The organism is Microbulbifer sp. ABF4_107 (genome assembly GCF_056312215.1).
In genome coordinates, this window is the sequence record NZ_CM149983.1 from 3,225,074 (window position 1) to 3,686,446 (window position 461,373).

General features: G+C 57.6%; 358 protein-coding genes, 4 tRNA genes and 5 pseudogenes (2 of these 367 only partly in view). 127 read left to right on the forward strand and 240 right to left on the reverse strand.

The features are described from left to right. Positions 1-77: the start of an anti-sigma factor family protein gene (locus tag ACYX4K_RS13265; protein ID WP_475091648.1), read on the reverse strand. It extends 934 nt beyond the left edge of the window; only the first 77 of its 1,011 coding nucleotides appear in the window; it begins with the start codon at positions 75-77; its stop codon lies beyond the left edge, outside the window. A gap of 39 nt (positions 78-116) precedes the next feature. Then, the gene (locus tag ACYX4K_RS13270; protein ID WP_475091647.1) at positions 117-665 is read right to left on the reverse strand and encodes an RNA polymerase sigma factor; all 549 of its coding nucleotides are present in this window, start codon (positions 663-665) and stop codon (positions 117-119) included. A 331-nt stretch (positions 666-996) separates the two neighbouring features. Between ACYX4K_RS13270 and ACYX4K_RS13275 the strand changes: the two genes are divergently transcribed. Next, entirely contained in the window at positions 997-1,437 is a 441-nt protein-coding gene (locus ACYX4K_RS13275) for a DUF4168 domain-containing protein (protein ID WP_475091646.1), read from the forward strand. 381 nt (positions 1,438-1,818) lie between these two features. Beyond that, positions 1,819-5,274, forward strand: a complete 3,456-nt coding sequence (gene pulA / locus ACYX4K_RS13280) for a pullulanase-type alpha-1,6-glucosidase (protein WP_475091645.1) — start codon at positions 1,819-1,821, stop codon at positions 5,272-5,274. Between the two features lie 73 nt (positions 5,275-5,347). Here pulA and galE read toward each other — a convergent pair whose 3' ends face one another. Beyond that, positions 5,348-6,373: a UDP-glucose 4-epimerase GalE gene (galE, locus tag ACYX4K_RS13285; protein WP_475091644.1), complete on the reverse strand. Its 1,026-nt coding sequence runs from the start codon at positions 6,371-6,373 to the stop codon at positions 5,348-5,350. Between the two features lie 395 nt (positions 6,374-6,768). On the opposite strand from galE, the gene ACYX4K_RS13290 reads away from it, so the two are divergent. From ACYX4K_RS13290 to ACYX4K_RS13300, 3 genes and pseudogenes are all read left to right on the forward strand, one after another. Next, complete coding sequence (locus ACYX4K_RS13290; RefSeq protein WP_475091643.1) at positions 6,769-8,691, forward strand: PrkA family serine protein kinase; 1,923 nt, start codon at positions 6,769-6,771, stop codon at positions 8,689-8,691. A gap of 105 nt (positions 8,692-8,796) precedes the next feature. Continuing rightward, positions 8,797-10,078: pseudogene (locus tag ACYX4K_RS13295) on the forward strand (YeaH/YhbH family protein). Continuing rightward, entirely contained in the window at positions 10,078-11,640 is a 1,563-nt protein-coding gene (locus tag ACYX4K_RS13300; protein ID WP_475091642.1) for a SpoVR family protein, read from the forward strand. Before ACYX4K_RS13295 ends, ACYX4K_RS13300 begins: the two are co-directional and overlap by 1 nt. A gap of 39 nt (positions 11,641-11,679) precedes the next feature. Here the strand turns inward: ACYX4K_RS13300 and ACYX4K_RS13305 are convergent, their stop codons facing one another. Continuing rightward, complete coding sequence (locus ACYX4K_RS13305; RefSeq protein ID WP_475091641.1) at positions 11,680-12,243, reverse strand: response regulator; 564 nt, start codon at positions 12,241-12,243, stop codon at positions 11,680-11,682. A gap of 532 nt (positions 12,244-12,775) precedes the next feature. Between ACYX4K_RS13305 and ACYX4K_RS13310 the strand changes: the two genes are divergently transcribed. From ACYX4K_RS13310 to ACYX4K_RS13340, 7 genes are all read left to right on the forward strand, one after another. After that, the gene (locus ACYX4K_RS13310; protein ID WP_475093919.1) at positions 12,776-14,005 is read left to right on the forward strand and encodes a multifunctional CCA addition/repair protein; all 1,230 of its coding nucleotides are present in this window, start codon (positions 12,776-12,778) and stop codon (positions 14,003-14,005) included. Between the two features lie 38 nt (positions 14,006-14,043). Next, the gene (locus tag ACYX4K_RS13315; protein ID WP_475091640.1) at positions 14,044-14,769 is read left to right on the forward strand and encodes a pteridine reductase; all 726 of its coding nucleotides are present in this window, start codon (positions 14,044-14,046) and stop codon (positions 14,767-14,769) included. A 33-nt stretch (positions 14,770-14,802) separates the two neighbouring features. Further along, entirely contained in the window at positions 14,803-15,384 is a 582-nt protein-coding gene (locus tag ACYX4K_RS13320; protein WP_475091639.1) for a phosphoribosyltransferase, read from the forward strand. A 135-nt stretch (positions 15,385-15,519) separates the two neighbouring features. Next, the gene (locus tag ACYX4K_RS13325; RefSeq protein WP_475091638.1) at positions 15,520-16,632 is read left to right on the forward strand and encodes an NADH:flavin oxidoreductase; all 1,113 of its coding nucleotides are present in this window, start codon (positions 15,520-15,522) and stop codon (positions 16,630-16,632) included. Between the two features lie 103 nt (positions 16,633-16,735). After that, on the forward strand, positions 16,736-17,425 hold the full coding sequence (locus tag ACYX4K_RS13330) for a response regulator transcription factor (RefSeq protein WP_475091637.1): 690 nt from the start codon (positions 16,736-16,738) through the stop codon (positions 17,423-17,425). Beyond that, a complete protein-coding gene (locus ACYX4K_RS13335; protein WP_476178706.1) occupies positions 17,415-18,677 on the forward strand; it encodes a sensor histidine kinase in 1,263 nt (420 codons plus the stop codon). Before ACYX4K_RS13330 ends, ACYX4K_RS13335 begins: the two co-directional genes overlap by 11 nt. A gap of 95 nt (positions 18,678-18,772) precedes the next feature. Next, entirely contained in the window at positions 18,773-19,870 is a 1,098-nt protein-coding gene (locus ACYX4K_RS13340; protein WP_475091635.1) for a type 1 glutamine amidotransferase domain-containing protein, read from the forward strand. 19 nt (positions 19,871-19,889) lie between these two features. On the opposite strand, the gene folK is transcribed toward ACYX4K_RS13340, so the two are convergent. The 3 genes from folK to tsaD all read right to left on the reverse strand — a co-directional run bounded on the left by folK (position 19,890) and on the right by tsaD (position 21,959). Next, positions 19,890-20,381 carry a 2-amino-4-hydroxy-6-hydroxymethyldihydropteridine diphosphokinase gene (gene folK, locus ACYX4K_RS13345; protein ID WP_475091634.1) on the reverse strand — a complete coding sequence of 164 codons (492 nt, stop codon included), beginning with the start codon at positions 20,379-20,381 and terminating at the stop codon, positions 19,890-19,892. A gap of 3 nt (positions 20,382-20,384) precedes the next feature. Beyond that, positions 20,385-20,780 carry a dihydroneopterin aldolase gene (gene folB / locus ACYX4K_RS13350; protein WP_475091633.1) on the reverse strand — a complete coding sequence of 132 codons (396 nt, stop codon included), beginning with the start codon at positions 20,778-20,780 and terminating at the stop codon, positions 20,385-20,387. A 159-nt stretch (positions 20,781-20,939) separates the two neighbouring features. Then, a complete protein-coding gene (gene tsaD / locus ACYX4K_RS13355) occupies positions 20,940-21,959 on the reverse strand; it encodes a tRNA (adenosine(37)-N6)-threonylcarbamoyltransferase complex transferase subunit TsaD (protein WP_475093918.1) in 1,020 nt (339 codons plus the stop codon). A 428-nt stretch (positions 21,960-22,387) separates the two neighbouring features. Here tsaD and rpsU point away from each other — a divergent pair, with 428 nt between their 5' ends. From rpsU to ACYX4K_RS13395, 8 genes are all read left to right on the forward strand, one after another. After that, positions 22,388-22,603, forward strand: coding sequence for a 30S ribosomal protein S21 (gene rpsU / locus ACYX4K_RS13360; protein WP_043319591.1), 216 nt, complete (start codon positions 22,388-22,390; stop codon positions 22,601-22,603). 224 nt (positions 22,604-22,827) lie between these two features. Further along, positions 22,828-23,271, forward strand: coding sequence for a GatB/YqeY domain-containing protein (locus ACYX4K_RS13365; protein ID WP_475091632.1), 444 nt, complete (start codon positions 22,828-22,830; stop codon positions 23,269-23,271). 10 nt (positions 23,272-23,281) lie between these two features. After that, on the forward strand, positions 23,282-25,321 hold the full coding sequence (gene dnaG / locus ACYX4K_RS13370) for a DNA primase (protein WP_475091631.1): 2,040 nt from the start codon (positions 23,282-23,284) through the stop codon (positions 25,319-25,321). Positions 25,322-25,690: 369 nt separating this feature from the next. Then, on the forward strand, positions 25,691-27,568 hold the full coding sequence (rpoD, locus tag ACYX4K_RS13375; protein ID WP_475091630.1) for an RNA polymerase sigma factor RpoD: 1,878 nt from the start codon (positions 25,691-25,693) through the stop codon (positions 27,566-27,568). A gap of 146 nt (positions 27,569-27,714) precedes the next feature. Next, entirely contained in the window at positions 27,715-28,104 is a 390-nt protein-coding gene (locus ACYX4K_RS13380; RefSeq protein ID WP_475091629.1) for a diacylglycerol kinase, read from the forward strand. 216 nt (positions 28,105-28,320) lie between these two features. Beyond that, complete coding sequence (locus tag ACYX4K_RS13385) at positions 28,321-30,237, forward strand: autotransporter family protein (protein WP_475091628.1); 1,917 nt, start codon at positions 28,321-28,323, stop codon at positions 30,235-30,237. 100 nt (positions 30,238-30,337) lie between these two features. Then, positions 30,338-30,414 (forward strand) — tRNA-Ile (locus ACYX4K_RS13390). Between the two features lie 211 nt (positions 30,415-30,625). After that, on the forward strand, positions 30,626-30,976 hold the full coding sequence (locus tag ACYX4K_RS13395; RefSeq protein ID WP_475091627.1) for a DUF2200 domain-containing protein: 351 nt from the start codon (positions 30,626-30,628) through the stop codon (positions 30,974-30,976). A gap of 48 nt (positions 30,977-31,024) precedes the next feature. On the opposite strand, the gene ACYX4K_RS13400 is transcribed toward ACYX4K_RS13395, so the two are convergent. The 3 genes from ACYX4K_RS13400 to ACYX4K_RS13410 form a co-directional block, all read right to left on the reverse strand. Beyond that, positions 31,025-33,049, reverse strand: coding sequence for a metallophosphoesterase family protein (locus ACYX4K_RS13400; RefSeq protein WP_475091626.1), 2,025 nt, complete (start codon positions 33,047-33,049; stop codon positions 31,025-31,027). Between the two features lie 187 nt (positions 33,050-33,236). Then, a complete protein-coding gene (locus tag ACYX4K_RS13405) occupies positions 33,237-34,466 on the reverse strand; it encodes an MFS transporter (protein WP_475091625.1) in 1,230 nt (409 codons plus the stop codon). A gap of 51 nt (positions 34,467-34,517) precedes the next feature. Next, complete coding sequence (locus tag ACYX4K_RS13410) at positions 34,518-35,309, reverse strand: RsiV family protein (RefSeq protein ID WP_475091624.1); 792 nt, start codon at positions 35,307-35,309, stop codon at positions 34,518-34,520. A 142-nt stretch (positions 35,310-35,451) separates the two neighbouring features. Here ACYX4K_RS13410 and ACYX4K_RS13415 point away from each other — a divergent pair, with 142 nt between their 5' ends. Beyond that, entirely contained in the window at positions 35,452-38,661 is a 3,210-nt protein-coding gene (locus ACYX4K_RS13415) for a DEAD/DEAH box helicase (protein ID WP_475091623.1), read from the forward strand. Positions 38,662-38,699: 38 nt separating this feature from the next. Here ACYX4K_RS13415 and ACYX4K_RS13420 read toward each other — a convergent pair whose 3' ends face one another. The 3 genes from ACYX4K_RS13420 to ACYX4K_RS13430 all read right to left on the reverse strand — a co-directional run bounded on the left by ACYX4K_RS13420 (position 38,700) and on the right by ACYX4K_RS13430 (position 42,520). Further along, entirely contained in the window at positions 38,700-39,653 is a 954-nt protein-coding gene (locus ACYX4K_RS13420; protein ID WP_475091622.1) for a lipid A deacylase LpxR family protein, read from the reverse strand. A 148-nt stretch (positions 39,654-39,801) separates the two neighbouring features. Beyond that, entirely contained in the window at positions 39,802-40,296 is a 495-nt protein-coding gene (gene rrtA, locus ACYX4K_RS13425) for a rhombosortase (protein WP_475091621.1), read from the reverse strand. Positions 40,297-40,513: 217 nt separating this feature from the next. Beyond that, positions 40,514-42,520 (reverse strand): bifunctional 2',3'-cyclic-nucleotide 2'-phosphodiesterase/3'-nucleotidase, encoded by a 2,007-nt coding sequence (locus ACYX4K_RS13430; RefSeq protein ID WP_476178707.1) that lies wholly within the window; start codon positions 42,518-42,520, stop codon positions 40,514-40,516. A 256-nt stretch (positions 42,521-42,776) separates the two neighbouring features. Here ACYX4K_RS13430 and ACYX4K_RS13435 point away from each other — a divergent pair, with 256 nt between their 5' ends. Genes ACYX4K_RS13435 through ACYX4K_RS13445 form a run of 3 tightly spaced genes read left to right on the forward strand, consistent with a single transcriptional unit; the run spans position 42,777 to position 44,793 of the window. After that, positions 42,777-44,270 carry a DUF1254 domain-containing protein gene (locus ACYX4K_RS13435; RefSeq protein ID WP_475091619.1) on the forward strand — a complete coding sequence of 498 codons (1,494 nt, stop codon included), beginning with the start codon at positions 42,777-42,779 and terminating at the stop codon, positions 44,268-44,270. 33 nt (positions 44,271-44,303) lie between these two features. Next, positions 44,304-44,648 carry a hypothetical protein gene (locus tag ACYX4K_RS13440; RefSeq protein ID WP_475091618.1) on the forward strand — a complete coding sequence of 115 codons (345 nt, stop codon included), beginning with the start codon at positions 44,304-44,306 and terminating at the stop codon, positions 44,646-44,648. Next, a complete protein-coding gene (locus ACYX4K_RS13445) occupies positions 44,632-44,793 on the forward strand; it encodes a DUF1214 domain-containing protein (protein WP_476178826.1) in 162 nt (53 codons plus the stop codon). Before ACYX4K_RS13440 ends, ACYX4K_RS13445 begins: the two co-directional genes overlap by 17 nt. Positions 44,794-45,107: 314 nt before the next feature. Here the strand turns inward: ACYX4K_RS13445 and ACYX4K_RS13450 are convergent, their stop codons facing one another. The 3 genes from ACYX4K_RS13450 to ACYX4K_RS13460 all read right to left on the reverse strand — a co-directional run bounded on the left by ACYX4K_RS13450 (position 45,108) and on the right by ACYX4K_RS13460 (position 48,261). Continuing rightward, positions 45,108-46,547, reverse strand: coding sequence for a hypothetical protein (locus ACYX4K_RS13450; RefSeq protein ID WP_476178708.1), 1,440 nt, complete (start codon positions 46,545-46,547; stop codon positions 45,108-45,110). Then, on the reverse strand, positions 46,526-46,993 hold the full coding sequence (locus ACYX4K_RS13455) for a hypothetical protein (RefSeq protein WP_475091616.1): 468 nt from the start codon (positions 46,991-46,993) through the stop codon (positions 46,526-46,528). Before ACYX4K_RS13455 ends, ACYX4K_RS13450 begins: the two co-directional genes overlap by 22 nt. A 182-nt stretch (positions 46,994-47,175) precedes the next feature. After that, complete coding sequence (locus tag ACYX4K_RS13460; protein WP_475091615.1) at positions 47,176-48,261, reverse strand: hypothetical protein; 1,086 nt, start codon at positions 48,259-48,261, stop codon at positions 47,176-47,178. Positions 48,262-48,605: 344 nt separating this feature from the next. Between ACYX4K_RS13460 and tal the strand changes: the two genes are divergently transcribed. From tal to xylA, 3 genes are read left to right on the forward strand one after another with little or no spacing between them, the layout of a single operon-like run. Then, entirely contained in the window at positions 48,606-49,580 is a 975-nt protein-coding gene (gene tal, locus ACYX4K_RS13465; protein WP_475091614.1) for a transaldolase, read from the forward strand. Continuing rightward, positions 49,580-51,073: a xylulokinase gene (xylB, locus tag ACYX4K_RS13470; RefSeq protein ID WP_475091613.1), complete on the forward strand. Its 1,494-nt coding sequence runs from the start codon at positions 49,580-49,582 to the stop codon at positions 51,071-51,073. The genes tal and xylB overlap by 1 nt, the downstream gene beginning before the upstream one ends. Before the next feature lie 38 nt (positions 51,074-51,111). Next, positions 51,112-52,446, forward strand: coding sequence for a xylose isomerase (gene xylA, locus ACYX4K_RS13475; protein WP_475091612.1), 1,335 nt, complete (start codon positions 51,112-51,114; stop codon positions 52,444-52,446). A 381-nt stretch (positions 52,447-52,827) separates the two neighbouring features. Here the strand turns inward: xylA and ACYX4K_RS13480 are convergent, their stop codons facing one another. From ACYX4K_RS13480 to ACYX4K_RS13495, 4 genes are read right to left on the reverse strand one after another with little or no spacing between them, the layout of a single operon-like run. Beyond that, positions 52,828-54,081, reverse strand: coding sequence for a glycoside hydrolase family 26 protein (locus ACYX4K_RS13480; RefSeq protein ID WP_475091611.1), 1,254 nt, complete (start codon positions 54,079-54,081; stop codon positions 52,828-52,830). A 43-nt stretch (positions 54,082-54,124) separates the two neighbouring features. Further along, positions 54,125-55,564 (reverse strand): glycoside-pentoside-hexuronide (GPH):cation symporter, encoded by a 1,440-nt coding sequence (locus ACYX4K_RS13485; protein WP_475091610.1) that lies wholly within the window; start codon positions 55,562-55,564, stop codon positions 54,125-54,127. 32 nt (positions 55,565-55,596) lie between these two features. Further along, entirely contained in the window at positions 55,597-57,021 is a 1,425-nt protein-coding gene (locus ACYX4K_RS13490; protein ID WP_475091609.1) for a GH1 family beta-glucosidase, read from the reverse strand. Positions 57,022-57,023: 2 nt separating this feature from the next. Next, on the reverse strand, positions 57,024-57,866 hold the full coding sequence (locus tag ACYX4K_RS13495; RefSeq protein WP_475091608.1) for a helix-turn-helix transcriptional regulator: 843 nt from the start codon (positions 57,864-57,866) through the stop codon (positions 57,024-57,026). Positions 57,867-58,024: 158 nt separating this feature from the next. On the opposite strand from ACYX4K_RS13495, the gene ACYX4K_RS13500 reads away from it, so the two are divergent. Genes ACYX4K_RS13500 through ACYX4K_RS13510 form a run of 3 tightly spaced genes read left to right on the forward strand, consistent with a single transcriptional unit; the run spans position 58,025 to position 61,834 of the window. Further along, a complete protein-coding gene (locus ACYX4K_RS13500) occupies positions 58,025-59,722 on the forward strand; it encodes a glycoside hydrolase family 43 protein (RefSeq protein ID WP_475091607.1) in 1,698 nt (565 codons plus the stop codon). Next, positions 59,719-61,077, forward strand: a complete 1,359-nt coding sequence (locus ACYX4K_RS13505) for a glycoside hydrolase family 26 protein (protein WP_475091606.1) — start codon at positions 59,719-59,721, stop codon at positions 61,075-61,077. The genes ACYX4K_RS13500 and ACYX4K_RS13505 overlap by 4 nt, the downstream gene beginning before the upstream one ends. 43 nt (positions 61,078-61,120) lie before the next feature. Beyond that, complete coding sequence (locus ACYX4K_RS13510) at positions 61,121-61,834, forward strand: phytanoyl-CoA dioxygenase family protein (protein ID WP_475091605.1); 714 nt, start codon at positions 61,121-61,123, stop codon at positions 61,832-61,834. Between the two features lie 48 nt (positions 61,835-61,882). Here the strand turns inward: ACYX4K_RS13510 and ACYX4K_RS13515 are convergent, their stop codons facing one another. The 8 genes from ACYX4K_RS13515 to ACYX4K_RS13550 all read right to left on the reverse strand — a co-directional run bounded on the left by ACYX4K_RS13515 (position 61,883) and on the right by ACYX4K_RS13550 (position 79,593). After that, entirely contained in the window at positions 61,883-62,776 is an 894-nt protein-coding gene (locus ACYX4K_RS13515; RefSeq protein ID WP_475091604.1) for a prolyl hydroxylase family protein, read from the reverse strand. A gap of 122 nt (positions 62,777-62,898) precedes the next feature. Next, positions 62,899-64,884, reverse strand: coding sequence for a hypothetical protein (locus ACYX4K_RS13520; protein ID WP_476178709.1), 1,986 nt, complete (start codon positions 64,882-64,884; stop codon positions 62,899-62,901). Between the two features lie 93 nt (positions 64,885-64,977). After that, complete coding sequence (locus ACYX4K_RS13525; RefSeq protein ID WP_475091602.1) at positions 64,978-68,661, reverse strand: di-heme oxidoredictase family protein; 3,684 nt, start codon at positions 68,659-68,661, stop codon at positions 64,978-64,980. 466 nt (positions 68,662-69,127) lie between these two features. Continuing rightward, positions 69,128-70,357, reverse strand: coding sequence for a helix-turn-helix domain-containing protein (locus ACYX4K_RS13530; protein WP_475091601.1), 1,230 nt, complete (start codon positions 70,355-70,357; stop codon positions 69,128-69,130). A gap of 71 nt (positions 70,358-70,428) precedes the next feature. Next, the gene (locus tag ACYX4K_RS13535) at positions 70,429-71,388 is read right to left on the reverse strand and encodes a Gfo/Idh/MocA family protein (RefSeq protein WP_475091600.1); all 960 of its coding nucleotides are present in this window, start codon (positions 71,386-71,388) and stop codon (positions 70,429-70,431) included. A 48-nt stretch (positions 71,389-71,436) separates the two neighbouring features. Continuing rightward, positions 71,437-73,059, reverse strand: a complete 1,623-nt coding sequence (locus ACYX4K_RS13540) for a sugar porter family MFS transporter (RefSeq protein ID WP_475091599.1) — start codon at positions 73,057-73,059, stop codon at positions 71,437-71,439. A 154-nt stretch (positions 73,060-73,213) separates the two neighbouring features. Continuing rightward, on the reverse strand, positions 73,214-76,144 hold the full coding sequence (locus ACYX4K_RS13545; protein ID WP_475091598.1) for a TonB-dependent receptor: 2,931 nt from the start codon (positions 76,142-76,144) through the stop codon (positions 73,214-73,216). 719 nt (positions 76,145-76,863) lie between these two features. After that, positions 76,864-79,593 carry a di-heme oxidoredictase family protein gene (locus ACYX4K_RS13550; RefSeq protein ID WP_476178710.1) on the reverse strand — a complete coding sequence of 910 codons (2,730 nt, stop codon included), beginning with the start codon at positions 79,591-79,593 and terminating at the stop codon, positions 76,864-76,866. 700 nt (positions 79,594-80,293) lie between these two features. On the opposite strand from ACYX4K_RS13550, the pseudogene ACYX4K_RS13555 reads away from it, so the two are divergent. The 3 genes and pseudogenes from ACYX4K_RS13555 (at position 80,294) to ACYX4K_RS13565 (ending at position 82,397) form a co-directional block, all read left to right on the forward strand. Next, positions 80,294-81,309 (forward strand): annotated as a pseudogene (locus ACYX4K_RS13555) (LacI family DNA-binding transcriptional regulator). 239 nt (positions 81,310-81,548) lie between these two features. After that, positions 81,549-81,728 carry a hypothetical protein gene (locus tag ACYX4K_RS13560; protein ID WP_476178711.1) on the forward strand — a complete coding sequence of 60 codons (180 nt, stop codon included), beginning with the start codon at positions 81,549-81,551 and terminating at the stop codon, positions 81,726-81,728. 96 nt (positions 81,729-81,824) lie between these two features. After that, positions 81,825-82,397, forward strand: coding sequence for an NADPH-dependent FMN reductase (locus tag ACYX4K_RS13565; RefSeq protein WP_475091596.1), 573 nt, complete (start codon positions 81,825-81,827; stop codon positions 82,395-82,397). A gap of 68 nt (positions 82,398-82,465) precedes the next feature. Here the strand turns inward: ACYX4K_RS13565 and ACYX4K_RS13570 are convergent, their stop codons facing one another. From ACYX4K_RS13570 to ACYX4K_RS13615, 10 genes are all read right to left on the reverse strand, one after another. After that, positions 82,466-82,690: a DUF2061 domain-containing protein gene (locus ACYX4K_RS13570; protein ID WP_475091595.1), complete on the reverse strand. Its 225-nt coding sequence runs from the start codon at positions 82,688-82,690 to the stop codon at positions 82,466-82,468. Positions 82,691-82,881: 191 nt separating this feature from the next. After that, a complete protein-coding gene (locus tag ACYX4K_RS13575) occupies positions 82,882-83,658 on the reverse strand; it encodes a rhamnogalacturonan acetylesterase (protein ID WP_475091594.1) in 777 nt (258 codons plus the stop codon). 51 nt (positions 83,659-83,709) lie between these two features. Continuing rightward, positions 83,710-84,957 carry a pectate lyase gene (gene pelA / locus ACYX4K_RS13580; RefSeq protein ID WP_475091593.1) on the reverse strand — a complete coding sequence of 416 codons (1,248 nt, stop codon included), beginning with the start codon at positions 84,955-84,957 and terminating at the stop codon, positions 83,710-83,712. Between the two features lie 100 nt (positions 84,958-85,057). Further along, positions 85,058-88,075 carry a TonB-dependent receptor gene (locus ACYX4K_RS13585; protein WP_475091592.1) on the reverse strand — a complete coding sequence of 1,006 codons (3,018 nt, stop codon included), beginning with the start codon at positions 88,073-88,075 and terminating at the stop codon, positions 85,058-85,060. A 111-nt stretch (positions 88,076-88,186) separates the two neighbouring features. Beyond that, complete coding sequence (locus ACYX4K_RS13590; RefSeq protein ID WP_475091591.1) at positions 88,187-90,727, reverse strand: fibronectin type III domain-containing protein; 2,541 nt, start codon at positions 90,725-90,727, stop codon at positions 88,187-88,189. Between the two features lie 471 nt (positions 90,728-91,198). Further along, entirely contained in the window at positions 91,199-95,185 is a 3,987-nt protein-coding gene (locus tag ACYX4K_RS13595; RefSeq protein ID WP_476178712.1) for a pectate lyase family protein, read from the reverse strand. Positions 95,186-95,623: 438 nt separating this feature from the next. After that, positions 95,624-96,925, reverse strand: coding sequence for a TRAP transporter large permease (locus ACYX4K_RS13600; RefSeq protein ID WP_475091589.1), 1,302 nt, complete (start codon positions 96,923-96,925; stop codon positions 95,624-95,626). Between the two features lie 15 nt (positions 96,926-96,940). Further along, the gene (locus tag ACYX4K_RS13605) at positions 96,941-97,522 is read right to left on the reverse strand and encodes a TRAP transporter small permease (protein WP_475093916.1); all 582 of its coding nucleotides are present in this window, start codon (positions 97,520-97,522) and stop codon (positions 96,941-96,943) included. Positions 97,523-97,570: 48 nt separating this feature from the next. Beyond that, positions 97,571-98,557 (reverse strand): TRAP transporter substrate-binding protein, encoded by a 987-nt coding sequence (locus ACYX4K_RS13610; RefSeq protein ID WP_475093915.1) that lies wholly within the window; start codon positions 98,555-98,557, stop codon positions 97,571-97,573. A gap of 319 nt (positions 98,558-98,876) precedes the next feature. Then, positions 98,877-99,851, reverse strand: coding sequence for a sugar kinase (locus ACYX4K_RS13615; protein WP_475091588.1), 975 nt, complete (start codon positions 99,849-99,851; stop codon positions 98,877-98,879). Between the two features lie 490 nt (positions 99,852-100,341). On the opposite strand from ACYX4K_RS13615, the gene uxaC reads away from it, so the two are divergent. Next, positions 100,342-101,757, forward strand: coding sequence for a glucuronate isomerase (uxaC, locus tag ACYX4K_RS13620; RefSeq protein WP_475091587.1), 1,416 nt, complete (start codon positions 100,342-100,344; stop codon positions 101,755-101,757). A gap of 13 nt (positions 101,758-101,770) precedes the next feature. Continuing rightward, positions 101,771-103,261, forward strand: coding sequence for a mannitol dehydrogenase family protein (locus ACYX4K_RS13625; protein WP_475091586.1), 1,491 nt, complete (start codon positions 101,771-101,773; stop codon positions 103,259-103,261). Between the two features lie 149 nt (positions 103,262-103,410). Here the strand turns inward: ACYX4K_RS13625 and ACYX4K_RS13630 are convergent, their stop codons facing one another. From ACYX4K_RS13630 to ACYX4K_RS13685, 12 genes are all read right to left on the reverse strand, one after another. After that, positions 103,411-104,100 (reverse strand): cytochrome c3 family protein, encoded by a 690-nt coding sequence (locus ACYX4K_RS13630; RefSeq protein WP_475091585.1) that lies wholly within the window; start codon positions 104,098-104,100, stop codon positions 103,411-103,413. A 19-nt stretch (positions 104,101-104,119) separates the two neighbouring features. Further along, positions 104,120-104,608, reverse strand: a complete 489-nt coding sequence (locus tag ACYX4K_RS13635; RefSeq protein ID WP_475091584.1) for a nitrate reductase cytochrome c-type subunit — start codon at positions 104,606-104,608, stop codon at positions 104,120-104,122. A gap of 42 nt (positions 104,609-104,650) precedes the next feature. Further along, positions 104,651-107,152, reverse strand: a complete 2,502-nt coding sequence (gene napA / locus ACYX4K_RS13640) for a nitrate reductase catalytic subunit NapA (protein ID WP_475091583.1) — start codon at positions 107,150-107,152, stop codon at positions 104,651-104,653. Between the two features lies 1 nt (position 107,153). Then, complete coding sequence (locus ACYX4K_RS13645; RefSeq protein ID WP_475091582.1) at positions 107,154-107,540, reverse strand: chaperone NapD; 387 nt, start codon at positions 107,538-107,540, stop codon at positions 107,154-107,156. Between the two features lie 86 nt (positions 107,541-107,626). Continuing rightward, entirely contained in the window at positions 107,627-107,800 is a 174-nt protein-coding gene (locus ACYX4K_RS13650; RefSeq protein ID WP_475091581.1) for a periplasmic nitrate reductase, NapE protein, read from the reverse strand. A gap of 251 nt (positions 107,801-108,051) precedes the next feature. Further along, positions 108,052-109,581 (reverse strand): TonB-dependent receptor plug domain-containing protein, encoded by a 1,530-nt coding sequence (locus ACYX4K_RS13655; protein ID WP_475091580.1) that lies wholly within the window; start codon positions 109,579-109,581, stop codon positions 108,052-108,054. A 685-nt stretch (positions 109,582-110,266) separates the two neighbouring features. Then, positions 110,267-111,058 carry a gluconate 5-dehydrogenase gene (locus tag ACYX4K_RS13660; protein WP_475091579.1) on the reverse strand — a complete coding sequence of 264 codons (792 nt, stop codon included), beginning with the start codon at positions 111,056-111,058 and terminating at the stop codon, positions 110,267-110,269. A gap of 148 nt (positions 111,059-111,206) precedes the next feature. Then, positions 111,207-112,049 carry a 5-dehydro-4-deoxy-D-glucuronate isomerase gene (gene kduI, locus ACYX4K_RS13665; RefSeq protein ID WP_475091578.1) on the reverse strand — a complete coding sequence of 281 codons (843 nt, stop codon included), beginning with the start codon at positions 112,047-112,049 and terminating at the stop codon, positions 111,207-111,209. A gap of 210 nt (positions 112,050-112,259) precedes the next feature. Then, positions 112,260-114,764: a DUF4861 family protein gene (locus tag ACYX4K_RS13670; RefSeq protein WP_475091577.1), complete on the reverse strand. Its 2,505-nt coding sequence runs from the start codon at positions 114,762-114,764 to the stop codon at positions 112,260-112,262. Between the two features lie 191 nt (positions 114,765-114,955). Continuing rightward, complete coding sequence (locus ACYX4K_RS13675; RefSeq protein ID WP_475091576.1) at positions 114,956-117,598, reverse strand: TonB-dependent receptor; 2,643 nt, start codon at positions 117,596-117,598, stop codon at positions 114,956-114,958. A 249-nt stretch (positions 117,599-117,847) separates the two neighbouring features. Further along, positions 117,848-119,287 carry a glycoside hydrolase family 28 protein gene (locus tag ACYX4K_RS13680; protein ID WP_475091575.1) on the reverse strand — a complete coding sequence of 480 codons (1,440 nt, stop codon included), beginning with the start codon at positions 119,285-119,287 and terminating at the stop codon, positions 117,848-117,850. A gap of 264 nt (positions 119,288-119,551) precedes the next feature. Continuing rightward, positions 119,552-120,289 (reverse strand): FadR/GntR family transcriptional regulator, encoded by a 738-nt coding sequence (locus ACYX4K_RS13685; RefSeq protein WP_475091574.1) that lies wholly within the window; start codon positions 120,287-120,289, stop codon positions 119,552-119,554. 452 nt (positions 120,290-120,741) lie between these two features. Between ACYX4K_RS13685 and ACYX4K_RS13690 the strand changes: the two genes are divergently transcribed. Then, the gene (locus ACYX4K_RS13690; protein ID WP_475091573.1) at positions 120,742-122,265 is read left to right on the forward strand and encodes a UxaA family hydrolase; all 1,524 of its coding nucleotides are present in this window, start codon (positions 120,742-120,744) and stop codon (positions 122,263-122,265) included. 79 nt (positions 122,266-122,344) lie between these two features. Here ACYX4K_RS13690 and ACYX4K_RS13695 read toward each other — a convergent pair whose 3' ends face one another. The 3 genes from ACYX4K_RS13695 to pepB form a co-directional block, all read right to left on the reverse strand. Next, entirely contained in the window at positions 122,345-124,036 is a 1,692-nt protein-coding gene (locus tag ACYX4K_RS13695) for an enoyl-CoA hydratase-related protein (RefSeq protein ID WP_475091572.1), read from the reverse strand. Between the two features lie 450 nt (positions 124,037-124,486). Continuing rightward, positions 124,487-124,678 (reverse strand): antitermination protein NusB, encoded by a 192-nt coding sequence (locus tag ACYX4K_RS13700; RefSeq protein WP_475091571.1) that lies wholly within the window; start codon positions 124,676-124,678, stop codon positions 124,487-124,489. 52 nt (positions 124,679-124,730) lie between these two features. After that, positions 124,731-126,020, reverse strand: coding sequence for an aminopeptidase PepB (gene pepB / locus ACYX4K_RS13705; protein WP_475091570.1), 1,290 nt, complete (start codon positions 126,018-126,020; stop codon positions 124,731-124,733). A 143-nt stretch (positions 126,021-126,163) separates the two neighbouring features. On the opposite strand from pepB, the gene ACYX4K_RS13710 reads away from it, so the two are divergent. Then, positions 126,164-127,597, forward strand: coding sequence for a hypothetical protein (locus ACYX4K_RS13710; RefSeq protein ID WP_475091569.1), 1,434 nt, complete (start codon positions 126,164-126,166; stop codon positions 127,595-127,597). A gap of 38 nt (positions 127,598-127,635) precedes the next feature. On the opposite strand, the gene ACYX4K_RS13715 is transcribed toward ACYX4K_RS13710, so the two are convergent. The 6 genes from ACYX4K_RS13715 to ACYX4K_RS13740 all read right to left on the reverse strand — a co-directional run bounded on the left by ACYX4K_RS13715 (position 127,636) and on the right by ACYX4K_RS13740 (position 137,887). Continuing rightward, positions 127,636-129,042, reverse strand: coding sequence for a rhomboid family intramembrane serine protease (locus ACYX4K_RS13715; RefSeq protein ID WP_475091568.1), 1,407 nt, complete (start codon positions 129,040-129,042; stop codon positions 127,636-127,638). A gap of 144 nt (positions 129,043-129,186) precedes the next feature. Beyond that, entirely contained in the window at positions 129,187-131,505 is a 2,319-nt protein-coding gene (locus ACYX4K_RS13720) for a mechanosensitive ion channel family protein (protein ID WP_475091567.1), read from the reverse strand. A gap of 111 nt (positions 131,506-131,616) precedes the next feature. Further along, positions 131,617-132,474 (reverse strand): DUF6515 family protein, encoded by an 858-nt coding sequence (locus ACYX4K_RS13725; protein WP_475091566.1) that lies wholly within the window; start codon positions 132,472-132,474, stop codon positions 131,617-131,619. A gap of 264 nt (positions 132,475-132,738) precedes the next feature. Beyond that, positions 132,739-134,700, reverse strand: coding sequence for a DUF4382 domain-containing protein (locus ACYX4K_RS13730; RefSeq protein ID WP_475091565.1), 1,962 nt, complete (start codon positions 134,698-134,700; stop codon positions 132,739-132,741). A gap of 213 nt (positions 134,701-134,913) precedes the next feature. Beyond that, on the reverse strand, positions 134,914-136,227 hold the full coding sequence (aptA, locus tag ACYX4K_RS13735; RefSeq protein WP_475091564.1) for an omega-aminotransferase AptA: 1,314 nt from the start codon (positions 136,225-136,227) through the stop codon (positions 134,914-134,916). A gap of 214 nt (positions 136,228-136,441) precedes the next feature. Beyond that, positions 136,442-137,887, reverse strand: a complete 1,446-nt coding sequence (locus ACYX4K_RS13740; RefSeq protein ID WP_475091563.1) for an NAD-dependent succinate-semialdehyde dehydrogenase — start codon at positions 137,885-137,887, stop codon at positions 136,442-136,444. Between the two features lie 151 nt (positions 137,888-138,038). Between ACYX4K_RS13740 and ACYX4K_RS13745 the strand changes: the two genes are divergently transcribed. From ACYX4K_RS13745 to gloA2, 4 genes are read left to right on the forward strand one after another with little or no spacing between them, the layout of a single operon-like run. Then, positions 138,039-138,998 (forward strand): LysR family transcriptional regulator, encoded by a 960-nt coding sequence (locus ACYX4K_RS13745; protein WP_475091562.1) that lies wholly within the window; start codon positions 138,039-138,041, stop codon positions 138,996-138,998. A gap of 21 nt (positions 138,999-139,019) precedes the next feature. After that, the gene (locus ACYX4K_RS13750; protein WP_475091561.1) at positions 139,020-139,316 is read left to right on the forward strand and encodes a hypothetical protein; all 297 of its coding nucleotides are present in this window, start codon (positions 139,020-139,022) and stop codon (positions 139,314-139,316) included. An 8-nt stretch (positions 139,317-139,324) separates the two neighbouring features. Next, positions 139,325-139,924, forward strand: coding sequence for an FMN-binding negative transcriptional regulator (locus tag ACYX4K_RS13755; RefSeq protein WP_475091560.1), 600 nt, complete (start codon positions 139,325-139,327; stop codon positions 139,922-139,924). Next, positions 139,918-140,301: an SMU1112c/YaeR family gloxylase I-like metalloprotein gene (gene gloA2, locus ACYX4K_RS13760; protein WP_475091559.1), complete on the forward strand. Its 384-nt coding sequence runs from the start codon at positions 139,918-139,920 to the stop codon at positions 140,299-140,301. The genes ACYX4K_RS13755 and gloA2 overlap by 7 nt, the downstream gene beginning before the upstream one ends. Here the strand turns inward: gloA2 and ACYX4K_RS13765 are convergent. Together ACYX4K_RS13765 and ACYX4K_RS13770 are read right to left on the reverse strand one after the other, a co-directional pair. Further along, positions 140,289-141,269 (reverse strand): glycosyltransferase family 2 protein, encoded by a 981-nt coding sequence (locus tag ACYX4K_RS13765; RefSeq protein WP_475091558.1) that lies wholly within the window; start codon positions 141,267-141,269, stop codon positions 140,289-140,291. The two genes, gloA2 and ACYX4K_RS13765, sit on opposite strands and share 13 nt — an antisense overlap. Before the next feature lie 146 nt (positions 141,270-141,415). Further along, on the reverse strand, positions 141,416-142,996 hold the full coding sequence (locus ACYX4K_RS13770) for a hypothetical protein (protein WP_475091557.1): 1,581 nt from the start codon (positions 142,994-142,996) through the stop codon (positions 141,416-141,418). A 415-nt stretch (positions 142,997-143,411) separates the two neighbouring features. Between ACYX4K_RS13770 and ACYX4K_RS13775 the strand changes: the two genes are divergently transcribed. Together ACYX4K_RS13775 and ACYX4K_RS13780 are read left to right on the forward strand one after the other, a co-directional pair. Then, the gene (locus ACYX4K_RS13775) at positions 143,412-144,971 is read left to right on the forward strand and encodes an alpha/beta fold hydrolase (RefSeq protein ID WP_475091556.1); all 1,560 of its coding nucleotides are present in this window, start codon (positions 143,412-143,414) and stop codon (positions 144,969-144,971) included. Between the two features lie 297 nt (positions 144,972-145,268). Continuing rightward, positions 145,269-148,034, forward strand: coding sequence for a M1 family metallopeptidase (locus ACYX4K_RS13780; RefSeq protein WP_475091555.1), 2,766 nt, complete (start codon positions 145,269-145,271; stop codon positions 148,032-148,034). A gap of 71 nt (positions 148,035-148,105) precedes the next feature. On the opposite strand, the gene ACYX4K_RS13785 is transcribed toward ACYX4K_RS13780, so the two are convergent. The 3 genes from ACYX4K_RS13785 to ACYX4K_RS13795 form a co-directional block, all read right to left on the reverse strand. Beyond that, positions 148,106-149,581, reverse strand: a complete 1,476-nt coding sequence (locus ACYX4K_RS13785; protein ID WP_475091554.1) for a tetratricopeptide repeat-containing sulfotransferase family protein — start codon at positions 149,579-149,581, stop codon at positions 148,106-148,108. 81 nt (positions 149,582-149,662) lie between these two features. Then, positions 149,663-152,041, reverse strand: coding sequence for a TonB-dependent receptor (locus tag ACYX4K_RS13790; RefSeq protein ID WP_475091553.1), 2,379 nt, complete (start codon positions 152,039-152,041; stop codon positions 149,663-149,665). Positions 152,042-152,237: 196 nt separating this feature from the next. Further along, positions 152,238-153,092 (reverse strand): carbon-nitrogen hydrolase family protein, encoded by an 855-nt coding sequence (locus ACYX4K_RS13795; RefSeq protein ID WP_475091552.1) that lies wholly within the window; start codon positions 153,090-153,092, stop codon positions 152,238-152,240. Positions 153,093-153,423: 331 nt separating this feature from the next. Between ACYX4K_RS13795 and ACYX4K_RS13800 the strand changes: the two genes are divergently transcribed. Further along, the gene (locus tag ACYX4K_RS13800; RefSeq protein WP_475091551.1) at positions 153,424-154,671 is read left to right on the forward strand and encodes an MFS transporter; all 1,248 of its coding nucleotides are present in this window, start codon (positions 153,424-153,426) and stop codon (positions 154,669-154,671) included. Positions 154,672-154,683: 12 nt separating this feature from the next. Here ACYX4K_RS13800 and ACYX4K_RS13805 read toward each other — a convergent pair whose 3' ends face one another. The 6 genes from ACYX4K_RS13805 to ACYX4K_RS13830 form a co-directional block, all read right to left on the reverse strand. After that, the gene (locus ACYX4K_RS13805; protein ID WP_475091550.1) at positions 154,684-156,483 is read right to left on the reverse strand and encodes an aminotransferase-like domain-containing protein; all 1,800 of its coding nucleotides are present in this window, start codon (positions 156,481-156,483) and stop codon (positions 154,684-154,686) included. A gap of 166 nt (positions 156,484-156,649) precedes the next feature. Then, the gene (locus tag ACYX4K_RS13810; RefSeq protein ID WP_475091549.1) at positions 156,650-157,252 is read right to left on the reverse strand and encodes an HdeD family acid-resistance protein; all 603 of its coding nucleotides are present in this window, start codon (positions 157,250-157,252) and stop codon (positions 156,650-156,652) included. A 163-nt stretch (positions 157,253-157,415) separates the two neighbouring features. Further along, positions 157,416-158,585, reverse strand: a complete 1,170-nt coding sequence (locus tag ACYX4K_RS13815; RefSeq protein WP_475091548.1) for an efflux RND transporter periplasmic adaptor subunit — start codon at positions 158,583-158,585, stop codon at positions 157,416-157,418. Then, on the reverse strand, positions 158,582-161,689 hold the full coding sequence (locus ACYX4K_RS13820; protein ID WP_475091547.1) for an efflux RND transporter permease subunit: 3,108 nt from the start codon (positions 161,687-161,689) through the stop codon (positions 158,582-158,584). The genes ACYX4K_RS13815 and ACYX4K_RS13820 overlap by 4 nt, the downstream gene beginning before the upstream one ends. A gap of 310 nt (positions 161,690-161,999) precedes the next feature. After that, positions 162,000-162,812, reverse strand: a complete 813-nt coding sequence (locus ACYX4K_RS13825) for a LytR/AlgR family response regulator transcription factor (RefSeq protein WP_475091546.1) — start codon at positions 162,810-162,812, stop codon at positions 162,000-162,002. 45 nt (positions 162,813-162,857) lie between these two features. Next, a complete protein-coding gene (locus ACYX4K_RS13830; protein WP_475091545.1) occupies positions 162,858-163,946 on the reverse strand; it encodes a sensor histidine kinase in 1,089 nt (362 codons plus the stop codon). Between the two features lie 147 nt (positions 163,947-164,093). On the opposite strand from ACYX4K_RS13830, the gene ACYX4K_RS13835 reads away from it, so the two are divergent. Next, positions 164,094-164,552: an EVE domain-containing protein gene (locus tag ACYX4K_RS13835; RefSeq protein ID WP_475091544.1), complete on the forward strand. Its 459-nt coding sequence runs from the start codon at positions 164,094-164,096 to the stop codon at positions 164,550-164,552. A 13-nt stretch (positions 164,553-164,565) separates the two neighbouring features. On the opposite strand, the gene ACYX4K_RS13840 is transcribed toward ACYX4K_RS13835, so the two are convergent. From ACYX4K_RS13840 to bioD, 4 genes are all read right to left on the reverse strand, one after another. Continuing rightward, on the reverse strand, positions 164,566-165,234 hold the full coding sequence (locus ACYX4K_RS13840; RefSeq protein WP_475093914.1) for a nitroreductase family protein: 669 nt from the start codon (positions 165,232-165,234) through the stop codon (positions 164,566-164,568). A 33-nt stretch (positions 165,235-165,267) separates the two neighbouring features. Continuing rightward, on the reverse strand, positions 165,268-165,492 hold the full coding sequence (locus ACYX4K_RS13845; RefSeq protein ID WP_475091543.1) for a DUF3094 family protein: 225 nt from the start codon (positions 165,490-165,492) through the stop codon (positions 165,268-165,270). A gap of 216 nt (positions 165,493-165,708) precedes the next feature. Next, positions 165,709-167,484, reverse strand: coding sequence for an acyl-CoA dehydrogenase C-terminal domain-containing protein (locus tag ACYX4K_RS13850; RefSeq protein ID WP_475091542.1), 1,776 nt, complete (start codon positions 167,482-167,484; stop codon positions 165,709-165,711). 210 nt (positions 167,485-167,694) lie between these two features. Further along, the gene (gene bioD / locus ACYX4K_RS13855; protein WP_475091541.1) at positions 167,695-168,396 is read right to left on the reverse strand and encodes a dethiobiotin synthase; all 702 of its coding nucleotides are present in this window, start codon (positions 168,394-168,396) and stop codon (positions 167,695-167,697) included. A gap of 373 nt (positions 168,397-168,769) precedes the next feature. Between bioD and ACYX4K_RS13860 the strand changes: the two genes are divergently transcribed. Both ACYX4K_RS13860 and ACYX4K_RS13865 read left to right on the forward strand, forming a co-directional pair. After that, positions 168,770-169,261: a L,D-transpeptidase family protein gene (locus ACYX4K_RS13860; RefSeq protein WP_475091540.1), complete on the forward strand. Its 492-nt coding sequence runs from the start codon at positions 168,770-168,772 to the stop codon at positions 169,259-169,261. Positions 169,262-169,395: 134 nt separating this feature from the next. Then, positions 169,396-169,578, forward strand: a complete 183-nt coding sequence (locus ACYX4K_RS13865; protein ID WP_475091539.1) for a hypothetical protein — start codon at positions 169,396-169,398, stop codon at positions 169,576-169,578. A 23-nt stretch (positions 169,579-169,601) separates the two neighbouring features. Here ACYX4K_RS13865 and dnaB read toward each other — a convergent pair whose 3' ends face one another. The 9 genes from dnaB to ACYX4K_RS13910 form a co-directional block, all read right to left on the reverse strand. Further along, positions 169,602-171,047, reverse strand: a complete 1,446-nt coding sequence (gene dnaB, locus ACYX4K_RS13870) for a replicative DNA helicase (RefSeq protein ID WP_475091538.1) — start codon at positions 171,045-171,047, stop codon at positions 169,602-169,604. A 206-nt stretch (positions 171,048-171,253) separates the two neighbouring features. Further along, positions 171,254-171,700 (reverse strand): 50S ribosomal protein L9, encoded by a 447-nt coding sequence (gene rplI / locus ACYX4K_RS13875; protein WP_475091537.1) that lies wholly within the window; start codon positions 171,698-171,700, stop codon positions 171,254-171,256. Positions 171,701-171,734: 34 nt separating this feature from the next. Next, positions 171,735-172,583 (reverse strand): YybS family protein, encoded by an 849-nt coding sequence (locus tag ACYX4K_RS13880; RefSeq protein ID WP_476178713.1) that lies wholly within the window; start codon positions 172,581-172,583, stop codon positions 171,735-171,737. Between the two features lie 46 nt (positions 172,584-172,629). After that, positions 172,630-172,860, reverse strand: coding sequence for a 30S ribosomal protein S18 (gene rpsR / locus ACYX4K_RS13885; RefSeq protein WP_066960629.1), 231 nt, complete (start codon positions 172,858-172,860; stop codon positions 172,630-172,632). A 12-nt stretch (positions 172,861-172,872) separates the two neighbouring features. Next, complete coding sequence (rpsF, locus tag ACYX4K_RS13890; protein WP_475091535.1) at positions 172,873-173,322, reverse strand: 30S ribosomal protein S6; 450 nt, start codon at positions 173,320-173,322, stop codon at positions 172,873-172,875. A 449-nt stretch (positions 173,323-173,771) separates the two neighbouring features. Beyond that, entirely contained in the window at positions 173,772-175,100 is a 1,329-nt protein-coding gene (locus ACYX4K_RS13895; protein WP_475091534.1) for a tetratricopeptide repeat protein, read from the reverse strand. Positions 175,101-175,207: 107 nt separating this feature from the next. Then, positions 175,208-175,888, reverse strand: a complete 681-nt coding sequence (locus ACYX4K_RS13900) for a hypothetical protein (protein WP_475091532.1) — start codon at positions 175,886-175,888, stop codon at positions 175,208-175,210. A gap of 54 nt (positions 175,889-175,942) precedes the next feature. Next, positions 175,943-176,530 (reverse strand): hypothetical protein, encoded by a 588-nt coding sequence (locus tag ACYX4K_RS13905; RefSeq protein ID WP_475091531.1) that lies wholly within the window; start codon positions 176,528-176,530, stop codon positions 175,943-175,945. Positions 176,531-176,553: 23 nt separating this feature from the next. Then, on the reverse strand, positions 176,554-177,165 hold the full coding sequence (locus ACYX4K_RS13910; protein ID WP_475091530.1) for an RNA polymerase sigma factor: 612 nt from the start codon (positions 177,163-177,165) through the stop codon (positions 176,554-176,556). 47 nt (positions 177,166-177,212) lie between these two features. Between ACYX4K_RS13910 and ACYX4K_RS13915 the strand changes: the two genes are divergently transcribed. Continuing rightward, positions 177,213-177,518 carry a hypothetical protein gene (locus ACYX4K_RS13915; RefSeq protein WP_476178714.1) on the forward strand — a complete coding sequence of 102 codons (306 nt, stop codon included), beginning with the start codon at positions 177,213-177,215 and terminating at the stop codon, positions 177,516-177,518. On the opposite strand, the gene rlmB is transcribed toward ACYX4K_RS13915, so the two are convergent. Beyond that, positions 177,503-178,258: a 23S rRNA (guanosine(2251)-2'-O)-methyltransferase RlmB gene (gene rlmB, locus ACYX4K_RS13920; protein ID WP_475091529.1), complete on the reverse strand. Its 756-nt coding sequence runs from the start codon at positions 178,256-178,258 to the stop codon at positions 177,503-177,505. The genes ACYX4K_RS13915 and rlmB overlap by 16 nt on opposite strands. 3 nt (positions 178,259-178,261) lie before the next feature. Next, on the reverse strand, positions 178,262-181,186 hold the full coding sequence (gene rnr, locus ACYX4K_RS13925) for a ribonuclease R (protein ID WP_475091528.1): 2,925 nt from the start codon (positions 181,184-181,186) through the stop codon (positions 178,262-178,264). A 363-nt stretch (positions 181,187-181,549) separates the two neighbouring features. On the opposite strand from rnr, the gene ACYX4K_RS13930 reads away from it, so the two are divergent. Further along, positions 181,550-181,636, forward strand: a tRNA-Leu gene (locus tag ACYX4K_RS13930). A 257-nt stretch (positions 181,637-181,893) separates the two neighbouring features. Here the strand turns inward: ACYX4K_RS13930 and ppc are convergent. After that, positions 181,894-184,551: a phosphoenolpyruvate carboxylase gene (gene ppc / locus ACYX4K_RS13935; protein ID WP_475091526.1), complete on the reverse strand. Its 2,658-nt coding sequence runs from the start codon at positions 184,549-184,551 to the stop codon at positions 181,894-181,896. Between the two features lie 250 nt (positions 184,552-184,801). On the opposite strand from ppc, the gene ACYX4K_RS13940 reads away from it, so the two are divergent. Continuing rightward, positions 184,802-184,888 (forward strand) — tRNA-Leu (locus ACYX4K_RS13940). A 134-nt stretch (positions 184,889-185,022) separates the two neighbouring features. Here the strand turns inward: ACYX4K_RS13940 and ACYX4K_RS13945 are convergent. From ACYX4K_RS13945 to ACYX4K_RS13960, 4 genes and pseudogenes are all read right to left on the reverse strand, one after another. Then, positions 185,023-194,646, reverse strand: a complete 9,624-nt coding sequence (locus tag ACYX4K_RS13945) for a beta strand repeat-containing protein (protein WP_475093967.1) — start codon at positions 194,644-194,646, stop codon at positions 185,023-185,025. A 1,242-nt stretch (positions 194,647-195,888) separates the two neighbouring features. Further along, positions 195,889-196,338, reverse strand: a pseudogene (locus tag ACYX4K_RS13950) (two-partner secretion domain-containing protein); the annotation flags it as partial. Positions 196,339-196,404: 66 nt separating this feature from the next. Continuing rightward, positions 196,405-198,375: a ShlB/FhaC/HecB family hemolysin secretion/activation protein gene (locus ACYX4K_RS13955; RefSeq protein WP_475091525.1), complete on the reverse strand. Its 1,971-nt coding sequence runs from the start codon at positions 198,373-198,375 to the stop codon at positions 196,405-196,407. A gap of 168 nt (positions 198,376-198,543) precedes the next feature. Continuing rightward, the gene (locus tag ACYX4K_RS13960; RefSeq protein ID WP_475091524.1) at positions 198,544-201,147 is read right to left on the reverse strand and encodes a bifunctional serine/threonine-protein kinase/formylglycine-generating enzyme family protein; all 2,604 of its coding nucleotides are present in this window, start codon (positions 201,145-201,147) and stop codon (positions 198,544-198,546) included. A gap of 647 nt (positions 201,148-201,794) precedes the next feature. Here ACYX4K_RS13960 and ACYX4K_RS13965 point away from each other — a divergent pair. The 4 genes from ACYX4K_RS13965 (at position 201,795) to ACYX4K_RS13980 (ending at position 205,320) form a co-directional block, all read left to right on the forward strand. After that, positions 201,795-202,283: an Hcp family type VI secretion system effector gene (locus tag ACYX4K_RS13965; RefSeq protein WP_043319667.1), complete on the forward strand. Its 489-nt coding sequence runs from the start codon at positions 201,795-201,797 to the stop codon at positions 202,281-202,283. Positions 202,284-202,495: 212 nt separating this feature from the next. After that, positions 202,496-204,400 carry a type VI secretion system Vgr family protein gene (locus ACYX4K_RS13970; RefSeq protein WP_475091523.1) on the forward strand — a complete coding sequence of 635 codons (1,905 nt, stop codon included), beginning with the start codon at positions 202,496-202,498 and terminating at the stop codon, positions 204,398-204,400. A gap of 11 nt (positions 204,401-204,411) precedes the next feature. Further along, the gene (locus ACYX4K_RS13975; RefSeq protein WP_475091522.1) at positions 204,412-204,987 is read left to right on the forward strand and encodes a DUF6931 family protein; all 576 of its coding nucleotides are present in this window, start codon (positions 204,412-204,414) and stop codon (positions 204,985-204,987) included. Between the two features lie 39 nt (positions 204,988-205,026). Further along, entirely contained in the window at positions 205,027-205,320 is a 294-nt protein-coding gene (locus ACYX4K_RS13980) for a PAAR domain-containing protein (protein ID WP_476178715.1), read from the forward strand. Positions 205,321-205,393: 73 nt separating this feature from the next. On the opposite strand, the gene tssH is transcribed toward ACYX4K_RS13980, so the two are convergent. The 17 genes from tssH to ACYX4K_RS14065 all read right to left on the reverse strand — a co-directional run bounded on the left by tssH (position 205,394) and on the right by ACYX4K_RS14065 (position 229,531). Next, positions 205,394-208,045: a type VI secretion system ATPase TssH gene (gene tssH, locus ACYX4K_RS13985; protein WP_475091520.1), complete on the reverse strand. Its 2,652-nt coding sequence runs from the start codon at positions 208,043-208,045 to the stop codon at positions 205,394-205,396. Positions 208,046-208,199: 154 nt separating this feature from the next. Beyond that, the gene (gene tssG / locus ACYX4K_RS13990) at positions 208,200-209,333 is read right to left on the reverse strand and encodes a type VI secretion system baseplate subunit TssG (RefSeq protein WP_475091519.1); all 1,134 of its coding nucleotides are present in this window, start codon (positions 209,331-209,333) and stop codon (positions 208,200-208,202) included. Beyond that, positions 209,297-211,126, reverse strand: coding sequence for a type VI secretion system baseplate subunit TssF (gene tssF / locus ACYX4K_RS13995; RefSeq protein WP_475091518.1), 1,830 nt, complete (start codon positions 211,124-211,126; stop codon positions 209,297-209,299). The genes tssG and tssF overlap by 37 nt, the downstream gene beginning before the upstream one ends. Beyond that, entirely contained in the window at positions 211,126-211,599 is a 474-nt protein-coding gene (gene tssE / locus ACYX4K_RS14000; protein WP_475091517.1) for a type VI secretion system baseplate subunit TssE, read from the reverse strand. The genes tssF and tssE overlap by 1 nt, the downstream gene beginning before the upstream one ends. Beyond that, entirely contained in the window at positions 211,599-213,113 is a 1,515-nt protein-coding gene (tssC, locus tag ACYX4K_RS14005; RefSeq protein ID WP_475091516.1) for a type VI secretion system contractile sheath large subunit, read from the reverse strand. The genes tssE and tssC (ACYX4K_RS14005) overlap by 1 nt, the downstream gene beginning before the upstream one ends. Before the next feature lie 95 nt (positions 213,114-213,208). After that, positions 213,209-214,696 (reverse strand): type VI secretion system contractile sheath large subunit, encoded by a 1,488-nt coding sequence (gene tssC / locus ACYX4K_RS14010; RefSeq protein ID WP_475091515.1) that lies wholly within the window; start codon positions 214,694-214,696, stop codon positions 213,209-213,211. After that, positions 214,696-215,226, reverse strand: a complete 531-nt coding sequence (gene tssB, locus ACYX4K_RS14015) for a type VI secretion system contractile sheath small subunit (RefSeq protein WP_475091514.1) — start codon at positions 215,224-215,226, stop codon at positions 214,696-214,698. The genes tssC (ACYX4K_RS14010) and tssB overlap by 1 nt, the downstream gene beginning before the upstream one ends. Before the next feature lie 45 nt (positions 215,227-215,271). After that, positions 215,272-216,567: a type VI secretion system protein TssA gene (tssA, locus tag ACYX4K_RS14020; protein WP_475091513.1), complete on the reverse strand. Its 1,296-nt coding sequence runs from the start codon at positions 216,565-216,567 to the stop codon at positions 215,272-215,274. 90 nt (positions 216,568-216,657) lie between these two features. Then, the gene (locus ACYX4K_RS14025) at positions 216,658-217,608 is read right to left on the reverse strand and encodes a hypothetical protein (protein ID WP_475091512.1); all 951 of its coding nucleotides are present in this window, start codon (positions 217,606-217,608) and stop codon (positions 216,658-216,660) included. A gap of 312 nt (positions 217,609-217,920) precedes the next feature. Then, the gene (gene tagF, locus ACYX4K_RS14030) at positions 217,921-218,598 is read right to left on the reverse strand and encodes a type VI secretion system-associated protein TagF (protein ID WP_475091511.1); all 678 of its coding nucleotides are present in this window, start codon (positions 218,596-218,598) and stop codon (positions 217,921-217,923) included. A gap of 16 nt (positions 218,599-218,614) precedes the next feature. Then, positions 218,615-222,157: a type VI secretion system membrane subunit TssM gene (gene tssM, locus ACYX4K_RS14035; protein WP_475091510.1), complete on the reverse strand. Its 3,543-nt coding sequence runs from the start codon at positions 222,155-222,157 to the stop codon at positions 218,615-218,617. Positions 222,158-222,175: 18 nt separating this feature from the next. After that, entirely contained in the window at positions 222,176-223,048 is an 873-nt protein-coding gene (gene icmH, locus ACYX4K_RS14040; protein ID WP_475091509.1) for a type IVB secretion system protein IcmH/DotU, read from the reverse strand. 1 nt (position 223,049) lies between these two features. Next, positions 223,050-224,387 carry a type VI secretion system baseplate subunit TssK gene (gene tssK / locus ACYX4K_RS14045; protein WP_475091508.1) on the reverse strand — a complete coding sequence of 446 codons (1,338 nt, stop codon included), beginning with the start codon at positions 224,385-224,387 and terminating at the stop codon, positions 223,050-223,052. Positions 224,388-224,453: 66 nt separating this feature from the next. Next, complete coding sequence (tssJ, locus tag ACYX4K_RS14050) at positions 224,454-225,068, reverse strand: type VI secretion system lipoprotein TssJ (RefSeq protein WP_475091507.1); 615 nt, start codon at positions 225,066-225,068, stop codon at positions 224,454-224,456. A 143-nt stretch (positions 225,069-225,211) separates the two neighbouring features. Continuing rightward, entirely contained in the window at positions 225,212-227,095 is a 1,884-nt protein-coding gene (gene tagH / locus ACYX4K_RS14055; protein ID WP_475091506.1) for a type VI secretion system-associated FHA domain protein TagH, read from the reverse strand. A gap of 73 nt (positions 227,096-227,168) precedes the next feature. After that, positions 227,169-228,698: a type VI secretion system contractile sheath domain-containing protein gene (locus ACYX4K_RS14060; protein WP_475091505.1), complete on the reverse strand. Its 1,530-nt coding sequence runs from the start codon at positions 228,696-228,698 to the stop codon at positions 227,169-227,171. Beyond that, the gene (locus ACYX4K_RS14065; RefSeq protein ID WP_475091504.1) at positions 228,695-229,531 is read right to left on the reverse strand and encodes a transposase; all 837 of its coding nucleotides are present in this window, start codon (positions 229,529-229,531) and stop codon (positions 228,695-228,697) included. The genes ACYX4K_RS14060 and ACYX4K_RS14065 overlap by 4 nt, the downstream gene beginning before the upstream one ends. Before the next feature lie 221 nt (positions 229,532-229,752). Here ACYX4K_RS14065 and ACYX4K_RS14070 point away from each other — a divergent pair, with 221 nt between their 5' ends. From ACYX4K_RS14070 to ACYX4K_RS14080, 3 genes are all read left to right on the forward strand, one after another. After that, entirely contained in the window at positions 229,753-230,619 is an 867-nt protein-coding gene (locus tag ACYX4K_RS14070; protein ID WP_475091503.1) for a Stp1/IreP family PP2C-type Ser/Thr phosphatase, read from the forward strand. Positions 230,620-230,717: 98 nt separating this feature from the next. Further along, positions 230,718-234,245, forward strand: a complete 3,528-nt coding sequence (locus tag ACYX4K_RS14075) for a DUF6531 domain-containing protein (protein WP_475091502.1) — start codon at positions 230,718-230,720, stop codon at positions 234,243-234,245. Between the two features lie 251 nt (positions 234,246-234,496). Continuing rightward, positions 234,497-235,702, forward strand: a complete 1,206-nt coding sequence (locus ACYX4K_RS14080) for a lytic polysaccharide monooxygenase (RefSeq protein WP_475091501.1) — start codon at positions 234,497-234,499, stop codon at positions 235,700-235,702. Positions 235,703-235,764: 62 nt separating this feature from the next. On the opposite strand, the gene ACYX4K_RS14085 is transcribed toward ACYX4K_RS14080, so the two are convergent. After that, positions 235,765-236,961, reverse strand: a complete 1,197-nt coding sequence (locus ACYX4K_RS14085; protein ID WP_475091500.1) for a multidrug effflux MFS transporter — start codon at positions 236,959-236,961, stop codon at positions 235,765-235,767. Positions 236,962-237,136: 175 nt separating this feature from the next. Here ACYX4K_RS14085 and ACYX4K_RS14090 point away from each other — a divergent pair, with 175 nt between their 5' ends. After that, complete coding sequence (locus tag ACYX4K_RS14090) at positions 237,137-238,165, forward strand: succinylglutamate desuccinylase/aspartoacylase family protein (protein WP_475091499.1); 1,029 nt, start codon at positions 237,137-237,139, stop codon at positions 238,163-238,165. Between the two features lie 194 nt (positions 238,166-238,359). Here ACYX4K_RS14090 and ACYX4K_RS14095 read toward each other — a convergent pair whose 3' ends face one another. The 14 genes from ACYX4K_RS14095 to ACYX4K_RS14160 all read right to left on the reverse strand — a co-directional run bounded on the left by ACYX4K_RS14095 (position 238,360) and on the right by ACYX4K_RS14160 (position 254,674). Then, complete coding sequence (locus ACYX4K_RS14095; protein ID WP_475091498.1) at positions 238,360-239,586, reverse strand: lytic murein transglycosylase; 1,227 nt, start codon at positions 239,584-239,586, stop codon at positions 238,360-238,362. A gap of 168 nt (positions 239,587-239,754) precedes the next feature. Further along, positions 239,755-240,423: a PAQR family membrane homeostasis protein TrhA gene (trhA, locus tag ACYX4K_RS14100; RefSeq protein ID WP_475091497.1), complete on the reverse strand. Its 669-nt coding sequence runs from the start codon at positions 240,421-240,423 to the stop codon at positions 239,755-239,757. A 173-nt stretch (positions 240,424-240,596) separates the two neighbouring features. Next, positions 240,597-241,919 (reverse strand): adenylosuccinate synthase, encoded by a 1,323-nt coding sequence (locus ACYX4K_RS14105; protein WP_475091496.1) that lies wholly within the window; start codon positions 241,917-241,919, stop codon positions 240,597-240,599. Positions 241,920-242,059: 140 nt separating this feature from the next. Further along, the gene (locus tag ACYX4K_RS14110) at positions 242,060-243,250 is read right to left on the reverse strand and encodes an ATP phosphoribosyltransferase regulatory subunit (RefSeq protein ID WP_475091495.1); all 1,191 of its coding nucleotides are present in this window, start codon (positions 243,248-243,250) and stop codon (positions 242,060-242,062) included. A gap of 64 nt (positions 243,251-243,314) precedes the next feature. Continuing rightward, positions 243,315-243,500 (reverse strand): DUF2065 domain-containing protein, encoded by a 186-nt coding sequence (locus ACYX4K_RS14115; RefSeq protein ID WP_475091494.1) that lies wholly within the window; start codon positions 243,498-243,500, stop codon positions 243,315-243,317. A gap of 303 nt (positions 243,501-243,803) precedes the next feature. Continuing rightward, the gene (gene hflC / locus ACYX4K_RS14120) at positions 243,804-244,679 is read right to left on the reverse strand and encodes a protease modulator HflC (protein ID WP_475091493.1); all 876 of its coding nucleotides are present in this window, start codon (positions 244,677-244,679) and stop codon (positions 243,804-243,806) included. Between the two features lie 11 nt (positions 244,680-244,690). Next, entirely contained in the window at positions 244,691-245,842 is a 1,152-nt protein-coding gene (gene hflK, locus ACYX4K_RS14125; protein ID WP_475091492.1) for an FtsH protease activity modulator HflK, read from the reverse strand. Between the two features lie 90 nt (positions 245,843-245,932). Then, positions 245,933-247,270 carry a ribosome rescue GTPase HflX gene (gene hflX, locus ACYX4K_RS14130; RefSeq protein WP_475091491.1) on the reverse strand — a complete coding sequence of 446 codons (1,338 nt, stop codon included), beginning with the start codon at positions 247,268-247,270 and terminating at the stop codon, positions 245,933-245,935. Between the two features lie 190 nt (positions 247,271-247,460). Beyond that, positions 247,461-247,748, reverse strand: a complete 288-nt coding sequence (hfq, locus tag ACYX4K_RS14135; RefSeq protein WP_010132407.1) for an RNA chaperone Hfq — start codon at positions 247,746-247,748, stop codon at positions 247,461-247,463. A 181-nt stretch (positions 247,749-247,929) separates the two neighbouring features. Beyond that, the gene (gene miaA / locus ACYX4K_RS14140; RefSeq protein WP_475093913.1) at positions 247,930-248,853 is read right to left on the reverse strand and encodes a tRNA (adenosine(37)-N6)-dimethylallyltransferase MiaA; all 924 of its coding nucleotides are present in this window, start codon (positions 248,851-248,853) and stop codon (positions 247,930-247,932) included. A 43-nt stretch (positions 248,854-248,896) separates the two neighbouring features. Beyond that, on the reverse strand, positions 248,897-250,792 hold the full coding sequence (gene mutL / locus ACYX4K_RS14145; protein WP_475091490.1) for a DNA mismatch repair endonuclease MutL: 1,896 nt from the start codon (positions 250,790-250,792) through the stop codon (positions 248,897-248,899). Positions 250,793-251,207: 415 nt separating this feature from the next. Beyond that, positions 251,208-252,545: an N-acetylmuramoyl-L-alanine amidase gene (locus ACYX4K_RS14150; RefSeq protein ID WP_475091489.1), complete on the reverse strand. Its 1,338-nt coding sequence runs from the start codon at positions 252,543-252,545 to the stop codon at positions 251,208-251,210. A gap of 62 nt (positions 252,546-252,607) precedes the next feature. Then, positions 252,608-253,081, reverse strand: a complete 474-nt coding sequence (tsaE, locus tag ACYX4K_RS14155; RefSeq protein ID WP_475093912.1) for a tRNA (adenosine(37)-N6)-threonylcarbamoyltransferase complex ATPase subunit type 1 TsaE — start codon at positions 253,079-253,081, stop codon at positions 252,608-252,610. 48 nt (positions 253,082-253,129) lie between these two features. Further along, the gene (locus ACYX4K_RS14160) at positions 253,130-254,674 is read right to left on the reverse strand and encodes an NAD(P)H-hydrate dehydratase (RefSeq protein ID WP_475091488.1); all 1,545 of its coding nucleotides are present in this window, start codon (positions 254,672-254,674) and stop codon (positions 253,130-253,132) included. A 135-nt stretch (positions 254,675-254,809) separates the two neighbouring features. Between ACYX4K_RS14160 and queG the strand changes: the two genes are divergently transcribed. Further along, entirely contained in the window at positions 254,810-255,946 is a 1,137-nt protein-coding gene (queG, locus tag ACYX4K_RS14165) for a tRNA epoxyqueuosine(34) reductase QueG (protein WP_475091487.1), read from the forward strand. 386 nt (positions 255,947-256,332) lie between these two features. On the opposite strand, the gene orn is transcribed toward queG, so the two are convergent. After that, the gene (gene orn / locus ACYX4K_RS14170; RefSeq protein ID WP_475091486.1) at positions 256,333-256,875 is read right to left on the reverse strand and encodes an oligoribonuclease; all 543 of its coding nucleotides are present in this window, start codon (positions 256,873-256,875) and stop codon (positions 256,333-256,335) included. Positions 256,876-256,999: 124 nt separating this feature from the next. Here orn and rsgA point away from each other — a divergent pair, with 124 nt between their 5' ends. The 4 genes from rsgA (at position 257,000) to ACYX4K_RS14190 (ending at position 261,416) form a co-directional block, all read left to right on the forward strand. After that, positions 257,000-258,031, forward strand: a complete 1,032-nt coding sequence (gene rsgA / locus ACYX4K_RS14175) for a small ribosomal subunit biogenesis GTPase RsgA (protein ID WP_475091485.1) — start codon at positions 257,000-257,002, stop codon at positions 258,029-258,031. Between the two features lie 63 nt (positions 258,032-258,094). Next, on the forward strand, positions 258,095-258,901 hold the full coding sequence (locus ACYX4K_RS14180; RefSeq protein WP_475091484.1) for a sulfurtransferase: 807 nt from the start codon (positions 258,095-258,097) through the stop codon (positions 258,899-258,901). A 233-nt stretch (positions 258,902-259,134) separates the two neighbouring features. After that, on the forward strand, positions 259,135-259,986 hold the full coding sequence (asd, locus tag ACYX4K_RS14185; RefSeq protein ID WP_475091483.1) for an archaetidylserine decarboxylase: 852 nt from the start codon (positions 259,135-259,137) through the stop codon (positions 259,984-259,986). 215 nt (positions 259,987-260,201) lie between these two features. Next, positions 260,202-261,416, forward strand: a complete 1,215-nt coding sequence (locus tag ACYX4K_RS14190) for an MFS transporter (protein ID WP_475091482.1) — start codon at positions 260,202-260,204, stop codon at positions 261,414-261,416. A 5-nt stretch (positions 261,417-261,421) separates the two neighbouring features. Here ACYX4K_RS14190 and ACYX4K_RS14195 read toward each other — a convergent pair whose 3' ends face one another. From ACYX4K_RS14195 to ACYX4K_RS14245, 11 genes are all read right to left on the reverse strand, one after another. Next, positions 261,422-262,807, reverse strand: coding sequence for an HD-GYP domain-containing protein (locus ACYX4K_RS14195; protein ID WP_475091481.1), 1,386 nt, complete (start codon positions 262,805-262,807; stop codon positions 261,422-261,424). A gap of 310 nt (positions 262,808-263,117) precedes the next feature. Next, entirely contained in the window at positions 263,118-264,200 is a 1,083-nt protein-coding gene (hemE, locus tag ACYX4K_RS14200) for a uroporphyrinogen decarboxylase (protein ID WP_475091480.1), read from the reverse strand. 487 nt (positions 264,201-264,687) lie between these two features. Next, positions 264,688-266,106 carry an FAD-dependent oxidoreductase gene (locus ACYX4K_RS14205; RefSeq protein ID WP_475091479.1) on the reverse strand — a complete coding sequence of 473 codons (1,419 nt, stop codon included), beginning with the start codon at positions 266,104-266,106 and terminating at the stop codon, positions 264,688-264,690. A 15-nt stretch (positions 266,107-266,121) separates the two neighbouring features. After that, a complete protein-coding gene (gene gltB, locus ACYX4K_RS14210; RefSeq protein ID WP_475091478.1) occupies positions 266,122-270,573 on the reverse strand; it encodes a glutamate synthase large subunit in 4,452 nt (1,483 codons plus the stop codon). Between the two features lie 398 nt (positions 270,574-270,971). Further along, positions 270,972-272,057 carry a 3-dehydroquinate synthase gene (aroB, locus tag ACYX4K_RS14215; RefSeq protein WP_475091477.1) on the reverse strand — a complete coding sequence of 362 codons (1,086 nt, stop codon included), beginning with the start codon at positions 272,055-272,057 and terminating at the stop codon, positions 270,972-270,974. A 66-nt stretch (positions 272,058-272,123) separates the two neighbouring features. Next, positions 272,124-272,648, reverse strand: a complete 525-nt coding sequence (gene aroK, locus ACYX4K_RS14220; protein ID WP_475091476.1) for a shikimate kinase AroK — start codon at positions 272,646-272,648, stop codon at positions 272,124-272,126. After that, positions 272,645-274,879, reverse strand: a complete 2,235-nt coding sequence (locus ACYX4K_RS14225; protein WP_475091475.1) for a type IV pilus secretin PilQ — start codon at positions 274,877-274,879, stop codon at positions 272,645-272,647. Before ACYX4K_RS14225 ends, aroK begins: the two co-directional genes overlap by 4 nt. A 2-nt stretch (positions 274,880-274,881) precedes the next feature. Further along, a complete protein-coding gene (locus ACYX4K_RS14230) occupies positions 274,882-275,409 on the reverse strand; it encodes a pilus assembly protein PilP (protein WP_475091474.1) in 528 nt (175 codons plus the stop codon). Beyond that, positions 275,406-276,026, reverse strand: a complete 621-nt coding sequence (locus ACYX4K_RS14235) for a type IV pilus inner membrane component PilO (protein ID WP_475091473.1) — start codon at positions 276,024-276,026, stop codon at positions 275,406-275,408. Before ACYX4K_RS14235 ends, ACYX4K_RS14230 begins: the two co-directional genes overlap by 4 nt. Before the next feature lie 2 nt (positions 276,027-276,028). Next, the gene (locus ACYX4K_RS14240) at positions 276,029-276,610 is read right to left on the reverse strand and encodes a PilN domain-containing protein (RefSeq protein ID WP_475091472.1); all 582 of its coding nucleotides are present in this window, start codon (positions 276,608-276,610) and stop codon (positions 276,029-276,031) included. Between the two features lie 3 nt (positions 276,611-276,613). Continuing rightward, on the reverse strand, positions 276,614-277,690 hold the full coding sequence (locus tag ACYX4K_RS14245) for a pilus assembly protein PilM (RefSeq protein WP_476178716.1): 1,077 nt from the start codon (positions 277,688-277,690) through the stop codon (positions 276,614-276,616). A gap of 155 nt (positions 277,691-277,845) precedes the next feature. Here ACYX4K_RS14245 and ACYX4K_RS14250 point away from each other — a divergent pair, with 155 nt between their 5' ends. Then, positions 277,846-280,530, forward strand: coding sequence for a penicillin-binding protein 1A (locus ACYX4K_RS14250; protein WP_475091470.1), 2,685 nt, complete (start codon positions 277,846-277,848; stop codon positions 280,528-280,530). 78 nt (positions 280,531-280,608) lie between these two features. Here ACYX4K_RS14250 and ACYX4K_RS14255 read toward each other — a convergent pair whose 3' ends face one another. From ACYX4K_RS14255 to pilG, 6 genes are all read right to left on the reverse strand, one after another. Then, positions 280,609-281,100 carry a chemotaxis protein CheW gene (locus tag ACYX4K_RS14255; RefSeq protein WP_475091469.1) on the reverse strand — a complete coding sequence of 164 codons (492 nt, stop codon included), beginning with the start codon at positions 281,098-281,100 and terminating at the stop codon, positions 280,609-280,611. A 55-nt stretch (positions 281,101-281,155) separates the two neighbouring features. Continuing rightward, positions 281,156-287,620 carry a hybrid sensor histidine kinase/response regulator gene (locus ACYX4K_RS14260; RefSeq protein ID WP_475091468.1) on the reverse strand — a complete coding sequence of 2,155 codons (6,465 nt, stop codon included), beginning with the start codon at positions 287,618-287,620 and terminating at the stop codon, positions 281,156-281,158. Positions 287,621-287,777: 157 nt separating this feature from the next. Further along, entirely contained in the window at positions 287,778-289,955 is a 2,178-nt protein-coding gene (locus ACYX4K_RS14265; protein ID WP_475091467.1) for a methyl-accepting chemotaxis protein, read from the reverse strand. 275 nt (positions 289,956-290,230) lie between these two features. Beyond that, the gene (locus ACYX4K_RS14270; protein WP_475091466.1) at positions 290,231-290,773 is read right to left on the reverse strand and encodes a chemotaxis protein CheW; all 543 of its coding nucleotides are present in this window, start codon (positions 290,771-290,773) and stop codon (positions 290,231-290,233) included. Positions 290,774-290,791: 18 nt separating this feature from the next. Beyond that, on the reverse strand, positions 290,792-291,154 hold the full coding sequence (pilH, locus tag ACYX4K_RS14275) for a twitching motility response regulator PilH (protein ID WP_043320499.1): 363 nt from the start codon (positions 291,152-291,154) through the stop codon (positions 290,792-290,794). A gap of 254 nt (positions 291,155-291,408) precedes the next feature. Next, on the reverse strand, positions 291,409-291,804 hold the full coding sequence (gene pilG, locus ACYX4K_RS14280) for a twitching motility response regulator PilG (protein WP_010132439.1): 396 nt from the start codon (positions 291,802-291,804) through the stop codon (positions 291,409-291,411). 391 nt (positions 291,805-292,195) lie between these two features. On the opposite strand from pilG, the gene gshB reads away from it, so the two are divergent. The 8 genes from gshB to ACYX4K_RS14320 all read left to right on the forward strand — a co-directional run bounded on the left by gshB (position 292,196) and on the right by ACYX4K_RS14320 (position 300,141). After that, positions 292,196-293,152: a glutathione synthase gene (gshB, locus tag ACYX4K_RS14285; protein ID WP_475091465.1), complete on the forward strand. Its 957-nt coding sequence runs from the start codon at positions 292,196-292,198 to the stop codon at positions 293,150-293,152. Positions 293,153-293,273: 121 nt separating this feature from the next. Then, a complete protein-coding gene (locus tag ACYX4K_RS14290) occupies positions 293,274-294,215 on the forward strand; it encodes an energy transducer TonB (RefSeq protein WP_475091464.1) in 942 nt (313 codons plus the stop codon). Positions 294,216-294,234: 19 nt separating this feature from the next. After that, positions 294,235-294,828, forward strand: a complete 594-nt coding sequence (locus ACYX4K_RS14295) for a YqgE/AlgH family protein (RefSeq protein WP_475091463.1) — start codon at positions 294,235-294,237, stop codon at positions 294,826-294,828. Continuing rightward, complete coding sequence (ruvX, locus tag ACYX4K_RS14300) at positions 294,828-295,253, forward strand: Holliday junction resolvase RuvX (RefSeq protein WP_475091462.1); 426 nt, start codon at positions 294,828-294,830, stop codon at positions 295,251-295,253. The genes ACYX4K_RS14295 and ruvX overlap by 1 nt, the downstream gene beginning before the upstream one ends. An 86-nt stretch (positions 295,254-295,339) precedes the next feature. Then, the gene (gene hemC, locus ACYX4K_RS14305) at positions 295,340-296,293 is read left to right on the forward strand and encodes a hydroxymethylbilane synthase (protein ID WP_475091461.1); all 954 of its coding nucleotides are present in this window, start codon (positions 295,340-295,342) and stop codon (positions 296,291-296,293) included. Positions 296,294-296,341: 48 nt separating this feature from the next. Next, a complete protein-coding gene (locus ACYX4K_RS14310) occupies positions 296,342-297,148 on the forward strand; it encodes a uroporphyrinogen-III synthase (RefSeq protein ID WP_475091460.1) in 807 nt (268 codons plus the stop codon). Positions 297,149-297,322: 174 nt separating this feature from the next. Then, positions 297,323-298,891 carry a uroporphyrinogen-III C-methyltransferase gene (locus ACYX4K_RS14315; RefSeq protein ID WP_475091459.1) on the forward strand — a complete coding sequence of 523 codons (1,569 nt, stop codon included), beginning with the start codon at positions 297,323-297,325 and terminating at the stop codon, positions 298,889-298,891. After that, entirely contained in the window at positions 298,888-300,141 is a 1,254-nt protein-coding gene (locus ACYX4K_RS14320) for a heme biosynthesis HemY N-terminal domain-containing protein (protein ID WP_475091458.1), read from the forward strand. Before ACYX4K_RS14315 ends, ACYX4K_RS14320 begins: the two co-directional genes overlap by 4 nt. A 58-nt stretch (positions 300,142-300,199) precedes the next feature. Here ACYX4K_RS14320 and ACYX4K_RS14325 read toward each other — a convergent pair whose 3' ends face one another. Further along, entirely contained in the window at positions 300,200-300,376 is a 177-nt protein-coding gene (locus tag ACYX4K_RS14325; protein ID WP_475091457.1) for a PLDc N-terminal domain-containing protein, read from the reverse strand. Positions 300,377-300,766: 390 nt separating this feature from the next. On the opposite strand from ACYX4K_RS14325, the gene ACYX4K_RS14330 reads away from it, so the two are divergent. Further along, positions 300,767-301,828 (forward strand): hypothetical protein, encoded by a 1,062-nt coding sequence (locus ACYX4K_RS14330; RefSeq protein ID WP_475091456.1) that lies wholly within the window; start codon positions 300,767-300,769, stop codon positions 301,826-301,828. 63 nt (positions 301,829-301,891) lie between these two features. Here ACYX4K_RS14330 and ACYX4K_RS14335 read toward each other — a convergent pair whose 3' ends face one another. The 5 genes from ACYX4K_RS14335 to ACYX4K_RS14355 all read right to left on the reverse strand — a co-directional run bounded on the left by ACYX4K_RS14335 (position 301,892) and on the right by ACYX4K_RS14355 (position 305,343). Then, positions 301,892-302,404, reverse strand: a complete 513-nt coding sequence (locus ACYX4K_RS14335; protein ID WP_475091455.1) for a YybH family protein — start codon at positions 302,402-302,404, stop codon at positions 301,892-301,894. A gap of 220 nt (positions 302,405-302,624) precedes the next feature. Then, positions 302,625-303,431, reverse strand: a complete 807-nt coding sequence (locus ACYX4K_RS14340) for a hypothetical protein (protein ID WP_475091454.1) — start codon at positions 303,429-303,431, stop codon at positions 302,625-302,627. Between the two features lie 94 nt (positions 303,432-303,525). After that, positions 303,526-303,969 carry a hypothetical protein gene (locus tag ACYX4K_RS14345; protein WP_475091453.1) on the reverse strand — a complete coding sequence of 148 codons (444 nt, stop codon included), beginning with the start codon at positions 303,967-303,969 and terminating at the stop codon, positions 303,526-303,528. Positions 303,970-304,093: 124 nt separating this feature from the next. Next, the gene (locus ACYX4K_RS14350; RefSeq protein ID WP_475091452.1) at positions 304,094-304,555 is read right to left on the reverse strand and encodes a hypothetical protein; all 462 of its coding nucleotides are present in this window, start codon (positions 304,553-304,555) and stop codon (positions 304,094-304,096) included. Between the two features lie 170 nt (positions 304,556-304,725). Beyond that, positions 304,726-305,343 carry a DUF6630 family protein gene (locus ACYX4K_RS14355; RefSeq protein WP_475091451.1) on the reverse strand — a complete coding sequence of 206 codons (618 nt, stop codon included), beginning with the start codon at positions 305,341-305,343 and terminating at the stop codon, positions 304,726-304,728. Positions 305,344-305,426: 83 nt separating this feature from the next. Here ACYX4K_RS14355 and ACYX4K_RS14360 point away from each other — a divergent pair, with 83 nt between their 5' ends. Beyond that, a complete protein-coding gene (locus ACYX4K_RS14360; protein WP_475091450.1) occupies positions 305,427-305,735 on the forward strand; it encodes a transposase in 309 nt (102 codons plus the stop codon). Continuing rightward, entirely contained in the window at positions 305,732-306,589 is an 858-nt protein-coding gene (locus ACYX4K_RS14365; protein ID WP_475091449.1) for an IS3 family transposase, read from the forward strand. The genes ACYX4K_RS14360 and ACYX4K_RS14365 overlap by 4 nt, the downstream gene beginning before the upstream one ends. A gap of 172 nt (positions 306,590-306,761) precedes the next feature. Here ACYX4K_RS14365 and ACYX4K_RS14370 read toward each other — a convergent pair whose 3' ends face one another. The 24 genes from ACYX4K_RS14370 to ACYX4K_RS14485 all read right to left on the reverse strand — a co-directional run bounded on the left by ACYX4K_RS14370 (position 306,762) and on the right by ACYX4K_RS14485 (position 326,350). After that, a complete protein-coding gene (locus ACYX4K_RS14370) occupies positions 306,762-307,199 on the reverse strand; it encodes a hypothetical protein (RefSeq protein WP_475091448.1) in 438 nt (145 codons plus the stop codon). A 172-nt stretch (positions 307,200-307,371) separates the two neighbouring features. Further along, positions 307,372-308,001, reverse strand: a complete 630-nt coding sequence (locus ACYX4K_RS14375; RefSeq protein ID WP_475091447.1) for a hypothetical protein — start codon at positions 307,999-308,001, stop codon at positions 307,372-307,374. Between the two features lie 137 nt (positions 308,002-308,138). Then, the gene (locus ACYX4K_RS14380) at positions 308,139-308,300 is read right to left on the reverse strand and encodes a hypothetical protein (protein WP_475091446.1); all 162 of its coding nucleotides are present in this window, start codon (positions 308,298-308,300) and stop codon (positions 308,139-308,141) included. Then, positions 308,297-308,830, reverse strand: coding sequence for a hypothetical protein (locus tag ACYX4K_RS14385; protein WP_475091445.1), 534 nt, complete (start codon positions 308,828-308,830; stop codon positions 308,297-308,299). The genes ACYX4K_RS14380 and ACYX4K_RS14385 overlap by 4 nt, the downstream gene beginning before the upstream one ends. Positions 308,831-309,002: 172 nt before the next feature. Next, entirely contained in the window at positions 309,003-309,392 is a 390-nt protein-coding gene (locus tag ACYX4K_RS14390; protein ID WP_475091444.1) for a hypothetical protein, read from the reverse strand. Positions 309,393-309,519: 127 nt separating this feature from the next. Beyond that, a complete protein-coding gene (locus tag ACYX4K_RS14395) occupies positions 309,520-310,098 on the reverse strand; it encodes a hypothetical protein (RefSeq protein WP_475091443.1) in 579 nt (192 codons plus the stop codon). Positions 310,099-310,219: 121 nt separating this feature from the next. Next, positions 310,220-310,654: a hypothetical protein gene (locus tag ACYX4K_RS14400; protein ID WP_475091442.1), complete on the reverse strand. Its 435-nt coding sequence runs from the start codon at positions 310,652-310,654 to the stop codon at positions 310,220-310,222. Positions 310,655-310,822: 168 nt separating this feature from the next. Beyond that, positions 310,823-311,329 carry a hypothetical protein gene (locus ACYX4K_RS14405; RefSeq protein WP_476178717.1) on the reverse strand — a complete coding sequence of 169 codons (507 nt, stop codon included), beginning with the start codon at positions 311,327-311,329 and terminating at the stop codon, positions 310,823-310,825. A 74-nt stretch (positions 311,330-311,403) separates the two neighbouring features. Further along, complete coding sequence (locus ACYX4K_RS14410; protein ID WP_475091440.1) at positions 311,404-311,847, reverse strand: hypothetical protein; 444 nt, start codon at positions 311,845-311,847, stop codon at positions 311,404-311,406. A 128-nt stretch (positions 311,848-311,975) separates the two neighbouring features. Beyond that, complete coding sequence (locus ACYX4K_RS14415; protein WP_475091439.1) at positions 311,976-312,470, reverse strand: hypothetical protein; 495 nt, start codon at positions 312,468-312,470, stop codon at positions 311,976-311,978. Positions 312,471-312,605: 135 nt separating this feature from the next. After that, positions 312,606-313,001, reverse strand: a complete 396-nt coding sequence (locus ACYX4K_RS14420; RefSeq protein ID WP_475091438.1) for a hypothetical protein — start codon at positions 312,999-313,001, stop codon at positions 312,606-312,608. Between the two features lie 32 nt (positions 313,002-313,033). Next, positions 313,034-314,497 (reverse strand): 4-hydroxy-3-polyprenylbenzoate decarboxylase, encoded by a 1,464-nt coding sequence (gene ubiD, locus ACYX4K_RS14425; protein ID WP_475091437.1) that lies wholly within the window; start codon positions 314,495-314,497, stop codon positions 313,034-313,036. Positions 314,498-314,650: 153 nt separating this feature from the next. Continuing rightward, positions 314,651-314,920 (reverse strand): RNA recognition motif domain-containing protein, encoded by a 270-nt coding sequence (locus tag ACYX4K_RS14430; RefSeq protein WP_010133764.1) that lies wholly within the window; start codon positions 314,918-314,920, stop codon positions 314,651-314,653. A gap of 296 nt (positions 314,921-315,216) precedes the next feature. Beyond that, positions 315,217-316,476 (reverse strand): transcription termination factor Rho, encoded by a 1,260-nt coding sequence (gene rho / locus ACYX4K_RS14435; RefSeq protein ID WP_043319751.1) that lies wholly within the window; start codon positions 316,474-316,476, stop codon positions 315,217-315,219. Positions 316,477-316,906: 430 nt separating this feature from the next. Further along, positions 316,907-317,233 (reverse strand): thioredoxin TrxA, encoded by a 327-nt coding sequence (trxA, locus tag ACYX4K_RS14440; protein ID WP_475091436.1) that lies wholly within the window; start codon positions 317,231-317,233, stop codon positions 316,907-316,909. Between the two features lie 245 nt (positions 317,234-317,478). Further along, entirely contained in the window at positions 317,479-318,714 is a 1,236-nt protein-coding gene (hemW, locus tag ACYX4K_RS14445) for a radical SAM family heme chaperone HemW (protein WP_475091435.1), read from the reverse strand. Positions 318,715-318,767: 53 nt separating this feature from the next. After that, positions 318,768-319,406, reverse strand: coding sequence for an RdgB/HAM1 family non-canonical purine NTP pyrophosphatase (rdgB, locus tag ACYX4K_RS14450; protein ID WP_475091434.1), 639 nt, complete (start codon positions 319,404-319,406; stop codon positions 318,768-318,770). 48 nt (positions 319,407-319,454) lie between these two features. Next, positions 319,455-319,904: a DUF4426 domain-containing protein gene (locus ACYX4K_RS14455; protein WP_475091433.1), complete on the reverse strand. Its 450-nt coding sequence runs from the start codon at positions 319,902-319,904 to the stop codon at positions 319,455-319,457. Positions 319,905-319,972: 68 nt separating this feature from the next. Beyond that, complete coding sequence (gene metW / locus ACYX4K_RS14460; RefSeq protein ID WP_475093911.1) at positions 319,973-320,563, reverse strand: methionine biosynthesis protein MetW; 591 nt, start codon at positions 320,561-320,563, stop codon at positions 319,973-319,975. Beyond that, positions 320,563-321,786, reverse strand: a complete 1,224-nt coding sequence (gene metX / locus ACYX4K_RS14465; RefSeq protein WP_475091432.1) for a homoserine O-succinyltransferase MetX — start codon at positions 321,784-321,786, stop codon at positions 320,563-320,565. Before metX ends, metW begins: the two co-directional genes overlap by 1 nt. Positions 321,787-321,865: 79 nt before the next feature. Then, entirely contained in the window at positions 321,866-323,833 is a 1,968-nt protein-coding gene (locus ACYX4K_RS14470) for a dynamin family protein (RefSeq protein WP_475091431.1), read from the reverse strand. A gap of 332 nt (positions 323,834-324,165) precedes the next feature. Next, positions 324,166-324,771, reverse strand: coding sequence for a YggT family protein (locus ACYX4K_RS14475; RefSeq protein ID WP_475091430.1), 606 nt, complete (start codon positions 324,769-324,771; stop codon positions 324,166-324,168). A 24-nt stretch (positions 324,772-324,795) separates the two neighbouring features. Further along, positions 324,796-325,641, reverse strand: coding sequence for a pyrroline-5-carboxylate reductase (gene proC, locus ACYX4K_RS14480; RefSeq protein ID WP_475091429.1), 846 nt, complete (start codon positions 325,639-325,641; stop codon positions 324,796-324,798). A gap of 13 nt (positions 325,642-325,654) precedes the next feature. Continuing rightward, positions 325,655-326,350 carry a YggS family pyridoxal phosphate-dependent enzyme gene (locus tag ACYX4K_RS14485; RefSeq protein ID WP_475091428.1) on the reverse strand — a complete coding sequence of 232 codons (696 nt, stop codon included), beginning with the start codon at positions 326,348-326,350 and terminating at the stop codon, positions 325,655-325,657. 114 nt (positions 326,351-326,464) lie between these two features. Between ACYX4K_RS14485 and ACYX4K_RS14490 the strand changes: the two genes are divergently transcribed. From ACYX4K_RS14490 to ACYX4K_RS14500, 3 genes are all read left to right on the forward strand, one after another. Continuing rightward, positions 326,465-327,499: a type IV pilus twitching motility protein PilT gene (locus tag ACYX4K_RS14490; RefSeq protein WP_043319757.1), complete on the forward strand. Its 1,035-nt coding sequence runs from the start codon at positions 326,465-326,467 to the stop codon at positions 327,497-327,499. Between the two features lie 134 nt (positions 327,500-327,633). After that, on the forward strand, positions 327,634-328,782 hold the full coding sequence (locus ACYX4K_RS14495) for a PilT/PilU family type 4a pilus ATPase (RefSeq protein WP_475091427.1): 1,149 nt from the start codon (positions 327,634-327,636) through the stop codon (positions 328,780-328,782). A 33-nt stretch (positions 328,783-328,815) separates the two neighbouring features. After that, positions 328,816-329,424 (forward strand): LysE family translocator, encoded by a 609-nt coding sequence (locus tag ACYX4K_RS14500; RefSeq protein ID WP_475093910.1) that lies wholly within the window; start codon positions 328,816-328,818, stop codon positions 329,422-329,424. Positions 329,425-329,450: 26 nt separating this feature from the next. Here the strand turns inward: ACYX4K_RS14500 and ACYX4K_RS14505 are convergent, their stop codons facing one another. Together ACYX4K_RS14505 and ACYX4K_RS14510 are read right to left on the reverse strand one after the other, a co-directional pair. Further along, entirely contained in the window at positions 329,451-330,209 is a 759-nt protein-coding gene (locus ACYX4K_RS14505; RefSeq protein ID WP_475091426.1) for a LytR/AlgR family response regulator transcription factor, read from the reverse strand. After that, positions 330,206-331,480, reverse strand: coding sequence for a sensor histidine kinase (locus ACYX4K_RS14510; RefSeq protein ID WP_475091425.1), 1,275 nt, complete (start codon positions 331,478-331,480; stop codon positions 330,206-330,208). Before ACYX4K_RS14510 ends, ACYX4K_RS14505 begins: the two co-directional genes overlap by 4 nt. A 111-nt stretch (positions 331,481-331,591) precedes the next feature. Between ACYX4K_RS14510 and argH the strand changes: the two genes are divergently transcribed. After that, positions 331,592-333,013 carry an argininosuccinate lyase gene (argH, locus tag ACYX4K_RS14515; protein ID WP_475091424.1) on the forward strand — a complete coding sequence of 474 codons (1,422 nt, stop codon included), beginning with the start codon at positions 331,592-331,594 and terminating at the stop codon, positions 333,011-333,013. Between the two features lie 266 nt (positions 333,014-333,279). After that, positions 333,280-334,266 carry a glycerophosphodiester phosphodiesterase family protein gene (locus tag ACYX4K_RS14520; RefSeq protein WP_475091423.1) on the forward strand — a complete coding sequence of 329 codons (987 nt, stop codon included), beginning with the start codon at positions 333,280-333,282 and terminating at the stop codon, positions 334,264-334,266. A gap of 116 nt (positions 334,267-334,382) precedes the next feature. On the opposite strand, the gene cyaY is transcribed toward ACYX4K_RS14520, so the two are convergent. Next, entirely contained in the window at positions 334,383-334,715 is a 333-nt protein-coding gene (gene cyaY, locus ACYX4K_RS14525; RefSeq protein ID WP_475091422.1) for an iron donor protein CyaY, read from the reverse strand. A gap of 122 nt (positions 334,716-334,837) precedes the next feature. Here cyaY and lptM point away from each other — a divergent pair, with 122 nt between their 5' ends. The 4 genes from lptM to ACYX4K_RS14545 all read left to right on the forward strand — a co-directional run bounded on the left by lptM (position 334,838) and on the right by ACYX4K_RS14545 (position 338,138). Beyond that, on the forward strand, positions 334,838-335,092 hold the full coding sequence (gene lptM, locus ACYX4K_RS14530; RefSeq protein ID WP_475091421.1) for an LPS translocon maturation chaperone LptM: 255 nt from the start codon (positions 334,838-334,840) through the stop codon (positions 335,090-335,092). Next, a complete protein-coding gene (lysA, locus tag ACYX4K_RS14535) occupies positions 335,089-336,342 on the forward strand; it encodes a diaminopimelate decarboxylase (protein WP_475091420.1) in 1,254 nt (417 codons plus the stop codon). The genes lptM and lysA overlap by 4 nt, the downstream gene beginning before the upstream one ends. 142 nt (positions 336,343-336,484) lie before the next feature. Beyond that, positions 336,485-337,315 carry a diaminopimelate epimerase gene (dapF, locus tag ACYX4K_RS14540; protein WP_475091419.1) on the forward strand — a complete coding sequence of 277 codons (831 nt, stop codon included), beginning with the start codon at positions 336,485-336,487 and terminating at the stop codon, positions 337,313-337,315. 61 nt (positions 337,316-337,376) lie between these two features. Beyond that, on the forward strand, positions 337,377-338,138 hold the full coding sequence (locus tag ACYX4K_RS14545) for a DUF484 family protein (RefSeq protein ID WP_475091418.1): 762 nt from the start codon (positions 337,377-337,379) through the stop codon (positions 338,136-338,138). Between the two features lie 203 nt (positions 338,139-338,341). Here the strand turns inward: ACYX4K_RS14545 and ACYX4K_RS14550 are convergent, their stop codons facing one another. From ACYX4K_RS14550 to ACYX4K_RS14570, 5 genes are all read right to left on the reverse strand, one after another. Further along, on the reverse strand, positions 338,342-338,554 hold the full coding sequence (locus tag ACYX4K_RS14550) for a hypothetical protein (protein WP_475091417.1): 213 nt from the start codon (positions 338,552-338,554) through the stop codon (positions 338,342-338,344). A gap of 426 nt (positions 338,555-338,980) precedes the next feature. After that, on the reverse strand, positions 338,981-339,319 hold the full coding sequence (locus tag ACYX4K_RS14555; protein ID WP_043319767.1) for a P-II family nitrogen regulator: 339 nt from the start codon (positions 339,317-339,319) through the stop codon (positions 338,981-338,983). Between the two features lie 113 nt (positions 339,320-339,432). After that, positions 339,433-340,692, reverse strand: coding sequence for an ammonium transporter (locus tag ACYX4K_RS14560; RefSeq protein WP_475091416.1), 1,260 nt, complete (start codon positions 340,690-340,692; stop codon positions 339,433-339,435). Positions 340,693-340,783: 91 nt separating this feature from the next. Beyond that, positions 340,784-341,122: a P-II family nitrogen regulator gene (locus ACYX4K_RS14565; RefSeq protein WP_043319769.1), complete on the reverse strand. Its 339-nt coding sequence runs from the start codon at positions 341,120-341,122 to the stop codon at positions 340,784-340,786. Between the two features lie 55 nt (positions 341,123-341,177). Continuing rightward, a complete protein-coding gene (locus ACYX4K_RS14570; RefSeq protein ID WP_475091415.1) occupies positions 341,178-341,906 on the reverse strand; it encodes a TorF family putative porin in 729 nt (242 codons plus the stop codon). A 437-nt stretch (positions 341,907-342,343) separates the two neighbouring features. Here ACYX4K_RS14570 and ACYX4K_RS14575 point away from each other — a divergent pair, with 437 nt between their 5' ends. Both ACYX4K_RS14575 and ACYX4K_RS14580 read left to right on the forward strand, forming a co-directional pair. Continuing rightward, positions 342,344-342,565 carry an accessory factor UbiK family protein gene (locus ACYX4K_RS14575; protein WP_475091414.1) on the forward strand — a complete coding sequence of 74 codons (222 nt, stop codon included), beginning with the start codon at positions 342,344-342,346 and terminating at the stop codon, positions 342,563-342,565. A 64-nt stretch (positions 342,566-342,629) separates the two neighbouring features. Further along, a complete protein-coding gene (locus tag ACYX4K_RS14580; protein ID WP_475091413.1) occupies positions 342,630-344,120 on the forward strand; it encodes a YifB family Mg chelatase-like AAA ATPase in 1,491 nt (496 codons plus the stop codon). On the opposite strand, the gene ACYX4K_RS14585 is transcribed toward ACYX4K_RS14580, so the two are convergent. From ACYX4K_RS14585 to ACYX4K_RS14600, 4 genes are read right to left on the reverse strand one after another with little or no spacing between them, the layout of a single operon-like run. After that, entirely contained in the window at positions 344,107-344,670 is a 564-nt protein-coding gene (locus tag ACYX4K_RS14585; RefSeq protein WP_475091412.1) for a GNAT family N-acetyltransferase, read from the reverse strand. The two genes, ACYX4K_RS14580 and ACYX4K_RS14585, sit on opposite strands and share 14 nt — an antisense overlap. A 9-nt stretch (positions 344,671-344,679) precedes the next feature. Next, positions 344,680-345,174: a GNAT family N-acetyltransferase gene (locus ACYX4K_RS14590; protein WP_475091411.1), complete on the reverse strand. Its 495-nt coding sequence runs from the start codon at positions 345,172-345,174 to the stop codon at positions 344,680-344,682. A gap of 17 nt (positions 345,175-345,191) precedes the next feature. Further along, a complete protein-coding gene (locus ACYX4K_RS14595; RefSeq protein ID WP_231758836.1) occupies positions 345,192-345,647 on the reverse strand; it encodes a YaiI/YqxD family protein in 456 nt (151 codons plus the stop codon). Continuing rightward, a complete protein-coding gene (locus tag ACYX4K_RS14600) occupies positions 345,647-345,880 on the reverse strand; it encodes a DUF3565 domain-containing protein (RefSeq protein WP_255874874.1) in 234 nt (77 codons plus the stop codon). Before ACYX4K_RS14600 ends, ACYX4K_RS14595 begins: the two co-directional genes overlap by 1 nt. Positions 345,881-346,019: 139 nt before the next feature. On the opposite strand from ACYX4K_RS14600, the gene rep reads away from it, so the two are divergent. Further along, a complete protein-coding gene (gene rep, locus ACYX4K_RS14605) occupies positions 346,020-348,053 on the forward strand; it encodes a DNA helicase Rep (protein WP_475091410.1) in 2,034 nt (677 codons plus the stop codon). A gap of 291 nt (positions 348,054-348,344) precedes the next feature. Here rep and ACYX4K_RS14610 read toward each other — a convergent pair whose 3' ends face one another. Next, positions 348,345-348,767, reverse strand: a complete 423-nt coding sequence (locus ACYX4K_RS14610) for a c-type cytochrome (RefSeq protein ID WP_475091409.1) — start codon at positions 348,765-348,767, stop codon at positions 348,345-348,347. A 239-nt stretch (positions 348,768-349,006) separates the two neighbouring features. Between ACYX4K_RS14610 and ACYX4K_RS14615 the strand changes: the two genes are divergently transcribed. Next, a tRNA-Arg gene (locus ACYX4K_RS14615) sits at positions 349,007-349,083 on the forward strand. 387 nt (positions 349,084-349,470) lie between these two features. Here the strand turns inward: ACYX4K_RS14615 and ACYX4K_RS14620 are convergent. Next, on the reverse strand, positions 349,471-349,824 hold the full coding sequence (locus ACYX4K_RS14620) for a DUF488 domain-containing protein (protein WP_475091408.1): 354 nt from the start codon (positions 349,822-349,824) through the stop codon (positions 349,471-349,473). Between the two features lie 423 nt (positions 349,825-350,247). Between ACYX4K_RS14620 and ACYX4K_RS14625 the strand changes: the two genes are divergently transcribed. After that, a complete protein-coding gene (locus ACYX4K_RS14625) occupies positions 350,248-352,500 on the forward strand; it encodes a TonB-dependent receptor (RefSeq protein WP_475091407.1) in 2,253 nt (750 codons plus the stop codon). A 100-nt stretch (positions 352,501-352,600) separates the two neighbouring features. Here ACYX4K_RS14625 and ACYX4K_RS14630 read toward each other — a convergent pair whose 3' ends face one another. Together ACYX4K_RS14630 and ACYX4K_RS14635 are read right to left on the reverse strand one after the other, a co-directional pair. Next, positions 352,601-354,289: an alkaline phosphatase D family protein gene (locus ACYX4K_RS14630; RefSeq protein ID WP_475091406.1), complete on the reverse strand. Its 1,689-nt coding sequence runs from the start codon at positions 354,287-354,289 to the stop codon at positions 352,601-352,603. 99 nt (positions 354,290-354,388) lie between these two features. Beyond that, a complete protein-coding gene (locus ACYX4K_RS14635) occupies positions 354,389-355,438 on the reverse strand; it encodes a zinc-binding dehydrogenase (protein ID WP_475091405.1) in 1,050 nt (349 codons plus the stop codon). Here ACYX4K_RS14635 and ACYX4K_RS14640 point away from each other — a divergent pair. Genes ACYX4K_RS14640 through ACYX4K_RS14650 form a run of 3 tightly spaced genes read left to right on the forward strand, consistent with a single transcriptional unit; the run spans position 355,437 to position 360,517 of the window. Further along, entirely contained in the window at positions 355,437-357,266 is a 1,830-nt protein-coding gene (locus ACYX4K_RS14640; RefSeq protein WP_475091404.1) for a VRR-NUC domain-containing protein, read from the forward strand. The two genes, ACYX4K_RS14635 and ACYX4K_RS14640, sit on opposite strands and share 2 nt — an antisense overlap. Next, positions 357,263-359,722 carry an ATP-dependent DNA helicase gene (locus ACYX4K_RS14645; RefSeq protein WP_476178718.1) on the forward strand — a complete coding sequence of 820 codons (2,460 nt, stop codon included), beginning with the start codon at positions 357,263-357,265 and terminating at the stop codon, positions 359,720-359,722. The genes ACYX4K_RS14640 and ACYX4K_RS14645 overlap by 4 nt, the downstream gene beginning before the upstream one ends. Positions 359,723-359,728: 6 nt before the next feature. Then, positions 359,729-360,517 carry a CLCA_X family protein gene (locus ACYX4K_RS14650; RefSeq protein ID WP_475091402.1) on the forward strand — a complete coding sequence of 263 codons (789 nt, stop codon included), beginning with the start codon at positions 359,729-359,731 and terminating at the stop codon, positions 360,515-360,517. 38 nt (positions 360,518-360,555) lie between these two features. On the opposite strand, the gene ACYX4K_RS14655 is transcribed toward ACYX4K_RS14650, so the two are convergent. The 4 genes from ACYX4K_RS14655 to ACYX4K_RS14670 all read right to left on the reverse strand — a co-directional run bounded on the left by ACYX4K_RS14655 (position 360,556) and on the right by ACYX4K_RS14670 (position 365,130). Next, complete coding sequence (locus tag ACYX4K_RS14655) at positions 360,556-361,467, reverse strand: NAD(P)/FAD-dependent oxidoreductase (protein ID WP_475093909.1); 912 nt, start codon at positions 361,465-361,467, stop codon at positions 360,556-360,558. Next, positions 361,454-361,927, reverse strand: coding sequence for an Rrf2 family transcriptional regulator (locus tag ACYX4K_RS14660; protein ID WP_475091401.1), 474 nt, complete (start codon positions 361,925-361,927; stop codon positions 361,454-361,456). Before ACYX4K_RS14660 ends, ACYX4K_RS14655 begins: the two co-directional genes overlap by 14 nt. Positions 361,928-362,126: 199 nt before the next feature. Next, positions 362,127-363,917, reverse strand: coding sequence for a DUF885 domain-containing protein (locus tag ACYX4K_RS14665; protein ID WP_475091400.1), 1,791 nt, complete (start codon positions 363,915-363,917; stop codon positions 362,127-362,129). Positions 363,918-364,047: 130 nt separating this feature from the next. Further along, a complete protein-coding gene (locus ACYX4K_RS14670) occupies positions 364,048-365,130 on the reverse strand; it encodes a transporter substrate-binding domain-containing protein (RefSeq protein ID WP_476178719.1) in 1,083 nt (360 codons plus the stop codon). A 150-nt stretch (positions 365,131-365,280) separates the two neighbouring features. Between ACYX4K_RS14670 and ACYX4K_RS14675 the strand changes: the two genes are divergently transcribed. Both ACYX4K_RS14675 and ACYX4K_RS14680 read left to right on the forward strand, forming a co-directional pair. Further along, positions 365,281-366,129 (forward strand): carbon-nitrogen hydrolase family protein, encoded by an 849-nt coding sequence (locus tag ACYX4K_RS14675; RefSeq protein ID WP_475091398.1) that lies wholly within the window; start codon positions 365,281-365,283, stop codon positions 366,127-366,129. A 73-nt stretch (positions 366,130-366,202) separates the two neighbouring features. After that, the gene (locus ACYX4K_RS14680) at positions 366,203-366,847 is read left to right on the forward strand and encodes a DsbA family oxidoreductase (protein ID WP_475091397.1); all 645 of its coding nucleotides are present in this window, start codon (positions 366,203-366,205) and stop codon (positions 366,845-366,847) included. Positions 366,848-366,955: 108 nt separating this feature from the next. Here the strand turns inward: ACYX4K_RS14680 and ACYX4K_RS14685 are convergent, their stop codons facing one another. The 6 genes from ACYX4K_RS14685 to ACYX4K_RS14710 all read right to left on the reverse strand — a co-directional run bounded on the left by ACYX4K_RS14685 (position 366,956) and on the right by ACYX4K_RS14710 (position 373,542). Next, positions 366,956-367,963 carry a fumarylacetoacetate hydrolase family protein gene (locus ACYX4K_RS14685; protein ID WP_475091396.1) on the reverse strand — a complete coding sequence of 336 codons (1,008 nt, stop codon included), beginning with the start codon at positions 367,961-367,963 and terminating at the stop codon, positions 366,956-366,958. A gap of 27 nt (positions 367,964-367,990) precedes the next feature. Then, positions 367,991-368,539, reverse strand: coding sequence for a VOC family protein (locus ACYX4K_RS14690; protein ID WP_475091395.1), 549 nt, complete (start codon positions 368,537-368,539; stop codon positions 367,991-367,993). A gap of 29 nt (positions 368,540-368,568) precedes the next feature. Then, the gene (gene hppD / locus ACYX4K_RS14695) at positions 368,569-369,666 is read right to left on the reverse strand and encodes a 4-hydroxyphenylpyruvate dioxygenase (RefSeq protein WP_475091394.1); all 1,098 of its coding nucleotides are present in this window, start codon (positions 369,664-369,666) and stop codon (positions 368,569-368,571) included. Between the two features lie 330 nt (positions 369,667-369,996). Continuing rightward, entirely contained in the window at positions 369,997-371,694 is a 1,698-nt protein-coding gene (locus ACYX4K_RS14700) for a flotillin family protein (RefSeq protein ID WP_475091393.1), read from the reverse strand. 69 nt (positions 371,695-371,763) lie between these two features. Then, positions 371,764-372,420: a YqiJ family protein gene (locus ACYX4K_RS14705; RefSeq protein WP_475091392.1), complete on the reverse strand. Its 657-nt coding sequence runs from the start codon at positions 372,418-372,420 to the stop codon at positions 371,764-371,766. Positions 372,421-372,765: 345 nt separating this feature from the next. Then, the gene (locus ACYX4K_RS14710; protein ID WP_475091391.1) at positions 372,766-373,542 is read right to left on the reverse strand and encodes a ferredoxin--NADP reductase; all 777 of its coding nucleotides are present in this window, start codon (positions 373,540-373,542) and stop codon (positions 372,766-372,768) included. 113 nt (positions 373,543-373,655) lie between these two features. Between ACYX4K_RS14710 and ACYX4K_RS14715 the strand changes: the two genes are divergently transcribed. Continuing rightward, positions 373,656-374,537 (forward strand): LysR family transcriptional regulator, encoded by an 882-nt coding sequence (locus ACYX4K_RS14715; RefSeq protein WP_475091390.1) that lies wholly within the window; start codon positions 373,656-373,658, stop codon positions 374,535-374,537. Between the two features lie 182 nt (positions 374,538-374,719). On the opposite strand, the gene ACYX4K_RS14720 is transcribed toward ACYX4K_RS14715, so the two are convergent. Continuing rightward, positions 374,720-376,186, reverse strand: coding sequence for a RimK family protein (locus ACYX4K_RS14720; protein ID WP_475091389.1), 1,467 nt, complete (start codon positions 376,184-376,186; stop codon positions 374,720-374,722). A gap of 343 nt (positions 376,187-376,529) precedes the next feature. Between ACYX4K_RS14720 and ACYX4K_RS14725 the strand changes: the two genes are divergently transcribed. Next, positions 376,530-377,306 (forward strand): FadR/GntR family transcriptional regulator, encoded by a 777-nt coding sequence (locus tag ACYX4K_RS14725; protein WP_475091388.1) that lies wholly within the window; start codon positions 376,530-376,532, stop codon positions 377,304-377,306. Between the two features lie 285 nt (positions 377,307-377,591). Here ACYX4K_RS14725 and ACYX4K_RS14730 read toward each other — a convergent pair whose 3' ends face one another. After that, positions 377,592-380,615, reverse strand: a complete 3,024-nt coding sequence (locus ACYX4K_RS14730) for a TonB-dependent receptor (RefSeq protein ID WP_475091387.1) — start codon at positions 380,613-380,615, stop codon at positions 377,592-377,594. A 489-nt stretch (positions 380,616-381,104) separates the two neighbouring features. Between ACYX4K_RS14730 and ACYX4K_RS14735 the strand changes: the two genes are divergently transcribed. The 8 genes from ACYX4K_RS14735 (at position 381,105) to ACYX4K_RS14770 (ending at position 392,340) form a co-directional block, all read left to right on the forward strand. Continuing rightward, on the forward strand, positions 381,105-383,375 hold the full coding sequence (locus tag ACYX4K_RS14735; RefSeq protein ID WP_475091386.1) for a chondroitinase-B domain-containing protein: 2,271 nt from the start codon (positions 381,105-381,107) through the stop codon (positions 383,373-383,375). 20 nt (positions 383,376-383,395) lie between these two features. Next, positions 383,396-385,639 (forward strand): heparinase II/III domain-containing protein, encoded by a 2,244-nt coding sequence (locus ACYX4K_RS14740; RefSeq protein WP_475091385.1) that lies wholly within the window; start codon positions 383,396-383,398, stop codon positions 385,637-385,639. 17 nt (positions 385,640-385,656) lie between these two features. Further along, on the forward strand, positions 385,657-386,010 hold the full coding sequence (locus ACYX4K_RS14745; RefSeq protein ID WP_475091384.1) for a cupin domain-containing protein: 354 nt from the start codon (positions 385,657-385,659) through the stop codon (positions 386,008-386,010). A 2-nt stretch (positions 386,011-386,012) separates the two neighbouring features. After that, positions 386,013-387,308: an MFS transporter gene (locus ACYX4K_RS14750; RefSeq protein WP_475091383.1), complete on the forward strand. Its 1,296-nt coding sequence runs from the start codon at positions 386,013-386,015 to the stop codon at positions 387,306-387,308. A gap of 61 nt (positions 387,309-387,369) precedes the next feature. Then, positions 387,370-388,119, forward strand: coding sequence for an SDR family NAD(P)-dependent oxidoreductase (locus tag ACYX4K_RS14755; protein WP_475091382.1), 750 nt, complete (start codon positions 387,370-387,372; stop codon positions 388,117-388,119). 37 nt (positions 388,120-388,156) lie between these two features. Beyond that, the gene (locus ACYX4K_RS14760; RefSeq protein WP_475091381.1) at positions 388,157-389,113 is read left to right on the forward strand and encodes a sugar kinase; all 957 of its coding nucleotides are present in this window, start codon (positions 388,157-388,159) and stop codon (positions 389,111-389,113) included. 74 nt (positions 389,114-389,187) lie between these two features. Then, positions 389,188-389,322 (forward strand): hypothetical protein, encoded by a 135-nt coding sequence (locus ACYX4K_RS14765; RefSeq protein ID WP_475091380.1) that lies wholly within the window; start codon positions 389,188-389,190, stop codon positions 389,320-389,322. 147 nt (positions 389,323-389,469) lie between these two features. Then, entirely contained in the window at positions 389,470-392,340 is a 2,871-nt protein-coding gene (locus tag ACYX4K_RS14770) for a TonB-dependent receptor (protein WP_475091379.1), read from the forward strand. Here ACYX4K_RS14770 and ACYX4K_RS14775 read toward each other — a convergent pair. Next, complete coding sequence (locus ACYX4K_RS14775) at positions 392,337-392,498, reverse strand: hypothetical protein (RefSeq protein ID WP_475091378.1); 162 nt, start codon at positions 392,496-392,498, stop codon at positions 392,337-392,339. The genes ACYX4K_RS14770 and ACYX4K_RS14775 overlap by 4 nt on opposite strands. A gap of 35 nt (positions 392,499-392,533) precedes the next feature. Between ACYX4K_RS14775 and ACYX4K_RS14780 the strand changes: the two genes are divergently transcribed. Further along, entirely contained in the window at positions 392,534-394,417 is a 1,884-nt protein-coding gene (locus ACYX4K_RS14780; RefSeq protein WP_475091377.1) for a polysaccharide lyase family 7 protein, read from the forward strand. A 244-nt stretch (positions 394,418-394,661) separates the two neighbouring features. Continuing rightward, positions 394,662-395,777 (forward strand): peptidase C39 family protein, encoded by a 1,116-nt coding sequence (locus ACYX4K_RS14785; RefSeq protein WP_475091376.1) that lies wholly within the window; start codon positions 394,662-394,664, stop codon positions 395,775-395,777. A gap of 85 nt (positions 395,778-395,862) precedes the next feature. Here the strand turns inward: ACYX4K_RS14785 and ACYX4K_RS14790 are convergent, their stop codons facing one another. The 8 genes from ACYX4K_RS14790 to ACYX4K_RS14825 form a co-directional block, all read right to left on the reverse strand. Then, entirely contained in the window at positions 395,863-397,617 is a 1,755-nt protein-coding gene (locus tag ACYX4K_RS14790) for a M28 family metallopeptidase (protein ID WP_475091375.1), read from the reverse strand. A 98-nt stretch (positions 397,618-397,715) separates the two neighbouring features. Next, the gene (locus tag ACYX4K_RS14795; protein WP_475091374.1) at positions 397,716-398,462 is read right to left on the reverse strand and encodes a hypothetical protein; all 747 of its coding nucleotides are present in this window, start codon (positions 398,460-398,462) and stop codon (positions 397,716-397,718) included. Positions 398,463-398,533: 71 nt separating this feature from the next. Continuing rightward, the gene (locus ACYX4K_RS14800; RefSeq protein WP_475091373.1) at positions 398,534-398,944 is read right to left on the reverse strand and encodes an ACT domain-containing protein; all 411 of its coding nucleotides are present in this window, start codon (positions 398,942-398,944) and stop codon (positions 398,534-398,536) included. Further along, a complete protein-coding gene (locus ACYX4K_RS14805; RefSeq protein ID WP_475091372.1) occupies positions 398,941-399,786 on the reverse strand; it encodes a hypothetical protein in 846 nt (281 codons plus the stop codon). Before ACYX4K_RS14805 ends, ACYX4K_RS14800 begins: the two co-directional genes overlap by 4 nt. A 165-nt stretch (positions 399,787-399,951) precedes the next feature. After that, positions 399,952-400,497 (reverse strand): hypothetical protein, encoded by a 546-nt coding sequence (locus ACYX4K_RS14810; RefSeq protein ID WP_475091371.1) that lies wholly within the window; start codon positions 400,495-400,497, stop codon positions 399,952-399,954. 134 nt (positions 400,498-400,631) lie between these two features. Next, positions 400,632-401,792, reverse strand: a complete 1,161-nt coding sequence (locus ACYX4K_RS14815) for a hypothetical protein (RefSeq protein WP_475091370.1) — start codon at positions 401,790-401,792, stop codon at positions 400,632-400,634. 225 nt (positions 401,793-402,017) lie between these two features. Continuing rightward, entirely contained in the window at positions 402,018-402,695 is a 678-nt protein-coding gene (locus tag ACYX4K_RS14820) for a thiol:disulfide interchange protein DsbA/DsbL (protein ID WP_475091369.1), read from the reverse strand. Positions 402,696-402,897: 202 nt separating this feature from the next. Further along, the gene (locus tag ACYX4K_RS14825) at positions 402,898-403,548 is read right to left on the reverse strand and encodes a c-type cytochrome (protein ID WP_475091368.1); all 651 of its coding nucleotides are present in this window, start codon (positions 403,546-403,548) and stop codon (positions 402,898-402,900) included. 153 nt (positions 403,549-403,701) lie between these two features. Here ACYX4K_RS14825 and yihA point away from each other — a divergent pair, with 153 nt between their 5' ends. Beyond that, entirely contained in the window at positions 403,702-404,367 is a 666-nt protein-coding gene (gene yihA / locus ACYX4K_RS14830; protein ID WP_475091367.1) for a ribosome biogenesis GTP-binding protein YihA/YsxC, read from the forward strand. Positions 404,368-404,383: 16 nt separating this feature from the next. On the opposite strand, the gene ACYX4K_RS14835 is transcribed toward yihA, so the two are convergent. The 3 genes from ACYX4K_RS14835 to polA form a co-directional block, all read right to left on the reverse strand. After that, the gene (locus ACYX4K_RS14835; RefSeq protein ID WP_475091366.1) at positions 404,384-404,563 is read right to left on the reverse strand and encodes a hypothetical protein; all 180 of its coding nucleotides are present in this window, start codon (positions 404,561-404,563) and stop codon (positions 404,384-404,386) included. An 11-nt stretch (positions 404,564-404,574) separates the two neighbouring features. Beyond that, a complete protein-coding gene (locus ACYX4K_RS14840; protein ID WP_475091365.1) occupies positions 404,575-405,054 on the reverse strand; it encodes a hypothetical protein in 480 nt (159 codons plus the stop codon). 1,037 nt (positions 405,055-406,091) lie between these two features. Then, a complete protein-coding gene (gene polA, locus ACYX4K_RS14845) occupies positions 406,092-408,836 on the reverse strand; it encodes a DNA polymerase I (RefSeq protein WP_475091364.1) in 2,745 nt (914 codons plus the stop codon). A 209-nt stretch (positions 408,837-409,045) separates the two neighbouring features. Here polA and ACYX4K_RS14850 point away from each other — a divergent pair, with 209 nt between their 5' ends. Further along, positions 409,046-409,594 (forward strand): hypothetical protein, encoded by a 549-nt coding sequence (locus ACYX4K_RS14850; RefSeq protein ID WP_475091363.1) that lies wholly within the window; start codon positions 409,046-409,048, stop codon positions 409,592-409,594. A gap of 32 nt (positions 409,595-409,626) precedes the next feature. Here the strand turns inward: ACYX4K_RS14850 and ACYX4K_RS14855 are convergent, their stop codons facing one another. Beyond that, on the reverse strand, positions 409,627-410,547 hold the full coding sequence (locus tag ACYX4K_RS14855) for a metal ABC transporter solute-binding protein, Zn/Mn family (protein ID WP_475091362.1): 921 nt from the start codon (positions 410,545-410,547) through the stop codon (positions 409,627-409,629). 199 nt (positions 410,548-410,746) lie between these two features. Here ACYX4K_RS14855 and znuC point away from each other — a divergent pair, with 199 nt between their 5' ends. Further along, positions 410,747-411,532, forward strand: coding sequence for a zinc ABC transporter ATP-binding protein ZnuC (znuC, locus tag ACYX4K_RS14860; RefSeq protein ID WP_475093908.1), 786 nt, complete (start codon positions 410,747-410,749; stop codon positions 411,530-411,532). Continuing rightward, complete coding sequence (gene znuB, locus ACYX4K_RS14865) at positions 411,532-412,341, forward strand: zinc ABC transporter permease subunit ZnuB (RefSeq protein ID WP_475091361.1); 810 nt, start codon at positions 411,532-411,534, stop codon at positions 412,339-412,341. The genes znuC and znuB overlap by 1 nt, the downstream gene beginning before the upstream one ends. A gap of 19 nt (positions 412,342-412,360) precedes the next feature. Here the strand turns inward: znuB and ACYX4K_RS14870 are convergent, their stop codons facing one another. The 6 genes from ACYX4K_RS14870 to ACYX4K_RS14895 all read right to left on the reverse strand — a co-directional run bounded on the left by ACYX4K_RS14870 (position 412,361) and on the right by ACYX4K_RS14895 (position 417,730). Beyond that, the gene (locus tag ACYX4K_RS14870) at positions 412,361-413,149 is read right to left on the reverse strand and encodes a lysostaphin resistance A-like protein (RefSeq protein WP_475091360.1); all 789 of its coding nucleotides are present in this window, start codon (positions 413,147-413,149) and stop codon (positions 412,361-412,363) included. Positions 413,150-413,266: 117 nt separating this feature from the next. Next, positions 413,267-413,935 (reverse strand): SCO family protein, encoded by a 669-nt coding sequence (locus ACYX4K_RS14875; protein WP_475091359.1) that lies wholly within the window; start codon positions 413,933-413,935, stop codon positions 413,267-413,269. A 1-nt stretch (position 413,936) separates the two neighbouring features. Continuing rightward, on the reverse strand, positions 413,937-414,845 hold the full coding sequence (cyoE, locus tag ACYX4K_RS14880; protein ID WP_475091358.1) for a heme o synthase: 909 nt from the start codon (positions 414,843-414,845) through the stop codon (positions 413,937-413,939). Positions 414,846-415,085: 240 nt separating this feature from the next. Then, the gene (locus ACYX4K_RS14885; RefSeq protein WP_475091357.1) at positions 415,086-416,138 is read right to left on the reverse strand and encodes a COX15/CtaA family protein; all 1,053 of its coding nucleotides are present in this window, start codon (positions 416,136-416,138) and stop codon (positions 415,086-415,088) included. 23 nt (positions 416,139-416,161) lie between these two features. Continuing rightward, a complete protein-coding gene (locus ACYX4K_RS14890; protein ID WP_475119525.1) occupies positions 416,162-416,812 on the reverse strand; it encodes an SCO family protein in 651 nt (216 codons plus the stop codon). Between the two features lie 84 nt (positions 416,813-416,896). Then, positions 416,897-417,730, reverse strand: coding sequence for an SURF1 family protein (locus ACYX4K_RS14895; protein ID WP_475091355.1), 834 nt, complete (start codon positions 417,728-417,730; stop codon positions 416,897-416,899). Positions 417,731-417,763: 33 nt separating this feature from the next. Here ACYX4K_RS14895 and ACYX4K_RS14900 point away from each other — a divergent pair, with 33 nt between their 5' ends. After that, entirely contained in the window at positions 417,764-417,988 is a 225-nt protein-coding gene (locus tag ACYX4K_RS14900) for a DUF2909 domain-containing protein (RefSeq protein ID WP_475091354.1), read from the forward strand. Between the two features lie 50 nt (positions 417,989-418,038). On the opposite strand, the gene ACYX4K_RS14905 is transcribed toward ACYX4K_RS14900, so the two are convergent. Genes ACYX4K_RS14905 through coxB form a run of 4 tightly spaced genes read right to left on the reverse strand, consistent with a single transcriptional unit; the run spans position 418,039 to position 422,265 of the window. Beyond that, entirely contained in the window at positions 418,039-418,929 is an 891-nt protein-coding gene (locus ACYX4K_RS14905; protein WP_475091353.1) for a cytochrome c oxidase subunit 3, read from the reverse strand. Positions 418,930-418,935: 6 nt separating this feature from the next. Next, a complete protein-coding gene (locus tag ACYX4K_RS14910; RefSeq protein ID WP_475091352.1) occupies positions 418,936-419,508 on the reverse strand; it encodes a cytochrome c oxidase assembly protein in 573 nt (190 codons plus the stop codon). 21 nt (positions 419,509-419,529) lie between these two features. Then, positions 419,530-421,080, reverse strand: a complete 1,551-nt coding sequence (gene ctaD / locus ACYX4K_RS14915) for a cytochrome c oxidase subunit I (RefSeq protein ID WP_475091351.1) — start codon at positions 421,078-421,080, stop codon at positions 419,530-419,532. A 24-nt stretch (positions 421,081-421,104) separates the two neighbouring features. Continuing rightward, entirely contained in the window at positions 421,105-422,265 is a 1,161-nt protein-coding gene (gene coxB, locus ACYX4K_RS14920) for a cytochrome c oxidase subunit II (RefSeq protein ID WP_475091350.1), read from the reverse strand. Positions 422,266-422,683: 418 nt separating this feature from the next. Here coxB and ACYX4K_RS14925 point away from each other — a divergent pair, with 418 nt between their 5' ends. Together ACYX4K_RS14925 and ACYX4K_RS14930 are read left to right on the forward strand one after the other, a co-directional pair. Continuing rightward, positions 422,684-424,042: an MATE family efflux transporter gene (locus tag ACYX4K_RS14925; protein ID WP_475091349.1), complete on the forward strand. Its 1,359-nt coding sequence runs from the start codon at positions 422,684-422,686 to the stop codon at positions 424,040-424,042. Between the two features lie 138 nt (positions 424,043-424,180). Next, positions 424,181-424,840 (forward strand): hypothetical protein, encoded by a 660-nt coding sequence (locus tag ACYX4K_RS14930; RefSeq protein WP_475004270.1) that lies wholly within the window; start codon positions 424,181-424,183, stop codon positions 424,838-424,840. Positions 424,841-424,888: 48 nt separating this feature from the next. Here ACYX4K_RS14930 and ACYX4K_RS14935 read toward each other — a convergent pair whose 3' ends face one another. The 3 genes from ACYX4K_RS14935 to ACYX4K_RS14945 are packed head-to-tail and all read right to left on the reverse strand — an operon-like array spanning position 424,889 to position 428,059. After that, the gene (locus tag ACYX4K_RS14935) at positions 424,889-425,695 is read right to left on the reverse strand and encodes a hypothetical protein (protein ID WP_475091348.1); all 807 of its coding nucleotides are present in this window, start codon (positions 425,693-425,695) and stop codon (positions 424,889-424,891) included. Positions 425,696-425,726: 31 nt separating this feature from the next. Further along, positions 425,727-425,987 carry a YheV family putative zinc ribbon protein gene (locus ACYX4K_RS14940; protein WP_475004272.1) on the reverse strand — a complete coding sequence of 87 codons (261 nt, stop codon included), beginning with the start codon at positions 425,985-425,987 and terminating at the stop codon, positions 425,727-425,729. A gap of 23 nt (positions 425,988-426,010) precedes the next feature. After that, the gene (locus ACYX4K_RS14945; RefSeq protein ID WP_475091347.1) at positions 426,011-428,059 is read right to left on the reverse strand and encodes a M3 family metallopeptidase; all 2,049 of its coding nucleotides are present in this window, start codon (positions 428,057-428,059) and stop codon (positions 426,011-426,013) included. 149 nt (positions 428,060-428,208) lie between these two features. Between ACYX4K_RS14945 and ACYX4K_RS14950 the strand changes: the two genes are divergently transcribed. The 3 genes from ACYX4K_RS14950 (at position 428,209) to ACYX4K_RS14960 (ending at position 431,338) form a co-directional block, all read left to right on the forward strand. Continuing rightward, complete coding sequence (locus ACYX4K_RS14950; protein ID WP_475091346.1) at positions 428,209-428,763, forward strand: gamma carbonic anhydrase family protein; 555 nt, start codon at positions 428,209-428,211, stop codon at positions 428,761-428,763. A gap of 182 nt (positions 428,764-428,945) precedes the next feature. Next, positions 428,946-430,202, forward strand: coding sequence for a Zn-dependent hydrolase (locus tag ACYX4K_RS14955; RefSeq protein WP_475091345.1), 1,257 nt, complete (start codon positions 428,946-428,948; stop codon positions 430,200-430,202). A 224-nt stretch (positions 430,203-430,426) separates the two neighbouring features. Next, complete coding sequence (locus ACYX4K_RS14960) at positions 430,427-431,338, forward strand: dimethylarginine dimethylaminohydrolase family protein (RefSeq protein ID WP_475091344.1); 912 nt, start codon at positions 430,427-430,429, stop codon at positions 431,336-431,338. A 91-nt stretch (positions 431,339-431,429) separates the two neighbouring features. Here the strand turns inward: ACYX4K_RS14960 and ACYX4K_RS14965 are convergent, their stop codons facing one another. The 11 genes and pseudogenes from ACYX4K_RS14965 to ACYX4K_RS15015 form a co-directional block, all read right to left on the reverse strand. After that, on the reverse strand, positions 431,430-431,819 hold the full coding sequence (locus tag ACYX4K_RS14965) for a c-type cytochrome (RefSeq protein ID WP_475091343.1): 390 nt from the start codon (positions 431,817-431,819) through the stop codon (positions 431,430-431,432). Positions 431,820-431,852: 33 nt separating this feature from the next. Beyond that, a complete protein-coding gene (locus ACYX4K_RS14970) occupies positions 431,853-432,254 on the reverse strand; it encodes a hypothetical protein (protein WP_231758916.1) in 402 nt (133 codons plus the stop codon). Between the two features lie 104 nt (positions 432,255-432,358). Then, a complete protein-coding gene (locus ACYX4K_RS14975) occupies positions 432,359-433,489 on the reverse strand; it encodes a 5-(carboxyamino)imidazole ribonucleotide synthase (protein ID WP_475091342.1) in 1,131 nt (376 codons plus the stop codon). A 55-nt stretch (positions 433,490-433,544) separates the two neighbouring features. Continuing rightward, positions 433,545-434,036 carry a 5-(carboxyamino)imidazole ribonucleotide mutase gene (gene purE / locus ACYX4K_RS14980; RefSeq protein ID WP_475091341.1) on the reverse strand — a complete coding sequence of 164 codons (492 nt, stop codon included), beginning with the start codon at positions 434,034-434,036 and terminating at the stop codon, positions 433,545-433,547. A 297-nt stretch (positions 434,037-434,333) separates the two neighbouring features. Further along, positions 434,334-435,173, reverse strand: a complete 840-nt coding sequence (aroE, locus tag ACYX4K_RS14985; RefSeq protein ID WP_475091340.1) for a shikimate dehydrogenase — start codon at positions 435,171-435,173, stop codon at positions 434,334-434,336. A 42-nt stretch (positions 435,174-435,215) separates the two neighbouring features. Next, positions 435,216-435,644 carry a hypothetical protein gene (locus ACYX4K_RS14990; RefSeq protein WP_475091339.1) on the reverse strand — a complete coding sequence of 143 codons (429 nt, stop codon included), beginning with the start codon at positions 435,642-435,644 and terminating at the stop codon, positions 435,216-435,218. 210 nt (positions 435,645-435,854) lie between these two features. Further along, a complete protein-coding gene (gene hemF, locus ACYX4K_RS14995; protein ID WP_475091338.1) occupies positions 435,855-436,760 on the reverse strand; it encodes an oxygen-dependent coproporphyrinogen oxidase in 906 nt (301 codons plus the stop codon). A gap of 31 nt (positions 436,761-436,791) precedes the next feature. Then, positions 436,792-437,412 (reverse strand): L-threonylcarbamoyladenylate synthase, encoded by a 621-nt coding sequence (locus ACYX4K_RS15000; protein ID WP_475091337.1) that lies wholly within the window; start codon positions 437,410-437,412, stop codon positions 436,792-436,794. A gap of 206 nt (positions 437,413-437,618) precedes the next feature. Further along, a complete protein-coding gene (locus ACYX4K_RS15005; RefSeq protein ID WP_475091336.1) occupies positions 437,619-438,764 on the reverse strand; it encodes a PQQ-dependent sugar dehydrogenase in 1,146 nt (381 codons plus the stop codon). Positions 438,765-438,839: 75 nt separating this feature from the next. Beyond that, on the reverse strand, positions 438,840-439,994 hold the full coding sequence (gene dprA / locus ACYX4K_RS15010) for a DNA-processing protein DprA (RefSeq protein WP_475091335.1): 1,155 nt from the start codon (positions 439,992-439,994) through the stop codon (positions 438,840-438,842). Between the two features lie 50 nt (positions 439,995-440,044). Beyond that, a pseudogene (locus tag ACYX4K_RS15015) lies at positions 440,045-441,113 on the reverse strand (LysM peptidoglycan-binding domain-containing protein). A gap of 280 nt (positions 441,114-441,393) precedes the next feature. On the opposite strand from ACYX4K_RS15015, the gene def reads away from it, so the two are divergent. From def to ACYX4K_RS15040, 5 genes are all read left to right on the forward strand, one after another. Continuing rightward, positions 441,394-441,900 carry a peptide deformylase gene (gene def, locus ACYX4K_RS15020; RefSeq protein ID WP_475091333.1) on the forward strand — a complete coding sequence of 169 codons (507 nt, stop codon included), beginning with the start codon at positions 441,394-441,396 and terminating at the stop codon, positions 441,898-441,900. A gap of 200 nt (positions 441,901-442,100) precedes the next feature. After that, positions 442,101-443,069: a methionyl-tRNA formyltransferase gene (gene fmt, locus ACYX4K_RS15025; RefSeq protein ID WP_475091332.1), complete on the forward strand. Its 969-nt coding sequence runs from the start codon at positions 442,101-442,103 to the stop codon at positions 443,067-443,069. Next, a complete protein-coding gene (rsmB, locus tag ACYX4K_RS15030) occupies positions 443,062-444,387 on the forward strand; it encodes a 16S rRNA (cytosine(967)-C(5))-methyltransferase RsmB (RefSeq protein ID WP_475091331.1) in 1,326 nt (441 codons plus the stop codon). Before fmt ends, rsmB begins: the two co-directional genes overlap by 8 nt. Positions 444,388-444,666: 279 nt before the next feature. Next, entirely contained in the window at positions 444,667-446,052 is a 1,386-nt protein-coding gene (gene trkA, locus ACYX4K_RS15035) for a Trk system potassium transporter TrkA (protein ID WP_475091330.1), read from the forward strand. 17 nt (positions 446,053-446,069) lie between these two features. After that, the gene (locus ACYX4K_RS15040; protein ID WP_475091329.1) at positions 446,070-447,521 is read left to right on the forward strand and encodes a TrkH family potassium uptake protein; all 1,452 of its coding nucleotides are present in this window, start codon (positions 446,070-446,072) and stop codon (positions 447,519-447,521) included. Between the two features lie 21 nt (positions 447,522-447,542). Here the strand turns inward: ACYX4K_RS15040 and ACYX4K_RS15045 are convergent, their stop codons facing one another. The 3 genes from ACYX4K_RS15045 to ACYX4K_RS15055 all read right to left on the reverse strand — a co-directional run bounded on the left by ACYX4K_RS15045 (position 447,543) and on the right by ACYX4K_RS15055 (position 450,018). Further along, entirely contained in the window at positions 447,543-448,184 is a 642-nt protein-coding gene (locus ACYX4K_RS15045) for a CDP-alcohol phosphatidyltransferase family protein (RefSeq protein ID WP_475091328.1), read from the reverse strand. Between the two features lie 116 nt (positions 448,185-448,300). Further along, positions 448,301-448,876: a DUF2239 family protein gene (locus tag ACYX4K_RS15050; RefSeq protein ID WP_475093907.1), complete on the reverse strand. Its 576-nt coding sequence runs from the start codon at positions 448,874-448,876 to the stop codon at positions 448,301-448,303. Between the two features lie 254 nt (positions 448,877-449,130). Further along, positions 449,131-450,018, reverse strand: coding sequence for a lysophospholipid acyltransferase family protein (locus ACYX4K_RS15055; RefSeq protein ID WP_475091327.1), 888 nt, complete (start codon positions 450,016-450,018; stop codon positions 449,131-449,133). Positions 450,019-450,184: 166 nt separating this feature from the next. On the opposite strand from ACYX4K_RS15055, the gene glyQ reads away from it, so the two are divergent. The 6 genes and pseudogenes from glyQ (at position 450,185) to ACYX4K_RS15085 (ending at position 459,093) form a co-directional block, all read left to right on the forward strand. After that, complete coding sequence (gene glyQ, locus ACYX4K_RS15060) at positions 450,185-451,165, forward strand: glycine--tRNA ligase subunit alpha (protein WP_475091326.1); 981 nt, start codon at positions 450,185-450,187, stop codon at positions 451,163-451,165. Then, positions 451,165-453,246, forward strand: coding sequence for a glycine--tRNA ligase subunit beta (gene glyS / locus ACYX4K_RS15065; protein ID WP_475091325.1), 2,082 nt, complete (start codon positions 451,165-451,167; stop codon positions 453,244-453,246). The genes glyQ and glyS overlap by 1 nt, the downstream gene beginning before the upstream one ends. Before the next feature lie 10 nt (positions 453,247-453,256). Continuing rightward, positions 453,257-453,805, forward strand: a complete 549-nt coding sequence (gene gmhB, locus ACYX4K_RS15070) for a D-glycero-beta-D-manno-heptose 1,7-bisphosphate 7-phosphatase (RefSeq protein WP_475091324.1) — start codon at positions 453,257-453,259, stop codon at positions 453,803-453,805. A gap of 708 nt (positions 453,806-454,513) precedes the next feature. After that, positions 454,514-454,906: pseudogene (locus tag ACYX4K_RS15075) on the forward strand (protease inhibitor I9 family protein); the annotation flags it as partial. A gap of 54 nt (positions 454,907-454,960) precedes the next feature. Beyond that, positions 454,961-457,540, forward strand: a complete 2,580-nt coding sequence (locus ACYX4K_RS15080; protein WP_475093906.1) for a S8 family serine peptidase — start codon at positions 454,961-454,963, stop codon at positions 457,538-457,540. A gap of 365 nt (positions 457,541-457,905) precedes the next feature. Further along, entirely contained in the window at positions 457,906-459,093 is a 1,188-nt protein-coding gene (locus ACYX4K_RS15085; protein ID WP_475091323.1) for a class I SAM-dependent rRNA methyltransferase, read from the forward strand. 67 nt (positions 459,094-459,160) lie between these two features. On the opposite strand, the gene ACYX4K_RS15090 is transcribed toward ACYX4K_RS15085, so the two are convergent. Both ACYX4K_RS15090 and ACYX4K_RS15095 read right to left on the reverse strand, forming a co-directional pair. Next, positions 459,161-459,598: a DUF2239 family protein gene (locus ACYX4K_RS15090; protein ID WP_475091322.1), complete on the reverse strand. Its 438-nt coding sequence runs from the start codon at positions 459,596-459,598 to the stop codon at positions 459,161-459,163. A gap of 194 nt (positions 459,599-459,792) precedes the next feature. Continuing rightward, a protein-coding gene (locus ACYX4K_RS15095) for a TonB-dependent receptor family protein (protein ID WP_475091321.1) crosses the window boundary here: on the reverse strand, positions 459,793-461,373 show its 3' portion. The gene runs 606 nt beyond the window's last position; the window shows 1,581 of its 2,187 coding nt (coding positions 607-2,187); the start codon falls outside the window, past its right edge; it ends in the stop codon at positions 459,793-459,795.

The following is a 461,373-nucleotide window of genomic DNA, read 5'->3' on the forward strand; positions in this document are numbered from 1 at the left end:
AGTGCGCCGTCGGCAAAAGCAGAGATTTCCTCCTCAGAAATACTGTTCGACCGGTAGTCTTTGTTGTTCTGCGACATAACCAAATCTCCACACTTTCGATGCAGCCTACTGCAACACTACTTTACCCGCTGTAACACGGTTCCGCCTGCGGTGACCCGCGCGCAAGATGCAGGTTTTTTTCCGTTTGAAACGCTTTCTGCGCAGGTGTTGCGGACAAACTCTCGGGCCCGGGAGACCCGGCTGCGCAGAGTGCCGGCATTCACACCGAGAATATCTGCAGCCTCCCTATAACTGGGGTTTTCCAATACCATCAACAGTAATGCGGAACGCTGCTCATCCGGCAACTGTTGTATCGCAGACATAGCATCTCGACACTGCAATGCAGCCTCATGACCAGATGGTATTGCCACATCCACTCCTGCATTTTCCATCAGAGACTCTTTGCGCACCCGCGCCGAGCTGCGATGATTCAGATAAATCCGATACAGCATCCGGAACAGCCACGGCTTCAGTGTACTGGCCGGACGCCACAGGTGTCGCTTGCGCAGCGCGCGCTCCATGCAGTCTTGCACCAGGTCATCCGCCTGAGATCTCTCGCCGCAAAGCGCTATGGCGTAACGCGTCAATCCGGGGATATGCTCACACACCTTCTGCTCGAACTTCATAGGCTGTTTTTCTCCGCTAGTCGCGGCCGCGTACTCTCCACCTTACCGATACATGAACACCGTTAAGATGATACGAATTATTTCTACGGGCCTTTACTAGTGAACAAGCCAACATCGGGTTTAGTTCCAAAGTAATGCCGCGGATCCCCGCGATCGAGAATTCGTTCACGTTTCCAGAATTTACTGGCAACGGCGGAGTCTTTTCAGGTGTTCTATTTCCCGAGCGGCCAGCACAGGAGTACTTCACTGGGAAGACTCCAAAATGAGAAGTACGACTCGTTGCTGGTCAATTTGTAACAGCGCTCTATTCATCAAAGAGGAAACTCGCAACATGAAAATGCAAACTCCGGAAAAGAATCGCCTCATCGCCAATCTGTCCATCGCGACTGCCGGCACACTTCTCGCTCTCGGCCTGAGTTCGGGCGCTGCCTGGGCTGACCAGGATACGCAACAGCAGACCGACAACAGCCCCGCCTATTCGGCAAGCCCGCAAATGCCGGCGCAATCAATGACAGCGGAACACCTTCCGGACGAGAAACTGGAAGCCTTTGCCAAAGCGCAGGAAAACGTGGACGAAACCCGTATGGAAATGACCACAAAACTTCAAAACACCCAGGATCCTCAGGAGGCAATGGCGTTGCGGGAACAGGCCAACCAGGAAATGCTGGCAGCAGTGGAAAGTGCGGGACTTACCCGTGAGGAATACAACAGCATTGCCCGGGCAGTAGCGATGGATCCAGAAGTTGCAAAGAAAATTGATGGCTACCGATAAACATAAAATACCATCGCCCCTCAATCTGAGGCAGATTACGCGCTCGTCCGTGTGGCGAGCGCAAGCGCAACTCCTACCCCACAAGCCTTGAACCAAGCCTATTCGCGGCCGGCCCCGGCCGCTTTTTTCCGTGGACGACCCACGCACCTCTCCCCGGTGGCGGGTACTCCCCCCATCACCCCTGGTTACTTCTTCCTCCGCCCCCTGCGGGTGGGATGCTGTTTGCCGCCGGCTGACCTCTAATCGAGCTTCCGTTTTTGTACATGTATTCCGCCCCGTCGGTTTGAGGGGAGCCGTGTACCGATGGTGACACAGCCCCGATGCGCGCGAAGCGCCGGAGCTGGCAGAGAATCGATAATAGAAACAATAAGGTCAAAGAGCATGCAAGCATCCTCACACACTCGGGGGAGTGTCCGTGGCGCGCACCTGCGCGCGCTACTGGCGCTGGCGATTGCCGCCGCAACCCACAGTACCGCTCAGGCAAGTGCCAATTCTGAACTGGCCATGGTCAATATTCCCGGCAGCATCCAGACCGCCATCGGCTGCGCGGAAGACTGGCAGCCCGCCTGCGAAGCCTCACAACTCACCTACGACGAAGCCAACGACCTCTGGCACGGCACCTACCCCCTCCCCGCCGGCGACTACGAGTACAAGGTTGCCATCGATGGCGGCTGGGATGAAAACTATGGCGCCTTCGCCGATGCGAACGGCGGCAATATTCCGCTGAGCCTCAGTGCGGAGACCGAAGTCAAGTTTATCTACGATCACGAAACCAACTGGATTGCGGACAATGTTCGCCACTCCATTGCCACAGCGGTGGGCAGCTTCCAGAGCGCCCTCGGCTGCCCCGGTGACTGGCAACCCGCGTGCCTGCAGACCCTGCTGCAGGACGTGGACGGCGATGGTGTCTACACCCTGATTACCGATGCCATTCCCGCCGGCGACTACGAAATGAAAGTCGCCCTAAATGAAAGCTGGGATGAAAGCTACGGCGCGAACGGCGGCAACATCGCGTTCACCGTGGAAGATGGCAAGGACGTCTACTTCGCCTTCGATCGCAATTCAAAAAGTGTGGTGGTCAGCACCGACGGCGTACCCCGCGGTGACCTGACCACAGACAAGGCCCACTGGGTCGACGCCACGACGATTCTGTGGCCGGTGACCCTGCCGGAAGGCGGCAGTGCAAAGCTCGTGGCCAGCGAAAGTGCAGCGCTCACTCTTGGCCCCGACGGTGTCAGCGGCGATGAGGAAATCGCACTCACACCCAATGCCAGCGCCACCGATGCAACACTGGCCAAATTCCCACACCTGGCCAACGCCACCGCCTTTACCGTACCGGAGACTGCGGACATTGCCGCACTGGTGAAAGGCCAGTTGGCCGTGGCGATTTACGACGGGGAAGGCAAGGTAGTGGACGCCACCGGCATCCAGATGCCGGGTCTGCTGGATGCCGCCTTTGCATTTGACGGCACCCTCGGCGCAACCGTGGGCGAGGAAGCGATCGAGTTCGCTCTGTGGGCGCCAACGGCAAAATCCGTAAAAGTGCACCTGTTCGACACCGGCGACCAGTACGAAGCCAGCACCTTTGTGGAGATGACCGAAAGCAACGGCGTGTGGACCGCATCTACCAGTATCGACTGGGATCGCAAGTTTTATATGTACGAGGTAGAGGTCTACTCCTACGCGACACGGGAAATCGAAACTAACTGGGTGTCCGACCCCTACTCCCTGAGCCTGTCCACCAACTCCCACAAGAGCCAGATCGTCAACTTGAACGATGACGATCTGAAACCGGAAGGCTGGGATGGCATTGCAAAACCCTCTCTCGCGGCACCGGAAGACATCACCGTTTACGAACTGCACGTGCGCGACTTCAGTATTGCGGACGATATGGTGAGCGAGCCCGCGCGCGGCACCTTCGCGGCATTTAGTGAGGATGGTCGCGGCAGCCTGCACCTGGCGGAACTCGCCGCCGCGGGACTGACCCACGTGCACCTGCTGCCCGCGTTCGACTTCGCCACGGTGAACGAAGATCGTGCGCAGCTGAAAACCACCGAAGACCTCAGCGTCTACGCCCCGGACAGCACCGAGCAACAGGCCGCGGTGAATGCCATCCGAGACGAAGATGGTTTCAACTGGGGTTACGACCCACTGCACTTCACCGTGCCCGAGGGCAGCTATTCCACCGACCCGAACGGCGTGCAGCGGATTATCGAATTTCGCGAGATGGTGCAGTCCCTAAGCGACATGGGCCTGCGCGTGGTAATGGACGTGGTGTACAACCACACCAGCTCCTTTGCCCAGTACGATAACTCCATTCTCGACAAGATCGTTCCCGGCTATTACCACCGCCGCAATGGCGAGGGCTTTGTGGAAATGAGCAGCTGCTGCGCCAACACCGCCAGCGAGCACACCATGATGGAAAAGCTGATGCGCGATTCCATGAAAACCTGGGCCACCGCCTACAAGGTCGATGGCTTCCGCTTTGACCTGATGGGACACCACACCAAACAGAATATCCTGAATGTGGCGGCGGACCTGGAAGCACTCACTACCGAGACCGACGGCGTCGACGGTTCCTCCATGTACCTTTACGGCGAAGGCTGGAACTTTGGCGAAGTGGTGGACGATGCGCGCTTTGTACAGGCACGCCAGGGCAATATGGCGGGCACTGGCGTGGGCACCTTCAACGATCGCGTGCGCGATTCCGTACGCGGCGGCAACCCGTTTGGCGGTTTTGAGGAACAGGGCTTTGGCACCGGGCTGTTTACCGACAGCAACGGCAAGTTCGGCGGCGACGACGAACGCGCAACCCTGCTGACCCTGGCCGACAAAGTGCGTATCACCCTCGCCGGCAACCTGGCGGACTATGTACTGGAAACCTCGGACGGCACCGAACTGACCGGCGCCGAGCTGGTGTACAACGGCCAGCCCACCGGCTATACCGGCGACCCGCAGGAATCCATCAACTACGTGGCCGCCCACGATAACGAGACCCTGTTCGACGGTATCCAGATCAAGGCCAACAGCACCACCAGTGTGGCCGACCGCGTACGCCTGCAGAACTTCAGCACCTCGCTGGTGATGTTTGCCCAGGGTGTGCCGTTTATCCACGCTGGCCAGGAAATCCTGCGCTCCAAATCCATGGACCGGGACAGCTACAACTCCGGAGACTGGTTCAATGCCATCGACTTCTCTCTCGCCACCGACAACTGGGGTGCGGGTCTGCCGATTGCGGACAAGAACGAGGACAACTGGGGGCTGATGGCACCGCTGCTGGCCAATCCGGATATCGCGCCGCAGCAATCCGATCGCGAGTTCGCCCTGGCGGTATTCAAGGAGTGGCTGCAGATCCGTCGCAGTAGCGGCCTGTTCCGTTTGCCCAGCAAAGAGGCGGTTCAATCGGTGGTGTCCTTCGCCAATACCGGACCGGAACAGATTCCAGGCCTGATCGCCATGCACCTGAACGATCCGGCGGGCGACTTCGACGAGGAGACGTCGCAGATTCTGGTGCTGTTCAATGGTGGCTCAGAGGCTCAGGAGTTCACTCTGGAGTCTGCCGCAGAGCTGCCGTTCACCCTGCACCCGGTACAGCAGGAATCGGCCGATGCGGCACTGATGGAAGCGACTGCGGAAGCAGGTGTATTCAACGTACCGGCGCGCACCACCGCGGTGTTCACACTCGCGCGTGCGGACGACACCTCGATTCCCGTTGAGGAGGAAGAGGAAGAAATCGAACAGCCGGAAAATCCAGGCAGTGGTTCCAGTGGTGGCGCCACCGGTTTTGCCCTGCTGGCGCTGCTCGCAGCAGCCCTGTTGCGTCGTCGCCGCACCTAAACCACCAGTCACATTCCCACAAATAAAAAAACCGGCATTTTTGCCGGTTTTTTTATTTCATGCTCGCTCGCGACTACTTCGAATAGCCCTGCGGATTCTGCGACTGCCAGCGCCAGGTGTCTTCCACCATGCGCTTCAAATCAAACTCCGCTTTCCAACCCAGTTCGCTTTCCGCGTAGGCCGGATCCGCGTAGCACTCGGCAATATCGCCGGGGCGACGGGGCACGATCTGGTAGGGAATTTCCTTGTCTGCGGCATCAGCAAAGGCGCGCACGATTTCCAGTACCGAGCTGCCGCGGCCGGTACCCAGGTTATAGGTGTAGCAACCGGTATCGGTGCCCGCCTTGTTCAGCTTGTTCAGCGCCGCCAGGTGGCCGCGTGCCAGGTCGACCACGTGGATATAGTCGCGCACGCCGGTGCCGTCCGGGGTGGCGTAGTCGTCGCCAAAAACCTGTAAATGGGGCAGGCGGCCAACGGCCACCTGGGCCACATAGGGCAGCAGGTTATTGGGGGTACCCGCCGGATCTTCTCCAATGGTGCCGCTCTCATGGGCGCCAATGGGATTGAAGTAGCGCAGCAGGCTGATCTTCCACTGGTTATTCGGCGCCTTGCACAGGTCGCGCAGGATATCTTCCACCATCAGTTTGCTGGCACCGTAGGGGTTGGTGGCACCGGTGGGGAAGTTTTCCTGAATAGGAACGGTTTCCGGGTCACCGTAGACGGTCGCAGAGGAACTGAAGATCAACTGCTGTACGCCGGCCTGCTCCATCACCTCACACAGGGTGAGAGTGCCGGCAACATTATTCTGGTAATAGCGCAAAGGTTGGGAAACGGATTCGCCCACGGCCTTGAGGCCGGCAAAATGAATCACCGCCTGCACGTCGTACGCGCGGAAAACCTCGCGCAGGGCTTCGGCATCGGTGATATCCACATTGTGAAAAGGTACAGAGCGCCCGGTAATGGCCTCTACACGGCGCAGAGCCTCTTCACTGCTGTTACACAGATTGTCGACCACAACGGGCTCAAAACCGGCCTCAATCAGCTCTACGCAGGTGTGGCTGCCAATGTAGCCGGCGCCCCCGGTAACCAAAATCTTCATAGACTTCCTTAATTCACGCTATTCAGGCCGGTATCGCACCTTCGACACGGCCGGCTCCGCAGGGCTAAAAGACTAACCCGTGTATATGAGCGCTATTTTACGCCCTTAACCCGCTTGGCAAAACTGACACCAAATTCTACCTATCTTGGCCCTATCCGCCTTTCAAGGCCACAGCGCTGACTATCCTGAAAGTGCGGGACCTGCTAGCAGGACCCCTGTTGCGACAGCTGCATCGTCGCGCAATCAATAGGTAATAAAGATAGCGTTCTCGCGCGTCAGCGCTCTTAAGCATTCGTTGCGAGATGTATTCGCGGTCATCACACGCTGCAGCGCAGTTGGCACTCCACGGCAGGAGGCCGGTTACTGACGCGGTACGCTACAGGGAGTCGTAAACCATGTCGATATTCAATCACTACCTGGAACGCTACGAGTCGGTTCAGGAGGAAGAACTCACCATCCAGGAATATCTGGAGCTGTGCAAAAACGACCGCAGCGCCTATGCCTCGCCCGCAGAGCGCATGCTGATGGCCATCGGCGAGGCCGAGCTGGTGGACACCTCCCGCGACCCGCGACTCTCGCGCATCTTTTCCAACAAGGTGATCAAGCGCTACAAGGCGTTCAGTGAATTCTATGGAATGGAGGAAGCCATCGAGCAGATCGTTTCCTTCTTCCGCCACGCGGCCCAGGGCCTGGAAGAGAAAAAGCAAATTCTGTACCTGCTGGGCCCGGTGGGCGGCGGCAAGTCCTCCCTGGCGGAGCGCCTGAAGGCACTGATGGAGCAGATCCCCGTCTACGCCATCAAGGGTTCGCCGGTATTTGAATCGCCGCTGGCACTTTTCTCCCCGTCCGAGGACGGCCAGATCCTGGAAGAGGATTACGGTATTCCGCGCCGCTATGTGAACACCATCATGTCCCCCTGGGCGGTCAAGCGCCTGCACGAGTACAAGGGTGACATCAGCAAGTTCAAGGTGGTGAAGATCCGTCCGTCGATTCTGGATCAGATCAGCATCGCCAAAACCGAACCTGGCGATGAAAACAACCAGGATATTTCCGCGCTGGTGGGCAAGGTAGATATCCGCAAGCTGGAAGATTTCCCACAGAACGACCCAGACGCGTACAGCTTCTCCGGCAGCCTGTGCCGTGCCAACCAGGGCATGATGGAATTTGTGGAAATGTTCAAGGCGCCGATCAAGGTGCTGCACCCGCTGCTGACTGCCACCCAGGAAGGTAACTACAACAGTACCGAAGGCCTGGGCGCGATTCCGTTCAACGGTGTGATTCTGGCCCACTCCAACGAATCCGAGTGGCAGTCCTTCCGCAACAACCGCAACAATGAGGCGTTCCTCGACCGTATTTATATCGTCAAGGTGCCCTACTGCCTGCGTGTGCAGGAAGAGATCAAAATTTACGACAAGCTGCTGGAACACAGCTCCCTGTCGAAAGCCCCCTGCGCACCGGACACCCTGCGTATGCTGGCGCAATTCTCCGTACTGTCACGGGTGAAAAACCCGGAGAACTCCAGCCTCTTCTCGAAGATGCGGGTCTACGACGGCGAGAACCTGAAAGATACCGATCCGAAAGCGAAGACCATTCAGGAATATCGCGACAACGCCGGAGTGGATGAGGGCATGAATGGCCTGTCTACCCGCTTCGCGTTCAAGATCCTGTCCAAGGTGTTCAACTTCGATGCCACCGAAGTGGCGGCCAACCCGGTGCACCTGCTCTACGTACTGGAGCAGCAGATCGAACAGGAGCAGTTCCCGCCGGAGGTTCAGGAAAATTACCTGGGCTTTATCAAGGAATACCTGGCACCGCGCTATGTGGACTTTATCGGCAAGGAAATCCAGACCGCGTACCTGGAATCCTATGCGGAATACGGCCAGAACCTGTTCGACCGCTATGTGACCTATGCGGACTTCTGGATTCAGGATCAAGAATACCGCGATCCGGAAACCGGCGAGATTCTCGACCGCGCAGCCCTGAACGAAGAGCTGGAAAAAACCGAGAAGCCCGCGGGCATTTCCAACCCGAAAGATTTCCGCAACGAGATCGTGAATTTTGTGCTGCGCGCTCGCGCCGGCAACCAGGGCAAGAATCCGGACTGGCGATCCTACGAGAAGCTGAAGGCGGTGATCGAGAAGAAAATGTTCTCCAATACCGAGGATCTGCTGCCGGTTATTTCCTTCAACACCAAGGCCTCTGGTGACGACCAGAAAAAACACGCGGACTTCGTCGCGCGCATGGTTGAGCGCGGCTATACCGAGAAACAGGTCCGCCTGCTTTCCGAGTGGTATCTGCGAGTACGCAAGTCTCAGTAACTGCTGACGGGTTTGTGTCTTGATATTCCGCGGTGGCGATCCTGCCATCGCTGGAATTCAAGACACGCCACGGACCCTCCCCTGAAAGCAATATAAGGCAGTACTATGAGTTACATCATCGACCGTCGCCTGAATGGCAAAAAGAAAAGCACCGTCAATCGCCAACGCTTTTTGCGGCGCTACAAATCCCATATCAAGAAAGCCGTCGGCGAAGCCATGAACAGCCGCTCCATTACCGATATGGGCGCCGGCGAGAAGATCAGCATTCCCACCCGCGATCTCAACGAACCGATTTTTTCCAATGGTCGCGGCGGCCATATGGAACAGGTGCTGCCGGGCAACAAGGAATTTGTCACCGGCGACCGCATCCCTCGCCCCGGCCAGGGCCAGGGACAAGGCAGCGGCGGCAGTGGCGCCAGCGATAGCGGCGAAGGCATGGACGAGTTCGCCTTCCAGATCTCGCAGGACGAGTTCCTCGAATTTATGTTCGAAGGTCTTGAGCTGCCAAATATGGTCAAACGCAAGCTCGCCGGCAACGACACCTTCCATATGGTGCGCGCGGGCATCTGCAACGAGGGCTCGCCGGGCCGGCTGAATGTGGTGCGCTCCATGCGCTCGGCCAATGCGCGGCGCATTGCGCTCAGCGGCGGCAAGCGGCGCAACCTGAAACTGCTGGAACAGGAACTGGAACTTGAGGAAAACAAGGATCCGGCACTGCGGGACCAGCGCAAGGTCAGATGAGCTGCGCCTCAAGATCGAAGATCTGCGCAGTCGCGTCAGTCGCATTCCATTTCTCGATGACTTCGACCTGAAATACAACCTGCTGGTGAAGCAGCCGCGCCCAAGCTCAAAGGCGGTGATGTTCTGCCTGATGGATGTGTCTGGCTCCATGAACCAGGCCACCAAGGATATGGCCAAGCGGTTTTTCCTGCTGCTGTATCTGTTCCTGCAACGCAGCTATGAATACACCGAGGTGGTGTTTATTCGCCATCACACCAGCGCCAAGGAAGTGGATGAACAGGAGTTCTTCTACTCCCGCGAGACCGGCGGCACCATCGTGTCCAGCGCACTGAAAATGATGCGCGACATCATGCGCGACCGCTACCCCGCCAGCGAGTGGAATATTTACGGTGCCCAGGCGTCCGATGGCGACAACTGGAACGACGACTCCAGCACCTGCCACAAAATCCTCATCGACGACATCATGCCCCACGTGCAGTACTACTCCTACGTGGAAATCACTCCGCGGGACCACCAGGCGCTGTGGGATGAATACCAAAGCGTGGCCCATGTGTTCCCGGACCACTTTGCCATGGAGCAGATTATTGATGTCGGGGATATCTATCCGGTATTCCGCCAGTTATTCACCCAGAAGGTTGCCGCCTGATGCTCGATACAGCACTCGATAACAAGCAGCCCATCTCCACCACTTCCGAGTGGACCTTCGAACTCATTCAGGAGTACGACCGGGAAATTGCGCTGCTGGCCAAGGAATTTGGCCTCGACACCTATCCCAACCAGATAGAAGTCATCAGTTCCGAACAGATGATGGATGCCTACTCGTCCGTGGGTATGCCGGTGGGTTACAACCACTGGTCCTTCGGCAAGCAGTTCATCAGTGTGGAAAACAATTACCAGCGCGGGCGCATGGGGCTGGCCTACGAGATTGTGATCAATTCCAATCCGTGTATCGCCTACCTGATGGAAGAGAACACCATGACCATGCAGGCGCTGGTGATTGCCCACGCCAGCTACGGTCACAACTCTTTCTTCAAAGGGAATTACCTGTTCCGCACCTGGACCGATGCCAGCAGTATTATCGATTATCTGCTGTTTGCGAAAAACTATATCGCCCGCTGCGAAGAACGCTACGGAGTGGACGAAGTGGAGTCGCTGCTGGACAGCTGCCACGCGCTGATGAATTACGGTGTGGATCGCTACAAGCGCCCCTATCCGATTTCTGCCCACGAGGAAGAGCGCCGCCAGAAAGAGCGCGAGGAATACCGTCAGCGCCAGCTGAACGACCTGTGGCGCACCATTCCCAATCTCGGTGCCGGTGAAGAGGCGGCGCCGGTACGGCGCTTCCCCGATGAGCCACAGGAAAACATTCTGTACTTCATCGAAAAAAATGCACCGCTACTGGAAAACTGGCAGCGCGAGCTGGTGCGCATCGTGCGCAAAATGGCGCAGTACTTTTATCCACAGCGTCAGACTCAGGTGATGAACGAGGGGTGGGCCACCTTCTGGCACTACACCCTGCTGAATGAGCTGCATGCCCGCGGCAAAGTCACCGACGGCTTTATGATGGAGTTTCTCACCAGTCACACCAGCGTGATTTACCAGCCGTCTTACGACAGTCCCTACTACAACGGCATCAATCCCTACGCTCTGGGCTTCAGCATTTTTACCGACCTGCGTCGCATCTGTGAAAACCCCACCGATGAAGACCGGGCCTGGTTCCCGGATATCGCCGGCAGTAACTGGAAAGAAACCCTGCAGTTCGCCATGCGCGACTTCAAGGACGAGAGTTTTATCCTGCAGTTCCTGTCACCGAAGGTGATGCGGGATATGAAACTGTTCTGTATTTCCGATGACGATCGGGAAAAAGAAATCGAGGTGGGCGCCATCCACAACGAGGATGGCTATCGTGAGTTGCGTGCAAAACTCGCGGGCCAGTACAACCTGGGCAACCGCGAGCCGAATATTCAGGTGTTTTCCGTGGATACGCGAGGGGATAGATCCATCACCCTGCACCATACCCAGCACCAGCGCCGGCCGCTGGGCAAGGACACCGGCGAAGTCCTGAAGCATCTGCACCGTCTATGGGGGTTTGACGTGCACCTGCACAGCCTCAACGGCGACGAGGTCACCGCGAGTTTTCACTGCCCGGAAATTGGCAGAGACCGTTCGGAAGAAGAAGAATCCATGCTGGTACCCAAGCCGATCTAATTCGGCTTGGGTTCGGCGCGAATAAAAAGCGCTCTTCTATCAGGCTTCCAGCAAAAGATTGATTCGCCCTACCAGCTCGTTGCGGTCACAACTGGCCGCAACCACCGCATCCGCACCAGCATCCAGCCAGCGCTGCTGATTGGCTTCCCCTTCCGGAGCAATCAACAGAACATTCAGAGACGAAAATTCACTGCGCGAGCGCAGCATATCCAGTACCTGAAAGCCGTTTACCCCTTCGAGGTTGCTATCCAGCACCAGCATCGCCGGCTTGCCCGTGGCGAGCATGGCACCAGCACTGAAAGAATCACTCGCCAGGTCCACCTCGCAGCCCGCTTGCTGCAACTGTTGGCGGCCGGCAATCATCTCCGGCGAATCAGACACCAGCAGCACTTTGCGAGTGGCGCTACCCAGCTCCGCGGGCACCGGCATGGCGTTGTCGCGCAGGAAGCCAACAAAGTCTTCCACACAGATACGGTGGTCACCGCGCCCCGGGAGCTTGTAAGCCTTCAGCTGGCCCCGCTCGATCCATCGGATAACGGTGCGAAAATTTACTCCGCAATACCGGGCCGCTTCCCCGGTAGTTAGAACATGCACTTCGCTCATTTTATTACTATCCCCCACGAATCGCGCATTTAGTTATTAATTATGCTGAATTAAACCAAATAAACAGGCGTTAATTCTATGCCTATATATATTTAACGAACCAACCGACATATCCCTCAATAAAAGTTTGATTGCCACGGTTGACAGTTATGACAGGTTAAATAGAATGGACAGCATGTTGTCGCAGGTCATTTAATCGGCGACAACAGGCGCCATCTACCTCGATCCTGTAGCCTTTTGTCACGAAGTGTCGGGCTACTCCGTTAAATCGAGATCTTGCGGCGCAAACGAGCTTGTTGGGATTCTCTCTTCACGAATACCCTAAGACCCTGGGCCCCCTTGTATTTTCGGGGCCTTTTTTTTATCTTCCCGCCCTTCCAATTTCCTAGTATTTACCTGTGTAACAGCCTTTTTTGGCGCGTTTTATCTCAGGTTTAGCGGCATATATGGCACTTTTCGCCTTTTCTCGTCCTTTCCCGCTCTCTGTGCCACGCACTGATGTATGCAGGCTCCAATCTCCGAGATTCCGGCGATGAAGGTGTACCTGGTCGGCGGTGCGGTCCGTGACAGACTCCTTCAGCGCCCGATTCACGAGCGCGACTGGGTCGTGGTCGGCGCCACCGAGACCGAAATGCGCGAGCGCGGTTTTCGCCCGGTAGGGAAGGACTTCCCGGTTTTCCTGCACCCGGACACCGATGAGGAATATGCCCTCGCCCGCACCGAGCGCAAAAGTGGCCACGGTTACGGCGGTTTTACCGTCTACGCCAGCCCCGAGGTAACCCTGGAGCAGGACCTGCAGCGCCGCGACCTCACCGTCAACGCCATGGCAGAGACCGAAGACGGCGAAATCATCGACCCCTACAAAGGCCGCGCGGATATCGAAGCGCGCAAGTTGCGCCATGTATCCGAAGCCTTCAGCGAAGATCCCCTGCGAATCCTGCGCGTAGCCCGCTTTGCCGCCCGCTATGCACCACTGGGCTTTACCATTGCCGATGAAACCATGACGCTGATGCAGGCCATGGTAGATGCAGGGGAGGTGGAACACTTGGTGCCGGAGCGGGTATGGAAGGAAGTGAGCCGCGCCCTCACCGAGCCCCGCCCGGATATTTTCATTAGCACCCTGCGCGACTGCGGCGCGTTAAATGTCCTGCTGCCGGAAGTCGACTGCCTGTTCGGTGTGCCCCAGCCAGCACTGCACCACCCGGAAATCGATACCGGAGACCACGTTCTGCGCGCCCTGCGCCAGGCACCGGCGGACCTACCGGTGCGCTTTGCGGTGCTGGTACATGACCTGGGCAAGGGCGTTACCCCGCAAGACATACTGCCAAGCCACCGCGGCCATGAAGCCGCCGGATTGCCGCTGGTAAAAGATGTCTGCAAGCGGTTGCGCGTGCCAAATCCCGTTACCGCCCTCGCCCTGGGTGTGTGTGAGTACCATCTGCACTGTCACAAGGCGTTTGAGCTGCGCCCGCAGACTCTGCTCAAATTACTGCGCGCGCTCGATGCCCTGCGCAAGCCGGACCGGTTCGAACAGTTCCTGGAATGTTGTGAGGCAGACGCCCGCGGTCGGCTCGGACTGGAAGACCGGGAGTATCCGCAAGTGGACTACCTGCGCGCCGCCCGTGACGCCGCCGCCAACGTGGACCCGCAGGCACTGATCGCCCAGGGATTTGAAGGCGCCGAGCTCGGCAAAGCGCTGGATCGCGCGCGCCTGCAAGCGCTTACTCACCTGAAGAGCAGCTACGGCGCCCCCCAGGGTTAATCGCCTCTCTATCTAATTTCTGCCCACGGAATATTCATATGGCTACAGCCTTGATCACCGGCGCCGCCGCCCGCCTCGGCCGCGCCATAGCGGAAGAATTGCACCGGGACCACCAGATCATCGTCCACTATCGCCACTCCGCGCAGGCGGCACTGGAGTTTGTAGACACCCTGAATCAGCGCCGCGCGGGATCCGCTGTCGCCATTCAAAGCAACCTTTCCGGCGCAGAAGATTGCCAGCAACTGGCCGACGCCGCGCAGGCCTGCTTCGGCGAAGTCTCGGCACTGGTCAATAACGCCTCCGCCTTCTACCCCACCCCCATTGGCGGCGCCAATGAGCGGCAGTGGGAAGAGCTGATGGGCAGCAATCTGAAAGCCCCGTTTTTTTTAAGCCAGTCACTGGCACCACTGCTGGCAGAGCATAATGGCTGCATCGTCAATCTGGCGGATATCCACGCAGACAAGCCCATGCCCGGCCACACCATCTACAGCGCGGCAAAAGCCGGCCTGGTGATGATGACCAAAAGTCTGGCGCGGGAGCTGGCACCGCAGGTGCGCGTAAATGCGGTGGCACCGGGTGCAATTCTGTGGCCGGAACAGGAGAGCGAAGGCTATAACAAGGAACAGATACTGGCGCGTATCCCGATGCAGCGCAGCGGTGACCCGTCGGACATTGCCCGCACCGTGCGTTTTCTCGCCGCCGACGCCCCGTATATCACCGGCCAGGTGATCGCCGTGGATGGCGGCCGCAGCCTGAACATATGATTTATTTGGACCTTTAGAGCTCGAGGTACTGCAGTGAGCGAAAAACAGTTTATTACCGCCCAGTCCCTGCTGGACGACTCCTACTCCCTGGCCCTGAAAGTGGTCGAGAGCGGCTTTCGCCCCGACTATATCGTCGGCGTCTGGCGCGGTGGCGCGCCCATTGGCATTGCGGTACAGGAGATGTTCGACTTCCTCGGTTTCCACGCCGACCACATCGCCATTCGCACTTCTTCCTATTACGGCGTCAATCAGCGCCAAAAAGATGTGAAAGTGCACGGGCTTACTTATCTGATCAAACAGGTAGAGTCCCATGAAAAAATGCTGATTGTGGACGATGTTTACGATACGGGCCTGAGTATTCAGCAGGCCGTCAAAGATATGCAAAAGGCCTGTAAAAAGAACACGCCGGAAATCCGTATCGCCTGCCCCTACTTCAAACCCAGCCGCAATCAGACGGACATGGAACCGCATTACTACCTGCACGAGACCGACCAGTGGCTGGTGTTCCCCCACGAGCTGCAGGGTTTGAGCGAGGAAGAAATCCTCGAAAACAAACCGGAACTGCGCAAGCACGAGGCGCTGTTGCGCAAGCTGAAAAACGGCAACCAAGCGTGATTGTTTCCTGCCTGCTCGGAACCCCGAGCGGGCAGGAGGCCGAAAATATCAACGCTCTTTACGCCTAAGATAATCCCCTGACTTTCCAGTACGCGTTACAGTGCTCCGCTTGCAATGCATCAACCGGAGCCATCCATGAGCCATTCCCTCGACCGTCTGCTGCGCCCCTTCGAGCACAAATCTCTTACCCTGCGCAACCGCGTCGCCATGGCCCCCATGACACGCACCGCCTCCCCGGGCTACGTACCCAATGACCAGGTAGCCGGCTACTACCGCCGACGCGCCGAGGGCGAGGTGGGCCTGATCATTACCGAAGGCACTTTTGTCGGCCACCCCGCCGCAAACGGCTACGAAAATGTGCCGGCCATTTATGGCGAAGAGGCCATGGCCGGCTGGAAAAAAGTCGTGGATGAAGTCCACGCAGCGGGCGGCCAGATTATTCCGCAACTGTGGCATGTGGGCTCCGTGCGCAAGGAAGGCACTGGGCCGGATAAATCCCACCCCGCGCACTCCCCCTCCGGCCTGTTCAAGCCGGGCAAGCCCAACGGACAGGCGATGACCAGGCAGGACATCCAAAGCACCGTCAAAGCCTTCGCCGACTCCGCCCTTGCCGCCAAGCAGGCTGGCTTCGATGGCGTCGAGATTCACGGTGCCCACGGCTACCTGGTGGATCAGTTCTTCTGGGAAGGCACCAACCAACGGGAGGACGAATACGGCGGCTCACTGGAAAACCGCACCCGCTTCGCGGTGGAAATCGTGGAAGCCGTGCGCGATGCCGTGGGCGAGGACTTCGCCATCGTGCTGCGCTACTCCCAGTGGAAACAGCAGGATTACGAAGCGCGCCTGGCACAGACGCCGCAGGAGCTGGAGCGTTTCCTGAAGCCGCTGGTAAATGCCGGTGTGGACATTTTCCACGCGTCGACAAGACGCTTCTGGGTACCGGAATTTGAAGGTTCCGATATGAACCTGGCGGGCTGGACCAAGGAACTCACCGGCAAGCCGGTCATCTCCGTGGGCAGTGTCGGCCTGGATGACGACTTTATCGGTGGCAACAACCAGGGCATGGGCGGCACCGCCAACCCCACCGGCCTGGATGAGCTGGTACGCCGTATGGAGAATAACGAGTTCGACATGATCGCCGTGGGCCGCGCGTTGCTGCAGGATCCGAACTGGTTGCAGAAGGTGAAGGAAGGGCGAGAGGAAGAGATAGTGCCGTTTACCAAAGAGGCGCTGACGAACCTGAGCTGATCCGCTTCGCGACCGGATTCCGGTCGCCGCGAAATTTCACTTCAATTTCACCGGCAGATTGTCACAATGTCCGCATGCACGAATATTCGGACAGGCATCTCCGGTGAACAACCTCAAGATTCTTCTGGTTGAAGACAACCCGACACTCGCCCGCCAGACCGGTGAATTTCTAGAAGGGCACGGCTGGCATGTGGATTTCGCCAGCAATGGACAGCTCGGCCTGCAACTGGCGTTACAGCAGATCTACGACCTGATTTTACTGGATCTCAATTTGCCCGATATGGACGGCCTCGAAGTCTGCCGCGCGCTGCGTCAGCAAGCCCCGGTTGCCACGCCGATCCTGATGCTCACCGCCCGAGACGCCTTCGCCGACAAAGCGCAGGGCTTTCACTCAGGTGCGGACGACTACCTCTGTAAACCCTTCGACCCGCGAGAGCTCGCCTTGCGTTGCAATGCTCTGGCGCGGCGACGCGAGCTGCACCGGAATGACGAGATTACGATTGGCCCCCTGCGTATATCCGCACGCCGACGCGAAGCCACAAGGAACGGGCAGCCGCTAAAACTCACCACGATTACATTCAGTATTTTGTGGGAACTGGCCTGCGCTTACCCTGAGCCAGTCAGCCGTAGTGAAATCAGTCATCGGATCTGGGGCGATGCCCCACCGGATAGCGACGCATTGAAGTCCCATATTTACAGCCTGCGAAGGCAGCTCGATCGGCCATTCCCAAAAACCATGTTGAAAACCATCAGTAGTATCGGTTTCAAACTTGAGCAGCCAAGTGAAAATTGAAAACCCACAGGGAAATCTGAAGCGCAAAGTATTCGCTTTGTTTGGCGGTTTCACACTGCTGCTTTGCCTGATTTATTCGGGAATTGGCCTGATGACTGCCTATGTTGTCGAAGACCAGCTGATCGACAACCTGATTGATGACGAAATTGCTTACCTGGAGCAATCCTTCAACCTGTACGGTGAACTGCCGCCCCCCAGGCTTCCACAATTCACACTTTATACCTCACCGGAAAATACCCCGCAGGAATTCAGCGCAGCGCTGGCGGGTGAGCGGCGCAAAGCCGAATACTTTGCCAGAGGCAATCCTCACTACCACCTGCGCAAACTCTCGCCGGATATCGGTGCCATTCTCTCCGCGGAGGTTGGCGACCTGATCACCGTTACCAGACAATCGGAACGGCTGATCTGGATGGTACTTTTTGCGTTTATCGGTACGACTGCACTTGCACTCTGGCTTGCACACCGCCTGATCAGCGCCACTATCCGGCCGGTACTTTCCCTTGCTCAGGAAGTGGAAGCACAGGCAACGGGCGCACCTGCTCTAGAACTGAGTACCGGCACGCGCAATGACGAGATCGGCTTTCTCGCTCGCACCCTGGAGCGCAATGTGCGAGAGCTGCAGTGTGCCCGCGAAAGGGAGGCCGAATTTACCCGGGATGTCAGCCACGAGCTCCGCACCAATCTTGCGGTAGTCTCTAATGCACTGACACTTTCAGGGGACCGCGGCCTCGACGCAACGGAGACACGAGAGCTGCGCGGCATACTGGCAAATATGAACCGGACGGTAAGCACGCTGCTGGCACTGGCCAGATCTGAATCGTTCGAGCGCGAAATGTTTGACCTGCGCGCCCTGCTGGAAAACCGGCTTCTGGCCCGCCCAGAAATATCAACTGAGGATGACTTTGACCTTCACTTGGCATTGCCAGATAAGCTTTCAGCTTTTGGCAACCCGTCACTGACCGGGATACTTCTGGATATTCTTCTGGACAATGCGATACGACACGCATCGCGGCCACACCTGAGCATTTATCAGATTGACGATTGTCTGGTACTCGAGAACGCCGTGGGAAGGGTATTGCCGACCGAGGCAATATTTGACGCTGGTACTCGCGGAGAGAATAGTACCGGGATAGGGCAAGGCCTTTACCTCGCAGGCCGGATATTGACTGCGCAAAACTGGAGTTATGCGGTTCACTGCTCTGAACACACCTTTTCTATACACATCACCATTTCACCCGCCGACGGTCAATAAGCTCTTTCCTTCCCCCAAAACGGCCGGCAGATTTTCACCCGAGCTTCACCTCGCTGATTTCAGAATACCGCTCTAATCAGAAAGAGAGATTGCTCATGCTCAAGAAAATATTTGTCACCATCCTGTGCACCACAGGAACGCTGTTTGGTATCGGCTTCTGGCTAAAAAGCCTGATCCCTCCTGCACCGGACCATCAGGCACTGGCTCGTACTCAAGCAGCCGATATCCCCTACCTGCAACAGATCGCCGAAACAGAGGCGCGCGGAAAAATCCTGCTTGTGGTGACCAGTGTTTCCAGACTGGGGAACACAGAAAAGGACACGGGCTATGAATTCACCGAGCTCGTGCGCCCGTACTATGTCTTTAAGGCAAATGGCTTCCACGTGGACATCGCAAGTCCTCTGGGTGGAGAGCCGCCGGCGGTGATGGACAAGGATGATATGGGACCTTTCGAGTACGCGTTTCTCAACGATACGGAAGCAATGGGGATGCTTCGAAATAGCGTACCCTTGAGGCAGGTTAATGCAGGCGACTATCGCGGTATTTTCTTTGTTGGCGGCAAGGGCGCAATGTTTGACTTCCCGGGCAACCCGGCGATACAAGATCTTGTTGTTGCGATACATAACAACGGCGGCGTTATCGGCGCCGTCTGCCATGGGCCGGCGGCTCTGGCTGACATCGCGCTGGAGTCTGGCGAACAATTTATTCAAGGACGTCGTATCAGCAGTTTCACCAATGCGGAAGAACTCTTCCTGATACCCGACGCAGAACAAATTTTCCCCTTCTTGCTAGAAGACCGCCTGCGTAGCAATGGCGCCAATTTCGAAGAGGGCCCGCTTTACCTGAATCAGGTCAGCGTCGACAGCCGAATCATCACCGGGCAAAACCCCTGGTCGTCCTGGAACGTCACAGAATCCATGGTCAAAGCCCTGGGTTACGTACCCTCAGAACGCAAGGTAACAGGAACCGAAAGAACCGTGGAAGTCCTGCTCGCGCTGGATAAGGGGGGCCTCGCAGAGGCGATGGAGGCATTGCTGCAATTTATGCGCAAGCCAGAAGCTGGAAAAGAAGTGATCGACCGCCGTCTATTGGCCATGCACGGTATTGTCGCAGTGATGCAGGGAGAACTCTGGAAAGCAGTGAATATCGTTAGACTGCTGGCAACCGCCAAATCCGGTTCTGCGCGGGCGTAAAGCCCGCATCCAACCGGCGTTAGGGCCAATCGAAGGGTACCGGCCACAGATTTTGCGAAGCCTGATCGTAGGTATCCCACAATTGCTGAAAGGTTTTGCCCTCAACCGGGTGCTCGGTATCCGGAGCCAGTTCGGATAAAGGCAACAACACAAACGCATTCTTGAGAATCTCGCCCCGCGGCAGCTTGACGCCATCCACTTCGCCGGTGAGATTATCAAAAGTCAGGATATCGATATCCAGTGTACGCGCGCTGAACTTTGGGCCGCTGCGCACACGGCCATTGGCATCCTCGATATCGCGCAGCTTCAGGGAAAGCTCGCCGACAGAAAGGTCGGTTTCGATGGCGGCGACCAGGTTGTAGAAGTTGTCGCCGTCGAAGCCTACCGCTTCACTTTCGTACACCTGCGACATTTTCAGATCACCAAACGCTTGCACCAGTGCGTCGAGACCGGCGCTCAGGTGTTTTTCACGATCGATATTACTGCCGAGACTCAGGTAGACGGTCGCCATGGTTCAGGCCTCCGCACTTTGTTTGCTACCGCGCTCACTGGATCCCCGGCGCTCGCCGCGCTCTATTACCACGCCCACATCGCGGGCGCCGCGCACGGCGCCGGGCTTGGACAGGCGCAGTCGCAACCAGCTTACCTTGAACTCTTTACGCACAATGTCCGCGGCCTGTTCGGCCATGGTTTCCACCAGCAGAAATTCGCTACCCTCGATAAACGCAATCAGGCGTTTGGCCACGGCCTTGTAGTTGAGAGTGTGCTCGATATTGTCGGTGCGGGCTGCCTCGCGAATATCGAAGGCCATTTCCAGGTCCAGGCTGACGGTCTGGCGAACTTCCCGTTCCCAGTCGTAAATGCCGATAATGGTGTCGACCTTGAGATCGCGGATATAAACGATGTCCATCAAACTTTTCTTCCAGTCCTAATCAGAGTACGGGGCTTTGAGAAGCGTAGCGAGCGCCGGCAGTTTGGTTGCCGCCGGAGCACAGCAACCGGAGCGTACTTACAGTACGTGAGGACGGCGAGCACCGCCGGCGGCCGAAATGCCAAGCGCAGTAGCTTCTCAGAGTTCCGTCAGTGGCCAGCGGGGGCGCACATCTATATCGAGGCCGGTGCGCTGGCCGGCGTTTAATCGCAGCCAACCGGCGTAGGCAATCATGGCACCATTGTCGGTGCAGAATTCCTGACGCGGGTAGTACACGCTGCAACCGTCTTCCGCCAAACGCGCTTCCAGGCGCTGGCGCAGTAACTTATTCGCGGATACGCCACCGGCGATTACCAGAGTTTTGCGCCCGGATTGCTTTAGTGCGCGACGGCACTTGATAACCAGGGTGTCCACCACCGCTTCCTGAAATGCCGCGGCAATATCCGCGCAGGTCTGCTCGTCCGGCAGGCCATCTTCCAGTGCGTGCTGCTGCACAGTGGTGAGGGTGTAGGTTTTCAGGCCGGAAAAGCTGAAGTCGAGCCCGGGGCGATCGGTCATGGGGCGCGGGAAAGTAAACCGCAGCGGGTCACCCTTTTCCGCCAGTGCCGCAAGGCGCGGGCCACCGGGGTAATCGAGGTCCAGCATCTTGGCGGCCTTGTCGAAGGCTTCGCCGGCCGCATCATCCAGAGATTCGCCCAGCAATTCGTACTGGCCCAGCCCCTGCACATCCACCAGCTGAGTGTGGCCACCGGAGACCAGCAGAGCCACGAAGGGAAATTCCGGCGGATTTTCTTCCAGCATGGGCGCGAGCAGGTGACCTTCCATATGGTGAACGCCGATGGCCGGTACATCCCAGCCGTAGGCAATCGCGCGACCGGCACAGGCGCCTACCATCAGGGCACCGATCAGGCCGGGGCCGGCGGTATAGGCGACGCCATCGATCTGTTCCGGCTTGGTGTTGCTTTGCGCCATTACCTCGCGCACCAGCGGCAGCAGTTTGCGCACATGGTCGCGACTGGCCAGTTCCGGCACCACACCGCCGTAATCGGCGTGCAGTTTCACCTGACTATAAAGAGTGTGACCGAGCAGCCCCTGTTCACTGTCGTACAGGGCGACGCCGGTTTCATCACAGGATGTTTCTATGCCGAGTACTCGCACGGTGCCGGATACTTCCTCAAAAATTGCCTCAAAAACTGCCAATTAACCGGGTTGACCACAAAAACGGTCACATTGCCGATTCGGGCCCGGTCGCGGGGGCGCTATCATACTCTCAGACGGACCAGAAATCCGCCGCACGGCCAGGCTGGCGGGGGAAATCAGGACTATATTTACCTGCCTTTCCACCGACCCCGCTGCCCTGTGGCCCGCATATTACTCACGTGATCTTCGGGGTCACAGTTGATTGACGGGTTTAGGTCCGCAAGGCTTGCGAAGGCCAAATCATCTGTATAGAATTTGCGCCCTCGCTGTGAACCGGCCTCCGGCCTGATCTGCGAGATCAACGTTAGCCGGATAGGCCCCGCCAGTTCCACACGAGCCATGCTCAATGGATTCTGGCCGAGAGAAACAATTTTACAGGTAATCTAATGCCATCAGTACGCATCAAAGACAACGAGCCATTTGACATCGCTCTGCGCCGCTTCAAGCGCTCCTGCGAGAAAGCCGGTGTACTCTCCGAAGTACGTCGTCGTGAGTTTTACGAGAAGCCCACTTCCGTTCGCAAGCGCAAGGCTGCTGCCGCTGTTAAGCGTCACGCCAAAAAACTGCAGCGCGAAAACCGCAAGTTCCAGCGTCTCTACTGAGTTTTACCGGGCTTAAGTCCGGTCTCTCGCTCACAGCACGCTGACGCGAACGCGGTTCGCAATCTGAAACGGCGCCCGAGGCTACCTCGCGCGCCGTTTTCTATTTCTGGGACCCTTTCAGCAACTCTCAGAAATTCTGCCACTTCAGCAGCACCCCTGCAGGCGCTATGCTTAGCCGCCTGAAACCGAATTCTTACTTCCGCAACCAGAACGGACGACACCCGATGAGCACACTCAAGGAAACCCTCTCCGCCGCCACCAAAGACGCCATGAAGAACCGCGACAAAGCGCGCCTGGCGACTCTGCGACTGATCAATGCGGAGGTTAAGCGGGTAGAGGTGGACGAGCGTATCGAGCTGGACGATGCGCGCATCCTGGCCCTGCTGGACAAGATGACCAAGCAGCGCCGCGACTCCATCACCCAGTACGAAAAGGCGGGCCGTCCGGAGCTGGCGGAAGTGGAGCAGCAGGAAATTGACGTGATTCAGGATTTCCTGCCGGAGCAGTTGTCCGAAGCCGAGATTCAGGAAATCGTCACCGCCGCGGTCAAAGAGACCGGCGCCAGCAGTATGGCGGATATGGGCAAGGTAATGGCACTGGTTAAACCCCAGGTTCAGGGCCGTGCCGATATGGGCGCGGTCAGCAAGTTTGTAAAAGCTTCTTTCTAACCGAGCTTTTATGGCAGGCAAGATCCCGCAGTATTTTATCGACGACCTGTTGGCCCGCGCCGACATAGTTCCGGTCGTCGATAGCCGGGTCAAACTGCGCAAAACAGGGAAAAACTATTCCGCCTGCTGCCCATTTCACGACGAAAAAACCCCCTCTTTCACCGTAAGCCCGGACAAGCAGTTCTATTACTGCTTCGGCTGCGGTGCCAGCGGCAATGCGGTCGGCTTCCTCATGGAATACGACCGCCTGCCCTTCCCGGAAGCGGTCGAAAAACTCGCCGCCAGCCTCAGCCTGGAAGTCCCGCGGGAAAAACTCGACGCAGGCCAGGTCAAGCGCCAGCAGGAGAGCCAGTCGCTCTACCAGCTGACCGAAAAGGCCGCCAACTTTTACCGGGAAAAACTCAGGGACCACAAGGTCTCCACCCCGGCCATCACCTACCTGAAAAACCGCGGCCTGTCCGGCGCCGTGTGCAAGGAATTTGGCATTGGCCTTGCCCCTCCCGGCTGGGACAACCTGCTTAACCAGCTGGGCACCAGCTCGGAAAAGGCAGAACAACTGGAGCTGGCAGGTCTCGCCATCCGCCGCCAGGACAGCGACGGCTCCGTCAATCAGAGAGAGGGGGGAAAGGTCGAACCGGGCAAGCGCCACCACTACGACCGCTTCCGCAACCGCATCATGTTCCCGATCCGCGATCAGCGCGGGCGCACCATCGCGTTCGGCGGCCGGGTGCTGGGGGACGACAAGCCCAAATATCTGAACTCCCCGGAAACCCCGATCTTCCACAAGGGCCGTGAGCTCTATGGACTGTGGGAAGCGCGCCAGGCCAACCGCGAGCTGAAACGGCTGATCGTGGTAGAAGGCTATATGGACGTGGTGGCCCTGGCCCAGTTCGATATCCGCTGCGCTGTGGCCACTCTAGGCACCGCCTGTGGCGAAGACCACATCCAGCTGGCCTTCCGCCACACCCAGGAACTGGTGTTCTGCTTCGACGGCGACAAGGCCGGCCGCACCGCCGCCCGCCGCGCCCTCGAGGCGGCACTGCCGCATATGCAGGACGGCCGCAGCCTGCGTTTCCTGCTACTGCCGGAAGGGGAAGATCCGGACACCCTGGTGCGCCAGATTGGCGGCGAGCGCTTCGACAAACTGATCGACGAACAGGGCCGCCCGCTGGAGGACTTCCTGTTCGACCTGCTGGGCGAGGGCATCAATATCCAGACCATGGACGGCCGTGCGCGCCTGTCCAAGGCCGCCGCCCCGCTGCTCGACCTGCTGCCCAAAGGCGTCTACCGCCAGCTAATGTTCCAGCAACTGGCGCGGCGTACCGGTCTCGAGCAGGACATGCTGGAAGAAATCATCGCCGCGGAAAAAGCCCGCAGTGCCGAACTCGCCCGCCAGGCCCAGCCAGCGCCAAAACCGGCGCAGAAGCAGGCCCCCAAGCCGGCCGCTGCAACCGCACCAACTGGCGAATTGCCTCCGCCCCTTTTCGGCGACGAAGCGCCCCCCGCGGAAGCCTACGACGGCCCACCGCTCGATTACGAATACGACCAGGGCCCACCCGATTACCCGGACGATACGACCGCGAGCACGCTGCCGCGCCGCCGCAGCGGCCAGTACCGCCTGCCCGCCGAGCGCATGCTGATCGCCCTACTGCTCCACCACCCCCAGCTTGCGGAGTTGATCGACGACAGCAGCCGCTTCGGCGACAGCCACGACGCCGATCTGCAATTGTTCGGCGAGATCCTGCAGGTCCTGCACAAAAACCCCGGCCTCAATAGCAATCAGCTATTCGGCCGTCTAATGAACCTGGAAAGCAAGGAAGCCAGAGAGCTGCTGCCCCGCCTCGCCATGAGCCACCCGATCATCGGCGGCCAGGGCCAGGTGCTGGAATACGACCCGCACACCGAATTCAGCGACTGCCTGCGTACCCTCGATATCGCGGCGGAACGCCAGCGCAAGCGCGGCCTGCTGGACCAGCTCAAGACCAACGGCAACCAGCTGAGCGCCGAGCAACTGGCACTGCTGGCGCAGTTTCGCCCGAAGAAAGACTAAAGCCGAAGCGAAGGTGCCGATACCGGGTATACCTTTGTGAGACCTTCACCGCCATGGATGGCGGTGCAGAGCCCCCAGGGACGGGTTCACGGCGTGTCTCACAAAGGTATACCCGGCAGCGGCTCCGCCTCAAAAGCAATTCAAAACTACCCCTTGAATTCCTAGGCGTCATCACCATATACACTGACCCGCCGCCCAAAGCGGCTGGAAGCCAAAGACAAGCGCGCCCGGACGCCCTGAACCACGCCTTCTGCCTTGACAGTCACAGTGGTTATTGCTATCGCAAATACGCTATAATCCCGCGTCTTTGTCCGACGAAAAGCCCAGACAAAAGTCCCGATTATCAATCCCCAGAATTCAGGGTTGTGCATGACCGACAAAACCCAGCAGCAAAAGACCACCTCCCGCATTCGCGAACTGATTGCCCGCGGCAAAGAGCAGGGCTATCTCACCTATGCGGAAGTGAATGACCACCTGCCGGAGGACATCTCCGATCCCGATCAGGTGGAAGACATCATCGGCATGATCAACGACATGGGCATCAAGGTGTTTGAACAAGCACCGGATGCCGAAGAACTGTTGATGGCCGAAGGCGACAGCTCCGCCGACGAAATCGCCGCCGCCGAAGCCGCCGCCGCGCTTGCCGCCGTAGAATCCGATGTAGGCCGCACCACCGACCCCGTGCGCATGTATATGCGCGAAATGGGTACCGTGGAACTGCTTACCCGCGAGGGCGAGATCGCCATCGCCAAGCGTATCGAAGAAGGCCTGCGTGAATTGATGGCCGCCCTCGCCTACTGGCCGGGCGCGGTTCAGCAGATCATCGACGAATACGCACTGATCGAAAAAGAAGAGCGCCGTATCCCCGACGTGATCGCCGGCTGGCTCGACCCTGCCGACGAAGTGCCCCCGGGTGCCCAGGCCGGCCAGGCGGCCGAAGCCAAGAAAGCCGAAGAAAAAAAGGACAGTGACGAAGAGTCCGACGGCGACGATGACGATGACGACGATTCCTCTGAGGAAGAGGAAAACGTCGGCGGTATCGATCCGGAAGAACTGGCCGAGCGCATGAATGCACTGATCGCCGCGCAGAAGAAAGCCGATGCCGCGGTGAAGAAGCACGGCCGCGACTCCAAAGAGGCCGGCGAGGCCATGGAAGCCGTGGGCGACGTATTCCGCTTCTTCAAACTGGCTCCGCGCCAGTTCGATCCGCTGTACAACGCCGTTCGCAGCATCCTCGACGACGTGCGCGCGCAAGAACGCCTGGTGATGAACCTGTGCATCAAGCGTGCCCGTATGCCGCGCAAGACCTTCATCAAGGAGTTCCCCGGCAACGAAACCAATCTTGACTGGATCCCCGCGATCATCAAGAAAAAGCGCGATTACTCCGACGCCCTGCGCCAGGTCGTCGACGAGATCCAGCGCGCCCAGCGCAAACTGCAGCAGGCTCAGGACAAAGCCCAGTTGGACGTCGGCCAGATCAAAGAGATCAACCGCCGCATGTCCATCGGTGAGGCCCGCTCCCGTCGCGCCAAGAAAGAAATGGTCGAGGCCAACCTGCGTCTGGTTATTTCCATCGCCAAGAAGTACACCAACCGCGGCCTGCAGTTCCTGGACCTGATTCAGGAAGGCAACATCGGCCTGATGAAAGCGGTGGACAAGTTCGAATACCGTCGCGGTTACAAGTTCTCCACCTACGCCACCTGGTGGATTCGCCAGGCGATCACCCGCTCCATCGCAGACCAGGCGCGTACCATCCGTATTCCGGTGCATATGATTGAGACCATCAACAAGCTCAATCGGATCAGCCGCCAGATGCTGCAGGAAATGGGCCGCGAGCCGACCCCGGAAGAGTTGGGCGAGCGCATGGAGATGCCGGAAGACAAGGTACGGAAAGTCCTGAAGATCGCCAAAGAGCCGATCTCCATGGAAACCCCGATCGGTGACGATGAAGACTCCCACCTGGGCGACTTTATCGAAGACCAGAACCAGTCTTCGCCGATCGACACCGCGACGTCCACCGGCCTGCACGATGCTACCCGCTCCGTGCTGTCCGGACTGACCGCACGGGAAGCCAAGGTACTGCGCATGCGTTTCGGTATCGACATGAACACCGACCACACCCTCGAGGAAGTGGGCAAACAGTTCGACGTTACCCGTGAGCGTATCCGTCAGATCGAAGCCAAGGCGTTACGCAAGCTGCGTCACCCCTCGCGCTCCGAACACCTGCGTAGCTTCCTCGACGAGTAAGCCTTGTTACTCGGTCTATAATGAAAAAGCCCGGCTCGCCGGGCTTTTTTGTGGATGTCGGAATTATTACAAACCGATGAAGCCACTTGAATCAACGCGCGCCTCACGCAAAACTCATGTAAACATTGGGAGATTTTCAGAGAGCAATGGAAGAGCAGTTTGTGAATAAGCCCGGCAAAACCGGTATTTCCCGCCTGATCGATGCCACCGAATATTCCCGCCAGGGTCTGATCGCCACCTGGCGTAACGAGGCCGCCTTCCGCCAGGAAGTCTCCCTCGCCATTTTCCTGATTCCCGCCGCCATCTGGCTCGGCGAAACTGGTGTCGAGCGCGCATTGCTGATTGGTGTCACCATGCTGGTGATGATTGTCGAGCTGTTGAACAGTGCCGTGGAAGCGGTGGTGGACCGCGTCGGCCCGGAAAAACATCCCCTGTCCAAAATCGCCAAAGATACCGGCTCCGCCGCGGTATCCATTTCCCTGCTGCTGTGGATAAGTACCTGGGCCTGTATTCTGCTTCCCCGCTGGCTCACCTGAATCCATCGCTGAGAATGAACAGATGCCTGTAACCACCACGTGGGTTACAGGCGGGTGACGAGGCAGGAATGCCCGTCAATATTCGCGGCCAATTGCCGCGGCCCGCGGCAGACACTCCCCCTCCGGCCTAGACTTCTGGTACCCGAGTACCACCCGGTACATCCCCAATAGAGCGCAACGGATCTGCGCTTAGCAATAATATTCAGGGACGGAAGCATGTCGACTCTTCGACTGGCCCGCGGCGTCTTCGCCCGCGCCAAAACCCCATTGATTACCCCGTTGGCCCTCTTCAGTGCGCTCTTGTCACCTTTGCTCCACGGGCAGGTAGTGCTGGGGAGCGGTGACGATTCCTACACCCTTACCAGCAGCCACAACGCCAGCCGCATCGCCGGCGCGCTGATCGACGGCGGACAAGGGTTCGACACCCTGACGCTTCACAACGTCACCCTCGAAAACCCCTCGCGCCTGCAGCACTGGGAGTCGATACAGCTGCAAAGTAGTGCGCAACTGACACTGGACACCCCACTGGTGCTCGGTGACAGCGGCGGCCATCCGGGCCACCTGCAGGTTGACAGCAGCAGTACCCTGCGGCTCCCCTACTTCAGTGGCACTCTCGCACCGTACGATTCACAGTCGGTAACCCTGACCAACCACGGGTTTATCGACATGCGCGGCAACACCGCCAATCGCCTGACAATCCATGGGGACTACCGGGGTAGCGGCACCATCCATATGGATATGGTGGCGGAAGGAGATGACAGCCTCGCCGATCGACTGGTACTGCACGGCGGCCACGCCAGTGGACACACCCGGCTGATATTCAATCGTCTCGCCGGCCACGGCGCCGAAACCCAGGACGGCATCCTTGTGGTAGAAGCCCTGAGCGGTGCCACCACCAGCCATAACGCATTTTTCATGAACGGCTCGGTGTCCGCCGGCCCCTTTGAATACTTCCTGTTCCGCGGCGCCAGCTCTCCGGAAGACGCTGACAACTGGTACCTGCGCTCCACCATACTCCCCGGCGATAACAACGCCGCCCCTCAAGGCATCGAAGAGTCCTACGACGTATTGGCCTTCACCAGTGCCGACCGTATTTCCAGGGGCAGTGCGAGCCCGGCGCCAGCTTCCCAGGTCAGTGCCATCAACACGCTAGCGGCACAGCCGGGCGATGCACCGGTGCGTATCTACCGCCCGGAAATCCCGCTTTATGCTCAGGCAAAATCCCTGGCGCGCCTCACTTCCCTGCAGGAAATCGGCAGCTACCACAAACGACGCGGTGAGCAGCGCAGCTGGTTTGACGGGATCAACGACGACTGGATTCGCGTGCATCATATGCGCGCCGACTACCACTGGCGCGGCGATATCGACAACCGCTTTGACGGCGACATCAGCGGCTTCCAGCTCGGCACCAACCTCTGGTCCGCCCCTACCTGCACCGGCGGCGCCCGGGAAATGGGTGTGTTTGCGGGCTCCACCCGCGCCAGTGGTGACGTAACCGGCTTCGCCCGCGGATTCAACGATTACAGCGCCGGCCACAACCAGCTCACCAGCCACCATCTCGGCTACTACTTCAACGACTACCGCCCGGACATGGGCTACTTCGATTTCACCGCCAAAGTGGCCTACCTCAAGCTCGACAGCGAATCGTCCCGCGGCGTTGGCGATACCATTACCGGTCCACAGCTCACCCTGTCCGCGGAAAAAGGCTTCACCTGGCAGGCCACCGACGCCTTCAATCTTGAGCCGCAATTACAGGTTGTGGTCAATTACAGCAACCTGAGCGCCTTCGACGACGGTATCTCCCTGGTAGAGCCGGATATGACCCCGGAGGCCAACTTCCGCGCCGGTATTCGCGGTTACAACGTGGACAGCCAGTGGCTGGATGGCAACCTGCGCTTCTACCTGTTCGGCAACGTCTGGCACACCCTCGGTGGCAATGACCAACTGCTTTTTGATCTGGAGATACAGACCAACCTGGACCGGCAGGCCACCTGGGGAGAAATTGGCGGGGGCGTGGTGTTAATGGAGAGCGAGTACGGCAGCGCCTTCCTGAATGTGGGCTACCAGCGCTCCCTGGACGACCTGAACTGGTCCGGCAGCAACGCCAACCTGGGCTTCAACTGGGCCTGGTGAAGAATCTGGCGCAACGCAGGAGACACGCCAGAGCGTTGATTTCACGGAAAAAATCGAGTACTTTGCCATCCCGCTCGCAGGTCCCTGCGAGCACCTGTGGGGGCCTTTAGCTCAGTTGGTTAGAGCATCCGACTCATAATCGGCAGGTCCTGGGTTCAAGTCCCGGAAGGCCCACCATATTTACCCCAAGCTTTTCACTTCGAATCCGTCGGATGCCGACTCATCTCTCTACCCGAAAACCGGGCAGGCCCTGGGTTCAAGTCCCGGAAGGCCCACCATTTTTTCTTACTTTCCCCCTTCTCTCCTGCGCCCTTACCATCTATCTCGCTCACGCAAATTGAGATTACTATCTCTCGAAAGTATTCAAAGACACAGCGGGGCCAGCCCAATGACCGAGCATAAAATCTTTTCCATGCCCTTCGCCAAGGTCTACCCCATGTATATCCAGAAAGCCGAACGGAAAGGGCACACAAAAGCCGAGGTGGATGAGATTATCTGCTGGCTGACCGGTTACGACGCCGCTGGCTTGCAGCAACAGGTCGATCAGGAAAAGGACTTCAAAACCTTCTTCGCCGAGGCACCTGCAATGCATCCGAATATTGCGCTGATCAAGGGCGTGGTATGCGGCGTTCGGGTAGAGGAGGTGGAGGATCCACTGATGCGAAAAATCCGCTATCTGGACAAGCTGATTGATGAGCTCGCCAAGGGCAAGGCGATGGAAAAAATCCTGCGCCGCTAGGTCGGCACAGGATTTACAGATCACTCGCTTACCGCTGCAGCAAGCGGTTTACAGGGGGCGTGCAACCAGCGCCAGTTCGGCATCCTGCTGCAGTACCGCCCACCACTGGTTTGGCGCGGCCGGGTCAATACCGACCAGCGGTTGCTCTTCACAACCCGCGACACGCTCCGGTGCGCTGTCGAGGAAGCTGTGCTGCCAGGAAGCCTCCACCACACACATGGGCTCGGCCAGGGGCAACCATTCGGTGCCAGCGCGCATGGACAGGATCAGACTTTCATCCGCGCTCTCCGGACCGGTAAAGTCCAGTACATAGCGGTCGGAGACTGCAGTGCTCAAATCCCACGACTGGCTGGCGGTTTCCGGCAGGGTGACCGGTGGCTTCTCGCCGCCATCCGGGCGGCTCATGGGCAGTCCGCTGTCTGCCTGAATATCTTTCAATACGCCGTAGTCGTCCTGATAAACGCCGGTCTGATTCTGTGTGCCACTGACGATCAGGATGTCCGATGCGGTTTCATCCGTGGCGGCAAGCCAGCTCAGGGTGACATGCTCCTTCAGGTCAATGGTGGTTTCCGGAATGATCAGCTCGTCATTGTCGTAGTCCGGCGCGGCACGCAACGGGCTGTTCAGGTTTGGCGTCCAGTTTTCGTGATACTGGTACAACCACTGATACGCTAGGCGCATCAGGTCGTTCAGGGTTTCAGCGCGGGACAGACCCGGGGTAAAGCCCATATCACGGGTGCGGGTGTCGGTGCGGTTGAAGGTCTGGTTGCGACCGCCCATCAATTTTGCATAGCCACCCTGGGGTGCCAGACATTCGTTGGTGCGGTACTCCGGCTGCAACACCAGCGCGGAGCGGGTGCCTTCGGGAATCGCATCCGGATAGATCACCGTCTCACAGCGATTGGTAGTGCGGGAGAAATGGTCTCCCAGTTTCCAGTCTGCGTCGAAGGCATAGGACGCATCATTACTTTTGGCCGTGTGTGGGGCAAAGTAGGATACGTAATCCACCCGCGGGCCCTCAAAAGTGAGGATGGACGAGTTTACGTCGTAGGCCTCGGAACCACTGGAGTAGGTGGCGTTTTTCTGGGACACGATCATCTGCACCAGGTCGCGCTCGCCGTAGCGGAACTCATAACCTTTATAGGATGCATTGCCCGCGATAATTTGGGTGTACACGTCCATACGGTAATTGCCACCGGCGGGGGTAGAACTGGAAGGCAGGGTGTTGAGTGCGGTCTTGGCGGAGATGATGGAGCGCTGGTACTGGTGCTCGTGGCCCTGCACATAAATCACATCGTGGTCGGCAAAGAACTCGCGAATCTGCGGCTGCACCTGGTAAACCCAGTTATCGTCCTTGGTACCTTCAACGATCTGCTCGCGGGTCTGACCATACTTGGCGCCGATCAGTCCATCGTGGCTTGCGACCACAATGTGGTCCACGTTTTCCTGTTGTTCATAGACCACCTGTTTGATCCATTCAAACGCAATCGGCAGGTTGTAATAGGCGAGGCCGATCACCAGAACATTCTCACGCACCACGTAATAGTTGACCCACTCGTAGCCCGGCATATGCACCGCGTCCGCGGGGATGAAGTCCCGCATATTCTCGATCCACTCGACGGTATAGGCATAACTGGTTTCGTGATTGCCCATCACCGGCAGGAACTCAATGCCTTTTTCTGCATAGGCATCGGCGATGGAGCGCCACTCCGCGAACTCGACTTCAGAACCGTGATCGGTGAGGTCACCGAGCGCGAGCACCATATCCACATCGTTCGCTTGCTGGTGCTTCAGCAATTCTCCCATCGGGTGCAGTGATACGTGTGCCTGGCCTTCACTATCGGTTCCGCCCTGGGTGTCCGGCAACAGACCTATACGAAATACCGGTGCGGGAGGTGTGCTTTCCGCGGCCGCCTCCTCCTCATCGGTCTCGGGTTCAGTCTCCGGTTGCTCGTTGACCTCTTCCGGGGTAGTTGGCGTATTGGAACTTCCGCTGCCGGAATCACAGCCGGACATCAGGTTCGTAAATACCACCAGCAGAAGAGCTGGCAGGATGAAATTTGATTTAAACAAGTGACCCCCACTTACATTCGCTTCAATTTATTGGATTTTCAAAAACCACAGGCTTTCGAGAAGATCGCGCCGTATTGAAGCGAGAGAAGGTGAAGGTTTAGCTTCTGTTAGATGAACTTTTTACATTACGAATTGGACAAATTCCTACAATTCAACCGTGAAAATTATGCTAGGGAAAGCCACGGAATTAACCTGCCGGACGCTCGCGCAGACGCAGAATGGCAAGCGTAATCAGCGTGAAGGCAAGTACAGGAAATGAAGTCCACAACACGGTATTCCAGCCAAAGGCACTCAGAATTCCTCCCGAGGCAAAGGACCCCACGGCCATTAGCCCGAAAACCATAAAATCGTTCGCCGACTGGACACGTGTTTTCTCCTCTTCATCGTGACACTGAAGCACCAGTGCCGAAGCACCGAGAAAACCGAAGTTCCAGCCGAGCCCGAGCAAGATCAATGTCCACCAGAAATGGGACACATCCATCCCGAAAAGCCCGACCGCCGCAGAAATTCCGATCAGTAACAGACCAACCATCATCACCTGCTCCGCACCGAAGCGCGCGATCAGTTTTCCAGTAAAAAAACTCGGCGCGAACATCGCAATAACATGCCACTGCAGGCCGAGATTTGACGACTCGGTGGAGTGCCCATGCATATGCATGGCCAGGGGGGCTGCGGTCATCAGAAAATTCATCAAGGTGTAGGAGATAGCACCACAGGCAACGGCCGCGATAAATTTCGGCTGTTTCAGAATGATTCGCAGCGGGCGCCCACCACTGCGCACCTGGCCGCTGGGTCGCGGCAGTTGCACCCCGAGAAGAATGACCGCGCAAAGGGCCGCGACGCCCGCTTGTGCGTAAAACGTTGCGACGAACATGGGCTCTGGCAATAGATGCATGGTCCAGTTGACCAGCTGCGGCCCCACCACTCCAGCCGCCACACCGCCGGCCATTACCAGTGAAAGCGCCTGTGCCTTGCGCGCAGGCGCCACACCGTCGGCCGCGGCAAACCGAAAAGAAAGAACAACCGCCGCATAGGCGCCGCCCAACAGGGTGGAAAGGCAGTACAGCCAGAATCCGGTCACCTCACCGATCATGACCGCAATCACCGCAACCAGGCCCGCCAGGACGCCGGCGCCGGAACCAATCAAAAATGCCGCACGCCGCCCATAGCGACCGGCAATGACACCGGCCGGCAGGGTACACAGCGTCATCCCCACCACAAAAAGGGTCAGCGGAAGAGTGGCGAGAATTGGCAGCGGTGCCAGCGTATGACCAACAATGCCGCCTACCGCGTAGGGCACAATCGAGTTGGCCCCAGCCAGGGCCTGGGCGATGGCTAGCCGCCAGGTATTGCTGCGTTGAACGCGCGCACTTAAGAGCGGTGACGATTCGTACGGGGTGGAACTGGCAGCTTGCATTTTTAGGTACTCAATATACGTGCGGCAGGCGGCGTGGAAAATCGCTTCAGGTTACTGGAAGCGCTCGCGCACAACCCCTTTCAGTTTCGCCGCGGGGATGGTCAATTCAATCTCACCCATGGAATAGGGCCCCAGGGTATACACCCCATAGAGCAAAACCAGGCCATCTTCCGTCAGCCGAAAGTCTTCGGTACGGCTAAACGGCCAGTTCTGCAGAAAGTCTTCGTTGACCTGTTGGGTTTCCAGCCATTGCCCGTGTGCAACTTCTGCCAGTTTCCAGAAGGCGCTCTCCTGGCCAGACGCGAGTACATCGTTCAGCGTCAATTGCGAGTCATTCGCAAGGTCCCAGTTCAGCCAGCGGCTGACCGGTATACCGTGTGCACCGCCGCTATACAGATAGCTGTCAATTTCAATGGTCACTACATCGCCGCGGCGCGCCAGCTGCTTTGCGTTCCCGGTCAACTGCCACTGGGCGGCCGATGCAATGGTCACGGCGGCGGCATCATTGAGAAACTTCTGCGCCACCTTTTCCAGGGACTCAAGGGGGGCATCGGGCGATTCACCGGTGCCCTGCAACTGGGTGAGCATCTGCCGATAGATCGCATCGTTCATTGACGCCTGACCGGAAAACGCTTCCCACTGAATTGCCACAGATGCACATTTATCCGGTGATGTGCAGTCGGGCTCGAGCATCTCCAGCGATCTCACCTGGGATTCCAGCTTGGCGGGTACCGCAGACTGCTCTTGCCCGCGCTCACAGGCACTCAGGCCGAACGCAAGGATGAGAGCCAATACCACTGAGCCACTGACGCGCAATCTATGTGGCGGGAATTCAAACAACATACATTCTCCGTACTGGTTTGATATAGGAAAAGTGCACAGAGCATATGTAGCCACGATCTCTCTCGCAAGCGACTTTATCGTGTTAAAGTGAGCGGTTCGATTGGCGCGACCCGGCAAAACACAGAACCTCCGGAGCTTTGGCTTGATCACTTTTACCCACAAGAACATCCAGCAGATGGCCGACGGAGGCAGCTTTGCCCGCGGCGAAGACTACTTCGCACGGGGGCGGGTACTTGAGGCCTATTACGACCCAGAAACCGAAACATTTCACGGGCGGGTCAAAGGGTCGGCCCGCTACGTTTACCGGGTGGAGCTGGATGTCGATCGCGGCCGACTTGTGGGCCTCTGCTCCTGTCCGGTCGGCCTGAATTGCAAACACGCGGTCGCCACAGCACTGGCACTTCTGGAAGAGGACGCGGCTCAGGAATCCGCACCGCTACCGCCGAAATCTCCCGGGCAGCCGCTTCTCCCGGCGTGGCAACAGTGGCTTGAACAGTTGCCAGCGGCTCCGCGCACCGAAGTTCTGCCTCTGCAGCACGGGCAGCATTACTTGCTCTATGTGCTTGAACGGAACACCCAGGGAAAACTGCAGCTTTCCACAAAAAAGGGCTATCTGAAAAAAGATGGCAGCTGGAGCCAACTGCGCTACTTTAATCAGGAGAGTACCCGCCTCGGCTGGAATCGTCCCAGCCACCTGCTGGACGAAGATGTCACCATCCTGCAGCTTCTCCCGCGCATCAACGCCAGTGGCCGCTTGGGGTTAGTGGGTGAGGAGGGACGACGCGCGCTGAGCTACCTGCTCGACAGCAACCGATTTTATTTTGAAGATGAACTGATCCGCCGCGCCCCCGCGCGGGAACTCAGCTGGCACTGGCGCGAAAATGACGATGGCAGCCGACAGCTGCAGGCGCAACTCGACGGTGCGGGTGACGCAGATAACTGGCAACTGTTGCCGGTCAGTCCCCCCTGCTATCTCGACACGGAAAATTCGGCACTTGGGGATATTGCCTCACCATTGCCCACCGGCCAGCTGATTCACTTACTAAACATGCCGGCCGTCTCCGCCGATGACGTTGGCCTGATGTCTGTTGAGCTCCGCCAGCGAATCCCACAGCCACAGCTTCCACTTCCCGTCGAGCCAAAGCTCACTCGTATCGACAGTTTTACTCCGCACATTACACTGGTGGGCTGTGACTTTGATCACTACAAACTCCCTGCGCTTAAACTGCACTTCGACTACGGTGGCTTTGCTCTCGCCGCCCCCTACAGTATTGACTATACAGGGCAGGAGATTACCCGGGAGCAGGGTGGCGATTATTTTCATATCGTCCGCGACAGCGAGCGTGAAAATCAATGTTGCGATCAGATCTATGATCAAGGCCTGTATTTAATCCCCGAGCAACTCGGTGGCCAGGAAGAAATCTGGGTACTGGATGCCACCAAGCCAGAAAAGATATTTGAGCACTGGAGTGCACTGCTGCGCGATCAGATTCCTGAATGGCGAGCACAGGGCTGGGCGATCGAAACAGATCCCAGCTACCGCTTTGATATTTCCCGCGCGGAAATTTCGGTAGAACTGACCGATACCAACAGTAACTGGTTTGAGCTCGGCCTGGATCTGACACTACCCAATGGCCAACAGTGGCCGATTGTCGATCTTATTGAACAGTGGCTTGAACAGGATGCGCCGGAGCAACTCAGCATTATTGCCGATGGCGACTGGATCAGTGTCGACACGACGCCACTGCAGAGCATTCGCGGACTGCTTCTGGACCTGCTAAAAGAGAAAAAGCTCGGCAAGCCCGTACGCCTGCCTGCATTCCAGGCGGCACAGTTTTCAGAGATCGAAGATCTCAATCAGCGTCACGCTCCCATCACCCAAAAGCTGATGGAAGACTTACAGGATTTCTCTGGCCTGCAGGCTGTGCCGGTACCCAAACACCTCAACGCCACCCTGCGACCCTATCAGCAGGACGGTCTCAACTGGCTGGGGTTTCTGCAGCGATACGGCTTTGGCGGAATTCTGGCGGACGATATGGGCCTGGGGAAAACCCTGCAGACACTGGCGCTTGTTCAGCATATGAAAGAAACCGGGGCACTGACTAAGCCCGCCCTGGTAGTGATGCCCACCAGCCTCACTGGCAACTGGATACACGAAGCGGCACAATTCACCCCGCAGCTGAAAACTACCCTGATTCACGGCCCGGAACGGGATCGGGCATTCGATCAGATCAAAAACTGCGACCTCGTCATCACCACATACCCCCTGCTGGCGAGGGACCAGGCGCGCTATCGCAACCGGAAATTCAGCCTGTTGGTACTGGATGAAGCGCAGGCCATCAAAAATCCCACCACCAAGATTGCCGAGTGTGTACGTCAGATCAATAGCGACACCCGACTGTGCCTGTCTGGCACACCACTGGAAAATCATTTGGGAGAGCTGTGGTCATTGATGGATTTCGTCCTGCCGGGATTGCTTGGCGGGCGCAAGACCTTCCAGCAGACTTATCGTACCCCGATCGAATCTCACGGTAATCACGATCGGCAACAGGATCTCGCGCGCAAAGTACGTCCGTTTATGATGCGACGTACGAAATCGGAAGTGGTTGCCGAACTGCCGCCGAAAACAGAAGCCATTCAGTATGTGGAGCTGGGAAGTAAACAGCGCGCATTGTATGAAAGTGTGCGCATCAGTATGGAGAGACGCATCCGCGACCTGGTGGAACGCCAGGGTATGGGCAAAAGCCATATCGAGTTTCTCGACGCACTGCTGAAACTCCGCCAGACCTGTATCGACCCGCGCCTGGTCAAACTGGAGAAAGCCGCAGGGATCATGGAAAGCGCCAAACTCAACTGGCTCGAAGAGAACCTGCCGCAATTGCTGGAAGAAGGCCGCAGTATCCTCATCTTTTCCCAGTTCACCCAGGTACTGAAGCTGATCGAGGAACAACTCTGCGCGCAGAAAATCGATTACACCAAACTCACCGGCCAGACCCGCAAGCGCCAGCAGGCCATCGACAGCTTTCAGAATGGCGAAGTGCGGGTTTTTCTGATCAGCCTCAAGGCCGGCGGTGCCGGCCTAAACCTGACTGCTGCCGATGTAGTGATCCACGTTGACCCCTGGTGGAACCCCGCCGTCGAAAACCAGGCCACCGACCGCGCCCACCGCATCGGCCAGGAGAAGCCGGTGTTTGTGTACAAACTGGTGGCGGAAAATACCGTGGAGGAGCGCATTCACCAGATGCAGCAACAGAAGCAGGCACTGGCGGATGCGTTGTTTGATGCAACAGGCAATAGCGGGTTACCAACTGACAAGGAAGAGCTGCTCGCGTTGTTATCCGCAGACCATTGATCTGCATCAATGGCCGTCTGGAGAGAGGACGCGAATCATTAAAATGAAGCGCTCAAACCAATACCAAAAAAGTCCACACCCGCATATTGCTCTACAAACTCGCGCGAGCGCCGCGCATAGTACGCACTCCAGCGATATCGGCCGGTAGGCACCATCAATCCTAGCTGCCACTCACCCAAATAGGATTCTTTCTCCACACTGTGGCTGTCCTTAAAGGTGTTTCCATCGAGGAAAATATCCCGCTGCACCAGCCGGAAATGCACATCAGAATACAAATACCAGCCACCAGTGGCACGCATGCCACTTTCCGGGCCAGAGGTCACCGGAGCCAACGCACTCACACCGAGACTGGATAACAGATCCCGTCCGACGCGCACCCCGGCACCGGACACCAGCGAGGTATTCACATTGCCGAGGTTGCCCCCGAGAGTGCCCGACAATTCAAGTTGCAAACCGCCGTCACCGAAGGGCCGAACATGCGCCCACTTGCGCGCATAACTCAATTGCAGGGTCGGCTCGTCGCGCAGCTGGTTGTCCCAGCCGCTGATATCGTAGGTGCGTAATAGCTCGTGGGTGGAACGCTGCGCCTGCTCGGCACCGGACGATGGGCCGACAATACCGGCAGAAATTTCGAAACGCTCCGCCACGCTAAACGGTGCCCCCGGATTCAGGTCCACGGATTGCAGTGCGCCACCGAGATACAGCCACCCTGCATAAGGACGGTCGTATTCCAGTAGCTCTGTTTCGAAAATTTCGAAGGGGGTAAAGATCGCCTGGCCGATAAAAAACTGCGAACTCAATTCGCGGTTTTGATAGTGGTCCGGCAACAGGGATTGAATCCACCCGGCGGGATTGTCGGCGGTATAAGAAAGCCTCAACCCCTGGGTGTAATCGGCGTCGTTTGTGCGACCAAATGAGTCATTTTCCAGCTGCAGGGAAACACTACCTGCAGTGGCCGTGGCGCCAGCGGAAGCAAGAATTAACGCACCCATCCATTGGGCACAATTTTGCCACCATAACGAAGTTCCATTTCGCGTTATCTTTTTCACGAATGGATTTTAGGAGAGCGGTGGCGAAGCTCCAGAAATTCGGGTAGAGAGATGCGCCGGTCAATAAACCGGTCAGGTGGCTGCGATCACCTCACTGGCGCGCTTTCCAAAGCCAGGCCAGCGCGCCAATGAGCGAACCGAAAATTGTTCCCAATAAATGGCTGGATACCGCCACTTCTGCACCAATCATCTCCGCGGTGGCAGCACTGGGACCCGCGGTCAATTCCCACGCCACTTTCGCCCAGCAGCCAATCAACAACAGCGCGCCGGACCAGCGGCGCTGATACAGATCACTCAGTGCGCCAAAACAGAAGAGTCCGTGCAGAACCCCGGAAAGGCCGTAATAGATCTCCACACCCGGATAGCAGATCCACAGCCCAAGGCTGATCAATACGGCCAACAGTGCCGTCAAACCCAGGTACGCGGCGACCGGGCGCCGCCCAAGCAAAGCGCTCTGCCCAAACACAAACCACAGCGCCACCACGGCGGCGCCATTGAGCATCAGGTGCGCGAGGTTGGTATGCACCAGATGCCCGGACAGCAGACGCCACCACTGGCCGGAAGCCAGCAGGGCGCGGTCATACATAAACCAGTCGGGATGCAGGAACTGCAGATACTGCAGCAGAGCGCAGAGTATCAGTATCAGTACAGGGCCGCCGATACTGCCGGCCAGGGTTGCTCGGTCTATCTCAGGTCTCTCCCTTGTGCGCAGACGTTACTCGCGTGGTGTTACAGGTCTGAGCGCACTATGGGTGAAAAGCCATTACTTGGCAATTCCCCCGCCGACAGGCAAATGAGACCGATTATTCCTCTCCGGAAGCGGCGCTGAGATCCATCCGATACACCGCTTCCCCGCGCGGGTTTACGTCCAGCAGTCGCGCTTTCGGCAACTGTGCAGCGATGAATTGCGCTACGCGCTCGGTATCCGGAGCGCGGAATACGATCTCAAGATTCCCGCTGTCCTCCACCGGCACAAAGGACCAATTGCCATCCGCGGCCGGGGTAACCGGGCTGTTCGCGCGGATATAGTTGGCCAGCACCTGGCGGTTGGTGTCTGGAGACTCGATCACAATGTGCTCCTCCCCGGTACCGGCAAACATGCCACCGCCCGCGCGGTAATTATTGGTGGCAACCAGAAATTGATCCTCAGCCGATACATCCCGCCCCTGGTAGTGCAGGTTGACGATGCGCTCACCATCACTCACCTGAACACAGCTACGGCTGTAACGGGCCGGCTGCGTCACGTCGATCTGGTAGGTTACCCCATCAATGACATCGAAGTTGAAGCTGGGGAACCCGGTAAAATTCACCAGCTCCTGCCGCGCGCTGGAACCAGTGTCGATCTGATTGAATTGCGATGCCGCACACTCGAGCCACTGGGCAAGCTCTGCCCCCGATACTTTGACCGCCACCAGCGTATTCGGATAAACGTAGAGGTCGGCGGCATTCTTTACTTTCACCGTCCCTTTCGGAACCACCGTAAAGCTGCCCTCCTCCGCACAGATACCATCGCGGTCACACACCTTGAATGGCGCCGCAGCGGAGAGCACCGGCAAATGCTGTAGATTTACGTCACCGCGGATCAGATTTTCCACATACCATGTTTGTGCATCGTTCACGATCTGAATGGTTGGGTCATCCTTTACCAGCGCCAGGAAACTGAAGATATTGGCAGTGGATTCACCGATTGCCTGGTTCATATAATCGATAGTGGACTGATGATCATCCGTCACCAGAGCTTCGAGACTCGCATCTGCTTTCACCGCCGGCGCGCCGTCAGGAAAAATTGCCGGGGTGGATGCTTTACTATCGGCGACGGACCAGATTTCGGAGCCGGTATCGTAATCCAGCACCAGGTCTATCACCCCCAGATGGCTACCCCAGTAACCGGGCATTACCGCCGGTACACCTTTTATGGTGCCCGTCTCGATGTCGACTTCAGCAACCCCGGCAAACTGTTCGGAGGGAAACAGAAGATGGCTGTGGCCGAACATGATCGCGTCGATCCCCTCGACTTCCGCCAGGTGCCAGCTGCTGTTCGCCTCAAGGTTCGCCTCATCGTAGACCCGGGTACTGATTCCGGAATGGGGAATGGCCACCACAATATCCGCACCCTGCGCTCGCATTTCCGGCACGAAGCGCTCGGCCATAGCGCGAATATCCCGGGTTTTTACTCTACCCTCCAGCTTGTTTTTATCCCACTGCATGATTTGTGGCGGCACGAAACCAATAAAGCCAATGGTGATACCGTGTGGTTTGCCCGCGCGGTCCAGCAGCGTTTTTTCAATCAGTTTGTACGGCTCAAAATACAACCGGTCATTGGTGTCATCGCTATCGCCGTCATCGACAAAGATATTGGCGCTGATATAGGGAAAGTCTGCATCGTTGACACTTTCCGCCAGAAATTCCAGCCCATAATTGAATTCGTGATTACCGTAATTGGCCACGTCATACCGCAGGGCGTTCATCACCTTGAAGATCGGGTGTACCTCACCCGCAGAGATACCTCCGGACTGGCGCCAGTCACCCATGGGGCTGCCCTGGATCAAATCCCCGTTATCCACCAGCGCACTGTTCTGGGGGTATTCCAGTTCCGCTCGCGCATTTTTTATCAGGGTAGCCGTGCGCACCAACCCCACCTTGGGGTCCTCGGTGTCGCGGTAATAGTTGTACCCCATTACATGGGCGTGGATATCGGTGGTTTCCATCAGGCGCAGGTCCACCTGAACCGCTCCGTTATCCTCAACACTCGCGAACGACGCCGTGGAGCGGTGATTGTCTTCACTGCAGCCGAGCGCAAGTGTCGTCAAGAGGGCTAGTACAGCGGGGGCTAACGGGTATCGAGCGGTGAAGTTCATCTTTTGCCATTCTTGCAGGACGCGTAGTCCACAGTCTGCCGGATGGAAAAGAATTCTTGACGAAGATTTGATAACGATTCCATTACAGTCGTTTATCCGCCATTGGCGCTATTCTGTTCTACGCTTACCGGGGACCTCCCCTGCGCGATACGGTCCCCCAATTCTGCGGTAACAACCGAAAATCCCCAGTCAGATTCGAGGTTTGAGCATGACTGTAAAGCTACCCTCTCCTGTCATGGTCATAGCCATGACACTGCTCATCTCGCCGAGCTTCGCCGACGAAATCCCCATGGACAAGGCAACTCTGAAAGGCGATGAAACCATTGAGACCCCGATTGGCGATATCGAGCTGCAAGACAGCTACTTCGATGACGACGCCTCCAAGCGACTGTTCGACGAAATGGACTACCAGCGGGCATCCCAGGCGTATATCTGGAGCACCCCCATGGTGAGCTTTATGACCTGGCGGGAAAACCAGAAGAAAAGCTATGGGGCGACGCAGCCCAGTGACTTTGTCGTTTACCGGTCCCTAAAGGAAAAGCGCGGCATTGTCACCGCCAACCTGACCACTCCCTACATCTTCAATTTCTCCAACCTGAAAAATGGCCCCATACAGATCGACTACCCGGCCGGGCAGACTGCGGGAGGGGTGCTGGATTTCTGGCAGCGCCCGGTATTCGATCTCGGGCTGACTGGTCCGGATCAGGGTAAAGGTGCGACCTACATTGTTGTTGGGCCGGACGAGGCCCCGGAAAAGTACAAGAAAGATGGCGTGCACGTTTTCCAGAGTGCTACCAACAATATCTTTGTCGGTATTCGCGTTCTCGACCCGGATCCTGGCTACTTCAAGAAATTTACCGCGGACTACAAGATGGGGCCCGTCGGTAAAGCGACGCAGACTGCGCGCTTCATTCAGGACAAAAATATCGAGTGGAGTGCCACCGCACCTCGCGGCATGGCCTACTGGCAACATCTCGCCGACTTCGTCAACGAAGAGCCAGTGCGCGAAATTGATAAAACCTGGATGGCGATGCTGAAGCCGCTGGGGATCGAAAAAGGCAAACCCTTCAAGCCAGATGCGCGTCAGACACAAGCGCTGTTAAGAGGTGCCGCCATGGGTGAGCTGATGACCCGTAATCTGCAGGTAAATCCGCGCTATACAGAGCCCTACTGGAAGGGCACCCAGTGGTACAAGAGCTTTGACTTCCACACCGAACAGGAAACCGCCGACCGCCAGGAACTGGACGAGCGCGCGACCTGGTTCTACGAGGCAGTGGGCAGCAGCGAAGGCATGGTCAACCCCACTCCCGGCAAAGGCCAGGTGTATATGACCACCAAGCGGGATAGCAAAGGCCGCATGCTACGCGCGGAAAAGAACTACAAGCTACACGTTCCGAAGGATGTGCCCGTAGGCCAGTTCTGGTCCGTTACCCTGTACAGCGAAAATACCCGGCGCCCCTACGACAATGGCGGCGCGGACATCTCCGATGTCAGCCTGGGGAGCAGAACCGAGGGGCTGAAGCGCAACAGCGATGGCAGTATTGATCTGTACATTGGCCCGGACGCACCAAAAGGGATGGAAAGCAATCACCTGAAAACCGTCGGTGACGACGGCTGGTTTGTGTACTTCCGCCTCTACGCTCCGGAAAAACCGTTTTTCGATAAGAGTTTTAAACTAAGTGATTTCGAGCGTCTCGACTGACCCAATGACCTTAGCTGGCACGAGGAGATAGCAATGTACAAGTCCCACTTCTTGCCACTAATGGCAATACTGATCGGCGCACTATTGACCGCAGCTGGTGTCACCAAACCTGCGGTTGCGCAAGACAAACCCGATGCCAAACAGGCCGCACAGATTGCCGAAGACGCCTATGTGCTTGCCTATCCACTGGTGATGAACTACCGCACCATGTACAAGCAGGCCATTGAGGGAGATCGTGCCTTCGGGAAATGGCTGCACCTCGGGGTGTCTTCACCCAAAGATAAAGATATTGTACCCCCAATAACGACACGTCCTACTCCTACGCCTGGCTCGATCGAAGAACCCGGACGGCTCACTTACCCTGTATTTCTCCCATGAGCCTCCAGGGAAAGACAAAGAGGGGAATTGGCTGCCGACACCCGATGGGCCTTTCTGGACGGTACTGCGTAACTACGGCCCGGATCAGTCGATGATTGAAGACCGCCACGAACTGCCCCCGATGAAAGCGGAGCCGAAACAGTAAGGCTCAAACAAGACAGCACCGGATTATTTCCGGTGCTGTCCACAACTCAGTACGTCACCACGGCTTCCCGCTGCCGCCCTTTCTCCTCAAGGGCCCTCAGTACCAGAGTCGTCACCAGTGAAGTTACGACTTTTTCAGCACACATACCTGATCACCGTAGTAATTGTCGCTGTAGTTGCATTCGGCGTTGTAATCGGCTTTCTGTAGTGCGCGCCTGATTTGGACAGTCATGATTTTCTCCCTGATTGTTGGTTGAATCAGGGGCAGAATAAAGTGAGCGGGCGAATAGATAAAATCAAATAAAACTCTCACAGCTATTGAGAGAGGCTATTCAATTGCTCGCCGAGATACCCGAGCAGAGGGTGGGCCGCTGGCAGGAATACGCGGGAATACACATCTTCCAGATCCAGCGGATAAAACTGTTCGTGCACCAGAAAGCGCGCTTCGCCACGCAGATGGAACAGGTGCAGCATTTTGAACTGAACTACCTCGGCGATGCTGTTCGCGGTGCCGGGGCAGTCCAGCACACCCTCTGTGACGGCGCGGTCGCGGAGAATGGTGGCCACCTTTGTATCCTCCCTCATCAGATCGTCGAGTATCTGCAGGGCCAGCAGGTCGTGCAGGTCGCCGCGCCCCATACTCCAGTTTGGTTGCGGTGACTCCAGGTCGTGTAGCGTTGCCAGTGATAAGGCCTCGCTGGTATCGACACCCAGTTTTATAAGAAGTTGGTCCATCGCCCGATCAGCAGTCGCGCTCTGTGGCAGACCGAGGGCCCGGGTCTTTTCCGGACCCCAGGGCACATGGCCCTTGCGAGCATAATAGGTGTACAACAGGGCCTTGCGCTGTTGCTGGTATTGCGAGGGCTCGCCGTTGCGCAAGCGCAGAAAGGCACCGCGGGCCGTGGCGCTACCCATGGCGATATTGGAAAGTATCAGCTCCGCACCAAACGCATGCCGGGCAATACGCCGTTTGCCGCCCCGATGCAGCGGTTCGTCCCGCCACTGTAAAAAATCGAAGCGGGGGGATTTTCCGTCGCCGCGAATTATTGCGCGCATCTGTTCAAGGTGCCGGCTGTCCAGCGCCTCCCCCTGGGGGCCGCGGGCGACGTTATCGCCGAATACCCCGGGCCATTCCATATTGGAGCCCCACACCGGCCGGCTGTTCTCGGTGCCGTGGCACTCGGCACAGCTTGTATCATTGCGTTGCAATTGGGGTTTGTCGCCGGAAAAATCGAATACGGAAAATTCCCAATGGCCACTGGGCTCGTGCAGCTCGGCGACATCGAGTAAGTGGTACTTCGGGTCGTCCGGCTTTGTGCCCACGTTCAACAGGAATCGTCCGTCCGCGCCAAATAGAACGATGCGTGGGTATTGCAGGTTGGACTGCCCGGTAGCCCGGGTGTGCTCCACCAGAGAAAAATTGGTGCGGTAATGCTCGGGAAAGTAATTTAACAGCGCATCAATGGAGCGAATATTTTCCCGCTCGATAAACTGCTGGATCCCGTCGATCGACATTTCCAACGCTTTCTCGCTGGCTCCCGGTGCGGCGCTGACAGACACAATGGTATCCAGTGGCGTCCTTGGACAAAGGGTGCGGCCAACCTGCTCACCGCCGGAAGCCTGCAATGGCAGTGCGCTATTAGCACTGGCATCGATCCCCTGCCCGCACACGATGGATAAAAAAAGAATCCGTATTCCATTGCGGCAGTAAACATAATAACGTTTAAAACCCGTCACATTATTTTCTCCGGACACGAGGGTGCTCCTGCCACCAGCAACTGCTTCAGGCTTGCGGAAAGCCCAGGGTTTTCCGCAAGTTTTTTCAGCTGGTATTCAGAAGTCGCGGCATCGAATACACATTGGTAATGAAAGATGCTCGCGGTATTTTTCCGCAACACCATCAGTGCGCCTTTCGCCTGGTACTCGAGGTAATAGGCAGAGAGCGGGCACCCCTGAAGTGCACCAGACTGCGCAAGCATACTGCGCTGCGGATAATAAATGGGGCGATCAGACACCAGGTATTCCCGGGACGGGAACCCGGCGGTAGACACCTCCACACAATAATTGCCGAGATGGTCCTGCGCTACAGCACTCTGTTTCCGCGCAATAAACTGGTCCGCGACAACCCCATCCGCAACAAATCCGTCCGTAAGAATGGAATGACTTGACGCAGGGGGAACCACAGGCGGTAAAGCTTCCATCGCTGTATCGGCAGACTGGTATGGGGAAAGCAGTGCGGAGTCAGGGGAAGGATCGGGTGGCGAGCTGGACACTGAAATTGCAGTCGCCGGCCACGGAAGTAACACAGGGTTTGAGGACAGCAGCCACCAGACAATCGAGGCCGCCGCCAAAGCGGCGCCCCCGATCATCCACAGTGACAGGATCAGAGTGCGCACTGCGCCGAAGCGGCCTGGGCTTCATCGACAAAGCACTGGCCACAGGCCTCGGAGTACAGCGGATGGGAGGCCGGGCAATGATTGCTGGGCTCGGGTTCCGGCTCTGGCTGCGGTTCTGGCTGCGGTTCTGGCTGCGGCTGTGGCTCTGGTTCAGGCTGGGGTTGCGACCCACTGCCATCACAACCACCGCGGTACTCGCAATCCTGCGCCGATACGCCGGGCTGCCAGCTGCGCGTAAACTCCAGCATGGAGGCCTTCACAGACTCATCCAGGTCTCCAGCGTATTTGTCGATCGCACCGTCGCCCATGTAAAGCCCCACGTACGCCATGATGTCGTCGGTGGACAGTCCGCAGCCAAAATCTGTATTCAGCAGCTGCCGTGGGTCCGATCCCTTTGCCATGCTCGCTTCATTGCGAGTGACAATGCCATCGCCATTGGTATTCAGCAGATCCACCAGCTCGTTACCTTTTTGCGGGCCAATTAGCGCGCTGAAATAGGTTTTCGCATCCGCCACCGTCATCGTCGGGTTGATCGAGGGAACCGGCCCCTGGTAACCCGCCAGCGCCTGGAACTCATCATCGATTTCAATACCGAGGTTGTACTCGATATCGATGATCGCTTCACGGGCATTGGCCGGGTCGCTACAAATACTGGCATTGCTCACGAAGGTGCCTTCGGCGTTCAGGCAGCCAGTATCGTTGCCCACGTAAGTAACGCAGACGGTATCACACCACGACTGGGTAAATTCCGTGCGGCGGCCAGAAACCACATGAGAGGGGTTTTCATCGCTGTGACAGGTTTGTGCCGAGCCACCACTGCTGCCACCACTACTGCTACCACCACTTGAAGTACCGCCACTTGAGCTGCTGGAACTGCTGCTGGACGAACCGCCAGAGCTTCCACCGTCCACCGTACAGCCCCCGGAAGCCGCCTGAGCTGCATCCGTATAGCAGGCGCCGCCACAGGCCAGTGGGTGGCTGGCGGGGCAGGACTGGGCCTGCGCTTTCATGCCAACCAGAAGGAACAGAGCCGCGGCGAGCAGAGCCCCGCGCGGCAGTTTGTGAATAGTCATCGCTTTTCCCTTTCCATTTTTATTGTTACGAGCGACGCAGGCTACGGCAGCGCCCCCCGGCTTGATAGGAAGGTATTGCGGAAAAATATTGAGAAGCCGGCAACGGCGAAAAAATGCGGGGAAATCCTCCTGTACCGAATAGCGCCAGACTATTGCCCCAAAGGCAGCCATAAAAGCAGGCCCAGATGTAAACGTTAACAAAATTGGCGGAATGGCTAAAAACTTACCTTCCCAGCTCTGGTAATCCAATTCTGACTAGGGCAGACTAAGCACAAAATGAAAACGTTTACATTTGCTGTAAGGCCCTCGCCTCACCAAAGTGACAGATGAGAAGTGATAAGAAAATGGACAAACTCAGTCAGTTGCGGGAAATGACCGCCGTCGTTGCCGACACCGGCGACATCAATGCCATCCGCCAGTTCACTCCGCTGGATGCCACCACCAACCCTTCGCTGCTGCTGAAAGCCGCGCAGCAGGCGGAATACCAACCGCTGATTGACGATGCCATCACCTGGGCGTCCAGACAGAACGGCAGCAGTGATGAGCAGATTGCCCTGTGTGGCGATCGCCTGGCCACCAAAATTGGCTACGAAATTCTGCAGATCGTGCCCGGCCGCATTTCCACCGAAGTGGATGCGCGCCTGTCGTTTGATACCCAGGGCACCCTGGCCCGCGCGCGCCGCATCATGGACCTGTACGCGCAGATGGGCGTGGCGCCGGAGCGGGTGCTGATCAAGGTCGCCTCCACCTGGGAGGGCATCAAGGCTGCAGAAATTCTCGAGCGCGAAGGTGTGCACTGCAATCTGACCCTGCTGTTCAGCTTTGCCCAGGCCCGCGCCTGTGCTGATGCCGGCGTTACCCTGATCTCGCCTTTTGTAGGCCGCATTCTCGACTGGTACCTGCAGAATACCGATGCCACCGGCTTTGCGCCCGAAGAAGATCCCGGCGTGCAATCCGTGCGCCGCATTTATCAGTTCTACAAAGAGCACGGTTTTGACACCACCGTCATGGGCGCGAGCTTCCGCAACACCGGGCAGATCGAGGCCCTGGCGGGTTGCGACAGCCTGACCATCAGCCCCAACCTGCTGGCGGAACTGGCCGATGACCAAGGTGCACTGCCCCGCGCACTCACGCCAGCGGCCAACGGTGGCCAGTCCTCCGCGCCGATTGGCGAAGGCGACTTCCGCTTCCAGCACAACGACGATGCCATGGCCCACGACAAACTCGGTGAAGGTATCCGTAAGTTTGTGGTGGATCAGATTGCACTGGAAGAGCAGCTCAAGGCCCGTGCCGCTCAGGCGCAGGGAGCACCTGCGTAATGAGCACCACCACGCAAAACGTTTTTCTCGGTATTGATGCCGGCACCCAGAGCCTGAAACTGCTCGCTTACGACGCGGATAAAAAAGAAATTCTGCACGTGAGTGCCGCACCACTGGAACTCATCAGCCGCGAAGACGGCAGCCGCGAGCAGATCGCCGAATGGTGGCTGGATGCCCTGCGCCAGTGTATGAACGAACTGCCAGCCCAGATCAAAGGCCGGGTGCGCGGTATCGGCGTGTCCGGTCAGCAACACGGCTTTGTTCCGGTCAACAGCGCGGGGGAAGTGATTGCGCCGGTAAAGCTGTGGTGTGATACCAGCACCATTGCCGAGTGCGATGAAATCACCGAACGTTTTGGCGGCGTTGATCGTTGCATCGACACGGTGGGCAATCCGATCCTGCCCGGCTACACGGCCCCCAAAATTCTATGGCTAAAAAAGAATAATCCGGAGGCCTACGCAGCCCTGGCGCATATTCTTCTGCCCCACGACTACCTGAATTTTTTCCTGACCGGAAAAATCTTCACCGAGTACGGCGATGCCTCCGGCACCGGCTATCTGAATATTCTGCGCCGGGAATACGATCGCGACATGCTTGCGGCGATAGACCCGGATCGCGATCTGCTGCCGCTGCTTCCACCACTGGTAGAAGCCCACAACACCATCGCGCTGGCCGATGACATTGCGCAGGAATTCGATCTGCCCGCCGACGTACAGGTATCCAGCGGCGGCGGCGACAATATGATGGCGGCCTTCGGTACCGGCTCCGTGACCCCTGGTGTACTGACCATGAGTCTTGGCACCTCCGGCACGCTATTCGCGTACAGCGACAAACCGGCCATCGACCCCAACGGTGAACTGGCCGCCTTCTGCTCCTCCAGCGGTGGCTGGCTGCCCCTGCAGTGCACCATGAACTGCACCGTGGCCACAGAGCGCACCCGCAAGGCCCTGGGCAAATCGATTCCGGAGTGTGAGCAGTTGCTGGCGGATTCAAATCCCGGCGCCGACGGCCTGTTGAGCCTGCCGTTCTACAACGGCGAGCGTACCCCCAACCTGCCACATGCTCGCGCCAGCCTGCACGGCATGGATGACAGCAATACCACCGCGGCCAATCTTTACCGCGCGGCCATGGAAGGAGCGACCTTCACCCTGCGTCGCGGCCTGGATGCGTTCAATCGCGCCGGCCAGAAATTTACCGCCATTCGCCTTACCGGCGGCGGAGCAAAAAGCCCCCACTGGCGGCAAATGGCTGCCGATGTATTCAACCTGCCGGTAGAAGTGCCGGCACAACAGGAAGGCGCGGCATTTGGCGCGGCCATGCAGGCGCTGTGGGCCTGCGGCGATGCCGGTGATCTCAACGCACTGATTGCGCAGCACCTTGCGGTGGACGAGTCCCTCGGCTGCACACCGGACAAGGAAACCGCGGCAACCTATCAAACCCACTATCAAAACTACCTGGATCTGCTCAGCCAGCAGCATCCCGAACTTCCATAAAATTGATCGCACAAGTTAGCGAATACTGGAGAGAAAACATGAGCAGAAACCTGTTTATCGGCGATAAAGAATACTTCCCTGGAATTGGTCAGATCTCGTTTGAGGGGCGTGATTCCGATAATCCACTGGCATTCAAATTTTACGATGCAAAAAAAATCGTCGGTGGGAAGACAATGGAAGAGCACCTACGTATTGCAGTGTGTTACTGGCACACGTTCTGCGGAAAGGGCTCCGATCCATTTGGTCGAGACACTCAGACCTTCGCTTGGGATGATGCCCCAAATGCCATGGCCGCCGCGCAGCAGCGTATGGATGCAATGTTCGAATTCAGCACCAAAATTGGCGCTCCGTATTACTGCTTCCATGATGTGGATATGGCCCCGGAAGGCGAGACGATCGTACAGAGTGAGAAGAATCTCTCGAGAATGGTTGAGCTGGCCGCCGAGCGCCAGCAAGCCACCGGCATGAAACTCTTATGGGGCACAGCTAACCTGGTCAGCAACCCGCGCTACATGAACGGTGCTGCGACGAACCCGGATTTTAATGTGGTGACCTATGCGGCGTCCCAGGTCAAAGCCGCGCTGGATGCCACTGTCGCACTGGGTGGTGAGAACTACGTATTCTGGGGCGGGCGCGAAGGTTATATTTGCCTGCAGAATGCCAACACCAAAAAGGAGCAGGAAAATTTCGCACGGTTCCTAACCATGGCGCGAGACTACGGCCGTTCGATCGGCTTTAAGGGCGATTTCCTGATCGAACCCAAACCCATGGAACCGAGCAAACACCAGTACGATTTCGACGCACAGACAGTGATCGGCTTTCTGCGTCATCATGGCCTCGATCAAGATTTCAAACTCAATATCGAAGCCAATCATGCCACCCTGGCCGGCCACACCTTTGCGCACGAACTGCAGATGTGTGCCGACGCCGATATGCTCGGCTCCATCGACGCCAACCGTGGCGATTACCAGAACGGCTGGGATACCGATCAGTTCCCCACCGACATCTACGATGCGGTACATGGCATGATGGTGGTTCTGGAAAATGGTGGCTTCAAGAACGGCGGCCTCAATTTCGATGCCAAGGTACGCCGCGAATCCATCGACATGGAAGACATCTTCCTCGGCCATATCGGAGGCATGGACACCTTTGCCCGCGGCCTGGAAATCGCCCACAAAATTCTCACCGAGTCCCCCTACAAAAACTGGAAGGCCGATCGCTACGCCAGCTTTAGTGAAGGGAACGGCAAGGCGTTTACCGAAGGTAAACTGAGCCTGACAGACCTGCGCAACCTGGCCGTAGAAAACGGCGAGCCTAGCCCCACCAGCGGCAAGCAGGAGCTGTATGAGAATCTAATCAATCAATATATCTAAATATCAACATAAAACTACTGCGCGGGCGCCTGGCGGCGTCCGGCAGTGCTCGGGATGCTCATGTACTAAAGTATACTCCGCTCCCTGTGCGCTGGCGGCCACCACCAACCACCCGCTCGCTACGTTTTCTGCCAATATTTAGTGATGATTGATGTCACCTCAACGTCAGATGACTCTCGCTTCAGGCCCGCATTTGCGGGCCTTTTTTATTGCTCGCAAAAGCCAGAAACCGCGTCATCCCGGCGAAGGCCGGGATCCAGAATTGCAGAGGGTGGGAAAGAGGATTCACAGGCAGCCAGCAACATATTCTGACTGCAGCAGGAAAGACAAAGGCCGCTGGTGACTGGATTCCGCCCTTCGGCGGATTGACGGGCGGAGGGGTTACTTTTTTAGCTTGGTGTAAAGATCTGGTTCGGTATTCAGATACAGCGGATCCGATACGGTCTCACCCCAGAACTTCGCCACCTCCAGATTGTCATTCAAGCGCGCATTGGATTCCGCAAAATACCCCGGGCAGTTGTGATCCAGTTGCTGGCTCCACATGGGAGAGTATTCGCTGTCGTTCCAGCGGGCGTTGATATAGGAAATCGCGCGCACCACATCGCGGTTTTCCCGCACATGCTGATCGAAGGTTTCGATCCAGGCCTTGGCTACCTGCGGCGCCTGCACCAGATCAATTTGCGCCGCGCAGTCACCGGTGTGGGGAGTTACTTCGGCAATAAATACCTTGTGCCCTCGCTCGCGGGCAAAGCGCAGTTCCTGCTTGCCAACCTTTGCATTGGTATTGGTAAAGTAGGAATAGCCGATCCAGTCCACATAAGCACCCTTCGCGTCCGCTTCGGGATAAAAATCCTGCATGGTCTGGTAGCTGGCATAGCCGAAGGACTGCATCACATAGGCCACATTGCCCACACCGGCACCTTCCAGGTAGCGGCGGATATACTTGAATGCATCCTTGTACTGCGCGGCATCGTAACCGTTCCAGGAGCCATCGAATTCGTAACCGATACGCAACAGAATCGGCCGCTCGCCCTGGGTTTTGGCCCAGTCGGCAAAGTCTTTCAGCAGGTGATCAAATTCACCCCGGGCGATACGGGCAGTATTGCAGTGCGCCTTACCGGTACACACTTCACCCTTTTCCCCCAGGGGGCCGGCTATATACATACCGATGGCGACCACCGCCTGCTCAAAACCCGGTTCCTGCAACAGGCAATCCGTGCACTGCTCACCGCCACCCCAATTGGTGGCCTTCAGCAACCCGTCATTGCCCTGATAACTCTGTGGATAATCCGGCGCAAACGCCGGGTACTCGTTGCCAACCTGATAGGAGATATAGTCAGTAAAGCCCGCAGGCCGCGGCACAATATTTTTTTCGGATAATTCGTAGTAGGCGCGGGTAGCGGCGAGGTTCTGTCCGGCCACCACCAGCACCCTGCCGTCTTTCGGCTCGTAGCGGGAAAACGGCACCGCGCTCGAGGGCACAGCATGCTGACTCTTTGTATCGGGTTCACCCATCCACGCCCAGACGCCGGAACTCAGGCCGACACTCGCGGTAATACCCACCGCCATTGCCACACCCGCGGCAAGTGCCGCTTTCCCGATCCGTTTTTTATTGTTCATTTCCGATTTATCCATTGCTCTGACTCCTGGCCGCCTCTCACACGAGGGATTCGCTCCATCAAACCGATGGTGCCGGGTTTACACCGGATGACGGATGCCCGCCTTCGTTCTGGCTGCCGGTTTCCATATCAGCTGCACGCGCGTGGATAGCGCGCATTTCCGCACTGGTAAGCCGGTAGAATTTCATGATGATCGCGTTGGCTACCGCGCACACCGCGGGCATCAGAGCCACCAGTACCACGATGCCGCCGAGTGCGCGGGCACTCTGCTCGGTATTGGCCTGATAGTCATAGAATGCGAGCAGCCAGCCGGTCAGCGCACCACCCACGGCCAGGCCGAGCTTGATCACCAGCAAGTGTGCGGAAAAAGCCATCGCCATACTTTTGCTCCCAGACTGCTGCGCACCGTAGTCCACCGTATCCGGCACCATGGAGAACATCAGCGGAACCACAATCATCTGGAAGAAATTCGCCAGCATAAACACCGCGAAGGCCAGTACCAGTTGCTCGCCGGGCACGAAATACAGCAGCAAGTGGAATACGATCACGCCGAGATTGGCCAACTGGAACAGCCGCACTTTGCACATATAGCGCGTGAGCACATTGGTCAGCAGCGCGCCGGCCACTGCCGCCAGCATGCCCGCGGTAATAAACTGGCTCACCAGATCTTCGCGGCCGAGAAAATATTTCACGTAGTAGGGAGTAACCGCACTGCGCACCGCCACCAGCACCAGCAGGAAAAACGCTACACCGGCAATCAATAGCCACTGGCGATTACCCAGCAGCTGTAGAAGATCCGCGAGGATCGATTTTTTCTCTTTAGTCGGCGCTTCCACCACCCGCTCGCGGGTAGTCCAGAAACACACCATAAAACACAGTACCGCGACCACAGACAGCACACCCAGGGTCATCTGATAACCAAACGCAAGGTCGCCATTCAGACCACCGGCAAAATAGTGCACCAACGGCATGGTCAACGCGGTCACAATCGCGCCGCCCACCATGGCCATGGCAAAGCGGTAGGACTGCACCGAGGCGCGCTCTCGCGGATCACTGGTGAGCACGCCGCCGAGGGCGGAGTACGGGATATTGATAATGGTGTACACGGTCATCAGTGCCGCGTAGGTCACGTAGGCATACACCAGCTTGCCATTACCCGAGAGATCCGGCGTGGTAAAAGCGAGTACCGCAAGCGCCCCGTAGGGAATGGCAGAGAACAGCAGCCATGGACGGTATCGCCCCCAGCGGCTGCGGGTGCGGTCCGCCAGCCCCCCCATTACCGGGTCGGTCACGGCGTCAAACAGGCGCACCGCGAGCATCAGGGTGCCCACCGCAGCGGCGGAAATACCAAACACATCCGTGTAAAAGATCATCATAAAATTGACGACCACCTGAAACACGATATTACTGGCAGTATCACCGAGCCCGTACCCCAGCTTTTCTTTCAGGGTCAGGGGTTGTGATTGTCCGCCGAGGGGCAGGCTGCTGTTTCCACTCATTGCACCACTTCTCCGGTTTATTGTTATTTTCGTTAATCCGCCTGAGCGCTGCTGTCAGGTCGCCGGCTCAGTAATTTCTTCAGTGCGAGCGCACTGGCCTTGGGTGTGCGCTGCTGGGTTTCGTAGTCCACGTAAAAGAGACCGAAGCGCTTGTTGTACCCCTCCGCCCACTCGAAGTTGTCCAGCAGGCTCCAGGCAAAATAGCCGCGCAGATTGACACCGCGCTCTATGGCGACTTCCGCGGCCTTCAGGTGCGAGCGAAGGTAATTTACCCGTACCGTGTCATTCACCACAGGCTCACCCTGCCCATTTGCTTCAAGCTGATCCGGTGCGGCCATACCATTTTCGGTGACGTAGAGTGGGGGCGTACGCGGGTGACTGGCCAGATGTTCCAGGGTGCGCGTAAGACCTTCGGGATAAATTTCCCACCCCATATCGGTTGCATCTTCACCGGCGTAAGGTGGCGCGTCATAGCCAGCCGCATTGTCCGCGGCACACACCCGATTGCGGGTGTAATAATTCAGCCCCATAAAATCCAGCTCGGCACTGATCAGCGCCATATCGCCGGGTAAAACCAGCGGCGCGGCTTGCGGGTGGCGATTGAGTACGGGCTCTGGGTAGCTTCCTTCCAACAGAGACTGCAGGAAGAAATCCCGGTTTTCCATATCCGCCAGTAGGCAGGCATTGCGATCTGCCAGGGTGTTTTCCACCGGGTCACTGGGAGAGATGTTCAGCACAATACCGACTTCCGAAGCCGGCGCGTTCGCGCGAATTTTTGGTACCGCAAGGCCGTGGGCCAACAACAGGTGATGAGCCGCCTGATAGGCCTGCTTGCGGTCCCGCACACCGGGCGCATGAATACCGTGCAGATAACCGAGGAAGGCACTGCACCAGGGTTCATTGAGCGTGCTATAGGAAAATACCTGTTCACCAAACGCCTTGCTGACCACATCCGCATAGTGCGCGAACGCGTAAGCGGTTTCCCGGTTCAACCAACCACCGCGATCCTGCAGGTATTGAGGAAGATCCCAGTGGTACAACGTGATGAAGGGTTTGATTCCGCGCTCGGTCAAAAAATCCAGCTGCCGGCGGTAGTGATCAAGGGCCGACGGATTGACGGGACCGTGACTATCCGTAATGACCCGCGGCCAGGCGATGGACAAACGATAGGCATCCACACCCAGGTCTTCCACCAGCGACAAATCCTCTTCCCAGCGGCGATAGCTGTCGCAGGCACGGTGCCCGTCATCCCCGTTCGCCACCCGCCCGGGTTCCGCACAAAAGGTATCCCAGATACAGGGCACCCGACCATCGGCGGTATTCGAGCCTTCAATCTGAAAGGCGGCAGTGGCGGCGCCGAAAATAAAATCTTCGCGCAACAGTGGTGAGCCAGGGCTTATCCCGAGGCCATCTGCACTGGTCGGGGTATCGGAATGGGTTTGTGCATCAGTGTCCATGTTTACAGACTTTCCACTGTCGTTTTACGAAAGGCCTGGGGTGTAACCCCGAAGACACGTTTGAATTTGCTGCAGAAGTGGGCGCTGTCGCTGAACTCGCACTGGAAGGCGATATCTGCGATGCGCAATTTCGAGGTAGACAGCAGCTGGACCGCGTGCTGCAACTTGCGCTTCAACAGAAAATCCTGATAGCGCAGGTTCAGGGTGGCGTGGAACAGGCGGGAGAAGTGGCTGCGGGAAATACCGCATAGATCGGCGGCCTGATCCAGTGTGAGCGAGAGCTTGCTGCTGTCCTGAAAATATTTGAGCACCGGCTCCAGGCGCCCGAGGCCAGTGGAGCGGGATACATCCGCGGCATCTTCCTGAATCACCACTTTTTCAATCTGGATCAACAGTAATTGCAGCACCCGGTTGCGCAGCAAAATCTGCTCCGGATCTGCATTCACCTCGCAACACCAGTGCAGCATCATGGTCAGGCGCTGTAGCATTTTGTCTTCCAGGCGGCACACGGCACTGGGCATATCTTGCGCGGTATAGCCCATAGACAGTTCATCCATCACCTGTGGCTCAAACTGCAACAGAAAAAATTCCTGTTCGCCGTACTCCATTACCATTTCGTGTACTGACAGGGAGGGGAGATAGAGTAGAGTTCCGTCCTGGATCGGGAACTCGGTCCCATCCAGAAAAATTTTTCCCGCCCCCTTCACGAACAACATCACCTCGAACATCATGTGGAAATGCGGGGCAATATCGCACCGATCTTCGGGCGAAAACTGATAATAGGCAGACTTTACCGTCTGCCCCTGGGGCAGTTCGATATTTTCGTACAAGAGGGCACTGTTCACAGCAGCTTTCCTCGCTCTCAATCGCTTTTGATAGCGCTCTTGCGTAAACAAACCACAAGATCGCAATATTTTTATATTTATTGGTAATTTAATTACATATATACGCAATTCATATCAATATCATACTGCAAACAACGATAAAGTCTACGGAGAGCGCGGTGCAGCAGTTTATTCACAACCCCATCCTTCCCGGATTTAATCCGGACCCAAGCGTCATTCGGGTGGGGGACGATTTCTATATCGCCACCTCCACATTTGAATGGTTCCCGGGCATTCGCCTGCACCACTCAAAAGACCTGATGCACTGGCGACTGGTGGGCCACGCACTGACCCGGCGCGACCAACTCGACATGCGCGGTTTCAATAATTCCGATGGTGTCTATGCACCGGCACTCAGTCACGCAGACGGTAAATTCTGGCTGACATTTTCCTGCACCCATAACAGTCGCGGCGGCGCTTGGATGAGCACACCCTGCTATGTGGTAAGCGCGGAAAATATTGAAGGTCCCTGGAGTGACCCGGTCGCCATTGGTGGTGGCGGCTTCGACCCCTCGCTGTTTCACGACGACGACGGTCGCAAGTGGGTGGTCAACATGACCTGGGATGGTCGCTCGGGTCACGACAAGTTCGGCGATATCACCATCCAGGAATTTGATGCGGCCGAAGGCAAGCTGAAAGGCAAGCGGATTCCGATTTTCTCCGGTACCGAGTTGGGCTGCACAGAGGGCCCGCAGATTCTCAAAAAAGACGGCTACTACTATCTGATTACCGCCGAAGGCGGCACCGAGTGGAATCACGCGGTCACTATCTGCCGGTCCCGAAATTTGCAGGGGCCCTACGAATTGCACCCGCAAAAATATGTTCTCACTTCCCGCTTTCAGGAAGAGAACCCGTTGCAGCGTGCAGGTCACGGATTTTTTGTGGATACCCCCAACGGCGAGTGGTACCTCACCCATTTGTGCGGCCGCCCGGTGTACGATCCAGATGCCTACGGTTTCGGCCCGAAATACGCCACCGGTTTTTCCATTCTCGGCCGCGAGACCGCGATTCAGAAAATTGAATGGCGCGATGACTGGCCGTGGCTCGCCTGCGGCGGCAATGCCCCGCAATTGAAGGTGCCGGCTCCAGCACTGGCGGAGCACTCCTGGCCGCAACCGGAAGCGGTGGACAACTTCAATCAGCCGACACTCTCCTCCCAATGGCAGACGCTGCGCGAGCCCGCCGAAGAATCCTGGTGCTCACTCAGCCAACGCGCCGGTCACCTGCGCCTCAAAGGGCGGCACTACCTCGCCTCGCGTTTTGATCAGAGCCTGGTGGCACGCCGCATTGAACACCATCGCATGCGTGCGGAAACCCGCATCGACTATCACCCGGAGTCCCCCATGGAGATGGCGGGTCTGGTGGTCTACTACGACAACACCAATTATTACTTCCTCAAGATTACCCGCGACGATAATGGCAGCAAGATCGTACAACTATGCGCATCCATTGCCGGCGAATACAGCGAGCCCGGCGGCGAGGGCCAGAAAGGCGAGAAGGCGGTCATAGAGAATGACGATCCCCTGTACCTGCGTGTGACCCTGGATACCCAGTGGTACCAGTTCAGCTACTCCACCGACGGCCGCCACTGGGCAAGTATCGGCCCGCGTCTGAACAGCACGCCGCTGTCCGATGAATACGGCAACCTGATCTTCAAGTTCACCGGCACCATGGTGGGGATATTTGCCTGCGATGTGCATGAGCAGGGTAAACATGCGGATTTCAGCCACTTCTCCTATCGGCAACTGTCCGCCGATGTGCCGTCTGAAGAGACCACAAGCGCGCCGGAAACGCCGGTACTGGAAGTGGTGTCATGACCGCATCCGCCATACACCGCCTTGTCATCTTCCCGCTTTTTGCGGGAAACCTGCTGCTAGCCGCTGGCTGCAGTGACGATATCCGTATAAGCCCTGATTCTGCAAAAGTTGCCGAAGCGGCCTCGACAGAAAACGCCGCCGCATCATTACCCCAGCGCAAATTGTCCGCGCCCTTTGTACCGGAAAACACACAGCAGCTGCTGTTTATCGGTCAGGATCGCAAGTCCATCGATGGCTATGTGAATAGTGGGATTTTCCCCGCACCCGGCGGGGTGACCGCCTATATCGTGCCCATTTATGAACTGCGCAATCCCGACAAATATTTTGGCGGTATGGGGCTCGACAATGATCTGCAACCTACCGACCGCGCCGCAGACTGGGGTGGCGGCCCGGCCAATGCCTGGAAGCTGGCGAAGGATTTCCCGGATTCCGCGCTGGCGATCGGGCTCGATATCAACGAGTCATTCCGTGAAAACGGCCTGGCGGAGATAGCGGCGGGAAAATTCGACCCGGAGATCGACAAGCTCGCAGAGTTTATTCGCCTGGTCGAATCACCGGTGTTTCTGCGCATCGGCTATGAATTTGACGGTGTGTGGAATCAGGGGTACGAGAAAGCCGACGAATATGTGGCAGCGTGGCGACATATCGTCGAGCGCATTCGCAATCCAGATGAGCGCGTACACCCGGCTGAAAATACCGGTCCGCACAACGTCGCTTTTGTCTGGCAAGGATCGGCCTCCCCGGCAGACGATGCCATCGAAGGTAAGTTTGAGGGGGATATTGGCATCTGGTATCCCGGCGACAGCTACGTGGACTGGATCGGCCTCTCCTGGTTTTTGCTGATCGATGAATCCGGCATTCACGCGGATATCCCCCGCGAACAGATGGCGACCCAACGCCAGCTGGCCGATCAGATTCTGAATTTTGCCCGCGCTCACAGCAAGCCGGTTTTCCTGGCCGAAGCGGCGCCGCAGGGTTATGACCTCAAACGCGAGTTCAACGCGAATATCAATGTGATGATCGACGGCCCACCGGCGCAGGACCAGGTAGCTGTTAGTGGTGAACTAATCTGGCAACAGTGGTTTTCCCCCTTCTTCGACTATATCCAGAGCAACCGGGACATCATCCGTGCCGTGGCCTATATCAACTGCAATTGGGACGAGCAGCCCATGTGGGGCCAGCCTTACGACAACGGTTTCTGGGGCGACACGCGGGTAGAGACCAATGAAGCCATTCGCCGGCATTGGCTTGCGGAAATCCGCAAACCCCACTGGGCCCACGCGGGTGCCCTGGTGAAAACGCCAGTCGTAGATGTACAGAAAGCACAGGCAAAGGATCAGCAGGCCGCGCGATAGCGCCAGCGGCAATCAGTACAGCAATAATTCGAGGTTAGCCGAGATGGATACAAAAGCATTGGCGGAACAATTCTGGGAACAGGGATACCTGGTTCTTGAGAATTTTTTTTCGCCGGAATTGATGGACCGCTACCAGGGTTTGATTCTGAATCATTTTGGAGAGAACCCGGAGTTCGTCCACAACGATGAATTCCTGGAAAAGTCTGCCACCCAGGTCATCCCCTGGTTCCCGCAGCGGGAAGGCTGTAACGCCTTTGATATCGCGGAACACGACCAGCGCCTGCGTGAAATTACCGAAGAGATTCTGGGATCCGGCTGGTACTCCCAGTACAGCATGGTGATGTTTTCCCGTAAGGGCACCAAGGGGCAGGCGTGGCACCAGGACTGTCGCACCGACGACCCGACGCTGTTCAATGTCAATCGCCTGATCTACACCGCCGATATTACCGACGAGATCGGTGGCCAGACACTGGTGGTGCCCGGTTCGCACAAACGCGGCACCATTTCTGTTGGACCGGTAGACGAGGACTTTGCCGATCAGGTAGTGCTGAAACCCACCAAAGGTACACTGGTATTGCTACACGGCCATACCTGGCACCGGGTGTTGCCGGTTGCTGGAAAGTATCGCGTTTCCACCAATTATCGCTGTGCATCCCAGGGCACACCGGAAGATATTACCGATATCTGCGTTTACCGGAATATGCGTTATCAGTTTTCCACCAGCGAGGTCATTGAGGACCGCGCGGTAGCCAGCTGACCATCTACCCAATAGCCAACCATACAGTCAGCCAGCAACTTGAATCATTCATCTCCCCGGAGAAACCACTCCGGGGAATTGCTCCCCTTCCCCACGGGCGCGAAACCACTTGGTGATGATCACTTTTTCTCCCCGGGTCACCGGCATACCCCAGTGAATACTCTCGCCATTCGGCCTGCCGTTTTTATCCAGACTGTTCCAGATGACGGCGCGGCCGGCTCCCGGTGAAAAATTCTTTTCCAGCCGGGTAAAGCGGGTCTCGCCACCTTCACAGTCACCATTTAGGTAAATCATAAAGGTCCAGGTGCGCTGGCCCCGATCGCCGGCGAAGCGTCGATACTCTTCACTGCCCGGTTCAAAGTAGTCCGTGTGCGGTTTGAATTCCTGACCGGGTAGATACCACTGGGCCTGGATCGATTCTGAATAGGTGGGATTGATGCCGAGCGTATCGCAGATGCGCTGATCGATGGTTCGCGCCAGCGCGCTGCCCATCAACCCGAGATCACAGGTGCGACTGGTACGAAAAGCGCGATACTGATCGGCGGCATTGGTGGTCGTGGAGGGGCGAAGATGTGGCCGCACCTGCTCGATAATCTCATGACACTCCTGCGCACTAAGAAAGTGGTCCAGCTGGAAAAGTTGCAGGCGTCCACCGGTCTCCACAGGCGTCGCCCTCTTTGGGTTCGCCTGCGCGGCTTCAATTTCCGCACTCGTCGGCACAGGTGCGCGCTCGTGCATTTTTTTGGCAGACTCACTGTGCGGGCTTGGGGAGTGGTCCTGCGGGCCCGGGTTTACCGGCCAGTAATTGAGTGTCCGGGACACCAGAGAGGGGCAGAAATTGTGGCCGACTAGAATTTGATACAGCTCACCCGTGTCACAGCCGCGAGACCGGTTGATCTGAATCCACTTGCGCCAGCTGGCATCCAGCTCGGTGATTGCCATCGCTACCTCTGTGTTTATTGTTATGGTAATTCCCCGGCCCTTTTTACAAGACCCTTTTTAGAAGACCCTTTTTAAAAAAAGGGCCGGGGTGCGATTACCCGGAGCGGAACTCCGGGCTCCGCTTACTCAGACAGGATAAACCCGTTCTCTTCGGTGACCAGCGACTTGAAGTGCTCTTTGACATTGGAGTCCATTTGCACCCGGGTATCGGAGTACTTGAAGTAGTTCTGTCCGGCCTGATCCTGGGCATTGGCCCACTGGGGCTGATTGCTCCAGTCGGCGTTGATGTAATGCCAGGCCTTGGTGGAAGTACGGTTGATCTCTGCATTTTTGTTGTTAAACCACTGCAGATCGTTATGCAGCGTCACACTGCCATCGGGACTGCTGCCGGTGCTGTTGAACGGAAGCTTGAAGTCGTACTGATGGAAGAGCGCACCGTGGGGTGTGGCCTCGGCAATAAAATGTGGCAACCCTTCTGACTCGGCAATGGCGGCCTCTTCACCGGCATCGGAGTCAAACTGGGAGGAACCCACCCAATCCACATACTGCTTGCCGGGCCAGTAACCCTGCTCGGTGTTGCCAAGCGTGGCGGTGGTACGACCGGTGCCGTGGTAGGAATCCGACTGCCACACGTGCGCCACGTTATCCACACCGCGGCCATCCATAAAGGTGCGCACGTATTTGAAGGTCTCGCGGAAGTTCACATCGGACCAGCCTCCGGCATCACCGTTAAACTCATAACAGGTGCGCAGGAAGAAACGGGTATCGCCGTGCTCGTTGAAGAAGTCCGCCAGCTCTGCGAGCAGATCGTCATAGGCGCCGCCGTTGTACAGCGACGGCATCCGATCATTGCTCGGACACCACAAACCAATGGCGACAATTTCCGGGCTGTAGGTATCGATCAGCCAATCGATATTCATCTCGCCGGAACCCCAGTGGTTCTGACGGTGACCATTGTCGAAACAGCCACTGGCGGAATTACTGCTGTAGTCACCGACGCTCTTCAGACCATCCAGCCCCTTGAAGCAGTAGCTGCCGTCGTAGCTAGGCTCACCGCGAGACAGAGTGGTGTACATGGTAAAGCCACTGGGACGGGGCAGGTCTGGCTCCGCCATATAGCCTTCAATGGAGGCTTTGTCCTGCCCCACGATAAAGTAACGCTGGCCGTCTGCGGGAATGACGGGCTTACCGGCACTGGGTGTCGGCGTGGGCGTAGGAGTGGGAGTGGGAGTTGGAGTGGGAGTTGGCGTCGGTGCAGCAGTGCTGCTATTGAACGCTACGTAATCCACGTTCATCGCCGCATCACCGGCCTCGAATACCAGTGCGACCGTCGCCCCTTCGGGAATGGCCACTTCATGGGTCACGGATTGATAGTTTCCTGTCCAGGCGCCATTGCCGGAGAAATCGATATCACCCGCATCGTTGCCGTTGATTTTCAGTGAAATCTTGCCGCTGTTTTGCGACGCGAAATGGATGCTAAGAGATTCCGCGGCAGGCACATTTTCGAAACTGAAACCGGCACCATCCTGATAGATATAAGCCACACCGGCACCACCGGACGCGGCGCCATCGTTATAGATTTCCGCAACCCCAGACAGGCTGCCACCTTCCGCTTCCAGCTTGGTTACCGCCGGAGTCGGTGACGGGCTCGGTGATGGGCTCGGTGTGGGCGTAGGTGTAGGTGTGGGCGTCGGAGTTGGAGTGGGTGTCGGAGTTGGCGTCGGCGTCGGCGTCGGCGTCGGCGCACCACTACAGGATTGCGGTGTCACCGCCGGGTGCATATCCCCGTATTGCGCCGGTGAATAGTAGCCATCCACACCCGGCCCTTCGAGGCGGAATTCCACCTGGCCGCCACTGTAATCCATATTGCTGGTGCACTGTCCCGGCACGCAGCTGCTTTCGGAGTTCCACATCCACTGGCCGTTGTTGTACCCGGCAACCCACACGGTGCCGGCGGCGGTAATATTGCTGTCGTTGAATACCAGTTTGCCATTGTCGCTACACACGGATGCGGCCTGCGCATTCTCACTGGCGAGGCCGGAACCGCAACCGACCAGCGCGCAGGCGATGGCCGTTGCCAATAGTTTCGGTTGATTATTTTTTTGCATCATCGCTATGCCTTGATTTCTATTGTTATTGAAAGTGGAAAGTGCAGTGCCGAACGAGAACATCTCGTCCGGCACTGCGTTTGGGGGGAAGGTTTACAGTGAGCGCAGGAAGCGCGCTATGTTCGCTTTCTCTTCAGCGCTGAGCGCCGGAACACTGCCGTTGCCGTGGGCATCGATGGCGGCTTCCAGGGAAGTCGCGCGACCATCGTGCATAAACAGTGTAGCCTTGCCGTTGCGCTCCAGCAGTTCGACGTTCTGGCCGATCGCCCAGAGCGCCGGGGTGCGGAAGTCACCACCGGTACCCACATCCCACAACTTCATATCCGTGTACGGACGGATACTCAGATCCCGCGCCCACACCGGCGCATCGCTGCGGGTTTTCTGGGTGGGCTGGTGACAACCAGCACAACCGGCTTCCATAAACGCCACCTCGCCTTCGGCCACTTGCGGGTCCACATAGGTGTCGTAGTCGCGCACCGGTACGTGCAGGGTCTCGGTGTATTTCACCACCTGGTCGAAGGTGTTTTCACCGATGTCGGCGGGCGTCAGCCCCAGGTCGGCGGCCAGTGCGTTTTCCGATTGCTCGCGCACGGTGGCTACGGAACCGTCCCAGGTCAGGCCCACTTCGGCACCCTCGATCCACTGCAGCAGACCAACACCGAAAGTGGGCGGTGCCACAAGTGGTCCCTTCGCGGTCTGCACCACAAAGTTGGAACGACCATCGCGGAAGTGACAGTCGCCACAGGAGCCTTCGCCAGCGTCTTTGATCACAGTGCCGTTCACATCGACGATGGCTACACCACCGTCAAACCCTTCCTGGTTGGGACGGCCGCCCGGTACCTGCGGCAGGCCGTGGAAGGCGTGGTGACCCCAGATAAAGTCGTCCACATCTTTGGCAGTCTGCACCGTGGTCAGCTGCTGGGTGAAACGCGCGTTGCGCTCTTCGTCTTCCACCGGGTTACAGCCATTGGAGTGCACCATACGCACACCGGCGGGGCCGGCGAGGTTCAGGCGCGGGTCACCGGTTGCGGTGGTAAAGCCCTGCCCCAGGGTGGTGTTCTGCATGGTGTTGTACACCTGAGAACTGATGGAGGTACCGCCGGGGAAGTTATTTTGCGCCGATGGGAATGTGGCCTCCCAGCTGATGATCTGCCCGTAGTCGAAAGCATTCGCCGGCAGCGGGTAGCTGTTGACGATGTACTGCGGGCCCTGACAGTTGCCGGCACCCCATTCGAATGCCTCGATCCGCAGCGGACCGGTATTCGCATTGGGCTGGATCGCAAACTCCCCTTCACCGTCGATAAAGGTGGTGGTGTAGCGTTCCAGACCGGAGGTCAGTGAGGTGTTGTAGGGGGTCGCATCGAAGGAAACAAATTCCTCCGGACGGTCCCGGGAGTGCGGGTGCCCGTGACGCTGCCAGTTGGCGCTGGTGTAGGTCCTGGTCGGGCGATCGCGCGGATCGATGCGGTCTTCCGGGTTGTTCTCGTCGTACTCGAACAGCGCGGTGTACACCCAGTTATCTTCCGGCTCGGCATTCACGGTGCCGTAAATGCGATAGCGCAGGAAGTAGTAAAACTTGCCGTAACAGGCTCCGGGAATTTCCGCACTGTAGGGGCCCGCCAGGGTTCCCGGCAGCTCTGCCTTGTGGAACTGAATCTGGTTGTTGGAACACCACAACTGCAGGTTCGGATCCTTGGCGGAGCGCGGATAACCGTCGCCACCCCAGGGGGAGAACTGGGCGATCAGGCCTCCGCTCATGTCCGGGGTGTGGCCCGGGCGCCAGGTGAGGGTGCGGCCTTCGATATCGATGGCCATACCCATTATCCGGGGCTGCAGTCCATTGATCGGGGTTTTCAGCGCAGGTGCCGGGTGCTTCACCAGAGGCAGTTGCGGAATCAGCTGCGCATCCGCCAGCTCCCAGGTACTGAACTGGGTGCCGTTGGTGTCCTCGGCACTGTCGTCACCGGCGTAGAAGTACAGCGGCTGGCTATTGTAAGTGACGTGGTAATCGGTCACTTCCACCGCATTGCCGCAATCATCTTCGCTGGTGTAGGTGCGCTCGATGGTGCCGAAGTTTCCGGTCACACCGCCCGCCCCCACAAGATCATCGGGGCTGGCCACGATGACTTTTGGCCAGTTGTCTTCACAGCCACCAAAGCAGTTGCTGACGTTGTCGCTGTCGTTCAGGAAGGTGTACAGGGCGTAGCCTTCCCACGGTGTGGCTTCGCCGCCGATCAAACGCGCGAGGCCCGCCTCACCATTGGTCACCACCATGCCCACGGTGGGCTTGAGTGCGGGGGGGGCCACGGGGGCGTCACCGCTACCGGCGTTGTAGCAGACCGCATCGGTAACCCCTTCACCGGGCTTGACCGTGATCTGGGATATACACTGGCCGCCACCAAATTCATCGCCCTGCAAACGCATTTCCAGGGTGTAGGTGGTTTCCGGATCTATGGCACCGAGATCGGTCTCGTAGCGGTAATAGGAATCACCAGAGGCGGTGGAGTGGAGCACCTGAGCGCCCGCCAGATTGGGCGCGCTGCCCTGCAGGCCCCAGATGGCAAAGCCGCGGCTCGCACCGGCCTGCTCAGAGTGGTAGGCGATACCGCCGGTGGTGAGGCCCGCTTCAAAACCATCGCCAAAGTCTGCGGCCGGGTCACCTTCCGGGGCGTCGCAGCTCGGAGTGGGTGTTGGCGTCGGAGTCGGAGTCGGAGTCGGAGTCGGAGTCGGAGTCGGAGTCGGAGTCGGAGTCGGAGTCGGAGTCGGAGTCGGAGTCGGAGTCGGAGTCGGAGTCGGAGTCGGAGTCGGAGTCGGAGTCGGAGTCGGAGTCGGAGTCGGAGTCGGAGTCGGAGTCGGAGTCGGAGTCGGAGTCGGAGTCGGAGTCGGAGTCGGGCCAGTGTCTTCGGTGAACTCCACGAAGTCCACATTCATCGCCGCATCGCCGTTCTCAAACAGCACTTCGACGGTGTCGCCTTCGGCAATGGCAACGCTCAGATCTGCGGTGTTGTAGCTACCGACCCAGGTGCCGGTTGCGGCAAAATTCAGATCGCCCGCATCAACGCCGTTAACACGCACGCTCAAGGTACCTGTGTTTTCCGAGGCGTAGTGCACGCGAATACCACCCGCCGCCGGCGCGCCACTGACACGGAAGCCGGAGCCATCGGTATAGATATAGGCAACGCCCTGACCACCGGAAGCCGCACCGTCATCGTAGACCTCGGCGTCGCCCATCAGTATCGCCGCTTCCGCTTCCACCAGGGAACCGGCCGGCGTTGGTGTGGGTGTGGGTGTTGGAGCTGGTGTTGGCGTCGGTGTGGGCGTCGGTGTGGGCGCCGGAGTCGGGCTTGGCGCAGAGGAGCCATCGCAGGCCTCCGGCACCATCGCCGGATGCATGCTGCTCTGCGGGTATGGGGAGTAATAGCCCTCAACACCCGGCCCTTCAAGACGGAATTCCACGGCACCGCCGCTGTAATCGATGTTACTGGCACACTGACCGCTGCTGCAGCTCAGTTCGGATGTCCACATCCAGCTGCCGTTGTTATAGCCACCTACCCAGACGCTGCCATTGGCGGTAATGGCGTCGTCCTGGAACACCAGTTTGCCGTCATCACTACACACAGAGGCAGCAAAGGCCGGCATTGCGCCCATGGACGCGAGCCCGGCTGCGGCAATAGCCAGCTTCATTGGCGACGGATTGCGCCGGGTTGGTGGCGGCGTAGAGGCTGCGCTGGTGGTCGCCGTGGAATTACGGCTACCGCGCAAAGATTTTCTGTTCATGGGACACCCTGTTTTTTTCGCTATTGGTTTCGGGCGTGCACTCGGTGCATCGCTTCTCATCAGCGAATCCGGGCGGCGAACAGGTTGACCGTTGCATCGGTCAATTCATAAAAATGTGGCTGTCATAAAACGCTCACAGGTGCGCTTTAAAATGGTTCAGCCGTGGCGTCTGCCGCACAGATCCAGTGCCTAGAAAACCACACTGGCGAGGGGCTTCAATAGCAAACCGCGCCACAAATTCCGCGTTCGTATCCCCCCTGCCTCAGCGCCCCGAAATACCGGGTTCGAACTTCTGCAGCCTTAAACCCGAACCGCTAAGCCCAGTTGTTACGGGCCATGCAGCGGTGCCGTCTGTACCAGTCATTCAACGTTCGACAAAGCCCCACTCGACGGTTCGAATCATTTTTTTATCGAAAAAAGTGCACCCGAACCCGCACTCGGCCACCCGCCCGCCGGAATCCGAGATTTACGACTGCGCCGCTGGAATCTGACCTCTTTTGGGGCCAAATTCACGGCGATATTCTGAGGGTGTCATTCCCATGCGTTTTTTAAAAATCGTATTAAAAGAGGATTTGCTGCGAAAACCGGCGGTCTCGTAGATCTTCTGAATGGAAACCTTGTCGGGGTCTTCGCGGCGCAGGCGCTGCTTGATTTCCTCAATCCGATAATGATTTACAAATTCATAGAAATTTTTTTCAAAATGTCGGTTGATGGCCTGGGACACCATCCGCACAGGATGCCCCGCTGCCTCTGCAAACTGCTCCACCGTCGCATCGGTCCGCCGATACCAGTGCTCGGATTCCATCAATTCTGTCAGCCTGCCCAGAAGCGCATCACTAAACGGCACTTCTTGCTCTGGCTCATCATCTACTTTCGGTCGGACAGCAGTGATCCCCACAATGCGCATTCCCTGGGAAAGTCCGAATACAATCGCGGCGGTCAAAAGGAACATCTCCAGCACGCTGGGGAAGTGAATAATGGTATGCCTGAGTACCGGCCAGCCAGTGAGAGGGAGAAATGGCGGCACCAGCGCCATTGCCCAGATCAGCGCAAAGCCACTGGTCACCACCATCAGCCAGCGGGGATTCACCGCATCGAGATCCCCGTAGTAGTGCTGAATCTGTTGCCGGTAGTGGTACAAATGCCAGAGGGTGAGCAATGCAAACAGGGTATTCAGGCCAAAGGCCACCGTTGCGATAAAAATATGCGGTCGCCAGAACAGAGGTTGCAGCCCCTGGCCGAATAACCCGAGCGGCTCGACCAATACCGACAAAATGAAGGCCGTCGGAGGAAGCAATAACAACGTATCGCGAGTAGAGCCCCGGTAGATCAGTGACTTTACGTAATGAAACAGCAACGCACCGGGGAAGAAGAAAATCAACGCGAGGGCACTGAAGGCCCAGCTGCCCATTTGAGCTTCAATCCAGCGGGACAGCACCGGGTTATAGGTAAGCAGAAACACCAGCTCAGTCAGCCCCACCAACAGCACAAAGCCGGCAAGGACCCGTGCGCTATGCTGGCGCAACCGGATCTGGGCCTGCGACTCGCCACGCGCCTCCGCATGGAGCGGAATCAGTGCGCGGCTGTGTAGCAGGTAAAATAACGCGAATAAAATGGATTCGACAAAAAGAATCCATATCAATACGTCATAGCCATTGAATACCGGCTGGCTGAGCGCCGTGTAGAAGTCTCGCATTGGATATTGCCCAATAATTTATTATTTTACGGCTATCCACGATCTCGCCTAACTGTACAACGACCTGAAACTCAAAACTGGCTGCGTATCTCGGCCATCACGCGCTGGAATGCCAGGGACATTTCATGGGGCACCAGTTCTGACTGGGCTTTACCGGCCAGAATATCGGCGCTGGCCGCCTCGATTTCAAACTCAAAACCCTGCCCTTCCCGCGTATCAAAAAACTGATCAATCTGTCTGTCCAGGCGGAACAGGCTGCATTGATCTGCTCGCCAGAAATTGGGAATGGCGATATAGCCCTCCTCGCCAATGATGTAGGCCCAGTTCTGAAGCTTACAGCGGAACGAGGTCGCGAGCGTGGCCATGGCACCCTGACCGTACTCAGCCAGGATTACCACATCGTCCTCCACACCATTAGGCGCGAGATGCGCGCGCACGGCAATGTTCTCTGGCTCGGCATCAAGAAAATACTGCGCGATCGCTACCGGGTAAATGCCCATTTCCAGCAGGCAGCCACCGGCGAGACGATTGTCATACTCTCGGCGATCATTGGAGTAGGGAATGGGGTAGCCAAAGTCCGCTTTCACATGACGCACCTTGCCAATACGCCCCTCGTCGACCCATTGCCGGGCCTTGCGCAGTGCAGGGAGGAACCAGGTCCACATGCCTTCCATAAGGTAGCGGTTTTCCCGCTGAGCAAATTCGGTCAGCTCCCGGCATTCCTCCGGGTTGATAACCATCGGCTTTTCACACAGCACCGCCTTGCCGGCACTCATGGCAGCAACAGATTGCTCCAGATGGAAATTGTGCGGTGTCGCGATATACACAGCATCGACTTCCGCAGATTCGAACAGGTCCTGATAGCCACCAAAGGTGTGCGCTATGCCGTATTGCCCGGCAAACTGATCGGCGTTTACCTTGTTGCGCGCACCTACAGCAACCAGCTCCGCGTTGGCGGCAAAGCGAATATCGCTGGCGAACTGATGGGCAATGCGCCCTGCACCGACGATACCCCAACGTACTTTACTCATCACATCTCCAGAATAATCTTGAAATTTCTACTCTGACTAAGGGGAATGTCATACCGCACAGCGGCCGGCCTTGGGACCTGAATTGCTATCAACATCTGTTGAACCTGCCCCCTGTTTTACCCCTTTTTTTACCCCCAGGGTTTTCTCCAGATCCTCCAGGGTTTTGCCCCGCGTCTCCGGCAGCAGCCAGGCAACCAGCACGAAGCCCAGAAGGGCAAAGCCACCGTAAATGAAAAAAGTACTCACAATTCCGAGGTGTGCCAGCTCCCAGGGAAACGCCAACTGCACCACATAGCTCACCGCACTGTTGGCCACGCCGATACAGGAAATAGCCACACCGCGAATGGTATTGGGGAAAATTTCCGAGAGCAGCACCCACATAACCGGACCGAGAGAAAACGCAAATGAGGCAACAAAGCCGAGGATGCCGATCAGGACCAGCCTGGCATTCACATCGATGGCCTGCTGCATGAGGGCACTCTGGTGGGTGAGATATTCCTCCTGGGACAACACCGATTTCAATGCATTCTTGAAAGACACATCGTCGTCATAGCGGACACCGATTAGCGGCGCAAGCGCGTCGCTTTCGGTCAGGGCGATAATCTCACTGGCGTTTTCTCTTGGCAGCTCATAGCTGGCGCGACTGAAGCTGCCGGCACAGATCGCCATACTGATGACCACACCGGCCAGCCCCATCAGCATCAGCGGCTTGCGGCCCAGGCGGTCGATCAACGCCATCGCCAGCAGGGTAAACACGATATTGATGATGCCTACCCATACCGCCTGTGCAAATGCTGCATCAGTGCCCACACCACTCTGTTCAAAAATGGTGGGCGCATAGAAGTAAACCGCGTTAATACCGGTTATCTGTTGGGCAATGCCGACAATCAATCCCAGTACCAGTACCAGGCGCAACGGGCGGCTGAACAACTTGCGGACCGCCTGCCAGAGTGCATCACGCCCGCCGGCCACCGACTCCCGGATACAGCTAATCTGTGTCTCCATTTCCGCGCCGGACATCAGGCGGGAAAATATCGACCGCGCCTCCTGCTCGCGCCCATTCAGCAGTAACCAGCGCGGGCTTTCGGGGATAGTGTGCAGCAATACCAGATACATCAGCGCCGGGACAATTTCGATACCCAGCATCCAGCGCCAGGTATGCATATCCAGCCCCAGCGATGTCACCCAGGCCGCACTGCCCGTACTCAGCTGCAGAATAAGGTAGTTGGCAAAATAGGCAGCGGAAAAACCGAGCATGATATTCAGCTGGTTGATCGACACCATGCGCCCGCGGGACCTGGCCGGTGAGACTTCGGCAATATACATGGGCGCAATATGCAGCGAGGCAAAGGCCAGGCCGCCAATAAAGCGGGCAAGCACCAGTAGAAAATAGGTGGTCGCCAGTGCAGAGCAGATTGCGGACACCACATACAGCGCGGCGATCAACTTGAGTACAGTGCGTCGGCCAAAGCGATCTGCCATCGGGCCGGCGAGAAAAGACGCGATGATGGCGCCGAGGGTTGGCGCACTCACCACCATGCCCTGCTGGAATTCATTCAGACCAAATTCGATGGCCGTGAAGCCGACTACGCCGGAAATTACCGAGGCGTCGAAGCCGAATACAAAACCGCCCAGTGAAACAATCAATGCGTAACGCAATGCCTGCGACATAACAGCCTCGTTCTGGTTTTTATTATTCAAAAAAAAGCGGCTGCCCATTTCTGGGCCGCCGCAAATATCAAGCTAAAGAAATAACACGTAATACAACATTTGACTGAATACAGGCACCCGAAGAGAGGGGCGGGCGCCCGCATCATTGCCGATATTAGAAGCTAGCGCGCAGGCCCAGTGCATAACGTGCTCCGAACTCCTGAGCACTGTACAGCTGATTGACGAAGCGTCCATGCTGACGGAAATCTTCGCCGGTCACATTCAGACCTTCGAGGAAAACGGTCATGGTGTCGCTAATATCGTAGCTGGCACTCAGGTCCCACTGGCCATAGGCTTCCGTGAAAATGGGCTCGTCTGGTGCACGCAACTGATCGGTAGATGCCAGGAAGTCATCGCGCCAGTTGTACGCCAAACGCGCCTGGAAGCCATTTTTATCGTAAAAACCTACCAGGTTATACGAATCGCTCAGGCCATTTAGAGCCAGCTGCTCTTCAGTTTCAAACAGGTCGTACTCGAGGTCACCATCGACAAGGGTGGCATTCGCCTGTACACCAAAGCCGCTCTCACCCAGCATATGCTGGAACGCCACTTCGATGCCTTTCACCTGTGAATCACCTTTATTGACCGGCGTAGTGATCAGCCAGTTAATATCCGGAGAATTCGGAACCACGGTTCCGTCACAGGCAGCAACATCTTCGCCGGTATCACTACAACCACTGCCGAGGTCACCCTTGCTGGGATCGGTGTAGGCAACACCATCGGCGTTGTACAGCTTGCCAGAGGTAGTGTCGTTGGAAACATAGTTATCCACGAACTTCTGGAAGTGCCCGATGGAGACATAGCTACCCTCGGCGTAATACCACTCCAGCGACAGGTCGAGATTGTCTGCAAGATACGGCTTCAAATCCGCATTGCCCTGATACGCAAGATAGGGACCACTCGGGCGGCTGTTGGCGATGTTCACCGCCGGGCGCAAAGCCGTAAGGTCCGTGCGGGTCAGACTGCGACCAACAGAGGCGCGCGCCACCAACTCTTCGGTAATATCCAGACGCACATCCAGGCTCGGCAGGAAGTAGGCATAGTCACCATCCAGCTGGGTGACGCCATACTCCGCATCATCACTATACTGCGGGCGCAATTCGGTCAGGCTTTCATAGCGGAGGGCGTAAGGTGTAACCTGGCGGGTTTCACCGGTCACATCCGTCGCCTCATAGCGCAGCCCCGCTACCGCGGTTACCGGCATGTCTGCAATTTCAGTTTCAAAATTGAACTGGGAATATGCGGACGTCGTTTTTTCGCTTACGGTGTTATACACCTCGGGGTTGAAGGTAAAGCCGTATTCTTCCTCGATTTGACCGTACATCGATTTTACGTCGAACTTGAGGAATTGCGGGAAGAGCGCTTCATTACCACTAAACGCACTGCCGGTACCGGCGCTGCTGATGAAAGAAATCTGATCGAGCGAAGGATTCCAGGCACGCCCCAGGGTGGTCATATTCATGCGCCAGGTGGTGTCGTACTCAAAGTCCACATAGCCAATACCGAACTGGGCGGCAGTCAGCACACTGTCATTGCTGTTCACCCAGTTAAAATCAAATTTCGCCTGATCAATGGTGTTCAGCACTTCGTTACCACGACCGATCACCAGGTTGCCGCCAACACTGGCGAGGTCGTACTGCTCACCCTTGGTGGCACCGTCATAGAGGTAGTGCACATCGCCATCAAAACCGTTTGCGGCCATGGAATCAGGGTCATTGAGAATCGGCAGATCGGTGCCCTGCCCGTAGTCCACAGTGAACTGGCCCGCATAACACTGCTCATACGTCTGACAGTAGAAATCCGCGTTGCTAAGTAGGATGGACTTCTCAGACAGGTTGCCTTCCGGCTGCGCATGAGAAGTGGAGTGGTGAATATCGAAGCTGGCAGTAAGGTTGTCGCTCAGATCCCACTCCAGGTTGAAACCTATGGATTCGTTTTCGGTTTCCAGCTCATCAATGTAACCGATAAAGTCGGTACCTCCGCCGCCATTGACGATCTGGGCAATGGAGCCATTTTCATCGGTAGCACCGGTTACCCAGTTACCGAACCAGTGTGCCGTCTGGTAGCGCTCGATGTCGTCCTGATATTTGGAGTAGAAGTAATCGACACTGGCAACCGCGGTGTCGCTGATTGCGTACTGAACCACAACCTGGGCATTGTCACGCACGCGCTCGTGGTGGCTCTGGTCCATATTGTAGTTTTGCGGCATCCAGATGGTGCCATCGGGGTTTTTGCTGCGATCGATCGCCGAGTCGTCAATCGCGCCGCCGCCACAGGCGTCGGTGGAAGTGCTGAAACCGAGCTCACAATTGCCGGCGGTCTGACGCAGCCAACCATCGCTCGCGATGATTTCCTGTGAACTGTCGCGCTGGGAGTGAGACAGCGCCGCAAGGACACCCAGCTTGCCGTCAAACAACTGGGTAGAGAACATGCCGGACACTTCCGGGGTGAAATCATCACCCTGTACATTGGTCGTATCGCTATTGGCCTTTACGCTGAAAGCAGATTTGTAGCCGTCGTAATCGAAGGGCTTGGCAGTGCGCACATCAACAGTGGCACCGATACCGCCGGACGCCTGCTCGGCACGTGCGGTCTTGTAGACATTCACACCCACCACAGACTCTGGTGCAATCTGCTCGAAGTTGAAGCTGCGGTTCTGGGTACCGCCGGCACCTTCCTGCTTGGGCGAGTCGGCAAACGGCATATTGCGGCCGTTCAGGGTAACAAGGTTAAAGCTGGGACCAAAACCACGCACGGTGATCTGGTTACCCTCACCGTTTTTACGGTCAATGGAAACACCGCTGATACGCTGCAGGGATTCTGCCAGGTTGGTATCAGGGAACTTGCCGATATCTTCCGCGGAGATCGCGTCCACAACACCATTGGCATCACGCTTGATGTCCGCCGCCTTTTCCAGTGATCCGCGAATGCCAGTCACCACAACCTCTTCCAGAGCCTCGGTTGCGTCCTGTGCCAGAACAGCACCAGAGTTCACCATCGCAATTGAGATCACCAGGGGTTTCAGGCCCAAAGTTGTCTTCTTCATCGTTATTATGCCTCCCGAATAGGCTTTATTGTTTAGAGAGTACCACCCTTTGGAAAGGGCGTTATTCTGCGCCAAAATGAAATCGTTTACATTTTGTGGGCGACCGATTCCCGGGAACCCGTTCGGTACAGCCAATGACCGGCACACCGGGGGTGAGATCGCTAATTCAAGACCCAGATTGGGAGAGAAACTCGTTGCGAGAAATCAGAGGTGATATTGCGCATCATCTTCTCCCACCTGGTCAGTTGCCAGAGCTCTTATTGTTTTTGTTGCGCCCTAGAAGAGCGACAGATTCAGATTACCCAACAATGTAAACGTTTACAATACGCTGTTTGAGAGTCCGCCCGGGCGCGGAGTGCCGCTCCACCAGGAAACATAAAGATATTGCTGCGCATTGGCGTGGGTGCAAACTTCACATAATACTTTTGCCGTTTCGCGCGGCAAATGCTCAGGAAAAATCCTTGGAAATATTTTTCGTGAAAATTTTCCTATCGAACTACACCGACTAATTATTGGGTCAAATACAATGCAGAAGTACATGTATAACCGCTCCGCGATACCCCTGTTTCCCAGGGGTTTACCGGTGGAGGCAGCCTTAAAACAAGAGCGCCCCGGACTTCCATCCAGGGCACTCAGGGGCAGCAAGGTTTCCAGGCAATTTCTGTAAATTAACAACAAATACCCATCGAATCCCTCGCGTGCTTTTCCAGTGTGATCACCTATAGCGTTTCGATAAATGCCCGCACCGCTGACTGCTGCGAAGCGCTCAGGCTGTTATAGGCACTGCGCGCGCTGGCGGCATCACCACCGTGGCGCTGAATTGCGTCCCCTATGCTGGTCGAGGCACCGTCATGCATATACAGCAGCGCACGGCCATTCTTTTCCAGCATACGGATATTGTGCCCCAGTCCCCACAGCGCCGGCGTGCGGAAATCGCCCTCACCGAGATCCCAGACTTTCATATCCGTATAAGGCCGCAAGGTGAGGTCACGCAGATGCGTTGGCGCATCGCTGCGGGTCTTTTGTACCGGGGTGTGACAGCCGGCGCATCCGATATCGTTAAACAGCACATCCCCTTCAGCAACGCCCGGGAGGTCATAGCTGCCGGGGTTCCGCGCGGGCACAGTGAGCACCTCTGTGTAGGTAGTGAGCAATTCCAGTACCCGGCCCGGAAGCGCATCCGGGTCAACACCGTGGTCGGCCACCAGGGCATTGCGCACCTGTGCGGCGACGGTATTGGCGGAACCATCCCAGCCGAACCCAGCTTCGCGGCCTTCGATCATTTCCAACAGTTTTACACCATAAGTGGGCGGCGGCAGGCGTGGGCCTTTTGCAGTCTGGATAACTTCAGAACCGCGACCATCGCGGAAGTGGCAACCACCGCAAGTGTGAGTGCCGATTTTCACCTCGTCGAAGTCCGTAGAGCCCTGCTTGTTCGGGTCAATACCATGGAACAGGTGGTGCCCCAGCAGGAAGTCATCGACTATGTCTTCCGAGTGCAGCGTGGTCACCGGTTGGGTGAAAATCGCGTTGTACTCCAGGTGCGAATAGGTGCCGTTGTCGGACAGCACCATGGAGGTACTAGCCTTGCCCGCGGGATTCAGTCGGGGATCGCCATAGTTTCCCCACCCGAGGCCCACGGTGTAATAGGAGAAGTCATTGTAGGTTTGGGCACCAGTGTTGCCCGCCACCGCAGAAATCTCGAATTGAATTACTTGTCCGTAGGAGTAGACACCGCCGAAGCCCGGGTTCTGGGTCAGCGCGAAGAACTGCTGCCCGTTGGGTCCGCCCGCGGTGTTGCGCATGGACTCGTTGCGGATAACGTTGCCATCCACATCAAAACCCACCTGCACATTGCCCGGTGCATCATCGATCCAGATGTTGTAGCGGTCGAGATTTCGCAGCAGGTCGTTATTGTGCTGTGCATCCAGGATTGCGGCGGTGGTGCCGTCGTGGGATACCGGGTGACGGAAGCGCATCCAGTTGGCGGATCCATCGGTAAATGACGGGTAGTTGTGCGGGTCTACACGACTGCCTTCGGTGGTGAACAGCCCGGTCCAGATCCACTGGTGCGCCGGGTTGTTGTTGAGTGAATGGCTGGGGTGCAGATAGCGGAAGAAGTAGTTGTAATCTCCACTACAGGGTATCGCTGCGGAACCACCAGTAACGGCAACCTTGCTAAAGGTCATGTTGCCATCTTCGGAGCAGTGCATTTCCAGACCGGAATCCCCATTGCCTTTTACAATCTGCGGGCCCCAGCGCCAGGTGAGCTGACCGCCACTGATATCGAAGGCAAAGCCATGGGAAGTGGGCGCGGCACCATTGATCGGGGTGCGCAGTGCCGCGGGCGGATTAGCGCGCGGGGGCGGGCCAACCTTGTGATTGGTCAGCGAGTTACTGGTCCAGTCGAGGTGGGCAAAATCCGGATCCGTGGGTTCGTCCGGGTTATCAGGATCGTCGGGATCACCCGGATCTCCAGCGCCGCTACCATCCCACTCAAAGGTATAACGGGGAAAGTCGTCCGCCGACATACCCGGCACCTTCAGTTGCGCGGTGTAGCTCTGCCCCGCCACCAGGTCGGTGTGCTCCCGCTCCCAGCGCCCACTGGAAAGGCTCGCCGAGTAGCAGCCATTTTCCAGGTCTTTACAGTTGTAGAAGGTGCCGCCGGTCGGCCAGCCAGGCTGCGCCTTGAAGGAGTAAATCGCGGAATTTGCACCGGTCGCAATCACCGCAAAGTCGTCACCGACCGGCTCATCTGGCGCTGCGGCGACTTCGATAAAGCGGCTGTCCTGCGCAGTGTCATTGTCGTCGTCGGTGGCGACCACGCGCAGGCCATAGCTGCCCTCCGCGAGGTCGTTCAGTGTCCAGGTGTACGGGGTATTGCTGACCATGCCCGCGGAGGTTTCACTGCCCGCACCAGGCGCAGAGTAAAACAGTTCCAGGTAGCTGACGTTGCCATCGCTATCACTGGCGGTCGCAGACACGGTCATGCTTTCGCCGGCCACCAGCTGACCCTGGGGCTCGGCCAGAGCAACGCTCGGCGGTAGATTGCCCCCGGAGCCAGAACTGGAACTGCTGGAGCCGGGACCGCTTCCGGAGCCGCCGGAACTGGATGAGCTTGAGGAACTGGATGAGCTTGAGGAACTGGACGAACTGGAGGAGCTCGACGAGCTGGACCCGGCCGTGGAGAACACCACGGTTTCCATCGGTGATATGTACTGGCCCGTCGCATTATCCTGCACTTTCAGCTGAATCTGGTACTGATTGCCATCCACCAGGCCGCTCACCGGTCGCTGCCACTGGCCATCTTCGAGTGTGCCGGGCACACAGTTACCGCCAAGACACACGTAGTTCCAACTGCCGGTCCAGCCCTGGTCGTCGAAGTAGATAATGCCATCGCTGCTGCCCGTGGCCTGAATACCGGAGGCGGCATTGGCAACCAGCGGCATACCGCACAGTAGTGCCGCGGCCAGGGCACCCTGCCGGATCCCACGAGCCAGATTGGGGGCACATGATTGTGTTGAGGCGCGCACGGACGTACGCGCAGCCGGGCTTCGAGCCCGGGAAAAGGCTGTAATCATTTTCTCTCACCTGCCGTAATATTTATTGTTTTACTGCTTGTATTGGCCGGCAATCGCAAAAAAGTCGGCACCCGGGACTGGCCCGGATACCGCAATCGACGAAAAACCATCCTGAGAGAATGAAGCACCACGCTTTCAGAGACTTCGGGCAACTCGCACAGGCATTTGCGTGTCGCCGGCATAGTTAAGCTACCCGCAAATGTAAACGTTTACAACAGCGGGGCGTAAAAGTCATCGAAACCGGGGAATCGCAATAATCTCCATAAAAATTTCCACACAAACACTTCAAATAGCGCATTCTGCATAACCCTGTTGCGGTGCTTCTTTCCGCTAAATACAGCGGACTTCTCCGCGCCGAGCTTGCGGGCCTGCAACACGCTTCAAGTATTCGCTCCTCTAATCCCACGGCCGGCTGCGCCACCTAAACACCCTCTACCTGAGCAGGTGCCCTGTCGATACCAATATGGAGATGAAAACGTTACCATTCAGACCTTGTGCGAATTCGGGAGGACACACGTTGAACCCCTGATTGACACAGCCCTTATTTAACACAGCATCAGGTAATCCGGTGTCCATAAAGAAAGTCGCCAAACTCGCCGGTGTTTCCACCGCTACCGTCTCCCGCTACCTCAACAGCCCGGAACAGGTAAAGGAAAAAACCCGCAACAAGGTGCAGTCAGCTATCAACGAAACCGGCTATGCCCCAAATTCTCTTGCACGTAATTTCCGCCGAGGCAAGACCAGCCTGATCGTGGTGGTACTACCAGCAATCGGCGACCCTTTCCTCGACAGGGTGATGCGTGGAATCTGGCGGGTAGCAGATGAACAGGGTTACAGCATTCTTATTCGCGATACCCAGGCCAATTCCCACGACTTTGATGAATACACCGATATAGTGTTCTCCAAGCAGGCCGACGGCATCCTGCTACTGGCCAGTATCTCTCCGTTTCGTGAGGCCACTGCCAACCAAGGCGACAGGCGTGCGCACCCACCACTGGTACTGGGGCTCGAAAGTGTTAACGAAGAATTAAGTCAATTTCCGAGTGTACGGGTAGACAATGTGGCCGCCGCTGCCGACGGTACCGAGTATCTGATCCAGTTGGGCCACCAGCGCATCGCATTTATCAGTGGCAAACGCGATTCCCTGCTCACCAAAGACCGCGAGAAGGGCTTCCGCAAGGCCATGCGCAAGGCAAAGCTAACGATATCCGGAGACTGGTTTGTGGAAGGAGAACAATCCATCGATGGCGCCCGCCGTGCTACCCGCCGGTTGCTCGACCTCGAGCAGCGCCCCACCGCCATCTTCTGTGCCAACGACGAAATGGCGCTGGGCGCCATCCATGAGATCAAGAGCGCCGGGCTGAAAGTCCCCAGGGACATTTCCGTCATAGGGTTTGACGATATTCGCTACGCTGAAATCGCTGACCCCCCCTGACAACGATTGCGCAGCCGGCGGAGGAAATTGGTGAGCGCAGCATGCGCCGCCTGTGCCAGGCCATTGATGGGAGCGATGGGGACAGCACACCCGAGATGGTTCCGCACAGTCTGATCGTCCGCAAATCCACAGGAAAAGTACCAGCGTGACTCTACCTCCCCCCCCAATAGTCACGAGCATTTTGCACTGTGTCTCAATCAGGCTGTTTTTTACGCGCTATTCCCACACATCACGGCTAATTCAACGATTTTTACACTACAGTTAAAAACAAGTAGCCCAATTGCACTTGGTATTGAAGCCATCTCGCCATGGGGCAGTCACAGGTGCTATCCGCCAAAGCCGCACAACAAGCAGCAGCGTAAGCGTATAAGTAGTAGAGGTCGTCACCATGAATACGCATTTGCCGGTCAAACCCGAGAGCTCTCTCAAGCCCGCCATGCTCACCACGCAGCACAAGCCCGAGCAAGACCGAGTGGACTCAAACACCAAGATAGGCAAGAGCGCCAGCAACCTGAGTCTGCGTTACCCGAAAGATTTGGAACGCTGCTTCGTCCTTGGGAACAACTAGAGCCCCGGGGACAACTGAAGCACCGCACGGCGATAACCAGCGCTCGCGAATGCTGCGTTGAAGATACTTCCACCTTCTGAAGTTCGAGAAGCAGCCATGGCCGCAAGCCCTCTGAGAATCCTCGCCATTTCCGGCAGCCTGCGCAAAAGCTCGTTCAACAGCGCCGCATTGGAAACCGCCGCCGAGATTGCCGGCGACCAGGCCGAGTTCACCTTTGCCAACCTCGCTGGCATCCCCCTTTATGATCAGGACCTGCGCGACCTGGGTGTACCGGAGGCGGTACAGACCCTGAGCGATCAGGTACTGGCGGCCGATGCGATTCTGTTCTCTACCCCGGAATACAACTACTCGGTGTCCGGTGTGCTGAAAAATGCCATCGACTGGCTCTCCCGCGTAGACCCACAACCCTTTGCTGACAAACCCGTGGCAGTGATGAGTGCCAGTATGAGCGCCTTCGGCGGTGCACGGGCACAGTACGACCTGCGCCGGATCCTGATTTATCTGGATGCGCACTTTGTGAATAAACCGGAAGTGATGATCAGCTTTGCCCACAAGAAGTTTGATGAGAGCGGCAAGCTGACAGATGACGATACCAGGAAGTTTATCGGTGACCTGGTTGCTGCACTGGGAACCTGGCAGCACCGCCTGCGGGCTGGAAAAGCCACCTGAGGCGCACCAGGCAAAGGAATAGATACTCGGTACCGGTCACAATTTTTGGCCGGCACCGGTATGACTGATCAGGCAGGTACGCGCTGTGCCTCTTCCTCCGCTTGCTTGCCTCCGTCGCGGCGGTTCCACCATTTCTCGTGGAAGTAGAACGCTACGGTATTACAGGCGGGCTCGATCAGGGCCAGGGCACTACCCACCCAGATATCACCGGTCAACGCCCAACCCACCGTGAATGCAACGGCCATATGCACCGCGGCAAAACTACAGGTCTTGGTCATGGCTTGCTGTTTCATAGGGAGTACCTCGAATACCGTGCGCTTGTGAAGATTACACGCCTGATCAAAAAACAACCAGGCCACTATGCACATTATCGAGAATGATTCCTATTTTTAAAAGGCAACCAAATCAACACTACTGATTAAAACGACCAATTAGTCGAAAAACTGCTGCGGCAACGCGCCGTTGTTGGCGGAGCGAACGAGCATCAGTCGTAACGGAAGGTCAGGTGTTTGGGCGTCGCTTCGCGCACCCTGTCCACAAGTGGATGCTGTATATTTTTCATTTCCCGAAGAACCAGTTGCGCCACTTCCCGCGCCCCCAATTGATTCAGGTGGGTGTCGTCACGAACGCCGTTGGGGTAGTTTGGATGGGTATCTGGTTCTATATGCAGAAATCGCAGCCTGGAATTTTCATCGCCTTGCTGCTGAAAATAGTCTCGAGTGATTGCATCCATATCAATGAAGTCCACCTTTTCCTGTTCGGCCACTTCCCGGCTCAGGGGTGCATACGGGTGGGTATGCTGGATGGACCCGTCCTTGTCAAAGTAGCGCCGCGTGATGGGACTCATCAACAAGGGATGTGCGCCTTTTGCGCGGACCTCACGAATAAAGCGCGCCAGATTGGCCTTGTATTTTTCCGGCGTGGTATAGCGGTCTTTTTTCTGCTCTGACTCGTCGTTATGCCCGAACTGGATAATGACAAAATCACCTGCCTGCAATGCCTTCCCGATCTTGTCCCAGCGCCCCTCTTCAATAAACGTTCGTGTACTTCGGCCATTCATCGCGTGATTTTCTACGCTAAGACTTTCATCAAAAAACAGCGCAAAAGGCATTCCCCAACCAGTCTCTGGAAAGTCCGCACTAGACTTTACCGACATGGTGGAATCCCCAGCCATATACAGGGTCTGGGCGCTGGCGGCAAAAGGCAGCATCAGCGCAAGAAAAAAAATGGCACCTTTCATAGTATTTACCTCTACTGTCAAAGCGTATCAGGCCGGTAGCAGGCGGATAGGCTCTCGCTTCACAAACTGTATTTAGTGATAATTCACATTGTCGGCGTAGTCGATCAACTCACTACCGTAGTTACCGCCCCACTCATAACCGTAACGGCGCTCGGGGTCGATGGCCATAATGTCGTATTCCTTGATACCGGAACGGTCGGCGAAGAAGCCCACATCCTGCCCCAGGTCGTAGAAGCGATACCACATGGTACTGCCGCTTTTGCTCTGGATGGGGTTGTGCGTATCGTCGCTACTGCCGCTGGAACGTTTTACGTAAGCGGTATCCGCCTCCTGCACCACGGGGCTGCGGTACCAGGCGAGTGCTGCGCGCACGGCCGCTTCCACCGCTTCCGTCTGCGGCTGTGACATCAGGAAGGCCGTCACCAGCATGGACTCCTTGCCGCTCTTGGAGGGCAATTCGTAATCCCGTGCACCGCGGGGCTCAAAGGTCACCGGGTCGTGCTGGGCGCACCACACGGTTTTTGTATCCGCCTGTACGATCTGTGCCTTCAGAATAAAGTCGACACCCTTAGCAACAGCCGCTTGCATGCGCTCGCGCTGCTCATCCGTGAACAGGTCACCGCCCAGTGGGGCTTCCTGGCGAATAGCGTGATCGAGCAGGATCAGCACCCGCGCCATAGCGCCATCGTTAAAGGTCACGTGATTGGAATAGGTGGTGCCGGTACGTGCGGGATATACCTGCGGCCAACCGCCACTCTCGTATTGCATGGTGAGCAGGAATTCCAGTGCATCCCGAGCGGCATCGCGATACTTGCTGTCGTTGTTGCGCTGGTACACATCCGCGAGGAACATCAGTTCGGTCACGGTGGCATCGTTATCGATGGTACCCAGTTCCACACCGCCGGCGCCGGTCCAGCCGGAGCGCGCGCTGCTACCGTTCCAGAGGGCATCGTAAGTGGATTCAGAATTCTTGTAGAAACCACCGTGGTCCATTTGCCAGGTGATCATATTGTCTGCGCGGGCCTGATCCGCGGAAAGGCTGCTGCCCAGCCAGGATTTGTAATTATCCAGCTCACCGTAAATCGGATTGCCGGATTGCGACAGCATTGGCGCTTCGCCGCCAGAGGAAGACGAGCTGGCCCCCCCCGAGGAAGAAGAACTACTTGATGAACTGGAGGAAGAACTGGAGCTCGACGAAGAACTGCTGGAATTATCAAACACCGGAGGGCTAGCATCGGACCCACTGCTACCGCCACCACAGGCAGTCAACATCACAGAAACCGCTACAGCGGCTATGGCTGGAAACAATTTGAATTGCATGGAAACACCTGTAAAGCCGACGGGCGACTGAATTTTTCAATACCCACAGCAAAAAAAGCCCCGCAAGCGGGGCAAAAATGGCAAATTCAATAGAAGCTTTTTAGAACTGTACGTTTACGCCCAGCTGGTAAGTGGGGCCGTAAGTCTCACTCAGGAACATCATGTGTCCGTTGGAGTACTCATTACCCTCGAAGTACTGGATGTTGCTCTCGTCGGTAATGTTCACCGCGTCGAGATACAGTTTCACGTTGTCGTTAACGTTGTAGGTCGCCTTGATGTCGTACGTTACACCGGCATCCTGATAAACGTCAGACCAGGCCGCACAGTTCTGGGAATAACCCAGGGCTGCGTCGGCAGCGATATCCGCGTCGGTACAGGAACCGATACGCTTGAGGATTTCGCTGCGGTAGTTGGTGATGAAACGCACGGAGAAATCGTTGTTCTCCCAACCCAGCGTGGTGTTGACGGTAACGTCCGCCTGCTCCGGCATACGAATGCTCTCGGCACGTACAGAGTCACCCACGTCTGCCTCGGAGTGCAGCAGGGTGAAGTTGGACTGGATAAAGAAGTTCGCCAGCAGACCTTCAACGAAGTACTGGTTGTAGGTTACTTCCAGACCATAAACCTCTGCTCTGTCACCATTCAGGTAAGTCTGGGCATTGGTCAGCTGCAGGTCGGTTGGAATATTGAACATGGTGACCTGATCCACCGGCAGGGTGTACGGCAGGTCCGCCAGGTTCAGGTTCGCACCGGCAACTTCAACGATGAAATCATCGATCTGCTTGTAGAACGCCGCACCCTGGATAAACAGGTTTTCGCTGGCGTACCAGCCCAGAGACACATCGAAGTTGGTCGCGGTCATGGCGTCCAGTTTCGGGTTGCCGATTTCCAGTACGTTGTCCGCAGACATGGTCATGTTCTGGGATTTGTACGCATCGGTGAAATCCGCATCAGCGATTTCGCCCTGCAGATCCGCCGGGCGGTCGGAACAGTTGTCGTCACCCAGGTTGGCGGCCGCATCGTAGTTGCAGAAAATCACGCGGTCACGAACCTGCGCGTATGCACGCGCTTCGTCGAAGGACGGACGAGTGAACGAGGTCCAGATAGAGGCACGCAGCAGCAGGTCTTCACGCAGCTCATCGCGGTAGTGCAGGCTGGGGAAGAAGCCGTCGTAGGAGTTGGAGGTATCATCCAGCGGTACGGCGATATCGAAAGATTCCAGCTGATCGGCACTCTCTTCGCGGTCGTTGCGGATAGAGAGGTAACCGGTGGAGTTGAAATCGGTTTTCTCATAACGCACACCGGCAATCAGGGCACCGGTGTCGGTAACCTGGAACTCACCCATGATGTAGGCGGCTGCGGTATCTTCGGTAATGTCGTAGTCGTTACGGGTACTTTCCAGCTCGCGCTGTTCCGGGTCGTAGCTGTCGGCAATCTGGCGAGTGGCGGCGATCAGACGCTCCGCTTCCGCTTCGGTAATGAACTCGTGGTCGAACAGGGGGTTGTCCGGCATAAAGGTTTCGAAGTCACCCAGACGCGCACCAGCGTTTTCAAGGCAAGTGGCAGTCTGAGCCATATCATCACTAGCACAGCCCGCCACACGCTTGTCGTTCGGTACGATACTTACGCGGTTTTTATCGCGGTTACGCTCGCGGTTTTTGATACGGAAACCGGTCTTGATGTAGTTCACCGGGCCCATGTCAAAGTCTTTGCGCAGGTTAGCCATGGCCTGGTCGATGGTGTCCTCGCGGAAGCTGTCTTCCATAAAGAGGTTGTCGTACAGCATGTAAGGCTGCACGGTTTCACCATACTGGTAGCCAGACGGGCCGAAACCACCTACGTCCGGCACTTCCGCACCACCTGCGAGATCACTCAGCTGGTCCGGGTGTACGATCTGGCCGTTCAGGTAATCTTCACCGGTAGTACCGAGGGCACTGAGTTTACGCGCGCGGAACTGCACGCGGCGGCCATCGGGAGAATCCTGGGTAGCATTGGAGTGGGACAGCTCGTAGTCCAGTGTCCAGTTGTTACCAAACAGATTTTCACCACCGAGGGAGAACACTTTGGTGTCGCTCTCCGACTCCTGAATAAAGAACTGCTGCTGCAGATCTATGCCACCGGCACCAAATACGTTGTTGGCTCGATCGAGGTAAATAACCTCGTTATCACTTGCCTGCCCCCAACGGTAATACTCCCGCAGTGCGGTATCTTCGTCGGTGTAAACGGTATTACTGAAGCGTGCGTAGTACTTACTGTTGTCGGTGGGGCGATATTCCAGATCGAAAATGCCGGCAATACGCTCACGCTCGGCGTTTTCCTGACGGTTCTGCAGTTCAAACGGCGTCAGCATCGGGCCGTCTACGCCATCCACGGTGATGTAGCGTGGCAGGCTGCTATCGTGCGCGCGGGATTCATACCCCTCGGTCACACGGTTCTCGTAAGACAGGGAGTAGCTGAAGCCGATGGTCTCGTCGGCAAAGATATTGGTGCCCTGCAGGGTCAGCTTGGGTGAGGACTCACCACTCTGCTCCTGGAAAGCGCCCTGGGCGCGCAGCTTGATGGTGTCTTCGCCGCGGTCCAGTGCAGAAATGGTGGTGACGTTCACGCTACCGCCGATGGAGTTCAGGTCCATATCCGGGGTAAGGCTTTTCAGTACCTCAATGGAGGAAAGAACGTCGGCTGGCAGCGCATCCAGAGAGAAGCCACGGCTCTCGCTGTCCGCTGCACCGCCACCACTGTTGGCCATTTCGGAGCCGTTCATCTGTACGGATACGAAGCCCGGGCCGAGACCACGCAGGTTGATGAATTTACCTTCACCCTCGGAGCTCTGCAGGGTAATACCCGGCAGGCGCTGCAGAGATTCCGCCACGTTCTGGTCGGCGAAGTTACCGGAATCATCCTGGGTAATTACGGAACTGAATACGTTCTTGTCGCGCTCTGCCTGACGGGCATTGAGTTCCGCGCTTTTAACGCCTTCTACATAGACTTCTTCAATCGAAAAATCCGAGGACTCTTCTGCTTTCTTATCTTCCGCTTGCTGATTTGCTTCTTGAGCCATCAGGCTGGTGGAAGCTGCCATGGCGATGGCCACGGCGAGAATCTGTTTTTTATAAGTCATTTTGACTCTCCCATCGGTTTTATGCGGCCTGCTGATTATTACATTCAGGCCGTTCGATGTTTTTTATCGCGGGCCGCATCAAACCTGCGACCCGCGAGTTCCCCTGTTGGATTATTGGTAGCTCACCTTGAAGTTATCGATGACAACAGCTTTGTCTTCCGTGCCGCTGTCGCAGCGAATTTGCAGGAAGGAGTTGGCTGTACCGATATGTGCATCCGGATCACTGGTAATGGTGACGGTGCCGATAGGTTGTTCGCCGTCGGCCATTACCGCCGCGTAGGCTTCAAATACCTTGGAGTCACCACCGTGCATGGACTTGCCGGAGCTGGAGGTGTTGTTGTCTACATACACCTGACACTTACCGCTATCCAGTGACACGTTGGGGTTTTCCACTACGTCGAAGCTGATTACGTAAGGCTTGCTCAGATCCAGATCACCGCGGCCTGCGGTATCGGTGTCCGCAGTATCGGTACCGTGCAGGGCATCACCAATGGAGAAGCGTGCGTTGTGCAGCGCGAGGGTGCCGCCGGCAACAGTGATCCGAGAGCTGCCACTGGTTACGTTGAACATCGGCTTGCTGGCGTCGCCAGACTGGGCTCGATAGGCCGCGTCGAAAAAGTTGGTGTCCTCGGTATCGGAGTCTTCAATCAGGCCGACACCGTTGAAGTTCTCTTCGAATGCAGCGGAAGCATCGGCACCGGCGTACACATCCAGCTCACCGATTCCGCCAGGCAGTTCGCCGACCAGCTGATCCGCCGCGACTGCCGCCGCCGCATTGTCACTCCAAACCAGCCAGTCGAGGTTGGCATGGAAGGCACTACCGGATCCTTCACCGATACGGAACAGGCTTGCAGAGCCACCAGAGCGGCCCGGGCCAATGAAGTTGCCTACTTCAACACCGTCGCGATAGACAACCGCATTGATATTGTCAGCAGCTCCAGCCGGATCATTGACCGTGAAGCTGATCTGGTAGGTGTGGTAGCCGTCAGTGAAATCCAGATCTTCAACTTCTGCGGTTTCTTCACCGGCCAGGAATTTCTCGATCTGAATTTTTCCAGAGTCCGGACGCAGAATCGCCTTCATGCGACGGTCGTCGATATGCGTCTCGATTTCGAAACCGCGTGCGCCCTGGCTTTCTGCCTTGGCATTATCGATGCGCGCAATCCAGGTAAAGTGCTTCGGATAGGCGCCATCGGCGACGATGCCATCCAGGTCACCCACCGGCTTGGTATCGCCGTCGCCATCGAGGGTATCCAGCTCCATGATTCCCTGCGGGCTCACCTCGAACCATTCCAGTTCATTATCGCCGAAGGAGAAATTGGTCTGCTCGCTGCCGTTGATTACAACCGCGCCAAGGTCACCCGGGTGAGTACAACCGTCGTAAACACTCCAGATAATGGCATTTGTTGCGGAAGGATCAACAGAGGTGGTCGGGGTACAGTTGTCGCCAACCGGTGCTTCCGGAGTTCCGGTCGCAGAGGCACTCCATTCGCTCGGGCCAACGTTGTTTACACCGCGCACCCACACGTAGTAGGTGGTACCGTTTTCCAGCTCGGTCAGAGTGGTCGAGGTCTCTGTCAGGCCAGACATTACTTCTGCCGCTGACACATCATCGGTGGTGCCATAAGCCAGATCATAGCTTGCCGCACCCAGTACAGAACCCCAGCTCACGGCCATCTGCGCGTCGGTGGCGAAGGTGGTCGGTGCTTCCGGCGCATCTGGAGCCACGGCGGGCTCAAATACGGTACAGGCCGGCAGATCAGCCTGACCGTCTTCGGTCTGCTTCTCGATCAGCAGGTCATCGATAATTGCGGTACCGCCGCTGGATACACGCAGCTGCAGGAAAGAATTCTGGGTACCGATTACCGCATCCTTGATGTCGACCACGTCGCCACCGGCTTGCAGGTAAGTTTCGCCTGGAATATTGATCACCACACGCTCACCGGCAACCAGAGAGCCGGTTTCAACATCAAACAAGCGGGAGCCAAGGGAGCCACCACCGTGAATGGAGTTGGCTTCACCGGAGGTATTGTTGTCCACGTAGATCTGGGTTTTTGAACCAGCACCACTGGCAGATGCCACACAGAAAGAAATGCGGTAGGGCTCGGAGAGATCCAGCTCCCCCCAGCCGGAGCCGCCGTCGCTGCCCGGAGTAGAGTCTTTCTTAGCATCTACTGCCGCGGTGTCGGCGAGGTCTGATTGGGTCTGGCCAATACTGAAGCGCGCGTTGCTTATCAGTAGGGAGGCGTCGCCGGCATCGCTGACAATGCCCAGGCGCTCTTTGTTATCGACCGTGATCTCCATGTTGGGATCGTCCTGGTCGAAGAAACAGCAGGTGGGATAGTAGAGAGCGGGGCGCGCATCTTCGTATTCACTGCTGTCAGCAGTGGCCAACGCCTTGTAGTTGGGGCTGAAGAAATCGATGGTGTCGCTCTGATCAAACCCGGTGTATTCACCAAAGTTTTCCACAAGCGGAAGCGGCGTGTTACTGATTCCGCTCTCTTCCGGCGGTACAACAACCACGGGTGGTGGTTCAGGCAGGTCGGCGATATCGCCCTCCCCTGCAGAACTGCTACCACCGCCGCCACAGGCGGTCAGTGTCCCCATAATGCACAGCGCGAGTGCGGACTTTGCCCAAGGTAAAGGTTTCATGCTCACCCCTTCTCTCTCATTGTCAGTCGTTATTCTTATGAGTCCGGATACTTCAGTCGGATGCCGCGCCGTTAGAATTGTTGTGCGCGGTAGCCACCCAGACTCAGCCAGATACTTATTGGTTAGACAATGAAAGCAGATTGGTTAGGCATATACAACCATTTGTACCAACTAAGTGCTGCAGTTATTGACATACCTGCCTGACCGGAATAATTTGGCGCTATGGCGCATGTTTTTTGAGCAAATCTGGCGGATTAACGGGTATGGAAGTTTTCACACTTACCGCAAATTGGGAGGTCAATAGGCGCAATGGCGACCTGGAACCTGAGAATTGGCTTGTCCAACAAGGTAGCCTTTTGCCATTCTTTGGTTGATTGAAGCTGACTTCTCTGTACCGCTAAACAGAAAAACCCACCCGCCCTGAAGAGCGGATGGGTTTGGGTTCTGTGTGATCGAGTTACATCAGCGCCGTCACTGACAACTTGCGCCACCGAGACCAATCACATAATTCTGATCATTGGCCAGCGGAGAGTTGAACGGAATATGTCCGTCTTTACCTGCAGTGGCAATAATGTAATCCGCCTGCGCCTGGCCCGCCGGGCGACCTTGTGCAGCGATCACATTGCGAGAGGCCTGTGAGTAGTTCTGCGAAAGGTCCGATACGGAACCGGAGCTATCGCTGATGGTGTACACCAGAGACGAATCCAGGTTGCACGCGGCATCGGAGAACCACACCTTGCTGCCTTCGCTGCGGAAGTTACCGCCGTCCACATCGCGGGCCAGCTGCTCGCCACGCTCATTCAACGCCTGCACCACGTCATCCTTTTCCTGGAAGTCGCGGTTCATCATGAAGGTGTTGTCTTCCCACAGTACGGTCGCACCTACACGCACACTCAGGATGTCCTTGCGATAGTTCATAAAGAAGTTATCGAACATGTGCGAGGTGCCACGACGGATCAGCGGGATACGACGCAGGGTGTTACCCAGGCTGTCGTAGTGATCGTCGGTGGTGATAAACGCGTTGTGGTGCATGGTGGTGGTGATCTGCTCGTTGATGGTCCGAGAGTCACTGGAACCGTGCAGGGATGCGCGCTTCACATTGATCAGTTTGTTGAAGGAAATGGTGATGTCGTAGGCACCCACTTTCACATCAAACGCCGCGTCACCGGTGGTGTCGAAGGTGTTTTTGTGAATCCAGATGTCGTGAGACGCACCGGTGTTGCGGATCATATCCGGATCGAGGCCGTGGTCCTCAACATGACCGGCACCGCGGAAGTCCAGGTGAGTCAGGATCACGCTCTGCTCGGTTTCCACCGGCTGGCCGCTGCTGTCGGAACCGATGGCAAAACCGTTGAAGCGGAAGTAACCGTTACTGAAACGTCCGTCGAGGGTTTTGTGGGAACCGATCTTGGCGTTGCGGATCGGCAGATCCTTGTCGTCCAGGCGATCGTTGAAGAACTCTGACAGACAGGAATCCCCGGACAGGCCGTTGCTGGAACACCAGCCGCGGAAATCGCGACACTGGGCTTCGCTACCGTTGATGGCGGACTGCACGGAAGAGTCGCTACAGAAGTTGCGGTGCATGGAGATTTCGGTTTCCTCTCCACTATTAACGGAGAAATCGAATTTGTCGAACACGATCCAGTTGTGTTCGTCGCCGGTGATGGCGTCGAGGATCTGCTGCTCAACCGGCACGCTGCTGTTTTTGGTGATCACAGTCAGCTTGCTGTTGCCATTGGGATCGTAACCGCCCATGGCATTTTCACCGTAACCCACCGGACGGCCAAGAGTTTCATACAAACACTGTACGATCTTCTGGTCGGTATCCAGCACAGAGGAATCGCGCCAGTTTACGTTCGGGTCGGTCGCCAGTTGCTCACAGGCAACCGGGTCGCCACCGGAGGAAGAACCACCGGAACCTGAGCCGGAACCACTGCCGGAGCTGCTACTGGAACTGCTGGAGGAAGAGCTGCTACCACCGGAAGAGCCGGAGCCGGAACCACCGGAGGAAGAGCTCGAAGAAGAACTGCTGGAGCTACTGCCACCGGAGGAGGAACCACCGCCGCCATTACAGTCGCCAGCACTCGGCGCAACCCCGGTAATGGACAGGCTGTCGATATTGGCGAGACCGCTACCGCCAGTCGCTTCAAGGCGGATTTCGTTGTAGCCCGCATTCAGCCACACGGTCACGGAACCGCTATCGGCATAGTTACCCCAGGCACCGGTGCCCGGCAGGCTGACGTTAGTCTGCGCACCATTGTTCACCAGTACAGATCCGGGGCGGTCGCTACTGCCATTGGCGTAACGCCACTGCAGGGTGTAGTTACCTGCGGCCGGCACCACCACGGACCAGTCCACACCCATTCCGCTTTCGTTGTCGGTGTTGGCATAGCCGCTACCGGTATAACCGCTGTGCTCGGATTCCAGCGCACCGTCTACGGAACAGTAGCCCGCTTCGGATTCCTGCAGCACCAGTGTGCTCGGTGCAGTGCTGATTACTGCATCGTCACCATTGGAGTTGTACACCACAAGGTTCTGGTCAGTGACCTTGATCCAGTAGTAGTAGGTACCGTCCGCGAGGCCTGTGTCGGTATAGCTGTTGCCCAGAACGCTGGTGGCAATGCGCAGACGGCCTGCAGGGTCCGGATCGGTATCCCGATAAATTTCCTGCGTGCGAACGTCAATGCCGTCGGTATTCCAGAGGAGTTGTGCATCGGTACCGGAGGTCGCCACGTTCAAGGTCACAGAGCCACCGCCGGAAGAACTGGACGAGGAACTGGAGGAGCCACCGGAAGATCCGCCAGACGAGCCACCCGAAGAGGACGAGCTGGAGGACGAAGACGAGCTGCTGCCGCCGGAAGAAGAGCCGCTACCGGTTGCACTGTAGATCTCAAACTCGGCAATCTGCGGTGCACTGGAGGCGGAGTCGATCATCAGATTGATCTTGTCCATGCTGACATCACCGAGATACACCTGCATGGCCGAGCCAATGCCGGAACCCGAAGCAAGTTCATCGCCGTTGTCGTTGTTGACGAGACGCCAGGCCTGCACATTGCTGCCAATTTCACGAATGATCACGGTGTTGAAAGAGCCACCGAAGTTTTTCGCGGAAATACGTTCATCGCTGGAAGAGCCCGGCTGCCAGTAGCTGCTGGTATCGCCATCGATGGCATTACCGTAGCTGCTGCCACCGCCTTTACTGGAGCCATCCGCTCCACCGGAAAGCGCCAGGTTCGGCCCCAGATCGCCGCCGCCCCCGCTGGAGCCGCTGCCGCTGCCGCCGGACGAAGAGGAACTGCTGCTGGATGATGACGAGCTGCCACCGGAACTCGAGCCGGAGCCACTGCCACCGGAAGAGCTGGAGCTGCTGGAACTGGACGAACTGACCGTACAGCTGCTGTCCGCTACCAGGTTGCCCTTGTTCGCACCTGCGGTAGAAGCAACCACCTGCGGAACCAGGTTGCCGTTACACAACTGGTAGCTGTAGGGAATACTGATAGACGTGGTGGACGTCGGGTTGGGGCCAGCGGGGTGATTGTCATCGTCATCCGCTGTCCAGGTAATGTTGGACCAGATGTTGCCGCTTACTTCCCAATACCCCATGTCGTTGGTGTAGAAGGTACCCAGCGGATCCTTCGAGTTTTCGAAGTAATTGTTTTCCGCCTTCATGCGTCCGCCAATACGCGGGTTCATACCGGATTTATTGATGCCCGTGTAATGGTTGTTGAACGCATGCGCCGTAGCACCGCGCAACAGCGGGGTGCGGGAATCAATATTCTGATAGAGATTGTGGTGGAAAGTGACCGGGCCATTGTTGGTGTCGCCATCGCTCGAACCAACGAGACCACCGCGGCCGGAGTTGCGCAGAATGCTGTAGGAAAGGGTTACGTATTTGGTGTCCGCCTTCATATCGAACAGCGCATCGTAACCGTCGTTTTCACCACCGGAAGCTTCCAGGGTGAGGTGGTCCGCCCACACATTGTAAACGCCACTTTCCATACCGATGGCATCACCACCATTGGAGGTGGGAGAACCGGATTTTTTCACATTCCGCACATGCAGATTTTGCAGAATGATGTTGGATGCATTGCGCAGGTGAATCCCCAGCTCATCGAACAGCGCGCCGTTGCCGACACCGATGATGGAGATATTACTGACGTCCTTGATTTCAATCTTGTCGTCGGCGGTGTTACAGCTGTCACCAGACACCTTGCTGGTGTTGCCGTGATTGATGGTACCTTCGACGTGGATGATGACGGGGGTGTCGTCGGATGCCCGGTTACAAAGGGCTTCGTGAATCTGGGTACCGGTGGTGGCGTACACCACATTGCCCCCGGCCCCGCCGGTGGTACCGCCGTTTTGTGTGGCAAACCCCGTGGCCTGCGCGGAAACTTCCGCGGCCGCAAAGGTGCCCAGCAATGCACTCAGCATCGCTGTTCTCTTCAGCTTGATTTGCATGTGACCTTCCGTTGTTATTTTTACTGTTGATCAAGACGATCGGTCACAGAGTGAACCCCGGGGATACTGCGAGCAGGGAGGGATGGACCAATCATCATCGCTGTGGGCGGCAGATACTGCGGGGTCCGCCCGATATTTGGCCAAATCGGCTTGTTTAGCCAAAGCTCTATATTCTTATAAATTGGCAATACCAAATATCAACACGAGGTTACCACGCAATTCCACCCTGTAAAGCCTATTCGTGGATTTGTTAGACCAATTTGCAAGAAATGTGCACTGCAGCAAGTCGTCAGCGGGGACATCGGGTATCGGCAGGCAAAAAAAAGCCGGGCTGAAAAGCCCGGCAATACCATCCTGATGATGATGCGAGGAAATCAATGAAACAAAATGCCGCCTACTTCAATTGAGTAATAGGTGAGGAGAACCGCACCAATGAAGTTACTCGATCAATCCCAGCGTGCGCGGCAGGAACTCGCTGATTGCCGGCACCAGAGTAACCAGCGCCAGTACCAGGAACATCATCAGGTACATGGGCAACAGCGGGCGTATCAACGCTGTGATTGAAGTTTTGGAAATACTAGCCCCGACAAACAGCACACTGCCCACCGGCGGTGTACACAGGCCGATACACAGGTTCAGGATCATCACGATACCGAACTGCAGCGGGGACATACCCAGCTCCATCACTACCGGCAGGAAAATGGGGGTAAAGATCAGTACCGCCGGGGTCATATCCATAAAGGCACCCACAGCGAGAAGAATCAGGTTGATGGTCAGCAGGATCAGCAGCGGGTTGTCACTCAGGGTGATCAGCGCCTGGCTGATGGTCTGCGGAATATTCTGGTAAGACATGATCCAGGACATGGCCGAAGACGCGGCGATCAGGAACATCACTATCGCAGTGGTCTCAACGGACTTGGTCAGCAATGCCGGCAGCTGATCCAGCTTCACCTCCTTGTACACCACACAGGACAGCAGCAGGGAGTAAAGCACCGCAATGGCACTGGCTTCGGTCGCGGTGAAGAAGCCGCTGATGATGCCGCCGATCACGATAAAGATCAGGAACAGGCTGGGCACTGCATCCACGGTTTTCTGGAAAGCTTCTTTCATGGTGGGCTTTTCGCCCACCGGGTAGCCCTTCGCTTTCGCCCACAGGCCACACACCATCATCAGGCCCAGCGCCAGCAACAGGCCCGGCAGGTAACCGGCAATAAACAGCGCGGCGATGGAAACACCACCGGATGCCAGGGAGAAGACGATGAGAATATTGCTCGGCGGAATCAACAGGCCGGTGGTGGAAGAAGCCACGGTCACCGCAGTGTTGAAGTTCTTGTCGTATCCGGCCTTGGTCATGGAGGGAATCATGAAACCGCCGATAGCAGACGTCGCCGCTACAGCAGAACCGGAAATGGAACCGAACAGGGTACAGCTGATGATGTTCACAAAGGCCAGGCCGCCGGGCAGCATGCCTACCAGTACCTTTGCGAAGTCGATAATGCGCCGGGCGATACCGCCGCTACCCATCAACATACCGGAGAAAATAAAGAACGGAATGGCGAGCAGCGCGAAACTGTCGATGCCGCTGGCCATACGCTGGGCCATGGTAATCATGGCCGGGTCAAAATCGATGGTGCACAGCATGGTGAGCACAGTGGCCGCACCAATACTGATGGAAATGGGCACATTCAGCGCGAGAAGGATCAGAAAACTGACCAGCAATACCAGAACTGCAACTTCCACGATGACTCTCCTCGCTTAGGCTTCGACGGCAGCTTCGGGCTGCTTTTGTTTTTGTTTGGTTTCTGCATCGGCCGAAGAGGCTTCTGCGTCATCGGTATAGGGATGCACTTCGGAATCGAAGTCGCTGGGCAGCTCTTCTTTCGCCGTCACCAGTTCAATCAGATGATCGATGGAGAAAAGACAGATCAGCAGACCGGAAAGCGGCAGTACGCTGTACACGTAACCCATGGGCAGGTTCAGTGCCGCGGAGTACTGCTCCAGCTCGAAGGTGAGCAGCATCAGCTTGGCACCGCCGTAAACCATCGCCAGCGCGGCGAAGGCAAAACACACCAGCACCACAAAAATCTGCAGCGCGCGGCGCTTGGCACCGTGCAGGGCGTTACTCAGCAGGTCGATTCCCAGGTGGGATCTTTTGCGATAGGCGTAGGCACCGCCCAGCAGACCAATCCACACCAGCAGGTAGCGCGCGACTTCTTCGGTATAGGAGCTTGGCTGCATGGGCAGGAAGCGGGTGAGGATCTGCCAGGTCACGTCCAGCACCATCAGTGCCAGTAGCGCGCCGAGCACAAAGCCCAGGGCCTTTTCAATTTTCTGCATCATCTTTGCCTTCCACTGTTATTTTTCTAGTGGGCTTTTCTTCAGGAATTAATTAACGGCTTTTATCTGATCCAGCAGATCGCCAACATCGGTGCCCTTGTAGCTATCGTGCAGCGGCTTCACCGCGTCGATGAAGGGCTGCTTGTCCGGGTAGATCACTTCCACACCGGCGGCCTTCACTGCAGCCAGGGATTCCTCGGTGGATTCCTGCCACAACTTGCGCTGGTAGGCCACGGCTTCATCGACCGCCTTGTTCAGCCATTCCTGCTGCTGCGGCTCCAACTTGTTCCACACCTCGGTGCTGATCAGCAGCAGGTCGGGCACGTAGGTGTGCTCGTCCAGGGTGTAGTACTTGGACACTTCGTAGTGCTTGGAGAGATAAAAGCTCGGCGGGTTGTTCTCGGCACCGTTGACCACACCCTGCTGCAGCGCGGTGTACAGCTCGCCCCAGCTCACCGGGGTAGCGGCGCCGCCCAGGGTGTTGACCATCTTGATTGCGGTCTGGCTGTTCTGAACACGGATCTTCTGGCCGTTCAGATCTGTCGGAGACTGCACAGCGATGTCGTTCATATAGAAAGAGCGGCTGCCCGCATCCAGGTAACCCAGGCCGCGCAGGCGCGCGCGCTCACAGGCCACCAGCAGATCTTTGCCAATCGGGCTCTGCAGCACATTCCAGAAATGTTCGGAATCGCGGAATACGTAGGGAAGGTTGAAGACCTTCATCTCCGGCACGAAGCCCTCCATGGGGCTGGCGGAGACCTTGGTCATGGCCAGGCTGCCGATCTGCAGCAGTTCGATCAGCTCGCGCTCGCTACCCAGCTGGCCGCCGGAATAGATATCGATCCGCATGGTATCGCCAGACAGCTCACGCAGGCGCTCATCCATAAATACCATGGCACGGTGTACGGAATGCTGCTGGTCCAGGGTGTGAGCCAGCTTCAGGGCCACCTGGTCGTCCTGGAAGCCGCAGCTGGCCAGAAACAGGGTGGTGCCGACCAGGGCCGCAGTGCGCATCTGCCGCCAGAATCTTCTCATTATCATCGTTGTGACCTGTGATCTATTTCTTATCGGGTACAGGTTTTCCGGTGTGCCTATTTAGAGGGCAAGCTCGTTGCGGACAAAGCTCGCAACGGAGCCCGGAATCCATCGGCAGACCAGATTGGTCATACCATCGTAACAACAACTGGTCTGCGGGTGCAATCTTCTTGCTCCCGCGCACCCGGTGCCGCCGGGTGCCTGTGCTGAAAGTTGTGCCAGGCAGAGCAGGCGCAACCAAATAGGCGTCGAATAATACGCCATAATGACGCTTTTTTGACCGTTAATTCGGGCCGCACGCGGATTTCCGCATGACCAATCAGCAGAGCTCGGCAACCGGCGTGCTTCTCTCGGCGTCCGCTGCCAGGTATTCGGTGCGCGGGATAATAGCGCCGCGGTGACCGATCACCCTGGCCGCACAGCGGTTGCCCGCCGCAATCGAAGCCTCGGGGCTGGCACCCTGCAGGCGCGCGGCCAGGTATCCGGCATTGAATGAGTCACCGGCACCGGTGGTATCCACCACGCTGCTGACCGGCGGCACATCGATGGCGGTAAGCTCTCCCTCGTACTGCAGCAGCACCGGCTCGGCACCGCGCTTGATCACCAGCTCGGATACACCGAAGCCGCAATTGCGTTTGGCGCACTGCCCGGCGCGCTTGTCGCCCCACAGGGCCTGCTCATCCTCAAAGGTCAGCAGGGCCATATCGGTCTGCTGCAGGAACTCCGCCACCACTTCCCGTGCCGCCTCGGCGGAATCCCACAGGCGCGGGCGGTAGTTGCTGTCGAAAGCCACACGGCCGCCGGCGGCGCGATACTCCTTGAGGAATGCCAGCAGCTCGGCGCGCGCATCCGCACTCATGATGGCGAGGGTGATACCGGACAGGTACAGGCAATCCATGGTGCGCAGATGGGCCTTCAGGGCCTCGCGGCGGTCGGCATCCGCAAACAGCTCCCGCGCCGGTGCCTGGCCGCGCCAGTAGGTGAAGTAGCGCTCACCATCCGGGGTGTTCTGAATCATGTAGAGGCCCGGACAGCGGCCCGGCAGGCGTGCGATAGCACTGGCATCGATGGACTCACCCGCCAGGCGTGTGAGCACTTCCTCACTGTAGGGATCATCCCCCAGCAGGGTCACGTAGCTGACGCTGACACCACCGCGGGCGATGTACACCGCGGTGTTGTAGGTGTCGCCGGCATACGATTGCGCCAGCAGTGGCTTGCTGCCACCGGATTGCTCCTGAACCGACGCCTGCGGCGCCAGTTCCACCATTACTTCTCCCAGTGCTGCCAGCTTCACTTCACTCTCCCATACGCCCTGCGGCGCGATATTCGTTTTATTGCCATGTATTTATCGTTAGCTTACATGGACGATTTGGCAGGCAATCACGGCCTCCCCAGTGGGTATATTCTCGCCGAAATCAAAATGCCTTACCAGAATGGTTGACTGGTATAACCAATTTTTGGCACCATGGCAACAATCGCTGCTCACCACAGACTCGCAATCACGAGGTGTAGCGAGCATCGAGGTTTTCTCCATCGCCTGGCGCACCGGGCACAAGGGGCTGGTTTGGACCCCTTCTGCCTTTGATTCGCGCATACCGCCCGCTCCCGCCGCAGCCATTGCTGTGCGGTGAGCCGGGCTCTTTTCTTTTTGGGGCCCGATCCGGCCCAGATGAATTCCCGGCGCTGGCAAAACCACACAACAATAAACGGACCCGGCCTCAGCCCATTCAATACACACGAGCCGCCGGTTCCCAATGGCAAACCCGAAATCTGGAAGCATCCACATGACACGCCCTCTGATCCTGCATCCCGACCGTCTGTTTCCGGCCGACCAAGTAAGCCGGGATATCGCGCGCAATCTTTACCAGAGCGTGAAAGATCTGCCGATCATCAGTCCGCACGGTCACACCGATCCGTCCTGGTTCGCCGAGAACCAGCCCTTCGGCAACCCGGCCAACCTGCTGATCCGCCCGGATCACTATGTGTTCCGTATGCTCTACTCCCAGGGCGTTCCCCTGGAGAGCCTCGGCATCCGCACCCAGGACGGCACCCCGGTAGAACAGGACCCGCGCAAGATCTGGCAACTGCTGGCGGACAATTACCACCTGTTCCGCGGCACCCCGTCGCGCACCTGGCTGGATACCGTGTTCCACGATGTGTTCGGGCTGGACGTTCAGCTGAACAGTGAAACCGCAGAGCTTTACTACGAGCGTATCGACAGCGAACTGAAAAAGCCGGAGTTTCTGCCGCGCGCGCTGTTCGAGCGCTTCAATATCGAAGTAATTGCGACCACCGAATCCCCGCTGGACGATCTGCGTCATCACCAGAAGATTCTGGACAGCGGCTGGAAAGGCCGTGTGATCACCGCCTTCCGCCCGGACCCGGTGCTGGATCCGGATTTCGAGGGCTTTACCGATAACCTGGCGCAGCTGGCCGAGATCACCGGCGAAGATACTTCCACCTGGTCCGGTTATCTGGCGGCCCTGCGCAACCGTCGCGAATTCTTCAAACAGATGGGCGCGACCTCCACCGACCACGGTCACCCCACCGCGACTACCGCGAACCTGTCTGCGGCGGAAGCCGAGGCGCTGTTCCTGAAAGTCAGCACCGGCAAAGGCTATGCGCAGGATGCGGAACTGTTCCGCGGCCAGATGCTGACCGAGATGGCGCGCATGAGCATCGAGGACGGTCTGGTGATGCAGATCCACCCGGGCTCTTTCCGCAACCACAACAAGGTGGTGTTCGAGCGCTTCGGCCGCGACAAGGGCTGCGATATTCCTTCCCAGACCGATTACGTACACGCGCTGCAGCCGCTGCTGGAAGCGGTGGGCAACGAGCCGAACCTGAGCATTATTCTGTTCACCCTGGACGAGACCAGCTACAGCCGCGAACTGGCACCGCTGGCGGGTCACTACCCGGCGCTGAAGCTGGGCCCGAGCTGGTGGTTCCACGATAGTCCGGAAGGCATGCGTCGTTTCCGCGAGCAGGTGACCGAGACTGCCGGTTTCTACAATACCGTTGGCTTTAACGATGACACCCGCGCGTTCCTGTCCATCCCCGCCCGTCACGATGTGGCGCGCCGCATGGATTGTGTGTGGCTGGCGCAACTGGTCAGCGACCACCGCCTGCAGGAAGACGAGGCCTTCGAACTGGCTGCAGACCTCGCCTACAACCTGGCGAAAAAAGCCTACAAGCTTTGATTGGTAGAAAGAAATGAGCCAAGAAAGACTCAGCAACAAACTTCTGGAAGACCTCCCCGCCGAGGTGATCAAGCCGGCCTACGACCGCAACGAAGTCACTACCGGCATCGTGCACCTGGGCATCGGTGCATTCCACCGCGCACACCAGGCGTGGTACACGGAAAACCGCATTGCCGGCGGTGAAAAGGACTGGGGCATTGTGGGCGCGAGCCTGCGCTCCGCCGGTGTGCGCGATCAGCTGGTGCCGCAGAACGGTCTCTATTCCGTGGTGGAGAAATCCAACGCGGGCACCAAGGTGCAGATCGTCGGTGCAGTGAGCGATGTACTGGTCGGCCCGGAAAGCCCGCAGCAACTTATTGAACTGCTGGCCCAAAAAAGCGTGCGTATCGTTTCCCTGACCATCACCGAGAAAGGCTATTGCCACGATCCGGCGAGCGGCGATCTGAACCCGCAGCACCCGGATGTGATTCACGATCTGGCAAACCCGCAGGCTCCGAAGTCTGCGCTGGGTTACATCGTCGGCGCACTGGCGCTGCGCAAGGAGCGCGGCCTGCCGGGCTTTACCGTGCTGACCTGCGACAACCTGCCGTCCAACGGCAAGCTGCTGGGCAATGTGCTGGGGCAGTTCGCGGAGAAGGTCGACAGCGAGCTGGCTGCGTGGATTGCGGACAACACCACCACCCCATCCACCATGGTGGACCGCATTGTGCCGGCGACGACCGACGCGGACCGCGAAGAGCTGGAAGCGCTGATCGGCTGTCGCGATGAGGCGGCGGTCATGGCGGAGCCCTTCGCTCAGTGGGTTGTGGAAGACAATTTCCTGCGCGGCCGCCCGGAGTGGGACAAGGCCGGTGCGACCTTTGTGGACGATGTGGAAGTCTACGAGCTGATCAAGCTTCGCCTGCTGAACGGCAGCCACTCCATGCTGGCCTACAGCGGCTATCTGGCGGGCTGTGAGACAGTGGCGGACGTGATGGCGGTACCGGCGTTTAACAGGCTGGCGCTGCATTTCATGAAGTCAGAGGCGACTACCTCTATCGAAGTGCCCGCTGAGTTTGATATTGCCGCTTACCAGGCAGAACTGATCGAGCGCTTCGAGAACCGTGCCCTGCGCCACCGCACCTGGCAGATCGCCATGGACGGTTCGCAGAAGATCCCGCAGCGCTGGCTGGGCACCCTGCGCCACCAGCTGGCGAACAACGGCCCCATCGCGGTACTGAGTTTTGCACTCGCCAACTGGATCCGTTACGTATCCGCGGTGGACGAGAAAGGTAATGCCATCGAGGTTTCCGATCCGCTGGCGGCGGAACTGAAAGCCATCTGCGATCAGTACAAGCCGCAAGGAAATGAAGCGCTGGCCGCGAACTTCCTCGCGTTTACCCCGGTGTTCGGTGACGACCTGAAGCAGAGCGCACCGCTGCAGGAGGCCGTGGTGAACTGGCTGAACAAGCTGGATGCACAGGGCACACTGGCCTGTGTGGAAGAGGCGTTTGCAAGTTTGTAATTTTGTAGATCTGTACGTTTTTTGCGATCTATCTGCCGGCGGCTGTTCGCTTTCCAGCTTCAGTAATGCCGGCCTTTCCTTCGGGAATCAAAAGTTTGTCAATTTCAATCCCGCAGCCTGTGCTGCGGAATTTTTTTATGCCTCAAACATTAATGCACTTTCGGCTTTGGCTTCTGATCGCCCGATTCCTTGTCCTGCCCCAGCGGGTTGTCTTCGCCGAAGCGGCTGGCATCATGGGCGGGATTATCCGGCCCCCAGGCATCTTCGTTTTGCATATTCGGCAGATGGTGCGCGATACCGCGGTGGCAATCGATACACGTCGCTTTGCCGGTTGCCAGCTCGGTGGAATGCATCTTGCGCGCACGGGCGCTCTGCACACTGAAATCCATATACTCAAAGTCGTGGCAGTTGCGGCACTCCAACGAGTCGTTGGCCTTCAGCCGCGCCCACTCGTGCTGCGCCAGCTCCAGGCGTTTGTCGAGAAACTTCTCTCGCGTATTAATGGTACCGAAAATCTTGCCCCACACCTCTTTTGAGGCCTGCATTTTACGGGCGATCTTGTGGGTCCACTCATGGGGTACATGGCAGTCCGGACAGGTGGCGCGCACACCGGAACGGTTGGTCCAGTGAATGGTACCTTTCAGCTCTTCGTACACGTTGTCCTGCATCTCGTGGCAACTGATACAGAATTTTTCCGTATTCGATACTTCCAGCGCAGTATTGAATCCGCCCCAGAAAATAATCCCGGCGATAAAACCACTCAACAGCAGAAAGCCGAGGCTGAAAGCCGTGGCCGGGTGGCTGAGGGTATGCCAATAGCCTTTAATCCAGTTAATCATCGCTCAGGTCCCGGATCAGTTACTGGGAAGGTTGCTGTTTCTGATTGCGCATCAGAATATCCACATCCTTGAAGGTGTTACCGACGGATGATTTGGCTTTGGTTTGCGGAACATGACACTGCAGACAGAAGTATCGACGCGGCGCCACATCCGCCAGCACCTGAAAATCGCGATCCATAAAGTGGGTGATACTGATCATCGGCGCGCCGCTCACACCGGTCTGGATACGGTTGTGGCATTCCAGGCAGCGGTTTACATTCTTGTTGATTTGATAGTCCCGAATGGTATGGGGAATGGTGGGCGGTTGCTCCGGGTATGCGCGCACTCGCCTACCGTCGGCATTCACCGGATCCGCCAGCTGCGGGGCCGGATTTTCTTCAAACAGGGTGCCGCCCTTCCGAATACCGTCCGGCCCCGGCGTTGCCGGAAACTGCTCCGCGATGGTTGCCAGGCCACATACAAAAACGACAAGGGCGACGGCGATGGAAAATACCTGCTTTCTGCTCATGATCGCTACTCAGTTCTAAGTTTGCTTCTCGGGCTGGCCCACTCAGGCCAGTGAAACCAGTTCCAGTTTCACGGCGCACTTTTTGAAATCCGTCTGTTTGGAAATCGGGTCCGTCGCATCCAGAGTCACTTTGTTGATCAGCCGCTGGGCATCAAAGAACGGCACATACACCAGCCCCTTGGGTGGCCGCGCGCGGCCACGGGTTTCCACCCGCCCAATCATTTCGCCGCGCCGGCTGATGACCTTGATATCACTGCCGCGACGGAACCCCTTGGCCTGGGCGTCGTCCGGGTGCATATACACCACCGCGTAGGGCACAGCACTGAACAGCTCGGGCACCCGCTGGGTCATGGAGCCGGTATGCCAGTGCTCCAGTACGCGGCCGGTACACAGCCAGAAGGGATATTCCTGATCCGGAGATTCCGCCGGTGGCTCGTAGGGCAGTGCGAAAATACGTGCGCGACCGTCTTTGTTACCGTAAAACTGCACGCCCGCACCTTTTTTCACATAGGGGTCGTAGCCTTCGCGGAAACGCCACCGGGTTTCCTTGCCGTTCACCACCGGCCAGCGCAAACCGCGCACATTGTGGTAAACATCAAATGGCGCGAGATCGTGCGCGTGTCCGCGGCCAAATTCCGCGTACTCTTCGAACAGGCCTTTCTGGATATAAAACCCGAAGGCATCGGCCTCGTCGTTGGCAAAACTCTTGTCCCGCTGCTCGTTGGGGAAACGGTTGGCATGGCCGTTGGCAAACAGCACGTCGTACAGGGTCTTGCCCTTGTAGCCGCGCACTTTGCTTAATTCTTCCGGCCAGACTTCATCAGTAGTGAAGCGCTTGGAGAATTCCACCAATTGCCACAGGTCCGACTTACTTTCGCCCGGCGCTTTTACCTGCTGATGCCAGAACTGTGTGCGCCGCTCCGCGTTGCCGTAGGCACCCTCTTTTTCTACCCACATGGCCGTGGGGAGAATCAGGTCCGCGGCCTGCGCGGATGTCGTTGGGTAGACGTCGGAAACAATCACGAAGGTATCGGGGTTGCGCCAACCGGGCAGTAACTCCTGCATCAGGTTGGGGCCGGCCTGGGCGTTGTTGGAAGCCTGGGTCCAGTAAACTTTTAGCTTGCCGTCTTTCAGTGCGCGGCTCTGGGCAACTGCGTGGAAACCCGGCTTCGGCGGAATGGTGCCCTTGGGCAGACGCCAGATTTTTTCTGCGGTCTCCCGGTGCTTGGGATTGGTCACCACCAGGTCTGCAGGCAGGCGGTGCGCAAAGGTACCAACTTCCCTCGCGGTACCGCAGGCAGAAGGCTGACCCGTGAGTGAGAAGGGGCTGTTACCAGGGCTGGAAATTTTGCCGGTAAGCAGGTGAATGTTGTAGACCATATTGTTGGCCCAGACACCGCGGGTGTGCTGGTTGAAGCCCATGGTCCAGAAAGACATCACTTTGGTTTTCGGGTCGGCGTAAAGCTCAGCCAGTGCGGTGAGGCGTTCTTTGGAAACACCGGTTTCCTGGGCCGTTTTCTCTAGCGTGTAGGGCTTCAGAAAATCCGCATACTCCTCGAAGGTCATATCCTCCCACGCATTCGCCTTGTCGCGCCCGGTGGCCTTTTTCTCACGCGGATCATCATCCCGCAGGCCATAGCCGATATTGGTTTCACCGCGCACAAAACGCGTATGCTTTTTGACAAACTCCTGATTGACCTTGCCATTTTCAATAATGTAATTGGCAATGAAATTCAGGATATGCAGATCGGAATGCGGATTGAATACGATGGGGATATCCGCCAGCTCGAAACTGCGATGTTCATAGGTGGAAAGTACTGCGACTTTGCAGCCGGGGTGGGACAATCGGCGATCGGTCACCCGCGACCAGAGGATCGGGTGCATCTCCGCCATATTGGAGCCCCACAATACAAAGGCGTCAGCGGCCTCCATATCGTCATAGCATCCCATGGGCTCGTCGATACCGAAAGTGCGCATAAACCCGGCAACGGCAGAGGCCATACAGTGGCGCGCGTTGGGGTCGATATTGTTGGTGCGGAAGCCGGCTTTCATCAGCTTGCTGGCTGCGTAGCCTTCCCACACGGTCCACTGGCCGGAACCGAACATGCCCACAGACTCTGGCCCGTGATTCTTGATCGCCTCTTTGTATTTCTGCTCCATGATGTCGAAGGCCTGATCCCAGGACACCTCGGCAAAATCCCCGGTCTTGTCGTACTTGCCATTTTTCATGCGCAGCAGTGGCTTCATCAGGCGGTCACTGCCGTACATGATTTTCGACAGGAAGTAGCCTTTCACGCAGTTGAGGCCGCGATTCACTTCCGCCTTGATATCCCCGTGGGTAGCGACAACCCGGTTGTCTTTGGTGGCCACCATCACACTGCAACCTGTGCCGCAAAAGCGACAGGGTGCCTTGTTCCAGCTCAACTCATTGGCGCCGCCCTTGCTCACCAGGTTCTGGGTTTTTGCCGGTACTGCCAAACCTGCAGCCGTTGCTGCGGCCACCACGGCACTGGCTTTGGTAAATTCACGTCGGGTGATGGCCATGTCACATTTCTCCCACAATTTTTACCGGTTGCGCGGCGTCACGTTCGTTCATTACCGATGCTTCTGTCGATGCGTCCTCGGCCAGCTCGTCGTCGATATCCGCCAGCGACAACTCCTCGTGATACACCATCACCACATTCAGTACGCCTTGCTGGTCTTTGATGGTTTCGATCAGAGGATTGATCTGGTGGTGGTCGCGGGTTTCCACAATCACCACCAGCTTGCCGGCCTCGTCAGCCAGGTGGATTTCCAGTTCGGCTTGCGAGTCAAACCACTGACTGACTGATTCCACAAACTGCGGTCGCACATGTACCAGCAGGCTGACGATATGCACGCTTTCCACAGGGTTTTGACCGTCATGGCAATGACTCGATTTGACGTCTGTCATCCGTTTTCTCTCGTATTCATTTTCCGGTTCACACTGGATGCGACCCGGGTTTTCAAGCGGCAATTCGGTTGATTGAGGAAAGGCGGTCAGGTCGGCGGTCCGGGCGGACCGAAAATCATCTGCAGTATCCACACCGTAAAACCATAACCACCGACAATGGCCACAGCGAGGATGGGAAACAGGAACACAAGGATAAACAGCACCAAACGCCCTTCACGCTTGCGCTGCTCGCTGGTGGTTACCGATTTTTGCTCTGCCAAGGGGTCACCCTGTTCATTACGAAATGAATATGGACTGGCACCGGATATAAACAATGGCTGTTTGCAGCACTGTTCATATTCCTTTAGGAACAGAGACCTCGGCGCCAGTTTGCGCATCCTTTTTTGAGTCTAGAAAGGGCTGGTCATCCCATAAGAAGAATGAAAAGAAAAATGCGGGAAAGCCTTCGGAAAGGAAAAAAAGAGGCCGGGCAAAGCCCGGCCTTAAAGATATGCGGAAATGAGAATTACAACTAACTGCATTCAATGGCGGCACTCTCATTTATGCGCGCCATGGCGCGGTTGAAATCCGCCACCAGCCAGCTGGTGGGGGATCCACCCGGCGCGCTGATGCCATCGCCATAGCCGTCGATCACATCCGCCAGGTTTGCGGTAAGTTCTGCGGTCACCGAGCCCGGCTGGGTAATGGTGCCCTCGGTGGGATTCCAGAACTGGGAATCCACTTCGCGGCTGTTCCAGATCAGACCGGTTTTGATATTGGAATTGTCGTCTTCAATGGTGAAGTCCGCACGGAAGGTGTCGTTTTCACGACGCACTTCCTCGTGACGCAGGGTCGGGCCAGACCATACGTAGTTGGATGGATCGAGCATATCGAAGCCATAGGACATCTCGGCGATATCACCATCTTCCTCGAAGGAGTAGGTAAAGCGGTGGCCCTCGGCGGCGGTGATATTGTAGCGATACTGCTCTTCAACGTGATCGGAAACCGCATTGCCGTACATCAGGTTCAGGCGCATGTTGTCGGCGAGATCGAATTTACCGGTCAGCACCGTCTGGGTGAAATCCGATTCGCTGAACTGGCCGCGGCTCTCGGAGCGCGGAGTCACGTTATCGAAGGTACCGGCAACGATATAGCGGCCGCTGTCATCCAGGGTTACTTCCACCGGGGAGATACTGCCGAAGGTGTTGCGGAACTGCGCGAAGTAGTTGTACGACGTCACATCCGCCTTCAGGTTGGAATTCAATACATCCAGGGAGAATTCCATAGTGTCGGTGGGGCGGAACTGCACGGAGCCGGTCAGGCCCAGGCGCTCCTGATCGCGGTTGAAGGAATCCATACGCGGCAGACGCGGCACCCACATGTAATCAAGTTGTTGCGCCTGATCAATGGCTTCACCCGGGTAGTTTGCGCCGGGGTTCGGGGTACCGTTAATGATGGTCTCCGCATCGGTATTCGCCCAGCTGCGACCGCCATTACTGGCGGCACCGGTCCAGCGCACGGAACCAAAACCTTCCTGACGCACATTGCGCTCGGAATAGGCTGTACTGAACAGAACACCCACTTTATCGTCCATATAGGTGTTGCTGTACATACCGGTAAAACGCAGATCGGATTCTCCGGAGAAATTGTCTGCGGTCAGCTGGCCGCCGAAGGAAACGTTCTGTCCGGGCTTTTCGAAGGCGCGCGGTGTAGACAGCTCGACCGTCGACGCCAGGCCGCCCTCTTCCACAGATGCCACTGGTGACTTGTGGATAGTGATGCGATTGAACAGCTCGGACGCAAACACGTTAAAGTCGAAATCCCGCCCGCGGTTTTCACCGCCGGAAGAATCCAGACCACCGGTGCTCGCCGGTACTTCCATACCGTTCAGGGTAGTGCGGGAAAAGCCCGGGCCGAAACCGCGCACGGTGATATTGCGGCCTTCACCGCCTTCGCGGGAAATCGCCACGCCAGGAACCCGCTGCAGGAATTCCGCCAGGTTCAGGTCGGGCATTTTGCCGATATCTTCGGCGATAATGCTGTCGGTGTTGTTGGCGCTCATACGTTTGGTATCCAGCGCGCTCCAAGGACTGGCGGAAGCCGGTTACGGCGATCTCTTACAGTACCTGGTTGTCCAGTTGTGTGTCTTTGTCGGCTACTTCCTGGGCATACGCAGGGGAAGCAATGGCCATGGCCAGAACAAGTGGTTTTATTGTGTAGTTACTCATCTCTAGTCCCTTCTCTCATAAAACCGGCGGATTAGCGTTATTGCTTTTGCCGGGTTTTGTTTCTACGTCAAAATTTTTCCCGGCACCCTCGACCGTGCAACGACTCAACCACTTCACTGCAAATGCCAGACACCGGAAAACCTCCGAACACAGACGCACCTCCGCAGACGGAAGAATGCCGTTCAGGTACCTACAAACACTGAAAAAACTTTACGCAACTGACGGGCCCGCATACCCGATAACCAAAACAAAACCACGGGCTCGCCCCGGAACCCTGAGTACCGATCAAGAAAACGCTACGCACATACCGCTTTCACAGGGCAAATACAGAAAGGGGTTGCCCCTCTCCGCCCTCTCTCTCGTTCGAAAACGAAAGCTGAAAGCAACAAACAATCGGCTGAGGTACAGCCTTGGAAAGACATTGGTAACCCGGTAGGGCTACGGAAAGCACAAATCTAAGATTGGATACAGCGGCACCGGAGAATTCGCCGTGTGCCGCGGTATCCAGATATCACTCAATTACTCATTGCTGGGCTTGCCGATGGTGGCGAGGATACCCCCATCCACGTAAACCACCTGGCCGTTGACGAAATTGCTCGCGTCACTGGACAGGAACACCGCGGCGCCCTGCAGGTCTTCCGGGTTGCCCCAGCGGCCCGCCGGTGTACGGCCAATAATGAAATCGTTGAACGGGTGGCCGTCGACACGTATCGGCGCGGTCTGGCTGGTGGCGAAGTAGCCTGGGCCAATACCGTTCACCTGGATATTGTGACGCGCCCACTCCGTCGCCATATTCTGGGTCAGCATTTTCAGGCCGCCCTTGGAGGCTGCGTAAGCGGACACGCTGTCGCGACCCAGCTCACTCATCATCGAGCAAATGTTGATGATCTTGCCCGCGCCGCGCTCGATCATACGGCGCACCACCGGGCGGCTCATTACCATCACGCCGGTCAGGTTGGTTTCCAGAACCTTGTTCCACTCGGACAGCTCCATTTCCAGCAGCGGTACGCGGCGGATAATACCGGCGTTGTTGACCAGCACATCAATCGGGCCCTGCTCCTGCTCGATCACCGGCACCATTTCGTTCACTTCGTCTTCATTGGTGACGTTGAACAGGTAGCCGTGGGCGTCGTAGCCTTTTTCACGCAGTTGCGCGACAGCGCCATCGAGTTTCTCCTGGGAGGAGTGGCCGGTGATGACCAGCTTGGCACCGGCGTTGCCGAGGCCTTCCGCCATGGCCATGCCGAGGCCGTGGGTGGCGCCGGTGACCAGGGCGAGTTTTCCGGTTAAGTCAAACAGTGACTTGGACATTGTTAACTCCAATTCTTTTGGTAGATCCGCTGCGTTTATCTACCCTACGGATGTTCGGTAATTTCTGGATACCGGCCTTCGCCGGTATGACGCCGAAAAGAATTCTTCGTCATCCCGGACTTGATCCGGGATCCAGTTGGGAAATGGATCAACGCAACTCGTGGGGCTGCACAAAATCCATATCATCGTAATCCAGGTTTTCACCCGCCATCCCCCAGATAAAGGTGTAGTTGGCGGTACCTACGCCGGAGTGCAGTGACCAGGTAGGAGAGATCACCGCCTGCTCATTGTGCATCCAGATGGTACGGGTCTGCTGGGGCGGGCCCATAAAATGGCATACCGCTTGATCTTCGGGCACATTGAAATACATGTAGGCTTCCATGCGGCGGCTGTGGGTATGGGCCGGCATGGTATTCCAGACACTGCCCGGCGCCAGCTCGGTCATCCCCATCTGCAATTGGCAGGTCTCGATAACACCGTGTACCAGCAGCTGGTTGATTACCCGCTGGTTGCAGGTTTCACTGGCGCCCCGCTCCATAACATTCGCGTCGGCCTTGCTGACTTTCACCGTTGGATAGGCACGGTGTGCCGGCGCGGAGTTCAGGTAGAACTTGGCCGGATTGGATTTGTCCGCACTATTCAGTTTCACTTCGACGGAACCACGCCCCACGTAGAGCGCTTCCTTGTGACCGATCTCGTGTACCGTGCCATCGACCTCCACGGTCCCGGCGCCACCAATATTGATGAATCCAATCTCGCGGCGCTCTAGGAAATACTCGGAGCGCAGTTCCTCGACGGTTTCCAGTTGTACAGTTTTCTCCACCGGCATGATGCCGCCAACGATCATGCGATCTACATGGGTGTAGGTAAGGCGAACCGTATCCGCCTCGAAAAGTTTCGGTACCAGAAACTCTTTGCGCAGGCGGTCGGTATCGTACTTCACATAGTCACTCGGGTGACTGGCGTAGCGCTCTTCAAATAGAGTTGTCATGTTCATTCCCAGTAGTACTTCAACGATCCCATTGGTCACAGGAGTCAAATGCGAAGGCGCTGATGGCCGGGCCCCTTTCGCGAGACCTTCTAAAACAGGGACGTTTTAGAAGAGCCCCCAGGGATGGGTTCACGGCGTGTCTCGCGAAAGGGGACCGGACAGCAGTGCCGCCACGGTGCCATTTAATAGCACCCAATCGTTATGCGTTAATTAAGATTCAGATTCCAACAGCTTGTACATCTCGACGCCGGAAGTGATAAACGGCGCGGTGCCTTTGGGGTCGTCGTCATAAATTGGCTCGCTCATGTAGTACTCGTAGCTGCCGTCGCGGCCAAAGCCGAGGCCGGCCACCTGGCACATATCGGTGATGCTGATGGTGCCGTCGGCGTGTACCTGTACGAACTCATCCAGCAGGCCCTGGTAAGCTTTTTTCGCGGTGGCTAGGTACTTCTCTTTCGGCAGGTAACCCTGGTTCAGCGCTTTGGCGTAGAAGTAGGTGAACATGGTGCTGGCGGTGGATTCCAGGTAGTTCCCACGCTTGCCCGGCTTGTCGATGATCTGCCACCAGGTACCGGTTTCCGCGTTCTGGTATTTTTCGATCACCGGTGCAATTTCGGCGATCATGCTCAGCAGGTACTGACGCTCTTCGGTGTTCTCTTCGGGAATAAAGTCCAGTACATCCACCAGCGCCATGGCCAGCCAGCCCATACCGCGGGCCCAGTGGTAGCCGGAGAGACCGGTTTCCTTGTCTGCCCAGACCTGCTGCCGCTTTTCGTCCCAGGCGTGGTAGAAGAGGCCGGTTTCCGGGTCTTTCAGGATTTCGTTCACCAGTTTGAACTCGGCCAGCACTTCTTCCACGTTGGGTTCTTCGTGCATCAGCTGCTCGTAGTGCGCCAGGAACGGAATGCCCATGTAGACGCCGTCCAGCCAAACCTGGTGTGGATAGATTTTTTTGTGCCAGAAGGCACCGGCGCTGGTGCGCGGGTGGTGTTCCAGTTGCTCAAACAGGGTATCCACGGCTTTCTTGTAGACCGGGCTCTGATTGCGCTCGTACATGCGCAGCAGCATGGTGCCGGCGCGTACACTGTCGATATTGTATTTTTCCTGCACATAACCGTTGATGCTGCCATCTTCGCTGACGAAGGAACCCATCACGGTTTCCACGGCGTCCGCGTAGCGGGTTTCCGGCGCAACTGCGTTGAGCTCGTCGTAGGCCTGCATCACCATACCGGTGGTGTACTCGAAGTAGGACGGACGCTTGCGGATGTGGTCGTAACCACCAAAGCGGTAATCCAGGGTTTTGCGCTCAAGCTCGGAGTCCGCCAGTTTTTTGCTCCACTCCAACGCAACATCCGCGGTCAGCGGCTGGTCCGTTTCGGCAACGCTGGCGGCAGTGGTCAGACGCTGCCGCAGCGGCATGGTGAGCTTTTCCGCTTCCTGCTTCAGGTAGGTTTCAAACTCGGCCTTGGTGGTGATGGGGCCGTGTTCGCTTTTTGCTTCATTGGCCCAGGCAGCGAGGAAGTAGTACTGCACTTCATTGCCCGCGGGTTTCAGGATCGCCACCTGGTTGTGCTCGTCGGTGGTGGCTTCCTTGATCACCTTGTTCTTGGCAATCACCGCCATACCCAGGTTGGCGCCATCCAGGCTCTGCGGGCCGTAGGTGCCAATATAGGTGTAGGCGTGGCCGGTAATATCGGTGTCACCCACGATCAACTCGGTGCCTTCGTGATTCACGATACCGGCTACCAGGTTGTCCAGTTCTTCACTGGTTTTTGCATTCACTTCCACCAGACGGCTGCCGGCGTGCATGGACAGCACCGCGGTCAGATCGGTCTGCAGGTCGGCAGTGGGTTTCCAGCCCTGGTACTGCACTTTGAAGGAGGAGTAGAGCTCACCGTTTTCGGCGATGTCTACTTGCCAGTCCTGCACGTCGCTCACGCGAATGACTTTTTCACCGTCCCAGTAGCCGTAGCCGCCGACGCCCACGGAGCTGCCCACTTTCAGCACGTCCATGCCCCAGTCAGCCGGTTCGTGGTAGGAATCAAATCCGTCCTGGCCTACGCCCTGCAGTACCGGGGTCTGCACTTTTTTGCCGAAAATATCGAAGCCGTTACGCCAGTCGAGGTACACGCGGTAACCCACCAGGTCGGATTCAATACCGGGGCCTTCGTAACGGATAAAGTAGGAGTGGTCGGTGTGCTCTTCAGGCACGGAGAGGGAGCTTACATTCTGGAAGCTGCCACCCTTGTATTCACGCTCAACCCATTCGCCACCCACCTTGTGGGAGATTTCGGCCTGGGTGCGTTTCTCGCCTTCTACCGGCGCATCGGCTTCGGCGATACGCAGTTTAAGGGTTTCATCAACGGCAACATCTACAGTGAATAGGATGCCGTCTTTACTGCCATCGGCATCTTTGTCGATGGTCTGTACGGGAATCTGTTCCGCCTGGTTCCACACTGCGATCGGGGAGGCAAAACCGGCTTTCAGTCCGAGTTCGTAGAAGCTGAGGTAAACCGCTTCGTCCAGGCGCGGGAAATCTGAAGGGTTGGAAAGTTCCAGGTTAGCGATGGCGCTGGGCTTTTCTGCAACCGGTGCCGCTGCTTCTTGCGGGGACTGCGCGGCTTTGTCGCCACAGGCAGTCAGGGTCGCCGCGGTGAGCGCGAATGCAAGGGCATTCAGACCCAGCTTGCTTTTGGACTGATCAAACAGTTTCACAGACATCTCCACAAATTCGGGTTTTATTCTGTTATTTGCCATTCAAAAAAGAACGGCGGTAAATCGAAAAACGGCCGGGTGCGACTTCGAATCCTTACGCCGGTGTTTCCACCGGCAGAATCCCTGCACCCGGCCGCTCTATTCAGTACTACATCGAGCTCTTAATCGTTAATTTTAATTAAAAGATCGGATTAGAACTTGTACTGAGCGCCTACGTAGTACTGACGACCGTAAGTGTGGTCTACCACGATGCGGCCAGCGCTGTCGATCATCTGACGGTTAGGCTCGTCGGTCAGGTTGATCGCTTCCAGGCTCAGCTTCCAGTTGTCACCCAGGTTGTAGCCGGCAACGAAGTCCACATTGCTGGTGCCTTCGGTGTACTCGAAGTCGTTACCGTTACGACCCTGGCCCATGGCCTTGGTGTTGTAGTCAGTACGCGCCGCGTAGGAGATACGCGCGCTCCAATCTTCGTTCTCGTAGTACACGGTGGCGTTATAGGAGTTTTTAGACTGGTTTAGCAGCGGGCCGTAGTTGGGCGCCTCTTCGGTACCGTAGTTCATCTCTGAATCCACGTAGGTGTAGTTCAGGATCAGGCCGTAGTTATCAAAAAACGCCTGCTGGTACTGCAGCTCAACACCGGAGACGTCGCCACCCTCGCCGTTGAAGTTTCGGGTGATATCCCAGTTGTCGCCTTCATCGTAGGAGCCTTCGTCGCTCAGCACAGACGCGTCGAAACCGGTCTCAGACCAAGGGCGCTGGGAGAAGGTGTCTTTCTTGATGAAAGACTCGATGTCTTTGTAGAAGTAGGCCGCCGCGAATACTGCATCGTCGGAGAAGTACCACTCGTAGGAAACGTCATAGGCGCGCGCGCGGAACGGCTCCAGCAGCGGGTTGCCATAACTCACGGAGCCATTGAACTGGTCAATCTTACCACCAGGAGTCAGGTCACCCAGAGCCGGGCGGGACATGACATCGGACGCAGAGAAACGTACAACCATGTCGTCGTTCAGGTCCAGCGCCAGGTTCAGAGACGGCAGGGTGTCGGTGTACTCGTTGTTGGCAATCACCTGTACGATTTCACCGTTCAGGTCGGTCATGCCGGTGGACTCCACTTCGGTGGTCACACGGCGCACGCCGAGGTTACCGCGTAGCGGTAGGCCTGCCACTTCGGTGTTCCAGCCCAGCTGAATGTAGTAACCGGAATCGTCTTCCTGCACATTGCGGATGTCACCGGTGCGCGGTGCCATGCTGGCAGCGACGTCAGCAGCGTAAGTATCCAGTGTGGAGTGCACGTCCGGAGAGAACCAGCTGATGCCGTTCAGGCTGGTGGTAGAACCCTGCAGAGTAGAGGCGTTGATACCGGAGAATTTCGGCCCAGCGCGGTTTTCCGCCACGTCGAACTCGAAGCTCTTCTGGGAAACACCACCTTTCACGCTCAGTTCGTCGGTCAGGTCGAATTCCAGGTTGAAGGCAACAGTTTCAAAAGTGTTGTCTACGTGGTTCGGACGGTGACGCAGCTCAACAAACTCGTAGTTGTTCGCATTGGCAGTGTCGAAGTCGGCAAAGTCGATGGTGCCGCCGGCAGTGGTCGCGTTGTACGAGAAGCTGTTCTGTACGTCGATGGCGTCCACGATGGCAGTGGTCTGCATCGGATTGCTGTAGTTGGACTCGGACGCGCCCCACACCATGTCACCGCGCAGGCGATCGCTGAAGTCGTGAGAAGCGCGAATAGAGAACTGGTCGAACTTGGTTTCCAGCTCGTCGAAGCGGTGCTCTACACGCAGGTCGTAGTTGTTGACGGTCATGGCGGTGATGGTGCCATTTGCGTCCATGGTGTAGTCGGTGACGTCGAACTCGGGGAAGTTGCCCTTGTCTTTCAGGCTGACGGAAACAAACTCTTCCTGACGGGTCGCGTCGTAGCGCGAGGTCAGATAATCAACCAGGATCTCGGTGCTGTCGGTCGGGCGGAATTGCAAAGTACCGGTAAAGCCCTGGCGATCCTGTTCGTGCGTGAACTTGCCGTAGCGGGGAATACGCGGGAAGAAACCTTCGTTCAGCGCAGCCAGTTCAGCGTCATCAGCACAGGCGGAACAGTTCGCAATTTCTTCACTTGCGGTCCAACGCACGCTGGAGAAACCTTCTTCCAGCACGTTGCGCTTGGATTGAGAGTAAGTGGCCAACCAACCGATGGTGCCCGCTTCGTTCTGGCCGGCAACCAGGAAAGAGGTGCGCGGGTCGGCTTCACCAGAAGCGCTGTTGTAACCCATCTGCGCATTGGCAGCGAAGGTGAAGCTGTCATCCATATCCAGCGGCTTGCCGGTGTTCAGGTCGACAGTGGCCCCCAGGGAGCCTTCGTCCAGATCGGCAGAAGAAGTCTTGTGCACGGTCAGGTTGGAGAACAGCTCGGAAGCAAAGGTATTGAAGTCGAAAGAGCGGGCGCGGTTGGCGCCGCCGGAGGAGTCGGCACCACCAGTGGTCGACACGGCTTCCAGACCGTTGATGCGCACACGGGTGAACTGAGCACCCAGACCACGCACGGAAATGTTACGACCTTCACCGGCGTCACGGGTAATAGCTACACCGGGAATACGCTGTAGGGATTCTGCCAGGTTGAGGTCGGGGAAATCGGCAATGTCTTCCGCCAGGATGGCGTCTTTGGAGCCGACAGCATCGCGCTTCTGGTCGAGGGCCTTGGACAGACTGTCGCGGTAACTACCAGTTACCGTGATCTCTTCCAGGGCTGCATCGCCAGAGGTGTTTGCTTCCTGTGCAAAGGCCGGTACCGCAATCATGGCCATCGCAAGAGTGAGTGGTTTCAGCTCGAAGGTCTTCATGACTCTCATCTCCGCTTATCGTCGTTATTTTGGTAAAACCTTTTTTGGTAATACCGCTTATTATCAATGCAGGTCGATAGTCTCATACGGATTACCAACTATCAACTTTTGGCAGACCAATTTTTATCTTATTTCGCTCGCTATTTGATCGACAAGTAGAATAGCGCGCCATATTCGATAGATCCAGCGCGGAAGGGGCCGCGCTGGACGTCTTAGGAAGGGAAAATCTGGACGGGCCAGAGGGGCAAATTAGCTGGGCTGGAATGGCTGACCATTGATCGATACGTTATTCACGGTCAGGCCAGTCACCTCTTCGATCACACCAAGTGAGTCGGCGTGGTCAATACGGCTGTTGGAAATTCGCAGATCGCGGATCGGTGCCCGCTCAAAACCTCGAACCTGAAAGGCGCGCTTGGCTTCCTTGCACACCAGGTTTTCCACCTGGATGTTGTAAACAGCGGGATCGAAATCACCTTTATCACCCTCTTCGTAATAGAAGTTGATAACGATAACGTCCTTGACCTCTCCGATGGTCAGGTTGCGCACGTAGATGTCATGGATCTCGCCGCCACGCACCGAGTTGGTCTTGATACGCAGGCCGCGCTCCAGGTGCGGGCTGCTCATCACACAGTCTTCCAGGAAGACATTGCGCACACCGCCGGAGATCTCGCTACCCAGCACCAGGCCGCCGTGCCCATCGCGCATCTGACAGTTCCGCACAATCACATTCTCGGTCGGCACATTGACCCGACGTCCATCCGCATTGCGGCCCGATTTGATCGCAATACAGTCATCGCCGTTATCAAACAGGCACTCTTCAATCAAAACGTTGCGGCAGGATTCCGGGTCGCAGCCGTCGGAATTGGGACCGTGGCTTCTTGTGGTCACGCCGCGCACGGTAAGACCGTTGCAGAGTACCGGGTGAATCACCCAGAACGGCGAGTTCTCCAGGGTGACGCCCTCGATCAGCACGCTGTCGCACTCGTAGAACTGCACCAGAGGCGGACGCAGGAAGGAACCTTCAGCATATATGCGCTCGGCCACCGGCACACCGGCCTCGACATCTTTCATCAATGCATCACGGGGGCCGTGCTGGGTGTCCCCTTCATTGGTGCTGTTGTCGCACTTGGTGTTTTTCCCCTTCCAGGGCCACCAGGTGTTGCAGTCGGCACCGCCGTCGATCAGGCCTTTGCCGGTAAGGGCAATGTTTTCGCACTTGTGGGCGTAGATCAGAGGTGAATACCCCATCATCTCCATGCCCTCCCAGCGGGTTTTTACTGCAGGCAGATAGCGCTCAGGCTCGGGAATGAAATGGATTTCCGCCCCCTCCTGCAGGTGCAGTTCGGTATTGGAAACCAGGTGGATGGGGCCGGTGCGGTATTTGCCCGCGGGTACCACAATGCGTCCACCACCCGCCTTACGACTCGCCTCCACCGCGGCAGCAAAGATTTCACTGGCATCCTCACCCTCCCCCTTGGCACCGAGCTCCCGCAGATTGAACTCCCGCGTGGGGATTGCCGGCAATTTGATGTCTGACAGGATTTTCGGCACGCGCGCCCAGGGTCCGGAATACTCGGCTCGCGGTGGCCGGCTCATGGCAACAGCCTGGGGCAACAGCCCGGGGACGGCAGGCAGCGTTGCGGCGGCTGCCAGTGATTGCAGGAAGACTCGACGATTGAGTCCGGTCATAAATACCTCCCGGGCTTTATTGTTTTGCTGACGCGAAAAGGGAATTCATCGCAGGTCGGTCTCGCGAAATGGCAAGACCATTATCAAAATTGGATCAATACTGTCATACCAATTTTGCCAGGGCAATAACCAGGCGGTCACGCCAGCGATCCGAGATTGGCCCCAGAAAGCCAACAGACAAATGACCACGATCATGTGGGTGGCATTTAACGGGCACAAACAAGCCGGCTCACGGCCGGCTTGTTGGCAGCATCTGGATGCTATTCAGGGCAGCGCGAATCGCTGGCGGGCAGCACTCATTTCGCGACGGGCCTGCTCCAGCGCCTCAGCTTCAGTGGCGTCCAGCAACTGCTGAACAACGCGCTGGAGGTGATCGCGCATGGCATTGCGCGCGCCGTCCGGGTCGCGACTCTTGATCGCTTCGAGGATGCGGCGGTGCTCCTCGATTCGAGGCTTGGAGCCCGCCTGGCGGACTTTCTCGAGAATGCGCGCTGATACAGAGGAGTTGTTGCGCAATTTCCACAGGTGCTCACAAACCGACACCACGGCGTCATTGTGGGTACACTGAGCGATATGCAGGTGGAATTTCTCGTCGGCAACTTCGGCGCTGGATTCGGTCGCATTTTCCGCGACCATTTCTTCGAGAATGGACTCCAGCTGCTGCACTTCTTCATCGGTCATTTCACGGGCGGCCAGGCCGGCGGCCTCACCCTCAAACATCATCCGCGCCTGCAGGATCTCAAACGCACCGATATCGCTCTCGCCGGCGGTAAACCCACTGGCTTCAGTGTCGGTCACATAAACACCGGAACCGCCTTTTACCTCTACGCATCCTGCCAGTTCCAGTGCAATGATCGCCTCGCGCACCGTAGGGCGGCTGACCTCAAAACGCTCGGCTAGTTTGCGCTCTGCGGGCAGGCGGGTACCGGCCGGGTAGTCACCGGCGGCAATGGCAGCGGCCAGTTTTTCGGCCACCTGTTGATAAAGTCTGGCACCCTGCATTGAACTACTCTCCTGCAATTTTTTGCTGCATCTGTTTTTGTTGGTGTTGCGCTCCGGGCGCACAAAATTCGGTGCACCGCCGGCGCGGCCCATGCCGCACTCCGCTCGCGCGGCCGCCAGCAGACTCCCAACCGCTATGTAATGGTAATCCCGATTGGGCCACTTTCAGACAAACCTGCCTGACCCATCCGAACCCGCCAATCACATCGGTTTAACCCTATCGAGACCACATACGTCCGGGTTTCTGCCCGATCCGGTGCTTATATATAAGTTGCGGAAATATTGCACGGATTCTAGCAGATGGGGTTTAACCACCACAATACGGGAATTGCCACTACAGTCTTACCAAATCGGTCTACCCTACTGATTGCGGCCTTACCAATATAGTGTTAGATTGCAACCAATCATAACGACAACTGACCGCAAGTCCTTTTCAGCGGAGTCAGGACAAGATGGATCTCATTCACATACATACCGACGATAACGTCGCCGTCAGCAAGGCCCCGTTGCCCGCCGGCACACTGGTGAACTGGAACGGCAGCATGATGCCGTTGGTTACCGACGTGCCCGCCATGCACAAGGTCTGCGTACGTCCGATCACGGCCGGTCAGCCAGTGATCAAGTACGGCCAGGTTATCGGCTTTGCGCGGGAGGATATTGCTCCCGGCACACACGTGCACGAATTCAATATGGAAGCGGGCAACCACCAGGTGGTGCACGACTTCTGTAGCGACTATGTGCCTACAGAATTTGTCGCACCGGAGGAGCGCGCCACTTTCATGGGTTATCGCCGCCCCAATGGCAAGACCGGCACCCGCAATTATTTCGCCGTTGTTTCCACCGTAAACTGTTCGGTGACTGTTTCCCGGGCGATCGCCGCGCATTTCCGCGATAGTGGCAAGTTACGCGATTTCCCCAATGTTGACGGCGTTGTTGCACTTGGCCACGACAGTGGCTGTGGCATGTCCACTTCCGGCGAAGGCTACCAGACCTTGTTGCGAACCCTCCACGGCTATATCGCGCACCCGAACTTTGCCGGTGTTTTGCTGGTTGGATTGGGCTGTGAAGCGATGCAGATCTCCAGTCTGATGCGGGAAACCGGTCTTCGGGAAGGCGACAACTTCCAGGTGATGACGATCCAGCAACAGGGGGGTACTCGCGCGGCGATCGAGTCTGGCATCGAGCGCCTGACTGGAATGCTGCCGGCAGCCAATGCCTGCGAGCGCGAGGCGATCCCGGCATCCGAACTGACCCTGGCGGTTCAGTGTGGCGGCAGTGATGCCTACTCGGGAATTACCGCCAACGCCGGCCTCGGCGCTGCAGCGGACATTTTGGTGCGCCAGGGTGGCACGGTCATTTACTCGGAAACACCGGAAATATACGGCGCCGAGCACTTGTTGACCCGCAGAGCCTGCTCACCGGAAGTGGCGCAAAAGCTGGTTGATCGTATTCAGTGGTGGGAACACTACACCGAGATTAACGGCGTTGAGCTGAACAATAACCCGTCCCCGGGCAATAAAGCCGGCGGCCTGACGACCATTGCCGAGAAATCTCTCGGCGCCCAGGCAAAGGGTGGCACGACCGCGCTGCAGGATGTTTACCTCTATGCCGAGCAGGTGCGCAAGAAAGGGCTGGTGTTTATGGACAGCCCCGGGTTTGATCCGGTTTCGGTAACCGGTCAGGTGGCGAGCGGCGCAAACGTGGTCTGCTTCACTACCGGGCGCGGATCTGCTTTTGGTGGCAAGCCGGTACCCAGTATCAAACTGGCCAGCAACTCGAACCTGTTCGAGCGTATGCGCGAAGATATGGACATCGACTGCGGCGGTGTACTGGACAAACGCTACACCGTTGCCGAATGTGGCGAGATGATTTTCCAGCACATTCTGGCAATCGCTTCTGGGGAACAGAGCGCAAGTGAAAAACTGGACTATGGAGACAACGAGTTTGCCCCCTGGCATATCGGCGCAGTCGTTTGATTGCGAGCGCGCAGAAGGCAAGCAAGTAACAAAAAACCGGCAATTATGCCGGTTTTTTGTTACTTATGGGGCAGCGAAATCAGGCGGTTTCCAGCTCGGCCTCACTGCTTGCCAGTGACCGCTGCAAGTAGTCGGGTGTGCACTTGGGGCACTGCTTGTAGACGAACGCTTTCCGTGCCCGATGGTACTCTGCTTCCGCATCGAAAAATGTTCGGTGCATTATTTCAAGCTCTTCACGACGATACTCTTCCAGCGGTTTTGCGCGCTCGTCCTGCTCCCGTCGCTCGCGTTTTTCCGCCAATAGCAGACTGACGCTTTCCGGCTCTGTGAGCGCTTCACAGTATGCCTGCAACTGACAATTGAACTCTGCCGAATCCTCTTTAAACAGCACATCCGCATAACCATCACGCAGCGCTTCCATGGCGAGTACCGGCATGCACGATCTGGTATAGCGCTGCGCCGCCTCTTTGCCAATCCGCCGTGGCAGCAGGTAAGTCCAGTACTCGGACCCATACAGTCCCATGGTCTGGTAGTGCGGGTTGATGACGACACCGTCGCGCACGATCACCAGGTCAGCTGCCAGCGCCATCATGGCTCCGCCCGCCCCCGCATTTGAGCGCACGGCGGAGACCGTCACCTTGTCCTGTGTGTGGATAACCTCAGCAACAAAATCGTCGATCGCGTTGATGTTCTCCCAGGATTCCTGAGCGGGATCCTCCGCGGCCTCGATGGTGTTCAGGTGAATCCCGTTACTCCAGAATTCGTCCCCTCCCATAAGGACAATCACCTTGACGTCGGACGCGGCCAACTCGCGGTACTGTGCCAGCAGCGCTTTGCACTGTGCCGTGGACATGGCGCCACCGTGGAATGACCAGTAGAGGTAGGCCACACCGTCTGTGTACTCAACCCAGATATCCTGGACGGCCACCGGAGTGTCCTGTAGCTGGTCCACCGGATATTCCAGCAACGGCGGAATGATGTCCGCAGCCGGCAATTTGAACTCACCCGCAACTTTTGCGTGAGATATCCACACGGCGCCATCCACCGTCGCCCGGCAGACACGGCCGCCGGCACTGACCAAAAACTTTCCCGGGTCACCGACATATTCGCTAGCCGCCACCGCGCCAAACAGGTTGACGGTCTTGCCGCCAATTTCCTCGCGCACACCGGGCAGGCTGTCCGCGGCACGCATTTTCTTAATCACCAACGCCGTCGGGTCCCGCTGCCAGTCGATGGCACGATCGCTCTGGGTCATCATCGGCAGCAGGCAACCGGGAGCACTGGATTCATCCAGTGGCCGCGGCACAAAATCGTTTTCCATAAACGACTGAATCGCCTGCTTGACCAGAGACACCGCTGTCGCGGTCACTTCGCGCCGGTATAGACTGGATTTGGAAGCGCCGGGTCGCACCGGGAAATTCTGCGTCCCCCAGATATCCCCGGCATCCATGGAATCGTTTGCCTGCAGCAGCGTGACGCCCCAGCTCGGCTTGTCGTGGTAGATGGCCCAGTCCAGGGAGGACGGGCCCCGGTCTCCCTCGATCCCGGGATGCACGACAAGGCAGGGCAGCCGCTGCCAGATGGCATCGGGAATTTTATGTTTCAAAAATGGACAGATGACCAAGTTCGGCTGGAAATGCTCGACCGCGGCTTCCATTTCGGTGTCACTGGTTGCCAACTGCACCAATAACTCGCACCCGGACAGGGATAGCTCGCGATGCACCCGCTGACTCAACCCATTGAAAGCACTGCACAATAGCAGAACACGCATTTATACCTCCATGTATACGAATATTTATTATTAAAGCTTCCCTTTCGGGAAATTTTCACCAGTGGATGTCCGGATAATAATTAAATTTCCCCCGGAATCACCAGCAAATTTTGATTCTCACGCCACAGTGAGAACTGGGTCTACCTATTCCCCTGCAGTAATCCCGCCAATTCCAGCTCAGTACCAGCCATCATCAAAAAATCATGCGCTGTCATTGACCGAAAAGACTCGATTACAAAATAAAAAAGGCACGACAAGTCGTACCTTTTTTTGGACTTCAAATTTTATGCTGCACTTTTTCGCATATTGTTTTCCGAGTATTCACTCAGTTTTTCTCACTATCTCGAATGCATTGTATGAGATCCGCGCATTGGTTTGGTGCAGCAAACAACACACGCCAACGCCACCTGAATCTATTCATTCAGGTGGGCTATGGCCGCGGCATACCGTCTAACTGCGCTCGGGCGCCCGGCTTAGCAGTACGATAATCAATGTTGCCAGCGGACCGCACAGTAAACTGATGATCCACCAGAAAAGCCCGCTGCGATTTTTTCCCTGCGCGAGACCCGCATTGATGAGGGATAGGGTTCCCCAACCCACCAGCCACTCTCGGGACTGGATCATCACTTGATACTCTTCCATGCAACCAACCTGTGCGACGTGTGAAAACGAAATTGTTCCTGTTATGAAAATATCAGGCGTCCATCAGAAACCGAGCAATCGTTCGGAACCCATGCCCTTTGGCTCCTTGGGCCCACTGATCGTTCGCGCCCGGGAGATAGGAACCGGAAAGATCCATGTGCACCCAGCCCCGGCCGTCATCGCGCACAAATTTCGCCAGGAACGCGGCGGCGGTTGATGCACCCGGGGTGCCATCCATACCCACATTGGCGATTTCCGCAAAACCCGAGGGAATCTGCTCCAGGTGGAATTTCTCCAGTGGCAGGCGCCAGGCTTTTTCATTTTCCGCCTTTGCCGCGCTCAATACCTTTTCTGCCATTGTATCCTCCAGGCTCAGTACCGAGTTGTAGTCACGGCCCACTGCCATTTTCGCGGCACCGGTTAAGGTCGCCGCATCGAGAATGTACTGCGGATCCTGGTCACTGGCCTCCAGCAGGCCGTCCGCCAGTACCAGGCGACCTTCCGCATCGGTATTCAGAATCTCTGCGGTCACACCATTCTTGTAGGTAATCACATCACCCAGTTTAAAGGCGTGCCCGGAAATCAGGTTTTCGGCACAACACAGGTACAGTTTCACACGCTTGTTCAGGCCCCGGGCGATGGCCAGCGCCAGGCCCCCGGTCACCATGGCTGCGCCGCCCATGTCAGATTTCATGTGCGCCATACCGGCGGAGGGCTTGATACTGTAACCACCGGAATCAAAGGTGATGCCCTTGCCCACCAGGCAGATATCCACTTTGGCATCGTCCTGCCCTGTGGGGTTATAGTCCAGCTGTAACATGGCGCCGCCACGCACACTGCCGCGGCCCACGTTGTAGATCCCCATAAAGCCTTCATCGAGCAGCGCATCGCCGTCGACAATGCGGTAACTCACCGCGTCCGGAGCGAGCTTTTGCAACATATCCGCAGCACTTTCTGCCAGCGCGCGGGGAAAAATGTTCTCCGGGGAGCCGTTGGTAATCTCACGTACCCACAGACCCGCTGCCTTACGCGCATCCAGCTCCTTGCGCTCATCGCCTTCCTCCAGTCCCCAATCCAGAGTACTTTTGCGGTTGGGGTTGTAATACCCCGCCCAGAATGCCCAGCGGCTCTCGAGGTCCCAGTTATCACCGGCGAGTGTGATTTCGGTAATGCCCATGCCGTCGAGGCGCCGGGCAGCGCGCTGTACCGCCACCAGAGTGCCTCCGGTGGCATCGGTGGCATGAATGCGCGCTTCCGACTCAGCAAAGCTCAACAGGGCATTCTTGCCCCAGTGGTCCGCTGCCGCCGTTGTTTCCAGCTTTACCTGCATCGCCGTTGTCATCTGTACACCTTTATAGAATTCTGAAAAGTAGAAGACCTTTACTATTGGGGCAGTCTAGCAGCCTGCAAGGGCCAAAGGTTTGCGCGCCCGGGGAGACTGCCGATACACTTCAGGGGTTAAAAATAACGACAAGGATGTGAACTATGGCTGATACCTGCCACTACCACTCCGGTGCAGATGCCGTATGGCACTGTACCGGTTGCAGTAAGGATTACTGTGGTGACTGCGTTCCCGGGGCGGTGGATAACTATTACCAATCCACCCCCAAATGTGTCCTGTGCAACAACCGGCTCGACAATGTGGGGGCGAGTAACAAGGCCAAGCCATTCTGGCAGATGGCCCCCTTCTATTTTCGCTATGCCATTACACCCGGGCCACTGACGGTATCCGCAATCTGCGCAATCGCAGCACTGGCAATTACCGGGCTTGGCTGGCTGTCTATCTTCGTGCTGGTCGCCATGCTGGCGGTAGTGATCCGCTACAACCTGATGGTGATCGAAAAACTGGCCAGTGGCGATCTGCAGGCACCCACTTTCGGCGATGCTCAGGACGGGCGCAGTGCAGCGGTATTTGCGCGGGTAATCGGGATGATTCTCGTGGCTGGCGGTGGCGGTGCACTGGTTATGTCGACCTTTGGCGAGGGCGCGACCCAGGTGTATTCCATCGCGCTTTCCCTGCTCGGGCCGGCAGCAATGATTGTACTGGCCCTGGAACACAGCCTGCGCGCGGCGGTAAACCCGCTGAAGCTACTGCACTTCACCCTGATTATTGGCTGGCCCTACTGGCTGTTGTGGCTCTCCACCAGTGCGGTGTCCGCAGCGCCGGCGGTGCTGCTTCCCGTGGTGGCGGACAAACTGCCGGCGTGGATGCTGCTGCCGCTGCTGGCATTCGTCACCAGTTACTTCTCTGTAGTGACCAGCGCGATGATGGGTTACATCTGCCTGACCCGGCAGAAAAAGCTTGGCGTCACCTCCCAGGTGGACGACCAGGACTATCTCGAGGAGCGGGAGTTTGACCGGCGCAAGGGACTTGCAGATGCAAATATCTTCCTGCGCGAAGGGCGACATGAAGAAGCGCGCAAAACGCTGGTGACGGTATTGCGTCAGCAGCCCAATGATATTGCCCTGAACGAACGCTACTATCGCCTGCTACTGGCCACCGATGACAAGAAAGCATTGCGAGAGCTGGGGCCACATCTGCTGGAGCGGTTCGTTACCCTGAACCAGCCCCACAAGGCCGCCGAGTTGTATATGGCCACGTTGCAGTCCCACGGTGCTCCGGCCATCGACAAGTCCCTGTTGCGCCACCAGATCGCCGAGGCGCTCTACCGCCAGCGTCACTTCAAACCGGCACTGGCGCTGGTTAACAACCTGCACAAGGAAGACCCACACTACACCCGCCTGGATAGCGCATACCTGCTGCTGGCAAAGATCTACATGGATGGATTCAACCGCACGGACAACAGCCGCAAGCTGCTGGCGTTTGTGCGCGGCAAGTTTCCGAAAAGTGCGGTGCTTGGAGAGGTGAAACAGCTGGAGGCGATTCTCGCCGCGGAAGAAAGCGCACAGCCTGCCTAGTACCTAGCGGTGCCGCCACCCAAGTTTATTCAAACCACCTAAACCGCCGCAGGCTGTAAGGTACGCGCAAAATCCAGCGCCTTGCGCGCCCGCTCTTCATCGCCGCAACGGCGGTAATGCTCCACCAGGCCATTGGCCAGGCGCGCCATCAGCGGGTGGCGCTGCTGCTTTTGCTGCAAGCGTTGCAACAACACCTCTACCAGTCCCCAGTTTTTTTCCCGCGCGGCACGCTGGGCAAGTACCAGGCACACACGCGGGTTTAGTGCATGAGGTTCTGTGGTTTTTGAAAGGTAGGCTTCCAGGCCTTCTGCCACCGGTGCGAAGTCCTGCTCGGGGAGCCTGGCCAGGGCAAACAGACCAAGCCATGCACGGTGATGCGCCTCACTCTCAGGCGCCAGCGCCGTGAGCTCTATGGATTTGTGGATAAGTGCGAGGGAATCCGGGTGCTGTTTCACGGCACTGGCCGCCGCCTGTCCGGCCTCCAGTAACTTGCCATTGTTGTGCAGCGATTCGATGCGGGCCAGAGCCAGTTGCTCTGGAGTCGGTGGCAGATCTTCTTCCACATGTATCTCGCGACTGGGACGCACGCGGATCAGCGCCATGGTGCACACAAAGCCCGCCATCAGACCACCGAAATGCGCCCAGTACGCAATATTCTCGCTGCCAAAGAAATATCCAAATACTTCCTTGCCAAGCCAGAGCGGCAATACCATCAGTGCCGGAGCGGTAAATTCGCCAAAGGCGAAACCGAGGGTATAAAAGAAGCGCAGACGACGGATGCCGTAGACAGCAACAAACATCCCCATAATTGCAGAGACGGCCCCGGAGGCGCCGATCATTGGCATCATGCTGCCCACTTCCACCCCCATATGCAGCCCGGCTGCGGCGAGGCCGCCCAGCAGGTAGAGGCCAATAAACCAGGTCGCCCCCAGAGCCAACTCCACCGACAGGCCAAACAGTAGCAGGAAGATCATGTTCCCCAGCAGGTGGTCCCAACCGCCGTGCAGAAACATGTGACCGAACAGGCCCTTGAGAGTCGGCTCTGCTGGGGTAAGGCCAAAAGCGAAGCTGGACAGGCGATCGCGCAACTCCCCGTACTGCTGTCGCTGCATCAGCCACTGCCCGGCCCCTTCCTGCTCCAGGCGGGGCAGCAGCCAGTTGTGGAACTCGCGACTCCACAGAAGCTGCTGGTAAATAAACTCTTCGCCAGCGCCCTGGGCCTGGGTGCGCCACTCGGGCTTTTCTGCATCCACATATTCGTAGAAGCGCCCCTCGTCCAGCGCGGGGAGCTCGCTGGAGAAGTAGAACTCTTCCGCCACCCGCCAGCGCGCCTCATCACCGCCCTGATAGAGTACGAACACCAGCAGATTGGCGAGAATCAGTGCAAAACATACCAGTGGTGGCCGGCGCCAGTCGGGTTTGTTCTGGATGGGGATAATCAGCAAGGGCGGGCCTGCGACAGGTTGGGCAATGGGCCGTTGTGGCTATGGACCACCAGAATACAGGGGATGCTGAATAAGATCAGCCCCGGATGCCGCAGCCGCGAGCGAAACAAGGCTTTTTGCGCCAGTCGTGTGGCGGGCGCCCTCTCAGTGACTCGACGAAGTGCCGCCGCCACTCCCGCCATCGCCACCATCACCGGACTCTCCTCCGTCGGCGCTATCATCGCCAGTCGAGTCCGGCCAGTCCTCGGCCCCCGCGGAACCGCGGCGCTCCACAGGCTGTATCGGTTCGCGCGGGTGACCGCCTGTCGTATCGTCGTCGGCCGGTGCCGCCAGCGGCGTCCCCTCACCCCAGCTGCGCACATGCAGATCCCGCTGCGGGAAAGGAATCTCGATACCGCGCTCATTGAACTCGCGCAGCAGCTCGATGTTGTAGAGGGCGTTCAGATCCCCGAGAGAAGAAACCGCATTGCTGTTGACCCAGACCACCAGCTTGAAGTCCAGTGCGCTGTCACCGAAACCAGTGAGCCATACCTCGGTTTTCCGCTGCCAGTTGCTAAAGGTCACCGGAACCCGCTCCGCCGCGGCCATGGCCGCCTCGCGCACTTCTTCCGGGTCGGTGCCATACGCAACACCGAACATCACGTGAATCCGCCGCACCGGGTCTTCCAGAGTGTGGTTGGTTACCCGACCGGTGACGAATTCGGAATTGGGTACCAGAATATCCACATTGTCGCGCGTGGTGATACGGGTAGAGCGCACATTGATATCGCGGATACGCCCGAACACGCCGGATTCCAGCTCAACCAGATCCCCGACCCGCAGCGGCTGTTCAAACAGCAGAATCACACCGGAAATAAAGTTGGAAAAGATCGCCTGCATACCGAAGCCGATGCCCACCGAAAGCGCGCCGGCGATCAGGGTAAGCTTCGAGGTATCCAGCCCCACCATGGTGAGGATAATGATGAACGTAATCAGGACGATGCAGTAATTCAGAATCCGCCACAGGGTATAAGCTGACTGCTCGGTGGTGCGGCTCTTGTGCACCATGCGCCGCAAGATGATATTGAGCAGACGCGAACAGGCCCAGGCTCCGACAATCACCAGCACCATCTGCGCGATGTCTTTCAGGGTGATCGGTTGCTCGCTGATGGCGAACAACTTGTAGTTGGCAAGGTTGCGCCAACCGGTGCGCACTTCCTGCAACTGATGCACGAAGCGTTCACCCAGTGTTTTCCACCACCCCTGCTGGCGCTGATACACAAACAGTTGTGCGGTCTCGTAGCGTTTTACATCGTCGATCAGATCATGAGTGCGCCCGAGTGCACTGTCGATTTTTTCAAACTGCCGCCACCATTTCTTCATCCCCTCGGCATCTTCCCCCACCCAGGCAACAATCTGGCGCTGGCGTACATTGAGCTGGCGGGCGAGATTGGCCTGAGCTTTCTCCGCGTTGCTCACCAGGTCCTTGCTGATTGAAAGCTCTCCCTCCTCGCCGCCCGGTGCGAGCACGCTGTTGATCGCCTGCAACAATTGCTGCTTGCGGATCTGCAGGCGGTTTTCCAGCGCCCCCACACTGAATATCAGCATCTTGACCTGCTGTTCAACAGTGTCCGCGGCGTCAGAGCTTTCAAAGATAAGATGCTGAGCATCGCTCCGCTCTCGCGCCAGCTCCTGCAGATTCGTTTTTTCTTCGGTGCGCGCGGCGGACAGCTTTTTCTCTGCTTCCTCACTGTACTGCAGTTGCTTGAGCATGCGCTCCAGCTCGGTGCGGGCGAACGCCAGCTCCTCCCCCCATGCCACCAGCTGATCATTCAGCAACCGCTGCTCTTCGAGCACCTGGAGATGGGTAATCTGGGCAAGGAATACATTCAGGGTGGCACTCAGATACTTGGGGTCGTTGCGGTTAATATCCCGCAGCGCCACTACCCGCTCCCGCAGTCGGCTGAGAGACAGTGCAACACCGTCATCCAGCTGCTTTTTTTCAAGCTGCAGGCCGAGATAGCGCTGCTGGCCACGCGCGACCGCCGCATCCGATTCCGCCCATTGCAATACCGTGGGATCCGCAGGGAACTGCACATCCGGCAGTATTTGCACAGACTTCAGGTTTTCGCTTTTCTCCCAGGTTTTGCGGATACCGGCCAGGCGCTGATTGACCTGTTTGACGCGCTTATCCAGCTGCGCTTCCTCTGGCAGATTTTTATTCCACTCCTGCCAGGCACCTTCTATATCGGTAAGCCACTGCTGTTTTTGCTCCTGGGTCGCCTCCGGCCACTGGGTCCACCAGTCGGCGGCGAGCGCATTGAAGTCGGGAACAACCGGTGAGAACTCTTTGGGTTTGGTGGAGGGGAGCTGGGCGCTGGCCGGCGGGGGAATCAGCAGCGCGAGAAAACACAGGCACAGCAGCGACAGCCGCCAGAAACCTGTCAGTGGAGATTGTTTACTATGGGCGTCACTGGCGACCATGCCGGAACTTCCCTGTACCGCTTGAAACCACAACCGCGGGCACACAGCAGGACACCGTATACCGCGCAACTGTTTCAGTGTAGATGAGCCGCGCCGCGGGACTGGCGCCGGCTAGCGCTGACGATCGTAGCGCTGAATACAGTCGCGGTATTCCCGCTGGTAAATACGCAGTCGCTGGCTGTCGAGGCTGCTGCCGCGGCGCGCGGCACTGGTGGCATCCTGGCGACACAGTGACTCCGCCAGAGCGCGGTTGTCGTAGCGCTCGCCATTGGCATCGTAGGGAGGGCGCACATTGGCGTAGGGTCGGGAATCACTGCGACGCGGGTCGCGGTAGCCTTCCGCTTCAGACAGAGGAATGCCTTCACCGCCGAGCCCATCGGGACGGGCAGCGCGCGGCGGATAGGCGCGCGGAATACCGGAGCGGTCGCGCAAGTCTTCCAGGTCGGCGTCGGGATAACCATAGAGGCGGTCCTCGTATGCGCCCACCAGATCACCGTTATAGTACCTTCTCCACTCATAGGGAGGCGTGGTCACCACATAACTGCGACGGCGCGGTTCATACCGGTAAAAGGTCCCTGTTCCGCTCAGAAAAAACTGGCGGCCATCAATTTCGAATCCCTGACTGCCATACGGCAGGAAGGTCAGTTCTGCACCCAGTGGCGGCTCCACGCGCAGGTAGCCGTCATCTTCCTGGCGGTAAAAATAGCCGCCCTGATAGAAATAGATGTTTCCGCTCAGGGTGAGCCGCACCGCATCCGCGGGCAGCTGCTTCTGACGATTCGGGTCCCGCGCATAATCTTCGGCAGACTCACCACTGGATTGACCTGCAGGAGGTAGCTGCTCGCCGCTCTGTGCCTGCGCGCCCTGAAGCATAAAAAAACTGATTGCGACAAACAGGGCGATCACCGGCTGGCGCGGTTGCCACCTGGAAATCGCAAGAACGGAATGAATCGGCTTTGGGATACTCACCAGCAACTACCTCGCGGGGAACCTACAACTGCCACACACCACTACTACCGCGGCAAACAGCAGCACACGGCCTCCGCCACCGCGAAAAAATCGGCGGCGGAAGACCGTGCGCGCATTGTAGCCGGAGGCGCCGCCCTCCCTGGGAGAGCGGCGATCGCAACAGGGTGCATAAGCGATGAAACCTTGCACTTGCTGTCACTCGGCCGACCACTTATTCAGTGTAGTTCCACCGGTGCAGAACCCCCATGACGGGGTAAAGGCTGCCTAGTCAGCGGTGGCGGGGGCGGGGGCGGTGGAGGAGGCGTGCAACACTACGCTCAGTTGGGTGGCACCAAAACGGTTCTCGCCATCATCAAAGTGGCCGCCGGCGTGAAGCAATTTGACCCTGGCCCCCGCTGCCAGGCGACGATCGAGTTCTGCCGCGAAGCTGCCGAAATCCGAGAAGAACACCAGGTCACCATCTTCGGCCCCGCGCTGGGCAATGGTGTAGATACCGCGACCGGAGAACACCGCGTCTTGTGGCTCGAGCCGCGGCAGCGCAGAGAGGTTCAACAGGTCCGTGCGGTGCGCACCTCGGCGGATATGGTGCATTGCGCCGAAATTACCATCGCCGGAAACCTGCAGGCTCGTGGCATCCACTCCGACAAAGGCCTGGGATTCTCCGTCGCCCTCCCAGCTCAGCAACAGGCGCGCGCGTGCATCGCCGTAGTCAACCACGGTGTGCGCGTGAAAGTCCGCCGGCGCGCGGCCAAATGGCGCCACGTAACCGCGAATCTGCAAAGGTGAGCCACTCACAGTATCTGGGCTCAGGCCATTCACCATGACTTCATAGGCCCCTGGGTCCGCATCCAGCGCCGCGCTACTTCCGGTACCGGTGAAATCGAACAGGGACACATCGCGGCCGCCAAAGGCGAGGGTGTTGACGCTTAGACCATCCTCGGAACTTTCAAGACCGGTTGCGGAAACACGGGTCAGCAGCAGGTGCGCGCGGCCGTCTCGCGCGTCAAATACCGCCTCTTCGGCATCCCAGTTCCCCAGCAGGCGAACGCGCTGCCCTACGGAAATATGCTCGATGGACAACACTTCCAGCGGACGGCGGGGTTTTCGCACCAAGGTAGTATCCGCCAGCGTCACCACGAGTTGCGGATTGAAGTGCACCGCACCGTCAGCGCGAATCAGACTGGCGCCACGCACCGTCAACTGATTCCCTCTGCGCGCCACCACGTGACCTTCCACCGCATCCAGCGTTGCTCCGGGTACACTGGTACCCACCAGAACCACCTCGGCGGTAAAGGTTTTTGACCCCCGGTCAAACACGCCCATGGCGAGAGTGGCGGTTCCCGCGTCCATTTGCGCAAGCTGGTCAAGTCCGGCGGCACCGATAAATGGCTCGCCATCAATCTCCCAGCTGGTTTGGCTATCGGTCTCGATATCAATACCGCCGAAGCGCCCCTGGCTGCGCTGGAAAGGGCGTACCGCAATGCGGTAGTCGCTGTCACTTTCCGGCACGGCGACCAGAGGACCGCGAAGGCGGAAGTCTTTCTGGTTCTCGGCGTTGACCTCAGCCACCAGCACCGGATACAACTCCACCACCGGCTCGGCACCGGTAATATCCACGGTGTGCGAAGCTGCGAGATCAAAATCCGCTGTCAGCATGGCGGGCACCCCAGGGGCGATCACCAGGCGATTGCGACTGTCAATAGTGAGCGCCAGTGACACCTGCTCCACCACCTGGCCGTTTTCATCCACCACCGTTGCCGGCTGAGCCTGCCCCGCCACTTCCACGCGAATATTGGCGTTGCGATAGTCGAGAGTGATTTCCCCGCGCACATAGGTGCCGGCGGGCACCGTCGCGGCGGTGACCAGCTCCGTCACATCAACGTACTGGGCAAAGTCCACCGTATTGGCACTGGGCAGCACATCCACTGTGGCACCGTTGGCGCGCTCCAGAGTGAGCGACACCACATCCACCTCGTACTGCAAAAAATCACCATCCGCATCGGTCAGCCCCAGCAGCAGAGTGCCGCACTGATCCGAATCGCTTCCGGAATCGGAGGTTTCACATTGGGCGCTGCTCGGGGGCGGCGGCGCGGTATTCTCTTCTTCCGGTGCTAAAGCACTGCCACCACTGCCGCCACCACAGGCGGAAAGTGCGGCGCTGAGCAGAAGCGCTGAAAGCAGGTGGACAGGGGTTTTCAGGCCCACAGGCTGGGAAGTTGTCCTCATCCTTGGTTCCTCGTTATCGGTTATCAGATTGAATTTACGACCGGGTCGAAGATAACAACGGGGGCGGGACAAAAACGTTGACAGGGGTTAGTCGAAAATATACGACGTGTTTTGATGTGCACAGAACGGAAACACAAACGGGCACGAACCGTAAAGATTCGCGCCCGCTGTGGATAAACGTTGAGGATTTAGTTCTGTTCAGATCGCGCGCGATCAGGCCAGACCGGAAATCACCTCGCGCAGCTTGCCGACAATATCGTCGATCTCATGGGCCTCGATAATCAGCGGCGGAGACATGCACAGCGCATCGCCAATGCCCCGCGCCATCACACCGGCGTCCCAGGCCAGCGCCGACGCCTTGGCCCCGAATTTGCCTTTCAGGTTTTCCGGCGCACGCAGTTCGATGGCGCCGACAAGGCCGTAATTGCGCACATCGATTACATTGTCCAGGTCCGCCAGGCTGTGCAGGGCATTTTCCCAGTGCTTGCCGATATCCCCGGCCGCACGGGTCAGCAGGCCCTCGCGCTCGTAAATATCCAGGGTCGCCATACCGGCCGCGCAGGCCACCGGGTGCGCGGAATAGGTGTAACCGTGGAACAGCTCCACCATGCCTTCCGCCGCCGCATCCATCACCGTGTTGTAAATCTTGTCACTCACAAACACCGCACCCAGTGGTACCGCGGCGTTGGTAATACCCTTCGCGGACGTGATCATATCCGGGGTCACGCCAAACTCTTCCGAGGCAAACGGAGACCCCAGACGGCCCCAGCCGGAAATCACCTCGTCAAAAATCAGCAGCAGATCGTGCTTGTCACAGATCTCGCGCAAGCGCTGCAGATACCCCTTGGGCGGCAGGATCACACCACCGGCACCCGAGAACGGCTCCACAATCACCGCCGCAATCTGGTCCGCACCGTGGAATGCCACCAGACGCTCCAGATCCTCCGCCAGCTCCACACCGTGCTCGGGCAGCCCCTTGCTGAACGCATTGCGTTCAATATCCAGCGTGTGGCGCATATGGTTCGCCTTCACCGGCTGACCAAAGCTCTGATAGTTCGGCGCAATACCACCCACAGAAATGCCACCAAAGTTCACCCCGTGATAACCCTTCTCACGGCCGATAAACATCGTGCGCGAACCCTTGCCCCGTGCGCGCTGATACTGCAGCGCAATCTTCAACGCCGACTCCACCGCCTCGGAACCGGAGTTGCCGAAGAACACATGGTTCAGCGGATCTGGCGTGTGCTGTACCAGGCGCTCCGCATACTCAAAACTCAGCTCGTGGCCGAAATTGAAAATAGAGCTGTAATCCAGCTTCATCGCCTGCTGATGAATCGCCTCGGCAATCTCACTGCGGCAGTGACCCGCATTGGAGCACCACAGGCCCGCGGTCGCGTCGATGATCTTGCGACCAGACTTCTCAAACAGGTAAATCCCCTCCGCGCGCTCCACAATACGCGGCGCCGCCTTGAAGGTGCGATTGGGAGTAAACGGCATCCAGAATGCGTTGGTATTCAGTTCGGACATGATGTTCTCCGAGTCTTAAGAGTTAGAGTCTTTCTAACGTAGTAAAAAAATCCGATGCGAAGGCAAAGTGCCGGGTATTCGTTTTCGAAAGCGTGAGCGACAGGGACGTCGCTCACGCAGCGTACATGGATGTATTCACAGCGGTTTCGAAAACGAATACCCGGTGCTTTGCCGCCACAAAGCCAATAAGAAGGTTCCTCACAAGCTACGGAGCTCAAACCCCGTAGCAGCAGTACTTGGTCTCATAAAATTCGGCCATTCCTTCGACACCGCCCTCGCGGCCAATACCGGACTCCTTGCAGCCGCCAAACGGCGCAACCGTGGTCGAGAAGACACCCGCGTTGCAGGCCACCATCCCGTACTCCAGCGCCTCAACCACCCGGTTCGCGCGACGCATGTTTTCACTCATCACATAGGCCGCCAACCCGAACGGCGTATCATTGGCACGGTGCACAACGTCGTCTTCATCACGGAACTTCTGCACCACCGCCAGCGGCCCAAAAATCTCCTCGCGGGCGATGCGCATCTCGTCGTGCACCTCCGTCAACAGCGTGGGCGCATAATAGTTCTCCCCGTTTGGCAGGAAATCCCCGCCCAACAAAAGGCGCGCGCCATTCGCCACCGCCTCTTCAACTAGGCCGTGCACCCGATCCACCGCCCGGCGGAAAATCAGCGGCCCGAACGTCGTGCCCGCATCCAGACCGTGGCCCACCTGCAGCTTCTCCATCTGCCCGCGCAACTTATCCACAAACTCATCGTGCACCGACTCGTGTACATAAATCCGATTGGTAGACACACAGGTCTGGCCCGCATTGCGCATCTTCGTCGCCATACAGGCGCTCACCGCCACATCGATATCCGCATCGTCAAACACGATAAACGGCGCATTGCCGCCCAGTTCCATGGACATCTTCTTGATGGTGCTCGCACACTGGGCCATCAGCAGCTTGCCCACCGGGGTAGAGCCGGTGAAAGTAAACTTCGCTACCCTCGGGTCCTGGGTCAGCACCTTGCCAATCGCCGCAGAATCGGTGCCCACCACCACATTCAGGGTGCCCGCCGGCAACCCGGCCTGCTCCGCCAGTGCACACAGGGCCAGGGCCGACAGTGGCGTTTCCGACGCCGGCTTGATCACCACCGTACAGCCAGCCGCCAGCGCCGGCGCCGCCTTGCGGGTAATCATCGCATTGGGGAAATTCCACGGGGTAATGCAGCTCACCACACCCACCGGCTGACGGATGGTGTGCAGGCGCATGGCCGGGTTGTGGGTGGGGATGGTCTGACCGTAGGCGCGACGACACTCCTCCGCGTACCACTCGATATAGGAAGCGCCGTAGTCGATCTCACCCATGGCCTCCGCCAGCGGCTTGCCCTGCTCCAGGGTCAGCAGGCGGGCCAGGTCCTCGCGGTTTTCTGCGATCAGCTGGTACCAGCGCTTCAGTACCGCAGCGCGTTCGGCGGCGGTTCTGCGGCTCCATTCCGGGAAGGCCTCGTGGGCCGCAGCCACCGCGCGCTCGGCGTCGGCGGCACTGCCATCGGCAATCTCTGCCAGCAGATCTCCGGTCGCCGGGTCAGTAACCGCCAACTCACCGGTGCCCTCGCACCACTGGCCATTGATGTAGTTCTGGGTCTTCAATAGCTGGCTATTATTCAATTTCATCGAATACTCCCTGATCAGCCGGTATATATGCTTTTCATGGATTCTGGCCCGGTACTTCGACGGCGAATAGTAAGATCTTTGCAACTAAAGTTTAAATCTATCAAACTTTGTGAAATTCCCGATTGTAGGAACCTGCCCTGCAGGCGAGCCCATGCCAGATTCGACTCCGAAACCCGCAACAAAAACCAAGCCAACCAGCAGCAAGCATGCCCTTTCCGGCCGCCTCAGTGATATGGACCTGCGGCTGCTTCGGGTCTTTCGCGAAGTGGTGCAGGCCGGCGGCCTGGCGCCTGCGGAGGTCGCGCTCAACGTCAACCGCTCCACCATCAGTGTGCACCTGTCGGACCTGGAGACTCGCCTCGGGATGCAGTTGTGTATCCGCTCCCGCGGGCGCGCGGACTTCAAGCTCACCCCCGAGGGCGAGTCCCTGTACCAGGCCATCCTCGAACTGGACGGGCACCTGGCCACCTTCAAGAGTCAGGTCAACGCCATCCAGTCACAGCTCACCGGCAAATTGCGGGTGATCTTGCCGGACGATGCCCTGGCCATGCCCCAGCTGGATCTGCCCGCCACCATCGCGCGCCTGCGCGAGCGGGCGCCGCAATTGCAACTGGATATCCAGCTGGCAGCCCCCCACGAGCTGGAACTGGAAATCCTCGCTGGTCGCGCCGATGTGGGCATTAACCCACTGCACTCGCGCCGCCCCGGTCTCAGCTATCAGCCCCTTTTCAGTCACCAGTCCCTGCTCTACGCAGCCGCCGGTCATCCGTGCACAGTCGCCGATACCGATGAAGAGCGGATTACCCAACAGGAACTCGCCGCCCCGGACCACGCGGTGCTGTCCGGTGCCGCGCACCTGTACCGCCTGTTCCCCAACAAAAGCATCGCCAACCATATGGCCGCGCGCCTGGCGATGATCCTGTCGGGGAAATTTATCGGCTTCCTGCCCACCTATCTGGCGGAGGAATATGTTAGAAATGGGCAGCTGGCCGCACTGAGGCCAGAGCGCTTCTGCTACCAAATCCAGAATGCGATTACCTGTAAAAGCAGCGCGGCGGAACAGCCGGCGGTGCAGTTGTTCACTACGGCACTGGAACTTCACAATGTTTAAAAAAAGGGAGCGTATATCATTATGAAAGAGGAATTTATTCAGGAAGTCTCCCGCCGCCTTAACAGGCTTTTTTCGAATTCCAAACTCGGCATGCGGATACCATCCGTCGAGCGGCACAGGCTGGAAGGCTTTATGCAAGCAGGCGTATTTTTCGGTTTCAGCAGTAAGAACGAATTAGCCCAGATTATGGAGAACATTCATATTGATGTGTTTGGCAAAACCATTGCAGAACGTAAAGCAGAAGTACCCGCCTCATGTGTATTTGAAGAAATCGATTACAGCCAATATGAAACGCCTACATATGAGCGAAGTCGGTAGCACAGAAAATGTATATTCCTAAACACTTTGCAGTTTCAGAGCGTGATGAACTTCATCACTTTATCCACAGCAACGCATTCGGCCAGTTGATCTCAAATCTCAACCACCGTCCCGAAGCCTCCCACCTGCCTTTTCTCTTATCGGAGGATAGTGAGCGACTGACCTGCCACCTGGCCCGCCAGAACCCACAACTGGAGAAATTAGACGGCCAGCAGGTACTTGTGATTTTTAACGGCCCCCATGCCTACATTTCGCCGCGCTGGTACCAGTCTGCCGGGGTACCGACCTGGAACTATCAGTCCGTGCATGTCTACGGAACAGCGCGCACATTTAATGATGCGGAGCGGCTGATGACACTGGTTGATCAGCTTTCTCAAAAGTATGAGTCCGGAGCAGAAAAGCCGTGGCAACCGGAGTACTCACCCAAACTACTGCGCGCGATTAGCGGTGTGGATATCGAAATTTCCGAGATTCAGGGCAAGTACAAACTAAGCCAGAACCGCCCACTAGAAGACAGGCAAAGTGTCGCTCGGGAATTGCGTGCAGAGGGCGAGATCGCCATGGCCGATGCCATCGCGCAGTGGGGAGCCCCAGCCAAGCCATGCTGAACGCCATCCATCACGCCGCAATAATCTGCTCGGATTATCCACGATCGAAACACTTTTACACGGAAGTTCTCGGGCTGGAAATCATTGCGGAAAACTACCGCGCACAGCGCGATTCATGGAAGCTGGATCTGCGCCTCGCAAACGGCGGCCAGATTGAACTGTTTTCGTTTCCCGATGCACCAGCACGGCCAAGTTTCCCGGAGGCCCGGGGATTGCGCCACCTGGCTTTTGTGGTCCAATCTGTAGACGATGTAAAGGCTCGGCTGGAGTTGCGCGGTGTAGAGGTAGAGCCGGTACGGGTGGACGAGCACACCGGCAAGCGTTTCACATTTTTCAGTGACCCGGATGGACTACCGCTCGAACTTTACGAACAGTGATTTTCCGCATGTTTATTCTCAGCCACCCTTTCAGGCTTGGTTCCGTTGCTGATGCTCTCGATCACAAACACCGGCCGCCGTTTTGACTCCATATAAATCCGCCCAATGTATTCGCCGATCACGCCAATACCTATCAGCTGGATACCGCCGAGAAACAGCACCACTACAATCGTGGATGCGTAACCGGGGGTATCCACACCCCATAGCAGGGTGCGCGCAATAATCCAGGCGCCGTAGATAAATGACACGGACGAGACCAGCACGCCGATGTAGGTCCAGATGCGCAGGGGTACTGTGCTGAAGCTGGTGATGCCCTCCCAGGCCAGGTTCCAAAGTTTCCAGCCACTGAAACTGCTCTCGCCGGCAACCCGCTCCGGGCGTTCGTAATCCACATACGCGGTGGGGAATCCGCACCAGGCAAACAGGCCTTTCATAAAGCGCTGGGACTCGGGGAGATTATTGAGCACGGTCACTACGCGACGGGAAATCAGGCGAAAGTCACCAACATTCTCCGGTATCTGTACTTTGGAGAGCCGCTTGAGCAGGCGGTAGAACATACCGGCGGTCCAGCGCTTGGCAAGGGAGTCGGACCTGCGGGAAACCCGCCGCGCCAGAACCACGTCAAAACCCTCCCGGTATTTTTCGAGCATTTGCGCAATCAGTTCAGGCGGGTCCTGCAGATCCGCATCAATGGGAATGACCACGTCGCCCTGCGCCACACTGAGTCCCGCTGACAAGGCGCACTCTTTGCCGAAATTGCGCGAAAGGTTAACCACTTTTAGCGCATCCAGGTCCGCGGCCTTTTGCTGCAGACGGTCGAGGGTGTCGTCGCTACTGCCGTCATTAACGCAGATCAGTTCATACGGGCACCCGAGGGCATCCAGATGCCGGATGATTTCCTGAAAATAGTGTTCCAGTCCGGCGCTCTCGTTGTACATCGGGCAGACGACAGATATCAAAAGGCTCAAAGCGTTCCCCTGCAAATTATTCTTATAGTTCCGCCGCCAGCCGCGACAGAGTGGTCAAACGAAAAAACCGGGACCGATAGTAGCGGCAATTGCACGACGCTTCTATCGGGTACCCGGTTAAGGACGTTTGCCAGAGAGCAATCAGATCACGGTGTCGCCTTGGTGGCACCACCTGCACCGGTAGTTGTTTTGTCCTTTACCGACGCTTTGCCCTGAATCTGGCTCTGGGCCTCGCTCTTGTCCGCGATCGAGGGCTTCAGCTCCGCCAGCATCATCTTCATCTGGTTGTACTCGGCCTCATTGGTGAGCTCCAGCATCAGCGGCTGGGCCACCTCGGCGAAGTACTCCGCGTCTTTGCGATCATAGAGCTCCTGGGCCATCCACTGGGCGATATGCAGCTCGCGGGGCGCTCGCAGGTAAGCCTGCTCGAGCATTTCCACATACTGTTTTTTCGGGTACCCCATCATCTGCATGGTGATCGCCAGCCCGTACCAGTTCATCGCTTCACTGGACTGGTTGTTGACCAGCTTGACGAACTTGTCCCGGGCACCTTTCAGCATTTCCTTGCTGCGATCGCCGCCCAGGGTGCTGATCTCGCGATTCAGCCACAACCAGGCCTGGGCCTTCTGGTACCAGAAGTGTTCGCGATCCGAAGGGGCTACCTGGGCCAGCAGACGTGCAGCCTGGTCAAAATCACCCTCGCGGGTCGCCGAGTCGGCGCGCACCGCGGTCAACTCCGGCGAGTACAGGTTCGCGCGCTCGGCGTACTCCACCAGGTCGTGGATACCGTGGGGGTTATAGCCGGACTTCACCAGGAAGCGCGCCAGCTCCACCACCGTTTCCTGCCCGCTGAGCACCGTCAGTTTGGGACGCACCGGCTTGAAGCTCGCCGGTACCTTGCCGCGCGCCAGCTTGAAGCGGCCATCCTGAAACTTCTCGTTGTAGATATCTTCGATCTCACCGATGGACATACCGAGGTTTTTCGTCAACGCCTCGACCGGGTCTGCACCGTTGTTGTAATCCACAACGAACTGTTTGAACTGCTCGGTCTTGCCACTTTCCATCACGATCCAGTGGGCAAGCATCCAGCCACTGGCATACACGCGGCCTTTCTCTTCATCTGGCGTGTTGTACACGGTAGCGCGCAGCAGTTCCTGCAGGGGCACCGGTGCGGTGTACAGCAGGGTCATGGCGCGCTCGCCGGGAATGGCGCCGATATCGTAGGTATTACCCGGGCCAAAGGTCATGGTGGACATGAACTCGGCGAAGCCCTCGCTATACCAGTAGGGATAGTGAGTGGTGGTGCCGTTGTAGCTCAGGAAGTGGGTGTACTCGTGAAACAGGAACTCCCGGGCTTCCAGCTGGCGCTCACCGGTGCGGCCATCCAGGTTCACCAGGGCGTAGCTGCCCTCGGCGGTGGTATCGAACAGGCCGTTGGTCAGCTCGGAGAGGTCTTCACCCACCAGTCCGGCGTAACTTTCGCGGTCAGCGGCGGCGTAGATGGTCAGCTTGGCGCCATCGTCTTTGGCGCCGAGCAGATCCAGCGCCACCGAGCGGTACCGTTCCAGATCCTCCGCCAGACGGCGCACGGAGCCCGGCTCACCGTTGGTGACGATCTTAAAGTTAGCGCTGTCAATTTCGTACCAGGTGTCTTTCGCCAGGTTGTTCGCCATTACATCGCTGGTAAACAGCCATGCGCCGGAAAAAACGACCAAGTATGCGAGCATTCGTGAAAACATATTCTGACCACCCGGAGTTTTCGCTAGATCTTCTCAGAAGGAAGCAACTGTTCACTTTTTGAACGACGTTGCGCGAAAATCCACAATACCTGTTTTCACTGTTTAAAAAAAGAACAATCTTAAACGAGAACCTGTAATTCATCCTGAGTATAAGCGGGTCACAGACCACTCGGTCGCCCGTGGTCACAATCTGACCCTGAAGTTCTACGTTTAGGTGCGCGCCACTGACCGATAAGCAATTCACAGTCACAGAAATTTCACCTTCTCAGCCCGGGTCCTCCCCATAGACTCCAGTTTCTGGCCGGCTCCGGTAATCCATACCGAACCACTGACCCCTGCGAAAAGCGGGGCCCGGCCGGAGCGATGACGCTGTAACAAAAGAAATAAATACAGAGAGAAGAGCATGAAAACACTCGCCCTGCCGGCACTGCTGGCCGGTGCCCTGTGCACCGCATTCACTCCGGCCCCCGAGGCGGCCCCTACCTTTATTGCCGACCTGGATATCACCACCTTCGATGGCGCAGAACTGGACGCCAATCTGTTCGTCCCCGATACCCCCGCCCCCGCTGGGGGCTACCCCACCGTGCTGTTCACCAACAGCTGGATGCTCGACAAGCACCAGTACCTGCTGCAGGCCGCCGAGCTCGCCGACAACGGCTACCTGGTGATGAGCTACTCCACACGCGGCTTCGGTACCTCCGGAGGACTGGTCGATGTGGCCGGCAGCAATTCCATCCGCGATGCCGGCGTGCTGATCGACTGGCTGGAAGCCAACTACCCGGTGGGCAAACTGGGTATGGCCGGCATCTCCTACGGCGCCGGCATCTCCCTGATCACCGCCGCCCAGGATCCGCGCGTGGATGCGGTAGCGGCACTTTCCGGCTGGTCCGACGTGATCGAAGGACTCTACCCCGGCAACACCGTCAACCTGGTCTGGGGCACCATCCTCACCACCACCGCCTTCAACCTCGACCCGGAAGTGGACACCATCTGGGCCAACCTCCGCGCCACAGAGAACATCGACGGCGTAAAGGCGTTCGCCGCCCCCCGCTCCGCGCTCTCCTACGTGCCGGAACTCAACAGCAACGGCACCGCCGTGCTTATGTCCAACAACTTCGCGGACTACCTGTTCAAACCCAACAGCATGACCCAGCTCTACAGCCTGCTGGACGGCCCCAAGAAACTGCTGTTAAACCCCGGCACCCACGCCGTCACCGAAACCCTTGGCGGCAACAACGGCCACATCTGGGCCACCACCTTCCGCTGGTTCGACCGCTACCTTAAAGACCAACCCAACGGCATTGATCACGAGCCCAAAGTGGACATGACCGTGCGCATCAGCAACAGACTCGAGCAGTTCGACGACTTCCCGGTAACCGACAAAACCACCCGCTACCACCTGCACCCCAGGTTCAGCTACTTCAACAACGCCAGCATGAAAACCCGCCCCTACAGCGGCTGGGGCTGGAGCAACGACTTCCACGGCGGCTCAGACACCAAAGCCGGCACCGGCATCCCCGTCGTCTCCGACGCTTTAGAGGGCTTCGGCATCCCCGTGTACACCGCCATGACCGGCATCAACGGCTACTACGCCATCGAATACAACTCACCGGTACACTGGAGCACCTTCAAAATCCGCGGCACCCCAAGCCTCGAACTGTGGATAAAACCCAGCAAGCCCGAAGTGCAACTGCAGGTACACCTCTACGACACCGGCCCCCTCGGCCTCGGCCGCCTCATCACCCACGCCCCACTCACCCTGCACAACGCACAGGTCGGCAAGGCGCAAAAGATCTCCATGGAACTCTTCACCACCGCCTACGACGTGCCCCCCGGACATGTGGTGACCCTCGCGATTGATACCGAGGGCGCGATTTATCAAAAGCCGGAAGATACAAACTATGAAATTGAGGTGCCCTATCGCAGCAGCCGGCAGTCGGTGCTGACGATTCCGCATTTGTAATCCGCCGCGCGAATAAAGCACCAAAGTAACAAGCGAAGGCCGGGTGCCGGGGATTGGTTTTCAAAAGCGTCGGCGACATGGACGTCGCCGACGCAGCGTACAGGGATGTATTCACAGCGGTTTTGAAAACCAATACCCGGCGCCTGGCCGCCACGATGCGCACTACGAAGCACCAAGGAACCGTGCCACTGAGCTAGCACCAGGCTCAACCTGTCCCCCCACCCTGCAAACCAACCGCCCCAACCCGCTACAATAAGGACAACCCGCGAACCAACCATTCCAAAGCAAAGATTTACCATGCGAATTCTTACTCTTCCGGCCCTGCTTGCCGGACTGATACTGCTCACCGCCTGCGGAACTGACAACAAAACCACCAGCGACCCCAACCGGGAAAACGCGACACAGGAAACCACCGCCAGCGAGCAGACAGTGGAGACAAAAAACGCTGAGGCCAAACCCAGCGTCGAAGAACAACCGCCCGCCGGCAAACTCCCCGACGGCGTCCGCCCCACCGCCTATCGCCTCGACCTCACCCTCGATCCCCGCCAGGCCACCTTCAACGGCCAGGTGGAAATTGACATAGAAGTGGACAAGGCCACCGACCACATCTGGATGCACGGCAACAACATCGACGTCGCCGATATCAAAGCCATCGTGCCCGCGCAGGGCAATGAGAAAGAAAAAGAAGTCGCCGCCCACTACCGCCAGATGCTCGACAGCGGCGTGGTACGCGTGGACTTCGCCGGTGGCATACCCGCCGGCAAAATCACCCTGCGCACCAAATACAGCGCCCCGTTCGATAAAAACCTCGCCGGCCTGTTCAAGGTCGAAGAAAAAGGCGATGCCTACGCACTGGCTAAATCCGAATCCATCCAGGCCCGCCGCTTCCTGCCCGGCTTCGATGAACCCGGCCTCAAAGCCACCTACGACATCAGCCTCACCATTCCGAAGGGCTACAAAGCCATCAGCAACGGCCCCGAAACCGAACGTGTAGACGCGGGTAACGGCATGGAAAAGGTCACCTTCGCCCAGACCCGCCCCATGCCCACCTATTTGCTGTCCCTCGCCGTGGGTCCCTTCGACGTGGTCGAGCGCCCGGACATTCCCGCCAACAAATACCGCAAGGAGCCGCTGCCCTTGCGCGGCTTCGCCCGCAAAGGTCGCGGCAAGGATATGGCGTACGTGCTGGATAAAACCCCGGAAATGCTGCGTATTTTTGAGGAGCAACTCCAGCGCCCCTACCCCTTCCGCAAGCTCGACATTATTGCCGCGCCCCAGTGGCCCAGTGGCGCTACCGAACTGTCCGCTGCCATCACCTATCGCGAACAGCGTATTCTGGTGGAAGGTGACGAACCCGCCCCCGGCCTGCGCCTGGCGCTGCTCGGCGTACACGCCCACGAAATTGCGCATATGTGGTTCGGCAACCTGGTCACCCCGCCCTGGTGGGACGACCTGTGGCTGAAAGAGGGCTTCGCCACCTGGGGCACGCCTCTGGCACTCACCATCATGGAACCGGACGGCGGCCACGACCTGAACGCCGCGGTACGCGCCATCAGTGCGATGAAGCTGGATTCCCTCGCCAGCACCCGCGCCATCCGCGAGCCGATCACCGACAACAACAATATCCGCAACGCCTACGACGCCATCACCTACTCCAAAAGCCTCGGTGTTATCCACATGGTGGATGAATATTTTGGAGCCGATACCTTCCGACCGGCACTGGGACGCTATATAGAAAAGTTTGCCGACGGCGTGGCCGATTCACCGGACTTTTACAAAGTCATCGGTGATGAAACCGAAAGCCCGCAGCTCACCGAAACCTTCCGTACCTTTGTGGAACAGAAAGGCGTGCCGCTGCTGTCACTGACCATGAACTGCAATACCGATGGTGAAGCCTCGGTAATTGTTCAGCAGCAGCGCTACAAACCGCTCGGCTCCCCGATTTCTGAGACCGGCCAGCAGTGGAGTATTCCATTCTGCATGCGCACCAACACCGGCGTTGCCCAGTGCGAATTCCTCAGTGACAGTCAGCAGGAGATCGCCGTTTCCGGCGGTGCCTGCCCCAAGTGGGTCATGCCCAACGTGAACGGTAGCGGCTACTACCGCTTCAACATGGATGAAAAGTACTGGCAGGCCCTGCTCGGTGAGTTCGACAACCTCAATCCTACCGAGCGCCTGTCACTGATCGACAGTGCCTTCGCCGCGTTCGAAAGCGGCAAACTCAAGCCAGACACCCTGCTGGAAGTGGTGCGCCTGTCGGCCACCTCAGACAAACGCCAGGTTGTGGAAGCACCTCTGGGTTACCTGACCAAGTATGCCGACCACTATATCGAAGATGCCAATGCAGCCAGCTGGCAGGCATTCCTGAAAGAACAGTACGGTAAAAAAGCACAGGACCTCGCCGGCAATACGGACTCGGAAAGCAAACTGCTGCGCAGCCGCCTGCTCGGCTTCCTCGCGCTGGAAGGCAAAGACCAGGACACCCGCGAACAACTGCAACAGCAGGCCGAACAATTTACCGGCTTCAACAGCGAGCGCGACCCCACCGCACTGGATTCCGACCTGTACGAGAGCGCACTTACCGTGGCCATCCAGGATTCCGGCAAGGATTTTCTCGCCCATCTGATTAAAGTGCGCAGTGAACTGGACGACCCCCTGTTCGAAAATGCCAGCGCCAATGCCATGGGCCGGGTCATCGATCCATCCCAGTTGGACACCATTCACCAGCTGGCGCTCAGTGACGATATGGGCGCACGGGAAGCGTTTGGGCTGATCCAGAATGCCCTGATCGAACCGGAGCTCCAGACCCAGAACTGGCAATGGCTGCGGGACAACTTTGCCAAAGTGGTAGCAAAAATCCCGGAGCAGTGGCGGCGCAACACTCCGCGCTTCGGGGCAAATTTCTGCGACCATCAGTACTTGAAACAAATACAGCTGCTGTTTACCCAGCAGCAAAAACTGGTTCCCGGGTATGAGCGAGCACTGGCGCAGACGGAGGAAGGAATCAACCTTTGTTTGGCATTGAAGGAAAAGGGGCAATCCCTCGTCGAGGGCTTAAAATAGAGCCTTGCGGGCTCACTCCGCTCCCCAAAAAAAATGGCAGCGAAAGCTGCCATTTTTTTTGGGGCACGGTGCTAGACAGGAATCCCTGCGCGCTCGAATTTCTCAGCTAGCGGCGCAAGCTCCGATTCGTAATTTCGCCAGCGCGCCAAAGCCGTTTTATACAACGGAGAGCGAACCTGTGCTGAACTCGCTGTGGCCACGGCACTTTGGTTTTTATGGAATTGACCACAAGCTTCCTGCCAGCTCAACCCGGCTCCGCTAACAAGCGCCTTCGCATCGCGGTCGAAATGACTCACAAGATCTTCATACCGCTGGAAGATGACCTGGCCAGAGAGCGAGTCCTGCCAGCGCAACTTAAGCTTCCAATACGCGACATAGTAACGCCCCAATTCTTCCAGGTCGTATGAAAATGGGTATCCCATCTGAAACAATGTTTTAAACATGCCGAAACAGGAATCCAGCGGATGGCGCTCCATCCAGATCGTAGTCGCCGCCGGCATGGATCTCGCAATCAGGCCTGCATATAGAAAATTAAGCGGTGTTTTGTCGATCACTTTTGTGCGACTAACCGGATAATTATTTATCCGATTTAGGTAGCCCCTGGCTATTGTCTCTGGGGACCACCCGACAGTTTCCCGAATTAGGGCTTCCTTACTCAGTTTCTTTCCGGCGCTCGCCATCAGTGACATAGGAAAATCAGTGATTTCTCCCAGACTGGTGCAATCGCTATGGCTGGAAAGTATACGATCAACCAAAGTGGTTCCGGAACGCGGTAAACCACAAACAAATACCATTTTCGAGCCATCGAGATCCGGATCAATTTTATCCGCACCACCCATCGCGGGAAGCTGGCCGTGCTGGTCACCAATCAGTTCCAATGCGCGCACATCACCTTCGACACTGTATTGCATACCTTGACGGCGGATCTTCGCTCCCTTTTGAAAACTGGAAAAAGCCTCGGTGTACTCTCCCAAGTCTTCCAATTCTTTACCCAGAGCAAAAAGGAACTGAACCCTCTCCGAAGCCCGCAAGTTCGAACGGGATAATGTTGCCAGAATCCGTTCCACACTGTTTTTGTTGCGACTTGCTTTAGCAAGTCCGCTTAACACCTGCTGTGCTTGCCCGTCATCAGGAAATTGCTCTACCAATGACCGCAGAATAGAATCGGCCTCCGCAATTTTTCCTACCGCAACAAGGTTCGCAGCCAGGTTATAGCGAGCATCCCTGTCCCCACTTGCCGCCAGCTCACGATAAATTTCGACACCTTCGGGAATTTTCTGGCACTGGGTCATCAGTTGGGCACACTCAGCCAGTTGGCGGCGACTACCAACCGCACGCAACCGGTACTCAGTCAACAACTCCGCCGCCTGGGCATGCTCGCCAGAGAACATCAGGCACCGGATAGTGTGGGGGAAAAGAGTGATGGCATCGGGCCATTTCTGCCGTGCGCCAAGTAACTCTGCGAGTGCTTGTGCGAACTGGTTTTTCAGCAGGTGCTGATTGGCCTGCTTGATTGCCTCTATTACGGAATCGTTGTCGGTGAGCAAAATTTTTCCCCGCGTAAAAAAAAGGGGCGCTAAGCGCCCCTAAATCATATCAGCAACAATGACGTCACACGAAACCCGCGCTTAGAATACCAAGCGCAGATTGGCGCCAATGGTGCGAGGCAGTGCGAGAAACTCTTTAGAACCATTGCCAAAATAGTTCTGAGATGGGTCGGTTCCCATGTACTCTTCTTTGAATACACCAGTGGTTCCCGCTTCATTGGTCAGGTTTTTGGCAAACAGTGTCGCGGTCCACCAGTCTCCAGCCAGCCCGATGTGCCCATCCACAATCGCGAAGCCATCCAGTTCCGCAGCAAAGCGCGGGCTTTCACTGGCTGCGTTAGTAGTCGAAGACTGATAGTAACCGGCCAGGCGAGCAATCAGATTGAGACCGCCATTGCCAATCGGTGCACTGTAGTCGAGCGCCGAAGTCAAGGTGTGCTCCGGAGTACCCGGCAAGCGCGTGCCAGCACCGGCGATGAGCCCTCCAACTGGGGAGATCAGATCTTCATCCAGCTCCGCGTTGACATAAGCATAGCCGAGACCGTAAGACAGGTTGTCGGTCAGGCTTCCCTGCAGCTCAAATTCGATACCGCTGGTACTGGCGCTCTCACCGTTGGCAACCACGTAGAAACCGTTGAGGGTGGACGTGTTGATCTGCACATCATCCCAGTCAACCATGAAAGCGGCCAGGGTATAGCGCGCAGAACCCAAAGTGCCTTTGATACCGATTTCAGTGTTCAAGACCGAATCGGAGTCATAATCGAGCCAGGCATCACTTTCTGCGAAATTACCCGACAGCGGGACGGCATTATTACCACCGCGACGGTAGCCTTCGGAAACGGTCGCGTAGGCCATGGTGTCTTCACTGATATCGTAAGACACGTTACCTTTGAACAAGGTCCCGGAGTCCGCGGTGCTACGATTCTCGTTGACCACGTCACCTAATACACCCGAGCCGTACAGAGGCAGATCCATAAACACGTCGGACTCATACTCGTTGTCAAAGTAACGAGCACCCAGGGTGAAGTGCAGGCGATCGAGGTGCCAGGTAGTTTCACCGTAAACAGCATTTTCGGTAAAGTTGTCCTGGCGGTCGTAATCCCAGTCCTGGTCAGATGCAACTACATCGATACCCCATGCAGCTTCTGCCCAGCGGTCGAATCCGCGCAGGTAACTCTGCTGTGCACCCGCAGTATCCTGATTAATATGGAAAACACCGACGGTCCAGTCGAAGTTATCGGTGGCCTGGGAAACCAGTCGCACTTCCTGGATAAAGGCACTGTCCTCATACTGGCGCGCGGCCTGAGCCATTGGGCGCGTGTGGTTGTAGTAGTAACCACCGATCCAACCCAACTGCGCGTAAAATCCGGTATTCTCAGAAATGGATTCGCCAGCATGATCGTACTGAGAAGTCGCTGAGGTCAGCGTAGCAAACCCGAGGTCAATATCGACTTCCAGAGAAGTCATATCGGCTTCGCGGCTGGAGGGCTCAAGTTGAATAGAGCCGTTTTCATAGTCATCGTACGGGTTGCCGAAACCATCGGTCCCCAGGGTCTGCTGGCGACGACCACCGATGTCGTCTTCCTGCATCATGTGGGTCAATACTGCTTCAATATTTTCCGTAGGCTGCCACAGAGCCGCCACCTTCACATATTTGATATCGACAGTATCCGCATCCTCTACAGTGCGGAATTCTGCATCCGGAGAAAGTACGCCATTCGGAGCTGTCGGCAAACCTTCGCCGTCAAGCTGATATACATTGACGTAATCAACCACACCGGCGCCATCGACAAAGCCCGCAGCCGCTCGCACCGCGAAACTATCTGACAGCGGCAAATTGATGACTGCATCGCTGTAGTAATTCAAGCCTTCCGAACCGGCAGTAGATGACACACCCGAATTGAGGTTTACCTCTGCACCCTCAGTACTGGGTTTGCGAGTGATATATCGTACGGTGCCGCCAAGTGAGCCAGAGCCATAAAGGGTGCCCTGCGGACCACGCAGTACTTCCACGCGCTCCAGATCTTTAAGGATAAAGTTTGCGTATACCGGAGTGCTATTGATGTAAGTGGAAACGGTAGGGGATGCCGAAAGCGCATAGTCACCCAGCGCAGAACCATCGACGTTGAGACCACGAATCATCACGCCATTGATTACACCAGAGTTGCGGCTGCCCCGGTCCACAACAGCGACACCGGGAATATTGCGCATCAACTCCGCCTGATCAGTGATCTGGGCAGATGCCACTGCATCCCCAGAAACCGCAGAGATGTTGTAGGGGATATCCTGCATTGAAGCTTCACGGCTGGTTGCCGTTACAATAATTTCTTCAATCGGCCCTTCATTTTCCGTTTGTGCGAGCGACATCTGCGGCACGCTGAACAGCGCCCCGGCAGATACTGCCGCGACTGCGGTTGCCAATGTAGTTTTGCTGAAACCCTGCTTGATTGGTTGTTTCATGATGCCCTCTGCTAGGTTTGGATCTCTTATTTTGAATTTTCGCCGCTGGCCAAACTGCGCCGGCTTTTTGTTGTGATTCTTTTGTATAACTGGACCCTGGCCTATACCTAGTGCCAGTTAGTCTACAACGACTGGTCCAGTTTGTTATGGTGATAAAAAGCCATCCTGTGAGAAATGAACTTTTGTCTAACCAGTCTTACTCCGGCACTTTCAGCTCGCCGAGCTGCTCCAGTGCAGGGGATACCGCTCCCTGTTCGTACTGCGGATAGCGCACTTTGCCGTCGCGGAAGCTCTTCAGCGTCTGGCCCAGACCTTTCATACCGCGCTCACGCACCTGAGTAACTTTTTCCACATCAAGGTACAAAGCAACAACTTCCTCCTCGATTGAGGCCTCGTGGAGAGTATCCCCTTCTGGGCCCACGATAATCGAGCGGCCGTTGCCCTGCTCGCCGGCACCGTTCACGTCGACCACATAACACTGGTTCATCACTGCGCTGGCGCGGACCATGGAGAGTTCGTCTTTGCGGTCGATGGTGTCGGTCTTGGTGGGGTGAATAATGACTTCTGCCCCCATCCAGGCCATGGCGCGGGTAGTTTCCGGGAACCACATGTCGTAGCAGATGGAGACACCGAAGCGACCCACCTCGGGCACATCGAATACGACGAACTGGTCACCGGCGGTAACGCCTTTTTCGTACGGCAGGAAGGGGTATATCTTGCGATAGCGGGCGATCACTTCCCCTGCGGGATTGATGACCGGCGTGGTGTTAAATACCGCGCTGCCACATTTTTCGTACATGGACCCCGGGATCAACCAGATGCCCAGTTCCCGAGCGGTGCGACAAAACGCGTCCTCTTCGGCGGAGGGCAGCTCGCGGGCGTGTTGTGCGCCGACTCCGCGCAGGGCCAGTTCGCTCAATACGATCATTTTGACCCAGGGGTAGCGCAGTTTGGTGCGCTGGATTTTCTGCAGAAGCAGCTCGAGATTGTCTGCTTCATCCAGTTTCAATTGCAGTGCTGCTATGCCAAAAGACCTGCGGTTGCTACTCATCACACCGGTTCCTGATTCTGGATTATTGATTTTTGTTGTTGCCGCAGCCTTTCCGGTGCAATCCGGGGTAGACCTTGGCCAGCTGGATTAATACTGGCCCAGAGCAGCACTCAGCTATAGGGCCAGATGGGCAACAGGCATGAGTCCAACCGGGGAGTGGGTGGCGGAATACGGGATTTGGACCTAATCATTGGGGGGATCTGGCACTATTACGCGAGCTGTAATAAGTTAGCTTTGGTCCGGCACAGGAACCGACCGCGACTTTTCTTGAATGGACGTCGGTTCAATCGATAAGACAGATAACAAGCTCTTCCAAAGCGCCGGAGTACCAATGAAAAATCCTGTCCAGTCTGCAGCGACAGACGCCCCTGAATCAGGCTATTCCGGAAATAAAATTCCCGAAAATGCCGGAAAAAATAGTCTTTTGGTCAGCAATGGCTGGATTGCGAGCATCTTTCTCGCGTTCCTGTCTTCCGCGGGCCTCTACTATGTAAACATCTTTCCGGTCATCGTTGACGCGTTGATGGCGGGTGCCGGGCTGAGCGCCGAGCAGGCGGGGCAGATCACATTCGCCAACACCATGGGCGCGGTGATCGGTGCTTTCACGGTTTCCTGGCTGATCCGGCATATCCCGCGCTGGAAGCGCGCCGCAGCCATTCTGCTGTGCTGCTCGATCGGCATGGATGTGCTGACCATTCAGCTGGCCAACCTGGACCTGCTGATTCCATTGCGACTGGTGCACGGGATTCTCGGTGGTGCCCTGGTGGGACTGGGCTTTGCGGTCATTGCCCGCAGTGGTATTGCCGGGCGCAGTTACAGCATGGTGCTGCTGGTGCAATACACCGGCGGGGCCATCGGGGTCGGTTTCCTGCCAGCGCTGGTTGTGGAGCACGGCACCTACGTGCCCTTCTTTGCGCTGATTACCTTCAGCGCACTCACCCTGCTGATGCTGCCGCTGATTGCCGACTACCCGCTGCCAACGGAGGAGGAGAGTCGCGCACACGCAGAAAACGCAGCGCCGCTGCCTCTGGCACCCATCATCATCACCCTGATTGCGCTGTTCTGCTTCCAGTTCGCAAATATGGCGCTGTTCGCTTTCATTTTCGACCTGGGCAAAACCTTTGAGTTGCCCCTGGGCTTTATTAGCCAGACCCTGTTCTGGGCAAACCTGATCGCCATTGGTGGCGCCGCGCTGGCGGCGGTGACCGGGCAGAAATACCCACTGGCCAAACCCCTGGCCGCGGCACTGATCATTACTCTGCTGGGCCTGCTGCTGTTCGTATTCAGTGATATTCGCCCGCTGTTTATTCTGGCCAATGTGGTCACCGGAATTACCTGGGCTTTCTGTGTCCCCTATTTCCTGACCATGGCCTCGCGATTTGACAGTGCCGGGCAGATGGGCGCGTTTGGTGGCTTTGCATCGAAGCTGGGGCTGGCCTGTGGACCACTGTTTGCGGGCTACTTCATTACCGGCGGAGGCAGCTATACCCAGCTGATCCTTGTTACCGTTGTGGTACTGGGTATCTGCCTGATTGCGGTGCCCGCTGCGGCGCGACTCGATCGCGCCTCAACGAATTAACGCACGGTCAATTTATTCGTTCGCAATGATCGCCGCATCAATCAGTTTGCCGGTTTCATTGAACCACTTGATGCGGTGGCCGTCGGTCACCACATAGAAACTTGCCTTGCGGCCGTAGGACCAGGTGCGCCACTGGCGCACCCACTGGTCGCCGTCGAGCCACCAGCGTCCGGTGTCGGTCTCGTCCATCTCCACATCGTTGCGGGAGTAGCCGAGCATGGTGCCGTCCGGCTTCAACTCGATGCGGTAGGACTCGCCCAGGGTGTTGGTGCCGAGGAATATGGCCCCGGGCATCTCCCGCTGCAAATCTTCCGCGCTAAGGCGTCGGCCAGAAGCCACATCCAGTGTCTCTTCTTCCGCCTGCAATTTGCCGTTGATCAATTGCGCCAGGACCCGCACACCTCCCTCAATCTTGTCTGCATCAATCGCAGAAAAGCCGAGTCGCACGGCGCTGCCATCCCCCACTGTTTCCAGCAATAATCCGTTCTGTTCAGCACTGATTTGCAGCTGGGCGCCATCCACATGGGAGGGCAACTCCAGCCAACAGGCGGTGCCGCAGCTGGCGCGGCGGACTTTCAACTTGGGCAGGTGGTACATCAGGGCTTCGCCCAGAGCGGTCCACCGGTCCTTCAATTGCTGAGTGATCTTAAATAGCGCTGCGTCGAGGTGACCGGCCGCGACAAATTTGGCCAGCAAGCGCTGATTGAGTGCCGGTACCCGTTCGCGCAGGGTGTAGCGCAGTGCGCGCAGGCGCTGAATCACCGGCTTCGGGGCAACCACAAATGCGAGCTGCATGCCCGGGTCGATGATCTTTGGAAACTGATAGAGATAGATAACCGAACTGCCGCCTTCCATACTTTTCAACGGCGGCAACGGATTCCCGTGGTAGCAGAAATCGTGGTCGCAGTCGTTTTCGATAACCACGGCCTGCTGCTCCCGCGCCTGCCTTAACAGCAGCCGGCGTCGCTCCAGACTGGTGGTCACCGCGGTGGGATTGTGCACGTTGGGCTGCAGGTAAATGCAGTGGGCCGCTTTGCAATTGTCATCCAGCAGTGGGCCGTCCGCATCTTGTGTGAGCGGTAAAATTTGCGCGCCGGAGCGCCGGAATATCTCCCCGGTTTCGCCACCGGCGGGCCGCACCAGTGCAAGCTTTCGCTGATTTCCCAGCAGTAATTCACCCAGCAGATAGCAGGCCTGCTCCATACCACTGGTCAGCAGTATCTGGCCCGGGTCCACGTAAATACCGCGGCGCGGCAGCAGCCGGGTACAGATCTGCTCCACCAGGTGCCGATCGTCCTCGTTATTGCCAAGGGTTGCCCACTGCGCGACTTCCCGCGCGGTAAAAATATCCCGTGTGCACTCCCGCCACTCCGCGCTGGGGTACAGCCGCGGATCATATTCATTGCTGACAAACGGATAGGGATACTGCAACCAGTTGGCGGGACGATTCTGCAGGGCGCGACGACTGACGGATACAGGGTTGCAGTGGGCGCGCCAGAACTGCCGATCGTCCTCGTCCCTTTGTGGCTCGCCGGCATTGTGGCTGATAACACCCTGCTGCGACACGGTCTCACTGACGAAAAAGCCACTGCGCTCTCGGGTCACCAGAAACCCGTCATCCACCAGTTGCTGATAGGCAAGGACCACAGTATTGCGGGCGACGCCGAGCTGCTCGGCCATACGGCGCGACGAAGGCATTTTATGACCCGCGGGAATACTGCCAGAAAGAATACCCTGGATCAGTTTTTCACGGATTTGCTGCTGCAGACTTTTATCCGCAGCGGGATCGAGAACGATCAGTGCTTCGCTCATGAACGGCTCGTTATATTTGTATTGGCCTGGTGCCCTTGAGATTGATCGCAGTTTGCACGGCGCCCCGTCCAGTTTCAAGCACAGTGCGACCCGGCACAGACGGGTGCCCCCTGTACCGGGGACGCCCTGTTAGCGGACGATTGCGCTCAGGCTTTATTCCGTGCGCTCAGCCAGCATGCGTATTGCGTGCCAACTTTTTCAGCCGGAATGCCAGCCACACCAGAATGAATCCGAACACAATCGCGTAACTGCCGATCAGCCACAGCAGGGCCAGTGCGCCAGCGCCGGGCTTCAGCAACAACACAAGACCAAAGATAACCGACAGTAGCCCGGCGAAGATCAGCAGCCACTCGTGATCGATTTCCTTGCGCAGACGAACAGCGCCAATGATTTCAAAAATACCCCGCACCAGCGCCCAGGCACCGATAAAGATCACCAGCACCAGCGCGGTCACCTGTGGATAAACGAAGGTAACGATACCTGCGGCGATACCGGTAATTCCCACAAACAGCAGCCACCACAGTGAAGAGCGCTCCACCTGACCACGCCCCTTGACCGCGCCGTACAGCGCTACCACACCGTCGATCAAGGTGTAGATGCCGAAAAGAAGTACCAGGCTGAGCAGGGATATGCCCGGCCAGACAAAGGTGAGCACACCGAACACGATGGCAAACAGGCCGCGCACCAGCGCCACCCACCAGTTCTCGGCCATGGCGCGCAGTAGCGGGCGGGTTGAAAGGGATACCTGAGATTCGCTTTCTGGTGCCATGGGCGCCTCCTGACCTTAGGTGTCCCGACACAGGATCACCGTCTAGCCGGAGTTTTAGTCTCACCCAAACCAGAAAACGAGATTAATTTTCCGCTGCGATGGACATCAGGGCAGATACCTGCCCAGTAGACGCCTACCCAACCGAAACCTACCCAGCAGAAACTCAGAGGGTAGCTGCGCTGCTGTTCGGCGCTTCGCCCACAGCGATTTCCCGCAGAACCTTTACCCCCTGCCCCGGCTGCAAACGCTCAGCGCCGCGCACAATGACCTGATCCCCATCGCGCACATCACCGCTTACCGCGATCCAGTCGCCGTCGCCACTGCCGGGGGTGACCGCGAGACGCTGCGCCTTGCCCTCGTCATCCACGCGGAATACGTAGGCGTTGCCATCGCGCAGGATCAGGGCGTCGCGGGGAATGGCGATGGTCTGCTCTGCCGCACGCAGGGGAACGGCGACCTGCACCGGCAAACCGGCTATCCACCCGGCGGCCACTTCTGTCGGCAAACTGACCAGTAATTTCACCCGGCGGGAGCCGGTATCGGCGACCGGCACCAGTTGCCGTACGTGCCCCTGCACCACTGCAGCGGCGGACTCGCGTTGCGCGCGGTTGCCCAGCAGGTCGCTGCGCAGGGTCAGGGAGTCGCCCTGTTGCAGCAGTGGCAGTGCCCCGAGGGGAATATCCGCTTCCACTTCCAGCTGGCCCATGTCCAGCGCACGCATCAGTTCTTCACCGGTGCGTACGTATTCACCGGCCTGCAGTTCACGGCTGACTACCAGGGTGTCGAAGGGCGCATTGATACGGGTTTTGCCCAGTTCGTACTGGCTGCGGTCGCGGGCGATTTCTGCCGCGGCCAATTGCTGCGCCAGCGCTTCTCGCTCCGCCTGCTGTTCTTCCAGCGCCGAGCGCGATGTGCTGTTGCGTTCAGCCAGGGATTGCAGGCGGTTCAGCTGCGCATCCATATAGGTCAGGCGCGCCTGCAGTTGTTTGATCTGGCTTTGTGCATCGCGCAGCTGCAGTCTCCACGGAGTGGCCTCCAGCTCCGCAAGGCGCTGGCCCTGCTTTACCCGTGCACCCGGCTCGGCGACATATTCCAGCAGGCCGTCCAGCTGCGAGGACACGCGAATATCCCGCCGGCTCACCACACGCCCGGCGGCCCACTGACTGGGCGAGAGATCGCGCAACTGTGCGCGGCTGGTGGAAACCGCAACGCCTTCCTGGGGTCCCTGCGCGAGAGAGGGCAAGGCAAAGAAACTGCCGGCAATCAGCGCTGCGCTGAGCCAGGTGGAAAATCGCTTGTTCGCTTTTTTGACTACTGTTCTGGTCGTTTTCATTGTGAGTCACTCCCTGCGCCGGACGCGCGGAGGTTTTGTTGAATTTGTCGAACACCCGGCAATGAAACATTGCCGGTTTGCAACAGGGCGGGCAGCAAGATCAGGGTAAACAGTGTGCTCACCGCCATACCGCCGACAATCACCGCCGCCAGCCCGCGATAAATCACGCTGCCTTCCCCGGGTGCCACCAGCAGCGGCAACATGCCAAATACACTGGTCAACGTGCTCATAAAAATCGGCCGCAGGCGCAGCTTCAGGGCCTGCTCCACCGCAGATGTGCGATTGAGCCCTTCCAGCTCCGCGGCGCGGGTCTGGTGTACCAGCAGGATCGCGTTGTTCACCACCAGGCCGAGCAGGATCACAAAGCCGATCATGGTCAGCAGGTCCAGCGGCTGGAAGCCGAAAAGGTTAATCAACCGCAGCGCCAGCACACCGCCCACCGTCGCCAGTGGCACCGTCAGTAAAACCAGCGCCGCATCTTTCAGCGAGCGAAACAGCGCGCTCATCAGCAGGAACAGGATCACCAGTGCCAGTACGAAATTCTGTGAAAGGGATTTGATCGCGTTATCCAGATCACTGGCATTGCCGCCCACCAGAATACTGCCGTCGGCGGGCATCGCGGCCTGGAGTTTCGGCAGTATGTCCGCCTCGATCTGTGCGCGCACTTCCTCCAGGGAAACATCATTCGGCGGCACGATGCGCAAGCTGATGGTGCGGCGCCCGTCCACCCGGCGAAGACTGCCCGGCCCCACGGTGCGCTCAACGCTGGCCAATTGCGACAGCGAAGTAATCTGGCCGCGGGGAGTAACCAGCGGGGTATTTTCCAGCTGCTCCGGGGTACTCCACTCCTGCGCCTTGAAAATGACATCCAGCCGTTTTTCACCGTTGAAGTATTCGCCCACATACAGGCCGTTACCCAGCGCGCGAATCAGGCTGCCCATATCCTGACGGTTCCACCCCTGCTCGTAGATGGCGCGATCGTCCGGGTGCACGGTGAGCTCCGGCTCTGCCAGCGCCAGGCCCGGGTTCGGCTGTACCGGCACCCCGGGCATCTGCTCACCGAAAATTTTCACGCCGGCTGCGGCGGCCTTCATCAAGCCTTCCGCATCTTTGGATTGCAGGTGCAGCTCGATCTGGCGGTCACCGCCGAACTGACCAAACAAATTGCCGCGCGCGGCAAAGCCCTGGAAGTCCGGAATATCCTTGAGCACTTCCTGGCGCAGGATACGCTCCATATCCGCAGCCTTGCTCATGTCTTTCACCCGCACGCCCATGGTGCCGCCATTGGGCCAGGTGAGGATGTAATAGTTTTTCAACGCCGGCTCTTTTTCGCCGCGCATATACGGGCCCATACGCCGGTCGATTTCTGCCACCACTTCTTTGGCGATGGTTTTATTGTTGGTGGCCGCAGGGAAATTCAGCCACACGTCCACCGCATCCCGTTTTACCGGCGGCAGATAGTCGAGCTTGGGTAACAATAACCAGGTCGCGGCCAGCGGCAGCACCAGAAACAGACCGATCACTCGCCAGCGCCGCGCGGTGGTGGCGGTAAGTCGCATCACCCGGCTACTGATTTTTTCCCACAATGGCGCGAGGCGGTCGCGCGCAGAAACTTCCGGCAACCAGAGTTTTGCCGCGACCGGCACCACCGCGACCGCGACCAGCAGTGAGAACACCACCGCTACCGCAATGGTGAGCGCGAGATCGCCGAAGATCTGTCCTTCCACACTGTTGAGGAAAAACACCGGCAGGAAAATGGCCACGGTGGTCGCGGTGCTCGCCAGCAACGCGCCCCAAACCTGCCCGGCACCCTGCACAGATGCCTCATCGGGACTCTTGCCCTTTTCCCGCAGGCGAATAATGTTTTCCAGCACCACGATGGCAGCGTCCAGCACCATACCGGTCGCGAACGCGAGTCCCGCCAGCGAAATCACGTTCACACTGCGCCCCGCCGCAGACAGCACCACAAACGTGGCAAGCAGGGAAATCGGGATCGCCGCCGCCACGATCAGGGTGGCGCGCATACGCCGCATAAACCACCACAGCACCCCCACCGCCAGCAACATGCCCAGCAGCAGGTTGCCACCGAGTAAACTCAGCGCGCGGTAAACAAAGATCGATGCATCGAAGGATTGCACCAGCACCAGCTTCTGATCCGCCAGCATGGTGTTGTTCAGCTCCGCCACCCGCGCCTTTACCCGCTCCAGGGTCGCCAGCATATTGGCACCGTTGGCGCGATTAATACGGATGGAAACCGCCGGGTTGCCGTTCTGCGTGGCGGTACCATTGGACTCCGACGGCGCCACCTGCACACTGGCGATATCCCCGAGGCGTACCGCCTGGCCATCGCGCCATTCCAGCACCAGTTGCGCGAGTTCATCCGGGCGGTATTCCCCGGCGAAACGCAGGGTATAGCGGCGACGCCCCACATCGGTAAAACCACCGGAAACATCCCGCGCCGACGCCAGCTGCTGAGTCACCAGTGGCAACTGAATCCCCAGCTCCGCCGCCTTCCACGGATCAAACACCACCTGCAGCTCTTCCCGCGCGGCCACGCCATTCTGCGCCTCCACACTCGCCACCCCCGGCACCGCCTCCAGCTCCGGGCGCAACACATCCTCGATCAAGCCGGTGTACTCGCGCATGGTGTTCGGATTGCCCGGCAGCAGCTGCAAAAAGAAATAGGTCAGCGGCGATGTATTGCCACCCCAGCCACCCAGCATCACCCGCGGCGGCTCCGCATCCCGCGGCAGTGGCGGCAGACTGCTCATGCGACTGATCACATCGATCAGCACCTTGTCCATATCCGTGCCCATGGCAAACTCGAGGTTCACCCAGGCACCGCCACGGCCGGCATTCACCTGCATCATCTCCAGCCCGGTCACTCCCTGCAGCACCGACTCGATCGGCTCAACAATTTCCGCCTCCACCTCTTTTGGTGAAGCCGCGCGCCACCCGGCCTGAATGGTGATCTGCGGATTTTCGATATCGGGAAACAATTGCACCGGCAGCTTGCTGGCGAGAAACGCACCCAGCAGCACGGCAAGCACCACGGCGACCGCCGTGGCTGCAGGGTTTTTCAGCGCGGTATTGGTGAGCGACATGCTCGCGACCCCATCAACGTTTGGTTTTTATAAAAATTCTTGTTGATGGAAGGTTAACTGCAGGGGAAAGGAAAACAATCGCGTTGCGATAGAGAGAAATAAAATGCAGCCGAGCTGGAGAGGATTCAGGACGATCGACTTACGAAGTGCAATACCTTGATGCGAAGGCAGAGTGCTGGGTATCTATTTTCAAAAGCGTCGCAAACAGGAAGTTTGCGCCGCAGCGCCCAGGGATGGGTTCACAGCGGTTTTGAAAATAGATACCCAGCACTCTGCCGCCACGGAATGGAAAAATATAGGACCACAAGGCCTAAATAAAATGTTGAACCTTATTCTTATAACTGCGGCTCATCTTCAATCGCTCGCCGTTATTCAGCACCAGGTGATACTCGCCGTTGATGTGCGCGCAAATCTCCCGCACCCGCTTTAAATTGACGATGGTCGAGCGATGAATACGCTGAAATACCTTCGGATCCAGCTGCTGTTCCAGCTCCTTCATGGTGATACGCATCACATGGGTTTCGCCATTGGCGTGCACACACATATAGTCACCGGCGGCATCGATCCAGTCGATTTCCCGCGCCGGCACCAGGGTAATTTTTCCCGAATCCTTGATCGCGATCTTGTCCGGATAGCGACTGCCACCCAGCTCACCAGCCGCCAGCTTTTCTTCCAGCGCCTCCGGCGATTCCTGAGTCAGATCGGCCACCGCCTCCAGTAACTGCTCGCGCTGCGCCACCAGGTTTTCGCTACCCAGCTTCGCGCGCACCCGCTGCAACGCCACCGCCAACCGGTCTTCCTCAATCGGCTTCAGTACATAGTCCACCGCGTTGACCTCGAAGGCCTCAACCGCGTACTGATCGTAGGCCGTCACAAACACGATCTGTGGAATATCGTCCTTCGGCAGCAACTGCACCAGCTCCAGGCCACTGACGCCCGGCATCTGGATATCCAGAAATGCGACATCCGGCTTCAGCGCCAGAATCTGCTCGCGCGCCTCGCGGCCATTGCCGCACTCGCCAACCACCTCGATACCGCCCAAATTTTCCAGGCGCAGGCGCAGACCGCGCCGGGCCAGGGGCTCATCGTCCACAATGATGACTTTCAGGATTTCGTTACTCACTGGTCGCTTCTCTCCGGGTAATCCTTTTTTTATCCCTGCTTGAGTTTATTCCTGTTCGAAGGGAATACGCAGGTGCACTGCCAACCCGCCTTCGGGGCGATTGCAGAAGCGGGTCTTCTGCTCAACGCCGTAGAGTGCACGCAAACGCTCACAGGTATTGCGGATGCCAACACCGGCACCGTGCCCCAGGCCGGCGAGATCCTGCTCGCGCACCCCCGGGCCATTGTCACTGATTTCGATCAGCAGTTCGCCGGCAAACACCCGCGCCTTGATCGTAATCTCACCGCCCCACTCCCGCTGGGAGATACCGTATTTGATCGCGTTTTCCACAATCGGTTGCAGCAGCAGACTCGGCACCAGCGCCCGCGGCGCATCGCCATCCAGGTCCACATTGATCTGCAGGCGATCGGCGAAGCGCACCTTCTCAATGTCCAGGTAGAGCATCAACGCTTCCACCTCTTTCGCCAGGGTCACCTTCTGCATGGGGTCATTATCCAGCGAGTGGCGCAGGAACTGGGACAGCCGCGTGACCATGCTGTTGGCGGTCTTGCCATCCTGATCCAGGATCAGGGTAGAGATGGCATTCAGGGTATTGAACAGGAAGTGCGGATTGAGCTGGTAGCGCAGCATCTTGAGCTGCGACTGGTGGGCGATGGACTCCGCCTTCAGTGCCTTCTCCTGCTGTTGCAGGGAGGTCTGGTAGTACTTGATGCCGTAGTAGAGCGCGGTCCAGGTCATGTAGATCAGGAAGGAGTAGGAGAACCAGTAGACCGCCAGCACCATCGGGTGGTCATCGCTCTCCTTGCCGTAGAGCCACAGGGAGCCGCCAAACTTGATCGCCGCCCACAGCGCCGCCGCGACAATGATGACACCCAGGGTACCGATCAGGCGGGTCGCCGGCGGCTTGTCCCACAAGCGCTGGAAACCGCGGCGCATGCCCTCGGACAGGGCGATGCCCGATGCCGTCGCCACCGCCAGATAGCCGGTGTACAGCCAGTGGCTCTCCACCCAGAAGAAGCCGCCGATAAAGGTCAGCAGTGTATAACCTGCCCAGCCGCTGAATTGCAGCGCCCAGTACTGGTTGCGCTCGGACGCCAGCCAGTCGGACAGCCAGTTGAAAACGGTAGTACCCATAAATCTCCAAAGACGCGCACGCACGGCGCCAATCTGGGAAAATAGCCTAAATGACGCGGGCCGTGGGCGAAATACCACCAAACGCAGCAATCGGACGGACTGCCGCAGAAAGTGCGGCGGGCAAAGACAGATCGAGGAAACGGTGCGATGAACTACTGGCTGTTCAAGTCGGAGCCGGATGAATACAGCATTGATGACCTGAAGAGCGAATCTGGTCAAATAGGGCGCTGGGACGGTATCCGCAACTATCAGGCGCGTAATTTTCTGCGCGACCAGGTGGAAGAAGGCGACGGCGTGCTCTTCTATCACAGTGCCTGCAAGGTGCCCGCCATCGTTGGCACCGCCCGCGTAGTGCGCACCGCCTACCCGGACCCGGCGCAGTTCGACCCGGAGAGTAAATACTTCGACCCCAAGGCAACTGAGGACAAACCGCGCTGGTTCTGTGTGGATATCCGCTGGCAGAGCGCCTTTGCACGCCCGGTGCCATTGAAAGAGATCAAGCAGAACCCGGCGCTGGCGGAAATGGTGCTGGTAAAGCAGGGGCGGCTGTCGATTCAGCCGGTGACGGCGGCGGAGTGGCAACTGATCGAAGCCCTGGGCAATTAACCCTCCGCCCGCATCAGATGAATTCGGCTATTTCCGCCAGCGACTTTTTGCCAATTGCCGGTACCTGCGCACCCTCTTCCGGCAATCCCGCCACCACGATCATATAGGGGCGCTCGTTGCTGGGACGACCGAGGATCTGGTTCAGGAATTTCATCGGGCTCGGGGTGTGAGTGAGTGTGGCGATGCCGGCATTGTGCAGGGCGGCCAATAGCATGCCGGTGGCAATGCCCACCGATTCGGACGTGTAGTAATTTTTGCGCTGCTCTCCCGCCTCCCCTTCGGAAAACTTCTTCAGAAAGATCACGATCAGGTAGGGCGCAGTTTCCAGAAACGGTTTCTGTGCATCGGTACCGAGCGGCGCCAGTGCATCCAGCCACTCCTCCGAGGCACGCCGCTCATAGAATTCCCGCTCTTCCGCTTCCGCCGCCAGGCGTATCTCTTTTTTCACGGCTGCCGATTCCACCACGCAGAAGTGCCAGGGCTGCATATTGGCACCACTGGGCGCACTGCCCGCGGTCAGCACCGCATGTTCGATGACCTCTCGCGGGACCGGTTTGTCTGAGAAGTCGCGCACCGAGCGACGCTGTTTCATCCACTGGTAGAAGGAACGCGCACGCGCGATTTTGGTTTCGTCATCGAAACATTGAAATTCCAGCGGCAGAAATTTCTCGGAATCCGCCATCACACATACCCCCTAATCACAAATACTCCCTAATCACACAACGCCTTTGGTGCGCGCGATAAACAGGCTGAGCAGGGACAACACTGTCAGCACGGCGAGGATAATACCGAGCAGCAGGAAAGGCCTGAACGGCTTGCGCTCCACATCGTTGTGGCCACGTTGCAGATAGCGATCGACCTTGGCCTGGTCTTCGTCGGAGAGTTTTTTCGGTGGGATGGCGGTTTCGGAGTCTGGACTGGGCGAATCGGAACTAGACATAGGTAACCCGGGATCTTTTTATTTTGATGACCCGAGTTTAGGAGATTCGCCGAAATGAAAAAAGCCCCGCGGGTGCGGGGCTTTGATCGTCCGAAGGACCTGGATCCCGGATCGAGTCCGGGATGACGAGGCAAAGCGGATTACGCTGAATCCCAGTCATGCCGGTACCAGATCTAGTCCGGCATGACAAAAACATCCGGCATCCAGCAACCGGGGTCAGAACAGCTCTTCTTCCAGGTCCATCAGGGTCTCACTGCCGGCCAGCACGCTCTCCGCCAGTGCCCTGGCCTGCGGCAGCAGGCGGGCAAAGAAGAAGCGCGCGGTTTTGATCTGGCTGCGATAGAAATCGTCGCTCTGGCCCGCGGCAACGCTGGCAACTTTCGCCCACATGAAGGCGTAGGCTACGAAGCCGAACTGGTGCAGATATTCCACGGAAGCCGCACCCGGTGCGTTGGGGTCGGTCTTGGCGGCATCGATTACCGCAGCAGTCACGTCTTTCAGACGTTGCAGCTCGCTCGCCAGCGGCACGATGAATTCAGAGAGAGCATCGTTCGCGGCATTGGCATCGATAAACTGCTGCACGTCGGCGGCGAACAGCTCGAAGAAGGCGCCGCCGTTGGCCACGGTCTTGCGGCCGATCAGGTCCAGCGCCTGAATGCCGTTGGTGCCTTCATAGATCTGGGTAATACGCACGTCGCGTACCAGCTGTTCCTGGCCCCACTCGCGGATATAGCCGTGGCCACCAAACACTTGCTGGCCGAGCACGGTGCAATCCAGGCCCTTGTCGGTAAAGAAAGCCTTGGCCACCGGGGTCAGCAGCGCCACCATGGCTTCCGCGTGTTGTTTCTCCTCACCCTCACTGTACTTGGACAGATCCAGCCACTTGGCCACATAGGTGGACAGAGCACGAGCACCACCGATATAGGCCTTCTGGGTCAACAGCATGCGACGCACGTCCGGGTGCACGATGATCGGGTCGGCGGCCTTCTCCGGCTGCTTGGCGCCCTCTGGGGAGCGGCTCTGCACGCGATCGCGGGCGTATTCGATGGCACTCTGATAGGAGCGCTCGGAAGCGCCAAGGCCCTGGATACCCACACCCAGGCGCTCGTAGTTCATCATGGTGAACATGGCCGCGAGGCCCTTGTTCAACTCACCTACCAGCCAGCCTTTGGCACCGTCGAAGTTCATTGCGCAGGTGGCAGACGCCTTGATGCCCATCTTGTGCTCGATGGAGCCACAGCTCACGCCATTGCGCTCGCCCAGGCTGCCGTCTTCGTTCACCAGAATCTTCGGCACCAGGAACAGGGAGATCCCTTTCGGGCCCTTCGGCGCGTCCGGCAGTTTGGCCAGCACCAGGTGGATGATGTTTTCCGACAGGTCGTGGTCACCGCCGGTGATGAAGATCTTGCTACCGGTAATGCTATAGCTGCCGTCGTCCTGGGGCTCAGCCTTGGTGCGGATAATGCCGAGGTCGGTACCGGCGTGAGGCTCGGTCAGATCCATGGCGCCGGCCCAGGTGCCCGCGTACATATTCGGCAGGTATTTTTCTTTCAGTTCGTCACTGCCGTGCGCGTCCAGTGCCAGGCAGGCGCCGTTGGTGAGAATCGGGTAGAGGGCGAAGGAGATATTCGCCGAGCACAGCATCTCTTCCACCTGGGCGCCCAGCATCTTGGGCATGCCCATACCACCGAATTCCGGGTTGCCCACCAGCGCGCCCCAGCCGCCTTCGCAGTAGGTGGCGTAGGCTTCCGGGAAGCCTTTCGGGGTGGAGACCACACCATCGTTCCAGTGGCAGCCTTCCTCGTCGCCACTGCGGTTGAGCGGGTCCAGGGTATTGGCGGCCAGCTTGCCCATCTCTTCCAGGATGGCATCGGCGGTTTCACGGTCGGCGGCTTCCGCCAGTGCGGGCAGGCGCGCCCACAGCTTGTCCGCCTCGAATACCTCGTGCAGCAGGAAGTTCATCTCGCGCAGTGGCGCCTTGTAATCGGCCATGGTCTCGCCTCGCAGAATCGGTTACTGGTGGATCAGCAATGACTGATCAGATAACTCGGTGAATACGATCAATCAATTGTTTCAAATGCATGTTTCAAACACATGTTTGAAATCTAGAGCCAAGCGCACCCCAAGTCAAGCCGAACGTCGGGTCCGGCTTGTCGCATTCGGTCACCGCCTGCCTACAGCAGGAGGCGGCTCACAGGGGGATCAGTTGGAAGAAGATAGCAGCGGGGAGAGGTCGAGGTGAGTGGCGCCATTGCGGTAGTCGCCGGATTCGTCATAGTCGAGCACACCCAGGCAGGGGGCGGGCAGGATGGCGCCGAGGGTCATCAGGTTCTCCTCCGCCCGGGGCATTTCGGATTTGGGAGCACGCACAAAATTGGCCACCCAGCCGGCCAGCTTGAGGCCGTCCCGGTGGATCGCTTCGGCGGTCAGCAGCGCGTGGTTGATGCACCCCAGCTCCATACTGACCACCATGACCACTGGCAACTCCAGCTCCCGCGGGAGGTCGGAAAGGAACTGGCGCGGCGCCAACGGCACACGCCAGCCCCCCGCGCCCTCGATCAACACCAGGTCGGTTTTAGTACTCATTACCCCGCGACAGATGCCCACAAGACGCGACACGTCCAGGCGCCGCCCCGCTTCCATCGCCGCAATATGTGGGGCAACTGCCGGCGCCAGTGCAATGGGGTTCACCTGCTCGTAGGGTAAATCCTCGGTCATCGCCTCCATCAGCGTCAGCGCATCGCTGTTGCGCAGCCCGTCAGTGGTCTGCTCACAGCCAGACGCCACCGGCTTTACCGCTGCCGTTTTCAGCCCCTGCGCGGCAGCCGCGTGCAGCAGCGCGGCGCTGGTATAGGTCTTTCCGACTTCAGTATTGGTACCAGTCACAAAAAACGTACGGGTCACGGAAACTTACCTCTCTTATAGAAATCTTTTATGTTGACGCCCCTTTAAACATGATCTACTTGCTGATAAATTGACCACGTAGAGCAGTAATCGTACAACCCACTTCGCCAAACATGGTTGGGGCTAGGATAATTGCCTAACGAAGACCCCCGCCTCTGGCATGGGGTGACAGTCTAGGACAGCGCTGTCATGACGCTATTGCGCCACAAAGTCGCACCGCGCAACCACATTGCTCAGCCAGCGGCGGAATTCCCCCGCCCACACGCCGAGTCTCCCCGCAAACAGCAGGGATGTGGAAGTGCGAAAGTACGGAAGCTGATTTACAGCCCCGGAATGACATAACAAACGAATGCCATTTATACCGACGAGAGCCATGCGATACCTGAAATTGAGCCTGATTGCCTTACTCCTGATCCCCACCCTGGCCGTCGCCAAGATCAAGCCTGTGGATGAAGTGGTGGTCTACAAGTCCAAACACCTGATGCAGCTAAAGCGCAACGGCAAGGTTGTGAAAAGCTACAAGGTGGTGTTTGGTAAAAACCCCGTAGGGCACAAACAGTACGAAGGCGACTCCCGCACCCCGGAAGGCCGCTACACCCTGAACTGGAAAAAGAAGAACAGCACCTACTACCGTGCTATCCAGGTGTCCTACCCCAACGCGCAAGACCGCGCACGAGCGAAAAAGCTGGGCCGCAGCCCCGGTGGCTCCATCATGATCCACGGCCAGAAGCCGCACTGGAAAGGTATCGAAGACTACCTCACCCGCATGAACTGGACCGATGGCTGTATTGCGGTAACCAACCCGCAGATGGACGAAATCTGGGCGATGGTGGATACCGGTACGCCGATCGAGATTTTTCCGTAACGCCCGCGCCGACAAATTCGAAGTACAAGAATCAGAATCGAAGGCCGGGGGCTGGGGCAAGTTTTTCGAACCGTCGTCGCCATGGATGGCGGCGCCGGAGCGTACATGGATGTACTCGCAGCGATTCGAAAAACTTGCCCCAGCGCACGGCCGCCACCGCGTTGGAGATCAGTGCTCCGGACCACCACTGTGGCGGCGAATCACTGGGTGCGGGTTTTCAGGACCGCTGTGAACCCATCCCTGGGCGCTTCGGCACAAACATCCTGTTTGTGACGATCCTGAAAACCCGCACCCAGCAATTCACCTTTAACTTTTGACCTCTGTGGCTCGATGTTCAGTCTCAATGCTCTTCCTGATAATACTCCGGCGCCAGATCATCAAAGCGCGTGTACTTACCCACGAACGCCGCCCGGCAGGTACCGATCTCACCGTTCCGCTGCTTACCGATAATCAGCTCCGCCAAGCCCTTATCCGGGCTGTCCTCGTTGTAATACTCATCCCGGTAAATAAACAGAATCACATCCGCATCCTGCTCGATCGCCCCGGATTCCCGCAGGTCCGAGTTCATCGGCCGCTTGTTCGGACGCTGCTCCACACCACGATTCAACTGCGACAGCGCAATCACCGGGCACTCGTATTCCTTCGCCAACGCCTTCAAAGAGCGGGAAATCTCCGAGATCTCCTGAGTACGCCCCTCAGTACTGCCCTTCACCTGCATCAACTGCAGGTAATCCACCATCACCATCGCCGGCATCGCCTTGCGCTCTGCATCCTCGCGGGACAGCTTCGGGTCCGCCTGCATCAACTTGTTGGTATGGTCGCGCACCGTGCGCTTCACCCGCGCGCGCACCTCTGAAGGTGACAGCCCCGGCGTATCGTCAATGTAGAGCCCCTTGCCCTTCATCTTCTGCACCGCGCTGGACAGCTTGGGCCAGTCCTCCTCCTGCAACTTACCGTTGCGGATACGCCCCTGATCGATCTTGCCGATGGACGACAACATCCGCATCACCAGACTGTCCGACGGCATCTCCATACTGAACACCAGGGTCGGTTTTTCCTGGCTCAACATGGCCGCTTCGACGAAGTTCAGCGCCAGAGCGGTCTTCCCCATGGAAGGACGGGCGGCGAGGATGATGAGTTCACCGGGCTGCCAGCCAGAGGTACGCTGATCCAGCTCGGTCAGCCCGGAGCTGAGGCCAGTGAGGTCGCCTTCCGACTTGAACAGCTCATCGATGCGCTCGACGGTCTTTTTCAGCAGCGAATCGACGCCGACAAAACCGCCCTCTTTGGCGCGCCCCTCGGCGATCTCCGCCACCCGGCGCTCGGCCATCTGCAGTAGATCGGCAGAACCCAGGCCACCAGGGTTGAAGCTGGTGCGACTGATTTCGCCGGCGGCGGCGATCAACTGGCGCAGCATGGAGCGCTCGCGCACGATCTTGGCGTAGGCGACGATGTTCGCAGCAGAGGGGGTATTTTCGGCGAGTTCGGCGAGATACGCCGGGCCACCCACTTCCGCCAGCAGGTCGCGGGTGGCGAGACCTTCGGCGAGGGTGACGATATCCAGTGGCTGCTCGCCACCGGAGGTCTCCAGCATGACACCGAAGATGACCCGGTGGCTGGCGACGAAGAAATCTTCCGCACTCAGCTGCTCCGCCACCGCATCCAGGCGGCTGGCGTCCAGCATCAGGCCACCCAGCACCGATTGCTCGGCCTCTACCGAGTGCGGCAGTGGCGAGCTGGCGGTGGTTTCCTGGGCTTCTTCTTCGTGGGGAGTGTATTCGTTCATCTTCGGCTTTATATTCGATGGCCCGGGGCCAGTCTTCCGGATCGGAAAATTTACCGGGCTAGAAACAAATCAGGCGCTGGGCCCTCCGCACCGCCCCGAAAGGTCGGCAGGGAGAATCCAGCGCCTGATTGTAGCGCGGCTGGGCCGGAAACGGGCAACCCCAATTCCCACCCAGCGCACTAAGGCGTTTCAGCGATCGCAGAAGCTTATTCGGCTTCTACAACAACCTTCACGGTAGTGATCACGTCGGCGTGCAGCTGTACGTCTACGTCGTACTCGCCCACTTCGCGCAGCGCGCCTTCCGGCAGCTTCACTTCCGCTTTTTCAACGGCAACGCCAGCAGCGGTGATCGCATCGGCGATGTCGCGCGTGCCGATAGAGCCGAACAGTTTGCCTTCGTCGCCAGCGTTGGCAGCGATAGTCACAACCACATCCGCCAGCTTGGCCGCACGGCCTTCCGCTTCGCTGACTTTTGCAGCAGCAGCGGCTTCCAGTTCAGCGCGCTTGGCTTCGAACTCAGCAACGTTTGCTGCGTTGGCCAGTACGGCTTTACCGGTAGGCAGCAGGAAGTTGCGGCCGAAACCGGCTTTGACTTCAACGCGGTCGCCCACGTTGCCCAGTTTGCCTACTTTGTCGAGCAGAATAACTTCCATCTCGGAACCCTCAGTTTCAGTTCTTGTGCGCCGCTCAGCGTTTATTGCTTGAGCGCGCGCGAATATCAATCCAGCTATCGATCAGTGCCAGTCCGCACAGGAAACCAGCCAGCGGCAGTGCCGCGATCACCAACATGACGTACATGGCGATCAGTGGACCGCGCCCCCAGCCCTTCTGGGCTACCAGCCAGTGGATCAGGCCAATGCCCGCCACCATGATGGGGAATGCGGCTACCGCGCCCCAGAACACAAAGTGTTCGCTGACGAGGCAGTAAATCCACAACAGCATACCGGCTGCGGCAATCGGCAGGGGCATTCGCAGCCCGTGCATCTCTTCCCGCAAACCGCCGGGGTTGTACAGCAGCGCCTGCCACCAGCGACCGAGCAACAGTGACAGCATGGCACTGATCACCGATACCCAGGTCAGGTAACCGGTGGCCTGTGCTTCGCTGGCAAATGCCTTGCTCAGCTGCTGGGCCTCCGGGGTACTGGCGCCGCCAGCGGCCTCATTGACCGCGGCGATCAGGTTCCCCAGCACACCCCCAGTCACCTGCGAGGTAACGAGGATGCCCACTGCGGTGACACCGGTCAGCGCTACCAGCGCCCAACTCCAGGTGCGGGTAGCACGCAACACCATTGCGCCGGCCAGCACCCCCACAAAGTGGGTGATGGCCATACCGGCCATCAGTGGCGACATATAGCCGGCACCAGCAGCGGCAACAATCGGCAACAGTGCCCAGGCCAGAACAAACAGGCCGTCGCTATTGCCGCGGCGCAACCCCACCAGTGCGAGCACCGCGGGGCTGATCAACGGGATACCCACCAGGGTGAGGATCACCGCGCGCGCACGCGATCGCATGGCAAATTCAGCGATGGCGCGCACTAGATAGCTTCTCTTTTAAAACAATACGTACGAAGCAAAGCGCAGCTTAGGCTTCGTGGCTGTCCGTGTACGGCAGCAGCGCAATGTAACGCGCGCGCTTGACCGCGGTGGCCAGCTGACGCTGATACTTGGCTTTGGTGCCAGTGATACGGCTCGGTACGATTTTGCCAGTTTCAGAAACGTAGGCTTTCAGGGTATCGAGATCTTTGTAATCGATACGCTTGGTGCCTTCGGCGGTGAAACGGCAGAACTTACGACGACGGAAAAAACGTGCCATCTGACTATCCCCTTACTCTTCGTCTTCAGTGGTGTCGGAAGACTTGGCTTCCTCGGCGCCTTCGGAAGAAGAATCTTCACGGTCGGCGCGCTCGCGACGCTCAGAGCGTTCTGCGCGCGCAGCTTTGCGCTCGCGGGACTCTTTCTCAGCCTTCATGATCGGGCTTTCTTCGGTGATGGCTTCGTCTTCACGAATCACCAGATTGCGCAGCACGGCGTCGTTGTACTTGAAGTTGGTGGTCAGTTCGGCCAGCGCTTCTTCAGTACACTCAACATTCATCAGAATGTAGTGCGCCTTGTGGATCTTGTTGATCGGGTAAGCCAGACGGCGGCGGCCCCAGTCTTCCAGACGGTGAACGTCGCCACCGCTTTCTTTGATGGTCGCAGTGTAACGCTCGACCATGCCGGCGACCTGCTCGCTCTGGTCCGGGTGAACCAGGAATACAATTTCGTAATGACGCATTTTAGCTCCTTACGGGTTAACACAGCCTCCCGGCTTGCCGCGGTAAAACAACCGCCGCCGCCCAGTGAGGCAAGGAGTACGCAACAGCAGCCCGGATGGGGCTATTGCGGGCGGCGTATTCTATGCGCCCCGCAAACTGGTTGCAAGTTGAACAGTGCGCTGGATACCCGGGTGAGCGGACCAATCAGTCACCACATTGGAGCCGCGGAATTATTTTGAAATTTACATTGAGGGGAATGTGCCCGGAGGCGTCATACAGGCATAGGTCGCAAAAACAACTAAGAAGCCAGACCCTGAACTGATACCCAGAAACAATAACAATAATCTCCAGGGACCGAAGAATAACAAACGGGATAACACCGTAGAGGGGCTCCAGGGCCCCTCCATTTTTTTGCACTCCTCGCAAGCGTCTTTAAGCGCGCTAACCGCCCGCGGCTACTTCCGCCTGATCAGAACACGTAACTGACTCCAAGGCTTAACTCAGTCTTGTCGTAGTCGTACAGTTCCCGGTTTTCCTGATTGTCGATATTCAACAGCTTTCCATCGAGACTGAAGCGCGGGGTCAGGCGGTAGCGGGTGGATACCCAGGTCTTGATGCGATCGGACTCCCGCTCGTACTCCAACACATTGCCACTGTCGTCCACCACACGGTTCAGCCCGTCATACACGCTATAGCGGTACTCGACACCGGCGCGCAGTTCCCAGCGACTCAGAAAGCGCCAGCGCACATCACTGCCGAAAGCGTGCCGTACCGGGGAGTAGCTGTAGTAATCCTCTGCAGCCTGCTGCAGATCCTCGCGGTCATTGGTGTCGTACAGGTAGTAGGCACCCCAATCGGCGCCCCAACCTGCAACAGAGATCTCGCGACGCGCGCGGGCAGAAAAGCGCTGGCGCCAGCCGTCCAGATAGCTGTAGTTCTCACCACCGGCGTAGTAGGCCGAGATATACGACAACTGCACGCTGGTCGCGCCGAAATCCCGATTCGCGCGAGCGATCAATTGCAACTGCTGGCTGACCCGCTCACCACCCAAAGTCACCCACTCAACGCCACTGCCCGCCTCCAGGCCCCAGCCATTCCGGCGCAGGTCGCGAATCAACGAGGTGCGGAGACTGCCCAGGTTCAGACTGTCCAGCTCGCTGTAACGACGGGTGAAGCCGTACCCCTGCAGGCGCCAGCCATCGTCCTCCGTCCCGGCCAGACGATACTGCCCCCAGCCGAACAGCTCGAAGAAGCTGTCCTCTCCCACCGCGTCGTCACCCAGTAACTCCGTTTTTACTGCATAGGGATTACCGTCCTGACCGCCATTGATACTGGCCATGGCCAACCAGGGGCGCGATTGGGCGGCGGGCTCGGCAACCGGGCTGCCCAACTGCAGAGCCGCCAGTCGCTGTAACTTTGGCGAGCCGGCACGCTCACTCACTCGGCGAAAATACTTCGCTGCCAGCACCTGGTCGCCCTGGCGCTGCGCCACCAGCCCCAGATTGTATTCCGCCAGGTCGCGCCATTGCGGCTCTGGCACCACCTGCCAGAAATAGTCAGACGCTTCCGAATAGCGGCCCAGTTTGAACAGGGTGACACCCAGGTTGAATTTCAACTTGGCGCTGTCGTCCCCGCCCCGCTCCGCCTGCCGGAACAGCGTCAGCGCCTGCGGATAATCGCCGCGCTTGAAGGCGCCGGTGGCCGACGGCAGCTCTTCGGCGGCCAGCCGCGCCGGGCCGAATATTGAAACCGCGATCAGTGCGGTGATAAGAAAAAACAGTTGGATAAAGTCGCGCATTCCCTGCCTCGTTACCTGACTTCCCTGCGGGGGGAGTTTTTGCCTCGTCAAATAGCATCGGCCCGGGTCGCATCCTGCGCGCCCGGGCCTGTTTTGGTAACGACCCTTTATCCCCCGGTGCCCTCTGCGGCATCACTCGCGTCACTGGCAACATTGCCCCGCAGAGAGTCCAGCAGGGCATCCACATCCCCCATGCTGTCTCCCATACTGCCGCGCGCCTCCTCGGGCAGGGCGCCGAGAATATCCTGCATCATCTGCTCGATCATGCCCTGCATTTCCGCATTGGTGAGCCCATTCTTCAGCGCCTCTTCCACCGCCTCGCGGGCAGACTCCACCGCCTGCTGCGCCTGTTCATTGGCGGCCAGCGCCGAGTTCTGCGCATTGGCCATCAGCTCCCCGCGGCGTTCAGCTATTTCTGCCAGCATCGCCTCACTGTTTGCGGCGCCCTCTCCCGTCAGTGCGCTATTACCCGGCTGCGCCTCGCGGATGGCCTTGATTGCAGCCAGAGCGGCGGCCAGCTTCTGCTCCGCGATCTCACGTACCTCTTCTGGCAGCTCGATATTGTTGAGCAGGTCCTGGGCGCTCTCCGCGTCTTCCACCACCTGCAGGGTGATATCCAGATCCGCCATTTCTGCGGCATCCGCAGCAGCCTGCAAATCTGCCTCGGTGGCCATCTCCTGTTGCGCCCAGGCGATGGAGGAAAGCGGCAGGCACGCGGTGAAGAGTGCGGTACACAGCAGTTTCCTGGTAAACAGTGCGCTGCTTGTATCAGATTGAATCTTTGACATAGTCCTTTACCTCAATAAGAAATCGGATCATTAAAAAAGACCACAGTTGCGCTATTAAAGCTGCGTCATGGGTTGATTGGCCGGTGCTTGTGCGGCCTTCGGTATCGCGTAGTGCAGGGTCTTTCTGGCCCCGCGGTATTCCACCTCGACGGTCAGTTGTCCGACAGGCTCTTGCCCAGACACTGAATCCACCTGCAGGGGCAAAGTGATCTGATTGGCACCGGCAGAAATATCCGCCTGCCACTCCAGCTGATTCACATCGGCATATCCCTGAATACGGGTATTCGCCGGCAGCAATACGCGGATGGTTGCGCCTTCCAGTGCGGCGGGACTGTCCAGGCGCACATGCAGTGGCCGGATTGGCGTGGGTTCGACAGCCTCAGCCACCCCGACCATCGTTTCCTCCGGCTGATCCGTATTTGTAAGCAGTGGTGCCAGAAACAGGCCGAGCAGCAGGCTTGCGGCCATGGCGGCGGGCAGCACGATTCGATTTTGCGCCACTGCCTGCGGTATATCTTCTGTCCGCACACGAGCGAGTATTCGCGACTCAAAGTCCTTTCCGGGATCCGGAACCGGCAGCTCCCGGAGGGCACGCCGCAATTGCTCGCTGGACAGCGGTGCGCTGGATAGTTTTGTGTCCATGATTCACTCCTGAGTCCTGAGACTTACACCCGCGTCGCCTTTAAACCGACTTCTTCAAAACCGACTTCTTCATTACTCGGCGAAAAGTCTCCCAGCAGCAGGCGCAATTTTTTGCGCGCCCGGTGCAACCGCGACTTCACCGTGCCGACCTGCAGCGTGAGGATTTCAGCAACCTCTTCGGCGGTATATCCCTCCACATCGTGCAGCACCACCACATCCCGCCAGCCTTCCGGCAGTGCGGACAGCGCCACAGTCAGGCTACGTTGCAAATCCAGGCGGGTGAAATCGCAGGGCCCGGAAGAGGCGACGGTGTTGATTCCCAGGACCTCGCCTTCATCGTCGTCCTGATACAAGCGCACCCGCTCATCGATCGGCGACGCGCAGCGGCGGCGGTACTGATCCACATATTTGCGGTACAGCACTTTTGCCAGCCAGGGACCCAGCTTCTCAACCGCGTCCAATTCATCCAGCCGAGGCAACAGCCCGAGCATCAGATCCTGCACCAGATCTTCCGCCTCCTGCGCACAACCGCTCAGGCGATACGCCACGCGATGCAGCTGACGCAGATGGGGAAACACCAGCGCTACAAAGCGATATTCCCGCGCGCACTGTCGATTCAGAAACCAGGCCTTCACTACCGCACTCCCTTGCCCCGGAGCCGGCGACTGCCATTTGCCGGCTTGTGCACTCTTACACGAAGCGGAAAGCCAAAAGGTTCCCGCCAGAACGAAAAAAATTAAAAAACGAAAAGTCAGAAAAAATTAAAGCAGCTGCAGGCAAGCGGGATGACTGGCTGGGCGTGGCACAGGTCTCAAATAACGCTGAATACAGGAAGTGGCCTGCCAATCTTTTTTCGGCGGACAGAAGTGGCACGGAGAGCGCGGGAATTCAGCAGGCTGCGAGAAAATACAGGCGCAAAAAAAGCCGGGCGGAAATTCCGGCCGGCTTGCTGTTGGCATTTCTAAGAGCGGATCAACCGGTGCGCTGACGCACCGCTTCAAATAGACATACGCCGGTGGCCACCGAGACATTCAGGCTGCTCACTTCGCCGGCCATGGGGATTTTGATCAGGTGATCGCAATTCTCCCGGGTCAGTCTCCGCAGACCCGGGCCTTCGGCCCCCATTACCAGGGCCAGCGGACCGGTGAGGGAGGTTTGATAGAGGTCCTGCTCTGCCTCTCCCGCCGCACCATAAAGCCAGACACCGGCCTGCTGCAGCATCTGCAGGCAGCGGGCCAGATTGGTAACGGTGATAAATGGCAGCACTTCGGCGGCGCCACAGGCGACCTTGCGTGCGATAGGTGTGAGGCCGGCGGCCTTGTCCTTGGGAGCAATCACTGCGTGTACACCGGCGGCTTCCGCGGAGCGCAGACAGGCGCCAAGGTTGTGCGGATCGGTCACGCCGTCGAGAATCAGCAGAAACGGAGCTTCCCCTTTCTCATCCAATTCTTTCAACAGCGATTTGAGAAACTGCTCATCGTAGACTTTGGTGTCGCCCACACAGATGGCCACCGCGCCCTGATGGTTGCCGTCGTCACCTATTTTTTCATCCAGGGCCTTGCGGTCGACGTAGCGAATGACAATTTCATTCTGCTCCGCCTGGCGGATGATCTTCTGTAATTTCTGATCGCGACGCCCGCGCAGCAACAGCAGTTCCTGTACCTGCTGGGGCGAGCTTTTCAGCAGTGCCTGCACCGCGTGCAGGCCGTATACCAATTGTTGTGTCACCGATTATTTCTTCCCACCGGGCTTTTTCGCCAGTTTTTTCTTGAGCTTTTTCTTCGCCGCCTTTTTCGCCGCGCGGTTTTTGGCTTCTGCTTTATCCGCCTTCTGCGCGGCCTTGCGTGCAGCTACTGCCGGGCGCTTGCCGCCTTTTCTCGGCGGGGTCTTTTTTGGCCGGCGCTTTTTCGGCGCATCTTCTTCGGTGATGGGGTTTGCGCCTTCCGCTTCGCTCACAATCTCTTCCGACGGCGGAACCACTTCCGCGGTATCGCTGCCGACCTTGCGCTTGCGAATAGGGCGCGGCTCATCTGCTCCACCTTCGGCGGCTTTTTTCTTCAGACCGGCGCCCCAGGGATTGGTCTTCTGTTCTTCCGAACTGAAATCGGACTTGCCGCGGCGCTTGCGCTCCTGCTGGAATTCCACCGCCATTTCCATGGCGCGACCGCTGACCTGGGTCGACTCCTCACCGGCGCGGGATTTTTTCGCGACCTTGTCTTTCTTGGTTGCGGGGGCGCTGTGCTCGGTACTGCTGGCACTCATTGCTTTCTTCTCAATCTTGCTGTCGCCTTTGACGGCGGATTTCTTTTCGGCCTTTTTGTCGGCCTTCTTATCCGCTTTAGGCTTTCTGTACTTTGGTGTCTGGTAACTGGGGCGCGGGTGCAACTCCACAAAGGAGAAATCCACCTTGCGCTCTTCCAGATCGACCCGCGCCACTTGTACGGTAACACCGTCACCGAGATGGAAGCGGGTGCCGCTGCGCTCGCCGACCAGACGCTGCTGGGCCTGTTCGAACTGGTAGTAATCCTTGGGCAGGGCAGTGACGTGAATCAGGCCTTCCACGTAGAGGTCGTCCAGCTCCACAAAAAGGCCAAAGCCGGTCACCGCGCTGATCACGCCGCGATAGACCTCGCCCACGTGATCCTGCAGATATTCACACTTGAGCCAGCTCGTTACATCGCGGGTGGCGTCGTCAGCGCGGCGCTCGGTCATGGAGCAGTGTTCGCCCAGCTCCACCATGGCGACGGTGCTGTAGGGCAGGATTTCTTCCCGCTCCAGCGCGTGGGCGCCAGGTGCCTGGCGCACCTTTTTCACTACCGCCGGCGGATTGGCACTGCCATTGCGGATCAGCCAGCGCAGGCCGCGGTGCAACAACAGGTCCGGGTAACGTCGAATCGGCGAGGTGAAGTGTGCATAGGCGCGGTAATCCAGGCCGAAGTGACCGCGGTTTTCCGGCTGGTACACCGCCTGGTTCATCGAACGCAGCAGCATGGTCTGGATAATGTGGAAATCCGGGCGTCCATCCACCTGTGAAAGCAGCACCTGGTAATCACTCGGCTGCGGTTCGCTGCCGCCTTCGAGGCGCAGCCCCAGCTCTCCCAGGTATTCGCGCAGGTTTTCCAAACGCTCGGTCTTGGGAACATCGTGCACCCGGTACAGGGCCGGAAGCTCTGCCAGTTCCATCAGCTCCGCCGCACACACGTTGGCGGCGAGCATGCACTCCTCGATCATCTTGTGCGCGTCGTTGCGCTGCACCGGCACAATGCGCTCGATCTTGCGCGTGGCGTCAAAAATGATTCGGGTTTCGGTGGTCTCAAAATCGATAGCGCCGCGGCGATCGCGGGCACCGCGCAGGGCGGTGTACAGATCGTGCAGATTGTCGATATGCGGAGTCAGCGCGGCAAACTGTTTGCGGATGCCGCTGTTGCGATCGTCCCGCTCCGCAACGATTTCACCGACCTGGGTGTAGGTGAAGCGCGCGTGGCTGCGCATCACGCCTTCCAGGAACTGGTAGCTCTGGATGGTGCCGGACTGGTCGATGTGCATTTCGCACACCATGCACAGGCGATCCACTTCCGGGTTCAGGGAGCAGAGGCCATTGGAGAGTTTTTCCGGCAGCATGGGCACAACAAAATCCGGGAAATATACGGAATTGCCGCGCTGGTGCGCTTCCACATCCAGGGGTGTGTTGACCTGTACGTAGTGGGATACGTCGGCGATGGCTACCAACAGCTTCCAGTTGCCATCCGGCTGCACCTCGCAGTACACCGCATCGTCAAAGTCCCGCGCATCTTCCCCATCAATGGTGACCAGCGGCAGCTGGCGCAGGTCAATACGCGCGGTCTTGTCTTCTTCCAGCACCTCGTCGGCAATGCCGTCGACTTGCGCGAGCACTGCCGCGGGCCAGGTGTGGGGGATACCGTAATTGCGAATGGCAACGTCGATTTCCATCCCCGGCGCCAGGTGGTCGCCGAGCACTTCCGCCACTTCGCCCTGGGGCAGGTTGTTGCGGCCGGGCTGGGTGGTGATATCCACCACTACATACTGGCCGCTCTGGGCGTCAGCACACTTGCCTTCCGGCACAAGCACGTCGAGGGTCAGGCGGGGGTTGTCCGGGCGCACAAAGCAAATGCCGTCTTCGCGGTAAATCCGCCCGGCCAGTTGCTGGGTATTGTGCTTGATGACCCGCACCACCGCGCCTTCGCGCTTGCCGCGGAAACCGCCGGGGGTTTCCCGCACCAGCACCTCGTCGCCGTCGAAGACCTTGCGCATCTGGCGGTGGGACAGGAACAGGTCGTCGCTGCCATCCCCGGGGGATACAAAGCCGAAGCCATCGCGGTGACCGATCACGCGCCCGCGCACCAGGCTCATCTTGTCGAGCACGCCGAAATCGCCGTCGCGATTGCTGGCAATCTGGCCGTCGCGGCTCATGGCGATCAGGCGGCGGCGCACGCCCTCGCGACGGTCTTCGTCGTCGATGGACAGAAGGTCCGCCACTGCTTCCCAGGCCACTGGGCCCGGCTGCTGCTCCAGCACGTCGAGCAGAAACTCGCGGCTGGGAACGGGTTTTTCGTACTTCTCCGCCTCGCGCTGGGCGTGAGGGTCATTTTCCATTGCGGAGGGATTGTCTTTTTCTTGCGTCAAAACTGCTTCCATTGTTCTGCGATTGACCGCGCGGTCCGCGCAGCCCCGGGATTCATCCGGCGCAGGGGGTGTGAATGGGTGCAACGGTCGGGCCCGAGCTCTTTGGGTTGGGGAAAGCTGGGGCGGGCGATTGGAGTGGCGAGTGCCAAAAAGTGGCGTGGGCCACTGGAAATGTTGCACATTGCCGCGAGTATAAGCGATTTGAAGCCCAATTCCCGCGTTGATTTGTGCTTTCCACCCAGGAAATGCGCGGAAAAGACGCGCAAGCCGTTGATTGGCTGACAAATTTTGGCAACAGAGAGGCCATAAAAAGCGTTGACACCCCCGAGGGGAATCACTATAGTGCGCGTCCTCAACGGAGCACACCGTTGAATTGCCCAGGTGGCGGAATTGGTAGACGCGCTAGCTTCAGGTGCTAGTGGCCTTACGGTCGTGGAAGTTCAAGTCTTCTCCTGGGCACCATCTTTAAAAAAGGGGCCAACTCGCAAGAGTTGGCCCCTTTTTGTTTTCTCGCACCTGAAAACCTTCTTACCAAGTCTTGTGGCGGTGCCGCCAGCTGGCAGGCCCTTGCAAGACACGCCGTAAACCCATCCTTGGGGGCTCTGCACCGCCATCCCTGGCGGTGAAGGTCTTGCAAGGGCCTGCCAGCCGTCGCCACCTTCAGCCGAACCTTATAACGTTCGAAAAAGTAAAGCTCGATAGAAAGTCGCGACAGCAATTTAGCCAGTATTCCGCATACCCGCCGCGATACCCGCAATCGTTACCATCAGAGCGCTTTCCAGCACCGGGTCTTCCTCGCGGGTACGCAGACGTGCCATCAGTTCTGCCTGCAGCAGGTGCAGCGGGTCGGTATACGGATCGCGCACGCGGATGGACCAGCGCATCACCGGGTTGTTATCCAGCAGGCTTTCGCGGCCGGTCAGCTCGCTCAGCGCGGCGACGGTGCGGGCCAGACGGCTGCGCAGTTCAACGCCCAGGCGCTGCAGCTCGGCATCGTCGGTGAGGCGCTCTTCGTACCACAGGGCGACGCGGGGATCGGATTTGGCCAATACCATTTCCAGCATATCTACCACGGTCTGGAAGAAAGGCCACTGCTCACTCATGGCGCGCAGAGTGTCGGGAGCATTTTCCAGGCCGGTCTCCAATGCAGCGCCGGTGCCCAGCCAGGCGGGAAGCATCAGGCGCATCTGGGTCCAGGCGAATACCCACGGAATGGCGCGCAGGGTTTCCACACCACCGCCGGGCTTGCGGCGCGCGGGGCGGCTGCCGAGGGCCAGGCGGCTCAGCTCGGTTTCCGGGGTCACGGTGCGCAGGTAGGAAACCAGCGCCGGGTCGTCCCGCACCACTTCGCGGTAGGCGCGCACGGAGGCCTGGGTCAGGCGATCCATTTCCGCGCGCCACTCCGGACGCGGCTCCGCCGGTGGCAACAGGGTCGCCTCCAGGGTGGCGGCGATGTACTGCTCCAGATTGTAGGCGGCCACGGACGGGCGGCCGTATTTGAAGCGGATCATCTCACCCTGCTCGGTCACGCGGATGCGGCCGGCCACGGATCCCGGCGGCTGGGACATCAGCGCCATGCGGGTGGGCGAGCCACCGCGGGAAATGGAACCGCCGCGACCGTGGAACAGGGTCAACGGAATACCGTGCTCTTTAAAGATTCCAGTCAGCGCTTCCTGAGCACGGAACTGTGCCCAGGCCGCACCCAGGAAGCCGGCGTCCTTGGCGGAATCGGAGTAACCGATCATCACTTCCTGGCCACCCTTGACCCGCTCGCGGTAGAAAGGAATCTCCAGCAGCGCGCTCATGGTGTCGAAGGCGTTGTTCAGGTCATCCAAGGTCTCGAACAGCGGCACCACGCGCATGGGGTCCTGCACACCGGCAATTTTCTGCAGCAGCATGACCGCTAGTACGTCTGAAGACGTGCGGGCCATGGAAATGACATAGGCGCCGAGACCTTCCGGACCCTGCTCGGCGATCACCTTGCAGGTATCCAGCACTTCGCGCACTTCGTCGGTACAGAATTCGCTGCGATAGAAGGCGCCGTTGATCAGCGGGCGGCGGCTTTCCAACTCCGCCAGCAGGAATTTCTGCTTTACCTTCTCACCCCATTCGGCGTAGCTGCCCAGATCCAGGAAGCGGGTGATGGCGTCGATCACCATGGCGTGACGGGTAGACTCCTGGCGCACGTCCAGTTTGAGCAGGGTAATACCGAAGCCGTTGAGGCGGCGCAGGGTGTCTTTCAGCTGGCCATCGGCGATGGCGGCAAGACCGACTTCGCGCAGGGAGCGATCGATCAGGCTCAATTCCTGATACAACTCGCCGCTGGTGGTGTAGACCTCACCCTGCGGCTCGGATGCCCCATTTACGCGAGCCTCCATCAGCGCGCGGGTGTTGCGCAGACGGTCGCGCACCTCGCGCAGAATCAGCCGGTAGGGCTCCTGGCTATCTCCGGTGCGGGCCAGCAGTTCGTCGCTGGCGCGGTGCATGGACAGATCGGCAAGCAGGTTTTCCACATCCCGCAGATACAGGTCGGCGGCCATCCAGCGGGCCAGGGTCAGCACCTGACGGGTCACCTTGGCAGTGACATTGGGGTTGCCATCGCGGTCGCCACCCATCCAGGAGGCAAAGCGGATCGGCACCCAGTCCGCCGGCAGCGGCTCCAGGCCAGCCAGAGCCAGCTCGTTTTCAATCTCGCGCATGCCCTGGGGAACCGCTTCCCACAGGGACTGTTCGATGGTGGCGAAACCCCACTTGGCCTCATCGACCGGGGTCGGGCGCTCGCGGCGGATTTCATCAGTGCACCAGGCGGACAGAATCTGCTCACGCAGCAGGCGGCGCAGGCGCTCGGCCTCTTCCGGGGTGCAGTCGGGGCGGTCGAGACCGGTCAGCAGGTCCGCCATCTGATCGTATTTGCGGATCAGGGTGCGGCGGGTAACTTCTGTGGGGTGGGCGGTGAGCACCAGCTCCACGGACAGGTCGGACAACACCTGGCGAATCTGCTCCGGGTCCACGTTGGCCTTTTTCAGCTCTTCCAACACCTGGCGCAGACCGCGGTCGGTATCCGGGTCGCCAGGAAAGCGCTCGTGCTGGCGGCGCAGGCGCTCGCGGTGGCGTAGGTCGGCAATATTGGCCAGATTTAGGAACTGGCTGAAGGCCCGCGCCACTTCGAGCAGAGTCTCGTCATCCAGAGGATCCAGCAGCTCCCGTAGTTTACCTACAGGCATCTCGCCGTGACTGCGGCTCTCGACCGCAACCTGGCGAATGGTCTCCACAGTATCGAATAATGCATCGCCGGCCTGGCCGCGCAACACGCTTCCAAGCTCCTCGCCCAACAGGCGAACATCTTCCCTCAAGGGTGCATTCTGATCTTGATCCACGGATTTATTCTCCCCTACCGGATTACTTATCGGATGCATTCTCACATATTTCCGGCCCGATTTTGATGCCCGCTATCGAATTCTTGTAAAAAAACTACAAAATCAACCCCTGAAAAACAAGCCTGCTCCGTGGCCGCCAACAGAATTCGAGGCAGGAATACCCGATGCGGATTTACCGGTCACACAGGACAATTGACACCCCGCAGGAAATGGCTATAGTGCGCAACCTCAACAGCGCACTGCGCTGCTTGCCCAGGTGGCGGAATTGGTAAACGCGCTAGCTTCAGGTGCTAGTGGCCTTACGGTCGTGGAAGTTCAAGTCTTCTCCTGGGCACCATCTTTACGCAAAAAGGCCGACTCTCACGAGTCGGCCTTTTTGTTTTGCAGGATGCGCAGCTCACCGGAACCAGATAGGCGGGACAAGCCAGATAAATCAGCCGGGGCGCCAGAAGATGCCCCGGGCCAATTCACTTAGCGGCCACCAACGACCATGGGCAGCGGTTCCAGCATGGCGCTTTCCAGCACTGCGCCTTCAACCGAATCATCTTCCACCTTCGCGCTCTCTTCCTGCTCTTCTTCGTCGTCATCCGAGCCACCCAAAGGCTGCAGCTCACCGCCGTGCAACTGCACCTCCGGGAGATTCAGGGCGTCGATACCCAGACTGTACGGGGTTACCTCACTGAAGATACCCGGATCCAGCTGGGCGATATCATCCACCGGGTTCTGGATCGCGGATTTGAGGCCCTGCGCGGTCTGAGCACCAGCTACGGACTCAAGCTGATCACCAGTAGCGGTGAAGGTGGGTTGCTGGCCGACGAAGGCGGGTTCGAAGTAACTGAGCGCCACAATATCCACCGACTGGCTGGCATCCATCCGCAACGGATTGATCTCGGTACCGATATTGCCCCAGCGTTGCAGCTGAGAACCCAGCTGGATGGTGCCCGCGGTGATATGGGTTTCACCGAAGGTTTCCGCCGTCAGCAGACCGAAGCCGGCGCTGGCCAAGGACACGCTGCCACGACCGGCGTTGATCTGGTCGATATGCAGATCGTCCTGGGCAACGATGGAGACATCAACGTCCGCACCGCCAGAGCTCAGGCTCAGGGAATCCAAATCACTCTCGATATCCAAATCACCGGCCAGGTTCAACACCGCATTTTGCGCTTTCAGTGAACCACCAATGGTTTCGCGACTACTACTGGTGAGCGTAAGGTCGCCGGCAGGATCGTATTCCAGCGCCATGCCCGCCGCAGAGAAATTCACTCCGGCCTCACTGCCATCGGTAGTGAAGTCGAGTTGCTGACTGGACACGAGGTTAAGGCCACCGGTGGTATCGGCCAGCTGCTCGAAACCGCTGAAGCCAAAGTTACCCACCTTGTTCTGCGCGGTGGAATCACCGGTAATTTCCCAGGTTTGCGAGGCCAGGAAGACTTCCAGGCGGTCACTGCCAGCACCGGCCGACAACACGGTCGGCTGCGCACCGGCGAGCAATTGCACCAGGTCGTCGCCATCACCCAGCAACAAACTGTCCAGCAAAGTACCGCTCATATAAACAATATCGGCACCTGCCCCGGTATCCACCGAATCAAAAGTACCGCCATCCATATGGAAGGTATCTGCCCCTGCACCGGCCACCAGATTTTCAAAACCGGTAAAGGATACGGAGAACTGCTCATCGCCCACGGTGCTCGCGCTGTCGCCCAGGGCCCAGGAGAGGGCTGCATCCATACCATAAAGAGTATCGGCGTCACTGCCCGCTGCTATGGACTGCACAGCGCCAAACTGTACACCACCAATGGTCAATTCAGACGGGCCGGAGAGGAGATAGTCGGCGGCAAGGTTCGGACCGCTGTAAGCGCCGGTATCCGCCACCCGCTCCAGGTTTTCAAACAGCACCGAGATGCTTTCCAGCTGGGCCACCGCACTGCCATCGACCAACGCAGAATTCTCCGTTGCGGAAGTCCACTGGCCATTGCCACCGCTGACACGGTCGTCGCCATCGCGGGCATCCACTGAAGCCACACCGCTAAAGTCGATGGCGGCAACACGGATATCGCCACTGGCAGCCAGCTCAAAGGTTTCATTGCCATCGGTTCCGATAATCTGGTCGGCGCCACCGTTGCCAACGACGGAGCGGATACCGGTAAACGCGATACCCTGGGCGCTCAACTCGCCCTCACTACCGGCAAGCACAAACTGCTCATTGGCACTGCTGCCAATCAAACCGGCATTTTCCGCCAGCACCTGATCCATATCATGGAACACAACGCCATTGGCGGACACCGTACCCTCAGTGCCAAGCTGCCAGCTCTCTGCAGCACTGGCCACCTGGTTGCCGCCCTCCTCGCCAGAGAAGACTTCAGCCACGTTATCAAACAGGATATCCAGTACCGACAACACACTACTATCGGCACTCAGGGTGTAGCTCTCGGCAATGGTATTTTGCGAGCCATCCACAATCGCGGCATTGGTGGTCACCTGCTCGATGCCGGTAAAAGCGATGTCGGCAACGGATGCACTGCCACTTTGCGCCCCCAGAATCCAGCGCTCTCCGGCGGTAGTCGATACAGTATCGCTGCCCTTCCCTGCGGCCACGCTCTGTACATCACTGAAGGCAATACCATCGGCTTCCACTACACCGCTGCCGGCGACACGAAAGCCCGTTGCCGCAGCACTACCCACTACATGCCCACTGCCCGCACTGGCGCTTTCCACTTGAGTAAACTGCATACCTGCATGCGCCAGAGAGCCCGCGGCGCCCTGCAGTGTCCAGTCACCGCTCGCCTGCCCAATCACACTATCCTTACCTGCGCCACCGGCCACACTGTTCACATCACTGAACACGATGCCGCCAGCTACCAGGGTGTTATTGCCCTGAGCGGTGAGAACATCGTCTCCTGCCGCACCGGTAAATGTATTGGTGCGAGAAACGGTGGAAACACCGGTAACCGCAATGCCGCCACTGCTGACCGCGTTGCTGCCGGAAAGTGTCACGCCATCCAAAGCCACCAGATCGATAGCCGCATCTTGCAGCGCCATGCTGCTGAGGCCATTAAAAGTGGCTGCGCCAGATGCGACGCTGCCGCTTGCGGCAATCTGCGCCGTCTCCTGGCCGCTCACACTGAGTGCGGCGCCACTACCGTTGAACAGTTCAACACCGGTAAACTGAATACCATCGTGAGAGACACTGTTATCCGCGGCCAGCTGATAGTCCACGCCAGCACGGGAAGTCACCTGGTCGTCACCGCCGGCGGCGGCCACGCTGGTCAGCCCGTCAAATACGATATCGAATACGGAAAGCGCACCGCTGCCAGACATTACGAAAATGTCAGCGCCTGCTGAACCATTCAGCGCGGACGCAGTTGCGGAATCGATACCGGTAAAGTCGATGCCACTAGTGGCAAACGCGCCCGAGGCACCCGCCAGGGTAACTAGACCTACGGTGGTGACATCATCACTACCCGCACCTGCGTTTACCTGAGAGATATCGGTAAATTTCAGGGAGGCTACCGAGAAGGCGTTGCTACCGGTCACGGTGAAATCGTGACCCGCACCATTGCCGGTAACAATTCCGGAGCCGCCACCGAAGGTTTCAATGGTATTGAGTGTCAGACCGCCGTGAGTAACCGATGCAGCCCCCGCAGCGAGTTTCCAGCCATCACTACCGACACTGGTAAAGGTATCTGCACCACCGGCGCCGTGAAGTGTGGTTACGGCATTAAAGGTGAAGCTTCCTACGCTCAGCACATCGTTGTCGGCCCACTCAAACAGATCGTCGCCATCGGTGCCGGTCAGGGTGCCTACGGTTGCGCTCTGGATACCGGAAAACAGCAAATCGTTTGCGCTCAGCTTGCCTGAGGTACTGGAGAGGCTGAGACCATCGGAGAAGGCACTGGCAGTCAGGGAATCCAGTCCGCCATTGCCGAGTACTTCCGTCATATCGTGCACGGTGAGCTCGCCGATGGAGACAGTGCCGTCACTGTTCAATGTAAAGTTATCGGCACCGGCGGTCCCCAGAAGGTTGGCGTTAACGGTTTTGAGGATTTCTACGTTTTGGAAGGCAACACCGTGGTTTTCTGCACTGCTCTCCCCCGTGATCAGCCAGTTATCCCCACTGAAACCGGTAACCGTATCGGTGCCGCCTTTTGCGTCGACATCGGTGGACCCACCAAGCTCAACTCCATCCAGTGTCACCACACCTTCCGCGGTAAACGCGAGATGATTATCCCCGTCGTCACCTTCGAGCAACGCCGCTAGAATTTTATCGATATCGTAAAACTTGATGCCGGCGTTTTGCGCATACTTCACCGTCTCACCGTCAACCGTTTCATCCAGCAGCTGCGCGGTGCCATCGGCATCCAGGATATCTTTCCCCTCACCACCGACGACGGTCGACAACCCGGAAATCGCCATATCGGCAGTGGTGATAGCTCCGCTATCAGTGACCGTAAACGTATCATCGCCACTGGTGCCGTCGAGATCCGCAATCACCGCGGTATCGATATTGGTAAAGGTAAAGGTATCGCTGAGACCGATTTGTTTGTCGGTACCCGTAAGTTCGAGCGTGCCGGTATAGCCGGTGGTGAACAGGTGATTACCGGAGGTAGATGTGGTTCTGCCGGTTTCGGATTCGCCGGCGTTGACGCCGGTCAGGCCGGTGAACGTCATGCCTTCATAACCAACCGCGATGGCTGAAGCACTGCCGCTCAAGGTAAAGGTTTCATCATTCGCGGTGCCGGTGAGGGCGGCGTTGCTTGCGACAAGGCTGGAGAAGCCGTTAAAGTCTATCTCGCTATTGCGCGCCGTATCCGTATCCCGCAGCAACCAGTTAACACCGGAAGCGCCCGCTGCGCTATTGCCCACGCCGCCAGCGGTAACTGACCCCACACTGGTGAACAGCATGTCCAGAACGCTGAGACTGTTGGCACCGGTAACAAGGAAGGCATCGCTGCCAGCACTGCCGGTGACATTGGAACTGGCAACGTTCTTGATTCCGGTTGCGGTAATCCCGTGGGCCGTAACTTCATTCGAATTACCTGTCAGGGATACGCTGCCGGCATTGAGGGTATCGGTACCGCCGCTTCCGGCGATGCCATTCAGGCTTTTAAAGGTCGCGGAGTAGTCCGTGACGGTGACATTGTCTGCGCCATTTACCGTGAAGGTGTCGCTGCCAGTCGCTGTGCCCTTAAGTCCGGCACCGTTGGCGGCAAGCGACGAGAAGCCGACAAAATCAATACCGCTGTTGGCAACAGTATCGGTACCCTGCAGTGACCAGGCGGCACCGGAAGCGCCAGTGGCACTGTTGCTGATCGCACCGGCTGTTACCTGATCAACATCACTGAACAGCATTTCCAAAACGCTGAGGGTGTTAGTACCGGTAACCAGGAAGGCATCGCTGCCGGTACTGCCAGTGACATTGGCACTGGCAACATTTTTGATGCCGGTTGCGGTAATCCCATGCGTAGTGACTACATTCGATGTGCCTGTCAGGGAAACGGTGCCGGCATTGAGCGTATCGGTACCGCCATTGCCGGTGATGCCATTCAGACCACTGAAGGTCGCGGAGTAGTCCGTAACAGTGACATTGTCCGCACCACTCACCGTAAAGGTGTCACTGCCGGACGCCGTGCCCTGCAGACCGGCGCCGTTGGCGGCAAGTGATGAGAAGCCGACGAAATCAATACCGCTATTGGCAACGGTATCGAAACCCTGCAGTGACCAAGCGGCAGCAGCGGCGCCAGTAGCACTGTTGCTGGTTGCACCTGCGGTTACCTGATCAACATCACTGAACAGAATTTCCAAAACACTGAGGGTGTTAGTACCGGTAACCAGGAAGGCATCGCTGCCCGTACTACCGGTGACATTGTCACTGACAACATTTTTGATGGCGGTTGCGGTAATTCCGTACGCCCTGACTTCATTCGATGTGCCCGTCAGGGATACGGTACCGGCATTGAGCGTATCGGTACCGCCGCTGCCGGCGATGCCATTCAGGCCACTGAAAGTCGCGGAGTAGTCCGTAACAGTGACATTGTCTGCACCGCTCACCGTAAAGGTGTCACTGCCGGTCGCTGTGCCCTGGAGTCCGGCACCGTTGGCGGCAAGTGATGAGAAGCCGACAAAATCAATACCGCTGTTGGCAACGGTATCGGAACCCTGCAGTGACCAGGCAGCACCGGACGCACCGGTGGCACCGTTGCTGACGGCACCGGCGGTTACCTGATCAACATCACTAAACAGCATCTCCAAAACACTGAGGGTGTTCGTTCCGGTAACAAGGAAGGCATCGCTGCCGGTACTGCCGGTGACATTGTCACTGGCAACGTTTTTGATTCCGGTTGCGGTAATCCCGTGGGCAGTGACTTCGTTCGAGGTTCCAGTAAGGGATACGGTACCGGCATTAAGCGTATCGGTACCGCCGTTGCCGGCGATGCCATTCAGGCCACTAAAGGCCGCGGTGTAGTCCGTTACGGTGACATTGTCTGCGCCATTTACCGTGAAGGTGTCGCTGCCAGTCGCTGTGCCCTTAAGTCCGGCACCGTTGGCGGCAAGCGACGAGAAGCCGACAAAATCAATACCGCTGTTGGCAACGGTATCGGAACCCTGCAGTGACCAGGCAGCACCGGACGCACCGGTGGCACCGTTGCTGACGGCACCGGCGGTTACCTGATCAACATCACTAAACAGCATCTCCAAAACACTGAGGGTGTTCGTTCCGGTAACAAGGAAGGCATCGCTGCCGGTACTGCCGGTGACATTGTCACTGGCAACGTTTTTGATTCCGGTTGCGGTAATCCCGTGGGCAGTGACTTCGTTCGAGGTTCCAGTAAGGGATACGGTGCCGGCATTGAGGGTGTCGGTACCGCCGTTGCCGGCGATACCATTCAGGCCACTAAAGGTCGCGGTGTAGTCCGTTACGGTGACATTGTCTGCACCACTCACCGTGAAGGTGTCGCTGCCGGTCGCTGTGCCCTGCAGACCGGCACCGTTAGCGGCAAGTGACGAGAAGCCAACGAAATCAATACCGCTGTTGGCAACGGTATCGGAACCCTGCAGTGACCAGGCAGCAGCAGCGGCGCCAGTGGCACTGTTGCTGGTAGCACCTGCGGTTACCCGATCAACATCACTAAACAACATCTCCAAAACACTGAGAGTGTTTGTGCCGGTAACGAGAAAGGCATCGCTGCCGGTACTGCCGGTGACATTGGCACTGGCAACGTTTTTGATTCCGGTTGCGGTAATCCCGTGGGCAGTGACTTCGTTCAAATTGCCCGTCAGGGATACGGCGCTGGTATTGAGGGTGTCGGTACCGCCGTTGCCGATGATTCCTGTTAGGTTTCCGAATTCAAAAGCTGATCCGTCTACCAAAACTCTACCGCCCTCGAGAACAGTAAAAACATCAGCACCAGCAGTTCCTGTCAGGCCCGCATTACTTGCTTCAATAGCTTCCACTTCATCAAAATCAATGCCAGCAAATGTAATCACGCTAGACTGAGGTATAGTGAGCTCTTCGCCATCGGGAGCCCGAACAACATCACCGCCACTTGCTCCACCTAGAACAGATTCCATTCCCACATATTTAAAAACGCTACTCTTTTCAATCTCGCCATCGGCATCAAGGAGATCGACGGACACTTCGGAACCGGTGACACTAAATCTTTCATTGGAGACCCCACCTAAAAGATTTCCTCCATTCGTGTCAATCACCTCTACATCACTAAAAATAATATTTGAAAAACTAACTGTCTCATCAAAAACCACTGAGAGGTCGGTAGCGGAGGGGGACATCACAACGTCCCGGTCACCAGCCTGCTCTCCCCCCGCAACCGTATCTACGCCACTAAATGTCAGCTTGGACACAGTTTCGTAAACGGCCTTATTTTGGGATTGCACCTCAAAGGTCTCATCTACCCCATTGGCACCAGTAACACTTGAGCTTGCGACACTAGTGAGATCGGAAAAAAGTAAGCCGCCTGCAGAAACCTGACCTTCCACACCAGTCAGTGTGACTGCACCTGCAGCAATAGAATTGGCCCCACCATTACCGAGCACTTGACCAAGTCCGGTGTAGCTAAACGAGCTGCTATCTGTGACCTGACCATCGGTATCAAGGAGATCGACGGACACATCAGAACCACTGACACTGAATTTCTCATTGGCACCTCCACCTAAGAGATCCCCGCCATTCGTGTCAATCACCTCTACATCACTAAAAATAATATTTGAAAAACTAACTGTTTCATCAAAAACCACTGAGAGGTCGGTGGCGGAGGGGGACATCACAACGTCCCGGTCACCAGCCTGCTCTCCCCCCGCAACCGTATCTACGCCACTAAATGTCAGCTTGGACACAGTTTCGTAAACGGCCTTATTTTGGGATTGCACCTCAAAGGTCTCATCTACCCCATTGGCACCAGTAACACTTGAGCTTGCGACACTAGTGAGATCGGAAAAAAGTAAGCCGCCTGCAGAAACCTGACCTTCCACACCAGTCAGTGTGACTGCACCTGCAGCAATAGAATTGGCCCCACCATTACCGAGCACTTGACCAAGTCCGGTGTAGCTAAACGAGCTGCTATCTGTGACCTGACCATCGGTATCAAGGAGATCGACGGACACATCAGAACCACTGACACTGAATTTCTCATTGGCACCTCCACCTAAGAGATCCCCGCCATTCGTGTCAATCACCTCTACATCACTAAAAATAATATTTGAAAAACTAACTGTTTCATCAAAAACCACTGAGAGGTCGGTGGCGGAGGGGGACATCACAACGTCCCGGTCACTAGCCTGCTCTCCCCCCGCAACCGTATCTACGCCACTAAATGTCAGCTTGGACACAGTCTCGTAAAGCGCATTATCTTCGGTGAATACCTCAAAGGTCTCATCTACCCCATTGGCACCAGTAACACTTGAGCTTGCGACACTAGTGAGATCGGAAAAAAGTAAGCCGCCTGCAGAAACCTGACCTTCCACACCAGTCAGTGTGACTGCACCTGCAGCAATAGAATTGGCCCCACCATTACCGAGCACTTGACCAAGTCCGGTGTAGCTAAACGAGCTGCTATCTGTGACCTGACCATCGGTATCAAGGAGATCGACGGACACATCAGAACCACTGACACTGAATTTCTCATTGGCACCTCCACCTAAGAGATCCCCGCCATTCGTGTCAATCACCTCTACATCACTAAAAATAATATTTGAAAAACTAACTGTTTCATCAAAAACCACTGAGAGGTCGGTGGCGGAGGGGGACATCACAACGTCCCGGTCACTAGCCTGCTCTCCCCCCGCAACCGTATCTACGCCACTAAATGTCAGCTTGGACACAGTTTCGTAAACGGCCTTATTTTGGGATTGCACCTCAAAGGTCTCATCTACCCCATTGGCACCAGTAACACTTGAGCTTGCGACACTAGTGAGATCGGAAAAAAGTAAGCCGCCTGCAGAAACCTGACCTTCCACACCAGTCAGTGTGACTGCACCTGCAGCAATAGAATTGGCCCCACCATTACCGAGCACTTGACCAAGTCCGGTGTAGCTAAACGAGCTGCTATCTGTGACCTGACCATCGGTATCAAGGAGATCGACGGACACATCAGAACCACTGACACTGAATTTCTCATTGGCACCTCCACCTAAGAGATCCCCGCCATTCGTGTCAATCACCTCTACATCACTAAAAATAATATTTGAAAAACTAACTGTTTCATCAAAAACCACTGAGAGGTCGGTGGCGGAGGGGGACATCACAACGTCCCGGTCACTAGCCTGCTCTCCCCCCGCAACCGTATCTACGCCACTAAATGTCAGCTTGGACACAGTCTCGTAAAGCGCATTATCTTCGGTGAATACCTCAAAGGTCTCATCTACCCCATTGGCACCAGTAACACTTGAGCTTGCGACACTAGTGAGATCGGAAAAAAGTAAGCCGCCTGCAGAAACCTGACCTTCCACACCAGTCAGTGTGACTGCACCTGCAGCAATAGAATTGGCCCCACCATTACCGAGCACTTGACCAAGTCCGGTGTAGCTAAACGAGCCGCTATCTGTGACCTGACCATCGGCATCAAGGAGATCGACGGACACATCAGAACCACTGACACTGAATTTCTCATTGGCATCTCCACCTAAGAGATTCCCTCCATTCGTGTCAATTACTTCTATATCGCTGAATGTAATTTCAGAAAAAGTAACGGTATTGGACGTAGATACTGAGAGGTCAGTAGAGCTTGGTAATATTACGACATCTCGGTCATTTGGAATCCCATCGCCATCAAAAGATTCTCCGCCAGATACTGAGTCGAAATCAACAAACTCCACACCAGAAAATCTTACACCATTTTCCGTCAAGGAAAATTCATCATTTCCATCGGTACCATTTAATGTTGCGCCAACTATCTCAATCCGATCAGCGCCAGTTATACGAGCAATTTCGGCAGGTACGCCCTCACTATTTACGTTATTCGCAACAAAAACATTGGGCTCACTTTCGTCAATCTTGACATCGGTTATACTTTCAACTCCGCTCAAATTAAAACCGTGATGCCCGCCACGGTTCTCAATCTCAACTGGCAAATTACCAGTAATCGTTACATTGCCCAAATCACTTACGGTTGGCTCAACGGGGTTGCCGTCGCCATCCCGCGGAACTTCTTCGGCATCTGATTTACCAACTGACATAGACAGCTTAGTAGCAGTGATTACGTTCGAGTTGTTAAAACCATCGACAGCGCTAATATTCAGACCTTCCCCTAGAGCCGCGCCGAAATCTGCCCCTTCTGCCGATACAGTGATGCTTCCACTATTATTGATTCTTCCAACCCCGTCACTTTCGGAATCAACTGACGCAACTAATCGAACACTCCCACCAGTAGTATCAATTCCAGAAGCTTTTATCGTTCCTGCATTATTTACCGCGTAGTTAAACAGGTTATCCGCCACTCTCGTTTCAATGACGACATGCGCACCATCGAGAACACCGCTATTAAACACGGATTCATCGACTTCCAATTCGTTTCTGAGCGCGCCAGACTCAACTGCCACAGAGACAAGTCCCGAAGTGCCCACTGAAATTGTTGCGCTATTAGCGCCTACCATATTGATAGTGCCCTTGCTCGCAAATATCGATCCCGTGAATTCAGAACCCTCGATGGTCTCTTTCAGATTCCGCACACTATTACCAATTAAAGTCACATCGCCAGCATGAGCAGTTATTTGACCTAGATTGGAAACAAGACCGGCTGCGTTTCCTGTTGCATCCGAAATCCCTGATGCATTTATTTTAAGTAATTCACCCTCATCTGCATCACCAATGGAAGAGGCCAACCCAGATACTGTTAATGCACCGACATTTACCGTGGCTGCCTGCGAAAAAATCACACCGCGCGGATTAATAAGTACCACATGGCCATCGGAGCTTAGCGAACCCAAAATTGAACTACTACCATTTAGAACATTATTCACTACAAGGTTGGTACTGCTATAAGAGCCACTTCCATTTTCGAAGTTGTAATCTACATCCCCAAAATCAAAACGGACTTCTTCACCCTCGGCAATATTGAAATTATTCCAATCAATTTCGGTTACAGTGGTTTTTTCAGCAATAGTCACCAGTGTCTTAACATCGGCGGCATCATCAGTGATACTTACCACATCAATGTCAATGCCCGAAACATCCCCAGAACCAGAAGTGACCTGAGCATAAGCCCCCTGCGCTGCATACATTCCCAGGCAGGCCAGTTTGATTGCATTTGAAAGAAGAGTTTTCTTGGTGTTCATAATGTCGTTCGCTGTTGTGCGCTAGATATCCGTATCTGGTGGACGGCGTACTTTGGAGTTGGGGTATTACTGCAAGAAGTAGGAGAAGTCCGCGTAGATTCTCGGCTCTTCGGCGTCGTCGCCGGTGCCGTCGATCGAGGAGCGGGACATGGTGGGCCATGCGAGGGAAAGTTGGCTGGCCCAGTTTTCGTTCCAGCTGAATTTCACTAGCAGGCCGGCTCCGGAGAGGGCGGCCCAGTCGTTCTCTACCATGGGCTCAAAGTTCTCGACGACGCCGTAGCCGGCATCGGCGATCAGGGCTACCTGGACCATGTCACTCAGCCGGTTGCCGAAAATACGCGGGTTGATGGCATTCGGGAGGCCGGGGTACCACTCGGCGGAGATGAGCGCGGCCTGGTCTGAAGAGAAGTCGCGGACGTCAAATGCTCGCACACCATTGGCGCCGCCAAGAGAAAACTGCTCAAAAGATGGCAACGCGCTTTCGCTGTATTGCCAGCGGCTTTTTACCACCAGACGGGATTGGGCGTCAGTGAAAGGCATGGGCAGGAATAACAGCGAGCTGGTTTCTGCGGCAAACTTGCTAAAGTCATCACCGCGACCTGCTTCAACCGTATTCTGGAACTGGCCAAACTGGGCTTTTGCGTTGACCACGTTCAGCATGGGGATACGGCCACCGGACAGAGCGTCCATATAGAAACCGAACTCCCCGCCGATTACATGATCGCCACCATCTGGCAACGCGATTACGGCTTCAATCTCGGATTTTTTCTCGGTAGCAGAAACGGACGCGGTAATATTAAAGTCGCGGGAACGACGGAACTTGTGTTCTACGTTCAGCGCATAGCTTTCGTTAACGCCGTTGATATCCAGAAGGTTAATAAAGTTATTCGGATCTTCCAGATCCTGCAGCACAAATTCATTGTAGTCTGCGGATAGCTGTAGGCGGGTGCGCGCACCGAACAGCGGTAGGCTGTATTTGAACTGACCCAGATTGGATCCAAAACCAGAGTCGAAGCTGTCACTGCCATCTGAGCGCAAATAGCCCACGGTCAGCTCATCACCAATGCCCAACGGGTTAAACCAGTCGACGGAGGTGAATACGCGATTGTCGCCGGTAAACGTAGAGCCGTGGTTGTCCATACGGGTAACGAGGCGCCAGCCACTTTCATCGCGCACCTTCAGGTTCAGGCGGGTTTCACCAGGGTTGTCGCCGGGGCTGAAGTAGCCGGTTACGTTTAGGGCGGGAAGGTCATTAAGCAGGTAAAGGCTTTCCTCAACGCTTTCGTGGTTTACCAGCTTTCCTTTCTGACGTTCGAAAGCGCCAGCGAGTCGCTTGTCACTGTATTTCTGGTTGTCGTGCACGGAGATCTGCCCAAGCACGCCCTCCTGCACACTGAAGGTGACGATACCGTCTTTTACTTCCTGGGCCGGAATCTGTACCTGGGCGAGAAATAGGCCCTGCTGGCGGTAAAAACGGGTGAGCTCTGCGGCGATGTCTTCCAGGTCACCGTAGGTCAGACCGCGCAGGGCGTTCTGACGCTCGATCACATTGACCAGCCGGCGCAGCTCCCGTGGACCCAGCTCGTCTGGTGAGAATCTTGCGCCCATGCCATCCAACATCAGCGCCAGCTCTTTCAGATTCTCCAGGGTATAGCCACCAGCGACGATCTTGTCTTCCTGCATATATTTGACACGCAGGGCCTCGGCCTTGGCTTCAACAACGGCTTTTTCAATGCCGTATTCCGGATACTCCTGCAGACGGTGAAAGCGAAACTCTTTTACGGAGATACGCGGACCGATTTCACGGCCGGAAACTTCCGGAATATCGGTGTCCAGATTGGGGTCACGCGCTTCACGCACACGGCGTTCAAACTCCCGCTGAACGTCCTCATCATTTACATGGGGCACGTCCTGCTCGAAGGCTTGACGCACCCGACTGCGAAAGCTGGAGTCACTCTGTTGCGCTTCTGCGTGTAGCGCCAACACCATCATGCCCGCCATAGCGGTGCACAACCATTCCTTGCTCAATGAAGACACGGATCCCCCCAAGAGTTCCTTTCTCAATATGGCGCGGCACGCGGGCTTTGACCTGCACGCCGCTAATATTCAATTTTTTAATTTGATAGGTGGTATCCGCAGACTCCCAAAACCAGCGGCGCACCCTTTATTGATTCTGCTCAGATGCTCTCTGACTTCCCGATCCAATTAGCGGACGATGTCCCGGACCACGCGGAAACCGGTAAATTCATCCGCATGACCGCTGTGGAACATTTTGGATGTAGCCAGGCAACGACTCATGGGATCCTGGCGACTGCCACCGGCGGCCAGCAGATTGTTATCCACATCAAACACCCACTCCTGCACGTTACCCACCGCATTGACGACCCCAAACGGGTTTGCGGTACCCGAGCGGGCTGCAACCAGTTCCGCGCCTTTCTCGATACCGCCATAACGCAGATAACAGTTGCGATCAGAAACTTCTGGCTGGCCATTGGCGCTAGCGGCGGCGAACCACTCGCGCTCGGTGGGCAGGCGATAGCCGCGTCCGGTTTCCTCGCTCAACCAAGTTAGGTAGGCCCGCACTTGGGACAGCTCGAGGTTGTGCACAGGGAGCTGAGCGTCGCCTGCTGCCGCGGGCGTACAGGCGCCGGTGGCGGCGCAGAATTTGGAGAATTCCGCGCGGCTGACTTCAAACTTACCCACAGCCAGTGGACGGCCGGAGCCACCATTGACGACTACCATCTCCGGGGCGTTTCCACCGGAAGCCATTGGGTCGGCGCAGGTGTAGCGCTCCCCACGGGCACCGCCGCCTGGACGCAAGTGTGCGCAATAGTCGATATCCAAGTCGGTAAGCACAGCCTGCTTGGGCAGCATTGCCTGGGCATTTTCCAGTAGCGATGCGGTATTGGCCGGGCTTTTCAGTGCGAGCTTGCCGAAACAGCCGGCGAGCTCCTCCCCGACTACGGGACGCAACAGCTGGGCCTTGGTCGGGTCGATCGCCGCGAGGCGAGAAAGGGTATTGCCAATGAGCGGCAGGTTGATCTTGAAGTCACACTTGAGCGTGCCTTCCATATCATCAAGTACCATATCGATTTGTTGCTGCTTCTCCCGCGCGAGACGCAATTGCTCGGCACGCAGCGCCTCCCGACGCAGGCGGTCTTCCTCGCGCTCCGCCGCCAAACGCTCTTCTTCCAGCTTGCGCCGCAGCTCTTCGCGCTCTTCATTCAGCTGTGCACGAATGGCATCGGCGCCAGCGACGTTCTCATTCCAGTCCGCCGCGCGTCCGAGCATTTCTTCGGCCGGCTCCAGATTGCCAAGATTCAGCTGACCGGTAGCCGCGGCGATAAACAGGTCGGATACGGTACGGTGTACGGTTTCACCGAAGTTGCCGTCGCTCGGGTTAAGCTTGGTGTACTCCTGCAGCTCGATACGCAGGTCGCGCTCCCAAGTAGGAGTCAACACACTGAGCCCCAACAGGCGCTCGACCGCTTCTTTCTTATCGGCGATACGACGTTGCAATAGTTCTTGCTCGAGTTTTTTCTCCAGCTCGACCTTTACCCGCTGCTGCTCGGCCACATTTTCCTGTTCAAGGTGGTTATAGCCGATACCGCCAGCAACCAGAGTGGCAGCGAACAGCGTTCCGAAGGCCCACTTCCAGCCGGTTTTGCCGTAGAACTTCTGTACAAATCGTTCGACGGTATCGGTGCGATCTTCGCGGTGGAAAGCGAGTGCAGATTCCAGTGCGCGCCACTGGCGACGTGTCAATGAGCGAATGCGCTTGGGCTTGAGTTTTTGCTGGAAGGCCTTGTCGGCAGGTACCTTGTTATACGGGTGACGGCCGGAGAAAAGTTCGTAGGCCACACACCCCAGGGCGAACACATCATCACTGGGCTGCGGCTCACCGCCTTTCAGCATTTCCAGGCTGGCATAGGCGGGGGTCAGTGCACCCAGGGTCCCTGCATCAAAAACGGTTTTTTCACCGGCCTTACTGGCAATACCCCCTTCGGACACCGCGCGGGCGATACCAAAGTCGATAACCTTCGCGCCTTTTTTGCTGGTGACGAAGATATTGCCAGGCTTGAAGTCCGAGTGGACGATACGGTGGGAGTGAGCATAGATCAGAGCCTGGGACACATCACGCAGGATGGCTTCGGCACGCTCTTTCTCCAACCCGACATCGAGATGTTCCCGCAGCAGCTTATCGAGGGGCGCCCCTTCAAGAAACTCCATGGTCATAAAGACCCGGTCACCTTCGCGGTCGAAATCGTACACGGTTACGATATTAGGGTGCGCCAGCGTCTGGGATTTGCGCGCTTCACGCTGCAGGGAGATAAACGCGTCGGGATGCTTCTGGAAATCTTCGTTCAGCAGCTTGATCGCGACATAGGGGTCACTGTCGCTGGCTTCCAGTTTGCGACGGTCGAGCGCCTTGTATACTGCACCCATACCACCCACACCGAGCAGCTTATCGAGCTCGAATCGCCCCTTGATGATGGTTTTGGTTACCGCCCCCTCACGTGAAGTGGATGGCTCAAAGTGCACAGCCTCACGAGGACGGGGAAGTGAATCGGGAAGGCCGCCAGAATCAACGATCACTGTTGCGTCGATACCGCCAACTGCACTGGCAACACTCTGTATGCCGGATGCCGCCTCGCCGGCACTTGCGGGGACGAGGCCGGGGTTCCCGCCGACGGGAGGATGGTCGTTGGCACCCGTATTTTCATTGCCAACAAATACCGTGACATCCGAGTCGTCACAGGCCGACAGATTTTCCGCAGCTTTCTGGATTATGCGGGTCTTGTCATTCACAACCATCTCCCTGGTGTAAATTCGACGGCGGTTCCTCTCGCCGACTAGGTATTAAATTGCGCTGGCTGCGCACCAAGCCCCGATGAGATCTGCACTATCCAAACCTACCAATATGCAAACGGGAACTCGCCTAAAGGCCGCGAAGTATATCGAAGGGCAAATGCGCCAACAATTGATTGACGCACTGTTTTACGCGATTTCTGATTACATTTCGTTACACAACTGGTTAGTCCATACCAGTTAGGCAGAAACTGAAACCATAGTACCAACAGTGCGGAACACTAAGTGGCACAACGAATCTATTTTCGGTGATGACTGGAACGATTGTACCAATCAGTATCTCTAACCTTTGACTTTCGACACGCAACCATCAAACCCGGATTCACCCACTCAGAGTCACTCTTAATCTCAATTTTTATTCGTGCCAGAGTCAAATTTAATGAGTCGGTACTAGCAGTCATCATTGTCGGGAATCAACAATTAAATAGTGCCAGAGTCGATTTAATAATTACCACAAACGGTTTTTTTTTGATTTTGTCTCTGCTTAAATTCATCCCGCCTGCCAACTACGGCACTCCTTGAACTACTGCAATCGCGGTGGAAAAGGAAAACCCACCATAGATCCATACCATATTGAGGGATTAACCATGGCCATTTACATGAACTTCAACAACAAGGCTCCTGCCGGTAACGTAACTGCGAAAGGTTACGAAGACTGGATTGAAGTTGATAGCTTCAACTTCGGCGTAGGCCGCGGCATCTCCATGGAAGCCGGCGCGGTTGCCAATCGTGAAGCGACTCGCCCCAGCCTGAGCGAAGTGACCGTAACCAAGCGTATCGATGCGGCTTCCGGTGGCCTGTTCAAGTCCTCCGTAACCGGTGACGAAGGCGTAAAAGTTGAGATCCACGTCGTTCAAACTGGCGCAAACTCTGTAGAAAAGTTCGCGGTTTACACCCTGGAAGACGTTCTGATTTCCTCATACAGCATCTCCGCTGCCGCGGGTGGTGCTCCGGCTGAGTCCATCTCCCTGAGCTTCGCCAAAATCGAAGCGGACCTGAACCACGCCGACAAAACCAACAAGAACCCGAAAAACATGCGCGTCGGATACGACCTCACTACTGCGACCCCGCTGTAATCTGGTTTACGCCACACGGAAGCCGGGCTTTGCAGCAATGGGCTGTCAAGCCCGGCTTTTTTCCGTTGTAAAGTGATCAATTTTCTCGTACGCGGTTCCAAGACGCCGGAAAATTGACGGCGACTTTTTGGGGAAGCGCCCCAATTACAAGGAATTCCGCTTTAGGGGCTCATTTTTGAGAGTCCCGGCACCGACAAGGACTTGGGGCTGATATGTCTTCACTCAATCAGGACAATCGCATGATCCGGACGGAATGTCCGATCGGCAAAGATATCTTTATCGCCACCGCCATTTCTGGCGAAGAGCATATCTCCAATACTTACCGCTACCAGCTCCGCCTGCTTTCCGATGATCATGAGATCACTCAGGACAAGATAGTCGGCAAGCCCTTTACTGCAACCATTCATCATGGTGATGCAGAAAAGACCATTCACGGCTATGTCACCCACTTCTCGATGTTTGACGTCAATGCCGAGGGGTTGCGGGAGTACACCGCAGTGATACAGCCTGGGCTCTGGTTCACCACCCTGACGGGAGAAAACCGGATCTTCGAGAAAAAGTCCGCGCTCGCAATCGTCGAAGAGGTTTTGAAGGAGCACGCAAGCGTTGTCTCTTTCAGTAAAAAAATTACCGGCGAACAACTGGACCGGGAATATTGCGTACAACACAACGAGAGTGACTTTCAGTTCATCAGCCGCTTACTGGCCGAAGAGGGCATTGCCTACTACTTCAAACAGTCAAACGGAAAGCACGAACTGGTACTGTGCGATGACAGCAAGAATTTTTATGACTGCCGCAGTGAGAAGCTCGAGTATGACGGCGGCGGCAGTCACCCGACCAAGCACTCCGTACGTAGCTGGCAGCGGGATTTCAATTACCACAGCGGTGGTTTCGCATTCAAAGACTATAACGAGTACACCCCGGACAAAGACAACGAGCAGAATGTTGCCACTGCAAGCAAGCTAAATAATGTAAAAGGCTATATTCAACAACTCTACGGCCGTAATCATTTCGAGGCCAAGTCTGACGGCACGCATATTTTCCACGACAGCCATCATAAAACCCTCACCGAGCGCGCGGTGGAGTCCCTGGAAGCCGGGTTCGATGTCGCGCGAGGCTCAAGTGACTGCGGAGAACTGAGTGCCGGCGGACGCTTTGAGCTCGCCCATTCCCTGAAGAGCGAAAGAGGTAAGTATTTACTCACTTCTCTCCGCCTGTCGGCAAAAGACAGTAACAGCGACGACTCTCAGTTCAGCAATACCTTTACCTGTATCCCTGAAAAGGTCATGCCGCGGCCAGCACCTTTCGCCAACCTGCACAAATCCTATGCCCCCCAACTGGCCACAGTGGTCGAGGTAAACGCAACGGACTCTTCCGGCTCTGCAGACAAATATACCCAGTTGAAAGTGAAGTTCCCCTGGAACTCCAGGCAGAACAGCTGCTGGATTCGTGTTTTGCAGTCGTTTTCCGGTAAAAACTGGGGAGCGAGCTTTGTTCCGCGCGTCGGGCAGGAAGTTGTAGTCAGCTACATCAACGGGGATCTGGATCGCCCTCTGGTGACTGGTGCTGTGTACAATGCCGACAACCCCGGACCGCAGTACACCGCCACCCAAAGCGGCTGGAAGACCCAGATCAAGGACAGTAAGTTTAATGAGCTGCGCTTTGACGACACCAAGGGCAGTGAAGAAATTTATATGGAGGCGGGCAAGGACCACAATTTCCAGATCAACAACGATCAGACCGGCAAGATCGACAACGATCAGACCCTGGAAATCAAAAACAACCGCTCTATCACCATCACCGAGGGCAATGAGACAATCACCCTCGGTAAAGGCAACCAGACAACGGATATTGAGGGCAATCAGTCAGTCACCCTGAAATCCGGGGATCACTCGGTTAGCGTTAAGTCAGGCAAACAGACCATCGACGTAATGGGCGCCATCAAGATCACCTCCAAAACCTCCATTGATCTGAAAGTGGGCGGAAACAGTATTTCCATCAAACCGTCTGGCATCGAAATCAAAGGCACCATGGTTACCTGTAAAGGAGATTCCATGGCGGAGGTAAAAGCCGGTGGCATCCTAACCCTCAAGGGCGGGGTTACAAAGATTAACTGACGGGTGAGATCATGACAGACCTGGTGAAAGTTCAGGCAACAACCGCGCAGGAGTTGCTCAAGGAAATAGAGATCAGTGATGAGGGCCAACCGCATCTGGTGCTGGATACTGCTCCAGAGATCAGCATCCTGCGATTAATGGAGGCGGGTTGCTACGGCGATGCGGTCAAGCTGCTGGCCCGCGGACTGCCCAAGCGCGAGGCCGTGTGGTGGGCTTGCCTGTGTACTCGAGAGATCCAGACACCGGAAACTGATGAGAACAATCGCAAGGCGCTGATGGCAGCAGAAAACTGGGTGAAGAAGCCGAGCGAAGAGCGCCGCCTGATCTGCAAGCAAATGGGCGAAGCCACCAAGTTCAAAACTCCTGCCAGCTGGGCGGCTACTGCGGCAAGCTGGTGTCATGGGAGTATGGCTGGGCCGGATGAACCAGTAGTGGAAGCACCAGAGCATCTGTACGCTCACGCAGTGGCAGGCAGTGTTTCCCTGGCTGCGGTTCAGAGTGACCCGGTTAACCCGGAGCAGCCTTTCGAGCGCTTTCTGCAACAGGGTCTGAACCTCGCCCGTGGCGGTAACGGCAAGGCTGCGTAAGTAGCGATCTGACAAACGAACTTTCGAGATGCATCGATTATGGGAAAACCCGCTTCACGAATTACCGATATGCATGTCTGTCCGATGGTGACCGGTACCGTTCCCCATGTGGGCGGCCCAATTCTCACCCCGGGTGGCCCCACGGTGCTGATCGGCAATATACCATCAGCGACCGTGGGCAGTACCTGTACCTGCGTGGGCCCGCCAGATTCGATCGCTATGGGTAGTACGACGGTACTGATCTCCAATAAGCCCGCTGCGCGCATGGGAGACACCACCACCCACGGGGGCAAGATCGTTATCGGTTGCCCAACGGTGCTAATCGGCGGTTAACAATCCACCACGAAAAAAGGCCGCGCTTCAATATGAGAAGGCGGCCTTTTTTGTTTATATGGTGAGTAGCCGATTAACTTACCCGGTATTCAAATTCCCCTTCATCCGTTGCCCCGATGTGCACCTCGCGCACCTCTTCTCCACGGGCCATACAGTCCAGACACTGGCTCGCCAGTGCCGGCAATACCGTGCGATTAAGGATGACTTCGATATTGCGCGCACCTGTATCCGCCTCCTGGCACCGCGCGACGATATTGATCAGCACATCATCGTCATAACCGAATGCCGCACCGTAATGCTCTTTGACGCGTTTCTCGATGCGACGCATATTGATTTTACAGATCTCTACCAGATTCTCGTCATCGAGAGGGTAGTATGCGACTACATTCGCGCGCCCAAGAAAGGCGGGTTTGAATTTCTGCAATAGCTGCGGGCGAATATTGTCCAACAGAACATCTGGCTCCGGCTTTTCTTCTACCTGATTGAAGATCGCGCGGATTGCATCTTCGCCGGCGTTGGATGTCATGATAATTACGGTGTTTTTGAAGTCGATATCGCGGCCTTCACCATCTTTGATGGTGCCTTTATCGAACAGGTTATAAAAAATATCCTGTACACCTGGGTGGGCCTTCTCCATTTCGTCAAGCAGGATTACGGAGTAAGGTTTGCGGCGTGCGGCTTCCGTTAATACGCCGCCTTCACCGAAGCCAACATAACCGGGGGGAGAGCCAAGGAGCATGGAGACTTTGTGCTCTTCCTTGAACTCGGACATATTGATCGTGGTGATATTCTGTTCGCCACCAAACAAGGTATCCGCAAGTGCCAGTGCAGTTTCGGTTTTACCCACGCCACTGGTGCCGCAAAACAGGAATACACCAACGGGTTTGCGCGGGTCGGTAAGACCAGCGCGAGAGGTGCGGATCGCTTGGGCAACCGCTTCCAGTGCATGAGGCTGGCCGATTACCCGCTGGTTCAATCGCTCAGCCAGACTCTGCACCGCATGAATTTCGTCGGACACCATTTTGCCTACCGGTATTCCGGTCCAGTTGGCAATCACTGCAGCAATGGCCTGCTCGTCCACCTCAGGCTGCATCAATGGAGTCTCGCCCTGAATGTCCAGAAGCTGCGCAGTTAATTCCTGCAACTGTTGTTTCAGGTCTGCGAGTGCGGAATCATCGGTAGCCTCGGCACTCGCGCTGAACACTTCATCGATCTGATCACGCAGGGTGCGGATTTGGGTAATCAGCTCCAGCTCCTGCTGGTGTTGCCCCTGGAGTTTTGCAAGGCGGGTTTCCGCGCCCTCTTTGTCGGCCTGCAGTGTGGCCAACGCCTCCTCATGGGCACCGGTCGCGGCGTTTTCACGGCGCAGTTTTTCCATGGTGCGCTCGGCGCCGGCAATAATTCGCTGGGCATCTTCAATCGCCCCCGGTGTGGCAGACTGGCTAAGTGCCACACGAGCGCAGGCGGTATCCAGCAGGCTGACGGATTTGTCCGGCAGCTGGCGGCCGGGTATGTAGCGGTGTGAGAGTTTTACAGAGGCCACGATTGCCTCGTCGAGAATCCGCACCTTGTGGTGGGACTCCAGACTGGTCGCTATGCCGCGCATCATATCAATGGCCTTCGTTTCGTCCGGCTCTTCCACTTTGACCACCTGGAATCGACGGGTCAGTGCCGGGTCGCGCTCAAAATATTTTTTGTATTCCGCCCAGGTGGTCGCAGCGATGGTGCGCAGCTCGCCGCGCGCTAGCGCGGGCTTGAGAAGATTCGCTGCATCGCCCTGCCCTTCCTTACCACCGGCACCAATCATGGTGTGGGCTTCGTCAATAAACAGAATAATCGGCGTGGCGGAGGCGCGCACTTCTTCGATCACGGACTTCAGGCGGTTCTCAAATTCGCCTTTGACACTGGCGCCGGCCTGTAGCAAACCCAAATCGAGGGTTCGCACCGCAACGTCGCGCAGCGGACCTGGCACGTCACCGGTGGCGATTCGCAATGCGAACCCCTCCACCACGGCGGTCTTGCCCACTCCCGCTTCGCCAGTCAGAATCGGATTGTTCTGTCGGCGCCGGGTGAGAATATCCACACACTGGCGGATTTCCTCATCGCGCCCCAGTACCGGATCTATCTCGCCGTTGCGCGCGCGCTCGGTCAGGTTAACGGTGTATTTGTCCAGAGCGGGCGCCTTGCTGGCTACCACCGCGGCTGTAGCAGAATCGCCGCTCTCAGCGGCACCGCTCAGGTGGTGAGACTCACCGGTACGGGAAAACATCGCCCGCGCAGTCTCGCGAATCGACTCGGGTGCAATACTTTTCAGCGCAGGGCAACTTTCCAGTATCTGACGACGGGAAGTCTCTTCCAACAGTAACGCCGCCAGCAAATGTCCCGAGCTCACCACACGGTGGCCGAAATCGATGGAGGCGAGCATCCAGCTGTTTTTTGCCGCCTCCACGATCGCCGGTGACAAGGCGGCCGGGCGGCTGCTTCCGGATTTGAAACCGGCGATGGCAGTGGCGAGTTGCTTGGCGAACTGCGAGGGATTGACGTCATGCTTTTCGAGCAGATGAAACAGATCCGTATCGGACTGATCCAGTAGTTTCAGCAGCCAGTGCTCAATTTCCACGTTGTACTGGTTTTGCGCTAGGCACAGGCCGGCGGCGCCTTCCAGAGATTCCCGCATATGCGGGGTCATGGTTTCCACAAGGCGTTTGAGATCGATATTGATCATACATTTTCCCTATTGGTAATCCGCCGTATCTGCCGAATCGAATTCGAGCAATATGAAGCGGTGGTTCCTTTAAATAGCGACTGAACTATATGACGAGGCGCAGTCAATGGAATGAACTTCGACTTTGAATCCGGGTTCAGATTCACTCGCGATGTTACGCGACCGGTAAGGCTTCTTCCGGCGACATCTGGTCAGCACTTAAACTGATATATACCGGTTCATCCGTTTCCAGCTCGGTAGACATATGGGTATTCCACCCGAGCAGAGGTTGGGTTGCGGCCTGATTTGATAACTGTACCGGTGCAACATCGTCGGTAAACAGGGTTGCCGAAATCTCGAAATCCATCTCGATACCGGCACTCAACTGGATAAACGATTTTAACGCTTCCAATTTTCCACCACCCGGAGCCATGGCCATGTGATCTTCATACGCCATGGGCTCGATCACCACGCGGAATTTATTCTGTGCCTGAAAACAGTGAGTACCCATTATCGTGTCTACGCCCAATCGGTTGTTTACACCAAGAGGTTGCTCTGGACCGGGGAGCCGGGTCAGCACGTCTTCTGGCAATGCGTCCCACTGCCCCTGAAACTGTTCAATGGATACATTCAGGCCAAAAAACTGGCGAATCATTTGCGCCAGCCCAGTGGCGGAGCACTGCTGTCTCCCCAGGTGACCGGCCAGCCCCAACAGGGCATCATCAGCTACCGGGAGGCGGTAGCGCATCTCCGAGGTGCCGAGCCCCGCGACCGAGGCTATTGCCTGAGTAAACAGATCCGGCTCGTTATCCCGGCGCAAGCGCGACTGCTCGTAGTTCACCGGTAGCTGATATTTTTGCCACGCCCTGTACAGCAGCGACACGTGGCGGTGATTAAAGATATCCAGAAAATCTTTCAACGCCGCGTTTTTTTCTTTCAGTTCCTGCTGAACCACTTCCGTCATGAAGTACGGCAGGACACCCTGGCTCCCCACAAGGCCGCCAAAGCCCACTTCCATTTCCCACTTTTCCACACGGCCTTCGCCTGTGGTTGTATTCCCCTTCTGCGGGCTCAACTTCAGTACGTCTGCACTGACAAACGACAGCGAGGTCTGTGACTTGAAGCGCAGAAACTCGCGAGATGGTGGCGTAGCACTTCCCAATCGTCTGCGCCCATAGGGCGAGTCGTCGCCCGGAGCGAGTACCGCGGACTCCAGCAGCCGTACCGCCTGAAAAAATTCAAACTGGTAGGGTGCGGTCCGCAGCTGTTCGATTACACCAGTGCTTTGTCGCCCGCGCGCGGTGGCCATCGCTTCAGCTCTCCGTCCCGACCGCTCAATTTTGCGATTAGCCGGGTAAATGAATTTATTGAACAGTAAAGACCGAGAAAACGTTCGATAACACTGGCAAACAGCAGTGCGCTGGTACCCTTGAGCATCATTGAATCCAGCTCGATGGTAACTTCAGTGCCGCGACACAGAACTACACTACCGTCGATCTGAATCGGTGCGGTGATCGGCCGGGTATCCAGTTTCAACAATGCCTCGATCAGATTGCGGGTGCTGCCGGAATTTCGGAAGTCGTAAAGCCGCAGGATCTCTTTGAAGGCGTCATTACCACCTTCGCCGCTCAGGGAAAGATGGTTGAGATTCAGGTGAGATACCAATCGCCAGTATCCGCGCTCACGGCGCGGTGGTCGCAATGTCTCCGTAGGTGGCACAACGCAGCTGATACGCTGTGCCGGCGCGTCGCCGTCTACGATAGAAAGATACGGCTGGGCGTTGCCGGTGGGTAACTTCTTTGGCAGGTTGCGGTTACTGCAGGTCAGCTTCAGGTCGAGGGTCTGCCCACCGGCTTCCAACGGACGAAACTCCAGATCTACCAGACTGACATCCAGCTCTGAAGCTTGCTCATTGCCGTGCTCGCCCTCAATCACATCCCGGCGCCGGGAGAACCAGAATGCACTTTGCGCATTGCCCGATTGACTGTGCTGTAAACCGTAAAACGGTCGGTAACGGGTGGTATTACCGGAAGAATCGGTGCCATTGACTTCGTCGATGGAGTACACCTCCAGCCCATCGCTGCGGCGAACGTCAGGCACCACGTGATACTGATACTGGCGGTGATCGACCGGAATCGGGTCAGCGCTTTGGCTAAACAGGTTGATAACCGGCGTGCATCCGAGGGCAAACATATCCTGGGTCATCTGCTTTTCCAGCTCGTCGTGGGTTTCCGACAAATAGAAATACAGGTTCAGGGTGTCCCCGTAACGGGAGTCGATCGCATCGGCGAGTCCAGTGATATCAATGAACTGGAACTTTTCCGGGAAGGAAAAATATTCAGTCAGCAGCCGGTATCCTACGAATGCGGTTTCTGGATAGGGTAAAAGCCCCTCATCGCTATTGAGCCCCACTTGCTGAATAGAGTTCGCTTCGAGCATAACCGGTGATGGGTCGCCCTCACCATTCGCCACCACCAGTTTGACGCACTTGGTCAACAGCAGGTCGTAGAGCTCACAAATATGGCTTGGCAAACCACGCAGGTAAAAGCGAAGTGTTTCAAGGGATAACTCAGAGAAGGCCACTTCGCTGCTGAGGGTTTTCAGGGACAGCTTGAGTACGCCATTGGCCCCCTGGACATCGTTGCAGCCGGGCGCAATAAATGGACGCGCCATGAGGCTCGCTGAATCTACACGGAACGGTGATATATCCACCGGATACCGACTGCTGAATCGACAGGTCTGCCCGTGGAAGCTTTCTGACTCCAGCACCAGATCCTTTTCAAGATACACAATAGCGTCCAGGTCCGGCTCCGGCTCAAACTGCACGATCGCACAGGAGGGAATCGGCCGCAGGTAATGTGGGTATAAGGTTTCCAGGATCGCATCGGTAAGCTCGGGGAAGTCGTCGTTCAGCTTTTGCTGCACCCGCGCGTTCATATATGCGAAGCCGGAGAGCAATCGACCCACCAACGGATCATCTACGGTTTCGGCATCCAGCTGCAGACGGGATGCCGCTGCCGGATGTAAACGTGCAAATTCCCCCGCACTCTGCTGTACGAAGGCCAGTTCCCGCTCGTATAAATCAATCAGTTTTTCGCTCACTACAGAATCTCCGAGACATCTACGAGCTGGGTAACCGGGTTGAGTGTGGAATCAAACACGATTACCTCTGAGGCTGGGTTCACATGTAGTACCGCTTCCACTCGGAAGCGGATACTCGGATCTTCTACATCCACCTTGTCCTGAGTGGACACCTTGACCGAGCGAATACGAGGCTCGAAATCGAGAATAGTGCGTTCGATATCCCGGCAGAAGCGTTTGCGGCTATCTACAGATGTCAGATTTATGGTGGATAGATCAGGCAATCCGAAATTGATATTGGAGCTCTCAAGGTGTTCGTGCTCTTCCGGCGCGGACATGCACCGGTAACGGGTATTGAACAGATATTCCAGATCCCGTCGCACCCCTTCGCGTAACTGTCGCAACACCTGATGAGGGCGATGTAGATCCACTTGCCCGGAAGACTCCAGCAGGCGATCCAGCAAGGGAGCAATCAGTCGCTTTTCCAGCGCCATCAGTTCACTGCTCCCACACCAATCTGCGACAGCGCGGTAGTCAGCTTCAATTCCGAGACCAGGTGGTCCACGGTATAGTGGCTCTTCAGGTGAATCACACTCTGGTAGCTACCGATCTTACCCGGCTCGTCCAGCACCCGTACTCGCGCTTCCCGAAGTGGATAGCGCGCAAGCATCTCCCAGGACAGGTCTTCGCGGCCGGTGGTGTAGCGATCCATCCACTGCTGCAACTGGCGCTCACAATCTGCGGCATTCATATAGGCACCGACTTTGTCGCGAATCATGACTTTGATGTAATGGGCGAAGCGCGATGCACAGAGAATCTGCTGCAACATACCACTTATACGCGCATTAGCTTGTGCAGCTTTAGAGCTGTACTGTTTGGTTTTCTGTAAAGATGGCACACTGTTGAATGCGCTATAAGGCGTGTCATAGCAGTGGCACAGACAGATAAAGCCGAGGTCACTCAGTTCGCGCTCGACAAAATCGGTCACCAGTATAGAGGTCGACATCTTCAGAAACTGTGGGCTGCTATCTACCCCGTACCCGAGTGCTGGCAACTGGGTAACCAGGCCACCGCCAAGATGATCACGCGCGACGCCACGAATATGTGAGAACCATCCTACCTCATCGAATTCCCGCACCAGCACCGCACCAATGGCAAAAACGCTGTTGCCCCACAGATAATTCTTACTGGTGGTTCCCGCGACTTCCTCGCGATAGCGCAGTCCGCGGTAGGCAGAAAAGCCTTCGGTATGCGGCTCTCGCATAAGTACCTGCGGCAATGTGATACCGATAAATCGGCTGTCTTCCAGGTCCCGCAGGCTATTCCAACGGATGTACTGTTTCTCGCGAAAAATTTCGCTGTAGTCCATGGGCTTGGCGAGGTCGTCGTAGCTGTCGACACCAAACAGTTGTGGCGTGGCACTGCAGATAAATGGTGCAAAGGCTGCCGCCGCGGTGTGCGCTATACCCTGCAGGGTAAATACGTCGTCAAAGGGGTGCCCCTCGAATGGACGATGCGATATGTAATAGTCACCGAGCAGCAGACCATAGGGCTCACCACCTGGCGTTCCAAACTCTTCGTTGTAAATCAGATGGAAGAAGCCTGACTGATCGAAGTCCGGCGCGCGTTCGATATCGCGGGACAGATCTTTCCAACTCAAGTCGAGCAGCTTGATCTTGATATTGTCGGCGCTCGGTGTCTGCTGGATCAGCAGAGACAGGCCTCGCCAACTCGCTTCCAGACGCTGAAATTTTGGCGCGTGAATAATGTGATTAAGCTGCTCACTGATGAGTGTATCCAGCTCGCTGATCACGCCACTGATCCACTGACGCACACTGCTACTACGGGACGCGTCTCCGGTACCCCGCGCACTTACCCACCGCTCGAATGCAAACAGGTCATCGGGCTCGTCTAGAAATTCCTGTAGCCAGCTGGCCCCGGACACAGGTTCGCCGCCGACATCCGCAGAAACACTGCCGGAATGTGTACTGTAAGAAACGGCAGACAAGACGAAAACTCCCCGGAATCCTTGGGACAGAATTTATAAAGAAGAAAGCACTGAAGTAGCAAATTGGGGCCGGCGGGAAACGCCGGCCCCCACCATTAACCCGCAGACGGGATATTGGCGACCATACGCATGGATGTGGTGAGCTCTTCCATTTGCAGCCACGGCTTCAGATAGGCCACAGCGCTGTAACAACCGGGCTGACCGGGAATTTCCTTCACTTCAACACGGGCTTCCGCCAGCGGATACTTAGCCTTCATCTCGGCACTCGCATCCGGGTTGGAGTTGGTGTATTGGGAAATCCACTTGTTCAACCAGCGCTCGCAGTCACCGGCTTCCATAAAGGAGCCCACTTTGTCCCGCGCCATTACCTTCAGGTAGTGTGCGATACGTGACGTGGCCATCAGGTATGGCAGACGGGCGGAAATGGAGGCATTGGCGGTGGCATCCGGATTGTCAAAAACCTTGGGCTTCTGCGCGCTCTGGGAACCAAAGAATACGGAATAATCGGTATTTTTGTAGTGGCACAGCGGCAGGAACCCCTGAGCGCTGAGCTCCGCTTCACGACGGTCGGTGATGCCGATTTCCGTGGGGCACTTCTGGTCAAGATCACCGTCGTCACTTTTGAATACGTGGGTCGGCAAACCCTGCACCTTACCGCCACCTTCCGCGCCGCGGATAGCGGTACACCAGGAGTTTTCGGCAAATGCCTGAGTCATGGTGGTACCCATCACGTAGGAGGCATTCATCCAGCAGTACTGGTCGTGATCGGCGGGCTTGGACACACCGGACTCGTCGACTTCAAATTCTTCGAAGTTGAAAGATTCCACTGGCTTGGTGTTGGCACCGTAGGGAGTGCGCGCCAGAGTACGCGGCATGACCAGGGTAACGAAGCGGGAATCGTCACTGTCGCGGAAGCTGCGCCACTTGATGTATTCGCCGGATTCGAAAATACCGCCCAGGTCGCGGGGCTTGGACAACTCGGTGAAATCATTGAAACCGAACATGCCGGCGCCGGCGGCGGAGATAAACGGACAGAAGCCCGCTGCCGCCACGTTGGACATTTTGCTCAGCAGCTCGATATCTTCCGGGTGACTGGTGAATTCGAAGTCGCCGATCATGCAGCCGAACGGCTCACCACCGGCAGTGCCAAACTCTTCTTCGTAGATTTTCTTGAAGGTCTGACTCTGGTCGAACTCGACCGCCTTGTCCAGGTCGCGGAACAGTTCGCGCTTGGACAGGTTCATCATGCGGATTTTCAGGGTTGCACCAGTCTCTGAATTCATCACCAGGTGGTTGAGACCGCGCCAGGAGCCTTCCAGCTTCTGAAATTTCTCGTCGTGCAGGATTGCAGACAACTGACGGGACATAGCCTGATCAATCGCCTGTACCGCTTTGTTGATGGTCTGAGTCAGGTTGCGATCCCAGGTCAGGGTACCCTGCATGGCCTGCTTGGTGAGGTTGGCAATCAGGTCCTGCGCTTCGTCGGGCTGGGTCTGTTTGGTGGCGGTGATCGCCTGTTCCAGCAGACTGACCGACTGCTCTTCAACTTCCTGTTCTGCTACGTTTTCAACTTCGGTACTCATTACGCATCCTCTCCCTTATCTTCGCCCTTTTCTTCACCGAGGCCCAGTTGTTCGGAGATGGCACTGACGTTGTCGGTACTTTTGAGAATATCCTCGAGCACTTTTTCCAGCTCTTCGGAGCGGTCGGCCTTGCTCAGAAGGTCGCGCAGTTTGCTGCGTGCTTCGAGCAGTTGTTTCAGGGGCTCAACCTGATCGACGATCTGCTCAGGAGAGAAATCGTCCATATGATTGAAGTCCAGGTCCACCGCCATTTTGCTTCCATCACCGGACAGGGTGTTTTCCACCTGCAGGTTCAGTTTGGGATTTACCTTGGCCATTACATCGTTGAAATTGTCGCGATCAACCTGTACGAACTTGCGCTCTTTCAACGGGCGACGATTTTCGGTGTTGTCACCGGAATAATCACCCATAACGCCGGTCACGAAGGGAAGCTCTTTTTTGACTTCCGCGCCATTGGTTTCCACATCGTAGGTGATGTGTACACGCGGCTTGCGCACGCGCTTCAGTTTGTTGTGAATACTCTCTGACATCGGGGTCTCCTTTCCTCAATTCGGGAATCGTAGTGATGAGTGGGTTTACCAGCTTGGGGCACCGGTTTCAGCTGGTGCAGTTTCGGTTTGTTCGGACCAGTTGCCGTCGCCCTGCTCTGGAGCGGCCGATGCAGTGGCAGATTCCGTCGGAGCTGCCGCCGGCTGTTTCGGGCTCGCCACTGCGACCGGGGGTGCCACATAACGCTGGCTGTCACTACCATCGAGCATGACACCGGTCAGTTGGGAGTAGATTGCTCGGGACTGGTCATCGGGCAACAGCTCTGTCATCAGTTCGGCAACGGTCATACGACCCCAGCTGATCAGACGTTCCAGCCCGGGTGCCAGTGGCGTGTGGGGCTCATAGGTACGGAAATAGCGCGCCGCCTTTTCAAGAAGCACCAGTGCGTCCTCACGTGTGGTAATCGCACCGGTGGGCACTGCCATCTGCTGCACCATGGCTGCGACTTGCTGCATTCCCGGCTCGGATGTCTCCTCATCACTGTTGCTCTCTGCAACTTCCGGTACGGCCGCCAGCGACTCCAGCTGCTCCTTGTAGATAAAGCGCGTGGTGCGCAGGACTTCGTCCAGCAGGCCGCTGATGTTGGAAAAGGGTGGTGCGTCGTGGGCGCAGTGAGAACGGAGGGTTTCGTTAATTTTTTTGTACGTGGTCAGCGCTTCTTCCAGGGTCTCCACCAACCCCTTGGCCCACTGGGGGGCAGCACCTTTTGAGCACTGTTCAAATTCGCCAATGCCGTACCCGAGGGTTTCTACCCGTGCGGCCTTGGCATCCGGGTCGGCAATCTTGTCCGCGTCTCTCGCCTGCTGGTACTGAAAGAAGGAAAAACCACCGAAGTCTCCTTCCGGGGTAATGTCAGCGCTGCGAATCGGTAGCAGCAAAGTGCCGTCGGCCCCATCACCATTCAGTCCGGTGAGCGGCGCCACCTTGGTTTCCAGTCCATCTTCGTCCGGCTCGGGATAGAGGCCATCCCAGAAGTTATCCACTAACCCTTGCAGCAACACAATACCGTCGCGCAAGCCGGCAAAACCATGCAGACGAATCAATGCCTCCGTGTACCAGCTGGCAACTTCAAGGTCTTTACTTTTCTCCCGCAGAATTTTCTCCGCGGTAGCCGCGACGTCGCGCCAGGGAGCAAGCAGATCGCTATCACTATCATCGAACATCGCCGAACGCTCAGCCGCGCGGGCGCTGTTGCGCGCATCCTTGATGGTGTAGTAATCGGAGGTGGGAGAACGATCTTCGCGAATATCCTCTCCCTGAGGATTGTCCCCGGCTATCGCCTGCAGCAGGGCATCAATCTCGATTACATTGGCGAATGCCATAAGAAATCCTTTTCTCTCAAGTCTTGTGAATGACGTTACTGGGCGCCAAATCGCTGTTTCAATACGGGGAAAATGCGCACTTGCGGGTTATCAGGCCCGCATACGCCGCTTTCTGCGTGACATACGCCCCATAGGTTCAACCAGTCTGGATTGTGATTCTTCGGGTATAAAGCTGGAGAGTACGTTCACTAACTGCGCCCGCTTCTGATCAAATTCCCGCGCCTCACACCACAAAAACTGTGTAAACACCCGCCCACGACTATTGCAGCAGGCCACCAGGTAGCGCACCGGGACCCCGTCAATTTCCGCGGCGATTTCCCCGGCGAATCCACTGAAGTACCCCACTGCGAGCTCGCTTGCTGGACGAACAACCAAACCGCCATTGACCTGCCCGGCGCACTGATGAAGCTGCGCGCCGCAGTAATCACTCATGTCGGATGCGCTTTGCGCCTGTTGCAGTGCTTGCCACAGCACGACACAAAACTCATTTTCATCCAGATTTCCGGCCTGGATCACTGCACTCTTGTTTAATCCCACCAGTGTCTGCCAGTGTGCCGGCACTTGCAGGGTGCAACTACTATCACTGGCGGACATGTTTTGCAGCAATGTTGAGGCACCTACTGCGATATCGCTCGCTTGTTTTGAACCCACACCTGTCATTGCGGCTACTTGCGTATCAGGCGCACGCGGTGACGGCTTCTGCCGTGGCAGACGGATCTCTGTATGCCAGCCTGCCATTGCAAATGCCTTTACGAGACGCTCTGCGTCCGACTTTTGCTCAAATCGTTTCACCACGGATGGGCCGCCCGAAAGCAATCGTTTGATCTGCTTGAAGTCGAGCCCAAACTGACTGGATAGCTGCGAGATTCCCTGCCGCCGGGTAACGCCTTCACACAGGCTACCGATAAACACAACTTGATAGTTGCTCACTGACATTACCATTCCCTGAAATTTTGGCCACATCGACCTGACCTCATCATCCTGAAGAGCTCTCGCAGAGACGCCCACAGAGGCCATATTCACGCTGCCAACCGGAATCATTGCAGCGCTGCTATCAAACAGTAATCGGTACACCTGTACCGATTACGTCAAAACCAAACCATTATTTTATCGAAAATGAATGCGCAAAGAAGTGCAGGGATAAAGCAATTCCAGAGAAAACTGAATTTTTATTGGTACGCCTATACCAAGTACGTCCAAATCAATCTGCCATTAATTAATAAGCGAGAAAAAACCTGAAATTACACGGCATTTCATCCCACCATTTCCTCCGCAAATCTTCGCGATCATTCGATGAGTTTTTAACTGGTAGCGCTTTCACATCCGCGGAAGATGTACGTTCGTACCAGTTCGTCACCAATGATATTCGGGGGCACCCAGCATTGAGCAATAGGACGATGGGTCCGGCAGACCGGGACACAGCATGGTCGTCGAAGCCAACTGCTGCGAGCCAGCACACCACCATAGGCTATAGCTGCTGGCAGACTGCTTGAGCAATTTCTCCATGATTAACGGGTAGCTATCGTCAATACTATTTGTACCGTTTACTGTCATCAGTCCCTGCTCACCGATGCTTATACCCGGTATCGGAAAATCACCGTCCGTTGCGGATCCCATTTCCGGAAATCGGTCCAGCAACTGGTCCACCAGCAAAGCATTCTGCAGCGCCTCAATGGATAAATCCGACAGCGCCTGAAACCATTCATTGCCTTTCTTCATCAAGGCAAACAGGTTGCTCGAAGACGGTTGTGGTGCTGCAAGTGTAAGCGGGAAGTAACGGCCGACACTGTCGACACTTGGAACAAGTACACCTGCCCAACACTGACCATCGACAACGCCAGGGGAGAACGCAAACCGCCAAATAGGGCTTGTAAGGTAGTAATCCAGCCAGGTTTCCCCCATTAGCTCCCTGGCACCGTGCACTGCGCGCTGCAGCCATTCGTCCCAGGGGGTGACAAAGCTGCCGGGTAAATCCCGCTGCACGAAATCCCCGTGAGCGGGCAACTTTCCGAATATACCTCTACTTGCCATGTGACTTTATCCGTCGTTACAAAACTTGCGGGCAGCGATAGGCTGCCAACAGGTTTTTGTCGAAGGGGTTATAGGCACTGGAGGAGCGCACCCGGAACTGAGCGGAGCGGCCCTCTTCGCTGAATGTCAGAAGGTATTCGTTACTGCTGCGCCCGCGGGTCATTTCCGAGTTACCTAGCAAGCGATACCAGGCCCAGTCGCCTTCGAAATGCTGACGGTGCACTGTCTGATTCAGATCTTCGAAAATAATACGCGCGCGATTGGATTCACCACCACGCCAGTCGAGATTACTGCTGGTGCGCGGCCCATGCGAATATGGTACGCGCTGATCGCCTAGCTCAAGTGCAAACAGACGTACCCCGGAATCCAGCTTGGTGGGCTCAATGCGAAAGCCGTATCCGGCCTGCTCGCCTTGAGCAAACAGGGTTTTGCGGATGATCTCTGCGCGCTGTAACTGAGTGAGCGAGCTTGAAGAAATCCCGAGACTACGCCCCTCGAGTGCGCGCGCTTTCCAATTGCGTGTATCGATAAATGGCTTCAGGTATTGCTGCACGAACTGCTGCTCAACACCACCAGGCTTGAAGTATTCGTTAAACAGCAACACCGGCACTTCCTGCTCACTGCGACTTTGCAGAGGAAAACGATTGGCCAGACTTCTGTTGTACACACTGTAAACCTGCTCACGCCATACACGATCCACATGCCCCTTCGCCTTGGCCATCACCAGTGACCAGGTGCTGTCTGCCACCTCCTCCAGCCAGCCATCAAAAGGCGCCGGGGCATTGGCAGCCTTGATGCGTAACTGTTTAATGGCATCGCTGGCGCCGGAAAAGCGCGCCTTGGCCTTATTGAAGGCCGCCTCATTGGCATCGACCCCGCCATCAATTTCTGCGAGATATTCCTGCACCTGGGCAATCGCCGACAGGTATTCCTGCACCCGTGCCGGGCGCCCTTTCTCGCTGCGGGTCAACCGGTGCAATTCCTCAAAGCGCACATCCACCACCGTGGGTTGATACTTCTCAGCCAGTGCGCTGGCCGCACCACTGACCGCCGCACCGCCCAGCCTGCGGGTAGTACTGGAAACCGGCAGCGGCACACCATTGGCATCAACAGGCAATTCCGGGCGAAGCGTCAGGCGAGTGTTGTCGGCGGTGATTTCTGACACCGCGAGCAGAGGCGAATACACCGGGTCCGAAAGTTTGGACAGCACCTCAAATGCCTGGGAGGTGGAATTGAAACCGTTAAGGGAAAAACCGGTCAGGAACTGTCGCCAGCGTTGCTCGTATTCGGAAAGGTAAATACGTTTCACCTCTTCGCCAAGCTTCTCGCGATCTTCCTCACTGAAATCTTCACCGTCGAGATCGTCACCGTAAATCCAGCGCTCCTCGGCCAATTTCTGCAACAGCGGGGCGTCGGCACCAAAATCAACCTCTTTGTAGCCGGCCTTGGTATACAGATACGGAATCTGGAAGCGGCTATCGGACGGGTCCACCCCAAACAGTTGCTGGGTGTCGCCACCCACTTCACCGTAGAGATCAACACTGGTCTGCCCCAAGGGGCTGCGTTGCAATTGTCCATAAAGACGTTGCGGCACAGGAATACGCCGCAACTGCTGGCGTGCACTGGCGACGACCCGCTCATCGGGTGTACGCCCCTGGGGCAGCGGACGGGAGAATAGACGCTGTAAATGCGCGAGCAACTGCTCCTGTTTCGCCGCCTCGCCGCTCAGGCGTTGCGACCAGTCTTCGGCAAAATAGGCCTGCAGTACTTCCAGATCCCGCTTGTCCTCTTCGAAGAACATCAGATACGTTTTAAGCGTGGAGACCAATGCGGGGTCCGCACTGTCCATACGCGACAGATCGCGCTCGATGGTGGTTTGCAGTGCAGGCAGAAACAACTTTTCCAGCTGCTCCCGATACAGGGTATCCGCCGCCTGATCGACACGATCGTCGTAGAGACCGAGGTTGTTCAGCCAGGGATGCTCTTCCTTCTGGTAAACCCGGGAAGCGGCATGCAGGTGCTCCAGCTGAGTCAGCGCTTCTGTGGGCGACAATCGTCGCCCGCGGTTCTCTGCCTGCAATTTTTCAAAGCTGCGGATATTATCCTGTACCTCATTCATATACAGCTTGTTCTGGGCGAGGCTGCCGGTCCACAGAAACAGAGCACCGACAAATATCGCCGCCGAACCCACGTATACCGCACCGCGCAACCAGCGCGTCGCACGCTCGAACTTTCGGTTTACCCCAACAAGCTCCGCTTCCGGGAAGACCACATCCTTGAGCAAGCGATGCAGAAAGTAGCTTTTGCCATTACCCTGGAATTTCTGCCCAACTTCCCGCTCCAAACCAAAGTCTGCGCTCACTGACGCCATCATGCGATCGATGGGGCTGCCTTCCTGGGTTCCGCTGGTGAAGTAGACTCCGCGTACCAGCGGTACGGTATCGTAGCGGTTCGGACTGAATGCCTGGCGCACAAACTCGGCAAGCACACTCTGCAGACTTTCCATTCGCGCAGGAAAACCCTGTAACAGCGCGCGCTTCTCTACATTGCGCTCCTGATTCACCCGCCACAGTACCCGCTGATTGAGGCGTCCGATCAATGCACGGAATTCGCCGGTAAACTCGTCCAGCGGCGCACCGTCACCGACTCGCGCCTCCTCCGGAAAGCTGATCCCCCAGACCTGCTCACGCTCTGCCTGGGACAGGCTGTCGAAAAACTCGCTGAACCCGGCCACCAGATCGCACTTGGTAAAGGTGAGATAAATGGGGAAGCGTACACCCAGCTGCTGTTGCAGCTCATTAACCCGCGCGCGAATGGTTTTTGCCTGGTGCACGCGCTGTTCTGCAGTCTGAACCATCAGATCCTGCAGGCTGATCGCCACCAGTACACCGTTGATGGGGCGGCGACGGCGATGTTTTTGCAGCAGGTTCAGGAAGGCCTGCCAGGCACTATTGTCGTATACCCTGTGACTATCCTGAGTGGTATAGCGGCCGGCGGTATCGATCAGAACCGCGTCGTTGGTAAACCACCAGTCGCAATTTCGCGTGCCGCCGACACCGCCGAGGGCTTCTTTACCATGACTTTGCGCCAGGGGAAATTCGAGACCCGAATTTACAAGCGCAGTGGTTTTTCCAGACCCGGGCGGGCCAATAATGATGTACCAGGGCAGTTGATACAGGGAAACCTGCCCCTGCGCAGAACGGAAGCGCGCCTTACGCAGTACCTGCATAGCATCACGGAAACGCTCTGAGAGTGCCTGCAATTCCTCCTGACTTCGCTCCTGGTCCGGGTCCGCAGCGGCTTCTTCTTTCGAGGATTCGATACCTTCGATCAGCGCCTGATTCTGACGCCGCTCCACCAGCAACTGGGCCAGGTTCCAAACCAGCCAGATGGCAAAGATGAATACAATAATCGCGATACGCACGCCCTTGGACAGGGTGGTGTTATCACTGCCAAACTTGATGTAGTCAGCACCGAACCAGATCAGCAGTGACAAAGCGCTGACCCCGATCAGACCCAGCACCCATTTATTGGCAAAAAAATTGGCCAGACGTTTCATGTTGATTTCCAGCTTCCCTTACTTTTGCTCAGCGCTCTGCTCGACCAATGGTTTAATCGTTGCGTTTTTCACTTCGGTCAGCGCCTGAATTTCCGAAGCCACTGGTGTGGCACTCTGATAGAGCCACCAGCGGTAACCACTGAAAGTAGCGGCGAGGACACCAAACACCACGCTGGCAATCACCCATAGCGGGATGTATTGAATCAGCCGCGTTTTGCGTTCTACACAACCCTGCCAGCGGGGTGACAGGTCCCGGTCCATGGGCGGACGATGACTTTCGATGGTGCGGTACAGGTTGTCGCGGATCTGTTCCAGCTGTTCAAAGCCCCGCGGCGCCAAACGATACTTCCCCTGGAATCCGAGGCTCAGGCACAAATAGAACAGCTCCAACAATTCGATGTGTGAGCCCGGTGTTTCCAGGGTGCGCTGCAGAATCAGAAAGCATTTTTCGCCGCCGAAGGTTTCCTTATGGAACAGGCTCAGCAGCGAATGCTGACTCCAGCCACTGGCGGTACCCCAGGGAGTGGTCAACACCACTTCATCCACCACGGTACACAACAGATAGCGTGCGGTGAGTACCGTTTCCTGCGGCAGCGACAGCTGCTTTGCCTCGCGCTCGAAGGATTGAATCTCCCGTGTCAGGCGCTTGTGCAGGTCCGGCACATTGTTGTGACTCATGGTGGTACGCAGTTTGATGATCGCGCCCAGCAGTTTTGATGCTGCAGAAATCAGCGGGTTCAGGCTGTTGCGAATACGCAGGTCCGCGGCAACTTCGCCGGCGGAGAAATCCTGCACACGCGGGCGGGAACTCACGGGTGCTGCGGCACCGGGTGTGGGAACCATCACGGTGCGATCTGCGGCACCCGGGGTTGAGTAGGCGTCGTTGCTCATGTCAGTTATTCCTGATGGCCCAGAGTTCCATGGTCATACCCGGGAACTCTGCCCCCAGGTGCACCGCAAATCCGCCAGAGCGCTGCATCGTCTGCCAGAGCTCACCGGTGCGTTCCAGTTCGAAGTAAGTGAAACCGGCGTGGTAGGGAATCTGCCGCGGAGCTACAGGCAATGCACGCACGGTGAGACCGGGCAGCTGCGCCGAGATCAATTCGCGAATGGCCTCCACCGGCGCCACTTTGGCCTGCCCGGGGAAGCGACTGCGCAGAAGATCGCCGGGCATATCCGCCTTGGCCGCGAGAATAAAGCTCGCGGTTTTGACCAGGGAGGGGTCGGTAATTGGCGCCACATAAATGCCGAACTTGCGTTGAACCAGATCCATCGGGATTGCGGTCTGTTCCAGCACCGTGGAAAGGGACTGGCGCAGTGCCGAGAATAGTCCGGTGTAGCTCTGCTGCAGGTTGTCGTGCATATAGCGTGGAATTTCCGGCGGGCGCTTGTTGCCAGAGGTAAATGTGGACAGCTCACCGGCAAGCTGTAGTAACTCCACAAACAGCGAAAGCGGATGCAGGCGTGGCTGGCCAGTGATCTGTTTCAACAGCGGTTCAAAGCGATTGATCACCTGCAGCAACAGGTAATCAGCAATTTCTGCAGAACCGCTGCGACCACTGTCACTCAACCGATGTCCCAGGGCACTACCGCGATGATCCAGCAGACCTTTGACTTCTTCGATATACGCCTTGATCACCGGCGATGCATCGGCGTTCAGCAGTGGCGGTATATATTCTGCATCCAACTCTACCGGTTTTTCCGGCTGCCGTTCGCGAATACGCGCAATCCCGATTGCCGCATAACCGCTCAGGTCTTCGCTGCCAAGTTTTAAACAAGTGCGCAGCTTGCCAACCTGAATACGCGCCGCCTCACCCGAAGTAGACGCACTGTTTCGTGCGTCGAAATTGAAAGCCTGATACCGCGCCTGGGGAAAATCTTCCTGATCGCGTACAGATTCCTGGCTGCCCGGACGCTTCATCGGTATACACAGGTACACCACTTCATCCCGGGTATTCACCGGCACATCCAGTACATCCGGAAGATGCTCGTTTTCCGGAGCCAGCATCGGCGTGCCGTCGGGGAAAATGGCACTCACCCGAGACAGGGAAAGCTTACCCATGGCCATGGGCTCACTGTCGATAGCCAGTTCGATCAGCCCCCAGGTGTATGGCCCCAGCGCACCGGTGCGTGCCTCAAGCAACTGTTCCAGATAGCGATCCTGTTGCTGGAAATGCTGCGGGCGCAGGAACATACCCTCGCTCCAGATCACCTTGTTATTCGCCGACATACGTTTTCCCTGTTGCGGCGCGAAGCACTGGCTTCGCGAAATTAACGAACGATGAATGACTCAGAATCAGCGCTTGCCGGACTGCTGCAGTTTTTGCAGGCGCTCGTACTCGGCACTGGAGATGGTCACACTTTTGCCTTTTTCGGCGGAACCTTCACCACGCTCGTCAGAACGACTGGCCGCCGCGCGCGAGCGCATATTCAGCGCTTCCGTGGATGCCATGCGGGTTCCGGCAAGGGTGATCGCGTAATCGTTTTTGCGATGATCGGTAATCGGCAGCAGCATCAATGCATCCGCACGCTGGTACTGAACAAATTCCGCCAGCAGACCGATATACTTCACTTCCGGTGTCAGCGGCAATTTTTCAAGACGCTGCTCGCCGGGGGCAAACTCTTTGAGAATTACGGTATTAATCAGATCCTTGCCCAGACGGGACTCGGCGTTCTCGTAGAGATTTAAAAACTCTTCCCGGGAGAACTGGCGGTCGTCGGCGAGCATAAACACGCGCACTACCACCGGCGATGCGCGACCATCACTGTCCGGATTGACGTCCTGCTCAATATCCAGATTCAGCGCAACACTGGTATCAAAATTCAGGGTGCGGCGGGTGGTCTGACAGGACGCGACACTGACCGCCACAAGCAGGATCACTAGCAGCTGTACAATTTTTTGAGTTTTCACGGTTTGCTCCGGTATTTTTTACCGTAGAAGTTTCGTGGTGACAGATGCCGAGCCACTTCCCTTCGACGATGGATACATCGGTTGATATAAAATTCTATTTCTTGAAGCTTTTATCTAAAAAATATTAAAACCAGCTATCGAGACTATTTATTAAAAGAGCGTGAATTTTTCAGCTCAGACAGCTGACTCTCATAGGTGGTTGCGAACTCCTCACCAAACAGGCGGCGATAGCAGTTATCCGGGTCGCTCACCAGTTGCCGATAGGCATCTACATAGTTCTCCCAATTACGGGAACTCTTGCTGCTGAACACGCCGTTTTGCGATCCACCGCGACGCTCAATATTCTCCGGGCTGAAGAAACGCAACATGGCTTCGTAACCGGCGCGCATACCGGACAGGACGGCCACCTGATGATCGGAGAGATCATCAAAACTATCGCGTACCGCATCCACCGGTGTCATAAATGCACCGGTGCCGGCGAACATCGCACCCAGGGCATCTTTTGCGGTGGCACTGAATTTCAACGGATTGTTGGCCTCCGTCTGAATCATGGTGCGCTGTACACGCAACTCATTTTTGATACTGGTGCGCGCGCGCAGCAGATCAATCAGTCGCGCAACCGACTCCTCAACAATCGCCGCAGCCTGGTTGTCCAGCTGCGTCAGTTGTTCGCCCTGTAACTGCAGCCCAAGACGCTGCGCCAGCGCAACCTGAGGCTGGGATGGTTGTGACGGTGCGCCTGACAGATTTTCCGCAGGAGGCACCGAAACGGCTGCGGCTGATTCCACCGGCGCTTCGGTAGAGGGTGTGATTGCAGGTGGCGTAAACTGCTGGGAACCCTGCGCGAATCCGTGGTCCTGCACTGGAGCCGGGGTTGCGCCCGCCACTTCCAGGCCGGGAAAACTGGCCGGCGAACTCTGTGGCGCCGCAGGCATATTTGGCGAAGCGAATTCATCACCACCGCCGAAACCGGGTGCACCGGAAACCTGGTCACCGGCCACTTCAGAAAATGATTCGGCGAAGGGGTTGTGCGCAGCGGGCTGGTTGCCCGGAGGTGGTGCAACCGGCTGTGATGGCTGTTGCGCTACAGCCTGCGATTGCCCGAACTCAGATTGCGGCGCCCGGGGAGCAGACTGAGGCGGAAGCGACGGACTCGAACTGGTCGCAGATGGCACTGCCGGTACGTCCTGCTGCGTGCGGAATTGCATGGCGTGGTTGTGCGCCGGCGCGTGATCCTGCTCGCTGCCGTCCTTCCACCAGGCATCGTCTTCTCCCCACTGACTGGCTGGAGCCGGAGATGGCGCCGCCGAAAAACTGCTTAGCGGATCGAAGCCGCTGTTGCTGATGCCGCTCCCCCCAAAACTACCGCCGTCAATACCGGTGCCGAACGGGTTCTGGTCAGCCGCACTGCCTCGATTCAATACCTGCAGTGGGTCGGTTGGCGATTCCTGCCCGAGTAAGTTGTCAAAGCTGTTGCTGCCAAAAATATCTGACGCGGCATCGGTACCGCCCCCGGCCAGATAGCCCCATTCGCCACTCTGGTTTTTCGCTGCACTGGCGCCGGGTTCCAGCCAGCTATCGAGCTCCTGGGCTTCTTTATTACTTTGCATTTTTGCCGCGGCCGCAGGACTGAACGTGGTGCGGTCTGAACTGTCCAGAAAGTCGGCTTCTCCCAGGCCTTTGGGGAGGTCGCTATCTACCTTTGGCTGGCGAATCGAGACCTTGAGCTGGTAATCCCCGAGACCGATCACATCGCCATCACCGAGGGGAATGCGGTTGCCCTTTCCCAGGGGATCCGCGGAATGATTGTGGTAGGTGCCATTGGTGCTCTGATCCACCAGAAAGTAGCGATTGTCCGCAAACAGAATTTCGCCGTGGCGGGAAGAGACCACCCGCTGCGGATCCGGTAGAACCCAATCGTTGCTATCCGCGCGACCGAAGCTGCCGCCCTCACGGGTGAACAACTTGGTGTGCTTCAGCATATTGGCCCCATCGGGGTCAGCGACGACGGAAAGCAATAGATCCATGACGTTCAGACTCGCACTCTGGTTGTCCGCGGTATATCACCACACCGCAATACAGGATGGATGGGAAAGTCACTCACCAGGCACCTCGCAGCGCCGTACCGGCCAGTGACTGCAGCCGCGGCAGAAGGATTTCGTCGCGGCCCTGCACTGAGCGAAGCGCGCTGAGACCCGCGTCGCTAAAACGCGCTGCCGCTCGATCAGTCATCCAGGCTTCCGCGCAGGGGGTGAGCCATTCACCGTGGGGAAGCTTGCGCAGATGCAGGGGCAGATCGGTGTACTGATCCGCGGCCACCGCGGCGGGAACTCCTGCGGCAGAAAATGCAGAGCAGATGGAGAGCGCCAGCAGGTAGGCGCTATTGCCCCACAGGTAATACCGATGGCCAAGCTCCGGACTCAGCTCTTCGAAGGCAAAAGTCTCGGTGCGCGATGCGTCGGCCCCAAACGGCATCCGCAGCAGAAAACGGGGAGCGGCAAGGGCCACATGCTCGCACGCAGAATACTCCCGTAGCGCCTGCCAGCCTTCGGCAAACGAATCTGCCAACGGGTAACACCAGTCATCCGGATCCATGGAACCTGCCATATTTGGACAACCCGCGAGCCGGCAGTCGCCGCCCAGTACCAGTGTGCTGCCCGCCGCCTCGGCGATGGTGGCAAGGTCGATCAACATATGCAGATCGCGTTCATCGTCGTTAACGAAAAAGTCCCCGAGGATCAGATCGTACGGCTTGCTGCCGGCAACGGTATGGCGCTCTACCAGACACTTGAAAACCCCTGCGGCCTCGAGGTCATCCCCTGCCTGGGCGAGGTCTGCGAGAATCTCTTCCTTACTGATATCCAGCAGATGAATTTCCAGCCCCGGGTGATCTTCCAGGCGACGCAGCAACATGTGCAGACTGCGCCAGCTGGCTTCCAGCTGGCGAAAATCGCTGTGATGCATAATTTTGCGCATGGCTTCCGAGGCCGCCTCGGCGACTGCTTCGAGATACGCCGCCTGATTGACGTCTGCTTTTTTCTGCACATAGGGTGCAACGATATCTTTGATCAACATATCGACCTGCCCTTCGGCAGAGCTGCGCACATGCTCCTGATACAGTGACTGGTAGTGCTCACCGGAAAGAATACGGTCCAACATGGATTGCGCACCCTCAGCAGAGCGGGACAAGTCCTGAGCCGGCGCACTGAAGTTTGACGGCAACAAATCCGATCGCCACTGACGGATTTCTTCCGCTGCGAGGGAAAAATCCGCAGGCGTGAGTAGTTGCTTCTCCAGCTCGATAAATTTCTTGAATAGAGGAACACGCTGATACAGGTAATCTGGATGCAGGTCGTCAAACTCCAGTAACTGTAACGTTTCGTCCATACCGGGAATTTTTATCCCCACCTGTAATCGCTCGAACAGCTGTTCAAAGCTGTCCTTTCCCAGGCGATAGGCTTGCCGGTGCGCCAGAGACTGCGGTTCACAAATCGTCCGACTGGCACGGCCACTGAAATCGCCGACGATTGCCACCCGGTAACTGGCACTATGGTTTCGTTTATGGCCATTTTCAGAATTTTCCCCGGAAGAGAAAATGGCCGCGCCGATGTGCATACTCGCTCTACTCACAGTCCCGTCTCCAGGGTAATGGTGTTTTCCTTTTTGGCCGCCTCTACGGTTGCATCGGTGCCACTTTTTGCCGGCGGGTCAACAGGATCATCCATTTTACTTTTTTCGCTGGGTGCAGCAGTGGACTGCCCGTCTGATTTCTTTGCGGCGGATTTACGTGGGCGACCGCGCTTTAACGGACGCACCCGTTGATTGGAGATCTGCTCAATCTTGTCTTTGAATACGTCCCCGCCGAGGATCTGTCCAAGCTTGATGGTCTCGGCAATGTAATCCAGCAGGCGGCGGTCGAAGCGATAGCGAAACAGTTCGCGGTAAGCATCCGCTCTGGCCGTAGCAGTTTCGCCCAGAGCCATATACAGACGGTGATCTTTTATCACAGTGCTCGATGCAATATTGGCGTGATGCTGAAAGCTGGACCAGGGGTACTCGCTCATGGAGTCCGCCAGGCCCAGATAAATGGGGCGGGACTCTACATAGCGGTAACAGGTGAGCAGGTAGGCATCGGAATCGATCAGGCTGGATTTGTAGCGGCCGGCCCACAGAGTGCCCGAGCGGCGGTAGCGATGATTAACATACTGCACATAACGACGCCCCAGTGACTGCATCATGGAGGGAATACCATCCGGCACCTTCGGCGTCGCGATAATCTGGATCATATTGGGCAACAACACATAGGCGTGTATATCTACCCGATACTGGTCCGCCGCGTTACGCAGGCTATCCAGATAAAACTGATAGTCCTCCCCATCAAAAAAGCACGGCAGGTTATTGTGGCCTACCTGCACAATATGCTGTGGGATATCGATCAGATTGAGTCTCGGAAGACGGGGCATCGTGCCAAAAAATCCTTTTTAATTTGCACAGCCGTACCAACTGCGCCCCCGCTAATCGGAAGGGGTTGGCATTATGGCAAATGATTGAAAAAAAATTCAAACCTGATGCACAAGCAAGTTAACATTGCGGCGTTAAATCGGATGAAAGTCATGGAGATGGAACCACTGCATGGGTTTTGGTTCCGGTACTTTCAGGAATTTGTCATGGAGCTGTGACTGACATGGAGCCCATCAGGCTGGCAGTCAATGGACGCACTGATATCGGACAGGTGCGGGAAGAAAATGAAGACAGCATTCGCTGTCACAGCAATCCCGACCACCCTTTCGCCTATGTAGTGGTGGCCGACGGTATGGGCGGTTACAGCGGTGGTGCCACCGCCAGTCGCATTGCTGCAGATACATTGCACACCCAGTTCGAAACGCTATTAAGTTCTAGCTTCCTCACCTGCTCCCCGGAACAGCAACAGTTGATGTTGCGCGCCACACTGGTCGAAGGTATCGGCATGGCCAACCGGGAAATACTCCAGACCAAGCAGAGCCGTCCGCAGTTTTCCCAAATGGGGACGACACTGGTGGTGGCAGCCATCTGGCAGGATTTTTTGGTTGTCGCGCATATCGGCGATTCCCGTGCGTACCTTTGGAACAATTACGGCCTGCAACGTTTGACCAAAGATCACAGCGTGGTTCAGGAAATGATTGATTCCGGTCAATTAACGCCCGAACAGGCACAGACGTCCCAAGTAAGAAATCACATTACCCGTGCACTGGGCATTGCCGAGCCCGTGGAAGCCACGGTCAACAGCTGGACACTGAAGGAAAGTGCACTGTTATTACTGTGCAGCGACGGACTTACAGAATATCTCGACGACCATACCATCGAGCGTGTGCTTGCCACCTACCGGCCGGCACTGGAATGTGTGTACCACTTTATCGATGATGCCAATCAATGCGGCGGACGCGACAATATCAGCGCGGGCATTATCGAGTTCTGCCACCGCACCGATGCAGTGGTCGAATTTTCCGGCGACCCGATTACCCTCAAGCCGAAAGTTGATGAGGATATTACCGTACGCAAAACCCAGCGCTGAGTTTACGCCGGCGTAACGACTGATGAACGCCAAAACCGGTTACCAATACCGGTTTAAATCGCAATCTACTCGTACAAATTTACTCCTGAGCAAGCGACATGACACCGGATCGTCTGGTCGAATTTATTCCCTCCACTCTCGCAGTATTGCACCCCCACAAAATGCCATCATCGGCGGGGGATGCCATTGCGATGTGCCAATGGTTTGAATCCTGTGCTCGCGAGCACGACAAGTTGTCTTTCACACTGCCGTCTGGACCGGGCGACAACCGCTTCCCCGAAACGTTCTGGCCGGCACCGCCCAGCGTTCCCGCCACCCGCTACGCTCTTGCCAGCGCAACACGAGTGGCGCAACTGATTCTCTCCCCATCCGCACCGGTCCAATTCTGTAATTACCCCGGGTACAACCCAGCAGGGGATTTGCTGCCTGCGCTCGCGCACTCGCTGCGAGTCGCCGACCACGTGATAGCAAGTAATGGTGAACTCGCTTTTTCCCGCACGGACTTTGAACTGCCCGGGCCATTCACATTCCAGTGGCAACGGTTTTACCGACAATCCCTCATTGACGGCAGCGAGGCTGGCGGTGACAGCGACAACCGCTCACTCGACACTAGCGGTCTGGGACCCGGCTGGCGCCACAGCCTGAATGAATCACTGCAACTCCCCGACCCCCAGGGCGGCACTGATAAAAAAGTATTACTGCACTCTGCGGAAGGCCGTGTCATTGCCTTTGACCTTCCCGCTATTGGGCACGGATGTTTCAATCGCTGCGAGCGCCTGTATCTACTGCGGCAGAGCCTGCACAGCTTTCGTCTTTCGTCGTTTGATCAGCCGGACAAAATATTCCGTGCCGATGGCACCGGAATTCAGGTCCCATTGAGTGAAGTCCGCGATGCCAGTGGCAATACACTGAGTGTCGATTATCGCAACGGAAAGCCGGTCAAGATCGTGACATCCTGGGGACGCACACTTGAGTTTGTGTATCAGGGCGGGCAACTGGTTCGCATCGCCAACGGGCAGGACACGGAGCCCAGCCTTTGTGAATACACATTTGATGAAGCAGGCCATTTGCGGGACTGCCGAACTCCACGCGGACAGGAAAACTACGCTGTACACCACGGCGTGATGATCAGCCTGACCAGCCTGACCCTCGGTCATCTGGTACTGGCCTATGACCGCCTGCAGCGGGTACACCAGATTCAGATATTTGAAGATCCCGCACCCGCATCGCGATATACCCAAGGGCAGAGTTCAGAACAAGATTCGAATCCAGAATCGCGATCCGAAATAGCGGAGGGATGCGAGCCACCCGCGCCAATGCACTATCGACTGCGCTGGCGGGCGGGGAAGCACAACGGCAAACTCAACTGCATCCTGTCTACGCCAGATCAATTGGATATACATTGGCAATTTGATGCTCGCGGCGACCTGATTGAAACCCGCCAGGGCAGTCGCATTTCTACCAGACTGTACGATCACTACCGCAACCTGTGCCGCAGTGTCGATCCGCGGGGAGTCGACACCCTATTTCGCCACGACAAATTCGGCCGCCTGCTGCGCAGCACCTGCCAGCAACTGAATCACCGCTATGTATATGACGACAGTGGGCGATTGATTGCCGCCGGCGCCATCAAAGACAGCGACCAGGTGCACAGCTGGCGCTACCACTACCAGGAAAGTAGTGCGCACCCGTCGGCGATGGTGGATCCCGTCGGCAATCGCTGGCAGTGCGAACACGATGAACGGGGGCAATTGCGCCGGCTTATCGACCCGGAGGGCGGCGGGCTCGTTCTGGACTGGGATGCCCACTGCCAGCTGGCCCGCCTAAGCCACGGTGATCAGTTGTATACCTGGGAGTACGATGCTCAGGGCCGCATCACCGCGAAATACAGCTCCGAAGCACCCTCAAGACACTGGCAATACCAGGCCGATGGAACTCTCAATCAGGTCGCCATCGGCGATCGGACCTTCGCCCTCAGCAGTGACGAATACGGTCGCCTCTGTGCAGTGCATGCCGACGGGGAGCCGCTGCTACAGTGGCAGTACGATGGCTACAGTATGGTGCGCAGCATTCAGGACAGCAGCGGCCAGCGCAGGAATCTCCGCTATACGCCGCGCGGGCAACTGTCTGCTTTACAGTCCGGAGATACACCGTCTTCCAGTGACACCTGTCACTGGTATTACAACGAATACGGTCAGCTGGCACGCGCTGGCGACGGCAAAGGGTTTCAGCGCGAATGGCAATACGACCACTGCGGACGTCTCGCCGAATTTCACGACAGCGACAGCCACTGGTATCTGCACTACAACAGTCAGGGTGAGCTGGCGCAGATCCGCAACAACAGCGGTCAGCTGTGCAGTTTCCATTTCGACGTGTTCGGAAGACTGGTACAGGCCGCCAACGAGCACTGTTCACTGCGTTACCGCTACGACAAGCGCAACCGGCTTGTGGCCGAACACCAGGATCTCAATAGCGATGCCGGCGACGACGGCACTAAAGACAGCCTGAGTATTAACCACAGCTACGACAAACGGGGATGGCTGAAACGTTCCGCGTCCGCCCAGCTGAATATCGCCTACACCTTTTCCGCCGCCGGCGCCCTCTACGGGATTGATGCCAACGGCAATATGGCGGTGCGTATCGAATCGCAGCGAAAAGACCACGCACTCACCGGCAAACAAATATCTCTGGGCAATCACCAGCTGCGCCACGAGTATCGCGAGGGCGTCCTCGTCAGTATCCACAAGGGCGACAGGTTGCTGTGGAAAAACCGTGAAGCCGGACCGCCCTCGCCAGATACACTCGCCACAAATTCCCTCACCGTCGATGGTCGGTGGGACGCCCGCGGCAACCTTGTATCCGAGCGGCGCCCAGCAGACACCGGGCTTGCCCGCTACCAGTATCAATACGATGGCTGGGGCCTGCTGTACTGTGTGGAGTGCGGAGACTTCAAAACCTGGCTACGCTACGACCCTTTCGGGCGACGTCTGAGCAAGTCCAGCACCCATCGCCGCTCGCGGCGACAAAGACGCATTGCCAGTCACTGGTGTGGCACCGGGCTTTGGAACGAGAGCCACCAGCTGGACGGCAACCTCCTCGCCACCCATTTTCTACAGCACCCCGCCAGTGGTATTCCTCTGGCGCGCCTTTCACTGGATCCGGAGCCCACCCAACAACCGCGGGGCAGCAACAGCCCGTTCCCGGGGCAGCGGGAGTTTTTTGTTGCCGACGATAGTGGTCGAATAGTCGCGCTGCTCGGAGATGGTACTTTTGATAGCCATTCTGATAGCTCTTCTGATAGACCTTCGGATGGCACCGCGAATGACACTGGCGCGGCTCCGCGCTGGCAGTTCGATGGCAGTTCGCCCTCACTTTGCCCGGGCAGCTATCAGGGAATTCTGGGGATTTTCGACGTGGAGACTCGCCTGCTCTACCACAAGGGTCACTACGTGCTCGCGACAGCTTGTAGCCAGCATGACGTAACAGCAGCGGCCACCCTGGACGTCGGTTTACAGAGTTTTCCCCGCGTTGGCACCCATACGGCGTTGCCGGCAAACCCGAGTGCCGTGGAAAAAGCCACCGCTCTCGGCGACACAAGTGCCATCGACAGCGCGCCCGCCGACTAACTCCTCCACCCGTGACCGGTGCGAAAATTTTTTTCTACCGGCTCACACTTTAATAAAACAAAGCATCAACCAGCCAACGATTGACGTCCATTTCGCTTCGTAATCGCGCCACTTGCTTTAGCATGGTGCGAGCAAGACAACGCTGTCATTTTGGTGGTTACAAAAGCCAAACGGTGATTCGCCGCGGCAGCACCGCGCTTGCGCCCGAGACTTCCGCCTGAAACAAGCAACAATAAATCAAGGAAATGGCAATGAATCACACCCCCCGCAAGGGCCTCGCGAGGTCGACAAGCCTGGCACTGGCCATCTGTGCTCTCCCCGCAGCCGACGTATACGGTCACGGCACCATGGAGGTACCGGAGAGCCGCATTTACAACTGCTTTCTGAACAATCCGGAAAATCCCGCCGACCCGGCCTGCGCCGCAGCCAAAGCCGTCGGCGGCACCCAGCCGTTTTACGACTGGAATGAAATCAATCAGGCCAACGCCGCAGGTGATCACCGCGCACTGGTACCAGACGGCGAGCTCTGTTCCGGTGGCCGCAGTAAATATGCGGGCATGAACCTGGCCCGCAGCGATTGGCAGGCAACGCCGATTACGCCAAAGGCCGACGGCACTTTCGACTTTATTTTCTGGGGCACCGCACCCCACGCCACCGATGACTGGGTTTTCTATATTACCCGCTCCGGTTACACCGGCTCCGAGCCTCTGAAATGGGGCGACCTGTTTGAGTTCTGCCGGCTGGGCAATGTGCCGGTGGGGGCTGACAAACGCTACACCCTAAATTGCCCCCTGCCGCAGCTGACCGGCAAGCACGTCATTTACACCACCTGGCAGCGTTCAGACAGCCCGGAGGCCTTCTATACCTGCACCGACGTGATCCTCGGGGATGGTGGCATACCGAGCCAGTGGGCAGATGAGGGCGCGCTGCAAGCCTATTCGGATCTCGCAGCCGGCAGTCAGGTTACCCTGCGCCTATTCAACAGTAGCGGTAATGATCTGGAAACGGTCGGCTACACCCTGGGCCAGGATGCCAGTGCCGCTGACTGGGCCTTTGACTTTGCCAATGCCATCAACAGTCAGTCCCAGTATGCCCGTATCGGCGTGCTTGATCCGGCAAACGACACCGTCACTCCGGTAGTGAGCGCCTCGGAAAACCGCGTCTACACCCAGGCGGATCTCAACCTGAGCCACGAGGTGGATATCCAGCCTACGGATACTGGCGGCGATCCTGGCAATGGAGATGGCGGCGGTGATACAGGTGGAAACGGTTACGACTACACCTACCCCGATGGCATCGGCAATTATGTGCCCGGAGAAACAATAGTGCTCGGCAGCGACAACAACCGCTATCTGTGCCGCCCCTTCCCTGAGGGGCAATGGTGCAATATCAACAGTGCCTACCACTATGCACCCGGTAGCGGCTCGAACTGGTCCGACGCCTGGACACAGCTCTGAACACCCCGAACTTTTCACCCAAAAAAAGAAGCCCGGCAATGCCGGGCTTCTTAATTTCTGGCTCAGGTTGCGACAGAATGGGGCGACTGACGCAGCGTAAACATAAACAACAGCGCCGCTATTCCTCCACAGGTAGCAATGGCGGCGACCAGGGTGAGCGGAGAACCATCGAACACAGCACTGACAATAGCGATTGCTGCAGCGCCCAGCATCATCTGCAGAGTGCCGCCGAGGGCCGCAGCCGTTCCCGCAATGGGACCGTGATCATCCAGCGACAGCACCATGGTGGTGGGTACCACCAGACCGAGGAATGCGTTGGCAATTAACAGCAGAGCCACCAGCACCACAAAGTCATCCATACCCGCCAGGTTCAGCATCAGGTTAAATCCCGCAACCAGGGCAAAGCCGCTCACCGCCCACTTCACCACCGCGACGCCGCCAAACCGCTCACACAGGTTCGCGGCAAACTGGCTGGCCACAAAAAAACCCAGCGCATTCAGCGCAAAGGCAAGGCTGAACTGAGTGGGCGTCAGCCCGTAGTAGTCCGTATACAAAAACGCGGCGATAGAAAGGAAAGAGAAGAAGCTCGCCATACCCATACCGCCAATCAGGGTCATTCCCATGAATGTTGGATCCCGGAACAGCACCCTGAACGCATCGAACATGGCACCGACTTTTAGCGGCACTCGACTCTCCTCGCTCAGAGTCTCCGGAAGTGCGAAACGGATCAACAGCAGACTGACCACCGTTGCCGCCGCCACCGCATAAAACACCGATGGCCAGCCGAACGGCGCCATCAGCAGACTGCCCGCCAGCGGTGCCAGCATCGGCGAAATGGAAATCACCAGCATCACGGTGGTCATCAAGCGGGTTGCCTCGGTGCCGGTGTAACGATCGCGAATGATCGCCCGCGGAATCGACATCACCGATGCCGCGCCCACCCCCTGCACAAAACGCAGCCCGATCAGCCACTCAATGGTCGGTGCCAGGGCGCAACCGGTCGAGGCGAACAGAAACAGTACCAGGCCGAAATACAGTGGCGGCTTGCGCCCGAACATATCCGCCGCCGGCCCGTAAAACAGCTGGCAGACACCGAAGGCGATAAAAAAAGAAATCAGTGTGTACTGGGACATGGCCGTCGGCACACCATAATCCTCAGCCATCGCCGGCATGGCGGGCAGGTACATATCAATGGCAAACGGCCCCACGCAACTGAGCAAGCCCAGGATCAGTGCCATCTTCAATAAATCGGGTTTCATAAATATCGATATCCGGATAAATCGCCGGACGAATGAATGCCCGAACCTGCGCTGATTCTAACAGCCGTTTGTGTCAGTCCAAGCCCAAATAGTCACCGACAAGAACTGACTTCCACCAATCGCAGGGTCACAACTACAATAACCGACAAGTCATTTTTTTACCGAACCGGATTCCATGCCACACAACACCCAAGAGCCCTTCGTCATCGCCGGTGTCACCGTCGCCCGCGGCGAGACCAAAAAAATCGAACTGCCCATCGTCCGCCTGTACACCGACACCGAAATGGCCATCCCGGTTTACGTACACCGCGGCAAAAAACCCGGCCCCACCATGTTCGTCAGCGCCGCCATCCACGGCGACGAACTGAACGGCATCGAAATCATCAGCCGCCTGATCAACAGCAAAGCCCTCAAATCCCTGCGCGGCACCCTCATCGCCGTACCCGTCGTCAACGTCTACGGCGTACTCCACCAGTCCCGTTACCTACCCGACCGCCGCGACCTCAACCGCTCCTTCCCCGGCTCCGCCCGCGGCTCCCTCGCCGCGCGCATGGCACACATCTTCCTCGAAGAAATCGTCGCCAAATGCGACTACGGCATCGACCTCCACACCGGCGCCATCCACCGCAGCAACCTCCCGCAAATCCGCGCCAACCTCGACGACCAACAAACCCGAGAAATGGCCGCCGCCTTCGGCGTCCCGGTACTGCTAAATGCCACCCTGCGAGACGGCTCCCTGCGCCAGGCCGCCGCCGACCTCGGCGTACGCATACTCTTATACGAAGCCGGCGAAGCCCTCCGCTTCGACGAACTCTGCATCCGCGCCGGCGTGCGCGGCGTCCTCAATGTCATGCGCAAACTGGAAATGATCCCCGTCAAACGCGGCCGTCAGGGCATCGAACCTTTTGTCGCCCGCCGCAGTGGCTGGCTGCGCGCCGGCGACAGCGGCATCGTCAACCACAAGAAACAGCTTGGGGATCACGTAAAAAAAGGAGAAATCCTCGCCACCATTGCCGACCTGTACGGCAACGAACTGGACAAAGTTCTGGCGGATGCCGATGGCATCATTATTGGAAAACAGAATATTCCGCTGGTGCAGGAAGGTGAGGCGATGTACCACGTGGCTTATTTTCAGGAACCAAATGAGGTACTGGAAAATTTGGAGTTATTGCAGGATACGCTGCTACCGGAAGAAAATTTCTAGAAATCTTACCCAACGAAGTAACACTGCAAAAATCGAAGGGCGGGTGTCGGGTGCAGGTTTTCAGGAGCGTCGCAAACAGGACGTTTGCGCCGCAACGCCCAGGGATGGGTTTACAGTGGTCCTGAAAACCTGCACTCGGTGCCTGCCCGCCACTGAAGGTCGAGCAAAGCACCAAAGGCTACGAGGCAAAATACTTATTGCTTACGCACCAGCTCCAAAACCTCTTTGCTCGGGAAGCCCTGCAACTCAACGCCAGCCTCTTCCTCAAACTTCAGAATCGCCTTGCGGGTTCCACCACCGGCCTTGCCGTCGATCTCCCCATCGTAGAAGCCCTTCTCCTTCAGCTTGGTCTGCAGCTCCATTACCTCATCGGCCTCCAGCTTGGTAAACGGACGCTTCCAGTCTTTACTCAGCGGTGCCGCACCACCAATCTGATCCGCCAGAATACCCACCGCCGCCGCATAGCGATCCGAATTGTTGTAGCGCTTGATTACAAAGAAATTCTTCAGCATCAGGAACGCCGGACCCTTGCGACCTGCCGGAACCTTCAACTCCGCCATATCATCCGGACGCGGGAACGACTTACCGCCCACGCGCTTGACACCCAACTTCTCCCACTCCGAAATTTTCAGCTTTCCTCCCGGCAACTTGCTCTCCGGAATCGTCACCTCATAACCCCAAGTCTGCCCGGTAACCCAACCGTTTTTCTTCAGCAGATTCGCCGCCGTCGCCAACGCATCCGGCACCGAATTCCAAATATCGCGCTTACCGTCGCCATCCATATCCACCGCGTACGCCTGGTAACTGGTCGGGATAAACTGCGTATGGCCCATGGCACCGGCCCATGAACCGGTCAGGTGGCTCTCATCGATATCACCACTCTGTAAAATTTTCAGCGCAGCCAGCAACTGACTGGTGCCAAACTTCTTACGCTTTGGATCCGCATAGGCCAGAGTCGCCAGTGAACGCACCACACTGCGCATCACCGTCTTGTTATCCAGAATCGCCCCGAAGCTCGACTCCATCGACCAGATCGCCAGCAGGATATTCGGATTCACCCCGGACTGCTTCTCGATCTTATCCAGCCACGATTTCAACTCTTGCTTCTTCGCACGCCCGCGTTTGACCGCAAACTTGGTAATGCGATTATCGAAGTACTGCCACGCCGGTGCCTTGAACTCCGGCTGGAAGCTCGCCTTGTCCAGCACCCACTGGTCCGGCGAATCAACACCCTTGAAGGCGCGATCAAAAGTCTCTGCGGTAATACCCTCTTTCTCCGCTTTCGCGCGAAATTCTTTTTTCCACTTCTCAAAGCCCGGGTCGGCCGCAGCCCCCGCGAGCATGGGAAGTGCACAGAAAAAAGCAAACAGGATGGAAACAAGACCGGTACGACGCACCGGGGAAAAGGCAACCTGGCCCATAACAGCTCCTTGGCAAGTAACAGCTCGCTCAAGGGTAGAACGGAAGACAGGCAACGGAAAGGGAGGATTGGCGCCAGTCACGAAAGCTGTGACTGGCCCGACACTATATTCCACGCGCTGAGAGCTCAGCGCGATACGCTGGAGGCTCCAATCAACCAAAGGAAACGGCTAGCTCGCCGGAGGAATCACGTAAAACAGCACCGCAAAGAAATGCAGTACACCGCCCGCCAGCACAAACAGATGCCAGATGGCGTGGTGGAAGCGCAGGCTGCGCCACAGGTAAAAAGCGATACCGCCGGTGTAGCAGAGACCGCCGAGTACCAGCAGCATCAGGCCACCGGGTGCCAGGCTTTCCATCAGCGGCTTAATGGCCGCGATCACCACCCAGCCCATCAGGGCGCTCAGGGTGATCGATAGCGCACGGATTTTTTTCAGCGGCGTGAACTGGATAATCAGGCCCAGCAGTGCCAACCCCCAGATCACCCCGAACAGGGACCATCCCCAGGGCCCGCGCAGGGTAACCAGGGTAAAAGGTGTGTAAGTGCCCGCTATCAACAGAAAAATTGCCGAGTGGTCCAGGGTGCGCAGCACCTGCTTGGCGGCGGGATGGGTCACGCTGTGGTACAGGGTGGACGCAGAGAAACACAGAATCAGCGTAGCGGCATAGATACTGCTGCTGACGATATGCCAGGCATCCCCGCGCAACGCAGCAAAGGCGCACAACACTCCCAGGCCGGCAATGGCCAGAATGGCACCCACCCCATGGGTGATGCTGTTGGCGATCTCTTCGGCAAAGCTGTAGCGAGTGGCGACCTTTGCGGTCAGGCTGTTGGACATGGCGCTTACCCGTGGTGCAGTTTCCGTGGATCAGGTGTGCCTGCCAGTATGGCAGAAAATTGTGACTGCAAATTGAAATACAGTCTCATGATCAGGAAATGTACGCCGGGAGGCAAGCGCTGTTTGAGACCGGCGGGTACCGCCGGTCTCGGCAGGGTTTCGGCAGTGGCGGATTACACGCTGGCGTTGTGAATCCCCATGTCACACAGGGCAGAGGTCTCGCGCACGATGGTCTGCACGCGGTCCGGGCCTGTGGAGATAATATCGATGGGCGCACCAACCAGCTCCTCGATGCGGGCAATGTAGTTACGCGCCGCCTGGGGCAGCTCGGCTTCACGGGCCACGCCAAAGGTGGTTTCGCTCCAGCCGGGCATGGATTCGTACACCGGCTCAACACCTTCCCAGCCCGCGGCATCAAACGGTACCGGCACGTCTTCACCGGCACTGTTGCGGTAGCCCACGCAGATTTTTACTTCTTCCAGACCATCCAGCACATCCAGCTTGGTCAGGCACAGGCCGGAGATGCTGTTGATGCGGATCGCATGGCGCACGGCGACGGCATCGAACCAGCCGGTGCGGCGCTGACGGCCGGTGGTAGCGCCGAACTCGTGGCCTTTTTCACCCAGGTGACGGCCCACATCGCAGCCCAGCTCGGTGGGGAAAGGACCGCCGCCCACGCGAGTGGTGTAGGCCTTGGTGATACCCAGCACGTAGTCGAGATACAGGGGGCCGAAACCGGAACCGGTGGCGGTACCGCCAGCGGTGGTGTTGGAGGAAGTGACATACGGGTAGGTACCGTGGTCGATATCCAGCAGGGAGCCCTGGGCGCCCTCAAACAGGATGTGTTCGCCGTTTTCACGGGCGTTGTGCAGGATGTCCGCCACGTCGGCGATCATCGGCACCAGGTCCTTGCGCCAGGTTTCCGCGAGCTTGAGGGTTTCCTCGTAGCTTACCGGATCCGCCTTGTAGTACTGGGTCAGGGCGAAGTTGTGGTATTCCAGCAACTCTTTCAATTGCGCACAGAAGTTGTCCCAGTTACACAGGTCGCCAAGGCGCAGGCCGCGGCGCGCCACCTTGTCTTCGTAGGCCGGGCCGATGCCGCGGCCGGTGGTACCGATGGCCTTGGCGCCACGGGCTTTCTCACGGGCCTGATCCAGGGCCACGTGTACCGGCAGAATCAGCGGGCACGCCGGAGACAGACGCAGGCGCTTGCGCACAGGGACGCCGGCGGCCTCCAGTTCACCCATCTCTTTTTCCAGGGCTTCCGGAGACAGCACCACACCGTTGCCGATCAGGCAGGTTACGTCCGGGCGCAGAACGCCGGAGGGGATCAGGTGCAGTACGGTCTTTTCACCATTGATCACCAGGGTGTGGCCGGCGTTGTGACCGCCCTGAAAGCGGACTACCAGTGCGACTTTCTCGGTCAGCAGATCGACAATCTTGCCTTTGCCTTCGTCGCCCCACTGGGTGCCCAGCACCACTACGTTCTTGCCCATGTGCGTAAATCTCGTTTCGTCAGTTCAACGGTCGGTTCAACAATAGACGGGCGGAAAGAAAACGTTGGCCGCGCCCGTCCAGCGGCCAACCTGTGTAATACCTGGACTGAAAAGTCCGATTCAATCGAATAGCTTAGGGTTCAGCCCCGCGCTTTCACCACCCAATGGTCGCCTTCGCGCACCAGTTCGCGGTCGCAGCGGGCCAGGGTCTCGGTATCATCGCTGCCCTCACCGGGCATGGCGTTAATCACAATCTCGCCATCGGCGCGCAGGCTGCCCACCAGTTGCCACAACTGCTCGCAGTCGCTGGCCGGAGCCAGAATCGCAGCGGCTTCAGAGCCACCGTTCTGACCGAGGGTATTGATCGCTACCAGGTCGGTACTGAAGCCGGTGGCCGCGCGGTCGCGGCCGAATACGGCGCCGATGCCGTTGTAGCGGCCACCGTTGGCCAGTGCCTGGCCGTGGCCCGGCGAGTAGGCGGCGAAAACCAGCCCGGTTTCGTAGTCGTAACCGCGCATTTCGCCGAGATCAAAAAACAGTTCTACCTGCGGATAGCGGCGCGCGATGGCATCCGCCACCTGCTGCAATTCTTCCAGCGCATTGACCAGCGCTTTGGGCCCGTCCGCAAACAGCTCACTGGCGCGGGCCAGGCACTCGCTGCCGCCGGCGAGGCGCGGCAGGCTGCGCAGCCATTTGGCCGCCTGCGCGTCTTCAATATTCGCTTCTACCCAGCGCTCGATATCCGCTACCGCCTTGCTCTGCAGCAGCGCCGTAAGTGCGCCCTGCTGATTCGCATCGAGTTGTGCGGCCTCGGCGAGGCTGCGGAAAATGGCTACATGGCCAAGATCCAGGTGAATCTCGCGGATACCCGCGGTGCGCAAGGTCTCCACCATCAGGCTGATGACTTCGATATCCCCCTGCAGGCTCTCCACACCGTAGAGCTCGGCACCGATCTGAATGGGCGCACGCGGGCCCATGGGCGCACGCGGGCGGGTATAGAGCACCTGGCCGGCGTAACACAGGCGGTTGGCACCGCTTCTGGGGAAACTGTGGGAGTCGATACGTGCGGCCTGTGGAGTGATATCCGCGCGGATACCCAGGCTGCGGCCGGACAACTGGTCGGTCACCCGGAAGGTGCTCAGGTCCACATCGCGACCCATGCCGATCAGCAGGGAATCGGTAAATTCCACCATCGGCGGAATGATCATCTCGTAGCCCCAGCGGTGGTACAGGTCCAGCAGGTCTCTGCGCAGGGTTTCCACCCGCTTGGCGTCCGCGGGCAAAATCTCGGCGATGCCATCCGGTAGCATCCAGCGTTCGGCTTGGGTCATGATGTGGGCGTTCGACAGTTAACAGTGCGGCCACAGTGGCCGGAAGAATTCTCAGTCCTGGAGATCAACCAAAGAGCATCAGCAGGGCTGTGCCGGCGAGCATGGATAGCAGCCCCGCCGTGCGCAGGCTGCGATTATCCACAGATGCCAGCTGCTGCACCAGTGCACGCCAGCGCTTGGGGTAGAGAAAAGGCAGTATGCCTTCGATGATCAGCACCAGGCCAATGGCCCGGACCAGCTCGTCCCACACGGCAGCGACACCTACAGCGATTCAGCACGGAGGCTCAACAGAGATTCAGTAAACAGGCCGGCACAAAAAAACCGGGCGCCGGCCCGGTTTCGAGGATTTTACCACTAATTTGGCAAGGTGTGGCCACTAGAGCTGGCTGATCGGACTACTTCGGCCGAGGCAAAGGTGTCGATGACGGGGGCAAGCTTGCGAAACCTTCACCGCCATGGATGGCGGTGCAGAGCCCCCAGGGATGGGTTCACGGCGTGTTTCGCAAGCTTGTACCCGTCAGCGGCACCGCCACTGTGGTCACAACAAAGTCCACTACTTGCCAGAAGGATCCTTCAGATAACGGAAGAACTCGCTGTCCGGCTCCACCAGCAGCATGTCGCTCTTGTCCTTGAAGGACTCTCTGTACGCGGTCAGGCTGCGGGAGAAACGGTAGAACTCCGGGTTCCTGCTGTAGGCCTCAGCGTAGATCTTGGCGGCCTCGGCATCACCGGTACCGCGCACCTCTTCCGCTTTGCGGTAGGCTTCGGATTCGATCACCACCTTCTGACGATCCGCATTGGCGCGGATGCGCTCACTGGCTTCCTGACCTTTGGCGCGGTGGTCCCGTGCTTCCAGTTCACGACCGGCGCGCATACGCTGGAACACCGATTCCGACACCTCGGGCGGCAGGTCGATACGCTTCACCCGCACATCCACAATCTCGACACCGAGGTCTGTCTGTGCGGTCTTGTTCAGGTTCTTGGTGATTTCCCCCATCAGCTCATCGCGCTGACCACTCACCACCTCGTGCAGGTCGCGCACACCGAACTGGTTACGCAGGCGGTTGTTGATCTGCTCGGCCAGCAGTCGCACCGCGTTGCGCTCGTCACCACGGGTGGCGACGTAGAAACGGCCCACGTCAAAGATGCGGAACTTCGCGTAGGAATCCACCATCATGAACTTGTTTTCGCTGTTCAGCATCCGCACCGGCTGGGAGTCGACGGTCTGGATACGGGCGTCGAACTTGCGCAGCTCGTGCACCAGCGGGATTTTGAAATACAGGCCCGGCTTGTAGTCAGTGCGCACCACTTCACCAAAGCGCAGCAGCACGGCTTTTTCGGTTTCCTTGACGACGAAAGCGCTGCTGGAAACCGCGAGTACGGCCAGCAAAACCAGAGCGATGACAAAAAGAGACTTGTTGCTATTCATGGTTTCTCTCCTTATCGCACTTCACGGCTGCGGCGGCTGTTGGACACTTCGGTACGCAGCTGGTTGATCACCCGCTGGGAGATCTCGTCGATTACCTGCGGAGAAATCTGCGGGCGCTGGCTGGCGCTGGAAGCGCTGCCTTCGGCCAGTTTATCCAGTGGCAGATACATCATGTTGTTGCCGCCCTCGACATCCACCATCACCTTGGAGGTGTTGCTCATCACGTCCTGCACCGCGTCGAGGTACATACGCTCGCGTGTTACTTCCGGCGCACGCTCGAACTCGGTCAGCAGTGCGGTAAAGCGCGAGGCCTCACCGCGGGCGCTTTCCACAACACGAGATTTGTAGGCTTCCGCCTCTTCAATCATGCGCTGAGCCTGACCGCGGGCTACCGGAATCACCTGGTTGGAATAGGCCTGGGCTTCGTTCTGCAGACGCACTTCGTCTTCACGGGCGCGCACTACGTCATCAAAGGCGTCCTGCACTTCCCGCGGCGCCTTGGCGTCGGTGAGGTTGACCACGTCGACGCGAATGCCGGTCAGATACAGATCGAGATATTCCTGCAGGCGCTCCTGGGTGTCGGCAGCCACCTGGGTACGATTCTGCGAGATAACGCCGTTCAGGGTTTGCGAACCGACCACGTGACGCAGGGCGCTGTCGGTGGCTTCCTGAAGGCTTTTCAGCGGATCCGCCACGCGCAGTACGAAGGACTCGGCATCGTCGATGTGCCACTGCACCTGCAGCACCACGTCCACGATACTGGCGTCTTCGGTCAGCATCTGGCCGGTGGTACGCTCGGTACGCACCTCGGTCATATTCACCTTGGTGACATTATCCATCAGCGGCGGGTTCCAGTGCAGACCGGCGGTCTCGGTGCTGTGGTATTTACCCAGACGCAGTACCACCGCGGATTCGTTCGCGTCTACCTGGTAAAAGCCCCACAGGCCGTAGACCACGGCGAGTACGATCAATACCAGCGACCAGGGGAAGCTGGCGCCGCCGCCGGGACGGCCGTCGTCTTCGGAAGGTTTGCCACCGAACAGGCCGTTCAGCTTCTGCTGCATCTTGCGCAGCACTTCATCCAGATCCGGCGGGCCATCGTTGTTGCGATTGCCGCCACCCCAAGGGTCCTTGTTATTACCACCCGGTTCGTTCCAGGCCATTTATCAACTCCAACTCTGCAATTTATTAATCATTAGCTGACGCAAATTCTAGCATTGATTGCCTAGGTCGCGCCGAGCAGTGGGATCCGTTCAGTCCACTTCCCAGTCTTCGGGCTTGGGTTCGTCTTCCGGTTTTTCCGGCAGCCACTGGGGCGGGTTCGACACCTCGCGGAAGGGGGCCATCAAACGCTGCAGCTCCGCGCGGGGCAGCAACACCTGCAATTCTACGTCGCCGTTGTCGCGGTAGTTTTCTCCCTGCACCGCATTTCCCTCAAATAACTGCGCGCGCAGGCGCGCGTGCTGCGGGGGAATGACAATGGCGCCACTTACCATCTGTTCGCCGAGGCGCTCGGCAATGGCCTCTACCAGTAAATCGCAACCGGCACCGGTGACTGCCGATAGCCAAACCGCACGAGGCACACCCTGATCGTCGCGATCGATACGCGGTTCCGCGTCAGCCAGTAGATCCAGTTTGTTGTACACCAGCAGATGGGGCAAATCCGCCGCGCCAATTTCCTCGAGTACCGTCTGAACCTCTTCAATCAAATGCAGGCGATTCTCCGCGGCAGCGTCCACCACGTGGAGCAACAGAGTGGCATTGGCCGCCTCTTCCAGGGTGGCGCGGAAGGCTTCGACCAGCCTGTGCGGCAAGTGCGACACGAACCCCACGGTGTCGGCAAGAATCATTGCGCCGACATTTGGCAGATCCACCCGGCGCATGGTCGGGTCCAGGGTCGCGAATAGCTGATCCTGCACGTAGACATCTGCATCGGTGATGCGATTGAACAGGGTGGATTTTCCGGCGTTGGTGTAGCCCACCAGTGAGACCGTAGCCACTTCCGCGCGGGAGCGCGCGCGACGGCCCTGGTCGCGCTGGCGGCGCACCTTGTCCAGGCGCTTTTCGATGGAGTCAATGCGTGCGCGCAGTAATCGACGGTCGGTTTCCAGCTGAGTTTCACCGGGGCCGCGCAGACCGATACCGCCCTTCTGCCGTTCGAGGTGGGTCCAGCCGCGCACCAGGCGAGTGGACATATGACGCAACTGCGCCAGTTCCACCTGCAGCTTACCTTCGTGAGTTCGCGCGCGCTGGGCGAAGATATCCAGAATCAGGCCGGTGCGGTCGAGCACGCGGCATTTGAGCTCGCGCTCGATATTGCGCTCCTGACTGGGCGACAGGGTGTGATCGAAGATCACCAGCGCAGCGTCGTGCTTGGTGACGGTCTCACGGATCTCTTCGAGTTTGCCGCGGCCGACAAAGGTTTTGGGGTCGGGAGTGGCGCGCTGGCCAAAAATAAACGCCACCGGGTCGGCACCGGCAGATAATGCCAGCTCTTCAAACTCCCGTGGGTCGTCGGGGCTGTCGATGGCAGAAAGCTCCAGATGTACCAGCACAGCCAGCTCTCCGGATTCCGGGCGATCAAAAAACAAGGATTATTCTCTTGGGATCAATAGTTGGGCCCGCACAAACTGATGAATGTACCGGCGCCGAACAACAGACGCCCCGGGCGAGCCGGGGCGCTGAATACAACGTTACGCAATTTTGCGGGATGACAGGCACTGTAGCCGACGCCGCGGACAGCGGCGCTCTGCAGAACATTGCATCACAGCAGACGACGATTTAGCCGCCGAAGCTGTCGCGCTCACCGCCCTCAGGGGCACCACCTTCACCGCCCGGGCCTGCCGGATTCATCAGCGGCACACGCACGGCGCGGGAGGGAACAACGGTGGAAATTGCATGTTTGTAAACCATCTGGCTTACGGTATTTTTCAACAGTACGACAAACTGGTCGAAAGATTCGATCTGGCCCTGCAGCTTGATGCCGTTCACCAGATAGATAGAAACCGGGATACGCTCTTTACGCAAAACGTTCAGGTAAGGGTCTTGTAAGCTGTGCCCTTTTGACATCTTTGTTCTCCTTGCCAAAAGATAAGTCGCCAGATGACGCACGATCGCGTCCGCGAATCCCGCGGACTGAAGAAACGGCCATGGTAATGAGGCGTATAAAAAAGAGCCAAAAGTTATCGAGGCTCTGTGAGTAACTGACTGAATTGGGACGGATACACCGGCCCACTCACGTTATGGCTGCTCAACCAAGAAATTTCAAGGCCTCAGGCAACATTTCATCGATTTTGCGGACTTTCCCGCCAGGGGCCTGAACGCCAATCCGGTTCAACTCGGGCCAACGTCGCAGCCAGGTGAGCTGACGCTTGGCCAGCTGGCGAGTGGCGGCGATACCCGCCGCCACCATTTCATCGTAATTTGTGTCGCCGTCCAGGTACTCCCATACCTGACGGTAGCCCACCGCGCGAATCGCCGGCAGATCCTTGTGCAGATCGCCGCGGGTCCGCAGCGCTTTCACCTCGTCGAGAAATCCGTTTTCCAGCATCCGCTCGAAGCGCTCCGCGATGCGCCGATGCAGGATACTGCGATCCTCCGGCACGATGGCTAGCTGCTGCACATCAAAGTGCGCCACCGGCGAGGTCTGTGCCTGTTCCGCGCGCAGCTGGGTCATGGTCTTGCCGCTGAGGTGATACACCTCAAGGGCGCGTTCGATGCGCACCGAGTGATTCGGGTGTAACTCGGCTGCCAGAGCGGGGTCCACCTTGCGCAGCTCCTCGTGCAGCGCTGGCCAGCCCTCGCGCTGCGCGCGCGCTTCGATCTCCGCGCGAAACGCCGGATCCGCCTCCGGCATCTCCGCCATGCCCTGCAATAGAGCCTTGAAATACAACATGGTTCCCCCCACCAGCAGCGGAATCTTTCCGCGCCCGCTGATTTCCTCCATCGCCGCCAGCGCGTCGCTGCGAAAGCGACCCGCAGAGTAGCGCTCGGCGGGATCGCAGATATCGATCAGCCGATGAGGGTATCGGGCCAACTCTTCCGGCGTGGGCTTGGCGGAACCGATATCCAGCCCCCGGTACACAAGCGCAGAGTCCACACTGATCAGCTCCACCGGCATCTGATCACTGATCGCCATGGCCAGATCGGTCTTGCCGGAGGCGGTGGGGCCCATCAGAAAAATGGCGCGGGGGCGGCCTTCAGCCGAAGCGTTCAACTTACTGACCTCGCAGAAACCACTTGTCCATATCTCCCAACTTGATTTGAGTCCAGGTCGGGCGGCCGTGATTACATTGGCCGCTGCGCTCGGTGCGCTCCATATCCCGCAACAGGCCGTTCATTTCCGGAATGGTGAGTTTACGATTGGCGCGCACGGAGCCATGACAGGCCATGGTAGAGAGAATCTCGTTGATCTGGTTGCCGATGCGGTCGCTGCTGCCTTCCGCCAGCAGATCGCTGAGTACATCCCGCACCAGCTGTTCCACCGGCGCACCGTGCAGCATGGTGGGCACCTGACGCACCATCAGGGTTTCCGGGCCCGCGCGCTGCAGCACAAAACCCAGCGCAGTGAACACTTCCTCACGTTCTTCAAACCAGTCCGCCTCGCGCTCGCTCACCGCCAGACTCACCGGCACCAGCAGTGGTTGCGCCTGAATACCGCCGGCGGCGTGGGCGGTTTTCATCTGCTCGTAGACAATGCGCTCGTGGGCCGCATGCATGTCCACCACCACCATACCGTGCTCGTTCTGGGACAGAATATAGATGCCATGGAGCTGGGCGATGGCGAAACCGAGTGGTGGCGCTTCGCTTTCAGACTCTGCAGGCAGCTGTTGCGACCAGCTGCCCGCGGTTGGCGCGGCTACCGGTGCTTCCTGCACGCCGCCCTCAAACGGCTTGTGCAGTTCACAGTAACCCTGCATCTGTTGCTGGATACGCTGGGGTGACGATTGCGGACTGTACCCCTGACCAGTAAACCCACCAGCTTGCGGAGCGGGCTGGGATGGCGCCGACGACAGCGGCATCCGCTCCTGCCCGGAAAATTCTCCCGCGGCCACGCCGGAAACCTGTGGCGACGCAATCTGCTCCTCGCCCTCTTCACGAGCGCCCGGGCGCACATCCGCCAGCGCCCGGTGCAGGGAGCCGAACAGGAAGTCGTGCACCAGGCGGCTATCGCGGAAGCGCACCTCGTGCTTGGTGGGGTGGACGTTCACGTCCACCGAGGCAGGGTCCAGTTCCAGGTACAACACAAACGCCGGATGGCGACCGTGATACAGCACGTCGGCAAACGCCCGGCGCACCGCATGGCTCACCACCCGGTCGCGAATCGCGCGTCCGTTCACATAGAAAAACTGCAGGTCGGCCTGGGAACGCGAAAACGCCGGTTCCGCCACCCACCCCCACAGGCGCAGGCCGCTGCGCTCCATTTCGATATGCAGCGCATTCTGCATAAACGCCGGGCCACACAACTGCGCAACGCGCCGCTCCATTTCTGCACGGCTGGTCCCGCCGCGCAGGTTGTGCACGCCCTTTCCGTTGTGGCGCAGGCTGATGGAGACATCGAAGCGGGAGAGTGCGAGGCGTTTGATGGTCTCGTCGACGCGATTGAATTCGGTTTTTTCGGTACGCAAAAATTTGCGGCGTGCGGGGGTGTTAAAAAACAGATCCCGTACTTCCACGGTGGTGCCGCGGGGATGGGCTGCTGGCGCCAGCTGGGTTTCCATCTCGCGCCCCTCTGCGGACACAACCCAGCCTTTGCCGGTTTCGTCGCGGCTGCTGGTCATGGTGAGCCGGGCGACGGAGGAGATACTGGCGAGCGCTTCGCCACGGAACCCCAGTGTGGCGACGGCTTCGAGGTCTTCCAGTGCGTGGATTTTCGAGGTGGCGTGGCGGGCCAGGGCCAGATGCAGGTCGTCTTTCTCAATCCCCTTGCCGTTGTCCCGCACCATGATGCGCTTGGTGCCTCCCGCATCCAGATCCACTTCCAGGCGGGTGGCACCGGCGTCGAGGCTGTTTTCCAGCAGCTCTTTAATCACCGATGCGGGGCGCTCCACCACCTCACCGGCGGCGATCTGGTTGGCAAGTCGAGGGGAGAGTAATTGGATATTTTCTGGCATTGGATCTTGGTGTTTTGTCTAACCCCGCTGCCACTCAGGTCGGAGTTCTAAAATAGGCCGTGGCGCCAGAGCACCGGGTATAAGTTTTTGGAACCGAGCTAGGCGCCCCCCTGTGAATCCATCCCTGGGCGCTGCGGCGCAAACATCCTATTTGCGACGTTTCCAAAAACAACACCCCAGCACTCCCGCTTAAATTCGAATCTCACTACTTCGTTAGCGGAAGGATGAAGCTACCTGCGGGGCATATACGAAGCCAAAATGCTGGGGATGGGTTTTCAAAAGCGTCGGCGACAGGGACGTCGCCGACGCAGCGTACATGGACGTATTCACAGCGGTTTTGAAAACCCATCCCCAGTGTTTTGGCGCCTCCGGAGGACCTTTAAAGCCAAGCTACTGCAGGCCGGGACCACGGTGCTCAACCCGAAGGAATAGTCAATGTCTGCCCCACCCGAATCATGGAAGTCCGCATCCCATTGGCCTTTTTCAGGTCCGCAACAGAAATGTTGTAGCGAGCCGCAATGCCCGACAGGGTATCACCTCGGGAAATCGTATGCTTGCGGTCTATGCGGTCAGCATTGGCCGCAAGCCAGCTGCCCGCCGGAGGGCGGGAAGTAAAATGGGCGACGATGCCCTCGCTGAGCTTTTCCGCCATGCGCCGCTGGAACATCGGGTCGCGCAAACGGCGAGCCTCCTGAGGGTTGGTGATAAAACCGGTCTCCACCAGAATCGACGGCACATCCGGATTGCGCAGCACCGAGAAGTTCGCCTGCTCCACCTTCTTCTTGTGCAGATGGGTAAAACTGCCCAGGGAGCTCAACACACTGGTGCCGATATCCAGGCTCGCATTCATGGTCGCCGTCATCGCCAGATCCAGCAGCACCCCCGCCAGGGTATCGTCCTTATCACTCAGGCTCAGATCCCCCGCACCACCAATCAGATCCGACTCGTTCTCCCGCTGAGCGAGAAAACGTGCGGTTTCACTGGTGGCACCGCGGGAAGAAACCGCGTACACACCCGCACCGCGGGCATCTTTACGGGTGAAGGCATCCGCGTGAATCGAAACAAACAGGTCTGCTCGCAGTTGGCGGCCCTTCTTCACCCGTTCGCGCAGAGGAATGTAGTAGTCGCCGGTACGCACGAGCTTGGCAGAAAAGCCCGGCTTGCCGTCGATGGATTTCTGCAGGTATTTGGAGATTGCCAGTACCACGTCTTTTTCCCGCAGCCCACCTGGACCGAGGGCACCGGGGTCTTCGCCGCCGTGACCGGCATCGATAGCGATAACAATGTCTTTCTTGCCGCTGACCTGTACCTGCTCAATGGTTTTTTCTTCCACCTTGTCGCGGTCGTGCAGGTCGATTACCAGGCGGTCCGGCAGGGTCTCGTGGCGGCGCAGGGCAAAGCTGCGGGGATTGACCGGCTGTTTGAGATCCAGCACCACGCGCAGGTCGCGCTTGTTTTTGGTGGCGTGGCGCACGCCGGCAATGGGGGTATCCGCCAGAGGCAGGTTATCCACGGCGGCGGAGAGCTTGGCACCGCTCACGTCGATTACGACCCGATCCGGGTTCTGCAGGGTGAACAGCTTGTGTTCCGCCGGCCCATCCAGGTCAAACACCAGACGGGTGTGATCCGGAGCGCGCCACAGACGCACGCCTTCGACTTCCGCACTGGATACCGGCAGTGCGACCAGCATTGCCAACAACGAGAGGAAAAATAAATACGTTTTCTGTCCCACCGGCAACCCTGCTCCGATCATTATTATTGCCCTGAAAATCGTCTGCGCGCTTTCGGTTTTTCTTTATTACGGCTTTAAAGCTTTCAGCTCTCGGGAAAAGTGACCCCGGCCAGTAACGCAGCGCCAGCTTCGCTGACTGCTATCAATTTTAGCGCGCGGCCCGTGTCCTGCAGCTGAATTTCAATCTGCAGATCAGGCGCCGGCAATATACCCGCGCCCCGCTCCGACCACTCCACCAGGCTCAAGCTACCGGGGCCGAAGTAATCCCGCACCCCCATGTACTCCAGCTCTTCCGCATCGCCCAGGCGATACAGGTCAAAGTGGTAAACCCGCTCTGTGGAAAACTCGTAGGGCTCCACCAATGTGTAGGTCGGGCTCTTTACCGCACCGCGGTGGCCGAATGCGCGCAATACGCCGCGACTGAAGGTGGTTTTACCAGCGCCCAGCTGGCCACCAAGAAAAAACACCAGGCCATCGGCCATACCGGTATCCAGGCACGCCTGTCCCAGCGCCTCACCGGCGGCGACGGTAGCCGCCTCGCCGGCAAGGTACAGCATTTTCTCCACAGGCTGCTCGCTCACTGCTTCGACCTCTATCTACCCGACTTAATCCACAAGCCCACGAATATGTGGCAAAAGGTCTGTGGCCAGCAATCCGCGCTGGCCATCGGCGGCGGCGCGGTTGCCGGCTTCGCCGTGCAACCAGACACCCAGGCGCGCGGCTGCGGGCAGATCCATACCCTGACCAATCAAAGAGGCGATCACTCCGGTGAGCAGGTCTCCCATACCCCCGGACGCCATACCCGGGTTGCCGGTATTGATCACATCCACCCCATCGGCGTGGGCGATTACGGTGCCTGCGCCTTTTAATATCACCACACCGCTGAATTTCTCCTGAATATTGCGCGCGGCGGCTACCGGGTATGCGCGGACCTCGGCATTGGAAATACCCAACAAGCGCGCGGCCTCGCCGATATGCGGGGTCAGCACCCAGTCATCGCGTTTGATACCGGCGAGCACGCGGCCACCGGCAAGGATATTCAGCGCATCGGCATCCAGCACCAGTGCGGCTTTGGCGCGACCGGCGCGGGCCAACAGCTGTTCACTCCACGGAGACTGGCCGAGGCCCGGGCCCACGGCGATCACGTCCGGGGTTTCCAGCAGCGGCTCCAGCTCCTGGCCGGACACCACCGGGTGTGCCATCACTTCCGGGCGGCGGGTAAGCGATGCCATCACGTGCTCGGGACGCGTGGCCAAGGAAATCAGGCCGCTCCCGCAGCGGGCAGCAGCCTCCGCCGCCATCATCGCCGCGCCGCCAAAACCGTGGTCACCGCCGACGATCATCACATGGCCGAACTGGTTCTTGTAGCTGTCTAAAGCGCGAGCGGGCAGCCGCTCCAGGTTCTCGCCAGTGTGGCGGGTCAGCAGCGCCGGCACCTGTGGATAAATCTCCGCGGCCGCGCCCAGGTCTTCAAAAATCACCTCACCGGTGAGCGCCGGACCCCGCCCCAGGAACAGGCCGGCCTTGCGGCCGATAAAGGTGACGGTCGCGTCGGCGCGCACTGCGCTTCCACTCTCCTCGACAAAACCGCTGTCCGCGTTCAGTCCGGAGGGCAGATCCACGGCCAGCACCGGCGCACCGGAGCCGTTGATATGCGCAATCGCCGTGTCCATGGGCGCGCGCAAAGTACCGCTAAAGCCGGTTCCCAGCAGGGCATCCACTAGCACGGTGTTCTTTTCCACCGCGGGCATTTCGCTGAGACTCGTCACCAGCTTTGCGCCTTCGCGCTCGGCAAATCCGTAGGCTTCCAGGGCCTCATCCTTGAGCTTGTCCGCGGGCACACCCACAAACACCGTCACCGGGATCTGGCGCTGGGCGGCGAGCCCGGCGATCACATAACCGTCGCCGCCATTGTTGCCACCACCACAGAACACCTGAATCGCGCTCACCTCCGGCCAGCGGCTGCGCAGGCAATCGAAGGCCGCGCGACCGGCGCGTTTCATCAGCGCGATCCCAGGGATCTGCTGCTGGCTGATCACCAACTGATCCAGCTGGCGCACGGCCTCGGCGCTGTAGAGTTTCTGCGCTAACTTCTGCGAGGGTTTCTGCGCGCAAGCACCTTCCGCGGTCATTGGGTTTTGGCTATCCATAAAATCCGTACTGCTTCCGACTGTGGTCAATTTTTAAACTGTGGCAAAATACCGGCAATTATACCGCCTCAACCCCGGAACCGCCGCACGCGGCCAGCGTCAATTTCACCATCACCCCGGCACAAGCGTTACTGAATGACCAATTCCGCCAGCCCCTTCACCCCACAGCCTTCCACGGAAGCCATGGCCGATCTCGCTGCGCAGATCCGCCAGTGGGGGCGGGAGCTGGGTTTTCAGCAGGTTGGCATCACCGACTGTGAATTGACCCGACACGGCGAGCGCCTGCAGGCATGGCTGGATGCTGGCTATCAGGGCGATATGGAGTGGATGGGCGCCCACGGGGAAAAGCGCTGGCGGCCGGAGTTGCTGGAAGAAGGCACCATCCGGGTGATCAGTGTACGCCTGGACTACCTGCCACCGGATACCCAACCGGTGCAGGTCCTGAAAGACGCCAACAAGGCGTACGTCTCCCGCTACGCCAACGGCCGCGATTACCACAAACTGATCCGCAAGCGGCTCGCACAACTGGCGCAGCAGATTGACCGCTACTGCGAGGAGCGCGGCATAGCCTCTAAGGGCCGCGCCTTTACCGACAGTGCGCCGGTGATGGAGCGCGCACTGGCTGAAAAGGCGGGACTCGGCTGGATTGGCAAGAACTGCATGGTGATCAACAGCCAGGCGGGCAGCTGGTTTTTCCTCGGCGAAATCTATACCAACCTGCCGCTACCGGTGGATGTAAGCGAGGAGCCCAACCAGTGCGGCGAATGTACCGCCTGTCTGAAGGTTTGCCCCACCGATGCCTTTGTCGATGCCTACACCCTGGATGCGCGCCGCTGTATTTCCTACCTGACCATCGAGAACAAGGGCGCGATCCCGGAAGAATTCCGCGAAGCCATGGGCAACCGGGTATTCGGCTGCGACGACTGCCAGATCATCTGCCCCTGGAACAAATTCGCCACCCCCACCAGCGAAAAAGATTTCCACCCCCGCCATGGGTTGGACAGTGGTGCTTTGGCGGATCTGTTTCGTTGGTCTGAGGAAGAATTTCTGAAGAAAACCGAGGGCTCGGCGATTCGACGGATTGGGTTTGAGCGCTGGCAGCGGAATTTGGCCGTTGCTTTGGGCAATGCCGACCCGGCGCCGAAAATTTTCGAGGTTTTAGAAAGCGCTTTGGATTCTGCAACGCCGCTGGTTGCAGAGCATATTGAATGGGCTTTGGAGCGTCTGCGTAGTGGGCGGCGGCGGAAACGGAAGATTAAACGGGCTTCTTAGTATCTTCCTGGCTCGGTGGCTCAGGGTGCTCTGTTGCCAGTTTTGTAGCGCTGAAGCGCCGGGGTTCTGTTTCCAAAACCGCTGCAAGTACATCCATGTAAGCTGCGTCGGCGACGTCCCTGTCGCCGACGCTTTTGGAAACAGATCCCCGTCACTCCATCTTCAATTTTAAGTGTGGTACTTCGTTAGCAACCGGCCACCTGCCGCTTACGAAGTAAAAAATTTCAATGCGAAGGACGGGTGGCGGGGGCGGGTTTTCGGGAGCGTCGCAAACAGGATGTTTGCGCCGCAGCGCCCAGGGATGGGTTCACAGCGGTCCCGAAAACCCGCACCCGGTGCCCGGCCGCCACCCAAGTAAAAACAGAGCTCCAAGAAACCACCAAACCTCAACTCATACGAAAAAAGTGCTCACGATAGTGCTTCAACTCATTAATCGAATCGTGAATATCATCCAACGCCAGATGTGATGAAGTCTTCTTCACCCCATCCAAGACATCGGGCCGCCAGCGACGAGCCAGCTCTTTGACCGAGCTGACATCCAGATTGCGGTAGTGAAAATAGCGCTCCAACAGCGGCATGTATTTCACCAGGAAACGACGATCCTGACCGATCGAGTTGCCGCACATGGGCGAGGCACCCTCAGGCACCCACTGGCCGAGAAACTCGATCGTCTCCCGCTCCGCCTCATGTTCACTGATCTGAGACTCCTTCACCCGGGCCACCAGACCAGAACCACCGTGCTGCTCAGTGTTCCAGTCGTCCATCGCATTCAGCAACGCATCGCTCTGGTGGATCGCCATCATCGGCCCCTCCGCCAGCACATTCAGGCGCGAATCCGTCACCACCGTCGCAATCTCAATGATGCGCTCCTTCTCGGGATCGAGGCCGGTCATTTCCAGATCGATCCAGATCAGATTATTCTGATCCACAATAGTCTCCTTAACAGCCGCAGACGGCAGTGACCCACTGGTTAACATGAGGATAGCGGGCAAGTTACCGCAACCATCCACCGATGCAAGTTATAATCCGCCGCTTTCCACAACCCGAATCCTCATGAGCAAGCGCAAACTCAACCGCCGCCAGCAGTGGCGTATCGCCAAAATCCAGCAGGAGCGGGAAGCCCGCGCGCGCAAGCGGGAGGAAAATCTCGACCAGGCCGCGGAAGAGGGCGACCTGGGGCCGGAGCAGACCGGGCTGGTCATTGCCAACTACGGCAGCCAGGTGCTGGTAGAGAGCGATGCCGACAGTACACTGCGACAGCGCTGCCATATACGCGCCAATATCGAAACCCTGGTCACCGGTGACAAGGTCGCGTGGAACCCCGCCACCGGCGAATCCACCGGTGGCCTCGGTGTTGTCGGCGCGCGCCTGCCGCGCCATTCCGAGCTGCAGCGCCCGGACCGCTATGGCGACATGAAAACCGTCGCCGCCAATATCGACCGCATCCTGATCGTCATCGCTCCCTATCCCGAACCCTTCGCCAACGCCATCGACCGCTATCTGGTGGCCGCAGAAACCACCGGTATCCAGCCGCTGCTGCTGCTAAACAAGATCGACCTGATCGACGACAGCAACCGCGCAGCGCTCGAAGAGCTGCTCGCACCCTACCCCGATCTAGGCTACCCAGTACTCAAGTTATCCACAAAGACCGGTGAAGGCCTCGATGGATTACTGGAAACCCTCGCCCAGGGCACCAGCGTCTTTGTCGGCCAGTCGGGCGTCGGCAAGTCGTCCCTGATCAACGGCCTGTTACCGGGCACCGACGCCCGCACCGGCGCGCTGTCGGAAGCCACCGGCAAAGGGACCCACACCACCACCGCCGCGGAACTGTTTCATCTGCCCAGTGGCGGTGATCTGATAGACTCCCCCGGCATCCGCGAGTTCGGCATCTGGCACATGAGCGAACAGGAATTGCTGGAAGGCTACGTGGAATTCCGCCCGTTTATCGGCCATTGCCGCTTCCGCGACTGCAACCACCAAGGCGAACCCGGCTGCGCCATTCAGGAAGCATTGGAACGCGGCGACATCAGCCAGCGCCGTATGGACAGCTACCTGCACCTGCGCAACAGCCTGGAAAACGACTGAGCCAACACAATTAAGCCCAAACGACAGGCCGAACAAAGAAGCTACATTAACAAGGAATCTTCCGTGAGCGATGTACCCCTGATCCTCGAACCGGAACAACTGGCACCCCTGCTGGAACACGAAGAAATCCGTGTCATTGATCTAAGCGCGCCCGCCAACTATCTCAACGGCCACATCCCCGGCGCCATCGGCCTCCCCTTCCAGGCCCTCATGGCCGGCACCCCACCCGCGCCGGGCAAACTGCCCTCGGTAGAGCGCCTCACCGAAGTCATGCGCGCCATCGGCCTCACTCCTGAAACCCATGTGGTCGCCTGCGACGACGAAGGCGGCGGCTGGGCCGGGCGATTGCTGTGGACCCTGGAAGTGATTGGCCACAAGAAATACAGCTACCTCAACGGCGGCATGATTGCCTGGAAAAATGCGGGCCTGCCGCTTACCAATGAAGACGTATCTGTTACCCCCAGCAGCATCGATGTTCAAATAGCCAGCGATGCCCCAATGATCGACGCGGAACAGATCCAGCAACGTCTGGTTCAGAATGACCTGCAGATCTGGGACGCCCGCTCGCCCGCGGAATATACCGGTGAGCGCGTTGTCGCCATGCGCGCGGGGCATATCCCCGGCGCGATCAATTGCGAATGGACCCAGTTGATGGATCCGCAGCGGGACTTGCGTATTCGCACCGATGCGAAAGAATTTCTCGCGGCGCTCGGTATTGATGGCGAAAAAGAAATTGCCACTCACTGCCAGAGCCACCACCGCTCGGCGTTTACCTGGTTGGTGGGGAAATCGCTTGGTTTTCCGATCATGGCCTACCCCGGGTCCTGGAGTGAGTGGGGTAACTTGCCGGATACGCCGATTGAGAATTGAGCCGGTGCCACTGCTCACTGGATTCCCGCATTCGCGGGAATGACGGATTCATACCTTCTAACGAAGTAATAACGTCCGAATCGAAGGCCAGATGCCGGGGATTCGTTTTCGAAAGCGTCGGCGACAGGGACGTCGCCGACGCAGCTTACATGGAAGTACTTGCAGCGGTTTCGAAAACGAATACCCGGTGTCTGGCCGCCACAAAACTTATATAAACGGGACCCCTGATCTACATGCACCCGAAACTGTTTATCTTCCTGCAATACATCATTCCCCAGCACCTGCTCTCGCGCGCCGCTGGATGGCTTGCGGAAACCCGCATTGGCGGCATCAAGAATCCATTCACCAAATGGTTCGTGGAAAAATACAAAGTCGACATGAGTGAAGCACTCGAAGAGGACTACACCGCCTACACCTGCTTCAACGACTTCTTCACCCGCGCCCTAAAAGAAGGCGCCCGCCCCATCGTCGAAGGTGAAAGCACCATTGCCGGCTGCGCCGATGGCGCCATTAGCCAGCTTGGCGAAATCCACAACGGCAGAATTTTCCAGGCCAAAGGCCAGGATTACAGCCTGCTCGAACTGGTCGGTGGCGACCCCGAAGTAGCCGCACAATTTACCGGCGGTAAATTCGCAACCGTTTATCTGTCACCAAAAGACTACCACCGCGTGCACATGCCGTTAGACGGCGTTCTTCAGCGCATGATCTACGTCCCCGGCGAACTCTTCTCGGTAAACACCACCACTGCAGAAAATGTCCCGCGCCTGTTCGCCCGCAACGAACGCCTCGTGTGCATCTTCGACACCGCGGCTGGCCCCATGGCGATGATTCTTGTGGGCGCCATGATTGTTGCCGCTATCGAAACCGTATGGGCCGGACAGGTTGCACCCATCAAGCGTCAGATTCGCACCACCCGCTACGACGAGCAAAAACCCATCGCGCTGAAAAAAGGCGAGGAAATGGGTCGCTTCAAGCTCGGCTCTACCGTGGTACTGCTGTTTGGTGCCGACAAGGTAAATTGGCTGGAAGAACTGGCTGCGGAAACACCGGTGAAAATGGGCGAACATTTTGGGGATCTGATTTAGATCCTTTTTTCGAATTTCTCGAAAGCCATTACGAAGCCCGTCATTTCGGGCGAAGGTGGCGATACCGGGTACTTGTTGGCGAGACCTTCCGCGAGAGGGACCTCGCGGAAGAGCCCCCAGGGATGGGTTCACGGCGTGTCTCGCCAACAAGTACCCGGTAGCGGCGCCGCCACCAAGTCCTGATCGAGCGACCCACTCAACCTGCCAAATAAACTATGCCCGCAGTACCAGCCTTCATTCGCACCAACCCAAAACTCGCCTTTTTCGCACTGCTTGCCGTCGCCGCTTCCGGCTTTGGCCAGACATTTTTCATCGCGATTTTCGGCGGTGCACTGCGGGAAGAATTTAATCTGAGCAACAGCTGGCACGGCGCAAGCTACAGCGGCGCCACTCTGTTATCTGCCTTCGTATTATTGGGAGCGGGCACACTGGTGGATCGCTGGCCCCTCAAGCGAGTGGCTGCGCTCGGTGTTTTACTATTGTGTGGAGGCTGCCTGGTACTAGCATTCGCGCAATCCGCATGGATGCTGCTACCGGGATTTTTCCTGCTGCGCTTCGCCGGCCAGGGCTTTATGACCCATATGGGAATGACAACCGCGGGACGCTACTTCACCGCCAATCGCGGCAAGGTGATTGCACTAGCCGCACTGGGGTTCCCCATCGCCGAGGCACTACTGCCCACCAGTGGCTCGCTGATTATCCAGCACAGTGGCTGGCGCAGTGTATGGCTGTTGTCTGCAGGACTGTTACTGCTCGCGATCCTGCCTTTGCTGCTCTGGCTTGCCGGCAATGCCGGAGAGGATAGCCCGCAATCATCCCAGGCAACTTCGGAAAATGAAGGCGACTACACCCGTGCGCAGGTACTTCGCGATCGCGGATTTTATTGCTTGCTTCCCGCCGCGCTGATGACGCCTTTTGTGGTGACCGCGGTGCTGTTTCACCAGGGTGCCATTGCCGATGAGCGGGGCTGGTCACTTTCGGTTTTGGCTGGCGCCTTTGGGGGCTATGCGGCTGGGCACCTACTTGCGCTGTTTTTCGCAGGCAGTCTGGTTGACCGCATTGGCGCACAGCGCAGCTTGCCCATTGCGCTGACACCAATGATTGCCGCGCTGGTGCTGCTCGCATTTAGTGACGCGCCGTGGGTGCCATATGTTTACCTGGCAATGATTGGTGTTGCCCAGGCGGGTACAGGTACCGCGGGCAGTGCACTGTGGCCGGAGCGCTATGGCAGCACGCATCTGGGGGCAATTCGATCGATTTCTCAGGCGAGCATGGTGTTTTCAACGGCAGCTTCGCCGCTGCTGATCGGAATGATGCTGGATCGGGGAGTAGATGTGATGGGTGTGGCGCTATCGCTTGCGCTTATCGTGCTGCTGGCAAGCCTGCTGACACTTGCCGCTGCGCCGACAGCAAAGCAACAAACAGATTAGCTGGCTCAGCTCGACAGGCGTGCCGGCAGGAAGCGGGCAACGAATGCCGGCAGGCGCTGTTCGTACAGATACTGGTCGCGCACCTTGGCCACATCAATTCCTGGGTAGCGGCACGGATCCATATCCTGGGTGATGGTGATGAGACCGACTTCGGCGAGTGACTTTTTGCCTTTCTTCACCAATGCCTGCTTGCGATCGTCATCCGCAGCCATATCGAACAGGCGAGGCTTGGCGAGCAATTTTTTTTGCGCGTCGGTGACCAGCATCACCTTGGGTTTCAGACGGCGCTGGTGGCTCTGCTCTACCACCACAGCGATTTCTCCCGTGGAAAGCTCGACCTGAGTGCCCGTCGGATACAGGCCAATAGACTGGATAAATTCCACCACCAGCTGCTCCTGGAACGCAGAATTGCGCAGGTCGTAGAGTTGCGCCACCGCCTTGGAGGGGGGCACGGGGAATTCGGCACCACGGGGATTGGTGGCCTCATCGTAAAAGGTCACGATTCCACACATGCGCGCCAGCACCGGAATCTGGCCACCGCGCAAGCCTTTGGGATAGCCGCTACCGTCATACTGCTCCTTGTGACACTGCACAATGGTCAGCACGTTACGATCGATATTCGGGTCAGCCGAGAGCAACTTTACGCTGTAATCGACAAATTTTCGGTATTCCAGCTCTGCACGCGGGTCGCGTTTTTCGGCTTTTAACACAGGATCGGACAGGTAAAGCTTGCCTACGTCTTTCAGCAACGTGGCAACACCCAATTGCACCAGCTCTTGCCGCCGCAAACCAATATGTCGGCCAAATACCACCGCCCATACACTGGCGCGAACCGAGTGGCTGTAGGTGTGCTCATCTTTTTCCCGCACCCGTGCCAGCCAGGAGAAAGCATCCGGGCTGCGCAGCACGCTATCGACCATCTGCGAAACGGTGTGATTGACCTGAGCGGTCGGTAGTGGCTGATTCGACTTCAGCTGCACCATTACCTGATGCATGCCCTGGATAATACGCGCGTGCAGCTGTCGTGCCTTTGGCGCCTCTTTGCGCACTGACTCCGGTGCAGCATAGCTGTTGTGCCGAACCTGCACTGGCTTGCAGTTGATGGCGACGGGAATGCGGCGCGGGGAACCCTTTGCGGGGGATTCTTTTGCCGTCGATTCAGCAGCGGCGCGGGTGATTTTGCGCAGTTTTACGCCAACATCACCCACGGTTTTGACCACATCCACATACACGTAGCGGCAGTACTTCTGCAGCTGTCGGATTTCTTCCAGGTCCCGAATATAGAAGCCTTGCAGGGCAAATGGAGTCCGCGTCCACGGGCGATCCAGGCGAGACACAAACATGCCTCGCTGCAGGTCTTCAACGAATACCTTCGCTTGTTGGATTGCCACTAGATGAGTGCCGAGTTAACCGTTTGAGTTTTGTTTTAAATATTCTTCACAGCCGGGCCTGTGCGTGCTGAATAGCGCGACAAATTAAATTTGTCTGACACAGACAGTACCCCGCCGTGGGAGAGCCAATGCGGAGTGAATTGTCACACAAGTCTACTTTCTAGTAGACACTTTAATTGTGATGAATATCACGGATTAGCACCCAAACACCAGCCCGCGGGGAACCTTTCGCCAGACAAGCTTCCAGATTGACGCGCAAATCAACACCCGGGATCCAGAAGCGGTCCGATTGCCCCTCCTAGCACCGTATTTATTCGCCGTGGTATTGCCCGGAGTACTCTACCACCGCATCAAACATGGCACCGGCATGGGCCGGGTCGACCTTAGGGGTAACGCCATGCCCAAGGTTGAAAATATGCCCGCTGCCTTTGCCATAAGCGGAAAGAATCGTCTTTACCTCTTCGCGAATCCGCTCAGGGCTCGCCAGCAGAATGGAAGGGTCCATATTGCCCTGCAGCGCAACCTTGTCACCCACCCGGGCGCGGGCCTTGTTGATGTCGGTGGTCCAGTCCAGCCCCAGTGCCGTCGCACCGGTATCCGCCATCGCCTCCAGCCACTGCCCTCCGCCTTTGGTAAACATAATCACCGGCACCTGACGGCCATCCTGCTCCTTGATCAGTCCCTGCACGATGCGGGCCATGTAATCCAGCGAGAATTCTTTGTAAGCACTATGGCTCAACGCCCCTCCCCAGGTATCGAAGATCTGCACCGCCTGAGCACCGGCACGGATCTGCGCGTTCAGGTAATCAATCACCGAGTCTGCCAGCACGGTGAGCAGCTGGTGCATATCCTGCGGGCGGTTGTAGAGCATCTCTTTGGCGCGGGCGAAATCCCGGCTGGAACCGCCTTCGATCATGTAGGTGGCCAGCGTCCAGGGGCTGCCGGAGAAGCCGATCAGCGGCACGCGGCCGTTCAGTTCACGGCGGATGGTGGTGACTGCGTCGGTAACGTAACTGAGGTCCTTGGCGGTGTTCACCACTTCCAGCGCGGCGATATCGGCACTGGTGCGCACGGGCTTCTTGAATTTGGGGCCTTCGCCCTCCTCAAAATACAGTCCGAGGCCCATGGCGTCGGGGATGGTGAGGATGTCGGAGAACAGGATCGCGGCATCCAGGGGATAGCGCTCCAGCGGCTGCAGGGTCACTTCACAGGCCAGTTCGGTGTTGCGGCACAGGTCCATAAAGGTGCCGGCCTTGGCACGGGTAGCGCGGTATTCGGGCAGGTAGCGGCCGGCCTGACGCATCATCCACATGGGTGTGCGGTCGACGGGCTGGCGCAGCAGGGCGCGGAGGAAACGGTCGTTTTGGAGGGGGGCGAACTGGGTATCAGACATGATCACAAGGGCTGGGTAAATGGCCGGCCATTGTACTCTTGAGGTCTCTTTTAGGACAGAGACTCGCCTGACTCCAGATTTATGTGGGTGATTGGGCTGCCCTATTAGAGCTTGGTGGTTCCTATTCGGGTGGCCCAGTGGCGGCTTTGCTACCGGGTGCACCTACGCGGGACACGCCGTAAACCCATCCCTGGGGGCTCGGCTGCGGCCGTCCTGGCCGCAGACGGTCCCGCGTAGGTGCACCCGGTATCAAAACCTTCGCATCAGACTATTGAGACGTTTGGAGCCACGGAGAAACCCGTCCGTGGCTCGGGTTAAACATTGCAGCCAGAATCGAAGGTGCTGATACCGAGAAAGGTTTGCCAGACCTTCCGCGAGAGGGACCTCGCGGAAGAGCCCCCATGGATGGGTTCACGGCGTGTCTGGCAAACCTTTCTCGGTAGCAGCACCGCCACAAAACCCAACTATCGGGACCACAAATCCAGTATTAAACCTCGAGGAAATCGAGGATTCCCTCGGCAGCCTGACGCCCTTCCCAGATAGCAGTAACAACGAGGTCAGAACCGCGAACCATATCGCCACCGGCAAAGACTTTTTCGTTGGAAGTCTGGAATTTGTATTCCTGCTTCTCAGGCGCAACAACGCCACCCCAGTCGGCCACTTCGATATTGTGGTCACCGAACCACTCAGCAGGGCTCGGGCGGAAGCCGAAGGCTACCAGTACGATATCTGCCGGGATGATCTCTTCGGAACCGGGCACCACTTCCGGGCGGCGACGGCCGTTTTCATCGGGCTCGCCGAGCTTGGTGGTTACCACCTTAACGCCTTCCACCTTACCGTCACCGACAATTTCTACCGGTTGGCGGTTGAACAGGAAGCGAACGCCCTCTTCCTTCGCATTCGCCACCTCGCGGCGGGAACCTGGCATGTTCTCCTCGTCACGACGGTAAGCACAGGTCACGCGCTTGGCCCCCTGACGAATGGAAGTACGGTTACAGTCCATCGCAGTGTCACCACCACCCAGAACCACAACGCGCTTGTCTTCCACCGAAATGAAATCTTCCGGCTTCTTCTCAAAGCCCAGATTGCGATTCACATTGGCCACCAGGAACGGCAGCGCATCGTAAACGCCCGGTAGATCCTCACCGGGGAAACCGCCCTTCATGTAGTTGTAGGTGCCCATCGCCAGGAACACCGCATCGTAATCGGCCATCAGCTGATCGAAGGTGATGTCCTTGCCGATCTCGGTTTCCAGACAGAACTCCACGCCCATCTCGGTAAAGATCGCGCGACGCTGCTGCATCACGGATTTTTCCAGTTTGAACTCCGGGATACCGAAGGTCAGCAGGCCGCCGATTTCCGGGTACTTGTCGAATACCACAGGCTGTACGCCATTGCGCACCAGCACGTCCGCACAGGCGAGGCCCGCGGGGCCGGCACCGACCACGGCGACGCGCTTGTCGGTCTTCTTCACCGCGCTCAGATCCGGACGCCAGCCCAGGGCGAAGGCGGTATCGGTGATGTACTTCTCGGCGTTGCCGATGGTCACCGCACCAAAGCCGTCGTTCAGGGTACAGGCCCCTTCACACAGGCGATCCTGCGGGCACACGCGACCACACACTTCCGGCAGGGAGTTGGTCTGGTGACTCAACTCCGCCGCTTCCATGATGTTGCCCTCGCTGATCAGGCGTAGCCAGTTCGGGATGTAGTTGTGTACCGGGCACTTCCATTCGCAGTAAGGGTTACCGCAATCCAGGCAGCGGTGGGCCTGGCTGGCCACCTGCTTCTCGGTGTACGGCTGGTAGATCTCCACAAACTGGTTGGTGCGCGTGATGATGTCTTTCTTGGCGGGGTCCACTCGGCCCACGTCGATAAACTGAAAATCGTTGTTCAGACGCTGTGACATAAGTAAATATCCCCCTTATTCGCCGCGCTTGCGTACATCGGACAGCAGTCCGGCGAGGCTGGCAGCCTTCGGCTTCACCAACCAGAATTTGTTGAGGTAGTCGTCGAAGTTGTCCAGCAACTCCGCACCCCAGGCGCTGCCGGTCTCGGCAACGAACTCTTCGATCACTTCGCGCAGGTGACTCTGGTATTCCTCCAGGGCCTCGCTGCTGATGCGACGCAGCTCGATCAGCTCGTGGTTGCACTTGTCGAAGAAGTCGCGATCCATATCCAGCACATAGGCAAAGCCACCGGTCATGCCGGCACCGAAGTTGACCCCGGTCTTACCCAGCACCGCGACCATACCGCCGGTCATGTACTCACAGCAGTGATCACCCGCGCCTTCCACGACTGCAAAGGCACCGGAGTTGCGCACACCGAAACGCTCACCGGCACAGCCGGAAGCGAACAGCTTGCCGCCGGTGGCGCCGTACAGACAGGTGTTACCGACAATGCTGGTTTCCTGGGAGGCGAACTCGCTGCCCTTGGGTGGGCGGATCACCAGCTTGCCGCCGGCCATGCCCTTGCCCACGTAATCGTTGGCGTCGCCTTCCAGGTACATCTCCAGACCACCGGCGTTCCACACGCCGAAGGACTGACCGGCAACACCGGAAAGACGCAGTTTGATCGGCGCGTCCACCATGCCCTGATTGCCGTGGCGCTTGGCGATCTCGCCGGACAGGCGCGCCCCGATGGAGCGGTCGCAGTTGGTCAGCTTGAAGCTGAACTCGCCACCGGCCAGGTTTTCGATCGCGGGCAGGGTTTCTTTCACCATGCGCTCCGCAAGCAGACCCTTGTCCCAGGGCTCGTTCTTGGCCAGCTGACAGGTTTGCGGCTTGCTGTCGAGCAGCGGATCTGAGTGCAGCAGCGGTGACAGATCCAGCGTCTTCTGCTTGGCGGTGCGGCCTTCGAGCGTCTCCAGCAGATCCACGCGGCCCACCAGCTCGTCCATGGTGCGCACACCCAGGCTCGCCATCCACTCGCGGGTTTCTTCGGCTACAAACCTGAAGAAGTTCATCGCCATTTCCACGGTGCCGATGTAGTGCTCGTCGCGCAGATCCTTGTTCTGGGTGGCAACACCGGTGGCGCAGTTGTTCAGGTGACAGATACGCAGGTATTTACAGCCCAGCGCCACCATGGGCGCGGTGCCGAAGCCGAAACTCTCGGCACCCAGCATGGCCGCCTTGACCACATCCAGACCAGACTTCAGACCGCCGTCGGTCTGTACCCGCACATTGCCGCGCAGATCGTTGGCGCGCAGGGTCTGATGGGTTTCCGCCAGGCCCAGCTCCCAGGGGGAACCGGCGTAGCGAATGGAAGTGATCGGGCTCGCCGCGGTACCGCCGTCGTAACCGGAAATGGTGATCAGGTCCGCGTAGGCCTTGGCCACACCGGCAGCGATAGTGCCAACACCGGGACGGGAAACCAGCTTCACGGAAACCAGCGCATCCGGGTTGACCTGTTTCAGGTCGTAGATCAGCTGTGCCAGATCCTCGATGGAATAGATATCGTGGTGCGGCGGCGGCGAGATCAGGGTCACACCGGGCACGGAGTAGCGCAGGCGCGCGATCAGTTCGTTGACCTTGCCGCCGGGCAGCTGGCCGCCTTCACCGGGCTTAGCGCCCTGGGCGACCTTGATCTGCAGCACTTCGGCGTTTACCAGATAGTGCGGGGTCACCCCGAAACGGCCGGAGGCGATCTGCTTGATTTTGGAGACCTTGTCGGTGCCAAAACGCACCGGATCCTCACCACCTTCACCACTGTTGGAGCGACCACCGAGGCGGTTCATGGCCTGAGCCAGGGCCTCGTGGGCTTCCGGCGACAGGGCGCCTAGGGACATGGCAGCGGAATCGAAGCGGCGCAGGATATTTTCCGCGGGCTCCACTTCTTCCAGCGGCACCGGCTGCACGTCTTTTTTTAGCCCCAGCAGGTCGCGCAGGGTGGCCACCGGGCGCTGGTTGATCAGGGTGGCGTAGTCGCGCCAGGCACCGTAGTCGCCGGTGCGTACCGCTTCCTGCAGCGCCTTCACCACGTCCGGATTGAACGCGTGGTATTCCTCGCCGTAAACAAATTTGTGCAGGCCGCCGGGCGAGACTTTCTTGCGCGGTTTCCATGCCAGTTGCGCGCGCGCGCGCATATCGTCTTCCAGCTCTTTAAAGCCGGCACCCAGAACCCGGGCGGGCGCTTCCGGGAAACACAGGTCGATCACGTCCTGGGACAGACCCACCAGTTCGTACAGCAGTGCACCGCGGTAGGAAGCGATGGTGGAGATACCCATCTTCGACAGGATCTTCAGCAGGCCCTTGATGATGCCGTTGCGGTAATTTTTCTGCGCGGTGGCAGCGTCCAGCAGCAGCTCACCAGTTTCGATCAGGTGATTGATGATGCTGTAGGAGAAGTACGGGTGCACCGCGGTGGCGCCCACACCAATCAGACATGCCAGCTGGTGAGAGTCGCGCGCGGTGGCGGTATCCACCACGATATTGGAGTCACAGCGCAGACCGTTGTGCACCAGGTGGTGGTGCACCGCGCCGGTCGCCATCAGCGCATCGATGGGCAGCTTGCCCTCTTCGATTTCGCGATCCGACAGCACCACGATCACGGTACCGTCCTTGCGCACGGAATCTGCGACATCAGTGCACAGCTTTTCAATGGCGCTCTTCAGGTCCAGCTTCGCAGGGTCGTAATTCAGATCGAAAACTTTCGCGGTGAATTCCTCGCGGCCGAGATCCAGCAGCGCGGTGTACTTCATGTGCGAAAGCACCGGGGAAGACAGGATCACGCGGTCGGCGTGTTCGACGGTCTCCTCGAAAACGGATTTTTCACGGCCCAGGCAGGTTTCCAGGGACATGACGATGGTTTCCCGCAGCGGGTCGATGGGCGGGTTGGTCACCTGCGCAAACTGCTGGCGGAAATAGTCATACAGGCAGCGGTTGCCCTCGGACAGCACTGCCATCGGGGTGTCGTCCCCCATGGAACCCACGGCTTCCTGGCCGGCTTCCGCCAGCGGGCGGATCACCTGGTCGCGCTCTTCCAGGGAGGAGCTGAACAGCTTCTGGAAAACCTTGAACTGGTCCAGGGAGAAGTTGTTGTCCACCGGTGCAGTCACCAGGGTAGAGCGGATACGGCGGGCCTTTTCCTTCAGCCACTTTTTATAGGGCTGGGCTTTTTTCAGCTCGCCATCCACCTCGGCGGTGTGGCGCAGTTCGCCCTTGAGGGTATCCACAGACAGAATCTGACCCGGCCCCAGACGCCCCTTGGCAACCACGTCCGCCGGGTCGTACTGGTAAGTACCCACTTCGGACGCAACGGTGATGAAGTCGTCCTTGGTGATGACCCAGCGGGACGGACGCAGGCCGTTGCGGTCGAGGGTACACACGGCGTGGCGACCGTCGGTCAGTACCAGTCCGGCGGGACCGTCCCAGGGCTCCATATGCATGGAGTTGTATTCATAGAAGGCGCGCAGGTCCGAGTCCATGGTGTCCACGTTCTGCCACGCCGGCGGTACCAGCATGCGGATCGCGCGGTGCATGTCGATGCCGCCCACGGTGAGCAGCTCCAGCATATTGTCCAGGCTGGAGGAGTCAGAGCCCACACGGTTCACCAGCGGCTTCAGCTCGGACAGCTCCGGCACCAGCTCGGTGATGAACTTGTTGGTGCGCGCCACGGACCAGTTGCGGTTACCGGTAATGGTGTTGATCTCACCGTTGTGCGCGAGCATGCGGAACGGCTGTGCCAGCGGCCAACGCGGCATAGTGTTGGTGGAGAAGCGCTGGTGGAACACGCAGATGGCGGTTTCCAGGGACGGGTCTGCAAGATCCGGGAAGAAGGCCGGCAGGTCTGCCGGCATCATCAGGCCTTTATAGGACAGTACCGAGGTAGACAGGCTGCCAATATAGGTAGCATCGGTCAGCTGCTGCTCGGCCTTGCGGCGCGCAACAAACAGGCGCGCATTGAACTGCTGCTGCTCCAGCGCAGATTCCGCGTTGTTAATCAGCAGGTGCTCGAAGCGCGGCAGGGACTGCTTGGCAATTGGGCCAAGGCACTCTTCATTGGTGGGCACCACGCGCCAGCCGGCGACTTGCAGGCCCTGCTCCTGTACCGCAGATTCGAGAATGGCGCGCGCGCTGGCGGCTTCCACCTCGTCCAGCGGCAACATGATGGAGCCGACCGCGTACAGGTCCGTCAGGTCCTGGCCAAATTGCGCTTTGGCCACGGTGCGCAGGAAGCCGTCCGGCTTCTGCAGCAGCAGGCCACAGCCGTCACCGGTTTTGCCATCGGCGGCAATACCGCCGCGGTGAGTCATGCAGGTCAGCGACTCAATCGCTGTCTGCAGTAACTTGTGGCTGGTTTGCCCCTTCAGGTGGGCGATCAGTCCAAAGCCACAGTTATCTTTGAACTCATCCAATCGATACAGACCGCTACCCATAGAATTCCTCAAAGTGTTATCGCTCCCCCGTACGCCCTGACCGCCCGCTTGCGCGCATTGACAATCAGTTCACAGCCGGACGGCTATCCCAGGGGGTATATTTATCTACTCTCAAGCCAAAAGTGCCGCAGATGTCACTGAATTTTCTGTACCCCAATGACAAAAAAAGCCCGCGTGAGGGGCTTGGGGTTACTCGCTTTATGCGAGCCTGCGCTTGTTGTTATCGGCTCATATCCCCGGCTTTCACCGAGGGGGCGCGCAATATTACTCGTGCCCCCCTGCAATTGCAAGATTCGTCAGTTTTTTCCGCTGTTGGCGGCAGGTTTAACCGATTTATCTTCTTTTGACACCCACTGCCGTCAAAGAATCCTCACTTTGGTAGTAAAACTACAGAACTGTCACCGTGCGCCGCAGGCGCGCAAAGCCTCTATCAGCTGCTCTTTGGGCGTATCGTCGATTATTTGCGCGTCGCCCAGCCCATGCAGCAGCACAAGACGTAACTTGCCATCCTGCACCTTTTTATCCACAGACATTGCCGTCAGATAGTCGTCGACCGTCATATCCGCAGGGGATTGTTGCGGCAAATTCGCCTGACTTAGCAGGGCACGTAAACGCTGCACCTCGTCATCATCGATCCAGCCCCGCAGGCGCGACAGCTCCGCCGCCATCACCATACCGGCGGCAACCGCCTCGCCGTGCAACCACTTGCCGTAGCCCTGGACCGCTTCAATGGCGTGACCGAAGGTATGACCAAAATTGAGAATGGCACGACGGCCGGATTCGCGCTCATCTTCCGCAACCACTGCCGCCTTGTCCGCGCAGCTGCGTTCCACCGCGTAAGCGAGCGCTTCCGGATCCCGCGCCAATAGCTTGTGCATATTCTGTTCCAGCCACTGGAAAAATGGCTTGTCGCAGATCATGCCGTACTTGATAACCTCCGCGATACCCGCGGAAAGTTCGCGATCAGGGAGCGTATTCAGGGTATCGATATCGATCAGTACCAGCTGCGGCTGATAGAAAGCCCCGATCATATTTTTGCCGAGCGGGTGATTGACCCCGGTCTTTCCACCCACCGATGAATCCACCTGGGACAGCAAGGTGGTAGGCACTTGCACGAAATCCACACCGCGCTGGTAGCAGGCAGCCGCAAAACCGCTCATATCGCCAACGACACCGCCGCCGAGGGCAACAATGGTAGTGGAGCGATCGTGGCGCTTTTCCAGCAGGGAATCAAATACCCGGTTGAGCGTATCCAGGGTTTTGAACGCCTCACCATCCGGCAACTGGATGGAATCAACCTTGGTAAAACCTTTAAGCCCCTCGAGCACTTTTTCCAGATACAGCGGCGCGATGGTCTCGTTGGTGACGACGAGTACCTGCTTGCCGCGAATGGCCTGCTCAAAGTGGGATGGATTATTTAACAGCGAGGAGCCAATCAGGATCGGGTAGCTGCGCTCGCCCAGGTCGACGTTTAGACGGTGCATGGTTACTCCCTAACGTGCACGGAATAAAAGGAGGGATATTGAATTCGGGGTTTTTAGAGAAGCGTATTAACCGACAGCTTCGTCTTGCAAACGGTCTGTCACCAGTTGCGCTGCCTGCTTGGGGGTACAGTGGTCGGTATCGCACACCAGATCCGCCACTTCCGCATAAAACGCTTCGCGCTGCCGCAGAATCTCAGCGAGCTTGGCCCGCGGATCATCTACTTGTAGCAGTGGTCGGTTGCTGTTCTTTGAAGTGCGCTCTACGAGCTGATCCAAGCTCGCCCGCAGATAGACCACAAAGCCCTGCCCTTTAAGCAATGCGCGATTTTCAGGCATCAGCACAATGCCGCCGCCGGTAGCAACCACCTGTGCTTCGCCGTTACACAAATCCGCCAGCACCTCGCTCTCTCGTCGGCGAAAACCGGCCTCCCCCTCCACATCAAAAATCCAGGGAATATCGGCACCGGTGCGGTCTTCAAGTACTTTATCCGAATCGGCAAAAGGCAGCCCGAGTTGGGCTGCCAGCAATTTGCCGATAGTGGACTTGCCGGCCCCCATGGGGCCGACAAGAAAGATGGGCTGGGTAATCACTTGCTGAAGGAGAGGAACTCGTCCTGCATGATGCGGGGCGTAATAAAGATCAGCAGTTCGCGCTTGTCCTCTTCGCGACTGGTCCGCTTGAACAAGTGGCCGAGGAAGGGAATATCTCCCAAAAATGGCACCTTGCTTTCACCTTCAATAGTTTGCGCCTCGAAAATACCACCCAAGACAATAGTTTCCCCGTTGGCAACCAGAACCTTGGTCTGCAGTGAGTTCACATTGATTGCCGGTATTTGCGCACCGGTAATCACATTGGTGAACAATTCACCGACACTGTTCTGATCGATGTTCAGATTCATGATGATATTGTCATCCGGTGTAATCTGCGGGGTTACGTTGAGCAGCAATACAGCTTCTTTGAAGGTTACTGACGCCGCACCAGAAGAAGTCGCCTCCAGATATGGGATTTCCACACCAGAGCGGATGCTCGCCTCCTGCTTGTCCCCGGTAACCACCTTGGGCTGGGACACGATTTCCGCCTTGCCCACATCTTCCAGCGCAGAGAGCTCCAATCCAAGCAGAAAATCATCCTTCAGAATGGCGTAGGCCACACTGCCAACTGCATTGGTGACTCCAAGATCAACCAGCATAGGGTCATGCAACGTTGTTGGAGCAGACAAATCCGGGCCATTTCCATCGCCATCAGAGATTTGACCAAACTGGCTGCCAGATCCAATACCAATGGCATCGTCGCTGATATTGTGGTCTTCCATGTAGTTCCAGCGCACGCCCACATCACGCAGGAAGCCAGTATTTGCAGTCACCAGGCGAGCCTCGATCATGACCTGGCGAATAGGGATATCAATTGCATTAATCAGGTCGCGGAACTGAGCAATTTTTTCGTCCGTATCGGTGAGAATAATCGTATTGGTACGCTCATCCACGATGGCGCTCCCCCGCGGAGACAAAATACTGCGGCCTTCCTGATCATCGCGACCTCCGGCGAAGTTACCCTGGCCAAAGCCACCGCCAGCACCCTGCCCTTGACTCATGCGGTCGCCGACAAACAAGGTGAAGATTTCACGCGCGTCGGCATAGCGTATAGAAATATATTCGGTACGCAGGGGGGCAAGCTCTTCCAGCTGCTTGCGGGTTTCGAGCTCGCGTCGCTCTCGCTCGGCAATTTCAGCGGCCGGCGCCACCATGATTACATTCCCGTCCTGACGTTTGTCGAGCCCCTTCGCTTTTAGAATAAGCTCCAGCGCCTGATCCCAGGGCACACCGTCAAGACGCAGGGTAATGCGGCCCTGCACGGTATCACTGGCCACAAGATTCAGATCGGTAAAGTCTGCAATCAACTGCAGTACCGAGCGCACTTCAATATCCTGGAAGTTCAGCGACAGCTTTTCGCCGGTAAACGCAAATTCTTTCTGCTTCTCGCGCACCTGCGCCACAGTGAGAGGCTTAACGCTCAGGACATACTCTGTATCCGCCTGATAGGCCAGGTAGTCGTACTCCCCGTCATGTGGGTCCACGGTGATCACGGTGTTGCGGCCGTCGTAGTCGACACTGATCGCATTTACCGGCGTAGCGAAGTCAGTCACATCGAGACGCTGACGCAGAGAAGCGGGCAGCTCGGCACCAAGGAAGGTCAGCACGATCTTGCCGCGGGTGCGCTCAACATCGATATTTACCGCCGGATCACTAAGGCTAACGATGACCTTGCCTTCACCGCCTTCACCACGGCGGAAATCCACATTATTGATACCGACATTACCGGCAGGCTTAAACTGCGCATTGCCACCGATGTTTGTGCTGCTGTGCACCGGTGCCGTCGCAACCGCTGCGGTGGTTGCGGTGTCTGCCCCGACCTCCAGAACAACCTGATTACCGACACGCTCACTGGTGTACACCGGGAGCTCATCCAAATTTAAAATCAGGCGAGTGCGGTCTTCACCGGACACGATCACCGCGCTACGCGCGGCACCGATATCCATCGTGTACTTTTTCTGCGGTAATACACTTTCCACACCTGAAAAGTCCATCACAATACGTGCGGGCTGTTCAATGGTGTAGCCCGTGGGCTCCGGGGGCACATCACTGAAAGTGAGGCGCAACTGCAGGCGACTGCCCGGCAGTTCGGAGAACTGGATATCATTCAACTGGCTGGCCAGGGCCGGCGCCGCCAGGGGCAGAATCAGCAGGCCCAGCAGCAACGCTTTCGCGCGCGGCAGCCTATTGGCTCCCCATGCCAATACACTGGCGAGTTGCTTGGTGATCATTTTTAGTTGTCCTTGTCTTCCAAAGTCAGAGCCCGCGGCCGTTCAATCCAGCCGCCGGTGCCGTCCGGCACAATTTCCAGTACATCGAGTTGTGACGATGAGGCGTTGACCACACGCCCGTGGTTTTTACCCATATAGTTGCCAATGGTGATGCGATGGATTCCCCCATCACCATCATTTACCAAGGCCCAGAGCTGGCCACCCCGCGATAGGGTACCCACCATGGAAAGTGCATCGAACGGGAAACGTTCCAACAGCTCTTTCTGCCGATTGATATCCGGTGCCACATCCAGCTTGCGCCCCACCAAACGTTGATCAGCCTCCAAAACCGGCCGGATAAATGGACTGCGCATAGCTGCCGCACTGTAGACGTAGGGACTGTACGGTGTGAATGTGGGGATAGGCTCTATCTGTCCTTTCGGCTTGTGTTTTACCGCGGCCATTTTCTGGCGCAGGTCACCGTGATTACCATCGAGACTACAACCGGAAAGTGCCAGCAGGGCCGCGGTCAGAGCGAAGTATTTTTTCATCCTTCCTCTCCCTGATCCTTATAGCGATAGGTCTTGGCGTTCACCACCATGTTCAGCAGCGCCGCACTGTCCTTACTCGTGTTGATATCGAAGTCATGCAGGGTCACGATTCGCGGCATACCGGCAACACCCGAAATAAAGGCACCGAACTCGTGATATCCGCCCTGCACTTCGATACGAATTGGCAGCTCCACGTAGAATTCGCCCACCTGCTCGCCCTCAAGAGCCACCTTCTGAATTGTCAGCCCACTGCCGCGACCAAATTCATCGATATCTTCGAGTAACCCGGGAACCTCGGTATCCTTAGGGAGCTGCTTCAGCAGTGCGCCAAAGGTCTCTTCCATCTCCACCAGTTGTTCGCGGTAAGCCTCAAGGTTGCTTGCTTCAAAAGATTTACGCTCGAACTGGGTAAACAGCTCGCGTTCTTTGTTTGCCGCAAAATCAAGCTGGCTGTAGCGGTCCTTGATCATGAAAAAGTAGCCGCCACCAACAAGTACCGCGGCAATCACAACTAACAACGCGATACGGCCGGCAACGGGCCAGACACCGACACGGGAGAAGTCGATGTCGTTTAAGTCCAATTCATTCAGCTGTTTTAGAGTATCTTCAAGCGCCACGATTACGCTCCATCATTGGCGCCATCAGCGCTCTCTTCTTTTTTTCGACCGCTGACATTTACCGTCATCTCAAATGCGCTGGCCTGCTCACCAAACTCGGGTTTGGCTGTCACACCGGTAAGGTTTGGGGACTGATACCACTCGGACTGATCCAGACTGCGCATAAACGAGGAAACCCGGTTGTTCGACTCCGCCACGCCAGAAATACTTATCGTTTTTCCGATGCGCTTAACGTTCGTCAACCACAGGCCTTCCGGCGTGGAGCGCACCATCTCATCGAAATAGCGCACCGCCAAAGGACGATTGCCCTGCAACTCCTGGATCACACGCATACGATCGATCAGCTCCTGGCGGCGCTTCTTGAGATCCTTGATCTCCTTGACCTGCTTGTTCAGGGCGGTGATTTCGGTGTTCAACAACTGGTTGCGCTCGTTCTGGTTGACGATCTGCGCATCCACCGTCTTCATCCACATAAACACGGAGAAGCCGGCAGCAATCACCACCAGTGCAGCAACCTGCTGGAACTCTTTCTGCTTCTGCGCCCGGAATTCCTGGCGCCAGGGGAGTAGGTTAATTTTTGCCATTGATCAGAACTCCCTTTCGCGCATCGCGAGGCCGGCGGCAATCATCAGCGACGGTGCTTCGCCCGCCAACGCCTGGCGATTGACCCGGGAGGCAACACTCATATCCCGGAAGGGATTGGCTACCAGGGTGGGCTTGTTAAGTTTTTCACCCACCAGCTCGGCGAGCCCCTCCATCGCAGCAACGCCGCCACCCAGCAGGATGTAATCAACGTCACTGTAAGAGGTGGAGGAATAGAAGAATTGCAGCGAGCGGGTAACCTGCTGCACCACCGCGTCGCGGAAAGGCTCAAGCACTTCCGGGTAGTAATCGTCTGGCAGCCCACTGCCGCCCTGGCGCTTGGCCAGTGTGGCCTCTTCCGCGGACAGACCGTAGCGCCGCTGGATCTCGTCAGTGAGCTGACGACCGCCGAACAGCTGTTCGCGGGTGTACACGGTGCGCCCGTTTACCATCACAGACAGAGCACTCATGGTGGCGCCGATATCGATCACCGCGACCACCAACTGCTCCTGCGCCGGAAACTGGTTGTCCAGCAGGGTGTAAGCGCGCTCGATGGCGTAAGCCTCAACATCCACAACTCCGGGCTGCAGATCGGCTTCGGTCAACGCGGAAATTCGCTGTTCAACATTTTCACTGCGGCAGGCAGCAAGTAGTACTTCCACCTGACCCTCACCCTTCTCGGACAGCCCCTGCACCTCAAAGTCCAGGTTGACCTCATCCAGCGGATAGGGAATGTACTGATCCGCCTCCAGCGCTATCTGGGCTTCCAGTGCGTCATCGGAGAGATCGGCAGGCATATCCAGGGTTTTGGTAATGACTGCAGAACCGGAAACAGCCACCGCAGCCTGCCGCAGGCGGGTCTTGGACCGACGCACCACCTTGCGGATAGCCTCGGCAATCGCACCCACATCATTGATATTTTTATCCACTACCGCATTCGGAGGCAGAGGCTCGGTTGCATAGCTTTCCACGCGGTATTTGTCGCCACTGCGACTCAGTTCGAGCAACTTGACCGAGGTGGAGCTAATATCGAGCCCAAGCATGGCTTTCGGGCCCTTGTTGAGAAAAGGGAGCATCCCCATTTTTCTTATCTTTTCCGTGGGTTATGGAGGTTTGATGGTATAGCACTTTAAATTACCGTCGCAACCGCCTTTTGCATAGGTATCAGTGCACATTATTCGTATAATTGTCGAACAGTGCCCGAAAAATTGATCAAGACGTATACAGAAGCATCTCAATGACCGAAAAAGCCCGCAACCGCCTGCTGTCACTGCTGTGGCTGGCTCTGGCCGGCGCCGCCGCCGGCGCAATGGCGTTTTCCAGCATCTACCTGTACCTGAAACCGGGCCTGCCCTCGGTGGAGAGCCTGCGCGACATCCGACTGCAGACGCCTCTGCGCATCTACTCCAGAGACATGAAGCTTATCGGTGAATTTGGCGAGAAGCGCCGCAGCCCTATAACCATCGATCAAACACCCGACATGTTCATCAGGGCCATACTGGCTGCGGAAGACGATGGCTTCTACTCCCATAGCGGGGTATCGATCAAAGGCCTGATGCGCGCGGTGCGCCAGCTGGTCGCCAGCGGCTCCATCCAGTCTGGCGGCAGCACCCTTACCATGCAGGTGGCGCGCAATTTCTTCTTGAGCCGGGAACAGCGCTTTATTCGCAAATTCAACGAGATCCTGCTGTCACTGCAGATCGAGCAGGAACTCAGCAAGGACGAAATTCTCGCCCTGTACATCAACAAAATATTTCTCGGTAATCGCGCCTACGGCTTCCAGGCCGCGGCCCACGTCTATTACGGCAAGGACATCAACGAACTGAACCTGGCCCAGTGGGCAATGATGGCAGGGTTGCCCAAAGCGCCCTCCACCTACAACCCCATCGCCAACCCGTCTCGCGCCCTGGTGCGCCGGAACTGGATTCTGAAACGAATGTTGGACCTGGGTCACATCGACCAGGACGACTACAAGAACTCGATTACTGCGCCGGTTACCGCCCGCTACCACGGCCGCGATCTGGATCTGAGCGCACCCTATGTGGCGGAGATGGCGCGCAAGGAAGCGGTAGACTTGTTTGGCGACGCCGCCTACACCGACGGCTATCAGGTCATTACCACCGTGGATAGCAAGCTGCAGGACGCCGCGCGCAAGGCCCTGCAACATGGCCTGGAAACCTACGACGGCCGCCATGGCTACCGGGGCCCGGAGCAACGTCTCGATATCGAGCTGCTTGCAGACAACGACCAGCTGGTAGATCTGCTGCAGGAAATTCCGATACTGGGCGGCCTGCAGCCAGCGGTGGTGACTGTGGTAGCCCCACAGAGTCTCAGCGTTCAGTTGCGCGACCGCCGCGTAATCGAGATTCCCTGGGAGAACGGCCTCAGCAGTATCCGCCCGTATATTTCCGAAAACGCCCGCGGCGCGCGCCTCAAGTCCGCTGATGAGATGTTCGCGCCAGGCGATGTGGTGCGCCTGCGCCGGGTGCTGGTCAGCGCAGAACAGGTCGCCGAAGAGCAGAAAGCAGCCCGCGAGGCCACCCTGGCTGCCGATGAACGGGCAAATGCCGACGTCACCGATGACCCCTTCGCCAGCCCGGAAGGTCTCGACGAGGAAGAAGCACAGGAACAACCCCAGGCGCGAGAGGAATGGCACCTGGCTCAGATCCCGGAAGCCCAGGGCGCACTGGTTTCCCTGGAGCCGGAAGATGGTGCTATCCGCGCACTGGTGGGCGGCTACGACTTCCGCCAGAGCCACTTCAACCGCGTCACCCAGGCCGCGCGCCAGCCGGGCTCGAGCTTCAAGCCGTTTATCTACTCTGCGGCGCTGGAAAATGGCTATACAGCCGCCAGCATAATCAACGATGCGCCAATTATCTTTGAACAGACCAATCTGGAAGATGTGTGGCGACCGGAGAACGACGGCGGCACCTTTTTGGGGCCCACACGCCTGCGCAAAGCGCTGTATATGTCCCGCAACATGGTGTCCATCCGGCTCTTGCAATCGCTGGGCCTGGACCGCGCGCTGGCGTTCGCGGAAGGGTTTGGCTTCGAGCGCTCGAAACTGGCCCGCAACCTGTCGATTGCCCTGGGTAGCTCGGCACTGACACCGCTGGAGATGGTGCGCGGCTACGCCGCATTCGCCAATGGCGGTTTCCGCGTGGAGCCTTATTTGCTGGATCAGGTGCTGGATGTGCACGGCGACACCGTATATCAGGCACTGCCGCTGACCGTGTGTCGGGACTGCCCGGAAATGGGCGAAGAACGCGGTCCTGCGCCGGAGCCCATTGACCTGCAGTCGGTACAGCACGAAGCCGTTGCCAACGCCCACGAGGAAGAACCACTGGAGCTCCGCACCCTGCCGGTGGCGCCCCTGAGTGCCGACGAGCAGGCGCGTCCGCGCGCGCCTCGCGCCATGTCGGCGGAGACCGCCTTCATCATGGACTCGATGCTGAAGGACGTGGTCAAGCGCGGCACCGGCCGCAAGGCACTGGCGATGAACCGCGGCGATATCGCCGGTAAGACCGGTACCACCAATGGACCTCGCGACTCCTGGTTCTCCGGCTACAGTCCACACCTCGCCACCAGTGCATGGGTCGGCTTTGATGCCAACACCCCGCTGGGACGCAATGAATATGGTGGCACTGCGGCGCTGCCAATCTGGATCGACTTTATGTCTATCGCCCTGGATGGCCTGCCGGAGCGCCACTTGCCACAACCGGACGGGATTGTGACCATGCGCATCAACCCGCGCACCGGATTGCGCACCTCCCGTGGCGGCATCTTTGAAATTTTTCGCGCCGGTCGGGCACCCGGCCGGGAGACCTATAGCAATTACCCATCCATATATTCCGACGGCCCCGACACGCCGGAAACTGGAAATGACCAGGCCCAGGAATCGCTGCCGGAAGAGCTGTTCTAAACAGGCTGCTCGCCAGAAATACAAAAACGCCGCCCCAAAGGGCGGCGTTTTTGTATTTCTTTCAGGTCGAGAGAAAAGTCAGCGAGCGCTGCGGTAGGCAAGACATGCCTCCTCCAGGGTCGCCAGATCGGGAATCACCGCCGCTTCGCCAGACAGAGCCACGTGCATCAACTCCCCCATGGCGCACTCACCTTCGCGACCGGATAACTCTTCTGGAGTTACCCGCACCAGGCGCGGAGTGCCCTGCAGAACTACCGCAAAAAATGGCAGGTCGCCCTCGGGGTTCCCGCTGCTCAGCACTGCAATGCGACAGTTGCTGCGCAGGGTGGGCATTGCTTTGCCGCGCATTGCCTCGAAGGAAACCAGCGGCACCCGCAGCTCACGCCAGTGCAACTCCCCCATATACCAGTCCGGCGCATCGAACGCCGAAACCGGACTCTGCAATGCAATAATTTCCGACAGTGTATCTACCGGCACCAGCAACTGACCGTCCGCCAGCGGCAGCAGCAGACTGCTGACCTCCTGGGGCATTTCGGTGGTGGGCAGGGCTTCTATGCCATTTCCGCTCATGCTGTGTGCTCTCCGCCGTTCACCGGCGTCTCAAAGTTGTACTTATTCATCGCCATCAAACATCCGACTCTGCGAGCGTGAAATCGCGAATGGCTTCCAGCAGCACCTCTTCCTGATAGGGCTTGCCCAGGTAGTGGTTTACCCCCAGTGACAGCGCGTGATCCCGGTGCTTCTTACCGGTACGGGAGGTAATCATAATGATCGGGATATCCCGCAGACGGCTACTGGAGCGAATATTGCGCGCAACTTCGAAGCCGTCCATACGCGGCATTTCGATATCCAGCAGCATCACATCGGGAATCACATCCTGCAGCTGGATGATGGCATCCTGACCGTCTTTGGCGGTAATCACACGGAACCCCTCTCGCTCGAGGAAGCGTGTGGTCACCTTGCGCACGGTAACCGAGTCATCCACCACCATAACAAGCTTTTGGGTTTCCGGCTCTTCACGTGCAATGACTTCCGGCACGTCCTGCAATAGCGGCGTATCCGGGCGCGCCAGCAGTGCAGAGTGTTTCCGCAACAACGCGTGGGCATCGAGAATCACCACAACGGTACCATCACCGGTCACAGTGGCACCGGAGACCCCCTGGACCGTCGCAAACTGGGGCCCGAGGCTCTTCACTACGATCTCGCGGCTGCCCATAATGGCATCCACCTGCAGGGCCATGGCGGTATTATCCGAGCGAACCAGCAGCACCGGCATCTGCATATCTTCCACCGCCAGGCGGGGCTGGGCGGAGGACTGCAGCAGGCTGCCAAAATAATTTACCTGATAGGGCTCACCCGCATACTCAAAGCGCGCCTCCGGCGAGCGGTAGTAGTGCTCCAGCTCAAACGGGCTCAGACGCACGATACCCTCAATGGTATTCAACGGGAGCGCAAACAGATCGTCGCCGACCTTTACCATCAAAGCGCGGTTGACCGACACGGTAAACGGCAGGCGCACCACAAACTCAGTCCCGGCACCAGCTTGGGAATCAATGGATACGGCGCCACCGATCTGCTTGATCTCGGCAGATACCACGTCCATCCCCACACCGCGACCGGAAATCTGTGTCACCTGATCGGCAGTACTGAAGCCCGCCTGCAGAATAAACTGCATGATCTCGTTGTTGGACAGCTCCGCATCGGGGCGCATCAGACCACTTTCGATGGCCTTTTCGCGCACGCGCATCAGGTTGATACCGGCACCATCATCACTGATGGTCAGCACCACCTCACTGCCTTCCCGGGCCACAGCCACGGCAATGCGACCGCGCTCAGGCTTGCCTGCGTCGCGGCGTTTTTCCGGAGATTCAATACCGTGGTCCACGGCGTTGCGCAGCATATGCTCCAGCGGTGCCACCATGCGCTCCAGCATGGAACGGTCCAGCTCACCCTCCACGTTGGAGAACACCAGATCCACCTGCTTGCCCAACTCCGCGCTGACCTGGCGCACGATGCGACGCAGGCGCGGTACCAGACGGGAGAAAGGCACCATGCGGCTGCGCATCAGGCCTTCCTGCAATTCGGTATTTACCCGCGACTGCTGCAGAAGCAGTGTTTCGGTATCCCGGGCCTTGTTGCCCAGGGTCTGGCGTAATTCCAGCAAGTCCGAAGTGGACTCCAGCAGCGAGCGCGACAATTGCTGGAAGGACGAGTAACGGTCCATCTCCAGCGGGTCAAAATCAACGTCCTGCTCTGCCAACTGTTCCTGGCGGAACTGGATCTGGGCTTCGGTTTCTTTATCGAGGCGGCGCAACTGTTCGTTCAGGCGCGACAGGGTCGAGTCCATCTCGTCCAGCGCCAAACCGAACTCGCCGACCTGCTCTTCCAGTCGGCCGCGAGAAATCGAGGTCTCACCAGCCAGGTTTACCAGTTCTTCCAGCAGTTCCGATGCTACCCGCACCATCTCCTGAGGCTGGTTGCGCGGCTGACCGCCGTCACGCTCGCCGACATTTTTCGACTTGCGCACAAACGGCAGAACATTGCTCTTGTCCGCAGCGGGAATCACCTCTGCGGGCACAGTGGGCTCCGGCTCTACCGGAACCGGAAGCTGCTCGTCCACTTCAGTCTGAACGACGTCGTCGACTACTGGCACGTCGATGACCACCTCAGCAGCCACCGACTCCTGCTCGGCGGGCAAGCTGGCCCCGGTGTGCGCATCCGCCCACTGGGTTTCCAACAGTGCACAGAAGGCGGCCAACTCATCACCACCCATCCAGGCACGTACAGTTTCCACCCCCGCGGCCATGCGATCGTAAATACCGTGGGCGTCGGCGAAGAAGTTCGCAGATGGCGAGCTCCCGCTCTGCATGTTTTCGATATCGGTCTCGAAACGGTGAGCCACCTCACCCAGGCCCATCAGGGCGGCCATACGCGCACCACCCTTGAAAGTGTGCAGTACACGCTTCAGCGCTTCCGGCATGGCCCGGTCGTCCGGGGACTGCTCCCAGCTCTGGATCAATTCTTCCAGCTCGTCAATCAGATCGACGGCCTCTTCGAGGAACACCTCAACCACGTCCGGGTCGATGTCGGTGAGTAGCGCACGCTGGGCTTCACTGATCTGGTCGCCGGACTGTACAGCTGAGTCTGCGCTTTCAGCCTGCACAGCAGTTGCCGGTGCAGCGTCGGTATCGTCCAGCTCTTGCGGCGCAGCACCTTCAATAGTCGCGGATTCAGCGGTTGCGCTACTGGCGGACAGCTCCGCCTCCAGCCATTCGACGGTCAGCTCTGGCGCGTCGCCCTCTGCATCAGCGGTTTCGATGACGCGCTCGTCAATCGACCCAAAGGTTTCCGGTGCTTGTTCGGAAAACTCTGGGACGACGTCTTCGGCGCGGCCTTTACTGTCGTCACTTTCTGAGACAACCAGATCTGCCGCCGCTTCCTCTGCAACCAGATCGTCGAATCCAAGATCCGCCAGCACCGGATTTTCGGTAGTTGAGGACTCATCGGCAACATCTTCGCGCTGATCCGCAACCGGCTCTGCAGAGACCTCGTCAACATCAGCAAAACTGAATTCGCTGCTGTCGATACCGTATTCAGAAAGGTCGATGTCTTCCTCATCGACACTGTCATCGCCTTGAGCCAGCGTGCGCAGGGCTTCGCCGACGGCGTCGCTAACCTGAGGCAGGTCGGTAGAGGCAGCCACCGCGTCCACCAGGTCCAACAACTCGTTGTGCCCCTGCTCTAACGCGGCCCACAAAGCCGGTTCTTCTTCCAGGTGACCATCAATAACCTGGCGATAGACCGCCAGCAAGAGTTGTGACAATTCCTGCAAAGTCGGTAATTGCGCCTGACCGGCAGCCTGCTGCAGTACATCCAGCTCTTCCGCCACCGGCAGTAATATCGACTTGTCGCCCGGCTGCGCGCGCCACTGGTTGAGCATCTGATCGGCGTCCAGCAGCACCTTCATACCGTCGGCCATGATCACCGCGAGCAGCTGTGGGTCGACAGCCTTTGGCTCGTTGGCCTCGCGCTCGCGGATCAGATGACCCACCGCCCGCTCCTGAAGCTCGGCAACCCGCGCCAGGAACTGACCGCTGCGCTCAACCGCCAGCGGTTCATTGCGATAAATCTGTTGCAGCACGTCGCGCACATAGCTGGCGCCATCAGCGATCAGATCGTAAATATCGCTGTCGATAGCGACCTGATAGGTGCGCAGCTCCTTGGCAAACCGCTCCAGTGGCGCCATCAGCTCAGCCACCTGAGTGACTTCCGCCATGTGCGCAGAGCCTTTCAGGGTGTGCAGTGCCCGGTGCAACGGATCGGAGGGAATTCCATACACCGGCGCCAGGCGATCCATTTCTTGGAGGAATTCCGCCACCGTTGCCAGATGGGCCTCCGCCTCCTGGGCAAAAATTTCCCACAATTGAGCGTTGTCATCGGCGTCTGACAGGCTGTCTTCGCTGAGGTTGCTCGCGGGCTCGCCAACCTGTGCCGGTGCAGACTGAACCAGCGCCTCAGGCACTTCACCATGAGAAAGCTGTTTCGCCCACCCGTCCAGCTCCGCGGTGCGCGCGGGGTCCGGGTCACCGGTGCGCGTGCGGAACCCATCGATCATGGATGGCAGCTTGGCGATCACCTGTTCGATCAGCAGTACATGCGCCCGTACAGGGGAAACCGTTTCGTCGAGAACCCGGTTGAGCATGTTTTCCACGGCCCAGGACAGCTCACCGATTTCCAGCGCTTCGACCATACGGCCAGAGCCTTTCAGGGTGTGGAAGCCACGGCGGAATTCCACCAGCGCATCGCGATTGGCGAAATTCGAGGCCCACTGCGGGAAGTAGTGATTAATGGTTTCCAGTACCTCACCGGCTTCCTCGAGGAAAATTTCCACGATTTCGTCGTCGATGATGCTGGTATCGTCGTCTTCGTCCAGAACCGCGGACGTTGCGGCAGCCGGTACCTCATCACGGGTTGGCAGGGCATCGATTTCTTCGGACGCGACAGCTGGAGCAGTCTCTTCAGACGCGGTGTTTTCTTCCGCGAACCAGCTCTCCTCGATGAGCGAAGGCTCATCGACAGACTGCTCAGGTGCAGTTTCCGCGACAGTTTCGACAACCGGCTGTGCATGCGTTATTTCAACCGTATCATCCAGCACGGATTGCGACAGGCCTGCCAGCGGATCGGCGGGTTCGACCGGTGCGGACGTCTCTTCTTCATCGAGATCAAGGGTAAATTCAAAGCTGTCCAGTGCCTGCTGTTCTTCGTCCGCATCTTTGGCGGAAGCCTGCCCGGCCTCGTCAAACAGCTCCACACCATCAATTGCGGCTGGAGAATCAAATCCGGGGGTTTCGGGGGATTCCCCGGTATCGGCCTGGTCAGTTTGCGGCAGAGCACCTTCGCCGTTGGCGACCGCATAGCCCAGGGTCGCGACACTTTCTTCCGCCAATGCAAGCAGCATATCGGCGTCTTCAATGCCGTCGGCACGGCGCTCCAGATAATATTCGACGCTGGTTACCGCATCCGCGAGGGTATCGAGGAGTTTCCAGTCCGGCTGATCACCGGCATTGATCAGGCGCTCTTCGATATAGCTGCGACAGGCGCCGACAATTTCGCCCGCACGCTGGTAACCCACCATATCCAGGCCACCGCAGACTTCCTGCAAGCGCTTGGGTACCAGTGACAGATGTCCGGCGTCCCAGTGACTGGCGATGTATTCCACCACCGCCTCTTTGACAGTCTCCAGGCCGATACGCGCTTCACGCAGTACCTGCTCGGTGGCTTCACCCATCAGCGGTGATTCACTGTCGATCTTGCGATCGCGCTCAGCGGCAGCGGCCAGGCCGGAGTCCAGCTGGACCAGTTCGGCGGCGGCCTGCATCAGCAGGTCATCGGGCACTTCACTGCGAGATGCGTCGCGGAGGTATTCGTAAATGCTGCGCGCACGAGTGCGCTGATTTTCCAGGCCAAGTACACCGAGCGTATCGGCTATACGCTTGGCAACGACCGCCGTATCAGACAGCGGCGCCCGTTCATTGGTAGTGATACTGGGGTCCAGCGCTTCCCGAACACTGGCCAGCTCTTCACGCAGTGCGGCCACTGCGGTGCCCATGGCTTCTGGCCCCATGGCCAGGGCATCTTCGGTATCCGGGCGCGGGGTGCCGGGAACCGCCTTGTCCAGTGCGTATTTCTGATACAGCGCGGTGGTGCGCGGACCGTTGGGGCCGCAGAGGTAAACATAGAACAGCAGGTTGCGGATCAGATCGCGATCCGGGCGCGCATCCAGCACACGCGCCCCCTGGCCTGCCAGCAGGCGGAATTCCACATCGATACGACGCAACAGCTGACGCAGCGCGGGCAATACATTGACTCGGTGATCGGCAATGCCTTCGAGCAGGCCCTGCAGGATTTCCCACAGGTGCTGGCGCTGGCTACCGCTGTACAGCAATGCCATTTTTTCGCTGACCTTGTTCAGGTAAGCGAGGCTCTCGCCACTGTTTACATCGCGAATCAGCGATGCGGCCGCCACGTGATACATCTTGCGCAGCTTGCCCACCAGCTCCTGTAATTTGGCATTGTTGCCGAGCAGGGGCTGGCGATTGCCGCTGGCGTGCGCCAGCGCAGACAAATCCGGCGCAAACAGGGCGCCCTCTGTAATCAGGCGCTCGCGGCGCACCGCGCGCAGATCGTTCAGCAGGGGAAGCAGCAACACCGCGTTGTCGCGGCGCTGGAAGGCAATTTTTTCAAGATAGAGAGGGAGCTCAAGCAACGCGCGCATCAGGAACTCGCGCGTTTCATCGCTGTTTTCCACCTCACCACTGGCGAGAGCGTGGACCAGTTGCTCCATTTCTTCGGCGAGCATGGCCGCGCCGGTGAGCTCCGCCATGTGCAGGCTGCCGTGGACCTGGTGGATCAGGTTGAGGCAGTTTTTCAGCAGGTTATCCGCATCACTATTCGCGGATCCGCCAGCGGCATCAGATGAGGACGAATCCGAGGCAAAAGTTTCCAACTGCTGGCGCGCCTGGGCCAACGTTTCGTTGATTTCACCGATCAGCCAGTCCAGGGCCACAAAGTTGGGATTGTCGTGACGCACGCCAAGTCCTCAGTAATTCAGTTTGCCCGCCCATACGCCGCGATCACCGCGAACGCCGCTGCTGGGCTGCTTTTCATTTCCGCCCCGTGCCGGTAAACCACTCACCGGCAGGGGGCGGAAATGCCCGCTATTTGTCGTTATGAATATCTGCGGTAAATCAGGCCATTGCCCGCTCTTCGCGCTCTTCTCCAGACAGTGCGGCCAGGCTGTCTTCCTCAGCCGCCACGCCTTCAACGGTCTCGTCCTCGAGCATGGGGAACTCTTCGGAAAGCTCGGCCAGATCGCCGTCGTACAGATCGCTTTCAGACTCCACTTCGTCTTCCTGCGGCAGCTTGAAGCCGGCAACGGAATCGCGCAGCGCGGAAGCGGTCTGTGCCAGGTTACCAATGGACTGTGCGGTAGCCTGAGTACCGGCAGAAGTCTGCGAGGTAATTTCCTGAATCACGTTCATCGTGTTGGAAATGTGACCCGCGGACGAGGCCTGCTGGCGTGCCGCGTTGGAGATGTTCTGAATCAAGGATGCGAGGTTGGTGGATACCGTTTCGATCTCTTCCAGGGCAACACCCGCGTCCTGGGCCAGACGGGCACCGCGCACCACCTCGGTGGTGGTGGATTCCATCGAAACAACCGCTTCGTTGGTGTCTGACTGAATCGCTTTTACCAGGCCTTCAATCTGCTTGGTTGCCGCCGCGGAGCGCTCTGCGAGGCGCTGAACCTCGTCCGCAACCACCGCGAAGCCCCGGCCTGCGTCACCGGCCATAGAGGCCTGGATCGCGGCGTTCAGTGCCAGAATGTTGGTCTGATCGGCAATGTCGTTAATCAGGCTTACGATGTCACCAATCTCCTGGGAAGATTCACCCAGTCGCTTGATTCGCTTGGAAGTGTCCTGAATCTGTTCGCGGATGGTATCCATACCCTTGATGGTGTTCTGTACCACCTTGGCACCGTTGCTCGCGATCTGTACCGAGCGTTCTGCTACCTGGGCGGATTCGGCGGCGTTCGCAGATACCTGGTCAATGGTCACGGCCATTTCGTTTACGGCTGCGGATGCGCCGGCAATTTCCTGCGCCTGGTGCTCGGAGGCCTCGGCCAGATGCAGGGCGGTCTGCTGGGTTTCCTGGGACAGGGAGGATACTTCCTGTGCCGCACCGTTGATTCGGGATACCAGCACCCGCAGCTGGTCAATGGTGTAGTTGATGGAGTCCGCGATCGCACCGGTAAAGGCCTCGGTTACCGTGGCGGAGGTGGTCAAGTCACCGTCAGCGAGGTCGGCCAGCTCGTCCAGCAGCTGCATAATCGCCTGCTGGTTACGCTCGTTGGTTTCAGTTTCTTCACGAAGGTTTCGGCGAGTACCGGAGAAGGCGGTGACCATCATGCCGAAGATCAACAGTACGAAAATACCGGCAACAATCGCGATGGTCTGGTTGTTTGGCTGACGCTCACTGGACAGACTGGCGATGCGGTCGTTCAGGGTCGACAGGGCTTCCAGCAGCTGGGGAGAAGATGCGGAGATACCGTCCGCCGCCTGACGGGTGGCGAACAGTGCGGGGGTCGCTTCGAAGATCTCGCGTACGGAGGAGCTTACGAACTCGAACAGCTCGGTAATTTCTTCCAGGGACTCTCGGGCTTCACTGTCGGTTACGCGGGAGATACCCATCACCACGTCACCGCCTTTCATGCCCTCTACCACCTTACCGAACAGGCTGGCATCGGTATTGAACTGGTCCGCCGCAGATTCCGCGTCGTCACCACCCTGCAGCATCTTGTCGATGTTCCGGCCGATACGCTCGGCGCGCCACACCTGCAGCTGGGCCTGCTCTACCTGGTTCGCCGGGGCGTTGTTGGAGAGCAGGATTTCCACGATGTTGTTGTGCTCTGCCTGCAGTTCCGGCAGCGAGTCGTTCAGGGTACTCGCCACGTCGTTCAGGAAGATAATGGAATCCTTGTTACCGATAATGGTGTCGGCCTGCTCGCGCATCTGGCGCCAGACCTGGCCATACACCGCCAGTTCCTCTTCCAGCGCACGGCGGCTGCCCGGCTCCATGCCCTGCAACTCGCTCCAGGTAGCCGTCATCTGGTTCACCACCTGCTCGAGGTTGGCGAACGCCTGTTCGTCACCCGCGGTGGCCGCCGGTGCGTAGGACACTACCTGATATGACAGTGCGCGCAGTTCCGCTACGTCTTCCAGGTACTGCTGATCCCGGTCAGCGTGGCTCTGCACCAAATAGATGCTGACGATCAGCCCCGCCAGTGTGGCGAGTACCAAGAAACCCATAAACAGCGCGGCAGGGTTACTGCGCAGCGCGGAAAATGAACTCTGGGAGCCTGTTTTCATAATTTACTCCTGGCGGACCTGTCCCTCAGGCCAATTCTTGTTATCACCACTGTTTGAGGCCGTATGGCCTCAGATCCCCGTCTGCCCACAAGGTGGACACCCCCAAAACCGGCAAATGCCGACTACGGTTTGCGCCCTGCGTTAACGGGTTGCCTCAATGACAAATCCGCAACCGGACAAAGGTTTGACGCACAGCGCGCGCCCAACCTCAGCGGCCCGTTTACACGGGCCCGCGCCGGCATGGTTGCCCACGCCTGAACGCAGAATGCCGCAACTCAGTGAGCCGCGGCATCCGCAAATTGAAAATCGTGAATCAATGCCTGCAGATCAAACACCAGCCAGCGGTCCTGCTGCAGCACGAACTGACCGCCCACCATGGGCGCGAACGGCTCCGACAGATCGGAAGGCGGCATTTGGCCATACTCCAACGCCAAGTGCTGCATCCCGTGCAACTCATCGACAATCAGGCCGACATAAATTTTTTCGTGTTCCAGTACCAGCACTCGGCGGCGCTGACGCGGGCTGACCAGGTGCCCGCCAAAGAAAGCGGCCATATCAAACAGCGGCAGCAGGCGGCCACGCACATTGGCCACGCCGCGCACCCAGGGCTGACAGCCTGGAACAAAGGTGTACTGGGGCACTTCGAGCAACTCCACCACGTCTTCCATGGCGGCCACAAAGCGATGCCCAAGCAGAGAGAATCCGATGCCCGTCCAGTAGGGTTTGACTTCCTGACGGGCAGGCAGCCCCTTAGCCTGCGCCTTGGCGCGCTTGGCTATATCGACGAGTGCGAGGTAGGGGGTAAGCGTTGGTTGCACGGAGACTCAACGTCGGCCTCAGGCCAACACCTCCTCGATGGTTCCCAGCAGCTTGCCTTCATCGACAGGCTTGGTCAGGTAAGCGCGCGCGCCCTGGCGCATGCCCCACACACGATCGGTATCCTGATCCTTGGTGGTTACAATCACAATCGGAATGCCCGCGGTCTGGTCGCCCTTACTGAGCTGGCGGGTCGCCTGGAAGCCATTCAGGCCCGGCATCACAATGTCCATCAGAATGACATCAGGGCGCTGTTCGCGCGCCACATCCACGCCGTTCTCGCCATTGGTGGCGGTGATTACAGCGTGACCATTCTTTTCCAGAATGGTGGTCAGCTTGTGAGTTTCGGTTGGTGAATCATCGACGATTAGCACTCTGGCCATCTTGTCCCCCGAGATAGTGTTGTCCACTCCGGCCATCGCAATATTTGCCGGGTGAATGTTGTCGGCACCGATCGCCCCTCACTGGGAAGCGCGACCTTACGCTTTGTTATAAGTTACTGCGGTTACCAATGGCTCGCACTGACTTTTGTGACATTCAACCATCTAAGTGGCTGTTTCCTCACATCAGCAACGCAGGACGCCATAGTCTACGCCATTTTTGCCAAGGGTTTCACGCCCCCAGCGAGAACTTCTTCTCAGGCGGCGTGATGCGGCTTGGCGTGGGCGGAGATTGCCCCCAGCAACTCACTCTTGCTGAACGGCTTTGTCAGGTACTGATCACAGCCCACCACGCGCCCCTTGGCTTTGTCGAACAAGCCGTCCTTACTGGACAGCATGACGACTGGCGTACTGCGAAACTCGCTGTTGTTCTTGATCAGTGCACAGGTCTGATAGCCGTCGAGACGCGGCATCATGATGTCCACAAAAATGATATCCGGACGCGAATCGGCAATTTTTGCCAGTGCGTCAAATCCATCAGTGGCAGTCACCACCGCGCAACCTGCTTTCTGCAGTAGCGTTTCCGCGGTGCGACGAATGGTTTTACTGTCGTCAATCACCATCACGGTGAGACTTTCCCAGTTGAGCTCCATAGTGTGTTCCCAAATCCCCTTTTACTTATTTTCAGGCTTGCCGGCAAAATGCGCCGGGCCTGTCTGTGCAACCTCATTACGGGGTCCGATCGTCGCTGTGGACAGCCACCTGGGGCGGGTTTCGAGCCGTCTCACAAACCCGGTGACCGGCGGGCGCAGATCAGATGCAAACTTGTATCACAGATACCAAAGTGAATCTAGCGACGTACAAGCCGGGCCGCACCCAATGGTCATTTTGTGAGCGATGCCGCACTTTGTTGGACACGCGTTTTCAAACCGCATCTTGCGAAGCGGGTCGCAGCCTCTTACCTTAGCCACTTTGCACAGGCCCCCAGGCCACCGCCCCCACCCGACACAGATCCGATTCAACATTCAGATTTACGGAATCCCTATGAGCCAGACTCTCGGCGTGGTCATGGACCCCATCGCCAATATCAGCTTCAAGAAAGACACCACCCTGGCACTGCTGCTGGCGGCCCAGCGCGCGGGCTTCGAGTTGCAGTACTTCCTGCAGACGGATCTATATCTGGACGGCGGCAAGCCCATGGGCAACGGCTCCCCGCTGCAGGTATTCGACGACCCGCAAAACTGGTTCAAACTGGGAGAGCGCAAGCCGGTAGACCTGAGGGACCTCGATGTCCTGTTGATGCGGGTGGACCCACCCTTCGACAACGAGTACATCTACTCCACCTATATCCTGGAAGCGGCAGAACGCGCCGGCACCCTGGTCGCCAACAAGCCCCAGTCCCTGCGCGACTGCAACGAAAAGATCTTCGCCACTCACTTTGCCGATTGTATTCCGCCACTGATCGTCAGCCGCGACATGCAGCAACTGCGCGCTTTTCACAGCGAGCACAAGGACGTCATTTTCAAACCCCTGGACGGCATGGGCGGTGCCGGCATCTTTCACGTCAAGCCGGATGGAGGAAACATTGGCGCGATTCTGGAAACCCTCACCGACAACGGCAAACGCCAGATCATGGGCCAGCGCTACATCCCCGAAATCAAGGACGGCGACAAGCGTATTCTGATGGTGGACGGGGAACCGGTTCCCTACTGTCTGGCGCGCATCCCCCAGGGCGGCGAGACTCGCGGTAACCTGGCTGCCGGCGGCCGTGGTGAAGCGCGCCCCCTGAACGAGCGCGATCTTGAAATCGCGCGCCGTGTCGGTCCGACCCTGAAAGAAAAGGGACTGCTGTTTGTCGGCCTCGATGTGATCGGCGACTACCTCACCGAGGTCAATGTCACCAGCCCCACCTGCGTGCGGGAAATTGACGCAGCCTACGGCACCAATATTGGCGACCAGCTGATGCACGCGATCACAGACCGATTGGCGAAAAAGGGATAAACTGGCGCCTCGAAATTTTTCTGCGGCTCCAGAACAGGCTGGAGCCAACCCAAAGTGTGCAGGTACAGGCTGCACAGACAGAAACCGCAGTAAAACAAGCCGTATCAGAACAATAAGCACAATGAACGCAGTCGCCAGCCAATCACAGAGCCTCCCACCGGCACCCGCGTCATTCCCGGGCAGCCAGCCCTCTTCGGGAGACCGCTTCACCTTTGCCCTGTTTCTGGCCTGCGCGCTGCACGCGTTGCTTATTTTTGGTGTCGCCTTCACCGCGCCTGAAGCCAGAGAGGCTCCACCGACTCTTGAGGTCACCCTCGCCCAGCACAAATCCGTCGATGCGCCGGACGACGCCGATTACCTGGCCCAGCACAACCAGCAGGCCAGCGGTACCGCCGAGACACCCAAGGAACTGTCCACCGACCGCCAGGCGGAGATCGCCGACACCAATATTCGCCAGGTCAACCCCCTGCCCCAGCAGCAGGCCGCGCGCCCTGCGGACCAGTTGCGACAACTGATCACGACGATTGGCGATAGCCCAACCCAGGCCCCGGAACTGCCGGCGGAAGACAAGCGCTCGGAAGAGAAGCGCGGCGACGCACCTACCGACCTGCCTCCCAGCAACCCGGAAATCGCCAGCCTGCAGGCACGCCTGGACAAAATTCGCCAGACCATCGCCCAGCGCCCGCGGGTGCGCCGACTGACGTCAGTAGCCACCAAGGCCTCCGCCGATGCCGCCTACCTGCACGACTGGCGTCAGAAAGTGGAAGCCATCGGCAACGACAATTTCCCCGAAGAGGCACTGGCGCGACAGATTACCGGTGACCTGCGCATGATGGTGCGCCTGCTGCCCACCGGCGCGGTAGAGGAAGTGGTCATTCTGGAATCTTCCGGTGAGCGCATCCTCGACGATGCCGCACAGCAGATTGTGCGCCTCGCCGCGCCGTTTGCCCCCTTCCCCGCGGAAATTCGCCAGCAGGCAGACCGCCTGGAAATCATTCGCACCTGGCGCTTTGAAATGACCGGGTTCTCTACTGCCGCCAGCAAATCTCCCGGCCGCGGCTGACAGGACCTAAACTACAGCCATGCAATCAAACAGCCCCTCCCAAATCGATAGCGACCTGACCCACAACAGCTTGCGCGGCCAACTCCTGATCGCCATGCCCGGTATGCAGGATCCGCGCTTCGTTCACGCGGTCACGTTTATCTGCGAACACAGTGCCGATGGCACCATGGGCGTAGTCATCAACGCTCCCAGTCAGGTGACCTGGAAAGAGGTCTTCACCCAACTGGAGCTCGATGACGCCAGCCTGCGCGGAGAGGAGCCGGTACTGATCGGCGGGCCCGTGGCCCAGGAGCAGGGCTTTGTACTGCACGGCCGCGGCATGCAGTTCGCCTCCACCGCCGAGGTCTCAGGAGACATCAGCCTCACCGCCTCCAAAGACATTATCGAGTCCCTGGCCGCCGGCCGCGGCCCCGACGACGTACTGCTGGCCCTGGGCTATGCCGGCTGGGGGCCGGGACAACTGGAGCAAGAGATTGCGGAAAATGCCTGGCTCACATTGCCGGCGGAGCCGGAAATCCTGTTTGCCACCCCCTGGGAAAACCGCTGGCAATCTGCAGCTGCCCGCCACGGCATCGACCTGAGCGGGATCGGGTCCCAGTCGGGACACGCGTAATGAGTGCTGTCACCGCACTCGCCTTCGACTTCGGCACCTCATCCATCGGGCTCGCCTACGGCCAGAGCCTGACCGGTAGTGCCCGCGAACTGGATCCGTTACCGGCAAAAGACGGCAAACCGGACTGGAACAGAGTGCAGCGCATCATTGATGAATGGAAACCCAAGGTACTGGTGGTGGGGCTGCCGCTGAACATGGACGGCAGTGAAAGCGAATTCGGCGCCCGCGCGCGCAAGTTCGGCCAGCGACTGCACGGCCGCCTGGGCTTGCCGGTGGAGTACGCGGACGAGCGCCTCAGCACGCGCGCCGCCAAAGACGAGGCCCGTGAACGCGGGCACCGCGGCAACTACGCCAGTCAGCCGGTGGACTCCATTGCCGCACGCATCTTTCTCGAGGACTGGCTGCGCGGCTATTCGGGTCAATAGTCCGCCAGGGCAAAAGTACAGCGTTCGCTAATCCGCCGGGCAAACTGGTAGACTTGCGCGAAATTCAAGCTGGTCCCGTTCCTCACATGTCCCTAACTTCCAATACCACCGACGCACCGATTACCACCATCCGCATCGCTACCCGTGAGAGCGCCCTCGCCCTGTGGCAGGCCAACTTCGTCAAGCAACAACTCGAGCTGCACCACCCGAGCCTCACCGTGGAACTGCTACCGCTGACCAGCCGCGGTGATCAGCTGCTGGACATCCCCCTGAACAAGGTGGGCGGTAAAGGTCTGTTCGTTAAGGAACTGGAAAAGGCGATGCTGGAAGGCCGTGCGGATATCGCCGTGCACTCCATGAAAGATGTACCCATGGAATTCCCGGAAGGCCTGCACCTGCCGGTCATCTGCGAGCGGGAAGACCCGCGCGATGCCTTTGTGAGCAATCAGTACGCCTCCATTGAGGCCCTGCCAGAGGGCGCCGTTGTGGGCACGTCCAGCCTGCGTCGTCAGTGCCAGTTACTGGCGGTTCGCCCGGACCTGGAAGTGAAATTCCTGCGCGGCAACGTGAACACCCGACTGGCGAAAATGGACGCCGGTGAGTACGACGCGATCATCCTCGCCGCCGCCGGCCTGCTGCGCCTGGAAATGCGCGAGCGCATCGCCGACTTTATCGCACCGGAAGTCCTGTTGCCGGCGGGCGGACAGGGCGCCGTGGGTATCGAGTGCCGTCGCGATCCCGCGCTGGAAGCCCTGCTTGCTCCCCTGCACCACACCGAGACCAGTCACCGGCTGATTGCCGAGCGCGCCCTGGTGCGTCGACTGAACGGCGGCTGCCAGGTCCCCATCGGTTGCTACGCAATCTTCAATGACGATGCAAAAACCCAGCTCTATCTGCGCGGTCTGGTGGGCAGTCCCGATGGCGAAACCATGCTGAGCGCCGAGGTGCACGGCAGTATCGAGGAAGCCGAAGCGCTCGGCATCCGCCTGGCGGAGCAACTCCTGCAGGCCGGTGCCGACAAGATTCTCGCGGCCATCTAAACCGGATTCGTGATCGGGCCTTCCGCCCGCCTTTCGAGCAGCCTACTTATGAATAAGCTCCTGTCTTCCGCACTGGCCGGCCGGCGCATTCTGATTACCCGCCCCGACCACCAAAGCGCAGGCTGGCGCCAGGTGCTGGAAGCACAGGGGGCGCGGGTGGACAGCATTCCGCTACTGGAAATTGCCCCGGTACAGGAGCCAGCGGCAAAACAGGCGGTGAAAAGTCTCGTCATGCACTTCGACCAGTTCGAACACGCCATTTTTGTATCCCAGAACGCCGTTCAGTTCGGCTTCGACTGGCTGGATGACTACTGGCCGCAACTGCCACAAGGCCCCCGCTATTACGCCATTGGCGCTGCCACCGCCCGCGCCATTCGCCAACGCGGGGCCGAACCCGAAGCCTGTGCCGGCGACACCATGGATTCCGAGGCCCTGCTCTCCCTTCCCTCCTTGCAGCACCCTCAAGGAGAGCGAGTGATTATTTTTCGTGGTCAGGGCGGCCGACCGCTGATCGGCAACACACTCGCAGAGCGCGGCGCACGCCTCGATTACTGTGAGCTTTATCAGCGCCTGCTGCCCGCACAGGCCGGGCAACAACTGCAGGGTTACCGGCAAGTCCCCGACGCAATCACCCTGCACAGCGGAGAGACACTGGAGAACTTCCACACGGCTCTGACGCCCCTCGCCCCCGGTCAGCGCAGCGCACTGATGGCCCAACCGGTGATCCTGCCCAGCCAGCGCGTCGCCGATCGCGCCCGCGCCCTTGGCTTCAAAGATGTTTTTGCCGCAACCAATGCCGGGGACACGGCCATGCTCGCAGCACTGCAGGATGCACTATCCGCCCACGATTGCTGAAATCTCGCCCGCAGCAGTAAAAAATTTTATTTCCGCGCCAGACTTCGTATAAAGAGCGGCTGCAGTCGCTATAATTTGGCGACAAATTTTCTATCGGTAGCCGCACCCGCGATTGACCTGACTACCGCTAGTGGTCCATGCCCCCAAACGCACTCACCCTGAGCAAGCGAGCCCATGAGCGATAAAAAAGCCCCAGCTTCCTCCAACCCCGACGGCCCCAAAAATGACGAACATAAAGACGTGCCGATGGTGACCGAAAAAGCGGAGCCCAAAAGTAACTTTGCCAAGGCCGCAGAAAGTCGTCCGGGCAGCGATAAAGCCAAGGGAAAAGCCAGCGCCAACACAGCGGCCGCCGGCGCAAAGAGCGCGCTCAGCAAGAAAAACACAGCCAAAAAGAGCCGCGGCTGGCTCTGGTTCTGGCTGTTACTGATCGCATTGGTCGCACTCGCGGTTGCCGCCTGGTACTTCATTCCCACGGTACGCACTGAAGTGAATACACGCCTGCAGGAGCTTCCCCTCGTCGGCCAGCATTTTTCCTCTGGCAGCCGGGCTGGAGCTCACCGCACTGGTGACATTGCGAGTTCCACCGCCGGTATATCGAGCGATAGCACCAGCAACCCGCAGGAAAGCAACGGCAGCACGCCCTCCACTGCCAGCAATAGCACAGCGGACTCGGATAATACGGCGGCCACACCGGACAGCACCGAAAGCGGCAGCGCATTCAATACCCAATCACCAACACCGGTACCGGAGCAGCCGATGCTGCAACCGGACGCGTCGCAGCCGAGCCAGCCATCCGCCACCTCTCCGGTTCCGCCGCAGCACCAGAACCTGGAGCAGATCAACAATCTGCGGCAACAGCTGGCCACTCAGAACCAAACCGTGGAACAGCTCAACCAGACCATTGCGCAGTTGCAGCAACAGATCGCCGGCCTGCAACGCAATGTAACCGCCCAGGGCAACCGCCTTAGCCAACTGGGCAACGCCAGCCGTGAAGACTGGCAACTGGCGGAGGCCGACTACCTGCTGCGCCTGGCCAACCAGCGCCTGATGCTCGAACAGGACAACCGCGCCGCCCTCGGTCTACTGCAAGAGGTCGACAAGATAATTCGCAACGTGGATATGCCAGATCTCTACGGTGTGCGCCAGCAGATCGCTCGTGATATCACCGCACTCAAACTGGCAGAAACTGTAGATCGCGAGGGACTCTACCTGCGCCTGCGTGCACTGGAAGAGCAGATGGTAAAGCTCAATATTCAACCCCAGTTTGACCTCGCCAAGCGGGATGCTGCCGCGGCCGAAAACCAGGCCGAAAACACCGATACTGGCGAAGCACATTTCCGCTCCAGCTGGCAAAACTTCGTCAATTTCATCAAGGGATCCGTGCGTATCCGCGATGGCGAAGTGGATCCCATCCTGCTGTCACCACAAAGCGAAACCCGCTTCCGCCAGAGCCTGCGCCTTAACATGGAACAGGCTGAGCTCGCCGTACTGCGCGCAGATGACACCGTGTATAAAGATGCCATCAACCACGCCCGCCAGCTGATGCTCGACTACGGAGTGGAAAATCAACAGCGCCAGGTCATCCTGCGAGAGCTGGACGCGCTCGGTCAGGCAAAAGTCAAAGCGGAACTGCCCGACCTCAGTGCCTCGCAAAGCGCACTGCGCAACTTTATCGATAAGATGCACAAAGTGTCGTCTGGGCAGACGAGCGGCGACGAGACCGGAGGTAGCAACTGGTGAAACGCTTCCTCTTTTTTACTCTGGTATTGCTGCTGGGCGGTGCCCTGTTGGCGGAAGCCATGCGGTCCTACCCTGGCTACCTGTTGTTGATGGTCGGCGGAGACAGTGGCAAACGCATTGAAATGAACCTCTGGGTTGCCGTTGGCGGCCTGGCCCTCGGCATTCTCACACTGTTCCTGCTCATTTGGCTTCTGCGCAGTCTTGCCCGCGCCATTGGCGGCAGCGTCAGCCGTATCCGATTTGGCCGCAGCCGCATGGCGCGCCGGCGCCTGACCAACGGGCTGGTGGAATATATGGAGGGCAACTGGGCCCGGGCCCGGCGTCTGCTTCTCAAAAGCGCCGCGCGTTCCGACGCACCCATCATCAATTACCTCGCCGCCGCACGCAGCGCTTTCGAGCTGGGCTACCGGGATGAAGCCAATGAGCTCCTGGCCAAGGCAGAAGCAACCGGTGATGACACGCAGCTGGCCGTCGCCATCAGTCAGGCGCGCATGCAATTACTGGATAAACACTACGAACAGTGTATCGCCAGCCTGCAACGCGCCATGCAGGAAGAGCCCAATCACCCCGCCCTGTTACAGCTGCTGCGCCAGGCTTACTACCATATCGGCGAGTGGCATGGACTGCGCGAGCTCCTCCCGCGTCTCGAGAAGCACGGCACAATGCCGGAATCCCAGTTACAGCAGCTGGAGCTCGAGGTATATCAAAATCTGTTGCGCGATGCGGCGAGCCGCAAAGACAAACAGAAACTGCGGGAAACCTGGCAAAGCCTGAACGGACGCTGGCAACGCAATATCGAACTGCGCAACCTGTACGGAGAAATGCTGCATCAAGTCGGCGATGACCTGGAAGCAGAGAAGCATCTGCGCTGGATATTAAATCGCGAGTGGCGCGCCGACACAGTGCGCCTGTATGGCCATCTCACCGGCGCGGATGCCGGTCAGCAACTTTCCGTTGCGGACGGCTGGCAAAAAGAATACGGGGAAAATGCTGACCTGCTGACTTGCCTCGGCAGGCTCTGCCTGCGCAACGAGATCTGGGGCAAAGCGCGGCAGCACTTTGAAAAGAGCCTGCTGCTCCGTTCAGACCCCGTCACCTCTGCAGAACTGGCACGCCTGCTCTTCGCACTCGGAGAAAAAGAACAGGCCGCACGGCTTTATGAACAGGGACTGTTACAAGCGGTTTCATCGCTACCGCAGCTGCCACTACCCGGGCAACAAAGCGGCACACTAACCACGCGGGCATCCTGATCAATCAGGGCCCGCAATTCCTGTGTAACCAAAAGCTTTCAAGCAAACGAATCTGCCCTCAGCCAGACTTGCCGCCCGGACCCGCAAGAAACCAGGCGATCAACCCGATTACCGGCAGAATCAGCACCACCAGTACCCAAACCAACTTCTTGAGCCCACTGGCTGAGCTCTGCAAAATTTTGATGATCGCGTAGATATCAGCAATCAGAATAATAAGCCCTAAAACACCTTCCATTTCAGACTCCTCCCAAAAGTAGTTCAGGGTGTGTCACCCAAATCACAATAGAAATCAGAGTATAGAATCGCGCCTGCGCGCTCACTCGCCTATCGAAAGTGAATGCGAATGCAAGAACGCCAGCGCAAATCACCGCTGAACCGCCTGCGCCCAATCACGACGGGCTCGCACCAGCTAGTACGCTCGTACAGAAACTATTATCGCGATATCCATTCTCACCGGTAGTTTCAGCTAGACATAAATTCCTACCGGGGTTAATTTTTCGGAACAAATTACCAGAAAGCACCATGCGGGAAGCCATCGCAAGCGGCACGCTGGTACCACCTGCAACATAGCAAACAATACTCACCCGCTACTCGATTCTAACCAGACTCAGCTCAAGGACGGCCCATGCCTAATTCACCAACGGAAATCAGTCAGTTTCTCTACGCCCTGATCGAGGGCAATCACAGCTCGCGAATCTTCAGCCCCAACTTCCAGAGTTACGGCGATTTTTGTGGCTACTTCGACCAGCACTTTGGTCAACAGCACGATATCCACAATACCTGGAATGCCAAAGGCAACATCGCAAATAACTGGTCCGCGGTAGATTTCCACGCACTCTATATTGCATGCTGGATCTACAAACCCATGGAAAAGGGCACTTACTTCATTCGTATGACCTCAAGCGAAGCCAACAAAGTTCGCGCGGGTTTTGAAAAGCTGCCCACACGCAAAAGTAGCCACCTCAGCAAGTCCGGCAGATCAGCACACGAAGGCTGGAACTTTCTGGTGGGATACCGCGAGCTTCTGGTGCAATGGCAGCAAACAAATGACCGTACGTATTTAATGCTGAAAGCCGAAGGGCACACCACGGGGCTATCTGGGATCATCCCCCACCTACAGAGTTGGAATCACAAACGCAAAACCGGGGAGGGCCTTCGAGCCAACGAAGATCTCCATCAGTTGACCGGCGGAAACTCTCCAATCATTGCGCGCGGTGCAGAAAACTTCAGCAACTCTTATAAGGCGTTCCTGAAACAACTCGGTGCACGTCGCCGCGATGGAGCAACAACAGCCAGCAGTCTGAAAGCCGTGCGAAGCGCAAAAGCCACCTGCACCGTGCGCGATATGCTCAATGTACTCTCCATGAGCAGAACCGGTGAATGGACAACGAAAACCAACCGCGAAGTACGGGAGAAATTGATCGCACTCGCACAGCGCCCAACAGAGACCACTTATGGCGCTTACGGCAATATCGATATTACGCCAGAGATCAAACAACAGTTCTCCCGCTTTGCTCAACTCTTCCTCGATGAAAACAGGCCCGACGCGATCTACAACCGCTACTTTGAAGAGGTACATGTAAACCCGAACCAGCTGAGTAACGCGATTAAGGAATTCATGACCTGGCATGTCCCCGACAGCCTGCGCGCACAAACCCAGCGTAGAGCACGAATGCTGAATTTCTGATTTTTAAAACAACAATGGGCGCCAGAGGCGCCCTGTGTTGATCGTCAATTACGGCTACCTACATCAGCCGCGCCGCTCTCGAATATCGGTGATCACCTGATTGACCACCTTCCACTCACCGTCTATTTTCCCCAGAACGAACGTAAAACCAATTTTACGATTTGACGAGCCGACGGAAGAGCCCCGGTTACTTTCCGTTCTACCGGTAATCACCACGGAATCTGCACCTATGTATCGACGCGACACCTCACTGCAGGAAGCCGCTTCGCCCTCAGCGATATCCATGGAAAATCCGACAAACAGCCTCTGTGCCAAAAACTCTTCCAACGCCTGAGAGCCGATAAAAGTGCGCCCAAACGCATTGGTCCACTCTGCATCCGCCGAATGCAGCTTCGCAAACGTAACAGCATCATGTTCAGACCAGGCGGACCACAAATCATCCATCAACTGATCAATCGCCGCCTTATCTTCTGCTGACGCCGGTGCGCCGAAGGTTCTGTGATCCATTACCGGATAATACTCAGCACTTACAGAAAATGAAGCCGACAGAAAAAATACGACCAATAACCTTTTCATTATTTACAAGTCCGATTAACCAAAAAATTATATTTATTCAATTCAGACACTCCGTCTTCTGAAATTTATCAACGAGATCCGTACGTAGTTGATGCCGGTTAACGCCCAGCGCAGGCGCAGCCAGCGCGGAGCACATTTTGTGTTAATGTTTGAGCGACAGCGAGTAACACAAAATGTGCGTAGCGTTGGCTGTCGCTCTGCCGCTGCTTGTTACATGCTTCTAGCACGGGACCACCGAGAATGCTGAACCGACAGCGTTGGCGATACCATTAATAATCTCAGTTGTGACCCTACCCTTGTTCAATACTACATCCATTAAAAGTGAAAAAATAACAGCTACATAAATTAAGTAGCCAAAACCCATATAGTCGTTGTACAAGATTGTATAGAACCAATCCTGGCCAAGAATGTAGATTAAAGAAGATGCTGTGGCTGCCAGCACAAGCAATATTCCGGGCAAGAATAAATGCTGCATCGAACTTGGCTTTGCGAATGATACAGCCAGCAAAAGTAAAAACATTAAAAAATTTGAACCAAGGAATATTCTAAGATCAAGTTTCAGGTTACCTATAATCTCAAGATACTTCCCTTTAACTACAGAAGCCAAAGTATTCTCGGCAACTTTGATACTTTTAATTCGATCTACATAGCTGGAAGCTATTGATTTTGCTATCACCCTCTTCTTTTCGCAATCATAACCACACATGGAAGCGATTACGCTTGCAATTTTTTCGGGAAGTTCATTCTCTAAACTAGATTGAAGCTGCTCCCTTTCCAGCCCCAGTCTTTTAGCAGCTTTCAGTGCCGACTTCGTCACTGATGATTCATTAAGTTTTTTCTGATTTTCACGAATTTCATTTTCAATTTGGTACCTAACAAAACCTTTAGCTGAACTTTCAATTTTCTCCGGCGACAAAAACGTTCCAGAAAATAGGAAACCGAATAGAAGTATCCCAACGATCCCAATTGTTCTCAATGTAGAGCTCATATGCTTCTTTGCATGTAACGCCCAGCGCAGGCCAGCCAACGCGGAGCGCCTTTTGTGTTAATGTTTGAGCGACAGCGAGTAACACAAAAGGCGCGTAGTGTTGGCTGTCGCTCTGCCGCTGCTTGTTAACTCTTTACCTTGCCGCATGCTCTAACTCTGTTGTGTCGGAGTAAGCGGATTTAAAATTACTTGCCAGCTCTGGTGATATACCAATCAGAATAGTGGCACTACTATCCCAGCAGCCAATTTCGAAAAGCGCCTCGTTTAGCTGCGGACCTGGATTCGAGCCATTCCAATAATCGGGGTTATCATAGATATAGGGGGCCTCTTTTACTTCAAACCTAGTTCCAACTGGAAAGGCAGAGAATACAGCCCAGATAAATTGGATTTCATTACTCTGAATCAAAGACTCAATTGCACTGCCGCTATGCCACCCTTCATCAATCTGATGCCCATTTGTTTCCAAATCACTGACATACCAGTCGTAGTCAGCACATCGAATCCTTAGTGCGGAAAATACCTCCAGCATATTAGTGAAGTATTTTACTTGGTCGGTTTTCTCAATAATCAGATTCATGTGCTTGTAGAGTTAACGCCCAGCGCAGGCGCAGCCAGCGCGGAGCACCTTTTCTGTTAATGTTTGAGCGCCAGCGAGTAACACAAAAGGTGCGTAGCGTTGGCTGTCGCTCTGCCGCTGATTGTTAGGGTGTTGGGGCCGCGAATGTCTCTGGCAGCGCCTCGACTACCTCAGCAACTTTTAGTGCCTTTTTTACAACCGCACACGACATTACATCTGTCCACGTTACACCATTAGCTCCAATTGTTCTTCGCTCAAAAAGATCCTTGGGCTTACAGATAAAAAGGAACACTCGTCCGTCGCCAACCTCTCTCAACATGAGCCAGTGATCTCGGCTATGCGGAATACAGCTTTCGGGGTTGAAGACTTGGTCAGGTTTTCCAGGACCACTAGATACCATTGCGCCTTTTGGATCCGTATATGCTGATACGTGACAAGTGCCGTACTCTGAAGTCTCGATTGTCTTAGAATCAATTTTCTTCGAGCCATCTATCCAATTCAGAAAAAATTGCATAGCAAGATCTCGATTTGCAGCCTTATTCCCGGAATTTCCAGGCGATAACAGCTTGAATTCTTTCTTCTTCATATCTTAAATCTCAACTTCTGTACAATCGACTTCCGGGTAACTCTGCACCCTAACGCCCAGCGCAGGCGCAGCCAACGCGGAGCGCCTTTTGTGCTAATGTTTGAGCGACAGCGAGTAACACAAAAGGCGCGTAGTGTTGGCTGTCGCTCTGCCGCTGCTTGTTACGTGAATCATAGGAAAGTCTGGATTCTCACCCCGGACTTTTGTGCCGCCAACTCCAAGGACTCTACCTTTTCCTTGCGAATTACTACAAGTGAGTACGAATCCGACCCTTCATCTATACCTCGGAGTGCAAATCCAGATTGCTCGATACACGCAGAAATTGATGGGCCGTGCCCCTTTTGCTGTAGATATGTCCCCAATCCATACTTGGCAGATTGAGAGAATTCAAGTAGAGATTGAAAGCACTCATTTTTTGAAAGTTCATTTTTAGTCAACGAATTCAATGACATCAAAGTTTCTTTGAGCTCTGAAGAAACATCTCGATAAACTATACTTTTTGCATTAACGAGCGCGTTTATTAGAACAATCACATCCTCAATATCACTAGCAGACTCTATACCTCTCTCATATAATTCACCTTCAAACTTTGAGAAATACTTATCTTTTGAATCAAAGTATAACGATATTTCAGACTCGACTTTAGGATCGCCATTCGAAATTCCCCTGGCCATATGCAAGTAGGAACTCTTCAAGTCTTCCTCCAGGTTGTGACTGCCCTTTTTTCCATTCTTGGCAAATGCGTAGACTGAAATTGCCGAAATTATAATTATTAATATTAACTTCATTTAAAACTCCATACTCACCAGTGTTACCCACAGAAAGTAGACACCCTGTATAGTTAGGTTTCGGCCTAACACGGAGGTGTATCATGGGTAAGAAGAAGGTTGCAGCATATACGGAAGAGTTCCGCCGGGAGGCGGTTCGTCGTAGTGATCAAGAGGGCGTAACGGCCGCTGAGGTCGCGCGTGAGCTAGGAATTCACCCGGGGCAAATCTATAACTGGCGGCGCCAGCTCCATCGCCTCTCTGATAAACAATTCAACTCACTGGACGGAGTAGATTATTCCAAAAAAGAGAGTGAGTCAGTACGGAAGCTGAGACGCGAGAATGAAACGCTCCGGAAGGAGGTCGAGTTTTTAAAAAAGGCGACGGCGTACTTCGCGAAAAACCAAGAGTGAAGTACGCACTGATCGAGCAGTGCCGGGAAGATTTCCCGCTGACGATGATGTGCCGTCTGATGAAAGTATCCACGGCTGGATACTATAAATGGGAAAAGCGTCCGAAATGCGCTTCAGCTTGCCGTCGAGAGCGACTGGAAGCCCAAGTTATTGAAACCTATGCAGCGTTTAAAGCCCGCTATGGGGCTCCTAGGATCGCTGATGAGCTCAATGCAGCGGGTATCCAGTGTAGCGTCAATTTTGTGGCGAAAATCATGCGTTCGAGAGGGATACGGGCCCGTAATGGGAAGGGCTTCAAGTACAGCCCGCCTGCAGAGGCTATGAGCAACGTGGCTGAGAATCTGCTGAGTCGCCAGTTTGTCGCCGAGAAGCCGAACGAGAAGTGGACCACCGACATCACGTATATCTGGGTGCGTGATCGTTGGCTATACCTGGCCACGGTGATGGATCTCTATTCGAGGGCGATTGTAGGGTGGGCCCTGGATACGAGCATGACTGAACAACTGGTAACTGACGCGCTGAAGATGGCTTTTCAGCGTCGAGAGATTCGGCCAGGTCTGGTTATCCACTCAGATCGAGGTGTGCAATATCGCGCACGAGATTATCGTTATTTTATCGAAAAGAATGATTGCAGACCCAGTATGAGCAGAAAGGGAAACTGCTGGGATAATGCGGCGATGGAATCGTTTTTTAGTCGACTGAAAGTCGAGCTAATATACGCAGAGCAGTACGAGAGTATCGAGGACGCAAAAAGCGGAATCTTCGAGTACATCGAAGTGTTCTATAACCGAGTACGTAGGCACTCCGCTATTGGTCATGTCAGTCCGGCGGATTTTGAGCGCAAACGCGCATAGTTAGGGTGTCTACTTATCGTGGGTAAGACCATCACGTAACGCCGCGAGCAGCGGCAGCTTACTTTGTGCGCTTTATTGCGCGAAAATGGGAGCGAAGCGACCGCGCAATAAAGTGGGCAAAGTAAGCTGTCCGGTGGAGGCCCGAAGGGCCGGAACGAACTGCCTCGCCTTGTTAACCATTTTCGCAATCTGACGGCTGGTGAGAAAGACTAATTATCTGCTTCCCTTCCTTGCCTAGATACCGGAAATTTACAGTAACACCATGCTCCAAGAACTGCTTCATATCTGAAGATGTGCAGTAATTATTCCGCACCTTTTGAGCAAGGCTCTCCTCTAGGGCGGTCGCATTAATTTCATCAAATGTATAATTTGTAAGCGTATAGATATATGTAAATGTATTATTAAAGCCAATGGTGCTATCTAAACGCGTTTCAGAATCTAAAGTCATGGGCAACAGCTTGTTTGCTTCTTCCGCGACTTTTTTCAGGCGATCATTCGGATCCAATTTCTCGGAAAACAGCTCTTGGACTGCGAGCCCTCCCAAGACTGAACCTAATGAAGCAGCCACGGCGATAAGAATAATATTTTTCTTACTTATTTTATTTTCCACTTCTTTTATTTCTCGTATTTCTATGGTTAACGCCCGCAACAGGGGCGACCAATGCTATGCACGTTTTGTGCGAAACTGGGAGCGCAGCGACCCGCACAAAATGTGCATAGTGTTGGGCGTCCCGCGGAGGACCGAAGGGCCGTAGCATCCTGCTTGCGTTTGTTATGTGTGTTTAGGCGCAAGTAATGTCACCCGGGCTGCTAACAATGCACGGCTCTGCCGAAATTATTCGATAACCGATATTGGTAGTTAAAACCTCGAATTTATACTTTACTGTGCTTTGTGGCGGCATATCATTGCCAGCACATACGCGAAAATCACCTGGAAATTCTGAAGACACTCTACTTAAATAGTCGGGCCCTTCATATCTATACGCACAGTCTAGCCGTGCTTTTTTCTTTCCAACTCTATGGACGAGCTTAAGGTCAGCGAACTTCACTTCTTTTACGCCAACAAAATCAGAATAAATTGCACCAATCAGAGTGATTTGGGATTGATAAAAATAGAAACCACAAAACGCGGCCAACATAAATGACAAAAACATGATACCAAAAGGTCCCTGTTTTTTGGCCCCCTTTTTTCTTGAACTTCGGTAATGTTTCGGTGCATAAACAGCTAACGCATAAAATACAATTGAAAATGTGACTACGCCATAGACAATCGCTAGCAGAAAGAAAACTTTATCTGCGAATTCAGACGTAAGCGAGAACTCAAAGGAACTACCGATCATTGACATTACCAGCGGAAAAAGAAGCAAAGGCAGAAATATTTTCCAAAGATGTCGATCTAAAAATTTACTCATATTTTTCCCTGATTGAACACATAACGCCCAGCGCAGGCGCAGCCAGCGCGGAGCAGCTTTTGTGTTAATGTTTGAGCGCCAGCGAGTAACACAAAAGGTGCGTAGTGTTGGCTGTCGCTCTGCCGCTGATTGTTAACCTATTCTTGCTCGTCACTACGATCAATGAGATTTTCTGGGGAACCAAGGGTGCTATCTTTCTCAAGCTCTTCCTTGACATCTTCAGGAAGAGGCTTGAATAGCTCTCTTGCTCTCTCTTCGGCTTTTCTCTTAGCCTTCTCGTATCTTTCTTTATCGTTCATAAATCTCTCACCAGGTAATGTGGATTACCCTTCTTTGGCCCCACTAACTTGAAACCGCCGTGCGACATGTAGTATTTGATGAGTTTTTCATTCATTGGCTCCATGATCCGGATCTTTTTAGCGCCAATCAGATCACCATAAATTTCATAAGCCAGCAAAGATATATTGAACATCTCACCAGCATGCGGACAATTTTTCGGGGCTCGCTCTATGAAATCCAATCGCATTTCAGTGCCTCTAAATGTAGGGCGCCCGAGAGACATAGAGCAAAGGGTATTCCCTAGCCACACCGACATATCAAATGACTTTGGATAGAAAACTTTGTAGCTTCGAGAGAACGCCCAGTCCCAAGATACTTTCCTCTCGTCCACATCTTTCCAGGCTTGAAAAGCGTTCAACGCCTTATGATCAATACCCTCGATATTAAGAACTCCCTTCAAATTTGAGGGCAAGCTCTCTTTTGCGATGTCTCTTGCCTGCGCTCGAAACACGTCATACCGCTCTAACGTTTCCTTGTGTGACGGTTGCATTTTTTCTCCTTAAATATGCTGGATTGATTCATAGGTTAACGCCGCCAGCAGGGGCAGCTTACTTTGGGCGCTTTATTGCGCAAAAATGGGAGCGCAGCGACCGCGCAATAAAGTGGCCAAAGTAAGCTGTCCCGCGGAGGGCCGCAGGCCCGGAGCGAACTGCCTGCGATTGTTAGTGTTTACGGAGCTCGGGGCACATTTTACGAAGTTGGATACTTGCTAATTGCACCATGGTGTTGTTGAATTTTTGAGCATAGCTTTTGGCCTGCGCTCTGAGAGCTTCATGGTTAACGCAGTACTCAGAATCAGCTCCAACCCAAAGCATCTCCCATTTAGTATTTTTAAAAATACATGAAGTAAATGGAATATCGAAGCCTGGGCGAGAAGGGCCAATTCCATCCGCTACTGCGATGAAGTAAACATTATTCTCTTTAAACGCCTTCTCAGCCAGACTGGCTGCAACTTCTGGTTTGTAACTGTCCTTTTTCAATTCAAAAGAGCAATCCGCAAGAGCCTTTCCAGAAGCTAAAGATAGTAGTGCCAATATCAGTATTTTTTTCATGCTTACACTAACGCCCAGCGCAGGCGCAGCTAGCGCGGAGCGCCTTTTGTGTTAATGTTTGAGCGACAGCGAGTAACACAAAAGGTGCGTAGCGTTGGCTGTCGCTCTGCCGCTGTTTGTTAGGTTTTTACTCACCGGAGTTACGCCACAACGGTAACCTTGCACCGAGTGAAAAACCACCACCTATAATAATGCAGGCGAAAATCATATATGAAAAATTACTTCTAAAACAGGCAAATGGGTTAGCATGGCACCAATTATTGTAAGGGAAATAATATACTTTCAGACCCCAGAGTATTGAAATTAGCAGACAAACGAGAGCGACTCCAAAAAACGAAGCGAGACGAAATTGGTTTAAGATTAAAATTGAAGGAACACCTATGATGCCCACGCCCAGGAGTATGAATGGAGTAAGCAAAACATATAAGTAGATAAAGTAACCTGGAATATGAATCAGCATCTCTTGAAATGTAAATATTCCCTGATCGATTTTTCCGAAGCCGATTTGGACAGCATTGATCAATGCATAGATAGCTGCCGCTAGGAGGGAGCCAAAAATACCAAGGATAACTCTGCGCCCACTAAATTTACTGAAGGACGTAGAAAATTCACGATCTTTTCTAGAAAAATAGTATGCAACGCAAAGGAATCCAGATATTACAAGTACCGGAATCCAAAAAAGTAAAACAAATCCATCTGTTGCCATTACGGAAACCTAACGCCCAGCGCAGGCGCAGCCAACGCGGAGCGCCATTTGTGTTAATGTTTGAGCGACAGCGAGTAACACAAATGGCGCGTAGTGTTGGCTGTCGCTCTGCCGCTGATTGTTATGCATTTTCGAAGAGCCGGAGTACTTTTTCTCCCACCCAAACCATAAAAGCAATAATTAGAGAACTCATAGCTCCCCCGAATACTGCCGTGACTAGTGCTTTCATACCGTGTACTTGCTCACCATTCGAGGTGACAGTACCTAGACCAAGTATTCCTAAAAGGCCCATGAGAATCCAAAATACGCCGATACTACAGAGACAGGCCAGGAAGCAGCGTTTAAACGTGAATTGATTTACGCTCTCGCCATCGGATTTGCTTATGGAGCTTGAACCATACAATTCAAAGATCTTGCTGTTTAGCTCCTTGACTTGGGCTCTCTTTCGCGAGATTTCTGCTTGTAGTTCAGCATACTTTTCAGGATTTTTATCCTGATCTACCCCCATGACTGCTTCTTGCAATTCCTGAATTGTGTAATCTTCAACTTTTCTCATTATTAACTACTTTCTGTGGGTAACACTGATGCATAACGCCCGCAACAGGGGCGACCAACGCTATGCACGTTTTCTGCGAAAATGGGAGCGCAGCGACCCGCACAAAATGTGCATAGCGTTGGGCGTCCCGCGAAGGGCCGAAGGGCCGTAGCATACTGCTTGCGTTTGTTAAGTTTTTGAGGGCTGGCATTGCTGAAGCAGGTCTTTTAACTCTCTATAGCTCTGGCCTATATCACCATAGATGCCTTGCTCAACTAGAGAAATTTCATCATCAATAAAATCAAACTTACAACGAAGATCTTCTGGAATTTGGGTTGCCCACGCTACATCTAAAGCTTTTTTAGCAACAGATTTCAGAGGCGCACCTCTTTCAAGACGTTCCAATAGTATTGATAGAAGCATGAATCCTGATTTCTGGGGATCGCGCTTACCTTCGACTTCTTTTAGCGACTCCATGACACCATTACGGCCTCTAGGTTTACTCAACGCGACCTCGATAATTTCCGCTGCAGGTTGACTTTCTTTCTCTATGATTTTGTAAGCCCATGAAATAGCCAACTCGAAATCGAGAATACCGAGCTCAATTCCGTATAAATAGTAGTCAGCTTCAATTCCGTAGTTGTTCATGGTGTAAAACTTAACGCTCAGCGCAGGCGCAGCCAGCGCGGAGCGCATTTTGTGTTAATGTTTGAGCGACAGCGAGTAACACAAAAGGTGCGTAGCGTTGGCTGTCGCTCTGCCGCTGCTTGTTATGTGATTGCTTGCCGGAGCGAAAACGCATAATCCAAGCTGCTTAACTGATAGTTTTTGCGTATCTTAGTGAGCCAGAACCACCGCCACGATGAGTATACTGGCTCGAAATTTTCTACGTAAGCAGTACACCATAGATAGAAATTATCCGCTTCAAATTCTACGTCGGCATCAGATCCGAATGAATCCATTAGCAACGTACAGTAGCTGATACCCTCTTTTTCACACACAAGCATTAGAGTGGCGCCACACTCTAGATCCCCTTCACAATTTTTATATGCTCTTTCAATGTGAAATTCATATGGAAATCCAGATGGTATAAAAACATATAAATTTTTCTTCGAAAGCCAAATTTGTGACGCCTGGAGCCAAACGATATTTTGCGAGTGACCTCGCCGCCCAATTTCTTTCTTAAACTCTTCTAATGCCTTAAAAATATCCATTTACTGCGATTTCCACATAACGCCCAGCGCAGGCGCAGCCAGCGCGGAGCACCTTTTGTGTTAATGTTTGAGCGCCAGCGAGTAACACAAAAGGTGCGTAGCGTTGGCTGTCGCTCTGCCGCTGATTGTTAGTGTGTTGGCGGGGACCATATGATTAATTTTGGTTTAGCACTCAAAATTGACTGATTTCCTGAATCAATACTTACAGTTACCGAAAATTTTTCGCCAGGCATTGCTGGAAGATAACTTATAAGAGCGCCTGCAGATTCGGCCGCAAAAAATGCATCAGGCAAATAGTCTCGATCTAGCTTTTCTACAACCCCATGGCCTTCTTTGACTATTCGATACGTAAATTTGACTTTCGATAAATTTTCCTCGCAAGCAGGAAACCTAGGACCGCCTTTCCCGTTGAACTGACAAAGCAATCTTTGTCTATTTTCTTTCGTAGTCTCGTACTCGATAGCTACAATATACCTGCCCTCTGTATCAGCCACAAAGTTGGCTGTGTACTTTCTACCGAACTCGTTAATTGCCAATGAAATAGGTACAAATTTCTCATTGATCGGCGAAGCACAGCAGGCCATTCCGAATGAAAATAATGATAAAAACAATACTCTAAGCATAATAGTTACCAGATTCCCTTCTAGACACTAACAGTTTTATTCAAAAGCCCCAGATATAGCCATAATGGCTACATATAGGCATGACATGTCTATATATGCCCATTATGTCTATATCTAGGCATGTCCTTTACAGGTTTATATGTCTATATCTAGGCATTCGTCAATCAGGCCTTCGACGATCCGATGGCTTATATTTCGACGTATCGCCATGCTACGTTTTACCACCCAGGCTTTCGCGCGGTTGCTCCATCGGCCGCCCATTCTCCGGACGGCGGCGCGCAGCTCAGCCTCATCGTAGGCAACTTTTACCGCCACCCACTCGCTGGTATGTACGGGGTGGGTTGTGTCGACGCGTTTCGATTGGTTTTTTTGGTAGGCCTCGCGCTGCGCGACGATGATTTCTACCGTGGTATATACGGTTTTCTTGCACGGCGATCGCCGATACCGTACGGCGCACAGCTGTTCGCCGTATTTGTCGTGATAGCGTTTGCTGCCATCATCGCCCGGTTTGATTGTTTTTATTATTTCCATACGCCCTCCCTGGCGTTTTCATTGTCAGTTACTTAAAGGCCCAGCTCACTCCAGATATCGTCAACTTTCTTAGTGACTTCCGGATCTTTTACGATGGGGCGCCCCCACTCTCTGGTTGTCTCACCTTCCCATTTGTTGGTCGCGTCGAAGCCGATTTTCGAGCCGAGACCGGATACCGGAGATGCAAAATCCAGGTAATCGATGGGTGTATTTTCTACCATGACAGTATCTCTGGCTGGATCCATCCTGGTAGTCATGGCCCAAATAACATCATTCCAGTCTCGAGCATTCACGTCATCGTCGGTAACAATGACAAACTTGGTATACATGAATTGGCGCAGGAAAGACCAGACGCCCATCATTACGCGCTTGGCGTGGCCGGCGTATTGCTTTTTCATGGTGACCACGGCGAGCCGGTAGGAGCACCCTTCTGGCGGAAGATAGAAATCCACGATTTCGGGAAACTGCTTCCGCAGGATTGGTACAAATACTTCGTTTAGCGCTTCACCCAGTACGGCGGGCTCATCTGGTGGTCGGCCGGTGTAGGTGCTGTGATAGATGGGGTCTTTGCGGTGGGTGATCTTTTCCACGGTAAATACAGGGAAGCGATCGACTTCGTTGTAGTAACCGGTGTGATCCCCATAGGGGCCTTCGTCAGCCATATCCTCTGGGTAGATATAGCCTTCGAGTACATATTCGGCGCTTGCAGGCACCTGCAGGTTACTCAGTTTGGCTTCGGCGACTTCTGTCTTGCTACCGCGCAGCAGTCCGGCGAAGGCGTACTCAGACAGCGTATCCGGCACCGGGGTGACCGCCCCGAGGATGGTCGCAGGGTCCGCACCCAACGCGACGGCGACCGGGAAGGGCTCGCCGGGGAACTGTTGTTGCCACTCTCTGAAATCCAGCGCGCCCCCGCGGTGGGAGAGCCAGCGCATGATCAGGCGGTTTTTACCGATCAGCTGCATGCGATAGATACCGAGGTTCTGGCGCTTCTTTTCAGGGCCTCGGGTAATCACCAGGGGCCAGGTGACCAGAGGCGCGGCATCCCCGGGCCAACAGGTCTGTATCGGCAACCTGGTGAGATCGATATCGGCGGTGTCGATTTCAAATTGCTGGGAGTCGGCCTTGCTCACCACCTTGGGCCCCATGTTCATGACCTGCTTGAAGATGGGGAGCTTTTGCCAGGCGTCTTTGAAGCCTTCCGGGGGTTGCGGCTCCTTCAGGAAGGCGAGGAGCTCACCGACCTGACGCAATTCACTAACGGATTCTTTGCCCATTCCGAGGGCAACACGCTCAGGTGTGCCAAACAGGTTGGCAAGGACCGGGGTGTCGTAGCCGGTGGGGTTTTCAAACAGAAGGGCCGGGCCACCGGCACGCAGAACGCGGTCGGCAATTTCTGTCATTTCCAGCACGGGACTGACAGGGTGTTTGATTCGCTTGAGAAGGCCGCGCTTTTCCAGTAACTGGATAAAGTCGCGCAGGTCTTTGTATTTCATGTTTTACCGGTCGATGACTGTAGGCAGCGGCCAGTGTAAAACAGACAGAGAAAAAAATAACGCCGTGCTGGTATCAGGCGCCGTAGAAAGCGGAGGGAGGTGGGGAACAACCCGCAGCGGTTGAGCTGCGGGCTGCCGAACTTCTAAGAGATCTTAGAAGCGGGGGCGACGCGGACGGTCTTCGCGCGGCTTGGCTTCGTTAACACGGATGTTACGGCCAGACAGCGGCTGATCATTCATTTCTTCGATAGCCTTACGCGCTTCGTCGTCGTTCGGCATTTCTACGAAACCAAAACCTTTAGAACGGCCAGTTTCCCGGTCAGTGATTACAGTAGCCCGGGAGATTTCACCGAACGCACCAAATGCTTCGTGCAGTTCGTCAGAGGTTACGCCGTAGGCCAGATTTCCGATATAGATATTCACAAAAAAGTCTCACTAGAGTCAGTGGGCTGTCGAGCAATTCACAAATGGCAACCAGCTCCACCGAGTTCACCATTTGAGATTGATCCAGAGTCGCTCGACTTCCCAGCCGCGCGGGATCAATTCGGGTAGTGTTGAAATACTACTCAACACTTTATTGATGGCCTTTATATGCCTATCGCAATGCCTTTTCAACTGAATTCGGCGTAATTTCACGCCTGTTTTATCGCATTGCAAAAATTGTCCATTCCATGCAAAAAAGGCCTGCATATTGCGCAGGCCTTTATTCTGTATCGGAATTATTTCCGTTTCATGGACAGGAAGAATTCGTCGTTGGTTTTGAAGTCCTTGAGCTTGTCGATCAGGAATTCGGTGGCGGCGAGGTCTTCCATATCGTGCAAGAGCTTGCGCAGGATCCATACGCGCTGCAGTTCGCCTTCTGGCATCAGCAGCTCTTCGCGGCGGGTGCCGGAACGGCGCACATTGATTGCGGGATATACACGTTTTTCAGCGATCTTGCGGTCCAGCTGCAGCTCCATGTTACCGGTGCCCTTGAACTCTTCGAAGATCACTTCATCCATCTTCGACCCGGTATCAACCAATGCGGTAGCGATGATGGAAAGGCTGCCGCCTTCTTCAATATTTCGCGCTGCACCAAAGAAGCGCTTGGGGCGCTCCAGAGCGTGAGCATCCACACCACCGGTGAGCACTTTACCGGAGCTCGGCACGGTGGTGTTGTACGCACGTGCCAGACGGGTAATAGAGTCCAGCAGGATCACCACGTCTTTTTTGTGTTCGACCAGGCGCTTGGCCTTTTCAATCACCATTTCTGCAACCTGTACGTGACGCGCCGGCGGCTCGTCAAAGGTGGACGCAACCACTTCACCACGCACGGAGCGCTGCATCTCGGTAACCTCTTCCGGGCGCTCGTCGATCAGCAGTACGATCAGGTGGCACTCGGGGTTGTTGCGGGTGATGGCCTGGGCCATGTTCTGCAACATGATGGTTTTACCGGCCTTGGGCGGTGCGACGATCAATCCACGCTGGCCTTTGCCGATGGGGGCAACCAGGTCAATGATACGGCCGATGAGGTCTTCGGAGGAGCCGTTACCACATTCCAGACCAAGGCGGTCGTTGGGGAACAGCGGGGTGAGGTTTTCGAAAAGAATCTTGTTACGGGCGTTTTCCGGCTTGTCGAAGTTGATCTCGCTGACTTTCAGCAGGGCAAAGTAGCGTTCACCTTCTTTGGGGGGGCGAATCTTGCCGGAAATGGAGTCGCCGGTACGCAGGTTAAAGCGTCGAATCTGGCTGGGGGATACGTAGATATCATCGGGGCCGGCCAGATAGGAGGAGTCCGCAGACCGCAGGAAACCAAAGCCATCCTGAAGGATTTCCAATACACCTTCGCCATAGATGTCTTCGCCGCTTTTGGCGTGGCGCTTCAGGATATTGAAAATGATGTCCTGCTTGCGCGAACGGGCGAGGTTTTCGAGCCCCATGCCCTTGGCAATTTCGATCAGCTCTTCAATGGGTTTGGTTTTTAATTCAGAAAGGTTCATACCAATTGCTTTATTACGGTTTCTTCTGTCGGTTGGCGCGGACGCGCCGGACGATTCTGCGGAGGGAGTTGAAGTTTCGATGGTGATATTGCCCGGTTCGACATGCCGACGATTTGACTGACCGCACGCAACTCTTCACAGATTAAACGACTCGTCACGAATTCAACGACTCGCTAAATACGAATGACCGCTCACAAGGGCACACCGGATGCGGCAGAAGTGCCAGGAGGGGAATCGTTCAACTTGAGGAGTTTGCGCCGGAGAGGCTGCGTCAGCAGCGGGGTTGGCGACTTGGCTCAGGTCTGGACTGAACAGTTAATTTGATTACTAGGCAGTATAACCGCAGTTCGACATCCTGCAAGGCCTAATTCTTATACATTCCGGCCCTTAAAACGGCAGGTGGGGCGCATTGGCGCCCCACTCGCGGAGATCAGATCTGGCTGTCGATGAATTCGGTCAGCTGGGCGCGAGACAGTGCGCCGACTTTGGTACCTTCCACATTGCCGCCCTTGAACAGCAGCAGGGTCGGAATACCGCGCACGTTGTACTTGGCTGCAGCTTCCTTGTTGGCATCCACGTCGACTTTAACGATCTTCAGCTTTTCGCCGTAGTGGCCCGCCAGATCTTCCAGAACAGGAGCGATCATCTTGCAGGGGCCACACCATTGTGCCCAGAAGTCCACCAGTACCGGACCGTCCGCCTTGAGTACTTCGGCTTCAAATTCTGCATCGGTTACGTTGACGATGTTCGCGCTCATAGTGCTTTCCTGTGATTCGGTTTCTTTGGGCCCAGCGGCTGTGCCGGCAGAGATGACAGACTGCGCCGGCAGACATGAAGCGGCCGCGCCGGAAGTCATCATAAGTACCGCCCGCAGGCCTCGCAAGGCAAATGGTCTCGTTGCCACTGGCAATTCGTCCCATTGTACGGGCGCGTCATTACAACAGATTGGCATTGCGCCCTATATGAGGGCCCCGGGCGCCATTTCAAGGGGTCGGCGCCAGCCTAATCCTCCTCTGGCAGAAAGCGCTGCAGAATATCGTCCACATAGTCATATCCGAGAGCCGTCGTGGCGATGGAAGGGCCAAGCGGGAGTACCAGGTCCATGGCTTCCAGGTGACGCCATTCCCGGCCCAGACTCTCCAGGGATAACCCCGTGTAGCCGGGATATGTCTCTGACGGCACCCCGTCCTCCAGGCGCAGGGCGTTCATCAGGAACTCCAGCGGGCGCTCCTTTGTAGGCACTTCTTTGGTTTTTGGCTGGGGAAACTCGATTCCACCCTCTCCGGTCTCGCAACCAAGGGCCAGATAGTGTTTGGGCGCGCGGGTGCGCTGGGTACGCAGAATACGGCCGGACTCGGGAAGCGTGAACTTGCCGTGGGCACCGGCGCCGATGCCGATATAGTCGGCAAACGACCAGTAATTCAGGTTGTGACGGGAGGCGAGTCCGGCGCGACCATAGGCGGACACTTCATAGCGCTGATAGCCCTCGCTGGCCAGGTAGGCCCGCCCCGCCCGCTGTATAGCGGCAATCTGCTCGGAGCCCGGCGTCACCGGCGGTGCGGAATAGAACGCAGTATTGGGCTCGATGGTGAGCTGGTACCAGGAGATATGCTCGACCCCGAGGTCTACCGCCTGCTGAAGATCCCTCAGGGCATCCCGCTCACTCTGCCCCGGCAGTCCGTGCATCAGATCGATATTGATATTGTCGAAGCCCGCCGCCCGCGCCTGGCTGGCGGCGATCTGCGCCTCGTCACCGCTATGGATCCGGCCCAGGTTCTGCAGCTGCAGCGGGTCGAAGCTCTGCACGCCAATCGACAGGCGATTGACCCCGGCGCTGTGATAGCCAGCGAACTTGGCCTGCTCGAAGGTACCCGGATTGGCCTCGAGAGTGATTTCTATCCCCTCTTCAAACCCCACCAGGGATTCCGCCAGATCCAGAATCCGCCCAATAGCGAGCGGTGAAAACAGGCTCGGCGTACCGCCGCCGAAAAAGATAGAGCCCAGTTTGCGCCCCTGAATCCACGGCAACTGGCTGCGCAGATCCCGCTCGAGCTGATCGACGTACTCGGCTTCCGGCAAATGCCGGTCACCGGCAGCCGCCCCCTTGGCATGCTCGATCGCGCCGGTGGCGACCTCGTGAGCGCCCGCGGCGATCTGGTGTGAGTTGAAATCGCAGTAGGGGCATTTGCGAACGCACCAGGGGATGTGCACGTACAGGCTCAGGGGGGGTAATTGCATTTGCGGGAGAGGGGCTCGCTGGAGAGAGGCTCGTTGAGGGCTCATCAAAAAAATCAGAAGAGCTTTTTGCCGGAATCAACCTGGCGCTGCGGCAGCACCATTTCTTCATGCCACAGCTGTTCAAATTTTTTCACCGCCAAAGCGCGATGACTGAGCCGGTTTTTTACTTCGCGGGGCAGCTGTGCAGAAGTGAGCTTTTCGGACTCGACGTAAAAAAGCGGGTCATAGCCGAACCCCTGCTCACCCGCCGGGCGGCTGAGAATATGGCCCGCCCAGCGCGCGGAACAGACAAGGGGCACCGGGTCGTCTGCCGTGCGCACAAACGCCAGGGCGCAGTGGAAACTGGCACCGCGCTTTTCCATGGGTACACCGTCCAGGGCTTCCAGTAATTTCTGATTGTTGTCGGCATCACTGGCACCGGCACCTGCATAGCGCGCGGAATAAATTCCGGGCGCACCGCCGAGCGCATCCACCGCAAGTCCAGAATCATCCGCCAGCGCCGGCAGGCCGCTAGCGTTACTGGCGTGGCGCGCCTTGATAAGGGCATTCTCAATAAAACTGAGCCCGGTCTCTTCCGCTTCTTGCTGTAGAAATTCGGACTGAGGCAGTACGGCAATCTGCCAGCCGGAAAAAAGCTGAGAAAACTCTTTCAACTTGCCGGCGTTACCACTGGCGAGAACGATTTTATCCATGAGAACTCAGTATTTTTCTGACGTTACCGCGTATCCAATATCCAGCCATCAATTCTTGTGTAGCTGGCGACGGAATGTGAGCTCCTGGGTGCTGCCATCGGGCATTACCAGGTCGATATTGAAAGTCAGACTCTCTTCGTGTTCAAAGCGAAACGGCGCCAGATAGTACACAGCGCCCTGATCGCGAATTTCCTTGAACTCAAGCGGGCGGGACTGCTGAATCAGGTTAGTGGCATTACCTGACACACCAACGCTACTGCCCTTGGTATCGCCAACCTTGCTGACCGAAATATTCACGAACGCGCGGTCTCTTGCGCGCACCAGGTTGTAATGCTGTGCAATATCCGGGGAAATAAAGTCACTGTTGAAAACCGAGTACGACACCCGGTAATCACCGAAAACTTTGTGGTTTTCAATAGTTTTCGCACCCTGAGCCGCAGCGGCAGTGGCCCACAGCAACAGGGCTATGGAAATAAATGCTGCAAAATAACGTTTCACGGCGTTCTCCTGTATATCGGTTTGATTCGTTTCCCGGCGGCGCCAGAAACAACCTTCTGCTACTAATATTAGCGAGTCAGATGGTAAATCGCTGTTTCACCAAAAAGGTTCGGCAAAAAATCCTTCAAAACCCCGGATACTGTGGATTCTGAGACTACCTGACGGTGCAGTATTTTCCAGCTGTGCTGGCGGCAGAGCACTTCAAAGTCCTTGAAAGTACAAAAGTGAATATTGGGCGTGTCGTACCATTCGTAGGGTAATAAGTCCGATACCGGCATACGGCCGGAAACGGCCAGATGCCAGCGCGCTTTCCACTGGCCAAAATTCGGGAAGGTGATAATACACTCCCGCCCTACCCGCAGCATTTCTTCCACCACCAGATGGGGAAAACGCAATGTCTGCAACGCCTGGGTCATTACCACGGTATCGAAGCTGTGGTCGGCAAAATTCTTCAGGCCATTGTCCAGGTTCTGCTCCACCACATTCACACCGCGCTCGACGCACTTCTGGATCTGTTGCGGGTCGATTTCCAGACCGTAACCGCTAACCTGTTTTTCGCTTTCCAGCCGCTCCAGCAGCGCACCGTCACCACAACCGAGGTCGAGCACCCGCGAATTTTCCGGTACCCAGTTGGCGATAATATCGAGGTCCTGACGAATCATGCCGCCACCTCGCTGTTCGCTTGCTGGCCGTGTTCCCGAGCCACATTGTTCATATAGGCTGCGAAAAAATTTTCGTAGCGTTCGTTGGGTAACAGAAACGCATCGTGCCCCATGGGGGATTCCACTTCGGCGTAGGTCACCGGAATATTTGCGTGTATTAGTGCATCGGCAATTTCCCGGGAACGTTCCGGGGCAAAGCGCCAGTCGGAGGTAAAAGAAACCAGCATGAATTTGCAGCGTGCGTGGGAAAACGCTTCCACCGGATCGTCGTTGTACTCTCGCGCAAGATCAAAATAGTCCAGCGCGCGGGTCATCAGGATATAGGTATTCGGGTCGAAACTGCCGGAGAAGGAATCCCCCTGATAGCGCAGATAACTCTGCACCTGAAATTCCACCAGCTCTTCCACGCCCTGCCTGAAGGTACCCGAACGCAGTTCGCGGCCAAATTTTTTGCCGAGCCCGTCGTCGGACAGATAGGTGATATGCCCGATCATACGCGCCACGGCCAGTCCGTGGCGCGGCAGGGTTTTTTCTTCCAGATAGCGGCCGTCGCGGAAATCCGGGTCAGACGTGATGGCCTGGCGGGCGGTTTCATTAAACGCAATATTCTGCGCGGACAGTTTCATCGCCGAGGCAATCACCACGCAGTGGCGCAGACGCTGGGGATATTCCAGCGACCAGCGCATCGCCTGCATGCCGCCGAGACTACCACCGACAACGGCGGCCCACTGCTGAATGCCGAGAAAGTCCGCCAGTTGCGCCTGGCTGTGCACCCAGTCCCGCGCGCGCAGCGGCGGGAAGTCTGGCCCCCAGGCTTTGCCGGTGGCTGGGTTGATGGAAGCCGGGCCGGTGGAACCGTGGCAGCCGCCGAGATTATTGACAGCCACCACGAAAAATTTGTTGGTGTCGATGGGTTTGCCGGGGCCGATATAGTGATCCCACCAGCCGGGGCGCTTGTCGCTTTCGCTGTGGTAACCGGCGGCGTGATGGTGGCCGGAGAGCGCGTGGCAAATCAGTACGCCGTTGCTTTTGTCGGCGTTGAGGGTGCCATAGGTTTCGTACATCAGGGTGTATTCGTCGAGTACGCGGCCGCAGGCCAGTTTGAAGGGGCCGGGGAAGGTGTGGCTTTTCGGCTCGACGATGCCGACAGAGTTTGCGGGCAATCCTGCCGGTTTTCCTGATTGGGGAGTGTGCGCTTCCGTGGTCAAAATCTTTCGCATGTGGTTACTGGGCGGGGCGCCAAGTTTACGAAAGCTGGGGGCGGTAGTACACCGCCCATCCGTATTACTACTGACGCACTTAGGTGGTCGCCGGGGCTTTCAGTGGGGTCACGTTGTTCGCTACCGGCGCCGGCGGAATCGGCTGGGGGGCCGCGTGGGTGTGCTTGAGCAGGTCTTCCAGCGCACCGAGGGCGCTGTGGTTGCGCACCAGCTCTTCTTCCAGTGCGCGCAGGTCGGTGCGCTTGGTCTGGGTTTTCTGTTTGAGCTCGGTGAGCTTGATCAGGTGGCGGTTAAGCAGGTGTTTCTGGTACTGAACATGCTGTTTCAGCGGTTCCAGCACCTGATCCAGCCAGCCGTCCACAGACGAGATCATCTGGCTGTACATGCGCCCGACTTCGTTGGCGAGGGTAGCCACAAAGCGCTCGGTGAGGCGGTTGCGGCGGGCCAGCAGCAGTTGAGGCGAGCGGCGCAATTGGGCGGCCTGGCGGTGTAGGCCGCGCAGGGCGGCGCGGAAGCCGGCGATGTCGAAGTGTTGCTCGGCGGAGATGATGCTGCTCAGGGTGGAGCGGTCGTAAATGGCGTCGACGAGGCGGTTGGCCTGGTCCACTTCACGCTCGAGATTGCCCAGCTGGTGTTCCACGCCACCCATAAATCCGTCGATGGCGCGGGCGAGACCGAGGGGAGACCAGCGCTCGTTGAGCGCTCTGCGAGTTTCGTCGATCAGCTGTTGCAGCTGCTGGCTGGAGACCGGTGCCAACAGAGAGGCGCGCTGGCGGGCGAGCATGCGCTGGCTGGATTTCAGGGTCAGCAGTTCCTGGTGACAGTATTTGTGCTGTTCCTTGGCGGTGGCATGCAGTTGCTTCAGCTCTTCCACCTGGTCCGGGCTGGTAGCACCGTGGCGCTTCAGGTGCTCAAGGGTGGCGCGGCCACTGTTGAGGCGGCGCTTGAGCAGATCGCGGGTATCGGCCATCAGGGTCAGGGCCTGGTGCAGGGAGCGGTGGTTGGCGACTTTGTCGCGGTGCTCCATCAGGCGCTGTACCAGCAGCTGTTCAAAGTCACCAAAACGGCTCTGCTGCAGCAATACCGGATCGCGCTCGGCGCGCGCCAGCAGGGCTTTTTTCGCGGACACACCAACCACATTTTCCTGCGGCAGTGCCAGCAGCTTGCTCACTTCCGCACGCATCTTGCGCAGCATCTGGTCCGCGTCTTCGTCCGGATCGTCCCACAGCACATCGATCTTGTTCAGCAGCGCCATGACCGCGGTACCGCGGTGTTCTTTCAGTGGCACCAGGTGGGTTTCCCACATATTCAGGTCGGTACCGCTGACACCGGCGTCGGCGGAGAGCAGGAAGGCCACCGCCTGGGCACCCGGCAGGGTGGACAGGGTCAGTTCGGGCTCGTTGCCGAGGGCATTCAGCCCGGGGGTGTCGATAATCCGCAGGCCCTGGGCCAGCAGCGGGTGTGGCAGGGAAATCAGCGCGTAACGCCAGGCGGGAATCTGTACCAGGTTGCCGTTGCCGTCGAGATGGCGGCGATCGAAACCGTAGCGGGCGGCCTCTTCCGGGGTGACGGCTTTGGTGGCGGCGACCTTCATCAACGCGTCGCGGGTGGCATCGGCGTCGTCCGGGTCAAAGTCGAAATTGACCCACTTCTGCGGGATGCGGCGGAAGCTCTCTAGGCTGGTATTGGTGGCCAGAGTTTCGATGGGCAGCAGGCGCACGGAGGCCTGCTCGGTGCCATCGCTGAAGATTTCCGTGGGGCACATGGTGGTGCGACCGGGGCGCGACGGCAGCAGGCGCTTGCCGTAAGTGTGCGACAACAGCGCGTTGATCAGCTCGGTCTTGCCACGGGAGAACTCGCCCACCAGCGCAACGGTAAACTGATCTTCCACCAGCAACTGGCGCGCCTGCTGAACCACCTGCCGGGCGCCGGCGGAGTTGGGGAAGTGTTGTTCCAACCAGTGGCTGAACCGGTTGAACTGGGTATCAAGCCCCTTCTTCCAACGGTCGTAATCGGCAATGTGCTGGCGCAAGGTCGCATCTTCCATGTTTATAAGTTCTTGTTGGTACTACTTACGGATTTGACAGCCATTTTCCAGCAAGCCGCCATGGAGTTAAACCCTGACACCGTATTTTCGAGAACTGACGCGAACTGGATAGACAGAGAAAGAAGAAATAAAGAAGGGGAGTGAGCGGGAAGCGAAAAAGATGACAGTTAAGACAGCTGGAGAGATGTATAGGGGCGATTGAAAACGTAGCGAGCGGGTGGCTGGTGGTGGGCGCCAGCGCACAGCAAGCGGAATGTACACGCAGTACATGAGCATTGCGCGCACTGCCGACCGCCGCCAGGCGCACGCGCAGTAGTTTTCGGGCGTCCCGATTAGAAGGGGATGTGCCAGAACAGGTTGTACACCAACTGCGGCATATTCGCACTCTGCGCGAACCCAACCAGCAACTTATCCACAACTGTCAGCAGGATAAAGACAAAAATCGGGCTGATATCGATCACCCCCAGCGGCGGGATCACCTTGCGCACCGGCGCGTAGACCGGCTCCAGCAGCTGACGCAGCAACATCAGCGCGGGATGGGAGCTCTGCGGGGCAATCCAGCTGACCACGATGGAGATCAGCATGCCCACAAACAGGATCGCGATCAGCGTCATCAACACACCGAGAAATGCCCACAACAGTGCACTCAGGGGGTTGAGCATACCGGCACCGGCAAGGAATCCCGCACCGATAATCATCACCCAGGCAACCAGCAGCGCCAGTACCAGGGAGGCCATATCAATGCCAAACAGCCCCGGCACCACTTTGCGCAAAGGGCGCAGTAATGGGTTGGTGATTTTGACGATACCCTGGGAGAGTGGGTTGTAAAAATCCGCGCGCGCCAGCTGCAGCATAAAGCGCAGCAGCACCGTGAACAGAAACAGAATACCGATGGTGGCGAGAATAAATACGCCGATATTGCTGAAGGTGTTGACCATCAAACGTCCTTTCTTTGCAGTCTGTTATTTGTCGAGTTCTTTCGCCATTTCCGCGGCACGCGCCGCGCAATCGTTCATGGCCTGCTCCACCAGTTGCGGCAGGCCACCCTCCTGAAAACGCTTTACCGCGCGCTCGGTAGTGCCATTCGGCGACATGACATTGCGCTTCAACTGCGCCACATCCACATCCGCGGCCACCGCAAGTTTCGCCGCGCCCAGTGCGGTTTGCAAGGTAAGGCGCTCGGCATCCGCGCGGTCCATGCCGGCCTTCTCCGCCGCGTCGATCATGGATTCCATAAACTGAAAATAGTACGCGGGGCCGGAACCGGACACCGCGATTACCTGATCGATGCCGGACTCCTGCTCCACCCACAGGGCAATACCCACCGCATCGGCCATCTGGGTGGCCACGGACTTGTGTTCGTCGGTAACGCCATCGCCGGCATACAGGCCGGTCACCCCGGTGCCCACCAGCGCCGGCGTATTGGGCATGGCGCGCACGATCGGCACACCGGCACCCAGCCAGCGTTGGTAAGCCGCCAGTGGGATCCCAGCCGCCAGGGTGATCACCAGGGGTTTGCGAGCGCTCACTGTCTCCCTAAGCGCCTCGCACATTTCCTTCATCATCTGTGGCTTGACCGACAGCACCACCACATCGGCGCCCTCAATCGCCGCCAGATTGTCGGTGCTGCCGTGGACGCCGGTGCGCTTGCAGAAGTCTTTCAGCTTCTGCTCGTTGCGGCCGGTGGCGACAATCTTGTCGGCGGGGTAACCACTGGCCACCATGCCACCAATCACCGCACCCGCCATATTGCCAGCGCCGCCGATAAATACCATTTTGTGATCAGATGCGTTTTGTTGGTCAGCCATAAGCTCCTCTGAATTATTTCCGAGCCCCAAAAATATCGGTGCCAATCCGCACAATGGTGGCACCACTGAAGATCGCCGCCTCCATATCCCCGGACATGCCCATGGACAGGGTGTCCAGCGGCTGCTCCGGCAGCTGCGCCCTGAGATCCTCCAACAGACCGGCCAGCTGTATAAAAGGCGTGCGCTGGTCGTCCAGAGCGCTGCGGGGCGCAGGGATCACCATCAAACCGCGCAGCTGCAAATTGGGCTGCGCCGCCACCGCGGCCGCCAGTTCCGGCAACTTTTCCGGGCTGACCCCGGACTTGCTGTCCTCACCATCAATATTCACTTGCAGGCACACATTCAACGGCGGCATATGTGCCGGGCGCTGCTCAGATAATCGCCGTGCAATTTTTAACCGCTCCAGCGAGTGCAACCAGTGAAAGTGCTCCGCCACATCCCGGGTTTTGTTGGATTGCAGCGGGCCAATGAAGTGCCAGGTGATCTCGCAGTCTTCCAGCGCCTCCTGTTTCTCCAGCGCCTCCTGCAGGTAATTCTCGCCAAAGTGGCGCTGCCCCGCGTTATACGCCACTCGCAGGTCTTCCGCGGGGCGGGTTTTCGATACCGCCAGCAGAGTGACGGTATCGGCCTGCCGGTCACAACTATCACAGGCTGTGACGATCCGCTCAGTGACGGAATTGAGGTTTTCGGGGATTGACCCTTTGCGCATATACTGGGACCCAACTTTTGCTCGGCGGGCATTCTATGCGCTCATTGCCCGCACGTCATATCGACGGTCATATCACAACGAGAGCAGCGTAAGAGAAGAATAAAGGGTAGCAGTATGGACATTACAGAACTCCTCGCCTTCAGCGCCAAACAGAACGCCTCCGACTTGCACCTCTCTGCGGGCCTGCCGCCGATGATCCGGGTGGACGGCGACGTGCGCCGTATCAACCTGCCGCCCATGGAGCACAAGCAGGTGCACGGCCTGATCTACGAGATCATGAACGACAAGCAGCGCAAGGACTACGAAGAGTTCCTGGAGACCGACTTCTCTTTCGAAGTCCCCGGTGTGGCCCGCTTCCGTGTGAACGCGTTCAACCACAACCGCGGTGCCGGCGCCGTATTCCGGACCATTCCCTCCAAGGTACTGACCATGGAAGACTTAGGGATGGGCCAGGTGTTCAAGCAGATCTCCGACACCCCGCGCGGCCTGGTACTGGTGACGGGCCCTACAGGCTCCGGTAAGTCCACCTCGCTCGCGGCGATGATCGACTACATCAACGACAACAAGTACGAGCACATCCTCACCGTAGAGGACCCCATCGAATTCGTGCACGAATCCAAAAAGTGTCTGGTGAACCAGCGGGAAGTGCACCGCGACACTCACGGCTTCTCCGAAGCCCTGCGCTCGGCACTGCGTGAAGACCCGGACATCATCCTCGTGGGTGAGATGCGGGACCTCGAGACCATCCGCCTGGCGCTGACCGCCGCGGAAACCGGCCACCTGGTATTCGGTACCCTGCACACCACCTCCGCGGCCAAGACCATCGACCGTGTTGTGGACGTGTTCCCCGCGGAAGAAAAAGCCATGGTGCGTTCCATGCTGTCGGAATCCCTGCAAGCGGTAATCTCCCAGACCCTGCTCAAGCGCAACGGCGGCGGCCGTGTCGCCGCCCACGAGATCATGCGCGGTACCCCGGCGATTCGTAACCTGATCCGCGAAGACAAGATCGCGCAGATGTACTCCGCCATCCAGACCGGCGCCAACGTGGGTATGCAGACCATGGACCAGTGCCTGCAGGACCTGGTAGAAAAACGCATCATCAGCCGCGAAGTCGCGCGCGAAAAAGCGAAAATGCCGGAGAATTTCTAAACCTCCGCAAGCTGGATCCCGGCTCAAGGCCGGGATGACGAAGCCTGGTCATCCCGGACTCGATCCGGGATCCAGTGCTACGAAGTAATTACATACGATTCGAAGAAAACGACTACCCCAGGCGGTAAATAAAAATGGAAATCGAACGACTCCTACAACTGGTCACCGAAAAAGGCGCGTCCGACCTGTTCATCACCGCCGGTGTACCCGCGTCCATCAAACTGCACGGCAAGATCGTGCCGGTCACCACCAGTCCTCTGAGCCCGGAAAAAGCCCGCGAAATGGTCGTGGGCATCATGAACGACCGCCAGAAAAAAGAATTCGCCGAGACCAAAGAGCTTAACTTCGCCATCTCTTTGCGCAACGTTGGCCGTTTCCGGGTGTCCGCCTTCTTTCAGCGCAATCTGGTGGGCATGGTACTGCGTCGTATCGAAACCAAGATCCCCACCATTGACGGCCTCGGCCTGCCGGAGCAGCTCAAAGAGCTGGCGATGACCAAGCGCGGCCTGATCATCTTTGTGGGTGCGACCGGTACCGGTAAATCCACTTCGCTTGCATCCATGATCGGCCACCGCAACGAGAACTCGAAAGGTCACATCATTTCTATCGAGGACCCCATCGAATTTATCCACCAGCACCGCGGCTGCATCGTCACCCAGCGCGAAGTGGGCCTGGATACCGACTCGTTTGAAACCGCCCTGAAAAATACCTTGCGTCAGGCGCCCGACGTGATCCTGATTGGTGAGGTTCGCTCCCGCGAAACCATGGACCACGCCATCGCCTTCGCCGAAACCGGCCACCTGTGCCTGTGCACCCTGCACGCCAACAACGCCAACCAGGCGCTGGACCGGATCATTCACTTCTTCCCGGCAGATCGCCACCAGCAGTTGTGGATGGACCTGTCACTCAACCTGCAGGCCATGGTTGCGCAACAGCTGGTACCGACCCCGGACGGCGACGGCCGCCGCGCCTGTCTTGAGATCATGATCAACACCCCGCTGATGTCGGACCTGATCCGCAAGGGTGAGGTGCATAAGATGAAGGAGTTGATGAAACGCTCCGTCGAGCAGGGCATGCAGACCTTCGACCAGGCCCTGTACGAGCTTTACGACCGCGGCGAAATCACCTACGAAGACGCCCTCGCCCACGCGGATTCCGCGAACGACCTGCGCCTGATGATCAAGCTCAAATCCGAATCCGACGCCGAGTATCTCAACAGCGCTGCCGACGGACTGAGCCTCGCCAGCGACACCGATACCGGCAGCGGCCCGCAGATCTATTAATCGATCCCCCCAAGAGGTACCGATTTGACACTAGTGAGTACCCTCGCGCTGTTCAGCGCGATGGTCGTTCTGGCGGCCATTCCCGGCCCGGGGATCTTTGCAGTGATGGCGCGGTCGGCCAGTGGTGGCATGCCGCATGGTGTGGCGACGTCGATTGGTATCGTTTTCGGCGATTATATTTTTATCGCCCTGTGCCTGTCCGGTCTCGCCTATGTCGCGGATATGATGGGGAGTGTATTTACCGTCATCCAGTATCTCGGCGCTGCCTACCTGATCTGGCTGGGAATCAGCCTGTTGCGGGCGCAGTCTACGAAGGTCAAGGTCGCGCCCACGTCGACAAATTCATTAATATCCAGTGTGTTGATCGGGCTGACCATCACCCTCGGGAATCCCAAAGCGATTCTTTTCTACCTCAGTTTCTTCCCCGCGTTTCTGCCGCTGGCGGAAATCACGCTTACCGATATGGTGATCATTTTTGCCATCACTACGGTCAGTGTGGTCGGCGTCATGCTGATATACGCGTGGATTACGGTACACGCACACTCTCGCGTACAGCAGCGCGGCGCAGGAGAAGCGCTCAATAAGGTGGGCGGGGCGCTACTGGTGGGCAGTGGCCTGTGGATGGTATTGCGTAGCCTGTAAACCGATACCGATGGCACCCGCTTATATCAGACCATTTCTTCCAGCAGGGCTTTCACCGGCCCTAGCAGGCGACGGGATACCGGTGGTGTCTGCTCGGTGCCACCGAGCGTGACCACCGTCCCGGATGCCTGCTTGCGCAGGCCGGTAATATACTCCACCGCAACTATCGCGCCGCGATGTACCCGCACAAAGCGCTCGCCGAATTCAGCTTCCAGTTCCTTGAGGGATTCATCCAGCACCGTTTCGCCACCAGAGTGATGGGCGATAACGTATTTGTCTTCGGCGATAAAGCAGCGGATATCGTCCACATCAATTAATTGCACACCGCGGCGGCTCACCGCTTTTATCTGGCGGCGGCCGCTGCTGGCAGGTGGTGATTTCGGTTCGGCTTGCAGCAGTTGCGGTTTGCTCAGTCTTCGCGCCTGGGCAATCGCCTGTGCCAGTTGTTCCACATTGACGGGCTTGAGCAGGTAACCCGATGGAGCAACCGCAAAGGCAGGGAGCGCAAACTCGTCGTGGGCGGTGCAGAATATGATCGCAGGCGGGTTGGGTCGGTTGGTAATTTGGGTGGCGAGTTGGAGCCCGTTTTCTCCGGGCATTTCGATATCCAGTAACAACAGGTCCGGGTCGAGTGAATCCAGCTGTTGTAACGCGCTTTCCCCATCGGCAGCTTCTCCCAGCAGTTGGCAACCATGAATAGTCTGCAACTGTCGGGCCAATCTGGCCCGTGCCAGCGGCTCGTCGTCGACGATCAGCACACCCAGCGGGCGTTCAGAGGTACTCATTCGACCACCTCGGTAACGACTCCGCCGGAAGGCACTGCTACTGGCTCAGTTGTTCTGGCTTCTGCACGGGCGCTTAACGGCAGCCGTATTTCTACGACATATTTTCTACCTCGCTCGCCTTCGCACTCTTGTGCAGTAAAGCGAAAGCGCTCACCGTAAAACGCACTGAGACGCTGGCGAATATTTTCCATCGCCATACCGTTGCCGACGTGGGCATTGCGGTTGTTTTCCGTCGCAGTATTTCCGTCAGACTCTGCAATAGGATTATGAATCGACAATAGCAGTTCGCGGGACGCTCTGCCAATGACATTTTGACGACGACCGAATTTGTTGGGGGAAGATATTTCCTGAATAGAAATTTCGATGGCGCCACCGCGACGCAAGCGCGCGACACCGTGCAGCACCGCATTTTCCAGCAGTGGCTGCAATAGCATTGAAGGCAGCTCCGCTGGCCCGGAAAAATCATCCACCTGCCACGATTGTTGCAGGCGATCACCGAGGCGCAGGGATTCAATTTCCAGGTAATGCTTCGCCAGGGCAATTTCCTGCTCCAGGGGCACCATTCTGGAGTCTGCCAGGGATGCGCGAAACAATACGCAGAGATCTTCCACCAGTTTTTCCGCGCGCTCCGGATCCACCGCGATCAGGCTGGCGAGGCTGTTCATGCTGTTGAACAGAAAGTGCGGGCGGATGCGGGACTGCAGCGCCTCGATACGCGCGCCGAGCTCCGCCTGCTGCTGGTTGTGCAACTGCTGCTGCACATAGGCGTAACGCAGTACCACTCCCGCACAGATGGCGCCGACCAGGAAATTGGCCAGTAGCGACAGCCAGGCGATCGGCATACCGGTCATATCCGCGGCCCACCAGTGCTGCGCCAACAGTACCCCCAGCAAGACCGCGAGCACAGTGGAATAGCTGAGCGCTGCGGCAACCTTGTGGGAAAGGCGCGCCAGAATGGGACGCATACGGCACAGGATCGCGGCAGACGGCAGTATCGCCCACTGCACGGTGAGGGAAACCAGCCCCAGGCGCTGCCAGTTGAAGGGCGCAAGCCCATCGGTGGCAAGCACCAGCACCAGCGCCAGCAGCTCACCCATCAGCACCAGTGCGGCCACACCAGTCGCGCTACACAGGTCGGGAAGGAAATGCGGGGATTCGTCAGCAGATGTGTTCCCGGAGTCCAGGCGCGCAGAATCTTTGCCATCGGGGGCAATTTCGCGAATTTGCTGCGCTATAATGCCCGCCGCTTGCGCGGGCCGGGAAGATGTCATACTGCGTTATCTTTATTCTGGACTCGCTCTAGGAAAGAGAAGATACCGCCATCCCGGATCGACTTCCACATCACCATTCACAAACCCAATCCACTTTCGACCAGAGGCAGCATGAGCAACGATAACTCCTCCGCAAACAATGCACAGAACCCGGCAGCCAAGCTGTGGGGCGGCCGCTTCAGTGAAGCCACCGATGCGTTCGTGGAGCGCTTTACCGCCTCGGTGATGTTCGACCAGCGTATGGCGCTGGAAGATATTCAGGGCTCTCTGGCCCACGCGCAGATGCTTTCGGAAGTGGGCGTGTTGACCGAGGACGAGTTCAAGCAGATCGAGGGCGGCCTCAAGGACATCAGTGATGAGATCAAGGCGGGCGAATTCCCCTGGTCTGTGGCGCTGGAAGACGTGCACATGAACATCGAGGCGCGCCTGACCGATCGCATCGGCGCCACCGGCAAGAAGCTGCACACCGGACGCTCCCGCAATGACCAGGTGGCCACCGATATCCGCCTGTGGCTGCGGGGCCGCATCGACCAGATAGCCTCTGAGCTGACCCGCCTGCAGACCGGCCTGGTGAACCTGGCCGAGCAGCAAGCGGACACCATCATGCCCGGCTTCACCCACCTGCAATCCGCGCAGCCGGTCACCTTTGGCCATCACCTACTGGCCTGGAACGAGATGCTGACCCGGGATTACGAGCGCCTGATGGACTGCCGCATGCGCGTTAACCGCTCGCCGCTGGGCGCGGCCGCGCTGGCCGGCACCAGCTACCCGATCAACCGCGCGCGCACCGCCGAGCTGCTGGGCTTTGACGCCCCCACCGAGAACTCCCTGGACTCCGTCAGCGACCGCGACTTCGCCATCGAATTCTGCGCCTTCAGCGCCCTGCTGCTGACGCACCTCTCCCGCGCCAGTGAAGAACTGGTGTTGTGGACCTCCAGCCAGTTCGACTTTATCGACCTGCCGGACCGCTTCTGCACCGGCTCCTCCATCATGCCGCAGAAGAAGAACCCGGACGTACCGGAGCTGGTACGCGGCAAGACCGGCCGCGTGAACGGCCACCTGATCGCCCTGCTGACTCTGATGAAGAGCCAGCCGCTGGCCTACAACAAGGACAACCAGGAAGACAAAGAGCCGCTGTTCGACGCCGCCGATACCGCACTGGACTGCCTGCGCGCCTTCGCGGATATGGCGCCGGCGCTGAAGCCGAAGAAAGAAAACATGCTCGCCGCCGCCGGCAAGGGCTTCTCCACCGCCACCGACCTGGCCGATTACCTGGTGCGCAAGGGCGTGGCCTTCCGCGATGCCCACGAGATCGTCGGTCAGTCCGTGGCATTTGCCATTGAGAAAGACTGCGATCTGGCGGATCTCAGTCTGGAAGAATTACAGAAGTTTTCCGATGTGATCGGGGATGATGTGTTTGACGTGCTGACCCTGGAAGGCTCCGTGGCCGCCCGGGATCATATTGGGGGGACCGCGCCCAATCAGGTGCGGGCTGCCTGCGAGCGTGCCCGCAAGCTGATTGCTTCGCGCTAAGTTTTCGCGGTTTAGGTTTCGTGGTTTAGGCCGGGCAACGCCCGGCTGCGTGGCGAAAGCCACGTGCTGGATCCCGGATCAAGTCCGGGATGACGGGGGTATTGAAACTCGTCATGCCGGACTCGATCCGGTATCCAGCACCAACCTGCAGACTACTCCGCTGCCACAATTCGCCATAATCCATCCCCCGACCGCCACTTTCTCTTCTCCGTGACCGGCTAGACTCACACTCGATTACAAGAACCTGTCTCAGGAAGAGTCCAATTATGCGCAAGTATCTGCTGCTCGCGGGCACCGCATTTGTCATCGCCGTCTACCTTACCAACGCCTCCTGGCTCGCGGAACAGCGCCCGGGCAAGCCAACGCTGATTGCACACCGAGGCGTTTACCAGACCTACAACCGCGAAAACCTCGGCCGCGACGATTGCACCGCAATCCGCGTGTTCGAGCCCGAACATGAATACCTGGAAAACACCATCGCCTCCATGCAGGCCGCCTTCGATGCCGGGGCGGATATCGTCGAGATCGATGTGCATCCCACCACCGACGGCGAGTTCGCGGTGTTCCACGACTGGACCATCGACTGCCGCACCGAGGGCCAGGGCACCACCCGCGACCACCCGATGAGTTACCTGAAGACCCTGGATATCGGCTACGGCTATACGCCGGACGGCGGTGAGACATTTCCGTTTCGCGGCAAGGGCGTGGGCCTGATTCCCACGCTGGAGGAGGTTTACCGGACATTCCCGGATAAAAAATTCCTGGTGAACATCAAAAGCAATCGCCCCAAGGAAGCCATAAAACTCGACAAATACCTGCGCGAACGCCAGCTGCCTCCACAGGGAAACCTGCTGGTTTATGGCGGCGAGAAAGTAATGGTGAAAATGCGCGAACTGCGCCCGGAATCCTGGAACTTCAGCCGCGACAGCGTCAAGCAGTGTACCTACCGCTACCTGATCCTCGGCTGGTCAGGGTACGTGCCCGAGGCCTGCCGCAATAGCGCCGTGGTCGCGCCGAATACATGGCACTGGGCACTGTGGGGCTGGCCAAATCGTTTTATTCAGCGCATGGAAGACGCGAACAGTCTGGTGATGGTGTTGGACTTCAAACACCGCAGTCCGGGTGGAGTGCACGGCATCTACAAAGCCGAGCAGATCGATTTTCTACCGGCGGATTATCGCGGCGCGCTGTGGGTGGAAAAAATTGAAGTGATCGGGCCCTATGCGAAGCAGAAATTCACGGGCCAGAAATAATCGCGAATAGTCGTCATGCCGGACTTGATCCGGCATCCAGGTAGCAGCGGAGTCCGCAACCTGGATCCCGTACCGGATCAAGTCCGGCATGACGGGGCCAGGATGACGAGGAAGACTTAGAGACCCAGAGAAACTGCCTCTCCCTGCTGCTCACTCAGCACCCGATCCAACAGCGTCGGCAGATCTTCACCGGTAGTGGAGCAAAGCCACCCTGGGTTCTGGAAGCTCAAGTGGAAACCGCCCGAACGCGCCGCCACCCACAACTCCTGTACCGCACTCTGGCGCGACAGAATCACCTGGGTGCCGTTGTCCTCCAGGGTGATGGTCAACACCGAATCCGCGCGTTCGTAATCCATGTCCACATCGCACTCATCGAGGGCGTCCTCGACGGCAATCAGGGTTTCTTCGATAGCGGCGTTGTAGGCCGCGTTGGAGGCCGGCTGAGTCATAATCTCGTTACTACTGTTACGGTGTTGTTGGGAAGCTGGGGTCGCTATACTAGCAGGCTTTTCCGGTCTTCTCGTCTCGCTTGAATGCGGCACTAAAACCCGAGCACCCTAGGTAGATTCCAATGCGCACGCCCCTGATTTCACTGGTTACTCTCTCGGCCGTCACCCTGGCGTTGAGTGCCTGCGGCCAGAAGGGCCCGCTCTATCTGCCCCAGGATCCAGCCGCACCCGGTGCAGCAGCCACCAGCGGCGGCCACCGTCACGGCCAAGCGGGCGGTGTCGCAGGTGGAAAAACGGCCGAGACCGAAGCACTATCCAAACAACAACCCGAACAACCAGCCGAGCAACACACGGAAGCAGAAGCAGTCACCAAATGAGCGAATTTTCCTACCAGCAGGGAAGCCTGTGGGCCGAGGGCGTAAGCCTGGAACAGATTGCCGAGCAGTTCGGCACCCCCACTTACGTCTACAGCCGCGCCCACTACGAGCGCCAGTATCAGGCCTATGCCGACGCCCTGGGCGATCACCCGGGCCTGATCTGCTACGCCATCAAGGCCAACAGCAACCTCGGTATTTTGTCCGTGCTGGCACAGCTGGGTGCAGGCTTCGATATCGTTTCCGCCGGTGAGCTGGAGCGGGTACTGATGGCCGGTGGTGACCCCGCCAAGGTGGTATTTTCCGGAGTGGGCAAGACCGCCGATGAAATGCGCCGCGCGCTGTCCGTCGGCGTGCACTGTTTCAACGTGGAATCCGAAGGCGAGCTGGACCGGCTGGAAGCCGTCGCCGCCGGGATGGGCACGCGCGCGCAGGTATCCCTGCGGGTGAATCCGGATGTGGACGCCAAGACCCACCCGTATATTTCCACCGGCCTGAAGGAAAACAAATTCGGCATCGCCATCGAGCGCGCCCGCGCGGTGTACGCGCGCATTGCCGATTCCGAGAGCCTCGACGCGGTGGGCGTGGACTGCCATATCGGCTCCCAGCTCACCGAGATTTCCCCTTTCCTCGACGCCCTCGACCGCCTGCTGGCGCTGATTGACGAGCTGGCCGAGGACGGCACCAAACTCAAGCACCTGGATCTGGGCGGCGGTTTGGGTGTGCGCTACCGCGGTGAAGAACCGCCGGAAGTGAGCGACTACCTCGGTGCGGTGAAAGAAAAACTTGCCGGCCGCGATCTGGCCCTGGTGCTGGAACCCGGCCGCTCCATCGCTGCCAACGGCGGCGCCCTGCTGACCCGGGTGGAATACCTGAAGCGCACCGACGAGCACAACTTTGCCATCGTCGACGCCGCCATGAACGACAACCTGCGCCCGGCGCTGTACCAGGCGTGGCAGGATATCGTTGCGGTGACCCCGTCCAATGGCGACACTGAGAGCTGGGATATTGTGGGCCCGGTGTGCGAGACCGGCGATTTCCTCGGCAAACACCGCCCGCTGGCACTGGAACAGGGCCAGCTGCTGGCCATGCTGTCCGCCGGCGCCTACGGGTTTACCATGAGCTCCAACTACAACTCCCGCACCCGCGCCGCGGAGGTACTTGTGGATGGGGACAAGACCTACCTGGTGCGCGCGCGGGAAACCCTCGCGGACCTGGTGCGGGGTGAGACAACGGTACCCGCGAAGGATTAATCACTATTCGTGGGACTGTGACAGGCACCACTTTGTAGCACTGGATTCCGGCCTTCGCCGGAATGACAATTCACTACGTCATCCCGGCGGCGTCATGCCGGACTTGATCCGGTACGGGATTCAGGCATGGAAGAGAAACAGAATGCGGCTTAAGTTCACCAAAATGCACGGCCTCGGCAACGATTTTGTCATGGTCGACGGGATCACCCAGCGGGTGAAGCTGTCACCGGAGAAAGTCCGCCAGATCGCCGACCGCCACACCGGCATCGGTTGCGATCAGCTGTTGCTGGTGGAGGCCCCGCGCAACCCGGACGTCGACTTTCGCTACCGCATCTACAACGCGGACGGCAGCGAAGTGGAGAACTGCGGCAACGGCGCGCGCTGTTTCGCGCGCTTTGTGCGCGACCGCCGCCTGACCAGCAAGGAACAGATCCTGGTAGAGACTGCTGCCGGCATCCTCGAGCTGAAGGTACAGGAGAAAGACCAGGTCAGCGTGGATATGGGCGAGCCGATTCTGGAACCCTCCAAAGTACCGTTTCAGGCGGACATTCAGGCCGAGAGCTACCCGTTGGAAGTCGACGGCGAGATGTATAACGTCGGCGCAGTGTCCATGGGCAACCCCCACGCGGTACTGCTGGTGGAAGATGTCACCAAGGCGCCGGTAGAAACCCTCGGCGCCGTCATCGAGTGCCATCCGCGCTTCCCCGCCAAGGTCAATGTGGGCTTCCTGCAAATCGAAGATCGCGGCAAGGCACGCCTGCGGGTATTCGAACGGGGTGTGGGCGAGACCCGCGCCTGCGGCACCGGCGCCTGCGCCGCCATGGTGTCCGCGCGCCTGCGCGGTCTGGTGGACGAGGAGCTGCAGATCACCCTCCCCGGTGGCACCCTGACGATCCACTGGCCCGGACCCGGCGAGCCGGTTACCATGACCGGGCCCACCGCGGCGGTATATCACGGACAGATAATGCTCTGAGGCTCTGCTTTGCAACGACCTACCGAGCGCACCCAGATAAATCCAGATAACGACCCGGACCATGACCGATCACAGCGATGCCCCCCTGCTCGATAGCGAAGTCGAGGCCAACCTGGACCGCCAGGAAGCCGCCGACAGCGAAAACCAGCGCAACAAGAAGCTGCTTTCGCGGCAGGTGGCCCGCTACCTGATCCAGAACCCCAACTTTTTTGCCGAGAACATGGAGCTGCTGGATACCATTCAGCTGCCCAGGGAGTCTGGCAAAACCGTGTCGCTGATGACACATCAGACCAACCTGCTGCGCGAGCGCAATATCGAGATGCGCCAGCGCCTCGACCAGCTGCTGCAGGCCGCACGGGAAAACGATCAGCTGTTTACCCACAGCCGCCAGCTGGTACTGGCACTGCTGGAAGCCCGCACCGTGGCGGAAGCCGGCGATGCCTTACTGAAAAGCTTCAAAGAAGACTTCAAGGTGGAGTCCACGGCGCTGACCCTGTTCGGTCCCCTGCCCGGCTCCGGCAGCAAACTGGGCCGGGTACGCAGCAGCTCCCGCGCCAGCGCGGAAAACGCCATCGGCTCCATTCTGCGCAACGGCCGCACCGTGTGCGGCACCCTGCGCCCCACGGAAACTGCTTACCTGTTCGGCGACGGGGCGGACAAGGTGGCCTCCGCTGCGGTTGTACCGCTGGCGGGCCAGCTGGGTATCCTGGCGGTCGGCTCCAGCGATCCCAATCACTACCGATCCAGCCTCGGCACCATGTTCCTGTCGTATATCGGTGAAGTGCTGGAACGACTGCTGCCGGACCTGTTGGCACGCAGCTGATCCCGTTCGGTCTTTGTCGTCAGGCTTGAGAGTACACCCTGGAATCGGGTCTGGAGAGAAGAACTGGACCCCGGCATTCGCCGGGGTGACGGATTCCATCTGTTGGTGGCGCTCCTGACGGAGCACCGCCCTCGATTTCTTCGCCCTGCCGGCGGTGCCGGCACCCAGTGTTTTCCTTCGTTCAGCGCGCCTAGTTGTTCAAACTAGATGGGCCGGCTGCCGTACTTCGGCTGCGGCTTGCGCGGTGGGTCTGCAGTTACATCCGGCGCCACTTCGGCGATGGCACCACCTTGGGCGAGGAAAGCCTCGACTTCGGCACTCAGTTGACTGCGGGCCCGCTGGCGGGAGGAAAGCGTGCGCTCTTCTGCGAAATCCTCGGTGTCTTTCGCTCGAGCACTGGATTGGTCGTCTTTCATGTCATTTACCCTGTAACTTGATACCCCTTGTTACAGAGGGAATACCCCTGCTGCCGCAGTAACCGTCTGGCGAACATCCTGTTCCACCGGCGGCCCATTCACCATTCACGCTCACTGACACATCAGCCACTGCGAGAACGGCAAATAAAATCCGCCGGGCAGAAGATTTCCTGCGGCGAAATATTTATAGGCACTGTCCAACCAGCCTGCCAGAAAAGGTTCCCATTTCCGGTAGAGTTTTTTTGTGCGATTTTCACCCGATTTATTGCTGTTGGTTATGCTTTTTTGGGCGCCACACTTTTGGCGCCACACCCGGGACAGAGGGGGTTTTTGCGCCTTACAACCTGAGTCCACCGAGCGATTTATTCCGGGCACAAAAAAGCCCCGCAGAGCGGGGCTTAGAAAACACTGTGTCCGATTCTTTGATCAGACCGCTTCGCTGCCGGTTTCCCCGGTACGAATACGGATAACTTCTTCGAGCGCAGTGATAAAGATTTTGCCGTCACCGATTTTGCCGGTCTGAGCCGCCTTGGTGATGGCCTCAACGGCGCTGTCGACCATGCTGTCGTCCACCGCCAGTTCCAGTTTTACCTTGGGCAGAAAATCCACCACGTATTCGGCGCCACGGTACAGTTCGGTGTGACCCTTCTGACGGCCAAAGCCCTTCACCTCGGTCACGGTCATGCCCTGCACGCCGACTTCGGACAGCGCGGTGCGCACATCGTCCAGTTTGAATGGCTTAACCACAGCCGTAATCAATTTCATTCGCTTATCCCCTGATTATGGTTCTTGCGGGTACCGGCCCGAAAACCGGTACCGGAAGATTATTTTGCCGCCAGCGGGGAGTGGTCCCGACACTGGCGGCTACCTATGAGCGCTTATTTGCTCATAAATTCCGGATAAGCTTCCATTCCGCACTCGGCCAAGTCAACACCTTGCTGCTCTTCTTCCTCGGTAACACGGATACCGGTGATGAGCTTCAGGGCATACCAGACCGCGAAGGAGGCGGCGAATACCCATACGAAGATGGTGGCTGCACCGATCAGCTGGCCGCTGAAGGAGGAACCGTCGTTGGTAACCGGTACCAACAGCAGACCCAGCAGACCAACCACACCGTGCACGGAGATGGCGCCAACAGGATCGTCGATCTTCAGCTTGTCCAGAGTCAGGATGGAGAATACCACCAGGATGCCGCCCAGGGCGCCGAACAGGGTTGCCTGCAGGGCAGTCGGGGTAGAAGGCTCAGCGGTGATCGCTACCAGGCCAGCCAGTGCGCCGTTCAGCAGCATGGTCAGGTCGGCTTTGCCGAACAGGATACGGCCGGTGATCAGAGCGGCAACAGCACCGCCCGCGGCAGCGGCGTTGGTGTTCAGGAATACCATGGCCACGGAGTGCGCGTTGGCAGCGTCGCCCAGTTTCAGCACAGAACCGCCGTTGAAACCGAACCAGCCCATCCACAGGATAAAGGTACCCAGGGTCGCCAGCGGCAGGTTGGCACCGGGGATGGCGTAGATTTCGCCGTTCGGGCCGTACTTGCCTTTACGTGCGCCCAGCAGCAGTACGCCAGCCAGGGCAGCGGCAGCACCCGCCATGTGCACAATGCCGGAACCGGCGAAGTCGGAGAAGCCCAGGTCGCCCAGGTTGTACAGGCCGAATACTTCCGCACCGCCCCAGGTCCAGGATCCTTCCATCGGATAGATGAAGCCAGTCATCACAACCGCAAACACCAGGAAGCTCCACAGGCGCATACGCTCGGCAACCGCACCGGAAACGATGGACATCGCGGTAGCGACGAACACAACCTGGAAGAAGAAGTCGGAAGCACCGGAGTAAACGGAGTCACCTTCGAAACCGTTTTCTGCAGATGCCGTGAGAACACCCTCGAGATCGAAGGCTTCGATGCCATTCAGCAACCAGCCGCCGTCGTACATGATCGCGTAGCCGCTTACCAGATACATGGTGCACGCGATCGCAAACAGCGCTACGTTTTTGGTAAGAATTTCTGTGGTGTTTTTAGAGCGCACCAGGCCAGCTTCCAGCATGGCAAAGCCCGCTGCCATCCACATAACCAGTGCACCACACACGAGGAAATAAAATGTATCAATTGCGTACTGCAATTGAAAAATTTGATTTTCCATTTTTCGCTCCGTTTAACCCAAACTATCCCGAGTCGCCCCGGTAGTTATTGTCTATTGATCAAAGAATCGTTCTGGCAATCTGTTCTATTAATTAGATCGCTTCCGCGCCGGTCTCACCGGTGCGAATGCGGATTGCCTGCTCAAGGTTTGCAACAAAAATCTTGCCGTCGCCGATCTTGCCGCTTTGCGCCGCAGTGCCGATAGCTTCCAGCACGGCATCGACCTGGCTGTCTTCAACGGCGATCTGCAACATGGTTTTGGGCAGAAAATCCACCACATACTCCGCTCCGCGATAGAGCTCGGTATGCCCTTTCTGCCGCCCAAAACCTTTGACTTCGCTCACGGTAATACCGCTGACGCCGGCTTCTGCCAGCGCATCGCGCACTGCGTCGAGCTTGAATGGTTTAATGACTGCGGTTACCAGTTTCATGGTCTCCCCCCTAAAATGAGAGCCCACGCAAAGGTGGGCTCAATGCGTTTTGCTGTTACCAGCTGTAAGAAGCACCAGCCAGTACGGTTGGCTCACACCAGTCGGTGTAGAAACACTCCTTGTCGCTTACGTCAGTTCCCACCAGAGAAGCACTCAGCGCGAGGCCACCGAACTCCTTGCCGACAGACACGGAGTAGTCGATGTAGGAATCAGAACCGTCCAGGAAAATTTCTTCGTCAAACAGATTGAGACCGGCGCTCAGGTCCAGGGAGATGTCGTTGGCCAGTCCGAAGGAGTAGCCAGCACTCAGGTAATAGAAAGCGCCGCTTTGCAGCCAGTAGTCGTCGGAGTAGGCAAAGCCTACGGAGGCATCGCCGAAGCTCAGGCTGCCGTAAACTTCCTGGTAGTCTTCGTCCCAGTCGCTGCCGTGGTACGCATAGAAAATGTAGCCAACGTCGTAGCCAACGCCACCGGCAGTTTCACCGGCGTAACCGCCGTAGAAATCCTGCTCGAATTTGGTTTCATCCGCGCCGTAGGCGAAATCAACCTGGGAAGCCCAGGTACCCAGATACACACCGTTGCCCAGGTCGAGGTCCACACCGCCCTGAATGGCCGGACCGGTGTCGGTTTGGGAAATACCGCGGAAGCGATAGTCACTTACCACGCCAACGTTTGCACTGAAACTGGGGCCGGTATCTTCCGCAGTAGCCGCACTGGAAATGGCCATCGCCAGAACGCTTCCGGATACGATCGCTGCAACTTTTTTATTGAAATTAAAATCCACTTTTTGGTTCTCCTAGATCTCTGTGTGAAGTACTCGTCTTTTTTTTATTTATCGCGGCTTCGACTTCGCCGGGGATACGGCACTCGCCGCACTCGCCCAGGCACTTCACTGAAGACCTATCCCCTGCCTGCATTGCCAGGGCGATTTGCACAGGGGTACTTGCAGAGATGGTGCCAACTTTGAAAAGGCGCTGAGAATTCAACGGTTTAGGTGGGATTTACAGGACAGAGCCCAGGCATTTCAGCGAGACCACTTCGGTCACTGCCCGATTACGGTGCGCACCAATTTGGAACCTGCACCGATAGCGGGCACAGGCATGGTGAACACCCCACGGACGCGAACCATTTCAGCGCACAGTGTTCACGCCTTGGTGGTCAAACCCGGCTGCGGTACTATTTACCGCTATTGAAATGGGTTTTCGTAGTGGAGAATTGCGCTTGGCAGCGGAAAAATTGCAACAGTTACTCGATGAACTGCAACAACAAGGGGCAGTTATCACCTCAGATTTACGGGATGCCCTGGAAGTGGCAATGGGGAAACTGCCACTGGTAAGCCAGCGGGAGTTTGATACTCAGGCCGCCAAACTGGCCCGGGCAGAAGAGAAGCTCGCCCGCCTGGAATCGCAAGTGCGCGAGCTGGAACGCAGGCTCGACGACTAGTTTCCACCCAGGGATAACCGGCCGCAAACAACGCATCACGGAAGACCACTTTTCAGGGAAGAAAATGAGCCTATCCATTACCTACGCCCGCGCCCAACTGGGTGTTCAGGCGCCACTGGTGACCGTTGAGACCCATCTGGCCAACGGCTTGCCCGCCTTCAATATTGTTGGCCTGCCGGAAGCGGCGGTGCGTGAGAGCCGCGATCGGGTGCGCAGCGCCATCGTCAACAGCCACTTCGAGTTCCCCCAGCGGCGCATCACCGTCAATCTGGCCCCCGCCGACCTGCCCAAGGCCGGCGGCCGCTACGATCTCGCCATCGCCCTCGGCGTGCTGGCCGCCTCCGGACAGGTGCCCGGTGAAACCCTCGAACAGTTTGAATTTATTGGCGAGCTGGCGCTTTCCGGCAGCCTGCGGCCCATTCCCGGCGCCCTACCTGCCGCCATTGCCTGCGGTGACAGCGGCCGCACACTCGTTATTTCGGCGGACTCCGCGGACGAAGCAGCGCTGGTCAAGGCGCCGGTAAAATCCGCCACCAGCCTGCTTCAGGTCTGCGCCCAGCTACACGGGCGCGAGCGACTGCCAGACGCACTGGTGGACGATACACAGGAGGAGATTGTGTGCGCGGATCTGGCGGACGTGCGCGGCCAGCTCAAGGCGCGGCGGGCGCTGGAGGTCGCCGCCGCAGGGAGCCACAACCTGCTTTTTTACGGCCCGCCGGGCACCGGCAAGACCATGCTCGCCAGCCGCCTGCCCGGCATATTGCCGCCGCTCACCGAGCGCGAGCTGATCGAAGTGGCGGCACTCTATTCCAGTGCCGGGCTCAGCCGCATTCGCCAGCGCCCGTTTCGCGCCCCACATCACTCGGCGTCGCCCACCGCGCTGGTGGGCGGTGGCAGCAACCCACGCCCGGGGGAAATCAGTCTGGCCCATCGCGGTGTGCTGTTTCTCGATGAAATGCCGGAGTTCCCCCGCTCGGCACTGGAAATCCTGCGCGAGCCGCTGGAAAACGGTGAGGTACGCATTTCCCGCGCCCGCGCCCAGGTCACCTTCCCTGCAGACTTCCAGCTGGTCGCCGCAATGAACCCCTGCCCATGTGGCTATATGGGTGAACCCCGCTGCCGATGCACCCCGGATCAGATCGACCGCTATCGCAACAAGCTCTCCGGCCCGCTGCTGGACCGTATTGATATGCAGGTGGAAGTAGCGAGTATGAGCGCGGCGCAGTTGCAGGAATCACCGGCCGGAGAGAAATCAGACGTGGTGCGCGAACGGGTGCACAGCGCGCGGCAAATACAGCTGCAGCGGCAGGGTAAAATCAACGGCGAACTGCAGGGTAGTGAGCTGGATGAGCACTGCCAGTTGGGAAAATCCGAAAGTGCACTGCTGCGCGCATCTGTGGAAAAACTCGGCCTTTCTGCGCGTAGCTACCATCGCGTATTGAAAGTCGCGCGCACTCTTGCAGATCTGAATGAGCAGAAAGAAATTGGTACCGGCCAGATTGCCGAAGCGCTGGCTTATCGCAATCTGGACCGGAAAACTACTATGCCTGCCTAGCAACCCGGTAGTCTTGGGCACTTAACCGATACAGCACATGCTCCTGCATCGGGTGCCTCTGCGGCAGTCCGGGATGTAGAAAATTGTCGCTCTGAACCATCCCGAGCTTTTCCATTACCGCGCGCGAACGGAAATTATCGGGCACGGTAAAGGAAACTATTTCGTCCAACCCCAATTGCTCAAATCCCACCTGCAGACTCGCCTTGGCCGCCTCGCTGGCATAGCCTTTTCCCCAAGCAGAGCGAGCCAATCGCCAACCGATTTCTACCGCTGGAGCAAACGGCATATCGTCGGTGACATGTTTGATTCCAATAAAGCCGATAAACTGATTATCGGCAAGCCTCTCAACCGCCCAGAACCCCCAGCCATTTTGTTGAAAATGTACCAATTGCCGATCGATTCCCGCATCACTTTCTTCGCGGCTCAACAATGCCGGAAAAAATTCCATCACTGCAGAATCGGCATTCATTGCGGCAAAAAGCTCGCGGTCGTCATCGCACCATTGACGTAACTGCAGGCGTGCAGTTCTTGGTTCAATCACCTTGACCATTCACACCTCCTAAGCGTTCATATCTTCATTCTGGTGCACAGGGGCCACCATGTAATGGCAGATTTCCAGACTCGGCTCAGGTTCCGGGTATTCACAGGTGCGAAAACCTAGGCTTTGATACAGCTCTTGAGCCCCAGCGTTAGATTTGAGTACAAACAATGACGCACGGGTGAGCCCCAGCCGGCGAGAGCCCTCAGCAACCAATTTTACGACCAATTGCGCACCCAGCCCTTGTCGACGGTTCCTCGGAGACACGATCAGGCGCGCCAGGTGGCAACAATCCAGACGCTTGTAGTACTGCCCAAACGCTAGCATCAGCCCGTCATCGTCTCGTAGTACATAAGTCGGCATATCCTGCCACCGGCAATCACGAGAGAACGTCTGTTGATCAAATGGGTATTGAAACCAGCTTCCAGCCCAGACTCGGCAGGCCTGTTCGCTATCGATCCACGCCATCAGCTCCGGCATATCGCTTCGCTGGAAAGGGCTCAATGTGGTTTTCATCGGCTCACCAAATCACACTATCTATTGTTTACCCGCACCAACCACCGATCCAGCTGATCCGCAAACGCCTTGCGCTCCTGCTGCCCGAGCGGCGGTGGCCCGCCGGTGTGCACACCACTGGAGCGCAGGGTCTCCATAAAGTCGCGCATATTCAGGCGCGCGCGAATATTGGCTTTGGAGTACTTTTCACCGCGGGGGTTGAGCGCGGTGGCGCCCTTGTCGATCACCTCTGACGCGAGGGGAATATCCGCGGTGATGATCAGATCCCCTTCGCTGCAGCGCTGAACGATCTCGTTGTCGGCAACGTCGAAGCCGGAGGAGACCTGTAGGGCGCGAATAAACTTCGATGGGGGTACCCGCACAGGCTGGTTGGCAACGAGGGTCAATTCGGTTTCGGTGCGTTCGGCGGCGCGGAACAGGATTTCTTTGATGACGGTGGGGCAGGCATCGGCATCCACCCAGATTTTTGGCATTAATCGGATTCTCTTGATAGTGAGGGTGGCTGGTGGTCGGCGGGCGCGCCCTGGTCACACTTTTTGCATTCGAGCTCAAAACCCAGCATTTCCCGGCGCCCCTCCACCGTGGTCACCCAGGGGCGGTTTTGCCAGGGTGGATCGTGGCGCACGTGCTGGTTGTGACCACAGGCCAGCTGCGCCACCCAGTGGTGTTCTTCATCCCGATGATAACCGGTAATGGCCTGCCGCATGGGGTAGAGTCTCCTGTTTTGCGCGCGCTGATCGACGGTGCAGTCAATATTATCCCACAGCGCGACGCAGCCAATTTATGTTCCGGCTGATAGAATCCGCCCTTCGTCCTTTTCCGTCTCTTCCACTGCAGTTGTACCCATGACCAAACTCAATCCGCGCCAGGCGGAAGCAGTCAAATACATCGATGGTCCCTGCCTGGTACTGGCCGGCGCCGGTTCCGGCAAAACCAGCGTAATCACACGGAAAATCGCCTATCTGATCGAGCAGTGCGGCTATCAGGCACGAAATATTGCGGCCCTGACATTTACCAACAAGGCCGCGCGGGAAATGAAAGAGCGGGTCGGCAAGCTGATCACCGGCCCCGACGGCAAGAAATCCAAGGCCTCCCACGGTCTCACCGTGTCCACCTTCCACAACCTGGGCCTGAACATCCTGCGCAAGGAATACCGCGCCGCCGGCTTCAAGCCCGGCTTCTCGATTTTCGACTCGGAAGACGCCCGTGGTCTGATCAAGGAGCTGATGCTGCGCGACGGCGATCTGGACACCGACCTGCTGGACCGGGTGCAGAACCAGATCTCCAACTGGAAGAACGATATGCTGCCGCCGAAGAAGGCCCTGGAAACCGCCCAGAGCCCGGGAGAGCAGGCCATGGCCGTGGCCTACGGGCGCTACTGCGAGGCCCTCAAGGCCTACAACTCCGTCGACTTCGACGACCTGATTATGATCCCGGTGCAGCTGTTCGACACCGACCCCGAACTGCTGCAGCGCTGGCGCCGCAAGATCCGCTACCTGCTGGTGGACGAGTACCAGGACACCAACAGTTCCCAGTATCTGCTGGTGAAAATGCTGGTGGGCACTGGCGGTGGCCTCACCGTGGTGGGCGACGACGACCAGTCCATCTACGCCTGGCGCGGCGCGCGCCCGGAAAACATGAGCCAGCTGAAGCAGGACTACCCCAACCTGCGCCTGATCAAGCTGGAACAGAACTACCGCTCCACCAGCCGCATCCTCAAGGTGGCCAACCACCTGATCGCCCACAACCCCCACGAATTCGACAAGGCCCTGTGGTCCGACCGCGGCCTCGGCGATGAGATCCGCGTGCTCAAGGTGGCCAACGAGAACGAGGAAGCCGAGCGCGTCGCCAACGAAATCTTCCTGCAGAAGGCCCGCCGCGGCTGCCAGTTCAAGGACTTCGCGGTGCTCTACCGGGGCAACCACCAGGCGCGCCTGATCGAGATGAAACTGCAGGAAAACCAGATCCCCTACCAGCTCTCCGGCGGTACCAGTTTCTTCGCCCGCGCCGAGATCAAGGACGTGATGTCCTACCTGCGCCTGCTGGTGAACCCGGACGACGACAACGCCTTCCTGCGCATCATCAACACCCCGCGCCGGCAGATCGGCACCAGCAGCCTGGAGGCGCTGGGCAACTACGCCAAGGGCCGCGAGATCTCCATGTTGAGCGCCTGCTCGGAGCTGGGCTTCAAGGAACACATCACCGAAGCGGGCTACGAGCGCCTCAACCGCTTCGCCCACTGGTTAGACGGCGTGGCACGCAACTGTCGCGACAACAGTCCGGAAAGCGCATTGCGCGAGATGCTCGACGATATCGACTACGCCGGCTGGCTGTCCCAGAACGCCAGCAGTGAGAAGGTCGCCGAGAAGCGCATGGAAAACGTTTACTGGCTGCTCGACAGCCTGATGAAAACCATGGAAGGCACCGACGACGAGCTGGAGCAGGACGTACGCCTGGAACAGGCCATCTCCAAACTGATCCTGCGCGACATGCTCGACCGCCAGGAAGAAGAAGAAGCTACCGACAAGGTCAGCCTGATGACCCTGCACGCGTCCAAAGGCCTGGAATACCCCCATGTGTTCATGATCGGCATGGAAGAAAACCTGCTGCCCCATCGCAACAGCATCGAAGACGACAATATCGAGGAAGAGCGCCGCCTCACCTACGTGGGCATCACCCGCGCCCAGCGTACCCTCACCATGACCCTGGCGGGCAAGCGCAAGATGTTCGGCGAGAACCAGGACACCACTCCCAGCCGCTTTCTCGAAGAGCTGCCAGAGGAGGACTGTATTTTTGAAGGGTTTGGCAAGGCGAGCCCGGAGCAGAATCAGGCCAAGGGTGCGGAGACGCTGGGGTCGCTGCTCAGCATGTTTGACTAAACGGCTGGGCCGAAGGCGCCGTGAATACCTGGAGCGGCCGGAACGCCGTTTAGCACAGCCGAAGGCTGCCCGAAGGGCGAGGTGATGCGGCTCACCGACCAGGGACGGCCCGAGTGACTGAGCACTCACCAAAAAACACTCACCTCGTCATGCCGGACTCGATCCGGCATCCAGCCACTGGACACCGGCCTGCGCCGGTGTGACGGTAGCGGGGGAACCGACAGCGCCAAATCACGCACACAAAAAAGCCGCTCAGTGAGCGGCTTTTTCATTCAGTAAGCAAGCAGTCGCTTACTTGCTGCCTTCCACCATATGGTCAACGGCAGCCTTCACTTCATCGTCGGAACAGGTCATACACAGACCCTTCGCCGGCATGGCGTTGAAGCCGTTGATGGCGTGGGTGTAGAGCGTGTCCATACCCTTGGCTACGCGCGGGCTCCAGGCACCGGCATCGCCCATTTTCGGAGCGCCGGCCGCGCCAGTTGCGTGACAGGCTGCGCAGTGGGCGCTGTACACATCGCTGCCGCTGCGCGCGCCACCGGAAGACGCTGCCGCCGCCGGCGCTGCCGCCGCACAGGGATCGCCCTTCATGCAGGTCTCGCCCGCCGGTGCAATGCGCTGCGCAATTTCTTCATCTACAGAAGACTGGGCCACAGCCATTGCCGCGCCAGCCGCTACGGCCAGCGCCGCGATAAAACTAACTACACCTTTCATCCATTCCCCCTAAAGGCCCAAGCCGGCCCGTAGATTCCGGCGAATTCGCCATAAACCTCTTCTGAACAGCCGCGCATTATAAGCATAGCGCCGCCCCCTGCGAAGGCCCGTGCACCATAACCGGACCAATCCCCCAATTTCCTTTGCCCTGCCACGGCCCTTCTGTATAATCCGCGTCCGCGCCTAAAGTGTCTAACTCATTGATTTGGCGCCGATTTGGCTGTGAAGGCCAGAGTTTTCCGCCCCTAGCTCAGCTGGATAGAGCGTCGCCCTCCGGAGGCGAAGGTCAGAGGTTCGAATCCTCTGGGGCGGGCCATATAAAAGAAAGGCCACCCAACGGGTGGCCTTTCTTTTATATAGTCCCAAGTCCCAGGGTTTTGCCCAATTCCCAGGTTCGACTCGCAGGCGCACAGCGCCGGAGAGCAGCGAGCCCAAAGGGCGAAGCTAATCCTCCCGCTCACTGATCCTTTCAACACTCAGATTCCAAATAGCACAAATCTCCCCAAGTTCATCCAGTGCCCTAGCTGCACAATCATCCCCTATCGTTACCGCGACACATTGTGTACAGACCACAACTTTCTCACAGCCCGCAAGCGCCGATAGCCGTTCATAAAAAATGGCCTCTTCCTCTCTACAGCGGAAAACCGGTGCGGACAGTTCAACATTCAAAACTCACCCCCTTCTCCACTACCGCCAGCTCCACTTACTCAAATTTAAGCTTCTCAATATACTCTTTCAGAACACGCGCGTGATTATGTTCTTCATCCTTGGCACCGTAGAGCAGTACCAGCGGCTCACCGGAAACTTCTTCCAACTGCGCTTTGACTTCGTCTTTATTCTGTTTTAATTCAGAGAGATATTTTTTCCGAAAGCTTCCCCATTTCTCGGGATCGTGGTCGAACCACTGCCGGAGTTCATCGCTGGGCGCCAGGCTCTTCCAGTGATCATCCAGATTCGCCTCCTCCTTGGAGATCCCACGCGGCCACAAGCGGTCTACCAGGACGCGATAGCCTCCGGAAGTCCCGTCTTCGTATATGCGACATATTTCAACCTGCATTCTTTCGGCCTCCTCAGTGTATCGACTCCCCTACACGGCGTTGTAGCCTTTCAATGCGCTTACGGCCACCTGACTGCAGTGGCAGTCGACAGGCTGTTCAGCGACTTTCCCATCGCACTGGTCAAACAGACTGAAGATACGGGCTATTCGAAGGTAGCGAGAACCTATCCCTGCCTGCGCACACAGTTATCCACAATGAAGTTCCCCACAGTTTTCCGGGGTAGACCTGTGAATATCTGCTGGATATCTCTCACCAGCCCAACGGGGTCGTCGCCACGGGCGCGGCGATCAAAATAACGCCAGTCATCGCCCTGCCGTGGACCACGGCTACTGCGAACGAATGTCATGCTCCAGTCACAGCGCCGACGCATTTCCTCTCTAACATCCGGCTTTTGCACACTCACGAAAAAAGCCGGAGTTATCATGAATCAGCTTTTCAGGAAGAAATTTCCCGTTTCCATTCTCGCTACCCTGATCGCGGCCTCCGCCGCGCCGTCGCTGGCGCAGACTGCGCCGGAAGCAATTGAAGAAGTGATTGTCACCGCGCAAAAACGTGCGCAGTCCATTGTGGACGTGCCGGTAACCATCAGCAGCCTGGATGGCGATACCCTGGAAGCGCTGGGTATCGACCGCTTCGACACCCTGTCGGATATGGTGCCCGGCCTGGTGGTGCAGCAGCAGAGCGTCAACAACAACGGCTATGTGATCCGCGGTCTCACCTCGGACGACGGCAGCGCGCCAGGTGCCGCGCGGGTTTCGGTGTACCTGAACGGCACCGATGTGTCGCGCTCCCGCGCCTCCTACTTCGAGGTGTACGACATGGAGCGTATCGAGGTGGTGAAGGGCCCTCAGGCTACTCTGTTCGGCACCGCGGCCTCCATCGGCGCCATGAGTTTTATCACCGCAAAGCCCCAGCAGGAATTTGCCTCGTCGCTGAGTGTGGCAGCGGGCAACTTCGATATGCAAAAGGTCGAGGGCATGGTGACCGGCGGCAACGAGACAATTCAGGGGCGCGTGGCCTTTACCAGTCGCGAGCGCGCCGGCTACGTGGAAAATACCAGCGGCGAGGCGGATCTGAACGGCTATGAACGCCAGGCGTTTCGCCCGAGCCTGCGCATCACCCCCAGCGACGATCTGACCATTGACCTGGTCTACAACCACGATAAAGCCACCGATCCCGGTACGGCGTTTGTCAGCCGCGAGCTGTTGTTCAGCGACAACGCCGCCCTCAGTGTGCCGGACAATAACGTACTGGGCATGAACGACGTGGGTGTGGACCGCAACGTAAGCGATTTCAATGGGACGGTCAGCTGGGACCTGAACGACCAGCTCGCGCTCACCTATATCGGCGCGCAGCGCGATTACGACTCTCTGGAAGCCTTCGACGCTGACGGCACCGGGTTTGAGATGCTGAACTTTTCCGAAGACGCCAGCGGTGACCAGACCAGCCACGAACTGCGCCTGAATTTCAGCGGCGACAAGATCAACGGCTTTGTCGGAGCCAGCTATTTCGCAGAGAGCGCGCAGCAATCGGTGGGTTACGCCAGTGACGAAGGCACCTTCCTGAGCTGTTCCGGCGGTCTCGCCGCGGCTGGCATTGCCGGCTGTAATGCCGATACCACCGCCCTGCTCACTGGTGGCGCAGTGTCTGAGCTGCTGTATGAAAGCGAATTCACCAATACCGCCGACAACAGCAACCTCAACCTGTTCGCGGACGTCGCCTATCAGATCAGCCCGCGTCTCGAGGCCACCGCCGGCGTACGACTGGTGCAGGAAGAGCGCGAGTCCGGCTATGTCAGCACCCTGCCCAATTCCATGCTGCTCGCAGCTCTGGGCATCGACAGCGACCTTTTCTTCGGCCTGCTGCCCAACACCGATGGCATCCTCATTCAGGGCGATACCGACAACTCCGCCGTGCTGCCGCGCTTCAACCTGCTCTACAGCGTCAGCGACAACATGAATGTTTACGGCACCGTGTCCCGCGGCGAACGCTCTGAAATTGTGGATATGTCCTCCGGTAGCGAAAGCATTCTGCCTTCAGAGGAAATCGACAACTACGAGCTGGGTATCAAGGGCGGCCTGGGCGATACACCACTGGATTACACCCTGGCGGCTTTCTACCAGAATTACGAAAATTTTCAGGTCAACGTGGTGGATCAGGAAAGCGGCCAGAGCCGCACGGAAAATGCGGGCTCCGCGACCAACACCGGTGTGGAAGCGGAACTGCGCTGGTACCCCACCGATCAGCTGCAGGTCCTGGCCAACGCCGCGTGGATTGATGCGGGTATCGATGACGATTCCGGCAACGGGACCTATGCCGGCAACCAGTTCCGCCTGCAGCCGGAGCTGACTGCCGCACTGGGCTACGTGTATGAAAGACCGATCAATAGCGCACTGCTGTTCACCAGCAGCGGCAACTGGAGCTATCGCTCTTCCGTCTACTTCGATATTGCCAATCAATATGAGGAAGATGCGGTGGATCTGCTGAGTCTGCGCGCGGGCATTGCCGCCAGTGATCGCAACTGGGCTCTTACCCTGGCGGCCAGCAACCTGCTGGACGAGGAGTACATCATGGACGCGGGCAATACCGGCGGCGCCTTCGGCTTCCCCACCTACATCGAGGGTGCACCGCGTATGGTCAGTGTGGAATTCAACAAGCGTTTCGGCGCTTTCTGATTCCCTGCCTGGCGAAGTCCAGACGCCAGACCACAAAAAAAGCCAGCACCGGAGTGCTGGCTTTTTTCGTTTGCGACAGAATAAATTGCCGATCGGGAAACTACACCAGTTTGTGTGTCACCCGATGGCTGTCGACCTCGGCAAACTCGGTGCTGTCGGTATTGTCGATATATTTCCACTCCGCCTCGATGCCATCGCGGCGGAAGGTGAGCGCCATAAACCCCCGCTGGTGCAGGTTGCAGTACTGCAGATCATCCACCAGCACCGACATGCCCCGCGCCAGCTCCTTCGCGGACCGTTCATCCAGTTTCAGATAGGTTTCCATACCCGGCGAAGTCACGCTGGGCGTGCCGAATTCGAGGCCCACCATGCGGCCATCGTTGTCTTTCAGGTGGTTATACCAGGCGTTGTGGGTATCTCCGGCGACCACTACCAGGTTCTTGCCCTGCTCCCGCACTTGCTGGTACAGGGTTTCCCGCTCTACCGCATAGCCGTCCCAGGCATCGAGGTTGTAAGGCACGGCGTTTTGCAGCCGTTGCTGCTGCTGTTCGCTGAGCTGCTCACCGCGCAGGCTTGCGGCTTTCAGTCCAATCAGCTCCGCGGTCAGGTTTTTGTCTCCGCCACGGTAGAAGCTGGTCATCAGCTCCACCGGCAAATGCATACGGCCCATCAGTACCTGCTGGCCCAGTACCTGCCACTGGCCCTTGGAGCGGGCCAACGTCTTGCGCAGCCACTTGCGCTGCTCCTCCCCCAACAGGGTGCGGCTTGGACTCGCCACATCCAGACTGAATGCGCGGGTATCAAAATTCCCTTTCTCGTCCATGTAGTTGGCAAACTGCAGCTGCTGATCGCGACCGATCACCCGGGTGTCCAGCATATGCAGATCCAGCAGATCACCGAACTGGAAAGAGCGGTAAATCTGGGGATTGGTCTCACCCATGGGTGGGCGGATGGGCAACCACTCGTAGTACGCCTGCACCGCGGCGGCGCGCCGGGAATAGAAATCCCCTTCATCGGCACTGTGATTTTCGGCACCGTCTTTCCATGTATCGTTGGTCACCTCGTGGTCGTCCCACACCGCAATAAACGGCGCGGCGGCGTGTAGTGCCTGCAGGCCCGCATCGGTGCGATAGAGTGCGTAGCGTTTGCGGTAGTCCGTCAGCGTCAGGATCTCACCGCTGTTGTCTTGCGGCAGCGCGCGGCCGATCTTTACGGCGTTGTGCGTGGCATAGCCGCCATCGCCATATTCGTAGATGTAATCACCAAGGTGCAATACCGCATCCCAGTCATCCGCCTGGGCGGCCAGCTGATACACATTGAAATAGCCCGCGGGATAGTTGGAGCAGGAGAAAATCGCCAGTTTTACCTGGTCAACGTCATCCTCTGGCAAGGTTTTGGTGCGACCGACCGGGCTCTGCTCACTGGCACCGCTAAAGCGATAGTAATAACGGGTATCCGGCTTCAGGCCGCGCACATCCACCTTGGCGGTATAGTCCCGGGCCAGATTGGTTTCCACGGTGCCGGCGCGCAGTACGTGGATAAAGCCCGCGTCTTCCGCCAGTTCCCAGGTAATTTTTATCGGGCCGCTGGGATTGGCATCCAGCGGTGTCGCCCGCGTCCATAAGATCACCGCGTCGTGCAGGGGATCACCACTGGCCACGCCGTAATCAAAGGAAATGTTGGACGGTAATTCCGGCCGGCTCATGGCCTGCAGTGGTGTGGATACGGCAACACTGCCGGTGGTGGCGAGCGCTGCCTTGATAAAGCTGCGGCGCTTGAGGTTGGTCACGATGACGGCTCCCTGATGATGAAATCTGGCCCGCGAGCGTAGCGCAACTTTATGACAGAAAAGGAAAAATAAAATGGAAAGCGTACCCGGATAATGAAACTATTTGCCGATGTTCAGCACTACCTTTCCCATAGTGCGACCACTGCGCAGCTGTTCGATCGCGGCATGGGCTTGGGTAAACGCAAATTCGTGACCTATATGGGGTGCAGGTAATCCTAGCGCGGCACAACCATCTAAAAGTTCGTCAAAAAGTGCCTGTTCCTGCCACAACCAGATCAAGTTGAAAGCCAACACAGATCTGTTGCTACTGATCATGTCCATCACATCGTATCGGGGGCGCTTCATAAACAACCAGGCGGCTTTTAACCAGTTGGGTTTGTCACCCGGGGTAAATTCGGCTGCGCCGAACACCACCAGTCTGCCGGTGGGCGCGAGTGCGGCGAATGACTGTTTCTGAATTTCCCCGCCGATACCGTCAAGAACACAGTGCAATGGCCGACCATTTAATTGCCGCTTCAACTGGTCGGCGAAGTCACTGCCGCGCACGATGATTTCGTTGAACCCCTGTTCAGCGAGAAACTGCCGTTTGCTTTCCGAGCCAACCGTGCCGATAGGTTCAGCTCCCATGGCTGTCGCCATACGCATGGCCTGCAAACCGACTCCACCGGCGGCACTCTGTACCAGCACCTGCTGCCCGGGTTTTACCGCGCCCAGACTGGTCAGTGCGTAGTAGGCGGTCAGACTCTGGGCCGGAAAGGCGGCGCCCTCAGCGAAGCTCCAGTCATCTGGAATTTTGCGGCAGTGCTGCGGAGGCACATCCACCACGGTGGCGTAGCCGCCGAAGCGGGTACAGCCGTAGATCCGGTCGCCGACTTGTATTTCCGTCGTCGCATCTGCACCCACGCCCGTGACAACACCCGCAAACTCGAGTCCGGGGAAAAAACTGCCCTGCGGAGTTGCGGAATAGAGACCGGTCAGGGCGAAGATATCGGCGAAATTGAGGCCCACTGCACGTACCGCGACACGGATATGCTCTCCGTGCAACGGGAGCAGAGCCTCTTCCCGCAGGGTCAGGCGATTGATGGCCCCGGCCTTATCCGTGCGCCATACCTTTCTTTTTATCGTGTCTTGTTCAGCGGTCTGTGCCATGTGTAATCCTGCTTTTCGGCCAGCGCCCAGCCTACCGGGCAATCGGTATATCCACCAGCAGAAGGTGAATGTCCAGACGGTCGCATCCACGTTTGTCCCGTCACTGCCGATGCTGTATAACCATACAGCATCACGCAACGCCCCCGTCGAGTACCCCACTTCCGCTATGGCCGAACCTGCCGAACTGACACCCGATTATTACCTCGACAATTTCCGCTCACTGGTGGAGTTTGTGGTGTCGCGCTACGGGCAATTGTTGTCGGCGGAGGAGCAGTGGTTTTACCAGGCTTTCCGACGGCTGCAGCCGGATAGCCAGCGACTCTACGTGCGGCTGTTATCCCGCAAGGGTGTGCCTTCCTCTTCCGGTGCCCTGTTCAGGCAACACAAGCTTGCCTACAGCGAGATCGGTGAATTGGACGCAGCCGTCGAAGAATTGATTGAAGCCGGCCTGCTGCTGCGCAATCCGGTTTTGCCATTGCAGGAACTGCTGCCACTGTTTGCCAAAAACGAGCTGCTCGCCCACAGTCTTGAGCCGCTGACAAAATCCCTGAAGCGCCCGGCCGTGGAGCAGGCTCTGTGCAAGCAGGACGCGTCGACAATTCAACGTATATTGACGAGGGAGCCTCTGCTGGCGGTGCAAGCGGCGGAGCACTTTGACACTTTCAAGCTGCTGTTTTTCGGCAACCTCAACCAGGATCTGACCGACTATGTGTTGCGCGACCTGGGACTTTTTCGCTACGAACACTACCCACTGGAACGAGAGCAACTGCCATTCCAGACGCGGGCGCAAGTGGAACAGCACCTGCGCTATTACCAGTGCGCGCAGCATGCCGAGGCCGCGCTGGCGGCAGATACAGAGGCCATCACTATCCTTGCAGGCGAATTACCTCGGGGGATAGATGGTGACGGCACCCTGCAGCGGCGCCTGGACAGATTACGTCTGACACTGGCGCGCCAGCTGGAGCGGTTAGAGGCACTGGAGGAAGCCGACCAGCTATACCGGCAGTGCCATCGTCCTCCGGCACGGGAGCGGCGCGCACGAATTGCGGTGGCTCGCGGCGATATTCAGAGCGGCCTGGCACTGTGTGCGGAAATTCTCACTGCCCCGTACAACGAGGCAGAGCGAACCTTTGCCGAGAGTTTTGCTCATCGCACGGCAAAAAAGACCGACGCGGCCCATCAGTGGCCCGCGCCAAGGCGGCACAGTCCGATCACCGAAACCGTGGCACTGGCACAAACCGGCGCGCGGGTCGAACTGCTGGCCGCCGAGCACCTGGCGCAAACGGCGCCGGAGAGTCAGTGTCACTATGTGGAAAATACCCTGTTTAACGGCGTGCTCGGCCTCGCCATCTGGGATATTTTGTTCGCACCGATTTCCGGTGCCTTTTTCAATCCCTTTCAAATTGCCCCGAGTGATTTCCGCACCGCGGATTTCTATCCACAGCGTCGCGCCGCCTTCGAGCAGCGGCTCGCTGAACTTGAAAATGGCGACCTGGATAAATGGGTATGGAAGCACTTTCACCAGAAATACGGCATCGCCAACCCGCTGATACATTGGGACGCGCTGCCAGAGTCATTGCTGACACTGGCTCTGGAACGGATTCCCAGGGAACACTGGCTGGCCATCTTTCGTCGCCTGCTCGGCGATATTGCCCACCACCGCAGTGGCCTGCCGGACCTGATTCTGTTTCCCGCGTCCGCAGGTTACGAACTTGTGGAGGTGAAAGGCCCCGGTGACCGCCTGCAGCAGAACCAGCAGCGCTGGCTGGCCTACTTTGCCAAACACCAGATCCCCCACCGGGTACTGCATGTGGAGTGGCAGCCTTGAGCGCGGAAAAAACAGCCTTGAGCGAAGCGCTACCGGAAAAAATTCAGATTTCCGTGGGCGAGCTGGTGGATTTTGCCTGCCGCAATGGCGACCTGGTATCCACCCAGTCCGGAGGACCCACCGCTCAGGAAGGGATTCGTGCACACCAGAAGCTGCAGAAAAAGCGCCTCGCAGGCAGTGAAGCGGAATATCGCCTGCAGGTTGAAATCGAACAGGACGGGGTATCGGTCGTACTCAGCGGCCGTGTGGATATTCTCCATCCGCAAAGTGACCTGCACCGGCCAGTGCAACTGGATGAAATCAAAACCACCTATGTGCCGCCGCACAAGTTGCCGGAATCCACCCGCGCGCTGCACTGGGCGCAGCTGAAAATTTACGGTTTCTGCTACGGGCTGCAACAGCAGTTTTCCGCGGATACACCGGTCGCGCTGCAGATGCTCTGGCACAACCTTAAAGAGAAAAAAACCTATCCGGAGTTACAGGAATTTTCCTGGCGCGAGCTGGAAAAATTTTCCCGGGAGGCACTTGCACAATATGTGCGGTGGCTTCAACGCTGGCAGGCACATAAAAGCGCAGTGCGCGTATCGGCACAGGCTCTGGAATTTCCATTCGGCCGCTATCGCGATGGCCAGCGGCAACTTGCGGTAGCGGCCTACCGCTGTCTGCGCGATGGCGGTGAACTGGTGGCCGAGGCGCCCACCGGTATCGGCAAGACCATCAGCACCCTGTTCCCCGCGGTAAAGGCGATGGGAGAAACCGGTCTCGATCAGCTGGTATATCTCACCGCAAAAAATTCCGGCCGCCAGGTGGTGCGGGAAACCGCAGGCCGACTGCATCAGCAGGGACTGAAACTTTCCGTGCTGGAACTGCAGGCCCGCGACAAAACCTGCGCCTGCAGCCTCGGGCTTTGCAGCCGCGATGAGGACGGTGTCTGTCCGCGCACCAGGGGATTCTATGATCGCCTGCCGGAAGCCCGTCAGGCACTGCTCGCACAGCCGCTACTCACCCCCGAGGTGATCGCACAGGAAGCGGACCGGTTGCAGCTGTGTCCATTTGAACTCTCGCTGCAGATGCTGCCTTGGGCGGATCTTGTAGTGTGTGATTTCAATTATGTATTCGACCCTCTGGTGCAGATGCACAATCTGCGGGACACACTGCGGCGGCGCGCGTTGCTGGTGGACGAGGCGCACAATCTGGGGGATCGCGCGCGCGGTATGTACAGCGCAAAGCTCACGCGCAGTGACAGCCGCCGCGCGGCGGCCGAGTGCAAAAGTTCACACCCGAGCCTGCGCCGCGCGATACAGTCGCTGGTACAGGCGCTGGATAAATGGGTTGTCGAACTGCGGGAATCTCGGACAGGCCAAAACCATCCGGCCGGGCCAGCACCTGAAAAATCCGAGCTGTGGATAAGTCAGCCCAGTGACGAGACGCCACAGGCCATCAATACCGCAATACAGAAAGTGCTGACCGTGGCCAACCAGCTGTGGGAGGCCGCACAGCCGCCGCCGGACGCCATCGCCGACTGGCTGAAAAACCTGTTCCGCTTCCAGGCGATTGAACAATTGTCAGGCGAAGAACACCGCTATATCACCCGCGCGCAGCGCTCCAGCAATCCCGAGAGCCGCTGGCACGAACAGGAAATCGAATGGCTGTGCCTGAATGCCGCGGAATATTTGCAGCAGGCTTACCGACTTTTCCACAGTGTAAATGTCTTTTCCGCCACCCTGCGCCCGGCGCACTTTGTGTACCGGCAGCTTGGTCTGCAGGCGGATTCGCCGTACCTGCAATTGCCGTCGCCGTTTCATCCGGAGCAAATGGGGCTGTTTGTGTGTCCCTACGTGGATACCCGCTACCGCGCGCGCCAGGGCGCGACCAGTGCGCTGGTGGATATGATTGCGCGCACCTTTCACAGCCGGCCCGGCAACTATCTGGTCTTTTTTCCCTCCTATCGCTTTTTACAGCAGGTCGCCGAGTCTTTCGCCGAGCGCTTTCCGGAAATTTCGCTGGTACAACAGGAGTCCGGCAGCTCCGAACAGCAGCGCGCCCGTTTCCTCGAGTGTTTTCAACCCGGCAGAGAAAGTCTGGGCTTCGCGATTATGGGCGGTATTTTTGGTGAAGGTATTGATTACGCGGGTGAGCAACTGGTGGGTACCATGGTGGTGGGCACCGGCCTGCCCCAGGTCAACGAGGAGCAGGAACTGTTGCGCAGCGCCAGTGCCGCGCGCGGAGAAAACGGTTTTGATATCGCCTACCGCTACCCGGGCCTGACCCGCGTGCTGCAAACGGCCGGGCGGGTGATCCGCAGCGAGAGTGACCGCGGCGTGGTGATTTTGGCCGACTACCGTTTTACCGACCCGTTTTATCGCAGCCTGTATCCACAACACTGGCAACCCCGGATCTGCGACAATGGCGAAGCACTCGGTGCCGCACTCAACCAATTCTGGGAAACCCGTTAATCCGTCATGGTATTAGACCGCAAGTTTTATCGCCGCAGCCCCCACCAGTGTACCGAGCAGGTTAGCGGGCAACGCGTGAGCTTTGTCGATGTGCGCAGGCGTTTCGACTTTCGCGGCATCAAGATCGGGCGCTGGGTAACCGAGGCGGAAAAGGCCCGTGCCGCAGGACTGTTTTACGATGCGCTGGTGGATCTGATGACCATTTTGCAGGGGCCAGAGTTGCTGATCAGCCTGCGCGGCACCCTCGCCTTCCAGTACGGCAGCGGTGGTCGCCCGGGTATTTCAGCCCACTACGAAATCGGCTCACGCACCTTTGCCCTGGCAAAAAATGCCGGCCCCGGCGCCATTGCTCATGAGTGGTTTCACGCACTGGATCACTACCTGGCCGATAAAGCCTTCAGCGATACACCCGGCAATATGTTTGCCTCCGAAGCCTGGCTGCGCGACGCCACACCAATTCCCCACCCGATCAACGATCTGCTGTTTGCCTGCTTCCGCGCGGTGATGCTGGATGAAAGCGGGGAAAACCCCAGCGACCTGTTTCGCGCATCCAGGGCCGCAGACAGGGCCAACGGCAGCATCTATTACGCGGACCCAGCGGAAATGTGCGCCCGCGCCTTCGAGGCCTTTGTGCAGGACGCGAGTATCTCCAATAATTTTCTGGTGGCGGGTACCAAGGCAACGGAAGAGGCGAAGATGGGGCTTTACCCCGGGGGAGCACAGCGGGAGCGGATCAATGCGGCCTTCCGCCGGTATTTTTCCGCTCTGGGACGCGCACTTATCCAATCCGTTTAGAAAGCGCTAGTTTTTCCCGCTGAGTGACAGCTACTGCGTTAAAGGCCTTCAAACATCAGCGAACGGTGCGCGGCTACACCGGCCATGGCGCCATCCGCCATGGCGAATGTCACATTGCCTGCGCCGCGGGCGACATCACCACAGGCAAACACACCTGCAACCGTTGTCGCCTGCATGGCGTCGGTCTGGATCACTAGGCCCACCGGCGTCTCCTCAAATTCGCACCCCAGCTGTTCCGCCAGGGGCATGGGGTGTTCCAGTCGCGAGGCGACAAACAGTCCGGCCAAGTCAAACTTGCTCCCATCCGCAAGGTGTACGGTGGCCCGCTCTCCGGCAATTTTTGCCACCGGTGTCCGCTCGATACACACATCGCGTAAGGCGAGCTGACGCAGCTGCTCCGCGTCAGGCTCGAACGACTCGTTGATAAAAAATACCGTCGGTCCCCAGTCCGGTAGCATCAGCGCGTGATGCATGGACACCTCACCAACCGCCAGCACACCGATGGGCTGACGTTGCAGTTCATAGCCGTGGCAATAGGGGCAGTGAAAAACCGAGGTGCCCCAGCGCTCCTGTAAACCGGGCACCTCGGGTAACACATCGCGCACTCCCGTGGCGAGAATCAGGCGCGCCGCCTGGTAGCGCTTACCCTCGTGGGTGACCAGATGAAAACCGTCACCCGCTTTGTCGACGGACTCCACCGTTGCCTCCACCCAGCTGACGGTGGGGTACTCCCACAATTCCGCGCGGCCATCTTCGGCGATATCCGCCGGTGCGCGACCATCCTGACCGAGCACCCCGTGCGCATGTGCGGCAAAGCGGTTGCGTCGCTGGCCGCCATCCACCACCAGCACCTTGCGGTGCCCGCGCGCCAGTTGCATGGCTGCGCTCATACCGGCGTAACTGCCGCCGACAATCGCTACGTCGAACTCGGTCCCATCAATCGTCGCCATCACTACAGTTCCTCATATGGGCGGCCTCGCTCAGCGCCTGCTGGGTAATGCCGCGCTGATCCAGTCGCTGGTGAAAATCCCGGCTCAGTGACGCCAGGGTGATTTGCTGAAACTGCGACAGCAGCAGTGCCTCGGCCGCATCAAACGCTTCGCCCATGGCACTGTTGACCGCCTGCTCCACCAGACAACCGGGGGCTTCGGTGCGGTGCCCAAGGGCCAGAACACCGGGTGCGCCCAGCGCCAGATGGATGTCGTAGAGGGTGACGCTTTCCAGGTCTTTGGCCAGTCGCCAGCCGCCGCCGTGGCCTTTTTCCGAGTGCACCAGCCCCTCCTTGCGGAGCCCGGCCAGGATGCGGCGGATCACCACGGGATTGGTCTGCATCATGCCCGCCAGGGCCTCGGAGGTAAGCGGGCCGTCAAACTCCGCCATATGCAGAAGTACGTGGAGTACCCCGCTCAATCTGCTGTCTCTTTTCATGTAACTTACAATATTACATGAAATGGGTGCGCGCAACCTGTGTCTCACGGGTCAACTTTCCAGCCGGCGCCAGCGTGGTATTCAGGTGGGCAAAGTGGGTTGCGGGAAGTAGGTGAGAAGTAGGTGAGAAGTACACGGAGTGATTCGGGGCCCCCGCGACACGAGGGCCTGGATGCTGAGGTTACTGTCTGCTCTGTGCAATAAATCGGTCCATCTGCCGTTCCAGCATCTCCATCGGTACGGCACCGTTCGCCAGTAGCGCGTCGTGGAAGTCTCGCAGGTCGAATTGCTTACCCAGTTGCTGTTCGGCTTTTTTGCGAAGCTGACGAATTTTGATTTCGCCCATCTTGTAAGACAGCGCCTGCCCCGGCCAGGAAATATAGCGGTCCACTTCCGCGCGTACATTGCCTTCCGACAGGGAGGTATTTTCCGCGAGATAGTCCAGCGCCTGCTGGCGGCTCCAACCCTGGGAGTGGATACCGGTGTCGATCACCAGGCGCGCCGCGCGCCACATTTCATAGCTGAGGCGTCCGAACTGCTGGTACGGAGTATCGTAAACGCCCATCTCCACACCCAGGCGCTCGCTATACAGTGCCCAACCCTCACCATACGCACTCAGATACAGGTTCTTCCGAAACTCCGGCACATTCTCCAGTTCCAGTGAAAGTGCGCCTTGCAAATGATGCCCGGGCACCGCTTCGTGGAGGGTAAGCGCGACCAGCTCGTACAGCGGTCGTTGATCCAGGGCATAGGTATTTACCCAGTAGGCACCACCGCGGGTTCCACCGATCGCCGCCGGGTTGTAGGAAGCGGTGGTGTAATTGGGGGCTATTTCGTCGGGCACCGGTACCACACCATACGGAAGACGCGGAAGTTTGCCGAAGAACTCCGGCAGGCGGTAATCAATTTTCTTCGCGATATAGGACGCTTCTTTCAGTAATTCATCCGGCGTTTTGGCATAAAACTGCGGGTCGCTACGCAGGAACTCGGTGAACTCCTCAAAGCTGCCGTCAAAGCCGCTGTCTGCGATCAACTGTTGCATTTCACCGCGGATACGTTTGACCTCGGCGAGGCCGATTTTATGAATCTCCCCGGGGTTCATATCCATGGTGACGTAGGTGCGAATGGCGTGGCGGTAGTATGCCTTACCTCCAGGCAACTGCTCCGCACCAAGACTGTCGGTGGCGGCATTCAGATACTCACCCTCGAGAAAGGTCGCCACACGATCGAATGCAGGGATCGCTTGCTCACGAATCGCTTGTGCGCCCCGCTTTTGCAGTCGCTCCCTGTCCGCTTTCGAAAAACTCTCAGGGAATTTTCGCAAAGGATCGTACAGGCTGCTTCTGGTGGGATCGTCGTAGACCTGCGCGCGTACCGTGGGTGCGATTCCCTGCACCACGATCTTTGGGAGGACGAATCCATCCTCTATGCCCCTGCGCATATTTGCGATGTTTTCATCAAAAAAGCGACCGGTTTGCTCAATCCGCCTGATGTACGCCTCGTAGTCCGACACCTGCGGCATATTCAGTCCACGGCTGGCACTGAGCACGGTATTCCAGAAGCTGTAAAACGTATTGACCGGTATGCGCTGCAGGTAGAGCTCATTGGATTCAATAGAGTTTTCCAGAACCCACAACAGCAGATCCCGGTTCACCCTGGCATCCGCATTCAATTTCTCACGATCGATATTCTCTAGCCGGGCAACAAATTGCTTTTCTGCCTTCAGCCGGCGGTCACGGTCTTTCCCGGATACACCCGGCAACCGGTCGTTGTAACGCTTGTCACCCATACGGCTGGCTGTGGTGGGATTTTCTTGCAGGTAGAACTGCCAGTGATCGTCGATCACCTGTTGCAACTGTTCGCTGTGTGAGGCGGCCCAAACTGGCGCGGCCAGCACCCAGAAAAAGGCTATCAGAGACAGGGTATGTCCACGCCGGATGAGCGCGGGTTTCACGGTCGAATTGCTAGCCATCGAGGATCTCCCGAACGGTGGTACTTTGATAGTGATTAGCCGGCTAACCATATCACGGTATCGCACCGTCGAGATTGCACGTCACCCGGTTGATCCGTAGACCTGTCGCGTCCTGACGGTCCTCGCGCGGCTATTTCAGGGTACCGAAGTATTCTTCCCGCAGATCCATGATTATCCCCTCTTCATGGGCGCCAATAATCTCAACATTCAGGGGACGGCCGAGTGCGCTGCCCTTGGGCACGGCAAAGGCGTACTTGTCCGGATTAAACAGCTTCCCTACCAGGCGCAGTCCCAACTCGGGGTTTTGAAATGCAAAGTAGGCGAGTACCGGGCTATCTCCGACGATCGCGTCAACCTCTCCGGCGCGCAGTGCGGAGACCGTCTGCTCTGTACTTTCATAGGCGCGGTTACTGATACCATTTTCCTGGACATACTCCTCGGCGACACTGCCGGACAGCACGCCCACCGTTTTTCCCGGAAGGTCACGCAGGCCATTGATCTGACTGGTGAGCGCCAGGGATGTCATCACGCTGGTGATTGATGCGGTTACAAACGAGACAACCGCAACGCCGCATACCAGCCAGATGCCCGCCCAGATTTTTCCGACCCAACCAAACAGGTTTTTACGGTGGGTATTGCCGGAAGTGGCAATCGACATCACTGCATAAAAACTCTCGGCCAGTCCATCGCGCCAGCGTCGAGGAAAATCCGCATCAAACTTTCGATCAAACAGAGTGAATACAAGTGTGGCAAGAAGAATGACCCCAAGTATCCACAGGTAACCTGCGAGCATTCCAGTTTTTCTAAGGCCCTGCAGTATTTCGGAAATGCTGGTCCGCTGCTTTTTTCCCACCATTACCCGCAAGCCCGCGTCAAACCACGGTTGAGTAAAATCAATTTTTCGCGCACGGGCTTCGGTAATGGTCAGATTGGTCATCGCCACATCTATATCGCCCCTTTGCACAGCCTCTACCAGACTCTTAATGTCCGGATAGACCCGATACTCGGAGGCGAGATTCTGTTTACTGGATATTTCCTCCCACAGGTCAAGCGCCATACCGGAAAGTTTTTCTTCTTCCTGCATAACAAACGGCGGACTCAAATAGACACCTACATTTACCTGCCTGACTTCCGCAGCATACTGGCCGTAAGCATTGCCAGCTGCAAGTACCAACAGGAAGAGACCAATCCAACGCAAAGGCGGTTTTCGCAACAAGCTAGTTTACCCTGTACTATAAAAATCGAACCAGAACAGCATAGAACATAGAAACTCACGCCCCTTTTAAACCAGGATGTGAGATACCGGGCCGTCACCTATCAGCGCAGTGTGCCGCTGTGGAACAAATCACATGGAAACGAGCTGTTGAAAGATATAACCGTCGCTGCGCTGCAGATGATCAGCGGAGAAAACGTAAAAACAAACCTTGCTCAGGGCTTCAGGCTGGCACAGAAAGCCGCGGATAAAGGCGCCCAGATGATTGTGCTGCCGGAAAACTTCGCACATCTCGCCGATACCGGCAGCTACTCGGCGGCAGAAGCCCTCGCCAGGGGCAATGCCTGCCCCCACGACCAGCCCATACAACACGCATTACAACGCTGGGCCGCGGAGCTGGGCACTTGGGTGATCGCCGGTGCAACCCCGCTGTTGGACAGGCCAGATGGAAGTGCGACCGAGGCACAGCGCGTCCGCTCTGCCTGCCTGGTCTACGATAAGGGCGGCCACTTGCACGCGCGCTACGACAAAATTCATCTATTCGATGTGGATATTGATGACGCCGCTGGCCGTTACCGGGAATCCAGCAGTATTGAACCGGGCGATGAGATCGCTATCGCTGACACGCCATGGCTGAAACTGGGTCTCAGCATCTGCTTTGACCTTCGCTTTCCCGAGCTTTATCGCGCGCTTGCGACTGCCGGTGCCGAAGTCATCGTTGTTCCCGCGGCGTTCACCCATACGACTGGGCAGGCCCACTGGCTGACCCTGTTAAAAGCGCGGGCAATAGAGAACGGTTGTTTCGTGATCGCGGCCAACCAGGGAGGGCAGCACTCCCCCAGGCGCCGCACTTGGGGGCACTCGGTAATCATCGATCCCTGGGGGGATGTACTGGCGGAGGCCGGTGAGGGAGAAGCGGTAATTACCGCCACGCTACACGCGGAAAAACTGGAAAAAGTGCGGCGCGGCATGCCGTTATTGTCGATGCGGCGGCTATGAAAGCCATCGGCTAGGCTTCTACATTACCTTTCAGATTTTGTTGCGAAAAGGCCGGCAAAAAGGCGATAAGCACATGCAGAAACTTTCTCTACGTATCGATATTGTTTCCGATGTCGTGTGTCCCTGGTGCGTGATCGGCACCTACCGGTTACAGAGAGCGCTGGATGACTTCACAGACACGATCGTCCCGACCTTCCACTGGTTGCCCTTCGAGCTGAATCCGGATATGCCGCCGGAAGGACAGAATTTACGCGAACACATTGCCGAAAAGTACGGCACAACGCCTGCAGAGAGTATCGCCGCACGGGAGCAGCTTACTACCCTCGGGGCGGATGTGGGCTTCGCCTTCGACTACTTTGACGATATGCGCATAGTAAACACATTCCATGCCCATCAATTACTGCACTGGGCGGCAGGGGAAGGAAAACAGAACGCGCTGAGCTTGCAGCTTTTCGAGTCGTTTTTCAGCGAGCGACAGGATATCAGCCGCTTTGACATATTGATTGCCGCTGCGGGCAAGATGGGAATGAACACGTATTCAGCGCGAGATGTTCTGGCGAAGCAGGCTTTTGCCGACGATGTACGCCAACTGGAACAAGCTATTGTCGACAAAGGGGTACGCGCTGTTCCACTGTTCATCTTCAACGGCGAACACGTTATCAGTGGTGCGCAGGAAGTGGCGGTATTCAGGGGAATGCTCCAGCAATTGCTGGAATAGTTTGAGAAAAAAATCGAGAAAAATCGATCGGCGGATCAAACTTAAGCCACACAAATTAAAAAGGCCATCGTCAGATGGCCTTTTTAATTTACAAGGGGTGAGGCGGACTTACTGCTGTTCTACAACCTGCTCGATCCGTCCGAAGACAGACTTTCCATTCTCATCCAGCATTTCGATTGCAATCCTGTCGCCAAATTGCATAAACGCGGTGCTCGGCTTGCCGTCCTTAATGGTTTCGATCATGCGGATCTCGGCAATGCAGCTGTAACCCACACCGCCCTCTTTCACCGGCTTGCCGGGGCCGCCATCGAGCTTGTTCGACACGGTGCCGGAACCGATGATGGTACCGGCACCCAGCGGGCGGGTTTTGGCGGCGTGCGCAATCAACTGACCGAAGTGGAAGGTCATGTCGATGCCCGCGTTCGGCTCACCGAACTTCTCGCCATTCAGTTCGGAAACCAGCGGCAGGTGCAGCTTGCCGTCTTTCCAGTTGTCGCCCAGCTGCTCCGGGGTGACACACACCGGAGAGAAGGCGCTGGACGGCTTGGACTGATAAAAACCAAACCCCTTGGACAATTCGTTGGGAATCAGACCGCGCAGGGATACGTCGTTTACCAGCATCACCAGTTTGATGTGTTGCAGCGCATCTTCCGGAGAGACACCCATAGGCACATCATCGGTGATCACCGCGATCTCCGCTTCAAAGTCGATACCGAAGCCTTCGGACTGCGGCATTTTTACCGGCTCGCGCGGCGCCAGAAAGGTATCGGAGCCGCCCTGGTACATCAGCGGGTCGGTCCAGAAGCTTTCCGGCATTTCCGCACCTCTAGCCTTGCGCACCAGCTCCACGTGATTCACGTAGGCGGAGCCATCCGCCCAGTGGTACGCGCGCGGCAGCGGCGAGTGACACCCGGCCTGATCAAAGGTTTCGCCTTTGATGTCACCACTGTTGAGTTTTTGCTGCAGGTCTTCCAGCTGGGAAGAAACGCTCGCCCAGTTATCCAGGGCGTTTTGCAGTGTGGGCGCGACTTCGCTGGCATCCGCCATGCGGGTCAGGTCGTCACTGACCACGACGAGCTTGCCGTCGCGGCCGCTTTTCAGGCTGGCTAACTTCACTGTCCCTTCCTCTTTGAAAAAATGAATTTAGGGATCTACGGCTTTGAACTCTGTTTCGCCGTGCATCCAGGCCGCGTGACGCGGTGCCTTTTTGGTGCGAGACCACTCTTCCAGCATATCTTCGGCAACGCGCTTCAGCTCTTTGTGCATACCGGGCTTGGCGGTATTGGCAGCGAGCTCGATGCGGTGGCCATTGGGGTCAAAGAAATAGATGGATTTAAAGATGGTGTGATCGGTGGGACCAAGCACATCGACACCGGCCTCTTCGAGCTTCTGTTTCATTGCCAGCAGCTCGTCCATGCTCTCCACTTCCATGGCGATATGTTGCACCCACTGCGGGGTGTTTTCATCGCGGCCCATGTCCGGAGAATTGGGCAGTTCGAAAAACGCCAGTACATTGCCCTGCCCCGCATCGAGAAACACGTGCATGTACGGATCCGGCGCCCCGGTAGAGGGCACCCGGTCTTCGGCGATGGCGAGCTGGAAATCCATGCCCAGGAGATCGCGGTAAAACTCCACGGTCTCCTTGGCATCGCGGCAGCGGTAGGCCACGTGATGAATACGTTGAATTGCCATAGATGGCCTCCGGGCTTTAGACGCTGCGATTACGCCGCGTCTTCCTTTCCTTTGTCGCCGCCGATCACGCCGCGCTGCAGCTGGTCGCGCTCGATGGATTCAAACAGAGCCTTGAAGTTACCTTCACCGAAGCCTTCGTCTTCCTTGCGCTGGATAAACTCAAAAAACACCGGGCCGAGCATATTGGCAGAGAAGATCTGCAGCAGCAGGCGCGGCTGGCCGCCTTCGGTGGTGCCGTCCAACAAAATACCGCGCTTCTGGAATTCCTCGGTGGGCTCACCGTGGCCCGGCAGGCGCTCTTCCAGCATGTCGTAGTAAGTATCCGGCGGCGGGGTCATAAACTGCATGCCCTGCTTCTTCAGACGGTCCCAACAGGCCAACAGGTCATCGCAGGCAAAGGCGATGTGCTGGATGCCCTCGCCGTTGTACTTCATCAGGTACTCTTCGATCTGGCCGCCGCCACCGGCCGCCTCTTCGTTCAGCGGGATGCGGATCTTGCCGTCCGGCGCGGTCATCGCCTTGGACAGCAGGCCGGTGTACTCGCCCTTGATGTCGAAGTAGCGGATCTCGCGGAAATTGAACAGGTCTTCGTAGTACTTGGCCCAGTAGTCCATACGGCCGCGATACACGTTGTGAGTCAGGTGATCCAGGGTGTGGAAGCCACAGCCTTCCGGATGACGGTCCACGCCTTCCAGCCAATGGAAGTCGATGTCGTAAATGCTCTCGCCTTCTTTATAGCGGTCGATCAGATACAGGGTGGCGCCGCCAATGCCCTTGATCGCCGGCAGGCGCAATTCCATGGGGCCGGTTTCCACTTCTACCGGCTGGGCGCCCTTCTTGATGGCTTCGTTGTAGGCGAAGGTCGCATCCTTTACGCGGAACGCCAGGCCACAGGCGGAGGGGCCGTGCTCGCGGGCGTAGTAGTCCGCGTGGCTGCCTTTCTCGTAGTTGGTGATGAAGTTGATGTCGCCCTGGCGCCACAGCTCGACTTCTTTGGTGCGGTGGCGCGCCACCTTGGTGAAGCCCATGGCCTCGAACACGGTTTCCAGGACGCCCTTCTCCGGCGCGGTGAATTCCACGAACTCAAAGCCGTCCAGGCCCATCGGGTTCTCAAATAAATCGGCCATGTGATCCTCCATTTATATTGGATTCGTTGTCGGACCTGCGACGCCGCTTGTGGCCGCGGAGGTCTGCTTGGTTTCAGGTGCAACGAATTTAGTTACGCATGAAACTAATGTCAAGGGGCGATTGAAGCAGCTCAACTAGTGATAGATCCAGTGGGTGGATTTAGGTGGGAAATTGGTGACCGGACAGTAGAACCCGGTGCCAATACTTGCCGTATGGCGGGTGCCACCGGAAATCCGGAGGAGTCTTGAAAATTCTGCGTGAAGCAGGAAAAAAGACGGTGGAGCGGGAAATTCCGGGCCCGAGGGCCCGGAAACGGGGATGATGGTGACTTAAAGCTCTGGCTCGGTCACCTTGGTCAGATCACCCACACCGGCTTCCTTCAGCAGTGAATCCACCAGCGGTGCCATGGCGCGGTGCTTCAGCGCACTGCCCACCAGTGCTTCCGGCAGGCTTTGGCTCTGACCATGAGATTCTCCATCGGCATCCATGATGCCGCCGGCGCGACCGCCAACACCGTTCAGGCCTTCCACAGAGATGATCTTCATACCCTCGATCTTCTCCAGCGGACGCACGCTCTCGCGCACAATGTTGGGCAGGTTTTCGTGCAGACTGAGTACGCGCTTGAGGGCAATCTGCGCTTCGCTCAGGCTGTTCATGGCCTCATTCATCAGGCGCTGGCCTTCCGCATCCACCGCGTACTTCTCGCGATCCGCTTCCACCTTGATACGCACCGCTTCCGCTTCCGCGCTCGCCTGCAGGCGCAGGGCTTCGGCCTTGTCTTCCGCCGCGGCTTTTTCCGCTTCGGCGGCCACCTTGATGGAGGTAGCCTGACGCTCGGCTTCTTTCTGCGCTTCGATAATCTCGATGCGCTTGTCACGCTCGGCTACTTCCACGTCTTTGGCGGTGCGCACCTGCTCTTCCGCCTTTACCGCTTCGGCGCGGGCCACGTTGGCCTGCTGATCGGCAACGGACTGCTCTTTGGATTTTTCCGCAACTGCAATGGCGCGTTCCTGTTCGGCAATTTCCACTGACTTAGTTTTGGAAATGCGCTGCTCATCCAGCACGCGCTCGCGCTCGATTTCCTGCTCCTGCAGACGCTTTTCTTTTTCGATTTCCAGCAGGCGGGTGGCCTGTTCGGCGGCGATGCGGGACTGGTCTACCTCGCGCTCCGCTTCAATCTCTGCCTGGCGAGCCGCACGACCCTGAGCGGCGGTTTCGCGAGCGATATCCGCCTTCTGAGATGCCTCGCGATTTTCCAACTCGCGCTGTTGCTCGAGGTGCGCGTAGCGCTTTTCTTTTTCGATCTCCAGGCGCTGGCGTTCCGCTTCCAGGTTTTTGGTTTCTATCTGAACCCGGGTTTCCTGCTCGACGTCGTTCACTTCCTTGCGGCGCGCTTCGATCGAGCGGGTCATGCTGGCGAGACCTTCCGCATCGAACACGTTGTCCTGGTTGAAGAATTCCTTGCCGGTCTGATCAAGACCGGTGAGGGATACAGATTCCAGTTCCAGGCCGTTTTTCAGCAGGTCTTCGGAAACCACCTGCTGCACCTTCTGTACAAACTGGCTGCGCTGTTCGTGCAGCTCGGCCATTTCCATTTCTGCGGCCACGGAGCGCAGGGCGTCGACGAACTTGCCCTCGATCATTTCTTTCAGCGCTTCCGGATCCAGGGTGCGGATACCCAGGGTCTGCGCCGCGTTGGCGATGGCGTCGGTGTCCGGTTTTACCCGCAGGTAAAATTCCGCGAGCACATCCACGCGCATACGGTCCTTGGTGATCAGCGCCTGGTGCTCCTTGCGCGATACCGCAAGGCGCAGAGTGTTCATATTGACCGGGATGATTTCGTGTAGCACCGGCAGCACCAGAGCGCCGCCGTTCATGATGACTTTCTGCCCGCCCATACCGGTGCGCACAAAGGAGCGCTCTTTGGAGGCACGGGTATACAGGCGCGCGAAAATTGTGCCGATGACCATCAGGCCGACAAGCACGGCCCCCGCCATAATCGCAATACTGTGAAGATTCTGAATCACTATTTTTTTCTCCGGGGTGTTTTTTGTTTTGCTGTTTCGTTACGTACTGAAATTGAAAATTCTGAACACTCAGGTAGTTGGTACCTGGCCCGCGGGCAGGATCGCGCGGAAGCTGCCCCCCTGCTCCTCCACCAGCACCACCTCCTGGCCCTGAACAAAGCGCTCGGCCTCATCATAGGGCTCGACCATGACGTAATGGGTAGTACCAAACTCGTCTTTGAAGCGGGCCTCTGCCGGCGAACCGGGAACCGCCTCGCCGATCGTGATCACCGCGGTGCGGCCGGCAAATGAATCGCGACCCACAGCCTGGGTTTCGTCGCGCATGGCAAAGTGACCGAGGAGTTTGCCAAACAGGCGAACCTGGGGAAGCGCGATCAACAGAACCGGGATGGCCAGCCACACGCCGGGCAGGAGCGTACCCAGCAGGGCGTCGGCCAGCATCTGGAGCAATAGTCCGCTCACCCCAAACGCCACCAGGAATGCAACCAGCAGTATCAAGGCCGGCACTTCACCGAAGCGCAGCCAGCTCAGCAATTTGGTCAGCCCGCCGCTGGCACCCGCGTCGGGGGCATCGGCACTGAGCTCTATATCCGGCAGGAGGTTATCGAGAAAGTCCGAAAGGCCGACGCCAACCAGCATCATTACGGCTTCCAGAAGTGCGATCATCAGCATCAGTACCAACGCACCGGTATACAGCTGATTGCCGTCCTGAAGTAGAAATTCCATCCGTCCCTCCTTCAGGACTACCTTTGTTGTTCTATTCGTGTGCTCCATCAATCCTGCCGCGCTACCGTGGTGCGGTCAACCTCAGGCAATTACAGTCGGCGAATACTCACTTACTGACCTGTCCATTTTCAATGGACGAAAAAAAACCACCCGTTGGGTGGTTATCAATACAGGGTTAAACCCTTTCACTGGTAGGCGCTGCCGTTCAATCGGCAGGGCACCGGGGTCGACACTTTGAAGTGCAGAATGCCATTTCTGTCCTTGCGCAATCCTTCACGCGACCACCTCCAAGTACCGACGCCGCTGCCCTGCCCGGGCGCCAGGCAAAATCCGCGTACTTTTTACTTACTTTTCAACAAAGGCCCGTTCGATCACATATTCGCGAGGCACACCCGCGCGGGTTTCCTTGAAGCCCCAGTCATCGAGGATATTGGTGAGATCCTTGAGCATGGCGGGGGAGCCGCACAGCATAAAGCGATCTTCTTCCACATTCGGCTGGGGTACTCCCAGGTCACTGAACATCTTGCCAGACAGCATCAGGTCGGTGAGGCGACCGTTGTTGCGGTAGGGTTCGCGGGTTACCGTGGGGTAATACAGCAGGCCATCGCGTACCATCTCGCCGAAGTACTCGTGCTCCGGCAGCTCCTTCTCGATGTAATCCTGATAGGCCAGCTCGGACTTGAAGCGCACACCGTGGGTAAGAATGACCTGGTCAAAGCGCTCGTAGACATCCGGGTCCTTGATGATGCTCATAAACGGCGCCAGGCCGGTGCCGGTGGACAGCAGCCACAGGCGTTTGCCCGGCAGCAGGTGGTCGGCCACCAGGGTACCGGTAGGCTTGCGGCTGACGAAGATCTCGTCGCCGGGTTTGATCTTTTGCAGCTGGGAAGTCAGCGGGCCATCGGGAACCTTGATACTGAAGAACTCCAGCTCGTCCTCGTAGTTGGCGCTGGCGATGGAGTAGGCGCGCAGCAGCGGGCGACCGTTGGGCTGCTCCAGGCCGATCATGGTGAAGTGGCCGTTTTCGAAGCGGAAACCGGGGTCACGGCTGGTCTTGAAACTAAACAGGGTCTCGTTCCAGTGATGGACCTCGAGCACCGTTTCCTTATTCAAATTTGACATAACAATAGAACCACTTATTCCTGATCTTTTTGCTGGGTGAATTCTAGCGCTGGCATATCTATTGGCAAAATGGGATATTTCGATACTCGTTATCTATTATCTGGATATTTGCCATGCGCTATTCCCTGCGCCAGCTGGAGGTGTTCCTGGCCTGTGCCCACTTCCAGAATGTGAGCCGTGCCGCCGAGAGCCTGAATATGTCTCAATCCGCCGCGTCCACAGCGCTCAAGGAGTTTGAGCAGCAGTTCGACCTGCGCCTGTTCGAGCGCACCGGCAAGCGCCTGCGCCTGAATGAACTGGGGCGACAGCTGTGGCCGCGGGCCGAGGAATTGCTGGAGCGGGCGCGGGAGCTGGAGGCCACCTTACTGGTGCACGGTGATCTGGGCCGCCTGAAGATCGGTGCCACCCTGACCATCGGCAACTATATGGCAGCGGGCATCATGGCCCGCTATATGGAGGAACAGCCGGGGGCGCGGGTGGAACTGGAAGTGGCCAATACCGCGGCCATCGCCCAGGGCGTACTCAACTTCGAACTGGACCTGGGGCTGATCGAGGGCGAACTCAATCACCCGGACCTGGAAATGATCCCCTGGCGGGACGACGAGCAGGTGGTTTTCTGCGCGCCGGATCACCCGCTGGCAAAGCGCGCGCAGCTGGGTGATGAAGACCTGCGCGAGGCCACATGGATTCTGCGGGAAACCGGCTCCGGTACCCGCCAGACGTTTGAGCGGGCACTGGCAGGTCTGTTGCCGGAGCTGAATATAAGACTGGAGTTGCAGCACACCGAGGCGATCAAACGCGCGGTGGAAGCGGGACTGGGCATCAGCTGCCTGTCCCGGGTTTCACTAACCGACGCTTTCCGTCGCGGCGCGCTGGTGGAGCTGCCGGTGCCGCAGCGGGATTTCAGCCGCGAGTTTTATTTTGCCCTGCACCGGCAGAAATACCGCAGCGCGGGGATCGAGCGCTGGCTGGAACTTTGTCGGCAAGCGCCCTAGTGGTCCATGCGGAAAGTTGTGTAACTGTTTGCTTCGCCAAAGCGCCCAGCTCTGCGTTGAGAAAGCTTGAAATAGAACCACTATTCCTGCGCTTTCTCGCCTTGATCTGAACACTTTGGCTGTGCTCCATAGTTACCGAACTTTCCGCATGGACCACTAGCGAACATACGCAAACCGGCGGGTTATTCCTGGCCCGCCTTGCGCGCATCCAGGCGACGGATAAATTCCTGCAGGATCAAACGGTACAGTTCCTTGCCCAGGTATTTATCTTCCACGCCGCTGTCGATGGACGGGTTGTCATTCACTTCGATCACATATCCCTTACCTGCCGACTCCTTTACATCCACACCATAGAATCCGCGCCCGATGGGCTTGGTGGCTTTCAGTGCGGCCTGCAGTACCGGCTTCGGCACTTCAAAGGTCGGCAGTGTGGTAAAGCCACCACTCACGGTTTTCTTGTTGCCGTGGTTGTAGATCTGCCAGTGGTTCTTCGCCATATAGTAACGGCAGGCATACAGGGGTTTGTTATCCAGCACACCGATGCGCCAGTCGAATTCCGTGTACAGGAATTCCTGAGCCAGCAGCAGGCTGGATTCCGCAAACAGCTCTTCCAGTTTGCGGTGCAACTCGTCTTCCGAATTGACCTTCACCACACCGCGGGAGAAGGAACCGTCGGGGATTTTCACCACCATCGGCAGCCCCAGCTCTTCCATCGCCTGCTTCAGGCTGTCCTCGTCACCGCGGCGCAGAATGCGCGTGCGCGGTGCCGGCACCTTGTGGGTGTTGAACAGGTCCGCCAGATAAATCTTGTTGGTACAGCGCAGGATACTGGTCGGATCGTCCAGTACTACCAGGCCTTCCGCTTCGGCTTTTTTGGCAAAGCGGTAGGTGTGGTGATCGATCGCCGTGGTCTCGCGGATAAACAGGCCGTCGAATTCCGACAGGCGCATATAGTCCCCGGGTCCGATCAACTCCACTGACAGGCCCAACTCGCGCCCGGCGCTGACAAACTTCTTGATCGCGGCGCCGTCCGACGGCGGCAGTTTTTCTTCCGGGTTCACCAGAATCGCCAGGTCGTAGCGACTGTTGCTGGGCTTCTTGTGCTGGCGCCACACCTTGTTGCTGAAGTTGTCCAGCGCCTCGGCAAATTCGGTCTCCTCCGCTTCACCCAGATCCCGGTGCGAACACACCTTCAACTCCACGATTTCCCACTGGGGGTTCGCCCGCAGGTGAATCTCCAGTACCGGACAGGCGAAGCGATCAAACAGCGCACGCGCCAGCGGCTGCAGTGCGGGATCCGAACAACGACCGAAATAGGATTTCACCACCCGCCCGGTACCCGGTTCCGGCAGCGGCAATTTGGCCAGGGCGGGAATCGCCTGGGACAGCTGCAGTTTGTACAGCTGCGGCAGCGCCAGGTCGTTCAGGGTGCGCACGCTGGGCAGCACATTGTGGTTGCGCGCCTCCGCCAGCAGGGAACAGTAATAGCCCTCACTGCGGTAGTCGTAATCCGCGCACAGGTTGATCACCCGCACCCGCTGGGAACGGGCCGGCAGCGCCAGGTAGTCGGCAAAAGTGATTACCCGCTCGCTGGGGTAATAGGGTGCCCAGTCGTCGGGCTCATCGATCACGATCAGGATCTGTGACATCGGTTGGGGGTCTGCCTCAATAAAAGGTGGGCGGCGTCGGGAGACGAAAATGCACTATCTCGGGAGGGCCTGGATAGCGGGTCAGAATTGGCCCGCTGAATGTGCGAAAGATAGAAGAAAAGCGGGGTTCTGCCTAATACTTTTTCAACAGCTATTCGGCTATTTTCTGGCGGTTATTGCGGCCCTGTTTCCGGCAGCCCACGCGATGGAGAATCCAAGCTGTCACGACCAGCCATCATACCAATAAACATTGCCTGTAAGACCAATTGTGGTAGACTCAAGAGTGACTTTCGGCCCCTCTATTTGAGGTGAAGCCCACATAACAACGATAGAAATGAGTGCCATGAAAAGCGATTATGTTGGAACTGGCCGCCGCATTTATCAGCAGGTGGTAGAAAAAATGTTGACCCTTCTCGACAGCGGCGAGTACCCACCCGGGGTGCGCCTGCCGTCTGAGCGGGAACTGTCGGAAATGTTTGACGTGAGCCGCCCCAGCATCCGCGAGGCGATTATCGCCCTGGAAGTGATGGGCCGGGTTGCGGTGCGCACCGGATCCGGTGTTTACGTCATCGAACCGGTGAACTCCTTTACCGATACCAAGGATTTCAGCCCGTTTGAGCTCACCGAAGCGCGGGTGCTGATCGAGGGTGAACTGGCGGCGCTGGCGGCGACCATGATCACCGAAGAGCAGCTCGAAGACCTGCGTCTCGCCTACCGGGATATGGTGCGCGAGAACGAGGAAGGCAACCTCACCTCCGAGCGCGCCGACCGCAAGTTTCACGAAGTGATTTCCCGCGCGACCAATAATCGCGTGTTGATGAGTACCATCGACAAACTGTGGGATATTCAGGAGCACTCACCGGATATCCAGACGGTGCACAAAAATGTGTGTAAGAAAGATGGCCAGAAGCGCCTGGCCGAACACAAAGCCATTTTGCAGGCGCTGGAAAGTCACGACCCCTGTGCCGCGCGCAAAGCCATGCGCCTGCACTTCAACCGCTCGCTGAATGCATTGCACGACGCATCGGAAGCGAAAGCGGTAGAAGTGGTGCGCCGGGAAGTCTCCGAGCGCCGCAAGCGTTTTTCCATTGACCGCCTGGGGGAAACCGCCGGATTCTGATCCGTCAATTTAATCGCTGATTTTCAGAGGCCATACCGTTAAGCGGTATGGCCTTTTTTAATGCGCGATGAAATAGCGCAGCGAAGCTGAACAGAAAATTCCAGGCATAAAAAAGCCCGCACAAAGGCGGGCGAATAAACTCCGACAGGCGGCACCTTATCGGATGGAGAAGAGACAACCAATCAAACAAACCGAAGATCCTGCAGCCCTCTCCGAGGGGTTGGGCTACAGGCCCTTCTGTGCCATGGATCCCGAGCCCAAAACCAAAGGCTCGGGGATAGCACCTTAGAACTTGGCTTTCAGGCCAAGGAATACACGCGGTCCGTAGCTGTTCACCTCACCCAGGTTATCGCGGGTGAAGAAGTACTGCTTCTTGGGCTCATCAAACAGGTTGATGGCTTCCAAGCTCAGTTTTACAGCGTCGGTCAGCTGGTAGGACGCTTTCATTTCCCACACACCGGTGTCGCCGACATAACGCAGGCGGGTACCGTTGCCGGTGTACGGCTGGAAGTACTCGCTGCGGTACTTGTAGATCAGGCTCGTGTCGAGATCACCAATTTGATAGTACAGCTGACCGGAGAATACGTTCTCGGAGAAGCCGGGCAGGTTGCCTGGGGCAATAATGCCCTGCTTCTCGGAAGTCACGTTGCCACTTTCGTCGAGCACAACAGAGTCACCATACAGGCTGTCTTCGAATTCGAAGTCAGAGTCGGCGTAGTTGTAGCTCGCCTTCACACCCAGACCACTCAGGTAGCCCGGCAGGTAGGAGAAACGGTGAGTACCAGTAATCTCGATACCGCTCAGAGCGCTGGTGTCTTCGGTTGTGCGAGTAATATCGAAAGAAGCAGGGATCTGCTGACCGTCAACCGACAGCATTTCTGTTACGTGTGCGGTTTCGAAACCACCCTGGAAACGCTTGTGGTAAATACCGAAGGTCAGCATGGAATCGTCGTTAGGATACCATTCCAGTGCGGTATCGAAGCTCCAGGACATCAGCGGCTGCATATTCGGGTTGCCATCGCCGTTCACATCTTCCAGCAGATCTGCAATATCGGTGATTTCGTCGGAACCGTTGGTTTCAAAAGTGCGCGAATAGCCGAGGTTGGATGGATCCGGACGGGACATACCGCGATAAACCGCACCGCGCCACATCAGATCGTCACGAATGTCTGCGATAACATTCAGGCTGGGCAACACTTCGGTGTAGTCACCTCCGGCGGATACGCGCTCAAGCTCTGCACCTTCCACGTCGTCGATTGACAGAGTGCCATCGTCGTTGGTGGTAATGGTATAAGGAGTTCGGTATGCCACTGACTCGACTTCAGTCTGTACAACACGCACACCGAAGTTACCGCGTACCGGCAGGCTGGAGACGGAAGTATCGAAGTCTGCCATTACATACGCGGCGGTCGTGGTTTCGGTCACATCAGTGGTACCACCGCTCTGCTGCTCAAGTTCCGGGTAAGCGAAGTCTTCACCAAGATGTCCAAGCAGCATATCCGCCACACAGTTGGTATCAAAGGTCGCCCAGGAATTGGACCCGCCAATTACATTGCCATTTTCATCAACATTGGTAATCAGGTTGCCGCTACCTTCTTTGGCCAGGAAATCGCTTTCAGCGAATTCAAGCGCACACGCCTGGTTGATCTCGGCAATTTTTTCCTGGTCGCTGCCCAGGCTGATGCTGAACTCATCGCGAGCCGATCCCAGATCCACGTACTCGAGCTCGGAGAAACGCAGACCACCTTTCACACCGGTGATAAAACTGTGATCCAGCGCCAGATCGAAGTCAGTGCGGAACGCTTCGTTGGTGTTGCGACGATCCACATCGTTGTCCACACGGATACGGTAGGAATCGGAGAACAGCGTGTGATCGGTCACATCGAAGTCGGTAACGGTGTACTGACGGATTCCCGAGTCAAAGTCCCAGGAAACCAGAGGGCGGTAGTTAGAACTTTCGCCATAGATGTCTTTGCTGTCCGACTGGGTACGTAGCAGCACCTGGTTTTCGGTACGGGTCGTTTCGGAGAAGGAGTAATCTGCAGATACGGTCAGCTTGTCGGTAAATTCATAGGAAACATTCAGACCATAGCCAAGGTAGTCTTCGGCACGCTCGTATGTTTCGCTGTTGGATTCAATCGCAGTCTCACCAGCCCAGCTCGTTACGGCACCGGTATCAGTTACTACCAGGCTGTCACCGGTGACGTCCGGAGTGGCGCGCTTCATGTTCGCGAAGTTCAGGTCGTGACGCTGCTCGGCCTGAATACGCTCGGACTGCTGCAGATCAAAATTAATATCGGTCTTGTCATTCGGCTGAAATTGCAGCGCTACAAATACCGCGTCGCGCTCGTCAGAAGTATCGTTCTGACGATAACCGTTGGAGCTGCCAACGAATGCAAACGGAGTGCCGTCACTAATGGCTTTGCCAGTTTCCGGATCAACAGCGGTCTGATAGCCCTGGTTACTGGAACCGTCAATCTGGTCTTCACAGTCACCCGCAGACCCACGGTAGAAACCTTCATTGGTGTTGCTGGGGTCGTTCAGACACGCCCACAGTGAAGTGCCACTCGGGCTGGACGAGCGCATCTCTGATTCCGGCTGCGAAATATCACTTCTTTCCACACCCAGAGACACACCGAACGCCATGCCGTTGTCGAATTCGAACTGGTCTACATAGCTGGCACTACCGCGGAAACCCATATCGCCAGCCATGGAATCTTCGACGTTAAACTGGTTCGGGTTGATATTCGCTTTGGCGTCGATCTGGATACGCTGCTCGCCGTATTCCAGCGGCTTCAGGGTTTCCAGCGCGATCAGACCCGCTACACCACCTTCGATCAGGCTGGCGTCCTGGGTTTTGTAAATCGCGATTTTGTTCATCAGTTCGGAAGGGAACTGGGAGAAGTTTACCGAGCGGTCACCACTACCGTTGGAAGCGGAGCGTCCATTAATAGTAGTCGCACTCAGGTAAGGGCCCATACCACGGATGGAGATTTCGGTGGCGCCGCCGTTTTCGCGGTGGGAAGAAGCACCGGTTACGGATTCGAGGGCCTCACCGATGGAAAGCGCAGGCAGGTCACCGATTTCATTCGCAGACATGCCGTCTACGATAGTGGTGGAGTTGCGCTTGATATCGATAGTGGTCTGGATGGTGGCGCGGGTGCCGGTTACGACAACCTCTTCCAGTGCCTGGTCGGATTCTGCGATTGCAGCTTCCTGTGCTTGAACAGAACCTACATAACCAACATAAGTTACTGCGGCGATTGCGCTTACAAGAAGCGACTTCTTAAACGTTCTCTCGTTAGCCATTACATCTCTCGCGTCTTTATTATTATCACGCATGATTACCCCCAAGGAAGTCTGCGCTAGTTGATAGTAACAAGGGCGCCCTGTTCTGGCGCCTTATTCATCGCTCATATCGCGGTTTTTATTATCAGCCTCTTGACCAGTGACAACCGCTTTCGGTCGGCTGTCCGCGATCTGGCCAGCACAAATTCTCACCTGCCTACAAGCTAGTCAACCAATTTTCAGAAAAACTTCACATTTTGGACTGACCCCTGCCTGCTTTTTGTGCACTTTACCGGAATATTTTGCGAGACGCACCAATTCTGCACAAAATTTCGAGGCGAACTGGTTAGCCCGATTGGTTGACAATTATTTTTGACCAATTTAGTCTGGCCCCATAATAACTCCGCGATGCCCAAAGACGCCCCGATATGGTGCAGCTCGGCAAGAGGCCATAGAGCTTCAGGTTGGCAACCGCGATAACGAAAACTCAGAAAAACTATTCAGGTGATCATGAGAACTTCAGCAATCAAACCACTGCTGGCCGCCGCCTTGCTGACTGCCGGGCAGGCTTCCCTGTTCTGTGTTCAGGCTTCCGCCGAGGAATACCTGGTACACAATCAGACGGAGTACGCTAAGGTCGCCAAGAGCCTTGAAGCTGGCGATACCGTGGTGCTGGCAAATGGCGTCTGGAAAGATTTTGAAATTCTATTCACCGGAAACGGGGAAAAAGAGAACCCGATTACGCTGACTGCGCAGGAAAAAGGAAAAGTGGTTCTGAGCGGCCAGTCCAACCTGCGCCTTGCGGGCGAGCATCTACTGGTTTCCGGCCTCGTGTTTAAAGACGGCTACACGCCGAGCAGCGAGGTAATCTCCTTTCGCCGTAACAAAGACCACCTGGCCAACAATTCCCGCGTGACTGAAGTGGTGATCGAAGACTTCAGCAAGCCGGAGCGTATGGACTCCGATTACTGGGTGAGTATCTACGGCAAGAACAACCGCTTCGATCACAGTCACCTGGCGGGCAAACGCAACAAGGGTGTGACCATGGCGGTGCGCCTGAACACCGAAGCGAGCCAGGAAAACCGCCACCGTATCGACCACAACTATTTTGGCCCGCGCCCTGTTCTGGGTTCCAACGGCGGTGAGACCCTGCGTATCGGCACCAGCCACTACTCTCTGACCGATTCCCTGACAGTGGTCGAAAACAACTTCTTCGACCGTGCCGACGGCGAGGTGGAAATCATCTCCGTCAAATCCGGCAAAAATATTCTGCGCAACAACACCTTTTTCGAATCCCGCGGCACCCTGACCATGCGTCACGGCAACGGTAACCTGATCGAAGGCAACGTGTTCCTGGGCAATGGCGTGGACCACACCGGCGGTATTCGTGTGATCAATGCGGACCAGGTCATTCGCAACAATTATCTCGAAGGTCTCACAGGCTATCGGTTTGGGAGTGGGTTCACCGTGATGAACGGTGTTCCCAACTCTCCCATCAATCGCTACCACCAGGTGGTAAACGCGAAGATCGAGAACAACAGTTTCATCAATGTGGAGCACATCCACCTGGCTGCAGGTAGTGACCAGGAGCGCAGCGCGACGCCGCAGGACTCCACGATTGCCGACAATATTTTCTATACCGAGAGTGGTAAGTCTCCCTTCTCTATTTTTGACGATATCTCCGGTATTACCTTTGCCAACAACGTCTCCAACGGCTTTGTGGACAAGAAGATTCACGAAGGCATCGATAAAGGCGTGGGCAAACTGAAGCGTGCCGACAATGGCCTGCTCTACCCGACCGATAAGTCCGTAGCGAATAAGGGCGCGAGCAAAGACCTGGTAGTTACCACCAAGGAAATGACCGGCGCTTCCTGGTATCCCAAATCAGAACCGGTTACCCCGTTCGACAGTGGCAAGTCCATCAGCGTGCGCCCCGGTGAAAATGCTCTGTTCGACGCCATCGCCAGTGCGGCGGACGGCGACACCCTGGTTCTGGAAAACGGCGTCTACAACGCGACCAAGCGCCTGGATATCAACAAGACGTTGACCATCAAAGCGAAAAAACAGGGCAAAGTAACCCTGACCAGCGGCCGCCCGGTGATGTTCGAGATACAGGATGGCGGTAGCCTGTCGCTGGATGGCTTGGTGATTTCCGGCTCCAACAGCCCGGACAATGCCGGCAATATCCTTATCCGCACCGCGGTGTGGGGCATGCTGAAAAACTACCGTTTTTCCATGACCAACAGCCGTGTGGAAAACCTGGATATCAACCACTCCTACCACGTTTTCGACTCCGGCCTGCGCGCCTTTGCCGACACCATTACTCTCGCGAACAACACGTTCGAGAACATCACCGGCGATCTGCTCAAGCTGAATAAAGAGACCGATGACCTCGGTGTGTACAACGCGGAATACGTGATTGTGACCGGTAATACCTTCAAAAACGTTCAAGGTGCGCTCGTCGACCTTTATCGCGGCGGTACCGATGAAAGCACCTTTGGCCCGCACATCGATTTCAGCAACAACACGGTTACCGGATCCGGTAAGGGCAAGCGCAACAAGACGCAGGCATTGATCAAACTGCACGGCACCCAGGTGGCAGACATCCATGAAAACCGCATCGAAGACAGTGCGGGTATCGTGGTCGAACACACCGTAGGTGAGCCGGTTACCCATATTGCCAACAACCAGTTCTTCAAGGCCCCGCTGCCGGAAGTCACTGAACTTGTCGCCCAGGGCCCGCACACCGCGACCCTTGCCAACAACACCGTGAAAAACTGATTTAGAGAAGAACGAAAACGATGTTTGGCAACTCCATATTTAAACAGCGTAAATCTCTCGCCGCCGGCGTGGCTCTGGCGGCAGGGGTATCTGCGGGAGTTTTCGCGGTAAACCCGATTGCAGCTTCCGGCGCTCACCATCCCAACCTGGTAATCAGCGCAGCCGACGTCGATGCCATGCAGGGCGCAGTTGAACAACCCGGCCGCTTTCGCAGCGCCTTTCTCCGCAGTCAGTCCGCGGTAGATCGCGCACTGGAAGCGCCCATCGCGGTGCCGGTGCCCGCGGATGCCGGCGGTGGTTACACCCACGAGCAGCACAAAAAGAACTACCAGCTGATGTACAACGCTGGCGTGCTGTATCAAGTGACCGAAGACGCAAAATACGCGGAGCGCGTACGGGATATGCTGCTCGCCTATGCGGACATGTACCCGACGCTGCCACTGCACCCCAAGCGTCGCCCCGGTGCAGAGAATCCGGGGAAACTGTTCTGGCAGAGCCTGAACGAAGCGGTGTGGCTGGTGTACACCATTCAGGCCTACGATCTGATCCGTTCGTCTCTCACTGACGCGGAAGCACAAAAAATTGAACAGGGTGCGCTGCGCCCGGTGGCCAAATTTTTGTCCGTCGATTCGCCGAAGACCTTTAACAAGGTACACAATCACGGCACCTGGCTGACCGCCGGTGTGGGTATGGCCGGCTATGTGCTGGACGAGCCGGAGTGGGTGGAGCAGGCGCTGCTGGATCTGGATAAATCCGGCAAGGGCGGATTTCTTCGCCAGCTGAGCACCCTGTTTTCGCCGGACGGCTACTACAACGAAGGCCCCTACTACCAGCGTTACGCGCTTATGCCTTTCGTCACCTTTGCCAAGGCGATTGAGAACAACGAACCAGAGCGGGGAATTTTCGATTACCGCGACGGTATCGTGATGAAAGCGATCGATACCACCATCCAGCTCAGCTACAACAACCTGTTCTTCCCGATCAACGATGCCATCAAAAGCAAGGGTATCGATACGTCAGAACTGGTACTGGGTGTGACCATTGCCTACGGCGAATCCGGCAACCCGCAATTGCTGGACATCGCCGCGCGTCAGGATCAGATTCTGCTGAGCGGCGATGGGCTCAAGGTTGCCCAGGCGCTGGACGCCGGTGAGCAACAGCCCTACGAGTTTAAATCCTTCGCCTTCCGCGATGGCAAAGACGGCGACGAAGGCGCGCTGGTGGTTCTGAGGCAGCAGATTGCCGGCGACCAGGCACTCGTATTCAAGCCCGCCGCCCAGGGTATGGGCCACGGCCACTTCGACAAGCTTTCCTGGCAGTTTTACGACCGCGGTGCCGAGATTGTCACCGACTATGGTGCCGCGCGCTTCCTGAATGTGGAAGCGAAAAACGGCGGCCGTTACCTGGAAGAAAACGAAACCTGGGCCAAGCAGACCGTCGCGCACAACACAATTGTGGTGGACGAGACCTCGCACTTCGACAACAGCCTGAAGGTGGCCAACCAGGATCATCCGGAACTGCTGTTTTTCCACGCGGATGATCAGGTCAAAATCAGCGCGGCGGAAATTGACTCCGCCTATCCTGGTGTTTCCCTCAAGCGTACCCTGGCACTGGTGAACAACCCGCAAAGTGGCAGTACCTTCGCCATCGACCTGTTTGACGTGCAAGCCACGAAAAAACACCAGTTCGATTTGCCACTGCACTACAACGGCCAACTGGTGGAGACCAGCTTCAACTTGCAGGGTTACACCGACAGCCTGAAAGCGCTGGGCAGCAAAAATGGTTATCAGCACCTGTGGCTGAAGGCCCGCGGAAAACCCGAATCCGGCCTCGCCCAGGTGACCTGGCTGAACGACAACGGTCGCTTCTATACCCAGTCGAGCCTTGTGGATGGGGAAACCGAACTGCTGTTTACCGAACTCGGTGCCAACGACCCGAACTTTAACCTGCGTTCCGAAAAAGGCTTTATCGCCCGTCGCGACAATGCCCGTGCACATAGCTTCCTGAGCGTGCTCGAGCCCCACGGTGAGTACAACCCGGCCAAGGAATTCACCTTGAGAGCGGAAAGCCAGGTCAATGCTCTGGCGCATCAGCGCAGCGGCGATCTGGAACTGATCTCCATTGGCACCAAAAATGGCGCCACACAACTGCTGGCGTTCAACGGAAATCGCGACGCAGCGGACGATATCCAGAACACGTTTGAATTCGGCGGCAGTGAATACCGTTTCACCGGCCGCGCCAAACTCTTTCAGATTAAAAATTGAGAAAGGCAAAACACGTTATGCCCGCAACTGATGCATTTGTTCAGGCCCAGGATGTTGCCGTCGAAGATCTCGGCGGTGGTATCAAGCGGCAGATTCTTGGCCACGACGACAACCTCATGATTGTGCGCGTGTGGTTTGAGGAAGGCAGTATCGGCTATGTACACAAACACCCGCACACCCAGGTGAGCTACGTGGAGAGCGGTGAGTTTGAAGTACAGGTGGATGGCCAGAAAAAACTGCTGAAAGCAGGAGACAGTTTCTACATAGCGCCACATCTGGAACACGGCGCCGTGTGTAAAAAGGCCGGAGTGCTGCTCGATACCTTCAGTCCCTACCGGGAAGACTTTCTGGAAAGCGAAACAGGAAAATAATAATGAAGAACTTACGCTGGACCATTGTGTCCCTGGTGGCCCTGGCCACCATTATCAACTACATCGACCGTACTGCCCTCTCGGTGATGTGGCCGGGCATTGCCGACGACCTCGGCATGGACAGTCACGACTACGCCAACATCATGAGTGTATTCCTGATTGCCTACGCCATCGGTCAGGCGGTATTCGGCCGCGTGTTTGATGCCATCGGTACCCGTCTCGGCTTTATGTTGTCGATTGTGGTCTGGTCGATCTCCATCGCACTGCACGCGCTGGCCACGTCCGTAGCCTCTTTCAGTATCTTCCGTGTATTACTCGGCTTCGGTGAAGCGGGCAACTGGCCCGGCGCCACCAAGGCCAACGCAGAGTGGTTCCCGGCAAAAGAGCGCGCTCTGGCTCAAGGGATCTTTGGTGCCGGCGCCTCTGCGGGCAGCATCATCGCTCCTCCGCTGGTTGCCTTCCTGTACGCCTTCCTCGGCTGGCAGGCCACCTTCGTTGTTGTTGCGCTGCTCGGCTTCATCTGGCTGGTACCCTGGCTGATCATTTACAAGAGCGGTCCGGATGCGCACCCGTGGATCACCCAGGAAGAACGCGAACTGATTCTGTCTGGACAGATCACTGCCGAAAAAGACGAAGACGAATATGTTCCGACACTGCGCGAACTGCTGTCGCACCGTCAGAGCTGGAGTGTGATCTCCGCGCGCTTCTTTATCGAGCCAATCTGGTGGCTGTTTGTGGCCTGGTTGCCGCTGTACCTGAACGACAAATTTGGCTTTGACGTGAAGGCAATCGGTGCGTCCGCATGGATTCCTTACTGCGGCGCCGCCGCCGGCGCCCTGTTCGGTGGCTGGTTATCCGGCAAGCTGATGAGCAGTGGCTGGAGCGTGAACAAATCCCGTAAATTTGCTGTGCTGGTTGGCGGTTGCTGCATGCTGCCGGCCCTGCTCGCAACCACCGTTGCGGCAACGCCAGCCGCGGCACTGGCCCTGATTACCGTGATCCTGTTCGGCTTCCAGGCCGCCATCAACAATATCCAGACGCTGCCCAGTGATTACTTCTCTGGCAAGAGCGTTGCCAGCCTCGCCGGCATCAGCGGCGCTGTTGGTGTAATCAGTGTGATTACCGCTATCCAGTTGGTACCGATCATTACCAACGACGGCACCTATTACCCGCCCTTCTTCATTCTCGGTGCTTCTCTGGTACCGCTGATGTTGATCTCCGTTCTGTTTGTTGGGGGACGTATCGCACCGGTACGTAGCAAACAGGAAAAGAAGCAACTCGCTGAAGCGGCGAGCTAACACAAACCTGAAAAACTCTTCGATCAAAAGTCGGAATTCAAAATTACAGTTAGGAGTAGATATGAAACTTCAAGGTAAAGTAGCCATCGTCAGCGGTGGGGCGCGGGACATCGGTAAAGCGGTATCCCTGAAACTGGCAGCGGAAGGCGCGAAAGTAGTGGTGAACTACTTCAGCAACGCACAGACTGCAGAAGAAACCCTGGCCGAGATCAAAGCGGCTGGCGGTGAAGCGATCATCGCCAAAGGCGACATGACCAAGCAGGCGGACGTTGAGAGCGTGGTTGCTGCAGCGCAGGAAGCCTACGGCAAAACCATTGACGTACTGGTAAACGTCGCCGGCGGTCTGGTAGAGCGCAAAACTCTGGAAGAAATGGACGAAGAGTTCTTCAACAAAGTTGTTGCTCTGAACCTGAACAGCACCTTCCTGCTGACCAAAGCGGTTGTTCCGCACATGGACGGCGGCGCCATCGTAAACCTGGCATCCCAGGCTGGCCGTGACGGCGGCGGCCCCGGTGCTTCCGCGTACGCCACTTCCAAAGGTGCAGTAATGACCTTCACCCGCGCCATGGCGAAAGAACTGGGCCCGAAAAACATTCGCGTCAACTCCCTGTGCCCGGGCATGATCAGCACTACCTTCCACGATACGTTCACCAAAGATGCCGTGCGTGAGAACGTTGCCAATGCCACTCCGCTGAAACGCGAAGGTAAAGCACCGGAAGTCGCCGATGCCGTTGCCTACCTGGCTTCCGACGATGCGTCTTTCATCACCGGTACCAACATCGACATCAACGGCGGTCTGTTCTTCTCCTAAAGGGGAAGGAAAGAAACTCAGCTCTTTGAGGTAAATCATGCACAAGCGCATTGCAGTTATCGGCGAATGTATGCTGGAAATGAACCTGGACAATGACTGTCGCAGCCATCACAGTGAGCGCCGCCTGAACGCGGGGCTCTCATTTGGTGGCGACACATTGAATACAGCACTGTATATGTCCCGGCTCGGCGCCAGCGTCGATTATGTGACTGCGCTGGGTGACGACCACCTCAGTGACTGGATGATCCGTCAATGGCAGGCCGAAGGTATCGGCTGCGATCTGGTAAAGCGCGAGGCAAATGCAACGCCCGGGCTTTACCTGATCGAAACCGATGCCACTGGTGAGCGCACCTTTCATTACTGGCGAGACCGCGCTCCAGCCAAACGCCTGCTGGATAGCCCGCAAGCGGCGAAACAGTTGTTTGCGCAACTGAAGCAGTTTGACGCGGTGTATCTTTCTGGAATTTCCCTCGCCATTCTCTCGCCCTATGGTCGCGAATGCCTGTACGACTTTCTCGCAGAATTTCGACAGGACGGCGGAAAGGTAATTTTCGACGGTAATTACCGACCGCGCCTGTGGGGCAGCGAGACCCTTACCCGCAAAGCTTATGAGCAGATATTACGACTTACGGATATCGCACTGCCGACGTTCGAAGACGAACAGATGTTGTTTGAAGACAAGGATACCGATGCGGCGCTGGCACGTTTCCAGGAATGGGGCGTGGGTGAAATCGTATTGAAACTGGGCGGTGATGGCTGCCTTGTGGTTCAGCAAAACCGCGACCCGAAATTGGTACCGGCCAATAAAGTGGTGCCGGTGGATACTACCGCTGCGGGAGACTCATTTAATGCGGGTTATTTGGCCAGCCGTTTGTCGGGCCAGAGTGCCGAGGAAGCAGCGCAGCAAGGTCACCAACTTGCGAGTACGGTTATTCAATATCGCGGCGCGATCATCGCGCAAAGTGCCATGCCCGGAGCTGCGCAGAGCGCATAAAAAACGCGGGGCTTTCGGTGACTAAGAGCGGCTTATTAGCCGCTTTTTTTGTCTGCGAGGCGGGTAGCCGATCAATGAAGATGACAGAAGAAACTCAACCTATCAAACCAATTGGCTTTACCCCTGAGCAAATAACGAGTCGCATTAAAAAACATAAAAATTTATTTAAATTTACTTTTTCCTTAGAAAAAACCGAAAAACCCATATAAAACAATTATTTAATTGTATTCTGCAACAACCTATCTTACCAATACCGTTAACCAATATTATTGACAGGTTTTCTCGAACGCGTTTAACTCGCCATGCTGCGAGCTAATAAAAATAAAATCGTTCTTACAATGAGAGGAAACTGTTATATGGATAACTATAAAAAATTTAAGAAGTTCGATAAGCAGAGCGCACTGAGAGACCTCAGCGTGTTGATGCTGTCCGCCTCCGCTATGGCATTTACCCCCATGACTTTTGCCCAGACTGACGATGCCGCCCTGGAAGAAGTTACTGTAACGGGTATTCGCGCCAGTCTCGAAGCCGCCGCCGATGCCAAACGTGACGACGCCCGTGTTGTCGACGCGGTGGTTGCGGAAGATATCGGTAAACTCCCCGACAACAACATCGCAGAAGCCCTGCAGCGTGTTACCGGTGTTTCCATTACCCGTGAATTCGGTGTGGGCTCCGGGGTATCCATTCGCGGTCTCACCCAGAACCGTGTGGAAGTAAACGGTCGCTCCGTTATTGGCGATGCCCGCAGCGGTATCGACTTCCAGGATTTCCCCGCTGCCTTCCTGCAGAAAGTGGAAGTCGTAAAGTCCCCGACCCCGGAGATGACCGAGGGCGCGCTCGGCGGCACCATCAGCCTGAAAATGGCGCGCCCGCTGGACCTGAATGCACCGCTGGCCGCGGTTTCTGTTCAGGGCGAGTACGCCGACAAAGCAGAAAACTGGGCGCCGATCATCAGCTCCGGTGTTGGCAACAACTGGGATCTGGGCGACGCCGGCACCTTCGGTGTAATCGCCTCTCTGGCCTATCAGGACCGCACCCTGCGTCGCGACGAATCTCTGGTTCAGCTGCAGGTAGGTCCCGTTGAAGGCCTGGGCCCGGCGCAAAACACCCCGAGCGGCAACTATGTGTATGCCCGTGAGCACACCTACAACCCGCGCACCGAAGACCGCGAGCGCACCGCATTCAACCTGGCGTTCCAGTGGGCGCCGGCTTCCGAACAGGGCCAGTTCTACCTGGACCTGAACGCCGTTGAGCGCGCTGGCGGACAGGAAACCTTCTCCCTGCTGCACATCCTCGACGATCCGACCATTACCGCAGATACCTACGAAGATGAAAACGGCCAGCTGCAGAACTTCATGTACGACGAAGTTCAGCCGCTGATGACTACCGGCTCCAGCTTCCGCCACAGCGATTCCTTCAGCCACGCGTTTGGTGGCGAGTGGAATTTCACTGACCAGCTGAGCGTCAAAGGTGAATTCTCCACCGCCTCATCCGACAGCTACACGCCATTCTCCGAGTTCCGCTTCCGCGGTATTGATCGCTCTCTGGAAGGTCAGGGTGCGGATGGCGAGAACAAATGGTTGATCCCGGTAACTTATCGCGGTAACGACAGCGGTGCACCGGTTGTAGACTTTGCCGACGGCTATGTATTCACCGACCAGCAGAACCAGGCGTTCCGTCGCTACGAAGACACCCGCACTTACGTTAAGAACAACGAAGACGCTTTCCGTTTTGACGTGAAGTACGTGGAGCCCTTCGGCCTGGATTGGGTAAGTGCCATCAAATCCGGTGTCCGCGTGACTACCCGTGACTACGAGCAGAGCCGCGAGCAGTTCCGTATCACCAACATCTTCAAAAACCTGACCGATGCCGACGGCAATCCGGATATTATCTGGATGGAAGATGTGGTGGCTCAGTTCCCTAATGCCATGACCGATTACGACTTCACCGGCGATGCGTTTGAGCACTCCGGTCGTGCCGGTGCCTACGATCTGGCGAAGTTCACTGCCTACGATGCCAAGCTGCTGCAAAACCAGCAGGCAACCTTCGATATCGTCAGGCAGCTGCTTGCCGGTACCAATATGGAAATCAACGGCAGCCTGGCGGACAACCTGGAGTATCAGGAAGGTGCCTACGCGGAAGTAAGCGAAGATACCTCCGCTGCCTACATTCAGGCAGAGCTGGACTTCGGTGACGTGCGCGCGATTGTCGGCGGCCGTTACGTGGGTACCGACCTCAGCACCAGCGCCTACCAGGACGGTGAGATCGTTTCTGGCACCAGCAGCTACAACGATTTCCTGCCCAGCCTGAACGTCACTTGGGGCCTCACCGAAGCTACCCAGCTGCGTTTTGCTGCTGCCAAGGTAATGCGCCGTGCGGACTTCAACGAGCTGAGCCCGGCTTACGCCTATCGCGATGCCTACATCGCCGCCAGCCGCGGCAACCCGGATCTGGAGCCCTACCGTGCAACGCAGTACGATATCGCGGCAGAGCACTACTGGGACAACAACATGGTTTCCGCCACCCTGTTCTTCAAGGACGTGGAATCCTTCCTGACCCGTACCTACGAGTGTGAAAACCAGCCAGAAGTTGTCAGCACCCAGACCAACGTGTCTGACTACGACAAGATCTGTCTGTGGCAGGCGAACGGCATCCAGTACGCCAACGAGAATACCCCGATCTCCGAGATGGGCATCCTGACCGACTTCATCACCAACGGTGAAAACGGCAAGGTGCAGGGTCTGGAACTGGGTTACCAGCAGGCGTTCGACTTCCTGCCGGGCCGCTGGTCTGGTCTGGGTATGAGTGCCAACTACACCTACGCGGACAGCGAAAATCCCGACGGAACCCCGCTGGAAGATATTTCCAAAAACACCTTCAACACTCAGCTGTACTACGAGTATGAAGGCCTGGGTATCCGCCTGGCATACACCTACCGCGACCGTTTCCTCGACAACGAAGAAACCAAGCGCGTACTGCCACTGGGTGAACTGGTACTGGCAGGTGCTTCTCAGGACGACGACCCAACTCTGGGTAACGACTACCGCGAAGCAGTGTCGCAGCTGGACCTCTCCGCCAGCTACGACGTCACCGATAACATTACCGTTATCGGCAATGTTTCCAACCTGACCGGAGAACCCACCATCAACACCGGTACCAACGGCTCTGCATTCCAGATCATGGAAAACGACCGTCGCTTCGTACTGGGTGTACGCGCCAAGTTCTAATCCGGCGCAAAGGCCGGCGGCACTCCGCCGCCGGCCTTTTTGCTCTTAAAAATTACTTCTGAAGTAAAAAAACAGCGCACCGTATCTACGGCGGTTTTGCCGTGGGTGACAAAAAAATCGAAACAAGAGAGAAACAGCAGCAGGCTGTATCGCTGCACCCTAAAACACCCTAAGAATAAGTACAGAGGGTTCAATGAAAAGCAATAAAAAAACCTTAGCGATGAAAATCAGTTGCGCCGCCGCACTGTCGGTCTGTATGGCCAGTGCCAGCGCATCCATTCAAAACCCCGGTTTCGAAAGTGACTGGGACAGCTGGAATGATTCCGATCCATCGGCCATCTCCGGCGTTGCCGAAAGCGGCAGCAAATCCGCAAAAATTTCCGGTAGTGGTGGCAAGGTGGAACAACAGGTTTCCGTCAGCACCAATACCAACTATCGCCTGACTGCCTATGTGAGCGGTGCAGGCACCATCGGTGCCGTGGTCAACGGCAGCACCTACAACAGCAGTGTCAGCGACGGTGACTGGGATCAACTGCAGGTGGAGTTCAACTCCGGCAGCGCCAGCAGCATTACCGTATTCGGTGCCTACAATGGCGACGAAGGTCGCTTTGACTCCTTTGCACTGGAAAATCTCGGTAGCGGTTCTTCCTCCAGCAGCTCTTCAAGTAGCTCCTCGAGCAGTTCGTCCAGCAGTTCATCCGGTGGCTCGTCCAGCGGTGGTGGCGCCTGTACGTCCGGCAGCAACCTGTCCGTGGCTTCCGCCACCGATGACGGCAGCAACGATGGCCACGGCCCCGGCAATGTGCTCGACGGCAGCCTGGCCGACGAATCCCGCTGGTCCTCCCAGGGTATCAAGTGGATCACTCTGGATCTCGGCAGCGTAAAATCGGTAGAGGGTGTGGATATCGCCTGGTTCAAGGGCGATCAGCGCGCAAGCTTCTTCTCCGTGGAAACCTCCACCGACAACAGCAACTGGACAGTTGTACTTTCCGGCGGCCAGTCCAGTGGCAACAGCGCGGATATGGAAAGCTACGACGTGGCCGACAGTAGCGCGCGCTACGTGCGGGTTACCGGCAGCGGCAACTCCGCCAACAACTGGAACAGCATGCTGGAAATGGATGTGATCGGTTGTAGCAGCGGCGGCAGCGGTTCCAGCTCCGGCGGTTCTTCTTCCAGCTCTTCGTCCAGTTCCAGCAGCTCAAGCTCCAGTGGCGGTTCGAGTGGTTCAGGTTCTGGCGGTACACTGGATCCCAACCTGCCCCCTTCCAGCAACTTCGACTTGAGCGCCTGGTACCTCAGCGTACCCAGTGACGACAACGGCGACGGCAAAGCGGATTCCATCAAGGAAGACGAGCTGAACGGTGGCTACGCCAACAGCAGCTACTTCTACACTGCAGCCGATGGCGGCATGGTGTTCCGCTGCCCGGTAGATGGCTACAAAACCTCGTCCGGTACCTCCTACACCCGTACCGAGCTGCGCGAGATGTTGCGCCGCGGCGATACCAGCATTGCCACCCAGGGTGTCAATGAAAACAACTGGGTATTCGGTTCTGCCCCCTCCTCCGCGCGCAATGCAGCGGGCGGCGTGGATGGTGTACTGCGGGCAACCCTCGCGGTCAACCATGTCACCACCACCGGAGACAGCGGCCAGGTTGGGCGGGTTATTGTTGGCCAAATCCACGCCAATGACGACGAACCCCTGCGCCTGTACTACCGCAAACTGCCGGGTAACAGCAAAGGCTCCGTGTACATTGCCCACGAGCCCAACGGTGGCAGCGACAGCTGGTACGAAATGATCGGCAGCCGCTCCAGCAGCGCCTCCAATCCTTCCGACGGCATCGCCCTGGATGAAATCTGGAGCTACGAAGTCAAGGTGGTGGGCAACACCCTCACCGTCACCATCATGCGCGATGGTAAAGACGACGTGGTACAGGAAGTGGATATGAGCAACAGCGGTTACGACGTATCCGATCAGTACCAGTACTTCAAAGCCGGTGTGTACAACCAGAACAACACCGGTAATGGCAGCGACTACGTACAGGCGACCTTCTATGCCCTGGAGCAGTCGCACGATTAGCTGCCAGGGCAAGTTTTCCCCGAGCGCGTGATGCGGGTGGCTCTTACCCCCAAAAGGTAGTTTTAAGGAAGGGGTCACTCAGCGGAAGCTTCCCGGAGCGGTGTCGTTTCATCTCCGCCGCTCCGGGCTTTTTGCCACGCAGAAAAATATTTTTGCAGGGATATTGCCGGAACCCGCAACCGGCGCTTTAATCGCACTATCTCTTCAACTCTCGGGCCAGTTCCGGCTCCCCACCTTCCCCTAAATGACCAACCCCTCAAGCTCGAGCTGCCCTATTCGCCCCGCCGTCGGTACCGATCTCGACCAGCTGTGCGCACTGGAAGAAGCCAGCTTCAGTGGCGACCGCCTCAGCCGCCGACGCTTCCGCCACTGGCTGAAAACTGATAACCGCGTATTTCTGGTGGCAGAACAGGAGGGCATCCTGCTTGGCTATGTTCTGGTACTGCTGCGCCGGGGAACTCGGCTCGCGCGGCTGTACTCCCTTGCAGTCGGGCCCGCCGGGCGCGGCAAGGGAATCGGCAAGGCGCTGTTGAGCGCGGCGGAAGATGCGAGCAGTCGCAGCGGCCGCCTGTATATGCGCCTTGAAGTCGCCGAGCAGAACACCGCGGCCATCGCCCTGTACCAGCAGCTGGGTTACCGCACCTTCGGCAGTTACGCCAACTATTACGAAGACTCGGGCAATGCGCTGCGTATGCAGAAGCGCATCCGCTACCGCCCGGAGAACCTGCACACCGCAGAGGTGCCCTGGTACGGACAGCGCACGGAATTCACCTGTGGCCCGGCGGCGGCGATGATGGCGATGGCCGGACTGGATTCCAGTTACGAACCCAATGGCAATGACGAACTGACCCTGTGGCGGGAAGCCACCACCATTTTTATGACTTCCGGTCACGGTGGTTGCCACCCGATTGGCCTGGCGCTGGCGCTGCAGAAACGAGGCTTTGACTGCGAGGTTTATCTGAATCTGACCGGACCGCTGTTTATTAACGGCGTGCGCAGTGAAGAGAAAAAACGGGTGATCGAGCAGGTGGATACTGACTACCGCGAACAGGCACAGACATCGGGCTTACCGATAATCGCCGAAGATTTTACCCAGGAACAGTGCCAGCAGTGGCTTGAGCAGGGCGCACTGGTTTTACTGTTGATCAGCACCTATCGCCTGGACGGAAAGAAGGTACCCCACTGGGTCACGCTAACCGGGATGGATGATGTGTGCTTCTACGTGCACGACCCGGATGTGGACGACGAGGACAATCCGCTAGACAGTCAGTACCTGCCTATTGCACGGGAAGATATCGCGCAGATGTCGAGCTTTGGCAGGGAGAAACTCCGCACCGCTGTGGTTGTCAGGAACAGCTGAGTAAGCACACAATTTCCTGACGGCGATGCGGATTTAAGGGTGTTCGGGATATTCCCGGTGGTATTCCCCTTGAACACCCCCAACTTCACTTATTCATATACAAGTCCCCGAAAAAATCTCCCCGATCCCAGCGGGGTTTCTCATCCGCATCGGTCACTTCCCTCGCAATCGCGTAATTCACTTCGGCAAACTGCTGGGCGGCGATGTAGTTGATCTGATCGTCGGCTTCGTCGCTGGGGCGGTGGTAGCGGCTTTTGAGGAATTCGACCTGGGCGCCGGCGCCATCAATCTTGCTATCAACGGCGTCGCGGCCGGTGATGAGGTAGATCGCCGGCACGCCCTGACGGACGAAGCTGTAGTGATCGCTGCGCACAAAGATCACCTGTTCGGGCATGGGGTCGGGGCTCACCTTGAGGCCGGCGTGCCCGGCGGCGCGGGTCGCGGTCTTGCCGAGGCTGGAGTGCTCGGCGCCGAAGGCGATGACGTCCTTGAATGGATACAGCAGCATCGGCATGTCGAGGTTGATATTCGCCACCATGGATTTCGGTGGCACCGGCGGGTGCTGGGCAAAATAGTCAGAGCCGAGCAGCCCCTCCTCTTCCGCGGTAACCGCCACAAACAGGATGGAGCGGCGCGGGGCGCGGCCGGATTCCACAAACAGGCGCGCCACCTCCAGCATAACGGCGATCCCCGCCGCATTGTCCTGGGCGCCATTGTTGATGTTATCGAGAGAGGTACGGTCGGGGCTTAGCAGTTTATGGCTGCCTTGTTCCCCCTGGTGATCACCGTGACTTCCGTTTTCATCCACACCGATATGGTCCAGGTGTGCGGAGAACACCACGTATTCATCTTTGAGATCCGGATCGCTGCCCGGCAGCAACCCTACTACGTTGGGACTGAGAATTTTCCGGTGCTCGGCACTGCTGGTCAGTGTGACGGTGTAGGGCAGCGGAAAACCCGCCGGTACCAGGCCGTTTTCCATCTCGGTAAAGATGGTGTCGAGACTGCGCGCTGCCCCCATAAACAGTTGCTTGGCCGCGGGCATGTCCAGCACTACCCCGGGGTGCAGCCCGGGAATGGCGTTACCGGGAATATCGTCCGCGCGCACCCAGTCAAAACTCGGGTTTTGCAGGTTCTCGGCGGAGCGGGCAAACGGGCGGCGGGCTTCGCGGGCGGGCGTGTTGAGGGTGATGTAGCCGACGGCGCCGTGGCGGGCAGCGGTTTCACGCTTGGTGCGACCGGAGGCAAAATGGGCACCCACCTCATTGGGCAGATGCTGCGGTCGCCCGTCCAGTATCACCGCAATTTTGCCCTGCACATCCAGGCCAGCGTAATCGTTGAGGCCGTATTCCGGTGCCTCGATGCCGTAGCCGACAAACACCAGGCCGCCACTGGTGGCGGTGTCTTCACTGATGGTTGGTGGCGAGGCGAGAAAATCTGAGCCCAGCTCAAAGGTGATGTCCCCATCCCGACCGTGCAGCATCAGAGTAGCGTGATGTTCGCCCCGTTGTGGCCAGCGCGCTTCGCGGAAAGGCACCTGCTGGAAGTAGTCATCGCCGGTAACCGAAACCAGCCCGAGCCGGGCAAAACGCTCCGCCACAAAATCGGCGGCCTGCTGATAACCGGCGCTGCCGGTCTGGCGTCCCTGCAGGGCGTCTGCCGCAAGATAATCCACGTCCGCCTGCATGGCGGCCATGTCTGCACTGGGGATAGCACCGGATTGCTGCAGCGTGCTGCAGGCGCTGATCACTACGGCGCTGAAGGCGGCGGTGATCAGCGCGAATACTGCGGGTTTGTGAATGCGAGCAATGGGAGAAGTGCGGGTATCGGCGCGGGACATGCTGGGCTCAAACCTGTTTTTGGAATCGGCGCCAGCTTACCACGGCCGCCGGCGAGGCACCGGCGACGAGCGAACAATTGCGGAACGAAGCAGAGAGATCAGTGGCCGGGTTGCAGCCGGGTGAAACTGGCGGCGACGGCCTGCTCCGCCAGTTCGTGGGCGCGATCGGCGCAGAAGTCGCCGTGTCCGGCGAGCATATGCTGAAACGGCAATTGCAGCAGGCGTTGGAAGTCCGCTGCCAGCCAGCGCTGGTTGTTTTCCGCCTCTGGCGTGGCGCGCCGGCACCAGCCCGGTGCTACCTGCATACCATGATGCACACCGCTCAACCGCAACATCCACTTGCCGGCCCAGTTGCAGGCGGTCCAGCCATCCCAGTATTGCAGTGCGTCACAGGTAAGCAACAGGCCCCCGGCGTGGGGTATCAACAGTGCCGCTTCCGGCACGCTGCTGTTACTGAATTCAAACACACGGCCGCCGGTGACCGGGCAGGTGCCACCATCGACGAGAAATTCGTCTGCGGGAGGGAGCGGGTAATGATCGGAGTGGGACTGGCGCCAGAAGAAGACATTAAAACGGTCGCGGTAGTAGAGATCATCGCAGCCGTGAAAATAACCCAGGCGCACGGCCTGTCGCACGGTGCCAAGTTCGGTGAGCCGCTCTTCCTGTACCGCGTTGAGACGCACCGGGTTAACCAGCAACAACTCATCGCCGCTGCGCACGATGCCCATGTTGCGATTGACCATTACCCCGGGTGCAACACGGGCCTGGCCCCGCACCACAAAGAAATCCGGCAATAACTGGCGAATGGGTCCGTGGGGAAGCGGCGGCGGATAGGCGATATGCATGGTCGGCAAGGAGCTCCTGTGCGGCACTCCCTGCCATCAGTGGTTCTTCAGAAAATGTTGCGCTGCCGGCCTCAGCTGTACTGCAGGCGATTGCTGATGCCGTAGAGGATCTGCATGGCCTGGGCCGAATCACAGTCGCGCACCAGAACATGTTCATGGCAGCGGGCGGACACCACATTGACCTGGATACCCGCGTCCGCCAGCTCTCTCAGGATAATGGCGGTCAATCCCGGCACCTGTACGCCGGCTGCGTACTGCAGGGTAATCTGGCGGTAGTCGTCTTCCACGGGGAGTTTTGCATCTTCGGCAATATGTCGCGGCAGCAGTGCACAGATACCCTCGCGCTCGCGAAAAATACACCGGCACTCGGGCAACAGCTTCTCTAGTTGTGTTTCATCCAGGGTACACAGGCCCAGACGCTCTGGATCCAGAATCGGGGTAAGGCGCAGTAACAGTTGGTCGATTTTCACCTGGGCATTCATCGGCGGTCTCTCCTGGATTTGTCTTTCACCCGCGCCTTGGCGCTGTTTTTGCGTTTCTGTGTTGGCAGCTTGCCCTTGGGCTCTTGCGCTGCGGGACCGAACTCCTCTCCCCCAAACTCGGGCTCGCCTTCCACCGGTGTGGTGTCCACCAGCTGTTGCGCCTGCTGCTCTTCCTGCTCCCAGCGGTCCAGAGCCATATCGATATCCTTTTCGATATCCATACGCGGGAAGGTGGGACAGGGTGCGTCTTTCTCCGGGTTGTGCCAGCCGGACAGCGGGGCCACAAATACCACCAGAGACTTGTGCAGATAGTTGCGGCCGATGCTCGCTTCGGTCCAGGTGGTTTGCCAGGCGTATTTGCCCTTCACCGCGTAATCGCTTTCGTAGGATTTGAGGGTGAGGAAATAGGGATACAGACGGCCACCACGGCACACTATGCGCCGCTCGGTCTTGATATTGGCCATCTGGGTAAACGGATCGAAATACCAGCTGATGTCGTAGCCGTAGGAGAACTTCATATTGTCGCCGCTGCGACTGAAGGCGTAGGATCGACCGGTACCATCCTTGTTCAGGCTCCACACATGCTGGGCCTCACCATCCCGGGAAATCAGCCAGTTGCCCACCCACTGGTCCGCCTCGAGACGGGACTCCACGTCCCAGCCGGGATACTGCCCCTCTTTCCGTTTTCCCTCTGCTGATTCGGCGGCTTGCGCCCCTTTGGCACCGGGTTCTTTGTCCTCGGTGGCGGCACTGCAGACAGCTACCGGCGCCAGTGCAAGCGCTGCCAGCAGCAGTGCTCTGTGGCTCGCGACGCGAATTGTAGGAATAAAGCGTGGCTGCATAACTGCCAGACTCCACTTGCGCTTTATTCGTCCCTGAGAGAATTGCCGTTGCCGCTGACCAGCACCGGCGAGACCCTTCGTCGGTGCTGGTCCGGATGCTGCTACCTGTGTTGTCAGTACCTGTAGCTTCATGGGCCGGGAGTGAGACCTTGCAGGACTCAGCACTCAGTTCCCTGCCGAGGCAGTCTGCTGGGTATCACTGCGGTCGCGCTGGTACAGGTTGGGGCACTCGGCGCCGTGGTTGGGGGTTTCCCAGTCGGCGAGACGGCGCTGGAAGGCCAGAATGCCGCCATTGTGCTGGCGCCAGTGACGACCGTCGATCACGTTGAAGTCTAGGGTGACAGGGCTCCAACCGGTAAATTGCGCATACACCATGCCGCTGTTGCAGTGCAGGGTGCCACCGGTACGGATACGCACGGTATCTCCCTCGAACCGCCAGGAAATGGCAAACCCGTGGGTGAGCTGACCGTCTTTGCGGAAGCCGTGGGCGAAGCCCGTGCCGTCGGCCTTGAGTTGCCACACGAGCTGTTCATCGCCCTGCCCCACTACCAGCCAGTTGCCCACCCAGTTTTTGGCGGCGGCCTGATCGGGGGTGTGCTCCTGGGCTTCGGCGAAGGCGGGGAGAATTAAAAAGACTGCAAACGTAAAGGCGTATGCCTGCAGCAGTGATTCAAGAACGGGGCGGAAGGACAACTGACGCAACAACTTCATGCGGCACTCTTCTCTGTTGGGTTCTACGACTGGCGGTTATTTGAACAACCTACTTAAAAGACTAGTCGTAAATCTCAACAGTGGCAGCGGAAGCGACAATTTTCTTTGTTTTTGCGCCAAGCCAGCCTAAGAGCCTAATTTCGACGCCGGCGGCGCAATGCAAACCACAACAGCGCCCCCACCCCCAGTGCCGCAACAAACATCAGCGCCGCCCAGCCATAAACTGCACTGCCACCGGTGGGCTGTAACAGCTCACGGCCCTTCACCACATTGGCCTGCAAGCGCTGAAACTTTTCAATCACCTCATTCGACGGCGCCCGCTCGAGAATGGCGTTGCGCAACGCCTGCCACTGCTGATCAAGCTGGCTGGCAAGGGCCGGATTGCGCGCTTCCAGTTGCGGACGGGCCGGCAGATAGCCGGTGCGCAGGGCGAGCATGATCTGGTGATAGGCGCTGGCGGCATCTCCACTGCGATAGGTAGTCTGCGCGAGGTAAACAAGACCGGCGGCGCGGGCGAGGGGGTGCTGCAGGGCGCGGGTCTCCACCGGGTGGGCGCGCCACCACATAAGGGAATCTCTGGCCTCTTGCGGAAGTGTCGCGGGGCGCAGAATGGCGATGCCCGGTAACCCGACGAGGGCGGGATAACGCTTGGCAAGCTTCTGCGCCGGTGCCATCTGCGGGGCGCTGAAACTGGCGACTTTGACCGCAAGCGCCCAGCGCTCGCGGCTGCTGAGATCACTGTCTACCGCCTCGTCGTGGGCGTCGTTGCGAGTGGGCTCGAGCACATTGTAGAAATCGTAGAGGCTGAGGTTTGCCATACGCGCGGGATCATTGAGCGCCCGCTCCGGCTGATCGGCAGCGCCGTCAATACCGTGGCAGTGCTGGCAGCGGTCCTGGTAGAGCGCACGGGCCTCCGCTGCCGGCGGCAGCGACTCGGCCGGCGAGCGCGGCAACTGGTAAAGGGCGGCGAGGCGGTCGGCGGCACTGTTGGCCTGGCGGCGCACCGTTTCCGGGGGCGACTTGCTGGCGATGGCACTGTTCAGGGCCTGCAGGGCGCCGAGTAGCTGGGTTCGACCAGGCCTTTCGGGCAGCTGCTCCACGAGGCCTGTGGCGAATTCCGCGTTGTCCCGCGTCTGGCGATAGAGACTGCTGTCACTGACCGCTCCGTCCTGTACCGCGTCCGGGTAATCTACCGCCACAAACGACAGCAGGCTGACCGCCCGCGCCGCAGTATTCTGCTGCTCGCTATCGGCACTGGCCGGGCCCTGGCCTACAGCGACCCCCGTGGAACACATCAGGAAAAGACCGCACAACCAGCAGGCGATTGAAGAAGGACTCTGTAGCAGCGGGGGAATTTGGCGCATTGCAATACTGGCGGATTTTTGACGGCACCCGTTTTCAGCCTAGCAGTGCTGGCAGGTGCAGTGATTCCGACTCTGTGGAATTAGGGGCGATGGCTTGCCTTCAGGCAATAAAAAACCCCGCGTCTGCGGGGTTTTGGGTAGCACAGCAGGGGGCGATCAGCCCTTTTCGCTGCGCTCTTTTTCTACCAGGAAGTCCACCACATCCAGCATCATCTGCTGACCGTTGGACTTGCCCTTGAAGCCCGGCAGGGAGGTGCTGACACGGTATTTACCGGCCACAACCATTTCCGGCGTACCTGTCAGGTTATACGCACGCTGCTTGGCCTGGCCCTGCTTGATCTTGCTGTTGATGGCAAAGCTGTTCATCAGTTTCACTGCTTTGTCACCATCGGCACCGGCCTGGGTGAAGATTTCGGCAATGGCGGCGTCATCCGGCTTCCACTCGCGTCCATCGCGGCTGGCAAACATTTTGCGCTGCTGGGCGATCGCGCCAAAGATCGGGTCGTGTACCTTGTCCAGTACACCCATGGCGTCGGCCACATAGAACATGCGCGCATGCACTTCCATCACCGGCTGCCAGATTGCAGGAATCTTGTTCAGTGCCACATCGGCGGGCATGGTTTTCTGCCACTTTTTCAGCGGCGACTCGAAGTGGTAGCAGTGGCCACAGCCGTACCAGAACAACTCGGTGACCTCGATTTTGCTGTCGTCATCCTGGGCGACGGCCTGGGGCAGCACTTCGTAGTGCTGGCCTGCCTTGAACTTGCCCGGTGCTTCCTGGGCACAGGCTGCAAGGCTCAGCAGCATGGTAAATAGTGCGACGACGGCTCTCATAGGTTCTTACTCCAAACTTTTATTCTGGGTGGCGGGGACAGTATGTACACAGTGTAATTCGGGATAACTGTCGCCCGGCTGAATATAGACCGCGGAAATTATTGAAGTTCCCCGCGCCCGGTGCAACCCGGGCGCGCCGGCCCGAAACAAAAAGACCGGTCAGCGACCGGTCTTTTTGTCTTGCGGCAGGATAGTCCGAATTTTATTCGGTCAGGCCTGCCACATAATTGGCCACTGCCTTGATCTCGGCGTCGGACAGCTGGCGGGCCACGGTGCGCATGGTGCGGGCGTCGCCGTCATTGGAGCGGGTGCCTTCGCGGAAAGCCTTCAGCTGCTTTTCCACATATTCGGCATACTGCCCGGACAGGCGCGGGTAACCGGCAGGCGCATTGCCCTGGCCAGTGGGCGAGTGGCAGCCCATACAGGCGGCGACACCGGTTTCGGCGTTACCCGCACGGAAAATTTTGCGACCGAGCTCCAGTGCGTTCACGGTGTCGCCATTGTTCAGCATGACGGTGAACTTGTCGGAACCGGAGATCTGGATGTTCTGGGCAGCGAAGTAGGCGGCGACATCCGCCATATCCTGATCGTTCAGGTTGTCCAGCATACCGGTCATTTCCGGTACCTTGCGGGCGCCTTCCTTGATGTCGTGCATCTGCTTGAGCAGATATTTCTCACCGAGACCGGCAATCTTCGGAAAGGTCGGCGCCGGGCTGTTGCCATCCGCACCGTGACAGGCTACACAGGCCGCAGCCTTGGCCTGCCCCGCACTGGCGTCACCGGCAGCGTGTCCCACCTGGGCAAACGCTACCATCCCCAAAGCCAGAGCGGCCTTCTTTATAATGCTGTTCATACGTCGTCCTGTTGCGCGCTGAAGTTTTGCATTCGATCTTCGCTATCGACGGCAACCCCAATCATTTACGGTATCAAGACCCGGCAGCCATCAGCGACGATAAAACCGCGGCATTATATACTTGCGCGCCATCTGAGTGTACCGGGAAGGCTCATGTCTGAATCCAATGTAGAACGAATCAATTTCCGCCAGGCGGAATTCCTTATCAGCGCGCCGACCCTGGCAGAGTGCCCGGAGGATTCCGGCGCCGAAGTGGCCTTTGCCGGCCGATCCAATGCGGGCAAGTCCAGCGCCATCAATGCACTGACTGACAACAGCAAGCTGGCGCGCACCTCCAAAACGCCCGGACGGACGCAGCTGATCAACTTCTTTCGCCTGAGCGAACAGCAGCGGCTGGTAGACCTGCCCGGCTACGGTTACGCCAAGGTCGCGCGCTCCATGAAGGACGAGTGGCAGCGCCACCTGGCATTCTACCTGGAGCAGCGCAACTGCCTGAAAGGCCTGGTGCTGTTGATGGATATCCGCCAGCCGCTCAAGGAATTCGATCTGCAGATGCTGAATTGGGCCACCACCTCCGGCCTGCCCACCCATATTCTGCTGACCAAAGCGGACAAGCTGAAAAACGGCCCCGCCAACAACGCGCGCTTTGCGGTAGAAAAGGAGCTGAAGGCACTGGAGCTGGACCGCAACGTGACGGTACAGATTTTCTCCGCTCCCAAGCGCAAGGGCCTGGACAAGCTGGAGCGACAGCTGAATCAGTGGCTGTCGCTGGCAGAGGTTTCCGAAGGGGGCGACACCGAGGAAAGTGGCGAAGACTGAACGTCACCTGCGCGGGTCAGTGGCGCCCGCCTGGCTCTTCCTCGCGCAGACTGTCGAGAAGAATGCGCCGCAAGGTGCGGCGCGCGGTGGGCGTCAACCCGCGTAGCTGTTCTGCGGTGAGCTGGCGGCGTGCAATCAGCGACACCAGCGTGCGCTGACTGATCTGCACCGTTAAAAAGTGTTCACGCGTGGCCATTTGGTCCACCCTCAGTGCAGTCGCGGCGCCGCCCCAGCGGCACCGGCAGGTGATTGCCAGCCGCCACTCGCCCGCATCTGCTCCGCAACCGCATCGGGCAGGCTGACTTCGGCGGTGTACAGGGTGCGGATGCAGTCCGCGGTCAGCTGGTAGTTGGCCTTATCGGCAAGTTCCCGGGCCAGGCGCGAGCTGGAGGTCACCAGTACATAGTTCGCGTGTCCGCTTTCCCCCAGCTGGCGGTAGGCCTCGATCAACTGGCGGGCGCTGTCGGTAAAGCGCAACAGGGCAACCGAAACCGCTGGCGAGCGCTTCAGCAACAGAAAGTCTGCCAGTTCAAACGCGCAGCCGAGATAGGGAGTTGCCTGGGCGTAGTCACCCTCCTCACACCGCACTGCAGCGCGCTCTGTCCACTCCATCCACGCCTGTTCCGCACGCTGGATATCACCCATCAGCCACTGGCGGTGGTTGGCACATAAAAATCGTAAATTCACTGCACTCTCCCATTATCAGCCCTGTCTCCGGGCCTGTTTACACACAAGTCCATTTGCTCGAACAAGCAGGCCCCACATGGGCCGTCTCAAACGACCCACTCATGCTAATGCGAAGCATTATCATTTACAACTTAAGTGATAGGCCCTCTGTTACACCCCGGGTGATTTGCGCCGCCAGAATTCGTCTAGACTAAAAACATGCCGCTCTTATTTCGCCCGGCTCCAAGGCACTACGAAGGCGAAGGCGGTCTCACAGGATGTCTATTGGGCTTAACGCGGGATGTGTGTTGGGGAGGCTGTGGATAAGTCGCAGCACTGGCGACGCGAATGCCAGGTAAGAAAGCAGCAGGCAAAAAAAAGCCGGCAGATTGCAGCTGCCGGCCAGGGGTCAGTGTCCTTGGGGATGGACACTGGGGAGCCGCGCCCAGGGGGACGGGCGCGACCTTGGGTTCTCACCCAAATTCCACTGCATCCGATGCGGTTCCTTCAACACCAATTCCTTCAGTACAAAGACTAAGCTGGGGCACCAGGGTTCCCCACTTTTTTTCGCTGTTCGGACACCGCAACTCTATCCCACCTATCTCGCCCTTGCGGGCAAAAAATTCTGTTTCTGAGACTTTATTCCACAGGGCACTTCAAAAACCCCACTTCAAGCGCAATTTATAGTCAGCTCTTGCGAGAAATTTCCCGGGGCATTCTTTTTCGCCCGTACAAATTTCAGGCAAAAAAAAGCCCCGATGGGGGTAGCTTCGGGGCGAGGGGCTTCTGACTAAGCTTTGGGGGATGATGTTGCAATCCAACGATCTTGCTTAGTTAGAGGGGCCCCTTCGCTGTTGGTTCCACCAGTTGCGAAAAAAACTTAAAAAATTTCGCTGATATTTTTTCAGGTTCGGAGGAAACCCTGCGGCTTCGCACGCTGTAGCTTCTGGATCCCGGGTCGAGCCCGGGATGACGTCGTGGCTGGGATGACACAGGCTCCGTCATGCCGGACTCGATCCGGCATCCAGTGCGGCCGCGCCGCACAGTACAAACCACGATCAGTGCGCCTCGTCCCAGTTGGCACCTTCACCCAGTTCGGCAATCAGCGGCACATCCAGTTCCGCGGCGGCCTGCATCAGTTCCGGAATGCGTTTTACCACCAGCGCACGCTCATCCGCCGGCACTTCCAGTACCAGTTCATCGTGCACCTGCATGATCAGGCGGGTCTTCAGTTTCTCGTCCCGCAACCAGGCCTCCACCGCGATCATTGCACGCTTGATGATATCCGCCGCGGTGCCCTGCATGGGCGCGTTGATGGCGGTGCGCTCGGCGGCCTGGCGCTGCATGCCGTTGCGGGAATTGATCTCCGGCAGGTACAGGCGGCGCCCGAACAGGGTTTCCACATAGCCCTTGTCCGCGGCCTGCTTGCGGGTGTTTTCCATATACGCCAGTACGCCCGGATAGCGCTCGAAGTAGCGGTCGATATAGGTCTGGGCGTCGCCGCGCGGAATATCCAGCTGCTTGGCGAGGCCAAACGCGCTCATGCCGTAGATCAGGCCGAAGTTGATCGCCTTGGCGCGGCGGCGCTGCTCGTCAGACACTTCGTCCACGGGCACTTCGAAGACTTCCGCCGCGGTCGCGCGGTGAATGTCCGCACCCTCGGCGAAGGCATCCAGCAACCCCTTGTCGCCGGACAGATGCGCCATGATGCGCAGCTCGATCTGCGAGTAGTCCGCGGCCACGATTGCACTGCCCCCATTGATGCGCGGGTCGGCAACGAATGCCTGGCGAATGCGACGGCCCTCTTCGGTGCGGATCGGAATATTCTGCAGGTTGGGATCCGAGGACGACAGGCGACCGGTAGCCGCCACCGCCTGGTGGTAGGAGGTGTGCACGCGGCCGGTGGCCGGGTCGATCATCAGCGGCAGTTTGTCGGTGTAGGTATTTTTCAGCTTGGCCATGCCGCGGTACTGCATGATCAGCGCCGGCAGCTTGTGGGAAAGCGCCAGTTCCTGCAGCACCGGTTCCGCGGTGGACGGTGCCCCTTTCGGGGTTTTCTTGATCACCGGGATTTCCAGTTTTTCAAACAGGATGGTGCCCAGTTGTTTTGTGGAGCCGAGATTGAACTCCTCGCCCGCTTCTTCATACGCCTGCTGTTCCAGCGCGCGCATTTTTTCTTCCAGCTCGCCGGACTGCTTTTTCAGCATGGCCGCATCGATATAGGCCCCGTTACGCTCGATATGAGTGAGCACCGGCACCAGCGGCATTTCGATCTCGTCGAGGACTTTTTCCAGGGTCGGCTCTTTGGCCAGGCGACCGCTCAGTTCCCGATGCAGGCGCAGGGTGATATCCGCATCTTCCGCCGCGTAGGGGCCCGCCTTGTCCAGCTCGATCTGGTTGAAGGTGAGCTGCTTGGCGCCCTTGCCGGCGATGTCTTCAAATTTGATGGTGGTCTCGCCCAGGTATTTCAGCGCGAGGGTATCCATATCGTGGCGGCTGCCGGTGCTGTTCAGTACGTAAGACTCAAGCATGGTGTCCCGCGCGATACCGCGCAGTTCGATATCGTAGTTGGCGAGTATGTGACTGTCGTACTTGAGGTTCTGGCCGACTTTTTTGTATTGCTCGTCTTCGAGAATCGGCTTCAGTTTAGTCAGCGCCTTGTCGAAATCGATCTGAGCCGGTGCGCCCATATAGTCGTGGGCCAGTGGCAGGTAGGCGGCCTCGCCGGCTTCCACGGCAAAGCTCACGCCCACCAGTTTGGCCTGCATGTAGTTGAGGCTGGTGGTTTCGGTATCGAAGGCGAAGACGTCAGCTTTTTTCAGTTTTTCGATCCACTCGTCGAGCTCTTTCTCGTCGAGAATCGTGCTGTAGTTGCGCTCGACGGTCATGGCTTCGGCGACGGACTCGGCATCGCCTTCGCCGGCCAGCTCTTCCACCCAGCTGCGGAATTCCATTTGCTTGAACAGTTCGCGCAGCTTGTCCGTATCCGGCTCGCTATTGGCAAGGGTCTGTGGCTGATAGTCCATTTCCACATCGGTCTTGATGGTGGCGAGCACGTAGGACATATCCGCCGCGTCCCTGTGCTCTTCCATTTTCTTGGCCAGGGTTTTCGAACCGCGGAAACCCAGCGGCGCGATCGCATCCAGGTCCGCGTAGATGTCTTTCAGGCTGCCGATACCCTGCAGCAGCGCCAGTGCGGTTTTCTCGCCCACACCGGGGACGCCCGGGATGTTGTCCACCTTGTCGCCCATCAGCGCGAGGAAGTCGATGATCAGCTCCGGGCCCACGCCGAACTTTTCTTTCACCCCGTCCACATCCATCACCGTGTTGGACATGGTGTTCACCAGGGTCACCCCCGGGCGCACCAGCTGGGCCATGTCCTTGTCGCCGGTGGAGATGATGACGTCGATACCCTGCTCCGCGCCCTGCAGGGCCAGAGTGCCGATCACATCGTCCGCTTCCACCCCCTCGATCACCAGGCGCGGCAGCCCCATGGCGTCGATGATGTCGTGGATTGGCTGGATCTGTGCGCGCAGGTCGTCCGGCATGGGCGGGCGCTGCGCCTTGTACTCCGCGAACATCTCGTCGCGGAAGGTCTTGCCCTTGGCATCGAACACCACCACCACCGGGCTGTCCGGGTGCTCCTTGAGGTGCTTGCGCAGCATGGAGATGACCCCGCGCACGGCGCCGGTGGGCTGGCCGTTACTGGTTTGCAGCGGCGGCAATGCATGGAAGGCGCGGTACAGATAGGAGGAGCCGTCCACCAGGATCAGTGGTGCGGAAGAGGACTTGGCGTTGCTCATAGACAGTAGGGAATTCGATTTGCGTGGGTCGGATTTGTTGGGCGACAGGATACCCGCCTTGGAAGAATTTCGCTCGTGCACCGGCGGCGAATTTTGACGCTGCGCCGTTCAATCCATCGTCACCGCCGCGCCAGTCATCGCAGTGTCACCCCCGTTTCGGCCGCAGCTTCTAGGCTTGGTATAGGGAAGTCGCAGCGAGGCAAAAAATCATGAAATCCCGTCTATTTATTCCCCTGGCACTGGCCCTGGGGTTCAGCGGTACCGCCTTCGGCGAAGGTGCCGATCAGCAACAGCAGCGCACACAGTCGAGCGCGGGCTCGGCCTACGCCGCCGAAACCATGGAACATGTGGAAACAAGCACTTACGCGGTGCCTGAAGTGGCGACTGAAAAAGTTTCCGCCGCCAACATCTATCTGATCGAAGAGCAGAACCGCGAGCGGTATCGGCAGGAGATGCTGCAGGATCACAATCGCCGCACCCTGCTACACAACGTACGCAGCACGCAGATGCAGCAGCTAGAAGTATTCCTGCAGGAAGGAGAAAGCGAACAAAAGGTGGTGCAGGAGTCGGTGCCGCAGCTTCCTCAAGAGGTCACCACACCCTCTTTGGAGAGCACACTGCCAGCAATGAATGAAGAGGCCGGCCACGCTGCACCCGCAGAAGCGCGGATGGACGAGTATCAGGCTGAAGAGTTGCAGGCGGAAGAGCTACAGGTCGAAGAGGACCAGGCCGGCGAGCTGGCTCAGGAACCCTCCTGATACGGGCCTGAGGCAACCGCAGTGAGCCTGCTCTATTCGCTGCGGTCCGGGATGCGTGCAAGGCACAGGCGCGCGTCCGCCAGCAGCTTTTCCATCAGATCCCGATAGCCTGCGCCTTCCGGCAATGCAATCCCCAGCGGATCCAGCGCCTGATATCCGAGATTCAGATTGACGGCGGTCTGTTGGTCCCGATCATTGGCGGGAGCCTCACCAAACAGGCAACCTGCGACGGTTGTTTCCGGTTGATCACCCTCAAGGGTGCGGCGTTTCTGCATCAAAGTCCGCGCACCGTGCTGGTGATCCGCCGTTCCCCCCAAACTCTCAACGCCGACCCCTGCTGCACCAAAAAAGTGGCTGTAAGCCTGATGGGTGGTGACGATGGGAGCATCTTTGTAGGCCCAGAGTGCACGATCCTGCACCTTTTGCAGGTTGGACATGGCGCGGGAGAAATCCCGCGCGCGCTGGCGATAGCCATCTGCATTGTCCGGATCGGTGCTGGCCAGGCGCGTGGCAATCATCGCCGCCATGACTGCAGCATTGCGCGGTCGCAGCCACAGGTGCGGGTCGCTGGCGTCCGCACCGGTATATTCGTAGGCAGCTTTCTCGGCCAGCAGCATCAGCTGTCGATCATCCGGCACCAGCGCCATCTGCCGCGCCAGTACCGACTCCATCGCCGGCCCCATCCACACCACCAGCTGTGCAGACTCGAGCCTCAGGCGGTCAGATACCTTGGGGGCAAAGTGGTGGGGGTCACCGTTGCGGATCAACTGGTGTACCGAAGCGTCGCCCCCGGCAACCTCGCGAGCGATCATCGCCAACGGGCCAATACTGGCGACAACCTTAGGCCCCACTTCTCCCGCTTCCTGCTCCCGTGGACTGCAGCCGCTCGCCGCGAACATGCTGGTCACTACAATGGTCAGGGCGGTAATCAGGCGAAGGGCTATTTCGGACATCAACTGGCAGCTCAAGCGGTGCAAAATCGGTTCAAACGACGCGGGTGCCGGTGCCGGCACCCAATTTAGGGGATGCGATATAATCACAGCCAGCTTACACTCGCCAGCCAAATCCCACCTTTTAAACCCGTCAGTCATCCAGTCTGGAAATCCCTTGAAGAGTCCGCAGGACAGCCCCCATAGCCCAACCACGCCGCTTATCCGCGCTCACCAGGTCAGCCTGGAAATCGCCGGTAGGCAGTTGTTGCAGGATATTTCCCTAGCGTTGCAGCCCGCCGAGATCGTTACCGTAATCGGCCCCAACGGCGCCGGCAAGACCACCTTGCTGCGCCTGCTACTGGGGCTGACCAAGCCGACTGCCGGCCGGGTGGAGCGGCTGCCGGGCCTGCGCCTGGGGTATATGCCCCAGCGCCTGCAGATCGATGCCACCATGCCGATGACCGTGGCGCGCTTTCTGCAGCTGGGCATCAGCGGGGTCGAAGTGGCGGATGCGCTGGATCGTGTTGCCGCACCCCATCTAGCCAAGTCTCGCCTGGCGGACCTTTCCGGCGGTGAGATGCAGCGGGTGTTGCTGGCACGGGCGGCGGCTCGCCGACCGCAATTGCTGGTGCTGGATGAGCCTACCCAGGGTGTCGACCTGGGCGGACAGAGTGAGGTTTACCAGTTGATCGCTCAGCTGCGCGATGAACTCAAGTGTGGCGTGCTATTGGTGTCCCACGACCTCCATCTGGTGATGGCCGCCACGGACCGCGTACTGTGCCTGAACCAGCATATCTGCTGCTACGGTCACCCGGAGCAGGTCAGCAAGGACCCGGCTTATCTGGAGATGTTCGGCGATAAACTGGCGCCCTACACCCACCATCACAATCACCACCATGATATCGGCGGTGAAATCGTGGACGAGGGCTGCAGTCACGACCACGACCACGCGATTACCCCCCCGCCATCGCGCACATCTTCGCAGGACTCCGGGGAGAAAGACTGATGGACTGGTCGCAGATTTTACACTCGACGTTTCTCTGGTACGCCCTGGGCGCCGGCCTGCTGGTGGCCCTGGTGAGCGGCCCCCTCGGCTGCTTTGCGGTGTGGCGGCGCATGGCCTACTTCGGCGACACCCTCGCCCACTCTGCCCTGCTCGGTGTGACCCTCGGTTTTGTACTGCATATTCAGCCGACGCTGGCGGTGGTGGCGAGCAGCTGCTTGCTGGCGCTGCTGCTGGTGTACTTCCAGCGTCGTCAGAACCTGTCGGTGGATACCCTGCTGGGCATACTGTCCCACTCCATGCTGGCCCTCGGGATCGTCACCGTCAGCCTGCTGGATATCAATGTGGACCTGTTATCGCTGCTGCTGGGCGATCTGCTGGCAGTCTCCACTCAGGACCTCCTATTGATGGCCATCGCCACCGTAGTAATTGCGTTGCTGCTGATTTTTCTGTGGCCGAAATTGCTCGCCTTTACCCTGCATGAGGAGTTGGCTGCAGTAGAGGGAATCAAGGTAGAAAGGGTGCGCCTGGCGCTGATGCTGATGCTGGCGCTGCTGATTGCCATCGCCATGAAAGTGGTGGGTGTATTGCTGATCACCGCCCTGCTGATTATCCCCGCCGCCACCGCGCGACGTATTTCGACCACCCCGGAGCAGATGGCCGGCTTCGCCTCCTTGATCGGCTGTATTTCCGTGGCAATCGGCCTTGCGGCTTCGGTGCTGTGGGATAGCCCGGCAGGGCCGTCGATCGTGCTGGCGGCGGGCTGCCTGTTTCTGATTGGGCAGCTGTTTCACCGGGAAACAACTGCCTGATTCATATCATGTCAACGGCTCAACCCGGGTATTGCAGCAGGGTCATATGCAACAGGTTTACCCCCCAGTGGGTAAACACACAGGCCCAGAAGCTGCCACGCAATTGCCAGATCAGCGCGTAACCCAGGCCCGCGAGCCCAACCAGCGACAGCATGGTGATGGAAACAGCCCAGCCCGTGTGCAGGTAGGTGAACAGCAGGGTTACCAGAATGGTCGGAATCCACGGCCAGCGATGTAACCACTGGCCCAGCCCGCGCTGTAAAACCCAGCGAAAAAAACCTTCCTCGGCAATACACACCACCAGCAGGTTCAGCAGTGCGGCGAGCGCGATGGTGGCGGTGAGCTTGGGCTGGAAGTCGAGAAAGAAAGCACCCGCGACAATCGGGGTGACGATGGCGATGGCCATCAGCGGCAGGTCTTTGCGTTTCAGCGGCTGTGGACGCAGCAGCATAAACAGCACGAGCGTCACGGCAATAACCGCTTTGGCCGGTCGAAAGCTCGCGTAAATTTCGCTGCCGTTTTGCAGATACGGCTCCATCAGCAGGATATGGTCGTTTCCGGGAATGGCCCCGCTGGTGACCACCAGCATCAACAATCCGGTAATCACATAGCTGACGGCTTTTTTCCAGCCCTGCGCACTGTCCATTGCCACCAGACCAAGCCAGATGGCGGGGGCGAATATACCGATCCAACCAAACGGAATTGCCAGCAGGCAGAGAAACGCCGCGGGTAGCCAAAGAAACTTACCATCGATTGGAGTATCCGCCGCAATCACTGGCGCACCCCGCTGTACATTGAGTGAAAACATAGAAATTCCATTTTCAACAATTTGACGAATTATTCGGTCCTGTAATTCAGATCAGGCAAACGAGAACAGGCGCCATCATAGCGCCTGTTGCACATCCCTGCCGTGATCGCGGTCCCCTCAGCCGTTATAGGTTGCGCGCATTGAACGGTACGTCAGTTTCATTTTTGCCGGATCCAGCGGCGCTTTGAAAAAGCCGTGGTAATGCCCACGGGGGTTGATCAGTACCACCTGTGATCCGTGATCTACGGTGTATTGGTCGTCTTCCAGTGGAACCTTGTTAAACGGCACGTTGAGCTGATTGGCAAAACGCTTGAGATTGATAAATTCTCCGGTCACTCCGTAAAAATCCGGATTGAAATAACGCACGTAGTCCTGCAGTTGTTTCGGTTGATCTCTTTGTGGATCGACGGAAACCAGCAGAATATCGGTAGTTTCCCGAGTGTCTTCATCCAGGGTTTTATAGAAGTTATTCAACGTGGCCAGTGTGGTGGGACAGACATCCGGGCAGTGGGTAAAGCCGAAGAAAACCAGCGTCCAGCGCCCGGTCAGTTGTGTGGTTTTGAATACGTCACCACTGTCGGCGAGCAGTTCAAATTCATCCAGAATACGCGGTCGCTCCAGCTTGAATGCACCGTTAGCCCGCAACTCCGCATCGGTAATCACCCGCGGCTGGTTCAACTTGTTAAGAAATCCCACCACAACGGCTGTCATAAACAGTATCAACACAGCGACGGTTATAAAAATGCCGCGTTTCTGTGCCGGCGTGTGATGCAGATTTTCATTCATATCAAACTCCGCTAGTAGGCAGCGCCACCAGATAGTGGTCCATCAACATAATGCAAAAGAGCGCCATCAGATAAACAATGGAGTACTTGAACGTCTCCATTCCCGCATTGGCAACCCTGCCCCGTAGCATCTCGATGGCCCAGTAGAGGAAACCGATACCGAGGACCACCGCACCGAGTAGATACAACCACCCCAGCATTGCGGTTGCGAATGGCAAAAGACTAACGGCGAAAAGAATGATGGTATACAGCAGAATATGGATTTTCGTAAACTGCACACCGTGGGTAATCGGCAACATTGGAATTTCTGCTTTTGCGTAATCATCGCGACGGTGCACCGCCAGTGCCCAGAAATGCGGTGGCGTCCAGGCAAAAATAATCAGCACAAGCAGCAGACCGTGGCCATGTATCTCACCAGTTACCGCAACCCAGCCAAGTAGTGGCGGCGCAGCACCCGCGAGACCACCAATGACGATATTCTGAGGCGTGGCGCGCTTGAGAAACATGGTGTATACCACTGCATAACCCAGCAGGGAGGCCAGTGTCAGCCAGGCGGTCAGTGCATTGACAAAGACGAGCAGTATAGACATACCAGAACAGCTCAGGGCCAATGCAAACAACAGTGCCTTATGGGGTTCGACTCGGCCTCGCGCCACCGGGCGGTTGGTGGTACGGGCCATTTTGATATCGATATGCCGGTCGACAAGATGGTTTATCGCGGCGGCACCGCCAGCACAAAGCGCGATACCAGCATTCCCCAGGACCAATATATCCAGTGGCACCATGCCGGGGGCCGCCAGTAACATGCCGATCACTGAGGTGAGGATCATGAGCATCACCACCCGCGGTTTGGTGAGCTCATAGTAATCACGCCAGATGGCGTGCTGGACTGCTACTGCCTGGGTACTCATGGTTACCACCTCGTTGTCATTATTATGGGTATCTCAAAAATCTACTGCGCGTGCGCCTGGCGGCGTCTGGCGGTGCTGGTGCGCCAGCCCGGTCAGAATGCTCATGTAGTCTCAAACACTCCGCTTCCTGCACTCCGACGCCCACCACCAGCCTCCCGCTCGTTACGATTCTTGAGGCGCCCCTATTTGAGGTACTGCAAAACCCTCTACGCTACATCTTTATGCTCAATCTCAACGTCGTTACGGAAAATTCTTGATCGCCGGCTGCACCGTGTTAATCCGATAGCAGAAGGTCAGCAGACTCAGCAGCAGTAGTGCTGCGCCGGCATTGTGGGCCACGGCGATGGGCAGCGGCAGGAACATCACCACATTCGCAATTCCGAGAGCCACTTGCAAGCCCAATACGGCGAGCAGGCCCTGGCCCCAGCGGGGCGAGCCGGCCCGCCAGGCGAATACCGCCAGCAGGCTCACTATCAGCGTGACAATGATTGCGCCAATGCGGTGGGTCAGGTGAATTGCGGTACGCGCATCGCTTTCCAGCGCCCCGCCTAAATAGTTTGGGCCGATATGTTGTGCAACATTAAAACCCTGTCGGAAATCCATCTCTGGCCACCACTCGTTGTGACAGGTAGGGAAATCCGGGCACGCCAGCGCCGCATAGTTAGAGCTGGTCCAGCCACCAAGTGCGATCTGGAGGCTCACAACAATTACTGCCACAATCGCCAGTGGACGCAACCTCTGCAGTGCCGCGTACTCATGAGCTGGTATCAATCGTTTCCGGTAGCGTAACCGTTCGGACAACATCCATAGCACTGACAGTGTAGCCATACCACCCAGAAGGTGCAGGGTAACGACTTGCGGCCAAAGTTTGAGAGTGACCGTCCACATACCGAAAGCCGCCTGCAGGATTATCAAACCCAACAGGATGTGACTCTGGATAAACCCCCGATGCCCGCGGCGACGCCAGAACAGATAGGTTAATCCCGCCACCAGCAGCAGCAACATGCCGGCAAAATAGCGGTGCACCATTTCCGGCCAGGTCTTGTCGGTTTCTACAGGGGTGTCCGGAAAGGCGGCGTTGGCCGCGGTAATTTCGTGGTGCTCATCCGGCCACAGGAGGTGCCCGTAACAGCCGGGCCAGTCCGGGCAACCGAGACCGGCGTCAGACAAGCGGGTGAAGGCACCGAGCACCACCACCACCAGGGCGAGGCCGGTGCCCGCCAAAGCCAGGCGAAACCGCCAGTCCCTCTTGTAGTTTTTACTCAGTTCAGTGATATCGGATTCAACATCCATTTCGCTCCCTCCTTTAGCCTTTACTATTCGTAGGAGTACTTCAGCAATCGTTTGATATCTTTCAGCAATTGGTTGCCAGTATGGGTATTATCGTACACCATCATCGCGTAACCCTGTTGATCCACAAGTAGCGCATTTGGACGCGCGAGGCCGGCGTGGTCACTGTCAGCCAGCCACAGATCCAGTTGTTGCGGGTCAACGCTGAAGAAGCGGAGTTTGGGGTGTTGGCTGGCGAGATCTCGTTGGCGCACCCCGCTCAATGGCGCGGCAGTGACAAGGATCCGTTCCACACGACGTGCCTTGTCGCCCAAGCGGATATGCACCTGACGAGTGGTGTACAAAAGTTTCTCGCATTCAACGCTACACTGAGCATCACCGATAATCAGGTAGCGCCACCTAAGCGCCTCGTGCTCCAGTGACAACTCACTGCCATCATGGGTCAGTAGCTCGATTTCTGCCACACTCTTGGCAGGTTTTAGGAGTTCCCCCTGATTAACCGTGTTGGATGGAATACCTAAACCGGTATAAAAGATGAGGTAAGCTGCAAGAATCGGTAACGCTACAGAAGCAACGACACCAATACCGGCCAAACGACTCGAACCTGACAGCATTCGATGCGAACGCTCTGCCGAATTGACCTCCGAATCCTTATCGGTCTGAACTCTTTCCGTCACCTCTTGTACCTCACTATTGGGAGCAATTTGCGGACCGGAATCCACAATACACTCATTATTGATTTGGTTTAACTACATCTGTTTTTAAGATTTCTTTAACTTATCACACAGTATTTGGCGCGTGTTTGTCGCCGTAAGCAACCAAAGTACAAGCAGAGTAGCTGCCATCGCGAACCATTGTATCGAGTATCCGATGTGCTTCGGCGAACTTGTGGTGATCAGTTGCCAGTCAGTAACCAACGCGGTATCTGAATCAACACTGAGACGCACTTGCCACATTGGTTGGTTAAGCATGAGTTGCTGTGGGTTCAATTCTTGCAGGGACTGAATTCGACTTTGAGGTGTCGTGCCACCTTGCCCATTGAGCTGCGCGGGGTAAAGAAAGCCGGTGATGACTTTCGCGGCCAGTGGATAGCGCACTTCGGGCAACTCGCTTCGACGACTGCCAGCTGGCAGCCACCCACGATTGATCAACCAGCGTGATTTGGTTGTATCACTGCTGCCGGTTTCAAAAATCTGCAGTATTTCGTAGCCAACACGACCATTGCGGGTGCGATTATCGAGAAAAAAGTACTCTTCTGAATAAACGCCCAGTAAGCGTACGGGCGTATAGGCTTTAAGGATTCCCCACTGTGCAGACGCGTCAGTCAGATTTACCGGCTGTGCGGAGAGTCGCCCATTGATCTGCTCCAGCATCTGTTGTTTTTCCGCCGCGCGATTGAGCTGCCAGTTGCCGAGGCTCAACAAGATGGGGAAAAAACACAGGCTGAGGAGGGTGACGGGCCAGTTGCGAATAAATGCTACACTGGCGGCGCGCGATGAGGACTTGCCATCTGCCGCGTGTTCCGTAACCTTTTCGGCGTTCCCGGTCTTTACTGCGTGATCGCGGTGTTGCTGCGATGTTTTGGGAGCTGTCATGCCAATAAATACTTCAATAAGTGGCGTTTTATTATGTGGCTAAAAGCACTAATCGTGTTGTTGTTTCTCGCCGTACTGGCCAGCCTGACCAGTGCGCTGATTTTCCTGTTGCGCGATATGGGCGCGCCACAATCCAAACGTACCCTCTATGCGCTGGGTATTCGCATCTCTCTGGCGGCATTGTTACTGATCGCTATTTGGTACGGATTTGATAGCGGGATCCTTTCCAACACCGCGCCCTGGGCAAATAAATATTAAGTTCGATTTAGACAGGTGGATGCTAGAAGCACCCACCTGCCAGCTTTTGTTTACGCACCCAGCACGTAGACAAAGATAAACAGACCGACCCAGACCACATCCACAAAGTGCCAGTACCAGCTGGCCGCTTCGAAACCAAAGTGATCGTCCGGCTTGAAGTGGTGGGCGATCACCGAGCGCAGCAACATGATCAACAACATGATGGTGCCGAGGGTCACGTGCGCACCGTGGAAGCCGGTGAGCATAAAGAAGGTGGTGCCGTAGATTCCGGATTCCAGAGTCAGGCCCAGCTGCTGGTAGGCCTCGAGATATTCCTCTACCTGGAAGAACAGGAAGGCAATACCCAGTGCCACGGTAGCGGTGAGCCACAGATTAAAGCCCTGGCGCTTGCCCTTTTTCAGATAAACATGGGCGATATGTACGGTCACACTGGACGCTAACAGCAATACAGTATTAAGCAGCGGCAGGTGCCAGGGATCGATAATTCCCTTGGGACCGACCACTTTGGCCGCGTCACCACTGACTGCCTGCTCCGGGGTAACCATCAGCGGCCAGGTGTTCTGGAAACCCTCCCACAACATATTTGATGATCCGCGGTCACCCTCACCACCGAGCCACGGCAGGGAGAAGGTGCGGATGTAATAGAGTGCGCCGAAGAAGGCGGCGAAGAACATCACCTCAGAAAAAATAAACCAGCCCATACCCCACACATAGGAGCGCTTCAGCTGAGCGCTGTTGAGGCCCTGCATGTTTTCCTTGATGACTTCCGCAAACCAGAACCACAACACCGTGGCCATGGCGATGGCGCCGATAAAGAAAATATACGAGCTGCCGCCATTGACCCAGGTGGCGGCACCAAAGGCCGTCAGGAATATGCCGATGGTGGCGAAGATAGGCAGCCGGGACTGCTCGGGAACATAGTAGCTGCTTTCGGTGGCCATAGTTTTTTATCCCTCTCGCTCGGAGTCGGTACTTTTGTTGTTCGCTTGTTTGGCAATTCTTTCCGTGACATCAAACAGCGTGTAGGAAAGCGTAATTGTATTTACCCCGGCGGGCAGATCCGGATCGACGATAAAACGCAGACCCAGTTCGGCGGATTCGCCGGCGGCGAGCGCCTGCTGGTTAAAGCAGAAGCATTCGGTTTTATGAAAATAGCTGGCGGCCTTGAACGGCACCAGGCTGGGAATCGCCTGACCGATCATGTCGCGGTCGGTGGGGTTGCGCGCGTGGAACACGGTATCTACCGCTGCTCCGGGGTGCACACGGATTTCCACCGTATCGGGCTTGAATTCCCACGGCATGTTTTCGTTGTAGCTGGCAACAAACTGTACTTTCACTGTGCGCTCGGTATCCACCGCGGCAGGCACCGCCTCGTAGCGACCACCGGTTTTGCCGTTCAGGCCGGTGATCTCACAGAAGGCGTCGTATAGCGGCGGCATGATGAACAACGCAAAGCCGAGCATGCCGACCGCGAGGGTCAGCAGCTTGGCCGTGGTTTTTGCGTTTGCACTCAGCGACATAACGTCAACTCTTACAGGAAATTAACGCACAACCGGTGGCGTGCTGAAGGTGTGGTACGGGGCCGGTGAGGGCACGCTCCACTCCAACCCTTCCGGATTTTCCCAGACTTCATCGGTGGCTTTCTTGCCGCCCTGCACCGTGCGGATCACATTGAACAGGAACACGATCTGCGCGGCGCCGAACAGGAAGGCACCGACACTGGCGATCTGGTTGAAGTCGGCAAACTGCAGCGCGTAATCCGGAATACGGCGGGGCATACCAGCGAGGCCGACAAAATGCATCGGGAAGAAGGTCACGTTCAGGCCCACAAACGCCATCCAGAAATGCACCTTGCCCATAGTCTCGTTGTACATATTCCCGGTCCACTTGGGCAGCCAGTAATAGACGCCGGCGGTAATCGAGAAAATGGCGCCGGGCACCAGCACATAGTGGAAGTGCGCCACCACAAAGTAGGTATCGTGATACTGGAAATCCGCCGGCGCGATGGCGAGCATCAGGCCGGAGAAGCCACCCAGGGTAAACAGGATCACAAACGCGATGGAGAACAGCATGGGCGTCTCGAAAGTCATCGAGCCGCGGAACATGGTGGTCACCCAGTTGAACACCTTCACCCCGGTGGGCACCGCGATCAGCATGGTGGCGTACATAAAGAACAGCTCACCGGCAATCGGCATGCCCACGGTAAACATGTGGTGCGCCCACACGATAAAACTTAGGAAGGCGATGGACGCGGTGGCGTACACCATGGAGCTGTAACCGAACAGCGGCTTGCGCGCGAAGGTGGGAATGATCGCCGACACGATACCGAACGCCGGCAGGATCATGATGTACACCTCGGGGTGGCCGAAGAACCAGAACACATGCTGGAACAGTACCGGGTCACCACCACCGGCGGCGCTGAAGAAGCTGGTACCGAAGTGGATATCCATCAGCATCATGGTCACCACACCGGCGAGTACCGGCATTACTGCAATCAGCAGGTAGGCGGTAATCAACCAGGTCCACACGAACAGCGGCATCTTCATCAGGGTCATACCCGGTGCGCGCATATTCAGAATGGTGGCGACGATATTGATCGCACCCATGATCGAAGAGGCACCCATGATGTGAATGGCAAAGATAAAGAAGGTCACACTGGGCGGTGCGTATTCGGTGGAGAGCGGCGCATAGAATGTCCAACCGAAGTTGGGCGCACCGCCTTCCATAAACAGCGTGGATGCCAGCATCGCGAAGGCGAACGGCAGAATCCAGAAGCTCCAGTTGTTCATGCGCGGCAGCGCCATATCCGGAGCGCCGATCATCATCGGCACCATCCAGTTGGCGAGCCCCACAAACGCGGGCATCACCGCACCGAACACCATGATCAGCCCGTGCATGGTGGTCATCTGGTTAAAGAAATCCGGCTGCACAATCTGCAGGCCGGGCTGGAACAGTTCAGCGCGGATAACCAGCGCCATACATCCGCCTAGCAGGAACATCGCAAAACTGAACCACAGATACATCGAGCCGATGTCTTTGTGGTTAGTGGTGTAGAGCCAGCGGGTAAAACCGGGTTTGGGACCGTGTGCCATAACTAAACTCCTCTCGGCTCCTGCTTACTTATTCTTGAAATTGAGAATGTCGATGGGCTGCACGGTGTCGCCCATATTGTTGCCGAAGGCACTGCGCTGATAGGTGATGACCGCGGCCAGGTCCACTTCACTTAACTGCGCGCCGAAGGCCTGCATCGCTGGGTTGGTCGGGGAACCATTCACCACCATGCTCATGTGCCCGTCCATGGGGCCGGTAGCAACCTTGGAACCGGCAATGGCCGGGAAGGTGCCGGGAATGCCCTGGCCTTTGGCCTGGTGGCACGCCACACAGGCACTGTTGTAGATTTTCTCGCCGCGCTCGTACAGCTCGTCGAAGGTGAACGTTTTGTTGGTCAGTTCCTTGATGCGCGCGGCTGCGGCAGCGCGGTCGCTGAGCCAGGAATGGTATTCATCTTCCGGCACCGCCTTGACCACGATCGGCATAAAACCGTGGTCCTTACCGCAGAGTTCCGCACACTGGCCGCGGTAAATGCCGGGCTCATCGATGCGGGTCCAGGATTCATTTACAAAGCCCGGGATCGCATCTTTCTTCACCGCCAGATCCGGTACCCACCAGGCGTGGATCACGTCGTTGGCGGTAATCAGGAAGCGGATTTTTTTATTCACCGGCACCACCAGCGGCTCGTCTACCTCAAGCAGGTAGTTCACCGTTTTCGGTTGCTGATTTTGAATCTGCGACTGGGGCGTGGAGAGATTGGAGAAGAAAGAGACATCGGAACCCAGGTAGTCGTATTTCCACTTCCACTGGTAGCCGGTGATCATGATGTCGAGATCGGCTTCCTTGGTGTCGTAGATATCGTAGAGGGTTTTGGTGGCGGGGATCGCCATGCCGATAAGAATCAGGGTAGGGACAATGGTCCAGGCCAGTTCCACTCCGAGACTTTCGTGAAACTGTGCGGCCTTGTAGCCCTTGCTTTTGCGGTGACGCCACATGCTGTAGAACATCACCCCGAATACCGCTACGCCGATCACCACACAGATCCAGAAGATCAGCATGTGAAGATCGTAAGTGGTACGGGAAACCTCGGTTACCCCCTGGGTCATATTGACCCCCCAGCGTTGCACTTCCTCCGAGGCCTTCTCAGAAGCCTCCTGCGCGAGCGCAGCGGGTGCAATTGCCGAGATGGTCAGGAAGGCGAACAGCCGTTTGAAGCCCATCAACATCGCCTGCAGATCTCCATGTTTGTTATTCTCGCGAGCCCGCTTCCTGCGGTTTGATCGCTACGGCCTTGCGCCACGGAAAAATAACCGTGCGCGGTCGCGGCATCGCAAACCACAAAATAGCAAAACCCGTAAACAGCGGCTGGCTGTTCCGAGGATGGAGACTGCCCCGATCGGAAAATCGGGAACACACCCACACGTGAACGTGTGGATACGCTGTAGTAAACCAAGACTACATACACTGTTCGCACACCGGGCGAGGACCTCAACTGCGCGATACTGCTGTCAGTGCAACTTGTTATTTTTACTTCAGATGTCGCCGCCCGGAAGGTACAACCAACAACCTGTGTCTTTTTGTCGCATCTAGCACTTTCAAAAGAAACACATCGCCAGAAGAAAGTCAATTAAAACGCCAACTTACATGAAAAATTCATCGGCGCTCTCCAGTGTCTTTTCACGCCGAAACGCCGCTCCCTATCTGCGGGTCTGGCATCTCGCCTGGCCCATGATTCTGAGCAACATCACCGTGCCACTTCTGGGCGCAGTAGATACCGCCGTGCTCGGCCACCTGTCCAGCCCGGAATATCTTTCCGGCGTCGCCATTGGCGCCAGCGTGATTTCCATGTTGCTGTGGGCTTTTGGATTTTTGCGCATGGGCACGACCGGGCTGGTGGCCCGCGCCAGCGATAGCGGCGCGGCGTGGTTACTGCGCGCACTGGTGCTGGCACTCGCCCTCGGCGCCCTGTTGCTTCTGCTCGCCTCGCCGCTGCTGCCACTGATCACCCAGTGGATGAACGCCAGTGCCGAGGCCACGCCCCACGCGCGCGACTATCTGCAGATCCGCCTGTTGAGCGCGCCGTTAGCGCTTGCCAACTTTGCCCTGCTGGGATTTTTTATCGGACGCCAGGACAGCCGCGCTCCGCTGGCGATACTGGTCACTGCCAACCTGCTGAATATCGCGCTGGATCTGCTGTTGATTCTGGGGCTGGGGATGGGCGCGCGCGGCGCCGCCTGGGCTTCGGTTTGCGCAGACCTGTGCAGTTTCTGCCTGGGCTGGTGGCTGCTGGGACTGCGCCACCGGGATGCACGCAACGAGATGGGAGAAGTATTGCGGAGCGCCGCCTTCTGGCCATGGCAAAAGACGGCGCCGTGGTTGGAACTGCTGCGCATCAACGGCGATCTGTTTGTGCGCACCTGCCTGCTGCTGTTTACCCTGACCTTTTTCACCGCCCAGGGCGCGGCCCAGGGCGACACCATACTGGCGGCCAACGCGATCCTTCTGCAGCTACTGATGATCACGTCTTACGCCCTGGACGGCTTTGCCCACGCCACCGAATCCCTCGTTGGTCGCGCGGTGCGGCGTGGTTCGATGGAGCAATTCCAGCGGACCAACCGCGCCGCCGGCACCTGGGCACTGGTGACGGCGCTGGTAATCACGGGCATTTTGGTTACCGGAAAGTTCTGGATTTTGCCGTTATTTACCGATATCCCCGCGGTACTGTCGGCAACGGCAAGCTACTACCCGTGGCTATGTGCGTTGCCCCTGGTTGCAGTGTGGAGCTATCAGCTGGACGGAGTTTTCATCGGCGCGGGTAAAAGCCGGCAGATGCGGAATACCATGTTTGTCGCTTCCGTGATGGTGTTCATACCAACTTGGTGGATGACTCGACATTTGGGCAATGCTGGCATCTGGTTCAGCCTTTTTTTGTGGTTTGGCGCACGATCAACCGGATTGATGGTCTATTTTTACTACTACACTAAAAACAAAGTTTGGCTGTAACTGGAGCTACGGTACCGATTCCACTTCCATCGTTAAGCAGTCTTGTCCGCTCACTAATTTGAACCCGCTCACGGGTCCAAACGGGGGAATGGCGAACAAAGAAACGAGGACGCGGTTTCGCCGTTTTCGTTTTGACGTATGTCCGACCATTACCACCTGATCCAACAGTGCATCGAACGGGCCGTGGCCGCAGAGCAGGCCCGCAGTCGTTTTCGACGCTCACTGCACAACACACTGCCGAACCTGCACCGCAGCATCCATTTGCCGCAGCGGGATGCCCCGCTGCACATTACCTGTTTTGTGATCCGCTATATCCAGGTGATTCCCTCGTGGCTCGAGCGCATGGAGCAGCTGTGTGATGCCGGCGGGCTCGACTTTCTCCCGGTCAGGGATCTGATCGTGCACAGCTTTGGAGAAATACCCGAGCGCCAGCCCCAGGAACACGGGCTCGGCTCTATTCTCGATGAGGCGTACCTCACCCACCGGATAATGGAAGAAATCAACGACATCCTGCAGCCGGTATGCGGTACCCCGCTGCTGCCAATGGACCCGATGGTGGCGAACCTGGTTGTGCGTGAATTATTGGGCGAAACCCTGGCCTGCCAGCTGGATGATCTGGCCGAAGTGCTGTTGCAGCGTTTTGAACCCGCCGAACTGGACCCCGCGCGGCTGGTATCGATGATCCTTTACAAGCAGCGATTTGAAGATGTGCCCGGTGAGTGGCCGGATTTCGCCAACCACATGCAAATTGAATTGCGTGCCCCCACCCTGAACCGACAGATTGATCTTTCACACTGATCACATCTGGCCGGGTCTATTATTTCTTGCCGCTGCAGTCGCCGATCTTTACTGCTCTACGATCTGCCGCCAGTTGGCGAAAAAGTCCGACTCACCGTGCAGCAGGGAACGATTCAGGTCGTCGGCCTTGCGGTGCAACTTTTTGTTGTAGAAAAACAGACTTCCACCGCGCAAGGTGAACCCTTTCGGGTTGTCCGTCAGCAATTGATAAAAGGCTTCCTGTCGCTCCAGATACTGCAGTACCCGGCGTTTGCTGAAGCGACCCTTGCGGTATTTCTTAAATATATATTCCTGTAGCTGCTGCTCGGTCAGCGCGCGCGCTTCCGGTGAAACCCGGCTGACGTCCAGCAGTCGTTTTACATCTGCCTGCAGATCATCGAGATAGCGGTCCGCGGCTTCTGCGGCAACCTTTGAACGATAAATGGCTTTTTTCCGGCGCTCCTGAAACGGCTCACTTTTTGCCGTATCCAGATCCCAGATTTCTTTTTTCGCCATTTCCGCAAGTGAGCGGAATATGGTTTTGTGTTGACGATTACTGTTCACCGTCAGGCGATCACATACCTCCAGAGCGCCCTGCCAGTCGGCATAGGGTTTCCCCTCGTATACCGCATCCGGTAATGCCGCCACCCGCTCCCGCAAACGCTCGGTTTCCCTATCTAGTAGTTTGGGCTTTTTGTTCCAGTCATTTGCCTGCAACGCATACAGTGATAGCAAGCCCTGATTGACGCAGCGGGTAATCAGATGCGCGGTCGTCGCCTGCTGCTGTTCACGAACTTCGCGATAGTGATCCAGTCCATAGAGACCGGCAATGACGAGAACGATCGCCAGGGCGATCAGGGGATAGATTTTTTTCAAGAGCCTGGCTTCTGAGAAGTGATTTTGTGGATTATTTTTTATCGTTCGGGGGCAGTAAGATTTTCACTGCCGTTACTTCCACTTCCCTGTCTTCGGTTTGATTTACACGGGTATCCAGTTCCCGCGGTGATGCCTGTAGCCGAATTTCATCTTTGAAACCACACGCCACGCACTCACGATAATTCTTGTCACCCTGTTTGTAATTGACGATCTTGTCCATTTCGCTACAGCGCGGACAGACGGCGCCGGCAATAAACCGGCGCTTCACAGGCTTTTCAAATTCGTCGCTCAAAATATACCTCGTTACTTGCCTCGCTATTCGATACCGGAGTGGCGCAGCAGCGCGTCAATTTTAGGGGCCCGGCCACGAAATTCCGTGAACAGGTCCTGCGCATCGCGACTGCCACCCTGCTCCAGTACGGTGGCGAGAAATTTATTGCCCGTGGCCGGATCGAAAATGCCGGTCTCCTCGAACAGTGAAAACGCATCCGCACTCAGCACTTCCGCCCACTTGTAGCTGTAGTATCCCGCCGCGTAGCCGCCGGCAAAAATATGGCTGAAGCTGTTCTGGAAGCGGTTGTCCGGGGACACCGGCACCACCGACACCTTGGCCCGCACCTCGTTGATCAGGCGCTGGATCTCATCCGCGTTGGCGCCTTCCGGGCGCGAGTGCAGCAGGAAGTCGAACAGGGCAAATTCCAGCTGGCGCACGGTGAACATGGCGGACTGGAAGTTCTTTGCGGCGAGCATTTTATCCAATAATGCCTGCGGCAGGGGCTGCCCCGTCTCAAAATGCCCGGAAATCATCGCCAGCGCTTCCGGTTCCCAGCACCAGTTCTCCAGAAACTGGCTGGGCAGCTCCACCGCGTCCCAGGCCACCCCGTTGATCCCGGACACCGCCGCCACATCCACCTGGGTGAGCATATGGTGCAGGCCGTGGCCAAATTCGTGGAACAGGGTGGTGACCTCGTAGTGGGTCAGCAGCGCCGGCTTATCTTTGGATGGGCTAGAAAAATTGCACACCAGATAGGCCACCGGCAGCTGCAGGCCCGCCAATGTCTGGCGGCGCACCCGCGCGTCGTCCATCCACGCGCCGCCACGCTTTTTCTCGCGGGCATAGGGGTCGAGATAGAAGCCGGCGATGGGCTCACCGCCGCGCTTCAGCCAGTAGAAATGCACATCTTCGTGGTAGCTGGGCACGCTGTCGTCTCGCTCCGCCACCACGCCAAACAGCTTTTCTGCCACCGCAAACAGGCCGCACAGCACCTTCGGGTAGGGGAAATACGGGCGCAGGTCTTCCTGGCTGACGGCATAGCGGGACTGCTTCAGCTTCTCTGCCGCCCAGGCCACGTCCCAGGGCTGCAGTTTATCGAGGCCCAATTCATCGGCCGCAAACGCCTGCAGCTCCGTGAACTCCTTCACCGCGGCGGGCCTGGCGCGCTTGGCCAGATCCCGCAGGAAAGTCTCCACTTCGTCGGTCGAACCCGCCATCTTGCTCGCCAGGGAGCGCTCCGCGTAATTGGCCATACCCAGCAGGTGCGCCTGCTCGGCGCGCAGGGACAGGATCTCCGCCATCACATTGGCGTTATCGAACTCGCCGGCATTGGGACCCACATCCGAGGCGCGGGTGATAAACCCGTAGTGCATCTTGTGGCGCAGCTCGCGATTCTCCGCGTGGGTCATCACTGCCAGAAAGCAGGGGCCATCCAGCGTCAGTCGCCAGCCCTGTTCGCCCTTTGATTCCGCCAGTGCCTTCGCCGAGGCCAGCGCGGATTCGGGGATACCCGCCAGCTCGGCCTCGTCGGCGACTGTCAGGCTCCAGGCGTTGGTGGCATCCAGCACGTTGTTGGCAAACTTGCTCTTGAGCTCCGCCAGCCGCTTGCTGATGGCAGCGTAGCGCTCGCGCTTTTCGCCCTCCAGCGCCACACCGCCGAGATGCATATCCCGCAGGCCGTGGCGCACCGCCTGCTTGCGCGCCTGTGGCCAGTTGGCGAAATCCGGGGACTTAGCCAGGGCGCGGTATACCGCGTACAACTCCGGGTTCTGCCCCAGCTCGGTCCAGTACTCGGTCACCTGCGCCAGGCACGCCTCGTAGGGCGCACGCCAGTCGCCGCTCAGTACGCTGTTCAGGTGTGAAACCGGTGAAAACGCCTTGCTCAGGGAATCCTGGGCCTCCTCCAGGGGTGCCATGGTTTCATCCCAGCTCGGCTCGCCACCGGCATTATTCAGGCAGGATTGCAGCTGTTCGCGGCATTTGGCGATCAGTTCAGCAATCGCGGGCTCGGCGTGTTGCGGCTTGATGGTATCGAAGGGAGGCAGTACTGGCGCGGTCAGCAGCGGGTTCGCGGAGGAAGTATCAGACATCGGGATTCCTTGTCGCAGGGCGATCGGCAGCGGCGCATGGATCGCGGGGACGGGTTAACATATGCCGATTATTCTAGTGGATTGCGCGAACACCTTGCACCACAGCACCTTGCATCAAAGCACCTAGCACCAAAAGCCGGAGGTCAACCTTGTCCAAGTTGGATTCAACCGAACACACCCTGCGCGAACACCGCGGCCACAGCCCCAAGCTTGGCGAGCGGGTTTTTATCGACCCCCAGTGCACGGTGATTGGCGACGTTGAACTGGGCGACGACTGCTCCGTGTGGCCGATGACCGTAATCCGCGGCGATATGCACCGGGTGCGCATCGGCGCCCGCACCAGCGTGCAGGACGGCTCGGTACTGCATATCACCCACGCCAGTGATTTCAACGAGGGCGGCTGGCCGCTGACCATCGGTGAAGACGTCACCATCGGCCACAAGGCCTGCCTGCATGGCTGTACCGTGGGCAATCGGGTGCTGATCGGGATTGGCGCCATCGTGCTGGACGGCGCGGTGATCGAGGACGAAGTGGTTCTGGCCGCCGGCGCGCTGGTGCCGCCGGGGAAGCGGCTGGAAAGCGGTTATCTGTATGTGGGTTCACCGGCGAAACAGGCGCGGTCGCTGACCGAGAAAGAGAAGTCTTTCTTTACCTATACCGCCGGTAATTATGTGAAGCTCAAAGACGAGTACCTCGCCGATTGATACTGCAGTAACTGCACATAGCGCGCGCTGATTCCGCAGGATCACCGCGCGCGTCGACCGAGTTCAACAATCAGAAGTTCTGCCCCGCGTCAAAATGTATTCAGCATCTGTACTAAACCTGATGTACGGAACCTGATACACAAAACGCGCGTAAACAATAACTTTTGCTTTTGGACGACTCGATGAACGACTACCGGCAACTGCGTATCAACGGCCAGCGCCTGTGGGGCTCCCTGATGGATATGGCGCAGATCGGCGCCACACCAAAAGGCGGCTGCAACCGCCAGGCCCTTACCGACCTCGACAAACAGGGCCGTGACCTGTTCGTGAAATGGTGCGAAGACGCCGGCTGCAGCGTCACCGTCGATGAAATGGGCAATATCTTCGCCCAGCGCCCCGGTACTGGTTGTAAAAACGGGCAGGAACTGCCACCGGTACTCACCGGCTCCCACCTCGACACCCAGCCCACCGGCGGCAAGTTCGATGGTGTTTACGGCGTACTCTCCGGCCTCGAAGTCATCCGCTCCCTCAACGACGCCAATGTGGAAACCGAAGCCCCTATTGAAGTGGCCGTGTGGACCAACGAAGAAGGCGCCCGCTTCTCCCCCGCCATGATCGGCTCCGGCGTCTGGGCGGGTAATTTCGACCTCGACTACGCCTACGCCCGCCAGGACAAGGAAGGCAAGACCTTCGGCGCAGAACTGGAACGCATCGGCTACAAGGGCGAAACCCCCGCCAAACCGCGCCCGCTCGCCGCCGCGTTTGAAGTCCACATCGAACAGGGCCCCATTCTCGAGGCCGAAGAAAAAACCATCGGCGTATTGAGCGGCGTCCAGGGCATGAACTGGTACGACCTCACCCTGATCGGCCAACCCTGCCACGCCGGCCCCAGCCCCATGGAAGGCCGCCGCGACCCGTTTATGGGCCTGCACCGCATCCTCGACCAACTCTACAAACTCGCCGAAGAACACGCCCCCTGGGCAAGAGCCACCTTCGGCGACATCCGCGTAGAACCTGGCAGCCGCAACACCGTCCCGGAAAAGCTCGTCCTCGCCGTCGACCTCCGCCACCCGGACCAGAAAACCCTCGACGCCATGGACCAGCGCTTCCGCGAAATCGCCGCCAGCGTCGCCGAAGAAACCGGCCTCGAACACGAAATCCGCGAAGAATGGCGCTCCCCCGCCGTCGCCTTCGATACAAAATGCGTCGAAGCCGTACGCAGCGCCGTCGCCGATCTCGGCTACAGCAACAAGGAAATGGTCTCCGGCGCCGGCCACGACTCCGTGTACATCTCCCGCGTAGCCCCCACCAGCATGATCTTCGTGCCCTGTGAAAAAGGCCTGAGTCATAACGAAGCGGAAAATGCGGAACCGAAAGATCTGGAAGCCGGCGCGAATGTGCTGCTGCACGCGATGTTGAAAATGGCAAACCCAGGCTAACCGGATTGGTGGATGCGCTGCGCTTATCCACCCTGCGACTTAACGAAGTAAGAAACTTTAATGCGAAGCGGCTGCTGCCGGTGACTATTTGCTAGACCTTCCGCGAGAGGGACCTCGCGGAAGAGCCCCCAGGGATGGGTTCACGGCGTGTCTAGCAAATAGTCACCGGCAGTGGCCGCGCCACCGGGCCTTAAACAGGGTTCAGTAAAAGCTCGAGAACCACCATGACCGAATTTACCTACAAACACCGCAACGAAAACGGCAACACAGCGCCGCTGAAAAACTGGGGCATCGACTCCGAATACGGCGTTCTCACCGACCTGCTCGTTGGCCCCATCGACAACTACACCTGGCAGATGGGCAACGCCGCCAGCCGCCGCTCCGTGCGCCTCGGCCGCCAGTTCGACCCCGCTATCGCCAAAGCCCAGCACCAGGAAATGCTCGACGCCTACAAACACGCCGGCGTCACCACCCACCTGCTGCCCGCCGACAGCAACCTCCCCTATCAGCTCTACGCCCGCGACAGCAGTGTCATGACCCCCTGGGGCCCCATCGTCACCCAGATGTACTCCCCCTGGCGCCGCGGCGAATGGGTCGACGTGGTCAAAACCTACCAGAAGCTGGATATTCCGATTTACGACATCATCACCGCCGGCAGCCTCGAAGGCGGCGACTTTATGGTGCTCGAACCTGGCGTCATCCTGTGCGGCTACAGCGGCGAACGCACCTCACCCCAGGGCTTCAACCAGATGAAAAGCTGGATCGAAAAAGAAGGCTGGGAAGTAAAAGGCTACGAATTCGACCCCTATTTCCTGCATATCGACGTACTGGTAGCGGCGCTCGCAGAAAAACTCGTGGCAGTGTGCGTGGATGCGGTGGAGCCGGAACTGGTGCAGTGGTTCAAATCCCGCAACTTCGAGATTATCGACATCTCCTACCCGCAGGTGATGGAACTGGGTGTGAACGTGGTGGCGCTGGGCAACGACCGCGTCATGCTCCCCGCCGACAACACCGAACTGAAAGAAAAGTGCCGTGCCCACGGTCTGCAAGTGATCGACCCGGATATCTCCATGATCACCGCCGGCGGTGGCGGTGTACACTGCATGTGCCAGCCGCTCGCCAGAAAGCCGGCTTAACGCCCGGATCTCACAAAAAAGGTCGGCTCTACGGCCGACCTTTTCTATCTGCACAGCAACATCGTACTCTGCACCGACGGCACAGCGGGAATCATCGCGCCGCCTTGACCTCTTCTTCGCTTACCAGCAACACCTGATCTCCCCAGGTATTGGTGATAAACGCAATGATTGCCGCGATCTCGCGGTCCGTCAGAAATTCCAATGGCGGCATCAGATCTTCCTCACCGCCATTGCGGCGCGGTGCCGAACGCCCGTGCAGCAGCGTCTCGACCAGCAGCTTTTTATTTGCCAGTAGAGCGGGATCGTGCAGAGAGGGGTACAACGCCTCCTCACCATAGCCATCAATCTTGTGACACTTCATGCAGTTGTCAGCAAAAGTGAGCGCACCCAGCCCGATCAGATCACGGGTCTCCTCCTCCGAGGCCACGGATCCCAGCGAGAGGGTCGCCAGCAATATACCGATGGTTCGTTTGCCTTTCATACGGAGTACCCTGTTTCCAGAAACTTTACGGAATTATTTCCCCTGCGCGCGCAGCCACCCCGACCCGGCAATGCCCCCCGCCGCACAGGCCAGAACAATCACCAGTGGCGTCAGGGTACCCAGCGCCAGCGCACCGATACCCAGACCACGCATCGGCAGCAACACCAGCAACAGAATTCCCGCGGGAATCAGCGAAAGCAGAAAGCCGCGGGTAATCCAGCTTTTGCGCCAGGGCAGCAGGAAAATCAGACCGCAGATTCCGCCCCACACAACCCGTTGGTAAATATAGGCGTTGGAAAGGTGCGGCGCGATATCGACCGACAGCGCGCGGGTAATACCATAGTGGCCCAGCGCCCACAGACCGAGCGCGTAACCCAGCCCGGCTATACCGCCGGCGGCAAAACAGATGGAAAGATTTTTTATAAATTCGCGCATAAACATCCCCCGATTTTCTTGCGCCTCGCCAGGAATTTATCCTGACGGGGTAATGGGGGAAGTATGCCAGAACTAGCGGAAAACACCGCTAACGGGTTTGGAAATCAGGCGGGGCGTTTGCTGGGGCCGTAGAGTTCTTCCAGCATGCTGTCGATACGGGAGGCCAGTGCGTCCTGGCTTTCGTCCAGCAGGATTACGTGGCCCATCTTGCGGCCCGGGCGCAGTTCCTTGCCGTAGGACCAGACACCTTCATTCTGCAGCGCAGGCTTTTTATCCACACCCAGCATATTGATCATGACCGCCGGGCGCTCTGCCGTGGTGTCACCCAGTTCCATACCGAGAATCGCGCGCACATGGTTGGCAAACTGGCTGGTTTTGGCACCGGCCAAGGTCCAGTGGCCGCTGTTGTGTACGCGCGGTGCCAGCTCGTTGATCAGAAGACCGCCGTCGGTGACGAAGCACTCCATCGCCAGCACGCCCACGTAATCCCAGGCGTTCATCAAAGTGGAGAGATATTCTTGCGCGGTGGTCTGCAGCTTTTCATCTACATGGGGCGCCGGTGCGGTGGAAACCAGCAGGGTGCCGTTGTAATGATCGTTCTCCGCCAGCGGATAGGTCACCACCTTGCCGTCCGCGGTACGCGCACCAATTAGAGAAACTTCGCGGGAGAAATTGATGCCCTTCTCTACTACGTATTCCTGCGCGGGCACCTGGTCGGCGATCGCCGCCAGATCTTCGTCGCTGTTCACCCGCCACTGGTTCTTGCCGTCGTAGCCGTTCTCACAGCTTTTGATAAACGACGGGTAGCCCAGCTCTCTTACCGCCGTACAGATTTCGTCGTAATTGTTGGCCGGGCGGAAAGGGGCCACCGGCAGGCCGGCTTCGGTGATCGCGGTTTTCTCGCGCACGCGATGCTGGGTTTTTTCAAACGCATCCGGGCGCGGGTACACCGGGCAGAATTTTTCCAGCGCGCGCAGCAGGCCTGCATCGACGCCTTCGCGTTCGGCGGTGATGACTTCCGGGCTGCCCATGGCTTTGTACAGCGCTTCGATCTTCGCGCTGTCACCCGCATCAACCGCACCTGGATTGACAATGGTGCCGAGCCCTTCCACACAGGTGGTATTTTCACCATTCTCGGCGAGAAAACTGAACTCGATACCCAGCGGGCGGGCCTCCTGGGCCATCATCTGCGCCAGCTGGCCACAACCGACAATACCTACACGTCTGGCTGTCATTTCCGCTACACCTCGTACTCGTTCAGTAATCGCTAACAGGTTGAATCAACGTCGCTTATTCGACTTCAAAAGGTACACCGGCGCTCTGCTGTTCGCGCCAGGCGATCAGGCGCTTCTGCAGCTCCGGATCGGTCAAAGACAGCATCTGCGCTGCCATCAGGCCCGCATTGAATGCGCCAGAAGCACCCACTGCCTGAGTGGCCACCGCCACACCCTTGGGCATCTGTACGATGGACAACAAGCTGTCCATACCGGTCATGAACTTGCTCGCCACCGGCACGCCGATCACCGGCAGCGGGGTCATGGCGGCGATCATGCCCGGCAGATGTGCAGAACCTCCGGCGCCGGCGATGATCACCTGGGTACCACGCTCGTGGGCGGTGGTGGCGAACTCCACCATGCGCTGCGGGGTGCGGTGGGCGGACACAACCGCCGTGGCGAAGGGCACACCCAACTCGGTGAGGGGCTTGGTCGCCATTTCCATGGTCGGCCAGTCGGACTGGGAGCCCATGACGATGGTGACTTTTTCGAAGGGCAGCTCTTTCACTTTCGCATAACTCCAGAATTTGGCGGGCACCGGCCCCAAAAATTAGGGGCGGAAGGATACCAAAACTCAGCGAGAAAGCACGCAATACGGGGCTCTCCGGCAGGTTCGGCGCCGCTTTTTGGGCGATTTATTGCTGCGGGCAGCCCAACCGGCAGTATCTGAGTACCGGGGAACCGGCTTTGCCGGTGCGTGTTAAGGAGAACAACAGAGCAAACAATAGTGTGGCGAGCCGGTCACGACACCTGTCTGTGACCGGGAGCGATTGGAGGGTTTTGAATTGCGAGCTTCACACAGGGCTCAACCGGGGCTAGTCGCTGCCTTGCGGCGGAGCTCGTTTCGCAGCATTGCCAGTACCGGCTCAACCTTTGGCCGCACCCCGCGCCAAAGGGCAAAGGATTCCGCCGCCTGCCCCACCAGCATGCCCAGGCCGTCGGCGGTCTTCGCCCCAAGCGGCGCCGCCCAGCGCATAAATGCCGTGGGCTCGGCACCGTAAACCATGTCGTAGGCGCAGCAATCGGGCCCAATCACGGCCTCACTAATCTGCGGCCGCTCGCCGGACAGACCTGCAGCGCTAGCGTTGATAATCAGCTCAAAGCCCGCGGGAATGTCGTCGAGGCCACCGGCGCTCAGCTCGCCGTATGGGGCAAAGTCTTCGGCCAGCTGTTGTGCCTTGGACGCGGTGCGATTGGCGATATGCAACTGCGCCGGCTTCTCGTTCAGCAGCGGCAGCAGAGTACCGCGGGTAGCGCCACCGGCGCCCAGCACCAGTACCTTCTTGCCCGCGATGGTCCAGCCCAGATGATCGCGAATATCCGACACCAGCCCGGGGCCGTCGGTATTGTCACCAAGCAAAGTTCCATCGGGCTGCCGCGCCAGGGTATTCACCGCACCCGCGGTGCGCGCGCGCTCGGTCAGTTCATCGGCGTATTCAAACGCATCGAGCTTGAAAGGCGCGGTGACATTCAGCCCTTTGGCTCCGCTGGAAAAAAATTCATCCACCACCGCCTTGAAGCCACCCACTTCTGTAAACAGCTTGCCGTATTCCAGATCTTGATTGGTCTCTTTTGCAAAGGCCGTGTGAATTACCGGCGACATCGACTGCTTGATTGGGTTACCAATGACGGCGTAATTGTCCATGTTGTTTTACTTCTCTCAACGTCCGTTTATTTTAGCTAACGCTTATTTTTTAAGGGCCTGTTTGATCTGGCTGGTTTCATTCACACCGATCAAACCATCAATTTTTAATTCACCGCCAAATTCGCACACCATATAGCGCGTAATCGCACTGTAAATCTGCTTCGGCTTTTCACCGCTCGCATCCAGCAGCACCCAGTTCAGGGTCGCCAGACTGGTATTTTCATTCAGCTCGATCACATCGGTAACCGCACCGACGATCTGGGTAACGCCCAGTTTCTGATACAGGTTTAACAGCTTTTTTACCCGGCCGATAAAGTACTCGCGGCTGAGCTGGGATTTTTTGCCGTCGGAAAAATAGTAGTGAATCGGAAACCGGTAAAAATCGGCAATCTGCTCCGCGTCGCGCGCTTCAAACAGGCGACGGTATTCGAGGAACAGTTTGTTGATATCTTCCAGACGGGCCTTGTGCATGGCTATTTCCTTCCAAGTACCAAATATTCCGTTAATTGCTACCGAGCCTGACGAGAAGGTGCCGATACCGGGTATCCCTTTGCGAGACCTTCTAAAACAGGGATGTTTTAGAAGAGCCCCCAGGGATGGGTTACCGGGGGGACGCCTAGTTCGTGTCTCGCAAGGCCATGCCCGGTAGCAGTGCCGCCACAGGACTACAACAAGTACGAATTAAACCCACTCCCGGTGTGGCAAAAAATCCGTATAGAGCTTTTCTTCCGGACTGCCCGCTTCCGGGTGCCAGTTGTAGCGCCAGCGCACTTCCGATGGCAGGGACATCAGAATGGATTCTGTGCGACCGCCACTTTGCAGGCCGAACAGGGTGCCGCGGTCGAACACCAGATTGAACTCCACATAGCGACCGCGGCGGTACAGTTGGAAATCCCGCTCGCGCTCGCCGTATTCGGTGTCCTTGCGCTTTTTCAGAATCGGCAGATAGGCATCCACATAGGAATCGCCAACCGCCTGCATAAACGCGAAGGCATTATCAAAACCGCCCTCGCTGAAATCGTCAAAAAAGAGTCCGCCCACACCGCGCGACTCGTCGCGGTGTTTCAGATAAAAGTATTCATCGCACCATTTTTTAAAGCGCGGATAAATATCTTCGCCAAACGGTGCGCAGGCGTCTTTGGCGGTCTGGTGCCAGTGCACCACATCTTCCTCAAAGCCATAATAGGGGGTCAGATCGTAACCGCCGCCGAACCACCACACCGGCTCCGCGCCGTCTTTTTCCGCAACAAAAAAGCGCACATTGGCGTGGCTTGTGGGTGCGTAGGGATTCTTCGGATGAATCACCAGGCTGACACCCATGGCCTGAAAAGAGCGGCCAGCCAGTTCCGGGCGCGCGGCGGTTGCCGAGGGTGGCAGTTTATCGCCGAATACGTGGGAGAAATTCACTCCGCCCTTTTCGATCACATTGCCATTTTCCAGCACCCGGGTGCGGCCACCGCCGCCACCTTCGCGCTCCCAGCTGTCTTCAAAAAATTCGCTGCCGTCTACAGCCACCAGTGCCGCACAGATGCGATCCTGCAAACCCAGCAGATAATTTTTGACGGCCTGGATGTCAATGGTACTCATTTTCTTCTCTCAATTGGGTGCGGCCAGAAGGTTAACCCGCGCGCACGATGCGGCCGCTGGCGGCGTCGCGAATCTCACTGGGGGCGGCGCGCCCACCGGTGCTGCCACCGCCAATAAAGTCCAGGTCGTTGCCGAAGTAGCGCAGTACCTGGAACTTGTGGCGCGCCGGCTGGCAACCGGCCGGATTGGCCGAGGTGGATACGATGGCGCCACCAAAGGCGCGGGACAGCGCACTGGTAAAGCGGTGACTGGTGTGGCGCAGGGCCACGCTGTGGTGAATGCCGGTAACCCAGGGCGGCACCTGGTCAAAATGCGGTACCAGCCAGGTCACGGGACCGGGCCAGGTTGCGTCGATACGCGCGCGCTGGTCGCCAGACAGGTTGTGCAGCAGGCCGGAAAAGTGCTCCACATCACCGGACACCAGGATCAACCCTTTTTCCAGCGGCCGGTTTTTCAGGCCAACAAGACGCGCAACCGCTTCGGGGTTGTTCGGGTCGCAGGCGAGCCCCCACACGGATTCGGTGGGGTGGGCGATAACGCCGCCGGCGGCCAGGATGCGCGCTGCGCTGGCCAGGCAAAAGCCGGCACTGATTGCTGGGGGGAATGTTTTGGTCGGATCGTTAACGGCGCTTGGTGCAATATGTTCAGACAAGGCAGGAACTCACTGGGGTCTGGCAAGCTGGGGATACGGGGTGGGCACAGGCTGAGCTTGATCCAGCCAGTCGCTGCGCCGCAATTTATCGAATACTACCAGCCTAGACAAGGAAGGGGTGCGGTTGAAACCTTCAACCGCACAGGAGGGGCGGCGCCTCGCGCGTGCCTATTTTGCGCGCTCGCGCGCACTTTCCATCTGACAGGTTAGCCTTCGTAGCTGACGCGATAGACGACGCCCGCCACATCATCCGAGACCAACAGAGCGCCGTCCGGCATCACCAGTACATCCACCGGGCGGCCCCAGGCTTCTTCACCCTGCAGCCAGCCGTCGATAAACGGCTTGTAAGAGGTGGCGTTGCCGTTCTCGTCCAGGGTCACCATGGTCACCCGGTAGCCGATCTTTTTACTGCGATTCCAGGAGCCGTGCTCGGCGATCAATACCTGGTTTTTATACGCCGCGGGGAACTGGTCGCCGGTGTAGAACTTCACGCCCAGGGGCGCCACGTGGGGGCCGAGCTCCTGCACTGGTGGTACATAGGCGCTGCACTGCTTACCTTCACCAAAGTCGGGGTCGAGAACATCTTTGCCGTGACAGTAGGGGTAGCCAAAGTGCTTGCCGGCTACCGGTGCGGTGTTCAGTTCACAGGGCGGGGTGTCGTCACCCAACATGTCGCGGCCGTTGTCGGTAAACCACAGGTGTTTGGTTTCCGGGTGCCAGGTAAAACCGACGGTGTTGCGCACGCCCTCGGCCCAGGTTTCGGTTTTCACCACCTTGTCGCCCTCGATCTTGAGGCGCTGGATGTTCGCGAAGTCCTTTTCCTCACAGATGTTGCAGGGGGCACCGATGGGTACATACAGCCAGCCATCGGGGCCAAAAGCGATGTATTTCCAGCCGTGGTGTTTGTCCGGGAACTGGTTGGTGATGGTGACCGGTTTGGGCGGGTTGTCGAGACGGGACTCGATATCGTCCAGGCGCACAATGCTGGTCACCGCACTCACGTAGAGATCGCCGTCTTTGAACGCCACACCGGTGGGCATCTTGAGCCCCTCGGCGATCACTTTTACCTCGTCGGCTTTCTGGTCGCCGTCTTTATCCACAATCGCATACACCTTGCCGGCGCGGCGGGAACCCACAAACAGGGTGCCCTTGTCACCGCGGGCCATATGGCGGGCGTTGGGGACGTCGTCGGCATAAACCTCGATTTTGAAGCCGTCCGGCAGGTTGAGTTTATCCAGCTGCACGTCGGCGGCCTGAGTGGTGGCCGTCGCACTCAGTGCGAACGCAGCGGCGATCGGCGCGACGGCGGCCTTGAGGGGGGAAGCGTGGGAGAGAAATCGGAACAAACCCATCGGGTGGTCACTCCATGCGGCTAATTAGTTGAATTCAGGGGTCGGATTCAAGGAGTGACCGTAACGGCTTTTCGGTTATTCCACCAGTCCGGACAGGGCTTTGGTGCCATTTCCGGTGAGCTGGTAGCCACCGGGGAGCTGTTCCACCAGCCCTTCCAGTTCCAGATGCAGCAGGCTCGCCATCAGATCGCCGGTGTCGCCACCGGTATCCCGCGCCAGCTGTTCAATACTGCGCGGATCGCCGCCGAGGGCAACGATTATGCCTCGCTGCTCCTGGGGCAGATCAATTGAAGGTGCTGCGGACGCTTCAAACAATGAATGTTGCTCGACCATGCCAGACAACAAGCCGCCCAGCTGGGCGACGATATCCGCGCTGGTTTCCACCAAATGGGCGCCGTGTTTGATCATATGGTGACAACCCTTCGCCATGGGGTTGTGAATGGAGCCGGGAATCGCGAACACCTCCCGGTTCTGCTCCAGTGCCAGGCGCGCAGTAATCAGGGACCCGGAACGCACCGCCGCCTCTACCAACAGGGTGCCAAGGCTTAGGCCGGAAATGATGCGATTGCGACGGGGGAAGTTGCCCGCCTCCGGCGCCGTTCCCAATGGCATTTCGCTGACGATGGCACCGCCGGTGGCGAGAATCTGTTCGGCAAGTACTGCATTGCGCAGGGGGTAGATGCGATCCACACCGGTGCCCAGCACCGCTACGGTTTTACCCTCACCGTGCAAGGCGCCCTTGTGCGCCATGGCATCGACACCCAGTGCCAGTCCGGAGGTAATCGCGAAACCGGCGGCGGCGAGATCGGCAGAAAAAGCCTCGGCGTTATCCAGCCCCGCGCGGCTTGCGCGCCTCGCGCCCACCACCGCCACCTGTGGCAGCAACAGCGCACCCGGGTCACCGGCAACATACAGCAGCGGCGGCGGCCGGTCGATTTCCCGCAACAGCCGCGGGTAACTGTCGTCTTCGCAATGTAAAAGAAAGATGCACTCTTCGGCACAGCGCTGGCGCTCGGCCAGGGCCCAAAGGCCGAGCTCGCTATCCAGCCCACGGCGCTGGAATTCCGCCAGTTGTGCCTGGGCACGTGGCGGCAGTTTGCGGGGGAGTTGTTGCGGTGATTGTTCGAGTACGGCCTCGGCGGAGCCGAATCGCTCCACCAGTTGCCAGTAGAGGCCGGGGCCAATGCCCTCGAGCCTTAATAAAGAGAGAGTAGCGGTCAGCGCATCCATGCGCGGGTACCTCCATCGAAATTCTTTTTCTTATTCGTTCAAACCCTCGATTAAGGGTTGCGTACCAGATCCATCACCGCCAGCGGTTTGTCGGCTTCCAAAACCAGACCCAGGCTCATCTTTTCAAAGCTGCGGAATACCATCAGCACACCGGCGCGCTCGTCCGGCAGCTTGACGTTCTGACGGGCCAGCTGGTCGCGCACGGTAGCGCCGCGTTTATAGATTGCGAGCACGTGGCCGGGCTGCAGGCCTTCGCGCAGACCGCGGTTGATGGCAACCACATCGTACTTGGCTACCTGGGTAACACCCTCTTCAACGCCGAGGATAATGCCATCCACAGGAACGGACGGCGCACCGGGCTGAAACAGCGCAGCAATGGCGCGCTCTTCAACCGGAAGCAGGCGGTCCTGCAGACGGATGTCGCGGCTGGTGCGGGTGACATCCAAGGTGGCCACAGCAAATTCGGTGTTGGCGTTATCGGCATCCAACTGGCGCAGGTCCACAGAGCCTACATCCAGGGCCTGTTGACCCAGTTCTTCACCAGTGAAAGGGTCGGCGTAAACCGGGCCCGGGCGGTCAGATGCCGTAGGAAGCCAGCGGCTCGCGGAAATCACCGCGGGCGTAAATCTTCTCGCCGGCGCCCATCAGAATTCGCTGATCCTGGCCGGAGATTACGTAAGGAACGCCCTGGAAAGCACCCGGACCCACAATGCGGGTACGGGACAGGAAGGCGTTGATGGCGTCCAGCGGAATCGCGGGAATCGCGGTGCCAATGGGCTCGCGGCGCACGGCGGGGCCCAGGCGGTTGTTGCTGGTGGGGCTCAGCTTGTACGCGGTGGGCGCGCGATCCAGCTGCAGGCGCGGCTGGCCGTCGACATATACGAGGTTCAGGCGGTCACCGGGGAAAATAAGGTGGGGGTTCTCTACCTGGGGGTTCACCTGCCAGATCTCTGGCCAGTACCAGGGCTGGGAGAGGAAGGTACCGGAGATGTCCCAGAGGGTGTCACCCTTCTGTACGACATAGGTGTCCGGGTGGTCAGGCTTGAGGCGCGCATCTTGCGCCTGCAGGCCAAAGGTCGCCAACAGGGTTGCGGCGGCGGCCAGGATTATTTTTTTCATGGAAGCATTCCTATGCTTTTTTTGTCGCGAGCGCTGGGGCCTTACTGTCTGCTAAAGAATCTGCTGAATCTTTATACGGCTATCACTGCGGGTTTATATCGCTATAATCTCACAGCGCTGAACCGGTGGCGGCTGATGTCGCCGGGACGGGAAGCAAAAGAACGCCAACTGGCTTGTCGGCCAGTGTGCGGATACAGCCCCCCAATTCAGCAAATTTCAAGCGCGATCATTATGTTATCAGCGCAAGTTCCACTAAGACTAGAAGTTTGTCACAGGTGTTATGGCCAAACTGGAAATCCTAGAATTCCCCGATCCCCGTCTGCGCAAGGTGGCGGAACCCGTTGCTGAGGTGACGGATGAGCACCGTACGCTGATCGATGATATGTTCGAGACGATGTATGAGGCGCCGGGCGTGGGCCTGGCGGCGACGCAGATCAATTTCCACGAGCGTATTGTGGTGATTGATGTGTCGGAGGATCAGAGTGAGCCGCTGGTGCTGATCAACCCGGAGGTTGAGGTGCTGGATCCGGAGATTCACAAGTACGATGAGGGTTGCCTGTCGGTTCCCGGTTTCTACGAGACGGTGCAGCGCCCGCGCAAGATCCGCCTGAAGGCGCTGGATCGCAATGGCGAAACTTATGCGCTGGAGGCCGAGGGGCTGCTGGCGGTATGCATCCAGCACGAGATCGATCACCTCGATGGCAAGCTGTTTGTCGACTACATCTCTCCGCTCAAGCGCAATCGCATTCGTTCAAAATTGGAGAAAGCCCACCGTCAGCGGGCCTGATCTTCGTGGTTCTTTTGTTAGCCCGGTGGCGTCGGGGCACCGGGTGTGGGCTTTCAGGACCGCTGTAAACCCATCCCTGGGCGCTTCGGCGCAAACATCCTGTTTGCGACGATCCTGAAAACCCACACCCGGCACCCCGACTTCGCATCTGTTTCTGGACTTCGATTCGAGTCCACCTCTTCTTATCTGAAAGTATTTTCATGAGCCTGAACATCATTTTTGCCGGCACCCCCGACTTTGCCGCCGTACACCTGCAAACGCTGCTCGACAGTGACCACAACGTGATTGCGGTCTACAGCCAACCCGACCGTCCCGCGGGGCGCGGCAAGAAGCTGCTGGCGAGCCCGGTGAAACAGCTGGCGCTGGAGCACGATATTCCGGTGTATCAGCCGCTGTCCCTGCGGGACGAAGCCGCGCAGAAGGAGCTTGCCGCACTGAATGCGGATCTGATGGTGGTGGTGGCCTATGGGCTGATCCTTCCGCAGGTGGTACTGGATACGCCCCGTCTGGGGTGTGTGAATGTTCATGCTTCCCTGCTGCCGCGCTGGCGCGGTGCGGCGCCGATTCAGCGGGCGGTGGAAGCCGGGGATGCCGAGAGTGGTGTGGCGATTATGCAGATGGAGGCGGGGCTGGATACCGGGCCGGTGCTGGTTGAGGCTCGCACTCCGATAAGTGCCAGAGAGACCGGCGGCAGCCTGCACGACAAGCTCGCAGGCCTCGGTGGGCCGGCGTTACTGGAGGCTTTGCAGTTGCTGGAGAGCGGTGCTGCGCAACCGCAGGTTCAGGACGATGGGCTGGCGAATTATGCGGGCAAGATTTCCAAAGAAGAGGCGCGTCTGGACTGGGCGCGGCCGGCGGTGGAGTTGGAGCGGCTGATTCGGGCGTTTAATCCGTTCCCGGTTTGCTGGACGGAATATCTGGACGGCAAGGGTAAGCCGCAGCGCTTGCGGGTTTATTCTGCGCAGCTGGAACAGGGCTGTCACACCGATGTGCCGGGGACGATTTTGAGTGCGGACGATGAGGGTATTCTGGTGGCCTGTGGTCGCGAGGCGTTGCGTCTGACTCAACTACAATTGCCGGGCAAGAAGTCGCTGCCGGTGGCGGAGATTTTGAAGGGCTACCGCGAGCTGTTCGCCGCAGGCAATAAACTGGGTACTGACCATGAATGATCCCCGCGCACTGGCGGCCCGTGTGATCGCCCGCCTGTATCAGGACCGCGGTTCGCTGCAGCGGCTGCTGCCGTGGGCAGAAAAGCAGGTGGACGACCCGGAAGGCACCGGCAAGAATCGCTCGCTGCTGCGCGAACTCTGTTACGGCACAGCGCGCTTTGCGCCGCGATTGGAGCTGATCCTCGGCAAACTGTCGAAAAAACCCATTAAAGATGAAGAACTGGCCGCGCTGATGCTGGTGGGCCTGTACCAGCTGGAATACACCCGCATCCCCGACCACGCCGCCATCGGCGCCACCGTCGAGGCCGCCCGCGCCCTCAAACTCGGCCACGCCACCGGTGTCGTCAACGGCGTATTGCGCAATGCCCTGCGCAATAAGGAAACACTCACTCGCAAACTCTCCGGCAACCCCCAGTTCAGTTCCGCCCACCCCGCGTGGTTGCAACAGGCCATCAAAGCCGCCTGGGGCACCGAGGCGCGCACCGTATTCACCGCCAACAACGAAAACCCGCCCATGACCCTGCGGGTGAACCTCTCCAAAAACACCCGCGACGAGTACCTCGCACAGTTAAAAGACGCCGGCATCCCCGCCCAGCCATGCGAATACTCCCCGGCCGGCCTGGTACTGGAAAACCCCGTCGCCGTCAGCCGCCTGCCCGGCTTTGAAGACGGCCTCGTCAGCGTCCAGGACCAGTCTGCGCAACTGGCCGGCACCCTGCTCGACCCGCAGCCGGGCGAGAAAATCCTCGACGCCTGCGCCGCCCCCGGCGGCAAAACCTGCCACTTGCTCGAACTCCAGCCGGACCTCGACGTAAGCGCCCTCGACATCGAAGAAGACCGCCTCGACCGCGTGATCGAAAACCTCGAACGCCTCGGTGTTGGCGCCCAGATCATCTGCGCAGACGCCGCCGAGCCCGAACACTGGTGGGACGGCGAACAATTCGACCGCATCCTCCTCGACGCCCCCTGCTCTGCCACCGGCGTCATCCGCCGCAACCCGGACATCAAACTCCTGCGCCGCGCCGAAGACATCCCGGAGCTCGCGGTACTCCAGGGCAAAATCCTGCGTGCAATGTGGCGCCTGTTAAAACCCGGCGGCACCCTCCTCTACGCCACCTGTTCCATACTCCCCGAGGAAAACAGCGCTCAAGTGGCGCGCTTCATTGCGGAGACACCGGATGCGAGGGACAATACGCCGCAATTGCTGAATGAGCAGCCCTGGGGGCTGCCGCAGGATGCGGGTATGCAGTTGCTGCCGGGAATCCATGCGGGTGATGGGTTTTATTACGCGAAGCTCGAAAAGGCACAGGATGCGTAATTCTTTGGCGGATGCGCTTTCGCTTATCCACCCTACAGAATGGTTCGTCCGCACTAACGAAGCACAATAGTAAAAATTGAAGGACGGGTGCCGGGTACGGGTTTTCAGGATCGTCGCAAACAGGATGTTTGCGCCGAAGCGCCCAGGGATGGGTTGAAGGGGGGCGCCTAGCCCGGTCCTGAAAACGCTCACCTGGTGCCTCGACGCCACCGCGCTCGCAAAAGAACATTTTGCCGAGCGTGGCACAAAGGCCAGAAACCACGGGCCCAATCGCATTTTATGAAAATCATCATTCTCGGCGCCGGCCAGGTCGGTGGATCACTGGCAGAAAGCCTCGCCTCGGAACGCAACGACATTGTTCTGGTAGACAGCGACGAGAAAACCCTGCGCGAACTCCGCGATAAAATCGACATCGGCGTCGTCCAGGGCCACGCCTCCCATCCGGACATCCTGCAGGAAGCCGGCATCGAAGACGCCGACATCTTGGTAGCCGTCACCAACAACGACGAAACCAACATGGCCGCCTGCCAGATCGCCCACTCCCTGTTCCGGGTCACCACCAAAATCGCCCGCGTCCGCGCCTCCGCATATCTGCAGTACCCAGAGCTGTTCTCCACCGAATCCATCCCCATCGACGTCCTCATCAGCCCCGAGCAGATCGTCTCCGAATACATCGCCCGGCTGATCGAGCACCCCGGTGCCCTGCAAGTACTCGACTTCGCCGACGGCCGCGTCCAGCTCGTCGCCGTGCGCGCCGTCCAGGGCGGCCCACTGGTAGGTCACCAGCTTCGCTACCTGCGCGAACATATGCCCAAGGTAGACACTCGCGTTGCCGCCATCTACCGCCGCAACAGCCCCATCATCCCTCAGGGCTCCACCGTGATCGAAGCCGGCGACGAAGTCTTTTTTATCGCCGCCAAACAGGACATCCGCGCCGTCATGAGCGAACTGCGCCGGCTTGAACAGGGCTACAAGCGCATCACCATCGCCGGCGGCGGCAATATCGGGCTGCGCCTCGCACACAAACTGGAAAACCGCTACTCGGTGAAGATCATCGAGCAGGATCACGACCGCTGCATCTTCCTGTCGGAAGAACTCAGCAACAGCATCGTGCTCCACGGCAGCGCCTCGGATCAGGACCTGTTGCTGGAAGAGAACATCGAAGATACCGACGTATTCCTCGCACTGACCAACGACGACGAAGCCAACATCATGTCTTCGTTGCTGGCCAAACGCCTCGGTACCCGCAAGGTGATGGCGCTGATCAACAACCGCGCCTACGTCGATCTGGTACAGGGCGGCGAAATCGATATCGCCATCTCGCCACAGCAAAACACCATCGGCAGCCTGCTGACTCACGTCCGCCGCGGCGACATGGTAAATGTGCACTCCCTGCGCCGCGGCGCCGCCGAGGCAATCGAAGTCATTGCCCACGGCGACAATCGCACATCAAAAGTCGTCGGCAGAAAAATCGAGGATATCGATCTTCCGGAAGGCGCCAGTATCGGCGCCATCGTGCGCGAGCGGGACGGTGAGAGCCAGGTACTGATCGCCCACGACAACATTATTGTGGAGTCCGATGATCACGTGATCGTGTTTCTCGTCGACCGCCGCCATACCCGCCACGTGGAGCAACTGTTCCAGGTCGGCTTCAGCTTCTTCTGACGGCGGGATTCCAGTTCATGCGATTAGCGGTCATTGCGCGGGTCTTCGGTATTCTGCTGACGGTATTCAGCCTGACGCTGCTGCCACCGATCGGTGTCTCCCTGTGGTACGAAGACGGTACCCACGTCGCCTTCACCATCGCATTTGCCATCACCCTGTTGACCGGCCTGTTTATGTGGCTGCCGGTACACGATCTTAAGCAGGACCTGCGCACCCGCGACGGGTTCGTGGTGACATCCCTGTTCTGGCTGATCCTCGGCAGTTTCGGTGCGCTGCCCCTGATCATCAGCCCGGAACCGGACCTCAATGTGGTGGACTCCATTTTCGAGTCCATTTCCGGACTTACCACCACCGGTGCCACCACCATTGTCGGTCTCGACACCCTGCCACCGGCCATCCTCTACTACCGCCAGCAGCTGCAGTGGTTTGGCGGTATCGGGGTAATTGTGATTGCGCTGGCGATTTTGCCGATGCTCGGTATCGGTGGTATGCAGCTGTACAAAGCGGAAATGCCCGGGCCCGTGAAGGACACCAAGCTGACCCCGCGTATCGCGGAAACCGCGCGGGCGCTGTTCGTGATTTATATCGCGCTCACCGTGCTGTGCGGTATCGGTTACTGGTGGGCGGGCATGACCGTGTTCGACGCCATTGGACACGCATTTTCCACCGTCGCCAACGGTGGCTTCTCTACCCACGACGCGAGTATGGGCTTTTACGCGCACAATAACGCCATCATGGCGATCGCCATCATTTTTATGCTGACCGCGGCGATCAACTTCGGGCTGCATTTTTATGCCCTCGGCAATCGCACGGTGAAGCATTACTGGAAGGATTCGGAATTCCGCTTCTACATCATCGTCACTGCCGGGGCCTGCGCGATTATCGTGAGCTATCTGTACGCGTCCGGCACCTTCGATATGCGTGGCAGCTTCCTGCACGGTGTATTTCAGGTCGTTTCCATCAGTACCACTGCCGGCTTTGGCTCCGAGACCTTCGCGATCTGGCCCGCGTTTTTGCCCTATATTCTGCTGTTACTCGGCATTATGGGGGCCTGTGCCGGTTCCACTTCCGGTGGCATCAAGGCGGTGCGGGTTATGCTGATCGTGAAATCGGGCATGCGTGAACTCAATCGTCTGGTTCACCCCAATGCAGTGGTGCCGATCAAGGTGAATCGGAAAATTGTACCGCCACGGGTAACCGATGCAGTTTGGGGATTTTTTGCGATTTATATACTTTCGTTTTTTATTCTGACCATCCTGGTCATGGCCACCGGGGAAAACTTTGTCACCTCGTTTTCAACTGTGGCGTCCTGCCTGAGCAATATTGGCCCGGCACTGGGGGATGCAGCGTCTCACTATGGTGAAGTCAATGGTGTGGCCAAGTGTTTATTGATTCTGGCGATGCTGATGGGGCGACTGGAAATTTTCACACTGCTGGTTTTACTGACGCCGGCATTCTGGCGACATTAGTTGCGCGCATTTTTTGATGGTTTATTCAAAGGTATCGGCACGCCCGCGAATAATATCCCAGTAGCGCGGAATGAATTTAATCAACACCCATATTTCCAGAATACATCCGATAAACGTCAGCGCATCCATGGTGTGATCAAACATATTTTCCGCACCCGACGATTCATCGAATCGCTCAATGGCAACCTGATCGGCGAACCCCATTCCGAGCACCATGAAGGCAACCGCCATCGCGCTGCGTGATAGCCATTCTGGTTTCGCATAAAACTCTTTTTTCAGCCACCAAAGCAGCACCGGAAATGCGCTTAACTGAATCGTGAAGCGCGCAATAACCAACACGGTGTAAGCACTACTAATGGCGCCAAATTGCCACAACAGGGGTATCAGGCACAGGATATACAGTCGGTCTGCAACCGGGTCCAGAAAGGATCCGAAGCGGGTTTGCCAGTGAAAGCGCTGCGCCACCCAGCCATCCAGCAGATCGCTTAACGCGCCCGCACAAAACGCCACAAGCGCGGCAAAGTGCTGATGTGTTAGTGAAAGCCAGAAAATTACCGGGATAAGTGCAATACGAAATACCGATAAACCGTTGGGCAGGTGTCGCCACAGAGATTGATCTCCGTTTGCGGACTCCGGTGTGTCGGTATTTCGGGTTCGTCTCATAAAAGCTCTTAAGTGCGCTCTTGTCAGAGAGCAGACGCACTTATGAGCTTAATAGAAATTCCCCGCATGTGCGGGAAAGTGGATCCAGCCGCCGATGGCGGTTTTTGCACGGAAAATCAGCCTGCTCCTACATCCTCGCCCTGATGTATGGCTGCAATTTCATCGAACTTCTGCAGAAGAAGACTCCTGACGTCATCGGACCAGCCGGCAATCGCCTTTTCGTATCTGATGCGGCTGTTGCGGTACATCGCACGCGCGGCCTCCTCAAATCCCGGTGCATCGGCAAACACGGATAGCAGGCTGTACAGCTGATTCTGCTTCATGCTGATACGCTCTTCCGGCGTGGCATTTTTCATCGCGGCATCCACCAACCGTCGAAGTGTTACCGAAGCACCACCGCGCTGTGTCGCCAGCCACTCCCAGTGACGCGGCAGCAGTGTTACCTCTTTTGATTTCACACCGAGCTTGGGTCGTCCGCGCTTTCCCGGGGCAGAGTCTGAGTGCCCGTGCAGGCGCGCGAGCACCGTGTCAGGATCGCCATGCCATTCGATCTCCATACGCTTGCAGGATTCGATCTCCAGCACGATCGGCTCTATCCCATCACCGCGAGCCATGGTTTCGCGAACAATGGTCTCCAGCGGGCCCTGCGCTATCAGCGACTGCTCATAAATCGCCACATACTCGTTTGTCATGATATTCAACTTTACTATTACCCAGGTAAAATATTATTACCCTGCATTTAAATTCTGTCAATTTTACCTGGGTAAAATTATCGCTCACACCGGACCCTCCCTGACCGGATCGGCCATCAGTGGGATGCGAGTGCGCTGGGAGATCTGACAGGGAGGGCCCTCCAGCGCCGCTGGGACCTGGAAGGCGAGAAATGATTTACATCCGGGTGAAATTATTGGAGGGGGGGTTGCAACAGAGCGGACGGCGGAGTGGCCTATTTCTTCTTATATAGCCCTGTTCGGCCTTCCGGCCCCTTGCGAAAGCGCTTGTACTCCCACTGGTACTGCGCCGGCGCTTCCGCGATACAGGCTTCTACACCACGATTGAGCGCGGCGAGGGACACTCTGGTTTCTTCGCTGTAAATCGCCTGCTCTGCCGGCAGGAACACCAACTCAAAACCCCGCTCCAGCCGCTTGGCGAAGCCGAATACCACCTTGCAGCCGGTGCGCTGGATCAGGTTGTAGGCGAGGGTCATGGTCAGTGTGGGATGACCAAAGAAGGGCGCAAATTCGCCGCCGGAGAGGTCTGGTTCCTGATCCGGAAGTACACCAACAATACCGCCGGCCTTGAGCGCCTTTAACAGCGCACGCACACCGCGCACATTGGTGGGCACCAGATTGGCGCCGGTTTTTTCGCGGCCTGCGCGAATCAGCGGATCCAGCGCCTGGATTTTTGGCGGGGCGTACAGGCTGGTGGTGGGGCCGACGGTAGCAAGGAACTGGCCGAAAATTTCCCAGTTGCCGATGTGCGGGGCCAGTACCAGTACACCGCGGCCCTCATCGACTCCCTCGGTCAGCAGCTGCTGGTTGCGCACCCGCTCGATATTGTCTTCGGCCTGACTCCAGGGCTTGCGCCACAGGCTCGCCACCTCAAATCCGGTCTGTGCTGTGCTGATAACACTCTCGCGGGCGAGCTTGTCCCGGGTTTCCTGTGGCATTTCCGGATAGCAGTGTTCGAGGTTAATACGGCTGATACGCAGGCTGTTGCCAGCGGTCGCCGCAGCGCAATAGCCCACCACGCTGCCCAGGCGGCGGGACCAGCGCAAAGGCAATTGCCCGATCAATTTCAATGCCCCTGCGGCCATTTGCCCTTTGATATCCAACGATTACATCCTTCTCACTGCAGCGGCACTCCGCCCTGTTTCATCTTTTTATGGGGTATAGCCCCATTGTGGCCATCAAATGCCCTGCGCGCTGTTTAGTGCGCAACCACCTGCCGCTATAATTGCGCCCCTTGTCTATTCCACCCAGCTGAAACCGGAGATTGTGGTGTCCGAGCAACAAACCAGCAGTTCTGCCCCCGCGCAGGACCTGAGCACCTTTCAGGGCCTTATTTTTACCCTGCAGGAATACTGGGCGCGCCAGGGGTGCGTCATTCTACAGCCTCTGGATATGGAAGTGGGCGCTGGCACCTTCCACCCCGCCACCTTCCTGCGCGCCATCGGCCCGGAAACCTGGAACGCGGCCTACGTACAGCCCTGCCGCCGCCCCACCGACGGCCGCTACGGTGAAAACCCCAACCGTCTGCAGCACTACTACCAGTACCAGGTGGTAATGAAGCCCTCGCCGGCAAATATTCAGGACCTGTACCTGGACAGCCTGCGTGCCCTCGGCATCGACCCGGCGGTGCACGATATCCGCTTTGTGGAAGACAATTGGGAATCCCCCACCCTGGGCGCCTGGGGTCTCGGTTGGGAAGTTTGGCTGAACGGCATGGAAGTGACCCAGTTCACTTATTTCCAGCAGGTCGGCGGCCTCGAGTGCTACCCGGTTACCGGTGAAATCACCTACGGTATCGAGCGTATCGCCATGTACCTGCAGGACGTGGAATCCATCTACGACCTGGTGTGGACCCGCGACGCCGACGGCAAAGCCGTCACCTACGGCGATGTGTTCCACCAGAACGAAGTGGAAATGTCCCACTACAACTTTGAACACGCCGACGTGGAATTCCTGTTTAACACCTTCGATCACTGCGAGCGCGAGAGCCAGCGCCTGATCGAACTGGGCCTGCCGCTGCCGGCCTACGAGCAGGTGATGAAAGCGTCCCACGCATTCAACCTGCTGGATGCCCGCCACGCGATTTCCGTTACCGAGCGCCAGCGCTTTATCTTACGTGTACGCACCCTCGCCCGCGCTGTGGCCCAGGCCTATTTCGATGCGCGCCACGCCCTCGGTTTCCCGCTCGCCACCGAGCAGGCCCGCAACGATGTTTTGGCTCAACTCGACGCGCAAAAGGAGAAGAAGTAATGGCTCAGGATTTTCTGGTTGAGCTGGGCACCGAAGAGCTGCCCCCGAAAGCGCTGAACAAATTGATGCAGGCCTTTGCCGAAGGTATCGAGCAGGGCCTGAAAGACGCGGAGCTGACGTACGGCGTGGTAAATGCTTACGCAAGCCCGCGTCGTCTCGCGGTATCCGTGAGTGACCTCGCCGAGCAGCAACAAGACAAACAGATTGAAAAGCACGGCCCCGCCGTGGCTGCTGCGTTTGATAAAGACGGCAACCCCACCAAGGCCGCGCAAGGTTTTGCCCGCGGTGCCGGCGTCAGCGTTGACGAACTCGCGCGGGTGCAAACCGATAAAGGTGAGCGCCTGGCATTTATCAGCGAACAGAAAGGCGAAGCCACCCAGAAACTGCTGGGCGGTATCGTTAGCAAATCCCTCGCTCAATTGCCGATCCCCAAGCGCATGCGCTGGGGTGCGCGCAAAGAAGAATTCGTGCGACCGGTACACTGGCTGGCAATGCTGTTCGGTAACGAAACGGTCGACGCAGAAGTGCTCGGCCTGAAAGCCGGTAACAGCACCCGCGGTCACCGCTTCCACTGCAACCGCGAACTCACCGTGGCCTCTGCCAACGATTATGTGCAGCAGCTGCGCGATCCCGGTTTTGTGGTTGTGGACTTCGCCGAGCGCCGCGAAATGATTCGCGAACAGGTGCAGGCGGAAGCCAACAATGTTAACGGTGAAGCGGTTATCGACGACGACCTGCTCAACGAAGTCACCGCACTGGTGGAATGGCCGGTGGCGCTGACCGGACGCTTTGAAAAACGCTTCCTGGATGTACCCGCGGAAGCGCTGATCTCATCCATGAAAGAGCATCAGAAATATTTCCACGTGATCGACGAAGACGGCAAGCTGCTGCCGTTCTTTATCACCGTTTCCAATATCGAAAGTACCGATGCCAAGCAGGTGATCGAAGGCAACGAGCGGGTTATCCGTCCTCGCTTGTCCGATGCCGCCTTCTTCTTCGACACCGATAAAAAAATCAGCCTCGAGGCGCGCCGGGAAAAACTCAAGTCCATCGTGTTCCAGCAAAAGCTGGGTACCGTGTACGACAAGACCGAACGCCTGGCCAAACTGGCCGCCGCTATCGCGGAAAAAATCGGTGGCGACTCGGCACTGGCACAGCGCGCTGCGCAACTTTGTAAATCCGACCTCGTTACCGAAATGGTGTTCGAATTTGCGGATATGCAGGGTATCGCCGGTTACTACTATGCGGAAAACGACGGCGAGCCGCTGGACGTTGCCAAAGCCATGTACGAGCAGTACATGCCCAAGTTTGCCGGCGACGAATTGCCGCAAACGGTAACCGGCACCATTGTCGCCCTCGCCGATCGTATCGACACCCTCGTCGGTATTTTCGGTATCGGACAACCGCCCAGCGGTTCCCGCGACCCCTTCGCACTGCGTCGCGCCAGCCTGGGCGTACTGCGCCTGCTGGTGGAAAAAAATATCGATCTGGACCTGCGTGAACTGCTCACCCTCGCGCGCGATGGTTACCCGCGCACCGCGCTGGCGGAGCACGACAAAGTGGTCGAGCAAACTCTGGCGTATATGATCGAGCGCTTCCGCGCCCGTTACGAAGACGCCGGTATCAAGGCAGAAGTTTTCCTCGCCGTATCCGCGCGCAAGCTGTCGCGCCCGCTGGATATCGACAACCGCGTCAATGCCGTGCACAACTTCAGCCAGTTGCCGGAAGCGGAAGCACTGGCCGCGGCCAACAAGCGGGTTTCCAATATTCTGGCGAAACTCGACGGCCCGGCACCGAGCGAAGTGGATCAGGCGCTGTTGCAGGAAGATGCAGAAAAGGCCCTGTACCTGGCGATTCGCGATGCCGAAGAAGCGGTGGCACCGCTGTATGCGGAAGCGCGTTTCGACGAAGGCCTCGCGGGACTTTCCGGGCTGCGCGAAACCGTGGACAACTTCTTCGACGGCGTGATGGTCATGGCCGACGACGAACAGCTGCGCAACAATCGCCTGGCACTTCTGGCGCAACTGCGCGCGCTGTTCCTCGAGGTTGCGGATATCTCGCAGCTGGCACCCGCCAAGTAACGGAAGCGCCATGAGCATCATTGTTCTCGACCGCGACGGCGTCATCAATCACCAGCCAGGTGACCACGTGACCAGTGTCGACGAGTGGACTCCCATTCCCGGAAGCATTGAAGCCATGGCGCAGCTCAGCCAGGCGGGTTATCAGTTGGTGGTTGCCACCAATCAGAATGGACTCGCACTCGGGCTGTTTGATCTCGACGATCTCGAAGCCATACACGCCAAGCTGCGCGCACTGGTGGAAGATGCCGGTGGTGAAGTCGCCGGTATCTTTTACTGCCCCCACAGCGACGAAGACAACTGTCGATGTCGCAAGCCGAAGACCGGATTGCTGGACGCGATTGAGGCTGAATTCGATACCAGCCTGCACGACTGCTACTTTGTCGGCGACCAGACCAAGGATTTACAGTGCGCGGTTGCCAAAGGCTGCAAGCCGGTACTGGTGAAAACGGGGCTTGGGGAGGAGACGTTGATGACACTTATTCAAAATCCCGATCCGAGCCTGGTCGAAACCCGTGTTATGCAGGATCTTGCAGAGTTTGCGGCGTTTTTACTGCGTTAGTTCCACTACTTTTCGCTAGGGAACCTCTGACCAAGTCCGCAATGTCTCAGCGTGACCTGACGGCAGCAGCTGTTAGGCGCAGTTCGCAGTGAATGGCTGGCCATTTACAAGAGCTGCAACGCAGCAGATGCTGTTGTCAGGCCGCGCCCTCCGGGGCTTTCAGAGCAATCCACACTCTGCGTTGTGGCTTCTTGAAAGGTCTGGACATTCCTGCGAAACCACGCCTTGATTGTGAATCGCTCTGAAAGCCTGAGGCATCGCGGACTTGATCAGAGGTTCCCTAGCATTTATTTGTATTTCTCCCGTTCTTTTTACCCGCTTTTCTATACATCATTCCGTACATCTTTCTTTACGTACTCCTGTGCGTATTTCTCCGGTCGTCTCAACCATTCCCTGCTCGGATTTTTTCTGACTGGCTGTCCTGTACCAACTGAAGTGTCCCATCAAGAATGATCCCGGTGACAATTTTGTGACTGCTCGCAAACTGCTTCTCTATTAACAGGAATGTCGCGCCACCCTATTGCTCGCGCACTTTGGTTTCCGTAGAAACCATCTTGAGGGATCTGGTGCCGCAGCGTTCATGGAATGAAAAATAAAACCGCGACACGCTCCATTCTCGATCTTTTCCACTTATCTCACGGAAGCGCCCTTACCATCTCGCCAAAAGCGGGAGTGGTTGGGCATTGCATTTTACGGGGCATAATTTTTATGATTTTTTTGAGTAAATCTCGAAACCGGTTTTCCCCTGGAAAAACCGCCGGTTTTTTGGGGGGCGTTTTTGCCGGCCTGATTTTTTCGCTGCAGGCACAATCAAATGAAAATGTGGAACAGCCAGTTCGACACGACATCAATAAAAAAACATACATCGTTCAACTCGTTGATAAACCACTGATCGCCTACGAGGGAACTATCCAGGGGCTTGCCGCCACCAAACCGCAAAACAATCGCAAACTGGATTTTTCCAGTAACGCTATAAAGCAGTACGCAAGCTTTCTGCGCGAAAGAAAAAATGAAGCACTCGCAGCGATCGGTAGCGCGCGAACCCTTCACCATTATGAAGTCGCGTTCAATGGTTTTGCGGCGCAGATGACCCCGAAACAGGCTGAGCAATTACGTAATCGAAAAGATGTTCTCGGTGTTTGGGAAGATCAATTGATGAAACCGCAGACCAACTCCACGTATGGCTATCTCGGCCTCGATGGCTTTCCCGGTCCTTGGTTACTCGGGGCCACCGGCGAGGATGTGGTGGTAGGTGTAATTGATTCCGGTATCCATCCGGAGCACCCAAGCCTTGAAGACACACGCACACCAAAACGCGGTCATATTGGCCGCCCCATCCTCTACGATGCCGCGCCAGATTCCTTTGTTGGTGAAGGATGTGAATTCGGCAACACTGATTTTAATGCGGCGGACCTGCCCTTTGATTGCAATAATAAATTGCTTAAGGCACAGGCGTTTTCCGAGGGGTTTCTTTCCGCGAATGAACTGGCGGATTACGAATTTCTTTCTGCTCGCGATGCGGACGGGCACGGTACCCATACAGCAACCACCGCCGCGGGAAACTACGGCGTCGAGGGAACGATCGGCACTAAGAGCACCGGCACCCTGAGTGGGGTTGCACCCCGTGCCCGCGTAGCGGTGTACAAGGTTTGCTGGGATGCGCCAGATCCAGATGACAGCGGTTGTTTTTCTTCCGACTCCATGGCGGCCATTGATCAGGCTGTGGCAGACGGTGTAGACGTGATCAATTACTCCGTTGGTGGCGCCAGCACTCAGTTTACCGGTCCCGATGATATAGCCTTCCTGTTTGCAGCAGACGCCGGTGTATTCGTAGCGACTTCCGCAGGTAACTCTGGCCCCGGTAGTGAAACCATCGGGACACCTTCCGGGGTTCCCTGGATTACCTCGGTCGGTGCCACTGAAGACAACGAAAGTTTTGCTACCGGCATCGAGATAGAGTCTCCTGCACAACTTGCCGGTATCTTCGAGGGTCTGCAGGGTTCCGGCCCGGTGCAACTTGCGGATAGCGGTGCTATCTCTGCTTCCATCGTTGTTGCGCAACCTCTCGACGCCTGTACTCCGCTCACGAATACGGAGGCGGTGTCAGGAAATATTGCGCTGGTGATTCGCGGAACCTGTGCATTCAGTGACAAATACAATCAGGCCGCAGCAGCCGGTGCCCGCGCCATTGTGGTTTACAACGATGGCGCGGGGCCGGATCGTATCGATCCCATCACCATGTCGGCACCGGACACCACCATACCCGGTGTCATGATTCGCCATCCGGATGGTGCCGCGCTTGCCGACGCAGATTCGGCCAGCGGCACCCTCAGCCCAGAGATACAGGTATCCCGGGACAATCGCATCGCTGGATTTTCCTCCCGTGGTGCCAATGCCGGCGCGCCCGATATCATCAAGCCAGACATCGCCGCGCCCGGGGTTGCGATTCTCGCCGGTGTCTCTCCGGTGGGGTCCGGGGAAATCTATGGCGCGCTCAGCGGCACCTCGATGGCGAGTCCACACATCGCCGGTGTGATGGCGCTTCTGAAACAGGCACACCCGGACTGGACGGCGGCCATGGCGCGCTCTGCGATGATGACCACGGCACGCCAGAACCTGAAAAAGTCCTTTGGCGATACACCAGCAGACCCCTTTGATATCGGTGCGGGTATGGTGCAACCGGCCAGCGCGTTTTTCCCCGGGCTGGTATACGACGCGGGGTTCTATGATTACCTGGCCTTCCTCTGTGGTGCGGAGCTTCAGACCTCGATCGTGCCGGCGGGGGATTGCAGCTATCTCGAAGCCAACGGATTCTCGCTGGACTCCTCTGACCTGAACCTGCCATCAATCGGGATTGCAGAACTGGTGGGAAGCCAGACCGTCACGCGGCGGGTTACCAGTGTCGAGAAGGGTGTACGCTGGTATTGGGCCGAGGTGGATGCACCAGCGGGAGTCAGTGTCGAAGTATCGCCACGGATCCTGCGCCTGAAGCAGGGGGAAACAGCGACCTACCAGGTATCCTTTACCGCAACCGACGAGGCAGAGCTTGGAGAGTGGGCATTTGGATCACTCAGCTGGTCGCAGGGTTTCCGCAAGGTACGCAGCCCGATCGCCGTTCGTCCGGTACCCATTTCCACCGCAGCGGCAGTGCAGGCAGAGGGCACCGATGGGAATCTCTCAATTCCGCTGGTGTTCGGTTACCAGGGAGCTTACAGCGCGAGTATTAGCGGTCTCGCCGAGGGCATTCCCGCGCCGGGTGCGGTCGAGGATGGCCTCGACGACCTGCTCTTCTTTGAAGTGCCGGAGGGTACCAGCTTCAGCCGGTTCGCACTGTTCGATGCCGATGTAGGTGCGGGCGATGGTTCCGATGACCTCGACCTTCAGGTACTGGGCCCCCAGGCCGCGGGATGGCCGCTGGTCGGCTCCAGTGGCACACCGAGCTCGGCGGAACAGGTGGACCTGTGGAATCCGGAGCCCGGCGTCTATGCGGTATTCGTCATCGACTATGCGTCGGCGCCAGGGCCCACTTCCTATACGCTCTTTAACTTCAATCTCCAGGGTGACGCGGGCAACACCCTGCTGGATGGCCCGGGTTCCGCCGCGGTCGGCGCAGCGGGGACACTGAATCTGGAGTGGATGGGCCTGAACAGCGATACCCGTGCACTGGGCATCATCTCGCACCGTGATGACAACGGCAGCATCGGCACAACGGAAGTCTCGATCAGTACGCGGTAATCGCAGCCTTCATTTAATCCATCCCGTTAAAGTCTGCCCGGTGGCCGTGAGTTTTCTCACAACCACCGGGCTTTTTTTTGCCTGGGCTAGCCAGGAGTAAAAGGTTCGCTATGGTTAATTGGTGGTCCATGCGGAAAGTTGTGTAACTGTTCGCTTCGCCAAAGCGCCCAGCTCTGCGTTGAGAAAGCTTGAAATAGAACCACTATTCCTGCGCTTTCTCGCCTTGATCTGAACACTTTGGCTGTGCTCCTTAGTTACCGAACTTTCCGCATGGACCACTAGGTTGTTTGGTGCCGGTGATTTTCCCTTGTATTCCGAACACCACGAACGAACAATGGCGCCCCCTGAAAAACCGGAGTTCTCCCGTGCAGCAACTTATTCTCAATCCCCGCGCCGAGCGCCGCCTGAAGATGGGCCACCTTTGGATTTACAGCAATGAAGTGGACACCAAGCGCAGCCCGCTGAAAGGGATAGCGCCGGGAAGCCAGTGTGAAGTTCTCGAGAGTAACGGTAAGAGCCTCGGGTTCGCACTGGTCAACCCTAACCAGCTGATCTGCGCGCGACTGGTTTCCCGCAAGGGAGCATTTACCGCCAAGCAGTTGAAGCGCCGGCTGGAAAACGCACTCGCACTGCGCGAACGCTATTTCCCTCACCCCAGTTACCGGATGGTATACGGGGATTCCGACGGTTTGCCAGGGTTGGTGGTGGACCGATTCGGTAACTACCTGGTGGTGCAGATCAGTAGCTGGGGCATGGAAAACCTGGTACAGGAAATCGTCGATGCACTGACCGCGCTGGTGAAACCTGCCGGTATTCTGCTGCGCAATGATCACCAGGGCCGCAAGGTGGAAGAATTACCGGAGCTCTGTGAAGTCGCCGTTGGCGAGGTTCCGCAAATGGTGCCTTTTGAAGAGAACGGCGTGTCGCTGCTGGCACCGGTTTACCAGGGGCAGAAAACCGGTTGGTTCTACGACCACCGGGAAAACCGCGCGCGGTTAAATCAGTGGGTAAAGGGTCAGCGGGTGTTGGACCTGTTTTCCTATGCCGGCGGTTGGGGTGTGCAAGCACTCGCTCACGGCGCCAGCGAGGTAACCTGTGTGGATGCGTCGGGCCAGGCGCTGGACTGGTGTGAAGAAAACGCCGCTTTGAACAATCGCAAGGACGACCTGATCACCATTCAGGGCAAGGCGATCGATGCGATGAAGGAGCTGATCGCCAGTGGCGAGCGCTACGACGCCATCGTTCTCGATCCGCCTGCATTTATCAAACGGCGCAAGGATCAGAAGTCCGGTGAGGCGGCGTATCGCCATATCAATGAACTGGCGCTGCGAATGCTGGAGAAAAACGGCCTGTTGGTGAGTGCGTCCTGTTCCATGCATCTGGAGTCGGACACTCTGCTGGAAATCCTGCGCGGTGCAGGCCGCCACCTGGATAAGAATATCAGCATCATTGGCAGTGGCGGTCAGGGTGCGGATCACCCGGTGCACCCCGCGATTCCGGAAACCCGCTACCTCAAGGCGCACTTTGTGCACATGTCGGGCACCGCTCAATAATTATTTTTAGCGTATTCTCTGCGGACTCATTGGCAAAAGCCTTGAGTCCAGCAGGGTGGGTTGAACGCTATTTCTCCGTGGCTGGTTCGGCAAATGCGTCCCGCGCGATTTTTTTCAGGTGTGCGGAGAGCCCGCGCGGCCACCGTTCGATTATACGGTAAAATGTATCGCGGTCGCCGCTGTGCAGGGCCTGTACGGCGCGGTCGTATGCTGGCAGGGATTTACCCAGCGCGGTCATGGTTCTCTCGGTCGCCTCGCGCGCTTCACGGCGCAGTGGGGACCCGGGAGCTTCGGCAGGTGACGTATCGCCGCCATCAATTGCACCGAAATCTATCTGCAGCGGCTCGCTCGTTGCGTCATCGAAAATCAGCACCGATTCCAGTGCCCCTCGACTTAGTGTCCTTTTTAGCTCCTGAATAACTTCGGTGTAGTGACCCTGGGCCACCCGCTGATGTCCATTGAAAGCGCTTACGGTGCGGGACGCGTATTTTTCTGGATGGCTCACAATTCCCTCTTATACTTTCTGACCATTTGGTTAATTATTTTAATGGGCGCTGTGAGTTTTCTGAAGCCGTTAGACGAGTTTCACGCCACGCGCTTGCACCGCGGGTCCCGTTGGTTTCTGCATTTCGCGCTGGCAATAAAAAACCCCGACAGTCGCCTGCCGGGGTTTGATGCGCGGGATCAGCTTGTCAGCATTCAGAACTGGTAGCTGACGCCCACAGAAGCGGTGCGCGGACGGTTCGCCCGGGCACCGTCAGGAGCACGGTTGATAATCGCCTGCTTGTCGAGCAGGTTATCGATCTTCAGGTAGGCGGCGAGGTCACTGCTGAAGTCGTAGTGCGCGGCAGCGTCCATTACCCAGAGTGACTCGGTGAAGTCGTATTGGTCGGTGTTGCCGCGGTTACAACTGGTGTTCACGCACATATCGTCCTGGAAAGCGGCGGTAAGGTTCACGCGCCAGGCGGCACCGCTGTCGATGCCGGTGGTCAGCGCAAATACGTTCTCCGGCAAATAGGCAAAGTTGTCGCCGTTCGCTAGCCCGCTTTGACCGTCGGACTCAGTGTACTCGAGACTGTCTTCGCTGATTTCTGCGTCGGTGTAGGTGTAGCTTGCCTGCAGGGGAATCATCCAGCCGTTAACCAGAGACCATTCACCGCGCACACTGGCTTCCAGTCCGCGGATCTCGGACTGCCCCAGAGCATAGTTGCCACTGTCCTGACCGTTGGCGCAGGGCTGGGCCACGGAACAGTTCTGTACGGTGCTCTCGTAGTCGCTGAAGAAAGCGATCAGCTCAAGCTGCAGATTGTCGTTCAGCAGGCGGAAACCGCCTTCGTAGTTGGTGGACAGGTCACCGGCTTCGCCATCGGAGGAGCCGCTACCGGGAGGCGCGAAGCCGCGGTGCACACCCGCAAGCAGGGTCAGCGCGTCGCTCACCGCATAGGTCACACCCAGCCCTGGCAGCCATTCATTCATGGCGTTGGAACGGCTGCTGCCCTCCTCGGTGCGCTCATTGTTTTCATAGCGCTGCTGGCGGGTTTCCAGGTCTTCGTAACGGAGGGCTGCGGTCAGCGCCAGGGCATCGTTTACCTGGATCTGGTCGTACACAAACAGGGAAGTCGCGTCGGCTTTGCCGACTCGGTTGTTGCTTGAGCTCGGGTCGCTAATACCCTGAAATACGAGCTCGCCGTCGATCTGGCTGTAATTCTCTACCGGCTGAAAGCGATCCACATCGTCGTAGTGATCGCGCACGCCGAATTGCAGATCGTGGGCGATGCTGCCTGTCTCCAACTGTAAGCTAGCGCTTACTTGCACACCACGGGACACGTAGGTGCGGTCGTTGTGCTTGATCCCCACGTTGTCGTAATCCATGGTGCCATCGAGCACCGCCTGGGCGTCGGCATCGCCGGCGTTCGCCTGATCGATGAGATTGCCCAGGCTGACCTTGAACCAGTCGCGTTTGAATTTGTTGTAGTAGGCCTGGGTGTTCAGGCTGAAGTCGTCGCTTAGCGCAATCGTGTGATTCAGCTGCACGGTGCTGTGGCGATTTTCCATTTCATCCAGGGCGCTGATACCGTAGCGGCGGTTAGGGTCCTTTTGGAGATCGGCATCGGTCAGCCCGAGATAGCTCATACCGGACTCTTCTTCCGAATACTGCAGCTTGATATCCAGCTGCTGGGCGTAGGCCGCACCCTGCGCTGAATTCAAGCGGCCTTTCACCAGGTAATCTTCTTTGGCGATATCGGCACTTCCCGCGCGATCGATATCGCGGAAGCCATC

Excerpts from the sequence above, each read along its gene's own strand:
- ACYX4K_RS13270 (WP_475091647.1), bottom strand. The coding sequence starts at position 665 with ATGAAGTTCGAGCAGAAGGTGTGTGAGCATATCCCCGGATTGACGCGT.
- ACYX4K_RS13275 (WP_475091646.1), top strand. The coding sequence starts at position 997 with ATGAAAATGCAAACTCCGGAAAAGAATCGCCTCATCGCCAATCTGTCC.
- pulA (WP_475091645.1), top strand. The coding sequence starts at position 1,819 with ATGCAAGCATCCTCACACACTCGGGGGAGTGTCCGTGGCGCGCACCTG.
- galE (WP_475091644.1), bottom strand. The coding sequence starts at position 6,373 with ATGAAGATTTTGGTTACCGGGGGCGCCGGCTACATTGGCAGCCACACC.
- ACYX4K_RS13290 (WP_475091643.1), top strand. The coding sequence starts at position 6,769 with ATGTCGATATTCAATCACTACCTGGAACGCTACGAGTCGGTTCAGGAG.
- ACYX4K_RS13300 (WP_475091642.1), top strand. The coding sequence starts at position 10,078 with ATGCTCGATACAGCACTCGATAACAAGCAGCCCATCTCCACCACTTCC.
- ACYX4K_RS13305 (WP_475091641.1), bottom strand. The coding sequence starts at position 12,243 with ATGAGCGAAGTGCATGTTCTAACTACCGGGGAAGCGGCCCGGTATTGC.
- ACYX4K_RS13310 (WP_475093919.1), top strand. The coding sequence starts at position 12,776 with ATGAAGGTGTACCTGGTCGGCGGTGCGGTCCGTGACAGACTCCTTCAG.
- ACYX4K_RS13315 (WP_475091640.1), top strand. The coding sequence starts at position 14,044 with ATGGCTACAGCCTTGATCACCGGCGCCGCCGCCCGCCTCGGCCGCGCC.
- ACYX4K_RS13325 (WP_475091638.1), top strand. The coding sequence starts at position 15,520 with ATGAGCCATTCCCTCGACCGTCTGCTGCGCCCCTTCGAGCACAAATCT.
- ACYX4K_RS13340 (WP_475091635.1), top strand. The coding sequence starts at position 18,773 with ATGCTCAAGAAAATATTTGTCACCATCCTGTGCACCACAGGAACGCTG.
- folK (WP_475091634.1), bottom strand. The coding sequence starts at position 20,381 with ATGGCGACCGTCTACCTGAGTCTCGGCAGTAATATCGATCGTGAAAAA.
- folB (WP_475091633.1), bottom strand. The coding sequence starts at position 20,780 with ATGGACATCGTTTATATCCGCGATCTCAAGGTCGACACCATTATCGGC.
- rpsU (WP_043319591.1), top strand. The coding sequence starts at position 22,388 with ATGCCATCAGTACGCATCAAAGACAACGAGCCATTTGACATCGCTCTG.
- ACYX4K_RS13365 (WP_475091632.1), top strand. The coding sequence starts at position 22,828 with ATGAGCACACTCAAGGAAACCCTCTCCGCCGCCACCAAAGACGCCATG.
- dnaG (WP_475091631.1), top strand. The coding sequence starts at position 23,282 with ATGGCAGGCAAGATCCCGCAGTATTTTATCGACGACCTGTTGGCCCGC.
- rpoD (WP_475091630.1), top strand. The coding sequence starts at position 25,691 with ATGACCGACAAAACCCAGCAGCAAAAGACCACCTCCCGCATTCGCGAA.
- ACYX4K_RS13380 (WP_475091629.1), top strand. The coding sequence starts at position 27,715 with ATGGAAGAGCAGTTTGTGAATAAGCCCGGCAAAACCGGTATTTCCCGC.
- ACYX4K_RS13385 (WP_475091628.1), top strand. The coding sequence starts at position 28,321 with ATGTCGACTCTTCGACTGGCCCGCGGCGTCTTCGCCCGCGCCAAAACC.
- ACYX4K_RS13395 (WP_475091627.1), top strand. The coding sequence starts at position 30,626 with ATGACCGAGCATAAAATCTTTTCCATGCCCTTCGCCAAGGTCTACCCC.
- ACYX4K_RS13405 (WP_475091625.1), bottom strand. The coding sequence starts at position 34,466 with ATGCAAGCTGCCAGTTCCACCCCGTACGAATCGTCACCGCTCTTAAGT.
- ACYX4K_RS13410 (WP_475091624.1), bottom strand. The coding sequence starts at position 35,309 with ATGTTGTTTGAATTCCCGCCACATAGATTGCGCGTCAGTGGCTCAGTG.
- ACYX4K_RS13420 (WP_475091622.1), bottom strand. The coding sequence starts at position 39,653 with ATGGGTGCGTTAATTCTTGCTTCCGCTGGCGCCACGGCCACTGCAGGT.
- rrtA (WP_475091621.1), bottom strand. The coding sequence starts at position 40,296 with ATGTATGACCGCGCCCTGCTGGCTTCCGGCCAGTGGTGGCGTCTGCTG.
- ACYX4K_RS13435 (WP_475091619.1), top strand. The coding sequence starts at position 42,777 with ATGACTGTAAAGCTACCCTCTCCTGTCATGGTCATAGCCATGACACTG.
- ACYX4K_RS13440 (WP_475091618.1), top strand. The coding sequence starts at position 44,304 with ATGTACAAGTCCCACTTCTTGCCACTAATGGCAATACTGATCGGCGCA.
- ACYX4K_RS13455 (WP_475091616.1), bottom strand. The coding sequence starts at position 46,993 with ATGGAAGCTTTACCGCCTGTGGTTCCCCCTGCGTCAAGTCATTCCATT.
- ACYX4K_RS13460 (WP_475091615.1), bottom strand. The coding sequence starts at position 48,261 with ATGACTATTCACAAACTGCCGCGCGGGGCTCTGCTCGCCGCGGCTCTG.
- tal (WP_475091614.1), top strand. The coding sequence starts at position 48,606 with ATGGACAAACTCAGTCAGTTGCGGGAAATGACCGCCGTCGTTGCCGAC.
- xylB (WP_475091613.1), top strand. The coding sequence starts at position 49,580 with ATGAGCACCACCACGCAAAACGTTTTTCTCGGTATTGATGCCGGCACC.
- xylA (WP_475091612.1), top strand. The coding sequence starts at position 51,112 with ATGAGCAGAAACCTGTTTATCGGCGATAAAGAATACTTCCCTGGAATT.
- ACYX4K_RS13480 (WP_475091611.1), bottom strand. The coding sequence starts at position 54,081 with ATGGATAAATCGGAAATGAACAATAAAAAACGGATCGGGAAAGCGGCA.
- ACYX4K_RS13485 (WP_475091610.1), bottom strand. The coding sequence starts at position 55,564 with ATGAGTGGAAACAGCAGCCTGCCCCTCGGCGGACAATCACAACCCCTG.
- ACYX4K_RS13490 (WP_475091609.1), bottom strand. The coding sequence starts at position 57,021 with ATGGACACTGATGCACAAACCCATTCCGATACCCCGACCAGTGCAGAT.
- ACYX4K_RS13505 (WP_475091606.1), top strand. The coding sequence starts at position 59,719 with ATGACCGCATCCGCCATACACCGCCTTGTCATCTTCCCGCTTTTTGCG.
- ACYX4K_RS13510 (WP_475091605.1), top strand. The coding sequence starts at position 61,121 with ATGGATACAAAAGCATTGGCGGAACAATTCTGGGAACAGGGATACCTG.
- ACYX4K_RS13515 (WP_475091604.1), bottom strand. The coding sequence starts at position 62,776 with ATGGCAATCACCGAGCTGGATGCCAGCTGGCGCAAGTGGATTCAGATC.
- ACYX4K_RS13520 (WP_476178709.1), bottom strand. The coding sequence starts at position 64,884 with ATGCAAAAAAATAATCAACCGAAACTATTGGCAACGGCCATCGCCTGC.
- ACYX4K_RS13525 (WP_475091602.1), bottom strand. The coding sequence starts at position 68,661 with ATGAACAGAAAATCTTTGCGCGGTAGCCGTAATTCCACGGCGACCACC.
- ACYX4K_RS13530 (WP_475091601.1), bottom strand. The coding sequence starts at position 70,357 with ATGCGAGACTTCTACACGGCGCTCAGCCAGCCGGTATTCAATGGCTAT.
- ACYX4K_RS13535 (WP_475091600.1), bottom strand. The coding sequence starts at position 71,388 with ATGAGTAAAGTACGTTGGGGTATCGTCGGTGCAGGGCGCATTGCCCAT.
- ACYX4K_RS13540 (WP_475091599.1), bottom strand. The coding sequence starts at position 73,059 with ATGTCGCAGGCATTGCGTTACGCATTGATTGTTTCACTGGGCGGTTTT.
- ACYX4K_RS13545 (WP_475091598.1), bottom strand. The coding sequence starts at position 76,144 with ATGAAGAAGACAACTTTGGGCCTGAAACCCCTGGTGATCTCAATTGCG.
- ACYX4K_RS13550 (WP_476178710.1), bottom strand. The coding sequence starts at position 79,593 with ATGCCGCTGGTTGCCAATGCCGCCTCCGGTATTCAGGCCACGGGCAGC.
- ACYX4K_RS13560 (WP_476178711.1), top strand. The coding sequence starts at position 81,549 with ATGAATACGCATTTGCCGGTCAAACCCGAGAGCTCTCTCAAGCCCGCC.
- ACYX4K_RS13565 (WP_475091596.1), top strand. The coding sequence starts at position 81,825 with ATGGCCGCAAGCCCTCTGAGAATCCTCGCCATTTCCGGCAGCCTGCGC.
- ACYX4K_RS13570 (WP_475091595.1), bottom strand. The coding sequence starts at position 82,690 with ATGAAACAGCAAGCCATGACCAAGACCTGTAGTTTTGCCGCGGTGCAT.
- pelA (WP_475091593.1), bottom strand. The coding sequence starts at position 84,957 with ATGCAATTCAAATTGTTTCCAGCCATAGCCGCTGTAGCGGTTTCTGTG.
- ACYX4K_RS13585 (WP_475091592.1), bottom strand. The coding sequence starts at position 88,075 with ATGACTTATAAAAAACAGATTCTCGCCGTGGCCATCGCCATGGCAGCT.
- ACYX4K_RS13590 (WP_475091591.1), bottom strand. The coding sequence starts at position 90,727 with ATGAAACCTTTACCTTGGGCAAAGTCCGCACTCGCGCTGTGCATTATG.
- ACYX4K_RS13595 (WP_476178712.1), bottom strand. The coding sequence starts at position 95,185 with ATGCAAATCAAGCTGAAGAGAACAGCGATGCTGAGTGCATTGCTGGGC.
- ACYX4K_RS13605 (WP_475093916.1), bottom strand. The coding sequence starts at position 97,522 with ATGCAGAAAATTGAAAAGGCCCTGGGCTTTGTGCTCGGCGCGCTACTG.
- ACYX4K_RS13610 (WP_475093915.1), bottom strand. The coding sequence starts at position 98,557 with ATGAGAAGATTCTGGCGGCAGATGCGCACTGCGGCCCTGGTCGGCACC.
- uxaC (WP_475091587.1), top strand. The coding sequence starts at position 100,342 with ATGACACGCCCTCTGATCCTGCATCCCGACCGTCTGTTTCCGGCCGAC.
- ACYX4K_RS13625 (WP_475091586.1), top strand. The coding sequence starts at position 101,771 with ATGAGCCAAGAAAGACTCAGCAACAAACTTCTGGAAGACCTCCCCGCC.
- ACYX4K_RS13630 (WP_475091585.1), bottom strand. The coding sequence starts at position 104,100 with ATGATTAACTGGATTAAAGGCTATTGGCATACCCTCAGCCACCCGGCC.
- ACYX4K_RS13635 (WP_475091584.1), bottom strand. The coding sequence starts at position 104,608 with ATGAGCAGAAAGCAGGTATTTTCCATCGCCGTCGCCCTTGTCGTTTTT.
- napA (WP_475091583.1), bottom strand. The coding sequence starts at position 107,152 with ATGGCCATCACCCGACGTGAATTTACCAAAGCCAGTGCCGTGGTGGCC.
- ACYX4K_RS13645 (WP_475091582.1), bottom strand. The coding sequence starts at position 107,540 with ATGACAGACGTCAAATCGAGTCATTGCCATGACGGTCAAAACCCTGTG.
- ACYX4K_RS13655 (WP_475091580.1), bottom strand. The coding sequence starts at position 109,581 with ATGAGCGCCAACAACACCGACAGCATTATCGCCGAAGATATCGGCAAA.
- ACYX4K_RS13660 (WP_475091579.1), bottom strand. The coding sequence starts at position 111,058 with ATGTCCAAGTCACTGTTTGACTTAACCGGAAAACTCGCCCTGGTCACC.
- kduI (WP_475091578.1), bottom strand. The coding sequence starts at position 112,049 with ATGACAACTCTATTTGAAGAGCGCTACGCCAGTCACCCGAGTGACTAT.
- ACYX4K_RS13675 (WP_475091576.1), bottom strand. The coding sequence starts at position 117,598 with ATGAAGACCTTCGAGCTGAAACCACTCACTCTTGCGATGGCCATGATT.
- ACYX4K_RS13680 (WP_475091575.1), bottom strand. The coding sequence starts at position 119,287 with ATGACCGGACTCAATCGTCGAGTCTTCCTGCAATCACTGGCAGCCGCC.
- ACYX4K_RS13685 (WP_475091574.1), bottom strand. The coding sequence starts at position 120,289 with ATGCAGGGTGCCAGACTTTATCAACAGGTGGCCGAAAAACTGGCCGCT.
- ACYX4K_RS13690 (WP_475091573.1), top strand. The coding sequence starts at position 120,742 with ATGGATCTCATTCACATACATACCGACGATAACGTCGCCGTCAGCAAG.
- ACYX4K_RS13695 (WP_475091572.1), bottom strand. The coding sequence starts at position 124,036 with ATGCGTGTTCTGCTATTGTGCAGTGCTTTCAATGGGTTGAGTCAGCGG.
- ACYX4K_RS13700 (WP_475091571.1), bottom strand. The coding sequence starts at position 124,678 with ATGGAAGAGTATCAAGTGATGATCCAGTCCCGAGAGTGGCTGGTGGGT.
- pepB (WP_475091570.1), bottom strand. The coding sequence starts at position 126,020 with ATGACAACGGCGATGCAGGTAAAGCTGGAAACAACGGCGGCAGCGGAC.
- ACYX4K_RS13710 (WP_475091569.1), top strand. The coding sequence starts at position 126,164 with ATGGCTGATACCTGCCACTACCACTCCGGTGCAGATGCCGTATGGCAC.
- ACYX4K_RS13720 (WP_475091567.1), bottom strand. The coding sequence starts at position 131,505 with ATGGTCGCCAGTGACGCCCATAGTAAACAATCTCCACTGACAGGTTTC.
- ACYX4K_RS13730 (WP_475091565.1), bottom strand. The coding sequence starts at position 134,700 with ATGAGGACAACTTCCCAGCCTGTGGGCCTGAAAACCCCTGTCCACCTG.
- aptA (WP_475091564.1), bottom strand. The coding sequence starts at position 136,227 with ATGTCCGAACTGAATACCAACGCATTCTGGATGCCGTTTACTCCCAAT.
- ACYX4K_RS13740 (WP_475091563.1), bottom strand. The coding sequence starts at position 137,887 with ATGAAATTGAATAATAGCCAGCTATTGAAGACCCAGAACTACATCAAT.
- ACYX4K_RS13745 (WP_475091562.1), top strand. The coding sequence starts at position 138,039 with ATGCCAGATTCGACTCCGAAACCCGCAACAAAAACCAAGCCAACCAGC.
- ACYX4K_RS13750 (WP_475091561.1), top strand. The coding sequence starts at position 139,020 with ATGAAAGAGGAATTTATTCAGGAAGTCTCCCGCCGCCTTAACAGGCTT.
- ACYX4K_RS13755 (WP_475091560.1), top strand. The coding sequence starts at position 139,325 with ATGTATATTCCTAAACACTTTGCAGTTTCAGAGCGTGATGAACTTCAT.
- gloA2 (WP_475091559.1), top strand. The coding sequence starts at position 139,918 with ATGCTGAACGCCATCCATCACGCCGCAATAATCTGCTCGGATTATCCA.
- ACYX4K_RS13770 (WP_475091557.1), bottom strand. The coding sequence starts at position 142,996 with ATGCTCGCATACTTGGTCGTTTTTTCCGGCGCATGGCTGTTTACCAGC.
- ACYX4K_RS13775 (WP_475091556.1), top strand. The coding sequence starts at position 143,412 with ATGAAAACACTCGCCCTGCCGGCACTGCTGGCCGGTGCCCTGTGCACC.
- ACYX4K_RS13780 (WP_475091555.1), top strand. The coding sequence starts at position 145,269 with ATGCGAATTCTTACTCTTCCGGCCCTGCTTGCCGGACTGATACTGCTC.
- ACYX4K_RS13790 (WP_475091553.1), bottom strand. The coding sequence starts at position 152,041 with ATGAAACAACCAATCAAGCAGGGTTTCAGCAAAACTACATTGGCAACC.
- ACYX4K_RS13795 (WP_475091552.1), bottom strand. The coding sequence starts at position 153,092 with ATGAGTAGCAACCGCAGGTCTTTTGGCATAGCAGCACTGCAATTGAAA.
- ACYX4K_RS13800 (WP_475091551.1), top strand. The coding sequence starts at position 153,424 with ATGAAAAATCCTGTCCAGTCTGCAGCGACAGACGCCCCTGAATCAGGC.
- ACYX4K_RS13805 (WP_475091550.1), bottom strand. The coding sequence starts at position 156,483 with ATGAGCGAAGCACTGATCGTTCTCGATCCCGCTGCGGATAAAAGTCTG.
- ACYX4K_RS13810 (WP_475091549.1), bottom strand. The coding sequence starts at position 157,252 with ATGGCACCAGAAAGCGAATCTCAGGTATCCCTTTCAACCCGCCCGCTA.
- ACYX4K_RS13815 (WP_475091548.1), bottom strand. The coding sequence starts at position 158,585 with ATGAAAACGACCAGAACAGTAGTCAAAAAAGCGAACAAGCGATTTTCC.
- ACYX4K_RS13820 (WP_475091547.1), bottom strand. The coding sequence starts at position 161,689 with ATGTCGCTCACCAATACCGCGCTGAAAAACCCTGCAGCCACGGCGGTC.
- ACYX4K_RS13830 (WP_475091545.1), bottom strand. The coding sequence starts at position 163,946 with ATGGGTACTACCGTTTTCAACTGGCTGTCCGACTGGCTGGCGTCCGAG.
- ACYX4K_RS13835 (WP_475091544.1), top strand. The coding sequence starts at position 164,094 with ATGAACTACTGGCTGTTCAAGTCGGAGCCGGATGAATACAGCATTGAT.
- ACYX4K_RS13840 (WP_475093914.1), bottom strand. The coding sequence starts at position 165,234 with ATGGCGGATTCCGAGAAATTTCTGCCGCTGGAATTTCAATGTTTCGAT.
- ACYX4K_RS13845 (WP_475091543.1), bottom strand. The coding sequence starts at position 165,492 with ATGTCTAGTTCCGATTCGCCCAGTCCAGACTCCGAAACCGCCATCCCA.
- ACYX4K_RS13850 (WP_475091542.1), bottom strand. The coding sequence starts at position 167,484 with ATGGCCGATTACAAGGCGCCACTGCGCGAGATGAACTTCCTGCTGCAC.
- ACYX4K_RS13860 (WP_475091540.1), top strand. The coding sequence starts at position 168,770 with ATGCGATACCTGAAATTGAGCCTGATTGCCTTACTCCTGATCCCCACC.
- dnaB (WP_475091538.1), bottom strand. The coding sequence starts at position 171,047 with ATGAACGAATACACTCCCCACGAAGAAGAAGCCCAGGAAACCACCGCC.
- rplI (WP_475091537.1), bottom strand. The coding sequence starts at position 171,700 with ATGGAAGTTATTCTGCTCGACAAAGTAGGCAAACTGGGCAACGTGGGC.
- rpsR (WP_066960629.1), bottom strand. The coding sequence starts at position 172,860 with ATGGCACGTTTTTTCCGTCGTCGTAAGTTCTGCCGTTTCACCGCCGAA.
- rpsF (WP_475091535.1), bottom strand. The coding sequence starts at position 173,322 with ATGCGTCATTACGAAATTGTATTCCTGGTTCACCCGGACCAGAGCGAG.
- ACYX4K_RS13895 (WP_475091534.1), bottom strand. The coding sequence starts at position 175,100 with ATGCGCGACTTTATCCAACTGTTTTTTCTTATCACCGCACTGATCGCG.
- ACYX4K_RS13900 (WP_475091532.1), bottom strand. The coding sequence starts at position 175,888 with ATGTCAAAGATTCAATCTGATACAAGCAGCGCACTGTTTACCAGGAAA.
- ACYX4K_RS13905 (WP_475091531.1), bottom strand. The coding sequence starts at position 176,530 with ATGGACACAAAACTATCCAGCGCACCGCTGTCCAGCGAGCAATTGCGG.
- rnr (WP_475091528.1), bottom strand. The coding sequence starts at position 181,186 with ATGGAAGCAGTTTTGACGCAAGAAAAAGACAATCCCTCCGCAATGGAA.
- ACYX4K_RS13965 (WP_043319667.1), top strand. The coding sequence starts at position 201,795 with ATGGCCATTTACATGAACTTCAACAACAAGGCTCCTGCCGGTAACGTA.
- ACYX4K_RS13970 (WP_475091523.1), top strand. The coding sequence starts at position 202,496 with ATGTCTTCACTCAATCAGGACAATCGCATGATCCGGACGGAATGTCCG.
- ACYX4K_RS13975 (WP_475091522.1), top strand. The coding sequence starts at position 204,412 with ATGACAGACCTGGTGAAAGTTCAGGCAACAACCGCGCAGGAGTTGCTC.
- ACYX4K_RS13980 (WP_476178715.1), top strand. The coding sequence starts at position 205,027 with ATGGGAAAACCCGCTTCACGAATTACCGATATGCATGTCTGTCCGATG.
- tssH (WP_475091520.1), bottom strand. The coding sequence starts at position 208,045 with ATGATCAATATCGATCTCAAACGCCTTGTGGAAACCATGACCCCGCAT.
- tssG (WP_475091519.1), bottom strand. The coding sequence starts at position 209,333 with ATGGCCACCGCGCGCGGGCGACAAAGCACTGGTGTAATCGAACAGCTG.
- tssE (WP_475091517.1), bottom strand. The coding sequence starts at position 211,599 with ATGGCGCTGGAAAAGCGACTGATTGCTCCCTTGCTGGATCGCCTGCTG.
- tssC (WP_475091515.1), bottom strand. The coding sequence starts at position 214,696 with ATGAGTACCGAAGTTGAAAACGTAGCAGAACAGGAAGTTGAAGAGCAG.
- tssB (WP_475091514.1), bottom strand. The coding sequence starts at position 215,226 with ATGTCAGAGAGTATTCACAACAAACTGAAGCGCGTGCGCAAGCCGCGT.
- tssA (WP_475091513.1), bottom strand. The coding sequence starts at position 216,567 with ATGGCATTCGCCAATGTAATCGAGATTGATGCCCTGCTGCAGGCGATA.
- ACYX4K_RS14025 (WP_475091512.1), bottom strand. The coding sequence starts at position 217,608 with ATGATTCCGGTTGGCAGCGTGAATATGGCCTCTGTGGGCGTCTCTGCG.
- tagF (WP_475091511.1), bottom strand. The coding sequence starts at position 218,598 with ATGGCAAGTAGAGGTATATTCGGAAAGTTGCCCGCTCACGGGGATTTC.
- tssM (WP_475091510.1), bottom strand. The coding sequence starts at position 222,157 with ATGAAACGTCTGGCCAATTTTTTTGCCAATAAATGGGTGCTGGGTCTG.
- icmH (WP_475091509.1), bottom strand. The coding sequence starts at position 223,048 with ATGAGCAACGACGCCTACTCAACCCCGGGTGCCGCAGATCGCACCGTG.
- tssK (WP_475091508.1), bottom strand. The coding sequence starts at position 224,387 with ATGTCGGCGAATAACAAGGTGATCTGGAGCGAGGGTATGTTCCTGCGC.
- tagH (WP_475091506.1), bottom strand. The coding sequence starts at position 227,095 with ATGGATCTATTGCTTTCCGTCGTCGCTGACCCCGATGGGGCCAATATG.
- ACYX4K_RS14065 (WP_475091504.1), bottom strand. The coding sequence starts at position 229,531 with ATGCCCCGTCTTCCGAGACTCAATCTGATCGATATCCCACAGCATATT.
- ACYX4K_RS14070 (WP_475091503.1), top strand. The coding sequence starts at position 229,753 with ATGGAGCCCATCAGGCTGGCAGTCAATGGACGCACTGATATCGGACAG.
- ACYX4K_RS14075 (WP_475091502.1), top strand. The coding sequence starts at position 230,718 with ATGACACCGGATCGTCTGGTCGAATTTATTCCCTCCACTCTCGCAGTA.
- ACYX4K_RS14080 (WP_475091501.1), top strand. The coding sequence starts at position 234,497 with ATGAATCACACCCCCCGCAAGGGCCTCGCGAGGTCGACAAGCCTGGCA.
- ACYX4K_RS14085 (WP_475091500.1), bottom strand. The coding sequence starts at position 236,961 with ATGAAACCCGATTTATTGAAGATGGCACTGATCCTGGGCTTGCTCAGT.
- ACYX4K_RS14090 (WP_475091499.1), top strand. The coding sequence starts at position 237,137 with ATGCCACACAACACCCAAGAGCCCTTCGTCATCGCCGGTGTCACCGTC.
- ACYX4K_RS14095 (WP_475091498.1), bottom strand. The coding sequence starts at position 239,586 with ATGGGCCAGGTTGCCTTTTCCCCGGTGCGTCGTACCGGTCTTGTTTCC.
- trhA (WP_475091497.1), bottom strand. The coding sequence starts at position 240,423 with ATGTCCAACAGCCTGACCGCAAAGGTCGCCACTCGCTACAGCTTTGCC.
- ACYX4K_RS14105 (WP_475091496.1), bottom strand. The coding sequence starts at position 241,919 with ATGGGCAAGAACGTAGTGGTGCTGGGCACCCAGTGGGGCGACGAAGGC.
- ACYX4K_RS14110 (WP_475091495.1), bottom strand. The coding sequence starts at position 243,250 with ATGACCCAAGCCGAACGCTGGATGCTACCGGATGGCATCGCCGAGATT.
- hflC (WP_475091493.1), bottom strand. The coding sequence starts at position 244,679 with ATGAATAGCAACAAGTCTCTTTTTGTCATCGCTCTGGTTTTGCTGGCC.
- hflK (WP_475091492.1), bottom strand. The coding sequence starts at position 245,842 with ATGGCCTGGAACGAACCGGGTGGTAATAACAAGGACCCTTGGGGTGGC.
- hfq (WP_010132407.1), bottom strand. The coding sequence starts at position 247,748 with ATGTCAAAAGGGCACAGCTTACAAGACCCTTACCTGAACGTTTTGCGT.
- miaA (WP_475093913.1), bottom strand. The coding sequence starts at position 248,853 with ATGGGCCCCACCGCCTCCGGCAAGACCGATCTGGCCATGGCGATCAGT.
- mutL (WP_475091490.1), bottom strand. The coding sequence starts at position 250,792 with ATGCCAGAAAATATCCAATTACTCTCCCCTCGACTTGCCAACCAGATC.
- ACYX4K_RS14150 (WP_475091489.1), bottom strand. The coding sequence starts at position 252,545 with ATGATCGGAGCAGGGTTGCCGGTGGGACAGAAAACGTATTTATTTTTC.
- tsaE (WP_475093912.1), bottom strand. The coding sequence starts at position 253,081 with ATGCTGTACCTTGCCGGCGAGGCGGCTACCGTCGCCGCCGGTGAGGCG.
- ACYX4K_RS14160 (WP_475091488.1), bottom strand. The coding sequence starts at position 254,674 with ATGGATAGCCAAAACCCAATGACCGCGGAAGGTGCTTGCGCGCAGAAA.
- queG (WP_475091487.1), top strand. The coding sequence starts at position 254,810 with ATGACCAATTCCGCCAGCCCCTTCACCCCACAGCCTTCCACGGAAGCC.
- rsgA (WP_475091485.1), top strand. The coding sequence starts at position 257,000 with ATGAGCAAGCGCAAACTCAACCGCCGCCAGCAGTGGCGTATCGCCAAA.
- asd (WP_475091483.1), top strand. The coding sequence starts at position 259,135 with ATGCACCCGAAACTGTTTATCTTCCTGCAATACATCATTCCCCAGCAC.
- ACYX4K_RS14190 (WP_475091482.1), top strand. The coding sequence starts at position 260,202 with ATGCCCGCAGTACCAGCCTTCATTCGCACCAACCCAAAACTCGCCTTT.
- hemE (WP_475091480.1), bottom strand. The coding sequence starts at position 264,200 with ATGTCTGATACCCAGTTCGCCCCCCTCCAAAACGACCGTTTCCTCCGC.
- ACYX4K_RS14205 (WP_475091479.1), bottom strand. The coding sequence starts at position 266,106 with ATGTCACAGCGTCTGAACAACGATTTTCAGTTTATCGACGTGGGCCGA.
- gltB (WP_475091478.1), bottom strand. The coding sequence starts at position 270,573 with ATGGGTAGCGGTCTGTATCGATTGGATGAGTTCAAAGATAACTGTGGC.
- aroB (WP_475091477.1), bottom strand. The coding sequence starts at position 272,057 with ATGCACCGTCTAAACGTCGACCTGGGCGAGCGCAGCTACCCGATCCTG.
- ACYX4K_RS14225 (WP_475091475.1), bottom strand. The coding sequence starts at position 274,879 with ATGATCACCAAGCAACTCGCCAGTGTATTGGCATGGGGAGCCAATAGG.
- ACYX4K_RS14230 (WP_475091474.1), bottom strand. The coding sequence starts at position 275,409 with ATGAAAAAATACTTCGCTCTGACCGCGGCCCTGCTGGCACTTTCCGGT.
- ACYX4K_RS14240 (WP_475091472.1), bottom strand. The coding sequence starts at position 276,610 with ATGGCAAAAATTAACCTACTCCCCTGGCGCCAGGAATTCCGGGCGCAG.
- ACYX4K_RS14245 (WP_476178716.1), bottom strand. The coding sequence starts at position 277,690 with ATGGGGATGCTCCCTTTTCTCAACAAGGGCCCGAAAGCCATGCTTGGG.
- ACYX4K_RS14250 (WP_475091470.1), top strand. The coding sequence starts at position 277,846 with ATGACCGAAAAAGCCCGCAACCGCCTGCTGTCACTGCTGTGGCTGGCT.
- ACYX4K_RS14255 (WP_475091469.1), bottom strand. The coding sequence starts at position 281,100 with ATGAGCGGAAATGGCATAGAAGCCCTGCCCACCACCGAAATGCCCCAG.
- ACYX4K_RS14265 (WP_475091467.1), bottom strand. The coding sequence starts at position 289,955 with ATGAAAACAGGCTCCCAGAGTTCATTTTCCGCGCTGCGCAGTAACCCT.
- pilH (WP_043320499.1), bottom strand. The coding sequence starts at position 291,154 with ATGGCCAGAGTGCTAATCGTCGATGATTCACCAACCGAAACTCACAAG.
- pilG (WP_010132439.1), bottom strand. The coding sequence starts at position 291,804 with ATGGAGCTCAACTGGGAAAGTCTCACCGTGATGGTGATTGACGACAGT.
- gshB (WP_475091465.1), top strand. The coding sequence starts at position 292,196 with ATGAGCCAGACTCTCGGCGTGGTCATGGACCCCATCGCCAATATCAGC.
- ACYX4K_RS14290 (WP_475091464.1), top strand. The coding sequence starts at position 293,274 with ATGAACGCAGTCGCCAGCCAATCACAGAGCCTCCCACCGGCACCCGCG.
- ACYX4K_RS14295 (WP_475091463.1), top strand. The coding sequence starts at position 294,235 with ATGCAATCAAACAGCCCCTCCCAAATCGATAGCGACCTGACCCACAAC.
- ruvX (WP_475091462.1), top strand. The coding sequence starts at position 294,828 with ATGAGTGCTGTCACCGCACTCGCCTTCGACTTCGGCACCTCATCCATC.
- hemC (WP_475091461.1), top strand. The coding sequence starts at position 295,340 with ATGTCCCTAACTTCCAATACCACCGACGCACCGATTACCACCATCCGC.
- ACYX4K_RS14310 (WP_475091460.1), top strand. The coding sequence starts at position 296,342 with ATGAATAAGCTCCTGTCTTCCGCACTGGCCGGCCGGCGCATTCTGATT.
- ACYX4K_RS14315 (WP_475091459.1), top strand. The coding sequence starts at position 297,323 with ATGAGCGATAAAAAAGCCCCAGCTTCCTCCAACCCCGACGGCCCCAAA.
- ACYX4K_RS14325 (WP_475091457.1), bottom strand. The coding sequence starts at position 300,376 with ATGGAAGGTGTTTTAGGGCTTATTATTCTGATTGCTGATATCTACGCG.
- ACYX4K_RS14330 (WP_475091456.1), top strand. The coding sequence starts at position 300,767 with ATGCCTAATTCACCAACGGAAATCAGTCAGTTTCTCTACGCCCTGATC.
- ACYX4K_RS14335 (WP_475091455.1), bottom strand. The coding sequence starts at position 302,404 with ATGAAAAGGTTATTGGTCGTATTTTTTCTGTCGGCTTCATTTTCTGTA.
- ACYX4K_RS14345 (WP_475091453.1), bottom strand. The coding sequence starts at position 303,969 with ATGAATCTGATTATTGAGAAAACCGACCAAGTAAAATACTTCACTAAT.
- ACYX4K_RS14350 (WP_475091452.1), bottom strand. The coding sequence starts at position 304,555 with ATGAAGAAGAAAGAATTCAAGCTGTTATCGCCTGGAAATTCCGGGAAT.
- ACYX4K_RS14355 (WP_475091451.1), bottom strand. The coding sequence starts at position 305,343 with ATGAAGTTAATATTAATAATTATAATTTCGGCAATTTCAGTCTACGCA.
- ACYX4K_RS14360 (WP_475091450.1), top strand. The coding sequence starts at position 305,427 with ATGGGTAAGAAGAAGGTTGCAGCATATACGGAAGAGTTCCGCCGGGAG.
- ACYX4K_RS14375 (WP_475091447.1), bottom strand. The coding sequence starts at position 308,001 with ATGAGTAAATTTTTAGATCGACATCTTTGGAAAATATTTCTGCCTTTG.
- ACYX4K_RS14380 (WP_475091446.1), bottom strand. The coding sequence starts at position 308,300 with ATGAACGATAAAGAAAGATACGAGAAGGCTAAGAGAAAAGCCGAAGAG.
- ACYX4K_RS14385 (WP_475091445.1), bottom strand. The coding sequence starts at position 308,830 with ATGCAACCGTCACACAAGGAAACGTTAGAGCGGTATGACGTGTTTCGA.
- ACYX4K_RS14390 (WP_475091444.1), bottom strand. The coding sequence starts at position 309,392 with ATGAAAAAAATACTGATATTGGCACTACTATCTTTAGCTTCTGGAAAG.
- ACYX4K_RS14395 (WP_475091443.1), bottom strand. The coding sequence starts at position 310,098 with ATGGCAACAGATGGATTTGTTTTACTTTTTTGGATTCCGGTACTTGTA.
- ACYX4K_RS14400 (WP_475091442.1), bottom strand. The coding sequence starts at position 310,654 with ATGAGAAAAGTTGAAGATTACACAATTCAGGAATTGCAAGAAGCAGTC.
- ACYX4K_RS14405 (WP_476178717.1), bottom strand. The coding sequence starts at position 311,329 with ATGCGCTCCGCGCTGGCTGCGCCTGCGCTGAGCGTTAAGTTTTACACC.
- ACYX4K_RS14410 (WP_475091440.1), bottom strand. The coding sequence starts at position 311,847 with ATGGATATTTTTAAGGCATTAGAAGAGTTTAAGAAAGAAATTGGGCGG.
- ACYX4K_RS14415 (WP_475091439.1), bottom strand. The coding sequence starts at position 312,470 with ATGCTTAGAGTATTGTTTTTATCATTATTTTCATTCGGAATGGCCTGC.
- ACYX4K_RS14420 (WP_475091438.1), bottom strand. The coding sequence starts at position 313,001 with ATGGAAATAATAAAAACAATCAAACCGGGCGATGATGGCAGCAAACGC.
- ubiD (WP_475091437.1), bottom strand. The coding sequence starts at position 314,497 with ATGAAATACAAAGACCTGCGCGACTTTATCCAGTTACTGGAAAAGCGC.
- rho (WP_043319751.1), bottom strand. The coding sequence starts at position 316,476 with ATGAACCTTTCTGAATTAAAAACCAAACCCATTGAAGAGCTGATCGAA.
- trxA (WP_475091436.1), bottom strand. The coding sequence starts at position 317,233 with ATGAGCGCGAACATCGTCAACGTAACCGATGCAGAATTTGAAGCCGAA.
- hemW (WP_475091435.1), bottom strand. The coding sequence starts at position 318,714 with ATGCAATTACCCCCCCTGAGCCTGTACGTGCACATCCCCTGGTGCGTT.
- rdgB (WP_475091434.1), bottom strand. The coding sequence starts at position 319,406 with ATGGATAAAATCGTTCTCGCCAGTGGTAACGCCGGCAAGTTGAAAGAG.
- metX (WP_475091432.1), bottom strand. The coding sequence starts at position 321,786 with ATGCGAAAGATTTTGACCACGGAAGCGCACACTCCCCAATCAGGAAAA.
- ACYX4K_RS14470 (WP_475091431.1), bottom strand. The coding sequence starts at position 323,833 with ATGGAAGATGCGACCTTGCGCCAGCACATTGCCGATTACGACCGTTGG.
- ACYX4K_RS14475 (WP_475091430.1), bottom strand. The coding sequence starts at position 324,771 with ATGGTCAACACCTTCAGCAATATCGGCGTATTTATTCTCGCCACCATC.
- proC (WP_475091429.1), bottom strand. The coding sequence starts at position 325,641 with ATGGCTGACCAACAAAACGCATCTGATCACAAAATGGTATTTATCGGC.
- ACYX4K_RS14485 (WP_475091428.1), bottom strand. The coding sequence starts at position 326,350 with ATGCGCAAAGGGTCAATCCCCGAAAACCTCAATTCCGTCACTGAGCGG.
- ACYX4K_RS14490 (WP_043319757.1), top strand. The coding sequence starts at position 326,465 with ATGGACATTACAGAACTCCTCGCCTTCAGCGCCAAACAGAACGCCTCC.
- ACYX4K_RS14495 (WP_475091427.1), top strand. The coding sequence starts at position 327,634 with ATGGAAATCGAACGACTCCTACAACTGGTCACCGAAAAAGGCGCGTCC.
- ACYX4K_RS14505 (WP_475091426.1), bottom strand. The coding sequence starts at position 330,209 with ATGAGTACCTCTGAACGCCCGCTGGGTGTGCTGATCGTCGACGACGAG.
- ACYX4K_RS14510 (WP_475091425.1), bottom strand. The coding sequence starts at position 331,480 with ATGACATCTTCCCGGCCCGCGCAAGCGGCGGGCATTATAGCGCAGCAA.
- argH (WP_475091424.1), top strand. The coding sequence starts at position 331,592 with ATGAGCAACGATAACTCCTCCGCAAACAATGCACAGAACCCGGCAGCC.
- ACYX4K_RS14520 (WP_475091423.1), top strand. The coding sequence starts at position 333,280 with ATGCGCAAGTATCTGCTGCTCGCGGGCACCGCATTTGTCATCGCCGTC.
- cyaY (WP_475091422.1), bottom strand. The coding sequence starts at position 334,715 with ATGACTCAGCCGGCCTCCAACGCGGCCTACAACGCCGCTATCGAAGAA.
- lptM (WP_475091421.1), top strand. The coding sequence starts at position 334,838 with ATGCGCACGCCCCTGATTTCACTGGTTACTCTCTCGGCCGTCACCCTG.
- lysA (WP_475091420.1), top strand. The coding sequence starts at position 335,089 with ATGAGCGAATTTTCCTACCAGCAGGGAAGCCTGTGGGCCGAGGGCGTA.
- dapF (WP_475091419.1), top strand. The coding sequence starts at position 336,485 with ATGCGGCTTAAGTTCACCAAAATGCACGGCCTCGGCAACGATTTTGTC.
- ACYX4K_RS14545 (WP_475091418.1), top strand. The coding sequence starts at position 337,377 with ATGACCGATCACAGCGATGCCCCCCTGCTCGATAGCGAAGTCGAGGCC.
- ACYX4K_RS14550 (WP_475091417.1), bottom strand. The coding sequence starts at position 338,554 with ATGAAAGACGACCAATCCAGTGCTCGAGCGAAAGACACCGAGGATTTC.
- ACYX4K_RS14555 (WP_043319767.1), bottom strand. The coding sequence starts at position 339,319 with ATGAAATTGATTACGGCTGTGGTTAAGCCATTCAAACTGGACGATGTG.
- ACYX4K_RS14560 (WP_475091416.1), bottom strand. The coding sequence starts at position 340,692 with ATGGAAAATCAAATTTTTCAATTGCAGTACGCAATTGATACATTTTAT.
- ACYX4K_RS14565 (WP_043319769.1), bottom strand. The coding sequence starts at position 341,122 with ATGAAACTGGTAACCGCAGTCATTAAACCATTCAAGCTCGACGCAGTG.
- ACYX4K_RS14580 (WP_475091413.1), top strand. The coding sequence starts at position 342,630 with ATGAGCCTATCCATTACCTACGCCCGCGCCCAACTGGGTGTTCAGGCG.
- ACYX4K_RS14585 (WP_475091412.1), bottom strand. The coding sequence starts at position 344,670 with ATGGTCAAGGTGATTGAACCAAGAACTGCACGCCTGCAGTTACGTCAA.
- ACYX4K_RS14590 (WP_475091411.1), bottom strand. The coding sequence starts at position 345,174 with ATGAAAACCACATTGAGCCCTTTCCAGCGAAGCGATATGCCGGAGCTG.
- ACYX4K_RS14595 (WP_231758836.1), bottom strand. The coding sequence starts at position 345,647 with ATGCCAAAAATCTGGGTGGATGCCGATGCCTGCCCCACCGTCATCAAA.
- ACYX4K_RS14600 (WP_255874874.1), bottom strand. The coding sequence starts at position 345,880 with ATGCGGCAGGCCATTACCGGTTATCATCGGGATGAAGAACACCACTGG.
- rep (WP_475091410.1), top strand. The coding sequence starts at position 346,020 with ATGACCAAACTCAATCCGCGCCAGGCGGAAGCAGTCAAATACATCGAT.
- ACYX4K_RS14610 (WP_475091409.1), bottom strand. The coding sequence starts at position 348,767 with ATGAAAGGTGTAGTTAGTTTTATCGCGGCGCTGGCCGTAGCGGCTGGC.
- ACYX4K_RS14620 (WP_475091408.1), bottom strand. The coding sequence starts at position 349,824 with ATGCAGGTTGAAATATGTCGCATATACGAAGACGGGACTTCCGGAGGC.
- ACYX4K_RS14625 (WP_475091407.1), top strand. The coding sequence starts at position 350,248 with ATGAATCAGCTTTTCAGGAAGAAATTTCCCGTTTCCATTCTCGCTACC.
- ACYX4K_RS14640 (WP_475091404.1), top strand. The coding sequence starts at position 355,437 with ATGTGTAATCCTGCTTTTCGGCCAGCGCCCAGCCTACCGGGCAATCGG.
- ACYX4K_RS14635 (WP_475091405.1), bottom strand. The coding sequence starts at position 355,438 with ATGGCACAGACCGCTGAACAAGACACGATAAAAAGAAAGGTATGGCGC.
- ACYX4K_RS14650 (WP_475091402.1), top strand. The coding sequence starts at position 359,729 with ATGGTATTAGACCGCAAGTTTTATCGCCGCAGCCCCCACCAGTGTACC.
- ACYX4K_RS14655 (WP_475093909.1), bottom strand. The coding sequence starts at position 361,467 with ATGGCGACGATTGATGGGACCGAGTTCGACGTAGCGATTGTCGGCGGC.
- ACYX4K_RS14665 (WP_475091400.1), bottom strand. The coding sequence starts at position 363,917 with ATGGCTAGCAATTCGACCGTGAAACCCGCGCTCATCCGGCGTGGACAT.
- ACYX4K_RS14680 (WP_475091397.1), top strand. The coding sequence starts at position 366,203 with ATGCAGAAACTTTCTCTACGTATCGATATTGTTTCCGATGTCGTGTGT.
- ACYX4K_RS14690 (WP_475091395.1), bottom strand. The coding sequence starts at position 368,539 with ATGGCAATTCAACGTATTCATCACGTGGCCTACCGCTGCCGCGATGCC.
- hppD (WP_475091394.1), bottom strand. The coding sequence starts at position 369,666 with ATGGCCGATTTATTTGAGAACCCGATGGGCCTGGACGGCTTTGAGTTC.
- ACYX4K_RS14705 (WP_475091392.1), bottom strand. The coding sequence starts at position 372,420 with ATGGAATTTCTACTTCAGGACGGCAATCAGCTGTATACCGGTGCGTTG.
- ACYX4K_RS14710 (WP_475091391.1), bottom strand. The coding sequence starts at position 373,542 with ATGTCAAATTTGAATAAGGAAACGGTGCTCGAGGTCCATCACTGGAAC.
- ACYX4K_RS14715 (WP_475091390.1), top strand. The coding sequence starts at position 373,656 with ATGCGCTATTCCCTGCGCCAGCTGGAGGTGTTCCTGGCCTGTGCCCAC.
- ACYX4K_RS14720 (WP_475091389.1), bottom strand. The coding sequence starts at position 376,186 with ATGTCACAGATCCTGATCGTGATCGATGAGCCCGACGACTGGGCACCC.
- ACYX4K_RS14725 (WP_475091388.1), top strand. The coding sequence starts at position 376,530 with ATGAAAAGCGATTATGTTGGAACTGGCCGCCGCATTTATCAGCAGGTG.
- ACYX4K_RS14730 (WP_475091387.1), bottom strand. The coding sequence starts at position 380,615 with ATGGCTAACGAGAGAACGTTTAAGAAGTCGCTTCTTGTAAGCGCAATC.
- ACYX4K_RS14735 (WP_475091386.1), top strand. The coding sequence starts at position 381,105 with ATGAGAACTTCAGCAATCAAACCACTGCTGGCCGCCGCCTTGCTGACT.
- ACYX4K_RS14740 (WP_475091385.1), top strand. The coding sequence starts at position 383,396 with ATGTTTGGCAACTCCATATTTAAACAGCGTAAATCTCTCGCCGCCGGC.
- ACYX4K_RS14745 (WP_475091384.1), top strand. The coding sequence starts at position 385,657 with ATGCCCGCAACTGATGCATTTGTTCAGGCCCAGGATGTTGCCGTCGAA.
- ACYX4K_RS14750 (WP_475091383.1), top strand. The coding sequence starts at position 386,013 with ATGAAGAACTTACGCTGGACCATTGTGTCCCTGGTGGCCCTGGCCACC.
- ACYX4K_RS14755 (WP_475091382.1), top strand. The coding sequence starts at position 387,370 with ATGAAACTTCAAGGTAAAGTAGCCATCGTCAGCGGTGGGGCGCGGGAC.
- ACYX4K_RS14760 (WP_475091381.1), top strand. The coding sequence starts at position 388,157 with ATGCACAAGCGCATTGCAGTTATCGGCGAATGTATGCTGGAAATGAAC.
- ACYX4K_RS14765 (WP_475091380.1), top strand. The coding sequence starts at position 389,188 with ATGAAGATGACAGAAGAAACTCAACCTATCAAACCAATTGGCTTTACC.
- ACYX4K_RS14770 (WP_475091379.1), top strand. The coding sequence starts at position 389,470 with ATGGATAACTATAAAAAATTTAAGAAGTTCGATAAGCAGAGCGCACTG.
- ACYX4K_RS14780 (WP_475091377.1), top strand. The coding sequence starts at position 392,534 with ATGAAAAGCAATAAAAAAACCTTAGCGATGAAAATCAGTTGCGCCGCC.
- ACYX4K_RS14785 (WP_475091376.1), top strand. The coding sequence starts at position 394,662 with ATGACCAACCCCTCAAGCTCGAGCTGCCCTATTCGCCCCGCCGTCGGT.
- ACYX4K_RS14790 (WP_475091375.1), bottom strand. The coding sequence starts at position 397,617 with ATGTCCCGCGCCGATACCCGCACTTCTCCCATTGCTCGCATTCACAAA.
- ACYX4K_RS14795 (WP_475091374.1), bottom strand. The coding sequence starts at position 398,462 with ATGCATATCGCCTATCCGCCGCCGCTTCCCCACGGACCCATTCGCCAG.
- ACYX4K_RS14800 (WP_475091373.1), bottom strand. The coding sequence starts at position 398,944 with ATGAATGCCCAGGTGAAAATCGACCAACTGTTACTGCGCCTTACCCCG.
- ACYX4K_RS14805 (WP_475091372.1), bottom strand. The coding sequence starts at position 399,786 with ATGCAGCCACGCTTTATTCCTACAATTCGCGTCGCGAGCCACAGAGCA.
- ACYX4K_RS14810 (WP_475091371.1), bottom strand. The coding sequence starts at position 400,497 with ATGAAGTTGTTGCGTCAGTTGTCCTTCCGCCCCGTTCTTGAATCACTG.
- ACYX4K_RS14815 (WP_475091370.1), bottom strand. The coding sequence starts at position 401,792 with ATGTGTTCCACGGGGGTCGCTGTAGGCCAGGGCCCGGCCAGTGCCGAT.
- ACYX4K_RS14820 (WP_475091369.1), bottom strand. The coding sequence starts at position 402,695 with ATGAGAGCCGTCGTCGCACTATTTACCATGCTGCTGAGCCTTGCAGCC.
- ACYX4K_RS14825 (WP_475091368.1), bottom strand. The coding sequence starts at position 403,548 with ATGAACAGCATTATAAAGAAGGCCGCTCTGGCTTTGGGGATGGTAGCG.
- yihA (WP_475091367.1), top strand. The coding sequence starts at position 403,702 with ATGTCTGAATCCAATGTAGAACGAATCAATTTCCGCCAGGCGGAATTC.
- ACYX4K_RS14835 (WP_475091366.1), bottom strand. The coding sequence starts at position 404,563 with ATGGCCACGCGTGAACACTTTTTAACGGTGCAGATCAGTCAGCGCACG.
- polA (WP_475091364.1), bottom strand. The coding sequence starts at position 408,836 with ATGAGCAACGCCAAGTCCTCTTCCGCACCACTGATCCTGGTGGACGGC.
- ACYX4K_RS14850 (WP_475091363.1), top strand. The coding sequence starts at position 409,046 with ATGAAATCCCGTCTATTTATTCCCCTGGCACTGGCCCTGGGGTTCAGC.
- ACYX4K_RS14855 (WP_475091362.1), bottom strand. The coding sequence starts at position 410,547 with ATGTCCGAAATAGCCCTTCGCCTGATTACCGCCCTGACCATTGTAGTG.
- znuB (WP_475091361.1), top strand. The coding sequence starts at position 411,532 with ATGGACTGGTCGCAGATTTTACACTCGACGTTTCTCTGGTACGCCCTG.
- ACYX4K_RS14870 (WP_475091360.1), bottom strand. The coding sequence starts at position 413,149 with ATGTTTTCACTCAATGTACAGCGGGGTGCGCCAGTGATTGCGGCGGAT.
- ACYX4K_RS14875 (WP_475091359.1), bottom strand. The coding sequence starts at position 413,935 with ATGAATGAAAATCTGCATCACACGCCGGCACAGAAACGCGGCATTTTT.
- cyoE (WP_475091358.1), bottom strand. The coding sequence starts at position 414,845 with ATGAGTACCCAGGCAGTAGCAGTCCAGCACGCCATCTGGCGTGATTAC.
- ACYX4K_RS14885 (WP_475091357.1), bottom strand. The coding sequence starts at position 416,138 with ATGGATGTTGAATCCGATATCACTGAACTGAGTAAAAACTACAAGAGG.
- ACYX4K_RS14895 (WP_475091355.1), bottom strand. The coding sequence starts at position 417,730 with ATGACAGCTCCCAAAACATCGCAGCAACACCGCGATCACGCAGTAAAG.
- ACYX4K_RS14900 (WP_475091354.1), top strand. The coding sequence starts at position 417,764 with ATGTGGCTAAAAGCACTAATCGTGTTGTTGTTTCTCGCCGTACTGGCC.
- ACYX4K_RS14905 (WP_475091353.1), bottom strand. The coding sequence starts at position 418,929 with ATGGCCACCGAAAGCAGCTACTATGTTCCCGAGCAGTCCCGGCTGCCT.
- ACYX4K_RS14910 (WP_475091352.1), bottom strand. The coding sequence starts at position 419,508 with ATGTCGCTGAGTGCAAACGCAAAAACCACGGCCAAGCTGCTGACCCTC.
- ctaD (WP_475091351.1), bottom strand. The coding sequence starts at position 421,080 with ATGGCACACGGTCCCAAACCCGGTTTTACCCGCTGGCTCTACACCACT.
- coxB (WP_475091350.1), bottom strand. The coding sequence starts at position 422,265 with ATGTTGATGGGCTTCAAACGGCTGTTCGCCTTCCTGACCATCTCGGCA.
- ACYX4K_RS14925 (WP_475091349.1), top strand. The coding sequence starts at position 422,684 with ATGAAAAATTCATCGGCGCTCTCCAGTGTCTTTTCACGCCGAAACGCC.
- ACYX4K_RS14930 (WP_475004270.1), top strand. The coding sequence starts at position 424,181 with ATGTCCGACCATTACCACCTGATCCAACAGTGCATCGAACGGGCCGTG.
- ACYX4K_RS14945 (WP_475091347.1), bottom strand. The coding sequence starts at position 428,059 with ATGTCTGATACTTCCTCCGCGAACCCGCTGCTGACCGCGCCAGTACTG.
- ACYX4K_RS14955 (WP_475091345.1), top strand. The coding sequence starts at position 428,946 with ATGAACGACTACCGGCAACTGCGTATCAACGGCCAGCGCCTGTGGGGC.
- ACYX4K_RS14960 (WP_475091344.1), top strand. The coding sequence starts at position 430,427 with ATGACCGAATTTACCTACAAACACCGCAACGAAAACGGCAACACAGCG.
- ACYX4K_RS14965 (WP_475091343.1), bottom strand. The coding sequence starts at position 431,819 with ATGAAAGGCAAACGAACCATCGGTATATTGCTGGCGACCCTCTCGCTG.
- ACYX4K_RS14970 (WP_231758916.1), bottom strand. The coding sequence starts at position 432,254 with ATGCGCGAATTTATAAAAAATCTTTCCATCTGTTTTGCCGCCGGCGGT.
- ACYX4K_RS14975 (WP_475091342.1), bottom strand. The coding sequence starts at position 433,489 with ATGACAGCCAGACGTGTAGGTATTGTCGGTTGTGGCCAGCTGGCGCAG.
- aroE (WP_475091340.1), bottom strand. The coding sequence starts at position 435,173 with ATGGACAATTACGCCGTCATTGGTAACCCAATCAAGCAGTCGATGTCG.
- ACYX4K_RS14990 (WP_475091339.1), bottom strand. The coding sequence starts at position 435,644 with ATGCACAAGGCCCGTCTGGAAGATATCAACAAACTGTTCCTCGAATAC.
- hemF (WP_475091338.1), bottom strand. The coding sequence starts at position 436,760 with ATGAGTACCATTGACATCCAGGCCGTCAAAAATTATCTGCTGGGTTTG.
- ACYX4K_RS15005 (WP_475091336.1), bottom strand. The coding sequence starts at position 438,764 with ATGGGTTTGTTCCGATTTCTCTCCCACGCTTCCCCCCTCAAGGCCGCC.
- dprA (WP_475091335.1), bottom strand. The coding sequence starts at position 439,994 with ATGGATGCGCTGACCGCTACTCTCTCTTTATTAAGGCTCGAGGGCATT.
- def (WP_475091333.1), top strand. The coding sequence starts at position 441,394 with ATGGCCAAACTGGAAATCCTAGAATTCCCCGATCCCCGTCTGCGCAAG.
- fmt (WP_475091332.1), top strand. The coding sequence starts at position 442,101 with ATGAGCCTGAACATCATTTTTGCCGGCACCCCCGACTTTGCCGCCGTA.
- rsmB (WP_475091331.1), top strand. The coding sequence starts at position 443,062 with ATGAATGATCCCCGCGCACTGGCGGCCCGTGTGATCGCCCGCCTGTAT.
- trkA (WP_475091330.1), top strand. The coding sequence starts at position 444,667 with ATGAAAATCATCATTCTCGGCGCCGGCCAGGTCGGTGGATCACTGGCA.
- ACYX4K_RS15040 (WP_475091329.1), top strand. The coding sequence starts at position 446,070 with ATGCGATTAGCGGTCATTGCGCGGGTCTTCGGTATTCTGCTGACGGTA.
- ACYX4K_RS15045 (WP_475091328.1), bottom strand. The coding sequence starts at position 448,184 with ATGAGACGAACCCGAAATACCGACACACCGGAGTCCGCAAACGGAGAT.
- ACYX4K_RS15050 (WP_475093907.1), bottom strand. The coding sequence starts at position 448,876 with ATGACAAACGAGTATGTGGCGATTTATGAGCAGTCGCTGATAGCGCAG.
- glyS (WP_475091325.1), top strand. The coding sequence starts at position 451,165 with ATGGCTCAGGATTTTCTGGTTGAGCTGGGCACCGAAGAGCTGCCCCCG.
- gmhB (WP_475091324.1), top strand. The coding sequence starts at position 453,257 with ATGAGCATCATTGTTCTCGACCGCGACGGCGTCATCAATCACCAGCCA.
- ACYX4K_RS15080 (WP_475093906.1), top strand. The coding sequence starts at position 454,961 with ATGAAACCGCAGACCAACTCCACGTATGGCTATCTCGGCCTCGATGGC.